At 29.4% G+C, this 324,474-nt stretch carries 269 protein-coding genes, 1 pseudogene, 2 riboswitches and 2 other annotated features; of the genes and pseudogenes, 39 read left to right on the top strand and 231 right to left on the bottom strand.

Features of this window, described 5'->3' with window-relative positions:
- The coding region (locus BUA48_RS09590; RefSeq protein WP_072831836.1) for a ferritin-like domain-containing protein at positions 1 to 447 on the top strand (447 nt) is incomplete at its 5' end.
- Positions 448 to 1,061: 614 nt separating this feature from the next.
- Positions 1,062 to 1,217, top strand: coding sequence for a hypothetical protein (locus BUA48_RS15585; protein WP_178138968.1), 156 nt, complete (start codon positions 1,062 to 1,064; stop codon positions 1,215 to 1,217).
- 247 nt (positions 1,218 to 1,464) lie between these two features.
- On the opposite strand, the gene whiA is transcribed toward BUA48_RS15585, so the two are convergent.
- From whiA to BUA48_RS09550, 8 genes are all read right to left on the bottom strand, one after another.
- Positions 1,465 to 2,412: a DNA-binding protein WhiA gene (gene whiA / locus BUA48_RS09585; RefSeq protein WP_072831835.1), complete on the bottom strand. Its 948-nt coding sequence runs from the start codon at positions 2,410 to 2,412 to the stop codon at positions 1,465 to 1,467.
- Between the two features lie 8 nt (positions 2,413 to 2,420).
- Positions 2,421 to 3,743 (bottom strand): gluconeogenesis factor YvcK family protein, encoded by a 1,323-nt coding sequence (locus BUA48_RS09580; RefSeq protein ID WP_072831834.1) that lies wholly within the window; start codon positions 3,741 to 3,743, stop codon positions 2,421 to 2,423.
- Positions 3,740 to 4,624, bottom strand: a complete 885-nt coding sequence (gene rapZ, locus BUA48_RS09575) for an RNase adapter RapZ (protein ID WP_072831833.1) — start codon at positions 4,622 to 4,624, stop codon at positions 3,740 to 3,742. The genes BUA48_RS09580 and rapZ overlap by 4 nt, the downstream gene beginning before the upstream one ends.
- A gap of 221 nt (positions 4,625 to 4,845) precedes the next feature.
- Entirely contained in the window at positions 4,846 to 5,760 is a 915-nt protein-coding gene (gene murB, locus BUA48_RS09570; RefSeq protein WP_072831832.1) for a UDP-N-acetylmuramate dehydrogenase, read from the bottom strand.
- Between the two features lie 91 nt (positions 5,761 to 5,851).
- Entirely contained in the window at positions 5,852 to 6,616 is a 765-nt protein-coding gene (locus BUA48_RS09565) for a phosphatase (protein WP_072831831.1), read from the bottom strand.
- Positions 6,617 to 6,914: 298 nt separating this feature from the next.
- A complete protein-coding gene (uvrC, locus tag BUA48_RS09560) occupies positions 6,915 to 8,795 on the bottom strand; it encodes an excinuclease ABC subunit UvrC (protein WP_072831830.1) in 1,881 nt (626 codons plus the stop codon).
- Complete coding sequence (locus BUA48_RS09555; RefSeq protein ID WP_072831829.1) at positions 8,788 to 9,408, bottom strand: metal-dependent hydrolase; 621 nt, start codon at positions 9,406 to 9,408, stop codon at positions 8,788 to 8,790. Before BUA48_RS09555 ends, uvrC begins: the two co-directional genes overlap by 8 nt.
- 406 nt (positions 9,409 to 9,814) lie before the next feature.
- Positions 9,815 to 13,246, bottom strand: coding sequence for a pyruvate carboxylase (locus tag BUA48_RS09550; RefSeq protein ID WP_072831828.1), 3,432 nt, complete (start codon positions 13,244 to 13,246; stop codon positions 9,815 to 9,817).
- 964 nt (positions 13,247 to 14,210) lie between these two features.
- Here BUA48_RS09550 and BUA48_RS09545 point away from each other — a divergent pair.
- Entirely contained in the window at positions 14,211 to 17,873 is a 3,663-nt protein-coding gene (locus BUA48_RS09545; protein ID WP_072831827.1) for a leucine-rich repeat domain-containing protein, read from the top strand.
- An 84-nt stretch (positions 17,874 to 17,957) separates the two neighbouring features.
- On the opposite strand, the gene BUA48_RS09540 is transcribed toward BUA48_RS09545, so the two are convergent.
- The 32 genes from BUA48_RS09540 to BUA48_RS09385 all read right to left on the bottom strand — a co-directional run bounded on the left by BUA48_RS09540 (position 17,958) and on the right by BUA48_RS09385 (position 59,466).
- Positions 17,958 to 19,367 carry a peptidoglycan D,D-transpeptidase FtsI family protein gene (locus BUA48_RS09540; protein WP_072831826.1) on the bottom strand — a complete coding sequence of 470 codons (1,410 nt, stop codon included), beginning with the start codon at positions 19,365 to 19,367 and terminating at the stop codon, positions 17,958 to 17,960.
- 3 nt (positions 19,368 to 19,370) lie between these two features.
- Positions 19,371 to 20,648, bottom strand: a complete 1,278-nt coding sequence (locus BUA48_RS09535) for an FtsW/RodA/SpoVE family cell cycle protein (RefSeq protein ID WP_072831825.1) — start codon at positions 20,646 to 20,648, stop codon at positions 19,371 to 19,373.
- 9 nt (positions 20,649 to 20,657) lie between these two features.
- A complete protein-coding gene (locus BUA48_RS09530; RefSeq protein WP_423231109.1) occupies positions 20,658 to 21,098 on the bottom strand; it encodes an FHA domain-containing protein in 441 nt (146 codons plus the stop codon).
- Between the two features lie 136 nt (positions 21,099 to 21,234).
- Positions 21,235 to 24,057: an excinuclease ABC subunit UvrA gene (gene uvrA / locus BUA48_RS09525; protein ID WP_072831824.1), complete on the bottom strand. Its 2,823-nt coding sequence runs from the start codon at positions 24,055 to 24,057 to the stop codon at positions 21,235 to 21,237.
- A 15-nt stretch (positions 24,058 to 24,072) separates the two neighbouring features.
- Positions 24,073 to 26,037 carry an excinuclease ABC subunit UvrB gene (gene uvrB, locus BUA48_RS09520; RefSeq protein ID WP_072831823.1) on the bottom strand — a complete coding sequence of 655 codons (1,965 nt, stop codon included), beginning with the start codon at positions 26,035 to 26,037 and terminating at the stop codon, positions 24,073 to 24,075.
- A 31-nt stretch (positions 26,038 to 26,068) separates the two neighbouring features.
- On the bottom strand, positions 26,069 to 27,355 hold the full coding sequence (locus BUA48_RS09515; RefSeq protein ID WP_072831822.1) for a PDZ domain-containing protein: 1,287 nt from the start codon (positions 27,353 to 27,355) through the stop codon (positions 26,069 to 26,071).
- 149 nt (positions 27,356 to 27,504) lie between these two features.
- Positions 27,505 to 28,746, bottom strand: coding sequence for a S41 family peptidase (locus tag BUA48_RS09510; RefSeq protein WP_072831849.1), 1,242 nt, complete (start codon positions 28,744 to 28,746; stop codon positions 27,505 to 27,507).
- 261 nt (positions 28,747 to 29,007) lie between these two features.
- Positions 29,008 to 29,898, bottom strand: coding sequence for a permease-like cell division protein FtsX (gene ftsX, locus BUA48_RS09505; RefSeq protein ID WP_072831821.1), 891 nt, complete (start codon positions 29,896 to 29,898; stop codon positions 29,008 to 29,010).
- Entirely contained in the window at positions 29,879 to 30,574 is a 696-nt protein-coding gene (ftsE, locus tag BUA48_RS09500) for a cell division ATP-binding protein FtsE (RefSeq protein WP_072831820.1), read from the bottom strand. Before ftsE ends, ftsX begins: the two co-directional genes overlap by 20 nt.
- 326 nt (positions 30,575 to 30,900) lie before the next feature.
- Positions 30,901 to 31,269 (bottom strand): hypothetical protein, encoded by a 369-nt coding sequence (locus BUA48_RS09495; protein ID WP_072831819.1) that lies wholly within the window; start codon positions 31,267 to 31,269, stop codon positions 30,901 to 30,903.
- A 232-nt stretch (positions 31,270 to 31,501) separates the two neighbouring features.
- Entirely contained in the window at positions 31,502 to 32,440 is a 939-nt protein-coding gene (locus BUA48_RS09490) for a transketolase family protein (RefSeq protein WP_072831818.1), read from the bottom strand.
- Positions 32,440 to 33,264 carry a transketolase gene (locus BUA48_RS09485; RefSeq protein ID WP_072831817.1) on the bottom strand — a complete coding sequence of 275 codons (825 nt, stop codon included), beginning with the start codon at positions 33,262 to 33,264 and terminating at the stop codon, positions 32,440 to 32,442. The genes BUA48_RS09490 and BUA48_RS09485 overlap by 1 nt, the downstream gene beginning before the upstream one ends.
- A 557-nt stretch (positions 33,265 to 33,821) precedes the next feature.
- Positions 33,822 to 34,175, bottom strand: coding sequence for a type II toxin-antitoxin system PemK/MazF family toxin (locus BUA48_RS09480; protein WP_072831816.1), 354 nt, complete (start codon positions 34,173 to 34,175; stop codon positions 33,822 to 33,824).
- The gene (locus BUA48_RS09475; RefSeq protein ID WP_072831815.1) at positions 34,132 to 34,461 is read right to left on the bottom strand and encodes a hypothetical protein; all 330 of its coding nucleotides are present in this window, start codon (positions 34,459 to 34,461) and stop codon (positions 34,132 to 34,134) included. Before BUA48_RS09475 ends, BUA48_RS09480 begins: the two co-directional genes overlap by 44 nt.
- Positions 34,462 to 34,599: 138 nt before the next feature.
- Positions 34,600 to 35,760, bottom strand: coding sequence for an alanine racemase (gene alr / locus BUA48_RS09470; protein ID WP_072831814.1), 1,161 nt, complete (start codon positions 35,758 to 35,760; stop codon positions 34,600 to 34,602).
- Between the two features lie 47 nt (positions 35,761 to 35,807).
- Positions 35,808 to 36,434 (bottom strand): germination lipoprotein GerS-related protein, encoded by a 627-nt coding sequence (locus BUA48_RS09465; protein ID WP_072831813.1) that lies wholly within the window; start codon positions 36,432 to 36,434, stop codon positions 35,808 to 35,810.
- A 228-nt stretch (positions 36,435 to 36,662) separates the two neighbouring features.
- Positions 36,663 to 38,153 (bottom strand): bifunctional ADP-dependent NAD(P)H-hydrate dehydratase/NAD(P)H-hydrate epimerase, encoded by a 1,491-nt coding sequence (locus BUA48_RS09460; RefSeq protein ID WP_072831812.1) that lies wholly within the window; start codon positions 38,151 to 38,153, stop codon positions 36,663 to 36,665.
- Between the two features lie 2 nt (positions 38,154 to 38,155).
- A complete protein-coding gene (acpS, locus tag BUA48_RS09455) occupies positions 38,156 to 38,530 on the bottom strand; it encodes a holo-ACP synthase (protein ID WP_072831811.1) in 375 nt (124 codons plus the stop codon).
- 495 nt (positions 38,531 to 39,025) lie between these two features.
- Positions 39,026 to 39,379 carry a DUF6514 family protein gene (locus BUA48_RS09450; protein WP_072831810.1) on the bottom strand — a complete coding sequence of 118 codons (354 nt, stop codon included), beginning with the start codon at positions 39,377 to 39,379 and terminating at the stop codon, positions 39,026 to 39,028.
- 440 nt (positions 39,380 to 39,819) lie between these two features.
- Positions 39,820 to 41,103, bottom strand: coding sequence for a hypothetical protein (locus BUA48_RS09445; protein WP_072831809.1), 1,284 nt, complete (start codon positions 41,101 to 41,103; stop codon positions 39,820 to 39,822).
- Positions 41,103 to 42,230 (bottom strand): DUF58 domain-containing protein, encoded by a 1,128-nt coding sequence (locus tag BUA48_RS09440; protein WP_072831808.1) that lies wholly within the window; start codon positions 42,228 to 42,230, stop codon positions 41,103 to 41,105. Before BUA48_RS09440 ends, BUA48_RS09445 begins: the two co-directional genes overlap by 1 nt.
- A gap of 10 nt (positions 42,231 to 42,240) precedes the next feature.
- Complete coding sequence (locus BUA48_RS09435; protein ID WP_072831807.1) at positions 42,241 to 43,191, bottom strand: AAA family ATPase; 951 nt, start codon at positions 43,189 to 43,191, stop codon at positions 42,241 to 42,243.
- A 623-nt stretch (positions 43,192 to 43,814) separates the two neighbouring features.
- Positions 43,815 to 44,696 (bottom strand): YihY/virulence factor BrkB family protein, encoded by an 882-nt coding sequence (locus BUA48_RS09430; protein ID WP_072831806.1) that lies wholly within the window; start codon positions 44,694 to 44,696, stop codon positions 43,815 to 43,817.
- Between the two features lie 533 nt (positions 44,697 to 45,229).
- Positions 45,230 to 49,009: a helicase-exonuclease AddAB subunit AddA gene (gene addA, locus BUA48_RS09425; protein ID WP_072831805.1), complete on the bottom strand. Its 3,780-nt coding sequence runs from the start codon at positions 49,007 to 49,009 to the stop codon at positions 45,230 to 45,232.
- On the bottom strand, positions 49,009 to 52,680 hold the full coding sequence (locus BUA48_RS09420; RefSeq protein WP_072831804.1) for a PD-(D/E)XK nuclease family protein: 3,672 nt from the start codon (positions 52,678 to 52,680) through the stop codon (positions 49,009 to 49,011). Before BUA48_RS09420 ends, addA begins: the two co-directional genes overlap by 1 nt.
- Before the next feature lie 440 nt (positions 52,681 to 53,120).
- Entirely contained in the window at positions 53,121 to 54,170 is a 1,050-nt protein-coding gene (gene ytvI / locus BUA48_RS09415) for a sporulation integral membrane protein YtvI (RefSeq protein WP_072831803.1), read from the bottom strand.
- 506 nt (positions 54,171 to 54,676) lie between these two features.
- Entirely contained in the window at positions 54,677 to 55,519 is an 843-nt protein-coding gene (locus tag BUA48_RS09410) for a DegV family protein (protein ID WP_072831802.1), read from the bottom strand.
- Between the two features lie 24 nt (positions 55,520 to 55,543).
- Positions 55,544 to 56,125 carry a TetR/AcrR family transcriptional regulator gene (locus BUA48_RS09405; RefSeq protein WP_072831801.1) on the bottom strand — a complete coding sequence of 194 codons (582 nt, stop codon included), beginning with the start codon at positions 56,123 to 56,125 and terminating at the stop codon, positions 55,544 to 55,546.
- A 332-nt stretch (positions 56,126 to 56,457) separates the two neighbouring features.
- On the bottom strand, positions 56,458 to 56,646 hold the full coding sequence (locus tag BUA48_RS09400) for a hypothetical protein (protein ID WP_143147695.1): 189 nt from the start codon (positions 56,644 to 56,646) through the stop codon (positions 56,458 to 56,460).
- Positions 56,647 to 56,765: 119 nt separating this feature from the next.
- Complete coding sequence (locus tag BUA48_RS09395; RefSeq protein ID WP_072831799.1) at positions 56,766 to 57,959, bottom strand: MFS transporter; 1,194 nt, start codon at positions 57,957 to 57,959, stop codon at positions 56,766 to 56,768.
- A gap of 288 nt (positions 57,960 to 58,247) precedes the next feature.
- Positions 58,248 to 58,775, bottom strand: coding sequence for a hypothetical protein (locus BUA48_RS09390; protein WP_072831798.1), 528 nt, complete (start codon positions 58,773 to 58,775; stop codon positions 58,248 to 58,250).
- A gap of 163 nt (positions 58,776 to 58,938) precedes the next feature.
- Positions 58,939 to 59,466, bottom strand: coding sequence for a hypothetical protein (locus tag BUA48_RS09385; protein WP_072831797.1), 528 nt, complete (start codon positions 59,464 to 59,466; stop codon positions 58,939 to 58,941).
- A 368-nt stretch (positions 59,467 to 59,834) separates the two neighbouring features.
- On the opposite strand from BUA48_RS09385, the gene BUA48_RS09380 reads away from it, so the two are divergent.
- Together BUA48_RS09380 and BUA48_RS09375 are read left to right on the top strand one after the other, a co-directional pair.
- Positions 59,835 to 60,740, top strand: a complete 906-nt coding sequence (locus BUA48_RS09380; RefSeq protein WP_178138967.1) for an alpha/beta hydrolase family protein — start codon at positions 59,835 to 59,837, stop codon at positions 60,738 to 60,740.
- Positions 60,730 to 61,749, top strand: coding sequence for an alpha/beta fold hydrolase (locus BUA48_RS09375; protein WP_072831796.1), 1,020 nt, complete (start codon positions 60,730 to 60,732; stop codon positions 61,747 to 61,749). Before BUA48_RS09380 ends, BUA48_RS09375 begins: the two co-directional genes overlap by 11 nt.
- A gap of 114 nt (positions 61,750 to 61,863) precedes the next feature.
- On the opposite strand, the gene BUA48_RS09370 is transcribed toward BUA48_RS09375, so the two are convergent.
- From BUA48_RS09370 to BUA48_RS09350, 5 genes are all read right to left on the bottom strand, one after another.
- Positions 61,864 to 62,814 (bottom strand): serine hydrolase, encoded by a 951-nt coding sequence (locus BUA48_RS09370; protein WP_072831795.1) that lies wholly within the window; start codon positions 62,812 to 62,814, stop codon positions 61,864 to 61,866.
- 217 nt (positions 62,815 to 63,031) lie between these two features.
- On the bottom strand, positions 63,032 to 64,003 hold the full coding sequence (locus BUA48_RS09365; protein WP_072831794.1) for a biotin--[acetyl-CoA-carboxylase] ligase: 972 nt from the start codon (positions 64,001 to 64,003) through the stop codon (positions 63,032 to 63,034).
- Positions 64,004 to 64,492: 489 nt separating this feature from the next.
- The gene (locus BUA48_RS09360) at positions 64,493 to 65,443 is read right to left on the bottom strand and encodes a dipeptidase (protein WP_072831793.1); all 951 of its coding nucleotides are present in this window, start codon (positions 65,441 to 65,443) and stop codon (positions 64,493 to 64,495) included.
- Positions 65,444 to 65,516: 73 nt separating this feature from the next.
- On the bottom strand, positions 65,517 to 66,389 hold the full coding sequence (locus tag BUA48_RS09355; RefSeq protein ID WP_072831792.1) for a Bax inhibitor-1/YccA family membrane protein: 873 nt from the start codon (positions 66,387 to 66,389) through the stop codon (positions 65,517 to 65,519).
- 61 nt (positions 66,390 to 66,450) lie between these two features.
- The gene (locus tag BUA48_RS09350; protein ID WP_072831791.1) at positions 66,451 to 67,395 is read right to left on the bottom strand and encodes an ROK family protein; all 945 of its coding nucleotides are present in this window, start codon (positions 67,393 to 67,395) and stop codon (positions 66,451 to 66,453) included.
- 502 nt (positions 67,396 to 67,897) lie between these two features.
- On the opposite strand from BUA48_RS09350, the gene BUA48_RS09345 reads away from it, so the two are divergent.
- Complete coding sequence (locus tag BUA48_RS09345) at positions 67,898 to 69,064, top strand: iron-containing alcohol dehydrogenase (protein WP_072831790.1); 1,167 nt, start codon at positions 67,898 to 67,900, stop codon at positions 69,062 to 69,064.
- Between the two features lie 261 nt (positions 69,065 to 69,325).
- Here the strand turns inward: BUA48_RS09345 and BUA48_RS09340 are convergent, their stop codons facing one another.
- From BUA48_RS09340 to BUA48_RS09315, 5 genes are all read right to left on the bottom strand, one after another.
- Complete coding sequence (locus tag BUA48_RS09340) at positions 69,326 to 70,087, bottom strand: acyl-CoA dehydratase activase (protein ID WP_072831789.1); 762 nt, start codon at positions 70,085 to 70,087, stop codon at positions 69,326 to 69,328.
- A 27-nt stretch (positions 70,088 to 70,114) separates the two neighbouring features.
- Positions 70,115 to 71,263: a double-cubane-cluster-containing anaerobic reductase gene (locus tag BUA48_RS09335; RefSeq protein WP_072831788.1), complete on the bottom strand. Its 1,149-nt coding sequence runs from the start codon at positions 71,261 to 71,263 to the stop codon at positions 70,115 to 70,117.
- Positions 71,264 to 71,623: 360 nt separating this feature from the next.
- Positions 71,624 to 73,174, bottom strand: coding sequence for a glycine betaine uptake BCCT transporter (locus BUA48_RS09330; protein ID WP_072831787.1), 1,551 nt, complete (start codon positions 73,172 to 73,174; stop codon positions 71,624 to 71,626).
- A 42-nt stretch (positions 73,175 to 73,216) separates the two neighbouring features.
- Complete coding sequence (gene grdH, locus BUA48_RS09320) at positions 73,217 to 74,527, bottom strand: betaine reductase selenoprotein B (protein ID WP_084666211.1); 1,311 nt, start codon at positions 74,525 to 74,527, stop codon at positions 73,217 to 73,219.
- A gap of 31 nt (positions 74,528 to 74,558) precedes the next feature.
- A complete protein-coding gene (locus BUA48_RS09315) occupies positions 74,559 to 75,893 on the bottom strand; it encodes a glycine/sarcosine/betaine reductase component B subunit (RefSeq protein ID WP_341465246.1) in 1,335 nt (444 codons plus the stop codon).
- 219 nt (positions 75,894 to 76,112) lie between these two features.
- Here BUA48_RS09315 and BUA48_RS09310 point away from each other — a divergent pair, with 219 nt between their 5' ends.
- Together BUA48_RS09310 and BUA48_RS09305 are read left to right on the top strand one after the other, a co-directional pair.
- Positions 76,113 to 76,772, top strand: a complete 660-nt coding sequence (locus tag BUA48_RS09310; protein ID WP_072831783.1) for a TetR family transcriptional regulator — start codon at positions 76,113 to 76,115, stop codon at positions 76,770 to 76,772.
- Between the two features lie 130 nt (positions 76,773 to 76,902).
- On the top strand, positions 76,903 to 77,877 hold the full coding sequence (locus tag BUA48_RS09305) for a DUF1002 domain-containing protein (protein ID WP_072831782.1): 975 nt from the start codon (positions 76,903 to 76,905) through the stop codon (positions 77,875 to 77,877).
- A gap of 84 nt (positions 77,878 to 77,961) precedes the next feature.
- Here the strand turns inward: BUA48_RS09305 and BUA48_RS09300 are convergent, their stop codons facing one another.
- The 9 genes from BUA48_RS09300 to BUA48_RS09260 all read right to left on the bottom strand — a co-directional run bounded on the left by BUA48_RS09300 (position 77,962) and on the right by BUA48_RS09260 (position 85,957).
- Positions 77,962 to 78,771 (bottom strand): hypothetical protein, encoded by an 810-nt coding sequence (locus BUA48_RS09300; RefSeq protein ID WP_072831781.1) that lies wholly within the window; start codon positions 78,769 to 78,771, stop codon positions 77,962 to 77,964.
- Positions 78,772 to 78,871: 100 nt separating this feature from the next.
- Positions 78,872 to 79,405, bottom strand: coding sequence for a hypothetical protein (locus BUA48_RS09295; RefSeq protein ID WP_072831780.1), 534 nt, complete (start codon positions 79,403 to 79,405; stop codon positions 78,872 to 78,874).
- A 6-nt stretch (positions 79,406 to 79,411) separates the two neighbouring features.
- Positions 79,412 to 80,062 (bottom strand): ATP-binding cassette domain-containing protein, encoded by a 651-nt coding sequence (locus BUA48_RS09290; protein ID WP_072831847.1) that lies wholly within the window; start codon positions 80,060 to 80,062, stop codon positions 79,412 to 79,414.
- Between the two features lie 122 nt (positions 80,063 to 80,184).
- Positions 80,185 to 80,991, bottom strand: a complete 807-nt coding sequence (locus tag BUA48_RS09285; RefSeq protein WP_072831779.1) for a hypothetical protein — start codon at positions 80,989 to 80,991, stop codon at positions 80,185 to 80,187.
- A complete protein-coding gene (locus tag BUA48_RS09280) occupies positions 80,975 to 81,763 on the bottom strand; it encodes an ABC transporter permease (RefSeq protein WP_072831778.1) in 789 nt (262 codons plus the stop codon). Before BUA48_RS09280 ends, BUA48_RS09285 begins: the two co-directional genes overlap by 17 nt.
- 952 nt (positions 81,764 to 82,715) lie before the next feature.
- Entirely contained in the window at positions 82,716 to 84,005 is a 1,290-nt protein-coding gene (locus tag BUA48_RS09275) for an NCS2 family permease (RefSeq protein ID WP_072831777.1), read from the bottom strand.
- Between the two features lie 188 nt (positions 84,006 to 84,193).
- Positions 84,194 to 84,457: a GIY-YIG nuclease family protein gene (locus tag BUA48_RS09270; RefSeq protein WP_072831776.1), complete on the bottom strand. Its 264-nt coding sequence runs from the start codon at positions 84,455 to 84,457 to the stop codon at positions 84,194 to 84,196.
- A 264-nt stretch (positions 84,458 to 84,721) separates the two neighbouring features.
- The gene (locus BUA48_RS09265; RefSeq protein WP_072831775.1) at positions 84,722 to 85,558 is read right to left on the bottom strand and encodes an AIM24 family protein; all 837 of its coding nucleotides are present in this window, start codon (positions 85,556 to 85,558) and stop codon (positions 84,722 to 84,724) included.
- Between the two features lie 198 nt (positions 85,559 to 85,756).
- Complete coding sequence (locus BUA48_RS09260) at positions 85,757 to 85,957, bottom strand: DUF896 domain-containing protein (RefSeq protein ID WP_072831774.1); 201 nt, start codon at positions 85,955 to 85,957, stop codon at positions 85,757 to 85,759.
- A gap of 372 nt (positions 85,958 to 86,329) precedes the next feature.
- Between BUA48_RS09260 and BUA48_RS09255 the strand changes: the two genes are divergently transcribed.
- Positions 86,330 to 88,132 carry an ATP-binding protein gene (locus tag BUA48_RS09255; protein WP_072831773.1) on the top strand — a complete coding sequence of 601 codons (1,803 nt, stop codon included), beginning with the start codon at positions 86,330 to 86,332 and terminating at the stop codon, positions 88,130 to 88,132.
- Positions 88,133 to 88,356: 224 nt separating this feature from the next.
- On the opposite strand, the gene BUA48_RS09250 is transcribed toward BUA48_RS09255, so the two are convergent.
- The 3 genes from BUA48_RS09250 to BUA48_RS09240 form a co-directional block, all read right to left on the bottom strand.
- Positions 88,357 to 89,763 carry an MATE family efflux transporter gene (locus BUA48_RS09250; protein ID WP_072831772.1) on the bottom strand — a complete coding sequence of 469 codons (1,407 nt, stop codon included), beginning with the start codon at positions 89,761 to 89,763 and terminating at the stop codon, positions 88,357 to 88,359.
- A 251-nt stretch (positions 89,764 to 90,014) separates the two neighbouring features.
- Positions 90,015 to 92,105 carry a helix-turn-helix domain-containing protein gene (locus BUA48_RS09245; protein WP_072831771.1) on the bottom strand — a complete coding sequence of 697 codons (2,091 nt, stop codon included), beginning with the start codon at positions 92,103 to 92,105 and terminating at the stop codon, positions 90,015 to 90,017.
- A 210-nt stretch (positions 92,106 to 92,315) separates the two neighbouring features.
- Positions 92,316 to 93,086, bottom strand: coding sequence for a hypothetical protein (locus tag BUA48_RS09240; protein ID WP_072831770.1), 771 nt, complete (start codon positions 93,084 to 93,086; stop codon positions 92,316 to 92,318).
- A gap of 490 nt (positions 93,087 to 93,576) precedes the next feature.
- Here BUA48_RS09240 and BUA48_RS09235 point away from each other — a divergent pair, with 490 nt between their 5' ends.
- On the top strand, positions 93,577 to 94,896 hold the full coding sequence (locus tag BUA48_RS09235) for an MFS transporter (RefSeq protein ID WP_072831769.1): 1,320 nt from the start codon (positions 93,577 to 93,579) through the stop codon (positions 94,894 to 94,896).
- A gap of 160 nt (positions 94,897 to 95,056) precedes the next feature.
- Here the strand turns inward: BUA48_RS09235 and BUA48_RS09230 are convergent, their stop codons facing one another.
- Complete coding sequence (locus BUA48_RS09230) at positions 95,057 to 95,368, bottom strand: DUF1540 domain-containing protein (RefSeq protein WP_072831768.1); 312 nt, start codon at positions 95,366 to 95,368, stop codon at positions 95,057 to 95,059.
- A 181-nt stretch (positions 95,369 to 95,549) separates the two neighbouring features.
- Between BUA48_RS09230 and BUA48_RS09225 the strand changes: the two genes are divergently transcribed.
- The 4 genes from BUA48_RS09225 to BUA48_RS09210 all read left to right on the top strand — a co-directional run bounded on the left by BUA48_RS09225 (position 95,550) and on the right by BUA48_RS09210 (position 100,125).
- Positions 95,550 to 96,206, top strand: coding sequence for a hypothetical protein (locus tag BUA48_RS09225; RefSeq protein WP_072831767.1), 657 nt, complete (start codon positions 95,550 to 95,552; stop codon positions 96,204 to 96,206).
- Between the two features lie 226 nt (positions 96,207 to 96,432).
- Positions 96,433 to 97,293, top strand: a complete 861-nt coding sequence (locus BUA48_RS09220; protein WP_072831766.1) for a 50S ribosomal protein L11 methyltransferase — start codon at positions 96,433 to 96,435, stop codon at positions 97,291 to 97,293.
- Between the two features lie 71 nt (positions 97,294 to 97,364).
- Positions 97,365 to 97,642: a binding site (T-box leader), on the top strand.
- 56 nt (positions 97,643 to 97,698) lie between these two features.
- A complete protein-coding gene (locus tag BUA48_RS09215) occupies positions 97,699 to 98,211 on the top strand; it encodes a tryptophan transporter (protein ID WP_072831765.1) in 513 nt (170 codons plus the stop codon).
- Positions 98,212 to 98,964: 753 nt separating this feature from the next.
- Positions 98,965 to 100,125 (top strand): LCP family protein, encoded by a 1,161-nt coding sequence (locus BUA48_RS09210; RefSeq protein WP_072831764.1) that lies wholly within the window; start codon positions 98,965 to 98,967, stop codon positions 100,123 to 100,125.
- A 325-nt stretch (positions 100,126 to 100,450) separates the two neighbouring features.
- Here the strand turns inward: BUA48_RS09210 and BUA48_RS09205 are convergent, their stop codons facing one another.
- Together BUA48_RS09205 and BUA48_RS09200 are read right to left on the bottom strand one after the other, a co-directional pair.
- On the bottom strand, positions 100,451 to 100,888 hold the full coding sequence (locus BUA48_RS09205; protein ID WP_072831763.1) for a gamma-glutamylcyclotransferase family protein: 438 nt from the start codon (positions 100,886 to 100,888) through the stop codon (positions 100,451 to 100,453).
- A gap of 76 nt (positions 100,889 to 100,964) precedes the next feature.
- Positions 100,965 to 102,170, bottom strand: coding sequence for a dicarboxylate/amino acid:cation symporter (locus tag BUA48_RS09200; RefSeq protein WP_072831762.1), 1,206 nt, complete (start codon positions 102,168 to 102,170; stop codon positions 100,965 to 100,967).
- Between the two features lie 519 nt (positions 102,171 to 102,689).
- Between BUA48_RS09200 and BUA48_RS09195 the strand changes: the two genes are divergently transcribed.
- Together BUA48_RS09195 and BUA48_RS09190 are read left to right on the top strand one after the other, a co-directional pair.
- Positions 102,690 to 103,643: an MBL fold metallo-hydrolase gene (locus BUA48_RS09195; protein ID WP_084666207.1), complete on the top strand. Its 954-nt coding sequence runs from the start codon at positions 102,690 to 102,692 to the stop codon at positions 103,641 to 103,643.
- A gap of 261 nt (positions 103,644 to 103,904) precedes the next feature.
- Entirely contained in the window at positions 103,905 to 107,165 is a 3,261-nt protein-coding gene (locus tag BUA48_RS09190) for a DEAD/DEAH box helicase (RefSeq protein ID WP_072831761.1), read from the top strand.
- A gap of 339 nt (positions 107,166 to 107,504) precedes the next feature.
- On the opposite strand, the gene BUA48_RS09185 is transcribed toward BUA48_RS09190, so the two are convergent.
- From BUA48_RS09185 to BUA48_RS09140, 10 genes are all read right to left on the bottom strand, one after another.
- The gene (locus tag BUA48_RS09185) at positions 107,505 to 108,185 is read right to left on the bottom strand and encodes a DUF4956 domain-containing protein (protein ID WP_084666205.1); all 681 of its coding nucleotides are present in this window, start codon (positions 108,183 to 108,185) and stop codon (positions 107,505 to 107,507) included.
- A gap of 18 nt (positions 108,186 to 108,203) precedes the next feature.
- Positions 108,204 to 108,926 carry a polyphosphate polymerase domain-containing protein gene (locus BUA48_RS09180; protein WP_072831760.1) on the bottom strand — a complete coding sequence of 241 codons (723 nt, stop codon included), beginning with the start codon at positions 108,924 to 108,926 and terminating at the stop codon, positions 108,204 to 108,206.
- Between the two features lie 345 nt (positions 108,927 to 109,271).
- A complete protein-coding gene (locus BUA48_RS09175) occupies positions 109,272 to 109,598 on the bottom strand; it encodes an HIT domain-containing protein (RefSeq protein ID WP_072831759.1) in 327 nt (108 codons plus the stop codon).
- A 137-nt stretch (positions 109,599 to 109,735) separates the two neighbouring features.
- On the bottom strand, positions 109,736 to 111,496 hold the full coding sequence (locus tag BUA48_RS09170; protein ID WP_072831758.1) for an ABC transporter ATP-binding protein: 1,761 nt from the start codon (positions 111,494 to 111,496) through the stop codon (positions 109,736 to 109,738).
- Positions 111,489 to 113,264, bottom strand: coding sequence for an ABC transporter ATP-binding protein (locus tag BUA48_RS09165; protein WP_084666201.1), 1,776 nt, complete (start codon positions 113,262 to 113,264; stop codon positions 111,489 to 111,491). Before BUA48_RS09165 ends, BUA48_RS09170 begins: the two co-directional genes overlap by 8 nt.
- A 391-nt stretch (positions 113,265 to 113,655) precedes the next feature.
- Positions 113,656 to 115,485, bottom strand: coding sequence for a glutamine--fructose-6-phosphate transaminase (isomerizing) (gene glmS / locus BUA48_RS09160; RefSeq protein WP_072831757.1), 1,830 nt, complete (start codon positions 115,483 to 115,485; stop codon positions 113,656 to 113,658).
- A 680-nt stretch (positions 115,486 to 116,165) separates the two neighbouring features.
- Positions 116,166 to 117,515 carry a phosphoglucosamine mutase gene (glmM, locus tag BUA48_RS09155; protein WP_072831756.1) on the bottom strand — a complete coding sequence of 450 codons (1,350 nt, stop codon included), beginning with the start codon at positions 117,513 to 117,515 and terminating at the stop codon, positions 116,166 to 116,168.
- A 374-nt stretch (positions 117,516 to 117,889) separates the two neighbouring features.
- Positions 117,890 to 118,486 (bottom strand): ATP-binding cassette domain-containing protein, encoded by a 597-nt coding sequence (locus tag BUA48_RS09150; RefSeq protein ID WP_072831755.1) that lies wholly within the window; start codon positions 118,484 to 118,486, stop codon positions 117,890 to 117,892.
- A gap of 5 nt (positions 118,487 to 118,491) precedes the next feature.
- Positions 118,492 to 119,175: a hypothetical protein gene (locus BUA48_RS09145; protein ID WP_072831754.1), complete on the bottom strand. Its 684-nt coding sequence runs from the start codon at positions 119,173 to 119,175 to the stop codon at positions 118,492 to 118,494.
- A 626-nt stretch (positions 119,176 to 119,801) separates the two neighbouring features.
- On the bottom strand, positions 119,802 to 120,386 hold the full coding sequence (locus tag BUA48_RS09140) for a hypothetical protein (protein WP_072831753.1): 585 nt from the start codon (positions 120,384 to 120,386) through the stop codon (positions 119,802 to 119,804).
- A 296-nt stretch (positions 120,387 to 120,682) separates the two neighbouring features.
- On the opposite strand from BUA48_RS09140, the gene BUA48_RS09135 reads away from it, so the two are divergent.
- On the top strand, positions 120,683 to 122,383 hold the full coding sequence (locus BUA48_RS09135; protein ID WP_072831752.1) for an amylo-alpha-1,6-glucosidase: 1,701 nt from the start codon (positions 120,683 to 120,685) through the stop codon (positions 122,381 to 122,383).
- Between the two features lie 305 nt (positions 122,384 to 122,688).
- Positions 122,689 to 123,048, top strand: a complete 360-nt coding sequence (locus BUA48_RS09130; protein ID WP_072831751.1) for a carboxymuconolactone decarboxylase family protein — start codon at positions 122,689 to 122,691, stop codon at positions 123,046 to 123,048.
- Between the two features lie 27 nt (positions 123,049 to 123,075).
- Here BUA48_RS09130 and BUA48_RS09125 read toward each other — a convergent pair whose 3' ends face one another.
- The 27 genes from BUA48_RS09125 to cdaA all read right to left on the bottom strand — a co-directional run bounded on the left by BUA48_RS09125 (position 123,076) and on the right by cdaA (position 159,511).
- Entirely contained in the window at positions 123,076 to 124,185 is a 1,110-nt protein-coding gene (locus tag BUA48_RS09125; RefSeq protein ID WP_072831750.1) for a 2-aminoethylphosphonate aminotransferase, read from the bottom strand.
- Between the two features lie 11 nt (positions 124,186 to 124,196).
- On the bottom strand, positions 124,197 to 125,330 hold the full coding sequence (gene aepY / locus BUA48_RS09120) for a phosphonopyruvate decarboxylase (protein ID WP_072831749.1): 1,134 nt from the start codon (positions 125,328 to 125,330) through the stop codon (positions 124,197 to 124,199).
- 1 nt (position 125,331) lies between these two features.
- Complete coding sequence (aepX, locus tag BUA48_RS09115; protein ID WP_072831748.1) at positions 125,332 to 126,633, bottom strand: phosphoenolpyruvate mutase; 1,302 nt, start codon at positions 126,631 to 126,633, stop codon at positions 125,332 to 125,334.
- A 687-nt stretch (positions 126,634 to 127,320) separates the two neighbouring features.
- Positions 127,321 to 128,103: a YdcF family protein gene (locus BUA48_RS09110; protein WP_072831747.1), complete on the bottom strand. Its 783-nt coding sequence runs from the start codon at positions 128,101 to 128,103 to the stop codon at positions 127,321 to 127,323.
- A gap of 48 nt (positions 128,104 to 128,151) precedes the next feature.
- Complete coding sequence (gene yaaA / locus BUA48_RS09105) at positions 128,152 to 128,922, bottom strand: peroxide stress protein YaaA (RefSeq protein WP_072831746.1); 771 nt, start codon at positions 128,920 to 128,922, stop codon at positions 128,152 to 128,154.
- Positions 128,923 to 129,200: 278 nt separating this feature from the next.
- Positions 129,201 to 130,859 (bottom strand): ABC transporter transmembrane domain-containing protein, encoded by a 1,659-nt coding sequence (locus BUA48_RS09100; protein ID WP_072831745.1) that lies wholly within the window; start codon positions 130,857 to 130,859, stop codon positions 129,201 to 129,203.
- Positions 130,860 to 131,340: 481 nt separating this feature from the next.
- A complete protein-coding gene (locus tag BUA48_RS09095) occupies positions 131,341 to 133,185 on the bottom strand; it encodes a vWA domain-containing protein (RefSeq protein ID WP_072831744.1) in 1,845 nt (614 codons plus the stop codon).
- Between the two features lie 787 nt (positions 133,186 to 133,972).
- Positions 133,973 to 134,809, bottom strand: a complete 837-nt coding sequence (locus tag BUA48_RS09090) for a class C sortase (RefSeq protein ID WP_072831743.1) — start codon at positions 134,807 to 134,809, stop codon at positions 133,973 to 133,975.
- A gap of 378 nt (positions 134,810 to 135,187) precedes the next feature.
- Positions 135,188 to 136,789 (bottom strand): SpaH/EbpB family LPXTG-anchored major pilin, encoded by a 1,602-nt coding sequence (locus BUA48_RS09085; protein ID WP_072831742.1) that lies wholly within the window; start codon positions 136,787 to 136,789, stop codon positions 135,188 to 135,190.
- A complete protein-coding gene (locus BUA48_RS09080; RefSeq protein WP_072831741.1) occupies positions 136,771 to 139,104 on the bottom strand; it encodes a SpaA isopeptide-forming pilin-related protein in 2,334 nt (777 codons plus the stop codon). The genes BUA48_RS09085 and BUA48_RS09080 overlap by 19 nt, the downstream gene beginning before the upstream one ends.
- A gap of 1,451 nt (positions 139,105 to 140,555) precedes the next feature.
- Positions 140,556 to 141,086: a 2-oxoacid:acceptor oxidoreductase family protein gene (locus BUA48_RS09075; RefSeq protein WP_072831740.1), complete on the bottom strand. Its 531-nt coding sequence runs from the start codon at positions 141,084 to 141,086 to the stop codon at positions 140,556 to 140,558.
- A 1-nt stretch (position 141,087) separates the two neighbouring features.
- On the bottom strand, positions 141,088 to 141,837 hold the full coding sequence (locus BUA48_RS09070; protein ID WP_072831739.1) for a thiamine pyrophosphate-dependent enzyme: 750 nt from the start codon (positions 141,835 to 141,837) through the stop codon (positions 141,088 to 141,090).
- Complete coding sequence (locus tag BUA48_RS09065; protein WP_072831738.1) at positions 141,837 to 142,907, bottom strand: 3-methyl-2-oxobutanoate dehydrogenase subunit VorB; 1,071 nt, start codon at positions 142,905 to 142,907, stop codon at positions 141,837 to 141,839. The genes BUA48_RS09070 and BUA48_RS09065 overlap by 1 nt, the downstream gene beginning before the upstream one ends.
- Positions 142,908 to 142,925: 18 nt before the next feature.
- A complete protein-coding gene (locus BUA48_RS09060) occupies positions 142,926 to 143,135 on the bottom strand; it encodes a 4Fe-4S dicluster domain-containing protein (protein ID WP_072831737.1) in 210 nt (69 codons plus the stop codon).
- Positions 143,136 to 143,244: 109 nt separating this feature from the next.
- A complete protein-coding gene (locus BUA48_RS09055; RefSeq protein WP_072831736.1) occupies positions 143,245 to 143,916 on the bottom strand; it encodes a nucleotide-binding protein in 672 nt (223 codons plus the stop codon).
- Between the two features lie 753 nt (positions 143,917 to 144,669).
- Positions 144,670 to 146,844 carry an ABC transporter permease gene (locus tag BUA48_RS09050; RefSeq protein WP_072831735.1) on the bottom strand — a complete coding sequence of 725 codons (2,175 nt, stop codon included), beginning with the start codon at positions 146,842 to 146,844 and terminating at the stop codon, positions 144,670 to 144,672.
- A complete protein-coding gene (locus BUA48_RS09045) occupies positions 146,816 to 147,523 on the bottom strand; it encodes an ABC transporter ATP-binding protein (RefSeq protein ID WP_072831734.1) in 708 nt (235 codons plus the stop codon). Before BUA48_RS09045 ends, BUA48_RS09050 begins: the two co-directional genes overlap by 29 nt.
- A 286-nt stretch (positions 147,524 to 147,809) precedes the next feature.
- Complete coding sequence (locus tag BUA48_RS09040) at positions 147,810 to 149,057, bottom strand: sensor histidine kinase (protein WP_072831733.1); 1,248 nt, start codon at positions 149,055 to 149,057, stop codon at positions 147,810 to 147,812.
- A gap of 1 nt (position 149,058) precedes the next feature.
- Positions 149,059 to 149,760, bottom strand: coding sequence for a response regulator transcription factor (locus BUA48_RS09035; protein ID WP_072831732.1), 702 nt, complete (start codon positions 149,758 to 149,760; stop codon positions 149,059 to 149,061).
- Between the two features lie 616 nt (positions 149,761 to 150,376).
- A complete protein-coding gene (locus tag BUA48_RS09030) occupies positions 150,377 to 151,741 on the bottom strand; it encodes an FtsW/RodA/SpoVE family cell cycle protein (protein ID WP_072831731.1) in 1,365 nt (454 codons plus the stop codon).
- A gap of 5 nt (positions 151,742 to 151,746) precedes the next feature.
- On the bottom strand, positions 151,747 to 152,076 hold the full coding sequence (locus BUA48_RS09025; protein ID WP_072831730.1) for a PadR family transcriptional regulator: 330 nt from the start codon (positions 152,074 to 152,076) through the stop codon (positions 151,747 to 151,749).
- A gap of 406 nt (positions 152,077 to 152,482) precedes the next feature.
- Positions 152,483 to 153,553, bottom strand: a complete 1,071-nt coding sequence (buk, locus tag BUA48_RS09020) for a butyrate kinase (RefSeq protein ID WP_072831729.1) — start codon at positions 153,551 to 153,553, stop codon at positions 152,483 to 152,485.
- 38 nt (positions 153,554 to 153,591) lie between these two features.
- Entirely contained in the window at positions 153,592 to 154,503 is a 912-nt protein-coding gene (gene ptb / locus BUA48_RS09015) for a phosphate butyryltransferase (RefSeq protein ID WP_072831728.1), read from the bottom strand.
- Positions 154,503 to 155,588 carry a butyrate kinase gene (buk, locus tag BUA48_RS09010; protein WP_072831843.1) on the bottom strand — a complete coding sequence of 362 codons (1,086 nt, stop codon included), beginning with the start codon at positions 155,586 to 155,588 and terminating at the stop codon, positions 154,503 to 154,505. The genes ptb and buk (BUA48_RS09010) overlap by 1 nt, the downstream gene beginning before the upstream one ends.
- Before the next feature lie 281 nt (positions 155,589 to 155,869).
- Positions 155,870 to 157,468, bottom strand: coding sequence for an NAD(P)/FAD-dependent oxidoreductase (locus tag BUA48_RS09005; protein WP_072831727.1), 1,599 nt, complete (start codon positions 157,466 to 157,468; stop codon positions 155,870 to 155,872).
- Entirely contained in the window at positions 157,449 to 158,693 is a 1,245-nt protein-coding gene (locus BUA48_RS09000) for a CdaR family protein (protein ID WP_072831726.1), read from the bottom strand. The genes BUA48_RS09005 and BUA48_RS09000 overlap by 20 nt, the downstream gene beginning before the upstream one ends.
- Positions 158,663 to 159,511 (bottom strand): diadenylate cyclase CdaA, encoded by an 849-nt coding sequence (cdaA, locus tag BUA48_RS08995; RefSeq protein WP_072831725.1) that lies wholly within the window; start codon positions 159,509 to 159,511, stop codon positions 158,663 to 158,665. The genes BUA48_RS09000 and cdaA overlap by 31 nt, the downstream gene beginning before the upstream one ends.
- A gap of 179 nt (positions 159,512 to 159,690) precedes the next feature.
- Between cdaA and BUA48_RS08990 the strand changes: the two genes are divergently transcribed.
- A complete protein-coding gene (locus BUA48_RS08990) occupies positions 159,691 to 160,746 on the top strand; it encodes a hypothetical protein (RefSeq protein WP_072831724.1) in 1,056 nt (351 codons plus the stop codon).
- Between the two features lie 95 nt (positions 160,747 to 160,841).
- Entirely contained in the window at positions 160,842 to 161,372 is a 531-nt protein-coding gene (locus tag BUA48_RS08985; protein WP_072831723.1) for a cell wall hydrolase, read from the top strand.
- A gap of 221 nt (positions 161,373 to 161,593) precedes the next feature.
- On the opposite strand, the gene BUA48_RS08980 is transcribed toward BUA48_RS08985, so the two are convergent.
- The 6 genes from BUA48_RS08980 to citC all read right to left on the bottom strand — a co-directional run bounded on the left by BUA48_RS08980 (position 161,594) and on the right by citC (position 166,480).
- Positions 161,594 to 162,454, bottom strand: a complete 861-nt coding sequence (locus tag BUA48_RS08980) for an NAD(P)/FAD-dependent oxidoreductase (protein WP_143147699.1) — start codon at positions 162,452 to 162,454, stop codon at positions 161,594 to 161,596.
- Positions 162,455 to 162,768: 314 nt separating this feature from the next.
- Entirely contained in the window at positions 162,769 to 163,083 is a 315-nt protein-coding gene (gene trxA / locus BUA48_RS08975) for a thioredoxin (RefSeq protein ID WP_072831721.1), read from the bottom strand.
- Between the two features lie 118 nt (positions 163,084 to 163,201).
- Positions 163,202 to 163,510, bottom strand: a complete 309-nt coding sequence (locus tag BUA48_RS08970) for an anti-sigma factor family protein (RefSeq protein ID WP_072831720.1) — start codon at positions 163,508 to 163,510, stop codon at positions 163,202 to 163,204.
- Positions 163,511 to 164,006: 496 nt separating this feature from the next.
- Positions 164,007 to 164,915, bottom strand: coding sequence for a triphosphoribosyl-dephospho-CoA synthase CitG (citG, locus tag BUA48_RS08965; protein ID WP_072831719.1), 909 nt, complete (start codon positions 164,913 to 164,915; stop codon positions 164,007 to 164,009).
- A 2-nt stretch (positions 164,916 to 164,917) separates the two neighbouring features.
- Entirely contained in the window at positions 164,918 to 165,424 is a 507-nt protein-coding gene (gene citX, locus BUA48_RS08960) for a citrate lyase holo-[acyl-carrier protein] synthase (RefSeq protein ID WP_072831718.1), read from the bottom strand.
- Between the two features lie 9 nt (positions 165,425 to 165,433).
- The gene (gene citC, locus BUA48_RS08955) at positions 165,434 to 166,480 is read right to left on the bottom strand and encodes a [citrate (pro-3S)-lyase] ligase (RefSeq protein WP_072831717.1); all 1,047 of its coding nucleotides are present in this window, start codon (positions 166,478 to 166,480) and stop codon (positions 165,434 to 165,436) included.
- 254 nt (positions 166,481 to 166,734) lie between these two features.
- Here citC and BUA48_RS08950 point away from each other — a divergent pair, with 254 nt between their 5' ends.
- Positions 166,735 to 168,672, top strand: a complete 1,938-nt coding sequence (locus BUA48_RS08950; protein WP_072831716.1) for a Cache 3/Cache 2 fusion domain-containing protein — start codon at positions 166,735 to 166,737, stop codon at positions 168,670 to 168,672.
- A gap of 248 nt (positions 168,673 to 168,920) precedes the next feature.
- On the opposite strand, the gene BUA48_RS08945 is transcribed toward BUA48_RS08950, so the two are convergent.
- The 3 genes from BUA48_RS08945 to BUA48_RS08935 form a co-directional block, all read right to left on the bottom strand.
- Complete coding sequence (locus tag BUA48_RS08945; RefSeq protein WP_072831715.1) at positions 168,921 to 169,574, bottom strand: DUF4230 domain-containing protein; 654 nt, start codon at positions 169,572 to 169,574, stop codon at positions 168,921 to 168,923.
- A gap of 24 nt (positions 169,575 to 169,598) precedes the next feature.
- A complete protein-coding gene (locus BUA48_RS08940) occupies positions 169,599 to 169,847 on the bottom strand; it encodes a hypothetical protein (protein WP_072831714.1) in 249 nt (82 codons plus the stop codon).
- A gap of 98 nt (positions 169,848 to 169,945) precedes the next feature.
- Positions 169,946 to 170,770: a CPBP family intramembrane glutamic endopeptidase gene (locus BUA48_RS08935; protein ID WP_072831713.1), complete on the bottom strand. Its 825-nt coding sequence runs from the start codon at positions 170,768 to 170,770 to the stop codon at positions 169,946 to 169,948.
- 397 nt (positions 170,771 to 171,167) lie between these two features.
- Between BUA48_RS08935 and BUA48_RS08930 the strand changes: the two genes are divergently transcribed.
- Entirely contained in the window at positions 171,168 to 171,728 is a 561-nt protein-coding gene (locus BUA48_RS08930) for a manganese efflux pump MntP (protein WP_072831712.1), read from the top strand.
- A gap of 164 nt (positions 171,729 to 171,892) precedes the next feature.
- Here BUA48_RS08930 and lysA read toward each other — a convergent pair whose 3' ends face one another.
- Both lysA and BUA48_RS08920 read right to left on the bottom strand, forming a co-directional pair.
- Entirely contained in the window at positions 171,893 to 173,185 is a 1,293-nt protein-coding gene (gene lysA / locus BUA48_RS08925) for a diaminopimelate decarboxylase (RefSeq protein ID WP_072831711.1), read from the bottom strand.
- Positions 173,186 to 173,199: 14 nt separating this feature from the next.
- The gene (locus tag BUA48_RS08920; protein WP_072831710.1) at positions 173,200 to 174,399 is read right to left on the bottom strand and encodes an aspartate kinase; all 1,200 of its coding nucleotides are present in this window, start codon (positions 174,397 to 174,399) and stop codon (positions 173,200 to 173,202) included.
- A 188-nt stretch (positions 174,400 to 174,587) separates the two neighbouring features.
- Positions 174,588 to 174,758: riboswitch (Lysine riboswitch) on the bottom strand.
- Between the two features lie 406 nt (positions 174,759 to 175,164).
- Between BUA48_RS08920 and BUA48_RS08915 the strand changes: the two genes are divergently transcribed.
- Positions 175,165 to 175,953 carry a DUF368 domain-containing protein gene (locus tag BUA48_RS08915; RefSeq protein ID WP_072831709.1) on the top strand — a complete coding sequence of 263 codons (789 nt, stop codon included), beginning with the start codon at positions 175,165 to 175,167 and terminating at the stop codon, positions 175,951 to 175,953.
- A 756-nt stretch (positions 175,954 to 176,709) separates the two neighbouring features.
- Positions 176,710 to 178,005 (top strand): hemolysin family protein, encoded by a 1,296-nt coding sequence (locus BUA48_RS08910; protein ID WP_072831708.1) that lies wholly within the window; start codon positions 176,710 to 176,712, stop codon positions 178,003 to 178,005.
- A gap of 178 nt (positions 178,006 to 178,183) precedes the next feature.
- Here BUA48_RS08910 and BUA48_RS08905 read toward each other — a convergent pair whose 3' ends face one another.
- The 8 genes from BUA48_RS08905 to BUA48_RS15580 form a co-directional block, all read right to left on the bottom strand.
- A complete protein-coding gene (locus BUA48_RS08905; RefSeq protein WP_072831707.1) occupies positions 178,184 to 179,365 on the bottom strand; it encodes an AI-2E family transporter in 1,182 nt (393 codons plus the stop codon).
- Positions 179,366 to 179,728: 363 nt separating this feature from the next.
- Entirely contained in the window at positions 179,729 to 180,637 is a 909-nt protein-coding gene (locus tag BUA48_RS08900; protein ID WP_072831706.1) for a PLP-dependent cysteine synthase family protein, read from the bottom strand.
- Positions 180,621 to 181,073 (bottom strand): S-ribosylhomocysteine lyase, encoded by a 453-nt coding sequence (locus BUA48_RS08895; RefSeq protein WP_072831705.1) that lies wholly within the window; start codon positions 181,071 to 181,073, stop codon positions 180,621 to 180,623. The genes BUA48_RS08900 and BUA48_RS08895 overlap by 17 nt, the downstream gene beginning before the upstream one ends.
- 50 nt (positions 181,074 to 181,123) lie before the next feature.
- Entirely contained in the window at positions 181,124 to 182,269 is a 1,146-nt protein-coding gene (locus BUA48_RS08890) for a trans-sulfuration enzyme family protein (protein WP_072831704.1), read from the bottom strand.
- A 2-nt stretch (positions 182,270 to 182,271) separates the two neighbouring features.
- On the bottom strand, positions 182,272 to 182,901 hold the full coding sequence (locus tag BUA48_RS08885) for a class I SAM-dependent methyltransferase (RefSeq protein WP_072831703.1): 630 nt from the start codon (positions 182,899 to 182,901) through the stop codon (positions 182,272 to 182,274).
- 110 nt (positions 182,902 to 183,011) lie between these two features.
- Positions 183,012 to 183,280, bottom strand: a binding site (T-box leader).
- 147 nt (positions 183,281 to 183,427) lie between these two features.
- Positions 183,428 to 185,128, bottom strand: a complete 1,701-nt coding sequence (locus BUA48_RS08880; RefSeq protein WP_072831702.1) for an ABC transporter ATP-binding protein — start codon at positions 185,126 to 185,128, stop codon at positions 183,428 to 183,430.
- A 51-nt stretch (positions 185,129 to 185,179) separates the two neighbouring features.
- Positions 185,180 to 185,716, bottom strand: a complete 537-nt coding sequence (locus BUA48_RS08875) for a VanZ family protein (RefSeq protein ID WP_072831701.1) — start codon at positions 185,714 to 185,716, stop codon at positions 185,180 to 185,182.
- 205 nt (positions 185,717 to 185,921) lie between these two features.
- Positions 185,922 to 186,419, bottom strand: coding sequence for a hypothetical protein (locus BUA48_RS15580; protein WP_072831700.1), 498 nt, complete (start codon positions 186,417 to 186,419; stop codon positions 185,922 to 185,924).
- A 352-nt stretch (positions 186,420 to 186,771) separates the two neighbouring features.
- Between BUA48_RS15580 and BUA48_RS08865 the strand changes: the two genes are divergently transcribed.
- A complete protein-coding gene (locus tag BUA48_RS08865) occupies positions 186,772 to 187,074 on the top strand; it encodes a hypothetical protein (RefSeq protein ID WP_072831699.1) in 303 nt (100 codons plus the stop codon).
- 196 nt (positions 187,075 to 187,270) lie between these two features.
- Here the strand turns inward: BUA48_RS08865 and BUA48_RS08860 are convergent, their stop codons facing one another.
- From BUA48_RS08860 to BUA48_RS08650, 44 genes and pseudogenes are all read right to left on the bottom strand, one after another.
- Positions 187,271 to 187,831: a DUF2238 domain-containing protein gene (locus BUA48_RS08860; protein ID WP_072831698.1), complete on the bottom strand. Its 561-nt coding sequence runs from the start codon at positions 187,829 to 187,831 to the stop codon at positions 187,271 to 187,273.
- A 117-nt stretch (positions 187,832 to 187,948) separates the two neighbouring features.
- The gene (locus tag BUA48_RS08855) at positions 187,949 to 188,695 is read right to left on the bottom strand and encodes a C39 family peptidase (RefSeq protein ID WP_072831697.1); all 747 of its coding nucleotides are present in this window, start codon (positions 188,693 to 188,695) and stop codon (positions 187,949 to 187,951) included.
- A gap of 29 nt (positions 188,696 to 188,724) precedes the next feature.
- Complete coding sequence (gene fliN / locus BUA48_RS08850; RefSeq protein WP_072831696.1) at positions 188,725 to 188,988, bottom strand: flagellar motor switch protein FliN; 264 nt, start codon at positions 188,986 to 188,988, stop codon at positions 188,725 to 188,727.
- Between the two features lie 2 nt (positions 188,989 to 188,990).
- Entirely contained in the window at positions 188,991 to 189,881 is an 891-nt protein-coding gene (locus tag BUA48_RS08845; RefSeq protein WP_072831695.1) for a FliM/FliN family flagellar motor switch protein, read from the bottom strand.
- 15 nt (positions 189,882 to 189,896) lie between these two features.
- Positions 189,897 to 190,658 (bottom strand): flagellar hook-basal body complex protein, encoded by a 762-nt coding sequence (locus BUA48_RS08840; protein WP_072831694.1) that lies wholly within the window; start codon positions 190,656 to 190,658, stop codon positions 189,897 to 189,899.
- 12 nt (positions 190,659 to 190,670) lie between these two features.
- Positions 190,671 to 191,444 carry a flagellar hook-basal body complex protein gene (locus BUA48_RS08835; RefSeq protein ID WP_072831693.1) on the bottom strand — a complete coding sequence of 258 codons (774 nt, stop codon included), beginning with the start codon at positions 191,442 to 191,444 and terminating at the stop codon, positions 190,671 to 190,673.
- Positions 191,445 to 191,456: 12 nt separating this feature from the next.
- A complete protein-coding gene (locus BUA48_RS08830; RefSeq protein ID WP_143147692.1) occupies positions 191,457 to 192,173 on the bottom strand; it encodes a sigma-70 family RNA polymerase sigma factor in 717 nt (238 codons plus the stop codon).
- A 16-nt stretch (positions 192,174 to 192,189) separates the two neighbouring features.
- A pseudogene (gene flhA / locus BUA48_RS08825) lies at positions 192,190 to 194,244 on the bottom strand (flagellar biosynthesis protein FlhA).
- Between the two features lie 11 nt (positions 194,245 to 194,255).
- Positions 194,256 to 195,323, bottom strand: coding sequence for a flagellar biosynthesis protein FlhB (gene flhB, locus BUA48_RS15800; protein WP_242944327.1), 1,068 nt, complete (start codon positions 195,321 to 195,323; stop codon positions 194,256 to 194,258).
- A 26-nt stretch (positions 195,324 to 195,349) separates the two neighbouring features.
- The gene (locus BUA48_RS15795; RefSeq protein WP_341465245.1) at positions 195,350 to 196,105 is read right to left on the bottom strand and encodes a flagellar biosynthetic protein FliR; all 756 of its coding nucleotides are present in this window, start codon (positions 196,103 to 196,105) and stop codon (positions 195,350 to 195,352) included.
- A gap of 5 nt (positions 196,106 to 196,110) precedes the next feature.
- Complete coding sequence (gene fliQ, locus BUA48_RS08815) at positions 196,111 to 196,380, bottom strand: flagellar biosynthesis protein FliQ (RefSeq protein WP_072831691.1); 270 nt, start codon at positions 196,378 to 196,380, stop codon at positions 196,111 to 196,113.
- Between the two features lie 13 nt (positions 196,381 to 196,393).
- Positions 196,394 to 197,059 (bottom strand): flagellar type III secretion system pore protein FliP, encoded by a 666-nt coding sequence (fliP, locus tag BUA48_RS08810; protein WP_072831690.1) that lies wholly within the window; start codon positions 197,057 to 197,059, stop codon positions 196,394 to 196,396.
- The gene (locus BUA48_RS08805) at positions 197,031 to 197,432 is read right to left on the bottom strand and encodes a hypothetical protein (protein ID WP_072831689.1); all 402 of its coding nucleotides are present in this window, start codon (positions 197,430 to 197,432) and stop codon (positions 197,031 to 197,033) included. Before BUA48_RS08805 ends, fliP begins: the two co-directional genes overlap by 29 nt.
- Positions 197,433 to 197,435: 3 nt before the next feature.
- Positions 197,436 to 198,140, bottom strand: coding sequence for an OmpA family protein (locus BUA48_RS08800; RefSeq protein WP_072831688.1), 705 nt, complete (start codon positions 198,138 to 198,140; stop codon positions 197,436 to 197,438).
- Positions 198,130 to 198,945 carry a motility protein A gene (locus tag BUA48_RS08795; RefSeq protein WP_072831687.1) on the bottom strand — a complete coding sequence of 272 codons (816 nt, stop codon included), beginning with the start codon at positions 198,943 to 198,945 and terminating at the stop codon, positions 198,130 to 198,132. The genes BUA48_RS08800 and BUA48_RS08795 overlap by 11 nt, the downstream gene beginning before the upstream one ends.
- Before the next feature lie 14 nt (positions 198,946 to 198,959).
- On the bottom strand, positions 198,960 to 199,769 hold the full coding sequence (gene flgF / locus BUA48_RS08790) for a flagellar basal-body rod protein FlgF (RefSeq protein ID WP_072831686.1): 810 nt from the start codon (positions 199,767 to 199,769) through the stop codon (positions 198,960 to 198,962).
- 30 nt (positions 199,770 to 199,799) lie between these two features.
- Complete coding sequence (locus BUA48_RS08785) at positions 199,800 to 200,273, bottom strand: flagellar hook assembly protein FlgD (protein ID WP_072831685.1); 474 nt, start codon at positions 200,271 to 200,273, stop codon at positions 199,800 to 199,802.
- A gap of 42 nt (positions 200,274 to 200,315) precedes the next feature.
- A complete protein-coding gene (locus BUA48_RS08780) occupies positions 200,316 to 201,542 on the bottom strand; it encodes a flagellar hook-length control protein FliK (RefSeq protein ID WP_072831684.1) in 1,227 nt (408 codons plus the stop codon).
- Between the two features lie 12 nt (positions 201,543 to 201,554).
- Complete coding sequence (gene fliJ / locus BUA48_RS08775) at positions 201,555 to 201,995, bottom strand: flagellar export protein FliJ (RefSeq protein ID WP_072831683.1); 441 nt, start codon at positions 201,993 to 201,995, stop codon at positions 201,555 to 201,557.
- An 11-nt stretch (positions 201,996 to 202,006) separates the two neighbouring features.
- On the bottom strand, positions 202,007 to 203,314 hold the full coding sequence (gene fliI, locus BUA48_RS08770; protein ID WP_072831682.1) for a flagellar protein export ATPase FliI: 1,308 nt from the start codon (positions 203,312 to 203,314) through the stop codon (positions 202,007 to 202,009).
- Between the two features lie 10 nt (positions 203,315 to 203,324).
- Positions 203,325 to 204,071 carry a FliH/SctL family protein gene (locus tag BUA48_RS08765; RefSeq protein WP_072831681.1) on the bottom strand — a complete coding sequence of 249 codons (747 nt, stop codon included), beginning with the start codon at positions 204,069 to 204,071 and terminating at the stop codon, positions 203,325 to 203,327.
- Positions 204,064 to 205,119 carry a flagellar motor switch protein FliG gene (gene fliG / locus BUA48_RS08760; RefSeq protein WP_143147690.1) on the bottom strand — a complete coding sequence of 352 codons (1,056 nt, stop codon included), beginning with the start codon at positions 205,117 to 205,119 and terminating at the stop codon, positions 204,064 to 204,066. Before fliG ends, BUA48_RS08765 begins: the two co-directional genes overlap by 8 nt.
- Positions 205,120 to 205,134: 15 nt before the next feature.
- Positions 205,135 to 206,664 (bottom strand): flagellar basal-body MS-ring/collar protein FliF, encoded by a 1,530-nt coding sequence (fliF, locus tag BUA48_RS08755; RefSeq protein WP_072831680.1) that lies wholly within the window; start codon positions 206,662 to 206,664, stop codon positions 205,135 to 205,137.
- A gap of 25 nt (positions 206,665 to 206,689) precedes the next feature.
- Complete coding sequence (fliE, locus tag BUA48_RS08750) at positions 206,690 to 206,989, bottom strand: flagellar hook-basal body complex protein FliE (protein ID WP_072831679.1); 300 nt, start codon at positions 206,987 to 206,989, stop codon at positions 206,690 to 206,692.
- Between the two features lie 11 nt (positions 206,990 to 207,000).
- A complete protein-coding gene (flgC, locus tag BUA48_RS08745; protein WP_072831678.1) occupies positions 207,001 to 207,405 on the bottom strand; it encodes a flagellar basal body rod protein FlgC in 405 nt (134 codons plus the stop codon).
- A gap of 5 nt (positions 207,406 to 207,410) precedes the next feature.
- Positions 207,411 to 207,734 (bottom strand): flagellar basal body protein, encoded by a 324-nt coding sequence (locus BUA48_RS08740; RefSeq protein WP_072831677.1) that lies wholly within the window; start codon positions 207,732 to 207,734, stop codon positions 207,411 to 207,413.
- Between the two features lie 516 nt (positions 207,735 to 208,250).
- A riboswitch (cyclic di-GMP riboswitch) is annotated at positions 208,251 to 208,333 on the bottom strand.
- A gap of 273 nt (positions 208,334 to 208,606) precedes the next feature.
- Positions 208,607 to 209,827: a flagellin lysine-N-methylase gene (gene fliB, locus BUA48_RS08735; RefSeq protein WP_072831676.1), complete on the bottom strand. Its 1,221-nt coding sequence runs from the start codon at positions 209,825 to 209,827 to the stop codon at positions 208,607 to 208,609.
- A gap of 108 nt (positions 209,828 to 209,935) precedes the next feature.
- Positions 209,936 to 211,117: a flagellin N-terminal helical domain-containing protein gene (locus BUA48_RS15910; RefSeq protein ID WP_072831675.1), complete on the bottom strand. Its 1,182-nt coding sequence runs from the start codon at positions 211,115 to 211,117 to the stop codon at positions 209,936 to 209,938.
- A 222-nt stretch (positions 211,118 to 211,339) separates the two neighbouring features.
- Positions 211,340 to 212,521 (bottom strand): flagellin N-terminal helical domain-containing protein, encoded by a 1,182-nt coding sequence (locus tag BUA48_RS08725; RefSeq protein WP_072831674.1) that lies wholly within the window; start codon positions 212,519 to 212,521, stop codon positions 211,340 to 211,342.
- Positions 212,522 to 212,622: 101 nt separating this feature from the next.
- Entirely contained in the window at positions 212,623 to 212,946 is a 324-nt protein-coding gene (locus BUA48_RS08720; RefSeq protein WP_072831673.1) for a hypothetical protein, read from the bottom strand.
- A 3-nt stretch (positions 212,947 to 212,949) separates the two neighbouring features.
- Positions 212,950 to 214,401, bottom strand: a complete 1,452-nt coding sequence (fliD, locus tag BUA48_RS08715) for a flagellar filament capping protein FliD (protein WP_072831672.1) — start codon at positions 214,399 to 214,401, stop codon at positions 212,950 to 212,952.
- A gap of 14 nt (positions 214,402 to 214,415) precedes the next feature.
- Positions 214,416 to 214,796, bottom strand: coding sequence for a flagellar export chaperone FliS (gene fliS / locus BUA48_RS08710; protein WP_072831671.1), 381 nt, complete (start codon positions 214,794 to 214,796; stop codon positions 214,416 to 214,418).
- A gap of 12 nt (positions 214,797 to 214,808) precedes the next feature.
- Positions 214,809 to 215,021 (bottom strand): carbon storage regulator CsrA, encoded by a 213-nt coding sequence (gene csrA, locus BUA48_RS08705; protein ID WP_072831670.1) that lies wholly within the window; start codon positions 215,019 to 215,021, stop codon positions 214,809 to 214,811.
- Positions 215,005 to 215,400, bottom strand: coding sequence for a flagellar assembly protein FliW (fliW, locus tag BUA48_RS08700; RefSeq protein ID WP_072831669.1), 396 nt, complete (start codon positions 215,398 to 215,400; stop codon positions 215,005 to 215,007). Before fliW ends, csrA begins: the two co-directional genes overlap by 17 nt.
- A gap of 11 nt (positions 215,401 to 215,411) precedes the next feature.
- Entirely contained in the window at positions 215,412 to 216,347 is a 936-nt protein-coding gene (locus tag BUA48_RS08695) for a flagellin N-terminal helical domain-containing protein (protein WP_072831668.1), read from the bottom strand.
- A gap of 14 nt (positions 216,348 to 216,361) precedes the next feature.
- The gene (gene flgK, locus BUA48_RS08690; RefSeq protein ID WP_072831667.1) at positions 216,362 to 217,648 is read right to left on the bottom strand and encodes a flagellar hook-associated protein FlgK; all 1,287 of its coding nucleotides are present in this window, start codon (positions 217,646 to 217,648) and stop codon (positions 216,362 to 216,364) included.
- A gap of 130 nt (positions 217,649 to 217,778) precedes the next feature.
- Positions 217,779 to 218,186: a flagellar protein FlgN gene (locus BUA48_RS08685; RefSeq protein ID WP_072831666.1), complete on the bottom strand. Its 408-nt coding sequence runs from the start codon at positions 218,184 to 218,186 to the stop codon at positions 217,779 to 217,781.
- Positions 218,187 to 218,190: 4 nt separating this feature from the next.
- Positions 218,191 to 218,460: a flagellar biosynthesis anti-sigma factor FlgM gene (flgM, locus tag BUA48_RS08680; protein ID WP_072831665.1), complete on the bottom strand. Its 270-nt coding sequence runs from the start codon at positions 218,458 to 218,460 to the stop codon at positions 218,191 to 218,193.
- 405 nt (positions 218,461 to 218,865) lie between these two features.
- Positions 218,866 to 219,180 carry a FliM/FliN family flagellar motor switch protein gene (locus BUA48_RS08675; RefSeq protein WP_072831664.1) on the bottom strand — a complete coding sequence of 105 codons (315 nt, stop codon included), beginning with the start codon at positions 219,178 to 219,180 and terminating at the stop codon, positions 218,866 to 218,868.
- A gap of 11 nt (positions 219,181 to 219,191) precedes the next feature.
- Positions 219,192 to 219,614, bottom strand: coding sequence for a YaaR family protein (locus tag BUA48_RS08670; protein WP_072831663.1), 423 nt, complete (start codon positions 219,612 to 219,614; stop codon positions 219,192 to 219,194).
- A 1-nt stretch (position 219,615) separates the two neighbouring features.
- A complete protein-coding gene (locus tag BUA48_RS08665) occupies positions 219,616 to 220,266 on the bottom strand; it encodes a lytic transglycosylase domain-containing protein (RefSeq protein WP_084666193.1) in 651 nt (216 codons plus the stop codon).
- Between the two features lie 190 nt (positions 220,267 to 220,456).
- Complete coding sequence (locus BUA48_RS08660) at positions 220,457 to 221,560, bottom strand: M20/M25/M40 family metallo-hydrolase (RefSeq protein ID WP_072831662.1); 1,104 nt, start codon at positions 221,558 to 221,560, stop codon at positions 220,457 to 220,459.
- 186 nt (positions 221,561 to 221,746) lie between these two features.
- Entirely contained in the window at positions 221,747 to 223,303 is a 1,557-nt protein-coding gene (locus tag BUA48_RS08655) for an AbgT family transporter (protein WP_072831661.1), read from the bottom strand.
- A gap of 628 nt (positions 223,304 to 223,931) precedes the next feature.
- A complete protein-coding gene (locus tag BUA48_RS08650; RefSeq protein ID WP_072831660.1) occupies positions 223,932 to 224,396 on the bottom strand; it encodes a hypothetical protein in 465 nt (154 codons plus the stop codon).
- A gap of 215 nt (positions 224,397 to 224,611) precedes the next feature.
- On the opposite strand from BUA48_RS08650, the gene BUA48_RS08645 reads away from it, so the two are divergent.
- Positions 224,612 to 225,181, top strand: coding sequence for a hypothetical protein (locus BUA48_RS08645; protein ID WP_072831659.1), 570 nt, complete (start codon positions 224,612 to 224,614; stop codon positions 225,179 to 225,181).
- 210 nt (positions 225,182 to 225,391) lie between these two features.
- Here BUA48_RS08645 and BUA48_RS08640 read toward each other — a convergent pair whose 3' ends face one another.
- The 6 genes from BUA48_RS08640 to BUA48_RS08620 all read right to left on the bottom strand — a co-directional run bounded on the left by BUA48_RS08640 (position 225,392) and on the right by BUA48_RS08620 (position 234,954).
- A complete protein-coding gene (locus BUA48_RS08640) occupies positions 225,392 to 226,477 on the bottom strand; it encodes a C39 family peptidase (protein ID WP_084666191.1) in 1,086 nt (361 codons plus the stop codon).
- A gap of 706 nt (positions 226,478 to 227,183) precedes the next feature.
- Complete coding sequence (locus BUA48_RS08635) at positions 227,184 to 228,773, bottom strand: leucine-rich repeat domain-containing protein (RefSeq protein WP_072831658.1); 1,590 nt, start codon at positions 228,771 to 228,773, stop codon at positions 227,184 to 227,186.
- 600 nt (positions 228,774 to 229,373) lie between these two features.
- Positions 229,374 to 232,589 carry a carbamoyl-phosphate synthase large subunit gene (carB, locus tag BUA48_RS08630; RefSeq protein WP_072831657.1) on the bottom strand — a complete coding sequence of 1,072 codons (3,216 nt, stop codon included), beginning with the start codon at positions 232,587 to 232,589 and terminating at the stop codon, positions 229,374 to 229,376.
- A gap of 45 nt (positions 232,590 to 232,634) precedes the next feature.
- Positions 232,635 to 233,681, bottom strand: coding sequence for a carbamoyl phosphate synthase small subunit (locus BUA48_RS08625; RefSeq protein ID WP_072831656.1), 1,047 nt, complete (start codon positions 233,679 to 233,681; stop codon positions 232,635 to 232,637).
- Positions 233,681 to 233,851: a hypothetical protein gene (locus BUA48_RS15575; RefSeq protein ID WP_178138965.1), complete on the bottom strand. Its 171-nt coding sequence runs from the start codon at positions 233,849 to 233,851 to the stop codon at positions 233,681 to 233,683. The genes BUA48_RS08625 and BUA48_RS15575 overlap by 1 nt, the downstream gene beginning before the upstream one ends.
- A 155-nt stretch (positions 233,852 to 234,006) precedes the next feature.
- Positions 234,007 to 234,954: a homocysteine S-methyltransferase family protein gene (locus tag BUA48_RS08620; RefSeq protein WP_072831655.1), complete on the bottom strand. Its 948-nt coding sequence runs from the start codon at positions 234,952 to 234,954 to the stop codon at positions 234,007 to 234,009.
- Between the two features lie 397 nt (positions 234,955 to 235,351).
- On the opposite strand from BUA48_RS08620, the gene BUA48_RS08615 reads away from it, so the two are divergent.
- Positions 235,352 to 237,376 (top strand): SPOCS domain-containing protein, encoded by a 2,025-nt coding sequence (locus BUA48_RS08615; protein WP_072831654.1) that lies wholly within the window; start codon positions 235,352 to 235,354, stop codon positions 237,374 to 237,376.
- 355 nt (positions 237,377 to 237,731) lie between these two features.
- Here the strand turns inward: BUA48_RS08615 and BUA48_RS08610 are convergent, their stop codons facing one another.
- From BUA48_RS08610 to BUA48_RS08590, 5 genes are all read right to left on the bottom strand, one after another.
- Complete coding sequence (locus BUA48_RS08610; protein ID WP_072831653.1) at positions 237,732 to 238,658, bottom strand: nucleoside hydrolase; 927 nt, start codon at positions 238,656 to 238,658, stop codon at positions 237,732 to 237,734.
- Between the two features lie 86 nt (positions 238,659 to 238,744).
- A complete protein-coding gene (locus tag BUA48_RS08605) occupies positions 238,745 to 239,677 on the bottom strand; it encodes an ABC transporter permease (RefSeq protein ID WP_072831652.1) in 933 nt (310 codons plus the stop codon).
- Positions 239,678 to 240,733, bottom strand: coding sequence for an ABC transporter permease (locus BUA48_RS08600; protein WP_072831651.1), 1,056 nt, complete (start codon positions 240,731 to 240,733; stop codon positions 239,678 to 239,680).
- Positions 240,726 to 242,279, bottom strand: coding sequence for an ABC transporter ATP-binding protein (locus BUA48_RS08595; protein ID WP_072831650.1), 1,554 nt, complete (start codon positions 242,277 to 242,279; stop codon positions 240,726 to 240,728). The genes BUA48_RS08600 and BUA48_RS08595 overlap by 8 nt, the downstream gene beginning before the upstream one ends.
- 127 nt (positions 242,280 to 242,406) lie before the next feature.
- Positions 242,407 to 243,531, bottom strand: a complete 1,125-nt coding sequence (locus tag BUA48_RS08590; RefSeq protein WP_072831649.1) for a BMP family ABC transporter substrate-binding protein — start codon at positions 243,529 to 243,531, stop codon at positions 242,407 to 242,409.
- Positions 243,532 to 244,148: 617 nt separating this feature from the next.
- Between BUA48_RS08590 and BUA48_RS08585 the strand changes: the two genes are divergently transcribed.
- On the top strand, positions 244,149 to 244,742 hold the full coding sequence (locus BUA48_RS08585) for an anti-sigma-I factor RsgI family protein (protein ID WP_072831648.1): 594 nt from the start codon (positions 244,149 to 244,151) through the stop codon (positions 244,740 to 244,742).
- A 69-nt stretch (positions 244,743 to 244,811) separates the two neighbouring features.
- On the opposite strand, the gene BUA48_RS08580 is transcribed toward BUA48_RS08585, so the two are convergent.
- The 3 genes from BUA48_RS08580 to BUA48_RS15570 form a co-directional block, all read right to left on the bottom strand.
- Entirely contained in the window at positions 244,812 to 246,257 is a 1,446-nt protein-coding gene (locus tag BUA48_RS08580) for a VanW family protein (protein WP_072831647.1), read from the bottom strand.
- Positions 246,258 to 246,280: 23 nt separating this feature from the next.
- Positions 246,281 to 246,748 (bottom strand): 2-C-methyl-D-erythritol 2,4-cyclodiphosphate synthase, encoded by a 468-nt coding sequence (gene ispF / locus BUA48_RS08575; protein ID WP_072831646.1) that lies wholly within the window; start codon positions 246,746 to 246,748, stop codon positions 246,281 to 246,283.
- A gap of 549 nt (positions 246,749 to 247,297) precedes the next feature.
- Entirely contained in the window at positions 247,298 to 247,471 is a 174-nt protein-coding gene (locus tag BUA48_RS15570; RefSeq protein ID WP_178138964.1) for a hypothetical protein, read from the bottom strand.
- Between the two features lie 1,015 nt (positions 247,472 to 248,486).
- Here BUA48_RS15570 and BUA48_RS08570 point away from each other — a divergent pair.
- Positions 248,487 to 249,836 carry a VanW family protein gene (locus BUA48_RS08570; protein WP_072831645.1) on the top strand — a complete coding sequence of 450 codons (1,350 nt, stop codon included), beginning with the start codon at positions 248,487 to 248,489 and terminating at the stop codon, positions 249,834 to 249,836.
- A gap of 190 nt (positions 249,837 to 250,026) precedes the next feature.
- Here BUA48_RS08570 and BUA48_RS08565 read toward each other — a convergent pair whose 3' ends face one another.
- The 29 genes from BUA48_RS08565 to BUA48_RS08420 all read right to left on the bottom strand — a co-directional run bounded on the left by BUA48_RS08565 (position 250,027) and on the right by BUA48_RS08420 (position 284,194).
- Positions 250,027 to 251,331 (bottom strand): Gfo/Idh/MocA family protein, encoded by a 1,305-nt coding sequence (locus tag BUA48_RS08565; RefSeq protein WP_072831644.1) that lies wholly within the window; start codon positions 251,329 to 251,331, stop codon positions 250,027 to 250,029.
- Between the two features lie 178 nt (positions 251,332 to 251,509).
- Positions 251,510 to 252,613 carry an ABC transporter ATP-binding protein gene (locus BUA48_RS08560; protein ID WP_072831643.1) on the bottom strand — a complete coding sequence of 368 codons (1,104 nt, stop codon included), beginning with the start codon at positions 252,611 to 252,613 and terminating at the stop codon, positions 251,510 to 251,512.
- Between the two features lie 22 nt (positions 252,614 to 252,635).
- Positions 252,636 to 253,448, bottom strand: coding sequence for a carbohydrate ABC transporter permease (locus BUA48_RS08555; RefSeq protein WP_072831642.1), 813 nt, complete (start codon positions 253,446 to 253,448; stop codon positions 252,636 to 252,638).
- 12 nt (positions 253,449 to 253,460) lie between these two features.
- Positions 253,461 to 254,372 carry a carbohydrate ABC transporter permease gene (locus tag BUA48_RS08550; RefSeq protein WP_072831641.1) on the bottom strand — a complete coding sequence of 304 codons (912 nt, stop codon included), beginning with the start codon at positions 254,370 to 254,372 and terminating at the stop codon, positions 253,461 to 253,463.
- A gap of 71 nt (positions 254,373 to 254,443) precedes the next feature.
- Positions 254,444 to 255,718 carry an ABC transporter substrate-binding protein gene (locus BUA48_RS08545; protein ID WP_072831640.1) on the bottom strand — a complete coding sequence of 425 codons (1,275 nt, stop codon included), beginning with the start codon at positions 255,716 to 255,718 and terminating at the stop codon, positions 254,444 to 254,446.
- A gap of 727 nt (positions 255,719 to 256,445) precedes the next feature.
- Positions 256,446 to 257,078: a corrinoid protein gene (locus BUA48_RS08540; protein ID WP_072831639.1), complete on the bottom strand. Its 633-nt coding sequence runs from the start codon at positions 257,076 to 257,078 to the stop codon at positions 256,446 to 256,448.
- Between the two features lie 63 nt (positions 257,079 to 257,141).
- Positions 257,142 to 258,029 (bottom strand): uroporphyrinogen decarboxylase family protein, encoded by an 888-nt coding sequence (locus BUA48_RS08535; RefSeq protein ID WP_072831638.1) that lies wholly within the window; start codon positions 258,027 to 258,029, stop codon positions 257,142 to 257,144.
- 11 nt (positions 258,030 to 258,040) lie between these two features.
- Complete coding sequence (locus BUA48_RS08530) at positions 258,041 to 259,819, bottom strand: ASKHA domain-containing protein (RefSeq protein ID WP_072831637.1); 1,779 nt, start codon at positions 259,817 to 259,819, stop codon at positions 258,041 to 258,043.
- A gap of 34 nt (positions 259,820 to 259,853) precedes the next feature.
- Entirely contained in the window at positions 259,854 to 260,870 is a 1,017-nt protein-coding gene (locus BUA48_RS08525; protein ID WP_072831636.1) for an MtaA/CmuA family methyltransferase, read from the bottom strand.
- Positions 260,871 to 261,212: 342 nt separating this feature from the next.
- The gene (gene asnB, locus BUA48_RS08520) at positions 261,213 to 263,084 is read right to left on the bottom strand and encodes an asparagine synthase (glutamine-hydrolyzing) (RefSeq protein WP_072831635.1); all 1,872 of its coding nucleotides are present in this window, start codon (positions 263,082 to 263,084) and stop codon (positions 261,213 to 261,215) included.
- A 516-nt stretch (positions 263,085 to 263,600) separates the two neighbouring features.
- A complete protein-coding gene (locus tag BUA48_RS08515; protein ID WP_072831634.1) occupies positions 263,601 to 264,047 on the bottom strand; it encodes a hypothetical protein in 447 nt (148 codons plus the stop codon).
- Positions 264,040 to 264,219 (bottom strand): hypothetical protein, encoded by a 180-nt coding sequence (locus BUA48_RS08510; protein ID WP_072831633.1) that lies wholly within the window; start codon positions 264,217 to 264,219, stop codon positions 264,040 to 264,042. Before BUA48_RS08510 ends, BUA48_RS08515 begins: the two co-directional genes overlap by 8 nt.
- Before the next feature lie 150 nt (positions 264,220 to 264,369).
- Positions 264,370 to 264,879, bottom strand: coding sequence for an RDD family protein (locus BUA48_RS08505; RefSeq protein WP_072831632.1), 510 nt, complete (start codon positions 264,877 to 264,879; stop codon positions 264,370 to 264,372).
- Positions 264,880 to 265,181: 302 nt separating this feature from the next.
- Positions 265,182 to 265,634 carry an RDD family protein gene (locus BUA48_RS08500; protein ID WP_072831631.1) on the bottom strand — a complete coding sequence of 151 codons (453 nt, stop codon included), beginning with the start codon at positions 265,632 to 265,634 and terminating at the stop codon, positions 265,182 to 265,184.
- Between the two features lie 555 nt (positions 265,635 to 266,189).
- The gene (locus tag BUA48_RS08495) at positions 266,190 to 267,170 is read right to left on the bottom strand and encodes an ABC transporter ATP-binding protein (protein WP_072831630.1); all 981 of its coding nucleotides are present in this window, start codon (positions 267,168 to 267,170) and stop codon (positions 266,190 to 266,192) included.
- A complete protein-coding gene (locus tag BUA48_RS08490; protein WP_072831629.1) occupies positions 267,158 to 268,186 on the bottom strand; it encodes an ABC transporter ATP-binding protein in 1,029 nt (342 codons plus the stop codon). The genes BUA48_RS08495 and BUA48_RS08490 overlap by 13 nt, the downstream gene beginning before the upstream one ends.
- A gap of 17 nt (positions 268,187 to 268,203) precedes the next feature.
- Entirely contained in the window at positions 268,204 to 269,142 is a 939-nt protein-coding gene (locus BUA48_RS08485; protein WP_072831628.1) for an ABC transporter permease, read from the bottom strand.
- A gap of 4 nt (positions 269,143 to 269,146) precedes the next feature.
- Positions 269,147 to 270,097, bottom strand: a complete 951-nt coding sequence (locus BUA48_RS08480; RefSeq protein ID WP_072831627.1) for an ABC transporter permease — start codon at positions 270,095 to 270,097, stop codon at positions 269,147 to 269,149.
- Between the two features lie 327 nt (positions 270,098 to 270,424).
- Positions 270,425 to 271,981: an ABC transporter substrate-binding protein gene (locus tag BUA48_RS08475; RefSeq protein WP_072831626.1), complete on the bottom strand. Its 1,557-nt coding sequence runs from the start codon at positions 271,979 to 271,981 to the stop codon at positions 270,425 to 270,427.
- Positions 271,982 to 272,841: 860 nt separating this feature from the next.
- Positions 272,842 to 273,843 (bottom strand): uroporphyrinogen decarboxylase family protein, encoded by a 1,002-nt coding sequence (locus BUA48_RS08465; RefSeq protein ID WP_072831624.1) that lies wholly within the window; start codon positions 273,841 to 273,843, stop codon positions 272,842 to 272,844.
- Positions 273,844 to 273,989: 146 nt separating this feature from the next.
- On the bottom strand, positions 273,990 to 275,096 hold the full coding sequence (locus tag BUA48_RS08460) for an ABC transporter ATP-binding protein (RefSeq protein ID WP_072831623.1): 1,107 nt from the start codon (positions 275,094 to 275,096) through the stop codon (positions 273,990 to 273,992).
- Positions 275,097 to 275,151: 55 nt separating this feature from the next.
- Positions 275,152 to 276,273 carry a GNAT family N-acetyltransferase gene (locus BUA48_RS08455; protein WP_072831622.1) on the bottom strand — a complete coding sequence of 374 codons (1,122 nt, stop codon included), beginning with the start codon at positions 276,271 to 276,273 and terminating at the stop codon, positions 275,152 to 275,154.
- 48 nt (positions 276,274 to 276,321) lie between these two features.
- Positions 276,322 to 277,137 (bottom strand): carbohydrate ABC transporter permease, encoded by an 816-nt coding sequence (locus BUA48_RS08450; protein ID WP_242944325.1) that lies wholly within the window; start codon positions 277,135 to 277,137, stop codon positions 276,322 to 276,324.
- A gap of 17 nt (positions 277,138 to 277,154) precedes the next feature.
- Entirely contained in the window at positions 277,155 to 278,039 is an 885-nt protein-coding gene (locus tag BUA48_RS08445) for a carbohydrate ABC transporter permease (protein WP_072831621.1), read from the bottom strand.
- 73 nt (positions 278,040 to 278,112) lie between these two features.
- A complete protein-coding gene (locus BUA48_RS08440; RefSeq protein WP_072831620.1) occupies positions 278,113 to 279,396 on the bottom strand; it encodes an ABC transporter substrate-binding protein in 1,284 nt (427 codons plus the stop codon).
- 560 nt (positions 279,397 to 279,956) lie between these two features.
- Entirely contained in the window at positions 279,957 to 280,766 is an 810-nt protein-coding gene (locus tag BUA48_RS08435) for a carbohydrate ABC transporter permease (RefSeq protein WP_072831619.1), read from the bottom strand.
- A gap of 56 nt (positions 280,767 to 280,822) precedes the next feature.
- The gene (locus tag BUA48_RS08430; RefSeq protein WP_072831618.1) at positions 280,823 to 281,692 is read right to left on the bottom strand and encodes a carbohydrate ABC transporter permease; all 870 of its coding nucleotides are present in this window, start codon (positions 281,690 to 281,692) and stop codon (positions 280,823 to 280,825) included.
- A 320-nt stretch (positions 281,693 to 282,012) separates the two neighbouring features.
- Positions 282,013 to 283,299: an ABC transporter substrate-binding protein gene (locus tag BUA48_RS08425; protein WP_242944324.1), complete on the bottom strand. Its 1,287-nt coding sequence runs from the start codon at positions 283,297 to 283,299 to the stop codon at positions 282,013 to 282,015.
- A 292-nt stretch (positions 283,300 to 283,591) separates the two neighbouring features.
- Complete coding sequence (locus BUA48_RS08420) at positions 283,592 to 284,194, bottom strand: hypothetical protein (protein ID WP_072831616.1); 603 nt, start codon at positions 284,192 to 284,194, stop codon at positions 283,592 to 283,594.
- 243 nt (positions 284,195 to 284,437) lie between these two features.
- On the opposite strand from BUA48_RS08420, the gene BUA48_RS08415 reads away from it, so the two are divergent.
- Both BUA48_RS08415 and BUA48_RS08410 read left to right on the top strand, forming a co-directional pair.
- On the top strand, positions 284,438 to 285,538 hold the full coding sequence (locus BUA48_RS08415; RefSeq protein ID WP_072831615.1) for a M24 family metallopeptidase: 1,101 nt from the start codon (positions 284,438 to 284,440) through the stop codon (positions 285,536 to 285,538).
- A 377-nt stretch (positions 285,539 to 285,915) separates the two neighbouring features.
- Entirely contained in the window at positions 285,916 to 287,217 is a 1,302-nt protein-coding gene (locus BUA48_RS08410) for a helix-turn-helix transcriptional regulator (protein ID WP_072831614.1), read from the top strand.
- Between the two features lie 81 nt (positions 287,218 to 287,298).
- Here BUA48_RS08410 and BUA48_RS15280 read toward each other — a convergent pair whose 3' ends face one another.
- The 3 genes from BUA48_RS15280 to BUA48_RS08395 all read right to left on the bottom strand — a co-directional run bounded on the left by BUA48_RS15280 (position 287,299) and on the right by BUA48_RS08395 (position 291,864).
- Positions 287,299 to 288,468: an amidase domain-containing protein gene (locus tag BUA48_RS15280; protein WP_084666183.1), complete on the bottom strand. Its 1,170-nt coding sequence runs from the start codon at positions 288,466 to 288,468 to the stop codon at positions 287,299 to 287,301.
- A gap of 287 nt (positions 288,469 to 288,755) precedes the next feature.
- A complete protein-coding gene (locus tag BUA48_RS08400; protein ID WP_072831613.1) occupies positions 288,756 to 291,188 on the bottom strand; it encodes a HAMP domain-containing sensor histidine kinase in 2,433 nt (810 codons plus the stop codon).
- On the bottom strand, positions 291,163 to 291,864 hold the full coding sequence (locus BUA48_RS08395; protein WP_072831612.1) for a response regulator transcription factor: 702 nt from the start codon (positions 291,862 to 291,864) through the stop codon (positions 291,163 to 291,165). Before BUA48_RS08395 ends, BUA48_RS08400 begins: the two co-directional genes overlap by 26 nt.
- 343 nt (positions 291,865 to 292,207) lie before the next feature.
- On the opposite strand from BUA48_RS08395, the gene BUA48_RS15565 reads away from it, so the two are divergent.
- Positions 292,208 to 292,363, top strand: a complete 156-nt coding sequence (locus BUA48_RS15565; protein ID WP_178138963.1) for a hypothetical protein — start codon at positions 292,208 to 292,210, stop codon at positions 292,361 to 292,363.
- A gap of 17 nt (positions 292,364 to 292,380) precedes the next feature.
- On the top strand, positions 292,381 to 292,602 hold the full coding sequence (locus BUA48_RS08390) for a hypothetical protein (RefSeq protein WP_072831611.1): 222 nt from the start codon (positions 292,381 to 292,383) through the stop codon (positions 292,600 to 292,602).
- A 45-nt stretch (positions 292,603 to 292,647) separates the two neighbouring features.
- Here BUA48_RS08390 and BUA48_RS15780 read toward each other — a convergent pair whose 3' ends face one another.
- Positions 292,648 to 293,985: an alpha-helical endospore appendage domain-containing protein gene (locus tag BUA48_RS15780; protein ID WP_242944323.1), complete on the bottom strand. Its 1,338-nt coding sequence runs from the start codon at positions 293,983 to 293,985 to the stop codon at positions 292,648 to 292,650.
- 157 nt (positions 293,986 to 294,142) lie between these two features.
- Between BUA48_RS15780 and BUA48_RS08380 the strand changes: the two genes are divergently transcribed.
- Entirely contained in the window at positions 294,143 to 294,463 is a 321-nt protein-coding gene (locus BUA48_RS08380) for an alpha-helical endospore appendage domain-containing protein (protein ID WP_072831610.1), read from the top strand.
- 47 nt (positions 294,464 to 294,510) lie between these two features.
- Here the strand turns inward: BUA48_RS08380 and BUA48_RS08375 are convergent, their stop codons facing one another.
- The 6 genes from BUA48_RS08375 to fsa form a co-directional block, all read right to left on the bottom strand.
- Positions 294,511 to 295,086, bottom strand: a complete 576-nt coding sequence (locus BUA48_RS08375; RefSeq protein WP_072831609.1) for a hypothetical protein — start codon at positions 295,084 to 295,086, stop codon at positions 294,511 to 294,513.
- A gap of 597 nt (positions 295,087 to 295,683) precedes the next feature.
- On the bottom strand, positions 295,684 to 296,682 hold the full coding sequence (gene argF / locus BUA48_RS08370; protein WP_072831608.1) for an ornithine carbamoyltransferase: 999 nt from the start codon (positions 296,680 to 296,682) through the stop codon (positions 295,684 to 295,686).
- Positions 296,683 to 296,976: 294 nt separating this feature from the next.
- Complete coding sequence (gene arcA, locus BUA48_RS08365; RefSeq protein WP_072831607.1) at positions 296,977 to 298,188, bottom strand: arginine deiminase; 1,212 nt, start codon at positions 298,186 to 298,188, stop codon at positions 296,977 to 296,979.
- A gap of 46 nt (positions 298,189 to 298,234) precedes the next feature.
- Positions 298,235 to 299,182, bottom strand: coding sequence for a carbamate kinase (gene arcC / locus BUA48_RS08360; RefSeq protein WP_072831606.1), 948 nt, complete (start codon positions 299,180 to 299,182; stop codon positions 298,235 to 298,237).
- 827 nt (positions 299,183 to 300,009) lie between these two features.
- Entirely contained in the window at positions 300,010 to 300,657 is a 648-nt protein-coding gene (locus BUA48_RS08355; protein WP_072831605.1) for a DUF1836 domain-containing protein, read from the bottom strand.
- 1,059 nt (positions 300,658 to 301,716) lie between these two features.
- A complete protein-coding gene (fsa, locus tag BUA48_RS08350) occupies positions 301,717 to 302,361 on the bottom strand; it encodes a fructose-6-phosphate aldolase (protein WP_072831604.1) in 645 nt (214 codons plus the stop codon).
- A 696-nt stretch (positions 302,362 to 303,057) separates the two neighbouring features.
- Here fsa and BUA48_RS08345 point away from each other — a divergent pair.
- Entirely contained in the window at positions 303,058 to 303,297 is a 240-nt protein-coding gene (locus BUA48_RS08345) for an AbrB/MazE/SpoVT family DNA-binding domain-containing protein (RefSeq protein WP_072831603.1), read from the top strand.
- A 648-nt stretch (positions 303,298 to 303,945) separates the two neighbouring features.
- On the opposite strand, the gene BUA48_RS08340 is transcribed toward BUA48_RS08345, so the two are convergent.
- The 4 genes from BUA48_RS08340 to BUA48_RS08325 all read right to left on the bottom strand — a co-directional run bounded on the left by BUA48_RS08340 (position 303,946) and on the right by BUA48_RS08325 (position 309,331).
- Positions 303,946 to 305,067: a C40 family peptidase gene (locus tag BUA48_RS08340; protein WP_072831602.1), complete on the bottom strand. Its 1,122-nt coding sequence runs from the start codon at positions 305,065 to 305,067 to the stop codon at positions 303,946 to 303,948.
- A gap of 334 nt (positions 305,068 to 305,401) precedes the next feature.
- The gene (rsmI, locus tag BUA48_RS08335) at positions 305,402 to 306,247 is read right to left on the bottom strand and encodes a 16S rRNA (cytidine(1402)-2'-O)-methyltransferase (RefSeq protein ID WP_072831601.1); all 846 of its coding nucleotides are present in this window, start codon (positions 306,245 to 306,247) and stop codon (positions 305,402 to 305,404) included.
- Between the two features lie 23 nt (positions 306,248 to 306,270).
- Complete coding sequence (locus tag BUA48_RS08330) at positions 306,271 to 307,011, bottom strand: tRNA1(Val) (adenine(37)-N6)-methyltransferase (protein ID WP_072831600.1); 741 nt, start codon at positions 307,009 to 307,011, stop codon at positions 306,271 to 306,273.
- A gap of 706 nt (positions 307,012 to 307,717) precedes the next feature.
- Positions 307,718 to 309,331, bottom strand: a complete 1,614-nt coding sequence (locus tag BUA48_RS08325; RefSeq protein WP_072831599.1) for an ABC transporter transmembrane domain-containing protein — start codon at positions 309,329 to 309,331, stop codon at positions 307,718 to 307,720.
- 502 nt (positions 309,332 to 309,833) lie between these two features.
- On the opposite strand from BUA48_RS08325, the gene BUA48_RS08320 reads away from it, so the two are divergent.
- Entirely contained in the window at positions 309,834 to 311,819 is a 1,986-nt protein-coding gene (locus tag BUA48_RS08320; RefSeq protein ID WP_072831598.1) for a fructose-1,6-bisphosphatase, read from the top strand.
- Positions 311,820 to 312,059: 240 nt separating this feature from the next.
- Positions 312,060 to 312,323, top strand: a complete 264-nt coding sequence (locus BUA48_RS08315; protein ID WP_072831597.1) for a cysteine-rich small domain-containing protein — start codon at positions 312,060 to 312,062, stop codon at positions 312,321 to 312,323.
- Positions 312,324 to 312,377: 54 nt separating this feature from the next.
- Here the strand turns inward: BUA48_RS08315 and BUA48_RS08310 are convergent, their stop codons facing one another.
- The 8 genes from BUA48_RS08310 to BUA48_RS08275 form a co-directional block, all read right to left on the bottom strand.
- A complete protein-coding gene (locus tag BUA48_RS08310) occupies positions 312,378 to 313,085 on the bottom strand; it encodes a LysM peptidoglycan-binding domain-containing protein (RefSeq protein WP_072831596.1) in 708 nt (235 codons plus the stop codon).
- Positions 313,086 to 313,372: 287 nt separating this feature from the next.
- A complete protein-coding gene (locus BUA48_RS08305) occupies positions 313,373 to 313,627 on the bottom strand; it encodes a YkuS family protein (RefSeq protein WP_072831595.1) in 255 nt (84 codons plus the stop codon).
- 251 nt (positions 313,628 to 313,878) lie between these two features.
- Entirely contained in the window at positions 313,879 to 314,826 is a 948-nt protein-coding gene (locus BUA48_RS08300; RefSeq protein WP_072831594.1) for a PSP1 domain-containing protein, read from the bottom strand.
- A gap of 1 nt (position 314,827) precedes the next feature.
- Positions 314,828 to 315,766, bottom strand: a complete 939-nt coding sequence (locus BUA48_RS08295) for a DNA polymerase III subunit delta' (RefSeq protein ID WP_242944322.1) — start codon at positions 315,764 to 315,766, stop codon at positions 314,828 to 314,830.
- 41 nt (positions 315,767 to 315,807) lie between these two features.
- Entirely contained in the window at positions 315,808 to 316,137 is a 330-nt protein-coding gene (locus BUA48_RS08290) for a cyclic-di-AMP receptor (RefSeq protein WP_072831592.1), read from the bottom strand.
- Positions 316,138 to 316,557: 420 nt separating this feature from the next.
- The gene (tmk, locus tag BUA48_RS08285) at positions 316,558 to 317,193 is read right to left on the bottom strand and encodes a dTMP kinase (RefSeq protein ID WP_072831591.1); all 636 of its coding nucleotides are present in this window, start codon (positions 317,191 to 317,193) and stop codon (positions 316,558 to 316,560) included.
- 183 nt (positions 317,194 to 317,376) lie between these two features.
- Positions 317,377 to 318,810 (bottom strand): aminotransferase class I/II-fold pyridoxal phosphate-dependent enzyme, encoded by a 1,434-nt coding sequence (locus BUA48_RS08280; protein ID WP_072831590.1) that lies wholly within the window; start codon positions 318,808 to 318,810, stop codon positions 317,377 to 317,379.
- On the bottom strand, positions 318,789 to 319,001 hold the full coding sequence (locus BUA48_RS08275) for a sigma factor G inhibitor Gin (RefSeq protein WP_072831589.1): 213 nt from the start codon (positions 318,999 to 319,001) through the stop codon (positions 318,789 to 318,791). Before BUA48_RS08275 ends, BUA48_RS08280 begins: the two co-directional genes overlap by 22 nt.
- Before the next feature lie 170 nt (positions 319,002 to 319,171).
- On the opposite strand from BUA48_RS08275, the gene BUA48_RS08270 reads away from it, so the two are divergent.
- Positions 319,172 to 320,326: a zinc-binding metallopeptidase family protein gene (locus BUA48_RS08270; RefSeq protein WP_072831588.1), complete on the top strand. Its 1,155-nt coding sequence runs from the start codon at positions 319,172 to 319,174 to the stop codon at positions 320,324 to 320,326.
- Between the two features lie 955 nt (positions 320,327 to 321,281).
- Here BUA48_RS08270 and BUA48_RS08265 read toward each other — a convergent pair.
- Entirely contained in the window at positions 321,282 to 321,770 is a 489-nt protein-coding gene (locus BUA48_RS08265; protein ID WP_072831587.1) for a hypothetical protein, read from the bottom strand.
- A gap of 1,561 nt (positions 321,771 to 323,331) precedes the next feature.
- On the opposite strand from BUA48_RS08265, the gene BUA48_RS08260 reads away from it, so the two are divergent.
- Positions 323,332 to 324,273 carry a magnesium transporter CorA family protein gene (locus BUA48_RS08260; RefSeq protein ID WP_072831586.1) on the top strand — a complete coding sequence of 314 codons (942 nt, stop codon included), beginning with the start codon at positions 323,332 to 323,334 and terminating at the stop codon, positions 324,271 to 324,273.
- The last annotated feature ends 201 nt before the right edge of the window (positions 324,274 to 324,474 follow it).

The raw sequence follows: 324,474 nt of genomic DNA, 5'->3' as shown, positions 1-324,474 counted from the left end.
ATAGAAAAAACTGAAGGATTAGCTTGGGCTGATGAGCACAGAGTAGGAATAGCTAAAGATGTAGATCCAAGAATCCTTGAAGGATTAAATGCTAACTTCATGGGCGAGTGTACAGAAGTTGGAATGTACTTAGCAATGAGTAGACAAGCTGATAGAGAAGGATACCCAGAAGTTGCTGAAGCTTACAAGAGAATAGCTTGGGAAGAAGCTGAACACGCTGCTAAATTCGCTGAATTATTAGGTGAGGTTGTAGCTGCTGATACAAAAGCTAACTTACAAGCTAGAGTAGATGCTGAGCACGGTGCTTGTCAAGGTAAAAAAGATTTAGCTACATTAGCTAAACAATTAGGCTTAGATGCTATCCATGACACAGTACATGAAATGTGTAAAGATGAAGCTAGACACGGTTCAGCTTTCAACGGTTTATTAAACAGATTCTTCAAATAGAATCTTAATTTAGAAGTGTCATTCACCTTCTATAAAATAAAGGATTGAATATTAATAGTGTATAACCACTTATCTTTTCCCCCTCAGTGAAAAATAGGGGTTATACACTATATATAATCTTTATATCGATAATTTAAAATAATATTATTATGTCCTCTAATTAAATACATTATTTAATTCCACATAAACATAAAAATTAAGGAAACTATTTATAATAGTTTCCTTATATTTTTATGTTTTTTACTATTTTACACCATAAATCTCTATTTTAAAAATTTTCACTTAAAAAGTTCACTTTATTAACACTTAATCCCTTTTTTTTATACAATTTTTTTTATATACTATATATAAGAAAGTCTTTTAAAGCTTTTATATATTTTTTAATTAAATATTATATTAGCTTAATGCCTTATATGAAGTACCTTTATAATCAACTTGCTATATCCATATATTTGTTTTTTATAACCTTTTATAAAATAAAAAATAAATATTTTATATGGAAAATTGGTATTAGAAAATTTATAATGTGGATAGAATTTCAATAAGCTTAATTTTAAAAGTATTTATTGTTTTAGTTTCTCTTATTACATATTTCATGGAAGGAGTGTTATCTTATGAAAAAGACTACAAAAAAGGCTTTAATTTTAGGGGCATTATCAGGAGCATTACTTTATATCGCTAAAAAAACTAAGGACGAAGGAACTATTTCCTTTGATAAATCAGAAGAAAATGCAGACGGCTTTATAACAGTTCCTCAAGCACAAGACTAAATAAAAATTAAATATCAGTACGATTTAAATAAAACAAGAAAACACCTAAAAGTAACTTATTACTCTTAGGTGTTTTTAACTTTAAATCAACTACTTATCTTTTAGTTATTTTCTTTACTCTATATAACATTTTAATCTCTTCTCTTTTATCTTGTACTTTATCTCTATCTTTATTTTTTATCTTTGAATCTCTTTATCTATACCTTTACTTCTTTTATATTTTAATTTTTCTTTCTTTATAAGTGTCTTACTTCTCGCCTTTTAATTCTCCAGCTATTTTCTCTATTCTTCTTAGTCTATGATTAACTCCTGACTTTCCTACTGGTGGATCAAGCATCATTCCTAATTCCTTAAGAGCTTCATCTGGATACTTTAATCTAAGTTCTGCTATTTCCCTTAAATTCTGTGGCAGCCTTTGAAGTCCTATTTCTCTTTCTATAAGCTTAATACTTTCTATTTGTCTACAAGCTGCATTAACTGTCTTACTTAAATTAGCTGTTTCACAGTTTACTAATCTATTTACGTTATTTCTCATTTCTTTCATTATTCTAACATTTTCTAAATATAACAAAGATGTATGAGCTCCTATGATGTTTAATACATCTACTATTTGCTCTCCTTCTTTAATGTATATTACAAAACTATTTTTTCTTTGAATTACTTTAGAAAATAATCCGTAGGTATTAACAACTCTACTTAGATTGTTAGCATACTTTTCATTATGAGTTACAAATTCTAAATGATAAGTTTTTTCAGGATTACTTATACTTCCCCCACCTAAAAATGCTCCTCTTATATATGCCTTACGCTTTTCGTCAGTATCAATAAATTCACTTGGTATACTGTAGTCTACAATGAAACTATCAGATTCCTCTAAAACTCTTATTTCCTTTAAAAACTCTTTTACATTCATATCCTCTGTTATAACAACCATATACACATTGTTTTTCTTAAGAGAATTACTTCTTCTAACCAATAATCTAGTGTGTATACCAAAATATTCTTTTAGTACCTTAAATATAAATCTAGCAATAGCAGCATTTTCTGTATTTACTTTAAAGCTTACTTGCTTATTAGCTCCTAGAGCTATTGAGCCACTTACTTTCATAATACCAGATAAAACAGAAATGGCTTCTTCTTTGCTAGTAATAGGTACTCTGCATGCTTCTCTTTTAACTTTTGCTGAAAATGACATAACTATTACTACTCCCTACTTTTCTTTATTTCTTTTAACTTACTTGATAGATAAGCTCTACTTTTCATATCCTCTAAGTTTTTTTCTAATATTGCACTCATTATTATATCAGATAACTTCTCTGTGTCATGTCTTAAATAACCTTTTTTTATTTTTACAAAATTGCCTTGTATAATTCCTACACCTAATTCTTGTAGTTTATCCTTATCTAATAATACTAATTCTGATCCCTTATCTAAATACTTATCTCTAAGTCCTTTACTTACTTCACCAGTATTTACTATAACATCGTCTATTATATATTTGCCACCATGATTTTGTAGAGCCTTCACATGATCTGATACTGTATAATTATCACTTTCCCCTGGTTGAGTCATTATATTACAAACGTACATCTTAAGAGCTAAGGTGCTTTCTAATGCATCTCTAATACCATCTACTAGTAAATTAGGAATAACGCTTGTATATAAACTTCCTGGCCCTAATATAACTGCATCAGCATTCATAATTGCTGAAACTGCCTCAGGTAATGCTTCTGCATTCCCTGGTTCCATAACAATTTTATCTATACTACTTTTTTCTTGTAAAGCTGTACTTGGAATTATAGATTCACCTTGTACTACTTTCCCATTTTCTAAGACCGCTTTTATCTTAACATTCTCTAAAGTAACTGGAAGTACATTTCCTGTTACCGCTAAAACTGAGCTCATTTTTTGAACTGCTTCCATAAAATTATCTGATATTCCATCCATAGCTGCTAAAAATAAATTTCCAAAACTTTGTCCTTTTAATGCACCATCTTTAAACCTGTATTGCAGTAGTTCTTCCATAACAGGCTCTGTATCAGCTAAAGCCAAAATACAGTTTCTGATATCTCCAGGGGGAAGCATACCTAAGTCTTCCCTTAAAACTCCAGAACCACCACCATCATCAGCAACGGTTACAATAGCAGTAATATTAGATGTATATTTTTTAATTCCTCTCAACATGGTAGATAATCCTGTTCCACCACCTACTACAACTATTTTAGGCCCTTTAGATAAACTCCTCTTTTCCATAACTTTCCCCATTATTTCATTAGAGCTTACCTTACCCTTGCACATTTCAAGGTTTATTGTTTTAACTATAGCATTTACTGTCTTTATTGCAGCTAAAATAATACCCACACTACCTAATAACACAAAGAACAATGATAGTATTATCTTTTCTTGTGTACTATTAGGTGTTACAGCAATAAGCATTCCACATATTATAAACATAAGTGATAGGAATCCCATGAATATCCATCTTTTAATTCCTATTTTATGCTTTAACCAAAAACTTAGCTTCATAGCTTGCTAACTCCTCTATTAAAATCCTCTTCAATATCTCTATGGTCAATACTTACAGCGTAGGATTTACTTTGTAATGTTTTATAAATTTTATTAGCTATAGTTACTGAACGATGTCTACCACCTGTACATCCTATAGCCACTATAAGTTGTCTCTTTCCCTCTTTTTTATAATAAGGAATTAAGAACTCTAGCATATCACTTAATTTATTTAAAAATTCTTTTGTTTCATCAAAGGAAACCACGTAATCACTTACACAGGCATCATTACCTGAGAATGGCTTAAGCTCTTTAATATAAAAAGGATTTGGTAAAAATCTAACATCAAATACTAAGTCAGCATCTACAGGAATACCATATTTAAATCCAAAGGATAATACAGTAATCATCAATTCCTTTTCTATTTGTCCCTCTTCTCCATAAATTTCAGTTATTTTTTCTCTTAACTGTCTTGCAGATAATTTAGAAGTATCAATTATATTATCTGCCATATCCTTAAGTTCTCTTAATTTTTCTTTTTCTTTCGAAACTCCAGTAGTTATTCTTCCATCTGGTGCTAATGGATGTTTTCTTCTAGTTTCTTTATATCTTTTTACTAAAACTTCATCTTGAGCTTCTAAATAAAGTACTTCTAATTTATGTCCCAAGTTTTTTAGTATATTAAAACTCTCTATTATATCGTCAAAGAAAGCTCCCCCTCTAATATCTATTACTAAAGCTACTTTCTCTATTTTTCCTTCTCCTCTAGAACATGCTTCTACAAACTTTGAAATTAAAGTTGGTGGCAAATTATCTACGCAAAAGTATCCTAAATCCTCGAAGGCTCTTACAGCTTGTGTTTTACCTGCACCGGATAAACCCGTTATTATTACAAATCTCATATGCCTTACCCCCTTCTGCCTTGTAATTTAATTTTCATTTTTATTATATCATAATTACCCATATATTTTATAATATGCATGAAGTTTATTTATACTATATGCTTTCCTAAATTTCAATTAAAATTCTATTTTACTTCAAAAAAATAACTCTTTTAAGCGTAAAACTTAAAAAGAGTTATTTTTGTAAAATCACATAAATTTTTAATCTTATTTCAAACTAATTAATCTTCACCTAAAATTTTAACTTCAGTTTCTAAGGTTACATTATAGTCATTATATACTATATCTTGCACCTTATGAATTAGCTCTAAAATCTCTGTTGCTGTTGCATTCCCTTTATTAATTACAAAGCCTGAATGCTTTTCGGATACCTGAGCTTCTCCAATAGAATATCCCTTTAATCCTGAATCCTGAATTAACTTACCTGCAAAATATCCTTCTGGTCTTTTGAAAGTACTTCCAGCTGAAGGGTATTCAAGTGGTTGCTTTTCTCTTCTCATTTTTGAGAATCCAGCTATCTTTTCTTTTATTTCTGCATAGTCTCCCTTTTCTAATGAATATGTTGCTTCTAAAACAATATATCCTTTTCTAGAAACTATACTATTTCTATAAGTTAGTTCTAATTCTTCTTTATTTAATGATATTATATTCCCTTTATCATCAATTACTAAAGCACTTTCTATTACTTTAGAAATATCTCCATCATAAGCACCAGCATTCATTGCAACAGCTCCACCTACAGTACCCGGTATACCTGATGCAAACTCTAATCCCTTTAAAGATTTCTCAGCAGCAGCTAGAGATACTTCTATTAATGAAGCACCACACTGAGCTATTGCCTTATTCTCCTCAAAGCTTATGTTTTTTAATTTAGTTAGTTTAATTACAACACCCTTTATACCACCATCTTTAACTAATATGTTTGACCCCTTACCAAAGATATAATAAGGCATATTATGAGTTTTACAAAGCTTAATTATATTTCTTACCTCTTCATAACTCTCAGGTGTTACAAAAATCTCAGCATTACCACCAACTCTAAAAGTTGTATGATTTTTCATAGGAACATCAAAATTTATATCAGATTTCTCTAATATTCCTTCAAGACCTTGTATAAAAACTTCTTTTTGAAACATCCCTTACTCCTTATAAACTTGCAAATTATTTTCAATACTTAGTATATGTACATATACTATAAAATGCTAAACTAGTTATACTAAGTTTCGTTTATTCCTTATTAAACTTTACGCTATGCTTTAAAATTGTAAGCTCAGGTAATTTCCCCTTTGCTTTTAAATATCTTAGAATTTCTTTATAATCTGTATTGATTATAAGTTCCTCTGGCATAGCAATTTCCTTTAATACCTCTCTTACTGCATCAAATTTTCCTATTTGACCACAATAATGAGCGTCGCTATTTGCAACTACTCTTACTCCATATTCCTTACAAAGCTTTGCTATCTTAATACAGTTTTTTTCACTACCAGCTCTGGATGTTACAAAAGAACTATTATTAAGTTCTATTATTTTATTTTTTTCCTTAGCTTTTTTAACGAATTCCTCTAAATGAATAGGAAACGCAGGGTTACCTGAATGACCTATAATATCTACATAAGGATTTTCCATTACCTTAAGAATAGTCTCTGTATTTTCATCAATATTACCTGGCTTTATGCAAGGTTCATGGAAACTTGCTATAACATAATCTAGCCCTTCTTGTAACCATGGTTGTATATCCAAATTACCGTCCCTATCAATTATATTAGCTTCACAACCTCTTAGCAAGATTACACCATTAACAACTCTAGGTAATATTCTCATATTAGAAAAATAATAGTAGTGTGGAGCACCTGGCATACTTGGTCCATGTTCTGTACTTCCCAATACTCTTATATCATTTTTAGCACAATAATCTAAATTCTCAAATAAAGTATTATAAGCATGACCGCTAACAATACTGTGCGTATGTAAATCCACTGAAAATCTTTCCATTTGTCTCCCTCCTATCCGTATAAAATCAATAGGACACACTGTTTTTTTTATGTTCATAGCTATTATACCATGTTACATATCAATAACAATCTTATGTTAGAATTTTGCTACTATTAAAACTTTCTTACTTTATACTAAGATAATTCTTAAAATTAAGTAGCTATATTAAAGTAGTTTTATATGCTTTGTAAATTAAAGCTTTTATTTTTATTATGCCCATATAATCCTAAAAATTAAACCTTAATCCTCCGCATATTATATTATAATCTTACTATTTTTTAAAAGTAAGTTCTAGTCTTTAAATCTTATTATACTCTACATTTCCTTTAAAGTATTCTATTAAACTAATTGAAGACTTTTCAGTCATGGAAGGCGTATCCATAAGTTCTTCCAAAGAAGCCTTCTTTATATTATCTACACTTCCAAACTTCTTAAGAAGTTCTCTTCTTCTTTTTTCTCCTATATTAGGTATACCTTCTAATACAGATAATAAAGTTCGCTTATCTCTTAAACTTCTATGATATGTTATAGCAAATCTATGAACCTCATCTTGAATTCTTGTAATTAAATGCATAGCTTGAGAATTATTTTTTAATGGAACTTCTATATTATCACAAATTAATCCTCTTGTCCTATGTTTATCATCCTTAACCATGCCACAAACAGGAATTCTTATATTTAATTCATTTAAAACCTCTAAAGCTATATTAACTTGCCCTTTTCCTCCATCCATTAGGATTAAGTCTGGGAACATAGAAAACTTAGTTGCATCTATATTCATTTCATTTTCTTGAAGTTTTCTTATTTCATCAAGTCCATGAGTAAATCTTCTTTGTAATATTTCACGCATACTATCATAATCATTTGCACCTTGAACAGTATTTATTTTAAATCTTCTATAATCACTATTCTTAGGCTTTCCATTTTCAAATACAACCATACTTCCTACTGAATCCATACCCATTATATTAGATATATCATAGGATTCTATCCTCTTAGGAATCTCTTCTAATCCTGCTGCATCTCTTAATTCCTGCAAAGCTTTATCCTGAATAGCTTTATCCAAGGCGATCTTCTCCTTGAATTGCTCCAAGGTAATTTTGGCATTATTTTTTACCATTTCTAAAACTTTTCTCTTTTCTCCAATTTGCGGAACCTTTATATTAACTTTGTATCCAGCCTTTAGAGAAAGCCACTGAGCTATAATCTCTTCATCATTTAAAACTGATACATATATATTCTTAGGAATAAATGCTGTACCTCCATAGAACCCCTTTATAAATTCTGTAAGTACTTCTCCATCCTCTATATCTGCTGTATTCTCAAGAGTAAAGTGCTCTCTACCTGTTATTTTTCCATCACGTTGGAAGAAAATTTGCACACAGGTATCCTTCTCATCCTTATAAAAATCTATAAAATCTTCATTATTAAAGTTATCAGAAACTATTCTTTGTCTTTCTGAAATCTTTTCTATTGCTAAAATCTTATCTCTTAATTGTGCTGCCTCTTCAAAATTAAGATTTTCTGAGGCAATACTCATTTCTTTCTTTAATTCTTCAACTATAGACTTATTCTTTCCATTTAATAAATCCATTATCTCTTTGATTTTCTTTCCATACTCTTCTCTTGAAATATGTTTACCACAAGGAGATAAGCATTTTCCAATATGATAATTTAAACATGGTCTATCTGGCTTATTAGTTTCCTTTATATTCTTTTTACATGTTCTTAAAGGAAATATTTTTTTTATCAATTCCATAATATCATATACCGCTTTTCCATCAGTATATGGTCCTAAATATTTAGCTCCATCATTAACAAAGTTTCTAGTAATAAATACTCTAGGAAACTCCTCTTTTATGGTTATTTTAATAAAAGGATAATATTTATCATCCTTTAATAAAATATTGTATCTTGGACTATATTTCTTAATTAAATTACACTCTAATATAAGTGCTTCAACTTCAGAATCAGTTACTATATACTCAAACTCTGCAATATGCTTAACCATGGCTTTAACCTTCTCACCATGATTTTTATTACTCTGAAAATATTGCCTAACTCTATTTTTTAAAACCTTAGCTTTTCCAACATATATAACCTCACCTAAGGAGTTTTTCATAAAATATACTCCAGGTTTATCAGGTAAAATTTTTAACTGATATTCAAAATCAAACATACCACATCATCCTTTCCGGTCCAGTTAGAATGTAAAGTATATATCCAAAGATAGCTAGTAATAAAAATTTTTCTATTAACTTTCCATCCTTTGATCCAACCTTATAGGTTAAAGGCATTTTATACTTTTTGTTGCTAAAAGGATATAATAAAGGGACCCCATGCTTAGTAAACATGTCTCCTATTAAATGACTTCCGTATCCTAAAAATACAGCAGTTACTACAAAGTCTGCATTATACTTTTCTCCAAAATAAGATGCTATAACAGTAAATATAGTAAGACCAGCTAAACTATGACTTATTCCGTTTCTATGAGAGTTTACGCCAGCGCAAAATAAAAACATACTTAAGCATTGTAGTGCTGGTTCCTTAAAATAATTGTAATCTAGCCACAAAATTACACTAGCTATACATATATAAATAAACATTTTTGTAGTTTTATCTTTTATAGGCAGTATATATTGATTAATTATGCCCTTAGGGTGGTCGATATCTGGAAGTAATGCTATTATTGCCGCTATTATTAGACCTATTATGTTAAATTTCCCGGGTAATTTTCCCCAAGAAAATACATAAGCAAAAATACCTAATCCAACATGGGTTTTCCCTTCCATCAGTTTCTCCTTAATTTAAAATATCTACTCCTAATATTCTACATTTTAAACTTTCTTAATCATCCCTATTGAGCAGTATTTTTATAATTTAATTATAGTAATTCAAAAATATTAAATTATTTTCAAAAAAATAATAGTAGAATATTATAATATTCTACTATTTATTATACCACTTGTGAACATATATTCTATTATTTATAATTAAAATTTATATTTTTTTAATTACTATTAAATTATTCTTCTATATAACTTATGGTAATTTTCTTACCTAAGGATAATTATAATTACCCTTAGGTAAGTTTATTTACTTAACCTACTAAACAATCTTCATTCTATTTAAAAGTAACATTCATTATAGTATAAACATAACCCTTATTAGAAATGTAGAATCTTATTTAGATCTTATTTATTTAAATTTAACTAATAGCTCATTTTCTATTACTTTATTGCCCTCTGCTACATGAATTTTCTCTACTGTTCCTGATACGTTAGAAACAATTGTAGTTTCCATCTTCATAGCTTCCACAATAATTATTGGTTGATTTGGCTTAACCTTATCTCCCTCTTTAACAAGAATCTTACTTACTGTACCTGGTATACAAGAACCTAATTGCATCTTATCACTTGGATCTGCTTTTAGTTTTCTGTCCTCTTGTACTTCTAAGCTATTATCTTGAATTTCTATTTCTCTTACACTACCATTGATTTCAAAGCTTAATGTTCTAAGTCCTTTTTTATCTGGATCTGAAATATCAATAAGCTTAATTACTAATGTTTTTCCTTCTTCTATTTCTATTTCAGTTTCTTCACCTTTACTTAAACCATAGAAGAATACATCACTTGGCAGTTTACTTACATCATTATAAACATCTATATATTTAGCAAAGTCATCATATACCTTAGGGTATAATGCGTAACTTAATATATTTCTACTATTTGGACCAACTTTTAATTCATTTTCTATATGCTGTGATATAGCTTCAAAGTTTTCATCCGCTAATAATTGTCCTGGTCTTACTGTTATAGGTTCTTCACCCTTTAGAACTATTTTTTGAAGATCCTTTGGGAATCCTCCATCAATTTGCCCCATCATACCCTTAAAGTAATCTACTACTGATTCTGGGAATGATAAAGAGTCTCCCTTAGTGTTAATGTTTTCTGGAGTTAATCCATTTTTCACCATAAATATAGCCATATCTCCTACAGCCTTAGAAGATGGTGTTACCTTAACAATGTTACCCATTAACATATTAGCTTCTTTAAACATTTGCTTAACATCTTCAAATTTATCCTCAAGTCCTAAACTCTTAACCTGTGGTAATAGGTTTGAGTATTGTCCTCCTGGTATCTCAAGTTTATAAATTTCTGAAGAAGGTGTTTTTAATTCTGGCTCATACTTAGAGTATATTTTTCTTACACCCTTAAAGTATTCACTTACCTTAATAACTTCATCTCCATTTAAGCCTGTATCTCTTTCTGTATTTTTAAGAGCTTCTAAAACAGAGTTCATAGATGGTTGACTTGTAAGTCCTGACATTGATTCAACTGCTAAGTCAACAATATCAACTCCAGCCTCTGCTGCCATTAATACTGTACTTACTCCATTTCCTGTACTGTCATGAGTGTGAAGATGGATTGGAATTTTAACCTCTTCCTTAAGTGCAGATATTAAAATCTTAGCTTGGTATGGTTTTAATAAACCTGCCATATCCTTAATTGCTAAAATATGAGCTCCTAAACTTTCTATTTCTTTAGCCATTTTTACATAGTATTCTAAAGTATATTTCTTTTCATTTGGATCTAATATATCACCAGTGTAGCACATAGCTACCTCTGCAATTTTTCCAGTCTTTAGAGTTTCTTCTATAGGCATCTTCATATTTTCTACCCAGTTTAAACTATCAAAGATTCTAAATACATCTACACCTTTTTCAGCAGATACCTTTATGAATTCTTTTACAACATTGTCTGGATAGTTTTTATATCCTACAGCATTAGATGCTCTTAAAAGCATTTGTATAAGAGTGTTTGGCATAAGCTCTCTTAATTTTTCTAATCTTCTCCAAGGAGATTCTTTTAAAAATCTGTATGCAACGTCAAAAGTCGCTCCACCCCATGCTTCAACTGAAAATAACTCTGACATATTTTCATTTACATATGGTGCAATTTTTGCTAAATCATTAGTTCTCATTCTTGTAGCAAACAATGATTGGTGCGCATCTCTCATAGTTGTATCTGTTACATAAAGCTTTTTATCAGTTAATATTTTTTGTGTAAAGTCCTTAGCACCCATTTGTAATAGTAAATCTCTATTTCCTACCACTTCAATTCCCTTAGTTTTAGGAAGAATTATTTTATCAAATTCTGGTTTTTGACCAACTGATTCATTTACTATTACATTACTTATATATTTCAGTACCTTTGTTGCTCTGTCTTTACCCTCTTTTATTTCAAATAACTCTTTAGTTTCTTCTATAAACTTTGTATAACATTTACCATCAATAAATGTTTCGTGATTTAATATATTAATTAAGAAAGCAATGTTAGTTTTAACACCTCTTACTCTCATTTCTTTTAAGGATCTTACTGCCTTTTTAGCAGCACCTGCAAAGGTTCTATCCCAAGCTGTTGTTTTAACTAATAAACTATCATAGTATGGTGTTATTTCAGCTCCTGAGAACCCATTTCCACCATCTAGTCTTATTCCAAAACCTGAACCTGTTCTGTAAACACCTAATTTTCCGTAATCAGGCATAAAGTTTTTGCTTGGATCCTCTGTAGTTACCCTACACTGTATTGCATATCCTCTAACTTCAATATCATCCTGAGATTTTATATTTATTTCCTCTGAAGCTAGGGGGTGACCCTCTGCTATTAATATCTGTGATTGAACTATATCTATTCCTGTTATCATCTCAGTAACAGTATGCTCAACCTGTATTCTTGGGTTCATTTCTATAAAGTAATAATTTCCACTCTCATCTACTAAGAATTCTAAAGTTCCAGCATTTTTATAATTTACTTCTTTAGACAACTTAATAGCATCATTTAAGATACTTTCTCTTAATTTTGCTTCTAATGAGAAAGCTGGTGCAAATTCTACTACCTTTTGATGTCTTCTTTGAAGAGAACAATCTCTTTCATATAAGTGAACTATATTTCCATAAGCATCTCCTAAAATTTGAACTTCTATATGCTTAGGATTTCTAAGGAATTTTTCTATAAATATCTTTTCATCTCCAAAGGCTTTTTTAGACTCTCTAATAGCTTCATTAAATTCTTTTTCCATATTTTCTGAGGAATTAACAACTCTCATTCCTCTACCACCGCCACCATTAGCAGCTTTTAAAATAACTGGATATCCTATTTCTTCTGCTATTTCCTTTGCCTTCTCTGGTGTAGCTATAGCATCCTCAACACCTGGAATTATAGGAACATTACATTTTTTAGCCACAATCTTGGAACTAATCTTGTCTCCCATTCTTTCCATTGTTTCTGCATCTGGTCCAATGAATTCTATTCCATTGTCTCTACACATTTTAGCGAACTTAGGGTTCTCTGATAATAAACCGTACCCAGGATGTATTGCATCTACATTTTTAGCCTTAGCTACCTTTATTATCTCTTCCATATCTAGATAAGCATCAATTGGTCCTTTATTCTTGCCAATTAAGTATGATTCATCAGCTTTAGTTCTAAATAATGAATATTTATCCTCTTTTGAATATATACCTACTGTTCTGATACCTAACTCTGACAATGCTCTAAATACTCTTATAGCAATTTCCCCTCTATTAGCTACCATTACCTTCTTAAACTTTCTTACTTGTATATCCATTAGATTTATGCCCCTTTCGTTCGTATTTTACATTTTTTTATTTTTAATTTCCACTCTTAGAAATTTTTATTCCACAATAATAGTACAACCTATTTCTTAGTATAACATGCAAGTTATTTTTGTCAATCCTTCATTTGAAATTTATATTACCTATTTTTTTATTGATTTTCACTAATACTTTCTATAATATGCTAGTTTTTTCACTTCTGTTCGCAATTATTAACATTAATTTATTTCATTTGTTGCATTTAAATTATTAAGTTAAAGATTTTTAAATTTAATATTATAATTACTTTTTCATAAACTTATTTTTACTTTTCATCATAATAGTTCGTGTTTTAATGTTGTATATTATCTTTTTATAGCTTTTTTAAAATTAACTTCTAATATAAATGTAGGTTTTATTAAGGTAAAAAAATTATTTCTATAATTTATAATAACTTTCTATTAAAAGTAAAACGTAAAACTATTATATATAAAGCATAATAATTCACTTTTATAACTTTCTATGAGCTTAATTTAACAATAGTATATAAAAATTATTAATTCCCTACATTCTTAATAATTCTTGTATTGATTCTACAATGAATGTTATTTTTAAATACGATGAAAATTGTTTAATTGTTTATTAGAATATATAAAAACATTATTTTACTAGCTACATATAATTATGCCTCTATCTTTTGAAGCTATCCCTTATATATCATTTTTAAGTAAATCCCTAATTTTTTAACTAATTTTATAATTTTTTTAAAAATAACCTAAAAAAATTATAAAAAATCTAAAAATCCTTTAAGAAGTTTCAATTGAAAATTGATATCATTTAGCCAATGTATATGAATTTAATTAATAGTCAAAGAAATAAAAATCTCATTGTATTACTTTAAAAATCTAAAAATATATCTCTATGTTTTTATAATTCTAAAGTAATGTATATAAAAATATAACATCAAGGAGTGGTCATATGAAAAATGTAAAAAGATTTAATAAAGGTATAAGTGCTCTTGTAACTGCTACTTTAATAGCAGGTGCTACCCCTCAAATAGCCTTTGCAGCTACAAATAATGCTGATTTAGGTAATGCTTCAATGTCAGATTCAAATAACAGTGATTCTAAGTACATCAATGTATCTTCATTGCCTAAAATTGAAAGTACAGAACTTGGTCAATTTTGGGAAAGTTATGATAAGTACAGAATTAGTTTTCCTGGAACATCTAAAGAAGAGTTTCCTAAGTTTGAAAAATATGTACAAGCCATAAATGCTACAAATGACATAACAGTTAATGGAATTAAGTACGATAACGTGGAAACTGTGGATAAAAGAGATAGCTATAGCTTTGGATTGTTAGGCTTTGACCTTAATCCAAGTGCATTTACTGAGGATATCAATACCATCCTTATTAAAGCCAATAGCTATAATACTATGAAAATAAAAATAAATAAAGACGGAAGTTTTGTAAGCCAAGAAGAAATAAAATCCTCAACTTCTGATAATACAAATGATAATTCATCTACAGATTCAACAAAACCATTACTACCTACAGTTGAAAAGGTAGAATACAGCAAATTTTATTCTGATTTCATGAAATGTAGAATAAGTTTTATTTCTCAAACAGATGATGAGTGGAAATCAGTAAATTTATATAGAGAAGCACTAAATTCATCAGGTGAAGTTTTAATAAATGAAATTAAATATAATAAGGATACTGATGTAAGTAAAGAAAATACTTTTTCTTTTTCCCTAACTGGTCTTGAAGTTAATCCAAGTGCTTTTAAGGAAGGTTTAAACACCATTACATTAAAGACTGATAACTATAAAGATTTAAGTTTTAAAATAAATAAATTTGGTGAAACTATGAATCTTTATACTTCTTCCGAGGATAAAGATAGTACTACATCAGAAAACCCTAAACCATCTGAAGACATTGTCACTGACTCTACTACAACTCCTCAATGGAAAGAAGTAAGCTCTTTACCTAAAATAACAAATACAAGATATGGTGAAATTTATGGTAGAGTTGAATACGAAATAACCTTTGATAAGGATGATGCCTTTAGCAAATATTTAAAGGCTGCAGATCCTGATAATCCAAATACTAAACTTGCAGAGTTAACTGTAAATGGAGTTAGATATCATGACAACTTTAACTTTGGTATAAATGAATATCATTTAAGCTACATCGGTGGATTAGAGTTAAATGATAAGTCCTTTAATCAAGATCTAAATACAATAATTCTCAAAGTAGATGGCTATAATGATATGAGAATTAAAATAAAAAAAGATGGAACCTTAATAAGCCAAGAAGAATTTTCATCTGCAACTGTGGGAAGTGAAAATATCCAACTTATTATAAGAAAAGATTTATATTCATCTTCAGGTGAAGCAATCAATTTAATGGATGATGTACTTGCTTTTGCAAGTGGAAAGGAAAAAATCGACTTAACTGATAAGGTAACAGTTGATGTAGGAAACTTAGATATTCAAAATCCTAAAGCTGGTACTTATGAAGTAACTTATTCCGTTACTTATAATGGACAAAGTAAAAGCCTTAAGAGAAAAATAATTGTTTCTAATGACACTATACCTACTGATAATCTAGAAGATGGTGTTTATACAATAGGTTTCAAAGCACTTAGATATGACATTCCTGAAAATGAATCAATGCTTGGTGGATTCTTTGATGAAAAAGTTAAGGTTACAGTTGATAATGGTGAAATAACTTTAACAATGCTAAATATCATGCATGCTAGTACTTTACTTGATTTTTCTGTTGAAAGTAATGGCACTTACTCATCTGCTAAAGGTGAATTTAAAGGCGAAACAGATAGTAAAGGCGAGTATCAATTACAAACTTTCGAAGTTCCAGTATCTGATTTAACTTCTGAACATGTAGCTGCTGTACTCGTTGGAATGATGGGTGGTTCTAAAAATGATATAGGAAATTACTCAAAGTATACTAAGGCAAGACTTGTTTTTAATAAGAATTGTTCTAAGGGGTGGGATGGATTTAATAAAGACAAAGAAATAGTAGATAGTGCTAAAGAATTTAATAAGGCATTAATATCAGCTGATTTAGACATTGATGGTGATGGAACTGTAACTGATACTGAAATATCAAAAGCTAAAGGTGTAATTGCTTTATCAGGGAAAAATATAAAAGATATCTCAAGACTTAAGAATTTAGGTAGCGACGTTACTGAATTATACTTAAGCGGAAATAATATAAAAACTTTACCTAATGGTATTTTTGATAATTTAACTAACTTAGAAAAATTATCTTTAAGTTCAAATGGTATTTCTGAACTGCCAGAAGGTATATTTGATAAGTTAACAAAGTTAGAAGAGTTATCCTTATCTCAGAATTATATCACTGAACTCCCTAATGGAATATTAGATAATTTAAAAAATCTAACTTCTTTAGGTTTCACAGAAAATAAGTTAACTAAACTACCAGATAATATTTTTGATGAATTAACTTCTTTAACTGGCTTGTTTTTATACGATAATAACATTAAAAATATACCAACAAGTATTGGTAAGTTGAAAAATCTAACTAATTTATCAATGAACAAAAATAAGATTGAGATTGTACCTGAAGAACTAGGTGAGCTTAGCAACTTAACTAAATTAAGCTTAAACAACAATCTTATAAAAGAAATTCCAAATAAGGTTTATAAAAACCTTAAAAATTTAACTAACTTTGATATATATGATAATGAATTAACTTCTGTTCCTGATAATATTAAAGAGCTATTACCTAAGGTCTCTTACTTTGACTTTAAATTAAATAAACTTAGTAAGAAACCTTCTGTAGCTGAAGATAAGTTTTATCCTCAAAAAGATGCATTTAACTTAAATTTGACAGCTGACAATGGTGTCTTAACATGGACTCAAGACTTATCATCACTAGATATTTATATTTGGTCAACTTATATGGATACTTCAAGCTCTCTTGAGGAGTATACTACAAACTTAAATGGCAAAACTTCTGATGAATATTTACGTGAAAAAAGTAAGGATTGGAGAATTATAACTGAGATACAAAAGAAAGATTCTCAAGGTAAATACGTTACTTTAGAAACTTTATCTAAAGAAAATGAAAAAGATAATACAAAAGCAAGTTATTCCGATAAAAATATGAAAGATGGAGATGAGTATAAGATAGTTAAGTCTCTAATTTCAATGGGTGGTTTTGAAAACAGAATCTTTACTGATATGGCTATTACTAAATATACTAGTACTAATGACAGTGACTCCAATACTACTGTTGATCCAAAACCAGATGTTACACCTGATACTAGTATAGATAGTACACCTGATAGTAATTCAAAGGATGACAATAATGTTAATTCCAATACTAATAAGGATGTAAACACTAATACTAAAGTTACTGATACTACTAGTGACAATACTAACACTAATAATATTACTAATAAAGAAGTTGCAAATTCTTCTAAACCTCAAGTAACTATAAAGAGTGAAGAAGACTCAAAGCAACATACACTTAAAGAATCAAAACTACCTAAAACAGGCTCTCCATTTAATGGAACTGTTTTAGCAAGCTTAGGAGCAACATTATCAGCACTAGGCATTGTATTAAATAAGAAGTCTAAGAAAAAACAATAATGAAAAGGGACTGTTGCAGATTAATTTATAACTGCAACAGTCCCTCTTTATTTAAAACCATAATTTATAATACAACTCTTACGATTATCTATTAAAATAATTTTGAACTAATCCTCTTACTATTTTTCCTGTCTTTTGACTACCAGCTCCACCTTCTTCAAGAACTATTGCAAAGGCTAACTTCTTACCATTTTTCTCTGCAAATCCAACAAACCATGAGTGAGGTTCCTTTTGTCCATCTACTTCTGAGTGGTCTGCTGTTCCTGTCTTACCATAAACCTCAACACCCTTTACTACAGCTGTAGTTCCAGTACCTCTATTAACAACCTGTTTCATAAACCCCTTTACAGTATTTGCAATCTCAGGTGTTGTAACAGTTGTTAATTCCTCTGGCTCAGTAGATTTAATAGCCTTTCCATCATCATTAAGTATTCCTTTAACCAAAGTTGGTTTCATCATGACACCATCATTAGCTATAGTTGATGATACTAATGCCATCTCAATAGGTGTAGCTAAAATAGAACTTTGCCCAATAGCACTTTGTGCAATTTCACCCTTTTGATGCTTATTTAACTCAGGAAATCTACTATTTTCTATTAAAGTACCATTAGCTGGTATATCTTTATTAAAGTAAAACTTCTCTGCTGTTTCCTTTAATTTATCATTTCCTAAATCCATACCTAAAGTACCAAAAACAACATTACTAGAATATGCAAATGCATCTTCTAGTCCTATGTTTCCCCAAGCCTTTCCGCCTGAGTTACTTAAGGAATCCTTGTCATTAAATACGATTTTACCTTTATCATCAAATCTTCTATTAATTACCCCATCTAAATTTTCTAAAGCACTTACTGCTGTTATTATTTTAAATGTTGATCCTGGTGGATACATACCTGCCACAGATCTATTTAATAAAGGACTATTTTCATTGACATTTAAATTCTGCCACTGACTTTTTAATTGATTTGGATCAAAGGATGGTGTAGAAACCATTGTTAGAATTTCTCCACTCTCTGGATCTATTGCTACTACTGATCCCTTTTGATCACCCATTAATGAGTATGCTGCTTGTTGTAAAGACATATCTAATGTAGTCTCCACATTATAACCTTTGTCCTTTTTCCCAAACTCTCCTGGTATAAAAGTATCAGTTTTACCCATTAATTCTTTATCATATCTATTTTGTATTCCTGTTAATCCATATTGAGAATCCATATACCCTAGTACATGAGCGAAGGCCGCTCCACCCTTATATTCAAGTTCTTGTATTCCATCTGTAACACCCTTACTTGTAACTAAGATGTTGCCATTTCTATCTAATATATCACCTCTAACAGTATTACTTCTCTCTACCCATTTACGGTTATTGTATACACTAGCTTCAATCTTTTCTCCATCAAAGGTATAAACATACATTAGATAGGATATCATGGCTATAAATAGAAATAAAAATACTGCCATTACCTTTTGAACATTTTTAGATATATCCTTCATATTTTATTTTCCCTCTTCTGATATTTTTTGTAGTATTCCTAATGAAAAAAACGTAATTATCATAGAGCTTCCACCATTACTAACTAAAGGCAATGTAATACCTGTAAGTGGTATTGCACCTATTACTCCTCCTACAATAACTAATACTTGAGTAGCTATCATTGTACTAAGCCCAACTGCAACTATTCTAGAGAAGTTGTTATTAGCACGTAATGCCGCTCTCATCGTTCTATAGAAAAGAAGGAAATATAGTAATAATATTGCTATACCCATAACTATACCCATTTCTTCACATATAGCTGCAAATATAAAGTCTGACTCTACAACTGGTATTATTGAAGGTTGCCCCATTCCTAATCCCCTACCAAAGAATCCACCAGATACTATAGCTATTAAGGATTGAACTAGTTGGAATCCTTGTGTATGAGCATATTGCCATGGGTCCTGCCATATTTGAACTCTGACTCTAACGTGACTAAATAAAAAATAACTTACCACAGCCCCAAATATAAACAACGCTAAACATATAAACACATATTTGGCATTAGATGTTGATAAATATAGCATAGTTATTGAAACTGAAAATAATAACAATGCAGAACCAAGATCTCTTTGCAATACCATAAATCCTAAAGAAATCATTACAACTACTGCTGGCTCTATTAAAGTTCTTATATTATCACTTAACTTTAAATTAGGAAATTTCTTATTTAAAAACTTCTCTAATAAAGATTCATCAACCTTTTCTTTACTTCCATAATTCTGTAAGGCAGATGCTAAATATGCAACCAGAGCTATTTTACCGAACTCTGATGGTTGAAAGCCTATCCCACCAATCATTACCCAGTTCTTAGCCCCACCAATAGTTGTACCAAAGAATGTAGCCATTGCCATAAACACTATTGTTGCAGCTAAATATAAATACCTATATTTATTAAACTTTTTAAGTTCCGGTAACATGACCACTACAAATATGAAACAACATATTCCCAGTACAAACCATAAAACTTGCTTTATAGCAAGGGACTTATCTAATCTATATAACATTACTATCCCTATGACGGCTAAGACATTACAAAACAAAAGTAAATACTTATCTCCCTTTATAAAATAACGTCTTATTATAAAATAAGAATAGCCTATTAAAATACATATTATTAATCCTATTGCTAAGGACCCAAAATTGGGTTCTTCCTCTATGAAAGCTAAGTTAGCAAAACATACTATACAAAGTAAATAAGTAAGTCTTAATAACTTCTTTTCCTCTTTATAACTTCCCATTCACATCACCTACGCAATAACCTTAAATTCAACGGTACCTATTTTTACAATATCTCCATCTTTCAATCTAACTTTTCCACTACATCTATAGTCATTTACGAAGGTTCCATTAGTGCTTCCTAAGTCTTCTAGAACAATCTCATTCTCATTTAAATATATAGTAGCATGATGGGATGAAATGTATTTGTCACTTATAACTAATTGGTTATCATTTCTTCTTCCAATCGTAAGCTCACCTTGTATAGGTATAACACCACCAATTTTAAGATTTTTATTTTCACCATTTTTCATTACTTCTAATCCCTTTGGTTGCTGAACTTTCTTTCTTCTCTTTTTAGCTCCATTAGGATTTTTCACATCCTTATACATTATTTTCAATGCATAAAAAATAATTAAATAAACAATAATTATAATTACGAATTTTAGAATCATACTTACATTTCCGAACACCAAACCTCACCTCTTTCCTTAAATAATAACATTATAATTTCTTTTTACAACATTATTAACTATAACTTAATCAATCAAGCTATAATATTCATTTAGAAATTGAGACTAGTATAACTATGTACTAGTCTCAATGCTATTATATCATTTTTTTCAAATATTGTCCTGTATAGGAAAGCTTACACTTTGCAATGTCTTCTGGGGTTCCTGTGGCTATAATAGTTCCACCCTTATCCCCACCTTCTGGTCCTAAATCAATTAAATAGTCCGCACATTTTATAACATCTAAATTGTGCTCTATAACAACTATTGTATTTCCAGTTTCAACTAACCTTTGCATTATTTCTATTAGCCTACTTACATCATCAATATGTAGTCCAGTAGTAGGTTCATCTAAAATATATAAAGTCTTACCTGTACTTCTCTTAGATAACTCATAAGCAAGCTTGATTCTCTGTGCCTCTCCACCTGATAATTGAGTAGATGGCTGACCTAATCTTATGTATCCAAGACCTACATCCATTAAGGTTTGAAGTTTATTTTTTATTCTTGGTATATTGTCAAAGAACTCTAAAGCCTCTTCTACAGTCATATTTAAAACATCATCTATATTCTTGCCCTTATATTTAACTTCAAGAGTTTCTCTGTTATACCTTTTACCCTTACAAACCTCACAAGGAACATATACATCTGATAAAAACTGCATTTCTATTTTTATTATTCCGTCTCCAGTACAAGCTTCACATCTTCCACCTTTAACATTAAAGCTGAAACGTCCTGGCTTATAACCTCTCATCTTAGCTTCTGAAGTTGTAGAGAATAACTCCCTTATAACATCAAAAACTCCAGTATAAGTAGCTGGATTAGATCTAGGCGTTCTTCCAATAGGACTCTGGTCTATATTTATTATCTTATCTATGTTTTCAGAACCTATAATTTCTTTATGTTTTCCTGGTATCTTCTTAGAATTATTAATTTTCTTTTCAAGACCCTTACAAAGTATCTCATTTACTAAGGTACTTTTTCCTGAACCTGAGACACCTGTAACACAAGTAAATACTCCTAATGGGAATTTTACTGATACATTCTTTAGGTTGTTCTCATTAGCACCCTTTATCTCAATAACTCTATCTCCTACAGCTCTTCTTTCCTTTGGTACCTCTATCTTTTTCTTACCTGTTAGATATTGACCTGTTATAGATTCTTCACAATTTTTAATAGCTTCTATATCTCCCGCTGCCACAATTTCTCCACCATGCTCACCAGCTTTAGGCCCTATATCAACTATAAAATCCGACGCTTTCATAGTATCCTCATCATGTTCAACTACTATAAGAGTATTTCCTAAATCCTTTAAATGCTTTAATGTAGCTATTAATTTATCATTGTCTCTTTGATGTAGTCCAATACTAGGCTCATCTAATATGTACAGTACTCCAACTAAACTTGAACCAATTTGTGTTGCAAGTCTTATTCTCTGAGCTTCTCCACCTGATAAAGTACCAGCTGAACGTGCTAAATCTAAGTAATCTAATCCAACATTTATAAGGAAAGTTAATCTACTTATTATTTCCTTTAATATTTGATTAGCTATAATCTTATCCTTTTCTGATAGCTCTAATGAACTTACAAATTCTAATTCTTCTTTTATAGACATTAAACAAAATTGTGATATATTTTTTCCACCAATAGTAACTGATAAAGCTTCAGGGTTTAATCTAGCACCTTTACACTTTTTACATGGATTATCATTCATATATCCTTCTATTTCAGTTTTAATTATATCTGAATTAGTTTCCATGAATCTTCTCTTTAAACTAGTTATAACACCTTCATAACTATGATAGTAAACCCCTGATCTCATATCCTTAACATATTCAACCTTAAGTCTTTTATCTGGATATCCATATAAAATTATATTTACTATTTTTTCATCTAAATCTTTAATTGGAGTATCAAGGTCAAATTCTAACTCTTCTGCTAAAGCTCTTAAAACACTTAATCTCCAAGAATCTTCTTTTAAGCTACTTTCACCAAAGGTAGCAATAGCACCACCTAATATACTTTTGCTTTTATCAGGTATAATTAAGTCTGGATCAATCTCCATTAAGGTTCCTAATCCATCACAGCAATCACATTTTCCAAAGGGTGAGTTAAAAGAAAATAATCTAGGAGCTATTTCTCCTACACTAATTCCACAATCCGCACAAGCAAAATGCTCACTAAATAATATATCCTCACCATCAATTATATTGGCAATTGCTAATCCTTCGCCAAGCTTTAAAGCTGTTTCTAAAGAATCTGTAAGTCTTGATGATATTCCTTCTTTTACAATAATTCTATCTATAACAACCTCAATATTATGTTTCTTGTTTTTTTCTAACTTTATATCAGCATCTTCTAAATCGTATACTTCTCCATCGATTCTAGCTCTAACATATCCGTTTTTTCTCACAGACTCTAGTACCTTAACATGTTCACCTTTTCTTCCCTTAATAATAGGTGCCATTATCTGTACCTTAGTTCTCTCTGGTAAAGACATAATCCTGTCTACCATTGTATCTATGCTTTGCTTTGTTATTTCCTTACCACATTTAGGACAATGTGGAACACCAATTCTAGCATATAAAAGTCTTAAGTAATCATAAATTTCCGTAACAGTACCTACTGTAGAACGTGGATTTCTACTTGTTGTTTTTTGATCTATTGATATAGCAGGAGATAATCCCTCTATATATTCCACATCAGGTTTATCCATCTGTCCTAAAAATTGTCTCGCGTAAGAAGACAAAGACTCAACATATCTTCTTTGTCCTTCTGCATATATAGTATCAAAGGCTAAAGAAGATTTACCTGAACCTGAAAGTCCCGTAAATACAATAAATTTATCTCTAGGTATAGTTAAGTCCACATTCTTTAAGTTATGTACCTTAGCACCCTTAACTATAATCTTATCCTTCATAATTTCACCCCACTTCTATAACTTTTCTTTTAATTTTGTAATTAAGTCTCTAAGTTCAGCAGCTCTCTCAAATTGTAAATCCTTAGCCGCTTGTTTCATTTCCTTTTCATACTTCTTAATAGTATCCGCTATGTTTTCACCCTTAGCAATTTCAATTTCATACTCTGTATTATTATCTTCTGCTACTGTAGCTTCTATTACATCTCTAACTTCTTTATATACAGTAGTTGGAGTTATGCCGTGTTTTTCATTATATTCCATCTGAATTTTTCTTCTTCTATTAGTTTCAGAAATAGCTAGTTCCATAGCCTTAGTCATTTTATCACCATACATTATAACCTTACTTTCTGAATTTCTAGCTGCTCTTCCTATGGTTTGTATTAAAGATGTTTCTGATCTTAAGAAACCTTCTTTATCAGCATCTAATATGGCTACTAAGGCAACCTCTGGTATATCCAAGCCTTCTCTTAATAAGTTAATCCCTACTAGAACATCATATTTTCCTAATCTTAGGTCTCTTATTATCTCCATTCTTTCAATGGTCTTAACATCTGAGTGTAAGTAGTTAACTTTTATATCCATATCCTTTAGATAATTAGTTAAGTCCTCTGCCATTTTCTTAGTCAAGGTTGTAATAAGTACTCTATGATTATTTTCTACACTTTTTATAATTTCTCCATACAAGTCATCAATTTGTCCTACAGTTGGTCTAACCTCTATTACTGGGTCTAACAAGCCTGTTGGTCTTATTACTTGCTGAGCAACGTTTTCACTATGTTCCTTTTCATAAGCTGAAGGTGTAGCACTTACAAAAATAGTTTGATTTAATTTTTCCTCAAACTCTTCAAACTTTAAAGGTCTGTTATCATATGCACTAGGAAGTCTGAAACCATAACTTACTAAATTCTCTTTTCTTGATCTATCTCCGCCATACATAGCCCTAATCTGAGGTAATGTAACGTGACTTTCATCTATGAATAATAAAAAGTCATCTGGGAAGTAATCAAACAAAGTCTTAGGTGGTGTGCCTGCAGCTCTTCCATCTAATATCCTTGAGTAATTTTCTATTCCACTACAGTACCCAACTTCTCTCATCATTTCTATGTCAAAATTAGTTCTTTGTTTTATTCTCTGAGCTTCTAAAAGTAAATCCTTATCTAAAAGTTCTTGTACTCTCTCATCAAGTTCCTTTTCTATTACAGTAATAGCGTCTTCTAACTTTTCTCTAGAGGTTGCAAAGTGAGATGCTGGGAATATAGTCACATGTTTTCTAGTTCCTATGGTTTCTCCCGTAAGCACATTAAACTCTCTTATCCTATCTATTTCATCTCCAAAGAATTCTACTCTAATACCCACATTACTAGAGGATGCAGGTAAGATATCCAATGTGTCTCCTCTTACTCTAAAAGTTCCTCTAATAAAGTTAATATCATTTCGTTCATATTGTATATCTACTAATTGACGTATTACTTCATTTCTATCCTTACTCATACCTTCTCTTAAAGCCACAGTAAGTTTCTTATACTCCTCTGGGTTACCAAGTCCGTAAATACAAGAAACTGACGCAACTACTATAACATCATTTCTTTCTAATAAAGCTGATGTAGCTGAGTGTCTTAATTTATCTATCTCATCATTTATAGATGCATCCTTTTCTATGAATGTATCAGTTTGAGGTACATATGCCTCTGGTTGATAGTAATCATAATATGATACAAAATATTCAACACAGTTATCTGGAAAAAACTCCTTAAATTCTGAGCATAACTGTCCTGCTAGAGTTTTATTATGCGCTAATATTAGTGCTGGCTTATTAGATTTTTCAATTATATTAGCCATTGTAAAAGTTTTTCCTGAACCTGTTACACCTAATAATGTCTGAAATTTTTCTCCTTGCTTAATTCCATTAACTATACTTTCAATAGCTTTAGGTTGATCACCAGTTGGAGAAAATTCAGATTTTATCTTAAACTCGCCCATATTATCCTCCATAAGTTTTTACTTTTAAAATTTATTTTTTATCATCGTCCTTAAATTTATTTATTAACTTCTTTATATTTATTTTTTCATTGTTTACTACAACTTGCTCAGGTATTACCTTAGGTACGAATACAATCCCTAATTTCTTCTCTTCTCTATTTCTAATATAGTTTATATCCTTAACTGTACCCTTAGCATTCTTTATCTTTAACTTTAATTCTAAAGGTAACTTCTTTATTTCTTCAAATATATTTTCTTCCATAGCTAAGTTTATTCCATTAGCTTCTAAAATCACATCTCCACTATTAATTCCCATCTTATTAGCTGGTGAATTAGGTGTTACATCTAAAATCATAAGACCTTCATCAGTTGTAACATACTTAGCTTTTCCCTTAATTTCTAAATTGTAATCAAGTTTTAATAGCATTTCATATAACACAGGAATAAGTATTAAAGAAAGAGCCTGAGCTGCATAACCTATTCTAGCAAATACTGATAAAGCTAATATTATTAATCCATACACAGCATTCATGCCTCCAAGTAGTCTTGCCTTGGATTTACTTGTTCTTGTAAAGGTTGCTGTATTAACTCCAACTACTGCATATATAGGTACTAATGCAAGCAATATTCCAGCCATCATACTAGCATTATAGGTTCCCTTAAGTATCGGCCACCACTTTGGCATCTCTATTAAATTACTTGCCATGGCTGGGTCCTCTATTCTAAATAGCATAAGTAATGCTAAAGGAAAAATCCAGTTTCTCTTCATAGCAAAGCCACCAATAATAGAATTTTCTTTTTTAGCAAAAATCGGTATAGCCCCTCTTGAACCATCTATAACTGTTAAAATTCCTTGCACAAAATATACACTACCAACTAAGGCCAATAAAGATATTATATTAATATCGAAGGCCATTATATTTTTCATGTCAAGCATACCTAATATAGGATTTATAACCATACTTATTATTCCCAAAATTGCAGCTGTATAAGCAAGGGAAATATGTTTATTAGGAATAAATACACTTACTATTGTCAATATGAACAATATAAACACAGAAGAGTCTGAATTAAATATCACACCTAAGTAAGTGAGCATTAAGCTTAACACAGCTCCTGCTAATATCCCCATTACTATTTGTGATACCGTAAGCTCTATAGCTGTATTTTTAGCTTCTCCTAAAACACTTTTCTGCATCACAATAATCTTTTTATTGGATATATAAAATACTATCCCCATTAATATGATCATTAACGCACTATATGGATCAACCACTGCATAAGCTACATTTCGTAGTACAGTATATATAATCTCCATTAATCTACCTCCCACATTTAAAAGCACTTTTCTATTAAATATTATATACTATTATATATTTATTTTAAACGAAGTATATAATAAGATTTTTATTGCTTATAACAAATTAAGTATCTATCAGCGATAGATACTTAATCATATTTAAATAATTATTTAACTTTATTCTTTATAATCTCTAATCCCTTTTGGAATTGTGGATCTATGCTTCTATCATATTTTTGTTCTCTAACTTCTTGTGGTATTTCTACAACTTCATCAGGTTCTATACCTTTCTTATGAATATTGTTTCCTTTAGGTGTATAGTAGCTAGATACTGTTAATTTAAGAGCTGTTCCATCGCCGAAACCATCCTTAGATCTATAAATAATATTTTGTACTATCCCTTTACCAAAAGTCTTTTCACCTACTAATGTAGCTTTATTATAATCTCTTAAAGCTCCTGAAACTATCTCTGAAGCACTAGCTGTTCCTTCATCTGTTAAAACAACTAGTGGTAAGTCATAAAAGTCTCCACCAACTGATTTATAAAGATTTTTATTTTCAGCCTTATCTATAGTGTAAACTACAGTTTCATCCTTTGGTATAAAGTTAGAAGCTACCTTTACACATTCCTTTACTAATCCACCTGGATTTCCTCTTAAATCTAATAATAAACCTTTCATGCCTTTATTTTTTAGTTCATGTATTTGTTTATTAAAGTTATCAGATGTATGTTCATCAAAAGATGTAATTCTTATATATCCTACGCTATCATCTAACATTTCACTTTTTACTGTTACCATAGTAATTTCTTCTCTAGTAACATCTACCTTAAATTCGCCCTTACCTTCTCTGAAAAGAGTTAAGTTAACAGACTCACCTTTTTTACCCTTCATCATGCCAACAGCCTTTTCTAGATTTTCTCCAGTCATAGCTTCACCATTAATTCCTAAGATTACATCCCCTGCTAAAATTCCAGCCTTAGCTGCAGGTGAATCTTCAAAAGGTGCTGTAATAACTATTTTGTTGTCTATAACCCCAACTTGAATACCTAAACCTACATAAACACCTTCAGTGTCTGCATTCCACTTTTCAAATTCTTCTTTATTCATAAAAACAGTATATGGGTCTCCTACACCAGTTGTCATACCTTTTACTGCACCCTCAACCATTTTCTTCTCATCTAAATCTCCATAGTAGTATTTCTCTAAGTTATTTTTTACTACAAATAATTTACCAAAAGCTTCAATTTCCTCTCTAGTTGGTTTAATTGAAACTCCACTTCCATCATCAATTAAAGGTATATTAATCCAATATTTAGAAGCAACAAATGCAGTGCATAAGTTAGTTATAATAATTATAGCTACTATTAACGCAATTTTTCCTCTTTTCTTTTTAGGCTTAAATCCCATCTCTTCATCCGTATAATTTCCTTCTCTGATTTGGTCTTTATCACTCATCCTTTATCTCTCCTTAATAAAACTATTTGAAGTAAAATCTAGATTTATATTACACTCTAAACCAAAACTTCATTTATCTAAGGTCTAAGAACCCTACCATAAAACCATTTTAATGATACAGTTGTTAGACATCAGATAAAAATTAGATGGAGTTTAAAACTCCATCTAATTTAATATATTCATATATAGTTTTCTATAAAACCTCAATAATTATTACACCTTTAAGAATTTTCTTATAGAAATTACACTTCCTATAACCCCTATAGCTGCACCAGCCAAAACAAACTGCCATAACATAGCGGTTAAAATATATGTAGGATGTATTAATTTAAATATCGTTATTGTAGCTGCTATCTTAGTAAATAGTATATTATATGCAATAAACAATACCAAGGCAGCTAAAATACTACCTGCAATTCCTATTATTATACCTTCTATAATGAAAGGCCATCTAATAAACCAGTCAGTAGCTCCAACATATTTCATTATACCAATTTCTCTTCTTCTTGAGAAAACAGTTAACTTTATTGTGTTTCCTATTAAGAATAAAGACACAACAAATAGAACAATGAAAATTGCTAGTCCAATATATTTAACTGAATTCATTATCTTCTGTAATGTATTAGCTATTTCTCTTACATCTTTAACTTGCTCAACTCCGTCTAAACTCTTTAAGTTTTCAGTTACATTAGTAATATATTTAGGTTCTGCTACTGTTACAATATATGAAGCTGGCATAGGATTATCATCTTCAAATCCTTTTAAAAGCTCCTCTGAACCATCACCTAACATCTCCTTAGTGTTTTCTAACGCAGTATTCTTATCTTCATACTCAACTTTTACAACACCAGGTGTAGATTCTAATGTGTCAGTTATTTTCTTATCCTGTTCTTTAGTTATATCATCTTTTAAGATTATCTTTGATTGTAAATCTGATCCCATTTGATCTAAGCTACTATTAATAGTTAGCAGTCCCATTATAAAAATACCAAATACAAATAGAGCTGCTGCAACGGTTGCCATAGATGCTAAACTAAGAGTCTTATTTCTCTTTAAACTCTTTCCAGCATCAAACATGAAATACTTAACAACATTCATCTTCATTGCTATACTTACCTCTCTGTTCATCTCTTACTATAGATCCTTTTTCTATTGCTATAACTCTCTTTTTCATGTTATCAACTATGTCTTTAGCATGAGTAGCCATTACAACTGTTGTACCCGCATTATTTATATCTTCTAATAAATCCATGATCTCTAATGCAGTTTCTGGATCTAAGTTTCCTGTAGGCTCGTCAGCTATTAAAACTGATGGACTATTTACTATAGCTCTAGCTATACAAACCCTTTGTTGCTCCCCACCTGATAATTCACTTGGGAAAGCTTTATATTTCTTAGTTAACCCAACCATAGCTAGTACCACTGGTACCTTTTGTCTTATCTCTTTTTGAGAACACTCAGTAACTCTCATAGCAAATGCAACGTTTTCATATACATTTAAAGTTGGTATTAATCTAAAATCTTGGAAGACAACTCCAAATTTTCTTCTGTAATAAGGAATTTTACCTCTACTTAATTGTGTTACATCCACACCATTGACTATAATTTTTCCTGATGTAGGGTCTACTTCCTTTAATAAACTTTTCATGAAAGTTGATTTTCCTGAACCAGAGGCCCCTACAACGAACACAAATTCACCCTTCTCTATATTTAAATTTATATTTGAAAGAGCAACAACATTATCGTTATAAACTTTTGATACATTCTTAAATTCTATCATAAATATTCTCCTTACTAAAATTATACACATTACGTTATAGTAATCTATTCTGTCGTCAATTTACTAATACATTATATCATATGAATTAAACGGCTTATTAAAAAAGCGCGAAAAAACTTTAAATTTTTTATGTATAACATGTAAGAATATTACACATATCATTATTTTTTCTTTACTTTCAACATTATTTTGGTACATAAAGAATATTTATCAACCTCAAATTTTACACTTTCTATACTATATAAAACATAGAAAGTGAAAGCTATCTTTCACTTTTAAAACCACTTATAATTTTATAAAATTAACTTCAAACTCCACTTATATTGCTACTTCATGAACCATAATATATAATCCAAAGATATAGCATAAACATAGAACATTAAACAAATACATAATATAACCTTAACTAAACCAAATCTGTAGAAATAAATTCTCCATTGATTTTCATAGTCTAATGGTCCCATTAAATCCGGTTTAATAAATGCTCCTCCGCATAATAATAATCCTATTGATGCCGTCCATATGCTCCATCTAAATAAAGTCTCTAAAAAATATATGAATTGAAAACCCTCACCAAAGAAGCCCCTATGTAAAAAGAATAGTAATGATATAACTACAGGTACCATATAAATCTTCAAAGAAATAGTTACACATTTCCAAAAATCATATAGGTTTTCTTTTATCATTTCCTTCATTTGTTTTCCCCCTTATAATATACAAATCCCTATACTTAATTAACTCTCATTTTATCATAAAATCACTTTAAAATCATTAAATTTAATAAAAATGAACTTTGCAAATTATACATAAAAATAAAGCAATCCTTGCCAAGTAGTGATACAGGCTAGATTGCTTTATTTATATATATTTAGACTATTATTTTTTACAAATTGTTAAAATATATTCCTCTTATAAAGATAAGCTAAATTACTTTAACTCCATAGCTTTTTTAACAGCTTTTACTATATCCTTAGCTGTTAAACCATATTTTTCTAATAAATCTTTAGGTTTTCCACTTTCACCAAAAGTATCTTTTACTCCAACTCTTAATACAGGTACTGGAGCATTTCCAGATACAACCTCTGCAACAGCTGAACCTAATCCACCAATGATGTTGTGTTCTTCAGCAGTAACTATTGTACCAGTTTCTCTAGCAGCTTTTATAATTGCTTCTTCATCGATAGGCTTAATTGTATGTATATTTAATACTCTTACTTTTATTCCTTCTTCTGAAAGCATGTTATAAGCTTCTAAAGCAGCATCTACCATTATACCAGTAGCAATAATAGTAGCATCTTTACCTTCTCTTAAAGTAACTGCTTTTCCTAACTCAAATTTATACTCTGGATTATCATTTATAACATTAACACCTGATCTTCCAAGTCTAACATAACAAGGTCCATCATAATCTATGATAGCTTTTATAACTGCTTCTGTTTCAACAGCATCACTTGGGCTTATAACCATCATATTTGGTATACTTCTCATAATAGAAATATCTTCTATAGCTTGGTGAGATGCACCATCTTCTCCTACTGTTAAACCAGCATGAGTTGCACAAACCTTAACATTTAATTTTGGGTAACATATAGAGTTTCTAATTTGCTCAAAAGCTCTACCTGCTGCAAACATAGCAAAAGTACTTGCAAAAGGAATTTTACCACAGCTTGCTAAACCAGCAGCTACAGTCATCATATTAGCTTCTGCAATACCCATATTTATAAATCTTTCTGGACAAACTTTTTTAAAGTCTGCTGTTTTAGTTGATTTAGATAAATCCGCATCTAAAACTACGATTCTCTCATCGTTAACACCATATTTTGCTAATGCCTTACCATATGCTTCTCTAGTAGCTATTTGTGCCATTAGTTTTCACCTCCGATTTCAGCTAAAGCTTGTTTGCACTGCTCTTTACTTGGAGCACTTCCATGCCATCCAGCTTCATTTTCCATGAAAGATACACCCTTACCTTTTATAGTTTTACAAACTATAGCAGTTGGTTTATCTGTTGTATTTCTAGCTATTTCTATAGCATTTATTATTTCTTCAAAATTATGACCATCTATAGATAAAACATTCCATCCAAAAGCTACAAATTTATCAGCTATTGGGTTTGGATTCATTACATCTTCTATTTTTCCATCTATTTGTAATCCGTTAAAATCAATAAATATAGTTAAGTTGTTTAGTTTGTAGTGAGCTGCTGACATAGCTGCTTCCCAAACTTGACCTTCTCCTAATTCACCATCACCAAGTAATGAGTAAACTCTATAATCCTTTTTGTCGATTTTTCCTGCTAAAGCCATACCTACTGCAGCAGAAACCCCTTGGCCTAAAGAACCAGTTGACATATCAACCCCTGGTACATAGTTCATATTTGGGTGACCTTGAAGAATAGAATTAATTTTTCTAAGATTCATTAATTCACTTTTGTCAAAGAAACCCTTTTCAGCTAAAGCTGCATATAACACTGGAGCAGCGTGTCCCTTTGAAAGTACAAATCTATCTCTGTCAGCTGCCTTTGGATTTTTAGTATCTACATTCATTTCTCTAAAGTATAATGTAGTTAAAATATCCGCTGCTGATAGTGATCCACCTGGATGACCTGATGCTGATTCAGTTAACATTTCTACTATATCTTTTCTAATAAGCTTTGCTATACGTTGTAATTCTTCAATATTAGTTTTCATATTTTCACCCTCCTAATGCCTTCTTTAATAATTATAACAATTTTAACAATTATAACAATAGATTTTTAATAAATTATCATAATAATCAATCATGATTCCCCTAAATTCAATATTTTATTTTCTTTATTAATGCTTATTGCCTATAATTTCTTTTATTATTATATACTATTTAAAAATATGTTATATCTTTTGATTTTTATTACAAAAATCCTTTGAACTATATTTAACAATTTCTCAAAGAAGATCTATAATAAAAGCAAATTTCTAAATTTTCCAACAATATCTTCTATATATAGCCTGCTTATTATATATAGAATTCATATTATATATAACCTTCATATTTGTTTTTTACTTCTTATATTGAATTGAATAGTTTTGAATTCATCTTACATATATACTTCATATGTTTTTATCACATATGAAGTATATCACAAAACTTCATCTAAAGCTTGTTAAATCTATATTGTATTTTACTTTTAGCCCTGTATCATTACACATAAAATAAAAAATCAACTTACAAAATAAATCTGCAAGTTGATTTTACTTAATATATATAACTATTGTAATGCCACACTTATTAACAATGCTTTATTTACTTTTTCCATATCAGCATCAGTCATGTGGCCAATCTTTTCTTTTAATCTTCTTTTATCCAAGGTTCTTATTTGCTCTAAAAGAACAACAGAATCCTTGTTCAATCCATACTCTTCTGAGGATATCTCAACATGAGTTGGAAGTTTCGCTTTATTAATCTGCGAAGTAATAGCTGAAATGATAACAGTAGGGCTGTACTTATTTCCTATATCATTTTGTATAATGATTACAGGTCTAATACCCCCTTGTTCAGAACCTATAACAGGACTCAAATCAGCATAGAAAATATCTCCTCTTTTCACTAACATTGTCGTCATTAGGCATTTCACTCTCCGAAAGCTGGTTTTCATATTCATTTATTTCATTTAGGTAACTCTCAAAACCAAATTCTGAGTATTCAAGATTCAATGAGGCCATTTCACGATAACCACGTTCCATTTCTTTGATCATTTGCTCGTGCTTATCTTGTTCCTCTATATACATTAATATTGCGTTCTTCGCAAAAGAGTTCTTCTTTTTTGAATCTTTAACCAGTACATCGCTTAATTCCGGTAATAGTATTTCTGAGAGGTTAACAACTAATCTATTTTCGACATTTGCCATACAAAAACCATCCTCCTAATTAAATTTCAGCAGAATATAACGCCCACGGTATATTATAATTAGTTAAATAACAAATGTCAAAAGTTTTTTCTACATTTATTACCAAATTACAACACTTTTTGTATGTTCCGTAGTAGATTAGATGTAATTTCTTATTTTTGTGATTTTGCCATCCTTTATGTATACCCTTGGCACTCTTTTCCCAACAACGCATACCACTTCATAACTTATTGTGCCAAGTAACTCACCTATTTCATCCGCTGTAATTTTATTATTGCCATCTTCTCCGATTAATATAACTTCATCTCCAAATTTTACATCCTTTAGATCAGTTACATCTACCATACATTGGTCCATGCAGATTCGTCCTACTACTGGTGCGAATTGTCCTTTTATCAAAACCTTCGCTTTTCCAGAAAGTAGTCTACTCATTCCATCTGCATATCCAACAGGAAGAGTTGCAATAATACTTTCTTTTTCAACCTTAAACTGTCTACCATATCCAATAAACTCACCTGATTTTATTGTTTTTATGTGTACTATATTTGTTTTCGTTGACATCACAGGTTTAATATTCAATCTCTCATACTTTACTTCTTTAGATGGATAATAGCCATATAGAATAATTCCCGGTCTTACTATCTCATACTGGTACTCAGACATATCTATTATAGCTGCACTATTTGCTAAATTTCTCTTCGGTGTACTCATTCCTTCTTCTTTAAGTTTTTCTAAGAACCAATTATATCTTTCCGCTTGCAAATTCGTATAAGCTTTATCTGCTTCATCAGCAGATGAGAAGTGTGAAAATATACTTTCTATCTTTATATTTGGTAAGTTATGAATTTGCAATATCTCTTTTATACTGTCTTCAGTGGGCAAGTATCCAATTCTCCCCATCCCTGTATCCACACCAATATGAATTTTTGCAATTTTATTCTTTCTCATAGCCATTCTAGAAAGTTGGTTTGCAAACTCATAGGAATACACAGAAGGTTCAATATCAAATCTTAGTATTTCATCAATCAATTCTGGTTGAGTAAACCCTAAAACCATTATAGGACATTGTATACCTGATCTTCTTAATTCAATTCCCTCTGTTAATACGGCAACTGCTAATCTGTCAGCGCCATTTTCTAATAATGTAGGTACTGTGTCTAGTGCTCCATGACCATATGCATCTGCTTTTACGACTGCCATTATTTCCTTATCGGGTACTATCTTTTTTATTTCTCTGATATTGTGTGCTAAATTATCTAAGTTAATTTCGGCCCACACTGGTCTTAAGTGTCTAAACAAATTTTTCCACCCCTCTACTAAAAAAAGTTCTTATCTCTTTTCACTATTTAATTGTTATTCTTGTAATCTTCAACTTGAAAATCACCTTCATCTATTTTTACGTTTGTTTCATAATTTTCATATGTTATATCTATAGTTTTATTACCTTCTAAGTCAAAAACATCAACTTTAAAAGGTAGTTGGCTATCTAAGTCAATATACATTGCTGCATTGTTTAAATTTCTGTTTGTTCCTGGTAATAAAAAGTCCACCATAAGATATTGATCATGCTCATTGCTATCTTTTATAAAAGTATACTTTAAATCCCCATTTGAGTACATCATATTTAAATATTCTTGTATAAATGTATATTTAAGTATTGTGTCCAACCCTTCATCCTGTGTATATGTATTTTCATTCTTCTTGTCCTCTACATATATATTATTATCCTTTAAGACAAACTTTCTATCATCATCAAGTGTAAATACACTTCCTTGTTTTCTTGAATATAATTGTTGCCCTTTATATTCTAAAGTTTGCTTATCATTATAAACATGTATAGTTACGTCTGCACTAGAAGTCTTTGTTCTTTTCAAATATTCAAGTACATCCTCTGGATTATTTTTATTCAAACATCCAGTTAAGCTAATTATCATAAAAAAGGATAGTAAACATATCCATAACCCCTTTCTCATAATACCTCCTAAAATAATTATTCTTAATTCATATTATTAAGAAAGGGCTTTTTATATTCTTATTTTATGAAAATACTTAAAACATATTTTGAACTCTTCCATATTCTTATCTTATATAGAACTTTAAATCTACATATGTCTATATATTGTATATGCTCATAATAATTTATGATGTATATATAATATTATAATTTTTTTATTTTTAGTATTAATTTTCAAATTTTATATTTAGAAAAAATCTTTTATAAATGTCGGAAGTGACTCAATAATATGTGATGCATTTACTATAAACATATCATTTGATAACTTATCGCCAATATAGCCATGAATAAATGCTGCAATACATGTGGCATGAAGTACTTCGTAGCCTTGAGCTATTAAAGATGCTATTATTCCTGTTAATGTATCACCCATTCCCCCATTAGCCATTGAGCTATTTCCTGTAGGGTTTATAAAAATAGATTCTCCATCGGTGATTATTGTGTTGTATCCCTTTAATAGTACCACAATATTATTTTCTTTTGCAAAGCTTTTTGCCACTTTTATCCTATTTATTTTAATTTCTTCTATATTTAGACCGCATAACCTAGACATTTCTCCTAAATGTGGTGTTAAAACAGCCCTATTTTTCAATTTACTCAATAATTCCTTATTTTGTGATAAAACATTTATTGCATCTGCATCTATTACCATAGGACATTTTGTTTTATGAACTACATTCTTTAATACTTCATAAGTTCTTTTTGTATTTCCCATACCAGGACCTATTGCAATAACAGAGCTATTACTTAAGATTTTAATGGATTCTTCATTTTCTATGTCCGCCGTCATTGCTTCTAATAATTTAGAAGCTACTATATCTTGAATCTCACCATATGTACACAATGTAACAAGTCCTGATCCTGATCTTACAACTGCATTAGTAGTAATTGTAGCAGCACCACTAAAACCCTTAGAACCAGCAACTATAGTTGCTCTTCCATATTCTCCTTTATGTGCATAAGCACTTCTTTTTTTCATTCTACTCTTTATGTATTCTTCGTCTAACATATATGTATTATCACAGAACTTATCAATAACACTTTTAGTCATTCCAATATTTTCTACGACTATCTCTCCACTCATGTTATGAGCTTCATAATTCAAAAACCCCATCTTATATACTACAAAAGAAACTGTCTTATTTGCTTTTATGGAATTTCCCATTATTTTACCGCTATCACTATTTACACCTGATGCAATATCTATAGCTAAAACATAATTACTATTTTCGTTAATAACAGTTATTGTTAAATCATATATACCTGATACATCTCTTTTTAAACCAGTACCAAATATAGCATCAATTGTAACATCACTTTTGCTAACAGATTGCCTTAAACTCCCTAAATCCTCTGTACTAGAAATTAAATTAACATGTATGCCCATGTTTTTCAGTATAGTAAAATTGTTCTTGCAATCTTCACTTAATCTATTAAATCCTAAAAGAAAAACATCAATTTTTTTACCTAGTGCATATAAATGTCTAGCAACTGCTAATCCATCTCCACCATTATTACCTGATCCACAAATCACTGTAAATGAATTAAACTTATTTAAGTCTAAATTCTCAATAACTTTAAGTGCTGCGTTTTCCATTAAAACCATACTTGGTATACCTAGGTTTTCTATACAATATTTATCCATTGCTCTTATACATTCTGAATTTCCTATTTTCAATTTTATATCACCTCAATTACTGCATAAGCTATTGCATTTTCGCAACTATGAGATATACTTAAATGAATTTTATACTCTCCAAAGGACTCTGCAATATGCTTTGCTCCATTTAATAATTCAACCTCAGGTTTTCCCTTAGAATCCTTTTTTATTACAATATCCGTAAAGTTAAATCCTTGAAAGCCTGTCCCTAAACATTTAGATACTGCTTCTTTAGCTGCAAATCTTCCTGCAATATATTCTGGTCTTAAATTTCTACTTTTTAGATATTCAATCTCTTCATCAACACATATTTTATGTATAAACTTCTCACTTTTATTTAGAGCCTTTTGTATTCTATGTATTTCAACTATGTCTATTCCTGTACCTACTATCAAAATACTCCTCCTTAAACTCTTAGCACTAATAACATATTTCATATTTTAAAAGCAATATTTTATATGTTACTCTTAACCCTATCAACATATAAAGTTGAATATTTATACAAGCTTAATTCATATCTATTATTTAAATAAGTATTAAATATAAAGCTTATATCCTTTTATTCAACTACTTCTATTTACCCATATGTATATATTACTCTATATTATAATCTATTAATTTTATAACTTCTATAAGCATGATAATATTTAAGGATTATATAAGATTTGTTTATGAATTTAAATAAAAAGGAGATGGAAGATTTAACCGTCTCCTTCTGTTAGTCTAATTTATATTTCATTTATATTTCCACTCTATCTTGTGACTTTAACTTATAATTTTAATTTATACGGAGAATTTTCTTCTCTCTATATCTGTTAATACGAATTCTATTTAAAACTCTGAATCATTGGAGCTAGCTTAATTTTTAATAAAATAATCAATAATTACAATTAACAATTACAAGTTGCACATAAACTTTCTTCAAAATCATTAACACAGTTGTCCACATATTCTCCAATAATATCTATTAGATGTATAGGCGAAACTTCCTTGTTGTATAAGAACTGCATTAAATCATGAATTTTCTGTCTTTGAGGACTGATGTTTTTAACACACTCTCTTTCTATCTTCACCATTCTGCCATCTTCAAGATCCTGTCTTTCTATTTCTATGCCATAGGTTTGTACCCTTTTTCCTTGATCTTGAACGTATAATAACATCTCATCCTTCAATAACCTGTATATATATATGTGTCTCATACCATCATATGAACTCTGTTTTGTAAAACTTTCAACAACTACCATTTCTTTCTTATCCCTCCATGCCCGACTCCATGATATGGTCTTATAATATCATAGTGTAAAAAAAAAAAGTGTCACTTTGTGCAAAGACTTTAAAGGTTTCTTTCCTTTTAAAATGACATCAATATATCATTTACAACATATACACTATTTGTCCATACTTTTTTTGCTTAATTAAATGATTTTTAATGTCGTATTGTATACTTTTTTAAATAAAAAGTTGTACAAATATGTTTTCTTTATATCACATCATGTAGAATTTTTTTTGTTTTTTATTAATAAATGTACTTTTTTAAGAAATTTAATTTTCGAGGTGTATTTTTACTCATAATTTTTTTCATTTCATTTAAGTATAATTCTACTTAACTTCATAATTATGTTATTGGATAGGCATTTTTGTAATATTTATGCGATATATTAAGAATATATCGCATAAATGCATATTACTTCACTTTGTATTCTTTATTTATGATATTTAAACTATCTTTTATGGTATTTAATTCATTTTCTGTCATAGTATGATTAGAAAACTTAGCTTCATTATATATTTTAGACATAATATCCAATTCTTCAGTACTTTCTACATAAATTTTGGATACATTACTTATCTGCGTTGCTGTCATATACTCTTCAAATACGCCTTTTTTCTTTGTAAGTTTTTGGAATTTGCCAAAGACATGGCATATCCTTTCCTTAACTGTTGAATCCTTCTTAAGAATAGATTTACTAAGTTTTTTCTTCTTTTTAACTTGAACTATTACTTCTCTTTCTTCTATAAATCCTATATTTTCTCTACTTACCGATATAAGCATTCTTCTTATGATTTTAACACACTGCCATACTATAACTATTGCTATTACTATGAGAATTGCTATTGCTATAAATTTTACAATTGGCAAATCTAAAGGATTTAAGTTTGGTCCCTCTGTAGTTGGCTTGTTAGGAAAATCCCCCATGCTATCTCCTGGCATTCCATTTCCATTATCGTCTCTAAACTTTTGAAGAAATTCATAAAACCATTGCAATGGAATAGTCAAAATCATTGATAACTTCAATATTATCCATAGTATAACTTCTCTAAGTTTACCTACTAAAAATGACATTAATATTCTAGTTTTTTCACTAGTTATAAATAATAACACTACTGCTGCTACAGCTGAAAGCACTGTATTTACTCTTCTTGACTCTCTATTAACCATATTAAAAGTAAAAGTTCTACTTTCTCTTAAGCTTATTATCATAAGCAAGAAAAATAAAATATAATATGGTAACAAGGCATTAGGTAATTCCTTGCAGAAAATCATAGCTATCACTGCAATGAAAAATGATCCTATCATAAGTATCCACATAATCAAATTATATATATGCTTATAATGTTCATAGTCAATATTGCTATTTTCAAAAAAATATCCACTAAAATATGATCCTAAGAAAAAGATATAAGTTAACAAAGTCCCTTCACTTAAATTGAATCTCGTATTAATAATTATACTTAATATAAATGGAACCATGGTGTATATTATTGCAGCGAATTGTCCACTTATAATGTTAAACTCCTTATTAATAATATACTGCTGTAACATTACCATAATTATAGTTAATAGATATATAGATGTAGGTAATGTACTATCATTAAGAAATGATAGTAGTATAGATACACTTATAAATAAAAATGTATTTATCGCAATCGTAACTAAAGTTTTTATTCTTGCTTGCCAACTGAACATTACCTTATCCCCCTATATTCTATTTTTTCAATTCCTTTAATCTCAACCATATCAAGATTCATAGAAATATCTATGGTTTTAATATCTATTCCTCTTTTAGCTATTTGACCTAAAAGATTTGCTGTTTCCTTGTCTAAGCTATCTGAGATTATTATATAAGTACAATTTCCTCTAAACTTAAGCATGTTCTTCTTTAAATACTCATAGGTAGTGCTGTTTTGAAATACACTAAGCCTAGCACACAACTCTAACATACTTTTTAATTTTCCTGTGGAGTTGCTTACTTCAGTTTTTATATTTTCTTCTACTCCAAATAACTTTGAGTTTGTCCAAATTCCAGTTGATATTCCTGAGTTTATGAATTTAGTTGCTAAGGATGCCGCCATCATAGCAGCTTTTTCTAAGGTAACCTCATTGAAGCCTGTCCAAACTCCGCCACCCTGATTAATAGCTACCACTATGGTTATCTCTCTTTCTGAAGTAAAATCATACTCTTTAACCATAAGTTTATTCATCTTCATACTAGATTTCCAGTGTATATCCTTCATTCTGTCTTCTACAGTGTATTCACGTATACCCTTAATATATAAAGGATCCTTTTGAATCCATCTTTTTATTATATTGTCTCCAAAATAACTTGTAGATTTAAATATATAGTTCTCTATTGGTATAACATCTGGATAAACTATTATTTCATTCGAATCTAGCATATCCCTGGTATTACTTGATAAACCAAATAAGTCACCTATGGTAAGTTCAAGTTCGTTTAATATATATACTCCTCTTTTATCAAACTTAACCTTATAGGTTCTTTTAACTCTTTCATAAGACCATACATTGTATCTACTTTCATAGTATCTCCACTGTTCTAAAAACTCCCCATCACTACTTTCAGTTAAGTACTTCATATGTGAAGGTATCTTTTCCTTAACTACCAAAAATGAAATAGGAAACTTTTTATTATTCTCAACCACAGTTGTAATTTCAAAGGATTCATTTATATGAACTGCCTTTTTAGGCACTTCTCTATGAACCTTTAAATTATGAAATCCATGTTTCTGATTCATTATTGCTATATACTTAATAATCGCAATAACTACACATAGCAGTATTAATTGAGCTACCATTGTCCTCCCCCTAAATCTCTTCTAGAGGAGTATTTATTTTTTTAAGTATATCCTCAATAATCTTCTCTCCTTGGTCAGCATCATAACTTATATCATTGTTTAAAACTAATCTATGCGCTAAAACTTCTACTGCCATAGACTTAACATCTTCAGGTATAACATAATCCCTACCGTTAATAGCTGCCATAGCCTGTGATGCTCTCATTAAAGCTAAAGTTGATCTTGGACTACATCCAACCCTTACCTTATCGCTAGCTCTAGTTTCTGTTATTATATTTAATATATATTCTTTTATATTTTTATCTATATGAATTTTATTATAGTTTTCTTGTACAAATTTAATTTCTTCTAATGTTACAATTGTCTCTAATGTTTCTAATGGATCTTCTTGTTGGAATCTTCCCATCATATCTAGTTCTTCTGTCATGTTAGGATATCCTAGGGATAATTTTATAAAAAATCTATCCAATTGTGCCTCTGGTAATGGAAATGTTCCAAATTGCTCTACTGGATTTTGTGTAGCTATAACAAAGAATGGTGATGACAAAGGTATTGTATTACCTTCTACCGTTATTTGTTTTTCTTCCATACATTCTAATAATGCGGATTGAGTTCTAGGTGTTGCTCTATTTATTTCATCTGCTAAAACTATATTACTTAGTAATGGACCCTTTTTAAAAGTAAAGTCTAGTTCCTTTTGATTATACATATATATTCCTGTTAAATCAGATGGTAATAAATCAGGTGTAAATTGTATTCTTTTAAAATCACACCCCATAGTTTTTGATAAACTTCTAGCTAATTTAGTTTTCCCTAATCCTGGAACATCTTCTAATAAAACATGTCCACCACAAATAAAAGCCACAATGATCTTATTAATTTTGTGTCTCTTACCTATTATTACCTTACTAACATTTTCATTTACCTTTTTTCTGAACTCCTGAAATTTCACTACTTCCATTTCTTTTCCCCCCAAATTATAACTTAAAGCAAACTTTAGTAGCTTCATTTTTAATGATTACCTCATGCTCATCCCAATTATCTTAAGGCAATTATTAAATTTTGAAATAAGACACTAAAGGTCTATATAGAATATTAATATATATTTTATCATAATATTCTAACACTTTCTACGACTTATAGCCCTTCCAGGTATTTTATATTTTAATCGCTATAATTATATCTTTCTATTATATTATAATATTACAAATATAAGGATTATTATATTTATTTTTTTAATTTAACTAATAATTTACTTTATAATTTTAAAGATAAAATACATCTAAGTTTTAATTGATTACTTGAATTTATGTTTATATATATATCTTGCATTAAATAAACTTCATTTATATTTTATAACATAAAAAAAATTAATATGTAATAAATTAGGATGATGTAGATTTAATATTGCAAAGTATATATCTCTTAATATATTAAGTTCTAATTAACATCCTGCATTTATATTAATAATTGTATTTATTCTATAATGAACATTGTATATAAAAAGAATTCAGATTCTTTATTAGAATATATATAACTAAAAGCTTGTTCTTAAATTCCTTTAAGAACAAGCTTTTAGTTTAACTATATAAGTTTTTTAGATCTTTTCAAATCCTGTAATCCATTTATTTCTCCACCTATTAAGATAACCATGGAAGTTATATAAAGCCACAACAGCAATGCTATTATGCCTCCTAGCCCACCATATATATTAGCATAATTAGTAAAGTTATTAACATAAAATGCAAAAATCTGAGATGATATAATCCATCCTAAGGCTGAAAATATAGCACCTGGTAGTACTTCCTTAAACCCTAACTTTTTAGATGGTGCGAAATGATACATTATCACAAACATAACTATTAATGATATTAACGCCATAATATATCTAAACCAATCCCAAGCATGTTTAAACACAATTGGGAAATCAAACATAGAAACTACCAATCTACCTATGTGCTCTCCAAATACAATTAAGAAAAGACTAAATAAAATAAGTACCACAAAACCTATGAATCCTAAAAATGATAGTATAAATATTTTAATAAAATGCCTTTTTTCCTTTTGTTCATAAGCTTTATTTAATCCCTTAATTATAGCCCTTACTCCACCAGCTCCACTCCATATAGAAAGTAGTCCACTAATTGCAAGTAAATCTGTTCTACTTTTAGTTAATACCTCTATAACTGTAGAATGTATAAGTTCATAGGAGTTAGTCGGCAAAACACTTTCTAAAAATATAAGAACGCTTCTAGTATCAATAGAACTCTTTCCTATTAAAGTTAGCAAAAATATTAATGATGGAAAAAAACAAAACATTAAACTATATGCTAACTGCCCACTTAAGTAAGTTATTTCATGGTTTATAAATCTCTTTACCAAGGTTATTAACCAAACAACGCCTTGTTTGAACAGCCCTTTTCCATTAGATGATAAATAATCCGCATCATCAGTTTCTCTTCCCATACATCCTCACCTCTAATCCTAACTTGATTAAAATTTTCTAAATAATTTCTTTACTTCTCTAATCTTTGCATCCCTAAATTATAACAAATTTATTTATGTAATCCAATATTAATTATTTTTTATACTTTTTTAATGTATCTTTCCTCGTATCTTAAGCTTATTTTTTAATGAACTCTCTTTAGCTTACTTTAATGTATATGTAATTATGCAAAAAATATTTATATTTTTTTAGTTTTCATAAGCTATGCAAAGTTAAAATTACTACTAAGATAGTAACTCTCAATGATTTTTTAATAAAAAAAAGATTATTTTAAAATATAAATAATCTAATGACTTAAAATCACCTGCATCTATATTTTAAAATAATCTAAATAAAACTCTAATTTATAATGTATGTTTAATAAATAACCTTATAAATAAACAATTTAACCTTAATTATTCTCTAATAAAACTCTAATTATATAATAGAAAATTAGTGTTTACTTATATATTTTATTAAAATCTTCAATACCTTTAAGCACTTTTGGATTTATTTATAGTTTAACTTCTTTTTCTACATCAAATAGATATAGATACTTTTCTGTTACTCTTTTATTCATTATAATCTCAATAGCTTTAGCATAATAATCTAGTTGCACTCTATATCTTTCTGCTATTTTATCAATATTTCCATCTTTCACTTTATCTGTTTTATAGTCTAGTAATGTTATACCCTCATCATTATCTATATAACAATCGATTATTCCTTGAATTATAATCTTCTCGTCTTCATATAGCTCTTTATCTAATTCATTATCTATTGATATACTTGGTATTTCCATATTAAAAGCTTTTTCCCTATAAACACCTTGCTTATTATTAAGCATTTCTTTGCCTAAATAAGAGGTGAAGAAATTAAAAATCTTTTTACAGTTTATTACCTTAGCTTGCTCTAAGGATATAAATTCCTTCATATAAAGCTCTTCTACTTGCCTTTCTATTTCTTCTAAAGTGCTAACTCTATTTAAATCTAAGTATTGCATAACTTCGTGGATTGCAGTTCCCTTTTCTGCTGCATTTAGTCCTTTGTATTCACTTAAAAACTTCGGTTTCTTAGCTATGGTATTTTGTTTTTTTACAACCTTATTTCTATGCTCTGCTTCTTGGAACTCATTTTCTAATTGTTCCATAGCTAATCTTTTCACCTCAGTTACAGTTAATACTGTAGGCAGCTTAGATGATTTATAATACTTATACTTAAAATTAAGCTTTTTATTTACTTCTTTATTAAATGAATTATAACTTTCTAGTTCTTCTTCTTGAACTGTGGACAGCTTTTCTTTAATACACTTAGAAATACTAATTAACTCTTCTTCTTCCTTATCTTCTATTTCCTCATTTAATATATCTATTTTTTTAAATAAGTTAATCTTCCATAAAGAAGGATGCTTATTAAAGCCATGATCAAATTCTTTTTCACATTGATTTCTAAGCTCTTCACCATTAACGTGTCTCATAACAGCTGGTACTATCCAGTCTAAATAACTTTTAGCCTTGGATGTCCTAAGCTCTGGTATCTTATTTATACTGTTATTTACTAAATCACTATAGTTTTCACAATACTTAGGTATATCCTTTACAGCACCAGTTATAATTAACTTTTCCTTTGGCCTTGTTAAAGCAACATATAAAATTCTCATTTCCTCTGATAGCGTTTCTAATTTTATCTTTTTTGAAATAGCCTTTTTCACTAAAGTAGGATAAGCTATTCTTTTTTCACTATTTATATAATCTGGTCCAAAACCAAGTTCGTGATGAAGTAAAATTTTCTTTCTAAGATCCATTAAGTTAAATTGTTTTCCTGTACCACATAAAAATACAACTGGAAACTCAAGTCCCTTGCTTTTGTGTATACTCATTATTCTTACTACATTTTCATTTTCACCTAATATCTTAGCACTTCCTAAGTCTCCACTACTTCTATTTAACTTATCTATGAAATTAATAAAATTAAATAAACCCTTGTAACTAGTTTCCTCATACTTTTTAGCACGTTGAAATAATACCTTTAAGTTAGCTTGCCTTTGTACCCCATTATTTAAAGCTCCTACAAATCCATAGTAACCAGTTTCAGTATATAAACTCCAAATAAGCTCATCAATAGGAGTATAAACGGATTTTTCTCTCCATATATTTAATTTTTCTAAAAACTCCTGAACCTTAATATTATTATCCTTAGAAAGTAATAATGCATCATAATAAGAACATGCCTTATCCTCAATTCTTATCTCTGAAAGCTCCTCTGCAGTAAATCCACCTATTGGTGATTTAAGTACAGCTATTAAAGAGATATCTTGTCTTGGATTATCTATTATCTTAAGCAAACTCATTATGGTCTGTATTTCTATGGTTTCAAAATATCCTGTAGATGTATCTGCATATACAGGTACCTCATAGTTTTTTAATTCCTCTAAAAATACTGGTGACCAATTAGAAGTACTTCTTAATAAAATTACTATATCCTTATATTGAACTCTCCTATATTCCTTTAAATGCTTATCAAAAACTTTAAATTCATTTTCATCATTATCAATTAAATCTCTTATTCTTTTAGCTACAAATCTAGCTTCAATTTGCACATCCGTTGGACGCTCTTCTAACTCTTCATCATCTATATTGACTTCTATATCCTCATCAGATTTATCAATTATATTTAATTCTATAGGCCCTCCAACTGTAGCTCCAACCTCTTCACTGGTTTTGTAATCAGCACCCAGGTTTAATGCTTCTTCTTCAGTATAGTTTAACTCTCCAACTTCTTCTGACATTATCTCTTCAAAAATATAGTTAACACCATCTAAGATTTCTTTTCTACTTCTGAAGTTTTTAAACAGCATTATTTTTCTATAAAGTTCATTTTCTTCACTTGAGTAAGTATTATACTTACTTAAGAATATCTCTGGTTTTGCTTGCCTGAATCTATAAATACTTTGCTTTACATCTCCAACCATAAATATATTAGGCACATTCTCTGAAACCTTAGAAATAGTTGTTAAGATAACTTCCTGAACCATGTTAGAATCCTGGTACTCATCTATTAAAATTTCATCATATTTTTTCCTTAATTCTAAGGCGACTTTAGAAGGAGCATAAACTCCATTATCATCCTTTATTAAGTTACCCTCTTCATCTCTGCACACAAGAATTCCTAAACAGTAATGCTCAAAATCATTAAAATCTATAATTCCTCTAAGTCTTTTCTTTTCCTTATATCTTTTACAGAATTCTAATACTAAGTTAACTAAAGCCTTCATAATCCTTGTCATATACTTAATATCATCAATACACTCTTCTTCCTTAAAGTTCTTATATTCCTCTACATAGCCATTCAATGTTTTCTTTATAGCATCTCTAGCTGAAGTTATTTGTGATTTTATATCTGGATTTTCACATTTTCTTATAGTGGGTATTCTATCAAAACTTATTCCCTTAAGTGCATTTGTGAATTCACTCCAGCTCTTCTCTAAAGCTTCCATTAAGCCTTGAATATATCCGTGCTCCACTACAAATATATTATAAAACTTTTGAAATTCTTCATATTCATTTATCAGCTCTAAGGCTTTTAAACTCTCTTCTTTTAAAGCACTCAATTCATTATGAATTTCTCTTTTTAATATATTAATCCAGTTACACCCACTTAAATTTTCATTACTTACTTCCATTTTACTTAAGCTTTCCTTAAGCCACTTTTCTGGTTCAGGCATACTCATAGAATAACCATATAACTCTAATACTAATTCCATTAAGTTATTATCACTTCTATTATCACAATAAGTTTCAACCAACTTTAGAAATTCAGAGTTACTAGCATCCTTCTCTTCATCTTCCTTATATTTTTCGTCAAAGATCTCATCTATAGCTTCTTGCTTTAGGAATAACATTTCGGTTTCATCCCCAACCCTAAACCCAGGGTCTAAGTCCGTCTCATGAAAGTTATTTTTTATAACACCTAAACAAAATGAATGAATAGTAGTTATACTAGCTCTATTCAATAAAGCAAGCTGTCTTTGAAGTCTTGGAGTAGACTCCTTATTTATTTCCTTTGCTAAAGCTTCTCCTATTCTTTCTCTCATTTCTGAAGCAGCAGCATTAGTAAAAGTAACTACTAATAATTTATCTATATCAATGTCCTTGTCATTATCCATAACCAACTTTATAATTCTCTCTACCAGAACCGCAGTTTTCCCTGAACCTGCAGCCGCAGCTACAAGTAGATTACAGTCATGGGTATCAATAGCTGCCTTTTGCTCTTTGGTCCACTTAACATCAGCCATTAAATTTCACCATCCTTTCTTTCTATCTTTAGCTCCTCATTATTTTTTTCTTTATTCCTAATAAACTGTAACTCTTTTTCTATAAGAGTCCAAATCTCCTTATCCTTTAAATCCATTATTAAATTATAATTATTATCCTTCATAACAGGATCAAAACCACATATAACAGAGTAGGTACAATAAGCACAGGATGTTGAACTTTTCCCCTTACATGGGAATATAGTTATATCTCCTGAAAGCATTCTTTCGCAAGCTTCTGCTAACTTAAATCTAACATGCTCTCTTAGTTCTTCAAACTGCTCTCTTGTTGCTACCTTTGCATAAGAGGAAAATGCTCCCTTTGAGGTTAAGGCTACCGGAAGTATTAATGATGCTCCCTCAATCTGATTATCCATTTCTCTTATGATTTTCATATCAGCAAGAACTAGACCTTTCATTTTTAACTTCTTCATTATTTCTTCTTCTATTTCTTCATCACTTAATCTAGTTTTACTTGAAATCATAGGATCATCTATTTTAAAATATAAAATTCCAGCTGGTAGTAACGGTAGTTCCGTATGATCTCCTTCCATATTCAATATAGCATCTAAATAAGTTAGTAATTGTATTTGAAGTCCATAATAAATTTCAGCTAATTTTAAATCCTTACTACCTGATTTATAATCAATAACTCTAAAATACTCCTCATCCTCAATTACTAATTTATCTACCCTATCTATTTTCCCCATTAAATATACATTTTGACCATTAGATAATTCTATTTCAATAGGTGGATATCCATTATCACCTAATCCAAACTCTATTTCATAACCTACTGGAGTGAAGTTTCCTCTCTTCATATGCTCAATAATCAAACTTATGCTTCTAAGTAAAACCCTTCTCAATCTATCCTTAAAGTAATTAAATCTTGGAGAAGATGAGAATATATATCCTGTACTTTCACCCATGGTCTCCTTAATATTTTCATCAACTATTTTTTCACACCATTCATTAGAAATTTCATTCCAATTAATATTGTTTTTATCCACATCATTGGAGAACTTTTCAATAACATTGTGCATAAAAGTACCTAAATCCGGTGGAGTAAGTTCATATTTCTTTCTTTCCTTAGCCCTTAATCCATAGTTAATAAAATATGAGAAAGGACATTCCATATACTTTTCTAATCTTGATACACTGAAATACTTATTGTCTCCATATAGTTTATCAATAATCTCTGGTGACAAATTCAAGCTTTGATTTGAGTAATCAAAACTCTTTAAATTATTCTCTAAAACTCCATGCCATTCCTCATTATCATTAAACCACTTATAAATGCTTTTCCACAAAGTAGGAACCTTCTCTTCCTCATAAATCTTATGCATCTCATTAATTAAATTATTAAAGCTAGGTATTTCTTTAATAACAGAATTCAGTATAGCTTCTTCATCATTTTTCTCAACTATGTTGCTTTCCTCTGTTAACCCTGAAAAAATAGCTTTTAACCTAGCGATTATCATAGATGGCCTCAATGCTTTTCCTTCATGATCCGCTATGGCATAACTTATTCTTAAAAACTCACTTGGCAATGTTAATGTGGTATAAACTAAATATTGCTCCTCAAATAATAGTGCTTTTGTATCCTTAGCTAACTCTAAGCCTCTTTCCTTTAAATAAGCTCTATCCGTATCTGTAAATATGCCTTCATCACTATTTGCCATAGGGAATACCCCTTCGTTAACTCCTATAACAAATAAATATTTTACGTTATGACTTCTAATACGATCTACTCTTCCCACTGTTACCTGATCTATTGCAGGAGGAATAAAGCCCATCTTATGTTGTGAAAATCCTAAGGAAAGTATCTTAATAAATTGCTCTAATGTCATAATATCTTCCCCTAAAACCTCCACCACTTGATCCATAACCTCTAATACTAAGTTCCAAATCTGAGAATACTCTCTAACTCTTTGTTGCTCCTCTTTCTCTGCAAAATAATTTATTTTTTCTTCTAAGGTTGAAATCAAGTCAATGTCTTCTAAAAACTCAAATAATGAAGTGCATAATTCCACACCCCTTTGCTCCCCTTTTACCTTATTAGAAAATGTTTTTATAGGTTGTAAGAAAACTTCTCTAAGAGAATTTATATTCTTTATTTCTTGTACTGAATTCAAAAGTTCCTTTGCCTTACTATCCTCAGTTAAGCCTACAACATCCTTAAGTGATAATTCTAAGGAGCTATCATTTATTGCACCTATCAACTCTTCCTGACTCAATTCCTTAGTCCAAGACAAAAACTCCATATATTTATCTTGTATATTAAGCTTTGATATTCCTTCTCTAATGCCATATAAGCTTAAAATTTTATTATTCCATTGCTTATTGTTAACCCACTTATCTTTTCCTTTAATTCCTGACCATAAAATATAATTTTCTAATATATCAATATCTTCTTTACGCATTGATAATAAATCAGTTTTTAAGTATCTAAATACACTCTCAAAACTCCAATTTTTCGCAAAGATATCCATTACAGAAGTTATTAGAACTATAATTGGATTAGAAGTCACTTCCTTTTTATCATCAATAAATAAAGGTATATCATATTCATTAAATATAGCCTCTATCAACTTTTCATAAGAACTTAAATCTCTTGCTACAACTGCAATATCCTTATATCTAAGATTCTTATCTCTAACTAGTTTCACAACCTCTGACGCAACATTTTCTACCTCAGAATAGACATTAACAGCCTTAAATAATTTTATTTTTTCAGTATTATATTTATATGGTACAAAAGGATATTTAACATAGTTTTCTTCAAGATAAGCTAACTCCTTATTATCTTTAAATTTAATACTTGGACAATGACTTAACTTAATAGGTTCTTCAAGTGATATGCCATAATCTCTTGCAATATCAACTAATTTATTTTCCATATATTTAACCGTAGAAAATACATTTGTGTCATCAAAGATACTTGTGCTTTCATCATAATCCATATTTAAAGTAACATTCACTCTTGATGCTCTTCTTAATAATTTACTTATAACAGTGAATTGCTGAGGACTAAATCCACTAAATTCATCTATCCAAATTTCTGCTCCATCTAATAAAGTACAAGAATCTAATTTTTCTGCAAGACGTGTTAAATCATCATCACTATCTATAGGTCCATTATTAATTATAGAATTAAAATCCTCATATATCTTTCCAATATCTGAAATCTTATTATATAAAAGCGAGTTATCCTCTGCACTATCCTTCATACTAAGTAGCTCTTCAGGAGTTACTTCATATCTTTTCATTTCATTTATAATGTCTGCTACAATAGGAACAAAACTCTCATTCCTTGCAGCTAAGTTAAATACTCTTAATTCATCCTTAAGGTTATCCATAATCTTATATATAAGCATCTGTTTCCCTGCAGCACTCATATATTCTTTAGCTATTCCTCCACACTCCTTAAAAACCAAGTATGATAATCTTTTAAAATTAGTTACTAATAAATTAGTAAAACCAGAACTCTTTAAAAGCTTTACAAAGACCTTTTCAGTTTCAAAGGACAACTGTTCTGGCACTAATAAAACCTGCAATTTATTTTTATCGTTTTTTATCGCTTTACAAATATTATTTATACAATAAGTACTCTTACCGCTTCCTGCTCTTCCATATATAAACCTTAAACTCATATACCCTACATAGTTGATATCTTACATATTAATTTAATCAACTATTACTCCTTTCAAAATTTATAAATACTTTAATAATTACTATATCTCATATAAAACCTTAACTGTCTAAATACGCTTTAACTCTACTATAAGGAACTCAATTTAATTATTCTTTACATATATTCTTTTACATTATAAAAATAATATCTATTTACCCATTTATCCTTAATTTATTAGTATTTTATCTTAATCACTAATAATTAAAAGATACATTTTTTAAATAAACTTTTATTAATAATAATTCGCAAGCAAATTAATTTCTCTAGTCTTATTGTTACCTTGTAAAGTATATTTTAAAATACCAAAATTATATTTAAAATTAAATTTATATCCTTAAATTAATTATACAATGGAAAAAAATAAAACCTAGTATTAAAACTAGGTTTTTACAAGTATATTTACAATACATTAACTTCCCGCATAGTTTTGAAAAACACCACCATAAATAAGCAGAAAAACATACCTGTTACCCCTGCAGCCTTTAGTCCTATGAATATAGCTGCTAGTACTGATACTGGATGCAATCCCATTGAAGATGATACTAGTTTAGGTTCAATTATTTGTCTAATAATTGAAACAAGTGCATAAGCAATTATAACACCAATAGCTATGGTTTTGCTTCCCATAAGCCAATATACAATTGCAACCGGTACATAAATAATAGCTATTCCAACAATAGGTAACATATCAAAGAATGCACATATTACACTAAGTATCAAAGCATATCTAACATCCAAGACCATAAATACAATCAAAGTCTCTAAAAATGTTATCATTATTATAGTAAAGTAGGAAAATAAGTAGCCACCAACCATTTCCTTTACCTTATTTATAATATTTAAAGTTGTGTCATTTTTTAATTTAGCAACTATTTTAAATCTAGAAAGTCCTTTACTCATATCCTTACTAAAGAAATATGTAGACATAACAGTAAAAAATACTACCATAATGCAATAAGGAATATTAGATAAAAATCCCAATGTCTCAGAAAGAACTTTACCTGAAATATTCATAAAACTACCTAAATATTTAGTGATAAATCCAATTAAATTATCCTTAAAGGTAAGATTTATATCTGGGATTAACTCAGAAGCCCATATATACACCCTTTCTACAAAGCTACTTATTTCATCATAATGATTTGTTATATATTCTTGACTATTTTTAGCAAGAGATATAGTCTCCGTTGTAAAAGTAACTATTACCCATGCCACTAAGCCAAAAATAATAGAAAAAAATACTAGATTAGTGATAAGGCAAGCTGCCGTTCTATTAATCTTTAATCTTTCTATTAAGTATCTAGTAGGCTTCCTTAATAATAGTGCAAATGAAAATGCTAAAATAAATGGCAATGTATACCCTATAGTTCCAAAGAGAACTATAAAGCAAAAGGTGTAAATTATAAAAAATAAAAGATACTTATCTAACTTTTCCAATACCTCACCCATCTATAACCCCCTCCTCTTCTTAATTTAAGCATTTATTTTTACGTGATTCTGTTTTATGATCTTTGGAATCCATATTGATTACTTTTCTTATGATCTTCTTGCTCTATTAGCTCATAACAGGGATAAACAACTATTGAATATTTATTTTTTTAAAACTAGGTCAATTTCACTTTATAATAAATCTCTTTATTTATTTCTTTAAAATTATACATTAATTTTAATCATATAACTTTTATTATATATACTAGATTAAAACTTAGATAGAAAAGTTTGTAAATTTTTTCTAAATTTTATTTTTCGTATCATTTACTTTACACATATAAATTTTAATATTATAAGTTTTCATATTACAACTTTAGTATAATACATAAACTTATATTAATCTTTCTACTTTGAATTTATAAAGTTATTTATCCTTAAAATAGTAAAACGATAGAAAATGATAAATTCATTTTCTATCGCTTTATATAAACTATTATTATATATGTATGTTAGTATTATCTTTATTATTCTTCAACTAAATATGCAAACCCTAATAATCCAGGTCCACTATGTACTCCACAAACAGGGGTAGTGTTACCACCAAGTAAGACTGATTTAACATTTGGTAGTGCTTGTAATTGATCTGCTAAGAACTTCATCTCCTCTTCAGCTCCACCATGTACAACATAAACCTCACCTGGCTTTTCAAACTTTGAAACAATCTCAATTAATCTCTTTATAGATTGCTTTCTTCCTCTTACTTTATCGTGAGTATCATATACTCCCTCTTCATTAACTCTAATAACCGGTTTAAGGTTTAAGGCCTCAGCAATAGTTCCGCTGATTTTACCTATTCTACCACCCTTTTTTAAATATTTTAAAGTAGCCATTACCATATAACATTCCATTCTATCTCTTAACTTAGGTAAAGCTTCAATTATTTCTTCAAAACTTTTATTCTCTTTAAGCATCTCTGCACACTTAAGAACTATTCCACCTTCTGCTAAGGAAATAGTCTTTGAATCAAATACATGACACTTTATATTTTCTCTTTCAAGACTTACAAGACGTAAAGCGTTAAACATTCCCGATAAACCTGATGAAACTGTTACTGCAATAGCGTGAGTGTAACCTTCACCCTCTAGTTTATCAAATAAGTTTTCCATATCTAATAAAGATGGTAATGATGTAGTTGGAACTTCATTTTCTAAGTTTAAGTAAACCTCTTCTGCACTTATATCCACTCCATCTCTATATTCTCTATTACTATAAATAATTCTAAAAGGTATCACATGTATATTATATTTTTCTATTAAATCCTTGGTTATATCACAAGTACTATCAGTTATTAATGCTATTTTTTGCATTTTCATTCCCCCAAATAATTTATATTATTTATCATTTGTTTCCATTTTTAATGCTTTAACTATAAATTTTGAAATAGAGTCTATATTTTCTTCATTAAGCCCTAACAAGCTTTCCATAACTAGTCCATCTATTACAGCTACAACTAAGAAAGAAAGCATTTCATAGTCTACTGATTCAACCTTCAATAGATTTTTCAGTTCATACTTTATAATTCCTCTCCATTGAGAATATTTTTCTATGAACCTACACCTTAAAGTTTCATTTCTAGTTACAGCCTCTTGTATTAAAGATAAGTGAAGCCTCCCTGTTGATCTATATCCTAATATGTCACTTATCATACTACTTAAGGTATTAAAGTCATATGTACCATAATTCAAATCCTTTATACCCTCTAATACACTTTGAGTCATATTATTAAAATATCTATCTGCAACATCTTCAATCAGTTGATCCTTAGAAGAATAATGATAATATAATGTTCCTTTACTAATACCAACTTCTTTTGCTATGTCTGCAAGGCTTGTCTTCTCTATACCCTTTGCTATTATAAGATTTTCAGTTGCGTCTAAAATCTTTTCTTGAGTGCTATTATCTGAATTCCCCATTTTTCCACCTCTCGTACGACCGACCGACTGATTATTTATCTTAGTATATCAACATTATAGTTCACAGTCAATATGAATATTTTTACTTAATATAAAAATATAAATTTTCTAAACTCTACTTTAAAATCCTGCTTCGAGAGTTATATATAACACTTAAATTTAGAATAATATACTTGTGCCTACCTGCATAAGTATCTATAAACTTCTATGCTTATTCCTCCCCAAATAATAATAGGCTGTTACAGAAAATCTTATTTCTGCAACAGCCTATTTTGAATTTACTTACATTACTATATAATTATCTATTCTTTATTCTATATAGCAATACTTCCCTAAAGTATAAATTCTATTGAATGTATGTGTTCTACGGGTACTGCCCTACCTAAAACCTCTATTGTTTCACCTTGAGCAGCAGTAGTATCTGTAATTATTTTTAAAAGCTTCATGTAATTCATATTCTTAAGTATAATTTGTGTTTCTTGTTCTGTAAAAACCTTTCTTTGACCATTTTTAAAATTCAACCCTAACCTCATAGTACCTACCTAAATAAAAATTAATATAATACCATTATATGCAAAAACCTATATTAGGTGATTTATTTCTAATAATACAAAGTTAATAGTAACATGCAATTAGAACTTTACTTAAATTTAGCGGTTCTAAATTCCTTTAATAAAATTCCTAGAATGCCCGATATTATTAATAAAATTGCTGCTACTAAATACATAACTTGGATATTAATCTTAGAACTAAAAACTGCTATAAAATAATTAATTAAAGCACTCCCTGATAAAATCAAAGTATTAGAAATAGAAATAACTCTTCCTCGATATTCATCTTCTATTTCCTTTTGATTATATCCAAAAATAGGAATTGTGGCTGAATCAACAAACCCAAATAAGGTTATAAGTACTATTGCTAAAATCGGATATTTTGTAAATCCAAATAAACTAATGCAACTTGCTGATAAAAAACATGCTATAATGAAAGCTTTACCAACTTTTTTCAAGCACATATTACCAACAATAAATAATCCTATAGAGCTACCTAAGGCAACCCCTATTTGCAATAATGAATATACAATTGAACTATTAAAAACCTCATTTGCAAGTGCGGGTATTAATCCATATATTATAGTATAAGCTATATTAGATATAAAAGTTATTAGAATAAACTGCCTTATAAATTTCTTAGATTTAATATAAAAAATACTACACTTTAAGCTAGCAAAGATACCTCTAGATTCAACTGATTTAGAAGATTCATCTAATAAGCTTGTGTTTGTTTTTATAAAGCTTACGGCTAATGCAGATATAATAAAGGTAGATGCATTAAATAATAAAACTACATATACATTCATGTACTGTGAAAAAACTCCACCTAAGCTTACTCCAACAAAGGCTGTAAAATAATTCATAAATCCATTTAGTGAAAAGGCACTTGCTATAAGATTCTCCCCTACAATATTAAATAGTATAGAAGTTATAGATGGTCTATAGAACAAATCAACAAATTCAACTACAAATATAATTAAATATAAAAAAGCTATGTTCCAATTTGCAAATATAACAAGCATTAATAATACAATGAGAACTGCTCTAACAATATCAGATATAATACAGATTTTCTTTCTGGATAATTTATCAATAATAACACCTACAAATGGACCAAATATTATTTTAGCAGTTAAAGAAAGTCCACCAACTATACCTATAGGTGCAATACTGTTTGTTACCTTTATCATATACCAAGTTATTGCAATATTAAATAGATTGTCTCCTATAGGACTAACCATATTAGATATAAAATACATAAGATAATTCCTATTTTTCAACAACTTTAAGAATGGTAAGTCTTTTATAGTAATCCCCCCTTACGATAAACTTAACTACCCCATAAAAACTGCATAAACCTAACCGATAATGTTCCAGTTAGGTTTATATACTTACTATTTCTAAATTTAATACCTTAATAACTAGTATTATATTGCATAATTAACAATAAATCCATACAACTTCTTATTCATATCTACTCTATATCTTTATCATTTAAAATTTCACTATAATTTTTTGGAAACCTATCGTAGTAATTTTATTATGCTTAAGATTTGCTATCTAGTTGGTTATCTTTTTATAGTGGCAGCAAGCTTCATTATACTGCTATTCTTATCATCTATCCAAACATTTTGGATAATTTTATCTTTCTTATTGATATGGAATGCTAAACTTTCCTTCATATCAATAGATTCACCAGAATCTGTTGTATAAACATACGATACATTACAGCTTACATAATCATAGTCAGATTTATCATCTTTTTTTACGTCACTGATTTTTATATCTTTTACTCCTGTAATGCCTTTATACCTCATTGTTTCTTCATAATTAGAAGCAATAGCAGGTCTGATTAATGAATCTAAGCCATCTTTGTTCAAATATCCTTCAAAGGCTTTTTCATAACTTTCTCCATAGTCCTTAATAAATTTCTGTATATCTTCTTTATAATCCTCACGATTTGCGATAGATTTGTAAGTTTCAGGATCTACTAACTTCTTAATAAATCCTTCATAAACATTCTCCTTCTTCCCACACCCCATCATAAAAGAAAAAACTAAACATAAACTTAAAAATAAAGAAACCAGCTTTCTCATACTGCACCCCTTTTCATGATATATACTATTAATATCATTATAATTTGTAATAACTTTTACTATTGATCTTGCTTTATATTTAATCTCTTAAAGTTTACACCATTTAATAGGTTTAACGATATACTTTTGAAACCTTCTTACCTATTAACATTTCAGTTCATAATTATCTTTTTATGGTTGATGCAAGCTTCATTATGCTACTATTATCCTTATCTATCCAAACATTTTGGATAATCTTATCTTTCTTATTGATATGGAATGCAAAACTTTCTTTCATATCAATAGTTTCACCAGAATTTGTTGTGTAAACATAAGTTACATTACAGCTTACATAATCATAGTCAGATTTATCATCTTTTTTTACGTCACTTATTTTTATGTCTTTTACTCCATTAATATCTTTATATTGCATTACTTCTTCAAATATGGAAGCAATAAAAGGCTTCATTAGTGAGTCTATTCCTTCTTTGTTCAAATATCCTTCAAAGGCTTTTTCATAACTTTCTCCATAGGCCTTATCAAATGCACCTGGATTTTCTTTGTAATCTTCAATCTTTGCAATAGATTTGTAAGTTTCAGGATCTACTAACTTCTTAATAAATCCTTCATAAACATTCTCCTTCTTTCCACAGCCCATCATAAAAGAAAAAACTAAACATAAACTTAAAAATAAAGAAACTAATTTTTTCATATGGCACCCCTTTCCATAATATACAGTATTAATTAACTTTTAAAGTAGTATATGATTTACTGTTTATTATATTATATGCCTCTATTCTTTAATATTTTGTCATATCATGGCAGAAAAAAACTTTTTCATCTTACAAATACATACATTAAATACATATATAACCCCCTTACTTATTCAAAGCAATATATTTTCAATTAAAATATATTTTTTATATAAAGTAGAATTTAAAATTTCTAGGAACATTTATAATTTATTCATTTAGAGGCAAAATACAAACATGCTTAAATTAGTTTTAATACCCTCTGTAATATAAGGTATTATTATAGTACAATAAATTTACAACTAAGTTTTACTGGGAGGGTATAATTGTGGGGTCTATAATAGCATTCTATGGTTTTATAATTAGTATAGGAATATATATAATTAATTTTCTTAAACGTAAAATTCCTATTGCTACTAGTGGCGAATTTAATCATAAAACATATATTTATAAAAAGATAGGAAAACGCCAACTTAAATTTGATATTTGGTACCCAAACTCTAAGAGGAAGAAGTTATATCCCTTGGTTTTCTTTGCTCATGGTGGTGGTTGGGTTTCTGGTTTTCGTAACCAACCAAATAATATATCTTGGTGTAAATTTCTAGCCTCAAAGGGCTTTGCTGTAGCGTCTATTGATTATAGGTTTGGTTATAAAAATTCTATGGAAGATATCTTAACTGACTATACAGATGCTTTAAATTATGTAAAAAAATACAGTGATAAACTTAAATTTGATAAAAACAAAATTATACTTATGGGACTATCAGCTGGTGCTCATTTAACCATGTGTTATGCAGCTTATAATACCGCTCATGATAATCATGATAAGATGGAGGGAATACTTGGCGTTTGCTCTTATTACTGTCCTTCTGACTTAAATGACTTGTTTCTTGATGAAACAAAATCACTTTTTGCTAAGTTTGGTGTAACTAAGACTATGAAAGGTACACCAAAAACTGAAAAGGAAATGTATGATAGGTATTCTCCTATTCACTTGATTACTGAGAAAATGGTACCTACACTTATAGTTCATGGAAAAGAGGATGTAGTTGTTCCTATTTCTTCTTCTGAGAGATTATTTAAGAAACTCCTTGAAAAAAAGGTGCCTTGTAAGTTTTTAGTTCATAAAACTGGAGGGCATACCTTTGAGTTTGTTTTAAAAGATTTGCAGACAATTCAGATACTGCAAAATACAATTAAGTTTATGAAAGGATTAGTTAAGAATGGACATTGATTTCACATATACAAAACAAGAACTAAATGATGTTTCGGGTTATATTTTTAAAGGTAAATCCTATAGATGTTCTTATACACGTTTTCCAACCCTTTATAAAAATCCAGCAAAGGGTACAGAAACCGTTGAATTATATAATTTTACACCTAAGTCTGAAGTTCGTGCTTCCACATTGGTAGTTCATGGACTTGGTAGTAGAAATGTTAAGTATTTATTATGGCTCGGACCTCACCTTGCCTCTGTAGGCGTAAATACAACAGTTTTAGTCTTGCCAGGAAATCATACAAGAGTTGAAAATAATTCTGTAAGCGGAAAAAGCTTTTTCTGGCCAGATGTTAAGGTTATGTATCAATTCTGGGAACATTCAGTAGTAGATGTATTAAGTACTATTGATTTCTTAGAGCAAAAAGGACTTTGGAAGGAAAATAACTGTTTAGTGGGTTATTGTTTAGGCGGCATGATTAGTAGCATTGTTGCTTCTTTAGATAAGAGAGTAAGTCAAACTATCTTTATGACTACTGGTGGTCATATTCCAAAAATCATGCATGAATCCTCTACAACAGCCTTTTTAAGAAGAATGTTTGCTAAGGGTGTTAAGCCTAAATATGATTTAGATAACAAAAATAAGTTATATGATATATATAATGAGCAATTACCTAGAATTAAAAATATGTCCTTTGAAGAGCTTGCTACGGATGATACAATACATCCTTTACTTAAGATAGATCCTTTATCCTATGCTCATCTTCTAGATAAATCAAAAATCTCATTTATTGATGCTTTATTTGATCAAACTCTTCCAATTGAAAGCAGAAGAAGTTTATATAAAGCTATGAATGGTGGAAGACGCCATGTTTTACCTATTACACATACTGGTTGGTTACCTTTTCAGTATTTCTTAGGTAAATACATTCTTCATAAGGTTAACTTATATACTAAGAAAACTGCTAAACAACTTCTTAAGAAACAACAATTTGATGATATTCTTACAGAGTTTTTTGATAAATAATAAAAAGCTGTCTCACTAGAAAGTATTATTACAATATATAGTATAAGTTATTTAATTAAATAACTTATACTATATATTGTCACTAAGTTTCTTTGTGAAGCAGCTTCTTTTATTTTAATACTGATTTTTATATTCATAAATATCCTTAGATAAGTTAGCCATTTTTTCATAACTTCCTGGAAGATTCTCTGTCAAAACTATTAAAGCATAAGGATTTTCTCCATCACATATCATGATATCATTTGAGTATCCATATATATCCCCAAACTTATGAAAAACCTCATCCTTAGGTAAGTATTTAGTTAACCTATCATGTTGAATTACTTCACTCATATTTTTGAAAATCAACTCATAATAAGGATTATTATCCTCATTGTAATATAGAATTTTTAAAAACTCACACAAGAACTTTGAAGTTGCATAGTTATCATCCTTAGGTAAATCCATATCAACCATGTCATTCATTACAGTTCTTAAATAATTAAATCCAATCTTTCCAATTAGCATTTGAGTAGCTATATTATCTGAATATACTATTGAATAGTTCATTAAGGTTTCTACAGTAAATGGACTACTTTTATCCATTCCCTGAAGCACTCCACAGCCATCCTCATAGTTGCTTTCATTATAATATATTAAATCATCTAAGCTTATTTTACCTTCATTTATTAAATCAGCATACACCATACTTAACATTACTTTGGTTGTACTTGCACCTAAAAACATATTTTCATCATTTAATCCTACATATATATCATCCTTTAGATTATAATACGAAACTGCAACACTTTCCTGTTCCTCTTCTGATATATACTTATTAACTATGTTTTCTATAGCTTCATTTTCTTCTTCTAATCGCTCTAGCCTTAAAACTTCATTCTTTTCTTCAAGTCTTCTATTAACTACTTCCTCACTATATTTAGCTGAGTTCTCTCTAATAGCCATTATAGATTGATTTTGCTCATATGTAATACCCCATGTATAGTTATGAATGCTCATAATCATTATGATATAAAATACGCATCCTATTATAACAGTAAAAAAAACTTCTCCCCTTGCCTTCATGTTAACCCCCATAGTTTAAAGTAATCCCTACCTTAAACTATGGGGGTAATAAAGTATTTAGAACTATCTACCCCTTCTGTTATTTATCAATTTTCCCAAATATAACTCTTATATTACTATTATATAAAAATATTCATACTTAAATCTCTAATTTTCACACTATTTTCTGTTAAACTAGCAGCTTTATAATATTTAAATATACTAAGATATCTTATTTCTAAAATCCTCTTACTGAAACTTCTCCTGATATAATTGTCTCCATTTCTCCATTTTCATTTATAACTATAAGTTCACCAGCTTCATCTATGTCTATGACCTTTACTTCTCTTTTTCCGCCTCTTTCAATCAAAAATACCTTTTCTCCAATTAACAAGGAATTTTCCTTACATACTCTTATGCTTTCACTCATATCATCCTTTTCAATAAACTCTGTATAAAGTCTTTCTAAATTATTTAGAATTCTAGCCATAAGTTCCTGTCTATTGAAATCTTCTCCTGTTGCTATTTTAAGTGAAGTAGCTATATCTCTAAGCTCTTCTGGATATTCTTCAAGCTCTATGTTTACATTTATTCCAATACCCATAACAATGTAATTAACATGATTAAGTTCAGCACTCATTTCAGTAAGTATTCCACAAAGTTTCTTTTTACTTAACAATAAATCATTAGGCCATTTTATTTTAGCATCTACTCCCATCTCCTGTAGTGCTTTGCATACAGCTGCAGCTCCTATAAGAGTTATTCTTGAAACCTTTTCTGGTATAATATCAGGTTTTAATACTACTGACATCCATATTCCCTTACCAATAGGTGAAGACCATACCCTTCCAAGCCTTCCCCTTCCATTAGTCTGCTCCTCAGAAACTACTACAGTTCCATTTACTGTATCAAATGCAATTCTTTTAGCTTCATCATTAGTTGAACCTATTGTTTTAAAATAAACTAAATTTCTACCTATACTAGTAGCTGTCAAATACTTTTCAACCTCTGAGCTAGTTAGAACATCAGCACTTTCAATTAGTCTATATCCCTTTCTCGAAACAGATTCTATTTCATAGCCTTCTTCTTTTAATGCGTTCATATATTTCCATATGGCAGCTCTGCTAACATTTAATTTTTCACTTATTAACTGACCTGATACAAAGTCTCCACCAGCACTTTTTAATAGCTTAACAATTTGTTGTTTCATATAATAATTTTCTGCTTAATACAGCTTTAGGCTTCATCAAAGATAACCATTCACCTAAAACTAAGAATTCCGTTTATTCTTAAGGTTTTTAAGCAGAGTCTCCCTTCATAATTTATATATTATATATCTCAATTTATGTATTTTCTTAAAGCTTCATACTATATATCTTAACCTTAAGCTTATGTAAATAAGCAACAGTATTTATATATTATTATAATTTAATTCCTTATTTGAAAAAACTATATTTTTAAATTTTATACCTTTAAAGCATAATTTTAACTAAAGCTTATACGTACTCTCTAATTTAAATTAAATATATAAGTTTTAATTACCAATATACATTTTGAATTTGGACTAGATTTATTTAATAATAGTTATTTCTAAATATGATGAAGAATCATTGTTGAAATGTATATATCTTAATAAAAAATCTTTTCTTATTTACTTACTGTGCATATATGCTAAATAAAAAAAGAGCCTAGCACTAGGCTATAGCTCTTTTATAACTCTTTCTGCATTTTTGTAAAAAATCTTATCTATTTCATCATCGCTAAAACCAGCTTTATTTAAACCAAGGGCTAGCTTATCCATCTCACCTATATTACTGATTTCTAAACTTCCACCTATTCCATCAAAGTCTGCTCCTATAGATAATACATCTATTCCACCTACATTTTTAATATGTTTAGCGTGATCAACTATGTGTTCTACCTTAGTAATTTTTTCAGTACTAGTTATGAAAGGTGTGCAGAAGTTTAATCCCATTATTCCACCCTTATTAGCTAAGATTTTAATCATTTCATCAGTTAAATTTCTTGGATGGTTTGTAACTTCTCTACTATTAGAGTGAGATGCTACAAAAGGCATCTTTGCTAACTCTGCTACATCATAAAATCCACCATCTGAAAGATGAGATACATCAACAAGGATTTTTAAATTATTCATTTCTTCTACTGCTTCTTTACCAAAGCTTGTCAACCCTTTATTTCTATACTTTTCATTACAATTAGGATATCCTATCTGATTTTCATAGTTCCATGTTAAAGTAATTAATCTAACCCCTAATCTATAAAAATAATTTATATTAGAAATCTTATTTTCTATAGGCTCAGCACCTTCAATAGTTAAAAATGCTGATATCTTTCCTTCTTCTTTATTTTTAACTAACTCATCATAATTTCTAGCTAAATTTATATACTCTTTATTTCTAATAAGTTCCTTATAAAAACAATCAAACATATCATTACAATGTTCAAAAGGTGTAACTCTTCTCTTTAAATATTCTTCTTGATCTATAAATAGCGCAAAAAACTGTGCAATAGAATTTGCCCTCTGTAATTTTTTTATATCCACATGATATGAATTTTCTAATAAATTCCCCTCTTTATTACTGTGAAATATCTTCCAAGCTGTATCACAATGTAAATCAATTAATCCCATGATAATCCCTCCTTCATAACACTCTGCTTCCTATTAATTATATCACGAATTCCATATTATTACTTATTAACAATCAATAAATTCGCTTCTTTAGAATCATTGGCAACTGCGTTATTGACCATAAAATACTTAAAATCATAACTGAAGCACAGTACCATTCCATAGATTTTGGAACTCCTCTGGATATAGTATTATTGATTAAATCAAAGCTCCACAAAGAAGAAATTGAAGCAAGATACATAAAGAAAAAGCTTAAAATCACTCCTACCAATTTACATTGATGTAAGTATAACATCTCTATTCCAAACAAAGAAAATATAAATGTACATAAATATGATAGTACTATAGCTAAGGTTATTACCTTAATCACCCTAGTGTATTTACCTTTAAATCTACTGCTAGATTTATATAGAAGTATAGTGGACATACTGCATAAAAACATAAGTAAAGTTGCTTGAGATAAAATGCTTTTATAAGTTATTTCAAACAAAATCATTAAAACACCTAAAATTGTTCCTATGGATAAGGACAATATAGTCCCTGTAATAACTGCACCATAAGAAAATTTAGCATTGAATCCAATAAAAATTATAGTTATAAATGTAGCTGTTATTATGTATACCATAGATTTTTCTATATATAAATCAGTTCCAGATAATCTAATCATAACAAATATCATAGCCACAAAACCTAATAAAAACAGTATAATTGCCTTTTGTGAAACCCCAAAGATACTTGCAAGTTCTTTAAATGCTCCACTTTTCAACCTACTAAATCCTATATTTAAATACTCTCCACCTTTGCCCTCATTAGTAAAATTAATAGTTCCCTTTTGAAAGATATAACTTCTTTTATATGTGGAATTGCTACTTATCCTTTTTATTTTCTCATTAGTTTTATTGTCTTTACCTGATTCTAATAACCTTTTACCTTTATCATTACACATAAAATCACCCTTACCTAATTTATAGTTACTACTATCTTATTAAGGAAGGGTTGATTTTTTGCTAATTAATTTTATGTTTTCCTATCATTGCTGCTCCAATAATACCAGCATCATTTTTAAAATGTGCTATTTTAAACTCTGGAACAGGAAAATCCTTATTATACCTAGTTTTTTCTACCTCTATTCTAAGAGCCTCTAGCAAAAATTCTCCTGCATTAGAAACCCCTCCCCCAAAGGCTATAACCTCTGGATCTATAATATTCATTATATTTAATATTCCTATGGTAAGATATTTAATAGCCCTATTAAATACCTTAAGTCCTAAAGAGTCCCCCTTCTTAGCTGCATCTATTATGATTTTAGCATTAAGTTTTGAGTAGTCTCCCTTTATGTAATTATTTATTACTTCGCTGTTTTCCCCTTCTTTTAAAAGTTTTTCAGCATACTTTATTATTCCTGTGGAAGATGCGAAGGTCTCAAAACATCCATTTCTTCCACAATTACAAGTATAAAAATTTTCACCTATAACCATATGTCCAATTTCTGAACCAATAGCATGAGAGCCATTAAATACTTGTCCATTTATTATTATTCCCGCTCCAATACCAGTTCCTAAGGTAAGTAAAACTCCATTGTCATATCCCCTCATTGCTCCAGCTTCAAATTCAGCAACTCCTGCAACGGTTGCATCATTATCTATGGCAACTGGTATCTTAAATTTCCCCTCTAATATTTCACTTAAATTAACATTTTTCCACTTAAGATTTATAATAGCTTTTACATTTCCAGCTTTATCTGCGAATCCAGGTATACCTACTCCTATTGCTTTTATATCTTCAATAGATTCTGACTTTATTTCCACTATCATTTCTATAATATCTTTTATTATAGGATCTTTTCCCCTACAACTATTTGTTTCTCTACTTTTAGTACTTATTACATTGCACTGTTCATCTACTAGTCCTACTACTATATTAGTTCCGCCTAAATCAACACCTATATACATACCCCATCTTTAGTGAAAAGCTATATTATAAATGAGCTAACACTAAACCCTCCTTTACTAAACAATAATTTTTATTTAAATTCTAAAAATACTTTATTCAATACATTTAATTAAGTAGTCAGTATCTATCATTTAAATTTATCTTTTACACATATTAATTTCATAATATAGTTTTAATATTGAAAAATATGTAATGATTTTTTGAAACATATAAACTAGTTTATATATTTTAAATTATATATTAAAGTTCTAAGTTCTTATATAGTAATTCTTACTTTTTGTTATATAATATAATAAATAAGTTACTTTTAAAATCAACTCAATTAGCAAATAATATATTTTGTTAGTTATTGAATATAAATTAATCTGTATTTAAATTATTATCGATTCTTAAAGTAATCTTATATGAAAAGTCCTGGACTACATAGATTATATATAGTCTAAATTTAAAATACAGTCTTGTGTTATATTTTACATAAGATATTAAAAGGAGATGTTGAATATGAATAATTTTTCTTATTATAATCCTACGAAGCTTGTTTTTGGAAGGGATATTATTAAGTGTATTGGACAAGAACTTGCTGCTAATAATGTGAAAAAAGTTTTAATGCTTTATGGAAAGGGTTCAATATTCAAAAATGGAGTATATGATACTGTTTCTGCTTCTTTAAAAGATAACAAAATAGAATGGGTTGAAGTTGGTGGCGTAAAGGCTAACCCTGTTATTTCAAAGGTAAGAGAAGCTATCTCCGTTTCTAGAGAAAATGATGTTGATGCTATTGTTTGTCTTGGTGGCGGAAGTGTTTATGATAGTGCAAAGGCTATAGCTGCTGCATATTACCATGATGGCGATGCTTGGGATTTATTTGCTAAAGAGGACCTTGATATATCAAAGGCTTTACCTATATATGGTGTTCTTACAATCTCTGCTACTGGTTCTGAAATGAACTCTGGTGGAGTTATTACAAATGAAGAAACTTTATCTAAATGGTCCTTTGGTAGTCCATTAGTCTTCCCTAAGGTTTCTTTCCTAGATCCTAGTATACAAAGCTCTTTACCTGAAAAACAAACTATTAATTCAATAGTAGATATATTAACTCACCTTTATGAGTTCTATTTTGATGGTACTGAAAATGTTGACTTAATGATGGGATACACTGAGGCTATTATGAAGACAACTATTGAACATGGTAAAGTTCTATTAAATGATCCTAGTAACTATGAATCTCGTGCAGAACTAGCTTTAAGTGGTACTCTTGCATTAAATAGAAGTACTGGAATGGGTCGTTCTGGTGGAGATTGGTCAACTCACTTGATTGAACATGCACTTAGTGCTATATATGATATATCTCATGGTGCAGGATTAGCAATAGTTTTCCCTGCTTGGGCTAAATATGTATATAAAGATAATCTTCCTGCCTTTGTAAGATTTGCTGAAAACATATTTAATATTAAGGAAGGTACTGATGAAGAAAAAGCATTAAAAGGTATAGATTCTGTTATTGAATTCTATAAATCTATAGGTGCTCCTACTTCTCTTAAGGATATAAATGTAGGTTTAGAGGATATAGATGCAATTACTGAAAATGCTGCTAGAATTGCTCCATTCGGAACTGTAAAACCTTTATATAAGGAAGATATATATAATATATTAAAACTTGCTTTATAGAAAGATCTATATATTATTAAAGCTTGCCTTATAAAAAACATACTAAGACTTATTTTGTAAAAAAGAAACTGTAGGTAACTAAATTGCCTACAGTTTTAATTTTTGTATATTGTATTCGATTTGTATATTAAATTTGTGTATTACATTTAATTTTTGTATATTATAATTTGTATACCAACTTATCTGTATATTAACTTATTTATATTTCTAAAAATTCTCTTTAAATTTCTATAGTAGATTTAATACTTTAATTTTATTAATTTACTTTTTAAGATTCTTAGCTAATAAAGCCGCTCCCATTGCTCCAGCATGATGAGCTAATTCATGAGTCTTTACTTCTGCACCTAACTTCTCACTTAATCTTTCAAGTATATAAGGACATTTACTTAGTCCTCCAGTTAAGTAGTAATTCCCTGAGTCTCCATGCTTTCCACAAAGAGAAGAAACCTTACTTACAACGGAATCTATAACCGCAAAGCAAATATTTTCTCTCTTTTCTCCGCTTCCTATTAAGCTTATAACCTCAGACTCTGCAAAAACTGTACACATAGAGCTAATGCTAACACCGCCCCCCTTAGCTGCAAGTTCACATAACTCACCAATGCTAAGACCTAAGGCATTTCCCATTATCTCTATGAATCTACCTGTTCCAGCAGAACATTTATCATTCATTATAAAGTTAGTAATCATACCATTTTCCACAGTTATAACCTTAGTATCTTGTCCACCTATATCTATAACCGTACAACTATCTTCATATAAGTATGCTGCACCCTTACCATGGCAAGTTATTTCAGTAACTGCTTTATCTGCATAAGGAACTGATACCCTTCCATAGCCTGTTGCAACTACTTTTCTGTTTTCTTCATTAATTCCCATTGTCGTCAACTTTTCTTCTATGCTCTTAGCCGTATCAATACTGCTCCATCCTGTTGGCATTAATAAAGTTTCTTGTAAATTCTCGTCATTAAATATTGCAACCTTTGCTGCTGTAGAACCAATATCTATTCCTATATAGTACATTTTTCTAACCTCTCTACTTTCTAATTTCTAAAGCATTTCTATAAATGCTGCTATACGAGTCTTAATTTGACCTATATCTGATTGAGAATAGTCTGTTTCTAAGCCCATACATGGTGTATTTTTAACAGTAGTTACATAATCTTTTACTCTCTTAACTTCTAAATTATAAGTATGACAAGCTTGAAGAGTAATATCTATAACTCCATCAATTTGGTATTCATCAATTAATGAATCTAAAAGTTCAAGTCTTCCATTGTTATTGCACATAACTGAACATGGAATGTTTATATATTTTTCTGCTAATGCATCATATGGATCTTTAGTTTCATCAACTAAACGAGCTTTTTCTTTAACTCCTCCACAGTTTTCAAAACATACAACTACTCCACCGTTTTCTTCGATAGTGCCTATAACCTTGTCCATAACTCCACCGATTGGACAACCTGTAACTAATATTCTTTTATCTTCTTTTGATATTGCGCTACCTTCAGCATCATATTTAGCTTTAATATCATCTATCATAGCTCTAATTCTTTGATTTTGTTCTTCCTTATCAAAAGTAAAGCCTGTACCTTCTAAAACCTTGTACATATCTCTACCCTTAATAGCTGGAGGATTTAATTTACCTAAAGAATAGAACTCTCTTAATAATTCTCTTTCTTTATTTCTAGCTTTTATAGATTCTCTTAATTTTTCATCTGTGATTTCCACATTGAATTTCTTTTCTAAAACTTCTTTAAGATGAATCATTTCATCTTTCCAAACCTTAACAGCATGCTCTCTGTCAGCACCTTGTGGTAAATGCATTACATGCATAGGTTTTATTTCACCTAAGTACTCATACATTTTCTTTTTACCATCACAAGTTGTTTCCCCAATTAATAAGTCTGAGAAATAAGTGTATGGACACTTTTCACTTACAGCGAAACCATAACTTGATTTTATTAATGGACAAAGGTTTTTAGGAAGATGTTTTTCAGCATCTGGAATTGCTTCATCACTCATTCCACATAATCCTACTGGGTAAGCTCCTGATGCATATATTATTTCCATTGGAGTATATGTACAAAATACACCTACAACATTATGTCCTTTATTTTTTAATTCTTTTACTCTAATAAAACCATTTCTTCTTGCTTCACTAAACTCATTAAATATACTTGGAAAATCGTTCATTATAATTCACCCCATAATTTAAAATGTAAAGCTGTGATTAATACGCCATAATACAGATTCTCTTACATTTTTCACAAGCTTTCTATATTATTTTACAATATATGATATTGTTTTCATACCGATAAACCCTTGATTCTCTATAGCTTTTTACTATAGATAAATGCTCGTCCATTAAAAAGATAAATATTAATATCCAATTAAGTAACTTAAATTAAGAATAAACACCTATGTATCTTTTATTGAGTAACCTTTATAAAAACTATAATATGCTTTGATGCAATGAAAAAAGAAGCCGTACACGAGGTGGGTCTCCTCATGTACAGCTTCAGTTTAAAATTGTTAATGGAATTATTATTTATTTTATTGTTTACTTGTTACCTTTTTAGTTTTACTACAAGACCCTATATCTTCTTGCTTCAAGGCTTTGTACAAGGACACACAGGCAAATAGCATTATAAATATGAATGGGAATGCTGAGGCGACTGATGCTGTCTGTAAGGCTTGGAGTCCCCCTGCAAGTAATAATGCTGTTGCTAGTAATGCTTGTATTACTCCCCATATAATTTTCTTACCACTAGATGGGTTTAAATCACCTTTAGATGTAAGCATACCTAATACAAAGGTTGCTGAGTTAGCTGAAGTTATAAAGAAGGTACATAATAAAATTACAGCTATTAGTGAAATTATTATTCCAAACTTGTAGTTTTTCATTATAGCAAAGAATGCTGTTTCTGGTGTTGCTGCTATGGTTCTAAGGGCATCTATTCCTAATTTCTTAGTAAATGCTAAATTTAAACCAGTTGTTCCAAATACACCGAACCATATAATTGAACCTAATGAAGGAGCAAAGATTACCCCTAAAATAAATTCTCTTATTGTTCTTCCCTTAGAAATACGAGCTATAAATGTACCAACAAATGGAGCCCATGCAATCCACCATGCCCAATAGAAGATTCTCCATGCTTTCATCCATGAGTTATCTCCAAAGGGTGATACTGATAAACTGTCAGAAATTATATCCTGAACATATATACCAAAGTTACTTAAAATAGAATTTACAATTTTTACAGTTGGTCCAATTAAAAAAGTTAATATCAATATTCCAAATGCTAAATATAAATTAACATCAGATACAACCTTTATCCCCTTTTCAATACCACTTACAGCTGACCAAATTGTAATTATAGTTACTACTGCAATTATTATAATTTGCACAAGCTGAGAATTTGGTATATTGAATAAATAATTAAGACCACTATTTATTTGTAGAGTTCCTAAACCAAGTGATGTGGCAACTCCTGCAACAGTTGCTAAAACTGCTGCTATATCAATGAACTTTCCTATTGGTCCATTAGCTCTCTTCTCTCCTATTAAAGGTATAAAAATACTACTAATTAAACCAGGATAATTTTTTCTAAATTGGAAGTACGCCAAAGCTAAACCAATAATACTATAAGTTGCCCAAGGATGGAATCCCCAATGCATAAATGAGGATTTCATAGCAAATTGAGCTGCTTCCACAGAGCCTGGAGTTAGTTGATTCGGTGGATTAGTAAAGTGAGCTAAAGGCTCAGCTATACCCCAAAATACTAATCCTATTCCCATACCAGCTCCAAACAACATAGCGAACCAAGAGATTGTACTATATTCAGGCTTAGAATCATCAGGTCCTAATTTTATCTTACCAAATTTACTAAATGCTAAAGCTAAAGCAAACAGTAAAAATGCGAATACTGCTACTAAATAAGCCCATCCGAAATCAGTTGTTAAAACATCCAGTAGTTGGTTTGCTGCACTAGAAAATCCATCCTTAAAGAAAATTGCCCATGCTGCAACAATAAAAGTAATTACAAGTGAGATGAAATAAACCGGATTACTTACAGATGACTTTTTACTTACACTTGCTTTCATTACACTTCTACCCCTTTCAAGATATATTTATTTATCTACCCCTTATAACTTAACCTTGAAAACTGTTTGTTCTTTTATATCAGTAGCAAGAGAATCTAATGCTACACCAACTCTATGATAACGTAACTTCCATTGTTCTTCCTTAGAAGTAGCTGGATCTCCTAAAGGATATGGAATAGATATAGTTGGAACTATTCTATTGGCACCAACTGTTTTAGCTACTGGCACTAAGTTTGCCATTTGAACTACTGGGAAACCTGCTTTTTCAAATTCTTTAACCATTGTTGCACCGCAACGAGTACAAGTTCCTCATGTAGAAACCATTATAACTCCGTCTACATTGTCTTCTTTTAATAAAGGTACTATCTCATTTGCCATTCTAGCTGCTTCTGCTTGTGTTGTACCTGTTCCAACAGTTGAGTAGAAGTATCCATGAAGTTTTCCTATTTTTCCTTCTTTCTCATAAACTTTTAAAGCATCTATTGGAGTTATAACATTAGGATCACTATCAGCAGCTGCAGGGTCAAAACCAGCATGAATAGTTTTATATTCTCCACCTTTTATAGTATCACAATTTGAAATATCATATTTACCCCATCTAGTAGCAGATGCAGATTGTATTCTATCTGGATTATCAATTGGAACTATACCACCGGTGTTAACTAAAGCTATATTAGCTTTGCTTAAATCCTTAATAGCATCAGCTATAGGAACTCTATCTAACTTAGGCATAGGTAATTCTGTTATATAAGATTTATTGTTTAGTTTAGCAATTAACATATCAACAGCTCTATCAGAAGCCATTACTTTATCTTCTCTCCAAACCTGATGTCTAATTCCACGTGGATAATATCCTTCTATCTCAGCTCCTAAGTTTTCTTCTCCATTTAAAATTTTATTTCCTAACTTAGCCATAGTTTTTATATCGTCTCTCATCTTAGCTGCACTATGTCCGCCTTTGAAAACATACATGTCCTTCTTAAACATCTCTACACCAGGGTTTTCTATGTGCATAGATGTAATTACAGGAACATTAAATTTTTCCTTTACAGCTTTACATACCTCTCCACAAGCTACACCGTATCTTCCAGCTTGGAAAGCAGGTCCTGCAAAGAATATATCAAAATCTTTACCTTCTAAAAATGATAAGATTGTTTTTATTGCTTCATCTGTATTAGATCCTATGAAGTTATCACCACAAATTATAGTATGAGTAACTTTTCCATCTAAAACTTTATCAAGTTGTAATGCAGGTCCAACTAACCCCTCTGTTATAGTAGGAGCGTAATCTGCCTTATCTTCACCACCAATTTGTCCAAAGAATTGGTTTACATACATAATTGCCTTTTTCATAATAGTACAACCTCCCTTAATTTAAGTTAAATTAGAATTCCTTCATTGTTTTATCAGACCAACCTATTATTTGGTCACCACAGAACATAGCATTATTTTCAAGAATTATAGAGCCATCTTCTTTAACTGAAGACCCAAGAATTTCATCATTTGCCCAACCACCAGAAAGTCCATCTCTACTTAATGCTTCAAGTTCTCCAAGTACTACTTTCATTGGAGGAAGTTTTATTAATTCTGAAACGTTACCTGTAGAAACCATTGCTGTGATTTTCTCATCTAATGTAACAAGTGGTTGAGAATTACCATCTCTACCTGTACATTCATTAGTAAGTCCTACAGTTTTTACTCCTACATCTTCAAGTGCGACTAAACATGCTACATAGTCAGCATCTGGATTTCCGTATCCTTCCTCTGAAACTATAGCACCATCAGCACCTAATGATTTAGCAATTTGTGAAACAAATAGTGCAGCTCTTTCTTTTTGCTCTAAGGCTACATTTAAGTTTGACATTATTACTCCTAAGAAGTTTAATGTCTTTCCATGTTCTTTATAAAGTCTTTTTATTGTTGGATTGTTCTGATAATCATAAGTACTCCATTTAGATGAACAAGGCATAAAGCTACCTGATACAAGAGCACCATCTAATATTTCATTTGGATTCATGAAAGTTGGTAACATTCTATTAGCATCCCAACCATATACCAAAGTGTTATATCCTATCTCTTCCATTTGTGATTGAGGTTGCATTACATATACCACCTTAGGAAGCTTAGAGAAGTTTGTACAATTTTCAGCTACAGAAGCAAGTTCAAAAATTTCTTCATCATCCGGTGTTAAAGTTTTAACACAGTTTCCTATGAATTCTGCTAATCTATGACCAGCTCTTCTTAATGCATTATTTTTCTTTTGCTGTTCTCTTTTTTCAAACTCTTCATCTGTATCTGCAACTAATACTATATTTTGAAGTTTTGAAAAGTAAGTGTATTTAGCTCCTTCGCCAGCCATATCAATTACACCGTCTTGGAATCCACCCCAATGCTTTCCTACAACTAATACACTACAATTTTTTAGAGCGTGACATCTTCCATCACCACATCTAGTTAATTCTCCTGTATATCCAGGGAATAATGAGTCACCATTTAATTTAACCCTAGGCTCAATTGCCTCTTTAACAGGACATAATCTAACTTCATCGCCAGGTTTAACAATGTGTAAATCAGCTTCAGTTATATGCTCGTCCTCCATGATAAAATCAAGGGCCTCTTTTTTATTAATTGTTAAAGTACCCTTATTAAAAGATAAAGTGTCTCCAAAAATAATGTTTTGAACATAAAAATTTCCAATTTCAAGTTTCAAATCAAACACCCCTTTTCAAATTTTCAAAATAATTTAAACATTGTTACTTTATAATCATGATTATACTCTGAACAAGATTAGTTTTCAATAACTTTTCCATAATTTTCTCTATTGAACTATTGAATAGATTCTATTACTTAGATAAATACTTAACAATGTTTAGGATTGCTAAAAAATTTTTTATTGTTATAATGGTAATATAATTTTAGAGTAAAGTGGTGTTAGACAATGGTAAAAAAAGAACTTCAAAAAAGAAGAATAATGAAATATTTTATTGAAGCTACCAATTCAATTATCGAAGAGGAAGGAATTGAATGCGTTACTATAAGAAAAGTAGCTGATATGGCAGGATATAATAGTGCAACCTTATACAATTATTTCCAGAATTTGAATCACTTAATTTTCCTATCCTCAATGAAATACCTAAAGGATTATGCTAGTGACCTATATGAATATACAAAAGGCTCTAAGAACTCTTTAGACATGTATTTTAATGTTTGGAAGTGTTTTAGTTATCATTCTTATTTAAAACCAGAAATATATAACTTAATTTTCTTCAGCGAATATTGCTCTGATAAGATTAATGAGTCAATGAAATTATATTACTCAATCTTTCCTGAAGAATTAGGAGAAGAAAATGAAAAATTCTTACCTATGCTTTTAGAGGATGATATTTATCTTAGAGACTATAAAATCTTAGAAGAAGCTGCTGAAGATAACTTTTTAAGAGAAGATGATTTAAAAGAAATCAATGAAATGAATGTCTTAATATATCAAGGTATGCTTTCTAGAATGCTTAATAAGTCCTCAAAATATTCTATAGACGAAGCTGTTGAAAAGACATTGAAATATGTACATAAAACTATAGATGCATATAGAGTTTTATAAATCCTTCTTAAAATAATATTCCTCCTATTTTCTATATATATGTTGTTATTTTTTGTGAAATATATTATATATTATATATAGATTTAAAACTACAAACTATTTTCTATAATTAAAATAGGAGGAGCTTACCATGAATAAATTCAAATTTAAGCATTTTTTAAGTGCTTTACTTCTTTGTACAATGGTATTTACCTTGCCATTACATACTGCCTTTGCTGAGGTAGGTAAAATAGTTACTTTAGGTGCAAACCTAACTACTGCTCAAAAGGAAGATATGTTAAAAGAGTTTGGCGTAAATAAAGATGAAGTTAAAATTATTGAAATAACTAATAAAGATATAACGGACTTATTAGGTGGAGACACTAATACTCCTGGTGGAGGAAATAGTTCATTTTCTAGTTCTTATGTTGAATTATTAAGTAAAGGTAATGGAATATCTGTAGAAACAAACAATTTAACTCAAGTTACTGGCAATATGCTAGTCAATGCCTTAATTACTGCTGGTATTACAGATGCACATATTAAAGCCTCTTCACCTTTTCCTGTAACTGGTGAAGCTGCACTTACCGGAATATTAAAAGGTTTTGAAACCTCCACTGGTAATAAAATAAGTGAAACTCAGAAAAAAGTTGCACAGGATGAAGTAGGTGTCGTTGGAAATTTAGGTGAAAGTGTTGGAAATGATAAAGCTTCTAGTATAATAAATGATATTAAAACAGAGGTCATTAAAGACAAGCCTAAAAATGACGCTCAAATTAAAGATATCATAGTAAATGTAACAAATAATTATGGTGTTAAATTAAATGATGAACAGAAAAAAGAAATTCAAGGTTTAATGTCTAGAATAAATGACTTAGATATTAATTATGATTCTGTAAAGGATTCACTTAATAAATTTGGTTCTGAAATTAAAAATATCTTAAAAAATCAAGGTGAAAAAATTAAAGAAAGTGGATTTTTTCAAAAGTTGTGGGAAGATATAAAAGACTTCTTCTCATCTTTATTTGATAAAATAGGAGAATCATTTAATAATGATAATAATGAAACTATACCTTCTGAAAGTAGCTCAACTACTTCACCAAATACAGACATAAAATCAGAATAATAAAAAGCTAAGCCATGAGAGTAGCAACTTTAAACTACCCTTTGACTTAGCTTTTTTATTTCTTACAACCCTGTTATGACCTACCTAAAGTATTTCTTTTTTATTGATTGCAAATATTCCAATTAAAATTGCAACCATAGCAATAATACAATTATAAATCACAGCTTTAAGTAAGGTTATATTATATAAATTATCAAAAATTTCATTTCTAAGTATCATACAATATTGAGCTGGGAATATTGGAGACGGAATAAATATTCCTATCATTAAAAATACCATTATGAAAACATATGCATTAATAGGCTTCATAATAATAGATAATGATAACTGTAGTAGACTCAGTGACAACCATAATACTAAAAAGCTTGTACTAATTGTAAATACTAATTCTCCTATTGTTGCTACTCGTAGCATATTAGGTAGTATTCTAAGCTCACTATAGGCACTATAGCTAAATCCTCCCCCTAGAATTATGTATCCCACTGCTATTATTATCCCAAATAAAATAATATAACAAAGTAACACATTTAATATTGTCCATAAAAATTTGCTAATCCAAAATTCCATTTTTCCATTTGTTCTATAGATTATATATAATGAATTTTCTTTATAATCATCATATGCATAGCTTCCAATAATAAATAATACGTAACTATTTATTAAAATCCAAAGAATCGGAATGTGGATTTCTAAATTCCTCTCTCCTGGTAAAATATTCATAATTACATCTACAAAATTACCTCTTATAGTCCCTCTGTATGACGCAGCAGATATAATTGATAATACTAATATCATAAGTATAAACACTAAATACTTATATCTATTTTCGTAAAATCCATACTTTATATCTCTTAATAGTAACTTCTTTATTGTTTTAATATTAGTTTTTTTCACAAATTATCTTAGTGAGAGAATACTATTACAAGTGTCAGCTTTGTTCCCCTCCCACTAAATCCTCCCTTCTTATTGTCCACCTCTTAAAGCATCCACGAACCTAGTTAACACTTAAATTAATACTCTTTTTATAATACTCTTTATCCTGTAAAAACTTATCTTTACATTGATCCATATAGAACTTATTGCTTATATAATACTCAAACTTACCCTTATCTTTTAATGCATCATAAGCCTTCTTATCAACAACAAACTGTATTTTATAAGTTTTAGTTGAATTTGATTTTAAAGCCACAAAGTTATTTTCCTTCTCCATTATTATTTGAGCATATACAGATTCAACCTTCATTTCATTAATTGCATGTTCAAAACTTTTAGTATCATTACTCTTATTTTGAAGCTCTAACTCTAATTCATAAAAAACCTCTTCTTTATTTGCATATTTTTCTCTAAGCGAATTAACCCTAATATTAAAATCCTGAAGCTCTACCTTTTCACCCATCTCATATTTATCTATAGTTAACTTTGTTACATTTTCACTATTAATTTTATTGTATTTATAAGTAAAAACACCTACGCAAAGCATAAGAATAGCAATACTTATAGTCATATAAAGCATTTTCTTTTTTTTCATATTCCCTTACTCCTTAAGAATTCTATAATTTGAAACCTTACCATCATTTAGATAATATATTTCATCGGATAAATACTCTATTTCCTCCTTATCATGAGATGCAACTAAAATTGTTTTCCCTTGATTTTTAAGTTCTATAAGAATATTTTTTACTAACTCTACCCCATCTTGGTCTAATGCATTTGTAGGTTCATCTAAAATAATTAAATCCGGTTTTTCCATTATAGCTTGAGCTATTCCAAGTCTTTGCTTCATTCCTAAGGAGTATTTTTTAAACTTTCTTTTATCCTCTGGGTCTAAACCTACAGATTTTATAGCTTCCTTTATTTCATCTTCTCCTATAACACCCTTAAGATCTGCTAAAATCTTCAGATTCTCAAAGCCAGTATATCCTGGTAATAGACCTGGATACTCAATTACAACTCCTAAACTCTCTGGGAAATCTATATCCTTTCCCATTACTTTTCCATCTATCTTTATTTCCCCTTCATCAATTCTTATTAATCCTGAAAGAGCTCTAAATAGCATAGTTTTACCTGAACCATTCTTTCCTCTAAAACCTACTATCTTACCCCTTTCTAGAGAGAAACTTATATTATCTAAAACCTTGTTTTCTTTTATTTTCTTACTAACCCCATTAACTTCAATATAAGTAATATCCATTACTACTACCCCCATTTTTAATTTTTAAAGAATACCTAAAACGAGATAACTTCTATAATAACTTAACTAAAAATTTTCACCTTATAAACTCACATTTATGATATAAAATTGCTTTATCATTTATAAAATTCCTTCTTACAATTCAGCCTTCTTCCTGTGAAGTAAATTGCCGTTGCTACAAAAAGAAGGTATATAATATCTCCAAATATTTCTCCAATATATAACATCTTTATTCCACCCAATATCATTCGTTTTATTATTAGTGCTCCCCCAAGCAAATAACAATCTATGAATGTTATAGTAAGCATAAAAAAATACACTAAAAAGCTGTTTTTAATCTTAATCTTTAAGATTAAAACTAATAATCCTTGAGTTATTAACCCTAATGTACCAGATAAAAAAATTAATAAAAGCATGCTTCCTGTACTATATAAAACTTTTCTTTCTGAAATATATAGCTTTAAGCCTCTTGCCTCTATAGCAAGAGTACTTCCTTCCTCCGGCCAAGCATTGTGAAAACTCCCAAACTTTATAACAGAGCATATATAACTCAAAGTAACTATTATTAACATAATTACAACAGAGATTATAATTATATTTTTTACTTGAGTATTCCAAAGTTCCTTTTTATTACTGTACCTGTGCACTATAAAATCTTTTTCATAAATTTCTAAGAGTTTAACTAAAAGAAAACCACTAGCTGGTAACATAAAATTTGAAAAAATCCCGAAATTTGTAGCGCCGTTGATAGTACCAGGCTTTATCATATAATCAAAAACACTAGACATAAGCTTAGGTCTATAAGGACTAATATAAATATAAACCACTATAACCATACATATCAGCGCTATTACCCCAATGATATAATTTTTATTTAATCTGATAGGAAGTAAAACCTTCTCTTTATTATAAGATTTCTTCATTCTTTCCTCCTAAATAAAACATACCAAAGGTTATTAATACCCCTATAATTATTTCTAAAAAAACAACTGCACTATTAGCCCTTGAAAATACACTTAGATAATTTATAGGACTTAGGTTATAGGTTTTTAAAAAATGCATTATCATATCTAAAATAAATACAAATAAAAATGGTGTTGATAATACAACAAAGATATTTTTTATTTTTAAACTTACAACCAAAGCCACAGAGGAATATATTCCTCCAAAAATTCCATATATACAAGTTGCTATTAAAATATATACTATGGGTTGCGAATAATATAAGTTATGGAACATACCATATTGTCTTATTGTTTGATTATATATTGATACATCAGGTTTTATATTAGGTATTGTCATCAACAAAAATAAAAGATAAATTATTAATGGAATAACAATAACCACAAATGATGATAAAAAATTAGCTATATACTTAGCTCTTATATATTCTTTTCTATTTATTCTAGTATAAATAGATTTACTAAATCCTGACTTTCTATCCTCTAAAAACGAGCTACTATAGCAAATTGCAGTTAAAAGAGGCATTAACATAAGCATTGAATTTCTAAAACTTCCCGCCCTAAACATAATCCAGTGATCATATAGACTCCATGGACCGAAATATGTTTCTTCAAAGGGATAAAAAAAACCATCCTCTCTCAATTGTAAAATAGAGAATATAATTCCTATAATTAGACTTAAATAAAAGCCCTTACTTTGGAATGCTCTCTTAAGCTCAACCTTCATTATCATATTTCTTTCACCGCTTCCTTTTATATTAGTTTTAATAAATTAATATAAATTCATAATTATATTAGGCTCAGTAAAGCTTTTATTTCAAAGTTGGCTCTTTTATTAATTAACAACTACATATTGAATATGAAATTATCAATTAACTCATAAATTTTACTCTTCACTTTTCATGTTTAATTTTAATAACTTACTTGTATTAAATCCACAAATTAACTATTCCTTAGATAAGGATAGTTTTAACTTTAATTACAAACTTTTAATTTTAATTTATAATATATAGATTTCAATAATGATTCTTCATCATATTTAGAAATAACTATTATTAAATAAACTTAGTTCAAATTCAAAATGTAGATTGTTAATTGAAACTTATATATAAATTAAAAGTTTTATTTCTATATTTTTTAAATTTAAGGTTAAAGGTTGCAGTTTAGGTTTTTGAATTATTGATTTTTATGTGTGTTTGTCACACTAAATTTTGAATAGATATCACTTTAGATAATATTTGAAATGATTTGTTTTTAAATTACTATATTAAATTATTTATATAGCTATAAATTTTATAAGGTTTATTTATTACCTTACCTATATTATGAATCTTTACATAATTTATTGTTATAATAATACATTATTTTTATATTTATGTAAATACATTTTTATATATTTTTTCACTTTTATAATAAATATACATTCTAAAATTCAAAACAATACTTTTCATACGTTTTCAGAAACAGTGTTATAATTATAAATTTATTCTTATCTATTAAAAAACCTAGAATTTACTTACTTTGAAAATTCACACCTAAACAAAAATAAGACATAGATATACTAACTTTATTAATTAAAGATAATTATATCTACGTCTATATGTAATTTAAGATTTATATTGATATTTATTTTGTTAAGTTATATTGAATTAATTAATATTAAATACTTAATTTATCTTAATTGACTAAATTAAAAACTTTAAAATAAATAAGAATCCTATTATATATGTTGTTAAACTTATTTCTTTTCTCTTTCCTGTTCCTAACTTAAGAACTATGTAAGATATAATTCCAAAAACTATACCATCTGAAATACTATATGATAAAGGCATCATTATTATAGTAAAGAATGCTGGTATTGCCTCTGTAAAATCAGTTAAATCTATTTCCTTTATAGGCTCCATCATAAATAATCCAACAAGAACAAGCGCTGGTGATGTTGCAACTGGAGGTATAACACTTATTAATGGGAAGAAGAATAATGCTACAAAGAACATCATTGCTGTAGAAACAGCTGTTAAACCTGTTCTACCACCTTCTGCTACTCCTGAAGCACTTTCAACAAATGTACTTACTGTACTTGTACCTAAGCATGCACCTAAAGTAGTACCTATTGCATCAGCCATAAGTGCCTTCTTAATTCTTGGAACATTTCCCTTCTCATCAAGCATTTTAGCTTTAGTAGCAACTCCAACTAAAGTACCTATAGTATCAAACATATCCATAAACAATAATGTAAACAATACTATGAACATATCAAAACTAAATATGTTACTCCACTCAAATTTCATAAATAAAGGTGAAAATGATGGTGGCATACTAAATATAGATTCTGGTACTGGTGTTATTCCCATTGGGATTCCTATGATAGTTGTAGCTACTATTCCTATTAAAAGTGCCCCTTTAACATTTCTAGCCAATAAAATACCTGTTATTAATATTCCTATAATACCTAACAAAGCAGTACCTTGTGTTACATTTCCTAATGCTAAAATTGTTCCAGCTTCAGGATGTAATACGATTCCTGCATGCTCTAATCCCATAAAAGCAATAAATAATCCTATTCCAACAGATATACCTCTCTTTATATTAAGAGGTATTGAATCTACTATAGCTTCTCTTAAATTAAATATAGTTAATAAAATAAATATTATTCCTTCTAATAAAACAGCTGTTAAAGCAAATTGCCATGAATATCCCATAACCTGTACAATTGTTATAGCAAAGAATGCATTTAATCCCATACCTGGTGCTTGTGCAAAAGGTAATTTTGCATATAACCCCATAATTAATGTAGAAATTATTGCAGAAACTGCAGTAGCTGTAAATACAGCACCTTTATCCATACCTGTCATTGAAAGAATATCAGGGTTTACAATAAGTATGTACGCCATAGTCATAAATGTCGTTATACCCGCTAAAACTTCAATCTTAACAGTGGTCTTATTCTCTTGTAGTTCAAAAAACTTTTCCATTGCTTCCTCCTTGGCTTATTAAAAGCTACTTATCTATACTTAATCAATACGAACTTTATATTAATTATTTTATTTTTCTTTCGCCAACCTATATTAACAAATTTCAACATAGAAGTCAACATATTTACGAATATTTTATTAATATAATTAATTTTATTTTAAAATATACTGAATTTTTTCTATTTTTTTTATACGCAAGAGTTAGATTGTTCGTATTTGTTTATAAGCTCAAATTTTTTAGCTCTACTTAACTTCTTTATTGCATATTCCCTCTTCAGTGCCTCACTTTTACTTTCATAAGTTTCACTATACCTAAGTTCAACTGGTATTCTTACTTTCGTATATTTAGCCCCTTTTCCACTATTATGTGCCTTAAGTCTGTTTTCTATGTTAGTTGTCCATCCTGTATATAAAGTCCCATCATTACATTCAACTATATAAACATAATTCATATATCATCCTTAGCAAGAATTTATCTTATATCCTTACTAAAACTCACCACCTATTCATAACTATATTTTTAGTTCGTTATATATCTTTACTATATTTAGATATTTCTCATAATAAATTATCTATAAACTTTATTCACTTTTCTATCTTACTCCTTCTCTACCTTTTAGTCCTTACTTAAATAAAAAAACATAGTCTATATAGAAAGTCTTATCTTCTACATGAAACTATGTTTATTCTTAATTCTTATTAGCCTTTACTTTTTATTAAACTTGAGTATTACTACTTCCACCAGGATTATTTACTCTTGAAAGCCCTGAAGTTTTTAGTTTTTTATAAATATATTCTGTTGGTACTAACCATACTTCTCCAGTCCCCCTAAATACATTTAAGAAACCTTCTCCGCTTGCTGCTGATCCTATTAAAGACTTAGCAGATTTTTCAACTGTAAAATCAACCCCTGAAGTTCTTAAGATAGCAAAGTTTCCATCTACCTTTAAAGTATCCTCATGTAATACATACTTAATAACTTCATCCTCTGGTACAGGAAGTTCTAAAAGTACAATACCTGTTCCTGATATCTTGGTTTGGAACAATCCCTCATTCCCCATTAATGCAGAAGATATATTCTTTTGCATCCAAGCTCCTACCTCAACTGAGTCTTCTGCTGCATAAAATACACCATCATCCACAATTATAGTTTCATCGAATAATTCAACTAATGCATAGTGACCAAAACTAGGCTCTAAGGTTATTTCACCCGTACCTGAGTATCTAGGTTTAAAGGCAGTTTCTCCTGTAGCTTTACTTGAAAATAGTTTTTTACCAAGTCCAACTATGCCTCCAATCTTAGTGTCTATTTCTATATCCCCTCTTAAATAACTTAATGCTCCACTTTCTAGTCTTACAGCTCCATTATTTAAGGTTATCTTGGCTTGTCTAAGCCTTATATTAGAGTCCTTTAAAAATGATAATACTAATGCACTTTCTATGTCATTACCACCTTTTAATTCCTCAAACTCAAAAACCTCAAATATACACTTCTCGCCAGTCATGCTAGCAATTTGTCTTAAGTTATTTTTAAAGGTAACATTAGTCTTCATACAACTATCCCCCAATTTTATATTCCGTTCTGTTAAGTTATATATTATATATATTCTAATAAACAAACTCCATTGTATTTAGATGTAACATTCATTGTAGAACAAATGCAACTATATATTAGAAATGTAGAATATTAATTAAAACTTATATATTAAAGAACTTCTTAATATTAACTTAACAAAATCCTTATACTCTATTTAATTATAACTCTTCTTTCCTTTATTATCCACTTTTTTCACATGTTGAAGTTGAGCTCTTACATTATTTCTAAACACTTCTAAATAATATTCTCTTAACTCCTTTTGTTCTACCTTTTCTTCTTCTGTTAATCCTTCTTCTTGACTCTTTTTATATAAAAAATTTATTCTTTGTAATACCTTATTAAAATCTTTTTCCATATTCTTTCCTTTCCTCCTACATATTTCGAATATTTTTTCATAAAATCAAATATTTATTAATAGATTCAATCATATACCATCTCTTTTTTTAATATTATATCATTTAATTCAAACTTTTAGAATTCAATTTCTATCTATTACTCATTTATGAACCCTTAAAAACATTTTTAGTCATATTTCGTTTTTAATTTTAAGTAAAAATTGATTTTTACTTATATATTTTTTTTATTTATTACATTTTTTCAATGGTTTTCCTTATAAATTTTATTAATTTTCTTGATTTTTTTTGAATTTATTGTATCATAATATATGTGCATGTAATTTTTACCATAACAATGGTGCTTTATTTCAATTTTGGAGGGATTATTATTTATGGACAAGGATACTTTATCAAGTGATACAATGATAGGATCTTTGACTCAAATAAACAACTTGTTTGACTATGTATTATCATCAGAAAAACCCGAAGAAAAATTACAATATTTACTTGCGTCTTTAACACAAGTAACAAATTCAACGAAGTGCCAATTGATTGCACTTAATGATACTTACGTTAGTTCTTACTTCTGTGATAATTGTAATGATAATTTAATTGAGTCTAAGTTTAGTAATGAAATAAAATTTATATCTTTAGCTGTAACTCATAAAGAAATTTTATTAATTGATGACATTTCTAAAGAGCCACAGTTAATGGATAACTATATTAGTAATAATAAAATAAATTCTCTAATATCAATACCCTTAATAACTAAAAATAAGGTCTTTGCTTTGCTATGCCTTGAAAATCCTAATTTTCTTTGGTTTAAAAATGAGTATTTTGAATTACTTAAAGTTATAAAAAATTACTCAACTTTATCAATAAAAGGTATTAACTTATTAAAAACACTGGATAAAGATTCATTAACTATATCAAATATTCTATTCAGTCCTACTACTAGTAATACTTCTAATACCTTAAAGAATAATACAGATTACGAATTAGATCTTTGTAAGATTGCATTCGAAAATATAAAGGAATTATTTTGTTTTACTTCATTTGATGGAACTATTATGTACTTAAGTCCTACTTATAAAGACATTTTAGGATTAGATGTCTCTAATATTTATAAAAATAATATTTATGAATTCATAGGCCTTGATTATAGAAAAGAGTTTCTATCTTATTTTAAAAAGGTTTTAAACAATGTAACTACTGAACCATTTAAATGTAAGTGCATAAACTCCTTAAATAAAACTATGTGGCTAAAAATCCATGCAAGTACTTATAATTCTTCATCAAGTGACTTATGCGGAATAATCTTTGTAGCGGAAGATATAACTGATGAAGTTATATATGCAGACCGTATTGTTAAAGAAACTAAAGAGCAAGAAGTCCTTAAAAATGAATTTTTTGCTACTATCTCACATGAATTACGTACACCTATAAATATCATATATGCAACCTTGCAAATGCTTGATCTAGACTTAAAAGCTATGAATGACATAGTCTTATATGATAAGTTTGGAAGTAGGTTTAAAAGCTTAAAACAGAACTGTTTTAGACTTATGAGACTTATTAACAATATAATTGATGTTACAAAAATAGATGCGGGATATTTCAATTTAAATCTTTCTAAGCTTAATATAGTTTCTATTATTGAAGAAATGACTTTATCTGTAGCTAATTATGTTGAAATTAAAAACTTAGATTTTATTTTTGATACCGATCTAGAGGAGAGAGTTATTGCATGTGACCCTGAGAAAATAGAACGTATTTTACTCAACTTAATTTCAAATGCAGTTAAATACACTCCTAGTGGTGGTACTATTTCAGTTATGCTTAAAAACTATAGTGACTTTGTACAAGTCTCTGTTAAGGACACAGGTAAGGGCATACCTGAAAAGGATCAAGCATGCATCTTTGATAGATTTATTCAATCAAAAAATCAGGTAAATAGTAATGTTTATGGAAGTGGTATAGGTTTAAGCTTAGTTAAATCCTTAGTTGAGCTACACGGTGGTACTATCTCCCTAAGTAGTAGTTTGGATAATGGTTCTGAATTTATATTTACTTTACCTAATAATTTATCAGATCCATCGCTTGACTATCAAGAGTTCCCTGATGTAGTGAATGGAAACTTTGCATCTAACAATATTCAAAAAATTAAAGTTGAACTATCTGATATATATATGTAAGTATATATAAGTAAAAGTATTATATAAATAATGATAAATTTATATAATACTTTTATTATTTTTATCTAAGTTTATTCTTACATTTAAATATATATTAGATTCCAACTTAATCTATCCATTAACTTAATATAAACTGAAATCCAAACATCTTAACTATTACTATTACAAAAGGCCATAGAATACTATTTTCAGTACTCTACAGCCCCTATATTTATACTTATATTTTATAATCTAACATTAGCAAAGTTTCCTCTTGGAGCTTTTCTACCTTCCATCTCTTCTAAAGATACGGTAGCTTTTTTCATTGCTATAATACCAGTTATAGATGACACTAAGTCTGATATCGGATATGCTAGCCAAGCTCCTAAAACACCTAATCCAAGTCCATTAACTAAGAAGTATAGTAAAGGTATAAATACTATAATCTGTCTGAAGATAGATAATAAGAATGAAGTTTTAACCATATTCATTGCTTGATAATAGTATATGGATACGTAGTATACTCCTATACATGGGAATACCGCTATTACTATTCTTAATGCTTTAGCTGCATCACTTATAACTCTTGGATCGCTAATAAATACATTAACAACTGTGCTTGTAAATACCATAAATAATGCCCATAATGCAATAGTTGCTACACTAACTGAAATTATTGATTTTCTTATTATTTCTTTTAACCTCTTATAGTTTCTAGCACCATAATTATATGCTGCTATAGGTTGCATTGCTGAACTTATACCCATAACTGTCATAAACAAGAACATTGATATCTTAGTTGTTAATCCTACAATTACTATAGCATTATCTCCACCAATTCCAGATAACAAGTTATTTAAAAGTACAGCTACAATAGCATCTGATATTTCAACTATGAATGTTGAAAAACCAACTAACATAATTCCTTTTACTATAATATTATCCAATTTAAAAGTAAACTTTAAATTTAAAGCGTGTTTTACTCCAGAAAATTTAACTAAAACATACACTAATGATATTATTTGGGATACAGAGGTTGCAATAGCTGCACCCTTAACACCATAGCCTAGTCCTAAAACCAATATAGCATCAATAATAACATTGATTATTGCTCCAATACTTGTACTCATTAAAACTATCTTGGTATCTCCTAAAGACATCATTATGTTTGCAATGACCATGGATAATCCTTGGAATACTCCACCTATTAATATTAAACTTATATAGTCCTTTGCATAAGGGAATATAGCACTGCTAGCCCCTAACTTTATTATTAATGGATCAATAAAATATGCTATTCCTACTATTAAGACTATACCTAAGCCCAAAATAAGAATCATAGCATTTGGTATTATAGTCTTTAATTTATGTGACTCACCTGCGCCTGAACTTCTTGCAACTGCAGTTGAAGCTCCAACAGCTACTAACATAGCCATAGCTGAAAATAATCTTTGAACTGGGAATGCTATTGTAAGAGCAGCTATTCCATTTGCTCCTATAGTTTGTCCCACAAACAATGAATCTACCATGTTATACATTTCAGCCACTAATAATGATATTATTGCAGGCACTGCAAATTTAAATAATAATTTACCTACTTTTTCTTCTGCGAATTGTCTATTATTCATCGTGACAGTATTATTACTTGACATAAATCTCACCTCTCCTGGAACATAGTCAAGTTCCAAATCGGATCGACACATAGATACGATGTCTCGCATTTTAAATCCCAAAGCAAAGTTCAAACTTTACTTTAATGCTGCTTTCTCCTATTTTGTGTTGTCCTTATACTAATATTATATTGCAAGTTAAGGTGACTTTACATTCACAGAGTTGCTAATCAAAAAGTACTTTTTTGCTTACTTAGCTTTTTAACAATTTATGTAAATAACAAAAAAACACCTTAAAACAGGTGTTTTTGTACTTTTTGTAGTGTTATTAATGTAGCTGCATACCCTTCTAACTTAGTTATTATATTAAAAACTGGTGTTTTCTTTGCATAACTTAAAGATATATTAGGAAATGATATGCTATATAAAACTTCTAATTCTTCATCAGTAAGCCTCTTAGGTCTACCCATATTTCTCCAGTTATTATAAGCTGAACCTATTTTTTCACTTATCTCATATTTATTTACCTTATAATCATATTGAAGATTCTTAATGGATAAAGAAATCTTTCTTTCTGTTATATGCTTACTTCCTCTTCCCTTATAAATCTCATCTATATCAATTAAATTATTTAATTCATCATTGAAACTATATAATAGTATTTGAATATCCTCTTCACTCTTAGTGATCATATATCCATCACCTTTTTCTATTAACACATCACCCATCCTCGATAATAAGTAATATGCATAATAAGATGATTTTCTAATACCATTCAAAGTAATTAATCCTGGATAGCCAAAAAATAATTCATTATTTAAAACTACTTCATCCTCTATTGTGTCAAAGGCCTTCAAAAAATACATGCTTCTATCATTATTAATAAAGTTATGAATAACATATGGCAACATATATGAAGAATCATATATAGGATTTATACTATGATCATAAGTAAACTTTTCCTCTATAATATCCTCTAAATCATACTTTTCACACATGCTTCTAACAGCTTCTATAAATTCAGTAGGTAATGTCTTAGATATTTGGAACTTCCACTCTTGTACCACTTCCATACCATATATATCACTAAAGTATAAAATAAAACTTTCTAATAATCTAATACAGAAATCAACCTCTTCAAATATCTTACTTACTATTATTATAGGCTTCATTTCTATATCAATAAGAAACTCTATTAACTTTTCAACCTCATTCCAATTTAGAAAGTCTACATTTTCATTGAAGTAAATTTTCATGTCTCTATTAAAAAGTCTTTGAAGTATACCATATTGGAAACCTATATTATTCTGTATTCCTCTTATATAGTTTTGCTCTCTTTCCTTTAAAAGTTCCTTAGCATCACCTAGGTTTATAACCTCTTTCCAATAAGGGTAGAATTCTTTCCCATCCTTACTTGCATCAACTTCTATTTTGTATATTCTATTTTCATAATTAAATCTTTCATAGTCTTCTAAATATGAAGACAAATAAGGAATTGCTTCTATTAAATTATAAATCTCATACTTCTTAGCCTTATTATAGTTTTCCTCTGTTAGATAATATTTTTTTCTAAATTGTAGAGGAGTACAATTATAATGCATCTTAAAGTGCTTATTATAATATCTAGAATGTGAAAATCCAACTTCTTCAGAAATTTCTGATATAGTTTTCTCTGTATCTAAAAGTAATTTTATAGATTCATCAACTCTTGTTTCATTTAAAAAATCCTTAAATCCAGTACCCGACATATTTTTAATCTCATGTGATAAGTAATAGGAACTTAAGTACTCTTGATCCGCTATGTCTTGAAGACTTATTTTATTCATATAATTATTATATATATATTTAGTGATTCTATGATATCTCTCAAATTGAATCTCGTTTTCCTTTAAATCTTCTTCATCATATATTAAATAATGAAAATTATTTATGAGATGAAACAAGGTATCTACTAATACTTTTTCTATTTCCTCATCATAATTTTCACTTTTCTGTATAGCTTCACACGCAATTATAGCTAAGTAATTCCTTAAAATTTGATACTTCTCCTCTTGCTGTGCTCCCTCCTCCGATGAATTAGTATAGAAAAATATATTTTCCATATCCTTATAGTACTTTTCAAAGAAGTTAGGGTCTATATGAAAAATTAATACCCTATTTTCTTCATCATCTGAGTAAATCCTATGTGCCTCGTAACAATTTATTATTTCTAATTCTTTGTCTTCTACTTCATAATGACCAGATTCTATATCAACATTTATAGTTCCTTTTAAAACAAACATTATTTCAATAGAATTATGCCAATGAATAGGATATTCTTTTATAGTTTCAAAGGACACCTTAACTGGCAAGTCATTATCAAAACTTATATATTCCTTTCTCACTAATTAATCACCTCATTAATGTATACAGTAGGCTACTTAATATTATACACTATAATCTTTTATTAAGTAAATTAAGCTATTACTTAAGAGGTAAGCTTTAATAAATTGTTTACTTTCCCTTAAAAATATATAAATACTACTATATTAAAACAGCTAAAAAAACTGCCTCATGATAGTTAAACACTATTCATGGGCAGTTTATTTTAAAATCTACTTATTTTTCTTTTCATATATAACTATGCTAGATGGATCATTGCTAAAATATATTCCTTCAGCTTCAACTTTTAGTACTTCACCCTTGGCATCCTTAAAAAATATATCTACTACAGTATCATCCTGTGGTTTATACTTAGCTTTAAGTTCTGCTGTATAAACTCCCTCATCAGTTGTTAATGTGATTTTTGCAGAGTCCCTTCCTCCTCCGCCAAAATCTATAAGTTTCTCACTGTTATTTTCTATATGAGTATATATATGTTTTCCATTAACTGCATCTACGCTTTTAAATACACTAATTCTATATTGTCCACTTTGTAATGTATCTTTACTTTTCTCATACTCCTGTGCTTTAATCATTCCTTCATATAAAATCTTGAAACCACCTTTTTCCTTTCTTAAGGCAATCTCACCCTCTACAATCTTTTCTTTCTTAGCTTTATCTACAAATACAGTCTCATATGGTAATATCATGATTCCATCACCATTATCCTGAATATCAGACATATTTATTTTTTGTATATCTATTCCCCCAGCTCCCTGCTCATTTTTTAATCTCTCAGCTAACTTTTCTGGTGTTTCTTCTATTAAAGCCATTGAGTCCTTTGAAAAATATGAATAATATTTTTCATAATCCTTATTTTTTAATGCGTCAAAGGCTTTTGTTGCAACATCTTTAGCATCTTCCTTAATATCCTTGCCACATCCACCTAAAAATACAGCTATTATCACAATAGCTAAAACTAATATAGCTTTAAATTTCTTCATATCCTGTTCCCCCTATAAATACCCCTATAATCTTACTTTTCTATAAATTATAGCATATTACTACTCTTAAATCATTGTTTGACAAAAACCACACAATATTTTTTATTGATATTTTTTTTGCTGATTTTCATGTTTTTCCATACTTTTTAATATTTAATTTTAATTTTTATTGATATTTTTATATTTTTATACCATTTATATAATATTTCCATAACCTTTTTATAATTATTATGTTTTATTTTTTTTGATTTTGAAATTTATGTAGTTTGTTTGAAATTTTTTTAACCTATTTTTATTTTTCAACACTATCATTAACTTAATTTATATTTTATTTTAATTTAATAATATATTTATTCAAATTTTACACTGTCGAAATGGCACTTTTGAATTTTATTGCTGAAATTTATCTATACTTTTATAATAATTGTTAGAATATTTTAAATTTATTGTACTTACTAAATTTATTGAAATTACCACAAGGAGGTAAATCATGTCTACTATTAAAAATTATATTGGAGACATAAAAGGTTCCTCAAGGAACTCTAAGTTATTTTTAATTTCTTACTTATTTTACGCAATTCAAGGTGGAGCTTATTGGACTTGCTATACAGTATTTATCCAAATGGCATTCGGAGAACTTGCTTTGGGTACTATGCTAAGCTTAAACACACTTTTAGTTGCACTATTTGCAATACCAATGGGTGCTCTATCAAGTAAGGTCGGATACAAAAAAATGTTGATTTTCTGTAACGTTTTAGGAACTCTAACATTTGGTATAACTGCTTTAGTACCAAATATGTTCTTCCTTTTAATTATTACAATTTTAACAGGACCACCAAGTGCTGCATGGGATATCTTAGCTGCTCCTGTTATTAATGCAACAACAACTGAGAAACAAAGAACAACTATGAACTCTATGATGTACGCTGGTTATTGGGCTATAGTTGCTTTAGTTTCTAATCTTTCTGGTAACGGTATTGTTGCTTTACAAAGCTCTTTCGGATTAACTGAAATCGGTGCTTATAAAGCATTCTTACTTATAACTGCTATTATATCTTTAATAGGAACTATTCCTGTTTTATTTATGACTGAAATCAAAATCGAAAAAGTTACTAAAGCTGTTAATGAAAAGAAGAAAACTTTCGTTCAAAGCTTCAAAGAAGTTGCAAACAAAGAAGTTCTTATTTACTTAGTATATATGGGGTTAATAGGTCTTGGTGCTGGATTATTCACTCCATTCTTCTCAAACTTCTTCAAGAGTGGTTTAGGATTAAATCCTGTACAAGTTGGAAACGTTATTTCTGCTCAATACCTAGCTATGGTTATTGGTATGCTTGTATGTCCATTGCTTGTTAAAAAGTTTGGTAGAATTTCTACATTAGGTATTAGTTCATTATTATCTATACCTTTTATGATCATAATTGCAAACTGTAACATGTTCGGTTCGGCTATGCTTCCTGTTCTAGCAGTATCTTTCTTTATGAGATCTGGACTTATGAACTTAGCAATGCCAGTTATGTATACACAAATTTTAGACTTCGTTGAACCAGATAAAAGAGCTACACTATCTGGAATTCAATCTACATTTAGATCTGGATTAACATCAATTTCTTCATTTGTTGCAGGTATAGTAATGACAATTCCTGCATTTACAATAGGATCTATTGTAGTAGATGGATATACTCTTCCTTACTATGTAGCTTCAGCACTTTATATAACAGCTACTGTAATACTATTTAAGGTATATCACAAAAAATACAACAGAATTGAAGAAACTACTGAGTCTGAAGATTTAACCAAAGCTAGTTAATTATTCTTGATATTATCTTTTAAAGAAACTTGTTTTCTTTAAAGTTACCTATTTAAAATCCTATCTTAAAAGATAAAGGGCATCTAAACTCCTATTTAGATGCCCTTTATTTTTTTAATACTCTATAAGCAAATCTTAGTATTGACCAATTTCTAAGTTATTATCTTTCTTGGAAACTAGAACATTGTGTTTGATCACAGCTACATGCAGATACTCCACTTACATCTATAGAATCTGCAGCACAACTACAATTACAGTTATGGATACAATTAGTTGCATCACATTTTACATCTAAAGCTGCATTTGGAGTTTCTATACTATTTGTAAAACTTCCATCTTGTTCATGGAAACTCTCGCAACAAGTAGAAGAAGGTTTTTCAGCTTTTTTTCCTCCTACTTTAATAGTATTTTTACAACAACAGTTTTCTTTATTATGTGTACAAGAATCTACACAACAACTTAATTGTGGCATTTTACTTCACTCCTTTTTTATCTTCTTGTTTTATAAAATCATAATTATTTTGACCTTTAGCACATTAATTATTCATAGTTAAGAGTACTATAATTGCGAATATATTTTATTTTTAGTAATATATTTGCATTTCTTTTAATATACTTTATAGATTATTGTATTAAAGGAGTTATTAGAAATTATGAAAGATTCTTTTAAGGACAAATTTTTATCTACATTAATAAGATCAACTTCATATAAAACCATAGAAGAATTAGAGGAATATGTAAATATATTAGAAGCTATACAACAAGATACCACAATTAAATTAAACCGTATAAAGTCTACATTTTTGAATTGTGATTACTTGAATGATATATTATATATTGATGTTTCTCCATTATCTAAAGATATTACTATTTCTCATGATATTATTGATCGTATTAGAGATATAACATTAAAATATCCAAAGGATGATAAAATAATTGAGCAATTGTTTATTATAGAGAAACTTATAGATAATATAGATGATACCTGTAATCATTATAATAAATATATAACTTTAATAGGTAATCTAAAGAATTTTCTAGCAAGAAATGATATAGATCCAACTAATATAAAACGACCAAACTTCAAGGTCTTCAAAGATAGAAATTTAAATCCTGTCTTATTCTTCACTCCATATAATGAGGAGGATCTTTTAACCTCTTATATTTTCAATGGAGAGGATAATTTTTCTATAGATTATAAATTAGAAGATGAATCTATGAAATCACTGTCAAATAAGAAAATTCCTGAAGAACTTGAAAAAGATTATTTAGATATGTGTACATTATATTTTAAAACACTTTTAAGTTAGAATATTAATACATTAAATGGAGCCATAATATTAATATAACTCTCATAGGATATTGCATTTGTAATTGATCTACAAATATTGTATGTATCCTATAAGTTTTATTAATATAAGGGCTCCCTTATTTTTTTGTTTTTAGGTTTACCCTTATAAAAAAATATATTAAACTTAATAATAGTGTAATGATATTTTTATTTATTATTACATATAGCTTATTAGGAGGATTATTATGTACAAATTAACATTCAAATATCCCTTAAAGGATGCAGAAACAGCAACTGAAAAACTTTACATAAAAGATATATATAATGTGTTCTATGAAAGTCCTTTAACTATTACTACAGATGATAACGGCTATGGGTTCTATGAGAATATAGAGGAACTTATAGACTATAATGTAATAATTGAGAGTGATGATTTAAATGAGGTTAATTCTTGTATTAATACAATTAAAGAAACTTTACTTATAGATTCAATATATAGTGAAAAGGTTGAAGTGCAAAGCTTTGAAAATGAATTTGAACCTTTAGATTTAAATAATGGATGGATATTTGCAGATCCTGAATATAATGTTGAGGATAAAAAGAAAATTAACTTTATTCCTCAGGGTGCTTTCGGAACTGGTCTGCATGAAACTACTCAAGACTGCTTAAGATATATTTTATCACAAGATTTTACTAACTTAACCGGTTTAGATATCGGGGCAGGTTCAGGCATACTTTCTTTAGCCGCTGCAGCTAAGAATGCTAAATTAGTTACAGCAGTAGATATCCGCGATGTAACTGAAGAAATTATGTTTAATGCATCACTAAATAACTTCAATAATATAGAAGTAAAAGTTGGAAATCTCTTAGAGGAAAATTTATTGGAAAAAACCTACGATTTTATAGTTATTAATATCGGTGGTGATGAAACGATAATGTTTATGGACTTTATAACTAATCACTTAAACCCTAAAGGTAAACTACTAGTTTCAGGTTTAGTTGAATGGAGTTTTGATAAAGTTAAGAGTAACATAGAATCTTATGGATTTACTTTAGACTATAAAGTTCAAAGTGCTGAATGGTGTACTGCAACTTTTTTAAAATAATTCTGAAAATTTATCACTTTTCTCTTGCAAAGTGAATATAATATATATATAATTAATTTAACAAAATTTTCTTAAATTCTAAGACAAGGAAGAGTACCTATGGTATAACATTTTCAGAGAACTAGGGGTGGTGTGATCCTAGTATTGAGAGCCTTAGGGAATGGACCTTTGAGAAGCAGAACGAAATTTTAAATTTTATTTAAAAGAGTAGCATCTGACGGAAGCTCACCGTTAAAAGAGATAAGACATGTTAGTGTCTGAAGTGGAGATATGCTTTAAGATTTTATACTTATATTTAATTTTAAGCATAATTTAGGTGGTACCGCGAATACATAACCTCGCCCTAATTTTTAGGGTGAGGTTTTTTTATTTATAAAAAATTATATTTTTAAGGGGGATTTCAAAATGAAAACAAAAAAATTAGTTCTTAGTGCTGTATTACTTGCTGTAGGTTTACTTCTACACTACATTGTTCCTGGAATATTTATGGGTATGAAACCTGACCTACTACTTTCTATGATGTTTGTTGCTGTTATTGTTAATGAGGACTTTAAATCAGCTCTTGTAACAGGCTTAGTAGCAGGTTTCTTAACTGCTTTAACTACAACATTTCCAGGTGGTCAAATACCTAATATAATAGATAAGTTTATTACTGTACTTGTAGTTTATGGATTAAATACTATACTAGGAAATAAAATATCAAATATAATCAAGACATGTATAATATCTGTACTTGGTACTCTTGTAAGCGGAACAATTTTCTTAGGATCAGCTTATTTAATAGTAGGATTACCAACTAGTTTTACTGCATTATTTCTTACTGTAGTGTTACCTGCAACATTGCTAAATTCTGTAGCAGTATTATTCCTATTATCTGTTGTGCAACGTTCAATGAGATTAGTTTCATATAGTAAATGAAGGTCATAAAAAGCTTCTAAAACAATATAATTTTAGGAGCTTTTTATATATTCCCCCTCTTTATATCTTAAATTCATTTATACCTTTATATACATTTTTAAACATATATCCTTTTGAAGAATTTTCATTCTATTTATATAAGGTACATTGTAGAATAAATTTAATGCTTAATATATATTGAATTAAATAAACCTCATTCATAGTTCATAAGATAAAAAACTTTAATATGTAAATATGTACTAAAGTACGATGTTGCAGATTGAATACTGCAAAGTATATGCTTCTAGAAGATTAATTTAAACTTATATCTATGTATTAATATATTGTAATAAACAATACCAATTATATTTAGAGTTAATACTCATTATAAAATACATACAGTAATTCATATAAGGATTAATATAAATATAAAATATTAATTGTAACTTATATATTTTATATACATTTATAAATAAAATATGCACATATTAACTATATAGGAATTTAAAATAGGTTTTCTAATACTTATTTCTTCCTATAATTATTAATTATAAATTTCAATGTAATAACATATTTTAAAAATAATTTTAATCTTCAATTATTAATTAGAATATATTTTTGTAATCTTTATGTAATTTTACATTTAAAGTTTTTAGTATATAATGTAACATATTAGTAGTTTTTATTTTTATTTGGCTTTTCCAATAAAGAAAAATATACTATAATGTAATGTATACTAAATTTATAAAGACGATAAATTAAGGAAGTGAAAAAATGAGCAAAAGGAATTCTGAAAAAAAGAATAAAAACAAAAAAAGGAAAGTTGCATTAATAGTTCTTTCTGTTTTTTTGGTAGCAATACTTGGCGTAGTTTTTTGGGCGTATAGCATATTTGGTTCAATTAAAACCAAGGAAATCTCTAAAAACAAAGTGGATTTAGGCATAAGTGAATTACCTCCTGAAGAAGCAAATAAAGACATTATAAACATAGCTTTATTCGGTGTGGATAAAAGACCTGGAGAAACAGTCTTCCGTTCTGATGCAATTATGGTTCTTACAATAGATAACTTACATAATAAAATTAAAATGTCATCTTTAATGAGAGATAGTTATGTTGAAACTGAAAAACATGGTGGAATTAAGTTAACTGAAGCTTATGCTTATGGTGGACCTGAATTTGCAATTAAAACCATCAACCAAACCTTTAATTTAAACATTCAGGATTATGCAACTGTTAACTTTGAGTCTATGGAAGATATAGTAAATGAGCTTGGCGGAGTAGAAATAGATGTAACAGCGGAAGAGCTTCCACATTTAAACGGCTATGCTAGCGATCAATCTTATGCAAGGGATGCTGAATATACTCCCCTTGCAACACCTGGTAAGCATATACTTAATGGTACTCAAGCAGTAGCTTATGCTAGAATAAGATATACAGCAAGCTCTGACTTTGGAAGAACCGATAGACAAAGAACAGTTTTAGCAGCCTTAGCAAATAAAATATTACAATCTGGAACTACTAAATTTCCAAGCATAATATCTAAGTTAGCTCCATTTGTAGAAACTAGTATGAATAGTACTCAAATGTTAAAGATAGCAACATCTTCTTTCTTATCCGGTACAACTTCTGAATTAGTTCAACAACGTTTCCCTACAACTCAAGAGGTTTATCCTCTAGAGTTAAGTATAGGAGAGTGTATAGGATTCGATAAGAAGATTACTCAGCAGCAGATACATGATTTCATTTATAATGATATTATACCTGTTGGAAATCAATTAAATGTAGATAACAATACTAACTTATTTACAGAAGAGCAACCTAAAACTACTACACCAAATAATACAAATAACACTACAAATACTAATACACAAAATAAATCAAATAACACAACTAATAACTCTAATGGTACAACTACAAATAACTCAGCTCATTAAAATAAGTATATAAAAAGGGATATTGTACAACTAACTAATTAAAAGTTAATTGTACAATATCCCTTATTTTATTTTTATAAACTCCTAATTATATCCCATAAGTTATCTATATTTATTAATTTTTTTAAAATATTATATTATTTAATATTTATGTGAAACTTTTTTGCATTTTAATACGTATTTATTTATAAATTTTCCTTTTTTAATTAACTTCCGGGATTTTACACCCAAAGAATCCCACCCTATTACTGATTATAGCTTAGGTAAGGGGCTGACATATATTAAATTCAATATGAATTTATATACATGCCAGCCCCCTATTTTTTTATCTAGTTTCAGCTACATACCTTCTCCAGTCTCCATGAGGTATATACATAGTACTTTCCTCAAAATCCTTTTCATCCTTTACATTGAAAAAGTATACATAAGCTTCTTCTTTACTATTATCCTCTAAATTAGCTAAGATAACTTCTCTATGATAAAGATTCTTAGGATTTCCCTCTCCTAAAAACTCCTCTAACTTATCTAAGGCTTTTATATCTTCCTCAAAGTTTTTAAGAGTAATAAGCTCTCCATAAACCTTATCTTCACCCTTTAAAAGCGATGGATAACTCTCCATAAATTGTTGATATAGCTTTCCATTAACGCATGCCTTTTCTATGGACTCTACCTTACCACTTAAATATTTATTATTATTGTAAAATCCACTCATTAATGTTCCGTAAACAAAAACTTTAAGTTCCTTATTTAATCCGTTACTCATATGTTTTACCCCCATAAAATATAATTATCTCAATTATACTATAACTGGGATTATGATTATATAAAAATTTATCTTCTTAAACTACTTGTTTCTTAATTTCTAGCTCTTCCTCTGAACTTATATTCCTTTTCTCAAGAATATAGTCTACTATTATTGAAATAGCTCCATCTCCAGTTATATTAGTAGCTGTTCCAAAGCTATCCTGTGCAGCATGCAATGCTATCATTATAGGCTTTTCAATAGCTCCAAATCCAAGCATTGACTCTAAAAGTCCTAGTGCAGCCATTACTCCCCCTCCTGGAACCCCTGGTGCAGCTATCATTGTTACTCCAAGCATTATAATAAATGGGACCATCCTTCCTAAAGTAGGAGTTTGTCCATTCATATACATTACCCCCATAGATGTAAGAACTAAAGTTATTGTATCTCCTGCTAAGTGAATTGTTGCTGCTAAAGGAATTACAAACTCCCTAACTCCTTCACTTACACCATTTTTCTCAGTACACTGTAATGTTACTGGTATAGTTGCTGCCGAAGATTGAGTTCCAACTGCAGTCATATATGCTGGCATCATATTCTTTAATAACTTTAATGGATTTTCCTTCTTTATAATTCCTGCAATACTATACTGTAATAATAAATATCCTATTTGAAGTGAAAATAGTAAAATATATACCACTGCAAAGGACTTTAATGTTGTAAATATTTCTCCACTGTAAGTTAGTTTACAGAATATAGCTCCTATATAAACTGGAACTAGTGGAATTAAGGCTTTAGATATAATCATAGTTGTTATTCTACTAAATTCATCGCTGACCTTTAATAAAGTACTATTCTTAATAGATGAAATTCCTATCCCTAAAATAAATGCTAATACCAATGCACTCATAATTCCCATAACAGGAGGAATTTCAACTGAAAATAATGGTATAACACTTGCTCCCCCATCACTTAATAGGATTCCGTCCTTAATGAATTTAGGAAGCACTGTAGAACCTAATAAATATGCGCTAATTCCTGCAGCTATTGTTGATATATATGCTAATGCTGTAGTTACTAATAAAGCCTTTCCTGACTTATTACCCAAAGTAGCTATCCCAGGAACTATAAACCCTATAATTATAAGTGGAATAACAAAGGATAAAAAGTTTCCAAATAAGCCACTAAAGGTTGCTAATATTCTCACTGGAAATTCAGTAGTTGTAGATTTGCAAATAAGACCTACTATAATTCCTAAGATTAATGCAATAAAAATTTTACTTATTAATGATGGCTTTTTCATTTTAAATCCTCCTCAAATTCTTTTTCCTTCTGTTATCTATATGAGTATTTAGCTTTTGTACTTTTAATTTACATATAATTTCATATACTTAAATAACTAACTAGAATGATATTTAAACTTTATTTTTATTATTAATAATTCTGAATATCTACGTAAATCTAAGTAGACAATTAAAGCTTATATACATTGAGATAATTTTATAAATAATCAAAAGCTTTCGTGTCCTCATAATAAATACACATGTTTTTGTAATAAAAACACTATACTTCTTTATTACTCTAAAGTCAAGAACTAATTCTGAATATTTCTTATTTTTTTTAAATAAAATTTCATTTTAAATTAGTATCACTTACTTTTTTTGGAACTAAACACAGTAAAAGTCCTTATTCTTTTAAATATTACTATTATCTATTGTTTAGCATAAATCTATAGATATTTTATACTGGTAATATTTATTATTTATGTTAATATACTTCATGTAATTATTTAACTACATCGTACATATAAGGAGATTTCACAATGAAAAAAAATTACTTAACACTTTTATTATCATCATTTTTATTAATTCCTATATGCCTTGGAGGCTGTAGCAGCAAAAATTCTAAAGTTACTGTTACTACACTTATTGAAAACTCAGCTAGTGATAACAAGAACTTAGAAAACCAACATGGTATATCCATGCTTATAGAAACAAATAAGAATAACATTCTTTTTGACACTAGTAAAAATGAGCTTTTCTTAAAAAACTCTGAGGAAATGTCTAAAGACTTATCTAAAGTAGATTCTTTAGTTTTAAGCCACGCTCACTACGACCATTGTGGTGGTGTTAAACCGCTTTTAGAAAAATTTAATATTAAGCCTGATTTATATGTTGGGGAAAAGTTCTTTAAGGATTTAGAAAAATACCATTACTCTAAAGGTGGAGGCCCTAAATTAGACTTTACTGACGGCAAAGAAGGTTATACTTACATAGGTATAGATTTTGATGAAAACTACATAAAAAGCAAAAATATTAATGTAAAACCTGTATCCACTGAAAATAAACTTAATGATAAGGTAACAGTATATGGCGGATTTAAAGAAACTAGTCTAGAGCCATTAAACCCAAGTATGCAAATCAAAACTGGAGAAGATAAATACAAGCTAGATAACTTCGAAGAAGAAGTAGCAATATCTATCGATACAGATAAGGGCTTAGTTATCTTAACTGGTTGTTCTCATAATGGAATTGTAAATATTGTTGAAAGCATAAAATCTAAAACAAATAAGGATGTTTATGCTGTTATAGGTGGAACTCACTTAGTTGAAGCTGATGAAGCTAGAATCCAAAAAACTATAGATTACTTTAAAAAGTTAGGTGTTAAAAAAATAGGTCTTTCTCACTGTACTGGTGATAAAGCAGTCAAAATGTTTAAGGAGCAACTTCCTGAAGAAACCTTTGTAAACTCAACAGGTATAACTATGGATTTTTAATTTAGAACAAAGGTTTATTTATGTTATAATATAGGAACATAAGAGTGCTATAAAAACTTATACTATGGCTAAAAGTTCTATTCTCTAATTATTTTTAATGAAGATAATATGAAGTATGAACTAGATAAAATTTCTAAGTCTAAAACAGGTATTTATTAGCCATAAAATAAGTTTATATGTAGATACTTATTAGACATAAAATAGGTTTACATACTCAAAACACCTATAAAAATATAACTGAAAGGAAGCCTTATGTGATTTATGAATAAAGAATTAGTAGTTGAAATATTTAATAAAAACACAAGGGGAAATAACAGTCTTAAGGGAAGAAGAATCTTAGACAATGACCTTATAACTGATGTCAAAACTGATGTAGAAAATAAAGTTATAAATATAGTTGGGCATGTACTATCAGAGGTTCATTTTAGTGAATATAAGACAATTATTGAAATAGATTTACATAGTAAAACTGTAGCTAAATGTTCCTGTACTTGCCCTGATTATGAAAAAAATGAGCTTAAAAAGAAAAATTATTGTTGCAAACATATTATGGCTACCTTCTATTATTTTCTTAAAACACATGAGTTTACTGATACTCAAAATATATTTTCCTCCACTGAGGATTTAAGCAAAAATGTTCCTACTAAGGAGCTACCCCCTGAGAGTAACATCTTAGATTTGCTTCTATCAGATTCTAGTAGTAAAGAAGAATTAAAAATCGAGATTTATCTTAATAAAATTGGATATGATAACAAGATTGCAGCTGAATTTAGGATAGGTCCTAAAGCTCATAGCTCTTCAAAACTCTATCTTTTAAAGGATATAAATCAGTTTTTAACTTACTACAATAATAGATTTCCATTGAAATATAGTAAGGATTTTACCCTTGATATGCATAAACAATATTTTAATGGTAAAGATGCCGTAATAATTGACTTTATTCAAGATTTACGCAATCTTGAACTTAGCTTTAATATAGATAATACAGAAAATAAATTTATAAGTGGAAAATATTTATTTCCACCTAATCACCTTTTAAAAAGTTTCTTGCTTTCATTAAAGCACCATCGTGTTTATTTGAATCAAGGATTCTTTTATAAAGCTGTTGATTGTGATATTTTAACCTGCGATCCACCAATGAATTTCAGTTTGAAACTTGCTTCATCTAAATATGAGCTTAAACTAAATTCACCACTTCCTGAAAGTTTAAATGGGAAAATGGACGCACTATTGCTAGGTACAGATATTTATTTACCTTCTAAGGATTATGTGTTGAATGCAGCTCCATACTATAAAATATTTAATGGAACTGACTCCATATCCTTTCCTAAAAAAGAGGAAAGTAAAATATTAAGGGAATTAATACCTAAACTTAATTCTTTAACCTCAGATTTAATACTTTCAAAAAATATAAGAGATAAGATTATAACAGTTCCTCCTAAATTTTTATTTTATTTTGATAAGGAAGATGATAATTATACCTTAACTCTTAAGGTTAAATACAACCAATATGAATTTAATATTTTTGAAAATTACACTGATAAAATAATATACAGAGATTCTGTAGCTGAAAAGAAAGTTAAGGATTATGTTAAATCCATTGGTTTCAGTGAGGTTGAAACTAAATTCTATTTACTTAGAGGTGAAGATTACATATTTGACTTCTTTAAAAACGAAATAGAAAAACTTCAAGAGTACGGTGAAATCTTCTATTCTGAAAACTTTAAAGGAGTAAAAAAACTAAGCAGTGGTGCTATTAGTGCTGAAATCTCTGCTGGAAAGCATAAATACTTTGAACTTAAGTTTAATATAGATAACATAACTCCTAAGGAAAGTAAAGGTATATTAAAATCCTTTAGATCAAAGTTAAAGTACTTTAAACTTCAAAACGGAGAATTTTTAGACCTTGAACAAATAGAATTACATAACTTTTTAAAGCTATTAGATACCTTAAATGCAGATAATAATTTAATGAATAACATTATATCGATACCTCAAAATAAAGGCTTATATTTCGATACCTTTATACAGGAATATGATATTAGATATATACAAGGAACGGAAGAACTTCAGGAGCTTAAAGAAAAATTTGATTCTGTAAGTAAACTCACTAATGAAATCCCTAAGGAATTAAATGCCACACTTAGACCTTATCAAAACATAGGCTACAACTGGTTTAAAACCTTGGATTACTTCGGTTTCGGTGGTATTTTAGGCGATGAAATGGGTTTAGGTAAGACTCTACAAACTATTACCTTCTTGTTATCAAATAAAAATACTCATAGCCTTATAGTTGCTCCTACCTCCTTAATATATAACTGGAAAAAGGAGTTTGAGAAATTTGCACCTACTCTTAAGGTTGCCTTAGTAAACTCTAGCAAAGAGCTAAGAAGTGAAATTCTAAATAATTATAAGGATTACGATATATTAATAACAACATATACCTTACTTAAAAATGACCTAGAGCAATATTCTGAAATAGATTTTGATTATATAGTTTTAGACGAAGCTCAAAACATTAAGAATCCTGGTTCTCAAAATGCAAGCTCTGTAAAATCCTTAAAAGGAAAACGAAGATTTGCTTTAACGGGAACCCCTATGGAGAACTCTTTAATGGAACTTTGGTCTATTTTTGATTTTATTATGCCAGACTATTTATACAGCGAAAAGAAATTCAACGTAAGGTACAATAGAAAATTAAAAGAAGGTACAGAAATTGTAGAAGAACTAAATAAACTTATAAAACCATTTATTTTGAGACGTTTTAAAAAGGATGTTGCCTTAGAACTTCCTGATAAAATAGAGACTAGAGTTGAGGTAGAGTTACCTTTAGAACAACAACGTGTTTATGGGGTTTATGCTAAACATGTAGTTGATTTTATAGAAAACAAACTTACTAATGACGAATTCAATAAAGGTAAAATAGAAATCTTAGCCTATATAACAAAACTAAGGCAACTATGCCTAGACCCATCTGTAGTTTTAGAAAACTATATAGGTACTAGTGGTAAAATCGAAGCCCTTATTGAATTATTACAACAAAGCATTGCGCAAGGTCATAGAATATTAGTTTTCTCTCAATTTACCTCTGTTTTAAATAATATTAAGATACGTCTAAGAGATGAGAATATTAATTTTAGTTATTTAGATGGAAGCTTAAGCTCACAGAAAAGAATGGAATTAGTAAATGACTTTAATGCAGGACTTAACAAAGTATTTTTAATAAGCTTAAAAGCTGGTGGAACTGGCTTAAACTTAACCTCAGCAGATACTGTAATACACTTTGATCCTTGGTGGAATCCAGCCGTTGAAGATCAAGCAACGGATAGATCTCATAGAATAGGTCAAAAACATGTTGTCGAAGTAATTAAGTTAATTGCAAAAGACACCATAGAAGAAAAAATCATCGCTCTACAAGACGAAAAAAGAGAACTTATCTCAAAAATATTAGGCGATGAACTATGTAACAGTGATAATTTACTTAGCTTATCACAAGAAGACATATTAAGCTTATTTCAGTAATTAATATATCTTGCATTAAATATACTTATATTATATTTGCAATTTTATAGTGAAATACTAACTTTAAGCTAAGATATTATAGGTTAGTTTCAATGTTATAAAGTATGTATTATAAATTTTACACCTTTACTTTAGCAATAATTAAGGCTGTAGTAGAAATTTTCTTCTACTACAGCCTTAATTTAAATTCTTTCTCTTTAGCTTCTTCTTCAAAGATATTTTTTGTATTTAAAATATATTAAATTATAAACTTTATTCTACATATATCTTAATTCACTGCTTATATCTCTATATATTTTAAGTCATCTATTTTAACTGCTTTTCCCTATGTAAAATTAACTAAACTACCTCTGTGTTAGGAGCTAAAATATTCACACTATCAATTCCTTCTAGAGAGAGTAATTTATTTATTATCTTATTATCCTCATCTTGAGCAACCTTTATTTCATAAACTAATTCGAAGGAATCTGCTAAAATATTTTTAGCCTTAATTTTATTACTACCCTTAGCTTCATTTATTATCTTTTCAATTAAATTTATATCTGTATTTTCTCCACGTATAACTAATAATAAAAGATCTCCACCTCTTAGATTCTTACTAGTAGTAATCATAAATATGGCCATAATTACAGAGCCAACAATTCCTATGAAATAACCTCCTACAGAAGATGAAATACCTATAGCCATACTCCAAAATATAAAGCCTATATCCCTAGAATCCTTAATATTAGTTCTAAATCTTACTATAGATAATGAGCCAAGCATACCTAAAGATAAGGCCAGATTAGACTGTATTAAATCCATTAAAATAGTTGAAATAAAGGCAATCATCATAAGTGTTATATTAAATCTTTTATTATAATTAAGTGATGTATATGAGTGCTTATAAGTAAAATATAAAATAGCTGATAATCCCATTGAAAATAAAAGACTAGTAATAACCGTACCATTGCTTTGCCCTTGCTGTACCATTTGCATAAAACTATTAATATCCCCATTTAAATTCATTAATTGATTCATTTTAATTCTCCCCTTATCTTAGTAATAATACTTCATTAGTAAACCTCTTGCAGAACCAAACTTACTAGGTGGTTTACCTGATAAATCACAGCTCTGAAGCACATCTTGTATTTGACTAAATAAAAATCTATCATACTTAACTTCTAAAATTGTTTTATCCTTTGGAAGTGCTTGTATAAAATTAATATTTTCCTTAAATAAATCATACTCAAAATTACAATATCTTAAATTATTGTCCAAAGTAATCCTAGTATTAAAATCCCTATGAGTAAAAGCCCTTCTATCATATTCAACTAAAGCAACAGGTCTGTAATTGTGCGTCTTCATGAGATCATAGGCATACTCAGAAATATCACTATCATAGTTAAGAAGCACCTCATAATTTCTATTAATCACTTCCTGTGCATCCTCTTTGCTTATAACAATTGTTTCCTTCAACTCTCTGCCAAAAGACTTCCTCTTAATCTCAAACTTAACAACAGTATCCCTTGTGCTATATATCCTAAGTCTAACCCTCTTTCTCTCATCAGTCTTAACAAGCTTCTCAATATAGTCCTCATTGCTAATACTATCAAAATACAAGCTCCTAACACTATAACCGTTGTATCCCCCATACTCATCAGGTTTTAATATCTTACTCAAGGCATTCAAAAGATAAACCCTATCCACTAAAGAAACCAAATACTTAAGCTCTCTCCTAGAAACAGCAATAGTATTTATCTTACTCCTTAAAGCCTCCATAATAACTCCCTCCCCCTTATAAATAATATAAATACTATGGTAATTTAACCATGTGACTCTTCCCCTTTGCATTACACATAATTAAATACATCCCCTAATTTTGATTTAGGTACCTTTTTTTAATATTTATACATAAATATTTCATATTGAGATTATAATTTCTATTTATATGTAGTTTATTGATGTATATATCGGAGACATACTATATTAGGATTAAGATACTTTAGATAAAATATAACTGTAATTAAGAGCTTTTAAGATGCTATAGCTTTAAAATATCAAAACCAAAAATTAAAGGCTGCATTCCTTTATAGAATACAGCCTTATGCCTATTATAAAATTATATTATCTTCTACCACCTTGAACTACATGCCAGTGTAGATGTTTAGAATCTTGATAGTTACCTAAGTTTGTTATTACTCTACATGCACCTTGTTTTTCAACTACTTCTGAAGCAACCTTTTTTACTACTGATAATAACTCTAGTAGTAAGTCATTTTCATCTTCTGTTATAGTTATTAAAGATGATATATGTTTCTTAGGAATTACAACTATATGCACATCATAGGCTGGCTTTGTATGATAATATGCTAATACATTATCTGTTTCATAGACCTTTTCAACCTCTGTTTTCCCACTTAAGACTTGTTCACAATAAAAATCATTTCCCATATTCTTTACCTTCCCCTTAATTATTTGTTGGAATATTCAATAAATATCCCTTAGTAACATCATACAATTATACCTTTTATGTGTAAACATACTAAATATCATCAAAAATAAAAGACTAGAGAAATATTTCTCAATTTCTAGCGTTCATACCACTGTGCTTGGGATTGTAGTAATTCATAATACCTACCTTGCATGTTTAGCAGCTCTAAATGTGTTCCATCTTCTACTATTTCACCTTTATCCATAACTATAATTCTGTCTGCAATTTTAGTAGAACCTAATCTATGAGTTACAAAAACACATGTTTTCCCAATACTTATCCTTTTAAAAGACTCAAACACATTAGCTTCCTCAATTGGGTCAATCGCTGCAGTAGGTTCATCTAAGACAATTAGGTTATGTGGGCGGTAAAGTCCACGGGCGATTGCAATTCTTTGCCATTCTCCACCAGAAAGGTCTTGACCTCCAAACTCCCTAGATAGAATTGTGTTTCCTTTGATATTTAATTCCGGCAAATTTATCTCTACTTTATCAAGACTATCCTCAGTTGCCATTTCACATGTGATATTACTCATTTTGATATTGTCCTCTACAGACAACTTGTATTTAACAAAATCTTGAAAAACTGCACTAATGCCTTTAAACTTTGAAATATTTGAATAAGGATGGAGTGCTTTGTCTCCGTATACAACCTCGCCCTTTGTAGGATCATATAACCCCATAATTACCTTCGTCAATGTACTTTTCCCTGAACCATTTTCCCCTACAATTGCCAGCGATGTTCCAGCCTTAATTGTAAGATTGATATTTTGCAACGCATTGCCCCTAGCATTTGGATAAGCAAAACTTACATCTCTTAATTGAATATCTTGATCTTTTGGAATATCTGCCTCCTTACCTAAGTCACAATTATCATCAAGAAGTCTTATTAAGAACGAAGTATTTGAAATACCAACAAGCGCTCCTCCCATGGCTTCAATTGCACTTCTTAACATTGTTGTTATTTTGGAAATAGAGTAATAAATAGCTGCAAACAAGCCAATTGATATAACTCCTGAGTAAACAAAATACACTAAAAGCATAAGTACACTTAAGAATCCTATAGAATTTAACAACTTCATACACACGGATGACTTAAGAATGTGCCTTTTAGTAGAAACAAATTCTTTACTGAATTCTTTGTTTGACTCTGTAAATAGTCTAAGGAAATACTTAAAGGAACCATTAAGCAACGTTTCTTTAAAGTACTCTCTTGATATGATACATTTTTCAAAATACTCGGTTTTTCTTCTCCTGTTGCCCATTTTGTCTTCAAACTCAAAACTTTGTTCTACCCTAATTCTCTCTAATAAGAACGTGGGAATGAAAATCAGCACAATTACAAGTACCAACACAGGATTTATATTCACTAAATATATTAGTAAACTTAGAATATAAGGTATATACAGGAACAGAATCTGTACAATAATACGGAGTCCACTAGGAGCATCCTCACTGCCAGAGCTTGCTTTTTTCAGATTATCAATATTAGTTGAATCTTCAAACTCGATAGACTTCATATGGCTTGTACGATTATGATGTAAAAATTTCATATATCCACTACCACGTCTCCAGAAATATCCTTGTGCCATGTACTCAAGCCATTCACCGAAAGGATACAATGCCACGATCGCTAGTAAACCTATGATAGGCTTATAAATCAACTCTATTGCCTCTCCATTTGCAACATCTACAGCATTATCAAACAAGGTCTTTATTGAGACAATTTCAAGGAATCCAAGGGTACTCATAAATAAGGAAGAAATAACAAGTAGAACAAATGTAGCCGGGCTTGCATGCCAAGTATATTTTATTAATCTTCCCAGAACCTTTGTCCAAGACATTTTTTTATTAGTCATACATCTCACCCTGCTTTCTAAATAATTGTGCATAGACATTATCATTCTCCATTAATTCTTCATGAGTTCCTTTTTCAATAATTTCTCCTTGATCAAGCACAATAATCTCATCAGTTATTTTTGTTGAACCTAACCTATGAGTTATCATAAAAAGAGTCTTGTCCTTTGCTATGTTTAAAAATTGATTATAAATCATACTTTCTGCCCTTGGGCTTAGACTTGCAGTGGGTTCATCCATTATCATAAAAGGCGAATTCAAATACAAAGCACGTGCAATGGCAAGCCTTTGCCATTCCCCTCCAGAAAGGTCACTTCCATCCTCATAGATTTTACCAAGAAGACTTTGCTCTTTCTTTGGCAAATTATCAACTACACCTTCTAGCTCCATCAACCTAATCACTTCACTTATATCTGCTTCTGAATCTCCAAATGCTATATTTTCTTTTAGTGATACATAATATTTAGCGAAGTCCTGAGAAACTACAGAAAATATACTTCTCAACTCTCCAAATTCATATGACTTCAAATCCTTTCCATTTAAAAGTATTTCACCTTCATAATCACGGTATAATCCTACCATAATTTTTACTAAGGTAGATTTACCTGCACCATTCAATCCAACCAGTGAATAGGATTTCCCCTTTTTGAGTGATAAGTTAACCCCTCTCAAAATGTATTCTCCGGAATCCTCATACCTAAACCAAAGGTTTTTTATAACAAGGCTTTCAAATGGTATCTTCTTTCCATTCTCCGAGCTTTCTAAACTGTTCCTCTTCAGTTTTGTAAACTCATCTAAATCTTTCGCATACTCGTAATGTTTTGAAAATTCTAAAATCAATTCAGATGCCTGAAAAGCAACTATCTTACTTAAACTAATCATACTACCTGCTATAGAAGTAAACAGACCTACTGTTACCGCACCACCCGGTATTTGTCGTGCCAGCATGAAAATGATAAATACAGCTGCAATACTACCTACAACATTCACCATCATACTGCTTGATGTCTCTTTAGCTAAAACCTTAGTATTATAGTTTGACCTGAACAGATGCGCCTCCATAAATCTCTTGTTAAGAGAGGGAGCAAATCCAAATAAAGCTCTTTCATTCACCGTTTCCCTGTTAACCAATATCTCTGACAAATAATTCATCTGTCTTGTAATAAATCCAACCTTCTTTTCTTCTTCATAGACGACCCTACCATTCCTGAATGTAAGAAGTATTGTAGGAATCATAATAAATAGATATACGAAAACAACCCACAAGTTGACTGTTGCAACTGCATAAAGAACACCAAATAGTTGTATAAATACTAAAATTGCAGTATTAACTGAACGTATTACCTCTACAATCTTAATTTCAATATCTTTTGTAACTCTCAAAAAAAGGTCTTGGGTTTTAGTTGCTTCAAACAGCAAATAATCAACAGAAAATTGCTCCTTAATAATATCTGCTTTAAATTTCTTCCTCAGATCATCTTCTAATAAATTATAACTATATTGCCTAAAATCTTGTCCTAATTGCATGTATAGATAACTAAGAACTGTCAAGCCTAAGTATATTAACATCGTTCTAATTTCCGGATTTACTGATGCTACTGTCATAGCTGCATCAATAAATTTTGCCACAGTAAACAGCATAAAAGGCACCATTAATCCTTCTACAATAGTTAAAATTAAGCTTAATAAGAAATAAAATGGAGAATAAATTTTAGCAATTTTCATTAGAGATAATATCTTATTTTTTCTTTTCACATCGTGTCTTTTCATATTAAATCCTTTCTAGTTTGACAACCCTTTTATTTTTTTCTTCAAGAAAAAACAATCTACACTTATAAAAAATAAATTCATAGATTATCTCCCTTAAGTCATGCATTTTTATCCATGGCTTATATTCACACTACCTATGCCAGTTCCATAACCTTCCTTAATCATTTTTTCAATATTATGTGTTCTTTTTTTGCCATCTTATTACCTCTAAAAATAAGAAAAGACTAGACATTTTCTATTTTAAAATGCCTAGTCTTATATGCTTTCATGTTTTGTTGATGCTAAACATCTAAGTTTAGTATTACGCTATATTAAATTTTGATTTAACTTTCTTTCAAAAGGTCAAACTTTCTTTCAAAGCTACATCATTTAAGATTTATCTCAATTTATATTATTCAACTGTTACTGATTTTGCTAAGTTTCTTGGCTTATCTACGTCACAGCCTTTTTGAACTGATACGTAGTAAGAGAATAATTGTAGTGGTATTATAGCTATAACTGGTGAGAACAGCTCATTAACCTTTGGTATATAAGTTACAGCATTAACTGCTTCTTCTATTTCTGTGTGTCCTTCTGGTGCAAATGCGAATACTTTAGCTCCTCTAGCTGTTACTTCTTTAATGTTACTTACCATTTTATCAAATAACTCTTCTTGAGTTGCTATTGTAATAACTATTGTACCATCTTCCATTAAAGCTATAGGACCGTGCTTTAATTCTCCACCAGCATATGCTTCTGAGTGAATGTAAGATATTTCTTTTAATTTTAAAGAACCTTCCATAGCTACTGCGTAGTCTAATCCTCTTCCTAAGAAGAACATATCTTTGTTCATGTAAGTTTTAGAAGCAAACTTTTGGATTTCTTCTTTATTTTTTAATACTTCTTCAGCTTTTTCAGGTAATTCTAACATATCTTTTTTGTAAGCTTCTAATTGCTCTGTTGTTAGAGTACCTTTGTTTTGTGCAAAGTATAATGCTATTGTATACATTGCTATTAATTGAGTTACATAAGCTTTTGTTGAAGCAACTGCAATCTCTGGTCCAGCCCAAGTGTATAGGATGTCATCTGCTTCTCTTGAAACTGTGCTTCCTACAACGTTTGTAACAGCTATAACTCTTGCACCTCTTGATTTAGCAAGTCTCATTGCTGATAATGTGTCTGCTGTCTCTCCTGATTGACTTACAACTATCATTAATGTATTTTCATCGATAATTGGGTCTCTGTGCTTAAACTCTGATGCTATGTCTACTTCTACAGATATTCTAGCTAATTTTTCTATAGCATATTTACCAACTACACCAGCGTGGTAAGCTGTTCCACATGCTACTATATATATTTTGCTTAATTTTTCTATTTGCTCTTTTGATATTGTTATATTATCTAAGTTTATTGGCTGATCAAGAACTATTCTTGAAGTCATTGTATCTTTGATAACTTTTGGTTGCTCATGGATTTCCTTCATCATGAAGTGCTCATATCCACCTTTTTCAGCAGCATCAGCATCCCAAGTTACATGATAAATTTCTTTCTCAATTCTTCTGCCTTCTGCGTCATATAATCTAACTCCATCTTGATCCATAACAACGAATTCGTTGTTTTTTAATAAATATACGTCTCTAGTTTCGCTTAAAACTGCTGGTATATCTGATGCTATGAAGTTTTCTTCTTTTCCTAAACCAACTATTAATGGACTGTCTTTTCTAACAGCTACTACTTTGTCTGGTTCGTAAGTTGAAACTACACCTATAGCATAGCTTCCTTCCATTTTAGCTGTAGCATGCATTAATGCACTTAATAAGTCTCCATCATAGTAGTAATCTATTAAGTGAGGTATTACCTCTGTATCTGTTTCTGAATTAAATTTATATCCTTCTGCAATTAACCATTCTCTTAAATGTATATAGTTTTCTATTATTCCATTATGAACTATGCTAATTGTACCTTTTTCATTTGAATGTGGGTGTGAGTTAACTGTTGATGGCTGACCATGAGTAGCCCATCTTGTGTGTCCTATTCCCACATGTCCATGTATTGGATTTTCTTCTAACTTTTCTTCTAAGTTAGCTAATCTTCCCTTACATTTAGTTATTGTTAAATCTCCATCATTTGATAGGATTGCAACCCCTGCTGAATCATATCCTCTATACTCTAATTTGCTTAATCCTTTAATTAGTAGAGGTGAAACTTCTCTTTTACCATAGTATCCAACTATTCCACACATACTTACCTTCCTTCCGTACCTAAGTATCTTTCTGTATAGTCTTAGGTTCTCTATAATATATTTATTATCGTCTTATTATGTGTCAATAGTTAACACCTGATTAGATTTGTCCTAAGAATCACTTCCTAGTTTTGCTAATCGTTTTCCCTAGTGTCATAGGGTGAGGCACCCGCCGAATTTTCGATACTCCTCATCCTCGTCAGGTTATAAAGTTTATAACCTCTGGCGCTATACTTAAAAAACTATTGATACTACTGAATAAATATGATTAGGTGTAGATTTGTATAATAAGACAACTCCATATCATTATATTCATATTGAGTATTTTAGTCAATAAAATTCATATATTATTCATTAAAATTATGAAAATTAAGGCAATAATTATTCTCTTTTACCATGTGAGGTTTTATATAGATTTTTTATTACGCATATCTTATAGCTATAAAACCAATTTGACTTAATTAATTTTCATTTTAAAATATTTAATTTTAATATAAGAACTTAAATTTTAATTTAGAATTCATACTCTTTTATAATACTTACCCTTAATTTAGAGCTATTTTCAAAAACTTAATTTCAAATATTAATAAAGTGCTCAATTAACAAATACTAAGCTTAAGATAAAACAAGAGCCTCATCTTAAGCTTAGTATTTTATATATAATTAAAGTTTATATTTTTTTATTTATTAGCTTTCATTGCTATTTTTTTAGCTAAAGCATGTGCCATTTCATCTATTTCGCTTTGATTTTCACCTTCTAGCATTACTCTAACTAATGGCTCTGTGCCTGATGGTCTAATTAATACTCTACCTCTGCCATTTAACTTTTCTTCCATTGCTTTTATATCACTTATGATTTCTTCGTCTTTTTCGTGTATATCTTTCATGTTATTTGGAACTGTAGCGTTAACTAATACCTGTGGTAATTCTGTCATCATTTTAGTTAGTTCTGATAAAGACTTTTGTTTTTCTTTAATAACAGAAGCTAATTGAATACCTGATACTAATCCATCACCTGTAGTATTGAAATCTAAGAAGATAATATGTCCTGATTGTTCTCCTCCAAGACTATAGTCTCCTCTTTCCATTTCTTCAAGAACGTATCTATCTCCAACCTTAGTTTTTAATGCTGAGATACCTTCTTCTTTCATTGCAATGTCAAAGCCCATATTGCTCATAACTGTAACTACAACTGTATCCTTTTTTAATTTTCCTTTTTCTTTTAATCTTTTAGCACAGATAGCTATCATAAAGTCTCCATTAACATAGTTACCCTTCTCATCAATAGCTATACATCTATCTGCATCTCCGTCAAAAGCAAGTCCTAAATCACAATTGTTTTCAACCACGAATTTTTGTAGGTGCTCTGGATGTGTTGATCCGCAGTTCTTATTTATGTTAATTCCATCTGGATTATTATTTATAACAACTACTTCTGCACCCAACTCTTTTACTGCTTTAACAGAACTTATATGTGAAGCTCCATTTGCGCAGTCTAAAGCTATTTTTAATCCACTTAAGTCACCTTCTATAGTACTTTTTGCAAATTCTACATAATCTTCAATTGCAGTATCTACAATAGTCTTTTTACCTAAGTGTTCCCCTGTTGGTGATGGCACACCCTCAAAGTTTGACTCAATAACTGATTGTATTTTATCTTCTAATTCATCTTTTAACTTAAATCCATTTTTATTGAAGAATTTTATTCCATTATATTCAACAGGATTGTGTGATGCTGATATAACCACCCCTGCATCAGCTCCATATTTTCTAGTTAAATATGCAACTGCTGGAGTTGGAACTACACCTACACATATAGCCTCTGCACCAACTGATAATAATCCAGCAACTAATGCAGCTTCTAACATATCTCCTGATATTCTTGTATCCATTCCTACTACTATTTTAGGTTTATGAGCTCCTTCTGTTAAAACAAAAGCTCCTGCTCTTCCTAAATTATATGCTAACTGTGATGTCAGTTCTGTATTTGCTATTCCTCTAACTCCATCTGTTCCAAATATTCTCGCCATATTTTTTACCTCTCCATTATATTATCTTATTAGTTTGCAGCTACGAACTTAATGCTGCTAGATTATATTATACTTTTATATAACTGGATGTGTTCAATATAGAAATAAATATATCCTTTTTAATATTACAATTTATAAATTAAGTATTCAAGGTTAATTTGAACATATCTAGACTTTGTTATACAATCTTTTCTCTTTCTCTTCATATAAAATCTTTATTATAACAACTTGAGTTATGATAAACTCTTAAGCCCTTAAAATAAACCTATCTAATCCACTTAATGAAAGAAGTTTAATTTCCTTATGTAAATACATTTAAACAAAAAAGAAATGCAATTCTTAATTACTTAAAATCTTGAATTGCATTTAATATTTTATCCTACTATAGCACCATCTTCAATTTTCACAACATTCATATCCTCTAACACATTAAATGGATCTGTTTCATGACTTGTTATTATTATTCCCTTATTATTTTCTTGAAAATGCTTCAAAACCTTTACCATAAATTCTTTACCCTTTTCATCTACTCCAGCAAAAGGTTCATCATATATATACCAATCTCTATCAATACAAGAAATTGCGGAGAAAAACAACCTTTTTCTTTCTCCACCTGAGAGCATTCCCACAGGTTTTTTCCATATCTTATCGATTTGATCTACAGAAGAAAATTTACTAACAAAATTATAAAAAGTATTTTTATAATCCTTTATTCCTGCAAGTGTTAAGGTAAATTCAACAAAATCCTTAGAGGGTAATCTATAAGAAAAATATAAATTTTGATTTAAGTAAATGATACTTTCATTTCCTTTTATTTCCCCTAAATACCCTTTGTTTAAATTACTAATACAATCTAATAAAGTGGATTTACCTGCCCCATTTTCACCCTTTATATAATTAACTGTTTTAGGTAATTCTAAATTTATATTATCCAATATATTCTTATAACTTAAATCCTTAACTATTATCATGTATATTACCTCACTTCATTAGATATGGCTGAATATTTCTTTGTGCTATATAACCCTGTACCTATACATATAAGGGAAATAATAATATATGATATTATCTCTACAGGACTTCTCATTAATAATATACTTGCTATATTTCTTAATGGATTGATTATATTAATAGGACTTTCTAAACGTATAAACATTAAACATACAACTGAAGCTACGTTAATTAATGTAGACATAGAATTATAGGATATCTTGTTTAATAAAGTTATGTTAAAACATAAAAATCCTACTGGAATTGATAAAACAATTAAAATAGTAGAATACATAGTCATACTTAAGAAATTAGCTTGATTTAATATAGCTGCAGCTATATTAAATATAAATATACTTATAAATGAAAAGGTTATTTGCGTTAATAAGTTTGCTATAAAAAATTCTACCGCTGAATTTTTTATGGAAAATGCTGTTTTAAGCGATCCCGTCGTCTTGCTTTGTAAGCAGTTTAATCCCAATCCATAAATATAGTAATTGAAAATTATATAAGCCCAATACCATCTCATATCAATAGCTTGTAGCTTAACTCCGTTACCAGCACTGCTGATTAGCATAAGCGCTGGTACAAATAGCGACCAGAATAAACTCAATTTATCCTTGATTAATGCCTTGAAATTCAGTACATAATATGCCTTAATTGCATACATCCCTTTTATCCCCCTCAATCCCCTTGTTGTTATTATTTTACTTTAGTTTATTTTAAATTTAATACTGTGAAATTTACTCTTTAAGTGTTTTGAAATTATCATTTGACTTTAGTTTATTTAAATGAAGTGTAAATTATTTTATGAAAAGTTATACCCCATTGTCTTATTATTGTAAGATTTAACTTTATTGTTTAAATTAAATATGTTATATTTCTGATTCAATATCTTATTTTACCAAATTTTATACATTTAAATTATATCTTTAATTAAATAAAAAGTAAATTATTTCTTCTAAATCTTTTCCATAAAAATATGCCTCCATAGTCCATTATGAAGGCATTACCTCTAATTTATATTCTTAATTTCAAAGAAACTATTGCATAAAAATACAGTAATTATTATTAGATTATATTTCCAATTATAATTAATTTAAGCTTTAAATAATATAATTGGAATATAATATTCTATTCATATTTACCTATGCAATAGTTCCATTGTTTTTAATATATATTCTAATAAAGAATTTTCATTCTTTTTAGATATAGTGTTCACTATAGAATAAATTCACTGCTTAATATAAATGTAGAATATTAATTAGAACTTATATATAAGTATTTTAAATAATATTATTTCATTAAAGCTAAATATTCCTTAGCTCTTTCTTCTCTATCTTCAAGCAAGCTATCTATCCATCTTACATATAGCCCTCTTTCACGTTTCTTAAGTACCTCTAAAAAGACCTCTAAACATCCAAAAGTATCTAATCCTTTACATAAGTGCCTTGGATAATTTCTCTTTTTATTTAAAAATCCCTTTGGATCAATTATCATTAGATTTCCATCCTTTAATATATAGATATCTTTACATCTTACGTCTTGCTTTTTAAACTTTAACTTTTTAAACTCTTTAAGTAACTCAATAAGCTTTTCTGCTAGATCTTCACTTAACCCATTCTTCTTAATGTAATCCCTAAAACATACTCCATCTACAAAGTCTCTTACTATATAGTTGCCTCCATACTCATAAATCTTAGGAAAGTAATTATTTCCATTTACGTATTCTAATATTTCAGCTTCTCCTGCACAACTATCAACAACGTTGCATATCTTTATAGCCTTATTTCCAGGCATTAAATATACTGCACCATTGTTACCTTTTCCTAAGAACTTATATTCTAGTAAATTTAGCTCTTCAACATCTCTATTACGCATAAGCTTAAGTTAATGGGACTGCCCCTTTAACCTACACCCCCTTTGTTATTTGCTTTATAATAATTAAAGTTCTATATAATACTAGTATATATATCTTCTTGAATTTATTTACATATTTTTCTTTTCTTTATACTATTATTTCTAATTCCCAACTAAAAACCTTTCCATTTTTCCCACTTTAGTTATATAATTAACTAAGACTTTATTTAATGAATATTCAAAATTTTGTATTCTTATGAAAAAAACTTTACTTATAAGAATACCTTACATTAACGGACTAATAGGGGGGGCGACTAATGAATTTTAATTTAAGGGAGGTTCCATTCAGTAGATTTGGATCCTTTTTAGCATTTAGTATTTTAAAAAACACTGATACAGGTAAAGATGAATTATTTATTAGAAATATAAATGGAGATACTTATTCTAAGGATAAAGTTTTTAAAATAGACCTTATCAAAGATGGAAAAATCTTAGACTTTCAAGTAACAGCTTCTCCAACCAAGCTTGCCTTGTATTGTGATTCAGGCTTTGTAGAAATAATTATAGTAAATGAAACTCTTATTCGTTTTAGGGGAAAAGATGTTGGAATTAAATTAACAGTAGCTAGCGGTAGTTATGATTATTTATTAAAAGAATCTGAATATCAATATAAATTAAATTACGCTAGTCATAATACTTGGTTTGCAATAAAATGCATAAATGGAACTATGACTGCCATTGCACCTTGGGCAGAAATAAAATGTCCTTTTATAGAGATGTTCTTTAATTTAAATAAAAGTAACATAGTTGAAGGTTTTATTGAGCAATTTCAATGTACTTATAAAGAACCACTTAATCTTTCATCCTTTGATGATGCCTGTAGAGAAGTGGAAAACGAATTCTATTCATGGTTAAACGCATCACCTTCTCCTGCTAAGGAAGAATTTAAATATGGTGCTAAGTTAGCCTCTTACATAACTTGGTCTTCAGTTGTTCCTCCTAAGGGATATCTAACTAGAAATGCCATGTATATGTCTAAGAATTGGATGGATAGTATTTGGAGTTGGGATTACTGTTTTAATGCTATGGCTTTAGCTAAATCTAATCCTGAGTTATGCTTTGATCAGTTTATGATATTTATAGATAATCAACAGGAATGTGGTACCTATGCTGACTTAATTAATCCATCTACTTGTCTTTGGAGTTTTTGTAAACCTCCTATTCAAGGTTGGGCATTAAAATGGATAATGGAGAGAAGTGATTTCTTAGACAATGAGAAATTAACTATACTTTATAACTCACTTTGTAATTTAACTAAATGGTGGTTTAATAATAGAGATTTAAATAGTAATGGTATTCCAGAATATAATCATGGTAATGACTGTGGTTGGGATAACAGTACAATATTCCATAAAGGTATTCCAGTTGAAAGCCCTGATTTATGTACTTTCTTAGTACTTCAAATGGAACTATTAAGTGAAATTGCTGAAAAACTAAAAAAACCTTTAGAAGCATCAAAGTGGCTTGAATGGTCAGGTTTACTTCTTGATAAACTAATAACTTATTTCTGGAAGGGCGATAGATTTACTTCTTATTTAACAAACGGTGAAGAGTCTTGTGTTGGTGATAGTTTAATACTATTTATACCTATACTGCTAGGTAAGCGCCTTCCTGAAGAAATTAGAAATACTTTAATTTCTGGATTAAAAGAAAAAAATAGATTCTTAACTAAAAATGGACTAGCTACTGAAAGTACTAGTAGCCCTTACTATAAATGTGATGGATATTGGCGTGGACCTATATGGGCTCCATCTACTATGCTTTTAATTGATGGATTAATGCAGTGTGGAGAGGAAGAGTTTGCCTCTGATCTTGCAAATAGATTCTGCAGCATGGCAAATGTAGCAGGAATGGCTGAAAACTTTGATGCCATTACTGGTGAAGCTTTAAGAGATAAAAGCTTTACTTGGACATCAAGTGTATTCTTAATACTTGCTAATGAATACTGTAAAAATTAATCTAAATATAAATTAAATGCTGTTTATTATTAAAAACTTATATATACATTGTATTAAATAAGATTCATTCATATTTTATAGCATAAAAAAATTTAATATGTAATAAATTACGATGTTGTAGATTTAATATTGAAAAGTATATATAATAAATTTTATTACCCTATAGATGTACCTATGTCTTATAGATAAATTTAATAGCTCTCTTAATTATATTGACTCTAATTTCACCATAATGATATTGTGTATATATTGGTAAATTTACATATTATTTAATAAATTCATGTAGAAATTAGGAGGATGTAATTATGAAAGATGTAAGATCTATGGCAGCCGCTTCTGGCGAAGGTATGATGAATTTAGCCCAGGCTAATCCTGAAGCTATGGGAGCATTAAGTGGATTTATTGGTGCTGCTCTTTCTGAAGGAAGTATTTCTTTAAAAACAAAGGAATTAATAGCTGTAGCAATCGCTGCATATAGCCGCTGTGAATATTGTATAGTTGGACATGTTCGCAATGCTTATAAAGTTGGTTGTACTAGAGAAGAAATAATCGAAGCTGCAACTGTTGCAATTGCTTTTGGTGGTGGTCCTACTGCTGCTTATACTGGTACAACATTAATGGATGCTGTTAACGAATTTGAACATGACTTTGATGATGTAAAATAAAAAGGAACGCCTAGCGTTCCTTTTTTCTTATTTGATAAATCCTATCTTTATTAGATATTCTTCAAGTACCTTCATAGCATTTGTAATATCTTTATGATCTATTTCCCCTATATTAGCTATTCTAAAAGTATCTTTTGAAGATATTTTTCCTGGATATAAGGTAAATCCTCTTTCAAATAAATAGTCATGCATATCATCAAAGCTGAAGTTCTCAACCTCTGGATACATAACAGTTGTAATCATATGTGAATGGCAAGACTCATCTACTAATCTTCTCAATCCAAGTCTCTGAAGTTCACTCCATAATACTTCACAACTCTTAACATATCTTTCATGTCTAGCTTCTATAGTTTCTTTTTTAGCCTCTACAATTGCTTGTTGTAATGCATATAATACTTGTACTGGTGGTGTAAATCTCATTTGATAGTTCTTTTTAAAATACTCATATTGTTTATATAAATTCAAATATAAATTTCTTGGCTTATTTTCTTTAGTTTTTACTAAAGTTTCTATATTAGCTATAACAAAGCTAACTCCAGCCATACCTTGTATACATTTATTTGAGCTTGATGCTAAATAGCTTATATTCATTTTTTCCATATCTATTGGAATTCCCGCATATGAACTCATGGCATCTACCATCAAATCTAAATTGTATTTTTTACATAAAGCTCCTAATCTACTTACATCATTCAATAATCCTGTTGTAGTTTCATGATGAATAGTTGCTAAATGAGTTAATTTATCTTTATTTTCTATAATAACTTTTTCTAAAGCTTCAAAATCTATAGCTTCAATATTAGAACTTTGGAATTCAATATAGTTCATTTCATATACATTAGCTATATCACACATTCTCTTTCCATAAGCACCATTATTAATTATAAGTACATATCCTTCTCCTACTGCTGAACTAAGCATAGATTCTACTGCTGCAGTTCCTGAACCCCCAAATATAACTGTAGTGTATTTATCTAAACTTCCTACAAATTCTGTAAGTCCCTTAGATACAAATTCCATTACATCTCCAAATTCTTGTTCTCTTGGGCATATATCTGGTACAACTTGAGCAAATTTAACTGTATCTGTTGTAGTTGCTGGACCAGGATTCAATAAAATATTTCTTTTAATATCCATAAAGCTTCCCCCTATTTATCTAAAAATGCCATTAAAGCCTCTTTATTTTCTATTGTAGTTGTTGTAGGCCTTCCTAAATCATCTCTTGAGCCCTTATTGACTCTTATCTCTAAAAGTCCTGGTCCTTCGCATTTAGCAAGTTTTTTCATATTTTCTTGTAACTCTGCTTTAGTTGAAGCAGTAAATACCTCTTTGTAGCCACATCCCTTAGCTATACCTAATATATCAATTTCAAAGCCAACAGTAGGTTGTCCACCAACTGATTCGTGTGCCCCATTATTAATTACTATATGCTTAAAGTTCTTTACTTCTTGAGATGCTATAATAGCTAAGCCACCTAAATGCATTAAAGCTGCTCCATCCCCATCTAAACAATAAACATTTCTATCCTTCTTATTTAAAGCTATACCTAAAGCTATTTGAGATGCATGTCCCATAGAACCTACAGTTAAAAAGTCTTTTTCATGTCCTTCATTTCTTTTTTCTCTTAACTCAAATAACTCTCTTGAGGTCTTACCTGTAGTAGATACAATAGTATCCTTCTCATTAAGATAATCTAGTAAAACTTCTATTGCTTCCTCTCTCTTCATATCAAAATTAGTAGCAATCTTATTTTTTAATTTGTATTCAGAAAATGTATTTTTCCTTATAACTATAGCATAAGGTTCTTTATTTTCTTTCATATATGTTATAGCTTTATCTATTTCTATTTTAGCTTCATCATCACTATTTTCTTCACCTAATACAGAATATTTTATACCTAATGCATCTAATAATTCTAAAGTTATTAAACCTTGTTTCTTATGTTGAGGTTCATCCTTCTTATTTGGCTCCCCTCTCCAACCAATAACTAATAATGTAGGTATGCTGTACACTAATGGATCAGTCAAAGATGTAAGTGGATTAACTATATTACCAAGTCCTGAATTTTGCATATACACTAAAGGTATACTTCCTGTTGCAAGGTAATGTCCAGCTGCCATGCCAAGGGCATTTCCTTCGTTAGCAGCTATTATATTTTTATCACTTTCTTCATTATCAGTTAAGTACGCACAGAAATTTTTTAATAAGGAATCAGGAACTCCAGCAAAAAATGTTACTCCCTTTTCCTTTAAATAATTATAGAATAATTCTGTAGTTACCATATTACTTTCCTCCTGGGATTAAAGTTAATATTTCTTTTATTGGCATACAGAACTCTTCTGAAGCTTCTTTAGATCTTTCATTTAATAAAATTGACTCTGCAGTCTTTTTCATTGCAGGATAAGCACTTCTTATTAAATGATTCGCATGAATAACTACATTTACCCCATATTCCATAAGCTCTGTTTCAGTAATATGATTATATGATGTAGGTACTACTATCAATGGTACTCTCTTTTCTAACTTCTTAAATCTATTACAGAACTCTAATATTTCTGAACCATCCTTCTCTTTACTATGAATCATGATTCCATCAGCACCAGCTTCAACATAAGCCTTAGCTCTTTCAATAGCATCATCCATTCCTGCTTTTAAAATTAAGCTTTCGATTCTCGCTATAATCATAAAATCATTAGTAACTCTCGCTCTTTTACCAGCTTTAATTTTTTCACAGAAATGCTCTATACTATCTTGAGTTTGAGAAACATCAGTACCAAATAAGGAATTCTTCTTAAGTCCAACCTTATCTTCTATTATTATAGCTGATATGCCTAATCTTTCTAAGGTTTTTACAGTATAAATAAAATGCTCTATCTTTCCACCAGTATCTCCATCTAATATTATAGGTTTAGTAGTTACTTCTAAAATTTCATTTATTGTATTTAGCCTAGAAGTTACATCAACTAATTCAATATCCGGTTTTCCTTTAGCTGTAGAATCACATAAGGAGCTTATCCACATAGCATCAAACTCTCTTATCTTGCCATCTTTTTCGACTTTGCTTTTCTCAACTATTAAACCTGTAAGTCCATTGTGTGCCTCCATTACTCTAACAAGAGGTTTCATTCCTAAAATCTCTTTTAATCTCTTCATTCTTTGTTGTGGAGTTGTTCCTATACTTAAAAGCATATCATCTAATTTACTTATAGATACACCCTCTGTATATTTTACTTCAACTAATTCTCCACCCCATTCCTTTAAAACTTCAATTACTCTTTGTCTTAAATTCTTTTGAAGTCCTTCCTTCCAATCATCTCCATGTACAACATAGTCAGGTTTTAATTTTCTAAGATTCTTTACTTGATCTAAGGTATCTTGTGGTATGACTTGAGTTACACCCTTTATATTTTCTACTACCTTTTCTCTTTCACTATAAGTAAGTAATGGGTTTCTGAAGTATTCTGATATTACTTCATCAGTATGTAACCCTATGATAACATCCCCTAATTTTCTTGCTTCCTCTAAAACATTTAAATGCCCATGGTGAATTATATCCGCACTCATGGCAACGTATACTTTTTTCATATATACCCCCATCCAAGTTCATATTTTGAACATGTTCATATTTTGAACTAATTATACTACAACTTTTCAGAATATTCAATGTAAAGTTAAAAAATATCCATTTTGTAACTTATAAGTTATTTATATATACTTCAAGTTAAATATTGTAACAAGATTTTACTTTAATAAATATTTTTATAACACAAACTATATTCTTTTCTAAGCTTTAAGATTTAGCCATTCAAAATTAAACATAGTATAAAAATGATACTTTATTTTTAGAAAAACTCCGTTTTAGTATACCTAAACCTTTAAAATATAAAATTCAATTAATATATTTAATTCTTACCTAGATATTCTTCCTTATTGATTTTCATTTGACTTATAAAAGTTGTAAATGTAAGTATATTTTATTTAAATTACTATAAGTTTTTGAAATAAAATAAGAGTAAGGCACATTATAATTCAATATAACTTACCTTACTCTTATTCTTTATATAACATTAACTTATAATGCTTCTTTTAATTTATAACAATTGAAAAATATGAACTCTAGTTAATATTTTTCAATTGTATTATATAAGCTTCAATTACTATTCTATAATTATATTAATCTTTATATTTTTTCTATAATGAGTGTTACTTCTAATATAAAATAAATATTGTTTATTAGAATATATATTACTTTCCTTATAAGCTTGTGCTATTTTACATAACCTTATCAAAGAAATATGATTTTATAAGTGCGAAGGCCTCTCTCAAGTAAAAATTAGGAATCATAGGCTCATATGTATCTGCTGGTTGTCTATATATTTCAAAGCCACATCTTTCTCCTAACATTTTAGATCTAAACATGTGAAAGCCATTGGTTATAACCGTTAACTTTATATCATCTCTATTATCTATTCCCTTCAGTTTATCCTTAGAGAACTTAAAATTTTCAGCTGTATTTGTGGATTTATCTTCAACTATAATCATTGATTCATTAATTCCATGATTTAAAAGATACTGTTTCATAGCTGATGCCTCTGTTATGTCTTCTCCCTTACCTTGTCCACCTGAAACTATAATTTTAACCTCAGGATTACTTTCTGCAAATGTCAAACCCTCTTTCATTCTATATAAAAGAGACTTTGACATTTCTTTTCCTTGCAGTCCAGCTCCTAAAATTATTGCATAGTCTGGAACATTATTATCATACTTATTAGCGCTGTGTATAATTATACCTTCTAATACAGCTAAAATTATCATACCTAATATTACTACTACAAGTAACGCTATACTTAGTTTATGAGATGTTTTATCAAGTACAGATAAGTTAGGATTTAATCTATCTAATCCAAATCCTACTGATAATATACCCGTGATTAACCACACAAAAGCAAAGCTCACAGCCCCTCCAAAGAAGTTTAGACTAATGAAATAAGCTATGCTTATTATACCTAAAATTATAAATATCCAACCTATCAACTTTCTACTATCCTTTCCCATAATACCTCCATTATGTTATTACTAATAATACTAGTGCTATATAGTATCTTATCTAGTAAAAACCCATAGATTCTCCTCTGATAAATTCTCATTAAACTCATAATCTTCAGCTGAAAAATCCTTTAATTTCTCAACCTCATCTATAGCATTTTCCATAATATATCTAGCCATTAATCCTCTAGCCCTTTTTGCATATACCGTAACAATCTTATACTTCCCCTGTTTAAACTCTTTAAACACAGGTGTAATAACTTTAAACTCCTTTGAAAGTTTCTTCACCTTAGCTGCCTTTGAATATTCTTCTGAAGCTAAGTTTACTAGTACTTTTTCCTCAGAATTAATTAAAGCTTCTCTTAAGTTATTTTCTATTATGTCACCCCAATACTCATAAAGATTCTTACCTCTACTTGTATTTAACTTTGTTAACATCTCTAACCTATATTCATTTATTAAATCTAAAGGTCTTAAAACTCCATACAAACCTGATAAAATTCTTAGATGTTCCTGAGCAAATTCAATCCCATCTTTACTTAAAGTATGTGCGTCTAACCCTTTGTATGCCTCCCCCTCATAAGTAAATATTGCAGGTTTTGCGCACTCAAAAGACTCCAAACTAAAATCTTGAAATCTTGTAAAGTTTAAAACTGCTAAATCCTCACTTATACTCATAAGTTCCATCAAATTAGGTATTTCATATTTTTTAAGTTCTTGAATTAATTCCTTTACTTCATCCATATATAATGGAGTGCTCGCCTTTAATTCTAAATTAGCCTTATTTTTAAAATTTAATCCCTTCGTAGGTGATAATATTGTAATCATATGTTTATATCAATGGCTAAATGCTAGCCTTTTCTCCTTCCTCATATTTCTATTTTTATTTCTATTATAAGTTATAATTAATAATTTCAATATAACAAACTATTAATTATATTTAAATTGTAAACATTATTAGTTCATATTGATTTTTTAAAGAAAACTTATTCATAGTTTAAATCCGTTAAACATAAAAATAAAATTCAAGCAATAAAAACTTAGCTATTATCATCTTATTACCTCTTAATAACTAAGTTTTTATTAATTATATATTCGTTATAAAATTAAAGCTCAGCTATAAATTCTGTGCTTATATTTAACTTTTTATTCTTTAAGGAATACATCCTATTACAACACCTAAATATGGAGTCATCATGTGATATTATTATTACAGTTTTATCTTTTAAATTATTATCTATAAACTCTATTAATAACTCCTTATATTTATAATCTATGAAATTTAATGGCTCATCAAAAATATAAACCTCCCCATTTAAAAATACTCCTCTTAAAATTTGAATAATTCTCTTTTCACCTGATGAGAGTTTATTGTCTTGATTACTGATATTCTCCTGTAGGTTTATATTATTTTTACTTATCAATTCAAATAATTTATTATTTAACTTAAAGTTTTCAAAACTTGTCTCATTATCCTTATGAAGAGTTATATTATTTTTAACTGTATCATTAAATATATAACCATTAGCAGGTACATACACTACTTTCTCTCTTAACTTATTAGAGTTAATGTCTTTAAAATTAATATCATTAAAATAAATTTCTCCTATATTAACTAAATTAAGTTTAGCTAATATACTAGCTACGGTAGATTTACCTGTACCATTTCCCCCTCTTATTCCTATTTTGTCACCTTTATTTATAACAATATTAATATCTTCTAATATAATTTTATCATCATAATAAAAATTTAGATTTTGTATCTTAATTTCTTTTAGATTAGGTAAACTTGTTATTTTACCTTCATCCTCTTCCTGTAAATTAAGAAATTCTTGTATTCTCTCCAGTGAGATTCTATATACTTTTAAGTCCTTAGGTAAAGCCATAAAGTACTCTACCGGATCCCACAATTTTGAGAAATACAAAGTAAATGCTAGTAGACTTCCTATACTTAAATATTTTTTAATTACTAAATATCCACCTAAACCATAAATTAATATAGAAGAAAAATTCATTATACCCGTTGTAAAAATATAATCGTATTTCATATTATATTTAATATTTCTAATAGAAGCTTTAATATATTTTTTTATATTATTATCAATCTTCTTATTAATATAATGTGAAGCATTATTTACTCGAATATCGAAATTACCACTTAATGTTTCTTCACTTAAAGTCTTTAGATTTTCATCCTCTTCAATAACCTCTTTATTGACCTTTTCTATTTTAGGCATATAGTACTTACATATAAGTAAAAATATCGGAAATAACAATAATAATATTAAAGTTGTAGCTACATTTAATTTAAACATAATAAAACAAATGCAAATGCTATAAATAACATTAAGTACAATATCCACCTTCGTACTTATTATAAGTGGCTTTACTACCTCTGTATCATTAAAGACTCTTTGAAGTAATTCACCATTACTTATAGATTTAACTTCATTAAGTGGTAATGACATTGTTTTATTTATTAATTCACTTTTTAATTTACTAGAAATATGTGTGTCTATATATTCTCCTAAATAATATTTTAATGCTAAAAAAATCTGAAATAATACCATTAGTAGTATAAGAATTATAATATACTTTTTTAAATCCTCTAAGCTATTATTCTGTACAGAATCAACTAATAATTTTGTTAAATAGGGTATAATTAATAAGCATATTTTTGAGACTATGCTTGAAAAGATATAAGTAGAAATTTTTAAAGTATTGCCTTTATAATATTGTCCAAAAAAATGATGTGTTTTATTCATTCTTACTCCTTGCTTACTATTAGTTAAAAGAATGAATTCTTAGATATGAATTTCTTTTTAACCAAAGTAATTATTTATTTTGTATTTGTTGAGTAAAAACTGAATTTCTCATTACACTAACCACCTTTCCTTTTTATTTTATATAAGTAATATTATAACACATGAGCACTATTAATCAATTCAATATTCTGAATATTAACACCTTCCGTGAATATTGAGCTAAAAGTTAAGCTTATATATTTAGTATGAAAAAGTTAAAGTGTAGTTATTTCAATTAAGACTAAAGAACTCTCTAAAAATAAGGTGAATATAAATAAACTAATTTACCTACTTAAGAAATAACTACACCTATTAAAAACATACTCTCTTTTTAAGATTACAACATATATACTATATCTTTAATATTAAAAAATATATAAGATAAAATTTAAAAGCTGTTGCTTAGCTTTTTAGGCTTCACAACAGCTTTTAAAATTAAATTCTAATAAGATTTTCTTTTTCTATCTAGAATTAATAATACTACACCTAATATTGATATTATAGCTCCATATTTATAAGGAGTAATATCTTGTCCTGTTTGAGGAAGTTCTTCTATAGCTCTATTATCTTTGTCTACAGCCTCTGATCCATCATTATTTGGCTTATTCTCTGGTTTTACATTTGGTTTATCTTCTGGTTTTGGTATTACTGCATTTTCATTAATTATAGAATATCTTACTTCCTCTTTTCTTATGCAATTATGATTATCTGTTACCATTACCTCAAAGACTATACTGCTTTCAGGTTTTACATTATTCTTACTTAAATCTATTTGTGGATTTGACTTATGTATTTCTTCCTCAGGTATAACTACTCCACTTCCTTCTTTTACTGACCAAGTGTAAAAATATGTGCCATCTCCACCTTTAGCCGTTGGTGTTCCCCCTAATTGTATAATCTCATTTGCTTTTACTTCTTTATCTTGCCCTGCATCTACCTTTAAAGAGGCTGATAGATTTGTTATTTCAGCAGATTTTAAAATACTTGAACTATTATACTCTCTATTTCCAGCAGAGTATTTAACATCTACCTTTGAATTATTATCTATCTTTATATTAGTTGTCCCTTCAGAATATATACTATCATCCTTAGGTAATAACTGATACTTAATCTTATTTACTTCATTTTTAAGTTCCTGATTAGTTAATGTTACTCTAATTTCCTTATTTACATTATCCCAAATAGCTCTTATTCCTTCTACAGGTGCAACTTGATAATACTTATTTTCTTCTGTTGATGTATAAATTCCTTCTACTGGAACTAAAGCACCATTTACTTCAATAGCATTATATACTTTCACCCCATTAGCATCTTCTTTTCTAAAGGTGCCTAATGTAAAGTTATCTACAATATCCTTATTAAATTTTTCAGTAATAGTTACTTCTCCTCTACCTTGAATTTGATTGAATAACTTATCTATATACTGAGTTAATTTTCCTTGAACTATAGTAGAACTCGTATCTATAATTTGATTTTCTTTAGGTATAAAAGAATCAAATACTGCCTCTGTAACTTTTTTATCATATTCAGTATCTTTATGTAATAAGGATAATCCTATATAATTAGCATCTGGCATAATACTTTTCATGCCTTGAGCAGATTTTATAGTTTGATTTACAATCTCATCAGAACTAGAGGGATTTCCCCCTATAGTTACATTAGCTCCACCATCTGTAACAAGCATAACATTCATATTTCTATTAGAATTTTCATTTGCAGCTTTTATTAAAATTTCTTTACCCTTTTCTATACCTGCCTCAATATTGGTATTTCCCCAAATAAATTCGGATAAAGGTCCATAATATCCATATTCATCTTGTCCATATATATTACTCATTTTATTATTTATAACTTCTCTATTACTAGTAAGATCAAAGGATATCCTAGCATCATCTATGCCACTACCATTTCCTCCAAAGATCACAAGAGAAACCCTATTGTGAGGATTATAATCCATAAATTTGTTAACAGCCTGCTGTAATGCTGGTGCTAATACGCTTATCAATGTAACGGGGTTTCCTGTATCCATACTGGTAGATGTGTCTAAAATAATCATTAAATCTTGTTCATTACTCATATCAAAGTTTGCTTGTACATTTCTTGTAACTTCATACCTTCTACAGCCATTTACTTCTTTAGTTTCATTAGAATCAATTAGATTAAAAAACTTCGACTCCTTTAAATTAGTATTATTATTCTCTGCAAATACATTTTTAGGTGCAAACTGTACCACCACAGCAAGTACTAATACCAAACTTAAAAACTTAATCTTTTTTATTCTTTTCATATATTATACTCCTATTTTAAATGCACTTATTATCAATGACCAATAAAGTAACGCCCAAATTCCCCTCCTTATTTGTGCCTTGATACATAACTATATAAACACCTCAAAATACCTATATGATACTTTAAAACAATGTCCTATTATAATTTTTGCTACCCTTGAAAATATTTATTAGAATCGTAATAGACTAACTTTTTAAAATAAAACTTAAGTTAATTTTAATTAACCCTTTACCCTCTTAATATTAGTTAAAATTATTAAGTACTGCATACTTAAATAGAATTATTCTATCTGACATATAGCCATCACAGATAATGGCACTTTGAATTGATATAAACATAGTCCCTTTATATTTTGAAACTTAATTTTTACTAGATTTTTCATTTTTCACTTAATATATCTCTTGCATTAAATAATGCTTAACTCATATTTTATAATATAAAAAATTTAATATACAATAAATTATGATGATGTAAATTTAATATTGTAAATTATATATCTTAAAATTCTAAAATTATATTATCACCTTTATACTGTATATTCAATTATTTTTCATTTCACTTTTTGATAAAATAATACATTTGCTGAAAATATATGTTGTTATTCTATTTGACTTGATTTTTCAACGACATTTTTAGATATTTCATCTTATTGATTATATATGTTTTTAAAAATAAAACACCTATGATTACTTATTTTTAAACTTATCTTTTAGAAAAATGCCTATACATATTCTCTAAAAATATTTTTAAAATAAAGTTAAATTCATAGATGCTTTTACTTTAATTTATTTCTTTTTTCTTTGATTCCTAATTATTTGTATAAATATTATGATGATGACCAAAATTAGAATTACAATTATAAACATTGAAGATTTATTAAAACTATCCTTATTATTTAAGTTGTTATTCCTTATCTCATCAAAACTACTATTTTCCTTATTAGGTTTATTTAGATCCTCTTCACTAGTTATACCTTCTTCAACTCTTTCTCCTCGAACTAATAATCTATCTGTATTAGCACCATAAGGGTAACAAGTCAATAATGTTATATAATCCTTTCCCTCATATATTTTTAACTCATCAGAATCATTAGGTTTAACTACCTTAGAATTATCTACTTTATATGTGAGCTTCTCCTTTAATACATGAATGTAAAAAAGGTCTCCACTTTTTAATTGATCAATATCTGTAAATAGCTTTTGAGTGGGTACTCCTGTATGAGCAGATAAAACCGAATGTGTACTTTTACCCCCTACTGGAATTGAGGTTTTCTCTAAAACCCCTACCCCCTTTCTCAATACTTCATTTGAGGTACCATAATAAATTGGTAGATATATATTTATACTTGGAATTTCTATATACCCAATCATAGACTCTTCTTTATGTCCTTCTGGTTCAGTTCCTTTTAAAAACAATTCTTCATTATATTTTTGTGACTCCTTTTTTAACTCTTCAATTTCCGGATCACCAATATTATTCATGCTTTCATTGTATTCTGAGATTGTAGAAACTGCATATTTATTATTTATATAATTAGAGAAGCTTGGATAAAATAATATTCCAATTGCGATTAAAGTAATTAAAATTAAACTAGCTAAATATATCCGCTTTAATATCTTCAATTAATTCCTCATAGTAAATTCTAAAATTCCTATGATTTTCACCTCCAATTAATAGATTTTTTTAATATCATTTCATACTTATCCATACCCACATTTTATGAAAACAAACTTATTTTATAACGAACATCAAATACATCAATGATTTGTTGTAATAATTTTATCATAATATATTTTTCCTAGTAAAGAATATTCATTATATTTATCTTAACTTTAATTATTAAATAAGTAATATCCTTAAAACTTATTCCCTACAACATGATTTGTTTCACATTAAAACTCCTCAAAAATATACCCTTCTACTTTAATACACATGGTACTGTATATAAAATAGAAGGGCATTAGTTTTATATTTTATTGAAAATATTTGTATTTATTTTTCTAAGCTCTTTTCTTCTTTTCTATTGCTAAGTAAACTACCCCTGATACAGCTACTATAGCTAATAATGAAATTGCTATTTTAACAAATCCATCAGTACCTATTCCACCAGTAGTTGGTAGAGATATACCAGAATAGTTCTTAATTTGAACATTGAATAATACATTATTATCTTTCATTGTAACAGGACTAACTATACTACCAGCTTCATTGCCATTAGTAACAGCTATTGTTGCAGCTCCTGTATAATTATTTCCAGCATCTTTAGTTGCTGTAATTGTTACTTTAACTGGTGCTTTTAATAATGAGTATCCTGCTGGAGCTTTTACTTCATGAATAAAGTAATCACCATCTTTTAATCCTGTAACTGCAACTTCACCTTTTCCATTAGTTGTTAAGTTTCCTGATAATATTACAACTTCTCCAGCTGCATTATAAGTGTACTTACCTAAAACATTTCCAGTATTAATATCTGCAGAATCTGTTATTTTAAATTCTGCACCTTCTAAGTCCTTAGTGATATTATTTGCATCAACTTTCTTTAATCCTAATCCCCAAGTATAAGTAGTAACTTTACTATTTAACTCTTTAACACTGCCTTCAACATTAGGGTTATTAGTATATTCTAATTTAACATTATTTACGTTACCCACATTTGCATTAGTTTTAATAAGTGCTTTTTCATTCAACCTTGCTTGATAGCTTAATATAATCTCAGCCAATGAATAAGCTTTTATTTTCTCATAATTAAAAGTTATCTCTATAGTAGTTGTCTCGTCAGCATTCATAGTTTTCTTTACTACATAGTGTTTATTAGCTGCATCAGGATCACCATCAAGTGCACCTTGTAATATTTCAGACCCTATTTTTATAGTAATTCCTGTTGCTTCATCATAAGTTAGACCCTTGCTCATTGTATCTGTAAACTTATATTTGACTTTTGTTAAATTGCTTGAATACCTTGGTACTAAGGATTTTACTTCATACTTTATAGTATCCCCTATATTAGCAGATGATGTATCCACTCTATTAGATCCTTCAACTATCTTCTTTGATAGAATTTGGTCATTGTCTTTTGGATACAGCGTTACATCATATTGCCATGCATCTCCTGAAACTGCTGGTACAGAAGTTATCATAGGTGTTGAAACAACAACTGATCCGCCTGATGTTCCTGATGATTCTAATACTAAATAATATCCAAAATCCACTTCTGTTTTTACTGAACTTGAAATAATCATATTAGCAACTAAAGATTTTTCTATTACAAATTTGTGTAAATTTTCTCCAAATACCTTCATTTGATCTGCAGTTAAATTTTTTATTCCATCTACAGTATAATTTCCATAATCTACATTTCCAAAGAAATCCGAAAACTCAGGTGTTACCGAATAATCATAACATTGGGCACTAGCATTTTGATTAGCATTTAATACTTTATATGCCTTAAATTCAGCTCCATCTTTAGTTATAGTTAAACTCCCCTTAGTTGGTGCATCTGGTGCAATTGGTGGTGTAGCAAATGCCATTATAGACATCATGCTTACCATTAGCATTACTGTTGATAAGAACACACTAATCTTCTTTAATGATTTTTTCCCCATTTTTCATAACCATCCTTTTTTAAAATTAAAATATAATATATAAACATTGCCATTGAAACTAGCAAAAGTAAGCCTATTGATACTTTGTAAATATTATTTACTCCACTTCCACCTGTCCCTGGAAGTATAAACCCTTTTTCATTTTCAACCTTAAGTTGATATAAATTTAAACTTGTATCCTTACTTAAAGAAACATTTACACCATCTTCTCCAATCTTGTAGTAACTTTGATTTACGGAAATATGAATATAAATATCCTTTCCTTTTTTATAACCACTTGGTGATTTAGTTTCTTTTAGAATATAATCACCACATTCTAAATTACCAATTGTAAAAGATGAGTCAGCATCTGCAACACTCAACTTACTACTCCCTGCATCATTTCTCTCATATTTTTTACTTACACTCGAGTAAGTAAATTTTAATGGTACTGTAGGATTAGTAGCTGAAGCTAATTCAAACTCTGCTCCTTTTAATAAATTCCCACTACCCTTTTCTACCTTAGTAATTTTAAAATCTACAGATTTGGGATCATTAAACTTTTCAACTTGTAAGTCTGTAGTTTGTCCTATTGCTATAGTAAAGTTAAGCGGTGTAGAATCTAATTTATATCCAGCAGGAGCCTGTGTCTCTATGAATTTATAATTACCTGGTGCTAAATTATCTACTCGTATTTGTCCACTTCCATCTGTTGTTAGTCCAGTTTTTATATCTACCCCTGCACTATCCTGTAACTTAAAGATTGCTCCCTGAAGTACATTGTTAGTTTGAGAATCCTTCTTTGTCAATACTACACTTCCTGGAATTGCAGTGTTAGTTTTTTCTATTGTAAGTGGTACCGTTTGACCTATAATTATATTAAAGACAAGTGGTGTCGTGTCTATTTTATATCCATCAGGTGCCTTTGTCTCTATAAATTTGTAACTACCTGGTGCTAAATTGTCCACTCTTATTTGTCCATTAATATCCGTGGTAAGCCCTACTTGTATATCCTTTCCAGTACTATCCTGTACTTTAAAAACCGCCCCCTTAAGCGGACTCTTACTTTGAGAATCCTTCTTGGTTAATATTACACTTCCAGGAATTGCAACATTTAACTTTTCTACTTGTAACGCTGCTGTTTGTCCCGAAGTTATTGTAAAATTAATTGGCGTATTGTCTAACTTATATCCAGTAGGAGCTTGCGTCTCTATGAATTTATAAGAACCCAAAGGTAAATTATCAACTCTTATCTGTCCATTTATATCTGTTGTAATACCAGTTTTTATATCCACCCCTGTACTATCTTGTAATTTAAATACAGCTCCACTAAGTACGCCTTTACTCTGTGAGTCTTTCTTGTTTAAAATTACACCACCTGTTTCTATTGGTTTAATAATATTGTCTGATCCTACTTCAAAAGGTTCCTCAAGCTTTGTATCGCTAAGTTCAGCTCTTATTAAGCTTTGATATTTCTTTGTTGCCTCTCCCCCTCGGGAGTGTTTATAAAAATAAAACTTTAACTCACTAAACTTATAGTTAAATCTTAACTTAAAGCTGGTATCTGGCTGGGTTTTAGATTCAATATAGAATTCCGTACGGAACGCTATAGGCTTTCCATCTAAAACTTCTCCTGTACCCCATTTCTTAACTGTCATATTGCTAGGCAAATTAGTTATTATTACTTCACCTTCAACATTATCAGTACTATCTATTATTAGCCTATCAGTTGAATAGTAACTTCCTTTATTAGTAAACTTAAGATTTCCTACAAGCTTTAAATTTACTTGTTGGAACTTGTTTGTTTCTGCCAACTTTAAAAGTTCATTATAGTACAATGCTTCATAGTAGTTTCCGTCAGGACTATATGGATCTAATTCCCTATAATCCTTAAAGGTAATTGCCCATATAAGTTCTTGTGTAACCTTCATAAATTGACCATCTGTTAAATAATCATAATATCTGCTCATTAAATCTGTTGCATTTAATGGATATCCATATTTTAAAACCGTTGCAATTTTCTGCTTAGCCACCTCACCATATTCATCAGTAAGTGGATCATTCGAATTTAAATAGCCTTCTTGCCTAGTGTAATAAACTTTATATTGAGAATCGAAGTTTTCTGGGTACTTCAGTGTTTGATTGTAACAATACGATATCTTTTCTGAACCAACACCAGGATCCTCAATATAAATACATGGCTCTCTATCTAATTCTTTAATATATGCCCTGTACTCTTCTCCAGCAGCTGATACACTGGTGAAAATATTTATCATAAGTGAAATCATATAAAAAATAACAAATATAAAACTTACCCTCTTTAACCGTTTTCTCATATTACCTCCTAATCAATTAAATGTAACCGTTTTAACATAACTAAAAAAATAATTTACACTTTAAATCTATACATTTTTGTATATTTTCCTTATTTTATATTGAAGTATTTATAAAATTGCATAATAAATAAACAGTATAAACTAACTTTTTTAATTTAAAGTTAAATCAAAATTTCGCTTTAACCTATAACTATGGGTAAAGCCATAAATTGACTACGTATCTTATACCGATATTATTTTTATAATACTCAACTCAAAATAACTTATAATATCTTTACTTGACTATTCAATTTTCTATTTTATTTAATATATTGATATAGGGTCTGTTACTAATTTCTTTACTATAAATTTAAAATAGTATACTTGCTCAATAAACAAATTAATTTCACTTACTTAAAGTGTGATTTTAATCTATATAATTTACAATAAGGAGTCTTCTTAATATTCAAATTTACTCCTTGACTATTTAGTATATATTCTAATAGATATTCCTTATTATATTTAAAGTTATCCCTCATATAGACTAGAGATAACTGCTCATAAAACTATTAAACGTCAATTAGAACTTATACACATAAAGAAACAAGCCTTTATTAAAGCCCTATATGCAAAACCCTGTTATATATTTCTTATATAACTATATACCTTCGTAATTTTTATTTGAAAATTATTTATTAATGCTTCTATTGATTTTTTATGATACTTTCGTTTGCTTTTGAAATGTCTTTAGTAGTTTTTCTCATTCGTTATTTAATAAAATACTATTTGTTAACAGTATTCACACTCGTGTTCATAATATATTCATACTTTACACTAATATGGTAACATATTTATTTTATTACTGTCAATACAATATTATTCTTTTTTTCATATTTTTTAATTACTATATTAATTATTTTTATTATCAAATGAATTAAAATTCATTTGATTGCACGTTTATGATAAAATTTGTCCTTTGTAACTATGTTTTTTACATTTTCACATCATTGTTCGACATTCGACAACTTATATATGTATATTTTTTTACTATCCTTATATACATTTTTTACATTATTAAACATTAATCGCTATTTAAGTTTTATTATATACACCTAAAATTCACTTAACAAAAACTACACTGTTCAATTTCAAATTTATAATTTTTATTCAATTAACTTCAAACTATTTTTTTATATAGTAAGACTCAATAATACAATAACTCTACTAGTTAAACCTATATATAATTTTTATATTAATAACTTTTCCCAAATTGTATAAGCTTAAGTTTTTCTGTTACCCACAACTCATCTCATGGTTTTTCAATTCTAATAAAATTTGGATATCAATGAAATTTCACTTCTCCCTATTTCTTATATTTTATAATTTGTACATCATAAAAAGATTTATATATAAAATAAAAAAGACTAGCCTAAAGTGATTTATATCACTCTAAACTAGTCTTTGAATAAGTATTATTTTACGTATTCTGCACCTTTTGCTAAAGCTGCTTTATTTACTTCAAAGAATTTTTCTTTACCATGAGCTCTTAAAGCTTCTATTAAAACTTCCATAGGTACTATTTTAGTCTTTTCAACTAAAGCTCCTAATAAAACCATGTTAGCGATTTTAGAGCTACCTATTTTAGCAGCCTCTTCTTGAGCTGGTATTCTTATAACTTCGATATCATCTCTAGTTAATTCTCTGTCGATTAAGTTACTATCAATTATAACTAATCCACCAGATACTATATGCTCTTCAAATTTGTCTAAAGATGGTCTATTCATTACAACTAAAGTCTTTGGATCTGTAACTATTGGTGAACCAACTAAATCATCACTTATAATTACAGAACAGTTTGCAGTACCTCCACGCATTTCTGGACCATATGATGGTAGCCATGAAACGTTCATGTTAGCGTCCATTCCTGCATATGCTAAGAATTTTCCCATAGATAAGATACCTTGTCCACCGAAACCTGCAAATATAATTTCTTGTGAAGCCATATTATTTCCCCTCCTCAGTTGTGTCTTTCTTTACTCCTAAAGGATAGAATGGTATCATATTTTCTCTTAACCAATTCATAGACTCTACAGGAGATAATCCCCAGTTAGTTGGACATATAGAAAGAACTTCTATCATTGAGAAACCTTTTCCTTCTAATTGATTTTGGAAAGCTTTCTTTATAGCTTTTTTAGCTTTGTTTATGTTAGGAACTGTATCAACAGATACTCTCTCAACATAACAAGCACCATCTAAAGTAGATATCATTTCAGATACTCTAATTGGATGTCCTTGTGATTTAACATCTCTTCCATATGGAGAAGTTTCTGTAACTTGTCCTGGTAAAGTTGTTGGAGCCATTTGTCCACCTGTCATACCATATATACAGTTGTTAACGAAAATACTTACTATATTTTCTCCTCTTGTAGCAGCATGTACTATTTCTGCAGTACCTATAGCAGCTAAATCTCCATCACCTTGGTAAGTGAAAACTGTAGCATCTGGTTTTACTCTCTTTATACCTGTTGCAACTGCTGGCGCTCTTCCGTGAGCTGCTTCAAACATATCGCAAGCAAAGTAGTCATAACATAAAACTGAACATCCAACTGGAGCTACCCCAATTGCTTTATCTACTAAATCTAACTCTTCTAAAACCTCTGCTACTAATCTATGAATTGTACCATGTGTACATCCTGGACAGTAGTGAGTTGGCACGTCTAACATTGCTTTTGTAGGTTGGAATACTATTGACATTATTTTGTACCTCCTACGATTTCTCTTACTTTATTTAAAATTTCATCTGGGTGAGGTACCATACCACCAGTTCTTCCATAGAAGTGTACAGGAGTTCTTCCCTCAACTGATAATCTAACGTCTTCAACCATTTGTCCGCAACTCATTTCAACAGCTAAGTATCCATTTTTAGATGAAGCTATTGTTGAATTAAATGCTTCTAATGGGAATGGCCAAATTGTAATAGGTCTGATTAAACCTAATTTTATTCCTTCTTTTGCAGCCATATTAACAACATTCTTACAAATTCTTGATGTTGTTCCGTATGCAACCATGATTAAATCACATTCTCCATCACAGTTGAATAACTCATATTTAGTTTCATTCTTCTTAATCTCATCATATTTTGCTTGTAACTTGTAGTTGTGTTTTTCACACTCTTCTGGTTTTAAGAATAATGAGTTTATAACATTGTGAGTTTTTCTTCCATTTAAGCCATTAGATGCCCAACACTTTTCTGGAAGCTCTCTTGCAACTCTTTCTTTAAATTCAACTGGTTCCATCATTTGACCTAACATACCATCTCCCATAACCATACAAGGAGTTCTGTATATATCAGCTACATCAAATGCTTCTTGAATTAAGTCAACCATTTCTTGAATTGAAGCTGGTGCATAAACTGGCATATTGAAATCACCGTGTGCTCCACCTTTAGTTGCTTGGAAGTAATCAGATTGAGCTGGTTGAATGCCACCTAAACCTGGGCCTCCTCTAACTATATTTATAATTACACATGGAAGCTCTGCTCCTGCTATGTAAGATATTCCTTCTGCTTTTAAGCTTATTCCAGGAGAACTTGAAGATGTCATACATCTAACCCCTGTACCTGCTGCTCCATAAACCATGTTTATAGCTGCAACTTCACTTTCTGCTTGTAAAAATACTTTGCCTATTTTAGGCATTTTTTTAGCCATATATGCTGCAACTTCTGTTTGTGGTGTTATTGGATAACCAAAAAACGCTTCACAATTAGCTCTAATAGCAGCTTCTGCTATAGCTTCGTTACCCTTCATCAAAACTTTTTCTGCCATTTTAGTTTACCTCCCCTATTATTTTTCAACTGTAATAACTAAATCTGGACAAATTTTTCCGCAAGAAGCACATCCTATACAGTCAGCCATTTTATCCTCTGTAACTGTTGCTGGATGATATCCTTTTAAGTTTAGCTTTTCTGAGAAAGTTATTATCTTCTTTGGGCATGCAACTGCACAGTGTCCGCAGCCTTTGCATCTTTCTTCTCTAAAAGTAACCTTTGCCATTTATACTCCCCCCATTATGTTAAGATTGCGTCGATAACCAATTAAGCCTTAGTATTTATATAATAAATATAGAATTGTATTCTATATTTAAATAAGCTTTATTCTCTTACTATTTGTACTTTCTCCAAGGTGGCATCATAAAAATATGTATCGGAAAAGTTTCACCTTTAACCTTACCCTTTACTTCATCTAAGATATCCTCAGTACAAACTGTGTATTTATGTGGAATGTTTAGCGATTTACTTAAATTACTAACATATTCATCACCTTCAATTATATGTTCTGAAGTTGTTTCATATGATAAATTCGTATTAGATATTAAGTTATTAATGGCTAAACGAGATTTTGCTTGAATTGAGTAAATATATTCATTAACCCCTTCATCATCAGATGTAAATGGTCTTAGCATATTTATCACAAAATTCATATCATAATCTTCTTCTCTAAAAAATCTATTATACTGACCTAAAGCTACTGCACCTATATCATCTCCACCTACATCAATGACAACTTCATAACTTTTATCATTAAATATAGCCATGACCTCTGGTGGTACAACCATAAGTTCTGCATTAACCCAATCTGGATTAGATGATATAACTCTTATGCCTAGTTCAGTTAACTCACTTTTTAAATCTCTAACACAAAAATAAGGATTTACAATATCTAAATCAACTATAGCTACTTTTTTCCCTTGTTTTGCAAGATTTATAGCATAATTTATAGCTATCTCTGTCTTACCACTTCCAAAATGTCCTGTGAAAATATTTATTCTAGCCATAATATTCACCACCCTTTTATTAAATAATTCTGCATAATTATACAGGATTATACACGAATTTCTTCTTATACTGAAAAACGTTTCACTTCCATGAAAAGTTTTACGTTTCCACTTATAATATACCATACTTCTAAACAAAGTTTAATAAATATATCGAAATATTTTCAATTTTTAAAATAAATATTTTTTTTGATATTTCAAACGTCTTTAGCTCTTTATAACTGCATTAAAACCTTCATTTTACAAGCTATAACTTTAATCTTTTAAAGTTTAAATTCAAAAATCGATGCAAAACCTCTTCTCTTTGTCTCCTTTTAATATGACCTCATATAATTCTCCATACTAGTAAAAATCATGTGAAATAAATCTTAGAAAAAATACTTGTTTAAAAGTAAATGACCCTTATAGCCTTTAGGTTTATCATATATAATAGGATTTACTAAGCAACCCTTCTCTTAAAGTTATGATTGATTCTAATACTTAATGCCTTCTTATTAAAATACTACTTAAACAGCTTACAAAAATATTTCACCACACTGAAAAAAGTCGTGATTTTTAAAAAACTAATTCTCTCCTAGAATTTCTTCATGAAATGCTAGAATACTTTCCTTAAGTTTCCTTATATCACAACTCCATAATATAAAATTATCTACAATACTTTTAACTTCTTCTCTATAATCATATAGTTTCTATAGGGCTTTACCTTAATATATACTTCCTTATATAATTCTAAATGTATACTTCGTATACTCCTTATATAGTCTCTCTTATTAGTTCACAAACTTTATATTTCTTTATAATCTTTACTGGTATACTAATTGATAAAATTATAATAAAGCTTAAAACTAAAAGCGAAATTATGGATGTTACCAAAAGCAATTTCACATCAAACTTCTCTAGTCCATTAAAAGAATTAATAATAAAGTATAGTGCTCCTCCACTTAAGACACCAAGTCCTCCTCCTACAAAACCATATACCATGCCTTCAAACTTAACCATATTTATAATTTGCTTATTACTCATTCCTGCAGACATTAAATATGCAAGCTCCTTTTTTCTAAGCATAATAGTACTGATTATGTTATTGAATATATTTAGAAATGCCGTCATTGAAAAAAATATTATTATACCATACATTGCTATCTGCTTTTGTAATATATAATATTTCCACGTTTCCTTTTTTTCTTTCAAGTTCGTATAGCTTAACCCCTTTCTACTATCTGCAAGGCTTTTTAGTTTCTTTTCTATAATCATATAATCTCTATTTGACTTTGCTTTAACATATACTTCTTTATAGTTTTTATACCAATCAAGTTCTCTAAATAACTCTTCTGTACATATAATAACTAAGGGTTGATTATACTCCCGTTTACTGTCTATAGTTTGTGGCATTTTCTTAAGTTTCCCCATAACCTTGACCTTTTGAAAACTCTCTCTATTTACTGAGGAAACCTCTATTTGATCTCCAATATATAGGTTAGTTAAAATCTTTTCCTTAATATGGCCATTCTCAACTATCATAATTCCATGTTCTTTTAAAATAGTTTCATAGTCACAGGTTCCATACATCAATAAGTCCTTATATTGATCAACATTATCTTTATTAAAAATCTCTAAATCTACTCCTTGTATTAAATACTTCTTCTTACCATCCTGAACTTTAGTAGACATTATATTCTCCTCACGTTCCTTATTCATATACTCTTCATTTATCAATATATTGGCAGTTTGTTTCACTATGCCATATACTTCTTTTACCTCAGGAAGCATTCTTAAATCCTCTACTACCTCTTGTGATATGCTTTCCATAGTAGATTTAATTATATAATCATAATCCCCACTATTTTCAGTGAGTTCATTTTTAATATCATATTTAGATAATGGATATACATTCATAAATAGTGCAATACTTATTATTATAAAGTAAATAATAGTTGAATGCTTATTTTTATCTCTCGATATATTCTTATAGGCTATACTTGCCTCAATGCCTAAATACTTCATTAAAAAGCTATTTTTCTTCTCACTATAATTGAATTCATCTCTATTTGCTACTGTGTTAATATTTTCTATAGAAGAGCTATTTACAACAACCTTCATCAACCTTTTTATAGCAATTAATGTACATGTTACTTCACAGCTTACACTAAAAGCTATTATCCTTAAATGTTGAAATATACTTAAGGATACATCTAGTTTATTTTTAATAAATAAATAAATAAAATATATCAATATATTTCCTACACAAGCAGCTATTAGAGAAATTATAATTCCCTCTTTTCTTACTATCCGTTCTATTTGTTTAGGGGTTGCACCTATCCCCTTTAAAAGTCCATACTGATTAATTCTTTCATCAACTGTCATATTGAATGCATTATTTATAAGAATAAGATTTACAATCATAAGTATTATAACTATATAATTTCCAGTTACATAAATGACCTTATCCTTTGGTGTTTTACCTACGCCATCAAATAACTTTACAAGCCTGTAGTTTATTTCTATATTGTCTTCTAAAGCTTCTTCTCCATTCTTATCTTCACTAACTATTTTAATTCCTAGATTAGAGCCCATACTTTTCAGAAAGTCTAAGGCTTTTACATTTCTCTTCTCTAGTCCACCAATCTTAAAATATATTTCATATAATTTTTTCATATTATCATAGTCTTTAATTTGAATCTCTACATCTTCTATTCCCTTATAGCATAGTAATTCATCTTTTAGTTCTTCATTTACCCTTTTTATTCGTACATGATAATCTCCAAAAATCTCTCTGGTCTTATTAACTTCACTTTCTCTCAATATATTTACTGTCATTAATACCACTGAAATTAGCATTGAAAATATACATATTGAAATAAAAGTATATATAAATTTCTCTTTCTGTAACTTTATATATCTATAGGATATCTGCATATAATTTTTCATTACATTTATCCTCACTACTCAATAACCTTCCATCATCCATATATAAAGTCCTATCTCCCTTAGTCGCTAACTTAGTATCATGAGTTATCATAATTAAGGTTTGGTTATATTTCTTTATAGAGTAAAGCAAAAGTTCTATTACCTCCTTTGCATTTCTACTATCTAAATTCCCTGTAGGTTCATCTGCTAATATTATAGCTGGCCTATTTATTAAAGCTCTTGCAATTGCAACTCTTTGTTGTTCTCCACCTGATAACTGATTGGGATAAGAATTAACTTTATTATTAAGCCTTAATACATTGACTATCTCTTCAAAGTAGCTTTCATTAACTCTATTACCATCTAATAATACCGGCATTTTTATATTTTCTTCTACGGTCATAACTGGTATAAGGTTGAATTTTTGAAATATAAATCCTATATTACGTCTTCTAAATATAGCTAAATCTTCTTCATTAAAGGTTGCTATATTAATATCATTTATGTAAACCGATCCCGAATCTGTACTATCCATGCCTCCTAAAATATGAAGAAAGGTACTCTTACCTGAGCCACTTGGCCCTATAATAGTAATAAACTCTCCTTTTTTAACATTTAATGAAACATTATCTACTGCTCTTACATAATATTCGCCATTCTTATACTTCTTAATGATATTCTCAGCTTTTAATATATTCATACTTTCTCCTTAGTGAGAGAGTGCATTATAAGTACCAAGCTCCCACTAAATCCTCCTTTCTTATTATTAACTTTTTAGTGTCTAATAAGTTATTTTTCAACAAACATAAGGTAGACTAACTAATATAATACTAGCTAATCTACCTTATATCTGTTTAGGTGTGAAGAGTAACACAACTTTGATATGTGATATCTATTTTTCGGTAGGGAACCTTAAAACTATTAACCTTCTATAACTATATAATACCCCTACCTTCTTACAACTGTATGAATCTTTATCTTACAGTTTAGTAAGAATTCATAAATATAATTTCAAATTCTGTGCCATAACCGTACCTACTTCTACAAGTAATGCTTCCATTATGCTTTTCTATAATTGACTTTGAAATAAAAAGCCCTATACCAATGGAATTACTATTAGCTTTTTGTCCTCTATAAAATCTTTTAAATATATTAGTAATATCTTCTGCTTTTATACCCGTTCCACTATCTTTAATTACAATAGATGTAAAAATCCTATTTTTCTCTATACTTACCCTTATTGGCTTGTCTTCACTATGTTCTAAGGAATTCTTTAATAAATTAATTATTGCTTCCTTCATCCAATTTATATCATGGTAAAATTCTATTTCTTTTTCATTACATTCTAAGCTTATATCCTCTATCTTTTCTTTAAAAACCCCTCGTAATTCTTCTATAGACTCTTGAATTGTGCTAACTAAATTATAATTTTGTTTATGAAAGTCTACAGCACTTACCTCTAATCTTGCCATTTTAAGCAAACTTTTTATTAAAAACTCCATTCGCTCTAATTGCCTATTACTTTTTATAAGACAATCCTTTTGAATATCTTCATTTTTTATATTTCCATAAAGAATAAGTTCATTAAATGTAATTAAACTAGTAAGTGGTGTTTTTAATTGATGTGATATATCTGATAAAATGTTCTTTAAATTTTCTTTTTCCTCTTGTAAAAGTTCCATGGAGTTTTTAAGCGTCATGCTCATTCTATTTATAGAATGCTCTAAAACTACAAAGTCTCCTTCCTTATCCTTAATCTCTAAATTATTTTCGTAACTTTCATCTATAAGCCTTTGAGTTTTTATTCCAAGACCCCTTATATGAACATAAATATTATTTAATGTTATAAACACAATAATGATTATTGTTAATATGGTTAAAATCATGAAAGCAATATTCAATACAACAAAAAATCCCATACCCTTATCTATATAAGATATATTACTAATACTTGTCTTTTCATTTACACCATATTTCCCTGCTAAAACTCTTCCCTTTTCTAACTCCTCTGTAGTAGGCTCTTTACTTATTGTATTTATTATATCTACCTTTAAATCCTCATGTTTTTCTAATAAATTTACTACCTGAGCATAATCTCTGATACTTACTTCATGGGCATAAGACATAGCTAAAGTTCTTAAAATTATAGTAAAAACAACAATTAATATACCACTTGCCATCATAATTCTAGTAGTTAGCTTTCTCACATCCTGATTCCTAAAGATCATATTCATCTTACTTGTTCCCCCTAAATCTATAGCCTACACCTCTTACTGTTTCTATTATTTTAGGATTGGATGAATCCATCTCTATTTTTTGTCTAAGCCTTTTTATGTACACTGAAAGTGTGTTATCCTCTACATAATCACCCTTATCATCCCAAAGCCTAGCTAATATCTGTTCTCTAGTCAAAATTCTTTCTTGATTCTCCATAAATAGAAGCATTAATCTATACTCCTGTGCAGATACACTTAATTCTTCACCATCTTTATATAACTTCATTTTGCTTTTATCAATGAAAATATTATTTGAATAAATACGTTCTGTTACTTCCTTAGATTTGCATTTATCTACACTCTTTCTTCTTAATATAGCCTTTATCCTAGATAATAACTCATTAATTCTAAAGGGCTTTGTTATATAGTCATCTCCACCTATATCTAAGCCTAGTACTACATTTACTTCCTCATCACAAGCTGTCAAAAATATTATAGGTATTTCTAAATCTTCCACCCTTATAAACTTGCATAAATCATAACCAGTACCATCAGGTAATGTTACATCTAAAATAATCAAATCATAATTATCTATCATAAATTTTTGCTTTCCATCACTTAAGTTATAACTACTAACAACTTTGTATCCATTACTTTCTAAAGTGTACGTAAGAGCTAAAGCAAGCGTCTCATCATCTTCCACTAGTAATACCTTATACATATTTTATCCCCCATATGATTAAATAACTAACTTCGTAAATCAATTACTCATATTGTATCATATTTTTCAATATTATACCTTTTATAGGATATATTATTTTAAATTAGATTTTTACTCTTAGGAGACCTAACTGGTATATATTCTAATATATCTTTTACTACTTATTTCACTATATATTCCACTATATATTTAACTATGTCTCATAATATCTCTTTCAATATTTTTTACCATATATAGTTTAATATCTATCTTCATCATATTTAGATTTAGATATAGTTATAGTTATAGTTATAGTTATAGTTATAGTTATAGTTATAGTTATAGTTATAGTTATAGTTATAGTTATAGAAAATTATAATATATTAAAACTATAATTATAAAATATAAAAACTGCACTTTTAACATGTATCTCATGGTAAAAGTGCAGTCATTAATATTAAAAATCAACCAAATTTTATATGCTTTTATCCAACTTTAAAACCCTCGTATTCTTAACTAAGAAAGCTTAATGCCATTTAAGGTTAATTTCATTATAAACAAGTTACATAAAGCCCTTTAATATCAAAACTTAGCCAAAACTTAGTCATAATTTATATAACTATCTTCTCTCTTAAAGTTAGCATTTTTTCAGGAAAGCTTCCATCCTTTTTATAAGATTACTTTCAAAAAGTCTACCCTTATTTTCTCTATTTTTTTCACTTATAATAAGATTTCTTCTTCTATATATACTACTAAGTAACCCTATCATAGCTATGTTTATAACAATTTCACTTCCACTAGCACTTACAAAAGGTAAATTGCAATATATAGGTGCTAAGGAAAAGCTGCTTAATATGGCTATAATAAAATTAATAAAAAATACAGTTACTACCCCTGCAAACAAATTTTTCCCATAACTATCCTTAACTTTACTTGATACTTTAAAACTTCTTATAATAAAAAGCACTATTAAAGTTATTAGGGTTATTGCTAATATCCATCCAAAACTATGAATTATATATACTAAAATAAGATTGGTTTCTATATTAGGAAACTCTACTATAGACTTACTATTACCAAATAAGGTAGCATTACCCAATATATTGCTTATTTGATTGTATATCCATCCTGACCCTTCAGCGTCCCCCCTAGAAGTAATAAATCCTAAAGCTCTAAACATAATATAGGGGCGTGAAACCATTATACCTGCACCCCATAATATTATCCCACTTGTTAAAGCACCAACATAATATAAGCTTATTTTACTGAAGCATAATACAATGATAAGCTCTATAAAATACATAACTCCAACAGCTAATTGGCTATTGATAATATATAATCCCATAGGTAAAAGTATAATTAAACTTAACTTAAAATATCCTACCTTATTATTTAATTTTATATTTTTAATAATTCCCACAGTAGAAATAATAAAAATAAAGTTAGTGATCAATGTTATTGAAAGTGATGAGCCTCCTAGTGATAAATATCCCTCTCCATTTATCGGCCTTCCTAAAAAATAATTTGATATCACAAGCATACAAGCAAAACAGTACATATGGTAACTATACTTCTCTAAATTTCTGTAGTTCCAGTTGTATATCCTATATGCAATTCCTATTCCTGCAACACTTGCAATTAAATTTTTAATTAAAATGTTTTTACTAACTAAAGAACTATAGGCCTCATTGCTCACTATGCTGTATAAAGTAAAAACTCCAATAGTTATTATAGCTACTATAAGAGATAGACTTATAAAGTCTGGCTTTGCTTTATGAACCTTATTTAATTTACTTCCTATCTCTCTTGTGCTACCCATTCTTTCAAGAGCCTTATTTATAGACTCATCCTCACTGTATCCTATATCAAGATAATCATAGCAAATCTCTAAAATATGCTCCTTGATTTCACTTGAAACCTCATCATGGACATCCTTATTTTTCACATGAATACAAACTTCCTCAAGATACAAATCAATTTTATTATTATTTTCTAAACTCATATTTATCACCTATCCAGTATCATACTATTAACTGTATCACTAAATAATGTCCATTCTTCCCGCTTCTCTTTTAAATAGGTGTTACCCTTTTCCGTTAATCTGTAGTATTTTCTTTTTCTTTTATTTTCCCCTTCTATCCAAAAGGATTCAACACATTCCTCTTCTTCTAAGCTGTGTAAAATAGGATATAGAGTACCCTCTTTAAAACTAAATACTCCCTTAGATTTAATTTCCATTTCTTTTATTATTTCATAGCCGTACATCTCTTTACGCTGAAGTAAATTTAAAATTAAAATTGTAGTACTACCCTTTAAAAGCTCCTTATTAACCTTCAAATCTCTTCCTCCCTCACTATACCTAGAATAACTATGTATCGTATATCTATGTATAACATTTTACCAATTAGTCTTTTTACTGTCAATAATATATTTAAACACTTTTTATTTCAACAAAATTATTTCTATAACATCTTAAAGCTAGAATTATTCTGTTGAAACTTATTACATATCTATCTTGAATCTAGAGATTGTATGTATTGTCTATTTAAATACTCGTAGTTATTTATACACTTAAATTAAAATTTCACCTACATGATTCTGTTCTAATTGCTTTAACAACTAAACTTAATTTTTCTTTATTGAGATTTCTTAATTTAAATCCATATATGGCATACAGGATTCTGTAAAATTAAAAGAGCTTTAAGAAATATCCCTATCTCTTAAAGCTCTTTATATTTAAATCTTATTTATATTCTTTTGCTGCTTCTTCTCCGTTTAGTACTCTTAATCCACCCATAGCTAAAGCTAAAAGCTCATCTTCACCTGGATAAACTACTACAGGAGCTATAAAATCTACTCTTTCTGAAATATATGCTATCATATTTTTGCTATATGCAATACCACCAGTTATTATTATCGCATCAACCTTACCTGATAATACAGCTGCACATTTACCAATCTCTTTAGCTGTTTGGTATGCCATACCTTCAAATACTAATTTAGCCTTCTCATCACCTTGAGCTGCTCTCTCATCTATTTCCTTAGCATCATTAGTATCTAAGTATGCAACGCATCCACCCTTACCATTGATTTTCTTTTTAATTTCCTCAATTGTATACTTTCCGCTAAAGCACATTTTTACTAAATCACCAACTGGAAGTCCTCCAGCTCTTTCTGGTGAGTATGGGCCTTCTCCATCTAATGCATTGTTAACGTCTACAACTTTACCCATTTTATGAGCACCTACAGATATTCCTCCACCCATATGTGCAACGATTAAGTTAAGTTCTTCGTAACACTTATTATTTTCCTTTGCATATCTCTTAGCTACTGCCTTTTGATTTAATGCATGGAAAATACTCTTTCTTTCTATTTCTGGCATTCCAGATATTCTAGCAACTTCTTCAAATTCATCAACAACTACTGGATCTACTATAAAGGCAGGAACGTTTAACCACTTACCGATTTCGTTAGCTATTATTCCTCCAAGATTAGATGCATGTTCCCCTTGTACACCCACTTTTAAATCCTCAACCATTGCAGGGTTTACAGCATATGTTCCCCCCTCGATAGATTTTAATAATCCACCTCTACCTACGATAGCACTTAATTCTTCTACATCAAATTTCTTTTCCTTAAGAACATTTAAAATAACATCTTTTCTAAACTCTAATTGTTCAAAAATACTGCTATACTTTGCAATTTCTTGAGCAGAGTGTCTTAAAGTTTCTATTAAAATAGGTTGTTCATTTTCATAAACCCCTATCTTAGTCGATGTTGATCCTGGATTTATTATAAGCAATTTTTTATTCATAGATTCATCCTCCATATGTAAAAGTACCATTTATATGATTATTTTTTCATTAACTCAGCAACTAAAGCAGCAAGTGCTATTGAATTTAATTTTGTTTCATAAGTATCTGCTCTTGATGTTACAATTACAGGTGCTTTTGTTCCAACAAGTAATCCCCCATTTTTAGAATCAGTTGTGTATGTTAAAGTTTTGTACATAACATTTCCTGCTTCTATATTAGGCATTAATAATATATCTGCCTTTCCAGCAACTGGTCCACTTATTTTCTTGTGATGTGCAGCTTCTTCTGATAAAGCATTATCTACAGCTAAAGGCCCATCTATTATACATCCTTTGATTTGTCCTCTTGCATTCATTTGTGTTAATGAAGCAGCATCTAATGTAGCTGGCATATTAGGATTAACTACCTCAACAGCACAAATAGGTGCAACCTTAGGTAAATCTATTCCTACAGATTTAGCAACTGTTACAGCGTTGTTAACTATATCAACTTTATCCTTTAACTCAGGATACATATTGAAAGCTGCATCAGTTATAAATAATAATCTATCGTATTTAGGAACTTCGAAAACAGCCACATGAGACATTAACTTTCCAGTTCTTAAACCTATTTCTTTATTTAATACAGCTCTTAAAAAGTTTGCTGTATCAATTAATCCCTTCATTACCATGTCTGCTTTTCCTGTAGATACAAGCTCTACAGCTCTATTAGCAGCCTTTTTCATGTCTTTTTCATCAATTACTTCGAATTGTGATAAGTCCATGTTTAAGTTTTGCGCTAAACTTTCAATTTCTGATTTATCTCCAACTAAAATAGCATTAGCAATACCCTGCTCCTTAGCAGCCTTAACTGCCTCTAGAACTGGCTCATCCTGAGCCACTGCTACTGCTACAGTTTTTATTTCATTTTCTTTTGCTTGTTTAATAACATCATTAAAATTTCTTATCATTAAAATCCCACCTCTTCCTCATATATTTTAGCGTCTTCTTCCCCTGATAGTACTCTTGCAGCGCCTTCATATAAAGCTAGCATCTCATCTTCTCCTGGTACTAACTCTATAGGTGCTATGAAATTAATCTTTTCCTTTATATAATTAACTAACCTTTCACTATAAACAAGTCCGCCAGTTAGAATTATAGCATCTACCTTTCCTTTTAAAACTGTAGCCATAGCAGCTATTTCTTTAGCTATTTGATATGCCATAGCATTAAAAATCAGTTCTGCTTCTCTATCTCCATTGACTATTTTTTCTTCAATGGCTCTTCCATCATTTAATCCTATATATCCTAAAATCCCTGAGTTTCTTTGAATATCTTTTATTAAGGAATTTTTATCGCATTTACCACTAAAACACATATCTACTAATCTATCTGAAGGCAATTCACCACATCTTTCTGGCGACATTGGTCCCCCCTCATATCCATTACTTACATCTATCATTTTTCCATTTTCAAGAGCAACAACAGAAATGCCTCCTCCAATATGTGCAACTACATATGAAGATTCTTCAAAGTTTTTATTTAACTTATTACATATTCTACGTGCTACTGCTCTTACATTTAAAGCATGTACTAAAGAAGTCCTAGGCACCTCAGGAAGTCCTGATAATCTAGCAATATCACTTAGTTCATCTACAGCCACTGGATCTACTATATAGGCATTTATATCAACCTTTTTAGCTATTTCCTTTGCTACTATTCCCCCTAAGTTAGAGGCATGTTGTCCTTGATACCCATTTTTCAAGTCTTCTATTAATCTATTAGTAATATGATACGTACCACCTGGCATTGGTCTTAATAGCCCACCCCTAGCTACTATAGCTTTAAGTTCTCCTAAGGTGATTCCTATCTCCTTAAGCCACTCTAATATTACCTTTATTCTCATGTCCTTTTGATCATAAATTTTATCAAAGGTTTCTAGCTCGCTTCTATCATGTCTTAAAGTCTTATCAACTATATTAGTACCCCTTGTGTTAAACAAAGCTATTTTAGTTGAAGTTGACCCTGGATTTATAACTAATATATACTTTTGCAAACTTCCCACAGACTTCTCTCCTATTCAATCTAAATATTTTTATTAATAAGAATGAACTATTCTTTGCTTTTCTATTTATGGAAATACAAATCAAATTTTTAGAAATTACTAATTATTTGTTTTTTTCTGATTTTATACACTCTGCTTTTATTCTAACAAATATGTTACCTTAAATTCAAGATAAGTAGTTTATTATATTTATTAATTAACATAAAAAAGTGGACTTTATTTCACCTATTATGTTAATAAAATCCACTAATTACTTAATTATTAAAGTTTATTTACTCAAGAATCCATTCCTTGATTATGCTTTCTGCTATTTTCACTCCATCAACAGCTGCTGAAATTATTCCTCCAGCATATCCTGCACCTTCACCTGCTGGATATAATCCCTTAGTAGAAATACTTTCTCCTAATTCATTTCTATCTATCCTTACTGGAGCTGAAGTTCTAGTTTCTATTCCAGTCATTACAGTATTGCATCCTGCAAATCCCTTTATCTTTCTATCAAAGTTAGTAAATCCATCCTTTAAAGATTCCACCACATATGATGGTAAACATTCTCTCATATCTCTAAATTCGTAGCCAGGTTTATATGTTGGTGTTACATTTCCTAACTTGCTACTTACATTATCTTTTAAGAAATCATCTATTCTCTGTACTGGTGCCATGTAGTTCCCACCACCTAGATTAAATGATAATTCCTCATATTTTCTTTGGAACTCCATTCCAGCTAAAGGAGAATCACCTTCAAAATCTGATGGTTTAATTGAAACAACAATAGCTGAATTGGCATTTTCCTTATCTCTCTTAGAGTAACTCATTCCATTAGTAACAAGCTTTCCTTCCTCTGATGCTGAAGCAACAACTACGCCTCCTGGACACATACAGAAACTATAAACTCCTCTGTCTAAAGCTCTACATGTATGAGTTAATTTATATTCCGCTGCTTTTAATCTAGGATGATCTGCATACTTTCCAAACTGATTCTCATTGATTAAGTACTGCTCATGCTCGACTCTTACCCCTATAGCAAATGGCTTAGAAGACATAAAAACATTTCTCTTTAGTAGCATTTCATATGTATCTCTAGCACTATGTCCTATTGATAATATAAGTATCTCACATGGAATTTCCTCTCCATTAACAACTACTGAATAAACCTTTTTATCCTTAATGTTTATATCCTCTAGGATTGAATTAAACTTTACTTCTCCCCCTAAGCTTATAATTTCATTTCTTATATTCTTTACTACTTCTTTAAGCACATCAGTTCCAACATGAGGCTTAGCCAAATACTCTATCTCTTTACCTGCTCCTGACTTTACAAGTTCCTCTAAAACATAGTTAACTCTTATATCCTTAATTCTAGTTGTAAGTTTTCCATCAGAAAAAGTTCCCGCTCCACCTTCTCCAAATTGAACATTTGAGTTTTTATTTAATACTCCACTTTGCCAAAATTTATCTACCGTTTTACTACGTTCTTCTACAGCCTCTCCACGCTCAACAATAATAGGTCTATAGCCCTTTTGAGCCATAAGAAGACCAGCAAATAATCCTGCTGGTCCCATTCCTACGATTATAGGTCTATGACTTAACTTTTTATTTCCTTGCTCGAATTCAGGTACATATTTCTCAGGTGCTATTTTAACATCATTACTATTAACTCTACTAATAACGGAAGTCTCCTTTTCACATTCAACTTCTACAGCATAGTTAAATTTTATGTTATCCTTTTTTCTTGCATCTATTGATTCTTTTACTACTCGAAGCTCTTTTATATCATTCTCTCTTAATTTTAATTTTCTTGCTACCTTAGACTTAAGTGAGTCCATTGGCTCATTTATATCTAAATTTATATTAGTGATTTGAATTGTCATTAGTTCCCTCCGAAGCTTTTTTCTTAATAGCTACTCGTACTTCCTTTGTACTTTGCGATTCTAGTGAAAGGTTACTTGGAACATTTATACTAATTGAAATAGTATGTTCTCCTTCTGCTTTACCTGATAAATCTATAGCTCCTAAGAGTTTAGATATATCAACCTTTTCTAAGTCACTTTCACCGCCATTTAAAGTAACCGTAACCTCAGTCATATTTGAGGTCATATCTAAATTTTCACCTAAGCCATTAAAAACAATTGGTACCTTAAAGCTTTTTTTTGATACGCTCTTACTAACTTCTACTTTTACAGTAATTGTTTTAATGTCTCCAAGTACTGTTATTCCCTCTGGTACTACAAGCTTAACGTCCTTGCTTGTAGACTTATTTACTCCCTGTAAATCTACAGGTTCAGTTTCAATCTGATTAACTTCATTTAACTTAGAGTCTTCTCCTGTGATTTTAACCTCATAGGTTGAAGTCTTTACACTTTGTAGACTAAGTCCTGAATCCACCGTGTTCTTAGTATTTATTTTAACTGGTACAGTTTTCACCTTATTCACTGGTATTTGTATATTTACAGTCCTTGGTGATATATCTAAGCCACTTATAACCTTTCCTGCTGAATCCACAGCATTTAACTCAGCTGTTACAGTCTTTGCCTCTGATACACCCTCAAGATTCACATCAGCAACAACCTCTTTTACTTGATTAAGCTTTGATGTAGCTCCACTGACCTTTACTTCATCAGGGCTTTTTACAATATCGCTTACGTTATATCCTTCTGAAACCTTTCCGCTAATATTAAGTTTTACTGGAAAGTTTTTAGATTGCAATGCATCTAAATTTATATTAACCCATAGCTGACTACTATTTACAACAGTAACGTTATCCGGAAGTTGTTTTATGATAATAGGTATTCTATTATCACCTTCCTTTAATGCATAGTCAGCAAGATTAGCTTCTAGTTTTATTTCATGCTTTTCTAATGTATTTACATCCGAAGTTTTCCCCTTAACAGTAATATCAACATCATAACTTCCATCTGATGTAGCTACGAAGCTATGTTGTGCTAAGGTATCTAAGCCTTCCACTGTAACCGGCACCTTTTTAATTGTTCTACTTACGACAGGGTTCTGCACATTGGATATATAGAGCCACAAAATAAATGAAGCTAATACACAACAAATTTGGATTATGAATTTGTGTCTTTTTTCTTTATCCATGATTTCACCCTCTCTTTGATTGTGCTCTTTTTGTTTTCTCTATTTCCCAAAACTCTCATCAACACATTCTTCAATTTTTCTTTATCGAAATTTCTTATTAATTTACCATTAATAGCTATTGATATAGTTCCTGTTTCCTCAGATACTACAATAACTAATGCATCTGCTGTTTCTGACAGCCCTATAGCTGCTCTATGTCTAGTACCTAGTTGTTTATTAATAGACTTGTTTTCTGTTAAAGGTAAAAAACATCCTGAAGCTACTACTCTATTATCTCTTATAACAGTTGCTCCATCATGTAGAGGTGTATTTACTACAAAAATATTTTCTAATAATGCCGCTGACACTAAGGCATCTATTTTAGTACCTGTATTTATTACTTCTCCAAGCCCTGTTTTTTGTTCTAAAATTATTAATGCTCCAACTTTTTCTTTTGCTAAATTATCTACAGCAGTTACAAGTTCTGTAACCACATTGTCTCTCACTGCTTCATCTCTTAAAGTTAACTTTTCTGTAAAAGTGCTCCTACCTATATGTTCTAAAGCTCTCCTAATTTCTGGTTGAAATATGATAACTATAGTTAAAACACCTATGGTTATGGTTTCATTTAAAATCCAATTTAAGGTTGTTAAATGTAAAGTATCACTTATAGGTATTAATAAAAATATGAGTAAAATTCCTTTTAATAATTGTTCCGCTCTAGTTTCTTTTATTAATGTATATATCTTATAAAAAATTAAAGATACCACAGCTATGTCTAAAATGTTAAAGACAGTCATATTTTTTATAGTATTAAGAATTATGTTTAGGTACTCCACCATCTCACCCCGACTTTAAAGTGTTATATAAATAATTATACACCAATACAGTAAATTATAGTTGTACTTTTACTATATTTTTTATTTATTTTTTACTACATCTTATTTATTAAACCTATGGTTTTTGATATAATTTTTATAATATTTTTCCAAATCACAATATAAAGGAGTTGAATAGTTTGAAAACCATAAAAAAACCATTAATATCAACAAAAAAGAGTAAATTTTTAAGATTTTTAGGACTATTTTTAGGAATTACGTTATTTTTAATATTAGTTTTTTCTGTTACATATTTTCCTATAGTCAATAAACCGAATAAGGAATATAAAAACGCTATAAAAACTATTAGTGAGGTCATTAGTGATACTAATCATAAATGTAGCTCCTATAAATTAAGTAACTCCATAGAGGAGGAAAAATTAAAAGAAAATATACCACAGTTTATATCAAAATTAAAGGAAGCAAATAGTACTATAACTACTATTTCTATACCCTCAAATTACAGAGATGATCATAAAAACTTGCTTACCGGGCTAGATAACAACATTAAATTATATCAACAAATGTTAGCTATTTTAAGTAACCCTAAGAGCAATGATTTAACTGAATCACTTAATGACTTTAAAGGTTATCTTCAAAGTACAAGAAATTCTTATTTTGTAATAAACGATAGCATGTATTCCGTAAAGCTAGATAAAACCTTTAATGACTTTACTAATGACTTTATAAATTATACTAACCATAAGATAACAGAAAATACTCAAAACGCTAATTTATTAGAAAAACAGTCTAAATTTATAAATAAATTTGACTCAACACTAAATAGTTTTCAAAAACTTCTATCTGACAGTGATTTAAAATACTCATTATCTAGAATACATCAAGATAATTATGACTATACAAATATTTTAAAGGAGATTAAGGATTTAAAATCAAGCTTTGAAAGCTTCTCCGAGGAATTTGATAAGATAACTTTTCCTGAGGAAGCTAAATCCTTGCAAGAAAAATCAACTTCTTTAAAAAGTAATTTGAAAACTCAAATTGAAAATTTAGATTCCTTAATTACCTCTGAGTACACTGATGTTTTTAATGCATCTTCAGAAAAAAAGGCTAAAACTATACAACAGCACTATGAATCTTTATATACAGAAATAAATGAACACTTGAAAACTTTAACAAGTTCTTTTGATTCTCTTAGTTATGAATTTATCTCCTATAGAAGTAAATTTATTTAAGAATTATCATAACTTTAAAGTTATTTTGTATATTTCTAATATTTTTGAGTACACTAAGCGTAATTATATTATAATTACCAAGGAGTGTTACTATAATGTTATATAAAAAAAGTCTCATAGTTAGCTTAATATTAATGAATTTATTTTTAATATTCCCTTCTAAAGAAGTTGAAGCTATCTATAGCAATGAAGAAAGTAAAAGTTTATACTTAGATACAACTGAATCTGTAAATGTGTTTAATAATAGTGGAATATACCTTAATAAAAAGGATATAGATTTAATGGCTAAAATTGTTTACGGTGAAAGTAGAGGAGAACCTTACGAAGGAAAGGTAGCTGTAGCTTCTGTTATTTTAAACAGAGTTAAAGATTATAGATTTCCTAGCACCGTATCAGAAGTTGTAAAATTTCCCGGCGCATTTTCTTGCGTTATTGATGGAGAAATAAATGTTACCCCTAATGATGAATGCTATTCAGCAGTATACGATGCAATAGCAAGTGAAGAACCTTATGTAAAATGTACATTCTTTTATAACCCAGCCATAGCAACCTGTGACTGGATGAGCAACATCAGAAAGGAGAATGTAACTCAAATAGGAAACCACGTTTTCTTTGAAGTGAATTAACCTAAATAGTAGATAATATATAAAAATAATTTAATATTAAGCAAAAAAGGATGCCATAGCTTAAAACTATAGCATCCTTTTTTTATTACTTCTTGTTTTACATATCCGTTAAAGCTACTATCTTATAGTATTTACTATTACTTCTTAATAAATTTCGCTCTTAGTTCTACTATAATCTTCTTAAAGTGCTTACTTCTTATATGTTTTAATTTTTATCTCTCTTATCTGTTTCCATCTAAATATGAAACTGCACTTAGTGCTGCAACTAATCCTTCTCCTGCTGATTTTATATATTGATATGGTTTACCAACACAATCTCCAGCAGCAAAGCATCCCTTTAAATTAGTTTTCATACTTCTATCAACTTTAATATGACCATCCTCTATTTGTAAACCTGGAACAAGTTGACCTGGAGAAACACTATCCTTTAAAACAAATATTCCATCTGTAATAAGCTCTTGTTTAGACAGCACCAATTTATTTACATGATCATCACCAAGAATCTCTACTGGCTTATCTTCTACTATTTCAATATTTGAATTTAATTTATACTCACCTGTATACATAGGTACATAATAAAGCTTAGCTGCAAGTTCACTAACATAGTTAGCTTCCTCTTCAGCCTCTTTATTGTATCCTACTACAGTTACAACCTTACCCTTATATAATGGAGCATCGCAAGTAGCACAATATCCTACACCTTTTCCTAAAAACTCTTCTTCACCCTTTAATGGTTGAGAATAAGACATACCTGTAGCTAATATAACTGTCTTAGCTTCATACATTTTCTCATTTACCATTAAAGCAAAATAATCACCCATTGAGTATATTGCATTTATTCTTTCAGGGGTTAATTCTACACCCATAAACTCTAAATGCTTCTCAAATTCACCTTTAATTTCTGCTCCTGTCTTGCCATAAAATCCAAGATAATTATTAACCTTAGGCGCCTTAAGTAACTTTGTAGTTAAATCTTTGCTTCCAAAAAGTATAAAGCTTTTATTTCTTATTTTCGCATTTATAGCGGCTTCTAATCCAGCAGGGCCACTTCCTACTATAGCTATATCATATCTTTCCATAATATCACCTCTAAATTTTATATTTCCAATCAATTCATTATTTATCTTATGTAACTTTTTATATTTTACTTATCTTCTTTTACTTTTCTCTATATTTTAAAATATTAACCCTTTTCCTTCTTGCTTCTTCTTTATCTTATGAAATCTATTCCCTTGCCTCTCATAGCTTTTCTCTATTTTTTTAACTTCTTAGTTCTTTTACTTATGATATGTATCTTACTACTAATATACACATTATTATATTAACTCTAGAATTTGTATTTTACTTCATAATTAACAAAATGGTATGTAGTTTATGCTACATACCATTTTAAATATTAAACGTGCTTACTTACTAAATCTACAATTTCACTTTTAGGTCTAAACCCAACAATTTTATTTTTTATGTCCCCATCCTTAAATACCATAAGTGTAGGTATACTTGCTACTCTAAACTGTTGTGCTAAATTAGGATTATCATCTATATTAATCTTAACAAATTTAACGTTTTTCATTTCTGATGATATTTCTTCTAAAACTGGCGCTAACATTTTACAAGGACCACACCATGATGCCCAAAAATCTGCTACAACTACTTTATCTTCACCTAAAACTTCTTGAATAAAATTATTTTTATTTATTTCTAACATAATGAAATACCTCCATTAATATATACCCCTACAAGGTATTATACTAATAATATATACTAAAGAATAAAAATGGTCAACGTTTTTAAAAAATATTTACAAAATATACCTAGTATTTTTTTCCTTAACCTATTAGGAAAATAACAATAGCTGGAGCTATATAGTACATTACCTTAATAGTATTTACAGCTTGTTTTCTACTATAGGTGTTTTTTTCATTAAAACTCTCCCTCTTATTACTTTCCTTACAAATATATTCAGTTTCTTTTTCTTTAATGTCTTTTATTAAAGATTCTAGATATAACTCCTCTTCTAAAAACATCTTGCACATAGGACATTCATCTCTATGTTGTTCAAATTCTAACTTAAGTTCCTCTGAAAGTTCACCATTTATATATTTATGCATATAGTTTCTAAAATTTACACATTCCATTTATGGTCCCCTCCATTTCTTAATACTTTTAACTTAACATATAAAGCAATAATTATTAAAGTAACTAATGTTAAACTATTTTTGTTAGACTTATCCTTAGTTTAAATATTGAACCGGTTATTCACATCTATTGCCGTTTTATATATTTATATATTTATTGTATATTAAATTTTCTTTATTTTCCATATATTTGTACAATTTTACTTGTTCTTTGCTATTGTTTTTTCTTATGAGCCTTATTGAGTTTTCAAATGATAATATATATTATTTAGTATTTATTATTTATATAGTAACTCTTTCTTCTATTTGCTTTTTAATAAAGATTCACTTATCATGAAATTTTCGCATAAATATAGAATTTATGAATAATTTTTCAAAAATATAAAAATGCCACTTATATAAAAATTTAAATATAGTTTTAAAAATTAGGCAGGAGTAACCTACTTTTAATTTACTCCTGCCCATAAATTCTTCTCTTTACTATTTTAATTCACTCTTAGGCTTCTTTAAAAATTTCCTTCTTAACTTTACTCAAAAATATGGTTACAGCTAAAAGATCTGCCGTTCCCCCTGGACTTATTCTTCTAATACTAAAATCCTTATTAACTTCTTCTAACTCTCTTAAGAATTCCTTATCGCTCTCTATTTCTAAAAGTCTTTTTCCTAATGCATTTACTTCTTCTATAACTTCTATATTATGTCTATGTAATAAGGTTGAGTCCTTGCAGTGTCCCATTAAATAAGCAAGAGTCCTTAATATTCTCACATGTTCTTCTTTGTGTTCATTAGCTTCATACACCTTAAGTGCTCCATCAAATACAACACTTAATCCACTCTCTACCTCTCCACGTATACCTTCTATACCATAATTTATATATAACTTTTCTCCATAAGTTAATTTTCTCCCTAAATTAGTCTCAATGATTTCCACCTCATGAAACTTCTCATATAAATTCTTTATTTCTCTTAACTCATTAGAAACTATACCCCTTGTCATGGTTTTTATATTTTCTTTTATACTATAAAATCCTGTATTCTCATATAAGGCTTTAGCAGTATTGGCTAAGGTTATACCCATTAAGAAAATCATTCCTTTATGTGTATTTATGTTTTCAGTTTTCTTAAACATATCCCTTTCTGCCTCTATGCCTATTTTCCGTATAATACTAAAAATATTCTTTAAGTTTTCCTTGCTAAATCCACTTTCTGCAAAGAATATCATGTACTTGCTTAATACAGCAGTGCTTTTTAAAAAGGTATAGTAATCCATATCTTCATGGGCTCCATTAGATACAGGAGACACTAGCCCTGGTGAAGGGTATACTGCAACTTCATACATCATTGCTTCCGTAGCATACTCTCCAAGGGTATAGCTTAAGAAATTATTAACCTTAATATTTTCCATGTTTAACTCCTATACTTACAATATTGCTCATACTTGTTCTCTATAAATTTAATAACATCTTCTATATTATGCTTTCTACTTCTAACGCAAATATGTGCTTCCTCATCACATAAAAAACATCTTCTTGCACTATATCCTAAATCTCTTCTGCTTATTCCACAGCTATTTTCATCATATACGTCAATATCAACACATCTTCCAAGCTGATGAGTTTCTTCTATTGAAATTGCCATACCCTTTAACTCCTTAGAGTCTAAGTCCACAACATGTATAATTATAGGACCTTCCCCCTCATTAATAAAAGTTGTGTAAATAATCTTTTCATTTAATATCTCCAGTATTAGTTCATTTATAAACTCAACAATATTATTAGAAATTTCATTGTCCTTATCTATTCCTGGCATATTAGCTCTAAGTACAAGCATTGGAAGCTTATACTCCTCTTGTAACTGTCTTTGTAGCTCTACCCTTTTCTCTCTAGCTTCTAATATCCTCTCTAAACCCTTCATAGCACTCTCCTAATGAACAGAATTACTCTTCTTTATTTTTTCAACTATTGATGCTGCACCCTCACTTTTTAGGAAGTTATAAGTTACCTCTGGTACCAAATCCCTTATATCCTCTACTTCCTTCTTTTTAATTATGTCTCTAACCATAGAAGCACTTATCTTAACCCCATTTTCACTTTTTCTTTCAATTATCTCTAGTTTAACACCATAGGACTTTAATACTTCCTCTAGAGTTTCATTATAAGCTCTTGTTACATTACAATAAGGCTCTTCTCCTACAAACCTTTTATCTATATTTAAACCTCTACAAAAATGCTTTCCAAAAATATTAGCATCCAAAGATGTAAATCCCTTTAACACCTTACTTTCTTCTCTTAAAAAGTACGTTGGGAAAGTAGCAGAGGATATTATGTACTCTCCTCCTGGTATTACTGTGACATTTTCTAAATCCTTTACACCTTCTTTTACTAAGTTATACCTAACCTTAAATGGGAATAAAGATTTATCCTCTTCAACTATAAATACTAAAACTTGCTCTGAGTTTTTAGCTGCTGTTTCTATAAGATATCTATGACCCTTAGTAAAAGGATTGCAGTTCATTACTAAAGCTGAATGTTCTTTATTAGTATCAATATTGTATTTCTTCTTAATTCTCTCTAAGTATCTCTCAATATTGTCCATACCATTTTCTAAAAGCACTACACCTTCTCCTTCTGCTATGAACTTATATCCTATATCCTTAAATAAATCTAAATTATCAGGCTTTGTAAAAATAAAGCTGTGATAAACTCCTTCTTCAAAAAGCTTATCATTTAAAGCCGTAATTAATTTATTAGCTATTCCTTCACCTTGTAAGTCCTTAGCTATAGCAAAACACTTAAATACATTTTTACTTTTTGATGCCGTAGCCTTAATTTCATCTTGAGCTCTTATTGCCACTGTATAATCTATATTTTCATCTAAATTCAAATCAAATCCTTTTAAAAATTCTTTGACTTCTATTATATCTTTTTCATTATTTAAGCTAATTTTTTCTATATTTAAATTATAATCCATGATTTCACCTCTATAAAATAAATCTTACACCTAGTATATCACTAAGTTCATTACTATATATTGACTTAATTATTTAAGTTTACATTATTTTTTCTCCATATTCCCTCATATTTTTGCACAAAAATACATATGTTAATATAAATTATAATTTTTTTCCTACTATAAAAGTAGAATTTTTTCGTTTTTTGTCTTATACTATATTTTAGGATACTTCTTTGTTAAAAATTATTAAAGTTGAGGTGATTTTCTTAAGAATGAATATAAAATCAAAATTAATAATAAGTTACATATTCTTAATCACGTTCTCATTAACAGTATTAGGATTTATAATAGGTAGCTACTCTGAAAATGCAATTTTCAAAGAGGTTACTGAGAAAAGTGATACTATTGTAACTCTCTTAGAAACTACTGTTAGTGTTAGAGATAATCTATTATCTGAAAGTTTGGAGTCTAATGTTAACTTAGCTGAAAAACTTATCAGTAGTTATGGAACTCCCTCACTGAATTATGATGAGCTAGCTACTATAAACGGAGTAGATTTACCTACTTTATATATAGGTGGTACTAAAATTTTTAAAAATAATGAAGTAATCCAAAGCATTTCGGATTCAACTAATACATTTACTACGTTTTTTGTATTAGATGATAATGATCTAGTTCCTATAAATTGTAGCTTTAATGAAAGTTACTTGAATTATCCTTGCTCACCTAATACTCATTCCAGTGAACTTTTAAAAAGTCTTTTAAGCAATAAATCTTATTATGGAAAAGTAAAATTAGGTGATGAATGGTTCTCTACTGTGTATCATCCCTTAGTCAATGATAAAAATGTTGTTATAGGAGCATTTTCATTAGGATATAAATACTTAGATGAGCACTTAGAAAATACTCTAAGATCTATACAAATAGGAAATACTGGATATGTTTATATTATGAACAGTGCAGGAGATTTAATTAGTCATCCATATATGAAAAATCAAAATCTTGCAGCGGAATCCTTTGTTAAGTCTATAATAGAGCAAAAGAATGGGCAAATAACCTATGAGTTTGAAGGTGTTACAAAGGTTTCTTCCTTTAAATATTTTCAAGATTGGGATTGGTATATTGTAAGTGTTAATACTTATGCTGACTTAAAAAGACCGTCTTACTTCATGTTATGTCTAACCATCATGGTTGGTATTGTGGTATTTATAATAGGCTCATTAATTGCTTATATTTTAGCTAATACCTTAGTACAACCAATCAATAAACTTAAGGATTGTATAGAAGAGGTAAGCAACGGTAATTTAAATGTTAGAGCTACCGTAGATTCAAAGGATGAAATAGGAGTCCTAGCTTCTAGCTTTAATCATATGATTGCAGAAAATCAGCGACTAGTAGATGAGGTTGTTCAAAATGATAAGGTTAAAACGGAGTTCTTTGCCAATATCTCACATGAGTTGAAAACTCCATTAAATATAATCTTCTCAACAGCGCAATTATTTAAATTATATACTGAAAATAACGACTTAGAATTAGATAAACATAAGTTGATTGGATATACTGGCACTATTAAACAAAACTGTTACAGGCTTTTAAGACTTGTAAATAACTTAATTGATTTAACTAAAATTGAATCTGGTTTCATGGAATTAAACCTTAAAAATGAAAATATAGTTGATGTAGTTGAAACAATATCACTTTCAACTGTAAACTATGTAGAATCTATGGGTAGAAGTATAATCTTTGATACAGAGATAGAGGAAAAATTAATGGCCGTAGATGGTGAAAAAATGGAGCGTATAATTTTAAATTTAATTTCTAACGCTACTAAATTCACAAAACCTGGAGATGTAATTGAGGTTAATATTTATGATAAAGATAAGAGTGTGGATATTTGCATAAAAGATACTGGTTCTGGTATACCTCCAGATAAGCTAAACACTATCTTCGAGCGATTTAAACAAGTTGACCCTCTATTAAGTAGACGTCATGAGGGTAGCGGAATTGGATTGTATCTTATAAAATCTCTTATTGAATTACATGGCGGAACTATTTCCGTTACAAGCGAATTGAATGTAGGTACAGAATTTACTATTTCTTTACCTGTTATGCTTACAGATGATGATGATAACTCAGATGGACCTTCTACTTATACACATACTAATAAAGTAGAGAAAATTAAAATAGAGTTCTCAGATATCTATAACTAAATAAATAAGTGATCTTAATATACGAGATACTTTCATTTATATCTCAAATATTTGTAACTATATATAGTTTAATAATTAATCTTTTTTCTATCTTAAATATGATGTTCATTATAGAAGAAAGTGAACTATTAATAGAAATATATAATATTAATTAGAACTTATGTAACTTAAAAGGTACTGCTACAAAATAAACTTTTGAAGCAGTACCTTCTCTTATGCTTAAAGCTCTTAGTTATACTTAAGTTAGTTTAAGAGAACTTTATGTCCACCTTTTCAAAGCCCATAGAGTACAACATTTCTCTTACTAAAACAGAAATTTTACTATTAGACTCTTCAACATAACCATCCTTAAGTAATTGAGTCTCTTTATTTTTTTGATCCTTAGCTATTTCATCAATTACTTCTTGCGTTGATAGTTTATTAAATATTGTCCATTTCTCATCATATACAGTTAAATTATTCATATCCACTACACTATCTAAAATTGCACAATTATTTAAATCAATACTTACATGGCTTAACTTTCTATCTATGTCTATCTTAGCTTTGCTTAAGTCAGTTCCAAATTTAACATATCCATTATACTGAAGCAAAAAGGATTTTTCTGTAAAAGGTATCTTTAATTTATCAAAACTTAAATGCTCCTGAATTCCAACAACAGAGGTGTAATTATATTTTAATGAAGATATCTCTGATAATTCTTCTAGCTTATTTGCTATGGTGCTAGATGTATTTTCAATTTTCTGCTGTGTTTTAAACTTAAGCATAAAACTAAAAACAGAAATAGCCATAACACATACTAAAATAAGCACAAAAATATTTCTTAAAGGTATCTTTTTATATTCATTACTACCCTCATCCCTACTCCTCTTGCATTTTTTCTTATATCTCCTACCAATCATAACTTAATCCTTCCAATTCATAACCTACAAAACTTTTCTTAATTTTTCGGCCTTAACTTCTTTTAATACTTTATTCTTAGCCTCATCAATTATTATTAATTGTAGATTTTCATTAATACTTTTTACAAACTTCCCTTTTGTCTTACTTCCTATTATATTTACAGATGTTCCTAATTTAAGCACCTTTATGTCCTTGCTGTTGCAAAACTTACATTCTCCTGATTCCTCAAAAACTCTCTTACATTGATTACAATAATAATATTGAGCTTTCATCTTATATTTCCCCCTTATTATTTATAAGAATTTATATGTTTCCATCACTGAAATTATGAGCTAAATCTTCCTCAAACAATGAACTTTTTTAATTTTTCTTATAAAAAATACTCTGGTTGAAAACTTTGAATAGCTTTTTTTCTAGGCATGTCTACTACTGAGTAAAACTTATATGAAGAAAAAGCAACTAAAGCTATTCCTATTATTATATAAGCGCATCGAATAATAACATTGCTAGGCATTATTAATGGAACTATAAGAACACCTAATAAATTAAATACTCCATGCAAATATATATTAGACCATATAGATACTGTTCCCTCATATACAAAGCATAATAACAATCCAAGTAAGAAAGTATATATACCTTGTACTACATCCATATGACATATTCCAAAAATCAAAGCCTGTATAACAGCACTAATCTCGAAACTTAAGCCTCTTCTAAGTTCAATAAATATTAATCCTCTAAAAACAATTTCCTCAAAAATAGGGATAACACACACTAATAGTACTACACTGAAAATTTTATACCCATTACTAGATATATTAGTTAGTACACTGTTATAAGCAGATCCCTCTCCTTTAAATATAGCCATAATTGAACACGCTATTAAACTTAAGCCTACTGCCATCATTGTAATGTAACCTAGATGTGTTTTTTCAAACTTATTAAAACAAAATCTCTTTATAAACTTTTCCTTTTTTATTGAGAAAACCATTTTGTACATTATTAGTGAAAAAACATAGGATATTATTATTAGTATAAAAATATTATTATTTATTATGCTCTTAAGCTCATTTGGAGAATTGCCTAAGAAAATACCAAACAATCCTACAAATACTCCTACAACACCAGTCATGAGAATAGCAATTAAAATATATAATAGTATGTTGAAAAATATTTTTATTCCTTGCTTCATATCCTCCCCCCTTACCTTTTTTAAAAATTTCTTGTTTCACTATATAATCAATTGTCTATATTTAATGATGTATACTGATTTATATGCCATTTTTATTTTTTATATGATATTTTATATACTTTACTTAAAGTACCCTTTGATTTTATTGACTTGTATTTGTTTTCTATATATAATCATATAGTAAAAGTTAATAATCCTTTTCATATCATGAGGGAGTAGCTGACACGTGAATGTGTAACAGGGTCAACATGCTGGTATAGTAATATACCTGGCTCTGTTTTAAATAGTGAGACTTATGTATAGCTTTGCTATACATAAGTCTCTTTTATTTTGGTTAAAACCTCATTTTAAAAAGAATACTAAGTAAAAAAGCTCAACTAAAAGAGGGGGAAAAATAATGAGTATTATTTCAATTTTAGCCATTGCAATAGGATTAGCAATGGACGCCTTTGCAGTATCAATAACTAGCGGTATCTTAATTAAAGAATTTAAAAATAGGCATGCTTTTAAAATTTCAGCATTTTTCGGAGTTGCTCAAGGTGTAATGCCATTAATAGGATACGCCTTAGGATATAGCTTCAAATCATACATAGAAAATATTGACCACTGGATAGCCTTTGTAATGCTTGTATTTATAGGTGGTAAAATGATTATAGAATCTAGAAAATCAGATGATGAAAAAGAAAATTTTAATCCGCTAAACAACAAAGTACTTATAAGTTTAGCAATAGCTACAAGTATAGATGCTTTAGTTGTAGGAGTTGGATTTGCATTTTTACAAGTTTCCGTTATACCATCTTGTACAATAATCGCTGTAGTTACATTCTTAATTTGTTTCTTAGGTGTATTTATAGGTAGGAAATCTGGAGACCTTTTTAAAAGTAAAGCTGAATTAATAGGTGGAGTAATTTTAGTCATCATGGGAATTAAAATATTAATAGAGCACTTGTTTTTTTAATAGCCTTTAATATTGTAGATATATCTAAGAAGTTTTGGCTCTATTAATTTTCCTAATAGTATAGAGCTATTAAATCCTGATTCAAAAATACTAACCATAATTGATAAGGATTTAATAAAAACTTCTTAGATATATGAACCTACATTATAATATCTTACTATACTTTATATTACTTCATTTTTTATTATATCTTCATAGCTTTCTCTTTTACAGATAACCCTTGCTTCTCCATTGTTTATCATTAAAACCGGTGGTCTTGGTATCTTATTATAATTACTAGCCATGGAATATCCATAAGCTCCTGTTGACATTATAGCTAATATATCTCCACTTTCAACCTTTGAAAGACTAGTATCATTTAATAATATATCACCTGATTCGCAGCACTTTCCTGAGATTGTAACCTTCTCAACTTCCTCTGAAACCATTCTATTGGCTATAATGCTCTCATATTCTGCTCTGTATAACGCTGGTCTTATATTATCTGTCATTCCACCATCAACTGCTACGTACTTTCTTACCTCAGGTATTTCCTTAATAGTTCCTATTGTATATAAAGTTACTCCAGCATTTCCTACTATTGATCTACCTGGCTCTATTGTTAAGGTAGGTAAATCCATATTAAGCTCCTCTGCAACTAACTTTGCTTTATTTAATATGGCTTCTGAAAATTCTTCTATACTCTTAGGTGTATCTCCTTCTTTATAATATATTCCAAAGCCTCCACCTAAATCTACCTCTTCCATGCTATAGCCTGTTTCTTGCTCTAAGCTATGAACTATATTCAGCATCACATCTACTGCATCTTCATAGGGCTGTATATCAAAAATTTGAGAACCTATGTGACAATGTAGTCCTGCAAAATTTATATTTTCAAGTTCTATAGCTTTTTTAACAGCCTTCAAGGTATTATTATTTAGCATAGTAAATCCGAATTTTGAATCTACTTGACCAGTTTTTATATACTCATGGGTATGAGCCTCTATGCCTGGAGTTATTCTTAAAATAACTCTTTGAACTTTACTCTTTTCTTTAGCTATCTTATTTATAAGTTCCATTTCGTAAAAATTATCTACTACAAAGGTGCCTACCCCTAAGCTTATCCCCATTTCAATTTCACTTATAGTCTTATTATTTCCATGAAAATATATTTTTTCTAAAGGAAATCCACTTCTATATGCCGTAAATAATTCTCCACCTGAAACTACATCTAGGCATAAACCTTCCTCATGTACTAAATTACACATTGCAAGGGTCAAAAATGCCTTTCCAGCATAAGCTACTTTATTTTTACCATTACTAGAAAAACTCCTTAAATATCTTTTACATTTATCCCTAAGTTGCTTTTCATCCATTAAATAAACCGGTGTACCATATGTCTTTGCTATATTCTTAGCACTAAGTCCACCCACATACAACTCATTATTAATCATTTCCATTGATCCAAAAAGTTTCATATGGCATCCTCCTATTATTTACTTATATCAAATTCTTTAGCAACTAATTTAATGGCTTTTAACTCATCACTTCTTTTTATAGCACATGTTATTCTAATTTCAGAAGTTGTTACCATCTTTACCTCAATATCATTATCACTAAATAATTTGAAAATTCTTGCTGCAACCCCTGAAGTTGTTTTCATTCCTATACCAACAACTGAGAATTTAGTTATATCTTCATCAAAGGTAATTTGAGTGTCATTAACATATACTTTAATTATTTCCATACACTCTTCTAGTTCATCCTTAGGTATTGTAAAGGAAATATTCACCTTATCATCTACAGGTGATGTTTGACTTATCATATCTATATTTATTTTTTCTTCTGCAATACTATTAAATAAATTAGATATAATATTTACGTTACTATTTATATCCTTTAAAGTTATTGCTATATCCTCATTGCTAGTAGCTATTCCTGTTATAGGTTTACTTTCCATGTACATGTTGTTCATTATTAATGTCCCCCTTATATCTCCTGTACTTAGCCCAACATAAATTGGTATATCATACTTACTTGCAAGTTCTATTGATCTTGAGTGCATAACTTGAGCACCTAAACTTGCTAGTTCTAGCATTTCTTCATAGTGTATGCTATCAAGTTTTAAAGCACCCTTAAGTTTTCTTGGATCTGCACTATATATACCATCAACATCTGTATATATTTCACAACTTGCCCCAATCTTACAAGCTAGTGCAACAGCAGTGGTATCTGAACCCCCTCTGCCAAGTGTCGTTATATCTCCCTCACTATCAATCCCTTGGAAGCCTGCAACTATAACAATCTTTCCTTCCTTCAAGCTTTCCTTTAACCTATTTTCATCTAAATCCTTTATAAGCGCCTTTCCGTGATTATCAGTGGTTTGAATCTTAAGTTGGTACCCAGTATAACTAACAGATTCATACCCTTTTTCCTTAATTGCCATAGCTAATAAAGAACTAGAAATAATCTCTCCTGTAGATAAAAGAGCATCTAACTCCCTCTTATCTGGACTTGAACTTATTTCATGAGCTAAATTAATTAAATCGTCCGTTGTATCACCCATTGCAGATACAACTACAACCATTGAATCTCCATTCTCTTTTCTTTTAATCAATCTTTCTGCAATTTCTTGAATTTTTTCTATGGTTGAGACAGAACTCCCACCATATTTTTGTACAACTATTCCCATATAGTCACCCTCTCTGTGTAAAATTTATAGTTTATCCCTTAACTTAAAAAATCTATAATAATTTACCTAGAGAGTTTTTGTTACATTAGGTTCATAATTATCCAAATTTAAAAATAATTCAGATAAAAAATAAATGCAGCAAAGGAACACCTTTGCTGCATTAAAATCGTAAATTTAACACGCTCTCGTGACCCTGTAGCTCTCCACTTACTTAAGTGACAGCCATACATATCTTATACATATAGCCAGAGTAAAACCTTGCTAACTTTTTACTCTTCGGCCATAATTCCTTTCTCTATTACTCACAGTTTAGCCAACTCATAATAGATACTCTTAATTACAGCACCTCTACCCTAGGTAAAATATTTTGTTATTTCGTACTATGATATCATCAAAATTTGTATATTTCAATATAAATTTACTAAAAATATAAAAAGTTTAATTTTATATTATTATTTACATAACTTATTTTCTATTGTACCAAGCTTGTAATAAATATGCTACATTTTTTATAATTATTCTTAATTTCTTTAAATGTTAACAGAATATGTTCTTGTGTTAATTTTATTTAAAATAGTAATATATTGAATATAAATTTATAGAGTTATATAATTCAATTATCAATTTTATACTAGTAACGAAAATATAAGTTTATATATGTTGTAATTAAAAGCTACATTCTCACACTTTATTCTCTAATAAAGTTATGAAATATAAGTACAAATGTAAGTTTTAAATACAATATATGTGCTTTTGGAGGGAAAAATGATTAATTTTTTAAAGGGTATTGCCATAGGTATAGCAACTTTGATTCCAGGTGTAAGTGGCGGAACAATGTCTATAATATTAGGTATATACGATGATCTAATTCACGCTATAAGTTCTTTTTTCAGTGATATTAAAAAACATACTACCTTATTACTACAAATAGGTTTAGGAGCTTTATTAGCCTTTGCTTTATTTAGTAATATAATTAAGTTTTTATTAGATAAATTTCCTATGGAAATAGGCTTCTTTTTCTTAGGGGTTATAGGTGGGGGAATACCTCTACTTTATAAAAAGGCAACTAAACAATCTAAGAGTTCTACGGATTTAATTTACCTTATAGTAGGCTTTTTACTTATACTATTAATGTCTGGAGATACAGCAACTTCAACCTTTACTGGTAACTCTCCATTAGTTAATGCACTTTTCTTAGGTGTAGCTGGATTCGTTATTGCTGTAGCTTTAATTTTACCAGGAATAAGTGGCTCCTTTATGCTTCTTACCTTAGGTATTTATGATATGACAATTGAGTCTATTACAACCTTTAACGTACCATTTTTAATACCTCTTGGTATAGGTGTAATTATAGGTACCCTAGCAACCACAAGAGCAATAGAAAAATTAATGCAAAAGTACCCAAGTAAAACCTATATGCTTATACTTGGTTTTGTAGCTGGATCCATATTATCAGTTTTCCCAGGTATGCCAAGTGGTTTAGCTTGGATTACATGCCCTATTGTAGCTATCATAGGATTTATATTAATATTTTATATGGGTAAAAAAGCTTAAGCTTATTAATAATTAAAATATATCTATTTGAAATGTATATAGCTGTTTCATTAAGAATTTTACATACAATCCATAACTCTGCAATTTAAAATTAGCACAGTATGTTGTATTAATTATTTTTAATAAAGCAGCTTTATTTATTTTTATAATATATACATTTAAATAATTATTCTTCATCGTATTTAGAATTAACTGTTATTAAATAAACCTAGTTAGAATTCAAAGTATAGCTTCTTAATTGAAACTTATTAATATACTAAGTCTTTAATAATACCTATATTTCATCTATATTAAATCTTATCTCTAAGTAGAATAAAGACTGTTTATCACAATATATATATTAATAAAATTTAAGTATATATATTTCAATTACAATTCTATATATACTTATTTTCATGACTTATTTAGTAACTAAAGCTAATTCTTATATATGGAGTATTATTTAAACATATAAGTTCTAATTAATATACTAGTTTTGTATAAATATTAATATTTATATTTATTCTATAATAAGAATTAGTTATAAATAAAATTAAAGTTCCTTATTATGATCTATCTATATTTGAGTCTTGTATAATAAAAAGCCTTGATTTAGCTAGATACAGATACTGAGGGTTTGATTGGACAAGTTCTCTATAGAATCATGGCAAATTTAAGGGTTTTTGACCTATTTAAGGGTTCTACAATTTTTGTTATAATGCATATTTTATTATATAATCTTATTATTATGTTTTTATATAAAGGAGGCAATTATCAATGGACAGTAGCCCGAGTGGCAGTTTTATTTTAATTTTAGTTCTAGTATTAATCAATGCTTTTTTTGCATCAGCAGAAATGGCTATCGTATCTTTAAACAAAACAAGAATAAGTCTTTTAGCAGAAGATGGTAATAAAAAGGCCTTATTACTTCAAAGGCTTTTAAAAGAACCAAGTAATTTTTTAGCTACTATACAAGTAGGAATTACTTTTGCTGGTTTTTTTGCTTCTGCATCTGCAGCAACTTCAATATCTGGTAGTTTCGCTAAAGTATTAAGTGAAATGAATATACCATATAGTGAAAATATTGCTCTTATAGTAATTACAATATTACTTTCTTATATCACCTTAGTATTTGGTGAATTACTTCCTAAAAGGGTCGCGCTTCAAAACGCAGAGAAAATAGCAATGTTTTCTGTACAACCTATAATTTTTATTTCTAAGCTTACAAATCCTTTTGTATTATTTTTATCTTATTCAACCAATGTGATAATGAGACTTTTTGGTATAAGAACTGAAGGCATTGAAGAAAAGGTATCTCGTGAGGAGATTAAAAACCTTATTGAAATAGGTGAAGAACAGGGAGCTATTAATGAAACTGAGCGTAATATGATAGATAGCATTATCGAATTTGATGATAAGCTAGCTAAGGAAGTTATGACTCCAAGAACAGAAACTTTCTTATTGGAAGTTCATTCTAATCTTAAAGATAATATTAATAGAATTCTAGAAGAAAACTTTTCAAGAATTCCCGTTTATGAAAATGATATTGATAATGTAGTTGGTGTACTATATATCAAGGATCTTTTCGCTAGTATTGTATCTTTAGGAATAGAAAATGTTAAAATCAAGGATATAATGAGGACTCCTTATTTTGTCCCTGAAACTAAGAATATTGATGATTTGTTTAAAGAGTTACAATCAACTCAGAACTATCTTGCAATTTTGATTGATGAATATGGTGGATTCTCAGGTATAGTTACAATAGAAGACCTAATTGAAGAAGTTATGGGCGAGATATCAGATGAATTTGATGACGAAGATCCTGAGATACAAAAAATCGATGATAAAACCTATATTGTTAGTGGTTTAGTTACTATTGATGACCTTAATGATAACTTGAATTTAGATTTAAGCTCTGATTCAGCAGATAGTATAGGTGGATTATGTATGGAGCTTTTAGGAACAGTTCCTAAGGAGCACGAACACCATGAAATCGAACTCGATTCATTGATTTTTAAGATTTTACAACTAGATGAAAAGAGGATAGAAAAACTGCAATTAACATTAAAATAAACAAACTATTTTATCAAGAAATTTTTATGAGATATAAAATATTTCATTGCAGATAAACTAAACTCTAGACTTTAGATGGCTTTTTAACTGCCTCTGAAGTTTAGAGTTTGTTATATATACCTTTCAAAGGTATATTACATAAATTTATTAAGTATATACATCTATATTTCTCTTAGCTTTACAGTTTATTATCATTTACAACCCTTTTATGTGCAGCATATCTATTAAAATAAATTTTAATAAGCCCTGCAATAGGCATAGATAGTATCATACCCATAGCCCCAAAATAATTTCCTCCAATAAGAACAACTATAAGTATCCATATAGGTGAAAGACCTATTTTATCCCCAACTATCTTAGGCTGAATGAAGTTTCCATCCACTTGTTGATATAATAAAAGTAAGATTGCTCCAGCTACACCTAAGCCAAAACTAGTAAACACCCCTAGCCCAAAGGCAAGTGCTGCACCTATGACAGGCCCTACAAAAGGAATAATATTAGTAACTCCAGCCATAAATCCTATAAGAATAGCAAAAGGATGTTTTATAATTACTAATAATATAGTAGATACTATACCAACTATAATACAGTCAAAGATTTCAGCAATTAAAAACTTACCAACCACTTCATCTAAATCTCTAAAAAATATTGTTACTGCTCTTCCGACCTTACCTGGCATTAAAACATCTCTTATTCTTCTAAAATTTCCAAATAAACTTTCCTTATCTTTTAAGAAATAAAATGTAAAAATTGCAGTAAGAACAGAATTTAAAACAAAGGAACTTAAGTCTATAATACCTTTAGCTATAAAACTTAAAAACTTATCACTAAGGAATGAAACCTTATTAACAATCTTATCAGCTACCTGTCCTGTACTCTGAACCTCTATATTATTTTCATTTAACTGAGTAGCAACCTCCTGAAGCCATAAATTTATTTGCTCTTTATACTGTGGTAATTTTCCAAGTAGAACCTTTATATTTTCTATAATTGGAGGTAATACAAAGTTAATTATTAAAATAATTGTACCAATAATAATAGCTAATACAATTACTATACTAAGTATTCTAAAAGCACTTTCTATGGACTCACTAGCTTTCTTTTCACTTGCTCTTTCATAAAGCTTAATGAATAATCTTTGAACATATAATACTGGTCTAAATAATAAATAAGATAAAATAAATCCATAAAAAATTGGAGCAATTATAATAAAAAAGTTTCTAAAAATAGCTTCTAAACTCATTAAAATATTGCCACTATTATTTATTACTTTATATCCTATTAATAATAGTAATCCAAAAACTAAAACTAATATTCCATAGGTAATGTATCGTTTTTCTATCTTTAGTTTTTTAAACAAAATCCTTCCTCCTTAGTATCCATAACTTCTCTTTAATCTTCATAGTATTTCACTTATTAGTTTTTTTATTAGTATAATAATACTTTCTACTCTTTATATGGTCATTTTCCAACCCTCATATAAGCTTTATATTAGTTGTGTAATTTATAAATTAAATAATATTTTAATTCAAGGGTTACTAATTGTGAGTTTATAAAGAAACGACTGTAAATATATGTATTTACAGTCGTCTTTATTCTTAATATTATTTTGCCTTTTCTATAAATTTATATTTTCTTAATTGAATTTCCACTTTACTCTTAAGTTACTTATAATATTCATAGATGTATTATAATCATTATATATAAAATATTAATTTAGCTATTAATATACCCCTTTACTGAAATACCTATCCCCCCTATCAGGTAATATTGTAACTATATTTCCATACTCAATTGCATCTGATAACTTTAATGCAGCCGCAATAGCTGCACCAGAAGAAGTTCCTACTATTAAACCTTCTTTTAATGCTAACTCTTTTACCATCCTCATAGCTTCCTTATCTGAGATTTTAATTACTTTATCAATTAATTCTATATCCATTGTTTTAGGAACAAAATTATTTCCTATTCCTTCTATATTGTAGCAAAATTCTTCTCCGCCACCTAATGTTGACCCCTCTGGATCTACTAAAATATTAGTAACCCTAGGTATTCTTTCTTTTAAATATCTAGCAACACCAGTAAAAGTTCCTCCACTACCTGCCCCTGCTAAAAAATAATCTATATTTCCATCTAAATCATTATATATTTCCGGAGCCGTTGTTTCATAATGTGCTTCTATATTAGCTTCATTATCAAATTGATTTAAGGACATAGAGTTTGGAATTTGAGACAGTAGCTCTCCTGCCTTCTCTATAGCTCCTCTCATTCCATACTCCCTTGGTGTATTTATAACCTTCGCTCCTAATGCTTTCATCAAAGTTTGCTTTTCTATAGAAAATTTATCTGGAACTACAAATATAATATTATACCCCTTGTTAATAGCTGCCATAGTCACCCCTATTCCTGTATTTCCTGCCGTCGCCTCAACTATTGTGTATCCTCTTTTTAAAAGTCCCTTATCCTCTGCATCTTTTATCATATATAAACCTGCTCTATCCTTTATACTTCCACCTGGATTTTGCCCCTCAAGTTTAGCAAATATATTAACAGACTTTTTTACACCTAGGTTATTTAATTTTATTATAGGAGTGTGGCCTATAATTTCTCGTATACTATCTATATATTTCATTACTTAACCCTCTATCTAGTACTAATTTAGCAAGCTCCTTAGCACCTTCAAGTGAATGTTCTCTATAATTTCCACATTGAATTTCATTAGCAGCAGGTACTTCTTCTGTTTCAATCACCTTATTTAATGAGTAATTTAATGCCTCTATAATCAAGTTAACATCAATATTTCCCCAGACAATCATATAAAATCCTGTTCTACAGCCCATAGGGGAAATATCTATTATTCCATCTAACTTTTCCCTCATAAAGCCTGCAAGCAAATGCTCTAAAGTATGAATAGCTTTTATATCCATATACTCTTCATTAGGTTGCATAAACCTTAAATCAAACTTAGATATTACATCACCCTTTTCTCCAAACTTAACTTCGCACTTTCTTACAAAGGGTGCCTTAACCTTTGTATGATCCAATGAAAAACTCTCTACCTTAACCATCTTCATCTCTCCTTATTTTAAAGTTTAATAATTTACTTTAATAAAAAAACTTACCTTACAGCCATATTAAATCCATTTACTAAATCTTCCTTTAAATCCTCTACATCCTCAATGCCAACTGAAAGTCGTATAAGATTATCTGTTATACCCACTTTATCTCTAATATCCTTTGGTATAGATCCATGTGTCATTGAAGCTGGATGACATACTAATGACTCAACCCCACCTAAACTTTCTCCAAGAGTTATAACTTTAAGTGTTTTAAAAAACACCTTATAATCTACCTCCTCCTTAAGTTTAAAAGATATTATCCCTCCAAAACCTTGAGCCTGAGACTTATGAACTTCATGAAACTTATGATTCAAAAGTCCAGGGTAATATACACTTTCAACTTCATGTCTCTCCTTTAGAAACTCAGCTAATATTATTGCATTGTTATTATGTCTATCCATCCTAACTCCCAATGTCTTTATTCCTCTAATTAAAAGGAATGAATCAAAAGGTCCTAGGACACCCCCCGTTGAATTCTGAATAAAGTGTAGTTTTTCTCCTAGTTCCTCATCTTTTACAACTACTAAGCCAGCAACTAAATCACTATGACCTCCTAAATATTTTGTAGCACTATGAACTACTATATCTGCTCCTAATTCAATAGGTTTTTGAAGATATGGTGTCATAAATGTGTTATCTACTATTGTCAGTATTCCATTTCTCTTTGCTAAATCAACTACGAATCTAATATCTGTAATATCCATAAGTGGATTTGTAGGTGTTTCTATAAATATAGCCTTTACCTCATTATCTACAGCTGCCTTTATTTTTTTTATATCCGTGGTATCTACTATGATGTAATCAACACCATAATTCTTAAATACCTTATCTAAAACTCTAAAAGTTCCACCATACAAATTATTCGGTATTATTATCTTATCTCCCGACTTTAACAATGATAAAACTGCTGTTATTGCAGCCATTCCTGAAGCAAAGGCAAAGCCCCTTTTTCCACCTTCAAGCTCTGCTATTAAACTCTCTAAAGCATATCTTGTTGGGTTTCCTGTTCTTGAATATTCAAATCCCTTAGTTTCTCCAAGTGATTCTTGTTTATAAGTTGAAGTTTGATATATTGGTATATTAACTGCTCCTGTAAGTTCATCTCCATCTATACCACCATGTATCAATAATGAATTAATTCTCATATCTATTCCTCCTTATCAGCTGCTGCAATAAATATTCCTGCTTCAGTATACTCACCCTTACTTGAATATCCTTTGCACTTTAGCTCTGTATTTTCTATTTGTATATTTTTAAACCCAACTTCCTTTAAATATTTATCTATTTGAGAATTAGAAAAACCTAACCACTCATCATACATTTCCTCTTTAGCCCACTTACCATCATGCTCCTGAACATCAGCTATAACTACTCTTCCACCTCTTTTAATAACTCTATACATCTCCTCAATAGCTCTTTTAGCATCCTTAACATGGTGAAGAGCCATGTTTATAAACGTCACATCAACAGATTCATCAAATAAAATTAAGTTCTCTAAGGATGATTCCATTAAATAAACATTGTTAAAATTCTTACTCCTCATAATTTCATTTGCTTGTCTTAACATATTTCTTGATTGATCTAAAGAGAAAACAGTTTTTGCATCTAACGCTAAAGCCACAGATAAAAATCCTGTTCCACATCCTAAATCTGCCACTACATTATCCTTTACATTTGTTTTTGATAAAACCTTATACTTTAACCTTTCCTCAAAATAATCACTTCGGATAACATTCCATTTGTCAGCTATCTCATTAAAGTATTGTACTGAACTCATAAACTTTCCTCCTTAATATTGAATATTTGTATTAAAATTACATTAAAGGGTAGTGGCATTTACTATAGGCTGTTGAAGTTTTGGCAAAATAAAAAAGCCCCGTCTCTATATCTAGAGACGAAGCTATGTTTACTCCGTGGTTCCACCCTAATTAGATTCAAAAAGAATCTCACTTTATCTTCAAGCACATAATAATGCCCTATCGCTTTAACGGGCGAACCCGTGGTCTCCTACTTTTAAGTTACTCAACTATTGTGTAACTCCATTTCGGATCCATGCTCCAAAGGGCACTTCATATATCTTATAGGTGAAAGCTTCTCAGCATCGCTTTCTCTCTGTAACCCTCCAATACACTACTTTCCTTTTTCATAGCATTTATTGGTTAATTGATTTATGTTTTATTATATGCTTTAAAAGTAATAAGTCAATACTTTTTATTAATTTACGCTATTCTAATTTCCTATAGTTATTTTCTTATTTATAGAAAATTTCTCTAACCTTAATACTTTAAGCTTCTTAACTTTAGTTACTTCAAGACTGCTTGAGCTTCAATATTAAATAAATTATAGAAGTATGCTTTATTATTTATAAGTTCATTAAAGCTACCTATCTCCTCTATTTCTCCGTCCTTCATAACTATAATCTTGTCATATCTACTTAAAAGACTTTCATTTAATTTATGAGTGATTACTATTGATGTGATGTCCTCTAAGTTTAAAATAGAGCTTTCTATCTTATAGGAAATTTCCTTATCTAAACTAGAGGTTGCCTCATCTAAAAATAAAATAGGTGTTTCTCTTATTAAAGCTCTAGCAATAGCTATTCTTTGTTTCTCTCCACCAGATAAGTTGTCCCCATTTTCACCAACCTGTGAATTAATGCCTAGTCCTAAACTATTTATGGTTTTATCTAGCCCTGAAAGCTCTATTGCCTTTCTTATATCCTCTTCTTCATAAAAATTAAATAAACATATATTATCCTTAATATCTGAATCAAATATAAAAATATCTTGATGAATTGCAGATATTAGTTTACTTACATTGCTAAGCTTAAGTTCCCTAACCTCTACCCCGTCTACATAAATATTGCCCTTATATTCTGTGTAATACCTTAAAAGTAAACTTAACAAAGTAGATTTACCACTGCCACTTTGCCCTACAATTGCATACTTCTCTCCCTTTTTCATGGAGAAATTTATATTTTTAAGAACTTCTCTATCCTCTTCATAAGCAAAGCTTACATCCTCAAATTTGATTTCCTTATTAAAATCTAATTTTTCTATACCCTCTTCACTAGGTGTATCTTCCTCTACTATCTCTATAATTTTCTTATTGATAAGCTTAACAGACTTTAAATCTATTACTTCATAGGTAAAGTCCAAAACTGCCATACTAATGATATCCATAAGCTGTATTGATGCAATAAGTATACCAGCTGTTGCCTTTCCCTTTATAACCAAGTATGTTCCTATGGCTAAGGAAATTAATATCATTAAATATGAGCAAAGTGCAGTTAAAATATTTACTAAGCTATTATAATTACTGAATTTAAGCTCTGCCTCTTCAGATTCATAGTTTGCTCTCTTAAACTGCTTGTTTATTTTGTCATATATATTAAAGCTCTTTATTACATTGAAACCTTGAAAAATGTCCTTTATATTAGATGTGAACTTACTAAGCTTTTCTGACTGAAAATCCTTTTTCTGTGAAAGGTATTTTTCTGTTATCTTTGGAATAAATAAAGGTAAAATACTTAAAACAACTATGGCAATTCCTATGATTACATCTAGCTTAAATATAGCATAACCACCTATAATAATCTGAATTACAGTTTGCATTAAAGATATTATTGAAGAAAAATAAGACTCCTTAATCATATCTACATCATTAGTTAAAATAGAAATGTATTTTCCTGAACTTCCACTATTGAAAACCTTAGGATTTCTTTTTAAAAGCTCTTCAAAAACATCATCCTTCAAGGCTATAGACCACTTTTTTATTAGTGTATTATTTACAACCTTCTTAAAATATTCACTAAGTAAAAGTACTATGATAACCAAAGCCGTTATACATATTAAGATTTTAAACTTAGAAAGATTTTTTATGGTTCCTACATCTACAAGCTCCTTCATAATTAAAGCCATAGAAGTGTTACATACTGCAACCATTATGGTTAAAATTGTACTTAAAAGCAATAATTTTTTCTCTTTTAAAATATATCTCCTCATGTATTATACCCCCTTGTTTATTCCCCAAATCTCCCCTAAAAAATCTCACTCCTAGACACATTGATTCGCTTTTTTAATTTTATATCTTATTAATGCAATAGATATACTATATCCTATATATGTTCCAAGAGTATTCATTAGTATATCTTCTAACTCTACAAACCTTCCCGTAAAAGATTGTAGAAACTCAATTATAAGTGTAAATACAAGACCTATTAGCACCCCATATATTCTCCTTTTACCTATTTTTTCAAAAATAATAGGTGTTAAAAATCCATATGGTATGAACAATACTAAATTTAATATGGTTGCATTATTGATTCCCTGGTCAAATATCCTAAAATTAAACTGTGAAGTACCCTGAAATAAGGAAGTCACAGTATAATCTCCACCAATTATCCCCGTAATTCCTAAGATAGAAATTATAATAGCAATCCAAGCCATTTGGCATAGAATTTTAGGAGCTGTAACATTAAACTTTTTTACAATTAAAAATTTCATGCCATGATAAATTAAAAGCAAAATAATAGCTATAGGAATTGATATAACTAAATAACTTATACCTATGCTTAAATAATTCATAAACATATAAATTTCCTCCTTTCTCTTAAATCTAAAAGCAATAGAAGTTAAGTAAACTTCACTTATGAAGCCTCCACAACTTGATCCACTGCTATTTTAAAATATATGTTTTAGTAACCAATTTTCATCATATTTATAGGCACCGTGTATTATAGAATAAATATACAGATTAACATCACAGTAAAGTATTACTTAGAACTTATATATAGATTTAAGTCTCTTTACTATTCCTAGGTATCTTGCTTAACACATCACTGAGAAACACTAACATTAATAAATATAATGGAACAATAATGTATCTATATTGAAAGAAATCATAATTGATTAAAATTTGATTTAAAGATACAAAGGGTAAACCTATAATAATACATGGTAGTATAATAAAAACTGGTAAAATAATAATAGGATCATCTGGTGTGCATCCTGTCCCTATAAGTGTTTCCATATTTATATTTGAAATCAAAGTAATAATTAGCATAACTCCTATGAAAATAACCATAGCTTTTCCTCTAACATTAACCTTAAACACTCTTATTAAGAGTAAAAACATTACTGTAAATATAATTAAAGATATAACATAACCCTTCATATATGGATAATATTTATAGACTTCTTTTCCTTTAGTTAGCATTTCATATGTTGCAAGATAAAGAATAAAACTTGTAATATAGGCTATTAATATTTTAAAAATATCATTAAATTTCTTCATTTTCTTACTAGTAAGAGCTTGTACCTAAAACTTATCCCTCACTAAATCCTCATCTCCTTTTTAATTTACTGCTATCATTATTAAAACTGAATATACTACTTCAATTAAATTTTAGTATTTAACTATAAATCTAAAAAACAAATGAATTTTATTTAATATACTACACATATTGAAGCTCTTGACTTAACTATGGATTTGATAATAAAATAATGTTAATTTAAGTTTCAAACTTATTTTTTCTATTTATAACATATTATAGCATATAGGCTCACATTTAATAAATACATATAACTTAATGCTTAATTTTATGCTATTTACAAAACAATATACTTTAAAAGAAGGTGTAGAAACTATGGTTAACTCATTAGTTAAAGCATTACCCATGTTACTTTCTATAATTATAAGTCAATTTATATATTTTAAAATTGATGATAAATATAATGTTACAAATAAGATTAATTCGAGGCTTTCCATAAGACAAGACTTGAAAGCATTCTTTTGTGTTTGCTGTGCACTGATAATCATGTTAATTATCGGAGTTATTGGCATATATGTAATTGATATTGGAGATACCTTATATGGTATAATAAGTGGATTTCTTACTGGAATTAGTATTAGTATTTCTGCTAAATTACTAAAGAATCCCCCTCTATAAATTAGTTATTGTATAGGCTTCAAAAGCACTCAAGCTTTATTTAAAAGTAAAAAATAAAGGAAGTCATTTGCTTTTGATAACATTTGACTTCCTTTAAAAAACTATTTAATTTGAATATTACGTTAAAAATCATATTAAAACATGCCCTAAATCTTAGATTTTAACACACCTTTAAATACTACTTTTCTATTTTTACTTAACTTCTTATATCTTTCTTTATCCAAAGTATAATAACCATTGCTATTGTTCCTACCAGTCCATCTACCATATCTATCATAGTATCTAGTAATCCACCAACCTGCATATTAGTATGTGCAAAGGTATCCATAAAAAACTCTACTATTTCCCATGTAGCTCCTACACCTAAGCTAAACATTATAAGAAATACTATAGTAAATAAGGGTGTAAATTTAGTTGTTGGATTTAATGCTCTTAATATGCTAAAACCAGCTGCAACTGCAATGAAACCTGACCACACATGAAGAAAATCATCATAATGTGGAATATCATAAAAGTTAAAACTAGATCCTAATAAGGATGCAAAAAACACAAATAGATTCAACACAACAAAAAGATTTCTATCCACTAAATTAGGCATCCTTTTATTTATATAACCTAAGATTATAACTGTAGCTATACCAAATATACCCATGCTAATTCCCAGGAAATTTCCCTTCCATATAAACAGTCCTAAAGACAATACATAAATGACCAATAAGGTAATTTTTAAGTATCCTATAAATGATTTTTTTTCCATAACTCTCCTCTACTCTCTTTCTAATTTTTATCTTTTATATCTTAAGTCTTATGATTACCAAAAATAAAAAGACTATGTTTTTACTTATAAAAAAAGATGTGAATCAAATTCACATCTTTACTCCAAAATAACAATAGCTTGTCTTCCTATGCTCTCCCAAATTCTTTTAAAGCGTTCTAACTCATATCGCTTTTCCTTGCCATCATAAGGATCATTAACTATTATTGTATCTCCCTCTACTCCGGTAATAACAATAGTATGTTCACCCTTAGGCCACCAGAATTCTTCATTTTTTACATACCAGCTACTTGTGTATTGTACCTCTGTAAGCTCCCTGGTTATCCATGCCATAACAGGTTGTCCATTCTTTATCTTTTCAATTACTTGTGAGAATTCACATCCAGTAATATTTTCAGCATCCATATACTTGCTTATCAAATTAAATATAGGCTTATTAAATACCCCAAATGCCTTCTTATCTCTAGGGTTACCTATAAAATATTCATAGGGACTTTCACCCTCAACTCTGCCATTTCTTAATACTGGCAAAGGAGCTTTTAAAATTTCATTTGCTAAGGTCTCTTTGTTAATATCTACTCCATAGAAATTTAAAAGCATAGTTGAACTTGTAACTTCACAACCTGTAGGAAGCTCGGGAAATTGATTTATTAAAGGAACATCACTAACATAATAGTGCTTTTCCTCAATATGCTCAACTCTTTCCGAGGACTCTATTGATGTGTCAATGATTTCTTCAACACTAAATTTTTGCGGCAATAAAAGTATACCTATAATTACATATGCAGCTAAAACTACATATGCTATATATCTATTACCTCTCTCAATTGCATTGTCTATTTTCATCATACACCTCAAAGTAAAATTTTAAAAGTCTATTTCAAAGTTTTAACTAAATCCTCTGGTTCTAGTACCTTAGTTATTTTAATTCCAAAATTTTGTTGAGCAACAACTACTTGTCCATAAGCTACTTTCTTTTCATTTACTAAAATCTCAACATCTTGATTATCTAAGGTATCAAGTTCAATTAAAGAGCCTCTTCCTAACTCTAAAATTTCACTTAGAGCCATTTTTGTTCTTCCTAAGACTACAGTAATCTCTATTGGTATATCTAATACTCTAGCTATATTCTCATTCATTGTTATCTCTCCTTATCAATTATATCAGTTATTTGAATTCCTTTTTTTATTCCTAATAACCCAACTTTAGCTTTATATACATCAGCGCTTCCCACACTTACAGTAATATCCTCATAAATCCTCTGATCTAAAAGGATTACATCACCTGACTCTAGATTTAATAAATCATTGATACTTACTGTTGCAACTCCTAACTTTGCACAAATGTCTACTTCTACATTCTTTGTAAAATCTAAGGAGTCTTTAGATAATAAGTTTTCTCCCTCTTCATCTAATCTATTTAGTCCCTTAATATTATTATTAACTAAATCTCCAAGTACTGATTCCATGTTTTTATATGGCATACAAAATCTAAGTGCACCTAGTGACTCCTTATGTAAGGCAACATTTAATGATGCTTCGAAAATAACATCTTTATTATTAAGCTTCTGATATTCAACTGTATTTGTGTATATATCAACAACTTTTATACTTTCATAATGATAAGGTATGTATATTCTTCTAAGTAAACAATCTACTAAATACTTAAATAATTCTAAATCTATATTCGTAAGATCCCTATCTATGGATTCAATTTTTCCATCTCCTCCTAATAGTGAATCAACTAAGCTAAGTACAACATGTTTATCAAAGAAAATGGTCAAATTCTCTACTAAAGGATAAATCCTATATTCAACTACTACATTATTACTATTAACTGTTTCTATAAACTCTCCAAAATTTGTTTGACTTGATTTTTCTAAATCTATTTTAAAACTGTCACTTTTAGTTTCATAGCTTATTTGCATATTTGAAGTTTTGCAAAACTCCTCAGCCATAGCCACAAAATATCTAATATTCTCTATGGAGAACTTTTCACTTTTTTTAAAGTCATATAATTTTATATCTTCCATATTATATCCTCTTTCTTACCTTGATTGTAGATTATTTATCATTGACCACATATCATCAGCAACTGTCATTCCTCTACTATTTAACTGAAAAGCTCTTTGCACTGAAATTAAATCAGTCATCTCCTGACCTAAGTTAACATTAGACATCTCTTTGTAGCCTTGCATAATACTTGAGTCATTAACTAAATTTAAATTCACACCATCCTTAGGAACAAATAAGCTATCTCCTACTGATAAAAAGTCATTATCACCTGAGCCAGTATATACGTTTATTTTCCCTACCAATTTATCTCCAGCATACACTTGTCCCATTTTATCTACAGTAAAGTTTTCATTAGTTAAACCTGCAGTTTCATAGCTGTTATTATTATAAAATTGTATATCTAGTACATTACCTGAATCATCTACAAGCTTTCCACTAGCATCAATTGCAAACTCGCCATTTCTTGTATATGCATAGGTGTTATTGGGTCTCATAACTCTAAAAAAACCTTCCCCATCAATAGCTAAATCCGTTTTAATTCCAGATTGTTTTAAGCTTCCTTGCATAGTATTTCTTATCTCATTACCACATCTAACCCCTGATCCTATGTCAGTATTAGGTTTATTTACAGGGTAAGAATCTCTATTTAAACTCTCTCTTACTAAGTCCTGAAATTCAACCTCTAATCTTTTATATCCAGTAGTAGTTGCATTAACCATATTATTAGATATTACATTTAACTTATTTTGATTTGAACTCATTCCAGACTTACTTACATTCATCATCCCGTACATTAGCTTCTCCCCCTACCTAATAGATCCTATTTCATTTGCTATCTTACTTAAAGTTGAGTCCATAATTTGAACTACCTTTTGATTAGCTTCAAAGGCTCTCATATTTGACATTAAAGTTGAAGTTACATCTATAAGGTCTACATTTGAGGTTTCTTTAGATTTATTTTGTATATTATAATTATTAGCTGCTATTGGATTATTCCCTTCAAATTGGTTCTGACCAACCTTATTTAAAGCGTTATAATCTTGAAAATCTACTATGTTAAATTTATACGCCACCCTTGAATCTAGCAATATGTTATTTCTATTGTCCATGGATATCTTTTGCTCTCCAACATATATTGGCTCTAAAGCATTAGTTCCTTGATTTACACCTAAAACTCTATCCCCTGAAGTTGTCACTAAATATCCCATACTATTTACTTTAAATACACCATCTCTTGTGTAACGTCTGTTTCCGTTTTTATCCTCAATAGTGAAAAAGCCTTTTCCGTTTATAGCAAAATCACTATCATTATCTGTTGATACTATTGTTCCTTGAGCATAATTGGTATTTACCTCATCTACTCTTACACCTGGATTTAAGCCTCCAATTTCTTGCTTTCTGCCCTCTCCATTAATGTATTTATCTCTATTACTAAGCATAAGTTTATCAAAGCTTTTAGATACTACAGTTTCACCTTTAAATCCTGTTGTATTTATGTTAGCCATGTTGTTTGTTATTACACTCTGACTTGCCTGTAAATTTAGCATTGCAGAGATTGACGAATACATTCCTCTTAACATAATTGCTCCCCCTTAAGCTATATTATAATTTAATTTGTTCATTGCATTTCTTAAGTTTACTATTGCTCTACTGTGAAGCTGACACACTCTAGACTCTGATACCTCAAGGATTCTTCCAATTTCCTTTAAGTTCAACTCCTCATAATAATATAATGAAAGCACAAGCTTATCTTTTTCTTTTAACATATCAATTGCTTTTGCTAGTATTTCTACCCTTTCATCCTCTAAAATCTTTTTATCTGGTAGTGAGCTTTCCTCAGCTTTCAATGTATCAACAAGGGTTATATCATTATTCCCTTGAAAAATTACCGTATCTAGGGATGTAGTACTCATTAAATGAATATTATTTTCTATCTTATGTATCTCAGCAGTTGATACCCTTAAAAACTTTGCTATTTCTAATTCAGTAGGTTCTCTAAATAAGTTGTTTTGAAGCTCTTTTACAGCATAATTATATTTGTTTATATTAGCCACATCATTTCTTGAAACTGCTGAACGTCTTCTTATTTCATCTATTATAGAAGCTTTTATCTTCATAGATGCAAAGGTTGAAAACTTACAGTTTCTATCGTCCTCATATTTGTTTGCAGCATCGATTAAACCCATAGTTCCATAGCTTACTAAATCTTCGTACTCAATTCCTATACTTTCTGTATAATATTTAGATGCTATATATCTAACTAAATTAATATTATCTAGTATACATTGTTCTCTCTCAGCCTTATTCAACTTAATTACCTCCCCACTATATATTCACTACTGCATGTGCCTTTATTTGTATCTCATTTGGTATTTCATTTAAAGATAATACCGCAACATTTGGGAATACCATCTCAACAAGTTTTTTAAATGGTGCTCTTATTTTTGGTGATACTAAAATTACTGGTCTATTATTATAAAAATCAACATTTTCACTTATGTCCTTTATGCTATTGAAAATCTTGTTTGTACTTTCAGGATCAACAGCTGGATAAGTTCCATTTGATGACTTTTGAAGATTACTTGCAATAAGTCTTTCTACCTCTCCTGATAAAGTTGCTACATTTATGTAATTACTATCATCCACAAGCTCTGCACAAATTCCCTTGCTTAAAGCCATTCTCACATACTCTGTAAGTAATTCAATATCCTTTGTATTAACTGCATTATCAGCTAAGGTTTCAAGTATTGTTACTCTATCTTTAATTGCCACCTTTTCCCTAAGAAGATTCTGAAATACTTTCTGTACCTCTCCTAATGTCATTAAATCAGGTATTAGTTCTTCAACAACTACACTGTATCTTGATTTAGTAGCATCTATTATCTCCTTAACTTCTTCTCTTCCCATTAATTCATGGGACTTACTTTTAATTATTTCTAATAAGTGTGTAACTAAAATAGTTGATGGATCTACAATTGTATATCCTCTAAGCTCGGCTTCCTCAACCTTATCCTTGCTTATCCATACAGCCTCTAAGCCAAAACTTGGCTCAACAGCCTTTATGCCCTCTATATCTAATCCCTATCCCATTGGATCCATACATAAAACCATAGTTGGCATAAGATCGTAGGTTGTAACCTTATTGCCTCTTATTTTTATGCAATATTGATTTGGATTAAGCTGAAGGTTATCTCTTATTCTTATAGGCTGAACTATAATTCCCATATCTATAGCACATTGTCTCCTTATGGAGGAAATTCTTTGAAGCAAATCTCCACCGTTACTTTCATCTGCTAATGGAATTAATCCGTATCCTATTTCCACTTCTAGAGGTTCAACATTTAAGAGTTCCGATACATCTTCAACCTCATTTACAGTTCCTGTTTCTTCAACCTCTATTTCTTTACTTTCAATTGCTTCTTTTACCTCTGAATTATCTTTATTTAAGGTTATTCCGATTAATATGCAACCGATAGCAAGAGTAAATAATGGCAACTTCGGTAATCCTGGCATTAAACCTAAAATTACAAGTACAGAACCTGTCATCATAATTGCCTTTGGTATAGAAGTTAATTGCTGTCCTGCAAGACTTGCAAAACTTTCATCACTGGCAGCCTTAGTAACTAAAATACCTGCAGATGTAGAAATAAGAAGTGCTGGTATCTGGCTAACAAGACCGTCTCCGATGGTAAGTCTTATAAATGTTTCAGCAGATTCTCCAAAGCTCATATCAAACATCATTACCCCAATTATCATTCCACCAATTATATTTATAATAGTTACAATAATTCCGGCAATGGCATCCCCCTTAACAAACTTAGATGCCCCATCCATAGAACCATAAAAATCAGCTTCTTGTTGAAGTTCTCTTCTTCTTTTTTGTGCTGTTCTTTCATCAATAACTCCAGCATTTAAATCTGCATCTATACTCATTTGTTTACCAGGCATAGCATCTAAGGTAAATCTTGCAGATACCTCTGAAACCCTTCCTGAACCATTTGTTATTACTACAAACTGAATGATTATAATTATAAGGAATATTATTATCCCTACTACGTAATTTCCCCTTACAACAAAGCTTCCAAAGGATTCAATTACACTACCAGCATAACCTTCTCCTAATATAAGTCTTGTTGAGGAAATATTAAGACCTAATCTGAAAAGAGTTGTTATCAACAATATTGTTGGGAATATTGATAACTGTAGTATATTCGTTGAAAAAAGTGTCATAAGCAAAATTAGTACTGATAAACTTATATTTAAAACCAACAAAAGGTCTAAGATAAAAGATGGCAAAGGAATTATTATCATAAGCACTATTCCAATTACTCCAAAACCTACAATTACGTCAAACCTATTCTTGATGCCTAGTTTCTCCATTCTCAACTCTCCTAATAATTTTTCTTGTATCTATTTTTAATCTTATACACAGCAATTAGCACTTGAGCTACTGCTTCATACATATCTGATGGAACCTCTTGGTCAACATCAACTTCTTTATATATCAACCTTGCAAGTGGTTTATTTTCGATTATTGGTATATCATTTTCCTTAGCTATTTCTCTAATCTTCTTAGCTAATAAATCAGCTCCCTTTGCAACAACTACTGGAGCTGCATCAACTCCACTTTCATATCTAATTGCAATAGATATGTGAGTTGGGTTTGTAACTATAACAGTTGCATCCTTTGCATTCTGAGTCATCCTTTGACTAGACATCTGTCTTTGTTTTTGTCTAATTTGAGATTTTATAATAGGATCTCCCTCCATTTGTTTATACTCCTCTTTTACTTCTTGTTTAGTCATCTTCATTTTCTGCTTATGGGAGTATATTTGATAAGCAAAATCAAATACTGCAATTACTACTGCAATAAGTATTGCAACCATAAATAATTTCTTTATTAATGCTATAGCTGCATAAAGTAAATATGGAAAATGTACATTTCCTATTTTTAATATATCTGTGTAATTGCTCTTTACAAAGGAATAGCCAATGTATGATAAGGCAATTAATAATACTGTATTTTTAATTAAACTTACTAATGACCTTTGAGAAAACATGTTTTTCATCCCTTCAATAGGATTAATCTTTGAGAATTTAGGCTTTAGAGCCTCTTTACTAAATAATAATCCTGATTGTATAACATGAGACACAATACCAAAGACCATCACCACACATGCTACGGGAAAAAATATTTTTACAAAGGCATAAATTCCTTCCTTTAGTAATCCTCCTGCGAAGTTACTGCTAAGTTCAGTAGTAAAATCCAACTTTAGAAAAGAAGCAATAAACATTTTAAGATACCTTATTCCACTATCAGCAAGTATAAAAATTGTAAACACCCCTGCTGCTAGGGTTATAGCATTTGAAACCTCTTTACTCTTTGCAACATTCCCCTTTTTCCTCTCATCCTGTTTCCTCTTTGGGGTGGGTTGCTCCGTTTTATCTGATGCTGACATTTTCTCTTATCTCCTAATACGAATTTCTAAAGCAAGTAACTACTTAGCACTTGAAGGTTAAAGCTAAGAGTACCATCCATTACGCTTCCTAAACCTTTAAATATTTCCTGTATTTCATTAATTATAAATGGTAAGGTTGCTATGATAAAAATAAGTCCTATAAGCATTTTCAAAGGCATTCCTATTATCATAACGTTAAGTCCGGAAATACTCCTAGAAATTATTCCTGTAATCAAATCTGTTATTATAAGAATAAGAACTATTGGACTCGCTATCTTCATACCAATTATGAAGTACTCTATAAATACCTTAATTATGTATCCAAAGTTATTATCTATAATTGAGTATCCTATTGGGATAATCTCAAAACTATTTAGGATTGAGTTTATAAGCACATGATGAGCATTTAATCCAAAAAACACTACTAATCCAATGAAATACATAAAATTTTCAATAATTGTTGCATTGGCATTAGTATTAGGATCATAGGTACTCGACATTGACAATCCTATTTGATAATCTATTAAATTTCCAGCTATTTTTAAGGAGTAAAAACATAAATTTACTATATACCCTAAAACTAAGCCATTAACTGTTTCAAGAATCGCAAACACTATAAGTTCATAAGTACTCCCAACTGTTATACTTGCTTCAATATTAATACCCACCATTGCAGATATAAGCAGTGAAGTACATACCTTGAAAATCTTAGGTGTTCCACTTGGGAAAAATACATTAGCAGCCATAAAAAAGGCTCCTATCCTAAAAAATATAAATAACATATACATTACTTTACTACGTTACTTATCATGCCAAATAACTCATTGGTTAGTAAAACCAGTTTATTAAGCATCCAAGGTCCCAAAACTACCATAACTAATATTATAGTAATAAGCTTTGGTACAAAAGTTAGTGTTTGCTCTTGAATTTGAGTTGTAGCTTGAAAAATACTTATTATAAGTCCAACTATCAAGGATATCATTAAAATTGGTCCTGCTACCATAATTCCAGCCACTAAAGCTTTTTTTACAATTGTCATTATCATTATTTCGCTCATAGCTGTTCTCCTATCACACAAAGCTCTCAATTAAAGATTTTACTAGTAGATTCCATCCATCAACCATTACAAATAGTAATAATTTAAAGGGTAGTGATATCATTGCTGGTGGAAGCATGAACATACCCATGGACATAAGTGCACTGGACACAACTAAATCTATAACCAAAAATGGTACATAAATTATAAAGCCTATCTGAAAGGCTGTTTTTAATTCACTTATAGCAAAGGCAGGGACAATAACAGTTAAAGGTAAATCTTCCTTGGGAATATTTTCATCCTCTATACTTGAATGTGTTATAAATAAATTTAAGTCCTCATCCCTTGTATTCTTAAGTAAGAAAGCTGATATAGGCTTTGTCAATTGCATATAGGCTTCCTCTTCATTTATTTCTTCATTCATATATGGCTTAATACAATTCTTATTAATATCGCTAATAACAGGACTCATTATAAATATAGTCATACAAAGAGCTAGTCCAACTAAAATCTGATTTGGAATACTCTGTTGAGCCCCTAAAGCTGACTTAATAAATGAAAAGGTAATTATTATTCTTACGAAACTTGTCATCATTATTACAACTGTTGGCAAGAACATAAGAAAAGTCATGAAGAACACTATCTGTATGCTTGGATTTAATCCTGAACCATTAGCTAATATTTCCTTTAGTATCTCCATCTTCTTTTTCCCTTACAAATTTTTTATTTGCAAAACTCTTTATATCAAAGCCTGGTATCTTTGATAAATTCATTACATTTTGCTTATCTTTCTTCATTTTTATTATTTCCTCTATTTCATTTTCATTTAATTCTTTTATTACCTGTGTATTATGTGCTGAAGAAACCAATACGCAACCAGTAGTTCCCATCTTAAGCACATATAAGGTAGTATCTTTATTTAAATTGAATCTTTCTATGACCTGGGCATAGCACTTCATATTGAAGTTGTCTATGCCCTTTTTACTTAATTTTAATGAAATCACTATTAAACACAATACAATTGGTACTAATAAAATAATATTAATTAAATACTGTATAAGCGTTTTGTCCATACCCTATTCTCCAGTCTCCTTTTGTTGAACTATTAAAATATCAACTCTTCTATTAATACCCATATTTTCATCTGAAGTATTTTGTACTAAAGGTCTATATTCTCCATATCCAGTACCCGAGAATCTATTTGCACTAAGACCCTTTTCATTTATAAAATACTTAACAACAGCAAGGGCTCTAGCTGATGATAGTTCCCAGTTAGAAGGATACTTTGAAGAATTTATAGGTCTATTATCTGTGTGACCTTGAACCATAATTTCATTATCAATCTGTGGTATTAATGTACCTATTACATCAAGTATCTTATAAGAACCAGTCTTTAATTCTGCTTGTCCTGTATCAAACAAGATACTATCTCCTAGCTGAAGAATTACTCCAGCATCCTCTTCTCTTATCTTTACATCATCACTTAAGTTGTTTTTTTCCAGTAAATCCGTAACTTTTTCAACTAATAAATCATAAGGATTTTTTGCTCCAATACCTGGAGTAAGATCCTCTGGTATATCTTCTAATTTTTCGTTGGTCATAGGTACGCCTTCAACTTGTCCTCTTAACGCCGCTCCAACTAGCTTAAGCTTTTCATTGTCAACTATTGAGAAGGTATATAGTAATATAAAAAATGTTAGCAATAAAGTAATGGTATCTGCATAGGTATCCATCCAAGAACTTGATAGTCCTTCATCTTTACTTTTTCTTTTACGCGACATTCTTATCGACCTTCTTATCTACATTTTTACTACCTAAATATAAACGCTTTTCTTTTTCAGTTAAAAAGCTCATTAGCTTTTCTTCTAATACTCTTGTACTTTCTGCATTTTTAATGCTTAGAATTCCAACTAACATCATCTCTCTGTTTTCAGCTTCTTTTTCCCCTTTATTTTGAAGGTTATATCCAAGAGGATTTAGAATTAAGTTAGCAAGTAAAGCACCATAGAAGGTTGTTATTAAAGCCTTTGCCATACCACTAGCTATCATATCAGGGTTATCAAGCTCTGCAAGCATTTGTATAAGACCTATTAGTGTACCTATCATACCAAAGGCTGGTGCATAAGCTGCCCAAGTTTTATAAACCTTAGCACCCTTATCATGTCTGTTAACTACCTCGTCAATTTTGTTATTCATTATCTCAACAATTAACTCTGTATCTATTCCATCAACAACTAATTCTAAACCAGTTCTCATAAACTCATCGTCAATTTCACTTATTCTTCCTTCTAATGAAAGTAAACCATTTTTTCTAGCATCTATAGACAGCTCTTTAAAGCTTTCTATCATCTCAACCTTCTTTATGGAAGGTGTTTCAAAAAGGTTTTTGGTCATTCTTAATACTAATTTTATTTCATCTAATGGATAAGTTATAATTAATGCTGCAAAGGACCCTCCAATAGTTATAAATATGGATAATAGGTCATAGAACCCTCTAAGTCCACCAGCTCCACCAGATATACTATAAATAATAAGTCCTGTACCCAGTAGAATTCCTATCGGTGTTAATATATCTTTCTTTCTCATAATTTCCCTCTTACTTATCTCTTAAGATTTATAATTTCTTGTAAAAGTTCATCACTTGTTGTGATTACTTTACTTGATGCTTGGAAGGCTCTTGTAGTAACTATCATGTCTGTAAATTCTTCCGATAAATCTACATTAGACATTTCGATAGCTCCTTGAATTATTGAGCCATGCTCTGCATTATATATAGGATCCCCTGAGTTTGAAGACTGACCGTATAAGTTTCCTGATAAAGCTGTTAATCCTTCTGGATTTTGGAATACAGCAATTCTAAGTTTAGAATGATTTTCTACCTTTGTACCATCTTCAAGTCCTAAGGATATATTCCCGTCCTTAGACACTGTTACAGATATTACACTTTTATCCTTTCCTCCATTATTGATAGTGGTTGGTATAACTATTGGGTTTCCTGCATCATCTAAAACTCTATATCCATCAGCAGTAACTAAGTTTCCACCCTTATCTAAAGAAAATGATCCATCTCTTGTAAATGCTACTTGCCCGTTTTTCTCAACTACGAAAAATCCATCTCCATCTATAGCCATGTCCGTTACCCTACCTGTTGGCTGTAAAGATCCTTGTCCCATATACTTGTAAATTCCTGCAACCTTAGTACCAATTCCAACTTGTCCTGGGTTTGTTCCTCCCATTCCACCAGTTGGTGCACTAGCATGGATCATAGTTTGATTTAAAGCATCTGTAAATCTTGCACTTGACTTTTTAAATGCTGTAGTACCTACGTTTGCTACGTTATTACCTACCACGTCCATTTTAGTTTGATTTGCCTTCATTCCACTTATTCCTGAATACATTGATCTTAACATTTTTATTTCCTCCCCTTTACAAGTCCTCTTTTAACTTTCAGTATTGTCTTTTACTTTAACTAATGATGAATATGGAAATTCCTTTGTCTCTCCTGTATCACTAAGTTTAACTTCTAAATAAACAGTACCATCTTTAATTGATACACTCTTAAGAACTCCTGAATAATCAACTTTTTCACCCTTATCACCTTTAACACAAAGTTCAATTTCTTTACCAATTAAGGCTGATGAGGTTGATAGCGCACTATTGATTAAAACACCATTATTTACTGTAGCAAGATACTCTAGTCCATCATTCATTGACATCATCTGCTCTAGTGTTGAAAACTGAGCTAATTGAGTGATGTATTGTGTTGGGTCTTGAGGATTAAATGGATCTTGATGCGTCATTTGCCCAACCAGCATTTTTAGGAATATATCTTTATCTGTTTCCTTACCTGGTTGAACTATTGGCGTTCCATTTTCCGTTTTATCTTTCACACTTCTTACGTTACTTATTTCCATGATTACCTCCCTATGTTCCTATGAATGTAATACAAACCCCTTCTACACTAGCAAATTAATATTAGACTCATCCCCCTGATTTTCTTGCTCTTCCTCAAAGGAACTTTCTTTCTTAGTAAGGTTATTCTTTTGTTGTTGTCTTGAATTATTTTTGTTAAACTGTTCATTAAAGTTTCCTAAAAAATCACTGTAAACCTCATTTTTTACTTGCACAACTACCTCTTTTATTTTTATATCTAAGTTAGATATATGTTTTTCTATATCAGCAACATTATCCTTTATAAGCTCATATGCTTTTTTGTTTGCTAAGGTTATAATTAACTCATTGTTATCTTCAGCTTTTAAAAGTTTTATACTAACCTCTCCAAGTTCTTTAGGTGTAATTTTTACACTTAGCTCTTCTATCCTGTTATTGCTTATATACTTTACAACCTTTAGCATATCAGCCCCTAAAAACTCATTTCTAACTACAGTAGGTGCTGCCTCTTTAGGTATTTCTACTTTACTATCTGAAGAAAAAGCTATTCTATTTAACAAGCTAAGTTCTCCCTGTGAATTTGATGGTCTTTCTTCAAGTACAATATTTCTATGTTTAAATGCTCCAAGGTCAAATAGTTTATCCTTAATATCTAAAGGCTTATCATGAACTTTAGAGCTCTCAGAGTTCTCTATGGTTGCTCCCTGAATATCCTTTGCACCTTGTATATTCTTTGCAGCTTTTATATCATTAACTTCACTATGTTCTTCTAGTTTTAATCCATTTCCACCCTTCTCTATACTACTAGAAGCTTTTCCTTCGCCTAGTTTATTTACTATCTTTATAAATAACTTAGTTCCTTCTTCTTTGCTTAATTCAAGTTTATCTAGGTCTAAATTTAATTCACTTAAAAGCTCTTCAAGTTTATTTCCCTTTAAAAACTCCGCAAGATTTTGTGCATTAATTCCTTCCTTTTGCTCTAATTTAACAAGAACCTTTTCAAGTAATTCCAGATTTATAGTCAAATCAGGAATATCCTTAGTTTTTACTAATTGATTATTATCTAACTTTCCTAAAGCATTTAGTATTGAAGTCATAAGAGCTATAAGTTCATCTTCTGAGTCCTTATGACTATCATTAACTTCAACTTCTTTAATATTCTCACTTTTATCAGTTGAGGATCTTTCTATTTTATTATTCAGAAAATTTAGAAAACCTCTATTTTCTTTATCTGTTTTTATTTCTTCGCAGTTACCGAAATTAACTGCCATTGGTAACATGTCTATCTTCATACTAATTAACTCCTAAAGGCTCTGAACTACATTTCTAAAATAAGAATACATTCCAAACTCATCATTAATAGCTTGTTCTTTATGGTCAACTTCCTTTTTATGAAGCTTATACTTATTCTCTTTTAACTTTTCTATAGATTTTCTTTCAATCTGACTATTAAGAAGTTCAAGCCTAGCCTCATTCACTAAAACCTCTTTTTCATGTAACTCACTGTCTGTTTTCTCAATCATATTAGATACAAAACTCAAGTAATTTGAAACTATGCTTCTTTCAACACCATCCTCTATATGAATGGCTTCTGAATATTTCTGATAGCTTAACTTTAAATCCTCTAATTCCTTTTCTACGGCTCTTTTTTCACTTTGAGCCTTAGAGTATTTTATCTTATTTTCATCTTCATTTTTAACTCTTATGTCCAAGACCTTTTGAAGTCTGAATTTAAAGTCTTCCAAGTTTAATCCCCCTATCTAAATATGTTTAATAAACTACTTACACTTTCTTCAAAGGAACTCTTTTCATCTATTCCTTGTTGTAAAAATCCATTAATTCTATCTATATACTCTATAGATCTATCAATTTTAGAATTTGAGCCATGCTCATAAGCTCCTATGTTAATTAAATCTTCAGCTTCCTTGTATGTTGCTAATAAATCCCTTGCATGTGATGCAGTTTTCTTATGCTCCTTCTCGCAAATATCATTCATTAAACGACTGACACTATTGGAAACATCTATTGCTGGATAATGATTTTTATGAGCTAATTCCCTTGATAAAACTATATGTCCATCAAGTATTCCCCTTACAGCATCAGCTATAGGTTCATTAAAATCATCTCCATCTACTAGCACTGTATAAAAAGCTGTGATTGATCCAACATCTGAAACTCCTGTTCTTTCCATTAGCTTTGGAAGCTCTGCAAAAACTGAAGGTGTATACCCCTTTTGTGCAGGTGGTTCCCCTATTGCAAGTCCAACTTCCCTTTGAGCCATGGCAAATCTCGTTACAGAATCCATCATTAATATTACTTTTTTACCTTGGTCTCTAAAATATTCTGCTATAGATGTTGCAGTTAAAGCTCCCTTAAGTCTTACTAAAGGTGGTTTATCTGAGGTTGCACATACAACAACAGATTTTTTCATTCCTTCTGGTCCTAAATCTCTTTCTATGAAATCTAAAACCTCTCTACCTCTTTCCCCTATAAGAGCAATTACGTTAACATCTGCCTCTGCAGATTTTGCTATCATTCCAAGAGTTGTACTTTTTCCAACTCCACTTCCAGCAAATATTCCTATTCTTTGACCCTCTCCACAAGTTATAAAGCCATCTATTGCCTTTATGCCCGTGGACATTATATTTTTTATTCTTTTTCTTTTCATTGGATCTGGTGGTTTATTAAATAAACTATATCTCTCTCCAGAAGTTATCTCCTTGCCATCTATAGGTAATCCTAAGGGATCTATAACCTTCCCTAGAAGTTCATCACTACATTTAACACTACAAGGATTTCCACTTGCAACTACCCTACATCCTGGCCCTATTCCCACTAAGGTACCTAAGGGCATTAGAATTATTTCATTTTCCCTAAAGCCAACCACCTCACAGCTTATAGGCTGATTGCTTTGGTTATAAACTGTACAAAGTTCTCCTACAGAGGTTTTTAAATCCTCAACCTCCACAGTAAGTCCTATTACCTTTTTCACCTTACCTTCTGAAATATAGGGTGTAATATTTTTTATCTTCTCAAGTGTTTTATTAAAATCTATAGATATCATACAGCCTCCTCTATAGCAGCTCTGCCTTAACCTTTTCTAAAACACTATCTATACCAACAGTTAATCTTCCTCCAGTAGTTTCTATTTCTGCATTTCCCTTTTCTATTGCTCCATCAGAAATAACAAAAATCTTTTGTGAAAGATCAAATCTATCAACCATCTCCTTCACACTTTTCTGAAGCTCTTCGATATAGATTGGATTTACTTTAATAATTAAATCCTTCTTTTGATTAAATTCCTTTATTACATTTTCAAGTAGAGAATTCATTGCATCCTTTTCTTCAAATTTATCTCTAAGTACTTGTTCTGCAATGGTTACTCCTATTTCAAGAATGCTCTTTTTATTTTCTATGATATAAGCTTCAGCTTCATTGTGAATTTCTAAAAGAGTACTATAACCTTCTTCTCTAATCCTTCTGCTTTCTTCCATAGCCTTATCTACATTCTTCTCATAGGCTTCCTTATATCCATCCTCATAACCATTCTTCGTACCTTGTTCATATCCTAATTCATAAGCTTGTTTCTCTATTATCTTTGCTTGCTCATTAGCTTCTGATATCATTATTTCTCTCTTTTCTTGAAGCTCCTTAAAGATTTTTTCATATTCCTCTTTGACTTCTTTAATTTTATTTTCTATATCTTCTCTTTCTCTTATAAGTCTATCTGGAATACTTAAAATCTCTCCTCCTGATGAAACCTTCAAACTTACCTTGCCATCAATGTGTATATCTTTATTTCTAAGTACATTACTAGACAACGAACTCATCCTCCGCTCCCTTAGCTATGCTTATCAAGCCTTCTCTCTCAAGTCTCCTGATAATCTTAACAATATTACGTTTAGCTTCATCAACTTGAGATACCTTAACAGCTCCAAGTAAGCCTATTTCTTCCTTAAGTACTTCTGCAGCTCTTAAAGATTGATTACTAAATATAATATCGGATATTCTTCCATCTCCCCCCTTAAGGGCAACTGCTACATCCTTAAGATTAACTTCCTTAAGAATTCTTTGGATTGATTGACTATCAAGTCCAACAATATCCTCAAAGGCAAACATGCTTGATTTAATTTTTTCTGCTAAATCATTATTTTCATTTTCTAAAAAATTCATAATATTTTTCTCTGTTCTTCCATCAACCTTTGTAAGGATATCAAGAAGACTATCGAATCCACTTGAAGCTTCTACCTTCTTTTCTCCTAAGGCTGCTAACTTTTTTTCTAAAATTGTATCAACAGCCTTTACAACTACAGGTGAAACCGTTGATATATTTCCTAGCTTCAAAGCAACCTCCCTTTGAAGATCCGGTTGCAAGGCACAAATAATCTGTGCAGATTTTTCTGGTTGTATGTGTGCTAAAATGATTGCTATGGTCTGAGCACTTTCACCCTTTATACAACTAAGTATTTGATTAGCATCTGCTTTTCTTGCTGATGTAAATACCTTTGTGTAAGTCTCATATTTTATTCCTTCCATAAGCTTACTGGCTTTTGAATCATCAAAGGCACCTTGTAATAAGCTTTTAGCATAATCAATACCACCCTCAATAGAAAACTCATTGCTTTTTCTTATATCTAAAAACTCTTTTAGAATCTTTCTTCTTTCCTTTGCTGTAACTTTATGAAGATTAGCAATTTCAACTCCAATCTTCTGTACTTGTTTATCTGACAATTCCTTTAAAATGTTAGATGATAGTTCTGGCCCTATAGTCATTAATACTACAGCTGCCTTTTTTGCTCCACTTATATCCTCTTTATTTAAAGCACCTAAGTCGTAAGCATTTTCCCCTTTTACAATTTCCTTATACACCCTTATCACCTACCTTTAGTCATTTAACCAAGTCTTGATCAGCTTAGTTACTTCCTCTGGACTTTGAGAAACAATCACCTTAATTTCATCTTCTAAGCTAAGTTCTGTTGTTTTTTCAATTTCCTTTTCTCTGACCATTCTTGCTATTAAATCATTTGTATCTTCAAGTTCAAGTTCTTCTTCTGCCTCATACTTATCTTTCTTACCTTTATAAATTAAGTAAGCTATAAGTGCAATTGTTAAAACAGCAAGTATAGTTCCAGCAATTATCGCTATATTTATGATTTTTTGTTTCATAGTCTCTGGTGCAGCTTCCTTGTCGTCAAATACATTGTTAGCATCTGGATTAAACTCCATAGCAACAACTGACAATTCGTCTCCTCTTTCTGTATTCATACCTATGGCAGAAGCAACCATTTTTTCAACACTAGCTATTTTAGCTGCTGGTAAGTTTCCATCAATAGCAACTGATACCGTTAGTCTCTTTACTTCTCCAGAGGTTGTTATGGTCTTGGTTTCCGTTTTCCCTACCTCATACTCAATCTGTTCTTCCTTTGAAGAACTTCCGCTATTTTCTCCACCTGCAGTATTATTCATATTGTTATCAACTGGTGAACCTGTTTGTGCACCATCTTTTGATGTATTCTCACTTCTTATTTCAGATTTAATTACCTTATCTGGATCAACCTTTATTTCACTTTTTTCAACTGTATCAAAATTCAAATTTGCATTTACCGTAGCTTTAACTTTGTTTCTACCAAAAATAGGTTCTAACATTTCTACTAAAGATTTCTTTAGTTCGTCACTTAGTTCTCTTTCAGCATTCCTTGAAGCTGCTAGTCCCATGCCCTTAACAGCATTTCCATCTTTATCGTAGATTCCTTCTGATAACAGATTCATATTTTGATCAATTACTTCAATATTTTGCTTAGGAATGTTTCGTCCACTTGCAGAAACCAAAGAAATTATTGACTTTATTTGAGTCTCATCTAAATCTTTTCCATTCTTAAGAGACACATATACAGCAGCCTTCCCAACCTTACTGTTTTTGCTAAAAACAGATTCTTCACCTTGAGTTATATGTACTCTTGCATCATCTATTTGTGGAAAAGTCTTTATAGTTTTTTCTAGCTCTCCTTGAAGCATTCTAAGTTTTTTTATTTCAAATTCTTCATCGGTCATAGATAAACTTGCACCCTCATCCATTAATTCAAATCCCTTTGAACCATTTGTTATTGTAGGTGATAACTCAAGTCTAAGCTTGTCTACCTGTTCTCTAGGGACATAAATCGTATCTCCCTTAATCTTAGTTTCAACACTTTTATCCTCAAGGGTTTTAGAAATATTCGCTGCATCATAGTTATCTAATCCTGAAAATAAAATTCCATATTTATTCTTAATACCGTAAGTCACACTAAAAATTACAGCTAATATTATTGCTACAATTCCAATTATGATGGCATATTTTTTATTTTTACTTAATGCCTTAAACTTATCCTTAGTATTTTTTGCGAAATCCTTTATGCTTTGTACAAAATTCTGCATACTATTTACCTCTTAATTGAGAAAATTAGAGTTGTACTCTATTTATCTCTTGATAGGCTTCTACCACCTTATTTCTTACTTCTATAAGAAGTTGCATAGATAGTTGTGATTCCTGCATTGAAAGCATAACATCATGCATGTTAACATTCTCACCCTTTATAAATCCCTCAACCTTCTTATCAGCAGTTATCTGAGCATCATTAACCTTATTAATTGCCTCCCCTATAACCTGAGAAAAGCTTGTTTCCTTATTATTTTCTTCAACAGACTTTCGCATATTAACATTATTTAATATTGAACTTTTTCCAATCGACTGTATATCCATAATACCCCTCACTATCTTCCAATTTCTAAAGCTTTCGAAATCATATTTTTCTGTGCATTTAAAGTATCAACATTGGACTCATATGCCCTTGAAGCTGATATTAAATCAGACATTTCAACAAGTAAATCTACATTAGGATATTCAACATACCCTTCTTCATCTGCATCTGGATGATGAGGATTATACTCCTTTTTTAATGGGGATTTATCCTCCTCGATTTTTACTGTTTTTACTCCAAGCATACCCATCTTTTTATCATAGTTCTCTGCAAATACTGCTGTTTTTCTACGGTATGCTCCACCTTCCTCAGTTCTTGTGGTTCTAACATTGGAAATATTAGAAGATATAACATCCAACCTTAATCTCTCTGCTGAAAGTGCACTTGCGCTAATTCTCATCCCACCAAATATACTCATATTTATTACCTTCCTGTTATAGCAGTTCTAGCTATGGCTAGTTTAGTATTAGTAATACTTACTAACCCGTTATACATAAGTGAGTTAGCAGCTTGATTAACCTTTTCACTTTCTAAATCTACATTATTTCCATCAGTTCTCATTGAAGTTGATTTATCCTCTTTTACTTCTATTTTCCCCTGATTCTTAGCCTTATCTAGAGTTTCTGTAAAGGTAACATATTTTCTTTTATATCCTGGCGTATTAATATTCGAAATATTATTTGCAATTGTTTTCCCCCTTAATTCAGTTACATCTAACCCATTCTTTAGAAGTTGATATACTTGCATTCCTTCTCCCCCATCCTCAAAAATTTATTAAATCCACTTATAAAAAACCTTACTGCTACTAAAAGAGTAGTATGTTAAGTTTTTTCTTTACTAAAAGTACTTGAAAGTTTAGTTTAATCAAATACTTCCCCCTAAATTTTTAATAAATATTCAAATTCGTTTATTTAATATAATTTTTAAGTTTACTATTTCTTAAAAATCTACTTTATATCTACAAAATCATAATATTTTTTATTAAAATTATTTATATAACCGTTTATTTAAACTTTATAGAGCCTTAGTATTCTTCTCTAAAATTTTTACAATTAACTCATATCATCAAATTTTTTATGTTATTTTTTATAAATTTAATACATTTATTGTCATTAAGCATAAAAAAATACTACTGTCCGAAGATAGTAGTTTTACTAAGACCTCAAAGTATACTAATGATTAAACTCATAATCCTAAAGTATTACTAGTTATGGTTATATCACATGATACTTTTTAGCTATAATACAAAAAGTTTACTAACTCTTCGGCAACTGGCTGGCATAATATTTATTTTAGCCCCTGTAGTTTTGCGTCACTAAGTTTCCCTAGTTTTGCCATTTTTATTCTATAAATACTATTATATACGTGATTCTTATTTATTTCTATATGTTTTTACATAATTCAAAAATTTTTTTCATTTTTTGTATTTTTTTATTTTACTTTTTTCCCTACAAAATTTACCTTAAACCTCATAAACAATAGCTTTGAAAACGTAAAAAAGATTATACTTAAGGATAATCTTTTCTACTCCATACTATTTATCTAAAATAATAAAAAAGACTATACCTAAGTATAATCTCTTTTACTCCATACTATTTGAAAGTACAATTAAGTTGTCTTTACTTTCCCATTATAGTAAAGCCATGAGCAAGACTAGTGTATTCCTTATCCTTCAAAAATTCTTGTAACTTACTAGCTAAAAATTCATCATGCTCTGTTACTGACGCATAGCTTTGTATAAGGTTTAGCGTTTTATCTGTGTCCATTTCCTCTTTGTAATACTGACATAAGCCAATCATATTCATCTTTAATATTGAAAATTGTACTATTAAAGATAAATAGATTTCCATGATATTTTTTTCACTGCTAGGGAACATAGTCTTAAACATATAACACACTAAGTAGTTTTCATATATGTATTGGTGCTTGCTTATAAAGTCTCTATAACTCTTTTCTAAGGAATCCACAAAAGCAGCTTTTATTTCATTACCATCTCCACTTTCAAGGTTAAGTCCTTCACTTACTTTTTCAAAGTTTGCTATAAACCTTTTGTTATTTATTCTTTTACTTAAAATAATGTTGTTTAATTGAGTTAAAAATTCTAACTGTGCATCAACACTCTTTTCACTTATAAGACTCTCTATTAATTTATCATATTGACCAGCCTCTATAAGATTATTAAAATTACAAATAACATCTTCAATTCTTTCCTCTAAACCACTATTTTCAGAAACCTTTTTTATAAACAATCCTAAGATAGCTAATCTATTTTCAATTGTTAATCTTCTATTTTGAATTAAACCTATTGAAAATTCTCTCATCTCATTAAAATATCTATGACTTATATTTTTAAAGTTCTTTGTGCTAATGTTTCTTACCACGTTAAATTCTGATACTTCTTTTATATCTAAGTTAAATTCTATAGGATTTTCCCTTAATAATAAATTTCTAGCTACCTCAATACAAGAAATAGTTAAGGATTGCTCTAAAGTATCATCTACTTTGTTAAATATTCTTGGGTATATTCTACATGTATAACACATATTTTCTGGTCCAAGATTTAAATAAACCTCACATAATCTATCCTGCAAAAGCATAGGACACTCTTTCTCAACAAGATTTATCTTACCATATGCATAATCGCTTTTAGCTTTTCTATTTCTATTTATATGACTACTTAACTTCTTCTTAAACTCTGAAACTGGTAGCTTTTGATATTTAACATAGGTTTTTTTATCTACTGTTATTGACCAATCCTTGCAACAATGATCCTCACATTTATTACCTACACACTGAAAGTCATCATAAAAATCTATACTTAACACCTTATGTCTTGTCATTATCATTTCCCCTTTTTTATTGATATATATCAATAAACTCCCTTTACTTACTCATATATATCAATAAAGGATAAAGCCTAAGCTTTATCCTTTAAAAACTACAATTAATTATCTTAATAATTGCATAACACTTTCTGGTTGTTGCTTAGCTTGCATAGTCATTGCTTGAGAAGCTTGTGATAAAAGATTTAACTTAGATAAGTTAATCATTTCTTTAGCAACATCAACGTCTCTTATTCTTGACTCAGCAGCAGATAAATTCTCTGTTGAAGTAGTTAAGTTAGAAGAAGTAGCTTCTAATCTATTTTGCATAGCACCTAAATTAGCTCTTGAAGTATTAAGAGTTTCTAAAGCTTTATCTAAACTCTTTATCATAGTCTTAGCAGCAGTTGTTCCTGTAGCTCCTTCTGCCTTCATTCCAGCTATTGCAGCTTGAGTTAATCCTAACTCTGTAGTATTAACATTAGCTATTTTAACATTAAGTCCCTCTGATGCAGATGTATTAGCTCCAACTTGAAGGTTAACTGTGCTTCCTTTAACATCTACATCTCCAGCCGTAGCTATCTTAGTATCTGCACCTGCTGCTGCCGTCATAGTTGTTTTAACAGTAAATGTTATTTCTTTATCTCCACTTTTTAAGACATAATCTCCAGCATTTAATTTTCCTGTATTGTCAGCAGTAGTTATGTTATCTAATATAAATGTCTCTGATCCAACTTTAACTGTAAGTTTTGATCCTTTAGTATCAGTACTTACCGCAGTAGTTATTTTAATATCACCTTTTACTCCAAGTTCTTCTAACCCAGATATTCCATACTCTGCATCCTTACCTGATTCGAATGATGACACTCCAACCTTTGTACCAACTTTTTCTGCACCATTTAATATCTTTTTACCATTAAATTGAGTTGAATCAGCTATTCTATCGATTTCTGAATGAAGTTGAGTTAACTCTTCAGTTATCTTTGTTCTGTCTCCTGCAGTGTTTGTTTCGTTTGAAGCTTGTACTGATAGTTCTCTCATTCTTTGAACTATGTTTCCAATTTCTTCTGTAGCTCCCTCTGCTGTTTGAACTAAAGATACACCGTCTTGAGTGTTTCTGTTAGCTTGCTCCATTCCTCTGATTTGGCTTCTCATTTTTTCAGAGATTGCAAGTCCTGCTGCGTCATCTCCAGCTTTGTTGATTCTTAAGCCTGAAGCTAATTTGTTCATTGAATTTCCAGCTAAACCTGTGTTTTTTGCTGCTTGGTTTGTTGCTGTCATAGCATTGATATTTGTGTTAATTCTCATAATTTTACACTCTCCCTAGTTTTAATTATTTGACATCCATGTCATTTTAAAGGTCTTTTCACCTTATGTTATTATATATCGTACTGATTCTTGAAAACTTTACACTCTTTTTGAAAAAATGTTCAAATTATTTTATCAATTCTTGTTTTTTCTTATAAGATTTCTTTTTTACATATTAATAAAGGGTAAAGCATGTGCTTTACCCTAAAAATTTCATATTGACTATCTTAATAATTGCATAACACTTTCTGGTTGTTGTTTAGCTTGCATAACCATTGCTTGAGATGCTTGTGATAAAAGATTTAACTTAGATAAGTTAATCATTTCTTTAGCAACATCAACGTCTCTTATTCTTGATTCAGCAGCAGATAAATTCTCTGTTGAAGTAGTTAAGTTAGAAGAAGTAGCTTCTAATCTATTTTGCATAGCACCTAAGTTAGCTCTTGAAGTATTAAGAGTTTCTAAAGCTTTGTCTAGGTTGTCTATCATAGTTTTAGCAGCAGTTGTTCCTGCAGTTCCTTCTGCCTTAATTCCAGCTATTGCATCTTTAGTTAATCCTAATTCTGTAGTATTAACATTAATGATTTTAACATTAAGACTCTCTGATGCAGATGTGTTAGCTCCAACTTGAAGATCTACTGAACTTCCTTTGATATCTACTTTAGTATCTTTTACCTTACCAATTACTACATCTCCTGCAGCTCCCATAGTTGTTTTAATATTAAATGTAATTTCTCCACCCTTGGAATCCTTTATAGTAACGGTATCTCCAGCTGCTAATTTACCATCTGTTGTTGCTGTCTTTGCAGATACTGTACTTCCAGCTGGTAATCCTGTCATTGTTATCTTACCATCAGTAGCTGTTGTTATTTTAAGTGCTGTTGTATCTGCTATAGTTGATAAATCAAACCCCTTATTAACAAAGTTCTCTATAGTAGTACCTGTTGCAGTATCTATAGATTTCTCTATTTTTTCTCCTACTTTAGTAGCTCCATTTAAGATAGTTTTACCATTAAATTGAGTTGAATCAGCTATTCTATCGATTTCTGAATGAAGTTGAGTTAACTCTTCAGTTATCTTTGTTCTGTCTCCTGCAGTGTTTGTTTCGTTTGAAGCTTGTACTGATAGTTCTCTCATTCTTTGAACTATGTTTCCAATTTCTTCTGTAGCTCCCTCTGCTGTTTGAACTAAAGATACACCGTCTTGAGTGTTTCTGTTAGCTTGCTCCATTCCTCTGATTTGACTTCTCATTTTTTCAGAGATTGCAAGTCCTGCTGCATCATCTCCAGCTTTGTTGATTCTTAAGCCTGAAGCTAATTTGCCCATTGAATTTCCAGCTAAAGCTGTATTTCTTGCTGCTTGGTTTGTTGCTGTCATAGCATTGATGTTTGTGTTAATTCTCATAGTTTACACTCTCCCTAGTTGTCATTTTTCAACATCCTTGTTGTCTTCTTAAAGGCTTTTTTTCCTTATATTATTATATATCGTACTATTTTCTCAAAACTTTACACTTTTTTTGAAAAAATATTTAAATTAGTTTTATTTATATTTGCATAAGCAAAATTAACAGCCTTTTTTTCTTTGTAATCACTAAGTTCCTTTTTCACATCACCAATTACTTTTTGTAGTTTATTTTTTATCTCTTCATCTATTTCATATATTCCGGACTTTCTATAGTTTTTTCTAAAGTCTTCTAACTCTTCCTCAGTAGACTTATCAAGAATTTCTTGTCTTTTAATAAATCTAGCTTCTAACTCATATTCATTTACATTTTCAATTTTTAATATGTCCATTATCTCTATTGAGATATTTTTATATTCTTCTATCATAGCCTATGACATCTCACTCATAAGATAATTCATTTGAGAGTTTAATTTATTCATACTAGATTCTAGTCTTGCAAATTTAGCATATAATGCTTGCTCTCTCTTATTCATCTTAGCAGTTAAGTCCTTTATATATTTCTCTTGCTTTCTTATTTGCTCTGAAAATAAATTATTTGTTTCTGAAGCTGATTTTTCTATACCGGATTTCTGAGCAAATATACTTGTAGAGCTTCCTGCGTATTTATATGTTATATCCTTTACCTTACTAAAGGCACCTGTTACTGTTTCATAAACTAAGTCTCCGTTAGTTTCTAATGCTTTTTTAAATTTATCTTCATCTAATTTAAGCTGTCCTGGTTTATTATAATCGGAATCTAAATTTATCCCTATATCGCTAAGTTTCATTCCACTACCTTCTACGGTACTGAAAATTGCTCCCTTTATATCTTCCATAAAGCTTCTTAGTTCTCTATCATTTCTAAGCAAGCCTACCTTAGCCTTTTCTTCCCACTTTTCAATTTCCTCTTTGCTCATATCTTTCTTTTGAGCCTCTGTAAGTGGAGGATAGTCCTTATTTTTCTTTTGAGTTACTTGATTATAAATGCTATCCATCATTTTATTATAATCTTCTAAGAATGACTTCATTTTATCTACAGTCTCTTTTGTATCAGTTTTTGAAGTCATTGATATAAGCTCATCACTTACACCATTTACACTATAAGTTATATTATCTATAGTAAATGTATTAGATTCACTTTCTATTACCTTAAGTGCATCTGCTGGTAATGGATTTGTAGTGTCTGCTGGAAATACCATTACCTTATTATTACTTCCCTTTGCGCTAAGGTCCATATCTAGTTTGGTAAATACATCTCCTTCAAGCTTAAGCTCTGATGATACTCCCGTCTTGCCAGTCTCTATGGTAAACTTTCCTGTCATCTCACTATAAGATGCCTTCACTTCGCCTTCTTTAAATGTATCGTTTATATTCTTAACTACATCATTTACCTTAGCTCCAGCTTTAATGTTTATATCTTTACCATTTATAGTTATTTTCGTATCAACATCAGATATAACATCATCTTTACCTAAGTTTTTGCTTTCTACCTTCGCTGGTTGAGCCATTTTATCCACTTTAAATTTATAATTTATATTCTTAGCTCCTGCCCCTGCAGTTGCGCTTATAACATTACTATTAGAGCTGTTAACAGTTATACTACTAAAAGATTTACTTCCTAAAATGTAATCTGGTGATGTTGCAGTAAAGTACTTATCATATAATCCCTTTACACTTTTTATAACCTCTCTATAGGTTTGTTGCTTCCATTTATTACTTTGTTGAGTTTGACTTGCTTTATCTATCTTATTTTGCTCACCAATTAGCATATCCTTTACCATTTGATCAGTATCAATTCCAGATGCAAGTCCTGGTATTCTCACTGAATTTACTGATGTCATAAGTTCCCCCTCCTTTACAGTCCCTTAGCTTTTTTATTTACCTCATGCCACATATCTCTAATCTCTTCTATAATCGGTAAGGTTTCATCTATTATTTTCACATCTTTTTTAATATTAGCCTGTGCTAACTGTGTCTTAATAAATTCATAAAGATTCAATAGGTTTTCTGCCGTTTCACCAGCATTTCTATCTAAAGTTGACATTAATTCTGTAAAGATATCCTGAACTCTAGTAAGTTCCTTATGAGCCTTTGCTATGTCTTTCTGCTCAATAGCTAGTTTTGCTATCTTAGTATATTTAACCGCACCATCAACTAACATAAGTAATAACTGTTCCTTTGACGCCATCTTTACTGTGTTTTGTTTGTATGCATTATATGGATTTGTTGTATACATTCTCAAAGCCTCCTACTTAAGCAACTTTAGGATATCTAAGTCCTTGTTTATAGCATTCTTATTTTCTTCTTTTACTTTATCTAGTATTTCTTTTCTAAGTATAGTTACTTCTCTCGGTGCTGAAATAGCTATCTTTACACTTCCATCTTCTATTTTTGCTATTTTAATTTCAATGTCATCACCAATTAATATTGATTCATCTTTCTTTCTATTGATTACTAACATTCTGCTCTCTCCTTATTAAAGGATGCTTTGTTTCATAGCTTTCACTTTTTAATATAAATTGCTTCCCTAAGCCATTTTTTATATTAATAACAACAGGAGCCTTTAAATTCATAGTACTTGTCTCTAAGGTTTTACCAAGTGTTATTATGCTTAAAATTAAAACATCCTCTGCATTTTCTATTGCAAGTTCTTTTATAGTTTCATCATTTAAGTTTATCTCATATTCACTATAAATATCAAAGGGATTCACAGTTACAAAGCTTATTTCTTTTTCCTCCGATTGAAGTATCTTAAATCTATCATTACCCTCTAAATTTTTTATTTCAAATTCTCTAAGTGTATCAAAACCTGGTATACCTTTATTAAATCTTACCTTCATTTGTCTTACCCCTATCTCAAGTAATCTAATATTGTAGTTTGAAACAATTTAGAGCTAACCTGAAGACTAGCATTATACACCATTTCTGCTGATTTTAATTCAATAAATTTTTCAACACTATTAACATCCTGTGTAACAGAAAGTGCAGTCTTCATCTCTAAGATATTATCTTCGTTGTTATCCTTCACTTGCTCCACGGTATTAGTTCTCGCTCCAACTATAGCTCTATTATTTAATATATCACTCATGTACCCTTCTAAATCCTTGGATATTTTATGTAAATCATCCATATTTATCGGATCCTCGTTAAGTTTTTTAGATAAATCATTTAATAATTCCAGTCCACTTGTTGAGCCTGTTTCTGCACCATTAGTTTTTGTTATATCATTAAGAGTTAAGTTATAATCAACCTTTATTCCACTAGATACTACAGTGTTTAACTTATCATTTAATTTGGCATCCCCTGCATTATTAACAGTTAATGATACATTTCCATCCTTATCTGTCTCAATCTTAACAGGTGCTTCATCTGTTAAACTTCCACCAAAGACATACTTCCCTGCATAGGTTGTATTCATTGCCTCTCCAATTTGTTTAATCTTTTCATTAACCTCTGACTGAACTGCTTTTATCTCGTCCTTACCAAAGGTACCACTTATTGATGTTAAAAGAGTTTTAATATCAGTAGTTAAATTTGATACAGTTCCTAGTGCTTCATCTGTAAGCTCTAACCATCCTGTAATTTCATCACAATTATAATTGTACTTTTCAACATCTTCTATCTCATTATTTAAATTTAATATCTTTATTGTTTTAAGCGGATCATCAGATATCTTATTAATTTGTTTAGTTGTAGTTAATTGTGTGTTTAACTTGTCCATAGTTTGAAGGTTACTTTGAACCTCTCTTAAATAACTACTCATCATACTTCCATTAGTGATTCTCATAATTTTCCTCCAACTTATCTAATTAGCCCATTAATTACTACATCCAGTAAAGCATCAACAGTAGATACAACCTTTGCACTTGCATTATATGCATGTTGAAATTGTACTAAGTTAATCATTTCTTCATCTAAAGCAACTCCTGATACACTCATTCTTGACTTATCTATACTCGCTAATATTTTACTTTGATTAGCTTCTTGTCTTATAACAGTTTGTGATGCTTTTCCTAACTCCTGAATAGTATTATTATAAAAATTATTTATTGTTAATTCCTTTTGATTTGGAGCTTCTCCAAAGGTTACCTTCTTATCCTTTAATTTATATAATTCAGTTGCTAAGTCTGATGTCATCTCAAGCTTTGATACATCTTCTAAAATCTCTGGATTTACAGAAAGCATTTCATCACCCTTGGCATCAAAAATAAAGATTTCTTGTCCTGCAACCTTATTTACATTGCTTGCAATTACCTTTGCTAATTCTTCAACCTTTTCCTTATACTTATCTATTTCCTTATTCATTTCAGCTGTTGCGCCTAGTTCCCCTGAAAGCTTGTTGTCCTTAATTAATTTATCAACCTCAGCTTGTTCAAGTTTACCATCTTGCATAGCAGCCTTTACATCATCATCATATATATTTATTTTAAAACTTAAGTCATCTAATATTTTATCTCTTTCATCTAACAAATCATTTGGACTTTTTCCTGTAGCTTCTACTATTTTTATGCTTTTCTCTAAATCTTTAAGAGCTGTAAGACTTTGATTTACATCTGCTAAAATATCCTCTGACTGCTTGTTTAAGTTTTCTTGTAAAGTATCTAACTTTTTACTTACTTTATTTATGTTATTAGCTAAGTATTTAGCATTCTCTACTGCAATATTTTTAGCTCCTACATTGTTAGGGTCCTTAGATAACTCATTCCATCCATTAAAGAATTTATTAAGTGATGATGAGATTGAATTATTTGAAGGTTCATCGAATATGATTTCCATACTTTTATAATAATCATACTTTACACTTACATCCCCATAGCTATGACTTTCACTTCTAAATTGAAAATCATAAAAACTGTTTCTTATTCTTGTAATATCATTAACTTGTACCCCTGTTCCAAGCTGTCCTGCACCTAAATGACTATTAAGCCCTGGCTGACTAAAAGGTCTATTTGCACTTTGTTCTACCCTTTGCCTGCTATACCCTGGAGTTTTCATATTTGTAACATTATGTGATGTTGTTTGTATCGCTATTTGACTCGCTCTCATTCCTGATGCTGCCGAATGAAGGCTTCCCAATAAATTTGCCATATGTATCCCCCCTAAATGAACATCCAAATCTTCGATTTGGCTAATGTGAATTTACTCCTTCGAACATCGTGAGAAGGAGTTTCCCTAAACCATATGCAAATCTTTGATTTGTCTATATGAATTTCTCTAATTATCTAGTTTTTCCATAGGAATTATATGTTCCTGCGGATTTTGATGGTTTAATAACATTTATCATTTTATTTGTGAAAAATAGATTTTGTTTTATTATTGTATCATTAGTATTCTTCTGTAATTCCAAATTATGAAGTAAACTCTTTATCTCTTCATACACTTCTTTAACATGGTCATCTTCACTGCTTGCTATTATCTCACTGAATTTTTCTTCCTTAACTAAGCTACGTCTTTTAATTTCTATAGCTGCAAGATTTTTACCTGCATTCTCTATGGTTTCAGTAAGTTTTTCTAAGGTCATTAATTCCTTATTAACAACTGCTTCATACTGCTTTTCTAATAACTCTAAAAGATCCTGTAAAAGCTTTTTCTCTTCAAAGATAACTAGTTTCAATTCTGGATTCATTTAGTTACTCTCCTTTTGTTACCTCAATAATTTTCTTTGCTATATCCTTTGAACTCACACTATAAGTTCCTTGTTTTATTCTGTTTTTTATTTCATTAATTTTATCTATATTTATATTTTCATTATCACTATTTAGTTTGCTTAATTGTTTAGCATCCTCTGAAATAATTACCTTATCTTTGTTCTGCTTAATCATTTCTTCTTGCTTAAGAGGTTGTCTTTGTCTATTATAAGCATTTATCATTGTATTTCTTTGTATACAATCAACTTTCATCTCTCTACCTCCATAAATGAACATCCAAATCTTTGATTTGGCTAATGTGAATTTACTCCTTCGAATACCATGAGAAGGAGTCTCTTTAAATCAACATCCAAATCTTTGATTTGGCTAATGTGAATTTACTCCTTTGAATATCATGAAAAGGAGTTTCCCTAAACCTTATACAAATCTTCGATTTGGCTAATGTGAATTTACTCCTTCGAACATCGTGAGAAGGAGTTTCCCTAAACCATATATAAATCTTTGATTTGGCTAATGTGAGTTTACTCCTTCAAATATCATGAAAAAAAGTTTCATTATATATTATCGGCTAACTTCTAAAATTATTTAGCTTTTAAGCAAAAATAATGAGTGTATACTTTTAAAAAGTTCTACACTCATCTTTAAACATCAATATTTTTAATCAATTTTGTTTTTAAAATCTAGAAGTCTTACTGATATTTGGTCATCAACCTTGATAGGCTCACCAAAGGCAACAACTCTACTGTTAATATTAATATCTAAATCCTCGTCCACTGTTTTATCTAAAACTATAACATCTCCAACTTTTAAGTCTAAAATGTTCTTTATACTACTTTTGCAACTTCCCATAGTTACACTAACTTCAAGCTTTGCATTTAATATTGTGCTTTTATCTTTAAATTCCTCAATATCTTTTATCTTCAAAGACTCGAATTCAACTTCGTATAGATTTTCCTTTAATCCTGTTTCCATGTTATTCCCCTTTACTTATAGATATCTACCAACAAGCCTTGTATATTATCTATCGTTGCTGATATATCTAAGTTTTCTTTTTCTTCATTTAATACTTCTTGAGTCAAAGTCTCTAATTTTTCATTTATAGTTTCTACTGTAGAGTAATATTGGTTTTCCCAAAAACCTATATTTTTGTTTAGTGCGTATGTATAATCTACCACAGTTTTCAAATAACTTTTTATTGTATCCTTATAGCTTTTCACATCAGCATAGGTTTTAGTTATTACTAATCTATTGCCCTTTTTTCTAATATCCTTTATGTACGCCTCTAGCTCTTCCTTTGTTGCAGACCTATAAGACTTTGCAAGATTATCCGAAAATCCACCCTTAGTACTAATGGTCTTTTCTTGTAGTTTCATATTCCTGCTTACATTTAATCCTTCAATTTTCATCCTATATTCCTCTATAATACTTCATTACCTTAGGAACATAATTCTGAGTTTCCTTAGGCATCTTATATATGTCATTTACAGAGGTTACCCCTCTACTTACCATTCTGCCTGGTCCACCATTATAAGCCATTAATGCCATTTCCACATTTCCATTATATCTATCAAGATACTGTTTTATATGACGTACCCCACCTTCAATATTTTGCTCAATACTTAGTGGATCAGTAATACCTAAGGATTTAAAGTTCGCAGGCATAATTTGCATAAGTCCCATAGCACCTGCAGAAGATACTGCATTAGGGTTGAAATTAGACTCAGCCTTTATTATAGCTCTTATAAGGTTTGCATCTACCCCATATTTTGCTGATGCCTTATCTATTGCCACAGCTATTTTTTCATCCTTATTTAGACTTTCATTATTTACCGATATAATATTATTAAAGTTTCCTAATACATTATTAAATAATTCAATATTCTCTGATTTATTTGCCTCTCTTTGCTTCTGTTCTCTCATTGCTTTAAGAAGGTTTTCCAGAACCATATTAAACACATCTGAAGTAGCACTACTATTAGAATTGCATTTACATCCACCTAAACTATTTATACTTGAAAGTCCTGCAATATTATTAAGCCCCTTTAAATTATCTATCATAAAATCACCTCTAAATATAATTAAATACTCTGTTTATTATACGTCAAAGAAATACATATCTTTAGCAATACTAAAAAAATAAGACCATGACATTAAAATCCTAATTGAAATATAGAATATTATTCACTTAAAATAATATCATATATTTCTCTTAAATTCTTTCTGTCATAGTCTATATTTTACTTTTTAACTACTTCATTAATTCTAATACTAATTTAGCTGTGTTAACTAAATCTACTATATGAAGATGTTCCTCTAAGGTATGAGGCTTTCTTTCACCTATTCCTAAGTTAACAGCTTTAACTCCATTACAATTTAATATGTTGGTGTCACTTCCGCCACCTGTTGAATCTGTGAAGCCTTTTAGTCCTATGGCACTGCAAGCTTCCTTAACCATATTTACTAACTCATCATTTTCATCTACAACAAATGGTCCATACATTCTCTTTGTTTCAATCTCAACCTTTGCACCAAACTTCTCTGCTGCATCTTCAAAACACTTAACCATATGTGCTGTTTGAGCATCAAGTTTATCTGAATTCAAACTTCTCGCCTCAGCATTTATTATGATTTCTGGACAAACTATATTAGTAGCTCCTCCACCATTTATTGAGCCTATATTAGCAGTAGTTTCTTCATCTATTCTTAGAAGTTTCATATTTGAAATAGCTTCTGATGCTACTTGAATAGCACTAATGCCTTCCTCTGGACATACCCCAGCATGTGCAGGTTTTCCAATAACCTTAGCAAAGATTTTATCCTGTGCTGGTCCCTTAACTATAATCTTTCCAACATCTCCGCCACTGTCTAAAACAAAGGCAATTCTTGAATTTATCTTAGTATAATCTAAATTCTTTGATCCAAATAATCCACCCTCTTCACATACACTGAAAAAGACTTCTATTGGTCTATGATCTATATTGTTTTCTTTTATAGTTTTTAAAGCTTCAATAATTGCAGCTATACCAGCTTTATCATCTCCACCTAAAATAGTAGTTCCATCACTATATATAACACCATCTTTAACTATAGGTTTTATGTCATTTCCCGGAGTTACTGTATCCATATGACAACTAAATAATACAGGTTCTTTATCATTAGTTCCAGCTAATTTAGCAATTACATTGCCACTATTTCCACCTATGATTTCTCCTGCATTATCCATCTCAACTTCGAATCCTAAGGCTTCTAATTCACTGATCATAAGTTTAGCAAATTCTAATTCATTTCTAGTTTCACTATTTACCTTTACATATTTTAAGAACTCTTCTACTACTCTGTTTTCATTTATCATAATCTTTCTTTAGTGAGAGAATACATTGCACTCTTAGCCCCTCACTAAATCCTCCTTTCTTTCTGCTTATTCACCCTTTAGTATGAACAAAAGGTACCTTAATTAAAAAGGTACCTTTTGCTATATAAAACTTTCAAGTAATTACATCTTATTATCAACTCTAAAATTTAGAGAAGGATTTTCAAACTACATCATTGGATAGTGTAGTGGTACTCCTGGACCTAATGGAAGACCTAACATGTACCAAACTATTAACATAACAACCCATCCAACTAAGAATATCATTGAATATGGAACCATTGTTGATATTAATGTTCCTATTCCTGACTCTTTATCATATTTCTCTGCAAAGGTTACTATTAATGCAAAGTAAGACATTAACGGAGAAATTATATTTGTTGTAGAGTCACCAATTCTGTAAGCAACCTGAGTTAACTCTGGAGAGAACCCAACTTGCATTAACATTGGTATAAATATCGGAGCTAAGATAGCCCATTTAGCTGATGCAGAACCCATGAATAGGTTTATGAATGCAGCTAGTATTACGAATGCTATAATTAAAGGAATACCGTTTATTCCTGTGTTCTTTAAGAAATCTGCACCCTTAACTGCAAGGATTGTCCCTAAGTTAGTGTGACTGAAGTAAGCAACGAATTGTGCTGCTACGAAAACTAATACTATGTATCCACCCATAGATGCCATTGACTTAGACATAGCACTAACAACTTGTTTATCATTCTTTATACTACCTGAACCTATACCATATGCTATAGCAGGAACTAAGAATACAAGTAATATTATTGTTACCATACCATCCATAAATGGTGATTTTAATAATGCCCCTGTTTCAGGGTGTCTTAATATACCCCATGATGGAACTGTCATAACAAGTATTACTGCAACTAATGCAATTAACGCGATTAATGCATATCTTAAACCTTTGCTCTCTTGAGCTGTAATTCCTTCAACATCTACATTAGTATCACCCTTGTATTTACCAAGTCTTGGCTCTACTATTTTTTCTGTAACGATTGTACCTAATACTACTATTAAAATTGTTGAAACCATCATAAAGAATAAGTTTGCTGTTGGTTCAACTGTATAAGCTGGATCCCATATTCTAGCTGCCTCTGTACTAATTCCCCCTAATAGTGGGTCAATTGTACCTATCATAAGGTTTGCACTAAATCCACCAGATACCCCTGCGAATGCAGCTGCTATACCTGCTAATGGATGACGCTTAAAGCTTAAGAATATAACAGCACCTAATGGTACTAGAACTATATACCCTGCATCTGATGCAACGTTTGACATTACCCCTGCGAAAACAACAACTGCTGTTATTAAGCTCTTTGGAGTACTTAAAACTAACTTTCTAATAGCTGCCGAAATTAATCCTGTTCCTTCAGCAACACCAACACCTAACATTGCAACAAGTACTGTTCCAAGTGGTGCGAAACTTGTAAAGTTCTTAACAGCTGATGTTAGCATATATCTTATACCATCTGCTGACATTAAACTAACTGCTGACACAGTCATTTGAGTTTTTTCTAAAGTTTTTGGATTAATACCTTCATAAGAAACTGAAACTCCCAACTTTGCACATATTCCAGATATAACTATAATAGCTAAACAGAAGATTACGAAAATCGTAACTGGATGTGGCATAGCATTTCCCGTTCTCTCTACAAAATCAAGAAACTTACCAAAAACGCCCTTTTTTTGTTTTTCTGCTGATTTCATACTTTCACTCCCTTTGTTTTTAGTTTTGAGATTTTACCCCTATCTTCTTTGGTATGATAAACTATTTGATTAATGATTAGTTAATTCACTACTATGAAAATTCAACTTAACCTAGCTAAACTAGTTAACTTTACGAAAATTCATCTTAGCTTAACTACTTTTAGCTTAACTACCTTGTAAATTATTAATTTACACTTTTAAATTTTTAATATTAATAGATTGTCCATTTTCTAAACGTCTTATTAACATTTTAGCTTACATGTATGTTATCACAGATATTTTTATGCGTCAATTAATTTTGAGAAAATTTTATTAATTGCATAAATCAAATTAAACTTTTAACACAATACCATTGGTTTTATTTGTTTATTCGCCATTTTCTGAACTTTATGTTATGTATTTTTAAATTTATGAATGTTACTCAAAGAAAACATTCAAGTATTTCAACAAATTATTACAGTAAAGCTTTAACTTACTAAAATTAAAATCAAAAAAACCTTGAACTTAAATGAATTATGATTCTTTAAGTTCAAGGTTTTTTCTTTTATAAAACTAGTTATACCAATACCCCTACCCCCTATGCATATATTTTCCTTCTTTTTATTTTTAAATATACTACCTAAACTCCTCACCTTATATCAAAGTTTAAAAAAATATCTTTAAAGTCTATTCCGTCATTTGTGTATCCCTTTTCATCTCCAAGATATATTACATTAGCTTCATTTTTGTAATTCAAGGGAATCAAAATTTTATCATAATTTATTGTTTCAGTGCTATGATTTATGTTAAATTTATCACACTCAAAAATATCATATGATAACTCTATGCATTTCCCTTTTTCTTTTAAGAGCTTTAAATCTTCCTCACTTATAGCTTTTACTTTTATTGCACTTTTCTTTTTCAAGCTTTGGTTTATTCCCTCTAAGATTTTCTTAAATTCCTGTTCTCCTTTACAAAGTAAGTATTCTTTTCCCTGCATATAAACTTTAATTTCCGTTGGTTCTTCTATAGCATCTATATTCTTTAACTTAACTATAAAAACTGTAGATACTATTATAATAAGTAGTACTAAAACCCCAAGTCTCTTTTTCAAAGTCCCACTCCTCAAAGCATCCTATACTTATAATATATACACCCTTTTCTTGTTTTGCTTTAAATTTTACCACTTTTTAACACGACATTATATTTTTATTTACTTATGGAAATATTATAATGTATACTAAGTATAATGTATTTTCTTGTATCAAAAAGTCTATATTTGATAGACTTTGTTTAATTTATTTTTTATTTTAGGAGGATTCTAAGGGAATGAAAGCTTTTAAAAAACTTATTTTACCTATGCTTTTAATTGCAACTGTACTTTTCTCAGGCTGTAGCCAAGTTGACGATTTACTAAGCAAACAACAAAGCAAATTTATAGACGAAGTTATGACTTCATTTAAAGAGAAAGGATTTGAATCAACTGTAGTTGAATACTTCGGAGCAACTCCACAGGAGGTCAAAGAAGAGTTAGACTTATCCCCAACCGACTTAGAACTTTATGACACAATTTTAAAAGAAATGAATTATAAAATTGAAAAGGTAGTTATTGATGGAAATACTTCAAAGGTTCTTGTAGACATAACAACTGTAGACACTAAAAAGGCAATAACAGAAACCTTTAAAAACATTGATGAATATAGTGAAGATTTAAAGAATGTTTCTAGTTCTGAGGATGATTTTAGAAAAATTCTCGTAAAACAATTAAAAGAAAAAAGTCCTTCATACATAGATCAGAAAATAGAGTTTACCTTTGTTAAAGAAGATAAATCATGGGTACTTCAATGGTTTAATGATGAAAACTTTCTTAAACTTTTAGGTGGACTTTCAGAAAAATAAAGATACCTATAGAGATAAAGATAAAACTTAAAAATAATATTAAGCAAATAATATAAAAGCAATATTTATATATAAGTGACTTAACTTAGATATAAATATTGCTTTTATTTTCCTAATATATAAGTTTTAATTAATATTCTACATTTATATTAATAATTGAATTTATTCTAAAATGAATTAAGATTCTTTATTAGAATATATATACTTTATCTAATCTATACTTAAGGCTTTTGATCCCATCTCTTTCCAGACTTGTGTAAATCTCTTTTGTGAAATTGATTTATTCTTCTCCCCAGTTAAAGGATCATTATAATACATATTTTCATCATCATATCCTGTTATTAATATTGCATGTATATCAAAGGTAGCCTTTACTTTTTCTCCTTTTTCATCAGTCCATTGAATAAATTCAATTGGATATGAAAAATTGCTCTCTACCCATACAAGCACTGGGTTTTCATTATTAATAGACTCCTTTATATCATCTAAAGACTTCCCAGTTAAATTCTTAGGATTCTTATTATGTTTACTAACTAAAGGCATTAATGGCTCCGGATCTATTGAATACCCTATTCCAGTAGCACCATACACATCGCCTACAAACCCATACTTAGGATTTCCCCATTTAGTAATTTTATTATTACTATTGTATACAGCTTTAGTTGGATTCTTTTTCATTTCCTTAGCTAAGGTCATCTTGTCCACCTTAATGCCTTTATAATTTAATAGCATGGCCAAGCAAGTTACCTCACAGCCATTATATAATTCTGGATTTTGAGATATTAACCTCACATCCAAGGATTTACTTTTAGGAGCTTCATTTACTTCCTCTGAAGCTTCCACTACTTTATCCTCTTCCTGTTTTTGTGGTTTCTCTGCATCCGCAGGTTTTTCTTCCACTTTTACCTTCTCTTCCTTATCTTCACCCTCAATATTACTTTCATTTTTAACTTCTTCTTTCTTAAAGGTATTATCTTCTTTTTTATTTTCTTCATCCTTATTTAAAGCCTGCGCTGTAATCTCATTACTAGGCTTTTTATTCTTAGCGAACATATTCACATTTTTTGCAAATATTCTTATGCTTGTTATAGATAAACCTATTATAAGAATAATCATTCCTTTTAAAATATATGTGTATACTTTAACCTTCATTTGTCTCTTGTTATTTTTACTTACCTTACTGCTTATATTTACCCTAGAACTTACACCGGTACTTTTTCTTGAATTTTGCTTATTTAAACTTTTTTTCTTAATAGTTGAAGTATTTTTTTCTCTTATATCATCTACTTTTATCATTACCTTAACTCCAATCTATTTTAAATTTATTTCCCCACCATGAAAATATATTTTCATTTTACATATGTTAATATTTTAAAATAATTAAGCAACCCCTTAGTTATTTTAAATTCTATTTCTTTAAAAAGATTTTTTAATCGATATACCTTTATAATGAAGAACCTTCACACCATATATCATTAATCTTCAATGTTAAGTAAAACCATACATAAAGTTAAGATGTATGCAGTGAATAAAAATTTATATATATTAACTTTTTATTCACTTTGAATATATTCCTTTAATGTAACTATTTAAGTTATAAAAATAAAATTTAATACATAAAATATAACTATGAATATTTCTAACATAAACTCGGGGTTATATTTACAAATTTTGTAAATACGTTCCATAATGTATTGTATCACGGATTCTCATAATTGTGAATAAGATTTTTTCCATATTTACACTTAATTAAAATAAAAGTCATTGTATGTTAGGATTTAACCTATTATACAATGACTTCTATTGGCTTGTTTAAATAATTAGGATACTTTGTAATATATAAGTCTTAGCTAATTATCTACACTTTTATTTAGATTCTAAGTTAGCAACACTCAAATCTCAATAGCATAAATAATCATCATTAACTTATATACTTATGAAATTTATAGGGAATAAATTATTGGTTCTTAAGATTTTATATTCAAATCCCCTTATTTAAAGGTTATTTAGATAACTTTCTTCTTCTATTTAAAACACCAACTACAAGTGCACTTAATAAAGCCACACCTGCTACTTGTGATAAATCATTATTATCAGCTGTAACTGGAGTTTTATTTTCATTAACCTTATCTTCTTTTTTTACACTCTCATTATTTTTATTATTTCCACCATCTGTAGTACCTTCTGTAGTTTCATTATCTGGAGCCACTACCTTAAATTTCTTAAATGTAGCATGGAATTTTCCATCTTCTAAAACTTCAAAATCCATAGCACCATCCTTATTGTTAGCTGTGAACTCTTCTGTTATATCCTTATCATTTAGATATAACTTATCAAGCTCATAACCTTCATTAGGCATAACACTTACAGTATGATGTCCTTTTTCTAGCAAAGCATTATTTTCTAATCCATTTATCATTACTTTACCATTTCCATCATTAGATAAAACTACATTTTTCTTAAATATTGGACTTATATCTTGTTTAATATTAATGTTCATAGTTAATGTATAAAATCCATAATCTAATAATATAGCTGTCTTTATTTCTCTTGCTGTATCAAGAGGATTTTCTTTAATTGTAATCTCTACTTCTTTAGTTTCTGCATTATATTTAGCAGATACATTTTCATTTTCTTGACCATTCATTATTGATGCTTCTGGTGTAGCCTCATTAGCTGCCATATACTCATCTAAGCCTTTAACTGGGTCTTCTATTTTAAATGTATTCTCTTTATAATCTATATCAATATTTACAGGATTCTCAAGAATTTGTCCGTACATTCCGACATATGCTCCATCCCAATCAACCCATGCTCTTTGTATAAGTGCTGAAAGTGGACTCATATCTAATATGTGGTTAGCTCCAACCCCTATTTCTTCTATATTACTTAAAGTCTTAACAAAACTGATATCTGTTATATGATTAGATTCAAAGTTTAAATACTTAAGTTTAGTAAGCTTTCCAAGTGGCACTACATTAACCTTTTCTTTTCCACGGTTAGCAAAATGTAAATCTAACCACTCTAAGTTTTCAAGACCTGATATTGCCGTTGTATCTGTTATAGCAGTATTATTGTATATGTTTAAATGAACTAAATTAACTAAGTTTGATAATGGTGTTATATCACCAAGCATATTTCTATCTAATTCCAAATAAGTTAAGTTAGTTAAGTTTTGTATAGGTCTTAAATCTGAAATCTCATTTTCACTTAAATCTAAATAAGTAAGGTTAGTTGCATATTCTAAACCTGTTATATCTTTTACCCCTCTATTAGGTTGTCCCTCCGACATACCTATAAAAGGTAAAACAGCTGTATCTAATTTTGTTAAAGATTTCATTTCTGCTACAGTAATTTGAGCTTCAGGATCTTTACTTTTATCTAGTGTAGCGTTAATAGCTTCCTTCAATCTACTATCCGGTATTTCAACAACTTGTCCCATATTTTCTTCTGTAATGTTTTCTTCTACAGCATTAGCTTCCATAGCTGATTCCTCTGCTTGCACAAGTAATGTACCTGTAAAATTATTAGGTATAATAGTAAGTGTTACTGCTGCTGCCATTGCTATTGCGACTACTTTTTTTCTTATCATTTGAAGACTCCCCCTATAGATAATTAAATCTTTTTATCTTAAAATATTATTTTTTAACTTTCGATAAATTTCACTATTTTCTGTCCCTCACAAATACTACCACAACTTCATTTAAATTCAATAGTTTTTACCATTAATTTCATATAGAGTTTTTTAATACATCTTTAATCATCTATTTCAAAAAAATATATAATATACCTCAATTTAATGCTTTAACGTTTTACTTATTATGTAATTTAAGAATTTTTTCCTATTTTTTATAAAATATATATTTTATTCAATTTAAAACTCTATAAAATTTTTCAAAAAAAATATATATATTACATTAAATAAACTTCATTCATATCTTATAACATGTAAAAATTTAACATATACTGAATTACGACATGTATCTTTAATATGAAAAGTATATAAAAAAGAAAAGAAGTATAACTAAATTTCATAAATTTAGTTATACTTCCTATATTTTTATTTATTCCTTAATAACACACAACTAACTTTTCTACATTAACCCTAACCTAAATATTATACTTACCCTAAATCTTTCAAAAGTTCTATTAATCGTAAAGCAATCTTCTCTAGTAGCTTTTCTATATATTCTTAAGCTTCCATATGAAAGATGTTGAATACTTCTAAGTCCTTTGTATCGAAGTCTTTATTAACAACTTCAGCAATAGCTTTTGCTGTATCTAATGCTGTAACTACATCTACATTGTTTTCGATAGCAGCTCTTCTTATTCTGAATCCATCTCTCTTAGAGTCATTTCCCTTAGTAGGTGTGTTGATTACCATATCAACCTTACCACTCTTAATAGCATCTATGATGTTTGGATTTTCTTCATTTATCTTTCTAACTTCTTCTACTTCAATTCCTTCAGCTCTTAACATATCTGCTGTTCCTTTAGTTGCTAAGAAACTGTAGTTTAATCTTGATAATATTTTTGCTATTTCTAAGAATTCAGCTTTATCTTGCTCGTTTATAGTTACAAGGATTTTTCCTTTTTTATTAACAAACTTGAATCCAGCACCTATGAATCCTTTGTATAATGCCTCTTCTAAAGTTCTACCAACACCTAAAACTTCTCCTGTAGATTTCATTTCAGGCCCTAAGCTAACCTCTACATCTGGTAGCTTTTGAGTTGAGAATACTGGAACCTTAACTGCAATTAATTTAGGCTCTTTGTATATTCCTGTTCCGTATCCTAAATCTTTTAATTTATCACCAAGCATTACTCTTGTAGCTATATCTACAATTGGAACTCCACTTACTTTACTTATATATGGAACAGTACGGCTCGCTCTTGGGTTAACCTCTATTATGTAAAGCTCACCTTTAAACTCTATAAACTGAATGTTTATCATACCACTTACTTGTAATTCCACAGCAATCTTCTTAGTGTAATCTAAGATTTTTTCTCTTATCTTTTCACATACGTTTTGGCTTGGATACATTGTTATACTATCCCCAGAGTGAACTCCTGCTCTCTCTAAGTGTTCCATTATTCCTGGAATTAATATTTCTTCACCATCACATATTGCGTCAACTTCTATTTCTCTTCCTAAAAGGTATCTGTCTATTAATATTGGGTTTTTGCTATCTTTCTTAAAAGCATTACTTAAGTAGAATTCTAACTCACTTCTATCGTAAGTTATTTCCATACCTTGACCACCAAGTACATATGAAGGTCTAACAAGTACTGGATATCCTAATATTTCTGCTTCTTTTATACCCTCTTCTAAAGACCAAACAGCCTTTCCTTTAGGTCTATTTATATCTAATTTCTCTAGTATTTCTTCAAACTTTTCTCTATCCTCTGCTGCATCTATTTGCTCAGGTTGAGTACCTAAAATCTTAATTTCTTTTTCTCTTAAGAATTTAGCAAGCTTAATAGCTGTTTGACCACCAAACTGAAGTACTACTCCTTCTGGTTTTTCCTTTTCTATTATGCTTAATACTTCTTCCTCTGTTAATGGTTCGAAGTAAAGTTTATCTGAAATATTAAAGTCTGTACTTACTGTTTCAGGGTTGTTGTTAACTATTATAGTTTCTATTCCTTCTTTTCTAAGTGCCATTACACTGTGAACTGAAGCATAGTCAAACTCTATACCTTGACCTATTCTTATAGGACCAGAACCTATAACCATAACTTTTCTCTTATCGCTAACTACAACTTCATCATACTCATCATAAGTTGAGTAGTAGTATGGAGATACTGCTTCAAATTCTCCTCCACAAGTATCAACCATTTTATAGCTTGGTTGTATATCCCAAATCTTTCTTAATTCTAAGATTACATTTGGATTAACTCTTAATAAATCTGCTAATCCCTTATCTGAGAATCCTTTTTTCTTTAATTGTAATAACCACTCTTTATTTAAGTCTTCAACTTTACACTTTTTAAGAGTTTCTTCTTGCTCTACAATCCATTTTATTTTATCTACAAAGAATCTATCAATTCCTGTTATCTTACAAATCATGTCTACTCTGTAGTTTCTTCTTAATAACTCAGCTAAGTAGAATATTCTCTCATCATCTGGAGTCATTACTCTCATCTTTAATTCTTGTAAGCTCATTTCAGCTAATCCCTTACCTTGTAATGAGTACTTACCAATTTCTAATGATCTTATTCCCTTTAATAATGCCTCTTCGAAGTTAGCTCCTATTGACATTATTTCTCCTGTTGCCATCATTTTTGTTCCTAAAACTCTGTTAGCTCCTTGGAACTTGTCAAATGGCCACTTAGGAATTTTACAAACTACATAGTCTAATGATGGTTCAAAACATGCATAAGTTTGTTGAGTTACAGCATTTTTAATCTCATCTAATCCATAACCTAAAGCTATCTTAGCAGCAACCTTAGCAATAGGGTATCCTGTTGCCTTTGATGCTAAAGCTGAAGAACGGCTCACTCTTGGGTTAATCTCAATTACTGCATACTCAAAACTATTAGGATTTAATGCAAGCTGTACGTTACATCCACCCTCTATACCTATGGCATTTATTATATCTATAGATGCACTTCTTAACATTTGGTATTCTCTATCTGATAAAGTTTGGCTTGGTGCCACAACTATACTATCTCCAGTATGTATACCAACTGGGTCAACGTTCTCCATGTTACAGATTGTTATACAGTTACCAAAGCTATCTCTCATCACTTCGTACTCTATTTCTTTCCAACCCTTAACACTCTTCTCTAAAAGAACTTGCCCTACTGTACTTAAGCTTAAACCACTTTCTAATATAACCTCTAATTCTTCTTGTGTTTCAGCAATACCGCCACCAGTACCACCTAGAGTATAAGCTGGTCTAACAACTATTGGGTATCCCATTCTGCTAACACACTTAAGCCCTTGCTCCATACTAGTAACTATTTCACTTTCTATAACAGGTTGATTGATTTCATTCATAACATCTCTGAATGTCTCTCTATCTTCCCCTCTTTTAATAGCTTCTATAGAAGTACCAATTACTTTTACATTGTATTTATCTAATATACCTTTATCACTTAATTCAACTGCTAAGTTTAGTCCTGTTTGACCACCCATACCAGCAATTACACTGTCAGGTCTCTCTTTTGCTATAACCTTCTCTAAGAACTCAACTGTTAAAGGCTCAATATAAACTATATCAGCAACTTCCTCGTCAGTCATTATTGTAGCTGGGTTACTATTTACAAGTACAACCTCAACTCCCTCTTCTCTTAATGCTTGACATGCTTGTGCTCCAGAATAATCAAACTCTGCAGCTTGCCCTATGATGATAGGACCTGAACCAATAACTAAGGTTTTCTTTATATCTAAATTTCTTGGCATAACAATTTCCTCCTCAAATATCGCACTATAGATTTCTTTAAACTACTACTCTACCTCTAAAAACTTATCAAATATACCGTCAATATCCTTTGGTCCTGGACATGCTTCTGGGTGGAACTGTACACAGAAAATCGGTAAGCTCTCATGTCTCATACCCTCTATAGTTCCATCGTTAACACTAACATGTGTTGCAACCATTCCCTCTGGAAGTTCGTTTACATAGTATCCATGGTTTTGAGAAGTTATATAAACTTTATTTTCTTCTAAGTCCTTAACAGGATGGTTACATCCTCTATGACCGAATTTAAGTTTTGCAGTTTTTCCACCTAAGGCTAAAGCTAATAATTGATGTCCTAGACATATTCCTACTAAAGGTTTCTTACCAACAAGCTCCTTAATTGTTTCAATTACACTTGTTAAGTCTGCTGGGTCAGCTGGACCATTTGATAAGAATATTGTGTCCGGATTTTCACTTAATATTTCCTCTGCTGTTGAGAAAGCTGGGAATATAGTTACTTTGCATCCTCTTTTTAAGAATGAACGAACTATGTTTTGCTTAATACCAAAGTCTAGTATAGCAACATGTTTTCCTTCACCCTCATATCTTTCAATAGCTTTTCTTGTTACTATTTCTACTGCATTTGTATTTGAAAAGTTATCAAACTTCTGAGCTAACTCTTCTTGAGTTAATTCCTTAGTTGTTATTATGCCCTTCATTGTTCCATTATTTCTTAATATCTTTGTTAAGGCTCTAGTATCGATACCTTCTAATCCAACAATTCCATTTTGTTTTAAGTATTCATTTAAATCCATCTCACATCTAAAGTTACTTGGGCTAGTACATAATTCTCTTACGATGAACCCCTTAACCTTAGGTGAATTCGATTCAACATCCTCTAAATTAATGCCGTAGTTTCCTATTAGTGGGTATGTCATAGTAACTATTTGTCCGTAATATGATGGGTCTGTTAAAACCTCTTGATATCCTGTCATTCCAGTATTGAATACAACTTCACCTACTGAACTGTGTATATCCCCAAAAACTCTTCCCTCAAATGTCATTCCATTCTCTAATATTAACTTACCCTTCATTATACTTCACCTCCAAAAATAGAAATGGGACAACAAGCAAATCTCTCTTTTGAAAATTCACCTATTATCCCATGTTTTATACAACTATTAGATTTAATTGAAAATAAACCTGCACTATTGCAAGCTTCTTTTTGATTTAATAAATTTACGCGACAAAAAAACTGTACCATACTGTTACCCCTTTCTGGCCTCTCTGGACCAAGTTAAAAAGCAGATTCTCTTATGCTATTCCAAATATATTATCCCCCTAATAAAGGGCTTGTTTTATTTTTTAAATTGTTTTAATTTTAAATTATTTATCGTATTTTGTCAATCCATTATGAGTCTATTTTTCCCTTATAGTAGCCAGTTCTTTTATATATTCATAGTTAGTACCACAACATCCACCTATTATGGAAATTCCTTCATTAATCATAGGTATAATTGCACTTTTAAATTCTCCTGGAGTCATGTCATATACATTTTGATTATTAACCTTTTTAGGAAGTCCTGCATTAGGCTGAACTATTATAGGAAGCTCTGTTGCCTTTAATAATTCTTTAGCTATTTTCTGCATTCCAAAAGGACCAAAGGAACAATTAGCACCTAAACAATCAATATTAAACTTACTTAATTCAGAAACTATATCCTCAATACTCTCATTGCTTAGGTTTTTTCCTTCTTCACTAAAGGTAAAAGTACAGATTATAGGTTTATCACAGTGCTTCTTAACTGCCTTTATAGCTAAAATACATTCCTTAAGACTCAGCATAGTTTCAATAAGCACTATATCATACTGCTCCTGATCTGCACTAATTATTTGCTCCTCAAATAAAGCTTCAACTTCCTCTTCACTCATATTTCCATAAGGGGGAAGCATTGCTGTAGGTCCTAAATCAAAAGCTACAAGTTTTTTCTTCTCTTCTAATAAAGAATGTATTCTACTACCTAAAATCCTATTAGGCTTTTCACATAGCTCTACCTCAATTGAACTCCTGTGTTGATTTTCAACTCCTGCCTCTTCTTTGTATTCCCTTACAGCCTCATTAGCTAATTTAAGAGCTCTTTTAATAACAGCCTCAACTTCATATCCCTTTTTGCTTAAATTAGCTGAATTTGCTCCAAAGGTATTAGTAGTTATTATGTCCGCTCCAGACTCTAAATATCTTTTATGTATATCTCTTATGACCTCAGGTTTATGTATATTAAAAGCCTCAGCACATTGGCCCCACTTCAATCCATACTTCATTAATTCCGTGCCCATAGCACCATCAAAAATTATTACATCTCTCATAAAATTTTTTAGTAAAAAAGTATCTACTACCTACCCCTTTACCAAAATACACCTCCTTGCATTGTATAGCTATAATATTTGATATACAGCTTAATACTATTCTCATAAAGATTACCGCATCATTACTTTAATTATAATAGAGACTACATTTAATTCATATAGTAGGGATATTCTATTACTTTACTTTCTTTCTCCTATTAAAACTTATTAAGTCCTAAAATTCTTATAAATATTATAATCATCTCATTTATCATATTCTTTTTAAAGCCATTAAAATACTCATAAATAGAACATCTCATTCCATTAAAATTAATGAAGATTTTATTATCAGTAAATATATTCCATTCATATGATATAGTATCTGTCTTAATAGTAATTCTAAAAAGGAGAATAACTAATGAACTTTATTTGTAATAATGCATTATATTTTGCACCAAGAGAAAATAATATAATTGCTGAGCCAGGCTCAACTTTAAAATTTAAGTTATCTATAGAATATTTAAAATCTTTTCTACTTAAATCTTGTAACTTGAAATATGTATTTCCAAAAGGGGTATCATTATTAACCGACACCTTAGAAAGCAGCTATAAAGCTACCTGTACAGCTAATACCTTAGAAGTGGATTTATTAGGCTTACAAGCTGAAGAGTCTGCGGATATTTCCTTTGATGTTTTAATTGATGAAAATTTACCTATAGATGAGTTAAACACAACCTTAAGCTGTATGTATACCCTTAATTACTCCTATGTAAATAGTAAAGGGGATGTTATTTCTAATACTGAGGAGTCTCCTATTTTAAATTTATGCATAAGCGATTTAAAATTAGACTTATCCATAAAACCAAGTTTGGATATCTGCAATGCTGGAGAATTAATAAGCTATGTTATAAAAGGTGAGAATTCAAATTCTATACCTATATCAGATATTAAAATATTACCTATATTATGTGATGAATTAAGGTATTTTCCTAATAGTATAGAGCTAGTAACTCCTGATTCTAAAATACCAACCATAATTGATGAGGATTTAATAAAAGAGGGCTTAACTTTAAACACCCCAGAATTCAAGTTAAAGTTTTTAGCCTTAACTTCTAAGGATTGTCCTTTAAATTCAAGTCTATTTAGTAAGGTTATTCTTTTATCAAGTGTTACTTTAAACAATATTAATTACACCTTACTAAAAGAATATAAATCCGCTGATACAAAAATCCAAAATAAGTCCTGTGTTATGTTAAAGAAGGAGGTAACCCCTAATACAGCTACCATAGGTGATATAGTTAATTATACAGTTACTATAGAGAATAATTCTGACTTAGCTCTAAATTACGTTTTCTTAAAGGATGAGCTCAATATTAATCTATGTTTCACTCCTGCTTCAGTGAAAATAAATGGAGAAGAGAAACCCTTTGAAGATGTTAATCATGGTATAAATCTAGGTCATATACTTCCACATGATTCCTATATAGTTACCTTTACAGCTAAGGTTATATCACTACCATCTAGTAGATTTATAAGTAATACAGCTTCTTTATCTCATGAATACACTCTTGATCCAAGTAAACCACCAATTAAGGAAACCCTACAGAGTAATCCTGTTTCAATAGTAGCAGAGCTTGGACAACTCGTTGTAAGTAAAAGCTGTAGTAAAACTTCAATAGATTTGTATGATACTTTTTCATATAGCATTACCTTAACTAATACAGGTAACTTAGATTGTAAGGATGTAGTACTACAGGATTCATTATCTCAATACTTTAAATTTATTAACACTTCACTGAAGGTTAATCAAGAAGTACTTCCTATTGAAAATCTTAAAAAAGGTATTTCCCTAGGAATAATTAAACCTGATAAGGAAGTCTCTGTTACCTTTGATGTTATATATTTTAAACCATGTTATTCATCATTAATAGAAGATACTTGTTTTACCACATTCAAATGTGATTCAACAAAGTCACATATAGAAATGAAAACCGAAGAAATATTAACTACACTTTATCCATCTAACTATATATATGAGTCCTTTTGCATAGATAATATAAATCTATTGCCTAATGCTCCTCAAGGAGTAAATGAAATAATAGACTTTACTACAGAAACTGAAATTTCAAGATATTATGTAGTGAAAACTTCTGAGGTTTATTTTAATAATGATGAAATATACAATGTTTATAAATTAATGATTCATGGCTTTATTAAATTAAATGTACAGTATACAGTAAATCAAGATTCACAAAACACTGTGTATAATCAGCATATAAAAATTCCATTCAGTAAGTTCTTAGATTTACCTGAGGGATGTACTAGTAAAAATAAAATATTAGTAGATTTAATTATAGATGATGTATACTACAAACTATTAAATAAAAATTATATATGTTCTAATATAATGTTACTTGCAAAGGCTAAGCTTTCACGCAAATAATATTTCTTATTTTAAATCAAGATACTTTAGGTATATTATTTTAATGTGGAGCATATACCTTAGCTTATATTTTAAAGGTAGTTTTTAAGATTCAAATATGTTTTATAAAAATACACGCTGGTATTTATGTTCAAATGTAGAGGCTTAAAACATTCTAATTTGGGATGTATTAAGCATATAATGAAAAATAGGTAACTCTCAAAAATAAAGTGCCTAGGCGCATAAGCTCCTAGGCACTTTACTTTACAACACACACAATATATATAGACAGTCTACCTCCGTCTAATATTATTCTATTATAACACTAAACAAGCATTTTTTAAGTGTATATTTAAGTAAAAAAGTAAATATTTTGTTAATAAGCTTTTAATGCCTCTTTTAACATATTTTTGAATGCACTAAAATCAGCATTCATTGCTACATTTACATTAGCTACTTGTCCATTTTCTTTATCTAAGTGAACTACTGTCTCACCTTTTCTTTCTTCATTTTCAACTTCAACTGTTACACAATGTTTTTCCATTTCAAAAATGCTATTATCTATTAAGTAAGCAACAGTTATAGGATCATGCATTGATGCCCCATCTTGTCCAAATCCCTTATAAACAGGAATCATAAACTCTAGTAATTCAGCTGCCACCTTTGCAACCTTATTATTATATGTACCTATTTCTTTTATATCATCTTCAAGTAAAGTTGCTCTATTAGTAACATTCAACCCTATCATGTTAATCTCAATTCCAGATTCAAATACAATCTTAGCAGCTTCAGCATCAGCAAAAATATTAAATTCAGCATACTTAGTTACATTTCCTACATTAACTCCTCCACCCATGATTGTTATGCTATGTATCATATCCTTTAATTCTGGATACTTTTTAAGAGCTAAAGCTATAGTTGTGTTAGGACCTAAAACTATTAATCTTAACTCCCCGTTACAAGCCTTTGCTTCTTCATAAATTGTCTCAATAGCATCTTTACTATGAAATACTTTATTTTTAAGTTCTAAAACTGTAGTTCCTAATCCCGCTTCACCATGAACTGATTCAGCTGTTTCTCTTTCTCCAACTAATGGTCCATCAGCTCCTAAGGCTACCTTTATATCTTTACCCATAAGCTCTAAAAGTCTTAAAGTATTAGTTGATGTATGTTCAAGTGGAACATTTCCAGCTACTGGTGTAATGGCTCTTATGTCTAATTTATCAGATGAACATGCTAAAAATAAAGCTAATGCATCATCTATTCCTGGATCGCAATCAATAATAACTGGTATTTTACTCATAATCTATTTCCCCTTATGTCTCTTAAATTTTATATACTTAAATAATCTACAAGAGCTATTATTTAAAATAATAGCTCTCATAAAGTTTATTTATTTTTAGCTTTTTTTGCTTTAAGTACTCTTTTCTTTTTATTGTAAGAGTAAATTACTAAACCTATTATAGTAGCAACATATGGTGTCATTTGAACAAACTCTGGTGGTATGTTTAAAGCTGATATAGAGTTTGATAACGCATCTGCTGCCCCGAAGAATAATGATGTAAAGAATGTTCCTATAGGAGATGCTCCTCCCATAGCTTCAGCTGCCATAGCGATAAATCCTCTACCAGCTGTCATATTCTTTGTGAAGCCTTCCATATATCCCATAGACATATAAGCTCCACCAAATCCAGCTAAAGCACCACTTATAATAAGTGCTATATATTTTACTTTAGTAACATTAACACCTACTGAAGCTGCAGCATCTGGATTTTCTCCAACTGATCTTATTCTTAAACCTAAAGCTGTTTTGTATAAGAAATAGTATATTACTATAACTGCTATAATAGATACATATGTTAAGATGTTGTGACCTGATAATATAGGTCCAACAACTGGTATACTTTCAATTAAAGGTATATTTATTCTTGGAAGAGCCATACCTGCTGCTGCAAAAGACCCTTTGTTTCCAGAAAGTAAACTTAAGGCAAATACAGTTCCTCCACCTGCCATAAGGTTAATAGCTATACCTGTTAAGATAATATCTGTTTTTAAGTTTAATGAGAAGTACGCCATAACCATACCAATGAAAGCACCAGCAAGTACTGCTACAATTAGTCCTAACCATGGGCTTCCAAAAGAAGTTCCTGCAACTACTCCCACTAATGCAGAAATAAGCATGATACCCTCTAAACCTATGTTAATAACGCCTGCTCTATCAGAAATTAAAGCTGCTAAAGCTGCAAATAAAATCGGGGTAGTAACTCTTAGTATAGAGTAACCAAATCCTGTTGTAAAAACTATATCAAATAATTCTTGCATCTATTTTTCCCCCTTTGTTGCATCTTTGTAAATCTGTCTTTGCTTCCAGTATGCTAAGAATCTCTCAGCAGCTATAAGAAGGATCATTATACCTTGAATTATAGATATTACTTCTGCTTGGACATCCGTTCCTCTAGCCATCATATCTGCCCCAACTCTTAGGAAAGATAAGAAGAAGGCACTAATAGGAACTAATATAGGGTTATTTCTAGCTAAGGCAGCTACTATGATAGCATCCCAACCATATCCTGGTAATTGTTGCCATGCAAATCTACTATACATACCTAACATTTCAGTAGCTCCACCTGCACCAGCAATGAATCCACCTATAACTTGAGATAATATTATTACTTTAACAGTGTTTATACCTGAATACTTAGCAAATCTAGGGTTTTGTCCTGTCATTCTAAGTTCATATCCTAATTTACTTCTATATAAGAAGTAGTAACATCCTACTATAGCTATAACAGCTAATATAAGACCAAAGTGAAGTCTTGTAGGAGGTAAGAATTTACCTAATATTGCTGTTGATTGAAACTCATGAGAAACCATTGAACCTGCTGCTGTATCTCTCATGAAATTGTTTATTAAATAAGTACCAAAGAATAAACATATGTAGTTTAACATTAATGATGAAACTAACTCAGTAGCACCAAAAACTGTCTTTAATACAGCTGGTATAGCACCAACTATAGCGCCTATAATACCACCAAATAATATTGCAACTGCTGGATGAAGTCCTGCTGGTAAAACAACATTAATAGCGATAAATGTAGCTGCAACTGCTCCAATGTAGAATGTACCCTCTGAACCAAGGTTAAATTCATTAGCTTGGAACATAACACTTACAGCTAAACCTGTAAACACTAATGGAATCATCATTTCAATAACGTTACCAAAGTGTCTCATAGACTTAAATGGTCCTGTTAAGAAAGTGACTATAGCATCACCTGGTTGCTTACTTACTGCAAAAATTATAACGAAAGAAATAAGCAATGCTATACCAATAGCAACAGCTGTTCTTATAATTTCATAACCAAGATTTTTATTACGCATATAAAGCCCTCCTAATTTCCTCTGGAGATTGCTTCTTAACTCCAAGCATATAGAAACCTAATTCTTCTTCAGTGATTTTAGAAGCATCCTCAAAATATGCTGTGATTTCTCCACCGTACATTACGATTAAGCTATCACTTAATTCAAGAACCTCATTTAAGTCAGCTGATACTAACATTACAGCTGTTCCATCATCTCTTAACTCAACAAGTTTCTTACGAATAAATTCTGTAGCCCCTACATCTATACCTCTTGTAGGTTGGTTAGCTATTATAAACTTAGGATTAGAAGAGAATTCTCTCGCAACAACTACCTTTTGAATATTTCCTCCAGATAGCATTTTTACTCCTTGATGTATAGAATTACATTTAACTCTATAATCCTTAACAAGCTTCTCACTAAGCTCTCTGATTTTTTTCATATTCATAAAGAATTTTCCGCTTAATTCCTTTGAATCATACTTATCAGAAATTATATTTTGCTCTATACTAACACTTCCTGCAACACCATGAGTCATTCTGTCCTCAGGAATATGAGATGTTCCTAATCTTCTTATTTGTTTTATACTTAAATTTTTAATATCAACACCAGAGTTAACTACGTCACCCTTTGATGCCTTAGCCATTCCAGTAAGAACTTCAACAAGTTCTCTTTGTCCATTTCCTTCAACACCAGCGACACCTAAGATTTCGCCACTACGTACGCTAAAAGATATATCTTTTAATATCTGCTTACCTGTTTCATCGTTGAAGCATATTCCATCAGCCTTTACAACTGTATCCTTAGGATTTGCTTTTTCTTTATCAACTTTTAAAACAACATCTCTACCTACCATTAATCTAGAGATATCTTCCTCAGTAACACCTGCAACGTCAAAAACGCCCATGTGCTTTCCGTTTCTCATAATAGTTATTCTGTCACAAATCTGTTTGATTTCCTTAAGTTTGTGAGAGATAAATATCATTGTATATCCTTGTTTCTTTAAATTTACTAATTCAACGAATAACTCCTCAGTTTCTTGTGGAGTTAAAACTGCTGTTGGCTCGTCTAATATTAAGATTTTAGCACCTCTTAATAATGCCTTTAATATCTCAACCTTTTGTTTTATACCAACTGGTAAATCCTCAACCTTTGCTTTTGCATCAACTGTTAAGTTATATTTCTTTGAAAGTTCTTCTGTCATAGTTATAGCTTTGTCCATATCTATAAGTCCAAGCTTTTTAGGTTCTACTCCCAATACCATGTTTTCAGCAACTGTAAGTGATGGAACTAACATAAAGTGTTGGTGAACCATACCAATACCATGCTTTATAGCTACATTTGGAGAAGTTAAAGAGACCTTTTGCCCTCTTAATAATATATCTCCCTCTTCTGGTTGCTCAATACCAAATAAAATTTTCATTAAAGTAGATTTACCCGCACCATTCTCACCCATTAAAGCATGAATTTCACCTTCTTTAACAGAGAAATTAATGCCATCATTGGCTACTATTCCATTGGGATAAACCTTTGTTATGTTTTTCATTTCTAACAATTCATTTCCCATACATACTCCACCCTATAATTTTATTTTTAGTTTAAGTAACTAATAAGGTACATCCATGGGTTGTTGCCCTACAAATGTACCTCATTATTATCAACTATTTAAAATTTAATGCTATTCTTAAGAAGAATTATTTTACTGATTCTTTTAATGCATCTAATTTAGCTTTATCCATACCAAGAGCAGATTCTACTTTAATCTCACCCTTTATGATTTTTTCTTTTATGTCATTTAATTCTTTTCTTAAATCTTCACTTAATATTTTAGTATAGTTTTCATTTTCAGCGATTTCAACTGCTTGTTCTTTTAGTCCAAGTACTTCGCCTTTACCAAACTCTAATTTACCATCTTTCATAAGCTCTAAAGCTCTTAATAAACTGTTATCAACTCTCTTTAATACTGAAGTAGTAATTAAAGCAGCTTTTGCTGGATCACTTTCAGCAAATAAAGCATATTGGTCAGAGTCAACACCAACAACGTATTTTTTAACTTCTTTAGCAGCATCTAATTGACCTAAACCTGCTTGACCTGCAACGTTGAATCCGATATCAACACCTTGGTTGTATTGAGCTAAGCTCATTTCTTTACCTTTAGCTGAATCTTCGAAGTTACCAACATAAGAGATAGCAACTTTTGTATCTTTATCAATGTACTGTGCACCTTCAATATATCCAACTAAGAAGTCGTTTATAACTGGTGAATCCATAGCACCTAAGAATCCTATTTTCTTTTCTGGGTTTGCACCTTCCATATTTGATGTAGTAACTCTAGCAGCTAAAGCACCACCTATGAAACTTGCTTCGTTTTGTTTGTACTCGATTGAGTATACATTTCCTAAATCACCTTTAGCAAAATCAACTGTTGAATCGAATATCATATATTTTTTGTCTGGGTATTGAGGAGCTATTTTCTCTAAATACTCTTTCATTTCCCAAGTACCAACTATAATTACATCCCAATCTTGCTCTGAAACATCTTGTAAAGTTGGTTCCCATTTTGTTTTGTCAAATCCCATTTCGATAACTTTTGTTTCATAACCTAACTTCTCTTCAATTAACTTCATACCGTTAGCAGCTGAATCAAAGAAAGATTTATCACCTAAATTACCATTAATTAAAGTAACAACTTTTAATTTATCACCAGATGCTGTGTTTCCTGATCCACCATTGTTCTTGTCATCAGTCTTACCACAACCAACTAAGCCTAGTGAAAGCATCATTACTAATGCAACTAATAAACTCACTATTTTTTTCATTATTGGACCCCCTGTCGTTATTTTGTGACTACAACATAACAGCTAAAAATCACCTATTATTTTGCGCCACCTTTAACCGATTAACTAAATTTTTCAATAAAATAATAAAAATCATTTCCAAAATTATTGTATTGCATTTTAAAATTTTGAAAATTACATTTCTAGCAACTTTATTATAACTTTGCAACTATATTTTTGCAATATAAAATATGCAATTTTTTTAAATAGCATAGCCTATTTACATGTTTTTTTTAATATGTTTTATGTTTTTACTATAATTAGTCTTTTTATTGTATACAATAGGACATATTGTGTTACACCTTGCCCTAGCTGGACATTTTTGATCCCTTTTTGATGCACATATTTCGAAATTCATATAATAGGTTTTTTATATTACTATTTATTATTTTGCTCCTATGTTGCAATTTAATGTATCGTTTTATTAAATTTTTATAATCTTTAGTTAATTTTCTTTACTACATTAATATATCTAGATAAATATTTATTTTTATTATAAACTTATATTATAATTAAATCTAGGCTTTTACATCAAATAGTTTGAGAATTTTGTATAAAATTAAAAAATTTCAGAAAATAATAGAGATAGGTGAAAAATAATGAAGAAAACTGGACGAGTTCTAAATTTTGAGAAAAGAAAAGTATATATAGTTACCGAAGACAATGAATTTCTAGTTGTTAAGCGTGGTTCAAAGGATCCAGTAAAAAATGAAGAGTACACAGGTGAAGTAATTAAGTTAAGTAAAACTCAAAAGAAAATAATATCATTCTTCCTTATAATTATAATGGTATTTAGTATAGCTGTTATAAGTATATATTTAAATCCAAAAGCTACTATAGTAGTGGATATGAATGTTACTTATAAAATCAAAATAAACAAATACGATAAAATTATTGGTATTGATTCACTTAATTCTAAAAAAGCTACGGAAATCTTAAAATCAACAAAGGTAAAAGGTGAAAACCTAAACACTGGGCTTTCCTCTCTTTTTAGGACATGCGTATCTATGGGAGTAATCGACAGTGATTATATAGAAAGTCATGGTTCTATAACTGTTTTTGTCTTAGACGACACTGGAATATTTTCTAAGTCTAAGGATATTAAATTAGACTTATACTCCTTTGAAAGTGAACTATCTACAAAGGGACTTAAACTTGTAATGAATAATAGAGGTAAACATGATTTATTTTAAAATTTATCATTAAAAGAAACCTACCCTGCAAGAGTAAAAATACTCCTGTAGTGTAGGTTGTTTTATTTTTTAACCTTCATCTGGAGAAGGTGTTTGTTCTGTTTCTGGTTTTGGAGTAGGATCTGCTGGCGGTGCTGCCTGTTTAGTCCCTCTCTTTATTACTTTATTTACTGGTTGATAGTTATCTGTATTTATTAAGACTTTTTCAACTTGGTTTCCGTTTTTATCATACTTGATTTTATAAACATTAACCTTATGTCCTACAGTTCCTTCTTTCTCAACCTTTTGTACGCCTTGAGCAAGAGTATTATCGTCTTGATACTCTGTACTATTAGGGATTGTAGCAACAACCTCATTAACTATATTGTACGTAAATTCATTTAAGCTTGAGTTAGAGTATACATTAAATGTAACCTTTCCTCCGCCTATTACCCCTTCAATATATATTGGATGACTTAAAGTATTAGTAAATTTATAATCCAAGTTTCCAGTATCTATTGTAGCATCCATTCCTAATCCTATATATGATGAAGGAAGTGAGTGGAAATATCTTTCAGTTGGAAGTATATTAGCTCTTAAAACAGCATTATATAGTGTAGTTGATACTTGGCAAATTCCTCCGCCGTAATCTTCAACTATTTTATTATTAACTATTACCCCAGCTTTTTTATAGCCCTTTTCACCTGTAGTATATCCTACAATGTCATTAAAGCTAAATTTTTCTCCTGGCATAAATAACATACCATTTAAAGTTTGTGTACATAAAGATATATTTTGAACTCTTGGAGAGTCTAATGAACCATTTAAATTAGTTGAAAATGTGGATACTCTAGAATCAATAGACTGTAATTGTTCAGCCTTCACTTTAGGCTGTTCTTCAATCATAGGCAACTCAATGATTATATCCTCATGTCCTTCTTCTCCTAACTTAGCTTTTACATCATTAAGTAATGTTTCTTTATCTAACTTTGTACCAATTGTTTCTTGTGATACATTAAAGGTACCGTTAGCATTCTTAGATAGACTAGCATTTTTGGCAGGTTTTGCAACTTCCCCTTCTATCTTGTCTACAAGAGTGTCTACAGCTGCTGTATCATAGGTTAATTCTAATTTTAAATCCCTATTTTCAGCATCCTTGATTAGCTTGTACATATTGAAGGTACTTTTGTCTTTTGAAAATTCAAATGCATGTTCTACTGTATCATTTATATTATATTGAGCATTCAGATCTCCATAATTCAAAGAATATTCTTTTCCTTCACCTTTAAACACAACATTTTTTTGTAATATCTCATCTTGATATTTTGCTTGAAGTTCATTTAACGCTTCTTCTTTAGTCTTGCCTGATAAGTCTAATGAATTTACTTTTACACCAGGAAGTATTTTGTTTTCATATGCACTTACAGTCTTATTAACATTAAATATGAAAATTACAATTCCTAATATTAAGACTGTAGCTATTGATGCCAAAGTAATTATAGTCGACTTCTTTTTAAAAAACTCTAATTTTGCCATCCCTTTTCCCTCTCATTTATTTATTAACTTATTAAACATATGCTTTGAGCAGATATGCCTTGTTCTGTTCCTGTAAATCCTAAGCCTTCCTCTGTTGTTGCCTTAACATTAACCTGATTTTCATTAATGTTTAAAGCCCTAGCAATGTTACCCCTCATCACTGTAATATGTGGTGCCATTTTTGGCTTTTGAGCTATTATAGTAGCATCTATGTTTTCTATCTTGTACCCTTCCTGTTGCAATAATTCTCCCACATGCTGCAATAACAATATACTAGATATTCCCTTATACTTTTCATCCGTATCTGGAAAATGCTTTCCTATATCACCTAAAGCTGCTGCTCCCAGTAAGCTATCACATATTGCATGTAATAAAACATCTGCATCAGAATGTCCAAGTAGCCCCATATCATGAGGTATAGTAACTCCGCCAATAATTAATTTACGATGTTCAACTAATTTATGTACATCATAACCCATACCAATTCTCAAGAGTATTACCTCCTTTTTTAATGTTTCTTAAAACAATTATACCACAATAAACATACTTAAATTTAAAATAAAGCTAAAATATAATCTTAATAACTTCTTAATTTTTCTTAATATTTTTATATATTTTGCATTAAATAAACTTCCTCCATACTTTATTAGGATAAAAAAACTTAATATATAATAAATTACCATAATATAGATTTAATACTATAAACTATATATTCTAATTAAAGAATCTTAATTGTACTTAGAGTTAATATTCCTCGTAGAATAACTGTAATTATTATTAGAAATATAGAAGATTACTTAAAGCTTATATATACAAGTCATATTAAGAGTTTAATTATACTATTTACCATATATGCTTACAATACTTATTTATATTATACATCACTAGGAAATATATTCCTAGAATATCTTCTTCTGAAAATATTTACAAAACAAAAAAAATCTAGAATTCCCCACCATCCTAGATTAGTTTTATATAATTATCATAATAATTATTCTTGTAATATTAAATAATTCATTTTTGGTTAGTTTTCTTAAATCTTACGACCCCTTTTTCATATAAGCTTTAGCAAGATTTTTTCTCTTTTTCTTTTCTTCCCTTAACTTTTTATTTTTCTGTCTTTTATCCCTGTCTAAAAGACATTTAAAATTTTTTACAAACTTCCTTAATCCACGATTTGCCTTAAAGTCCACATGTATAACCTTTTCGCTCATCATGAACCCCTCCCTTTATAGTTTATTTGGGAAATAAACTCAATAAAATAACCTAACATAAGAAAATAATTCATAAAAATTTAACCAATGTATATATATCATTTAATCTTATATCCATTATATCATAATTTATAGAATATTCTAACAAATCCATCGAAAAAAAATTTGATTAAATTACTAAAGTTATCCACAAGTTATTAACATTTTCACTTTTTCTGTGGATAAATATTATAGTATATGCATTTTGACTTGATTTTATGCATGTTTTTTTAACTTTTTTTATAAGTTGTCCACATTTTACCTTATAATGGAATATATTACGACCCTTTTCATTATATTTCCCAGGTTTTCTTGTTGATAACTCAATTTATACTGAATATTTTGTGGATATCTTGTAGATATTATTTTTTTCGCCTTTTTATCTCAAATACTCTTCTTTTTCTATATTAACCCTTTGAAATTACTTATATTTTAAAATATTGTCGTAAGATTTATATCTTACCTTTTCCACATGTAACTTACTTCTTTTGCATTATTTTTTAGTAAATTTAGGAAGTTATACACAGAGTTACTCACAAAAACAGAAGTTGTCCACAAAATAACATTTTATACACAAGCAGTATGTGGATAATGTTAATAAAGTTATTTACTTTTTATTATACCTCATATTGAAAAGATTGTAGAAATTTATTTTAACTATTCCTCCAAAACTTTATAATTCAACATATTTTTATCATCCTCTCTTAAGTATATTTATTTCCATTACATGAAAAGCTAAATATAATTAGAAATTAACTTAAGCTTAAATTAATATTTCTTTAAACTCTTTTTATTTTTAAATATATATCTTGCAATGTTAAGCCTGAAACTCAACATATTAGGGAAGTTTTAATACCTCACTATAAAAATTCTATTCTTTAACTACAAGTTTATAAGGATAAGTGAAGTTTATTTAATGCAATATATATTTATACTGAAATTTTATATTAATTAATTCTTGAAAGGAGTGAGATTCTTGAAAAAAGCTAAATCATCAACTATTCTTATCAGTGTATTTGCAATAATATTATTAATAGGTGCTTCTTATTTTATTTACTTAAATTATGTAGACAATAAATATAGTACATTAATTTATCCTGGTGTATCTATAGAGTCCTTAGATTTATCTGGATTATCAAAAACGGAAGCTGCCGATAAAATAAAATCTTCCTTTATAGAACCTTTAGAAGAAAAGAAAATAGTTATAAATACTCCTATTAAATCCTATGAGCTTTCTTATGATGATATATCTGCATCTTTAAATACAGATGAAGCTCTAGATAAAGCTTTTAATTATGCAAAGGATTTAAGTTTAATCAAAAGAGTTAATTTAATAAATTCTCATCCTGCTTACTCCATAGATATTAATTTCAATTTTGACTCTACTCCTGTAGACAACTTAGTTGCAACTATTGAAGGAGAAACCAATCGTGAGAGTAGCAATGCTGTATTAAACAGAGTTTCTTATGGGAATTTTTCAGTTACTCCTAGTGTAACTTCATTAACTCTTAGAAGGGATGAATTAAAAGACTTAATCTTAAGTAAAATCTCACGTAATGCCGAGCAAGAAGTAAGCATTGAGGCTCCTATAACGGAAGAAGCTCCTGAAATAACTACAGATACCCTAAATAAAGTTAATTCTAAGATTTCTTCATACACTACTAAAATGGATAATGTGGCTGGTAGAAATCATAATATTGCCTTATCAACTTCTTATATACAAGGAACCTTGTTATTGCCCGGGCAAGAATTTAGCTTTAATAATGTAGTTGGTAATACAACTCCTGACAAAGGCTATAAACCTGCCAATGTAATAGTAGATAATAAAATTAAAGAGGATTATGGTGGTGGTATATGTCAGGTTTCTTCTACACTCTTTAACTCAGTTATTAGAGCTGGTATACCTGCAACTGAAATACATCATCATACTTTGCCATCCTGTTATGTTCCTTTAGGCTTAGATGTTACTATAGACTATGGAAATGCAGATTATAAGTTTGTTAATACTTTGGATTCCCCTATATATATTGAAGGGTATACAACCCCAAGTAGTGTTACCTTTGAAGTTTTCTCAGACTCATCTTTGCTAGATAAGAGCTATGACTTTGAAAGTAAAACAGTTGAAACTATACCTTTAAAAACAGAAAATGTATATGATGCTACTCTTGCAAAAGGCTCAAATAAAATAGAAGTCATTGGTACACCTGGATATAGAGTTGAAGTATACAAATTGATTAAAGATGGCAATGGAAATGTAGTAAATAGAGAGTTAAGCTATAAACACTTTTATGAACCTGTAACCAGAGTTATTAAATATAATAAATAACTTTAAAGTAATTAACATACTACCTTAGTTTCATTAATTTAATAACCATGCTTATATTAGCTACAAATATGAAAATGGAGCTACGGCATCAATAATTTAATATATAAGAACTTGTATTTATAAATTCTCTGCATAATACAAGTTCTTATTATATTTATAAGTAATGCCATAACTCCATTTTATTTTAACTTTAAATTTCAGCTAATACTCTTTGATTTTTTATGAATTCATCTAAGTTAACTGATGCTCCATTATTCAATCTTGAGTGTTCTGCTGCTAAAGCCATAACATGACTATGAACTGATGCATCTATTGATGTTAAGTTTTTGCTTAAATCATTAGATTCTAACATGCTAATAGTGCTTTCCACTAATCTAGCATCTCCACCAGCATGTCCTAATGGGCAATTAGCAAGTTTAGATACATCAACTATTTCTGCTTCTTTTCCGAAACGATAAATGTTCATTATTCCAGTTCCAACATCTCCTGAAAGCTCACCCATTGTACCCATTACTCTTATTTGACGACCAGGTTTTCTAGTAAAAGCTGTCATATTGAAATCTGCTGTAGCACCATTTTCAAATTCCATGATTACAACTTGATGATCTACAACATCATTATCACATTTATATACACATCTTCCATAAGGACCAGTCTTTAATGCTTCGTAAACTGTGTCTTCTGTTGGATTAAGAGTTAATGCTGTACAAGGCCATCTTCCTCCATTATCTCTTACACCTGTGAATTTATTTGTTATGTATATCTTCTCAGCATCATAAGGACAAGCTTCCTTACACTTACATCCATCTAAGCATCTATCAGATGAACCTTCAGGTGCTTTATCTTCTTTAAATAAACTTAAACTTCCATAAGAAGATATTCTAGTACAAGTTTTGTTCATTAACCATTGAAGTATGTCCATATCATGGCAACTCTTAGCTAATATCATAGGGCTTGTTTCAATTGAATTTCTCCAGTTTCCTCTAACAAAGCTATGTGCTTGGTGGAAATATCCTACATCCTCTACAGCCTGAATATTTCTTACTTCTCCTAAATCTCCACTTTCTATAACTTCCTTTACCTTTTGATAGAAAGCACTGTATCTAAGAACATGACATACTGTCACTATTCTATTATATTCATGAGCCTTATCTTGTAGCTCTAAACACTCATGTAAATCTGGTGATATTGGTTTTTCAACCATTACATGATATCCTCTTTCTACAGCTTTTACAGCTTGAGGTACATGTTGTCTATCCTGTGTTGCAATAAACATAATATCTGCAAGCTTAGGTTGTTCTAACATTTCCTCTGCACTTAAAAAGCACATATCATCAGCTAAATCATATTCTGCCTTAGCTTCTGCTAATTTCTCTTTATCAATTTCTCCAACTGCTACTATCTTTACTCTATCCCCACTTTTTTTAACTAATTGAGAATAACATTTTCCTCTAAGACCATAACCTGCAACTGCAACTGTTATACATTTTCCCATGTTCTATTTCCCCCATATTTTAAATTTAAAAGCCTTCAAAAGCTTTTAATTGAAACCTAAAAGTTATATTATCTTAGTAAAAGTATTTACTATATAAGTTTTTCCTGTATACTTTTTTAGATTTACTATTTACAATACCTTAAGTTAGCTTAACTATAAAATATCTTTACATGTAAATTTAAAATCTAATCTTTTCTTCACTATTTTTATCAAAGATATGTATCTTATCTAAATCAAAATATATATTTATATTTTCTCCAATATTATATTTGTAAGATGGAGCCGTTCTACTAACAATAGTACCACACTCAGTTTTCACATAAACAAGCATCTCAGAACCTAAATGCTCTGTAAATTCAACTTGTCCTACCATAGGTTCCATATCTTCTCTTTCTTCTAATTGTACAGCTTCTGCCCTTACTCCTACTACAACAATTTTTTCTGAAGTCTTATCTACTGCCACTTCATCCTCATTTGACTTTATACCAAATTTATTAAGTTTAAAACTTCCACCCTTAAAGATAACCTCGCCATTGTTACTTAGCTTACCTTCTATAAAATTCATTTGTGGAGAACCTATAAATCCTGCTACAAATATATTATTAGGATTATCATATATATTTTGTGGAGTATCTACCTGCTGTATTACTCCATCATTCATTACAACTATTCTTGTACCCATAGTCATAGCCTCTGTTTGGTCATGAGTTACATATACAAAGGTTGTTTGTAGCATTTTATGTAGCTTTATTATTTCCGCTCTAGTTTGTACTCTCAATTTAGCATCTAAATTAGATAAGGGTTCATCCATTAGAAATACTCTTGGAGATCTAACCATTGCTCTTCCTAAAGCAACCCTCTGTCTTTGTCCACCTGATAATTGAGCTGGTTTCCTTTTCAACAAATCTTGTATTCCCAAAATATCAGCAACTTCATTAACCTTGCTTTTTATCTCATCCTTCTTTAACTTTCTAACCTTTAATGAAAATGCCATGTTTTCATAAACTGTCATATGCGGATATAGTGCATAGTTTTGAAAAACCATAGCTATGTCTCTATCCTTAGGCTCCATTTCCGTAACATTCTCTTCTCCAATATTAATTGCACCAGAAGTTACCTCTTCAAGCCCTGCTATCATTCTTAAGGTAGTAGATTTTCCACAACCCGATGGTCCAACTAATACTATAAATTCCTTATCCTCTATATCTAAATTTATATTTTTTACTGCTTCAAATCCATTAGCATATTTCTTATTTAAATTCTCTAATTTTATTCTAGCCATAACTTACCTCCTTAAGCAATGCTTATCCCTTTATTCCTGATAAAGATACACCATCTACAAACTTCCTTTGTAGAATTAAATAAAATATAAATGGAGGTAAAAAACCTATTGTAGCTGATGCCATACTAGAGCCATAGTTATTTATATGCTGAAGTTGCATTGTAGACATTGCTAGTGGTAATGTCCTCATAGCATCCTTAGTTGTAACGACTAATGGCCATAAAAATGAATTCCATGCCCCCATGAAAGTAAAAATAGACAATGTTATTAAAGCTGGCTTAACTAAAGGTATAACTATTTTAATTAAAATCTTAAGGTCAGAATACCCATCTATCTTAGCTGACTCCAGCAACTCCTTTGGTACATTTAAAATAGCTTGCCTCATTATAAAAACACCAAAAGCAGATGGTATAGGAATTATAAGCGCCCAATATGTATTAAGCCACCCTAAATACTTCATGATTATATAAAGTGGTACCATAGTAACCTGTGCTGGTACAATCATAGTTAAAACTATGAAAAGAAATATTTTATCGTTGCCCTTAAATTCTAATTTTGCAAAGGCATAACCTGCTAAACTACTAAAAACTAAAGTTAAGATTACCCCAGAGACAGATATAAATGCACTATTTAAAAAATATCTACCAAAATTCTTATTACTAAATATCTCTACATAGTTTGATAAGGTTAATGACGATAAAGATATACTAAAATCAAAGGAATTATAAGTTACCTTCAAAGATGTAATTATCATGTATACAAAAGGAATAACACTTATTCCTGCTAATATCAAAAGAATTGTATTACTAAATATCCTACTTCCTTTTTTCTTCATATATATCCCTCCCTATAAGGATGACTTATCTCTTTTTAATAAAGTCTTTTGCAAAATAGATATTATTGCTATTATCAAAAATAACACATTAGCTACAGCCATGGCATACCCAGAGTTAAAGCTCTTAAAGTTTAAGTTATAAGCATGCATAACCACAGTCATTGTAGACATACCAGGGCCACCCCCTGTTAGGGTATATACCAAATCAAATACCTGTAAAGACCTTATTATTCCTAAAAATACTATCATGATGGTTGTTGGTTTAAGTAAAGGAACTGTAATATCCTTAAGTACACGCCATGTGCTTGACCCATCAACCTTTGCCGCTTCATAATAGCTATTAGGAATATCCATTAAAGCTGCTATGTATAAAACCATGAAATACCCTACGTTTTTCCATACTGCTATCATCATCAATGTATTTAATGCTGTTTTACTACTACCAAGCCAATTGGCTGCATTTAATCCAAAGAGTCCCAAAAACTGATTTATAGGTGATGCATCTCCGTTAAGCAATGACTTCCATACCATCCCTATTAACACCATAGATGATAAAACCGGTATGAAAAAGGCTCCCTTAACTATGTTTGAAATCCTTCCACTTGTTCCCCTTACAACCCATGTAGCTAAAAGCAAAGATAAAATCGTTTGTATTGGAACAGTTACAACTGAGAATCTAATTGTATTTTTTATAGATTCCATTAGTGCCTTATCCGTAAATAAACTCTTATAATTTTCTAAACCTATAAACTCTGGTGGTTGCATTATGTTATATTTTGTGAAACTAAAAAATATAGACATTATTATAGGAAGCACTGAAAATGCAACTATTATAATTCCTATTGGAATTATGTACCCATATGGAAATATGCTCTTTAAATATTTTTTGAGCGTTTTTTTATTCTTAATAGATGATTTTTTCATATTAATCTCCTATGTAACTATAAGAAAACAAGCATTGAATAACTCTTCAACGCCTGTTCTCATAATGTAAACTATTTAGCTAATAAATCATTAGCATATCTTGCAGCTTCGTCTAAAGCTTCCTTAGGTGTAACTTCACCTTCCATCATCTTTTGAAGCTGTTTCCATAGATATTCATATATCTCAACTCCATGAGGTCCAACCATTAATGGTCTATACGCATCCTTTTCATTGTATACCATATCTTTAAATCTTGGATCTCCTTGGTATGGCTCATCCTTAGATATCGGTGCTCTAGGATTAGATTTGTGGAACTCAGTCATTGATTCAGCACTTAGCATATGCTTCATTAGTTTAAATGCAAGATCCTTATTTTTTGCTGCTGACATTAATGTTAATTGGTCAACAGATGCAAATGTGCCTATGCTCTTATTTTCTAATGAAGTTACAAATCCCCAATTTAAATCTGGATAAGATTTATCAAATACACTTGCAGTTGAAGATAGCATTATTGTAAATGCTGCATTACCTGGACCAAATACTGATTGTACCATTTCACTACTTGTCTTAGCCATTGTATCTTCTGGTAATACATTATGTTCAAATTTTAAGCTTTTTAAGAATTCTGCTGCTTCTAAACCATGCTCATCATTGAATCTAACAGATTTTAAATCTTCATTGAAAATTTCTCCACCTGCTTGCCATAAGTAGCTATACCAGTTCCAGTTTAAAGATCCGAAAGTTTTAGATGCCCATCCTTGAGCAAGACCCCACTGGTCTACCTTCCCATCTCCATCTGTATCCTTAGTAGCTTTCTTACATATTCTCACGAAATCTTCCCAAGTCTTAGGTGGCTCTTCTCCTATTTCAGCTAATATGTCCTTGTTATAAAATAAAACTCCTGGATTTGCTGCTTCTATAGCTAGTCCATAAAGTCCGCCTAACATTTTTCCATCATTTATGTACAAATAATTTTCATAATCTTCTGGCTTTAATCTTGATGTTAAATCCTCGATAGCTTTTCCCTCAATGAATTGCGGGAACATTTCAGCGTACATGTATCCAACATCTGGACCTTCCCCTGCATTAATAGCCATAGCATACTTCTCTGCATAGTTTGCCCATGGAATTAATTCTAGTTCTACATCACAATTGTTTTCTTCTTCAAATTTCTTTAAAATTGGTTCCCAAACCTCAGCATCAGTTTTGCCTATTGGTGGAAGCCACACAACTAATTTCTCTTTTTCTCCACTAGCCTTTGGTGAATCACTCTTACATCCAGTTAAAAAAGACATGGACATAATCATAACCATAACTAATGAAAAAATTCTTTTAAAATTTCTCATATGATAATTTCCCCTTAAGTGTTTTTACGACTACGCATTAAAGTTTTACGTTTTACTGCATAGTCCATTAATACCTTACTAGACTTGTATTTATTTGTCTAATATAAGATCTCTATTCTTATATTAACTTCTATAGAAATTACTAATACTTATTACTTTTTATGTATTATAATTCATTTTTTAATCCCTCATGTATTTTATTCCCTTTGTATATAAAATCACTATCTTATTAAAATTTATTAACCCCATCTATGTTATATATTAATTTTACATTTTAACTCACCTTCTAGTAGTTTTTCACCTTAAATTACTGCTTTTTATATAACCTTTAAATCCCAGCAAGCCTTGATACACCTAATTTCTTTAAAATTCACTTTCTCAAAAAGGTAACTTTGGTAACCTTTTGGTAACCGCTAGAGTCCTTGGTATTACTGACCTCTCCCTTATATATATATAATAGTTACTATATTATATAAATATATATATATATATAGGGGCGCTATTTATATATAAGCATGTGTATTTTTCAAAAGGTAACCCAAAAAGGTAACCTTATATATAAATAGTTTTTATTTAAAAAACTCAATATGGACTTATTTAAATATATCTCAAAGTTCTTTAATTTCCCTCTATAAATAAAAAAGGATGATTAAAAGTAATATTTTTTTACTTTTAACCACCCATACATTTTAAAATTGCATATCTAAATATTGTGAAGATAATTTTATTATAAAAGACTATTAGCCAGTCTAACTGCCTCTGGTGCATTACTTGAATATCCATCTGCACCAATTTTTTTAGCAAAATTGTTTGATAAAGGTGCTCCCCCTACCATTACTCTTGGAGCTTTCTTGAAGTCTCTTTTCTTAACTTCCTCTACAATAAGTCTCATTCCATCCATAGTAGTTGTCATTAATGATGACAAGCATATAATATCAGCTTCTATTTCTTCTGCTTTATCAACAAATTCATTAATCTTAACATCTCTACCTAGGTCATGGATCTCAAATCCATCAGCTTCTAGCATAATAGCAACTATGTTTTTGCCTATATCGTGAGTATCACCTTCAACTACTCCTATTACAACTTTACCCTTACATTCAGAGTTTTTATTGCAGTGAGGTTTTAATACATCTAAGGCTGCATACATTGTATCTGCACATACTACAACCTCTGGAATAAAGTATTCGCCCTCTTCATATAAAGCACTTACTCTATTCATGCCCTCTGAAAGTCCTACTAATATTGCTTCATCAGCACTTATACCATTTTCTATAATGTCATTAGCTACCTCAACAATCTCTTCTTCTTCCATATCTACAATACATTGAGCTAGCTTTTCTAATAATTGGTCTTTCATAATAAACTATTCTCCTTTGTATATCTCGTGTATATGTCAACACAAGTCTTTATTTTAGTTAATTTAAATAAACTCAACCTTCCATATATAGTTATTCTTCATTGGAAAGGTAGTTTTCTTAACACAATAGTTACCTATTATCGGACTTATATCCTCGCTATTTATTAAAGTTTTAAGCATATCTCCATAAGATCCATCTTCTTGCATTATTTCATCAACATAAACCTTTTCCATATCTATAAGTTTGGCATTGTATAGTGAATAAGTATTTTTGCCACAAAGATGAATTAACCTTCCTATGGACTGCTTATGTACCCTTTTCAGAATATTACAACTAGGTACACCACTTAGCTTATAATACACTTTTTCACCCATTATATCAATATTGCCAAGGGGGTCTGCAAAGGATATTATATCAGCTCCCATGTCCATGGCTTTACATATATAAAACACTAGAAAATCCTCTAACTTTCTCATAATTTCTTCTACAAGCTCTGGATTCTTTCTAAGTGCTTTAAATATTATCCTGCTTTCTATAAGGCTATCTAAAATAGTTAGTGGTCCAGATATATTTAGTATTACCTTTTCACCCATATCTTTTAATTCTCTTACAGCTTTTAATACCTCTGATATTCTTCCTTCATTAAAATCATAGGTAAACTGGTTATTTAGCTCCTCTAAGCTATCAAAAGCTCTCTTAAGTACTCTAGGTCCAAAATCCTCATTACCGTAATTTATCACCGCTCCTAGAGTTTCAGCTTCTACAGTAGAACAAAAGGGTAATCTACAGAAATTATCTTTAGAAAATAGCTTAGATTCCTCTGATAAATTAATCAATCCCTCTTTACTTTTATGAACCTCTGGAAAAGAGAAAGATAACTTCTCTATGACTTCCTTAGGAATTGCATCCAAATCATCACTAACACATTTATATAAAGTTCTTTCTTCCATAAGCTCTCCCCCTAAAAATTTAAACACTTAGTAAATAATCTTTCATACCCATCCTTTGTAGATAACTCAAAGTAATCTATATCCGTTGCTACTTGTTGTATTTCTTTTCTAACATTTTTAGAAGTTAAACACATAAGTGCTCCAGTTTTTGAAGAGTTTCCTATATAAGTTACCTTATTTTCTAAATCCTTTGGTATTATTCCTACCCCAACCAAGCTGCTTATTTTTAAGTGTTTTCCGAACTGTCCTGAAATAATAACCTCATCTAAGTCATCCATTGATAATTCTAAGGTTTCTAGTAAGGAATAGAATCCTGAGGCAATAGCTCCCTTAGCTAATTGAACCTGTCTTATATCCTCTTGAGTTATATAGATATTGTGTTCTCTTGATATAACAACCCTTCTCTTTTTATCTACATCCTCAATACATGAAGCTAAAACTTCACTTTCTGTACTCTTAAGTACATCCTCAGCAGTTTTAATTCTTCCAGTTTTCCCTATAAGCTTATTTCTCCAAAGCTCAGAAATTAATTCTAAAATACCACTACCACAAATACCAACAGGCTTTTTATTACCTATTGTTTTTAAGGTAATTTTTTCAGGAGATATATTTATTTCTTCAATTGCTCCCTCTGCAGCTCTCATACCACAGCTTATATTCATACCCTCAAAGGCTGGTCCAGCTGCACAAGAACAAGAGGCAAGCTTTCCTTTTTTAGCTAAAACTATTTCTCCATTGGTTCCAATATCAATAAATAATACATTTTTATCAGTGTACTTTAAGTTACTAACCATAACCCCAGCCACAATATCTGCACCTATATAACTAGATACCCCTGGAAGACAATAAACCTTTCCACCCTCTGCAATATTTATTCCCATATCCTTAGCGTTTATATATTTTTCATTTACGAATAAAGGCTTATAAGGCGATCTTCCTATTGTTTCAGTAGAAATTCCTAAAAGAATATGCATCATAGTTGTATTTGCACCTATACAAATTTCATATATATTTTTTCTTTCAACCTTATGTTCTTCACATAAATTGCCTATTAACTTATTTAAGCAATCAACTATTGTATTCTTTAAAATTTCCAAGCCATTTTCTCTACGATTAATGAAATCTATTCTAGTAAGTACATCAAGACCATATTCCTTTTGAGGATTTATAGCTGTATCACTACCTACTTCATTTCCTTCTTTTAAATCAATCAAAGATGCTACAACCGTTGTAGTACCTATATCTATAGCCACTCCAAAGCTCTTATCAACTGTATTTCCATCCTCTATGTCTATTAAATCATCTCCAGAATATACAGCTGTGATTTCATCATTTCTAACTATTTTATTCATCTTACCAATGAGATTTAAGTCATTAGTCTTATTAATAGTACAAAGTAAATCCTCATAACTATCTAAGTTATCAACTACTAAATCCTCTGACTTTTTAAGAACCTTAGTTATAATAGGATTGAACTCTATATCAGGCATATATCCATCACTAAGGATTTTATGCTTAGCTTCCTTCTCCTCTATTTCAACCTCAACATTTCCTCTTCCAAAAGTAAGACAGGCTAATCTGTAGCCCTCTTTTATTTCATCTTCTCTTAAAAAAGCAATTTCCTTTTCTGTTATAGGATTTACATCTCCACTTATAAGTTTTATTTTGCACTTTCCACAAATACCTTTACCACCGCATGGGCTTTCAAGTACTATGTTTCTATCAATAAATAAGTCTAGTAAATCTCTTTTCGCATCTTTATTACTTATATCAACTTTATAAATAGCCATATTATCACACTCACTTTACTTTTTAGCTTTACTTTTAATAAAGCTCACTTGTTTTTATCATAGTTTGTAGATTCTTTATAGGGCTTCTAGTTCCTAATCCACAAGCTGGAGCAATGATATTAACACCATTTTTTATACAATGTTCTGTTAAGCCCTTAATAGTTTCTTCCGTACCTTGTTCTAAGGTAAGAGTACTAATATTACCCATGAAACATTTATTTTCAACGCTTGCCATTATATCTTTAACACTTGTTAGTGTCTCAAAGCTTATTACATCATTATGTAATACATTAAGCTCACTATAAACACTCTTCAATCTACCACAGATGTGTAATATAACCTTTTTATCACTATATTCTTTAATTGAATCTATTAATCTATTTAGGTATGGAGTTGCAAATTCAGCAAACATCTTAGGTCCTAAAATCTCTCCAGTTCCACTTGGATCTGAAATAGCAATAATATCTGCTCCTGCATCTATTAATGCCTTAGTATAAATAATTAAATTATCTGTTACAAAATCCATGTACTTATGTACATCTGCCTTTTTTCTTCTCATATCCTTATAAAAATCTACAGGCTCTATTAAAGAAGATGCTAAGCTTATAGGTCCAACTACATTTCCTACTATAGAAACATCACTGTCTTTTTCCTTTAATATTTTTATAGCATCAGTAACAACCTTAACTCTACTCTCTGATACATTTATATTGTGTAAGTTTTCAAAGTCTAAAACTGATGTAATTGGATACTCACATACTCTAGGTTCTGTTATTTTAGTTCCCATAAATACCTTTGCACCCATAGCCTCTGCTTCAACAGTCATACAAAAAGGAACTCCAACATTATCAAAACATTTATTTTCATATAAACCATATGTAAGTTCAGCCATCTCTAATGGATTATCGTGAGCTGAAGGCCATGTTATATTTTTTATATCCATAACATCCTCAACAACCATGTTCATCATTCCACCAGGACAAACAACTGGAACTCTATCTACGTCTTTTCCCTCTATAGCATTCATAACTCTTTCTTTAGCAGTTAGCATAATTTTTTACTCCCTCACTTTGCATTATACTTTCAAATTATCCTTTTAAATTTTGTCGATTTTATTAATATTGCTTATTAAACTATATATCAAAGCTAAAACTTTTCCAATATCCTTAAGCCTAATATCTATACTACTATAGATAAAATGTATAGACTATAAATTAATTATTATCTTTCTTTATATAGGATTATATATTACAACTAAAATTACCTTTGTAGCTTTAAACATATTACATGAATTAAATTTTACATAATATGATTAATTATACATAACATATTTTTCTCCAAAACAAAAGCGTGGTGAAATAACTTAGTAAGTTATTTCACCACGCATATATTTTTAGTTATCTTTTTTCTTTAATCCTAGAGAATCATTAAAGTATACTTCGTACCAAATTATGAATACAAGCATAGTCCAGATCTTTCTACTATAATCACCTTTTCCTGCTTTGTGATCTTCTAATAGTTTAAGAACTGCATCTTTATTGATATACTCATCAGCTGTACTTTCTTTAATATTCTTAACAGCCCAATCATATAATTCATTCTTTAACCAAACTCTAATTGGAACTGGGTATCCAAGCTTCTTACGTCCTGTAGCTTCCTTTGGTAATATGTCCGCAAAGGCTCTTCTTAAATAACACTTAGTTGTGTTATCTCCCATTTTCTCATCTATTGTAAGTGTTCTAGCCACTTCAAATACTTCTTTATCAAGGAATGGAACTCTTAACTCTAAAGAGTTACCCATTGTACATCTATCACCCTTAACAAGTATATCACCCTTTAACCAAGTGTTTATGTCTACATACTGCATTTTTGTAGTATCATCATAGTTCTTAGCAAAGTCATAGTACTTATCTGTTACATTTCTAAAGTGATATTTAGAGTTATAATTCTTAAGCATAGCTGCTTTTTCTTCTTGCTTGAAGATGTTAGCATTTCCAATAAATCTTTCTTCTATTGGTGTACATCCTCTTTCTATAAAGCTCTTACCCTTAACTCCTTCTGGAACTACAGATGCTAAGCCTTTTAAAGCCTTCTTAAGTGGACCTGGAACATTCTTAAATCCATTTAATGAAAGTGGCTCATGGTAGATTGTATATCCACCAAACATTTCGTCTGCACCTTCTCCTGAAAGAATAACAGTAACGTGTTTACGAGCTTCCTCAGAAATAAAGAATAGTGGAATAGCTGCTGGGTCAGCAACTGGACCATCTAAGTGGTATATTATTCTTGGAACTTCTCTCATAAACTCTTCTGCTGTAACAAATCTATGAATGTTTTCAACATTTAAGAATTTAGCTGTATCCTTAGCAAGCTCTATTTCACTATAGCCATTAACTTCAAATCCAACAGTAAATGTCTTTATATCTGGTTTTATTTTACTAGCAATTGCAGTAACAATTGTAGAGTCTACTCCACCTGATAAGAAACTTCCTACTGGAACGTCACTTAACATATGCTTTTCAACTGAGTCTTCTAAAACTCTTCTTATTTTCTTTAATTTTTCCTCTTCAGTTGTTTTAACTGGAGCGAATTCTATTATATTGTAAGGTTTTATTTCAATAGGTTCACCTAATTTTTTCTTAAATATATGTCCTGGTGGAAGTAATTTAACATCAGAGAATATAGTGTCTGGTTCAGGTACATATTGGAAGCTTAAGTAGTTATGTAATGATTCTGATTTTATTTCTTTCTTAGCATTATCTCTAGCCATTAAGCTCTTCATTTCTGAAGCACCATATACTAAATCTCCGTCCTGTACATAATAAAATGGTTTAATTCCAAATGGATCTCTGAATCCCATGTAAGTTCCATTAGCTTTATCCCAGATATTAATTGCAAACATACCTCTTAAGTATTTTACAAAATCTTCTCCAAAGTGGTTATATAATGCACAAATAACCTCTATTTCAGTGTTTGTGTTAAATGTATATCCTTTTTCAATCATCATTGCTTGTAATTCAAGATAATTGTAGATCTCTCCGTTGAATATAACATGATAATCTGCCTTATCCCATGAATATGGTTGTCTTCCATTTTCTAATTCTATGATACTAAGTCTTTTAAAGGATAAACACATTGTTTCGTCACTATAAAAACCATCTTGGTCTGGACCTCTATGTATTATGCAATCGCTCATTTCCTTTATGTTTTCTCTAATTCTATCAGTTATAGGAGTGTCCTTAAAACACCACACAAATCCGCACATTTAACAATATCCTCCCTGTAGTAAAATACACTTATATAATCTTCCAAATCATATTTATCACATTATAGTTAAATAATTATGTATTTCATAATTATTGCTACTTGTTAAGTATAAAATAAATTTTATTATAAAACAATATAATTATTAGCATTGTAACTAATATAACACCTTCTATTTATTATTACCTATTAATTTTATTTATAAACTTAATTATTGAATTGAAAGAAATTTATGTTAATTTGTAAGCATCAAAAATTAAGCCTCTAGAAATTATGGATTATCAATGCAAATATATACATTCCTGTTAGCGAATCTAATTTAATAGCATCAATAATTAAGGATTTAACTGAAAATGTTAAATACAGAAGTTCTTATACCTTGGTCAGATAAAGCACCTAAAAATATAAAGATTAAATTAAATAAATAAAATAAGAGAGCATTTGAACTAACCTTCAAATGCTCTCTTATTTTATTTTGATAATTCTCTATAAAGTAAATCAAAGTATTATAATAAAATTATGCTAGTAATTTTCCCTCTAAATAAGAATGCTTTAAATAATCAGGATTACTATAGTAAACAGATGAATTGAAATCTGATATTTCATCACTTATAAAAGATTTAAAAACCTTAACTATCGAGTCTATTATATTATCAGATTCTAACATCGTATTAGAAATTAATCTCTCATATACTTTTCCAATAGATTGTACACTTGGAATACTGTATTTACAGTTACTTATTGAATCAAAATCACCAATAGCTATCTGATAATAATCTATTATCTCATCTTCTACCTCATCAAATGATAAACAATGATTTACTTCAGCTAAATCAAATTGCCTTGATATCTCCTTTTTACCAATAATATCAACAATATCAGCTCGCCTATTCTTAGTCTTTCTACCTATAAATTCTATGAGTGAGCAAACATAAAACAAATCATTTTTTTCTTTACTATTCATTAATAATTTCACTCCTCTCAAAATTCAGGCAATCTAGTGCTTTTAATGTATGAAAACTAATTTGATGAGTTGGGTATTTGAACTTAGCTAATTCCCAAGAAAAGTCCTTTGTATATTTACTTTTTCTTATCTCAGGAAATTCCACTAATTCTCCCGAAGCATGATACAGCATAACTCCTGCCACCTTTCATATATATAAACTTGAAATATATATTTATTAAATTTATAACTCATATTAAGCTCTATATTATATCATTACCTAATTTTACCATAAATCTACATACCAAAACTACTTTAATTTATCTTAATACGCCGTATAATGCTAATGCTCAATATTTTTTATTACTATTGTTTTTAATAATATGTCATAGATGCCTTGTCTTTTCATAGTAAATAGACTAGATATACAAGGAATAAACATTAAATTTCTACTTACGCTTTTTAATAATGCTCTGCATACTCTTTTGCCAATGCTATAATTGGCATGGTCACTGGTTGTAACCTTTATCTTATATATATTTTTACCTATTGTATTTCCTTTTCCTATGAATTCCATAATTATTACTAAACATGTCTCGACTATAACTATAACTAGTACTGATATAAATATTATTTTCATATTACCTATGGTTGGATGCATAAGCACATATCCAAACATATATATTGGAAAAATTAATAATATTAATAATATAAAAGGATATGCTTGTCCATCCGTATATTGTTTAAAATAAGTAGTCATTATAAATGCTACTCCAATAAATAATGGTATTATAATCATAAAATAATCCATTAAATAGGCCATAATCCTCTCGCCTAAACTTGCATATTTCATATCCTGCCTCCATATTCTCATAGTTTTAATTCATAGTCCTATTTAAAGGTTGCATCTTTTCAAAGAAAGTGTACAAGGAGTGAGCCTTCAAAATATTATCATCTAAATCTTTACTTATACTGTACTCTCTTCTTCCATAATGAGCTGTTAACGGAAGAAAATTTAATATTAAAATTGATCTAATACTAATCTTATGGATATATAATTTAAATTTAAAATACATCTTTACTTTGCATGCTACTCTTCAATAATACTCGTTTTAAGTAACCTATCATAAAATGCTTTGTTAGCTTTATTAAATATTAATGATATAAATGGTATATAAAAGATATATTTTCCTTTGATTTTACAAGGTTTCTAGTTAAGGCTTTTCTTATTGTATATTTACCACTATCACTAATAACTTTAATTTTAAAACTCCTTCTCCCAATAGTTAAACCATTATTAGATATTTCAACTATAGACAATACTATTGTTTGTATTATTATAATAGTTAAAATAACACTAATATAAGGACTAATCTCTCCTATATGACTAAGATTATCTTCAAAAGCGGCTATAATAATCCAAAATGACAAATATCCACTTGTACAACTTGGCAAGAAGCAAGCTATCATTATGAAAAATGGAATTGCTCCTACCCCTCCTTGTGTATTATCAATAATACTTCCTACAATAATACATACTATTATACCTGTGATTAATGATACTATTATATGATCTATTATATTTGCAATTAATCTTTTATATTTCATTTTATATCCTTATCCTTTTTCAAATTAAAATCTTCCCAATGGTTTAATTGATTCAAACACAGGATAATTTTACCTATATACTATCAATTTTTATATATTTTTACAATTTAAGATTTTCGACAATGACTATTTTATACACTTGTATAACTTAGTCTTTTTTCTTAATTTATAAGTAATCATTAATAATGAAAAACCCTACATTATACTGTAACATCTTCTTTTTAGGTATAAAAAATAATGAACTAGCCTACTTAAACTTCAGCTAGTTCATTTATTCTCTTACACCACATTATTTATATTGTATCTTAAAGCTGTTTTAATCTTATTCTCTCTTTTTATATCTCTTTATCTCTTTATCTCTTTCTTATCTCTTAAATACATACCTTAATAATATTTATTCTTCTATATATTATAGGGTAACTTGATTCATTTAAATAATAATTTATAGTCATACTTGAAGTTAATTTTTATTAAGAAGTTACTTCTAAAATTAACCTTTTTCCATAACCAAACTTCTAACTTTTAAAATTCACCTTATTGCTATCTTTGTTGATTTTAATCATAAAGATAGCACGCTACAAAGTGTCCTTCACTGATTTTTTTCAGTTTAGGAGTTGCCTCTCTACATTTAGGTAATGCATATTTACATCTTTGAGCAAATTTACATCCCATAGGTGGATTTATAGGGCTAGGAATATCTCCTTGCAGAACTATTCTCTGTCTTTCCATTTGATAGTCTGGATCTGGAACTGGTATTGCTGATAATAATGCCTTAGTATAAGGATGAGATGGGCTTTGATACAACTCACTAGATGTTGTTAACTCAACTAAGTTTCCTAAGTACATTACCCCTATTCTATCCGATATATGTTTTACCATGGATAAATCGTGAGCTATAAATAAGTAAGTTAATCCTCTTTCCTCTTGTAATCTCATAAGCAAGTTTACAATCTGAGCTTGTACAGATACATCAAGTGCAGAAATCGGCTCATCACAAACCATAAATTCTGGATTAACAGCTAAGGCTCTTGCAATTCCTATTCTCTGACGTTGTCCACCTGAGAATTCATATGCATAACGTGAAGCATGTTCCTTGTTAAGTCCTACCTGTGATAAAATCTCTCTTATTTTTTCACTTCTTTCTTCTTTACTATTACATATTCCATGAACCTTCATACCCTCAGCTATGATATCATTTACTATTAATCTTGAATCTAGGGATGAATATGGATCTTGAAATATCATTTGAGTTTCCTTAGTAAATTTTCTATACTCAGATTTATTAAAGCTATGAACATCCTGCCCTTTAAATAATACTGTTCCATCAGTTTTATCATATAACTTAACACAGGTTCTTCCACAAGTTGTTTTACCACATCCTGACTCTCCAACAATTCCTAAGGTCTCCCCTTTATATATTTCAAAAGAAACATCATCAACTGCCTTTAATATTTCTTTTGAATTTATTTTAAAATGTTTTTTTAAATTTTTAACTTCTAATAGTGGTTCTTTTCTTTCTTTCTCTATTGAGCACATAACTTACCTTGCTCCTTTTCAAAGATAATTCTATTTTCCTCACACTTTTCATGATAAAGCCAGCAACTACTACTATTACTATCACTAAAATTATATTGAGGAGGTTGTATAGCCTTACACACATTCATTGCATATGGACATCTATCTGCAAATGCACATCCCTTTGGTGGATTCATTAAGTTTGGTGGCGTACCCTCAATTGAATAAAGTTCTCTTTTATTATCAATGTGCAAACTTGGCACAGATTTTAATAATGCACTTGTATATGGATGTTTAGGAGCATAAAAAACTTCTCTTGCTGTTCCTGTTTCAACAACCTTTCCTGAATACATAACAACTATTCTATCAGCTATATCTGCTACAACCCCTAAATTATGTGTAATTAAAATTATTGATATGTTAAGCTTTTTTTGAAGTTCCTTTAAAAGCTCAAGTATTTGGGCTTGTATAGTTACATCTAATGCAGTTGTAGGTTCATCTGCAATAAGTAATTTAGGATTACATGCTAAAGCAATTGCAATCATAACCCTTTGACGCATTCCCCCTGAAAGTTCATGTGGATACTGTTTAATTCTTGTTTCTGGGTTAGGTATGCTAACTAAATTCAATAATTCTATAGCCTCTTTTATAGCTTCCTTTTTTGAAATCTTTCTATGATTAAGGATGTTTTCTATAATTTGATTTCCTATATTCATAGTAGGATTAAGTGCCGTTAACGCATCTTGGAAAATCATAGAGCAGTTTCCACCTCTGTATTTCTCCCACTGTCTTTCACTATAGCCTAATATATTTTCTCCTTCATAAACTATCTCACTTCCACTTAAGGTCTCTCCAATAGATGGAAGTATACCCATGATAGCCTTTGAAGTTACTGATTTTCCACACCCAGATTCTCCAACTACAGCTACGGTCTCCCCTTTATTTATAGTAAAATTAACTCCTCTTACAGCTTCAACTACACCAGCATAAGTATTAAAGTTAACCTTTAAATTATTTACCCTTAATAATTCATTCATTATCTATGTCACCTCTTTTACTTTATCAATTTAGGTTCAAATGCATTTCTTAAGGTATCGCCTAGTATGTTAAAGCTTAAAACCATAAGTAATATTAGTAATCCTGGGAAAATAGCCATGTACGGCTTGTCTAATATGTACTTTTGTGCTAACTGTAACATACTTCCCCATGAAGATTGTGGAAGCTGTACCCCTAACCCTAAAAAGCTAAGAGATGATTCCGTTAAAATAGCACTTGCTACACTTAAGCTAGCAGATACGATTATAGAGGAACTCATATTAGGTATAATATGGCCAAATATAATACTAAGATTACTTGCCCCTAAGTTTTTAGCTGCTAATATATAATCTCTTTCTTTTAATGACATTGTTTCAGCTCTAGTTATTCTAGCAATTCTAGCCCATGAAAATAAACTAAGTACTCCAATTAAGGTAACTAATCCCGGTTGGAATAGAGCATTTAAAATTACCATTAATAAGAAACTTGGTAAAGCTACAAATATGTCAGAAAATCTCATGATAAACATGTCAACTTTTCCGCCCATATATCCACTAATTGTACCTAGTATTGTTCCAATTAAAATTGTAACCCCCATACTAGCAAATCCAACAAGTAAAGAAAGTCTTCCCCCATATAAAGCTCTTGTAAAATAATCTCTACCAAAATCATCTGTACCAAAGAAATGCTTTAAAGATGGTGGTTGTAATTTACTTGCTGCATCAACCGCATTAGGATCATAAGGCGATAATGGAGCCAGTAAAGACATTACAATTACTATAATTAATATTACTAAGGACATAATAGCCAAAGGATTTCCCTTAAAGCTGCTTTTTAAATTAAACCAGAAATTTCTATGAACAGTGGTTATTTCACTACATTCTACCTTTTTTGCCTTTTCAAATGGATTTTTTACACTTGAAATATCAATATCCTCTTGTACATTTATATCTACCATATAATTACCTACTTCCTAATTTAATTCTTGGATCTACAACAGAATAAAGTACATCAGCTAATAAATTACCTAATACATATAAAGTTCCTGAGAACATAGTATATGCCATTATCATTGTATAATCTCTTGAAGTGATTGCAGTCATTCCTAATGTACCAAGTCCTGGCCATCCAAATATAGATTCAATAATAAATGAACCAACAACTAATGATGATAAATTCATACCTACAAGTGTTATAATAGGTAGTAAACAATTCTTAAATACATGTCTAAATAGTACCTTAGTTCTACTTGTTCCCTTTGAAATAGCTGTTACTACATACTCCTCATCTAATTGAGTTATTGTGTTTGAACGTATATATTTAGTAAAGACAGCTAAGTTTCCTACACTTAGTGTTAAGGTAGGCAGAATTAAATGTTGTACTAAGTCAATAAAACTTTTATTCCCTACTGTGTGCATTCCTGATGAAGGTAACATATTTAGTTTTAATGAAAATACAACTATTAAAACCATACCGAGCCAAAATGCCGGAACCGATATTCCTAAATAGGTAAAGAAATTAATTATCCTATCTATAAAAGTATTCTTTTTAAGTCCAGCTACTAAACCCAATACTATTGCAAGTCCCAAGGATACCACTAAAGAAACCCCCATAAGCAATATAGTAGAAGGGAATTTCTCCATTATCTGTTGCCCTACTGGTCTATGATTTATCATAGAAACACCGAAGTCTCCCTTTACAGCCATCTTAGCCCACGCAAAATATTGTTCTGGTATACTTTTATCTAAGCCTAACTTTTCAATTGTAGCCTGAATTTCCTCTTGCGTCATATCTTGATTTATATACATAGATGAAACATCACCTGGCGCTAATTGTATTACTGCAAAGGAAAAAAATGAAATAATAATCAATGATACAGCAGACTCTAATATTCTTTTTAAAAAATATTTCACATTCTACCCCTTTCGTATAAATGGCTGTCATATTAAGAATGCATACCACAATAAATTTAAGATAATTTTCAACTTTTAACTCAATAATATTGCTTGTACATCTCTTAGTAGGACAGCCCTTGTACTAACTTATTTTCTATTAATTTTTACTGTTTTTAATAATCAATTCTCTTCATATCTCAAAATATATATCTTACTTTAATTAAGACTTATATAATTTTAATAATTAGCATTTACTTTACTATTGCATTTAAATTACCCTCATTCTTACGGGTACTAAAGTGCAAAGCATAAATATAGAAATTTAATTAAAACTTATATAACAACTTATTCAATATCTATTGTTAAGTAATCCTCAAATAACAACATTGATGGAAGTGTATCAAGTCCCTTTACATTCTTTTGAGAAACTAAAACATAGTTAGGGTAAGAAATAGGATATACAGTGTAATCTTCCTTAAGTAATTCTTGACCTTCTCTATATTTAGCTGTCCTTTCTTTTAAATCACTAGTTGAACGAGCTTCTGTGAATGCTTTGTTAGTTTCTTTAGATTCATTGAAGTTTGAAAAACCTTTGCCTGAATCTAAATATCCATGAACATATCCAGCATCCCCTATTTGAGAGTCCCATCCATTTGTTCCCAAATCCCAATCATCTTGTGGTTTTACTCTATCAAAGAACTTCTTAAAGAATGATGGCGAATCCATTCCTTGTAAATCAACCTTTATACCAGCCTTTGCAAGTTGTTGTTGAACAACAATTGCAACCTCAGCCATATTAACTCTGTTATTATTGTAGATATATTTTAATGTGATTTTATCTAAGCCAGTTTCCTTAGCTAAAGACGTAGCCTTTTCTAAATCATGTGTATAGTTTTTAAAATCTTTATCATAATACATATCTGCTGGACAGAAAATTCCTTGTCCTGGTAATGACATCTTCTCTGATGCATAAACAACATCCATCACTTCTTTTAAGTCAATAGCTGCAAAAATAGCTTCCTTCATTTCCTTTGTTAAATTATTTTTGCTTGCTGGGTTAACTTGTATATAGTTCATTCTTGATTCTGTGAAAGTAGATAATTTATATTTATCGTCACTACTGTATTTTTCATATTTATCCTTTGAAGATATTCTCATGAATGATATTTCACCCTTTTGTAATGCAACTTCCTTAGCACTATCCTCAGGTATAATCTTCATTATCATTTGATCTATTTTAGCTTGTCCACGGTGATAATCTGTATTTTTTTCGTAAATTATATTTTCACCCTTATTCCACTCTTTTAACTTAAATGGTCCATAACCTATACCCTTCATTAATTCCTCTGATCCATCAACCTTAGTAGGATCATTATCAAATAAATGAGATGGTAATAACATCATCTTACCTAAAAGTGTAGTAAAATCTGATAATGTCTCAGGTAAAACTATTTCTATAGTTTTTTCATCTATTTTATTGTATTGAACAGGATTTTCACCTATTTTAGTTAGCTTAGTACTATTCTTTATTTCTGAGTTATATCTAATAGTAAAAATAAGATCATCAACACTTAAAGGTGCTCCATCATGCCACTTTGCATTATCTGCTATATGAAGATTAATTTTTAATCCATCCTCTGAAACAGTTAATTTATCAGCAGCATAATATCTTATGCCCTCATTAGACATTATGTATAAGTAATCATATAGTGGTTTTATAGCCACCGTAGCAGAATCCTCTCCCGAGAATGGTCCTAAAGTAGATACATCATGCTCTATAGCATAAGTAAATGTTTTTGCTCCATTATTGTCTGCACTAGCTGAGTCTCCTGCTCCACATCCAGTAAGAACAAACATAGCTGACAATAAAGATGCCATTATTCTTTTTGTTGCTTTTTTCATAGTCTTTCCTCTCCTACTTCCTTAAAAGGTTTAATTGCTTTATAGTTCCCTAAACAAATTTTGGGCATGATTAAAATAGATGCTAATATAACACCTAATTGCCCTATTACCTTATTAATAATTAATAATATGCTTTGAAATTTATATATCTGAAGTATCTCTTTTTTTAACGTCATATTGCAAATTTATAAAAGACTCATAAAATCTTCTATAGCCCAATTTGCAAATCTTAGATATAGTCCTATCTTTGAGCTCGCAGAAATAAAAAATACTCTTTATTGATTGGAATACTTTTTATATTTAACTTCTTTTTTAAGAATATTCTTGATATTTATTTTCTTGTCCATGGCCATTTATGGACTTTACTTATAATAGCTATACACCTATCATAAAAGTGTCTTACATAACTCTACCTTTTATGAATTTTGCAATTTTATTATATCAAAACTACCATTTATTACAACAAAATAAACCAATTTTTCCGGTATTATTATGATTTTCTATAACTACTATAGATTAAATCAATGTTTTGAATATATGTAAATATTACCTTGACAGTGCATGTCCTTGTAGCTAATTTAAGATTATTACTAAAAGTGTCTTATGAATACTTTATTATCCTTCTTCAAACCTTTTCTTTTACAAGTCATCTAATAGCAAATACTTCTCTGTCTTTACTTCTATTAGGATTGGTGCACCATTTGATACTTTTATGATATACTTGCTTAAAATAAAAAAAGATATAGGATTTCTTAGTTAAGTTTTCTCAATTGTTTCTTATTAAAAAACTTACACTAACTATCCTATATCTATATTTAATATTCTTGTCTTTTTAGTCTTTTTTGTTTATTTATCTAAATCTAAGCTTGTTTTTTATTGAATTCTTCCTTGCTTAGCCTTGCTATTTCACTTGCTTTTGCTAGGTTTTCTATTGGGGTATCATTTAAACAGGTGCAGCCAAAGGCTAAAATAAAGTTTTTATGGTCTTTCATTGATTTTCTAATTCTTATAGTTTCTTTTTCAACTTCTTCTACTGTTCCTTTTCCTAAGATATTGATAGGGTCAATATTTCCTAGGAGTACTATATTCTCTGGTATCCTCTCGATTACCTTTGATAAATCCATTATTTGGTCAAGGCTTATTGAATCTAGGTTGCATTTTAACATGCTATCTAATAAATTTGTTGTATCTCCACATATATGTAGTCCTTTAATGCAGTTTATATTGTTATAAATATAATTCAATCCCTCTACTACATAGGTATCAAATCTTTCTCCTGATAAAATAACTGAGGAGGGTTCTGCTATTGATATATAGTCAACTCCTGCTTCTATTAATGCCTTTGCATATACTAAAACTACTTCTCTTGTGAATTTTAAAAGTTCATTTAAGAATTCTTTATTTTTTATTATGCTTTTTGCAACATTAGCAAAGCCAGCTAATTGAGTTGCTAGGGTAAATGGTCCTTGTAATGAAACCTTTAATGGTTTATCAAAGTTATCACTTAATAACTTCATTGTTTCTAGATTTGTTTTCATTCTCTTTTCTTCATAAGGATTAGGTACCTTCATGGCTTTTAGATCTTCAATATTTTTAACTGGATGATCTGTTACCATTGGAAAGTCATCATCTTTTTTCATAAGTGGTACGCCTAAAACTTCACAAAATACGTTTCCATCATCCATTGCGTAAACAAAATCTGCTGGACATACTTCCTGTAACTTTTGAGCTACTTCTAATTGTTTCTTAGGATCATTGTACACCTCGTAAATAGTGTAATTACAAAGCTTTAATCCATTTGTGCCCATAAAAGCATTGAAGTATCCTCTATCTTCACTATTTATATATCTTAATAAATCCATTGTATTTCCTCCTAATATAATCCTCTTGATTCTAATCTCAATCCCTTATATAAAGAAAAACCATGTATATATCTAGGTTTTTATCTAGTTATTCATGGTTTTCTCTTTTCACAAGAGCTTAAATTCTTATAAAACTCTCTCTTATATTACATAATTCTTTTTTCGGTTTCCTTATCAAAGATATGGATTTTGTCTAATTTAAAATACACGTCTATTTTACTTCCTACGGCATACATAACAGATGGTGTACTTCTACTTACAATGGTTCCAAGCTCTGTTTTAACATAAACTAAGGTTTCTGATCCTAGATGCTCAGTGAACTCAACTGTTCCACTTATTGGCTCCATGCCTTCTACCTTAGATAAAGCTACATCCTCAGCACGCACACCTACTACTACTTCATTTCTTAATGCCTTATCCTCTGTAGTAATTGCTACTTCTAAGTTATCTATTGATTTCTTCTTATATTTTAAACTAAAGCTTCCCTGTCCTATTACTACATCATTATTATTAATAACACCATTTATTAAGTTCATTTGTGGTGAACCTATAAAGCTGGCTACAAATATGTTATTAGGCTCATCATAAATTCTTTGAGGACTATCTACTTGCTGTATAACTCCATTATTCATAACAACTATTCTAGTACCCATAGTCATAGCTTCTGTTTGGTCATGTGTTACATAAATGAATGTAGTGTTTAACATTTTATGTAGCTTTATAATTTCTGATCTTGTTTGCACCCTTAATTTAGCATCTAAATTAGATAAGGGTTCATCCATTAAAAACACCTTAGGTGATCTAACCATTGCTCTTCCTAAAGCAACCCTTTGTCTTTGCCCTCCTGAAAGTTGAGCTGGTCTTCTATCTAATAGATTCTCTATTCCTAATATCTTAGCTACCTCTGTAACCTTATCTTTTATTTCTGACTTTTTCATTTTTCTTATTTTTAAAGAAAATGCCATGTTTTCATATACAGTCATATGTGGGTATAGAGCATAGTTTTGAAATACCATAGCTATATCTCTATCCCTTGGTTCCATTTCAGTTACGTCTACTTCTCCAATATTAATACTACCAGAACTCACTTCCTCTAGTCCTGCTATCATTCTTAAAGTTGTAGATTTACCACATCCTGAAGGTCCAACTAACACTATAAACTCTTTATCTTCAATATCTAAATTTATATCCTTTACTGCTTCAAATCCATTTGCATAGGTTTTATTTAAATTTTTCAATTCTATTTTAGCCATTTATATCACTCCTTAAATGCCATAAATACTTTTAATCTCATATCCTTAAGCAAAATTATTGATAATTCAAATTAGCAACCCATGGGAATGGCATTGGGAAAATCATATCTAATACATGCTTAAATTCATTTGATAGAGCATCATTTACAGCAGATGTTCCTTCAAATAATAATTTATTAAGAATAACTATATCCTTTATCTTTAATATCTCATTTTTAAACTCTATGATATACTCATTATTTTCTTCATAGAATTTAAGCTCTTTCATTTCTGCACTATTTAAATACTGTTTAAAGTATGGGCTTAGGTTTTTCATAAGCTTAGTAAAGTTTATAACCTTAACTGTACCCTCTTGAAAAAACTCTTCACATTTTGAGTAACTCTTAAGATGATTCTTTTTGTCTTCCTTATTAACCATATAAAATACATTTTTAAGCTTTAAGTCTTTCCCTAAGTTTGATAAGATCTTGAATATGTCCTCTGACTCTCCAAAGCACTCAATAACCTGCCCAAACTTCTCATTAACTTCTATTATTCTCATAAACACATAGCCTATAAGTTTATTTTCTCTAAAAATTACATATCTCTTATATGTAAAAGGTCCCCACGGCATAACAGCTGATTCTATTAGCTTTTCAAAGTCTTCTCTACTTCTATAAAATCTAGTAGCTGCCGAATTATACATTGGCATAATATCTTCTAAGTAGCTACTGTTGTATTCCCTTAGCTCTAAATCCATTTCTATATTTTTAGGCTCTATTGTATACTTCATGAAGTTTTTAGTTTGAGTGCATCCTCTTCTAGCATATAAGCTTCTTGTTCCTGAAACAAGTAACATATCCACTCCATCTTCATACATCTTTTTCTCAACATCATCTAATATTAAAGAAGAGTATCCTTTACCTCTATGATCTGGATGTGTACAAACTGCACCTATAGACGCTACTTCAATTGAAGCATTTTCTATTAAAATTTGTCTTTGAACAAAGTTAACATCTGAAACAGGTACTCCATCTTCAACTATTACTCTAATATTATCTATATTTTCTTCTACTAATAAAATAGGAAACTCCTCTTTCATTGTAGGATTATGTCCTCTATCTGTTCTAAAAACCTTGTTTATTAAGTCAATAACCTTTGGAAATTCTGACTTTTTAGCGCCTCTTGGTCCTTCCATAATATAATTCCTCCTGAACTTTACTCTATATTTTATATTAACCTTAGATTATCCCTTTATACCCGATAAAGCTACACCTTCAACAAATTTACTTTGTAAAATCAAATAAAATATAAATGGTGGTAAAAATGTTATTGTAGCCGCTGCCATCATTGAACCATAGTTTGTAACATACTGAGTTTGTAATGTAGATAATCCAACTGGTAATGTTCTCATTGCAGTTTCAGTAGTTGCAATCAATGGCCATAAGAACTCGTTCCAAGCACCCATAAATGTGAATATAGATAAAGTTATTATAGCCGGTTTTATTAATGGCAGTACTATTTTTATAAATATTTTAAAGTCTGAATATCCATCTATTCTGGCTGATTCTAACAATTCCTTAGGTATATTCAAAATAGCTTGTCTCATTATAAATACACCAAAGGCTGTTGGAATAGGTAAAATTAAAGCCCAATATGTATTAATCCAATTAAGATTCTTCATTATTATATAAAGAGGTATCATTGTAACCTGTGATGGTATTATTAAAGTCATTATCATAAAGAAAAATATTTTATCATTTCCCTTAAAGTCCATTTTAGCAAAGGCATAGCCTGCTAAGCTACTAAAAGCTAAACTTAATATAACACCGCAAGTTGATATAAATACACTATTCATAAAGTATCTAACAAAGCTTTTATTGTTAAATATCTCTAAATAGTTTTGAAAAGTTAATGATGATAAAGATAAACTAAAATCAAAAGAATTATAAGTTACCTTTAAGGATGTAATTAACATATATAAAAAGGGAATTATACTTATGCAGCCTATAATTACTAACATAGTATCTCCTAGTATATTTCTTTTCTTCTTCATTTTCATTTTAAAATCTCACCCCTTTAAAATGTAGATTTATCTTTCTTTATAAGCGTCTTCTGTAAAATAGACGCAATAGCAATAAGTAAAAATAATACGTTGGCAACAGCCATAGCATATCCTGAATTAAAGTTTTTAAAGTTTAAGTTAAAGGCATGCATAACTATTGTCATAGTTGACATTCCAGGTCCTCCCCCTGTTAATGTATATACAAGGTCAAATACTTGTAAGGACCAAATTACCCCTAAAAACACAACCATAATAGTAGTTGGCTTAAGTAGTGGTAAAGTTATGTTCTTAAATTCTTGCCACTTATTAGCTCCATCAACTGTAGATGCTTCGTAATAACTCTTCGGAACATCCATAAGTGCAGATATGTATATAACCATGAAATAACCCACGTTCTTCCATATAGATATAAACATTAAGGTTGGTAATGCAGTTTTACTATTTCCCAGTAAATTAGAAGCACTTAATCCAACTACTGATAGAACCTGATTTATGGGAGATGCATCTCCACTTAAAAGAGATTTCCAAACCATACCTATAAGTACCATTGATGATAAAACAGGTATGAATATAGCTCCCTTAGCAAATTTAGCTGCCATACTTTCACTTCTTTTATTTATCCAAACTGCCATTACTAAGGCTAATATGGTTTGAATAGGCACAACCACAGCAGAAAACTTCACAGTATTACCTATGGCAGTAATTAAGGTTTTATCTGCAAATAACTTAGCATAGTTATCAAAACCAATAAAGGTTGGTGGTGCCATTATATTATACTTTGTAAAACTAAAAAATATAGACATAATTATTGGGACTACATAAAATGCACATAATAAAATTCCCAGTGGCAATATATATCCATATGGTTTTATTTTTTTAATTATATTTTTTCTCTTCACAATTATCACCCCTCTACTTATAATAAAACAAGCATTGAAATATATTCAATGCCTGTTTTTATATACTATAATATTATTGTCCTAATAAGTCATTAGAATATCTTGCAGCTTCGTCTAAAGCTTCTTTTGGTGAAACTTCACCAGTCATCATTCTTTGTAATTGTTTCCATAGATATTCATATATTTCTATTCCGTGAGGACCAACCATTAATGGTCTATATGCATCCTTCTCATTGTATACCATACTTTCAAATCTTGGATCACCTTGGTATGGCTCGTCCTTAGAGATTGGTGCTCTAGGGTTAGATTTATGGAATTCAGTCATTGATTCAACACTTAACATATGTTGCATTAATTTAAATGCAAGATCTTTATTTTTTGCTGCTGACATTAATGTTAATTGGTCAACTGATGCAAAAGAACCTAAAGATTTATTCTCTAATGATGTTACAAACCCCCAATTTAAATCTGGGAAAGACTTATCAAATATATTTGAAGCTGATGATGATAAGTGAATAGCAAAGGCAGCTTTTCCTGGTCCAAATACTGATTCTAACATCTCTTTATTAGTTTTTGCTAATGCATCCTCTGGAATTACATTATACTTGAATTTTAAATCATGTAAGAATTGAGCAGCTTCTACACCATGCTCATCATTAAATCTAACAGTTTTTAAATCTTCATTGAAAATATCTCCACCTGCTTGCCATAAGAAGTTGTACCAGTTCCAGTTTAAATCACCGAAAACTTTAGCACCCCAACCTTGAGAAATTCCCCATTGATCGATTTTTCCATCACCATCTGTGTCCTTAGTAGCCTTTTGAGCTATTCTAACAAAGTCATCCCAAGTCTTAGGTGGTTGTTCTCCTAATTCAGCTAAGATATCCTTATTGTAATATAATACACCTGGGTTTGCAGCCTCTATAGGTAGTCCATAAAGTCCACCCATCATTTTTCCTGCATCTATATATGTATAGTTTTCATAATCCTTATCAGTTAAACGAGAACCTAAATCCTCAACTGCTTTCATTTCTATAAATTGTGGGAACATTTCAGCGTACATATATCCAACATCTGGGCCCTTACCAGCACTTATAGCTGTTGCATATTTTTCAGCGTAGTTATCCCATGGTATTATTTGAAGATCAACATCACAATTGTTTTCTTCTTCAAACTTCTTAAAAATTGGTTCCCATACTGGTTCATCATTTGGTCCTATTGGAGGAAGCCAAACAACTAATTTTTCTTTTCCGCCTTCAGCTTTTGATGATTTGTCAGAGCTTGTACACCCAGCTAAAAGAGCTGTAGACATTATTAATGCCATTACTAATGAAAAAATTCTCTTTACTTTCTTCATATTTTTTTCCCCTTATTCTAGTAATTATATTTCGTATGACGTTAAACATCTTTCGACATTATTTATTAAGTCAATTAAATATTAGCAAATAATCAGTATTTTTTCTAATAGGTTTTCCCTATAGATTGTTAGTTATCTATAGGGAATTTCTATTATTTCTCTATTTTATATTATATTTTTATCCATATATAGCTTTTATTCCATAAAAATCTTTATTCCCATTAATTTTCATTATGCTTTTAAATACTAAAATTTATATTTTCTATAATGTTCACTTGTAAGTATTTTTTATTTTATTAATATACTATTATAAAATTTAATAGATTTTCATAACGCTATATACATTTTATATAATTTCAATCATTAAGCACCTAGTTTTCTTTTATATAATTTAAACTGTTAAATCCCTTATTTTATTTTCTAATTATTTTTCATCATATTTAGTCTCCAAACTATTTACTAAAAATTATATTTAAATACAATTGCTGCTTTATCCTTTAGTATACCTACTATGAATACATACACTAATAAATAATAAGTTTCTAGCACTATATTTATCCTTATCCCTTTAATCCTGTAGCCGCAACACCTTCTACAAATCGTTTTTGTAGAATTAAATAAAATATAAATGGTGGTAAAAATGTTAGGGTTGCCGCTGCCATCATTACTCCATAATTAGGTGTATACTGAGTTTGCAAAGTGGATAACCCCACTGTTAGTGTTCTAGTTTTATCATCTACAGATACTATTAATGGCCACAAAAATTCATTCCACGCACCTATAAATGTAAAAATTGATACTGTTATTATTGCTGGTTTTATAAGTGGTATTACTATTTTAGTGAATATATGAAAATCAGAATATCCATCTATTTTAGCTGATTCCAAAAGCTCATTAGGTATATTTATGATTGCTTGCCTCATTATAAAAACCCCTAGAGCAGTTGGTATTGGTAAAATCAAAGCAAAGAAACTATTAATCCAGTTTAACTGCTTCATTATAATGTAGAGCGGTATCATGGTAACCTGTGTTGGTATAATTAAAGTCATTATCATAAAGAAAAATATTTTATTATTTCCATTAAACTTCATTTTTGCAAAGGAATAAGCAGCCAAACTACTAAATACAACATTTAATATTACACCCGAAATTGTAATAAAGCTACTATTTAAAAAATACCTTGAAAAATTTCTGCTTTCAAAGATAAATTTATAATTGTCTAAGGTCATTCCAGTAAAAGAAACCTTAAAATCAACACTAGTATATATATGTTGAAGAGAGGTCATTATCATATAAATAAAGGGTATAATTGCTATTAGTCCAATAATTAATAAGATTATGCTTCCAATAAATCTGAAAAAACTCTTCATTTCTTCCTCCTATTTAATAAATTTATATGTATTTATTAAGGCTTAAAATTGCATATTTACTTTATTAACTTCTTTTGAATTATTGATAATAAGGCAATTATAAAAAATAATACATTAGCAACTGCCATGGCATATCCTGAATTAAATTGTTTAAAATTTAAATTGTATGCGTGCATAACTACTGTCATTGTTGCCATTCCTGGTCCTCCACCTGTTAAGGTATATACAAGGTCAAATACCTGTAGAGACCATATAATTCCTAAAAAAACAACCATAACAGTGGTTGGCTTTAATATAGGAAGAGTTATTTTTTTAAATTGTTCAAGTCTACTTGCTCCATCTACCTGTGAAGCTTCATAGTAAGTTTTAGGTATGTCCATAAGAGCAGATATATAAATTACTACAAAGTATCCTGTATTCTTCCATATGTAGATTGCCATCAATGTTGGTAATGCTAAGTTTTTATTACCTAGGAAGTTCTGTGCTGGAATACCTACTAAGCCTATAATTTGATTGATTAATGAGGTTTCGCCATTAAGTAATATTCTCCACACTATTCCTATTAAAACCATTGAGGATATTACAGGAATAAAGATTACTGCCTTTACGAATTTAGCAGCCTTATTTTCCTTCCAACTTGTTACCCAGTTAGCTATTACTAAGGATAAAATTGTTTGAATGGGTACAACAAAAATAGCAAACTTCAATGTATTCCATATAGCTGTCTTTAAAGTTTTATCCTTTAAAATCATTTCGTAATTTTTTAAACCAATGAAGGATGCTGGTGCCATAATATTGTATTTTGTAAAACTAAAGTACATAGACATTATAATAGGAACTACATAAAAGCTAATAAGTAGAATTCCTAAAGGTAACACATATAAGTATGCCTTAAACTTATTATTATAATTTTTAAAACCTACCATATTACACTCCTATTTTTATTCAATTTAAAAGAAGCCCCTTTATATTAAATTGAACTTTTAATACATACTTATGATTATAAAAAGCTACAATTATTTTTATAAAAGGACCTCTTAATATATGGCAATAAAAAGGTTGTTTTATCTGTATATCATAAATTTAAAATATGAAATTACTTATACTAATTTTATATTTATTATTGCTTTAAGCTTTCTGCTTTATAAAGCTTTTTATTACACATATTCTAATAATCAGCCTTCATTTCATTAAAATATAAGGCTTTTTATAGAATAACTATTAATTAGAAATTATATACTAACTTTTATTTTTGTAAAAGTTCGTTTGCATATCTAGCAGCTTCATCTAAAGCTTCTTTTGGTGTTGCTTCCTTTTGAATCATTCTTTGAAGTTGTTTCCATAAGTATTCATAGATTTCAACCCCATGTGGAGCAACAACTAATGGTCTATAAACATCTTTATCCTTAGCTACCATTTCTTCAAACTGAGGATCTCCTTGATATGGCTCATCCTTAGTTATAGGAGCTCTTGGATTAGATTTATGGAATTCAGTCATTGATTCTTTATTTAACATAAACTGCATTAATTTAAATGCTAAATCTTTATTTTTAGCACCAGCCATTAATGTTAATTGATCAACAGATGCAAAGGTCTTTTGATCTTCATCCTTTAAAGCTGTTACAAATCCATAATTTAAATCTGGGAAAGATTTATCAAACATATTTGCTGCTGTTGAAGATAAGTGTATAGCAAAGGCTGCTTTACCTGGTCCAAAAGTTGACTCTATCATTTCTATATTTTTCTTAGATAGTGAATCTTCTGGTACTACCTTATCAACTAAATTTAAGTCATGTAAAAATTGAGCTGCCTTTTGACCATGCTCATCATTAAATTTGACACTCTTTAAATCCTCGCTGAATAATTCTCCTCCAGCTTGCCATAAGAAGCCATACCAGTTCCAGTTTAAGTCACCAAATACTTTACTTCCCCAACCTTGAGCAAAGCCCCATTGATCTATCTTTCCATCACCATTTGTATCTTGAGTAGCTTTTTTAGCAATTCTTCTGAAGTCCTCCCATGTTTTAGGAGCTTCTTCACCTAATTTAGCTAATATATCTTTGTTGTAATATAAAACTGCTGGGTTAGCTGCCTCTATAGGTAATCCATAAAGTCCACCCATCATTTTGCCGTCATTGATATAAGTATAGTTTTCATAATCCTCTGGTTTTAAGTATGAACCTAAATCCTCAATTGCTTTCATTTCTATAAATTGAGGGAACATCTCAGCATACATATAACCTACATCTGGACCTTTACCTGCACTTATAGCTGTTGCATATTTTTCTGCGTAGTTATCCCAAGGTATTATTTCTAACTGAACATCACAATTATTTTCTGATGCAAATCTATCCATTATAGGTTTCCAAACCTCGGCATCGTTATCCCCTATTGGTGGTAACCATACAACTAACTTTTCTTTAGTTCCTTCTGATTTAGATCCTTCGCTTTTATCTGTTCCACAGCCTGCAAAAATCATTGTAGCCATAGCAATTGCTAAGATTAAAGTTAGAGCTCTTTTTAAAAATTTCATCATAATTCCTCCTTTATTCAAATTATTTTAATTGAAAATTCCAATTTATTTAACATTTATAGTATTAGTCTTTATGAATTCATTTATGTAATTTAAATTTTTATAATATAAAAAAGGCTTCTACTTAGACTTTGAATAATTCATAGTCTAAATAAAAACCTTTCTCTCACTTAATTCTATCTTTAAATATATATTTTAATAAAGAATCTTCATTGTTTTAGAGGTTTCATTCATTATAAAATAAATGTACCTATTATTAGAAACATAGAATATTAATCAAAACTTATATATCTTATTGATTTAATTCTTCTTTTGTTTCTTGTAATTCCTCTAATCTGCCTTCTATTATAAATTGATCTTGTTCATCTCTTCCTAAGGCTTCTTTATAAAGTTTTTCTGCCTTATCTAAATCTAAAAGTTCTCTTTTAGTTGCTATTATATTAGATAACCAGTAGCAATCTGCCCATTTTAAGTTTGGCCATACAGAGTCTTCATATTCCTTAGATGCATCCATAAATATCTTATCTGCTTCTTCAACTTTTCCTGATTCAAAAAGAGATTCCCCAATTGCTAATTTCATATTCATAATAGTAAATTCATCAGTTTCAGGTAAAGTTTCCATAAACTCTTTGCAATAGTTTATTCTTTTATTCCAGAACTCTGAATTTTCTACCGCTGCATTTTCAAGCTCCATTTCTAAATCTTGACACCATGCTGATAACTTTTCATAACCCTTGAAATTTTCATCAAAGTATTCTATATCCTTTACCTCATCAGCTATAGCTTTTTCCTTTAAAATTTTCCATGCTTCTAACCAATTATTGCAAGCTTCTTGTAGACTTTCTCCTAATAACTTAACATATCCGTCCTTGATTAATTCATTAATTTGTTCCATTTCTTTACCTCCCCATTTCCCTTTATTTTTCTAAATATATTTATTATATCACAAATCAAATTATATTTTATTGTGCTTTAGATTATTTATTATTTTGAAATCTATAGATTTTTCTAAACTTTTGTACTACAATTTCTTTAGGTTCATATATTTAAAAATGTATATGACAGTGAATTAAACATCTAAAAAGTATAACACTATTTATATAGAAGTTACTACTTATTTACAAGGGGGATATAAAAAATGTTAAAGGCTAACTATATAGAAAACCTATATGCTTTAATGAAAAAGAATAACTTAGATGCAGTTATTATTGCACCATCTCAAGATTTACAATATTTAATTGATTTTTCACCTGCTGCAGATGAAAGATTCCAAGCTTTATTCTTATTACAAGATGGAAGATACTTCTACGTTACTCCAGAACTTAACTATGAAGAAATTCTTCATTGCTTAGGCGAAGATACTAAATACTACATCTGGAGTGATGGAGCTGGCTTCGTTGGAGCTGTAACTCAAGGTTTAAAAGACTTTGGTTTATCTGGAAAAAATATCGGGGTTAACTGTGCTGTAAGAGCTATCAACATGCTTGATGTAGCTGAAGAATTCGACGGTAAATTCTTTAACGCTCACAGTCTTTTAGAAGAATTTAGAGTTTGTAAATCTGAAGAAGATATAGAAAAAATGAGAATAGCAGCTAAAATGGCTGATGATATTATGGAAGATTTACGTCACTTCATTAAACCAGGTTTAACTGAAAAAGATATAAAAGATAGAATAAAAAGCAAATTCGCTGAAATGGGTGCTGAAGGAGTTTCTTTCGAGCCAATTATAGCTTCTGGACCTAACTCATCTAAACCTCACTATAGCGATGATTGCAGAGTTATTGAAGAAAAGGATATTATAATCCTAGATTTAGGATGTAGATATAAAAACTACTGTTCAGATACTTCAAGAACTTTCTTTGTAGGTGGAATCACTGATAAAGAAAAAGAAGTTTATGAAATAGTTAAAAAATCTCACTGGGAAGCTGAAAACTACGCTAAAGCTGGTGTTACTTGTGAAAGCGTTGATAAAGTAGCTAGAGATATAATTAAAGAGTCTGGTCACGGAGAGCACTTCTTAAACAGAACTGGTCATGGTATTGGTTACAGTGTTCACGAAGCACCATACATTAAAGAAGGAAACACTCAAATTTTAGAACCAGGTATGGCTTTCAGTATTGAACCAGGTATTTATATTCCAGGTGAATTTGGATTAAGAATTGAAGATATCGTTGTTATCGACAAAAATGGCAACCCTGAAATCTTAAATAAATTCACAAGAGATATAGTTATTGTTTAATTAATTACCATAGTATTTTGATATTTAGTATATTATATGTACTTATATTACTATTCTAAATATCTATAAAATCATAATTAATTATAAGTTGATTATATTGAATTAAGTAGACTTAAGTTAATATTATCCTTAGATATTAAGGTTTAAATGTTAACTTAAGTTTTACTATTTTAAAGGCAGATAATTTAAAAGCAAAAAATATTAGCAGAGTTTATTTTGCTAATATTTTTTTATAACTTTTTATAATATATTAAAGTTCAATATTAAATCTTTCTAATTTTCTTAATATTTTAATAATTTTACTCGATAAAATGTCTCATATTATGTTATAATTTGTTAAAGAACTAAATAACAAAGTGAGGTGTTAATTAATATCCATGACAATGAAAGCTATGTTATCACCAGGCGAAAAAATCAAACAAATTAGGAAAGATTTTAAATTAAATCAAAGTGATATTGTTGGTACCGAAGTTACTAGAAACTTAATCAGTGCCATAGAAAATGGTAAGGCATCCCTTACTCCTAAAGTAGCTGAAATTATTACTAAAAATATTAATCAACTTTGTAAGGATAACAATATTAATTTTCATTTAACTACATCATATTTATTAGAAGATATTGATGAACAGGAAGAAAAAAAAGCTAATGAATATATTAACTACCTAAAGTGCAATAATGACATAGAAAGTGATGCCTTAGATAAGTTAGTTCGTGAAATTCAAGTTTTTTTAGTTAATTCGAACTTATATGAAAAGAAACTAATAATATATGAGATTTTAGGTGATATTTTTCATTCTAAGAGACAATTTGAAAAAAGCTATACTTTCTACATAAGAGCTTTCGAGAATAGTTCTAGAGGAGATAATAAGGCAGTGGTCTCCAACTTACTAGTAAAATTATCAAATTGTTGTATAGATTTAGGTAAAATATCAGAAGCATTAGAGTTTAACGATTTGGCACTTATATACGAAGATGTGTTGTCCCCTAAGGAAAAATACAATATAATTTTTAATTCAGCTCTTGTCTATAGAAATTTAAATGTAGCTGATAAGGCCTTGAAGGAACTAAATTATATTGAGGAAAACTCATTAGACCTTGATATTAAAAATTTAATTAAACTTAAAATGTTAAAAGCCAATTGTTTAGTTCAAAAAAAATATTATACTGAAGCTATAGTTATTTATAAGGATGTAATTTCTAAAATAAATAAGAAAGATTCAGAGGATATGGATTTATTACTACTATCATATTCTAATCTTTTAAATGTTTATAACTCACTTAATGACGTTAAAAATATAAAATTATATATGAATTACACTATTAAATTATTAACTTATGTATCAACTAAGTACAACCCCTGGTCATTACTTCAAGTTAGCTATGGATTTAAAATCTTAGAAGATACGGCTTCTTATGAGGAATACTTGCTTAAAACCATTGATGTAAGTAAACAAGAAAAAGCTTCCTCCGTATTATATAAAGCTGTTGAAGCTTTAATAGATTTGTATATACATGATACTAATATTGAAAAATTAAACTTTTCTAAGAATATGGTCTTAGAACTTATTTCCTTAGAAATACTACCTAAGCATAATGATTTAGTTCTTAAACTTATAAAGTACTATTTAACAATAGACGATATGGATAATTTAAAATCCATTATATACTTTTTAACTTGATATCATGTTAAAAGCTACTACAATATTTTTAGGACAAGTTCCTATTCTGTAGTAGCTTTGCTTATGTGCTTTAGAAATCAATTATCTATAAGAACCCTTGATTTTTATTCCAACCTTATCAAAGGCATAATTAGGCCATTCTAAAATTAAACTTTCATTTAACCTGTCACTACTATGACAGGCTATTAAAAAATCCATAGGTACCTTCTCATCATCATAAATAACATCAACTATAACTACTCCATGTTCATTTTCTATTTGTACTATGTCTCCCTTATCTAATCCTGATAAATCCGCTGTAAGATTAGCTCTCAATCCAATTCCTTCAGTATTTTTTATTACATAATTTCTGAAATTCATTACTGAAGTCCAAGAAGCAGACCTTCCATTTCTTGATGCAGAATCATTCCAATCTGAGGAAAAATACTTCCATATATGAGGATTCTCTAAATCCATGATAATACCACCTGCATTTATACATTGAGAAGTAAAGTTAGTACAATCTCCACCTGTACCTTCAAAGTTATTAAATCTTTTATTTCTACTCATAGCCCATGTCTTAGCATATTTTATAGCCTCTGCCCTATTATAAGGTACAAAGTCACTTCTATCATCTTCAGTTGAGCTTGTTTTTTTCTCCTCTTCCTTTACATCCTTCATTTCCTTTTTTAGTTTTTCTCTTTTTTCTCTAGCTTCATCAAGAATACTTTGTTTAACTTCTTCCTCTGTTTCTCTGTAATCCTTACTATTTTGAAGTTTTGATTTTATATTTTCTATAAATCTATCCTTATTGTCATGTTCCTTTATCTTGAAATTTCCACTTTCTTCTTTAATAAGTTTAAATTCATGTTCTGTTATTCCTTCTGTTTCTTCCTTAGCTATTTTATATTTATACTTAAACTTTTCACTTATTTTAACATCATATTCATTTTCATCTTTTTCTATATTGTCAATAATAATTTCAAAACTATAGCTTTCTAAAGCTGTTTTCTCCTTAGCATCTTTTCTGTATTCCGTAACTAAATCCGTAATATTTTCATTTAATTTTCTAGATTCTTCTCCTAAATCTTCATGATAGTATTTAGAATAATCCACAGTCTCTAGTTTAGTTAGCGCCTCATATTTTTCTGTGAAATATTCATTCAAAAGCCTTTGTATCTTTTCTTTTTCTAAGCTTTCTTCTCCAAAAACATTACAGTTAATACTTAAGATCATGCAAATAGAGCATAAAACCACTATAAACTTTTTCATTTGTATACAACTCCTTTATCCCTTTCTTAAGGTTTTCTCCTAAAAATATATTAACCATCTATTTAAGATATTATAGAGATTTTTATTTTGTAAATGCTAAGCTTATTTCCATAAACAAACTTATTTTATATACAATTTACTAGATTAAAGAAAGTTTATTAGAGTTCATATACTAATTAAAAAACAAAAAAAATCCTAAGAGTTTTTACGCTCTTAGGTGTAAGGATTTTAGGGTATGAATCGTAATCTATCAGATTACGTCATATCTTTATATTATATTTATCTGTTTACTGTGTTATGTCAAAAGCTACTGTAACTTTAAATAAATCTCCGTCTATTTCTATATCAAAGGTTCCGCCTTGTAGGCTTGTTAAACTACTTGCAATAGCAAGCCCTAACCCCGAACCTTCTGTATGTCTAGACTCGTCACCTCTTTTAAATCTTTCTGTTAATTCACTAGCATCAAAATTTAGTTCATAAGCAGATATGTTTTTGAATTGAATTTCTGCTTTTCCATTCTCTTCTCTAACATCTACATATACTCTAGTTCCGCCTAAAGAATATTTTATTATATTAGATATTAAGTTCTCAAATATTCTCCACATTCTTTTTCCATCGGCTAAAACATAAATCTTTTCACTAGGTATATTACATCTAAAATCCAAATTAGTTAATTCTATTTTATCATTCATTTCAGCCAAGCTTTGTCTTAAAAGTGAGTTGACATCTACTTTTTCTATATTCAACTCAATTGTCCCACTGGCTGCCTTAGATACTTCAAACAAATCCTCTATTAAAACCTTAAGTCTTTGAGACTTTCTATCTAATATCTCAACATAATCCTTTGCAACCTCTGGTGATATTTCTTCTTTCTTTAATAAATCTACATAGTTTATTATTGAAGTTAAAGGTGTCTTTAAATCATGAGATACATTAGTTATTAATTCAGCCTTAGTTTGCTCACTTTTCATTTCATTTCTAATAGATTTTTTAAGTCCTGCTCTCATATTATTGATGTTATATGCTAAATCACTTAATGAATCTCTTCCTCTTATAGGAATATCAAAATTTAGGTTTCCATTAATTGCATTCTTAGTGCTTTCTACAATTGTTCCTAGGTAAGCTAACCTCTTATTGATAATTAAGAAGGTAATTAAATTTAAGAATATAACACACATTAATGTTACTACGAATATAGGAAGTCCATCACCACTAAATACTCCACATATTAAAAATAATCCTAAGGCTTCAATTCCTGTTAATATTGTAAAGGTAGTCATTGCCTTTTTTCTATTACTGCTACTTTTATATGCTTCATTAAAACTATCATATAGCTTAAATACTAAACTTCTCTCTTTTAAAGATTTCATAGTTTTATTCCTCATAATTGACTTAAGCACCAAGTATCCTGCTGCTACTGCAATAGTACATACTCCCGTTGACCATAAAATAGAAATCATACTTAGTCCATATGAATATCCTACAGAGCCATTGGCATAATACCTATAGTTGTAATTATATCCTGCACTTTTAGATATTATATATATTATTAATACAATACCCACTCTTAACTCTAAATAAATTGAATCTAATTTATTTATATAAATCTCTTCGAGTTTACTTATCTTTGTTTTTCTTAAGCTTCTATAACTTAACCCCAGTAAAATAATAACTGCAACTAATATGCCTAATTGAATCATTACATTTTTATAACTAGTAAGAAAGTTTCTATAATTTATAGATAAAACATCTGTCTTCTGTAAGTTATCTGGTATGGAAACATATATAAGATTGTTATAAAAATCAAACTCGTTGCTTGCACTATAAAATTGACTTCTTATTTGTTCTCCTAACTTTTTATTAGTATGATCTTCTCCATTCATAAAAACCTGTAGAAATCCACCCTCAGAATACTTTATAAATAAGCCCTTTATAGCTCTGAATGTAGCTTCCTTATCATTTTGATCCACTTCAACATTAGTATTAACTATATTTTCTTTCTCATTTATAGCTAAATAACTCATGTTCGCATAGTCTCTCTCTAATTTTCTTTTAGTGGCATTATATCCATTAATCTTATTGCTTACTAGGCTCTCCTTTACCCTCTCTCTTTGGTTAGAAAGCAATTCATTTAAGTATTCCTTTTCTCTTGTCAACCTATCATTTAAGGTTGCTACATCCTGAGGAACCTCTAACTTTTCATCAAAGTTCTCAGTAGTAGAAGTTGAAGTTTTATCCTCATAGTTTGATGATGACTTTTTATTATAATCTAATTCAGATTGTAATCTATTTATTAAATCTTTTTGTTCTTGTATAATATTTCTATTGTCTTCATCTATTGCTCTATTTAAGTCAGTATTACTAATACCATTTTTTATATAATCTTCACTTTTATAATAATCTGTTTGTGCACCTATTTGCCTAAAAATATCATTTATAGAGTATTGAAATTCCTCTGATAAATAGAAGCCATCTTTTTTTAGTAGATATGGATGATTTAAAATTCCTCCTATAGAAGATATTATATATGCAACACATATAAATATTATCATAAGTAAGCTCAGTCTTTTGATGCTTATCTTATTGCCTAATACCGTGTTTGCTCCATCCTTATAGACTTCATTACTTATATACCTTTTGTTTTCTTCCTCTGTTTGCTCCACATTGTTTATTATTTCTTTTTTATCCTTGTTTTTAAGCTTTTTCGATTTTATATCCAATTCCCCACACCACCTTTAAGTACTTCGGCTCCTTTGGATTTATCTCTATTTTTTCTCTAATTCTTCTTATATGAACTGCAACAGTATTTTCTGCACTATAGCTTGGTTCATTCCAAACAGTCTCATATATTTGATCAATAGAAAAAACTCTCCCCGGATTATCCATAAGCAATTCTAAAATTTTATATTCCTTTGGTGTAACCTTTATATTCTGTCCATCTACAGATATTTGCTTAGTTACTTTATTTAAAACTAGTCCACCACACTTAATTTCTTCTTGTTCTTGAACATCACTATAATTTCCAAAATCCATATATCTTCTTAATTGAGATCTAACCCTAGCAATTAACTCTAGAGGATTAAATGGTTTGGTTATATAATCATCCGCTCCCATATTAAGTCCAAGTATCTTATCTGTATCTTCAGACTTGGCTGAAAGTAGTATTATAGGTATATTCTTTTCTTCTCTAATTTTTAAAGTTGCTCTTAGTCCATCCATTTTAGGCATCATTATATCCATAATAATAAGTTGAATATCCTCGTTCATTAAGACATCCATACATTCTATACCATCATATGCCTTATAGACCTTCACACCTTCATTTCTTAAATATATTTCAATAGCATCAACGATTTCTCTTTCGTCATCTACAACTAAAACCTTTTGTTCACTCATGCTTAAATACCCCCTTAATTACTTCACTTCTCTACCTTTAATTATACCAACCCCTTATTAATAATTCTATAAGCTTATAATAGTACGTAAATATTACAAACCTTATCATATAATTATTAAGATTTTCTTAAAAGCTTAATGAAAAATTTACTACTAATAACCTACTTATTAATAGGGAAACTATATATATGAATTAAAGTGCCATATACCATTCTAATATTTATATTAAGTATGAAAAACCAAACTTATTTTTATATACTTAATAATTTTCTCTTTATATTAGTTTGTGTATAAGTACCTAATTTAAATCTATTATTTTAAAAATAAAGGGAGGTTTTATATTATGTCAAAGGATAGTCAACCAGATAACAAAGAAGTTAGAATGAGAAAATGCAATTACCAAACTCCAATCACAAGTGAAGAAGGTAAAAACCATAATAGAACTGCAAAAAAACATTCTGTTAAAAGAGAAGGATGTCAGAGTCCTCATATCAATTAATTGAGGAGATCTAAGCTATGAATAAATATAATCAATATGTTGGTCCTATAGACTTCTTTAGGATGTGCCATGGAGATACTTATTCCAAAGACACAGTAAAAGATATAAGTTCTAAAACAGATGCTGAGTTTGGAGAAGAATTTTCTTTTTCTAATAAAACTGAAGAAGCTGATGGAAAAATTACTCCTAGAAAACAAAACTTTAAACATTATTGCTTTTTAAATCAAAGAATTAAATAAAAAAAACTATGAAATTAGTATTACTAATTTCATAGTTTTTCACTCTTATTTACTTTTCTTTTTATCACAATCAACTTTTAATGCACACTCTAACTTTTCTAGAAGTACTTGCTCTAAAAATGTAACCTTTGTAATTAATTTTGTAACAGTCTCATTAGTCTTATTTATAAGATTTACATCATCCGTAGTAGCAATAACCTTTTGAATCTTTTCACCTTCAGCATTTATTATATGTGCTAGTCCTGTTTCAATTAAAGCTATAGACTCTATTATATCTGTAATGCTCTGACATTTTGATATACCGCTTCCTCCTGGACAATGATTGTGACAATGGTCATGGCAATGATCATGGCATGGATTATTGCAAGGATTGTCACATGGATCGTCGCATGGGTCGTTACAGTTTCTGTTGCATGGATCATTGCACGGGTTGTCACATGGGTCCATGCCTTGTTTTTTACATGGATCATCCTCATTACACCAGTCAGGGCAATAATGATACTCGCGACAAGGGTCATAGCCTCTACCATCATCATAATTATTGTTGTTATCGCAAGGGTCTGAAAAATAATTTCTATCACAAATATCTATTCCTGACATATCTACTCCTCCATAGTTGTTACTTGTTGAATATTCCTGGAAAAAGCCTTTAAATAGTTCTCGTTCATATTGAGTAAAGTCTTTAAGGTTAATTCCTTTTCTGTTTTTACTCTCCTCAATTTGAAGTTCATCGATAAAAACAATTTTATTTTCATTGTCATTGCTTCTTCCTAGATATGAAACTTTATACTCATCCTCTTCTTTCCATATCATAATCTTCTCTAGGACTAAATCATCTTTCATATCTACTTGTTCGATGCTCTTTCTTGAATTATCTAACTTAACTATACTTGTCTTATTATTGCTTGTTAATGCAATGTATATATAACTTCCAACTTTAAAAACATCTAAGAATTTTTCTATCTTCCTCTTAGATGTTATACTATTATCAATGCTTCCATCCTTATTAAGCATGAAAATCTTCTGGTCTGTAGTTATATATAACTTATTACTATAATAGTCATGTGATATATTCCTTATGGGGTAGTTAATCGCCAAATTTATTTCATATATTTCTTTAAACTCCAAATTTAATTTATATATGCTTTGTTGTTCATCTAATGTAATTGCCCAAATACAATCTTCATAGCTGTCATAACAAATCTTAGAGTATGGTTTATCTGTAAGTATTCTTTCCTTTGTCTCGCCCTCTTTATCTAACTTATATATATAAGAATCGCTTAGCTTAGTTGCATAACTCCAATCACCTAATTGGATTATGCTACAATATGCTAAAGCTTCATGAGATTGAATTGGTGTTTTATTTAACGATTCTGATAACACAAAACTCCCTCCTAAAATACACATATTCTATACCATTATATGCAAAAGGATAATTTTGGTTATTATTTCTTTTATATTTATATTGTATTTTATGGTAACGCATTTAGATTTTAGTACATATGGTAATAGTGTAAAAACCTTAGGAGGTATATTTAATATGTCAATGCCAGTAATTAAAGCAAGTAATACAACTCAAGAACAAGCTATCACTGATTTAATTGAATCTATAGCACTAGAACAAACAGGTCTTTCTCACATTATCAATGCTGAAGGTGAAAAGATTCAAGCTGCTCTAGTTATAGAAGGTGTAACAACTAAAGATTTACTTGATGTAAATAAATCTGTAGAATGTACAGTTAATGCAATATCAAAGCTTGAATTAGTTCTTCAATCAAAACTTGAAATATTCAAGAACGAAATAAATAGTAAACCATCTATTACACCTGATCCTGGATCAACAACTAATACAACAAATTAGTTGAATATATAAGGGCTACCAATTACCATTGGTAGCCCTAGTTATTTTTATTTTGAAACTGAAATAGTTAATATCTTAGAATCTTTTCCACTACTTATCATTAACTCCATTGGAGTTGCATCAGTAGCTATTTCTTCATCTACTTCTATTAAATAATGAACTTTATCTTGAGCATCTTTGTCTAATTGTAAATCTCCCTTTTCTCTTCCTTCTATAACAGGAGTTCCCATAGCCTCATATTTGCTATCATATCTTCCATTAATAGTAACTACTTTATCCACAGTATTTTTCTCACCTAAATTTTTAACATTAGAAACTACATGTAATAACGTTTTACCTTTAGCCTTTGCCTTATGTTCCACTTCGTTAATTGTTAACTTAGGTGCAAATTCTGTGCTCTCTACAGTGATTTCAAACTTCCCATCCTCTGTTAACTTTTCATTTAAGTTAGCCTTAACCTCTTCTTGTTTCTTTACTGGTTCTTCTTTCTTCTTTTCTGCACTACCTTGTTCAGTCTTTTTTTCATTACTTTTTTCTGCAGGTTTATCGCTACACCCTGTAAATAAGATACTTGTAGCAACAACTGAAGTTAAAAGTAAGCTTACTATTTTTTTGCTTTTCATAAAATTTTCCCCCATTATTAATTCATTTCCCCAATTATTTATATAGCCTATTAAATTCTATCAAATTTTCTATATTTTTTCAATACATTAAATATTCTTTCAATTTATTTTAATTTTTAATACTTAATTTGAAATTTATTTACATTGAAATTTGTCTTATTTTTTAAATTACTAAGCCTAGCTAATTGAAAACTATTGAAATACCTTTAATTATAGTAATTTATCTATAAATCATATAAATTAAAATTTTCTACAAGATTCCTTCAAACAAAAAGTTTTCTAAAAGATTCTTTTCAAATAAATGTGTAATATGTGTTCTTTCATAACATCTAGCTACCTAAGAACTAAATCAAAGACAGTTAGCCTTTTATGTATATAATTCTCTTACATTTTCATAATAGCTTTTCAAAAACTGTCTCATGATAAAGAACCTTCAATATACTTAGATTTAAACCTACTTATATAGTAAAAATGCCTCTTAATAAAACTCTAAAATATTAATTAAACCTTATACAATATAGTTTTAATATAAAAAAACAAAAATAAAGATGATAACCATTGATATACCCAATGATTATCATCTTAATATACTTTAATCTATTGACCTAAAGTAGCTACCATAACAGCTTTGATAGTGTGCATTCTGTTTTCAGCTTCGTCGAAAACAATAGAAGCTTCACTTTCAAATACTTCGTCACTTACTTCCATAGAATCTAAACCGAATTTTTCAAATATTTCTTTTCCAACCTTAGTTTTTAAGTCATGGAATGCTGGTAAGCAGTGCATGAACTTAACTTCTGGATTTCCTGTTAAATCCATCATAGCTTTATTAACTTGGAATGGTTTTAAAAGCTCAATTCTTTGTTTCCAAACTTCATCAGCTTCTCCCATTGATACCCATACATCTGTGTATATAACATCTGCATCTTTTACACCCTCTTCTATATTAGAAGTGATGGTGATTTTAGCACCTGTAGATGCTGCAACTTCTTTACACTTGTTTACTAACTCTGTTTCTGGGAATAAGCTTTCTGGAGATATTATTCTAAAGTCCATACCCATTTTACAAGCACCTATCATAAGAGCATTAGCCATGTTATTTCTTCCATCGCCTGCATATACAAATTTTATTTCATTTAATGGTTTGTTGAAGTGCTCTCTTATAGTTAAGAAATCAGCTAATATTTGAGTTGGGTGATCTTCATTTGTAAGACCATTCCATACAGGTACACCTGCAAATTTTGCTAATTCTTCAACAACTTCTTGTCCATATCCTCTGTATTCTATACCATCATACATTCTACCTAATACTCTAGCTGTATCTGCAATAGACTCTTTTTTACCCATTTGGCTTCCTGTTGGTCCTAAATATGTTACATGAGCTCCTTGATCAAGTGCTGCTACTTCAAAAGCACATCTTGTTCTAGTAGAATCCTTTTCAAATAATAAAACTATGTTCTTGCCTTTTAATCTTTGTTGCTCTGTACCAGTGTACTTAGCTCTTTTTAAATCTCTTGCAAGGTCTAAAAAGTAGTTTATTTCCTTAGGTGAAAAATCCATTAAAGTAAGAAAGTTTCTATTTCTTAAATTGAACATTTAGTAGTCCCCCTTAGTTATATATCAAATTTTTTATAAGCATTTTTATAATCTATATATAAATTCTAATTAATACTCTGCATTCCTAATAATAGTTGCATTTATTCTATAATGAATGTTGCCCCTAAATACAATGGAGCTTGTTTATTAGAATATATATCTAATCTTCTAAATTGAATATTATAGATACTAAAATAATTTATCTAAGTTAAATTTAACCACATATAATTTTTTAAATTAGTATCTATAATAATTTTCATTCTTAAATAAGCTATATTATTCAGTAGGCTATTATTAATCCAAGTCTTCTCTAATAAAAGGCATAGACATACATCTTGGGCCTCCACGACCTCTAGATAATTCACTAGATGGAATAGTTATTACAGAAACATTATGCTTGTCTAATATTTCATTAGTAACATAGTTTCTTTCATAAGTTATAACTCTTCCTGGTGCTATAGCCAAAGTATTAGATCCATCGTTCCATTGTTCTCTTTGAGATATAATCTTATCTCCACCACCACATCTAATTAAACTTATATGTCTATCTAGATATTTTGAAAGAATTTGCTCTAAAGTTCCTATTTCCTCCTTTAAAACCAACTCTTCCTTAGCAAGGTCATAGCTAACAGCTGTAACTCTTAAAGTAGCTTCTATACCTGGATGAACTGTGAATTTATCATGATCTATCATTGTAAATACAGTGTCTAAATGCATAAATGCTCTAGTTTTAGGAATTTCAAATATTAGTACAGTTTTAAATCCAACATTTTGTTTAAAGATATTTTCAGCTACTTTTAAAATAGCTTCTTTATCTGTTCTTTGGCTAAATCCTATAGCTAATACTTCTTTGGATAATACAAGTTCATCTCCACCTTCTATGCTATATGGTTCAGTTCTGTCGTACCAAAGGCCAACACCTGAATCCTTATAACTTGGATGATGACTGAATATATATTTTCCAAATATAGTTTCCCTTCTTCTAGTCTTAGTTTTCATTGAGTTTAAAGTAACTCCACTACCAATACATGCAAAAGGATCTCTTGTAAAATATAAGTTAGGCATTGGATCAATGATAAATGGATAATCATTGTAATCTTCCTTTACACCGATTTCACTTTTTCTTACCCCAGCCATAATCTTATCTACCATTTCCTTATCTGGCATATCAAGCAAGTATCTACTTAGCTCTCTTTTAATACCTTCACTTTCAATATCTACTTCGGAAATCATTTCTGCAACAAATGCCTCTTTTAAATTCCCCTCAGTAATTGCTGTTGCAACAAGGCTTTCTAAATATAAAACCTCTGCACCATTACTTCTTAAAACCTCTGCGAAATAATCATGTTCTCTTCTTGCCACTTCTAAGTAAGGTATATCATCAAATAAAAGTCTTTCCAAATAATCTGGCACAAGATTTTCAATTTCCTTACCTGGTCTGTGAAGCATAACTTTCTTAAGTTTGCCTATTTCAGAATAAACATGTATTCTCTCTTTATTCCCCATAACAACCTCCCCCTAACCTAATTAAGCTTAAGTTAAAATTTCTTTGTTAACCTTTAATAATTTTTGTTCCACTACATCCCTTTAAGGCTTCCCTTGCCTTGTCCAAAGAAGCTATAATGGACATTTTATTTTCCCCACTCAATACAAACTTCTTACATGCCTCTACCTTAGGTAGCATACTTCCTGGCATGAAATGACCTTCCTCTATATATTTATTTAACTCTTCAAGATTTATTACATCTAATTCTTTTTGATCCGGTTTATTAAAATTAATACAAACTCTATCTATTGCAGTTAAAATTAATAATGCATCAGCCTCTAAAACTTCTGCAAGCTTTTCTGCTGCAAAATCCTTGTCTATTACAGCTTCTACACCGATCTTATCTCCATTCTCATCAACAACAGGTATTCCACCGCCACCACATGAGATAACAATATAATCATCTTCAACTAACTTCTTTATTAAATCCTTTTCAACTATATCTACTGGCTTAGGTGATGCAACTACTCTTCTATATCCTCTACCTGCATCTTCCTTCATGATATAGCCTTCATTCTTAGTAAGATTTTCTGACTCTTCTTTGCTATAAAAAGATCCTATTGGTTTAGTTGGATTTTTAAATCCGTTATCATCCTTATCTACAACTACTTGAGTTATAACAGTACCAACATTCTTTTCAATACCCCTATGACTAAGTTCTTCTTTAATTGCATTTTGTAAATGATAACCTATATATCCTTGTGAGAAAGCCCCACAAACATCAAAAGGTAATAAGTTGTTTGCCTCGTTAGCTTTGTGAGCTGTTTCTATGCTTTGTAAAATCTGACCAACCTGTGGTCCATTTCCATGAACTATTGAAATACTATGACCATCTTGCAGTAAATCAACGATTGATTTAGCTGTTTCTTTACATGTTTTTAATTGTGCCTCAGCACTTTTATCTTTAGGGTTAGATTGTAACGCATTTCCTCCAAGAGCCAAAACTATTTTCATCTACTACTCCTCCACAATAAATTTCTATGTAAGCTTATACTATATATAATACTTTTTTATGTCAATAATATCCATAGTATCCAAATTGCATATATATTTCTATTGTGAAATTTTATTCCTTTATTTTTTTCACAAATATCTAAAGCATAGTTACATTTTTCTACTTTTTAAGACATTGTATGAGCTTTTTTACTATGTAATTCTATTTTTCTACATGAAAACTCTCAATGAAAAATATGATTAAAAAGTATATTTATAAAAATACATGAATAAAATATTTTTTGTTTTGCAGCTTTTTTCTCTATAATTTTCCTACATTTCTTACAGAAAACTTTTTCTTGATTCTTTCCATAAAGCCCGAAGAATAAACTTTTAAACCATTTTATTAAACATAATACATTTTTACATTTTATTGGATATTGATAGATTTGATTTTCATTTTATTAGATTCAATATTAGATAAGCTCTTAAAAATTTATACTTACCTTTCAACTCCCTAAAGTAACTTTTTATAGTTTATTTTCACATATAAAAACAATTTATCTTATTTTTTTTAGTTATTTTTTCTCTATATACTTATAAATAAAGATATTTTTATTCTCAAATTTAAAATGTTGCACACTTAAACACCATTTTTTTACATATGATTTAATACATTATTTTTTGCATAAATTAATAAATATGAAAAAAACTGAAATTCATATGAATTTCAGTTTCTATTAATCTCTTTTAAACAGCTCTATTTTTATTAATACATTTTACTATCTACTATATATTTCAATATATAAGTTCTATTTAATATTCTATATTTCTAATAATGAAATTTTCTATTCATCTGCACTATCTTCTGATTTAGGATCTTCAGTCATACTATTGTGTTTATCATATTTTTCATATGATTCAACAATAGTTTGTGCAAGTTTTTTAATAACACTTGCTTGTGCAATTAAGGTCATAACAATTAAGAATACCTTTATTCGTTCTTCGTCTTTTTCCTCTAAACTACACTCTTTTATAATGTTCTGAATTTTCTCTTCATCAAAATATGCATTTTTTAAAAAATCATTAGAACACTCTGTTTGTATATCACAAAAAGTTGCATAAGCCTTCTCCCATGAAATTACATCATCTGTTCTATCATTGATTTCATTAAATGCTAAAGTAAATACCTTTTTTATCTCTTCTGTAGTTAATATAGGTCTCATATAACTTAATAAAGCAAGTTGTGCTAAATGAATCTTTGTATATCCCCTCTTCTTTCCATCCTCTGGTTTAGATATTACCTGACTCTTTATGTAATTTTGAACTATATTATTTGTATACTTCTCATTTTCAAAATGGTCATTTAAATAATCTATAACTTGTGATAGAAACAAATCATATTGCGGTAATTCTTCATATGGTATTATATTATTTATTGTCATTTCTTTAGCTAATTCATTTATATTTTCAATAGAGAAATAATCATTTTTCATTTTTATCACCGTTACTGAAAACTTATATAAAGTTATAAACTCTTAACTTGTATTCCTTCTATAATGTATGCCTTAGAATTATCTCTAACTCTACCTACAAGCTCCTTACACTCAAAAGGCGTAAATCTCCGACTAACACCAGTCTATGACTTACCTTTAATAATAGTTTTTAACTTTTTAATATTACTAGTTTTCTTGTAACTCCTCCTTTCTTTATTTAATTCATATTTTTTTAAACCTGACTCTGTAATCTACGACTTTTCTTTTTAATTTAGTTTTATTTATATTTTATAAATATTGTTATCACTACAAATTACTAAACTTTTAGTCCCTGTCCCAATCCCTATATTTGATGGTAATAACAAGATCTCTTCATTTTTTCTTTGAACATCATCTTCAATCTTAAACCATCAATAGCTATTATATGATTAACTTATTTAATCCTATAATATTCTACCCTTCTCACATAACATAATACAATTTAATTTTTGCATCTTCTTTATTCGGCTATCCAATAAACCTTGCAACTGAACATGAGTGTAACTGAACTTAATCCTGTCAGTATCTTGATAAAAACTTGCTTTAGATATTTTTTGATTTTAAATTTAACATATATACCAAGTTAATGGTAGTAACTATTCTAACCTTTATTATCTATTATCTATATTATACGGTAAATATAAACTCATTACAAGGTCTTTACCTTCTAGACCTTAAAACTTTCTATTTTTTTACAAATTATTCACTTATTTAATCTGCTTTTCAACTAAATAATTTGCAACTTTTACTTCTTTTTATATCAAATTATTAATATATTAATAATTATCCACAATTAAATAACAGTTATGCACAATATATGTGGATAACTACTATTTAATTATGGACAATCCAAAAATATCTAATTTGCTTTATTTCCTCATATTAATACAAATTATTTAAAATTATCTTTTTATTCTTATCCACATTATCCACAAATAGTATGTGGATAATGTGTTAAGTAGTTGTTTATAATTATTTTTCAATTACTTTAATAACTTGCAATTGTGGAATAATTTCAAATTATTTTTGTGACTTATTATAGTCCTCTATAAATTTAGCTATACCCATATCAGTTAATGGATGCTTAATCATTTGAGCTATAACTTTATATGGTATAGTTGCAATATCAGCTCCAACCTTAGCACATTCTAATGTATGCATTGGTGTTCTTATACTTGCTGCTATTATTTCAGTTTCTATTCCATAAATACTAAATACATCAGCTATATCTTCTATTATTTGCATTCCACCATTACCGATATCATCTAATCTTCCAACAAATGGGCTAACAAATGTAGCACCTGCTTTAGCAGCTAATAAAGCTTGTTGAGCAGAAAATATTAATGTTACATTTGTTTTTATTCCTTCTTTACTTAAAACATTGACAGCCTTTAATCCTTCTTCACACATTGGGATTTTAACTGTAATGTTCTTATGTAACTTAGATAACTCTCTTCCCTCTGAAATCATGCCTTCTGATTCTAAACTCATAACCTCAGCACTAATAGGACCATCAACAATTGAACATATTTCTTCAATAACTTCTTTTAAATCTCTACCTTCCTTAGCAATTAAAGATGGATTTGTTGTAACCCCATCTAAAATCCCATATGCAGCAGCCTTTCTAATCTCTTCAACATTTGCAGTATCAATAAATATTTTCATCCTTCAATACCTCCAATTTTTATTTTATAAATAATATATATTTTTTTATAGTTATTTATAATTCAATTACTATATTCATTATATAGGAGTAAACGCTTTCTGAAAAGAGTATTAAATTATGCAAATATCTATAAATATTTATTTCATATAATATTTCATATTATTTCCACATATATAGTGTTTTAATCTTTAAAAATAAAATTCACTTTACTTTATCTAGACTCTCGGTTTTAAATAGTTTTATTTTTCCAAAATATCATTGCCTTCTTTCTTTATTTTTCTGTATTATTGATGTTTTTCTACAGATTACCTCATTTTTTTCGACACTTTCTTTTTTTGTTCCAATTACTTACTAAACTTATTTGTATTATATTTTTCAATGATATCTATTGATTTCAAAGGATTTAGCAAATAAAAACTCCGTAAATCATTGAAATATCTAGCTTACAGCTAAAAGTAAATTTATGTATATTTTTTGTAAAAACTTATTGACTTTTGTATTATTTGGTAGTATATTAATTTTAGATAGATTTTCTATTTATATTTGTAACAAATTTGAAAATTTATAAATTTAAGCTTTACTTTTTATGTCATATTTGCTATGATTTATTTATGAATTGTCGAAGATTGCAATTTTATTTGTTTGAAATATTTTACTAATCAATATTTATACTTAATTTTAAGGAGGATTTTATTATGAAATCAACAGGCGTAGTTAGAAGAGTAGACGAATTAGGAAGAATAGTTATCCCAATCGAATTAAGAAGAACATTAGACATAGCTGAAAAAGATGCTTTAGAAATCTATGTTGACGGTGAGCAAATAATTCTAAAGAAATATGAACCAGCTTGTATCTTCTGTGGAGATGCTAGAGACGTTATCAACTACAAAGGTAAAAATATCTGTAAAAACTGTTTAGAAGAATTAAAAAAATAATACATCATTAGATTTAATTCCAAAATGTATTTAACATATAATTAAAACTAAAACTAAACATAATTTAATAAAAAGAGTGTATCAGATTTTTTCTAATACACTCTTTTCTTTTTTATACTTATTATCTTTTTTCTCTTTTTTTATCTCTTATATTATATAAATATTTATATTTACGTCTTTTCTCTTTTACGTCCTTTATTTTTATATATTATTTTAAAGTATGACACTAATCTTTACTTTTTATACACATAGTTCTTTTCTATACTATAAAGCTCTTATATACTTCTTATAAACTTTTGTATCTTTTTTGTTATTATACTTTTTGTTATTTATAACTTAATATATAGTTATAAATAACTTTATATTTTAGTTTTAATATATATTCTAATAGATAATCTTAATTATATTTATAGGTAATACTCATTATAGAATAAATATAAATATAATTATTACTACAAATATATAATATTAATTAGAACTTATACACTTTCAAATTACACAATAGTCATAGTATTTAAAGCTTTATTTAATAAAATAAGCTACAGATTTATATATTTGAAAGTTGTGCCTTAAACTTATCTATTAAGCTTAAAATAAATAAAACTCCTTGTCATAAAAACAAGGAGTAGTAAGATTCATCAATTTAAATTAGTTTATTATTCTTCTACCAACTAGGAAGTTATCCCCAGCTCTGAATGAAGAAACTTTAACAACGTCACCAGTAGTAGGAGCATGTACATATTGATTTCCACCAACGTATATACCTACATGATATGGATCAGCATAAGTTCCAAATAGAACTAAGTCTCCAGGTTGTAATTCACCTCTAGATACTGCTCTACCAGAATTTATTTGATTATATGTTGTCCTACCTATGTTCATACCAAACTTACCATAAACATACGAAGTCAATCCTGAACAGTCGAAAGTTGAAGGACCTGTTGCTCCCCAAACATATGGAGCTCCTAAGAAATTCATTGCATAGTTAACTATATCTTGTCCACTAACTCCACTTGGATTTATAACTGGATTAGATGGTCTAGCTGGGTTCTCTCCGTCACCTCTATTAGGTCTTGTTGGAGCTGTTGCAACTTCATCTCTAGTTACGATATCTCTTAACTCTGATATTTCACTACCATACTTATCTTTTTCGCTCTTTAAAGCTGATAGTTTGTTACTATGCTCTTCTTTTGATGCATTTAATTCACTTAAACTACCCTCTTTTTCAGATTTTGCAGAAAGCAAAGCTTGCTTTTCATTTTCTAAAGTCTCTTTTTTCTCTGCTATTAAAGTTTGCTTATCTTCTAATTCATTCATGATTTTTTTATCATGTCTAGCAATTGTTCTTAAGTTTTCAGCCTTTGTAATAAAGTCATATATTCCTTCTGAACTTAATAATATTTCTAAATAACTATCAACACCATTAACATAAAGAGCTCTCATTCTTTTGCCGAAAGTATCCTTTTGGCCTTTGATATCTTCTTCTGCTTGATTTAAATCAGTTGTTGTTTGCTCTATATTTTTTTCTGATTCTGATATTTGATTGTTGTACTTATCTACCTCTTCCATAAGCTTCTCAATCTTAGCATTATCTTTATATAACTCAGCTTCCGCCTCAGTAATTTGCTTAATTATCTCGTCTCTTTCTTTTTCCTTTAATTGAATGCTGTTTTGCGCCTCACTTCTAGTAGGTGTAGCAAAGGCAGTTGTCCCGACCATGTTCGATATAAATCCAGCTGCTAAAAGTACCGCTACTATCTTCTTTTTCACCCTAAAATCCCTCCCATTTAGTTTTATAGCTTTAAAGTTTAAATAATCCTTACCTAAAAAATAAAAATCACTCTCGTATTATACCATAAAAATAGCCTTTTTGCTATCTTTTTTGACATATGACCATTTTTCTGTAAATACTTTAAGGATTCTAAAAAAATAATTATTGCTATTGTTTCTTTTATATATTTATTCTTCTGCTTCTTTATACAATAGCCCCTGTATACTATAATACATTGAATTTAAGAAATTTTTAAGATATTTATTAACTTTTTTTTTAATTTATTTGTAAACTTTTTGATAATATCCTCACTCAAACCCTCTAATATAGTCTTTATAACTCTATAGAATGCTTATATACATCACTTTTAGATAGTCCTCTCTCTTTTGCGACCATTTTCACTGCATCTTTTTTCTTTATTCCCTCATCTATATAACTTTTTATATGCTCCTCAATAGACATATTTATCCATTTAGCTTGTTCTTCTAATTCTATCTCTTCTTTTGTCTTTCCTTCTAATACTAATACATACTCTCCCCTTGGAGAATTTTCCTTATAATACTCTATCGCATCACTTAATTTCAATCTTATGATTTCCTCGTGTAACTTAGTAAGTTCCCTACACAATGCAATGTTCCTATCTCCGAAACTTTCCAATAAGAAATCTAAGGTACTTAACAATCTATGTGGTGACTCATAGAAAATTATTGTTTCTGTTCTATCTATAAGCTGCTCAACTACAGGTCTTCTTTCTTTATTCTCCCTAGGTAGAAATCCTCTAAATATAAATTTAGTCGTATCTAGTCCTGAGTATACTAAGGCAGTTGTTATTGCTGTTGCTCCAGGTAACACTTCAAAAGCTATATTTTCCTCAATACACTTTTTAACTATAACACTCCCTGGGTCAGATATCCCTGGTGTTCCCGCATCTGTTACTAATGAAATTGTTTTTCCTTCCTTTAAGATACCTATTATATCTTCACTCTTTCCCTGCTCATTATGTTGATGATAACTTATTAAAGATTTTTTTATACCAAAATGATTAAGCAGCTTTAGTGTAACTCTAGTATCTTCTGCTGCAATAAAATCAGCTTCTTTTAAAGCCTCCAATGCTCTTAATGTTATATCCTTTAAATTCCCTATAGGGGTAGGTACTAAGTATAATTTACCCATGTTAATCCATCCTCTCTTAATCTGTTATATTACTTATGTGAATTATACATACTTATTATTTCATCTGTATATCCACCATCTTCAGTATGTACATATAGTGGATCATCCCACTTTAGAAATGCTCCCCCATCCCTTTGCCCTTCTACTAAAACTATATTAGGTGCTTTTCCAGCAGATGGGTGAACCATTCGTATCCTCTTTGGCTCTATTTTATGCTTTCTCATAAGTGTAACTATATCAACTAATCTATCTGGTCTATGTACCATATACATTCTTCCATTATCCTTTAGTAATATTCTACTAGCGATAATTACATCTTCTAAGGTGCAACAAATTTCATGTCTCGCTATAGCATTCTTATCATTTAAATTGATAATTCCAGAGTTCTGAAGCTTATATGGTGGATTTACAGTTAGTACCTCAACCTTAGGTAATTTCTTTAATAATGCTAAATTCTTCAAGTCTCCATTTATAAAATTAACTCGTTCTTCTAACTTATTAAATTCCACTGACCTTTCAGCCATCTCCACAAACTCTTCCTGTATTTCTATTCCTGTTATGTTTTTAGCATTTGTTTTACCAGCTAATATAAAAGGTACTATACCTGTTCCCGTACATAAATCTATGACTGAAGAATTATTCTTTACCTTTGCGAAGTTAGCTAATAAAACAGCATCCACTCCAAATCTAAAGCCCTCTCTTTTCTGTATAACATGTATACCCCTTATTCCTAAATCATCTAATGTTTCATCTATTCTTATAAGACTCATAAATTCTCTCTTTCTATACCTTTAAGTATATCCTCTATATAATTAAAACCTTAAATAAACCTTCATAGCATCTGTGTATATCTCCTTCATTCACTATATGCTTTAAAATGCTCATCTTAACCCATGATAATTTAATACATAAAAACATTTCTATTCTATACAAATATAATGTACTGCTTTAGTTTACCATATATATTAAACCTTTCTCCTATGGATTCATTAAGATTTAACTCCTACATCTTATATAATTTACATCCCTATTAGGATCTTATAGAAGGTAAGCTTCTTTATTATTCTAATATTATAATATTTATGAGTTACCCTTGCAAACTTGCACTATTTAAATATTTTAAAAAGCCCTTTATAGTCAAACTATAAAGGGCTTTCTTGGGAGTTAACATTTAGTTATGGGGTTATTGTGTAAGATACAAAATTGTTCTTAAGCTTACACTATATAAGGGGATTGAGGGATATAAGGGCTTTTAATATTTGCTCTACACTATTAATTATTAACACTTATAATGTTTTTATACACTTATAAATTTATTTTTCTATTTTTTTTAATTATTTCTATAATTGTATAATTAATAAGTTATATATATATCATTAAATAAACTACCTTCATATTTTATAGGATAAAAAAATCTAATATGTAATAAATTACGATGATGTAGATTTGATATTACAAAATATATATAAGACAACATTAAAATACCTCATGTAAATTTAATTCATCTAATAGTATTTTACCTGACTTCATATTTATGATCCTCTTAAATTTACTTCTCATTTCAGTATTATGAGAGATCATAATTAAGGTTAAATCTTCTATATTCAATAATCCATCTATAATATTATTCAAATCTTTAGAGTCTATATTAGATAAACCCTCATCAATAATCAAAACTTTACGCTCATCATACAAAGCTCTGATTAAATTTAACTTTTGTCTTTGTCCATGAGAACATTCAGAAGCATTTGTAGCACATTCTAAAAATGCTTCTGAAATATTTAGACTACTTAATAGAGTTAATATTTTTTCATTATCTTCTTGCCTATCTAAAAAAATATTCTCTATTACATGCGAGTTAAATACAAAGGCATCAGATTTAATATAGCTACAATTAAAATCACAAGGCTTATTATCCTTTGACAAATATGTAATATCACCACTTGTTTTATTAACAGCACCTATAATGCAATTTATTAAGGAAGTTTTTCCGCAGCCAGAAGCTCCATAAATTAAAATCTTCTCACCTTTATTAATTCTAAAATTAATATCTTTTAATATCTCAGTATTATTCAACTCTAAACTAACATTGTTTATACATATACTCTCAATTTCATCGCAGTTTTCTGAAGTATCTTCAGTCTCTAAATTGAAAATATCCATCATCCTTTTTAAGGATACAATAGCTTCTCTATAGTTAAAGTTATACTCTGATAAATTACCTAATGGTCCTATAAAATTATTTAAGTATGTGTTAAAAGCAATAATTGAACCAATAGAAAAATGTCCTTTACTAACAAGAATTCCTCCAAATAATATGGATATATAAGGTAAGGATTCTGAAATAGTGGATATTAGTGTATTCCCCAAAATCGTTATCTTGCCTCTTTTTATATTTAAATTCATTTTTTTTATTGCTGTTTTATCATATCTATCAACAGCATAATCTTGATATTTATTAACCTTTATAAAATCAGAGTTATTAATCAAATCAATCAATTCATTTTTACTCTCAGCTATAGCTTTCATATAATTATTGAATATATTTTCTAATCTTAATTTAAATACTTTTGTTACGATTAAATAGACTGCCATAGCTATTAAAACACACGTAGACATTATTGCTGAAATGCTTATTAACATATACACACTTATAATTATAGATATTATATCTCTTGCAATACTTGCAATTTTATTAACAAAAAATATACTTATATTCTTAATATCTTCTTCTATTATTGTTGTTATATCACCCTTATCATAATCTAAGGTGCTCAAAATATTGCTATTAAAATATTTATAAACTAAGGTAGATCTAATATCTTGAACCATTTTGCAGTTAGTTATGTAAAATATTTTTGATTGAATAAATGAAAATAATTTACTGATAAAAAATAAAGCTAGAATCATAAATGAATATTTAATTATATTGTCTATGTCTCCCTTTGGTATATCTACATCAATAAGATTTTTTACCAACATAGGTATTGGTAAGATTATTAAGGGTGTTAATATTATTAGAATTGACCCCAATGCTACCTCGTACTTGTACCTTTTTACAAAACCTAAAATAAATTTAATATCTTTCATTAAATATCCTCTTTTCCTAAATAATTAATACCTCTTTCACTTGTTTTTTATATTTTCTGATATGCTAAATTCATTAACTCGGTCATATTTACTATTAGTCCTTCTACTATATATGTTTTATTCACAACTTAACTTCTCTGGAAATCTAGATTAGATATTAAGATAAATAAGTTTTTCCTTAAAATATAAAATACTTTCTTTAAATTGTCTATACAATAAAAGTTCTTTAACTTTTTCATGATATTATTTTATATGTGCTAAATTTTTCATATTAGGACTCTATAATATTATCTCATATTTTTACATATGCATATACTGAAAACTTTAATAATAAATTTAATATTATATTTTTGATTTATTATTATATTTATTACATTTAAAATATGGTTTTTTTGCTTTTTGTGTTATTATATATATATCAAATATTTATTTAGTATAACACATTGTTCATTTTAAGAATATTGTACTATATAATATAAATTTGCTTAAAGGGGAATTAAAAATGGATGAAATAAATATAAATATTCTTGAAGATAACCTTAAGTATTTGGAGCTATTATCCTATAGGCACCCTAATATAGCTTCTGCGTGTACTGAAATAATAAACCTTCAGGCTATTTTAAATTTACCAAAGGGTACTGAACATTTTCTAACCGATATACACGGAGAATATGAATCTTTTACCCATGTCTTAAAAAATGCTTCTGGGGTAATAAAGCGTAAAATAAATGATATCTTTGGTAATTCACTTAGAGAATCCGAAAAAGCTACATTAGCTACATTAATATATTATCCTGAGGAAAAATTACAATTAATAAAGACAACTGAAACTGATATGAATGATTGGTATAAAATAACTATATATCAACTTATAGATATTTGTAAAAATGTTTCTTCTAAATATACGCGCTCTAAGGTTAGAAAGGCTCTTCCAAAGGACTTTTCCTATATAATAGAAGAATTACTTCACGAGCAGAGTAAATTAGATAAACAAGAATATTACACTGAAATAGTAAAAACTTTAATTGACATAGATAGAGCAGATGAATTTATAATTGCTATATGTGCTCTTATTCAAAGACTAGTTGTAGATCAATTACACATAATAGGTGATATCTATGATAGGGGGCCTGGTGCACATATAATACTAGATTCTCTTATGAATCATCACTCCGTTGATATTCAATGGGGAAATCACGATATCTTATGGATGGGAGCAGCTGCAGGATCTCAAGTTTGTGTTGCAGGTGTTATTCGTATCTCTGGTAGATATGGTAACTTAAAAACTATAGAAGAAGGCTATGGTATAAATCTTCTTCCACTTGCTACCTTTGCTTTAGAAGTTTATAAGGATGATCCTTGTACTCAATTCTTCCCTAAGATATGTGCAGAAAGCACATGTCGTGATAAAGACTTAACTCTTTTATCTAAAATGCATAAAGCCATTGCAATCATACAATTCAAGCTTGAGGGACAAACCATTCAAAGAAGTTACCCTGACAAAATGGCTAATAGATTATTATTAGATAAAATAGACTACGAAAAAGGTACTATATCTATAGATGGTGTAACTTATGATTTATTAGATAAGAACTTCCCTACTATAGATCCTAAAGACCCTTATAAGTTAACTGAGGATGAAAATGAATTAATTAAGAAATTAACTTCTTACTTTATGAACTGTGAGAAGTTACAAAAGCATGTTTCTTTCTTGTTTTCAAAGGGAAGCTTATATTTAGCCTTTAATTCAAATTTACTATATCATGCTTGTGTTCCTTTAGATGAGGATGGTAATTTTAAAAAGGTTAAAATTCAAAACAAATATTATTGGGGTAAATCCCTTCTTGATAAATTTGATAGATTAGCTAGAGATGCTTATTTTCAAAAATGTAAAAATACCGATGAATACAATAAACTTTGTTTAGACTTCATGTGGTATTTATGGAGCGGAGAGTTCTCACCTTTATTTGGTAAGAATAAAATGACAACCTTCGAAAGATATTTTATTAAAGATAAGTCATCTTGGACAGAAACTAAGAATAAATATTTTACTCTTAGAGATAATGAAGATACTTGTATAGAAATCTTAAAGGAATTTGGGCTAAGTCCTAAGGACTCTCATATAATTAATGGCCATGTACCAGTAAAAACTATAAAGGGTGAAAGCCCTATAAAAGCTAACGGTAAGTTATTAGTTATAGATGGTGGATTCTCAAAGGCATACCAATCAGAAACTGGTCTTGCAGGATACACTTTAATATATAATTCCTTTGGACTTACATTAGTGGCTCATGAACCTTTCGAATCTATACAAAAGGCTATTTTAGAAGAGGTAGATATACTTTCCTCTACAATAGTTCTTGAAAAGAACTTTACAAGAAAAAGAGTATACGATACTGACAGGGGCTTAGAGTTAGAACAACAAATTGAAGATTTAAAAATGCTTTTATGTGCTTATAGATCAGGGTTGATTAAAGAACGCTCATAAAATATACTGTATATATAGATAGAACTTAAAATCTATATTAATCTATGATACATTGAATAAACTAAACTCAATCTTATTAGTAATATAAAATTACTATAAGACAGTGTTGTTTGGCATCTTTTAATGGCTTTAGGTTCAATTTAATCTTCTTTATGATTATTTATTGAAATATATAGTATATTAATTTCTTATCTACAATAAATTGTATTATAACAATACAAATTATACGAGGTGTTAATTATGGGACCAAACTATAAGTTTTCACAACATAAAAAGTGTGAATTTTTCCCTTGTCATAAAGTTGCCAACGAGGACAAATTCAATTGCTTATTCTGTTATTGTCCACTATATACTTTAGGATCAAAGTGTGGTGGAAACTTCGTATACAACGAAGCTAATATAAAGGATTGTAGTAATTGCTTAATTCCTCACTCTGAAAATGGCTATGAATACATTATGTCCAAATGGGAACTGATTTCTGAATTAGCTACAAAGAATAAATAATAATAAAATCACCTAATGATTCCATTTCATTAGGTGATTTTTATTTAACTCATATTATTTTTGAGTTGGTATGTAAATAACTTGATTAGCTTTTAAATCTTCTGGTTTGTTAATTGAGTTATTTTCCATTATTTTCTTTAATCCATCTTCTGGTTTGCACCAACTCATTTTTGCTTTTACAATTGAAGTTAAAGTATCTCCGCTTTGAACTTTATAAGCTTCGCCTTTTCCATCAACCTTTGCAGTTTTAAAGTTTTCTTCTGTTGGTATTAATATCTTGCTACCTACTAATATATTAGCTTTTTCATCTATGTGGTTTATTTCTTTAATTAAAGATACTGCTTCAGCTAAATCTACATCTTTTAAATAAGTTCTAGCTACAGAAAATAATGTATCTCCTTTTTTAACTTCGTATTCATCATCAAATACAGCTATTTTCTTAGAAGAAGTTTTCTTGTCATCTTCTTTCTTCTCTTCAGTTTTTTTATCTTCTACCTTTTTATCTTCAACTTTCTTTTCATCTAATGTACTATTAGTTTTTTCCTCTGTTTTCTTTTCTTCAGTCTTCTTTTCTTCTACTTTTTTGTCCTCTGTTTTTTTGTTGTCAGTTTGTTTTTTATCTTTCTCTACAACTGCAATCTCATCAGTCATAGCTTGTTTTGCGCTAGGTTCTGTATTACCAAATAGCTTCACTGAAGCAAATAATGATACTCCCACTACTGCAACTGTCCCTAATGTAATCCAAACTTTTTTCTTCTCCATAAAACCACTCCTCTCTAAACATTTAATGTAGAATTAGTTCTTGCTTACATTTAAATACTTGCCATATTTCATAAGTTTATACAATTAATTGAACTTTTTTTAATTATTTATCTAAAATATTTTTCTCTTATATATAACTTGTAATTAATATTCTAAATTTATATTAATCTTTGTATTCATTCCATAATGCTCTTACCTCTTAAATAGAATAAATATTGTTTATTAGGTCACATGTATTAACATAAAAAAATATAAAGCACCATGAAATATTTCATGGTGCTTTATATTTATCTACCTATATTTTCTTCTACTTGTTGTTTTACTTGTGATGGTTCCATACCATCTGCATTAATAACTACTGCATCTGTTGTTGCATCTGTTATACCTAACATATTAATGCTTTGTCCTGTTAATACTACAGCATCAAAGTTTTGACAACATCCTTTATTATTTGGATTTTTAATTTCACTTACACTATAGCCTGATTTATTTAATAAATCCTTTACTGGTGATAAGCATTGTTCTACTCCAACCTTTTTCATGTTATCTTCCTCCTAACAAATATATTTACATGCTTATTATCTGTATTTTCACTTTCAATATTCATAAAAAAAATAAAAGTTCATAGTATATAAAACTATGAACCCTTATTTGTATGCATGTGCTTTAATTGTTAGTTTATTATTAATTCTATTGTATTATACTACATTTAATTACCAAGCTTCAACAGTTATAACTTAATAATTTGATTTCACATAAAATTATAATATAACTCTAAATATAGCCATATTTTTTATTTATTTTCTTTAAATACTTCTTTAACTTTAACCTTAGCCTTTTCTTCCTTTAATAGGTCGCCAAGCACTTTGCTATCTTCAAAATCCTCTATTTCAACTCTTATGACCTCATCACTATCATCAACAACATATCCACCACTTACTAAGGTTAAATCTTTGATTTTTACCTCTTCAATGATATCTTCTTCTTCTCCAACAAATTTAACCTTAACCTGTTCTTTTACTATGTTGTTTTCTATAACTTCACCTTCACCAAACTCAGTACTAACTACAGAGCCAACCTTAGGCATTTTTTCACGTATTTGTTTGTATGTATCTTGCTCATAAGTTAAGCAACACATAAGTCTTCCACATATACCTGATATTTTAGATGGGTTAAGAGATAAATTTTGATCCTTTGCCATCTTTATAGAAACAGGTGCAAACTCACCTAAGAATGTAGAGCAACATAAGCTTCTACCACAAGGTCCTATTCCACCTATCATCTTAGATTCATCTCTAACACCAATTTGTCTTAATTCTATTCTAGTTCTAAAGATACTAGCTAAATCCTTAACTAATTCTCTAAAATCAACTCTTCCTTCTGCTGTAAAATAAAATATAACTTTATTGTTATCAAAGGTGTATTCTACATCTATTAATTTCATATCTAAGTTATGCTTTATTATTTTTTCGTTACATATAGCAAGAGCTTCAACTTCTTTTTCTTTATTGATTTTATTTTGCTTTATATCTTCCTCTGTAGCTTTTCTTATAACATCTTTTAAAGGTGATATAAGCTCAGTTTCATCAATTTCTTTTATACCAATGACACATTCGCCAAATTCAATACCTCTTACAGTTTCAACTATAGCGAAGTCACCTTTATTTAAGTCTATATCATTAGGGCTGAAATAATATATCTTCCCAGCCTTTTTAAATCTAACTCCTATAACCTTTACCATTTTACACCTCCAACATATTTAGTAGCATCATATTAAAAGTCATTCTCGCATTAATATTTTTATTTAAATTATCCCTAGTCTCATTCACTATCTTTATTAAGCTGTTTAACTTATTAAAGGATAGTGTACTAGCTATATCCTTGATAGAGTCTATACTATCCCTATTAATTACAAGATCTAAATTACTAGTTTCCTTATATATAATACCATCTCTTAGATATGATAGTATACAACTTAATAACTCTTCAGAATAAGCCGTATATTTTTCTAAAATACCTATATACTCAATGAAACTATCTACATCTCTATTTCCAACTAATAAAATAATTCTTTTGCTTATATCTCTAACCGACATAAACTTAGAATCATTTAAAAATCTATCAACTTCTCCTGGAATTCCTTTACTATATGCAATAAGCATAGAAATCTCATCATCACTTTTATCAGGATAATTTCTATATATGTATTGCCTTATTTCTTCACCACTTAAAGCCCTTAAGTTATGTATTTGACATCTTGACTTTATAGTGTCTAAAATCTGCTCAGAACTTTCACTTAATAATATAATAAAAACTCCTTGTGGAGGTTCTTCTACCGTTTTTAAAAAAGCATTTTGAGCCTCTACGGTCATTTTATGTGCTTCATATATAATAACTACCTTCTTATCCCCTTCATAAGGTTTCTTACTAATTTCAGAAATTAATTGACGCACCTCATCAACACCTAAGGACTTCTTATCCTTAGCTACCTTGAATTTAACCAAGTCAGCATATTCTAAATCCTCTTTTTTACCTAAGATTCTTAATGCTAACTCATCAGCTATTATGCTTTTACCGATTCCATCCTCACCTATAAAAAGATGAGCATGTGAAAGTCTGCCGGTATCAATAGCTTTGTAAATACTACTCACTAGTGATTTGTGTCCAATTATACCTTTCATGCTCATCTTCTCCTTTATTAAACCTTAAGCCAAGTATTTAATTAAAATTTGAAAAACTTATCTACATCTACTATAAATACCGTAGCTCCACCTACTTTAACTTCTACTGGATATGGTACATATACACCACTTGTGCCTGCAGCTGATGATGGAGTAGTTATAACCTGTTTTCTAGTTTTACATACTTGCTCAATAATTGCTGTCACTTGATCAATCTTATCTTTTTCTGTCCCAATCATTAAAGTCGTATTACCTGATTTTAAAAATCCACCTGTTGTTGCAAGTTTTGTAACCCTGTGACCATTGTCTGTTAAAACCTCTATTAAATCATGAGCATCTTCATCTTGAACTATAGCTATTACTAACTTCATATCCCATTACCTCCCCTTAAATTAAAAATAGTTTATAATAATTCTACCACAACTTTCATAATTACCAAAAGATAATTTACAAATTTAAGATAATTTATATAAAACTATGCACAAATTTAAAAGAATATAAGTTAAAAATAATGAATTTATATGTTTTTAAGTAACATACCTTAGTTATGTATAGTTTTACTTCTAATTTTGGTTTTGCTTTTAATCTTGGTTTAAAGTGTCCTGTAAACTTAGATGCATACCAAATAACAAAATAAGAATATATTTATTACTGTACAATAAGCATCAAAATCAAAATATACTTATTACCGTACAATACGTACCAAAATAAACTTATGTTTATCACCGTACAATAAACATCAAAACCAAAATATATTTATTATTAAATATTCAAATATATTCTTTCACTAATTAGTTAACTCTTATATACTTATCTAAAACCTTTTTTATTTCCTCAAAAACCTCATCAAAGTTCTTACTAGCATCTATAAGCTTAATTCTCTCTGGATAATTCTTTAATAAGATATTATATCCTTCTCTAACCTTATTATGAAAATCCAATGCCTCTAAATCTAACCTATTTACCTCTCTTTGTGAGTTCTTAGCAATCCTATCTAAGCCAGCCTGTGGGTCTATATCTAAAAACAATGTTAAATCAGGCATATATCCGTCTATAGCGAATTCATTAATTTCCATTACCTCATCAATACCTAATCCCCTAGCATAACCTTGATATGCTAAAGAGGCGTCAACAAATCTATCGCTAATTACAACTTTTCCTTCATTAAGTGCAGGTATAACCTTTTCAACTAAATGTTGTCTTCTTGCAGCTGCATATAATAAAGCCTCTGTTCTTCCATCCATAGTTGTATTTTGCTTATTTAAGATAACTTCTCTTATTTGTTCTGAAATGCTTATTCCACCTGGTTCTCTAGTTATTATATGATCTATATTATGTTTCTTTAAATATTCAGATATAGCAACTATTTGAGAAGTCTTTCCTGAACCCTCTCCGCCCTCTAAACTTATAAATAATCCCTTTTTCATAAAGCGTCACTCTTTCCTTAATTATATATTTTAAAACTTAATATATATGAAAATACATATGCTAAGCTATAGAATCTATAAAAACCTCTATACTAAGCTATAAAATTTCTTATATAAACCTGTATTAAAATAATATCATATTAAGGTCAAATTGCAAGATAATGAAACTAGGCACTATGTAAGTTATTTACATACACTTACCTTTCCATTCTTTATTCCTAATACAGTTTGCCCAATTTCAATGCAGTGCTCTAATACAGAAATAATTTCAGTACTTATAACCTCCCCAGGCATAATTAAAGGTATACCTGGTGGGTAGGGAACTATAAACCCCTTAGCAATTCTTCCATTACACATGGAAAGAGCTACCTCTTCTCCTTCGCATTCCATAACCTCATAAGGCAGCTTATATTGCTTAGGGAAATCACATGTAACTGCTTCATAATACTTGTCCGTTATGCACTCTAAATCGCAATCTTTAAGGGCTAAATAAAGCTTTTCAAAATCCTCTTCATCATTAAAAGGAGTTGGAATACATACAACAGAGCTATTACTGCTCATTTCACATTGAATCTTATTTGCTCTTAAATAATCAAGCAACTTATGCCCACTGTACCCCTTATTAAGATTAATAACTAATCTTGTAGCATCATAATCACCTGACCACTGCATTTCACATTCTTTCTTTATAACCTCATTGCTTAAACACTTAAATCCTTCTAATTCATCTATTTTCTCTCTATACTTCTCTACTATTTCATATAAAGTTATATACTCCTGCTCTCCATATTCTTGAAGATAAAATCTTGCATAATCCATAGAGCTCATAAACATATATGAGGGGCTTGTACTCATGAAAGCTGAAACATAAAAATCAACCTTATCAATAGGTACATCCTCACCAATATGTAAAAATGCAGTTTGTGTTAAACTTGGCAAAGTCTTATGTGCACTCATAACCACCATATCTGCTCCTAACTCCATTGGATTCTTAGGTACTAGATTGTTTACACCAAAGTGAGCACCATGCGCTGCATCAAGTAACACCTTCATATTATTTTCTTTAGCTATCTTAACTATATATCTTAAATCACAACATACACCATAATAATTAGGGTATGTCAATAAAATGCCCTTAGCATCCTTATTCTCTAATATAACCTCTAAAAAATGCTCCTTATCAATAGATAAAGGAGCATCAAAATTTGATGTTATTTTATTTTTAAGATATACAGGCTTTAGCTTTCTCATTATGATAGCATTAAAAACTGATCTATGACAGTTTCTTTCAACAATGATTTTATCACCCTCATTAAAGGATGAAAAAACCATAGCTAAATTACCGCTTGTACTTCCATTAACAAGAAAGTATGATTTTTTACTTTTATAATACTTGCTAAGCTCATCTTCTGCGTCCTTTATTATACCTTCTGGATTGTGTAAGTTATCAACTCCATCAACCTCTGTTATATCTCCACTTATTAAATTATTAAAAAGTTCTCTTCCTTCTATAGTCTTTAAAAAGCCTTTACCATTCTTATGACCTGGCATACAAAAACTAATATTTTCTTCTTTTATATACCTCTCTATTCCTTCTACAATCGGTAGTTTTGCCAATTGTGCTCATCTCCTCTTAAAATAACACTTACTATACTTTTCTTTATTTTTTCTTTATAATATTCATAAAAATCTGTGTCTACATCCACATTAATTAATCTCAATTCACATTCCCTACAAATATTAACACCATAAATTATTATACCATTATCTTGAGGCTTCCTACACATTAAACAACTATTTTTATTCATAAATTCCTCCCTATAACACATTAGTAACTATTAAAATACTTGCCTCATCTTATATATTTTATTCAATTACCCAGGTAATAAACACAAATAAAATTATTCTTTTAGGTAATAATATTGGTATATACATAATTCGAACTTTTTCAAGTTTTTTTATAAAAGGAAGTGAAGATATGAGACAACAAATCATTTCGTACATTAGTACTATAAAAGATGAATTAATAGATTTAAATAAATATCTTTATGATAGCTGTGAGGAAGCCTTTAGTGAGCAAAATTCAAGTAAATATATTTGTGAACTTTTAAGAAAGCATAAATTTGAAGTAACTGATAACTTTTTGGACATGAAAACTTCATTTTATGGAATATATGGCTCTGGTCACCCTAAGGTATGTTATGTTTGTAAATACAATGGTTATCCAGAGGGACACATATATGGGAATAATCTTTCTACCTCAATGAGTGTAGGAGCTGCATTAGCCCTATCCAGCGTAATTTCCTTAATTGGTGGCTCTGTTACCATAATAGGTTGTCCTGGAGATCATCTTAATGGTTCTGAATTAGCCATGGTAAAAGAAAATATCTTTGAAGATATGGATGTTATCATGTGTCCTCATAGTTACATAGATACAGTTGAAAGTGGTGATTCTAAGGCTGCTATTCCACTAAAAATCAACTACAGTTGTGATTATAATAGTAACGCTTTAAATAACAGCCTAAATCCTGCATTAGACGCTTGTTTACTAACTTTTAATACTCTAAGTATACTAATTAAAAGTTCATGCTCTAAATGCATGATAGACAATATTTCTATAGAAGCTATACATTGTTTAACCGATGGAAAGCAAAAGGCCGAAGCGAAATTCTCTATAAAAAGTTGCTGTGCTAAATATAGTGAAGATCTAGAAAATAAGATAAGGAACTTTGTAAATTCATCATCATCAATACTAGGAGTGCAAGGCAGTATTGAATTATGTGGTATGCCTACAGAAAATCTATTGTCTAACTCAACACTATCAAGATTATTCACACACAATCTGAAGGAATGTGGAATAATTAATATTGATAAAGCTAAAGAAAATACCCTTGGGTTAGGTATCGGTACAATAAGCCATACTACACCATGTATATATCCTTCAATAGGAATAACTAAAAATAAGGATATTAAATTTCCTTCACCTGAATTTGGTGATGAAACTCTAAGTGAGTATTCTATAGATGCAATGATTACCGCTATTAATGCTCTTGCAATAACAGGAGTAGATGTGATTGAAAAAAATGATTTATTAAAAGAAATGAATCTTGAATTGCATAAAAATATAAAATAAAATTCTACCTTTTAATAAATACAAATAATAATGAAATATAAATTAATAGGGTTTTGTTTACTCTTAATTATTATTATAAATTTAATGATTTCTTTAATTTATTAATAAAAATATAAAAGTTAAAGTTAATTTTAAAATAAATTTAACTTTTTATAACTACAAAACTGAACTGTAATATACCTATATAAAACCGCTATCTTAATCTAACTATATAAAATTATTATAGCGACTATGTTATATGAATTTACTTAGACTTCATATATTTTATCTAGGTACGATTCGAATAACTCTTTAGGAGTTTTATATTTAAGAATTTTTAAAAAATCCTAAAAAAATTATACTTTTACTTTATAAGTTAGAATTGTAGTAAATAAACCTTACCTTATGAGGTAAAATTTATAAATAACTTTTTTATATTGCAATAACAAATTCAAGTATTTAAGTGTATGACTTAAATACTTGAATTTACTTAGACTTCATATATTTTATCTAAATACGATTCAAACAACTCTTTAGGAGTTTTATAGTTAAGAATTAAAAAATCTTTTTAAAATTATACTTTTACTTTATGAGTTATAATTATAGTAAATATACCTTAGCTTATGAGGTTAAATTTATAAATAACTTTTTTATATTGCAATAACAAATTCAAGTATTTAAGTGTATGACTTAAATACTTGAATTTACTTAGACTTCATATATTTTATCTAAATACGATTCAAACAACTCTTTAGGAGTTTTATAGTTAAGAATTTTAAAAAAATCTTTGAAAATTATACTTTTACTTTTTAAGTTAAGTACTAGAAACACTTAACTTAAGGTTCGTAATTAGCTAATTAACCTACAATTAAAATCTTAGGTTTAAAATGAATAAAACCATAAATCCCTTATAGAATTTATGGTTTTATCCATCCACTAAACTAGTAAAGTTACTATGTTAAAAGTAGTAACTTTATTATCCTATATTATACCTTCTCAATTTGCTCATCAGCTTATCACTTGGAGCAAAATAAAACCTTCTAATTTCACCATCATTGTTATAAACACAATAATGTTTATTTCCATTAAAGGATGATGCCATATATTTTCTACCCTTAAAAACTGAAGGAACCATAGCATCTATACCATGACACTTCTTCATTTGTTTAATAGTTGTTATATCTATCTTTTCAACCTCGATCTCTTCATGTCCAATAATCTTATGAATAATTAATTCATGAGCTATAATAGTATATTTATATTTCACCTTTAATTTATATAATTCAGTTAATATAAAAAACACCATAATACCAAAGAAAAACATCCTAGATATCTTAATATAATTTGCTGTGCTTATACTTCTCTCAACACAGTCAGACAAAAAAATATTAAAAGCTAACATTACAGATACGATAAGAATAACGGCTGAATAACTTCTTTGAACCGTTTCCCTATAGAGCGCCATGACCTTTATCCCCCTTAATAATTAAAAATAACATATATTTGCTAATGTTCATTACCCTTGAGATTATACTAGGGATTTGAATATTTAGCTATCATTAAAAAGCCTTAAATTATTGCTTATACCCCCCTTATACCTGTTTAATCTAATGTAAATGCATAAAATGCTCCTTTGCTTGATTATTCTCCATTTATCATACACTATTGGCTAAATACTCAAAGCCTAGTAATAAAAATTCTTTTTACATTCACAAGATATTGTTTAAGCTCTATATACTTATATAAAAATACAAAATAATATTCTATTCCATAATAAACCATTAGTTTATATTTTTATATAATTTCCACTTAACTTATTAATTTTAATGTTATAATTAGTTTATTAATTATACTGGTATAACTAGTTTGTTGATTCTAATGCTATGACTAGTCTATTACTTATAACTTTATAACTAGTTTATTGCTTGTAACTCTATAATTGATTTGTTAATTATACCTCTATAACTAGTCCATTAATTATTCTGTTATAGCTGCTTTGTTAATTATGCTTCTATAACTAGTCTATTAACTATACTGTTATAACTGGTATATTAATTATAATGTTATAGTTGATTAGTTAAGTTTTAGCATTAGCTTCTATACTTTCAATAGATATTTCTAATAACATACTGAAAGTAAAGCTTATCAAGTAAACTTTACTCTTAGTATGATTTATAAAATCAGTTGAAAAAATATATAACTAAATAAATTTTAATATGAAAATTTTCATATTAACAAGATATAGTAATGAACATTAATATTCATTACCCTTTTATTTATATACTTAATCAAACTTAATAGTTACAACCTTTAATCAAAATTATAAGCTATATATTCTAATAAAGAATTTTCATTCTTTTTAGATATAAGGTTTATTATAAATTAAATCAATAATTTATATAAATGTAAAATATTAATTAGAACTTATATATGTTAAGTACACTTCTCAGCTTTATTATATAGTAAGGCATTTCTGTACCTTAATATGTATTAAGGTATAGCACTATAAGTTTAGTACATTTAATAACTTTAAAACTTAAATACCTACAGTCTAATAAAGAGTATTCATTCTTTTTAGATATAAGGTTTATTATAGAATAAATTTAACCGTTAATATAAATGTAAAATATTAATTAGAACTTATATACCTACTAAATAAACTTACATTTATAATTTTAAAGTAAGGTAACTAAACTTCATGTAAAGCATAATAATGCATTTTGTGCATCTAAAAGTACAATAATTTATATTAATATTATTAGATTGATTTATATGATAAATGAAAGAATAAATTATACATAAGTTATTTTCTATAAAAATGAGTATATTATAAATAGTTGATTTACTGTAAAATAAAAATATCTCATATAAGTTATTCTCTATGTATATTGAATTTTATATGATAACATATAATTTATTATAAATCATACAATAATTTAAAAATTAGCTTAGTAAACTATTAATTTTGATTTCAATATTTTAAAATTCACATTACAACTAATATAAAATGCTTAAGGAGAATTGTTATGATTTCAATTTATAAAACCGTAGATGAAAACTGCGAACTTACTAAATTAGAAAATATAGAACCAGGATGTTGGATAAATGTAGTCTCACCAACAGATCAAGATATAATATTATTATCAAAGAAAACCTCTGTACCAATTGAGTTCTTACGTGCTGCACTAGATGACGAAGAAACATCACGTATTGAAATAGAAGATCAGACTATAATGGTTGTAATAGACGTTCCATTTACAGAGATGGAGGATAATTCACTTACATACGATACTGTTCCACTAGGAATAATCCACACTGAAAAGGAATTAATAACCATTTGTTTGAAAAATACAAGAATTACTAATGACTTTATAAAAGGTAACATAAAAAATTTCTATACTTTTAAACGTTCTAGATTCATATTACAGCTTCTATATAGAGTTGCAAGTTACTATCTAGTTTGTTTAAGACAAATAGATAAGAAGAGTCTAATGATACAAAAGAAGTTGCAAAAATCTATGAGTAATAAAGAATTAATGCATCTTTTATATCTTAGAAATTCACTAATATATTTCTCTACTTCATTAAAATCCAATGAACTTACCTTTGATAAAATGCTTAAGCTGAAATTACTTGAGAAGTATGAAGAAGATAAAGATATATTAGAAGATGTATTAATTGAAACAAAGCAAGCTATTGAAATGACACATATATATAGTAATGTCCTATCTGGGACAATGGATGCATCTGCATCTGTTATTTCAAACAATCTTAACTTAGTAATGAGATTCCTTACATCAATTACTATAGTTTTAGCTATACCTACTATTATATCAGGATTCTGGGGTATGAACGTACCAGGTATACCATTCGAAAATATGCCAATGGGCTTTTGGTATGCCATAGGGGTATCCATAATATTATCCCTTGTAACAGGATTCTATTTAAGTAAGAAAAAAATGTTTTAAAATTAAACCATTTAAAAACTCTATAAATTTATATATACTACAAAGCTAAATCATACTTCATTTAGATTTGTAAGCTATGATTTTCAAGGAGTAACTGCCTAATAACTAAGTAACCTTTTTAACTTACAAATTACTAATATATAGGTTATACTCTTTAAAAGGTAACTACCTAATAACTAAGTAACCCTTTTAAATTACAAG

Source organism: Clostridium collagenovorans DSM 3089 (assembly GCF_900130005.1).
Classification (GTDB): Bacteria; Bacillota; Clostridia; order Clostridiales; family Clostridiaceae; genus Clostridium_D; species Clostridium_D collagenovorans.
The sequence above is the reverse complement of the archived record's forward strand: the minus strand, read 5'-3'. Positions and strand labels throughout refer to the sequence as shown.

Excerpts from the sequence above, each read along its gene's own strand:
- BUA48_RS15585 (WP_178138968.1), top strand. The coding sequence starts at position 1,062 with ATGAAAAAGACTACAAAAAAGGCTTTAATTTTAGGGGCATTATCAGGA.
- whiA (WP_072831835.1), bottom strand. The coding sequence starts at position 2,412 with ATGTCATTTTCAGCAAAAGTTAAAAGAGAAGCATGCAGAGTACCTATT.
- BUA48_RS09580 (WP_072831834.1), bottom strand. The coding sequence starts at position 3,743 with ATGAAGCTAAGTTTTTGGTTAAAGCATAAAATAGGAATTAAAAGATGG.
- rapZ (WP_072831833.1), bottom strand. The coding sequence starts at position 4,624 with ATGAGATTTGTAATAATAACGGGTTTATCCGGTGCAGGTAAAACACAA.
- murB (WP_072831832.1), bottom strand. The coding sequence starts at position 5,760 with ATGTTTCAAAAAGAAGTTTTTATACAAGGTCTTGAAGGAATATTAGAG.
- BUA48_RS09565 (WP_072831831.1), bottom strand. The coding sequence starts at position 6,616 with ATGGAAAGATTTTCAGTGGATTTACATACGCACAGTATTGTTAGCGGT.
- uvrC (WP_072831830.1), bottom strand. The coding sequence starts at position 8,795 with ATGTTTGATTTTGAATATCAGTTAAAAATTTTACCTGATAAACCTGGA.
- BUA48_RS09555 (WP_072831829.1), bottom strand. The coding sequence starts at position 9,408 with ATGGAAGGGAAAACCCATGTTGGATTAGGTATTTTTGCTTATGTATTT.
- BUA48_RS09550 (WP_072831828.1), bottom strand. The coding sequence starts at position 13,246 with ATGGATATACAAGTAAGAAAGTTTAAGAAGGTAATGGTAGCTAATAGA.
- BUA48_RS09545 (WP_072831827.1), top strand. The coding sequence starts at position 14,211 with ATGAAAAATGTAAAAAGATTTAATAAAGGTATAAGTGCTCTTGTAACT.
- BUA48_RS09540 (WP_072831826.1), bottom strand. The coding sequence starts at position 19,367 with ATGAAGGATATATCTAAAAATGTTCAAAAGGTAATGGCAGTATTTTTA.
- BUA48_RS09535 (WP_072831825.1), bottom strand. The coding sequence starts at position 20,648 with ATGGGAAGTTATAAAGAGGAAAAGAAGTTATTAAGACTTACTTATTTA.
- uvrA (WP_072831824.1), bottom strand. The coding sequence starts at position 24,057 with ATGAAGGATAAGATTATAGTTAAGGGTGCTAAGGTACATAACTTAAAG.
- uvrB (WP_072831823.1), bottom strand. The coding sequence starts at position 26,037 with ATGGGCGAGTTTAAGATAAAATCTGAATTTTCTCCAACTGGTGATCAA.
- BUA48_RS09515 (WP_072831822.1), bottom strand. The coding sequence starts at position 27,355 with ATGGAGATTATATATACTGTACTACGAAATGTAGCTTATGCAGTGGTT.
- BUA48_RS09510 (WP_072831849.1), bottom strand. The coding sequence starts at position 28,746 with ATGGGATTTAAGCCTAAAAAGAAAAGAGGAAAAATTGCGTTAATAGTA.
- ftsX (WP_072831821.1), bottom strand. The coding sequence starts at position 29,898 with ATGAAGATGAATGTTGTTAAGTATTTCATGTTTGATGCTGGAAAGAGT.
- ftsE (WP_072831820.1), bottom strand. The coding sequence starts at position 30,574 with ATGATAGAATTTAAGAATGTATCAAAAGTTTATAACGATAATGTTGTT.
- BUA48_RS09495 (WP_072831819.1), bottom strand. The coding sequence starts at position 31,269 with ATGAAGGAAATGATAAAAGAAAACCTATATGATTTTTGGAAATGTGTA.
- BUA48_RS09490 (WP_072831818.1), bottom strand. The coding sequence starts at position 32,440 with ATGGCACAAATAGCTACTAGAGAAGCATATGGTAAGGCATTAGCAAAA.
- BUA48_RS09485 (WP_072831817.1), bottom strand. The coding sequence starts at position 33,264 with ATGAAAACTAATATTGAAGAATTACAACGTATAGCAAAGCTTATTAGA.
- BUA48_RS09480 (WP_072831816.1), bottom strand. The coding sequence starts at position 34,175 with ATGACGACAATGTTAGTGAAAAGAGGAGATATTTTCTATGCTGATTTG.
- BUA48_RS09475 (WP_072831815.1), bottom strand. The coding sequence starts at position 34,461 with ATGGCAAATGTCGAAAATAGATTAGTTGTTAACCTCTCAGAAATACTA.
- BUA48_RS09465 (WP_072831813.1), bottom strand. The coding sequence starts at position 36,434 with ATGAGAAAGGGGTTATGGATATGTTTACTATCCTTTTTTATGATAATT.
- BUA48_RS09450 (WP_072831810.1), bottom strand. The coding sequence starts at position 39,379 with ATGGTAGTTGTTGAAAGTTTTACAAAACAGAGTTCATATGATGGTATG.
- BUA48_RS09445 (WP_072831809.1), bottom strand. The coding sequence starts at position 41,103 with ATGTTCAGTTGGCAAGCAAGAATAAAAACTTTAGTTACGATTGCGATA.
- BUA48_RS09440 (WP_072831808.1), bottom strand. The coding sequence starts at position 42,230 with ATGGTAGCTCAATTAATACTGCTATGTGTAGTTATTGCGATTATTAAG.
- BUA48_RS09435 (WP_072831807.1), bottom strand. The coding sequence starts at position 43,191 with ATGGAAGTAGTGAAATTTCAGGAGTTCAGAAAAAAGGTAAATGAAAAT.
- BUA48_RS09430 (WP_072831806.1), bottom strand. The coding sequence starts at position 44,696 with ATGGGAAGAGAAACTGATGATGCGGATTATTTATCATCTAATGGAAAA.
- addA (WP_072831805.1), bottom strand. The coding sequence starts at position 49,009 with ATGGCTGATGTTAAGTGGACCAAAGAGCAAAAGGCAGCTATTGATACC.
- BUA48_RS09420 (WP_072831804.1), bottom strand. The coding sequence starts at position 52,680 with ATGAGTTTAAGGTTTATATATGGAAGAGCAGGAAGCGGTAAGAGTACT.
- ytvI (WP_072831803.1), bottom strand. The coding sequence starts at position 54,170 with ATGGGTGAGGTATTGGAAAAGTTAGATAAGTATCTTTTATTTTTTATA.
- BUA48_RS09410 (WP_072831802.1), bottom strand. The coding sequence starts at position 55,519 with ATGCAAAAAATAGCATTAATAACTGATAGTACTTGTGATATAACCAAG.
- BUA48_RS09405 (WP_072831801.1), bottom strand. The coding sequence starts at position 56,125 with ATGGGGAATTCAGATAATAGCACTCAAGAAAAGATTTTAGACGCAACT.
- BUA48_RS09390 (WP_072831798.1), bottom strand. The coding sequence starts at position 58,775 with ATGAGAAAGCTGGTTTCTTTATTTTTAAGTTTATGTTTAGTTTTTTCT.
- BUA48_RS09385 (WP_072831797.1), bottom strand. The coding sequence starts at position 59,466 with ATGAAAAAATTAGTTTCTTTATTTTTAAGTTTATGTTTAGTTTTTTCT.
- BUA48_RS09375 (WP_072831796.1), top strand. The coding sequence starts at position 60,730 with ATGGACATTGATTTCACATATACAAAACAAGAACTAAATGATGTTTCG.
- BUA48_RS09370 (WP_072831795.1), bottom strand. The coding sequence starts at position 62,814 with ATGAAGGCAAGGGGAGAAGTTTTTTTTACTGTTATAATAGGATGCGTA.
- BUA48_RS09365 (WP_072831794.1), bottom strand. The coding sequence starts at position 64,003 with ATGAAACAACAAATTGTTAAGCTATTAAAAAGTGCTGGTGGAGACTTT.
- BUA48_RS09360 (WP_072831793.1), bottom strand. The coding sequence starts at position 65,443 with ATGGGATTAATTGATTTACATTGTGATACAGCTTGGAAGATATTTCAC.
- BUA48_RS09355 (WP_072831792.1), bottom strand. The coding sequence starts at position 66,389 with ATGTGTAATGATAAAGGTAAAAGGTTATTAGAATCAGGTAAAGACAAT.
- BUA48_RS09350 (WP_072831791.1), bottom strand. The coding sequence starts at position 67,395 with ATGTATATAGGTGTTGATTTAGGCGGAACTAATATAGTAGTAGGACTA.
- BUA48_RS09345 (WP_072831790.1), top strand. The coding sequence starts at position 67,898 with ATGAATAATTTTTCTTATTATAATCCTACGAAGCTTGTTTTTGGAAGG.
- BUA48_RS09340 (WP_072831789.1), bottom strand. The coding sequence starts at position 70,087 with ATGTACTATATAGGAATAGATATTGGTTCTACAGCAGCAAAGGTTGCA.
- BUA48_RS09335 (WP_072831788.1), bottom strand. The coding sequence starts at position 71,263 with ATGAACGATTTTCCAAGTATATTTAATGAGTTTAGTGAAGCAAGAAGA.
- BUA48_RS09330 (WP_072831787.1), bottom strand. The coding sequence starts at position 73,174 with ATGAAAGCAAGTGTAAGTAAAAAGTCATCTGTAAGTAATCCGGTTTAT.
- BUA48_RS09310 (WP_072831783.1), top strand. The coding sequence starts at position 76,113 with ATGGTAAAAAAAGAACTTCAAAAAAGAAGAATAATGAAATATTTTATT.
- BUA48_RS09305 (WP_072831782.1), top strand. The coding sequence starts at position 76,903 with ATGAATAAATTCAAATTTAAGCATTTTTTAAGTGCTTTACTTCTTTGT.
- BUA48_RS09295 (WP_072831780.1), bottom strand. The coding sequence starts at position 79,405 with ATGAAAAAAAAGAAAATGCTTTATATGACTATAAGTATTGCTATTCTT.
- BUA48_RS09285 (WP_072831779.1), bottom strand. The coding sequence starts at position 80,991 with ATGAAGAAATCTTATAATAAAGAGAAGGTTTTACTTCCTATCAGATTA.
- BUA48_RS09280 (WP_072831778.1), bottom strand. The coding sequence starts at position 81,763 with ATGATAATGAAGGTTGAGCTTAAGAGAGCATTCCAAAGTAAGGGCTTT.
- BUA48_RS09275 (WP_072831777.1), bottom strand. The coding sequence starts at position 84,005 with ATGGAAAAGTTTTTTGAACTACAAGAGAATAAGACCACTGTTAAGATT.
- BUA48_RS09270 (WP_072831776.1), bottom strand. The coding sequence starts at position 84,457 with ATGAATTATGTTTATATAGTTGAATGTAATGATGGGACTTTATATACA.
- BUA48_RS09265 (WP_072831775.1), bottom strand. The coding sequence starts at position 85,558 with ATGAAGACTAATGTTACCTTTAAAAATAACTTAAGACAAATTGCTAGC.
- BUA48_RS09260 (WP_072831774.1), bottom strand. The coding sequence starts at position 85,957 with ATGGAAAAAGATTTTAATAAGGTATTACAAAGAATAAATTTTTTATAT.
- BUA48_RS09255 (WP_072831773.1), top strand. The coding sequence starts at position 86,330 with ATGGACAAGGATACTTTATCAAGTGATACAATGATAGGATCTTTGACT.
- BUA48_RS09250 (WP_072831772.1), bottom strand. The coding sequence starts at position 89,763 with ATGTCAAGTAATAATACTGTCACGATGAATAATAGACAATTCGCAGAA.
- BUA48_RS09240 (WP_072831770.1), bottom strand. The coding sequence starts at position 93,086 with ATGAAGAAATTTAAAGCTATATTAGTTTTAGCTATTGTGATAATAGCT.
- BUA48_RS09235 (WP_072831769.1), top strand. The coding sequence starts at position 93,577 with ATGTCTACTATTAAAAATTATATTGGAGACATAAAAGGTTCCTCAAGG.
- BUA48_RS09230 (WP_072831768.1), bottom strand. The coding sequence starts at position 95,368 with ATGCCACAATTAAGTTGTTGTGTAGATTCTTGTACACATAATAAAGAA.
- BUA48_RS09225 (WP_072831767.1), top strand. The coding sequence starts at position 95,550 with ATGAAAGATTCTTTTAAGGACAAATTTTTATCTACATTAATAAGATCA.
- BUA48_RS09220 (WP_072831766.1), top strand. The coding sequence starts at position 96,433 with ATGTACAAATTAACATTCAAATATCCCTTAAAGGATGCAGAAACAGCA.
- BUA48_RS09215 (WP_072831765.1), top strand. The coding sequence starts at position 97,699 with ATGAAAACAAAAAAATTAGTTCTTAGTGCTGTATTACTTGCTGTAGGT.
- BUA48_RS09210 (WP_072831764.1), top strand. The coding sequence starts at position 98,965 with ATGAGCAAAAGGAATTCTGAAAAAAAGAATAAAAACAAAAAAAGGAAA.
- BUA48_RS09205 (WP_072831763.1), bottom strand. The coding sequence starts at position 100,888 with ATGAGTAACGGATTAAATAAGGAACTTAAAGTTTTTGTTTACGGAACA.
- BUA48_RS09200 (WP_072831762.1), bottom strand. The coding sequence starts at position 102,170 with ATGAAAAAGCCATCATTAATAAGTAAAATTTTTATTGCATTAATCTTA.
- BUA48_RS09195 (WP_084666207.1), top strand. The coding sequence starts at position 102,690 with ATGAAAAAAAATTACTTAACACTTTTATTATCATCATTTTTATTAATT.
- BUA48_RS09190 (WP_072831761.1), top strand. The coding sequence starts at position 103,905 with ATGAATAAAGAATTAGTAGTTGAAATATTTAATAAAAACACAAGGGGA.
- BUA48_RS09185 (WP_084666205.1), bottom strand. The coding sequence starts at position 108,185 with ATGAATCAATTAATGAATTTAAATGGGGATATTAATAGTTTTATGCAA.
- BUA48_RS09180 (WP_072831760.1), bottom strand. The coding sequence starts at position 108,926 with ATGGAGGCTTTAAGGAGTAAGATAAATACTATTGCTGTTTCTAGGAGA.
- BUA48_RS09175 (WP_072831759.1), bottom strand. The coding sequence starts at position 109,598 with ATGGGAAATGATTTTTATTGTGAACAAGTCTTAAGTGGGAAAACAGAG.
- BUA48_RS09170 (WP_072831758.1), bottom strand. The coding sequence starts at position 111,496 with ATGACTAATAAAAAAATGTCTTGGACAAAGGTTCTGGGAAGATTAATA.
- BUA48_RS09165 (WP_084666201.1), bottom strand. The coding sequence starts at position 113,264 with ATGAAAAGACACGATGTGAAAAGAAAAAATAAGATATTATCTCTAATG.
- glmS (WP_072831757.1), bottom strand. The coding sequence starts at position 115,485 with ATGTGTGGAATAGTTGGATACTATGGTAAAAGAGAAGTTTCACCTCTA.
- glmM (WP_072831756.1), bottom strand. The coding sequence starts at position 117,515 with ATGGCGAGAATATTTGGAACAGATGGAGTTAGAGGAATAGCAAATACA.
- BUA48_RS09150 (WP_072831755.1), bottom strand. The coding sequence starts at position 118,486 with ATGATAATAGTTAAGGATTTAAGTTATAAGAATATATTGGATAATATA.
- BUA48_RS09145 (WP_072831754.1), bottom strand. The coding sequence starts at position 119,175 with ATGTATGCAATTAAGGCATATTATGTACTGAATTTCAAGGCATTAATC.
- BUA48_RS09140 (WP_072831753.1), bottom strand. The coding sequence starts at position 120,386 with ATGCGTAATAGAGATGTTGAAGAGCTAAATTTACTAGAATATAAGTTC.
- BUA48_RS09135 (WP_072831752.1), top strand. The coding sequence starts at position 120,683 with ATGAATTTTAATTTAAGGGAGGTTCCATTCAGTAGATTTGGATCCTTT.
- BUA48_RS09130 (WP_072831751.1), top strand. The coding sequence starts at position 122,689 with ATGAAAGATGTAAGATCTATGGCAGCCGCTTCTGGCGAAGGTATGATG.
- BUA48_RS09125 (WP_072831750.1), bottom strand. The coding sequence starts at position 124,185 with ATGGATATTAAAAGAAATATTTTATTGAATCCTGGTCCAGCAACTACA.
- aepY (WP_072831749.1), bottom strand. The coding sequence starts at position 125,330 with ATGGTAACTACAGAATTATTCTATAATTATTTAAAGGAAAAGGGAGTA.
- aepX (WP_072831748.1), bottom strand. The coding sequence starts at position 126,633 with ATGAAAAAAGTATACGTTGCCATGAGTGCGGATATAATTCACCATGGG.
- BUA48_RS09110 (WP_072831747.1), bottom strand. The coding sequence starts at position 128,103 with ATGGGAAAGGATAGTAGAAAGTTGATAGGTTGGATATTTATAATTTTA.
- yaaA (WP_072831746.1), bottom strand. The coding sequence starts at position 128,922 with ATGATTACAATATTATCACCTACGAAGGGATTAAATTTTAAAAATAAG.
- BUA48_RS09100 (WP_072831745.1), bottom strand. The coding sequence starts at position 130,859 with ATGAATAAAACACATCATTTTTTTGGACAATATTATAAAGGCAATACT.
- BUA48_RS09095 (WP_072831744.1), bottom strand. The coding sequence starts at position 133,185 with ATGAAAAGAATAAAAAAGATTAAGTTTTTAAGTTTGGTATTAGTACTT.
- BUA48_RS09085 (WP_072831742.1), bottom strand. The coding sequence starts at position 136,789 with ATGGGGAAAAAATCATTAAAGAAGATTAGTGTGTTCTTATCAACAGTA.
- BUA48_RS09080 (WP_072831741.1), bottom strand. The coding sequence starts at position 139,104 with ATGAGAAAACGGTTAAAGAGGGTAAGTTTTATATTTGTTATTTTTTAT.
- BUA48_RS09075 (WP_072831740.1), bottom strand. The coding sequence starts at position 141,086 with ATGGCTTCACAAGAAATTATATTTGCAGGTTTCGGTGGACAAGGTATC.
- BUA48_RS09070 (WP_072831739.1), bottom strand. The coding sequence starts at position 141,837 with ATGTCAATAGTATTCCAACCTACAAAAGCAATGTTAGACGTGCCAACT.
- BUA48_RS09065 (WP_072831738.1), bottom strand. The coding sequence starts at position 142,907 with ATGGCAGAAAAAGTTTTGATGAAGGGTAACGAAGCTATAGCAGAAGCT.
- BUA48_RS09060 (WP_072831737.1), bottom strand. The coding sequence starts at position 143,135 with ATGGCAAAGGTTACTTTTAGAGAAGAAAGATGCAAAGGCTGCGGACAC.
- BUA48_RS09055 (WP_072831736.1), bottom strand. The coding sequence starts at position 143,916 with ATGGCTAGAATAAATATTTTCACAGGACATTTTGGAAGTGGTAAGACA.
- BUA48_RS09050 (WP_072831735.1), bottom strand. The coding sequence starts at position 146,844 with ATGAAAAATTATATGCAGATATCCTATAGATATATAAAGTTACAGAAA.
- BUA48_RS09045 (WP_072831734.1), bottom strand. The coding sequence starts at position 147,523 with ATGAATATATTAAAAGCTGAGAATATCATTAAGAAGTATAAGAATGGC.
- BUA48_RS09040 (WP_072831733.1), bottom strand. The coding sequence starts at position 149,057 with ATGAATATGATCTTTAGGAATCAGGATGTGAGAAAGCTAACTACTAGA.
- BUA48_RS09035 (WP_072831732.1), bottom strand. The coding sequence starts at position 149,760 with ATGTATAAGGTATTACTAGTGGAAGATGATGAGACGCTTGCTTTAGCT.
- BUA48_RS09030 (WP_072831731.1), bottom strand. The coding sequence starts at position 151,741 with ATGAGTTTAGAAAATAATAATAAAATTGATTTGTATCTTGAGGAAGTT.
- buk (WP_072831729.1), bottom strand. The coding sequence starts at position 153,553 with ATGAATAAAAAATTGCTTATAATAAATCCAGGATCAACATCGACTAAG.
- ptb (WP_072831728.1), bottom strand. The coding sequence starts at position 154,503 with ATGATAAGAAATTTTAATGATGTTATTAAACAAGCAAAAGAAAATGAA.
- BUA48_RS09005 (WP_072831727.1), bottom strand. The coding sequence starts at position 157,468 with ATGACAATTCAAATCACTAATATAAATTTAGATATAAATGAGCCAATG.
- BUA48_RS09000 (WP_072831726.1), bottom strand. The coding sequence starts at position 158,693 with ATGGATAAAGAAAAAAGACACAAATTCATAATCCAAATTTGTTGTGTA.
- BUA48_RS08985 (WP_072831723.1), top strand. The coding sequence starts at position 160,842 with ATGTTATATAAAAAAAGTCTCATAGTTAGCTTAATATTAATGAATTTA.
- BUA48_RS08970 (WP_072831720.1), bottom strand. The coding sequence starts at position 163,510 with ATGGAATGTGTAAATTTTAGAAACTATATGCATAAATATATAAATGGT.
- citG (WP_072831719.1), bottom strand. The coding sequence starts at position 164,915 with ATGGAAAATATTAAGGTTAATAATTTCTTAAGCTATACCCTTGGAGAG.
- citX (WP_072831718.1), bottom strand. The coding sequence starts at position 165,424 with ATGAAGGGTTTAGAGAGGATATTAGAAGCTAGAGAGAAAAGGGTAGAG.
- citC (WP_072831717.1), bottom strand. The coding sequence starts at position 166,480 with ATGGATTATAATTTAAATATAGAAAAAATTAGCTTAAATAATGAAAAA.
- BUA48_RS08950 (WP_072831716.1), top strand. The coding sequence starts at position 166,735 with ATGAATATAAAATCAAAATTAATAATAAGTTACATATTCTTAATCACG.
- BUA48_RS08945 (WP_072831715.1), bottom strand. The coding sequence starts at position 169,574 with ATGATTGGTAGGAGATATAAGAAAAAATGCAAGAGGAGTAGGGATGAG.
- BUA48_RS08940 (WP_072831714.1), bottom strand. The coding sequence starts at position 169,847 with ATGAAAGCTCAATATTATTATTGTAATCAATGTAAGAGAGTTTTTGAG.
- BUA48_RS08935 (WP_072831713.1), bottom strand. The coding sequence starts at position 170,770 with ATGAAGCAAGGAATAAAAATATTTTTCAACATACTATTATATATTTTA.
- BUA48_RS08930 (WP_072831712.1), top strand. The coding sequence starts at position 171,168 with ATGAGTATTATTTCAATTTTAGCCATTGCAATAGGATTAGCAATGGAC.
- lysA (WP_072831711.1), bottom strand. The coding sequence starts at position 173,185 with ATGAAACTTTTTGGATCAATGGAAATGATTAATAATGAGTTGTATGTG.
- BUA48_RS08920 (WP_072831710.1), bottom strand. The coding sequence starts at position 174,399 with ATGGGAATAGTTGTACAAAAATATGGTGGGAGTTCTGTCTCAACCATA.
- BUA48_RS08915 (WP_072831709.1), top strand. The coding sequence starts at position 175,165 with ATGATTAATTTTTTAAAGGGTATTGCCATAGGTATAGCAACTTTGATT.
- BUA48_RS08910 (WP_072831708.1), top strand. The coding sequence starts at position 176,710 with ATGGACAGTAGCCCGAGTGGCAGTTTTATTTTAATTTTAGTTCTAGTA.
- BUA48_RS08900 (WP_072831706.1), bottom strand. The coding sequence starts at position 180,637 with ATGAAATATATAGATAGTATACGAGAAATTATAGGCCACACTCCTATA.
- BUA48_RS08895 (WP_072831705.1), bottom strand. The coding sequence starts at position 181,073 with ATGGTTAAGGTAGAGAGTTTTTCATTGGATCATACAAAGGTTAAGGCA.
- BUA48_RS08890 (WP_072831704.1), bottom strand. The coding sequence starts at position 182,269 with ATGAGAATTAATTCATTATTGATACATGGTGGTATAGATGGAGATGAA.
- BUA48_RS08885 (WP_072831703.1), bottom strand. The coding sequence starts at position 182,901 with ATGAGTTCAGTACAATACTTTAATGAGATAGCTGACAAATGGAATGTT.
- BUA48_RS08880 (WP_072831702.1), bottom strand. The coding sequence starts at position 185,128 with ATGAGGAGATATATTTTAAAAGAGAAAAAATTATTGCTTTTAAGTACA.
- BUA48_RS08875 (WP_072831701.1), bottom strand. The coding sequence starts at position 185,716 with ATGTTTATGAATTATTTAAGCATAGGTATAAGTTATTTAGTTATATCA.
- BUA48_RS15580 (WP_072831700.1), bottom strand. The coding sequence starts at position 186,419 with ATGAAGAAATTTAATGATATTTTTAAAATATTAATAGCCTATATTACA.
- BUA48_RS08865 (WP_072831699.1), top strand. The coding sequence starts at position 186,772 with ATGGTTAACTCATTAGTTAAAGCATTACCCATGTTACTTTCTATAATT.
- BUA48_RS08860 (WP_072831698.1), bottom strand. The coding sequence starts at position 187,831 with ATGGAAAAAAAATCATTTATAGGATACTTAAAAATTACCTTATTGGTC.
- BUA48_RS08855 (WP_072831697.1), bottom strand. The coding sequence starts at position 188,695 with ATGAAAATAGACAATGCAATTGAGAGAGGTAATAGATATATAGCATAT.
- fliN (WP_072831696.1), bottom strand. The coding sequence starts at position 188,988 with ATGAATGAGAATATAGCTAGAGTATTAGATATACCAATAGAGATTACT.
- BUA48_RS08845 (WP_072831695.1), bottom strand. The coding sequence starts at position 189,881 with ATGGAAGATATAAAATTATATGACTTTAAAAAAAGTGAAAAGTTCTCC.
- BUA48_RS08840 (WP_072831694.1), bottom strand. The coding sequence starts at position 190,658 with ATGTACGGGATGATGAATGTAAGTAAGTCTGGAATGAGTTCAAATCAA.
- BUA48_RS08835 (WP_072831693.1), bottom strand. The coding sequence starts at position 191,444 with ATGTTAAGAGGAATGTATTCGTCAATCTCTGCAATGCTAAATTTACAG.
- flhB (WP_242944327.1), bottom strand. The coding sequence starts at position 195,323 with ATGTCAGCATCAGATAAAACGGAGCAACCCACCCCAAAGAGGAAACAG.
- BUA48_RS15795 (WP_341465245.1), bottom strand. The coding sequence starts at position 196,105 with ATGTTATTTATATTTTTTAGGATAGGAGCCTTTTTTATGGCTGCTAAT.
- fliQ (WP_072831691.1), bottom strand. The coding sequence starts at position 196,380 with ATGAGCGAAATAATGATAATGACAATTGTAAAAAAAGCTTTAGTGGCT.
- fliP (WP_072831690.1), bottom strand. The coding sequence starts at position 197,059 with ATGGAGATACTAAAGGAAATATTAGCTAATGGTTCAGGATTAAATCCA.
- BUA48_RS08805 (WP_072831689.1), bottom strand. The coding sequence starts at position 197,432 with ATGGACAAAACGCTTATACAGTATTTAATTAATATTATTTTATTAGTA.
- BUA48_RS08800 (WP_072831688.1), bottom strand. The coding sequence starts at position 198,140 with ATGTCGCGTAAAAGAAAAAGTAAAGATGAAGGACTATCAAGTTCTTGG.
- BUA48_RS08795 (WP_072831687.1), bottom strand. The coding sequence starts at position 198,945 with ATGAGAAAGAAAGATATATTAACACCGATAGGAATTCTACTGGGTACA.
- flgF (WP_072831686.1), bottom strand. The coding sequence starts at position 199,769 with ATGTTAAGATCAATGTATTCAGGAATAAGTGGAATGAAGGCAAATCAA.
- BUA48_RS08785 (WP_072831685.1), bottom strand. The coding sequence starts at position 200,273 with ATGGAAATAAGTAACGTAAGAAGTGTGAAAGATAAAACGGAAAATGGA.
- BUA48_RS08780 (WP_072831684.1), bottom strand. The coding sequence starts at position 201,542 with ATGAAGATAGACATGTTACCAATGGCAGTTAATTTCGGTAACTGCGAA.
- fliI (WP_072831682.1), bottom strand. The coding sequence starts at position 203,314 with ATGATATCTATAGATTTTAATAAAACACTTGAGAAGATAAAAAATATT.
- fliF (WP_072831680.1), bottom strand. The coding sequence starts at position 206,664 with ATGCAGAATTTTGTACAAAGCATAAAGGATTTCGCAAAAAATACTAAG.
- fliE (WP_072831679.1), bottom strand. The coding sequence starts at position 206,989 with ATGGATATACAGTCGATTGGAAAAAGTTCAATATTAAATAATGTTAAT.
- flgC (WP_072831678.1), bottom strand. The coding sequence starts at position 207,405 with ATGAGTATATTTGGTGGGATGAGAATTAGCGCAAGTGCACTTTCAGCA.
- BUA48_RS08740 (WP_072831677.1), bottom strand. The coding sequence starts at position 207,734 with ATGCAAGTATATCAACTTCTAAAGAATGGGTTAGATGTAACTGAATTA.
- fliB (WP_072831676.1), bottom strand. The coding sequence starts at position 209,827 with ATGACAAGACATAAGGTGTTAAGTATAGATTTTTATGATGACTTTCAG.
- BUA48_RS15910 (WP_072831675.1), bottom strand. The coding sequence starts at position 211,117 with ATGAGAATTAACACAAATATCAATGCTATGACAGCAACAAACCAAGCA.
- BUA48_RS08725 (WP_072831674.1), bottom strand. The coding sequence starts at position 212,521 with ATGAGAATTAACACAAACATCAATGCTATGACAGCAACAAACCAAGCA.
- BUA48_RS08720 (WP_072831673.1), bottom strand. The coding sequence starts at position 212,946 with ATGATAGAAGAATATAAAAATATCTCAATAGAGATAATGGACATATTA.
- fliD (WP_072831672.1), bottom strand. The coding sequence starts at position 214,401 with ATGACATCAGTAAATTCAGTGAGAATACCAGGACTTGCATCTGGAATT.
- fliS (WP_072831671.1), bottom strand. The coding sequence starts at position 214,796 with ATGTATACAACAAATCCATATAATGCATACAAACAAAACACAGTAAAG.
- csrA (WP_072831670.1), bottom strand. The coding sequence starts at position 215,021 with ATGTTAGTAATCAATAGAAAGAAAGATGAATCAATATTAATTGGTGAT.
- fliW (WP_072831669.1), bottom strand. The coding sequence starts at position 215,400 with ATGAAGGTAAGATTTAATAAAGGTATACCAGGTTTTGATACACTTAGA.
- BUA48_RS08695 (WP_072831668.1), bottom strand. The coding sequence starts at position 216,347 with ATGAGAATCACTAATGGAAGTATGATGAGTAGTTATTTAAGAGAGGTT.
- flgK (WP_072831667.1), bottom strand. The coding sequence starts at position 217,648 with ATGGCAAATTTATTGGGAAGCCTTCATTCGGCAGCATCAGGAATGAGA.
- BUA48_RS08685 (WP_072831666.1), bottom strand. The coding sequence starts at position 218,186 with ATGAATCCAGAATTGAAACTAGTTATCTTTGAAGAGAAAAAGCTTTTA.
- flgM (WP_072831665.1), bottom strand. The coding sequence starts at position 218,460 with ATGAAAGTTGATTGTATACAAAGAAATACAATGATAAATGCTTATAAT.
- BUA48_RS08675 (WP_072831664.1), bottom strand. The coding sequence starts at position 219,180 with ATGGAAACAGGATTAAAGGAAAATCTATACGAAGTTGAATTCGAGTCT.
- BUA48_RS08670 (WP_072831663.1), bottom strand. The coding sequence starts at position 219,614 with ATGAAAATTGAAGGATTAAATGTAAGCAGGAATATGAAACTACAAGAA.
- BUA48_RS08665 (WP_084666193.1), bottom strand. The coding sequence starts at position 220,266 with ATGATAGATAATTTAAAGGGGCTTAATAATATTGCAGGACTTTCAAGT.
- BUA48_RS08660 (WP_072831662.1), bottom strand. The coding sequence starts at position 221,560 with ATGATAAATGAAAACAGAGTAGTAGAAGAGTTCTTAAAATATGTAAAG.
- BUA48_RS08655 (WP_072831661.1), bottom strand. The coding sequence starts at position 223,303 with ATGAAATCAGCAGAAAAACAAAAAAAGGGCGTTTTTGGTAAGTTTCTT.
- BUA48_RS08645 (WP_072831659.1), top strand. The coding sequence starts at position 224,612 with ATGAAAGCTTTTAAAAAACTTATTTTACCTATGCTTTTAATTGCAACT.
- BUA48_RS08640 (WP_084666191.1), bottom strand. The coding sequence starts at position 226,477 with ATGATAAAAGTAGATGATATAAGAGAAAAAAATACTTCAACTATTAAG.
- BUA48_RS08635 (WP_072831658.1), bottom strand. The coding sequence starts at position 228,773 with ATGATAAGAAAAAAAGTAGTCGCAATAGCAATGGCAGCAGCAGTAACA.
- carB (WP_072831657.1), bottom strand. The coding sequence starts at position 232,589 with ATGCCAAGAAATTTAGATATAAAGAAAACCTTAGTTATTGGTTCAGGT.
- BUA48_RS08625 (WP_072831656.1), bottom strand. The coding sequence starts at position 233,681 with ATGAAGGGTAAGTTAATATTAGAGAATGGAATGACATTTGAGGGAAGA.
- BUA48_RS15575 (WP_178138965.1), bottom strand. The coding sequence starts at position 233,851 with ATGGTACAGTTTTTTTGTCGCGTAAATTTATTAAATCAAAAAGAAGCT.
- BUA48_RS08620 (WP_072831655.1), bottom strand. The coding sequence starts at position 234,954 with ATGAGAGATGTAATAATTTTTGATGGTGCTATGGGCACGGAATTAATG.
- BUA48_RS08615 (WP_072831654.1), top strand. The coding sequence starts at position 235,352 with ATGAACTTTATTTGTAATAATGCATTATATTTTGCACCAAGAGAAAAT.
- BUA48_RS08610 (WP_072831653.1), bottom strand. The coding sequence starts at position 238,658 with ATGAGTAAAATACCAGTTATTATTGATTGCGATCCAGGAATAGATGAT.
- BUA48_RS08605 (WP_072831652.1), bottom strand. The coding sequence starts at position 239,677 with ATGCAAGAATTATTTGATATAGTTTTTACAACAGGATTTGGTTACTCT.
- BUA48_RS08600 (WP_072831651.1), bottom strand. The coding sequence starts at position 240,733 with ATGCGTAATAAAAATCTTGGTTATGAAATTATAAGAACAGCTGTTGCT.
- BUA48_RS08595 (WP_072831650.1), bottom strand. The coding sequence starts at position 242,279 with ATGGGAAATGAATTGTTAGAAATGAAAAACATAACAAAGGTTTATCCC.
- BUA48_RS08590 (WP_072831649.1), bottom strand. The coding sequence starts at position 243,531 with ATGAAAAAAATAGTGAGTTTATTAGTTGCATTAGTAATGATGCTTTCA.
- BUA48_RS08585 (WP_072831648.1), top strand. The coding sequence starts at position 244,149 with ATGAAGAAAACTGGACGAGTTCTAAATTTTGAGAAAAGAAAAGTATAT.
- BUA48_RS08580 (WP_072831647.1), bottom strand. The coding sequence starts at position 246,257 with ATGGCAAAATTAGAGTTTTTTAAAAAGAAGTCGACTATAATTACTTTG.
- BUA48_RS15570 (WP_178138964.1), bottom strand. The coding sequence starts at position 247,471 with ATGAGCGAAAAGGTTATACATGTGGACTTTAAGGCAAATCGTGGATTA.
- BUA48_RS08565 (WP_072831644.1), bottom strand. The coding sequence starts at position 251,331 with ATGGGAAAATGTATAACAGTTGCAGTTGCAGGTTATGGTCTTAGAGGA.
- BUA48_RS08560 (WP_072831643.1), bottom strand. The coding sequence starts at position 252,613 with ATGGCTAGAATAAAATTAGAGAATTTAAATAAGAAATATGCTAATGGA.
- BUA48_RS08555 (WP_072831642.1), bottom strand. The coding sequence starts at position 253,448 with ATGAAGAAAAAAGGAAGTAGGATATTTAGTAATACAATTCTTTTGATA.
- BUA48_RS08550 (WP_072831641.1), bottom strand. The coding sequence starts at position 254,372 with ATGAAAAAATCATCTATTAAGAATAAAAAAACGCTCAAAAAATATTTA.
- BUA48_RS08545 (WP_072831640.1), bottom strand. The coding sequence starts at position 255,718 with ATGAGAAATTTTAAAAGAATTTTTTCATTAGTTATGGTTATGATTATG.
- BUA48_RS08540 (WP_072831639.1), bottom strand. The coding sequence starts at position 257,078 with ATGAAAGACCAATTATTAGAAAAGCTAGCTCAATGTATTGTAGATATG.
- BUA48_RS08535 (WP_072831638.1), bottom strand. The coding sequence starts at position 258,029 with ATGGAAGAAAGAACTTTATATAAATGTGTTAGTGATGATTTGGATGCA.
- BUA48_RS08530 (WP_072831637.1), bottom strand. The coding sequence starts at position 259,819 with ATGGCTATTTATAAAGTTGATATAAGTAATAAAGATGCGAAAAGAGAT.
- BUA48_RS08525 (WP_072831636.1), bottom strand. The coding sequence starts at position 260,870 with ATGCTAACTGCTAAAGAAAGAGTTATGAATGCTATAGAGGGAAAAGAC.
- asnB (WP_072831635.1), bottom strand. The coding sequence starts at position 263,084 with ATGTGCGGATTTGTGTGGTGTTTTAAGGACACTCCTATAACTGATAGA.
- BUA48_RS08515 (WP_072831634.1), bottom strand. The coding sequence starts at position 264,047 with ATGAATAGTAAAGAAAAAAATGATTTGTTTTATGTTTGCTCACTCATA.
- BUA48_RS08510 (WP_072831633.1), bottom strand. The coding sequence starts at position 264,219 with ATGCTGTATCATGCTTCGGGAGAATTAGTGGAATTTCCTGAGATAAGA.
- BUA48_RS08505 (WP_072831632.1), bottom strand. The coding sequence starts at position 264,879 with ATGAAATATGCAAGTTTAGGCGAGAGGATTATGGCCTATTTAATGGAT.
- BUA48_RS08500 (WP_072831631.1), bottom strand. The coding sequence starts at position 265,634 with ATGAAATATAAAAGATTAATTGCAAATATAATAGATCATATAATAGTA.
- BUA48_RS08495 (WP_072831630.1), bottom strand. The coding sequence starts at position 267,170 with ATGTGCTCAATAGAGAAAGAAAGAAAAGAACCACTATTAGAAGTTAAA.
- BUA48_RS08490 (WP_072831629.1), bottom strand. The coding sequence starts at position 268,186 with ATGAATGAATTATTAAGGGTAAATAATTTAAAGGTTAACTTTAATACT.
- BUA48_RS08485 (WP_072831628.1), bottom strand. The coding sequence starts at position 269,142 with ATGGTAGATATAAATGTACAAGAGGATATTGATATTTCAAGTGTAAAA.
- BUA48_RS08475 (WP_072831626.1), bottom strand. The coding sequence starts at position 271,981 with ATGAAAAAAGCAACAAAAAGAATAATGGCATCTTTATTGTCAGCTATG.
- BUA48_RS08465 (WP_072831624.1), bottom strand. The coding sequence starts at position 273,843 with ATGGATTTATTAAGATATATAAATAGTGAAGATAGAGGATACTTCAAT.
- BUA48_RS08460 (WP_072831623.1), bottom strand. The coding sequence starts at position 275,096 with ATGGCTAAAATAGAATTGAAAAATTTAAATAAAACCTATGCAAATGGA.
- BUA48_RS08455 (WP_072831622.1), bottom strand. The coding sequence starts at position 276,273 with ATGGAAGGACCAAGAGGCGCTAAAAAGTCAGAATTTCCAAAGGTTATT.
- BUA48_RS08450 (WP_242944325.1), bottom strand. The coding sequence starts at position 277,137 with ATGAAAATGAAGAAGAAAAGAAATATACTAGGAGATACTATGTTAGTA.
- BUA48_RS08440 (WP_072831620.1), bottom strand. The coding sequence starts at position 279,396 with ATGAAGAAAGTAAAGAGAATTTTTTCATTAGTAATGGCATTAATAATG.
- BUA48_RS08435 (WP_072831619.1), bottom strand. The coding sequence starts at position 280,766 with ATGAAGAGTTTTTTCAGATTTATTGGAAGCATAATCTTATTAATTATT.
- BUA48_RS08430 (WP_072831618.1), bottom strand. The coding sequence starts at position 281,692 with ATGGTAGGTTTTAAAAATTATAATAATAAGTTTAAGGCATACTTATAT.
- BUA48_RS08425 (WP_242944324.1), bottom strand. The coding sequence starts at position 283,299 with ATGAAATTTTTAAAAAGAGCTCTAACTTTAATCTTAGCAATTGCTATG.
- BUA48_RS08420 (WP_072831616.1), bottom strand. The coding sequence starts at position 284,194 with ATGGAACAAATTAATGAATTAATCAAGGACGGATATGTTAAGTTATTA.
- BUA48_RS08415 (WP_072831615.1), top strand. The coding sequence starts at position 284,438 with ATGTTAAAGGCTAACTATATAGAAAACCTATATGCTTTAATGAAAAAG.
- BUA48_RS08410 (WP_072831614.1), top strand. The coding sequence starts at position 285,916 with ATGACAATGAAAGCTATGTTATCACCAGGCGAAAAAATCAAACAAATT.
- BUA48_RS15280 (WP_084666183.1), bottom strand. The coding sequence starts at position 288,468 with ATGAAAAAGTTTATAGTGGTTTTATGCTCTATTTGCATGATCTTAAGT.
- BUA48_RS08395 (WP_072831612.1), bottom strand. The coding sequence starts at position 291,864 with ATGAGTGAACAAAAGGTTTTAGTTGTAGATGACGAAAGAGAAATCGTT.
- BUA48_RS15565 (WP_178138963.1), top strand. The coding sequence starts at position 292,208 with ATGTCAAAGGATAGTCAACCAGATAACAAAGAAGTTAGAATGAGAAAA.
- BUA48_RS08390 (WP_072831611.1), top strand. The coding sequence starts at position 292,381 with ATGAATAAATATAATCAATATGTTGGTCCTATAGACTTCTTTAGGATG.
- BUA48_RS08380 (WP_072831610.1), top strand. The coding sequence starts at position 294,143 with ATGTCAATGCCAGTAATTAAAGCAAGTAATACAACTCAAGAACAAGCT.
- BUA48_RS08375 (WP_072831609.1), bottom strand. The coding sequence starts at position 295,086 with ATGAAAAGCAAAAAAATAGTAAGCTTACTTTTAACTTCAGTTGTTGCT.
- argF (WP_072831608.1), bottom strand. The coding sequence starts at position 296,682 with ATGTTCAATTTAAGAAATAGAAACTTTCTTACTTTAATGGATTTTTCA.
- arcA (WP_072831607.1), bottom strand. The coding sequence starts at position 298,188 with ATGGGGAATAAAGAGAGAATACATGTTTATTCTGAAATAGGCAAACTT.
- arcC (WP_072831606.1), bottom strand. The coding sequence starts at position 299,182 with ATGAAAATAGTTTTGGCTCTTGGAGGAAATGCGTTACAATCTAACCCT.
- BUA48_RS08355 (WP_072831605.1), bottom strand. The coding sequence starts at position 300,657 with ATGAAAAATGATTATTTCTCTATTGAAAATATAAATGAATTAGCTAAA.
- fsa (WP_072831604.1), bottom strand. The coding sequence starts at position 302,361 with ATGAAAATATTTATTGATACTGCAAATGTTGAAGAGATTAGAAAGGCT.
- BUA48_RS08345 (WP_072831603.1), top strand. The coding sequence starts at position 303,058 with ATGAAATCAACAGGCGTAGTTAGAAGAGTAGACGAATTAGGAAGAATA.
- BUA48_RS08330 (WP_072831600.1), bottom strand. The coding sequence starts at position 307,011 with ATGAGTCTTATAAGAATAGATGAAACATTAGATGATTTAGGAATAAGG.
- BUA48_RS08325 (WP_072831599.1), bottom strand. The coding sequence starts at position 309,331 with ATGAAAGATATTAAATTTATTTTAGGTTTTGTAAAAAGGTACAAGTAC.
- BUA48_RS08320 (WP_072831598.1), top strand. The coding sequence starts at position 309,834 with ATGGATGAAATAAATATAAATATTCTTGAAGATAACCTTAAGTATTTG.
- BUA48_RS08315 (WP_072831597.1), top strand. The coding sequence starts at position 312,060 with ATGGGACCAAACTATAAGTTTTCACAACATAAAAAGTGTGAATTTTTC.
- BUA48_RS08310 (WP_072831596.1), bottom strand. The coding sequence starts at position 313,085 with ATGGAGAAGAAAAAAGTTTGGATTACATTAGGGACAGTTGCAGTAGTG.
- BUA48_RS08305 (WP_072831595.1), bottom strand. The coding sequence starts at position 313,627 with ATGAAAAAGGTTGGAGTAGAACAATGCTTATCACCAGTAAAGGATTTA.
- BUA48_RS08300 (WP_072831594.1), bottom strand. The coding sequence starts at position 314,826 with ATGGTAAAGGTTATAGGAGTTAGATTTAAAAAGGCTGGGAAGATATAT.
- BUA48_RS08295 (WP_242944322.1), bottom strand. The coding sequence starts at position 315,766 with ATGAAAGGTATAATTGGACACAAATCACTAGTGAGTAGTATTTACAAA.
- BUA48_RS08290 (WP_072831592.1), bottom strand. The coding sequence starts at position 316,137 with ATGAAGTTAGTAATAGCTATAGTTCAAGATGAAGATGCTCATGATTTA.
- tmk (WP_072831591.1), bottom strand. The coding sequence starts at position 317,193 with ATGAAAAAGGGATTATTTATAAGTTTAGAGGGCGGAGAGGGTTCAGGA.
- BUA48_RS08275 (WP_072831589.1), bottom strand. The coding sequence starts at position 319,001 with ATGAATAAAAATAGTTGTTTAATGTGTAGGAAGCCTCAAGATAATGGT.
- BUA48_RS08270 (WP_072831588.1), top strand. The coding sequence starts at position 319,172 with ATGAGACAACAAATCATTTCGTACATTAGTACTATAAAAGATGAATTA.
- BUA48_RS08265 (WP_072831587.1), bottom strand. The coding sequence starts at position 321,770 with ATGGCGCTCTATAGGGAAACGGTTCAAAGAAGTTATTCAGCCGTTATT.
- BUA48_RS08260 (WP_072831586.1), top strand. The coding sequence starts at position 323,332 with ATGATTTCAATTTATAAAACCGTAGATGAAAACTGCGAACTTACTAAA.